Origin of the sequence: Shewanella frigidimarina NCIMB 400, from assembly GCF_000014705.1 — a bacterium.
GTDB classification, from domain to species: domain Bacteria; phylum Pseudomonadota; class Gammaproteobacteria; order Enterobacterales; family Shewanellaceae; genus Shewanella; species Shewanella frigidimarina.
Window position 1 is genome coordinate 864,783 of sequence record NC_008345.1, and the last position, 461,373, is coordinate 1,326,155.

At 41.5% G+C, this 461,373-nt stretch carries 384 protein-coding genes, 8 tRNA genes, 1 other RNA gene, 2 pseudogenes and 2 riboswitches (2 of these 397 running past the window's edge); of the genes and pseudogenes, 248 read left to right on the forward strand and 147 right to left on the reverse strand.

Translation table 11 applies throughout. From position 1 onward, the window contains the following. A protein-coding gene (locus SFRI_RS03835; protein WP_011636221.1) for an OsmC domain/YcaO domain-containing protein crosses the window boundary here: on the forward strand, positions 1 to 1,644 show its 3' portion. The gene continues 543 nt to the left of window position 1, outside the view; only the last 1,644 of its 2,187 coding nucleotides appear in the window; its start codon lies off the left edge, out of view; it ends in the stop codon at positions 1,642 to 1,644. An 87-nt stretch (positions 1,645 to 1,731) separates the two neighbouring features. Here the strand turns inward: SFRI_RS03835 and SFRI_RS03840 are convergent, their stop codons facing one another. Then, complete coding sequence (locus tag SFRI_RS03840) at positions 1,732 to 3,219, reverse strand: CotH kinase family protein (protein ID WP_011636222.1); 1,488 nt, start codon at positions 3,217 to 3,219, stop codon at positions 1,732 to 1,734. Between the two features lie 347 nt (positions 3,220 to 3,566). Between SFRI_RS03840 and SFRI_RS03845 the strand changes: the two genes are divergently transcribed. Together SFRI_RS03845 and SFRI_RS03850 are read left to right on the forward strand one after the other, a co-directional pair. Further along, a complete protein-coding gene (locus tag SFRI_RS03845) occupies positions 3,567 to 4,970 on the forward strand; it encodes a hypothetical protein (protein WP_011636223.1) in 1,404 nt (467 codons plus the stop codon). Positions 4,971 to 5,106: 136 nt separating this feature from the next. Further along, positions 5,107 to 5,355: a hypothetical protein gene (locus tag SFRI_RS03850; protein WP_011636224.1), complete on the forward strand. Its 249-nt coding sequence runs from the start codon at positions 5,107 to 5,109 to the stop codon at positions 5,353 to 5,355. A gap of 76 nt (positions 5,356 to 5,431) precedes the next feature. Here the strand turns inward: SFRI_RS03850 and SFRI_RS03855 are convergent, their stop codons facing one another. Next, entirely contained in the window at positions 5,432 to 6,634 is a 1,203-nt protein-coding gene (locus tag SFRI_RS03855) for an ammonium transporter (protein ID WP_011636225.1), read from the reverse strand. A 415-nt stretch (positions 6,635 to 7,049) separates the two neighbouring features. Between SFRI_RS03855 and SFRI_RS03860 the strand changes: the two genes are divergently transcribed. Then, positions 7,050 to 8,219 carry a lipid-transfer protein gene (locus SFRI_RS03860; RefSeq protein WP_011636226.1) on the forward strand — a complete coding sequence of 390 codons (1,170 nt, stop codon included), beginning with the start codon at positions 7,050 to 7,052 and terminating at the stop codon, positions 8,217 to 8,219. 78 nt (positions 8,220 to 8,297) lie between these two features. Here SFRI_RS03860 and SFRI_RS03865 read toward each other — a convergent pair whose 3' ends face one another. Together SFRI_RS03865 and SFRI_RS21620 are read right to left on the reverse strand one after the other, a co-directional pair. After that, a complete protein-coding gene (locus tag SFRI_RS03865; RefSeq protein ID WP_041412779.1) occupies positions 8,298 to 8,927 on the reverse strand; it encodes a PepSY-associated TM helix domain-containing protein in 630 nt (209 codons plus the stop codon). Next, positions 8,920 to 9,321: a hypothetical protein gene (locus tag SFRI_RS21620; protein ID WP_167526084.1), complete on the reverse strand. Its 402-nt coding sequence runs from the start codon at positions 9,319 to 9,321 to the stop codon at positions 8,920 to 8,922. Before SFRI_RS21620 ends, SFRI_RS03865 begins: the two co-directional genes overlap by 8 nt. A 592-nt stretch (positions 9,322 to 9,913) precedes the next feature. On the opposite strand from SFRI_RS21620, the gene SFRI_RS03875 reads away from it, so the two are divergent. Beyond that, on the forward strand, positions 9,914 to 10,456 hold the full coding sequence (locus SFRI_RS03875; protein ID WP_011636227.1) for a carboxymuconolactone decarboxylase family protein: 543 nt from the start codon (positions 9,914 to 9,916) through the stop codon (positions 10,454 to 10,456). 180 nt (positions 10,457 to 10,636) lie between these two features. Next, entirely contained in the window at positions 10,637 to 11,284 is a 648-nt protein-coding gene (locus SFRI_RS03880; protein ID WP_011636228.1) for a DsbA family oxidoreductase, read from the forward strand. A 49-nt stretch (positions 11,285 to 11,333) separates the two neighbouring features. Here SFRI_RS03880 and SFRI_RS03885 read toward each other — a convergent pair whose 3' ends face one another. Both SFRI_RS03885 and fdhD read right to left on the reverse strand, forming a co-directional pair. Beyond that, positions 11,334 to 13,679, reverse strand: a complete 2,346-nt coding sequence (locus tag SFRI_RS03885; protein ID WP_011636229.1) for an FdhF/YdeP family oxidoreductase — start codon at positions 13,677 to 13,679, stop codon at positions 11,334 to 11,336. After that, positions 13,672 to 14,487 carry a formate dehydrogenase accessory sulfurtransferase FdhD gene (gene fdhD / locus SFRI_RS03890; RefSeq protein ID WP_011636230.1) on the reverse strand — a complete coding sequence of 272 codons (816 nt, stop codon included), beginning with the start codon at positions 14,485 to 14,487 and terminating at the stop codon, positions 13,672 to 13,674. Before fdhD ends, SFRI_RS03885 begins: the two co-directional genes overlap by 8 nt. Before the next feature lie 134 nt (positions 14,488 to 14,621). Between fdhD and SFRI_RS03895 the strand changes: the two genes are divergently transcribed. From SFRI_RS03895 to SFRI_RS03935, 8 genes are all read left to right on the forward strand, one after another. Next, positions 14,622 to 15,521: a LysR family transcriptional regulator gene (locus SFRI_RS03895; RefSeq protein ID WP_011636231.1), complete on the forward strand. Its 900-nt coding sequence runs from the start codon at positions 14,622 to 14,624 to the stop codon at positions 15,519 to 15,521. Positions 15,522 to 15,861: 340 nt separating this feature from the next. Next, entirely contained in the window at positions 15,862 to 16,146 is a 285-nt protein-coding gene (gene atcJ, locus SFRI_RS03900) for a cold adaptation protein ActJcold adaptation protein ActJ (protein ID WP_011636232.1), read from the forward strand. Between the two features lie 7 nt (positions 16,147 to 16,153). Beyond that, complete coding sequence (gene atcA, locus SFRI_RS03905; protein ID WP_011636233.1) at positions 16,154 to 16,681, forward strand: cold adaptation protein AtcA; 528 nt, start codon at positions 16,154 to 16,156, stop codon at positions 16,679 to 16,681. Next, positions 16,678 to 17,433, forward strand: coding sequence for a cold adaptation protein AtcB (atcB, locus tag SFRI_RS03910; protein ID WP_011636234.1), 756 nt, complete (start codon positions 16,678 to 16,680; stop codon positions 17,431 to 17,433). Before atcA ends, atcB begins: the two co-directional genes overlap by 4 nt. An 11-nt stretch (positions 17,434 to 17,444) precedes the next feature. Further along, the gene (gene atcC / locus SFRI_RS03915) at positions 17,445 to 18,338 is read left to right on the forward strand and encodes a cold adaptation protein AtcC (RefSeq protein WP_011636235.1); all 894 of its coding nucleotides are present in this window, start codon (positions 17,445 to 17,447) and stop codon (positions 18,336 to 18,338) included. Positions 18,339 to 18,767: 429 nt separating this feature from the next. Then, a protein-coding gene (locus SFRI_RS03925) for an IS3-like element ISShfr6 family transposase (RefSeq protein WP_086019740.1) occupies positions 18,768 to 19,945 on the forward strand; the annotation gives its coding sequence in 2 pieces (ribosomal slippage) (positions 18,768 to 19,026 and positions 19,026 to 19,945; 1,179 coding nt in all). Positions 19,946 to 20,132: 187 nt separating this feature from the next. Then, the gene (locus SFRI_RS03930) at positions 20,133 to 20,525 is read left to right on the forward strand and encodes a VOC family protein (protein ID WP_011636236.1); all 393 of its coding nucleotides are present in this window, start codon (positions 20,133 to 20,135) and stop codon (positions 20,523 to 20,525) included. A 238-nt stretch (positions 20,526 to 20,763) separates the two neighbouring features. Continuing rightward, complete coding sequence (locus tag SFRI_RS03935) at positions 20,764 to 21,993, forward strand: dicarboxylate/amino acid:cation symporter (RefSeq protein ID WP_011636237.1); 1,230 nt, start codon at positions 20,764 to 20,766, stop codon at positions 21,991 to 21,993. Positions 21,994 to 22,026: 33 nt separating this feature from the next. On the opposite strand, the gene SFRI_RS03940 is transcribed toward SFRI_RS03935, so the two are convergent. Further along, positions 22,027 to 23,220, reverse strand: coding sequence for a GGDEF domain-containing protein (locus SFRI_RS03940; RefSeq protein ID WP_041412782.1), 1,194 nt, complete (start codon positions 23,218 to 23,220; stop codon positions 22,027 to 22,029). Positions 23,221 to 23,890: 670 nt separating this feature from the next. Between SFRI_RS03940 and SFRI_RS03945 the strand changes: the two genes are divergently transcribed. After that, entirely contained in the window at positions 23,891 to 24,424 is a 534-nt protein-coding gene (locus SFRI_RS03945) for an NUDIX hydrolase (RefSeq protein ID WP_041412783.1), read from the forward strand. Between the two features lie 101 nt (positions 24,425 to 24,525). Here SFRI_RS03945 and proC read toward each other — a convergent pair whose 3' ends face one another. The 4 genes from proC to putP are packed head-to-tail and all read right to left on the reverse strand — an operon-like array spanning position 24,526 to position 29,303. Further along, positions 24,526 to 25,404, reverse strand: coding sequence for a pyrroline-5-carboxylate reductase (gene proC / locus SFRI_RS03950; RefSeq protein WP_011636240.1), 879 nt, complete (start codon positions 25,402 to 25,404; stop codon positions 24,526 to 24,528). A 37-nt stretch (positions 25,405 to 25,441) separates the two neighbouring features. Continuing rightward, the gene (locus SFRI_RS03955; protein ID WP_011636241.1) at positions 25,442 to 26,689 is read right to left on the reverse strand and encodes a glutamate-5-semialdehyde dehydrogenase; all 1,248 of its coding nucleotides are present in this window, start codon (positions 26,687 to 26,689) and stop codon (positions 25,442 to 25,444) included. Continuing rightward, a complete protein-coding gene (proB, locus tag SFRI_RS03960) occupies positions 26,686 to 27,792 on the reverse strand; it encodes a glutamate 5-kinase (protein ID WP_011636242.1) in 1,107 nt (368 codons plus the stop codon). The genes SFRI_RS03955 and proB (SFRI_RS03960) overlap by 4 nt, the downstream gene beginning before the upstream one ends. Before the next feature lie 14 nt (positions 27,793 to 27,806). After that, complete coding sequence (gene putP / locus SFRI_RS03965) at positions 27,807 to 29,303, reverse strand: sodium/proline symporter PutP (protein WP_011636243.1); 1,497 nt, start codon at positions 29,301 to 29,303, stop codon at positions 27,807 to 27,809. Between the two features lie 1,048 nt (positions 29,304 to 30,351). Here putP and acuR point away from each other — a divergent pair. Together acuR and acuI are read left to right on the forward strand one after the other, a co-directional pair. Continuing rightward, positions 30,352 to 30,996: an acrylate utilization transcriptional regulator AcuR gene (gene acuR / locus SFRI_RS03970; RefSeq protein WP_041412785.1), complete on the forward strand. Its 645-nt coding sequence runs from the start codon at positions 30,352 to 30,354 to the stop codon at positions 30,994 to 30,996. 47 nt (positions 30,997 to 31,043) lie between these two features. After that, positions 31,044 to 32,027 carry an acrylyl-CoA reductase (NADPH) gene (gene acuI, locus SFRI_RS03975; protein WP_011636245.1) on the forward strand — a complete coding sequence of 328 codons (984 nt, stop codon included), beginning with the start codon at positions 31,044 to 31,046 and terminating at the stop codon, positions 32,025 to 32,027. A gap of 228 nt (positions 32,028 to 32,255) precedes the next feature. Here the strand turns inward: acuI and SFRI_RS03980 are convergent, their stop codons facing one another. From SFRI_RS03980 to SFRI_RS03990, 3 genes are read right to left on the reverse strand one after another with little or no spacing between them, the layout of a single operon-like run. Beyond that, entirely contained in the window at positions 32,256 to 34,301 is a 2,046-nt protein-coding gene (locus tag SFRI_RS03980; protein WP_011636246.1) for a putative bifunctional diguanylate cyclase/phosphodiesterase, read from the reverse strand. 4 nt (positions 34,302 to 34,305) lie between these two features. Next, positions 34,306 to 34,836 carry a YfiR family protein gene (locus tag SFRI_RS03985; protein WP_011636247.1) on the reverse strand — a complete coding sequence of 177 codons (531 nt, stop codon included), beginning with the start codon at positions 34,834 to 34,836 and terminating at the stop codon, positions 34,306 to 34,308. An 8-nt stretch (positions 34,837 to 34,844) separates the two neighbouring features. Then, positions 34,845 to 36,908, reverse strand: a complete 2,064-nt coding sequence (locus SFRI_RS03990; protein WP_011636248.1) for a TonB-dependent receptor plug domain-containing protein — start codon at positions 36,906 to 36,908, stop codon at positions 34,845 to 34,847. 321 nt (positions 36,909 to 37,229) lie between these two features. On the opposite strand from SFRI_RS03990, the gene SFRI_RS03995 reads away from it, so the two are divergent. The 3 genes from SFRI_RS03995 to SFRI_RS04005 all read left to right on the forward strand — a co-directional run bounded on the left by SFRI_RS03995 (position 37,230) and on the right by SFRI_RS04005 (position 42,723). Beyond that, positions 37,230 to 37,745, forward strand: coding sequence for a VF530 family protein (locus SFRI_RS03995; protein WP_011636249.1), 516 nt, complete (start codon positions 37,230 to 37,232; stop codon positions 37,743 to 37,745). A 364-nt stretch (positions 37,746 to 38,109) separates the two neighbouring features. Continuing rightward, entirely contained in the window at positions 38,110 to 40,692 is a 2,583-nt protein-coding gene (locus SFRI_RS04000) for an acylase (protein WP_011636250.1), read from the forward strand. A 561-nt stretch (positions 40,693 to 41,253) separates the two neighbouring features. Further along, on the forward strand, positions 41,254 to 42,723 hold the full coding sequence (locus SFRI_RS04005; protein WP_011636251.1) for a carbon starvation CstA family protein: 1,470 nt from the start codon (positions 41,254 to 41,256) through the stop codon (positions 42,721 to 42,723). 78 nt (positions 42,724 to 42,801) lie between these two features. On the opposite strand, the gene SFRI_RS04010 is transcribed toward SFRI_RS04005, so the two are convergent. After that, positions 42,802 to 44,016 carry a 4Fe-4S binding protein gene (locus tag SFRI_RS04010; protein ID WP_011636252.1) on the reverse strand — a complete coding sequence of 405 codons (1,215 nt, stop codon included), beginning with the start codon at positions 44,014 to 44,016 and terminating at the stop codon, positions 42,802 to 42,804. 243 nt (positions 44,017 to 44,259) lie between these two features. On the opposite strand from SFRI_RS04010, the gene SFRI_RS04015 reads away from it, so the two are divergent. Together SFRI_RS04015 and SFRI_RS04020 are read left to right on the forward strand one after the other, a co-directional pair. Continuing rightward, entirely contained in the window at positions 44,260 to 45,282 is a 1,023-nt protein-coding gene (locus SFRI_RS04015; RefSeq protein ID WP_011636253.1) for a DUF2817 domain-containing protein, read from the forward strand. A gap of 19 nt (positions 45,283 to 45,301) precedes the next feature. Beyond that, on the forward strand, positions 45,302 to 46,096 hold the full coding sequence (locus tag SFRI_RS04020; protein ID WP_011636254.1) for an alpha/beta fold hydrolase: 795 nt from the start codon (positions 45,302 to 45,304) through the stop codon (positions 46,094 to 46,096). A gap of 186 nt (positions 46,097 to 46,282) precedes the next feature. On the opposite strand, the gene SFRI_RS04025 is transcribed toward SFRI_RS04020, so the two are convergent. The 4 genes from SFRI_RS04025 to SFRI_RS04035 are packed head-to-tail and all read right to left on the reverse strand — an operon-like array spanning position 46,283 to position 50,453. After that, entirely contained in the window at positions 46,283 to 47,182 is a 900-nt protein-coding gene (locus tag SFRI_RS04025) for a LysR family transcriptional regulator (protein WP_011636255.1), read from the reverse strand. A 28-nt stretch (positions 47,183 to 47,210) separates the two neighbouring features. Beyond that, positions 47,211 to 48,797, reverse strand: a complete 1,587-nt coding sequence (locus SFRI_RS04030) for a cryptochrome/photolyase family protein (RefSeq protein ID WP_011636256.1) — start codon at positions 48,795 to 48,797, stop codon at positions 47,211 to 47,213. 11 nt (positions 48,798 to 48,808) lie between these two features. Beyond that, entirely contained in the window at positions 48,809 to 48,949 is a 141-nt protein-coding gene (locus SFRI_RS21185; RefSeq protein WP_011636257.1) for a DUF2256 domain-containing protein, read from the reverse strand. Further along, the gene (locus tag SFRI_RS04035; RefSeq protein WP_011636258.1) at positions 48,939 to 50,453 is read right to left on the reverse strand and encodes a cryptochrome/deoxyribodipyrimidine photo-lyase family protein; all 1,515 of its coding nucleotides are present in this window, start codon (positions 50,451 to 50,453) and stop codon (positions 48,939 to 48,941) included. The genes SFRI_RS21185 and SFRI_RS04035 overlap by 11 nt, the downstream gene beginning before the upstream one ends. A 204-nt stretch (positions 50,454 to 50,657) precedes the next feature. Here SFRI_RS04035 and SFRI_RS04040 point away from each other — a divergent pair, with 204 nt between their 5' ends. Then, positions 50,658 to 51,296 carry an NAD(P)-dependent oxidoreductase gene (locus SFRI_RS04040; protein ID WP_011636259.1) on the forward strand — a complete coding sequence of 213 codons (639 nt, stop codon included), beginning with the start codon at positions 50,658 to 50,660 and terminating at the stop codon, positions 51,294 to 51,296. Between the two features lie 849 nt (positions 51,297 to 52,145). Continuing rightward, complete coding sequence (locus tag SFRI_RS04045; protein ID WP_011636260.1) at positions 52,146 to 53,966, forward strand: P-loop NTPase fold protein; 1,821 nt, start codon at positions 52,146 to 52,148, stop codon at positions 53,964 to 53,966. Positions 53,967 to 54,567: 601 nt separating this feature from the next. On the opposite strand, the gene SFRI_RS04050 is transcribed toward SFRI_RS04045, so the two are convergent. Then, positions 54,568 to 55,470: a LysR substrate-binding domain-containing protein gene (locus SFRI_RS04050; protein ID WP_011636261.1), complete on the reverse strand. Its 903-nt coding sequence runs from the start codon at positions 55,468 to 55,470 to the stop codon at positions 54,568 to 54,570. A 199-nt stretch (positions 55,471 to 55,669) separates the two neighbouring features. Between SFRI_RS04050 and SFRI_RS04055 the strand changes: the two genes are divergently transcribed. Together SFRI_RS04055 and ybaK are read left to right on the forward strand one after the other, a co-directional pair. Continuing rightward, complete coding sequence (locus SFRI_RS04055; protein WP_011636262.1) at positions 55,670 to 56,638, forward strand: TDT family transporter; 969 nt, start codon at positions 55,670 to 55,672, stop codon at positions 56,636 to 56,638. A 14-nt stretch (positions 56,639 to 56,652) separates the two neighbouring features. Continuing rightward, positions 56,653 to 57,126, forward strand: a complete 474-nt coding sequence (gene ybaK, locus SFRI_RS04060; protein ID WP_011636263.1) for a Cys-tRNA(Pro) deacylase — start codon at positions 56,653 to 56,655, stop codon at positions 57,124 to 57,126. Between the two features lie 383 nt (positions 57,127 to 57,509). On the opposite strand, the gene SFRI_RS04065 is transcribed toward ybaK, so the two are convergent. Both SFRI_RS04065 and SFRI_RS04070 read right to left on the reverse strand, forming a co-directional pair. Next, positions 57,510 to 58,196: a DUF2057 domain-containing protein gene (locus SFRI_RS04065; RefSeq protein ID WP_041412788.1), complete on the reverse strand. Its 687-nt coding sequence runs from the start codon at positions 58,194 to 58,196 to the stop codon at positions 57,510 to 57,512. Between the two features lie 79 nt (positions 58,197 to 58,275). Further along, positions 58,276 to 59,121 (reverse strand): pseudouridine synthase family protein, encoded by an 846-nt coding sequence (locus SFRI_RS04070; protein WP_011636265.1) that lies wholly within the window; start codon positions 59,119 to 59,121, stop codon positions 58,276 to 58,278. Positions 59,122 to 59,302: 181 nt separating this feature from the next. On the opposite strand from SFRI_RS04070, the gene lgt reads away from it, so the two are divergent. Continuing rightward, complete coding sequence (lgt, locus tag SFRI_RS04075) at positions 59,303 to 60,079, forward strand: prolipoprotein diacylglyceryl transferase (protein WP_011636266.1); 777 nt, start codon at positions 59,303 to 59,305, stop codon at positions 60,077 to 60,079. Between the two features lie 109 nt (positions 60,080 to 60,188). Here lgt and SFRI_RS04080 read toward each other — a convergent pair whose 3' ends face one another. Further along, on the reverse strand, positions 60,189 to 61,031 hold the full coding sequence (locus SFRI_RS04080; RefSeq protein WP_011636267.1) for a sulfotransferase domain-containing protein: 843 nt from the start codon (positions 61,029 to 61,031) through the stop codon (positions 60,189 to 60,191). Between the two features lie 524 nt (positions 61,032 to 61,555). Here SFRI_RS04080 and SFRI_RS04085 point away from each other — a divergent pair. Further along, entirely contained in the window at positions 61,556 to 63,046 is a 1,491-nt protein-coding gene (locus tag SFRI_RS04085; RefSeq protein ID WP_011636268.1) for a SulP family inorganic anion transporter, read from the forward strand. 29 nt (positions 63,047 to 63,075) lie between these two features. Continuing rightward, positions 63,076 to 63,933, forward strand: a complete 858-nt coding sequence (locus tag SFRI_RS04090) for a universal stress protein (protein ID WP_011636269.1) — start codon at positions 63,076 to 63,078, stop codon at positions 63,931 to 63,933. 424 nt (positions 63,934 to 64,357) lie between these two features. Here SFRI_RS04090 and fdhF read toward each other — a convergent pair whose 3' ends face one another. The 3 genes from fdhF to SFRI_RS04105 all read right to left on the reverse strand — a co-directional run bounded on the left by fdhF (position 64,358) and on the right by SFRI_RS04105 (position 70,807). Next, on the reverse strand, positions 64,358 to 68,578 hold the full coding sequence (gene fdhF / locus SFRI_RS04095) for a formate dehydrogenase subunit alpha (protein ID WP_011636270.1): 4,221 nt from the start codon (positions 68,576 to 68,578) through the stop codon (positions 64,358 to 64,360). A 442-nt stretch (positions 68,579 to 69,020) separates the two neighbouring features. Continuing rightward, positions 69,021 to 69,737 carry an oxidative stress defense protein gene (locus tag SFRI_RS04100; RefSeq protein ID WP_011636271.1) on the reverse strand — a complete coding sequence of 239 codons (717 nt, stop codon included), beginning with the start codon at positions 69,735 to 69,737 and terminating at the stop codon, positions 69,021 to 69,023. A gap of 164 nt (positions 69,738 to 69,901) precedes the next feature. Next, complete coding sequence (locus tag SFRI_RS04105; protein ID WP_011636272.1) at positions 69,902 to 70,807, reverse strand: LysR family transcriptional regulator; 906 nt, start codon at positions 70,805 to 70,807, stop codon at positions 69,902 to 69,904. A 100-nt stretch (positions 70,808 to 70,907) separates the two neighbouring features. Here SFRI_RS04105 and SFRI_RS04110 point away from each other — a divergent pair, with 100 nt between their 5' ends. Further along, positions 70,908 to 71,714 carry a class II aldolase/adducin family protein gene (locus SFRI_RS04110; protein WP_081430151.1) on the forward strand — a complete coding sequence of 269 codons (807 nt, stop codon included), beginning with the start codon at positions 70,908 to 70,910 and terminating at the stop codon, positions 71,712 to 71,714. Between the two features lie 136 nt (positions 71,715 to 71,850). Further along, complete coding sequence (locus tag SFRI_RS04115) at positions 71,851 to 72,744, forward strand: bile acid:sodium symporter family protein (RefSeq protein ID WP_011636274.1); 894 nt, start codon at positions 71,851 to 71,853, stop codon at positions 72,742 to 72,744. 205 nt (positions 72,745 to 72,949) lie between these two features. On the opposite strand, the gene SFRI_RS04120 is transcribed toward SFRI_RS04115, so the two are convergent. The 4 genes from SFRI_RS04120 to SFRI_RS04135 form a co-directional block, all read right to left on the reverse strand. After that, the gene (locus SFRI_RS04120; protein WP_011636275.1) at positions 72,950 to 74,074 is read right to left on the reverse strand and encodes a sensor domain-containing diguanylate cyclase; all 1,125 of its coding nucleotides are present in this window, start codon (positions 74,072 to 74,074) and stop codon (positions 72,950 to 72,952) included. Between the two features lie 533 nt (positions 74,075 to 74,607). After that, positions 74,608 to 74,979: a DP-EP family protein gene (locus tag SFRI_RS04125; RefSeq protein WP_041412792.1), complete on the reverse strand. Its 372-nt coding sequence runs from the start codon at positions 74,977 to 74,979 to the stop codon at positions 74,608 to 74,610. 21 nt (positions 74,980 to 75,000) lie between these two features. Further along, a complete protein-coding gene (locus SFRI_RS04130; RefSeq protein ID WP_011636277.1) occupies positions 75,001 to 78,309 on the reverse strand; it encodes an nSTAND1 domain-containing NTPase in 3,309 nt (1,102 codons plus the stop codon). Between the two features lie 205 nt (positions 78,310 to 78,514). Beyond that, positions 78,515 to 79,480, reverse strand: a complete 966-nt coding sequence (locus SFRI_RS04135; protein WP_011636278.1) for a 2-dehydropantoate 2-reductase — start codon at positions 79,478 to 79,480, stop codon at positions 78,515 to 78,517. Positions 79,481 to 79,619: 139 nt separating this feature from the next. On the opposite strand from SFRI_RS04135, the gene SFRI_RS04140 reads away from it, so the two are divergent. Further along, complete coding sequence (locus SFRI_RS04140; protein WP_011636279.1) at positions 79,620 to 80,933, forward strand: metal-dependent hydrolase family protein; 1,314 nt, start codon at positions 79,620 to 79,622, stop codon at positions 80,931 to 80,933. Positions 80,934 to 81,308: 375 nt separating this feature from the next. Further along, on the forward strand, positions 81,309 to 82,274 hold the full coding sequence (locus tag SFRI_RS04145; RefSeq protein ID WP_011636280.1) for a sensor domain-containing diguanylate cyclase: 966 nt from the start codon (positions 81,309 to 81,311) through the stop codon (positions 82,272 to 82,274). A gap of 203 nt (positions 82,275 to 82,477) precedes the next feature. Here the strand turns inward: SFRI_RS04145 and SFRI_RS04150 are convergent, their stop codons facing one another. Continuing rightward, positions 82,478 to 82,924, reverse strand: coding sequence for a MarR family winged helix-turn-helix transcriptional regulator (locus SFRI_RS04150; RefSeq protein WP_011636281.1), 447 nt, complete (start codon positions 82,922 to 82,924; stop codon positions 82,478 to 82,480). 205 nt (positions 82,925 to 83,129) lie between these two features. Here SFRI_RS04150 and SFRI_RS04155 point away from each other — a divergent pair, with 205 nt between their 5' ends. The 4 genes from SFRI_RS04155 to SFRI_RS04170 all read left to right on the forward strand — a co-directional run bounded on the left by SFRI_RS04155 (position 83,130) and on the right by SFRI_RS04170 (position 86,455). Next, positions 83,130 to 84,158: an NADP-dependent oxidoreductase gene (locus SFRI_RS04155; RefSeq protein WP_011636282.1), complete on the forward strand. Its 1,029-nt coding sequence runs from the start codon at positions 83,130 to 83,132 to the stop codon at positions 84,156 to 84,158. Between the two features lie 43 nt (positions 84,159 to 84,201). Continuing rightward, entirely contained in the window at positions 84,202 to 84,879 is a 678-nt protein-coding gene (locus SFRI_RS04160; RefSeq protein WP_011636283.1) for a type 1 glutamine amidotransferase domain-containing protein, read from the forward strand. A gap of 132 nt (positions 84,880 to 85,011) precedes the next feature. Beyond that, entirely contained in the window at positions 85,012 to 85,632 is a 621-nt protein-coding gene (locus SFRI_RS04165) for a glutathione S-transferase family protein (RefSeq protein WP_011636284.1), read from the forward strand. Between the two features lie 223 nt (positions 85,633 to 85,855). After that, positions 85,856 to 86,455 (forward strand): hypothetical protein, encoded by a 600-nt coding sequence (locus SFRI_RS04170; RefSeq protein ID WP_011636285.1) that lies wholly within the window; start codon positions 85,856 to 85,858, stop codon positions 86,453 to 86,455. Here SFRI_RS04170 and SFRI_RS04175 read toward each other — a convergent pair. Further along, positions 86,445 to 87,278: a TIGR03899 family protein gene (locus SFRI_RS04175; RefSeq protein WP_011636286.1), complete on the reverse strand. Its 834-nt coding sequence runs from the start codon at positions 87,276 to 87,278 to the stop codon at positions 86,445 to 86,447. The genes SFRI_RS04170 and SFRI_RS04175 overlap by 11 nt on opposite strands. Before the next feature lie 65 nt (positions 87,279 to 87,343). Then, positions 87,344 to 88,483: an MFS transporter gene (locus SFRI_RS04180; RefSeq protein WP_425271581.1), complete on the reverse strand. Its 1,140-nt coding sequence runs from the start codon at positions 88,481 to 88,483 to the stop codon at positions 87,344 to 87,346. A gap of 280 nt (positions 88,484 to 88,763) precedes the next feature. Here SFRI_RS04180 and SFRI_RS04185 point away from each other — a divergent pair, with 280 nt between their 5' ends. From SFRI_RS04185 to SFRI_RS04205, 5 genes are all read left to right on the forward strand, one after another. Next, positions 88,764 to 90,167, forward strand: coding sequence for a porin family protein (locus tag SFRI_RS04185; protein ID WP_011636288.1), 1,404 nt, complete (start codon positions 88,764 to 88,766; stop codon positions 90,165 to 90,167). A gap of 43 nt (positions 90,168 to 90,210) precedes the next feature. Further along, a complete protein-coding gene (locus tag SFRI_RS04190; protein ID WP_011636289.1) occupies positions 90,211 to 91,374 on the forward strand; it encodes an imelysin family protein in 1,164 nt (387 codons plus the stop codon). Positions 91,375 to 91,516: 142 nt separating this feature from the next. Then, positions 91,517 to 93,145: a di-heme oxidoredictase family protein gene (locus SFRI_RS04195; protein ID WP_011636290.1), complete on the forward strand. Its 1,629-nt coding sequence runs from the start codon at positions 91,517 to 91,519 to the stop codon at positions 93,143 to 93,145. A gap of 192 nt (positions 93,146 to 93,337) precedes the next feature. Continuing rightward, positions 93,338 to 93,859, forward strand: coding sequence for a menaquinone-dependent protoporphyrinogen IX dehydrogenase (gene hemG, locus SFRI_RS04200; protein WP_011636291.1), 522 nt, complete (start codon positions 93,338 to 93,340; stop codon positions 93,857 to 93,859). 3 nt (positions 93,860 to 93,862) lie between these two features. Then, complete coding sequence (locus tag SFRI_RS04205) at positions 93,863 to 94,378, forward strand: cytochrome b/b6 domain-containing protein (RefSeq protein ID WP_011636292.1); 516 nt, start codon at positions 93,863 to 93,865, stop codon at positions 94,376 to 94,378. 70 nt (positions 94,379 to 94,448) lie between these two features. On the opposite strand, the gene SFRI_RS04210 is transcribed toward SFRI_RS04205, so the two are convergent. Continuing rightward, positions 94,449 to 95,336 carry a LysR family transcriptional regulator gene (locus SFRI_RS04210; protein ID WP_041412794.1) on the reverse strand — a complete coding sequence of 296 codons (888 nt, stop codon included), beginning with the start codon at positions 95,334 to 95,336 and terminating at the stop codon, positions 94,449 to 94,451. 144 nt (positions 95,337 to 95,480) lie between these two features. On the opposite strand from SFRI_RS04210, the gene SFRI_RS04215 reads away from it, so the two are divergent. Both SFRI_RS04215 and SFRI_RS04220 read left to right on the forward strand, forming a co-directional pair. Then, positions 95,481 to 96,452, forward strand: coding sequence for an aldo/keto reductase (locus tag SFRI_RS04215; protein ID WP_011636294.1), 972 nt, complete (start codon positions 95,481 to 95,483; stop codon positions 96,450 to 96,452). Positions 96,453 to 96,525: 73 nt separating this feature from the next. Continuing rightward, positions 96,526 to 98,325: an alpha-amylase family glycosyl hydrolase gene (locus tag SFRI_RS04220; protein WP_011636295.1), complete on the forward strand. Its 1,800-nt coding sequence runs from the start codon at positions 96,526 to 96,528 to the stop codon at positions 98,323 to 98,325. Between the two features lie 60 nt (positions 98,326 to 98,385). Here SFRI_RS04220 and SFRI_RS04225 read toward each other — a convergent pair whose 3' ends face one another. After that, a complete protein-coding gene (locus SFRI_RS04225) occupies positions 98,386 to 99,042 on the reverse strand; it encodes a thiol:disulfide interchange protein DsbA/DsbL (RefSeq protein WP_011636296.1) in 657 nt (218 codons plus the stop codon). Positions 99,043 to 99,501: 459 nt separating this feature from the next. Beyond that, positions 99,502 to 100,161: a DNA-J related domain-containing protein gene (locus SFRI_RS04230; RefSeq protein WP_011636297.1), complete on the reverse strand. Its 660-nt coding sequence runs from the start codon at positions 100,159 to 100,161 to the stop codon at positions 99,502 to 99,504. Between the two features lie 358 nt (positions 100,162 to 100,519). On the opposite strand from SFRI_RS04230, the gene SFRI_RS04235 reads away from it, so the two are divergent. The 6 genes from SFRI_RS04235 (at position 100,520) to SFRI_RS04260 (ending at position 107,968) form a co-directional block, all read left to right on the forward strand. Beyond that, positions 100,520 to 101,086 (forward strand): phosphoribosyltransferase, encoded by a 567-nt coding sequence (locus tag SFRI_RS04235; RefSeq protein WP_011636298.1) that lies wholly within the window; start codon positions 100,520 to 100,522, stop codon positions 101,084 to 101,086. A gap of 153 nt (positions 101,087 to 101,239) precedes the next feature. Then, positions 101,240 to 103,153, forward strand: a complete 1,914-nt coding sequence (locus SFRI_RS04240; protein ID WP_041413389.1) for a peptidase U32 family protein — start codon at positions 101,240 to 101,242, stop codon at positions 103,151 to 103,153. A 194-nt stretch (positions 103,154 to 103,347) separates the two neighbouring features. After that, entirely contained in the window at positions 103,348 to 103,671 is a 324-nt protein-coding gene (locus SFRI_RS04245; RefSeq protein ID WP_011636300.1) for a DUF3622 domain-containing protein, read from the forward strand. A gap of 125 nt (positions 103,672 to 103,796) precedes the next feature. Beyond that, positions 103,797 to 104,462, forward strand: a complete 666-nt coding sequence (locus SFRI_RS04250) for a hypothetical protein (protein WP_011636301.1) — start codon at positions 103,797 to 103,799, stop codon at positions 104,460 to 104,462. A gap of 311 nt (positions 104,463 to 104,773) precedes the next feature. Then, positions 104,774 to 104,987, forward strand: a riboswitch (cobalamin riboswitch). A 141-nt stretch (positions 104,988 to 105,128) separates the two neighbouring features. After that, the gene (locus SFRI_RS04255) at positions 105,129 to 107,108 is read left to right on the forward strand and encodes a TonB-dependent receptor (protein WP_011636302.1); all 1,980 of its coding nucleotides are present in this window, start codon (positions 105,129 to 105,131) and stop codon (positions 107,106 to 107,108) included. 119 nt (positions 107,109 to 107,227) lie between these two features. Next, positions 107,228 to 107,968 (forward strand): HDOD domain-containing protein, encoded by a 741-nt coding sequence (locus SFRI_RS04260; RefSeq protein WP_041413393.1) that lies wholly within the window; start codon positions 107,228 to 107,230, stop codon positions 107,966 to 107,968. Here SFRI_RS04260 and SFRI_RS04265 read toward each other — a convergent pair. Then, a complete protein-coding gene (locus SFRI_RS04265) occupies positions 107,951 to 108,853 on the reverse strand; it encodes a LysR family transcriptional regulator (RefSeq protein ID WP_011636304.1) in 903 nt (300 codons plus the stop codon). The genes SFRI_RS04260 and SFRI_RS04265 overlap by 18 nt on opposite strands. Before the next feature lie 152 nt (positions 108,854 to 109,005). Between SFRI_RS04265 and SFRI_RS21190 the strand changes: the two genes are divergently transcribed. From SFRI_RS21190 to SFRI_RS04270, 3 genes and pseudogenes are all read left to right on the forward strand, one after another. Then, the gene (locus SFRI_RS21190) at positions 109,006 to 109,128 is read left to right on the forward strand and encodes a hypothetical protein (RefSeq protein ID WP_081430120.1); all 123 of its coding nucleotides are present in this window, start codon (positions 109,006 to 109,008) and stop codon (positions 109,126 to 109,128) included. A gap of 95 nt (positions 109,129 to 109,223) precedes the next feature. Continuing rightward, positions 109,224 to 109,548: pseudogene (locus SFRI_RS21755) on the forward strand (5-methyltetrahydropteroyltriglutamate--homocysteine S-methyltransferase); the annotation flags it as partial. Between the two features lie 137 nt (positions 109,549 to 109,685). Next, on the forward strand, positions 109,686 to 109,898 hold the full coding sequence (locus tag SFRI_RS04270; RefSeq protein ID WP_041412796.1) for a dodecin: 213 nt from the start codon (positions 109,686 to 109,688) through the stop codon (positions 109,896 to 109,898). Between the two features lie 21 nt (positions 109,899 to 109,919). Here the strand turns inward: SFRI_RS04270 and queG are convergent, their stop codons facing one another. Together queG and SFRI_RS04280 are read right to left on the reverse strand one after the other, a co-directional pair. Further along, a complete protein-coding gene (gene queG / locus SFRI_RS04275) occupies positions 109,920 to 111,149 on the reverse strand; it encodes a tRNA epoxyqueuosine(34) reductase QueG (protein ID WP_081430121.1) in 1,230 nt (409 codons plus the stop codon). Positions 111,150 to 111,189: 40 nt separating this feature from the next. After that, positions 111,190 to 113,073: a GGDEF domain-containing protein gene (locus tag SFRI_RS04280; protein WP_011636307.1), complete on the reverse strand. Its 1,884-nt coding sequence runs from the start codon at positions 113,071 to 113,073 to the stop codon at positions 111,190 to 111,192. Between the two features lie 418 nt (positions 113,074 to 113,491). On the opposite strand from SFRI_RS04280, the gene SFRI_RS04285 reads away from it, so the two are divergent. Next, positions 113,492 to 113,926 (forward strand): DUF3069 domain-containing protein, encoded by a 435-nt coding sequence (locus tag SFRI_RS04285; protein ID WP_011636308.1) that lies wholly within the window; start codon positions 113,492 to 113,494, stop codon positions 113,924 to 113,926. Positions 113,927 to 114,082: 156 nt separating this feature from the next. Here the strand turns inward: SFRI_RS04285 and SFRI_RS04290 are convergent, their stop codons facing one another. The 4 genes from SFRI_RS04290 to SFRI_RS04305 all read right to left on the reverse strand — a co-directional run bounded on the left by SFRI_RS04290 (position 114,083) and on the right by SFRI_RS04305 (position 118,541). Next, positions 114,083 to 115,771 (reverse strand): NAD-dependent malic enzyme, encoded by a 1,689-nt coding sequence (locus tag SFRI_RS04290; protein WP_011636309.1) that lies wholly within the window; start codon positions 115,769 to 115,771, stop codon positions 114,083 to 114,085. A 286-nt stretch (positions 115,772 to 116,057) separates the two neighbouring features. Further along, entirely contained in the window at positions 116,058 to 116,522 is a 465-nt protein-coding gene (locus tag SFRI_RS04295; RefSeq protein WP_011636310.1) for a YehS family protein, read from the reverse strand. A 201-nt stretch (positions 116,523 to 116,723) separates the two neighbouring features. Next, a complete protein-coding gene (locus SFRI_RS04300; protein WP_011636311.1) occupies positions 116,724 to 117,989 on the reverse strand; it encodes an Nramp family divalent metal transporter in 1,266 nt (421 codons plus the stop codon). A 12-nt stretch (positions 117,990 to 118,001) separates the two neighbouring features. Further along, positions 118,002 to 118,541: a PH domain-containing protein gene (locus tag SFRI_RS04305; protein WP_011636312.1), complete on the reverse strand. Its 540-nt coding sequence runs from the start codon at positions 118,539 to 118,541 to the stop codon at positions 118,002 to 118,004. Between the two features lie 224 nt (positions 118,542 to 118,765). Here SFRI_RS04305 and SFRI_RS04310 point away from each other — a divergent pair, with 224 nt between their 5' ends. Further along, a complete protein-coding gene (locus tag SFRI_RS04310; RefSeq protein ID WP_011636313.1) occupies positions 118,766 to 121,333 on the forward strand; it encodes a TonB-dependent receptor in 2,568 nt (855 codons plus the stop codon). 98 nt (positions 121,334 to 121,431) lie between these two features. Then, complete coding sequence (locus SFRI_RS04315; RefSeq protein ID WP_041412798.1) at positions 121,432 to 122,064, forward strand: glutathione S-transferase family protein; 633 nt, start codon at positions 121,432 to 121,434, stop codon at positions 122,062 to 122,064. A 62-nt stretch (positions 122,065 to 122,126) separates the two neighbouring features. Here SFRI_RS04315 and SFRI_RS04320 read toward each other — a convergent pair whose 3' ends face one another. The 4 genes from SFRI_RS04320 to SFRI_RS04335 form a co-directional block, all read right to left on the reverse strand. Next, complete coding sequence (locus SFRI_RS04320; RefSeq protein WP_041412800.1) at positions 122,127 to 122,627, reverse strand: DUF4447 family protein; 501 nt, start codon at positions 122,625 to 122,627, stop codon at positions 122,127 to 122,129. Between the two features lie 91 nt (positions 122,628 to 122,718). After that, positions 122,719 to 123,120, reverse strand: a complete 402-nt coding sequence (locus tag SFRI_RS04325) for an SMI1/KNR4 family protein (RefSeq protein WP_011636316.1) — start codon at positions 123,118 to 123,120, stop codon at positions 122,719 to 122,721. Positions 123,121 to 123,235: 115 nt separating this feature from the next. Next, a complete protein-coding gene (locus tag SFRI_RS04330) occupies positions 123,236 to 124,015 on the reverse strand; it encodes a nucleotidyltransferase family protein (RefSeq protein WP_011636317.1) in 780 nt (259 codons plus the stop codon). A 215-nt stretch (positions 124,016 to 124,230) separates the two neighbouring features. After that, on the reverse strand, positions 124,231 to 126,318 hold the full coding sequence (locus tag SFRI_RS04335) for a M13 family metallopeptidase (RefSeq protein ID WP_011636318.1): 2,088 nt from the start codon (positions 126,316 to 126,318) through the stop codon (positions 124,231 to 124,233). 292 nt (positions 126,319 to 126,610) lie between these two features. Here SFRI_RS04335 and rsuA point away from each other — a divergent pair, with 292 nt between their 5' ends. Further along, positions 126,611 to 127,300, forward strand: coding sequence for a 16S rRNA pseudouridine(516) synthase RsuA (rsuA, locus tag SFRI_RS04340; protein ID WP_011636319.1), 690 nt, complete (start codon positions 126,611 to 126,613; stop codon positions 127,298 to 127,300). A 204-nt stretch (positions 127,301 to 127,504) separates the two neighbouring features. Here rsuA and SFRI_RS04345 read toward each other — a convergent pair whose 3' ends face one another. The 3 genes from SFRI_RS04345 to SFRI_RS04355 are packed head-to-tail and all read right to left on the reverse strand — an operon-like array spanning position 127,505 to position 129,542. Then, positions 127,505 to 128,443, reverse strand: a complete 939-nt coding sequence (locus tag SFRI_RS04345) for a DUF4097 family beta strand repeat-containing protein (RefSeq protein WP_011636320.1) — start codon at positions 128,441 to 128,443, stop codon at positions 127,505 to 127,507. After that, a complete protein-coding gene (locus tag SFRI_RS20960; protein ID WP_011636321.1) occupies positions 128,440 to 129,048 on the reverse strand; it encodes a hypothetical protein in 609 nt (202 codons plus the stop codon). Before SFRI_RS20960 ends, SFRI_RS04345 begins: the two co-directional genes overlap by 4 nt. Continuing rightward, complete coding sequence (locus SFRI_RS04355; RefSeq protein WP_011636322.1) at positions 129,045 to 129,542, reverse strand: RNA polymerase sigma factor; 498 nt, start codon at positions 129,540 to 129,542, stop codon at positions 129,045 to 129,047. Before SFRI_RS04355 ends, SFRI_RS20960 begins: the two co-directional genes overlap by 4 nt. 299 nt (positions 129,543 to 129,841) lie before the next feature. Between SFRI_RS04355 and SFRI_RS04360 the strand changes: the two genes are divergently transcribed. Then, positions 129,842 to 131,704: a methyl-accepting chemotaxis protein gene (locus tag SFRI_RS04360; protein WP_011636323.1), complete on the forward strand. Its 1,863-nt coding sequence runs from the start codon at positions 129,842 to 129,844 to the stop codon at positions 131,702 to 131,704. 152 nt (positions 131,705 to 131,856) lie between these two features. Here SFRI_RS04360 and rpiA read toward each other — a convergent pair whose 3' ends face one another. From rpiA to SFRI_RS04375, 3 genes are all read right to left on the reverse strand, one after another. Beyond that, positions 131,857 to 132,516: a ribose-5-phosphate isomerase RpiA gene (rpiA, locus tag SFRI_RS04365; protein WP_011636324.1), complete on the reverse strand. Its 660-nt coding sequence runs from the start codon at positions 132,514 to 132,516 to the stop codon at positions 131,857 to 131,859. A gap of 64 nt (positions 132,517 to 132,580) precedes the next feature. Continuing rightward, entirely contained in the window at positions 132,581 to 133,393 is an 813-nt protein-coding gene (locus SFRI_RS04370; protein ID WP_011636325.1) for a mechanosensitive ion channel family protein, read from the reverse strand. A gap of 11 nt (positions 133,394 to 133,404) precedes the next feature. Next, on the reverse strand, positions 133,405 to 134,757 hold the full coding sequence (locus SFRI_RS04375; RefSeq protein WP_011636326.1) for an ATP-binding protein: 1,353 nt from the start codon (positions 134,755 to 134,757) through the stop codon (positions 133,405 to 133,407). Positions 134,758 to 135,047: 290 nt separating this feature from the next. Here SFRI_RS04375 and pbpG point away from each other — a divergent pair, with 290 nt between their 5' ends. The 7 genes from pbpG (at position 135,048) to SFRI_RS04410 (ending at position 141,055) form a co-directional block, all read left to right on the forward strand. Then, the gene (gene pbpG / locus SFRI_RS04380; protein WP_011636327.1) at positions 135,048 to 135,956 is read left to right on the forward strand and encodes a D-alanyl-D-alanine endopeptidase; all 909 of its coding nucleotides are present in this window, start codon (positions 135,048 to 135,050) and stop codon (positions 135,954 to 135,956) included. A 171-nt stretch (positions 135,957 to 136,127) separates the two neighbouring features. Beyond that, positions 136,128 to 136,772, forward strand: a complete 645-nt coding sequence (locus tag SFRI_RS04385; protein ID WP_011636328.1) for a cupin domain-containing protein — start codon at positions 136,128 to 136,130, stop codon at positions 136,770 to 136,772. Between the two features lie 86 nt (positions 136,773 to 136,858). Next, complete coding sequence (locus SFRI_RS04390; RefSeq protein ID WP_011636329.1) at positions 136,859 to 137,476, forward strand: FMN-binding negative transcriptional regulator; 618 nt, start codon at positions 136,859 to 136,861, stop codon at positions 137,474 to 137,476. A gap of 99 nt (positions 137,477 to 137,575) precedes the next feature. Then, positions 137,576 to 138,874 (forward strand): MFS transporter, encoded by a 1,299-nt coding sequence (locus SFRI_RS04395; protein ID WP_011636330.1) that lies wholly within the window; start codon positions 137,576 to 137,578, stop codon positions 138,872 to 138,874. Positions 138,875 to 139,109: 235 nt separating this feature from the next. Further along, positions 139,110 to 139,460, forward strand: a complete 351-nt coding sequence (locus SFRI_RS04400; protein WP_011636331.1) for a HopJ type III effector protein — start codon at positions 139,110 to 139,112, stop codon at positions 139,458 to 139,460. Positions 139,461 to 139,635: 175 nt separating this feature from the next. Beyond that, positions 139,636 to 140,184, forward strand: a complete 549-nt coding sequence (locus tag SFRI_RS04405; RefSeq protein WP_011636332.1) for a type II secretion system protein — start codon at positions 139,636 to 139,638, stop codon at positions 140,182 to 140,184. Between the two features lie 382 nt (positions 140,185 to 140,566). Further along, positions 140,567 to 141,055 (forward strand): hypothetical protein, encoded by a 489-nt coding sequence (locus tag SFRI_RS04410; RefSeq protein ID WP_011636333.1) that lies wholly within the window; start codon positions 140,567 to 140,569, stop codon positions 141,053 to 141,055. 117 nt (positions 141,056 to 141,172) lie between these two features. Here the strand turns inward: SFRI_RS04410 and SFRI_RS04415 are convergent, their stop codons facing one another. Genes SFRI_RS04415 through SFRI_RS04425 form a run of 3 tightly spaced genes read right to left on the reverse strand, consistent with a single transcriptional unit; the run spans position 141,173 to position 145,865 of the window. Continuing rightward, positions 141,173 to 142,462, reverse strand: a complete 1,290-nt coding sequence (locus tag SFRI_RS04415; RefSeq protein WP_011636334.1) for a cytochrome c — start codon at positions 142,460 to 142,462, stop codon at positions 141,173 to 141,175. Next, positions 142,459 to 142,995, reverse strand: coding sequence for a (2Fe-2S)-binding protein (locus SFRI_RS04420; RefSeq protein WP_011636335.1), 537 nt, complete (start codon positions 142,993 to 142,995; stop codon positions 142,459 to 142,461). The genes SFRI_RS04415 and SFRI_RS04420 overlap by 4 nt, the downstream gene beginning before the upstream one ends. Next, positions 142,992 to 145,865, reverse strand: coding sequence for a xanthine dehydrogenase family protein molybdopterin-binding subunit (locus SFRI_RS04425; protein WP_011636336.1), 2,874 nt, complete (start codon positions 145,863 to 145,865; stop codon positions 142,992 to 142,994). Before SFRI_RS04425 ends, SFRI_RS04420 begins: the two co-directional genes overlap by 4 nt. Positions 145,866 to 146,775: 910 nt before the next feature. Between SFRI_RS04425 and SFRI_RS04430 the strand changes: the two genes are divergently transcribed. From SFRI_RS04430 to SFRI_RS04440, 3 genes are all read left to right on the forward strand, one after another. Continuing rightward, the gene (locus SFRI_RS04430) at positions 146,776 to 148,404 is read left to right on the forward strand and encodes a methyl-accepting chemotaxis protein (protein WP_011636337.1); all 1,629 of its coding nucleotides are present in this window, start codon (positions 146,776 to 146,778) and stop codon (positions 148,402 to 148,404) included. 336 nt (positions 148,405 to 148,740) lie between these two features. Beyond that, on the forward strand, positions 148,741 to 150,027 hold the full coding sequence (locus SFRI_RS04435) for an acetyl-CoA hydrolase/transferase family protein (RefSeq protein ID WP_011636338.1): 1,287 nt from the start codon (positions 148,741 to 148,743) through the stop codon (positions 150,025 to 150,027). Between the two features lie 779 nt (positions 150,028 to 150,806). Next, positions 150,807 to 151,532, forward strand: coding sequence for a hypothetical protein (locus SFRI_RS04440; RefSeq protein WP_011636339.1), 726 nt, complete (start codon positions 150,807 to 150,809; stop codon positions 151,530 to 151,532). 447 nt (positions 151,533 to 151,979) lie between these two features. Here SFRI_RS04440 and SFRI_RS04445 read toward each other — a convergent pair whose 3' ends face one another. Then, a complete protein-coding gene (locus SFRI_RS04445; protein ID WP_011636340.1) occupies positions 151,980 to 153,023 on the reverse strand; it encodes an IS110-like element ISShfr7 family transposase in 1,044 nt (347 codons plus the stop codon). Positions 153,024 to 153,410: 387 nt separating this feature from the next. On the opposite strand from SFRI_RS04445, the gene SFRI_RS04455 reads away from it, so the two are divergent. The 4 genes from SFRI_RS04455 (at position 153,411) to SFRI_RS20965 (ending at position 156,782) form a co-directional block, all read left to right on the forward strand. Beyond that, positions 153,411 to 154,588, forward strand: a protein-coding gene (locus SFRI_RS04455) for an IS3-like element ISShfr6 family transposase (RefSeq protein ID WP_086019740.1) whose coding sequence is annotated in 2 segments (ribosomal slippage) — positions 153,411 to 153,669 and positions 153,669 to 154,588 — 1,179 coding nt in all. Because the reading frame shifts where the segments join, the coding sequence is not laid out codon by codon here. Positions 154,589 to 155,022: 434 nt separating this feature from the next. Then, positions 155,023 to 155,445, forward strand: coding sequence for a thioredoxin TrxC (trxC, locus tag SFRI_RS04460; protein WP_011636341.1), 423 nt, complete (start codon positions 155,023 to 155,025; stop codon positions 155,443 to 155,445). A gap of 94 nt (positions 155,446 to 155,539) precedes the next feature. Continuing rightward, on the forward strand, positions 155,540 to 155,986 hold the full coding sequence (locus tag SFRI_RS04465; protein WP_011636342.1) for a DUF3465 domain-containing protein: 447 nt from the start codon (positions 155,540 to 155,542) through the stop codon (positions 155,984 to 155,986). Positions 155,987 to 156,302: 316 nt separating this feature from the next. Next, positions 156,303 to 156,782: a DUF6795 domain-containing protein gene (locus SFRI_RS20965; protein WP_011636343.1), complete on the forward strand. Its 480-nt coding sequence runs from the start codon at positions 156,303 to 156,305 to the stop codon at positions 156,780 to 156,782. Positions 156,783 to 157,219: 437 nt separating this feature from the next. On the opposite strand, the gene SFRI_RS04475 is transcribed toward SFRI_RS20965, so the two are convergent. The 3 genes from SFRI_RS04475 to metH form a co-directional block, all read right to left on the reverse strand. Beyond that, positions 157,220 to 158,374: a lipase family protein gene (locus tag SFRI_RS04475; RefSeq protein WP_011636344.1), complete on the reverse strand. Its 1,155-nt coding sequence runs from the start codon at positions 158,372 to 158,374 to the stop codon at positions 157,220 to 157,222. Positions 158,375 to 158,402: 28 nt separating this feature from the next. Continuing rightward, positions 158,403 to 158,888: a DUF4198 domain-containing protein gene (locus tag SFRI_RS04480; RefSeq protein WP_150099366.1), complete on the reverse strand. Its 486-nt coding sequence runs from the start codon at positions 158,886 to 158,888 to the stop codon at positions 158,403 to 158,405. 554 nt (positions 158,889 to 159,442) lie between these two features. Beyond that, complete coding sequence (gene metH, locus SFRI_RS04485; RefSeq protein WP_011636346.1) at positions 159,443 to 163,159, reverse strand: methionine synthase; 3,717 nt, start codon at positions 163,157 to 163,159, stop codon at positions 159,443 to 159,445. A gap of 270 nt (positions 163,160 to 163,429) precedes the next feature. On the opposite strand from metH, the gene SFRI_RS04490 reads away from it, so the two are divergent. The 8 genes from SFRI_RS04490 (at position 163,430) to cobO (ending at position 171,086) form a co-directional block, all read left to right on the forward strand. After that, positions 163,430 to 164,173 (forward strand): histidine phosphatase family protein, encoded by a 744-nt coding sequence (locus SFRI_RS04490; protein WP_011636347.1) that lies wholly within the window; start codon positions 163,430 to 163,432, stop codon positions 164,171 to 164,173. A gap of 97 nt (positions 164,174 to 164,270) precedes the next feature. Next, positions 164,271 to 164,391, forward strand: a riboswitch (cobalamin riboswitch). A gap of 79 nt (positions 164,392 to 164,470) precedes the next feature. Then, positions 164,471 to 165,280, forward strand: coding sequence for an ABC transporter ATP-binding protein (locus tag SFRI_RS04495; protein ID WP_011636348.1), 810 nt, complete (start codon positions 164,471 to 164,473; stop codon positions 165,278 to 165,280). After that, on the forward strand, positions 165,273 to 166,379 hold the full coding sequence (locus SFRI_RS04500; RefSeq protein WP_011636349.1) for a FecCD family ABC transporter permease: 1,107 nt from the start codon (positions 165,273 to 165,275) through the stop codon (positions 166,377 to 166,379). The genes SFRI_RS04495 and SFRI_RS04500 overlap by 8 nt, the downstream gene beginning before the upstream one ends. Before the next feature lie 129 nt (positions 166,380 to 166,508). Further along, a complete protein-coding gene (gene cobT, locus SFRI_RS04505) occupies positions 166,509 to 167,564 on the forward strand; it encodes a nicotinate-nucleotide--dimethylbenzimidazole phosphoribosyltransferase (RefSeq protein WP_011636350.1) in 1,056 nt (351 codons plus the stop codon). A 9-nt stretch (positions 167,565 to 167,573) separates the two neighbouring features. After that, positions 167,574 to 168,359, forward strand: a complete 786-nt coding sequence (locus SFRI_RS04510) for an adenosylcobinamide-GDP ribazoletransferase (protein ID WP_011636351.1) — start codon at positions 167,574 to 167,576, stop codon at positions 168,357 to 168,359. Next, the gene (gene cobU / locus SFRI_RS04515; protein ID WP_011636352.1) at positions 168,359 to 168,889 is read left to right on the forward strand and encodes a bifunctional adenosylcobinamide kinase/adenosylcobinamide-phosphate guanylyltransferase; all 531 of its coding nucleotides are present in this window, start codon (positions 168,359 to 168,361) and stop codon (positions 168,887 to 168,889) included. The genes SFRI_RS04510 and cobU overlap by 1 nt, the downstream gene beginning before the upstream one ends. Continuing rightward, entirely contained in the window at positions 168,889 to 170,460 is a 1,572-nt protein-coding gene (locus SFRI_RS04520) for a cobyric acid synthase (protein WP_011636353.1), read from the forward strand. The genes cobU and SFRI_RS04520 overlap by 1 nt, the downstream gene beginning before the upstream one ends. Further along, on the forward strand, positions 170,457 to 171,086 hold the full coding sequence (gene cobO / locus SFRI_RS04525; RefSeq protein ID WP_011636354.1) for a cob(I)yrinic acid a,c-diamide adenosyltransferase: 630 nt from the start codon (positions 170,457 to 170,459) through the stop codon (positions 171,084 to 171,086). Before SFRI_RS04520 ends, cobO begins: the two co-directional genes overlap by 4 nt. A gap of 76 nt (positions 171,087 to 171,162) precedes the next feature. Here the strand turns inward: cobO and SFRI_RS04530 are convergent, their stop codons facing one another. Together SFRI_RS04530 and SFRI_RS04535 are read right to left on the reverse strand one after the other, a co-directional pair. Continuing rightward, complete coding sequence (locus tag SFRI_RS04530) at positions 171,163 to 171,972, reverse strand: substrate-binding periplasmic protein (RefSeq protein ID WP_011636355.1); 810 nt, start codon at positions 171,970 to 171,972, stop codon at positions 171,163 to 171,165. A 149-nt stretch (positions 171,973 to 172,121) separates the two neighbouring features. Further along, positions 172,122 to 172,478: a winged helix-turn-helix transcriptional regulator gene (locus tag SFRI_RS04535; RefSeq protein WP_011636356.1), complete on the reverse strand. Its 357-nt coding sequence runs from the start codon at positions 172,476 to 172,478 to the stop codon at positions 172,122 to 172,124. Between the two features lie 121 nt (positions 172,479 to 172,599). On the opposite strand from SFRI_RS04535, the gene SFRI_RS04540 reads away from it, so the two are divergent. The 3 genes from SFRI_RS04540 to SFRI_RS04550 all read left to right on the forward strand — a co-directional run bounded on the left by SFRI_RS04540 (position 172,600) and on the right by SFRI_RS04550 (position 175,935). Further along, positions 172,600 to 173,961, forward strand: coding sequence for an aldehyde dehydrogenase family protein (locus tag SFRI_RS04540; protein ID WP_011636357.1), 1,362 nt, complete (start codon positions 172,600 to 172,602; stop codon positions 173,959 to 173,961). 10 nt (positions 173,962 to 173,971) lie between these two features. Next, positions 173,972 to 174,751 carry a 2OG-Fe(II) oxygenase family protein gene (locus SFRI_RS04545; protein ID WP_011636358.1) on the forward strand — a complete coding sequence of 260 codons (780 nt, stop codon included), beginning with the start codon at positions 173,972 to 173,974 and terminating at the stop codon, positions 174,749 to 174,751. Between the two features lie 599 nt (positions 174,752 to 175,350). Beyond that, the gene (locus SFRI_RS04550) at positions 175,351 to 175,935 is read left to right on the forward strand and encodes a hypothetical protein (RefSeq protein WP_011636359.1); all 585 of its coding nucleotides are present in this window, start codon (positions 175,351 to 175,353) and stop codon (positions 175,933 to 175,935) included. Positions 175,936 to 176,121: 186 nt separating this feature from the next. Here the strand turns inward: SFRI_RS04550 and SFRI_RS04555 are convergent, their stop codons facing one another. The 4 genes from SFRI_RS04555 to SFRI_RS04570 all read right to left on the reverse strand — a co-directional run bounded on the left by SFRI_RS04555 (position 176,122) and on the right by SFRI_RS04570 (position 180,854). Beyond that, complete coding sequence (locus SFRI_RS04555) at positions 176,122 to 177,846, reverse strand: RluA family pseudouridine synthase (RefSeq protein WP_041412802.1); 1,725 nt, start codon at positions 177,844 to 177,846, stop codon at positions 176,122 to 176,124. Positions 177,847 to 178,031: 185 nt separating this feature from the next. Then, complete coding sequence (bla, locus tag SFRI_RS04560) at positions 178,032 to 178,817, reverse strand: subclass B1 metallo-beta-lactamase (RefSeq protein WP_011636361.1); 786 nt, start codon at positions 178,815 to 178,817, stop codon at positions 178,032 to 178,034. A gap of 264 nt (positions 178,818 to 179,081) precedes the next feature. Then, complete coding sequence (locus SFRI_RS04565; RefSeq protein ID WP_011636362.1) at positions 179,082 to 179,465, reverse strand: VOC family protein; 384 nt, start codon at positions 179,463 to 179,465, stop codon at positions 179,082 to 179,084. A 66-nt stretch (positions 179,466 to 179,531) separates the two neighbouring features. Then, positions 179,532 to 180,854, reverse strand: a complete 1,323-nt coding sequence (locus tag SFRI_RS04570; RefSeq protein ID WP_011636363.1) for an ABC1 kinase family protein — start codon at positions 180,852 to 180,854, stop codon at positions 179,532 to 179,534. Positions 180,855 to 181,034: 180 nt separating this feature from the next. Between SFRI_RS04570 and SFRI_RS04575 the strand changes: the two genes are divergently transcribed. Continuing rightward, positions 181,035 to 182,609, forward strand: coding sequence for a tetratricopeptide repeat-containing sulfotransferase family protein (locus SFRI_RS04575; RefSeq protein WP_011636364.1), 1,575 nt, complete (start codon positions 181,035 to 181,037; stop codon positions 182,607 to 182,609). 127 nt (positions 182,610 to 182,736) lie between these two features. Here SFRI_RS04575 and SFRI_RS04580 read toward each other — a convergent pair whose 3' ends face one another. From SFRI_RS04580 to SFRI_RS04590, 3 genes are all read right to left on the reverse strand, one after another. Next, a complete protein-coding gene (locus SFRI_RS04580; protein ID WP_011636365.1) occupies positions 182,737 to 183,912 on the reverse strand; it encodes an aspartyl/asparaginyl beta-hydroxylase domain-containing protein in 1,176 nt (391 codons plus the stop codon). 99 nt (positions 183,913 to 184,011) lie between these two features. Further along, positions 184,012 to 185,040, reverse strand: a complete 1,029-nt coding sequence (locus SFRI_RS04585; protein WP_011636366.1) for a sulfotransferase family protein — start codon at positions 185,038 to 185,040, stop codon at positions 184,012 to 184,014. Between the two features lie 58 nt (positions 185,041 to 185,098). Next, on the reverse strand, positions 185,099 to 185,641 hold the full coding sequence (locus SFRI_RS04590; protein WP_011636367.1) for a hydrolase: 543 nt from the start codon (positions 185,639 to 185,641) through the stop codon (positions 185,099 to 185,101). A 131-nt stretch (positions 185,642 to 185,772) separates the two neighbouring features. Between SFRI_RS04590 and SFRI_RS04595 the strand changes: the two genes are divergently transcribed. From SFRI_RS04595 to SFRI_RS04640, 10 genes are all read left to right on the forward strand, one after another. Beyond that, positions 185,773 to 186,810 carry a DUF2235 domain-containing protein gene (locus tag SFRI_RS04595; RefSeq protein WP_011636368.1) on the forward strand — a complete coding sequence of 346 codons (1,038 nt, stop codon included), beginning with the start codon at positions 185,773 to 185,775 and terminating at the stop codon, positions 186,808 to 186,810. Between the two features lie 187 nt (positions 186,811 to 186,997). Further along, a complete protein-coding gene (locus SFRI_RS04600) occupies positions 186,998 to 187,816 on the forward strand; it encodes a cobalamin-binding protein (protein WP_049763570.1) in 819 nt (272 codons plus the stop codon). Positions 187,817 to 188,651: 835 nt separating this feature from the next. Further along, complete coding sequence (locus SFRI_RS04605; RefSeq protein ID WP_011636370.1) at positions 188,652 to 189,740, forward strand: hypothetical protein; 1,089 nt, start codon at positions 188,652 to 188,654, stop codon at positions 189,738 to 189,740. Positions 189,741 to 190,541: 801 nt separating this feature from the next. Further along, positions 190,542 to 191,801, forward strand: a complete 1,260-nt coding sequence (locus SFRI_RS04610; protein WP_011636371.1) for an efflux RND transporter periplasmic adaptor subunit — start codon at positions 190,542 to 190,544, stop codon at positions 191,799 to 191,801. 77 nt (positions 191,802 to 191,878) lie between these two features. Beyond that, positions 191,879 to 192,100: a hypothetical protein gene (locus tag SFRI_RS04615; RefSeq protein ID WP_041412804.1), complete on the forward strand. Its 222-nt coding sequence runs from the start codon at positions 191,879 to 191,881 to the stop codon at positions 192,098 to 192,100. A gap of 140 nt (positions 192,101 to 192,240) precedes the next feature. Next, positions 192,241 to 192,939 (forward strand): ABC transporter ATP-binding protein, encoded by a 699-nt coding sequence (locus SFRI_RS04620; protein ID WP_011636372.1) that lies wholly within the window; start codon positions 192,241 to 192,243, stop codon positions 192,937 to 192,939. 10 nt (positions 192,940 to 192,949) lie between these two features. Beyond that, positions 192,950 to 194,263, forward strand: coding sequence for an ABC transporter permease (locus SFRI_RS04625; RefSeq protein WP_011636373.1), 1,314 nt, complete (start codon positions 192,950 to 192,952; stop codon positions 194,261 to 194,263). A 30-nt stretch (positions 194,264 to 194,293) separates the two neighbouring features. Next, the gene (locus tag SFRI_RS04630) at positions 194,294 to 195,502 is read left to right on the forward strand and encodes an ABC transporter permease (protein ID WP_011636374.1); all 1,209 of its coding nucleotides are present in this window, start codon (positions 194,294 to 194,296) and stop codon (positions 195,500 to 195,502) included. Between the two features lie 164 nt (positions 195,503 to 195,666). After that, entirely contained in the window at positions 195,667 to 197,070 is a 1,404-nt protein-coding gene (locus SFRI_RS04635) for a sigma-54-dependent transcriptional regulator (RefSeq protein ID WP_041412805.1), read from the forward strand. Between the two features lie 2 nt (positions 197,071 to 197,072). Beyond that, positions 197,073 to 198,428, forward strand: a complete 1,356-nt coding sequence (locus SFRI_RS04640) for a sensor histidine kinase (protein WP_011636376.1) — start codon at positions 197,073 to 197,075, stop codon at positions 198,426 to 198,428. 250 nt (positions 198,429 to 198,678) lie between these two features. On the opposite strand, the gene SFRI_RS04645 is transcribed toward SFRI_RS04640, so the two are convergent. The 3 genes from SFRI_RS04645 to bufA2 form a co-directional block, all read right to left on the reverse strand. Next, positions 198,679 to 199,488, reverse strand: a complete 810-nt coding sequence (locus SFRI_RS04645; RefSeq protein ID WP_011636377.1) for an HvfC/BufC N-terminal domain-containing protein — start codon at positions 199,486 to 199,488, stop codon at positions 198,679 to 198,681. Positions 199,489 to 199,490: 2 nt separating this feature from the next. Beyond that, positions 199,491 to 200,429, reverse strand: a complete 939-nt coding sequence (gene bufB / locus SFRI_RS04650; protein WP_011636378.1) for an MNIO family bufferin maturase — start codon at positions 200,427 to 200,429, stop codon at positions 199,491 to 199,493. 124 nt (positions 200,430 to 200,553) lie between these two features. Next, positions 200,554 to 201,012 (reverse strand): BufA2 family periplasmic bufferin-type metallophore, encoded by a 459-nt coding sequence (bufA2, locus tag SFRI_RS04655; RefSeq protein ID WP_011636379.1) that lies wholly within the window; start codon positions 201,010 to 201,012, stop codon positions 200,554 to 200,556. 386 nt (positions 201,013 to 201,398) lie between these two features. On the opposite strand from bufA2, the gene SFRI_RS04660 reads away from it, so the two are divergent. Beyond that, positions 201,399 to 201,782 (forward strand): MAPEG family protein, encoded by a 384-nt coding sequence (locus SFRI_RS04660; protein WP_011636380.1) that lies wholly within the window; start codon positions 201,399 to 201,401, stop codon positions 201,780 to 201,782. A gap of 114 nt (positions 201,783 to 201,896) precedes the next feature. Here SFRI_RS04660 and SFRI_RS04665 read toward each other — a convergent pair whose 3' ends face one another. Beyond that, on the reverse strand, positions 201,897 to 202,142 hold the full coding sequence (locus tag SFRI_RS04665; RefSeq protein WP_011636381.1) for a hypothetical protein: 246 nt from the start codon (positions 202,140 to 202,142) through the stop codon (positions 201,897 to 201,899). 114 nt (positions 202,143 to 202,256) lie between these two features. On the opposite strand from SFRI_RS04665, the gene SFRI_RS04670 reads away from it, so the two are divergent. Continuing rightward, a complete protein-coding gene (locus tag SFRI_RS04670) occupies positions 202,257 to 202,850 on the forward strand; it encodes a uracil-DNA glycosylase family protein (RefSeq protein ID WP_167526085.1) in 594 nt (197 codons plus the stop codon). Positions 202,851 to 202,892: 42 nt separating this feature from the next. Here the strand turns inward: SFRI_RS04670 and SFRI_RS04675 are convergent, their stop codons facing one another. Together SFRI_RS04675 and glnD are read right to left on the reverse strand one after the other, a co-directional pair. Next, positions 202,893 to 203,393: a YcxB family protein gene (locus tag SFRI_RS04675; RefSeq protein ID WP_011636383.1), complete on the reverse strand. Its 501-nt coding sequence runs from the start codon at positions 203,391 to 203,393 to the stop codon at positions 202,893 to 202,895. 147 nt (positions 203,394 to 203,540) lie between these two features. Next, positions 203,541 to 206,189, reverse strand: coding sequence for a [protein-PII] uridylyltransferase (gene glnD / locus SFRI_RS04680; protein WP_011636384.1), 2,649 nt, complete (start codon positions 206,187 to 206,189; stop codon positions 203,541 to 203,543). Positions 206,190 to 206,270: 81 nt separating this feature from the next. Between glnD and SFRI_RS04685 the strand changes: the two genes are divergently transcribed. The 3 genes from SFRI_RS04685 (at position 206,271) to SFRI_RS04695 (ending at position 210,655) form a co-directional block, all read left to right on the forward strand. Then, a complete protein-coding gene (locus SFRI_RS04685; protein WP_011636385.1) occupies positions 206,271 to 206,984 on the forward strand; it encodes a 16S rRNA pseudouridine(516) synthase in 714 nt (237 codons plus the stop codon). Positions 206,985 to 207,048: 64 nt separating this feature from the next. After that, positions 207,049 to 208,005 carry a LysR family transcriptional regulator gene (locus SFRI_RS04690; RefSeq protein WP_011636386.1) on the forward strand — a complete coding sequence of 319 codons (957 nt, stop codon included), beginning with the start codon at positions 207,049 to 207,051 and terminating at the stop codon, positions 208,003 to 208,005. A gap of 337 nt (positions 208,006 to 208,342) precedes the next feature. Beyond that, a complete protein-coding gene (locus tag SFRI_RS04695; RefSeq protein WP_011636387.1) occupies positions 208,343 to 210,655 on the forward strand; it encodes an OmcA/MtrC family decaheme c-type cytochrome in 2,313 nt (770 codons plus the stop codon). A gap of 629 nt (positions 210,656 to 211,284) precedes the next feature. On the opposite strand, the gene SFRI_RS04700 is transcribed toward SFRI_RS04695, so the two are convergent. From SFRI_RS04700 to SFRI_RS04725, 5 genes are all read right to left on the reverse strand, one after another. Then, the gene (locus tag SFRI_RS04700; protein ID WP_011636388.1) at positions 211,285 to 212,820 is read right to left on the reverse strand and encodes an MFS transporter; all 1,536 of its coding nucleotides are present in this window, start codon (positions 212,818 to 212,820) and stop codon (positions 211,285 to 211,287) included. Between the two features lie 282 nt (positions 212,821 to 213,102). Continuing rightward, complete coding sequence (locus tag SFRI_RS04705) at positions 213,103 to 213,441, reverse strand: PBPRA1643 family SWIM/SEC-C metal-binding motif protein (protein WP_011636389.1); 339 nt, start codon at positions 213,439 to 213,441, stop codon at positions 213,103 to 213,105. A gap of 215 nt (positions 213,442 to 213,656) precedes the next feature. Further along, the gene (locus SFRI_RS04710; protein WP_011636390.1) at positions 213,657 to 216,563 is read right to left on the reverse strand and encodes a valine--tRNA ligase; all 2,907 of its coding nucleotides are present in this window, start codon (positions 216,561 to 216,563) and stop codon (positions 213,657 to 213,659) included. A 33-nt stretch (positions 216,564 to 216,596) separates the two neighbouring features. Continuing rightward, on the reverse strand, positions 216,597 to 217,046 hold the full coding sequence (locus SFRI_RS04715) for a DNA polymerase III subunit chi (protein WP_011636391.1): 450 nt from the start codon (positions 217,044 to 217,046) through the stop codon (positions 216,597 to 216,599). 469 nt (positions 217,047 to 217,515) lie between these two features. Continuing rightward, on the reverse strand, positions 217,516 to 218,439 hold the full coding sequence (locus tag SFRI_RS04725) for a LysR family transcriptional regulator (protein WP_011636393.1): 924 nt from the start codon (positions 218,437 to 218,439) through the stop codon (positions 217,516 to 217,518). Positions 218,440 to 218,555: 116 nt separating this feature from the next. Here SFRI_RS04725 and SFRI_RS04730 point away from each other — a divergent pair, with 116 nt between their 5' ends. Further along, entirely contained in the window at positions 218,556 to 219,311 is a 756-nt protein-coding gene (locus SFRI_RS04730) for an SDR family NAD(P)-dependent oxidoreductase (protein WP_011636394.1), read from the forward strand. Positions 219,312 to 219,347: 36 nt separating this feature from the next. Here the strand turns inward: SFRI_RS04730 and SFRI_RS04735 are convergent, their stop codons facing one another. Both SFRI_RS04735 and punC read right to left on the reverse strand, forming a co-directional pair. Further along, the gene (locus SFRI_RS04735; RefSeq protein ID WP_011636395.1) at positions 219,348 to 220,130 is read right to left on the reverse strand and encodes a substrate-binding periplasmic protein; all 783 of its coding nucleotides are present in this window, start codon (positions 220,128 to 220,130) and stop codon (positions 219,348 to 219,350) included. Positions 220,131 to 220,318: 188 nt separating this feature from the next. Next, a complete protein-coding gene (gene punC, locus SFRI_RS04740) occupies positions 220,319 to 221,602 on the reverse strand; it encodes a purine nucleoside transporter PunC (RefSeq protein ID WP_011636396.1) in 1,284 nt (427 codons plus the stop codon). 203 nt (positions 221,603 to 221,805) lie between these two features. Here punC and punR point away from each other — a divergent pair, with 203 nt between their 5' ends. Then, positions 221,806 to 222,708, forward strand: coding sequence for a DNA-binding transcriptional activator PunR (gene punR, locus SFRI_RS04745; RefSeq protein WP_011636397.1), 903 nt, complete (start codon positions 221,806 to 221,808; stop codon positions 222,706 to 222,708). 110 nt (positions 222,709 to 222,818) lie between these two features. Here the strand turns inward: punR and pepA are convergent, their stop codons facing one another. Continuing rightward, on the reverse strand, positions 222,819 to 224,327 hold the full coding sequence (pepA, locus tag SFRI_RS04750) for a leucyl aminopeptidase (protein ID WP_011636398.1): 1,509 nt from the start codon (positions 224,325 to 224,327) through the stop codon (positions 222,819 to 222,821). Positions 224,328 to 224,599: 272 nt separating this feature from the next. On the opposite strand from pepA, the gene lptF reads away from it, so the two are divergent. Both lptF and lptG read left to right on the forward strand, forming a co-directional pair. Further along, a complete protein-coding gene (lptF, locus tag SFRI_RS04760; RefSeq protein WP_011636399.1) occupies positions 224,600 to 225,712 on the forward strand; it encodes an LPS export ABC transporter permease LptF in 1,113 nt (370 codons plus the stop codon). After that, entirely contained in the window at positions 225,709 to 226,767 is a 1,059-nt protein-coding gene (lptG, locus tag SFRI_RS04765; protein ID WP_011636400.1) for an LPS export ABC transporter permease LptG, read from the forward strand. Before lptF ends, lptG begins: the two co-directional genes overlap by 4 nt. Before the next feature lie 127 nt (positions 226,768 to 226,894). Here the strand turns inward: lptG and SFRI_RS04770 are convergent, their stop codons facing one another. Genes SFRI_RS04770 through SFRI_RS04785 form a run of 4 tightly spaced genes read right to left on the reverse strand, consistent with a single transcriptional unit; the run spans position 226,895 to position 228,557 of the window. Next, the gene (locus SFRI_RS04770) at positions 226,895 to 227,404 is read right to left on the reverse strand and encodes an RDD family protein (protein WP_011636401.1); all 510 of its coding nucleotides are present in this window, start codon (positions 227,402 to 227,404) and stop codon (positions 226,895 to 226,897) included. A 27-nt stretch (positions 227,405 to 227,431) separates the two neighbouring features. Continuing rightward, the gene (locus tag SFRI_RS04775) at positions 227,432 to 227,686 is read right to left on the reverse strand and encodes a DUF2960 domain-containing protein (RefSeq protein WP_011636402.1); all 255 of its coding nucleotides are present in this window, start codon (positions 227,684 to 227,686) and stop codon (positions 227,432 to 227,434) included. Between the two features lie 15 nt (positions 227,687 to 227,701). Further along, positions 227,702 to 228,052, reverse strand: a complete 351-nt coding sequence (locus SFRI_RS04780) for a DMT family protein (RefSeq protein ID WP_011636403.1) — start codon at positions 228,050 to 228,052, stop codon at positions 227,702 to 227,704. 10 nt (positions 228,053 to 228,062) lie between these two features. Then, positions 228,063 to 228,557 carry a GNAT family N-acetyltransferase gene (locus tag SFRI_RS04785; RefSeq protein ID WP_011636404.1) on the reverse strand — a complete coding sequence of 165 codons (495 nt, stop codon included), beginning with the start codon at positions 228,555 to 228,557 and terminating at the stop codon, positions 228,063 to 228,065. 116 nt (positions 228,558 to 228,673) lie between these two features. On the opposite strand from SFRI_RS04785, the gene SFRI_RS04790 reads away from it, so the two are divergent. Then, complete coding sequence (locus SFRI_RS04790) at positions 228,674 to 229,261, forward strand: DsrE family protein (protein ID WP_011636405.1); 588 nt, start codon at positions 228,674 to 228,676, stop codon at positions 229,259 to 229,261. 18 nt (positions 229,262 to 229,279) lie between these two features. On the opposite strand, the gene SFRI_RS04795 is transcribed toward SFRI_RS04790, so the two are convergent. The 3 genes from SFRI_RS04795 to SFRI_RS04805 form a co-directional block, all read right to left on the reverse strand. Next, on the reverse strand, positions 229,280 to 230,023 hold the full coding sequence (locus tag SFRI_RS04795; RefSeq protein WP_011636406.1) for a substrate-binding periplasmic protein: 744 nt from the start codon (positions 230,021 to 230,023) through the stop codon (positions 229,280 to 229,282). A 51-nt stretch (positions 230,024 to 230,074) separates the two neighbouring features. Continuing rightward, positions 230,075 to 230,719: a DUF2913 family protein gene (locus tag SFRI_RS04800; protein ID WP_011636407.1), complete on the reverse strand. Its 645-nt coding sequence runs from the start codon at positions 230,717 to 230,719 to the stop codon at positions 230,075 to 230,077. A 156-nt stretch (positions 230,720 to 230,875) separates the two neighbouring features. Further along, positions 230,876 to 231,454 carry a DUF4136 domain-containing protein gene (locus SFRI_RS04805; RefSeq protein ID WP_011636408.1) on the reverse strand — a complete coding sequence of 193 codons (579 nt, stop codon included), beginning with the start codon at positions 231,452 to 231,454 and terminating at the stop codon, positions 230,876 to 230,878. A 193-nt stretch (positions 231,455 to 231,647) separates the two neighbouring features. On the opposite strand from SFRI_RS04805, the gene SFRI_RS04810 reads away from it, so the two are divergent. Beyond that, positions 231,648 to 231,959 carry a DUF1289 domain-containing protein gene (locus SFRI_RS04810; protein ID WP_041413424.1) on the forward strand — a complete coding sequence of 104 codons (312 nt, stop codon included), beginning with the start codon at positions 231,648 to 231,650 and terminating at the stop codon, positions 231,957 to 231,959. A 9-nt stretch (positions 231,960 to 231,968) separates the two neighbouring features. Here SFRI_RS04810 and SFRI_RS04815 read toward each other — a convergent pair whose 3' ends face one another. Together SFRI_RS04815 and SFRI_RS04820 are read right to left on the reverse strand one after the other, a co-directional pair. Next, positions 231,969 to 232,556, reverse strand: a complete 588-nt coding sequence (locus SFRI_RS04815; protein WP_041412809.1) for a TetR/AcrR family transcriptional regulator — start codon at positions 232,554 to 232,556, stop codon at positions 231,969 to 231,971. A gap of 162 nt (positions 232,557 to 232,718) precedes the next feature. Then, entirely contained in the window at positions 232,719 to 234,140 is a 1,422-nt protein-coding gene (locus SFRI_RS04820; RefSeq protein ID WP_011636411.1) for a coniferyl aldehyde dehydrogenase, read from the reverse strand. Positions 234,141 to 234,397: 257 nt separating this feature from the next. On the opposite strand from SFRI_RS04820, the gene SFRI_RS04825 reads away from it, so the two are divergent. Continuing rightward, on the forward strand, positions 234,398 to 234,829 hold the full coding sequence (locus tag SFRI_RS04825) for a universal stress protein (RefSeq protein ID WP_011636412.1): 432 nt from the start codon (positions 234,398 to 234,400) through the stop codon (positions 234,827 to 234,829). A 39-nt stretch (positions 234,830 to 234,868) separates the two neighbouring features. Here SFRI_RS04825 and SFRI_RS04830 read toward each other — a convergent pair whose 3' ends face one another. The 3 genes from SFRI_RS04830 to SFRI_RS21760 are packed head-to-tail and all read right to left on the reverse strand — an operon-like array spanning position 234,869 to position 237,834. Continuing rightward, positions 234,869 to 235,429, reverse strand: coding sequence for a DUF924 family protein (locus SFRI_RS04830; protein ID WP_011636413.1), 561 nt, complete (start codon positions 235,427 to 235,429; stop codon positions 234,869 to 234,871). A 4-nt stretch (positions 235,430 to 235,433) separates the two neighbouring features. Then, complete coding sequence (locus tag SFRI_RS04835) at positions 235,434 to 237,113, reverse strand: PH domain-containing protein (RefSeq protein WP_049763517.1); 1,680 nt, start codon at positions 237,111 to 237,113, stop codon at positions 235,434 to 235,436. Beyond that, a complete protein-coding gene (locus SFRI_RS21760) occupies positions 237,106 to 237,834 on the reverse strand; it encodes a PH domain-containing protein (protein WP_011636415.1) in 729 nt (242 codons plus the stop codon). The genes SFRI_RS04835 and SFRI_RS21760 overlap by 8 nt, the downstream gene beginning before the upstream one ends. A gap of 253 nt (positions 237,835 to 238,087) precedes the next feature. Between SFRI_RS21760 and SFRI_RS04845 the strand changes: the two genes are divergently transcribed. The 20 genes from SFRI_RS04845 (at position 238,088) to dinB (ending at position 256,384) form a co-directional block, all read left to right on the forward strand. Further along, the gene (locus SFRI_RS04845) at positions 238,088 to 238,414 is read left to right on the forward strand and encodes a winged helix-turn-helix domain-containing protein (RefSeq protein ID WP_011636416.1); all 327 of its coding nucleotides are present in this window, start codon (positions 238,088 to 238,090) and stop codon (positions 238,412 to 238,414) included. A gap of 41 nt (positions 238,415 to 238,455) precedes the next feature. Then, positions 238,456 to 239,424: a magnesium transporter CorA family protein gene (locus tag SFRI_RS04850; RefSeq protein WP_011636417.1), complete on the forward strand. Its 969-nt coding sequence runs from the start codon at positions 238,456 to 238,458 to the stop codon at positions 239,422 to 239,424. A gap of 30 nt (positions 239,425 to 239,454) precedes the next feature. Then, positions 239,455 to 240,114: an alpha-ketoglutarate-dependent dioxygenase AlkB family protein gene (locus SFRI_RS04855; protein WP_011636418.1), complete on the forward strand. Its 660-nt coding sequence runs from the start codon at positions 239,455 to 239,457 to the stop codon at positions 240,112 to 240,114. Positions 240,115 to 240,386: 272 nt separating this feature from the next. After that, positions 240,387 to 240,686 (forward strand): BolA family protein, encoded by a 300-nt coding sequence (locus SFRI_RS04860; RefSeq protein WP_011636419.1) that lies wholly within the window; start codon positions 240,387 to 240,389, stop codon positions 240,684 to 240,686. A gap of 164 nt (positions 240,687 to 240,850) precedes the next feature. After that, complete coding sequence (locus tag SFRI_RS04865) at positions 240,851 to 241,975, forward strand: TRAP transporter substrate-binding protein (protein WP_011636420.1); 1,125 nt, start codon at positions 240,851 to 240,853, stop codon at positions 241,973 to 241,975. 87 nt (positions 241,976 to 242,062) lie between these two features. Next, positions 242,063 to 242,572 (forward strand): S-ribosylhomocysteine lyase, encoded by a 510-nt coding sequence (gene luxS / locus SFRI_RS04870; RefSeq protein ID WP_011636421.1) that lies wholly within the window; start codon positions 242,063 to 242,065, stop codon positions 242,570 to 242,572. A gap of 202 nt (positions 242,573 to 242,774) precedes the next feature. Further along, positions 242,775 to 244,850, forward strand: coding sequence for a TonB-dependent receptor (locus SFRI_RS04875; RefSeq protein ID WP_011636422.1), 2,076 nt, complete (start codon positions 242,775 to 242,777; stop codon positions 244,848 to 244,850). Positions 244,851 to 245,307: 457 nt separating this feature from the next. Beyond that, on the forward strand, positions 245,308 to 246,642 hold the full coding sequence (locus tag SFRI_RS04880; RefSeq protein WP_011636423.1) for a Na(+)-translocating NADH-quinone reductase subunit A: 1,335 nt from the start codon (positions 245,308 to 245,310) through the stop codon (positions 246,640 to 246,642). Continuing rightward, positions 246,642 to 247,841, forward strand: coding sequence for an NADH:ubiquinone reductase (Na(+)-transporting) subunit B (locus tag SFRI_RS04885; RefSeq protein ID WP_011636424.1), 1,200 nt, complete (start codon positions 246,642 to 246,644; stop codon positions 247,839 to 247,841). Before SFRI_RS04880 ends, SFRI_RS04885 begins: the two co-directional genes overlap by 1 nt. Beyond that, positions 247,834 to 248,619, forward strand: a complete 786-nt coding sequence (locus tag SFRI_RS04890; protein WP_011636425.1) for a Na(+)-translocating NADH-quinone reductase subunit C — start codon at positions 247,834 to 247,836, stop codon at positions 248,617 to 248,619. Before SFRI_RS04885 ends, SFRI_RS04890 begins: the two co-directional genes overlap by 8 nt. Next, the gene (locus SFRI_RS04895) at positions 248,619 to 249,251 is read left to right on the forward strand and encodes an NADH:ubiquinone reductase (Na(+)-transporting) subunit D (protein ID WP_011636426.1); all 633 of its coding nucleotides are present in this window, start codon (positions 248,619 to 248,621) and stop codon (positions 249,249 to 249,251) included. The genes SFRI_RS04890 and SFRI_RS04895 overlap by 1 nt, the downstream gene beginning before the upstream one ends. A 5-nt stretch (positions 249,252 to 249,256) precedes the next feature. Then, positions 249,257 to 249,865 carry an NADH:ubiquinone reductase (Na(+)-transporting) subunit E gene (gene nqrE, locus SFRI_RS04900; RefSeq protein ID WP_011636427.1) on the forward strand — a complete coding sequence of 203 codons (609 nt, stop codon included), beginning with the start codon at positions 249,257 to 249,259 and terminating at the stop codon, positions 249,863 to 249,865. Between the two features lie 46 nt (positions 249,866 to 249,911). Further along, entirely contained in the window at positions 249,912 to 251,159 is a 1,248-nt protein-coding gene (gene nqrF, locus SFRI_RS04905; protein WP_011636428.1) for an NADH:ubiquinone reductase (Na(+)-transporting) subunit F, read from the forward strand. Between the two features lie 121 nt (positions 251,160 to 251,280). After that, positions 251,281 to 252,294: an FAD:protein FMN transferase gene (locus SFRI_RS04910; protein ID WP_011636429.1), complete on the forward strand. Its 1,014-nt coding sequence runs from the start codon at positions 251,281 to 251,283 to the stop codon at positions 252,292 to 252,294. Positions 252,295 to 252,379: 85 nt separating this feature from the next. Continuing rightward, positions 252,380 to 252,604, forward strand: a complete 225-nt coding sequence (gene nqrM, locus SFRI_RS04915) for a (Na+)-NQR maturation NqrM (protein WP_011636430.1) — start codon at positions 252,380 to 252,382, stop codon at positions 252,602 to 252,604. Positions 252,605 to 252,837: 233 nt separating this feature from the next. Next, entirely contained in the window at positions 252,838 to 253,308 is a 471-nt protein-coding gene (gene bfr / locus SFRI_RS04920; RefSeq protein WP_011636431.1) for a bacterioferritin, read from the forward strand. A 12-nt stretch (positions 253,309 to 253,320) separates the two neighbouring features. Further along, a complete protein-coding gene (gene bfr, locus SFRI_RS04925; RefSeq protein ID WP_011636432.1) occupies positions 253,321 to 253,788 on the forward strand; it encodes a bacterioferritin in 468 nt (155 codons plus the stop codon). A 324-nt stretch (positions 253,789 to 254,112) separates the two neighbouring features. Beyond that, entirely contained in the window at positions 254,113 to 254,586 is a 474-nt protein-coding gene (locus SFRI_RS04930) for a hypothetical protein (RefSeq protein ID WP_011636433.1), read from the forward strand. Position 254,587: 1 nt separating this feature from the next. Beyond that, entirely contained in the window at positions 254,588 to 255,106 is a 519-nt protein-coding gene (locus tag SFRI_RS04935; RefSeq protein WP_011636434.1) for an ankyrin repeat domain-containing protein, read from the forward strand. Between the two features lie 198 nt (positions 255,107 to 255,304). Next, positions 255,305 to 256,384: a DNA polymerase IV gene (gene dinB, locus SFRI_RS04940; protein ID WP_011636435.1), complete on the forward strand. Its 1,080-nt coding sequence runs from the start codon at positions 255,305 to 255,307 to the stop codon at positions 256,382 to 256,384. A 109-nt stretch (positions 256,385 to 256,493) separates the two neighbouring features. Here dinB and SFRI_RS04945 read toward each other — a convergent pair whose 3' ends face one another. After that, positions 256,494 to 257,957 (reverse strand): aminoacyl-histidine dipeptidase, encoded by a 1,464-nt coding sequence (locus SFRI_RS04945; protein WP_011636436.1) that lies wholly within the window; start codon positions 257,955 to 257,957, stop codon positions 256,494 to 256,496. A 182-nt stretch (positions 257,958 to 258,139) separates the two neighbouring features. Here SFRI_RS04945 and SFRI_RS04950 point away from each other — a divergent pair, with 182 nt between their 5' ends. From SFRI_RS04950 to SFRI_RS04970, 4 genes are all read left to right on the forward strand, one after another. Next, positions 258,140 to 259,678, forward strand: a complete 1,539-nt coding sequence (locus SFRI_RS04950) for a M17 family metallopeptidase (protein WP_011636437.1) — start codon at positions 258,140 to 258,142, stop codon at positions 259,676 to 259,678. An 885-nt stretch (positions 259,679 to 260,563) separates the two neighbouring features. After that, positions 260,564 to 261,853 carry an NCS2 family permease gene (locus tag SFRI_RS04960; protein ID WP_011636439.1) on the forward strand — a complete coding sequence of 430 codons (1,290 nt, stop codon included), beginning with the start codon at positions 260,564 to 260,566 and terminating at the stop codon, positions 261,851 to 261,853. Between the two features lie 283 nt (positions 261,854 to 262,136). Continuing rightward, positions 262,137 to 263,246: a glutamate 5-kinase gene (gene proB, locus SFRI_RS04965; protein WP_011636440.1), complete on the forward strand. Its 1,110-nt coding sequence runs from the start codon at positions 262,137 to 262,139 to the stop codon at positions 263,244 to 263,246. A gap of 10 nt (positions 263,247 to 263,256) precedes the next feature. Next, positions 263,257 to 264,531, forward strand: coding sequence for a glutamate-5-semialdehyde dehydrogenase (locus SFRI_RS04970; protein ID WP_011636441.1), 1,275 nt, complete (start codon positions 263,257 to 263,259; stop codon positions 264,529 to 264,531). Between the two features lie 82 nt (positions 264,532 to 264,613). Here the strand turns inward: SFRI_RS04970 and SFRI_RS04975 are convergent, their stop codons facing one another. Both SFRI_RS04975 and SFRI_RS21640 read right to left on the reverse strand, forming a co-directional pair. Then, positions 264,614 to 264,949, reverse strand: coding sequence for a hypothetical protein (locus tag SFRI_RS04975; protein ID WP_011636442.1), 336 nt, complete (start codon positions 264,947 to 264,949; stop codon positions 264,614 to 264,616). 131 nt (positions 264,950 to 265,080) lie between these two features. Further along, positions 265,081 to 265,275, reverse strand: a complete 195-nt coding sequence (locus SFRI_RS21640; protein ID WP_041412812.1) for a hypothetical protein — start codon at positions 265,273 to 265,275, stop codon at positions 265,081 to 265,083. Positions 265,276 to 265,728: 453 nt separating this feature from the next. Between SFRI_RS21640 and dnaK the strand changes: the two genes are divergently transcribed. The 12 genes from dnaK to secF all read left to right on the forward strand — a co-directional run bounded on the left by dnaK (position 265,729) and on the right by secF (position 281,986). Continuing rightward, complete coding sequence (gene dnaK / locus SFRI_RS04985) at positions 265,729 to 267,645, forward strand: molecular chaperone DnaK (protein WP_011636443.1); 1,917 nt, start codon at positions 265,729 to 265,731, stop codon at positions 267,643 to 267,645. A gap of 111 nt (positions 267,646 to 267,756) precedes the next feature. Beyond that, positions 267,757 to 268,887 carry a molecular chaperone DnaJ gene (gene dnaJ, locus SFRI_RS04990; protein WP_011636444.1) on the forward strand — a complete coding sequence of 377 codons (1,131 nt, stop codon included), beginning with the start codon at positions 267,757 to 267,759 and terminating at the stop codon, positions 268,885 to 268,887. A gap of 102 nt (positions 268,888 to 268,989) precedes the next feature. After that, entirely contained in the window at positions 268,990 to 270,222 is a 1,233-nt protein-coding gene (locus SFRI_RS04995) for a DEAD/DEAH box helicase (protein ID WP_011636445.1), read from the forward strand. A gap of 122 nt (positions 270,223 to 270,344) precedes the next feature. Continuing rightward, positions 270,345 to 271,151, forward strand: a complete 807-nt coding sequence (locus tag SFRI_RS05000) for a M48 family metallopeptidase (RefSeq protein WP_011636446.1) — start codon at positions 270,345 to 270,347, stop codon at positions 271,149 to 271,151. A gap of 79 nt (positions 271,152 to 271,230) precedes the next feature. Further along, a complete protein-coding gene (gene bamJ / locus SFRI_RS05005) occupies positions 271,231 to 271,848 on the forward strand; it encodes a BamJ family beta-barrel-assembly machinery protein (RefSeq protein ID WP_011636447.1) in 618 nt (205 codons plus the stop codon). 83 nt (positions 271,849 to 271,931) lie between these two features. Continuing rightward, entirely contained in the window at positions 271,932 to 272,744 is an 813-nt protein-coding gene (gene dapB, locus SFRI_RS05010; protein WP_011636448.1) for a 4-hydroxy-tetrahydrodipicolinate reductase, read from the forward strand. 174 nt (positions 272,745 to 272,918) lie between these two features. Further along, positions 272,919 to 274,076 (forward strand): glutamine-hydrolyzing carbamoyl-phosphate synthase small subunit, encoded by a 1,158-nt coding sequence (gene carA / locus SFRI_RS05015; RefSeq protein ID WP_086019742.1) that lies wholly within the window; start codon positions 272,919 to 272,921, stop codon positions 274,074 to 274,076. Between the two features lie 23 nt (positions 274,077 to 274,099). After that, complete coding sequence (carB, locus tag SFRI_RS05020) at positions 274,100 to 277,321, forward strand: carbamoyl-phosphate synthase large subunit (RefSeq protein WP_011636450.1); 3,222 nt, start codon at positions 274,100 to 274,102, stop codon at positions 277,319 to 277,321. Positions 277,322 to 277,551: 230 nt separating this feature from the next. Then, positions 277,552 to 278,028, forward strand: a complete 477-nt coding sequence (greA, locus tag SFRI_RS05025; RefSeq protein WP_011636451.1) for a transcription elongation factor GreA — start codon at positions 277,552 to 277,554, stop codon at positions 278,026 to 278,028. 446 nt (positions 278,029 to 278,474) lie between these two features. Further along, positions 278,475 to 279,110, forward strand: a complete 636-nt coding sequence (locus SFRI_RS20970) for a hypothetical protein (RefSeq protein ID WP_011636452.1) — start codon at positions 278,475 to 278,477, stop codon at positions 279,108 to 279,110. 136 nt (positions 279,111 to 279,246) lie between these two features. After that, positions 279,247 to 281,058 carry a protein translocase subunit SecD gene (gene secD, locus SFRI_RS05035; protein WP_011636453.1) on the forward strand — a complete coding sequence of 604 codons (1,812 nt, stop codon included), beginning with the start codon at positions 279,247 to 279,249 and terminating at the stop codon, positions 281,056 to 281,058. A gap of 4 nt (positions 281,059 to 281,062) precedes the next feature. Next, the gene (gene secF, locus SFRI_RS05040; RefSeq protein ID WP_011636454.1) at positions 281,063 to 281,986 is read left to right on the forward strand and encodes a protein translocase subunit SecF; all 924 of its coding nucleotides are present in this window, start codon (positions 281,063 to 281,065) and stop codon (positions 281,984 to 281,986) included. Between the two features lie 67 nt (positions 281,987 to 282,053). Here secF and yhbY read toward each other — a convergent pair whose 3' ends face one another. Then, entirely contained in the window at positions 282,054 to 282,353 is a 300-nt protein-coding gene (gene yhbY / locus SFRI_RS05045; RefSeq protein WP_011636455.1) for a ribosome assembly RNA-binding protein YhbY, read from the reverse strand. Positions 282,354 to 282,443: 90 nt separating this feature from the next. Between yhbY and rlmE the strand changes: the two genes are divergently transcribed. From rlmE to rpsO, 14 genes are all read left to right on the forward strand, one after another. Then, positions 282,444 to 283,073 carry a 23S rRNA (uridine(2552)-2'-O)-methyltransferase RlmE gene (gene rlmE, locus SFRI_RS05050; protein ID WP_011636456.1) on the forward strand — a complete coding sequence of 210 codons (630 nt, stop codon included), beginning with the start codon at positions 282,444 to 282,446 and terminating at the stop codon, positions 283,071 to 283,073. Between the two features lie 46 nt (positions 283,074 to 283,119). Then, complete coding sequence (gene ftsH, locus SFRI_RS05055; RefSeq protein WP_011636457.1) at positions 283,120 to 285,093, forward strand: ATP-dependent zinc metalloprotease FtsH; 1,974 nt, start codon at positions 283,120 to 283,122, stop codon at positions 285,091 to 285,093. Positions 285,094 to 285,216: 123 nt separating this feature from the next. Continuing rightward, positions 285,217 to 285,996, forward strand: coding sequence for a dihydropteroate synthase (gene folP, locus SFRI_RS05060; RefSeq protein WP_404948487.1), 780 nt, complete (start codon positions 285,217 to 285,219; stop codon positions 285,994 to 285,996). A gap of 54 nt (positions 285,997 to 286,050) precedes the next feature. Continuing rightward, the gene (gene glmM / locus SFRI_RS05065; protein WP_011636459.1) at positions 286,051 to 287,388 is read left to right on the forward strand and encodes a phosphoglucosamine mutase; all 1,338 of its coding nucleotides are present in this window, start codon (positions 286,051 to 286,053) and stop codon (positions 287,386 to 287,388) included. Between the two features lie 139 nt (positions 287,389 to 287,527). Continuing rightward, a complete protein-coding gene (gene tpiA / locus SFRI_RS05070; RefSeq protein ID WP_011636460.1) occupies positions 287,528 to 288,310 on the forward strand; it encodes a triose-phosphate isomerase in 783 nt (260 codons plus the stop codon). Positions 288,311 to 288,314: 4 nt separating this feature from the next. Continuing rightward, positions 288,315 to 288,650: a preprotein translocase subunit SecG gene (secG, locus tag SFRI_RS05075; RefSeq protein WP_011636461.1), complete on the forward strand. Its 336-nt coding sequence runs from the start codon at positions 288,315 to 288,317 to the stop codon at positions 288,648 to 288,650. A 13-nt stretch (positions 288,651 to 288,663) separates the two neighbouring features. Then, positions 288,664 to 288,750: transfer RNA gene (locus SFRI_RS05080), tRNA-Leu, on the forward strand. Between the two features lie 81 nt (positions 288,751 to 288,831). Then, positions 288,832 to 288,907: transfer RNA gene (locus tag SFRI_RS05085), tRNA-Met, on the forward strand. Positions 288,908 to 289,076: 169 nt separating this feature from the next. Beyond that, complete coding sequence (rimP, locus tag SFRI_RS05090) at positions 289,077 to 289,532, forward strand: ribosome maturation factor RimP (protein WP_041413431.1); 456 nt, start codon at positions 289,077 to 289,079, stop codon at positions 289,530 to 289,532. Between the two features lie 31 nt (positions 289,533 to 289,563). Beyond that, positions 289,564 to 291,063, forward strand: coding sequence for a transcription termination factor NusA (nusA, locus tag SFRI_RS05095; RefSeq protein WP_011636463.1), 1,500 nt, complete (start codon positions 289,564 to 289,566; stop codon positions 291,061 to 291,063). A gap of 25 nt (positions 291,064 to 291,088) precedes the next feature. Next, a complete protein-coding gene (gene infB, locus SFRI_RS05100; protein WP_011636464.1) occupies positions 291,089 to 293,734 on the forward strand; it encodes a translation initiation factor IF-2 in 2,646 nt (881 codons plus the stop codon). 66 nt (positions 293,735 to 293,800) lie between these two features. Then, positions 293,801 to 294,232 carry a 30S ribosome-binding factor RbfA gene (gene rbfA / locus SFRI_RS05105; protein WP_011636465.1) on the forward strand — a complete coding sequence of 144 codons (432 nt, stop codon included), beginning with the start codon at positions 293,801 to 293,803 and terminating at the stop codon, positions 294,230 to 294,232. Beyond that, a complete protein-coding gene (truB, locus tag SFRI_RS05110; protein ID WP_011636466.1) occupies positions 294,232 to 295,185 on the forward strand; it encodes a tRNA pseudouridine(55) synthase TruB in 954 nt (317 codons plus the stop codon). The genes rbfA and truB overlap by 1 nt, the downstream gene beginning before the upstream one ends. 141 nt (positions 295,186 to 295,326) lie before the next feature. Further along, positions 295,327 to 295,596 (forward strand): 30S ribosomal protein S15, encoded by a 270-nt coding sequence (rpsO, locus tag SFRI_RS05115; protein ID WP_011636467.1) that lies wholly within the window; start codon positions 295,327 to 295,329, stop codon positions 295,594 to 295,596. A gap of 1,130 nt (positions 295,597 to 296,726) precedes the next feature. On the opposite strand, the gene SFRI_RS05120 is transcribed toward rpsO, so the two are convergent. After that, the gene (locus tag SFRI_RS05120) at positions 296,727 to 298,763 is read right to left on the reverse strand and encodes a putative bifunctional diguanylate cyclase/phosphodiesterase (protein WP_011636468.1); all 2,037 of its coding nucleotides are present in this window, start codon (positions 298,761 to 298,763) and stop codon (positions 296,727 to 296,729) included. A gap of 396 nt (positions 298,764 to 299,159) precedes the next feature. Here SFRI_RS05120 and pnp point away from each other — a divergent pair, with 396 nt between their 5' ends. The 10 genes from pnp to deoD all read left to right on the forward strand — a co-directional run bounded on the left by pnp (position 299,160) and on the right by deoD (position 312,303). Next, positions 299,160 to 301,256, forward strand: a complete 2,097-nt coding sequence (gene pnp, locus SFRI_RS05125; RefSeq protein ID WP_011636469.1) for a polyribonucleotide nucleotidyltransferase — start codon at positions 299,160 to 299,162, stop codon at positions 301,254 to 301,256. A 146-nt stretch (positions 301,257 to 301,402) separates the two neighbouring features. Next, on the forward strand, positions 301,403 to 302,314 hold the full coding sequence (gene nlpI / locus SFRI_RS05130; RefSeq protein WP_011636470.1) for a lipoprotein NlpI: 912 nt from the start codon (positions 301,403 to 301,405) through the stop codon (positions 302,312 to 302,314). Positions 302,315 to 302,390: 76 nt separating this feature from the next. Then, positions 302,391 to 303,971, forward strand: a complete 1,581-nt coding sequence (prfC, locus tag SFRI_RS05135) for a peptide chain release factor 3 (protein WP_011636471.1) — start codon at positions 302,391 to 302,393, stop codon at positions 303,969 to 303,971. Between the two features lie 274 nt (positions 303,972 to 304,245). After that, positions 304,246 to 305,007 carry a TatD family hydrolase gene (locus SFRI_RS05145; RefSeq protein WP_011636473.1) on the forward strand — a complete coding sequence of 254 codons (762 nt, stop codon included), beginning with the start codon at positions 304,246 to 304,248 and terminating at the stop codon, positions 305,005 to 305,007. Positions 305,008 to 305,184: 177 nt separating this feature from the next. Continuing rightward, positions 305,185 to 306,447, forward strand: a complete 1,263-nt coding sequence (locus tag SFRI_RS05150) for a NupC/NupG family nucleoside CNT transporter (RefSeq protein ID WP_011636474.1) — start codon at positions 305,185 to 305,187, stop codon at positions 306,445 to 306,447. Between the two features lie 362 nt (positions 306,448 to 306,809). After that, positions 306,810 to 307,649, forward strand: coding sequence for a nucleoside-specific channel-forming Tsx family protein (locus tag SFRI_RS05155; RefSeq protein ID WP_011636475.1), 840 nt, complete (start codon positions 306,810 to 306,812; stop codon positions 307,647 to 307,649). Positions 307,650 to 308,028: 379 nt separating this feature from the next. Then, positions 308,029 to 308,802 (forward strand): deoxyribose-phosphate aldolase, encoded by a 774-nt coding sequence (deoC, locus tag SFRI_RS05160; protein WP_011636476.1) that lies wholly within the window; start codon positions 308,029 to 308,031, stop codon positions 308,800 to 308,802. A 127-nt stretch (positions 308,803 to 308,929) separates the two neighbouring features. Further along, the gene (gene deoA / locus SFRI_RS05165) at positions 308,930 to 310,261 is read left to right on the forward strand and encodes a thymidine phosphorylase (protein ID WP_011636477.1); all 1,332 of its coding nucleotides are present in this window, start codon (positions 308,930 to 308,932) and stop codon (positions 310,259 to 310,261) included. Between the two features lie 12 nt (positions 310,262 to 310,273). Beyond that, entirely contained in the window at positions 310,274 to 311,491 is a 1,218-nt protein-coding gene (locus SFRI_RS05170) for a phosphopentomutase (RefSeq protein WP_011636478.1), read from the forward strand. A gap of 101 nt (positions 311,492 to 311,592) precedes the next feature. After that, positions 311,593 to 312,303: a purine-nucleoside phosphorylase gene (gene deoD, locus SFRI_RS05175; RefSeq protein WP_011636479.1), complete on the forward strand. Its 711-nt coding sequence runs from the start codon at positions 311,593 to 311,595 to the stop codon at positions 312,301 to 312,303. 75 nt (positions 312,304 to 312,378) lie between these two features. On the opposite strand, the gene SFRI_RS05180 is transcribed toward deoD, so the two are convergent. Beyond that, positions 312,379 to 313,071, reverse strand: coding sequence for an AhpA/YtjB family protein (locus SFRI_RS05180; RefSeq protein WP_011636480.1), 693 nt, complete (start codon positions 313,069 to 313,071; stop codon positions 312,379 to 312,381). A 162-nt stretch (positions 313,072 to 313,233) separates the two neighbouring features. Here SFRI_RS05180 and serB point away from each other — a divergent pair, with 162 nt between their 5' ends. Together serB and SFRI_RS05190 are read left to right on the forward strand one after the other, a co-directional pair. Then, a complete protein-coding gene (gene serB / locus SFRI_RS05185) occupies positions 313,234 to 314,220 on the forward strand; it encodes a phosphoserine phosphatase SerB (RefSeq protein WP_011636481.1) in 987 nt (328 codons plus the stop codon). Between the two features lie 118 nt (positions 314,221 to 314,338). Continuing rightward, the gene (locus SFRI_RS05190; RefSeq protein ID WP_011636482.1) at positions 314,339 to 315,247 is read left to right on the forward strand and encodes an alpha/beta fold hydrolase; all 909 of its coding nucleotides are present in this window, start codon (positions 314,339 to 314,341) and stop codon (positions 315,245 to 315,247) included. 149 nt (positions 315,248 to 315,396) lie between these two features. On the opposite strand, the gene SFRI_RS05195 is transcribed toward SFRI_RS05190, so the two are convergent. Then, on the reverse strand, positions 315,397 to 317,781 hold the full coding sequence (locus tag SFRI_RS05195) for a PilZ domain-containing protein (protein ID WP_011636483.1): 2,385 nt from the start codon (positions 317,779 to 317,781) through the stop codon (positions 315,397 to 315,399). 431 nt (positions 317,782 to 318,212) lie between these two features. On the opposite strand from SFRI_RS05195, the gene radA reads away from it, so the two are divergent. Continuing rightward, positions 318,213 to 319,592, forward strand: a complete 1,380-nt coding sequence (radA, locus tag SFRI_RS05205) for a DNA repair protein RadA (RefSeq protein WP_011636484.1) — start codon at positions 318,213 to 318,215, stop codon at positions 319,590 to 319,592. An 89-nt stretch (positions 319,593 to 319,681) separates the two neighbouring features. Here radA and SFRI_RS05210 read toward each other — a convergent pair whose 3' ends face one another. The 4 genes from SFRI_RS05210 to ubiU form a co-directional block, all read right to left on the reverse strand. Then, positions 319,682 to 320,047 carry a PilZ domain-containing protein gene (locus SFRI_RS05210; protein ID WP_011636485.1) on the reverse strand — a complete coding sequence of 122 codons (366 nt, stop codon included), beginning with the start codon at positions 320,045 to 320,047 and terminating at the stop codon, positions 319,682 to 319,684. Between the two features lie 157 nt (positions 320,048 to 320,204). Further along, positions 320,205 to 321,482, reverse strand: a complete 1,278-nt coding sequence (locus SFRI_RS05215; RefSeq protein ID WP_425271582.1) for a YjiH family protein — start codon at positions 321,480 to 321,482, stop codon at positions 320,205 to 320,207. 443 nt (positions 321,483 to 321,925) lie between these two features. After that, entirely contained in the window at positions 321,926 to 322,867 is a 942-nt protein-coding gene (locus SFRI_RS05220) for a U32 family peptidase (RefSeq protein WP_011636487.1), read from the reverse strand. 9 nt (positions 322,868 to 322,876) lie between these two features. Beyond that, the gene (gene ubiU / locus SFRI_RS05225) at positions 322,877 to 323,878 is read right to left on the reverse strand and encodes a ubiquinone anaerobic biosynthesis protein UbiU (RefSeq protein WP_011636488.1); all 1,002 of its coding nucleotides are present in this window, start codon (positions 323,876 to 323,878) and stop codon (positions 322,877 to 322,879) included. 140 nt (positions 323,879 to 324,018) lie between these two features. Between ubiU and ubiT the strand changes: the two genes are divergently transcribed. After that, a complete protein-coding gene (gene ubiT / locus SFRI_RS05230) occupies positions 324,019 to 324,516 on the forward strand; it encodes a ubiquinone anaerobic biosynthesis accessory factor UbiT (RefSeq protein ID WP_011636489.1) in 498 nt (165 codons plus the stop codon). Positions 324,517 to 324,619: 103 nt separating this feature from the next. Here ubiT and SFRI_RS21205 read toward each other — a convergent pair. The 3 genes and pseudogenes from SFRI_RS21205 to SFRI_RS05240 all read right to left on the reverse strand — a co-directional run. After that, positions 324,620 to 324,784 (reverse strand): annotated as a pseudogene (locus tag SFRI_RS21205) (4Fe-4S dicluster domain-containing protein); the annotation flags it as partial. A gap of 166 nt (positions 324,785 to 324,950) precedes the next feature. Next, positions 324,951 to 326,411, reverse strand: coding sequence for an ice-binding family protein (locus tag SFRI_RS05235; protein WP_011636491.1), 1,461 nt, complete (start codon positions 326,409 to 326,411; stop codon positions 324,951 to 324,953). A 292-nt stretch (positions 326,412 to 326,703) separates the two neighbouring features. Further along, on the reverse strand, positions 326,704 to 329,382 hold the full coding sequence (locus SFRI_RS05240) for an Ig-like domain-containing protein (RefSeq protein WP_011636492.1): 2,679 nt from the start codon (positions 329,380 to 329,382) through the stop codon (positions 326,704 to 326,706). Between the two features lie 554 nt (positions 329,383 to 329,936). On the opposite strand from SFRI_RS05240, the gene SFRI_RS05245 reads away from it, so the two are divergent. Next, complete coding sequence (locus SFRI_RS05245) at positions 329,937 to 332,546, forward strand: PAS domain-containing hybrid sensor histidine kinase/response regulator (RefSeq protein ID WP_011636493.1); 2,610 nt, start codon at positions 329,937 to 329,939, stop codon at positions 332,544 to 332,546. Beyond that, positions 332,546 to 334,096, forward strand: a complete 1,551-nt coding sequence (locus tag SFRI_RS05250; protein WP_011636494.1) for a sigma-54-dependent transcriptional regulator — start codon at positions 332,546 to 332,548, stop codon at positions 334,094 to 334,096. Before SFRI_RS05245 ends, SFRI_RS05250 begins: the two co-directional genes overlap by 1 nt. 192 nt (positions 334,097 to 334,288) lie before the next feature. Here SFRI_RS05250 and SFRI_RS05255 read toward each other — a convergent pair whose 3' ends face one another. Together SFRI_RS05255 and trhP are read right to left on the reverse strand one after the other, a co-directional pair. Further along, positions 334,289 to 334,546 carry a YfhL family 4Fe-4S dicluster ferredoxin gene (locus SFRI_RS05255; RefSeq protein WP_011636495.1) on the reverse strand — a complete coding sequence of 86 codons (258 nt, stop codon included), beginning with the start codon at positions 334,544 to 334,546 and terminating at the stop codon, positions 334,289 to 334,291. Positions 334,547 to 334,558: 12 nt separating this feature from the next. Beyond that, positions 334,559 to 335,923, reverse strand: coding sequence for a prephenate-dependent tRNA uridine(34) hydroxylase TrhP (gene trhP / locus SFRI_RS05260; RefSeq protein ID WP_011636496.1), 1,365 nt, complete (start codon positions 335,921 to 335,923; stop codon positions 334,559 to 334,561). 247 nt (positions 335,924 to 336,170) lie between these two features. Here trhP and SFRI_RS05265 point away from each other — a divergent pair, with 247 nt between their 5' ends. Then, positions 336,171 to 337,013 carry an HDOD domain-containing protein gene (locus tag SFRI_RS05265; protein WP_011636497.1) on the forward strand — a complete coding sequence of 281 codons (843 nt, stop codon included), beginning with the start codon at positions 336,171 to 336,173 and terminating at the stop codon, positions 337,011 to 337,013. A gap of 124 nt (positions 337,014 to 337,137) precedes the next feature. Then, complete coding sequence (locus tag SFRI_RS05270; RefSeq protein WP_011636498.1) at positions 337,138 to 338,640, forward strand: putative bifunctional diguanylate cyclase/phosphodiesterase; 1,503 nt, start codon at positions 337,138 to 337,140, stop codon at positions 338,638 to 338,640. A 65-nt stretch (positions 338,641 to 338,705) separates the two neighbouring features. Here SFRI_RS05270 and SFRI_RS05275 read toward each other — a convergent pair whose 3' ends face one another. The 8 genes from SFRI_RS05275 to ettA all read right to left on the reverse strand — a co-directional run bounded on the left by SFRI_RS05275 (position 338,706) and on the right by ettA (position 352,828). Continuing rightward, positions 338,706 to 339,137: an acyl-CoA thioesterase gene (locus tag SFRI_RS05275; RefSeq protein ID WP_011636499.1), complete on the reverse strand. Its 432-nt coding sequence runs from the start codon at positions 339,135 to 339,137 to the stop codon at positions 338,706 to 338,708. 34 nt (positions 339,138 to 339,171) lie between these two features. Next, complete coding sequence (locus SFRI_RS05280; RefSeq protein WP_011636500.1) at positions 339,172 to 339,984, reverse strand: substrate-binding periplasmic protein; 813 nt, start codon at positions 339,982 to 339,984, stop codon at positions 339,172 to 339,174. A 342-nt stretch (positions 339,985 to 340,326) separates the two neighbouring features. Then, positions 340,327 to 344,157, reverse strand: a complete 3,831-nt coding sequence (locus tag SFRI_RS20975) for an EAL domain-containing protein (RefSeq protein ID WP_011636501.1) — start codon at positions 344,155 to 344,157, stop codon at positions 340,327 to 340,329. Between the two features lie 523 nt (positions 344,158 to 344,680). Continuing rightward, positions 344,681 to 345,154, reverse strand: coding sequence for a LabA-like NYN domain-containing protein (locus SFRI_RS05290; protein WP_011636502.1), 474 nt, complete (start codon positions 345,152 to 345,154; stop codon positions 344,681 to 344,683). A gap of 17 nt (positions 345,155 to 345,171) precedes the next feature. Continuing rightward, positions 345,172 to 348,276: a multidrug efflux RND transporter permease subunit gene (locus SFRI_RS05295; protein ID WP_011636503.1), complete on the reverse strand. Its 3,105-nt coding sequence runs from the start codon at positions 348,274 to 348,276 to the stop codon at positions 345,172 to 345,174. Continuing rightward, on the reverse strand, positions 348,276 to 349,316 hold the full coding sequence (locus SFRI_RS05300; RefSeq protein ID WP_425271583.1) for an efflux RND transporter periplasmic adaptor subunit: 1,041 nt from the start codon (positions 349,314 to 349,316) through the stop codon (positions 348,276 to 348,278). The genes SFRI_RS05295 and SFRI_RS05300 overlap by 1 nt, the downstream gene beginning before the upstream one ends. A 320-nt stretch (positions 349,317 to 349,636) precedes the next feature. Next, entirely contained in the window at positions 349,637 to 350,872 is a 1,236-nt protein-coding gene (locus tag SFRI_RS05305) for a hypothetical protein (protein ID WP_011636505.1), read from the reverse strand. A gap of 288 nt (positions 350,873 to 351,160) precedes the next feature. After that, the gene (gene ettA / locus SFRI_RS05310) at positions 351,161 to 352,828 is read right to left on the reverse strand and encodes an energy-dependent translational throttle protein EttA (protein ID WP_011636506.1); all 1,668 of its coding nucleotides are present in this window, start codon (positions 352,826 to 352,828) and stop codon (positions 351,161 to 351,163) included. A gap of 261 nt (positions 352,829 to 353,089) precedes the next feature. Between ettA and glyA the strand changes: the two genes are divergently transcribed. The 9 genes from glyA (at position 353,090) to SFRI_RS05355 (ending at position 360,633) form a co-directional block, all read left to right on the forward strand. After that, the gene (glyA, locus tag SFRI_RS05315; RefSeq protein ID WP_011636507.1) at positions 353,090 to 354,343 is read left to right on the forward strand and encodes a serine hydroxymethyltransferase; all 1,254 of its coding nucleotides are present in this window, start codon (positions 353,090 to 353,092) and stop codon (positions 354,341 to 354,343) included. Between the two features lie 114 nt (positions 354,344 to 354,457). Further along, entirely contained in the window at positions 354,458 to 354,907 is a 450-nt protein-coding gene (nrdR, locus tag SFRI_RS05320; protein ID WP_011636508.1) for a transcriptional regulator NrdR, read from the forward strand. Between the two features lie 64 nt (positions 354,908 to 354,971). Continuing rightward, the gene (gene ribD / locus SFRI_RS05325) at positions 354,972 to 356,117 is read left to right on the forward strand and encodes a bifunctional diaminohydroxyphosphoribosylaminopyrimidine deaminase/5-amino-6-(5-phosphoribosylamino)uracil reductase RibD (RefSeq protein ID WP_011636509.1); all 1,146 of its coding nucleotides are present in this window, start codon (positions 354,972 to 354,974) and stop codon (positions 356,115 to 356,117) included. Positions 356,118 to 356,181: 64 nt separating this feature from the next. Further along, positions 356,182 to 356,841: a riboflavin synthase gene (locus tag SFRI_RS05330; protein WP_011636510.1), complete on the forward strand. Its 660-nt coding sequence runs from the start codon at positions 356,182 to 356,184 to the stop codon at positions 356,839 to 356,841. Positions 356,842 to 356,965: 124 nt separating this feature from the next. Next, complete coding sequence (ribBA, locus tag SFRI_RS05335; RefSeq protein ID WP_011636511.1) at positions 356,966 to 358,069, forward strand: bifunctional 3,4-dihydroxy-2-butanone-4-phosphate synthase/GTP cyclohydrolase II; 1,104 nt, start codon at positions 356,966 to 356,968, stop codon at positions 358,067 to 358,069. 123 nt (positions 358,070 to 358,192) lie between these two features. Then, positions 358,193 to 358,669 (forward strand): 6,7-dimethyl-8-ribityllumazine synthase, encoded by a 477-nt coding sequence (ribH, locus tag SFRI_RS05340; protein WP_011636512.1) that lies wholly within the window; start codon positions 358,193 to 358,195, stop codon positions 358,667 to 358,669. A gap of 13 nt (positions 358,670 to 358,682) precedes the next feature. Next, positions 358,683 to 359,087, forward strand: coding sequence for a transcription antitermination factor NusB (gene nusB, locus SFRI_RS05345; protein ID WP_011636513.1), 405 nt, complete (start codon positions 358,683 to 358,685; stop codon positions 359,085 to 359,087). An 87-nt stretch (positions 359,088 to 359,174) separates the two neighbouring features. Beyond that, positions 359,175 to 360,131, forward strand: a complete 957-nt coding sequence (thiL, locus tag SFRI_RS05350; protein ID WP_011636514.1) for a thiamine-phosphate kinase — start codon at positions 359,175 to 359,177, stop codon at positions 360,129 to 360,131. 10 nt (positions 360,132 to 360,141) lie between these two features. Then, positions 360,142 to 360,633 carry a phosphatidylglycerophosphatase A family protein gene (locus SFRI_RS05355; RefSeq protein WP_011636515.1) on the forward strand — a complete coding sequence of 164 codons (492 nt, stop codon included), beginning with the start codon at positions 360,142 to 360,144 and terminating at the stop codon, positions 360,631 to 360,633. 131 nt (positions 360,634 to 360,764) lie between these two features. Here the strand turns inward: SFRI_RS05355 and SFRI_RS05360 are convergent, their stop codons facing one another. From SFRI_RS05360 to barA, 6 genes are all read right to left on the reverse strand, one after another. Beyond that, positions 360,765 to 361,829 (reverse strand): hypothetical protein, encoded by a 1,065-nt coding sequence (locus SFRI_RS05360; protein ID WP_123777142.1) that lies wholly within the window; start codon positions 361,827 to 361,829, stop codon positions 360,765 to 360,767. 149 nt (positions 361,830 to 361,978) lie between these two features. Next, on the reverse strand, positions 361,979 to 363,637 hold the full coding sequence (recN, locus tag SFRI_RS05365) for a DNA repair protein RecN (protein WP_011636517.1): 1,659 nt from the start codon (positions 363,635 to 363,637) through the stop codon (positions 361,979 to 361,981). 128 nt (positions 363,638 to 363,765) lie between these two features. Continuing rightward, positions 363,766 to 364,734: an AEC family transporter gene (locus SFRI_RS05370; protein WP_011636518.1), complete on the reverse strand. Its 969-nt coding sequence runs from the start codon at positions 364,732 to 364,734 to the stop codon at positions 363,766 to 363,768. Between the two features lie 88 nt (positions 364,735 to 364,822). Beyond that, entirely contained in the window at positions 364,823 to 365,023 is a 201-nt protein-coding gene (locus SFRI_RS05375; protein WP_011636519.1) for a DUF3319 domain-containing protein, read from the reverse strand. Between the two features lie 84 nt (positions 365,024 to 365,107). Next, positions 365,108 to 365,704, reverse strand: a complete 597-nt coding sequence (locus tag SFRI_RS05380) for a YjaG family protein (protein WP_041412822.1) — start codon at positions 365,702 to 365,704, stop codon at positions 365,108 to 365,110. After that, positions 365,694 to 368,552 (reverse strand): two-component sensor histidine kinase BarA, encoded by a 2,859-nt coding sequence (gene barA, locus SFRI_RS05385; RefSeq protein ID WP_011636521.1) that lies wholly within the window; start codon positions 368,550 to 368,552, stop codon positions 365,694 to 365,696. The genes SFRI_RS05380 and barA overlap by 11 nt, the downstream gene beginning before the upstream one ends. Before the next feature lie 102 nt (positions 368,553 to 368,654). On the opposite strand from barA, the gene rlmD reads away from it, so the two are divergent. From rlmD to rpoS, 13 genes are all read left to right on the forward strand, one after another. Continuing rightward, on the forward strand, positions 368,655 to 370,022 hold the full coding sequence (rlmD, locus tag SFRI_RS05390; RefSeq protein WP_011636522.1) for a 23S rRNA (uracil(1939)-C(5))-methyltransferase RlmD: 1,368 nt from the start codon (positions 368,655 to 368,657) through the stop codon (positions 370,020 to 370,022). A 184-nt stretch (positions 370,023 to 370,206) separates the two neighbouring features. Further along, a complete protein-coding gene (gene relA / locus SFRI_RS05395) occupies positions 370,207 to 372,414 on the forward strand; it encodes a GTP diphosphokinase (RefSeq protein WP_041412824.1) in 2,208 nt (735 codons plus the stop codon). A 61-nt stretch (positions 372,415 to 372,475) separates the two neighbouring features. Beyond that, positions 372,476 to 373,327 (forward strand): nucleoside triphosphate pyrophosphohydrolase, encoded by an 852-nt coding sequence (gene mazG, locus SFRI_RS05400; protein ID WP_049763520.1) that lies wholly within the window; start codon positions 372,476 to 372,478, stop codon positions 373,325 to 373,327. 114 nt (positions 373,328 to 373,441) lie between these two features. Continuing rightward, positions 373,442 to 375,079 carry a CTP synthase gene (locus tag SFRI_RS05405; RefSeq protein ID WP_011636525.1) on the forward strand — a complete coding sequence of 546 codons (1,638 nt, stop codon included), beginning with the start codon at positions 373,442 to 373,444 and terminating at the stop codon, positions 375,077 to 375,079. Positions 375,080 to 375,353: 274 nt separating this feature from the next. Then, positions 375,354 to 376,655 carry a phosphopyruvate hydratase gene (gene eno / locus SFRI_RS05410; protein ID WP_011636526.1) on the forward strand — a complete coding sequence of 434 codons (1,302 nt, stop codon included), beginning with the start codon at positions 375,354 to 375,356 and terminating at the stop codon, positions 376,653 to 376,655. Positions 376,656 to 376,755: 100 nt separating this feature from the next. Beyond that, a complete protein-coding gene (gene ftsB / locus SFRI_RS05415; RefSeq protein ID WP_011636527.1) occupies positions 376,756 to 377,058 on the forward strand; it encodes a cell division protein FtsB in 303 nt (100 codons plus the stop codon). Between the two features lie 62 nt (positions 377,059 to 377,120). Then, on the forward strand, positions 377,121 to 377,819 hold the full coding sequence (gene ispD / locus SFRI_RS05420; protein WP_011636528.1) for a 2-C-methyl-D-erythritol 4-phosphate cytidylyltransferase: 699 nt from the start codon (positions 377,121 to 377,123) through the stop codon (positions 377,817 to 377,819). A gap of 61 nt (positions 377,820 to 377,880) precedes the next feature. Then, positions 377,881 to 378,360, forward strand: coding sequence for a 2-C-methyl-D-erythritol 2,4-cyclodiphosphate synthase (gene ispF / locus SFRI_RS05425; RefSeq protein WP_011636529.1), 480 nt, complete (start codon positions 377,881 to 377,883; stop codon positions 378,358 to 378,360). Positions 378,361 to 378,387: 27 nt separating this feature from the next. Continuing rightward, positions 378,388 to 379,461: a tRNA pseudouridine(13) synthase TruD gene (truD, locus tag SFRI_RS05430; protein WP_011636530.1), complete on the forward strand. Its 1,074-nt coding sequence runs from the start codon at positions 378,388 to 378,390 to the stop codon at positions 379,459 to 379,461. 3 nt (positions 379,462 to 379,464) lie between these two features. After that, positions 379,465 to 380,214 carry a 5'/3'-nucleotidase SurE gene (gene surE / locus SFRI_RS05435; protein WP_011636531.1) on the forward strand — a complete coding sequence of 250 codons (750 nt, stop codon included), beginning with the start codon at positions 379,465 to 379,467 and terminating at the stop codon, positions 380,212 to 380,214. Beyond that, positions 380,211 to 380,846: a protein-L-isoaspartate(D-aspartate) O-methyltransferase gene (locus SFRI_RS05440; RefSeq protein WP_011636532.1), complete on the forward strand. Its 636-nt coding sequence runs from the start codon at positions 380,211 to 380,213 to the stop codon at positions 380,844 to 380,846. The genes surE and SFRI_RS05440 overlap by 4 nt, the downstream gene beginning before the upstream one ends. A gap of 100 nt (positions 380,847 to 380,946) precedes the next feature. Beyond that, positions 380,947 to 381,879, forward strand: a complete 933-nt coding sequence (locus SFRI_RS05445; protein ID WP_041412825.1) for a peptidoglycan DD-metalloendopeptidase family protein — start codon at positions 380,947 to 380,949, stop codon at positions 381,877 to 381,879. Positions 381,880 to 381,957: 78 nt separating this feature from the next. Then, the gene (gene rpoS, locus SFRI_RS05450; protein WP_011636534.1) at positions 381,958 to 382,929 is read left to right on the forward strand and encodes an RNA polymerase sigma factor RpoS; all 972 of its coding nucleotides are present in this window, start codon (positions 381,958 to 381,960) and stop codon (positions 382,927 to 382,929) included. Between the two features lie 384 nt (positions 382,930 to 383,313). Here rpoS and mutS read toward each other — a convergent pair whose 3' ends face one another. Then, a complete protein-coding gene (mutS, locus tag SFRI_RS05455) occupies positions 383,314 to 385,899 on the reverse strand; it encodes a DNA mismatch repair protein MutS (protein WP_011636535.1) in 2,586 nt (861 codons plus the stop codon). A gap of 285 nt (positions 385,900 to 386,184) precedes the next feature. Between mutS and recA the strand changes: the two genes are divergently transcribed. From recA to SFRI_RS05520, 13 genes are all read left to right on the forward strand, one after another. After that, a complete protein-coding gene (gene recA, locus SFRI_RS05460) occupies positions 386,185 to 387,249 on the forward strand; it encodes a recombinase RecA (protein WP_011636536.1) in 1,065 nt (354 codons plus the stop codon). Between the two features lie 799 nt (positions 387,250 to 388,048). Further along, entirely contained in the window at positions 388,049 to 390,673 is a 2,625-nt protein-coding gene (alaS, locus tag SFRI_RS05465) for an alanine--tRNA ligase (protein WP_011636537.1), read from the forward strand. A 457-nt stretch (positions 390,674 to 391,130) separates the two neighbouring features. Next, on the forward strand, positions 391,131 to 391,328 hold the full coding sequence (csrA, locus tag SFRI_RS05470; protein WP_011636538.1) for a carbon storage regulator CsrA: 198 nt from the start codon (positions 391,131 to 391,133) through the stop codon (positions 391,326 to 391,328). 1,021 nt (positions 391,329 to 392,349) lie between these two features. Further along, a tRNA-Ser gene (locus SFRI_RS05475) sits at positions 392,350 to 392,441 on the forward strand. A gap of 22 nt (positions 392,442 to 392,463) precedes the next feature. Further along, a tRNA-Arg gene (locus tag SFRI_RS05480) sits at positions 392,464 to 392,540 on the forward strand. Between the two features lie 27 nt (positions 392,541 to 392,567). Further along, positions 392,568 to 392,644 (forward strand) — tRNA-Arg (locus SFRI_RS05485). A 28-nt stretch (positions 392,645 to 392,672) separates the two neighbouring features. Beyond that, positions 392,673 to 392,749: transfer RNA gene (locus SFRI_RS05490), tRNA-Arg, on the forward strand. Positions 392,750 to 392,757: 8 nt separating this feature from the next. Then, a tRNA-Ser gene (locus SFRI_RS05495) sits at positions 392,758 to 392,849 on the forward strand. A 73-nt stretch (positions 392,850 to 392,922) separates the two neighbouring features. Then, positions 392,923 to 392,999, forward strand: a tRNA-Arg gene (locus SFRI_RS05500). 602 nt (positions 393,000 to 393,601) lie between these two features. Beyond that, a complete protein-coding gene (locus SFRI_RS05505) occupies positions 393,602 to 393,844 on the forward strand; it encodes an OadG family transporter subunit (RefSeq protein ID WP_011636539.1) in 243 nt (80 codons plus the stop codon). A gap of 13 nt (positions 393,845 to 393,857) precedes the next feature. Further along, positions 393,858 to 395,636: a sodium-extruding oxaloacetate decarboxylase subunit alpha gene (gene oadA, locus SFRI_RS05510; protein WP_011636540.1), complete on the forward strand. Its 1,779-nt coding sequence runs from the start codon at positions 393,858 to 393,860 to the stop codon at positions 395,634 to 395,636. A 9-nt stretch (positions 395,637 to 395,645) separates the two neighbouring features. Then, complete coding sequence (locus tag SFRI_RS05515; protein WP_011636541.1) at positions 395,646 to 396,776, forward strand: sodium ion-translocating decarboxylase subunit beta; 1,131 nt, start codon at positions 395,646 to 395,648, stop codon at positions 396,774 to 396,776. Between the two features lie 443 nt (positions 396,777 to 397,219). Then, entirely contained in the window at positions 397,220 to 398,383 is a 1,164-nt protein-coding gene (locus SFRI_RS05520; protein ID WP_049763571.1) for an alginate export family protein, read from the forward strand. Positions 398,384 to 398,464: 81 nt separating this feature from the next. Here SFRI_RS05520 and SFRI_RS05525 read toward each other — a convergent pair whose 3' ends face one another. Next, the gene (locus tag SFRI_RS05525; RefSeq protein WP_011636543.1) at positions 398,465 to 399,715 is read right to left on the reverse strand and encodes a dicarboxylate/amino acid:cation symporter; all 1,251 of its coding nucleotides are present in this window, start codon (positions 399,713 to 399,715) and stop codon (positions 398,465 to 398,467) included. A 568-nt stretch (positions 399,716 to 400,283) separates the two neighbouring features. On the opposite strand from SFRI_RS05525, the gene SFRI_RS05530 reads away from it, so the two are divergent. From SFRI_RS05530 to SFRI_RS05550, 5 genes are all read left to right on the forward strand, one after another. Next, entirely contained in the window at positions 400,284 to 400,712 is a 429-nt protein-coding gene (locus tag SFRI_RS05530; protein WP_011636544.1) for a YqaA family protein, read from the forward strand. Positions 400,713 to 400,778: 66 nt separating this feature from the next. Then, entirely contained in the window at positions 400,779 to 403,622 is a 2,844-nt protein-coding gene (locus tag SFRI_RS05535) for a M16 family metallopeptidase (protein WP_041413438.1), read from the forward strand. Positions 403,623 to 403,947: 325 nt separating this feature from the next. After that, complete coding sequence (gene gshA / locus SFRI_RS05540; RefSeq protein WP_049763521.1) at positions 403,948 to 405,585, forward strand: glutamate--cysteine ligase; 1,638 nt, start codon at positions 403,948 to 403,950, stop codon at positions 405,583 to 405,585. Positions 405,586 to 405,587: 2 nt separating this feature from the next. Beyond that, the gene (locus tag SFRI_RS05545; protein WP_011636547.1) at positions 405,588 to 406,022 is read left to right on the forward strand and encodes a hypothetical protein; all 435 of its coding nucleotides are present in this window, start codon (positions 405,588 to 405,590) and stop codon (positions 406,020 to 406,022) included. 187 nt (positions 406,023 to 406,209) lie between these two features. Beyond that, complete coding sequence (locus SFRI_RS05550) at positions 406,210 to 406,827, forward strand: transglycosylase SLT domain-containing protein (RefSeq protein ID WP_011636548.1); 618 nt, start codon at positions 406,210 to 406,212, stop codon at positions 406,825 to 406,827. 266 nt (positions 406,828 to 407,093) lie between these two features. On the opposite strand, the gene purK is transcribed toward SFRI_RS05550, so the two are convergent. Both purK and purE read right to left on the reverse strand, forming a co-directional pair. Then, positions 407,094 to 408,176 carry a 5-(carboxyamino)imidazole ribonucleotide synthase gene (purK, locus tag SFRI_RS05555; protein ID WP_011636549.1) on the reverse strand — a complete coding sequence of 361 codons (1,083 nt, stop codon included), beginning with the start codon at positions 408,174 to 408,176 and terminating at the stop codon, positions 407,094 to 407,096. Continuing rightward, positions 408,176 to 408,667, reverse strand: a complete 492-nt coding sequence (purE, locus tag SFRI_RS05560) for a 5-(carboxyamino)imidazole ribonucleotide mutase (protein ID WP_011636550.1) — start codon at positions 408,665 to 408,667, stop codon at positions 408,176 to 408,178. The genes purK and purE overlap by 1 nt, the downstream gene beginning before the upstream one ends. A 305-nt stretch (positions 408,668 to 408,972) precedes the next feature. Here purE and SFRI_RS05565 point away from each other — a divergent pair, with 305 nt between their 5' ends. The 4 genes from SFRI_RS05565 to SFRI_RS05580 all read left to right on the forward strand — a co-directional run bounded on the left by SFRI_RS05565 (position 408,973) and on the right by SFRI_RS05580 (position 415,782). After that, positions 408,973 to 410,811 (forward strand): vWA domain-containing protein, encoded by a 1,839-nt coding sequence (locus SFRI_RS05565; protein WP_011636551.1) that lies wholly within the window; start codon positions 408,973 to 408,975, stop codon positions 410,809 to 410,811. A gap of 21 nt (positions 410,812 to 410,832) precedes the next feature. Next, positions 410,833 to 411,450, forward strand: a complete 618-nt coding sequence (locus tag SFRI_RS05570) for a sigma-70 family RNA polymerase sigma factor (RefSeq protein WP_041412826.1) — start codon at positions 410,833 to 410,835, stop codon at positions 411,448 to 411,450. Then, on the forward strand, positions 411,447 to 412,295 hold the full coding sequence (locus SFRI_RS20980) for a hypothetical protein (RefSeq protein ID WP_011636553.1): 849 nt from the start codon (positions 411,447 to 411,449) through the stop codon (positions 412,293 to 412,295). Before SFRI_RS05570 ends, SFRI_RS20980 begins: the two co-directional genes overlap by 4 nt. Positions 412,296 to 412,497: 202 nt before the next feature. Then, positions 412,498 to 415,782, forward strand: a complete 3,285-nt coding sequence (locus tag SFRI_RS05580; RefSeq protein ID WP_011636554.1) for a S41 family peptidase — start codon at positions 412,498 to 412,500, stop codon at positions 415,780 to 415,782. A 116-nt stretch (positions 415,783 to 415,898) separates the two neighbouring features. Here SFRI_RS05580 and SFRI_RS05585 read toward each other — a convergent pair whose 3' ends face one another. Then, entirely contained in the window at positions 415,899 to 416,336 is a 438-nt protein-coding gene (locus SFRI_RS05585; RefSeq protein ID WP_011636555.1) for an OsmC family protein, read from the reverse strand. Positions 416,337 to 416,611: 275 nt separating this feature from the next. Between SFRI_RS05585 and SFRI_RS05590 the strand changes: the two genes are divergently transcribed. Continuing rightward, the gene (locus SFRI_RS05590) at positions 416,612 to 416,887 is read left to right on the forward strand and encodes an early set domain-containing protein (protein ID WP_011636556.1); all 276 of its coding nucleotides are present in this window, start codon (positions 416,612 to 416,614) and stop codon (positions 416,885 to 416,887) included. A gap of 103 nt (positions 416,888 to 416,990) precedes the next feature. On the opposite strand, the gene SFRI_RS05595 is transcribed toward SFRI_RS05590, so the two are convergent. Further along, entirely contained in the window at positions 416,991 to 417,641 is a 651-nt protein-coding gene (locus SFRI_RS05595; RefSeq protein ID WP_011636557.1) for a DsbA family oxidoreductase, read from the reverse strand. 424 nt (positions 417,642 to 418,065) lie between these two features. Here SFRI_RS05595 and hpf point away from each other — a divergent pair, with 424 nt between their 5' ends. Further along, positions 418,066 to 418,422, forward strand: coding sequence for a ribosome hibernation-promoting factor, HPF/YfiA family (gene hpf / locus SFRI_RS05600; RefSeq protein WP_011636558.1), 357 nt, complete (start codon positions 418,066 to 418,068; stop codon positions 418,420 to 418,422). Positions 418,423 to 418,734: 312 nt separating this feature from the next. Here hpf and SFRI_RS05605 read toward each other — a convergent pair whose 3' ends face one another. Next, positions 418,735 to 419,808, reverse strand: a complete 1,074-nt coding sequence (locus SFRI_RS05605) for a GGDEF domain-containing protein (protein ID WP_011636559.1) — start codon at positions 419,806 to 419,808, stop codon at positions 418,735 to 418,737. Positions 419,809 to 420,342: 534 nt separating this feature from the next. Further along, positions 420,343 to 421,068, reverse strand: a complete 726-nt coding sequence (locus tag SFRI_RS05610) for a YebC/PmpR family DNA-binding transcriptional regulator (protein WP_011636560.1) — start codon at positions 421,066 to 421,068, stop codon at positions 420,343 to 420,345. 608 nt (positions 421,069 to 421,676) lie between these two features. On the opposite strand from SFRI_RS05610, the gene SFRI_RS05615 reads away from it, so the two are divergent. Next, positions 421,677 to 421,934 (forward strand): TIGR02922 family protein, encoded by a 258-nt coding sequence (locus SFRI_RS05615; RefSeq protein ID WP_041412828.1) that lies wholly within the window; start codon positions 421,677 to 421,679, stop codon positions 421,932 to 421,934. 87 nt (positions 421,935 to 422,021) lie between these two features. Here SFRI_RS05615 and SFRI_RS05620 read toward each other — a convergent pair whose 3' ends face one another. After that, a complete protein-coding gene (locus tag SFRI_RS05620) occupies positions 422,022 to 422,618 on the reverse strand; it encodes a TetR/AcrR family transcriptional regulator (RefSeq protein ID WP_011636562.1) in 597 nt (198 codons plus the stop codon). A 145-nt stretch (positions 422,619 to 422,763) separates the two neighbouring features. Between SFRI_RS05620 and SFRI_RS05625 the strand changes: the two genes are divergently transcribed. The 5 genes from SFRI_RS05625 (at position 422,764) to SFRI_RS21520 (ending at position 426,690) form a co-directional block, all read left to right on the forward strand. After that, positions 422,764 to 423,807: an alkene reductase gene (locus SFRI_RS05625; RefSeq protein ID WP_011636563.1), complete on the forward strand. Its 1,044-nt coding sequence runs from the start codon at positions 422,764 to 422,766 to the stop codon at positions 423,805 to 423,807. Positions 423,808 to 424,048: 241 nt separating this feature from the next. Then, on the forward strand, positions 424,049 to 425,371 hold the full coding sequence (locus SFRI_RS05630) for a leucine-rich repeat-containing protein kinase family protein (protein ID WP_041412829.1): 1,323 nt from the start codon (positions 424,049 to 424,051) through the stop codon (positions 425,369 to 425,371). Between the two features lie 200 nt (positions 425,372 to 425,571). Next, positions 425,572 to 425,763, forward strand: a complete 192-nt coding sequence (locus tag SFRI_RS05635) for a ribbon-helix-helix domain-containing protein (RefSeq protein ID WP_011636565.1) — start codon at positions 425,572 to 425,574, stop codon at positions 425,761 to 425,763. A 250-nt stretch (positions 425,764 to 426,013) separates the two neighbouring features. Next, positions 426,014 to 426,358, forward strand: a complete 345-nt coding sequence (locus SFRI_RS05640) for a zinc ribbon domain-containing protein YjdM (protein WP_011636566.1) — start codon at positions 426,014 to 426,016, stop codon at positions 426,356 to 426,358. Positions 426,359 to 426,453: 95 nt separating this feature from the next. Beyond that, on the forward strand, positions 426,454 to 426,690 hold the full coding sequence (locus SFRI_RS21520; protein ID WP_150099371.1) for a hypothetical protein: 237 nt from the start codon (positions 426,454 to 426,456) through the stop codon (positions 426,688 to 426,690). A gap of 312 nt (positions 426,691 to 427,002) precedes the next feature. On the opposite strand, the gene SFRI_RS20985 is transcribed toward SFRI_RS21520, so the two are convergent. The 3 genes from SFRI_RS20985 to smpB all read right to left on the reverse strand — a co-directional run bounded on the left by SFRI_RS20985 (position 427,003) and on the right by smpB (position 429,210). Further along, positions 427,003 to 427,611: a tetratricopeptide repeat protein gene (locus SFRI_RS20985; RefSeq protein WP_011636567.1), complete on the reverse strand. Its 609-nt coding sequence runs from the start codon at positions 427,609 to 427,611 to the stop codon at positions 427,003 to 427,005. A 609-nt stretch (positions 427,612 to 428,220) separates the two neighbouring features. Continuing rightward, positions 428,221 to 428,576, reverse strand: a transfer-messenger RNA (tmRNA) gene (ssrA, locus tag SFRI_RS21210). 145 nt (positions 428,577 to 428,721) lie between these two features. Next, positions 428,722 to 429,210 carry an SsrA-binding protein SmpB gene (gene smpB / locus SFRI_RS05650; protein WP_011636568.1) on the reverse strand — a complete coding sequence of 163 codons (489 nt, stop codon included), beginning with the start codon at positions 429,208 to 429,210 and terminating at the stop codon, positions 428,722 to 428,724. A gap of 252 nt (positions 429,211 to 429,462) precedes the next feature. Here smpB and SFRI_RS05655 point away from each other — a divergent pair, with 252 nt between their 5' ends. Together SFRI_RS05655 and SFRI_RS05660 are read left to right on the forward strand one after the other, a co-directional pair. Then, complete coding sequence (locus SFRI_RS05655; RefSeq protein WP_011636569.1) at positions 429,463 to 429,897, forward strand: SRPBCC family protein; 435 nt, start codon at positions 429,463 to 429,465, stop codon at positions 429,895 to 429,897. Further along, positions 429,890 to 430,225 carry an RnfH family protein gene (locus SFRI_RS05660; RefSeq protein ID WP_011636570.1) on the forward strand — a complete coding sequence of 112 codons (336 nt, stop codon included), beginning with the start codon at positions 429,890 to 429,892 and terminating at the stop codon, positions 430,223 to 430,225. Before SFRI_RS05655 ends, SFRI_RS05660 begins: the two co-directional genes overlap by 8 nt. Positions 430,226 to 430,410: 185 nt before the next feature. Here SFRI_RS05660 and SFRI_RS05665 read toward each other — a convergent pair whose 3' ends face one another. After that, on the reverse strand, positions 430,411 to 430,914 hold the full coding sequence (locus SFRI_RS05665; protein WP_011636571.1) for an outer membrane protein assembly factor BamE: 504 nt from the start codon (positions 430,912 to 430,914) through the stop codon (positions 430,411 to 430,413). Positions 430,915 to 431,228: 314 nt separating this feature from the next. Here SFRI_RS05665 and SFRI_RS05670 point away from each other — a divergent pair, with 314 nt between their 5' ends. The 6 genes from SFRI_RS05670 to SFRI_RS05695 all read left to right on the forward strand — a co-directional run bounded on the left by SFRI_RS05670 (position 431,229) and on the right by SFRI_RS05695 (position 440,722). Further along, positions 431,229 to 432,068, forward strand: a complete 840-nt coding sequence (locus tag SFRI_RS05670; protein ID WP_011636572.1) for an SAM-dependent methyltransferase — start codon at positions 431,229 to 431,231, stop codon at positions 432,066 to 432,068. 314 nt (positions 432,069 to 432,382) lie between these two features. Then, a complete protein-coding gene (locus SFRI_RS05675) occupies positions 432,383 to 432,595 on the forward strand; it encodes a hypothetical protein (protein WP_011636573.1) in 213 nt (70 codons plus the stop codon). A 7-nt stretch (positions 432,596 to 432,602) separates the two neighbouring features. Further along, positions 432,603 to 434,348, forward strand: a complete 1,746-nt coding sequence (locus tag SFRI_RS05680; protein WP_150099372.1) for a GGDEF domain-containing protein — start codon at positions 432,603 to 432,605, stop codon at positions 434,346 to 434,348. A gap of 1,336 nt (positions 434,349 to 435,684) precedes the next feature. Beyond that, positions 435,685 to 437,337, forward strand: a complete 1,653-nt coding sequence (aceB, locus tag SFRI_RS05685; RefSeq protein WP_011636575.1) for a malate synthase A — start codon at positions 435,685 to 435,687, stop codon at positions 437,335 to 437,337. 90 nt (positions 437,338 to 437,427) lie between these two features. Beyond that, the gene (gene aceA, locus SFRI_RS05690) at positions 437,428 to 438,744 is read left to right on the forward strand and encodes an isocitrate lyase (protein ID WP_011636576.1); all 1,317 of its coding nucleotides are present in this window, start codon (positions 437,428 to 437,430) and stop codon (positions 438,742 to 438,744) included. Positions 438,745 to 439,267: 523 nt separating this feature from the next. Continuing rightward, positions 439,268 to 440,722 (forward strand): HDOD domain-containing protein, encoded by a 1,455-nt coding sequence (locus SFRI_RS05695; protein ID WP_011636577.1) that lies wholly within the window; start codon positions 439,268 to 439,270, stop codon positions 440,720 to 440,722. Between the two features lie 109 nt (positions 440,723 to 440,831). On the opposite strand, the gene SFRI_RS05700 is transcribed toward SFRI_RS05695, so the two are convergent. From SFRI_RS05700 to SFRI_RS05715, 4 genes are all read right to left on the reverse strand, one after another. Next, positions 440,832 to 441,437, reverse strand: a complete 606-nt coding sequence (locus tag SFRI_RS05700) for a nuclear transport factor 2 family protein (protein WP_011636578.1) — start codon at positions 441,435 to 441,437, stop codon at positions 440,832 to 440,834. Between the two features lie 49 nt (positions 441,438 to 441,486). Then, positions 441,487 to 442,311 (reverse strand): M90 family metallopeptidase, encoded by an 825-nt coding sequence (locus SFRI_RS05705; protein WP_011636579.1) that lies wholly within the window; start codon positions 442,309 to 442,311, stop codon positions 441,487 to 441,489. A 357-nt stretch (positions 442,312 to 442,668) separates the two neighbouring features. Next, positions 442,669 to 443,091 (reverse strand): hypothetical protein, encoded by a 423-nt coding sequence (locus SFRI_RS05710; RefSeq protein ID WP_011636580.1) that lies wholly within the window; start codon positions 443,089 to 443,091, stop codon positions 442,669 to 442,671. Continuing rightward, positions 443,051 to 443,797, reverse strand: a complete 747-nt coding sequence (locus SFRI_RS05715; RefSeq protein ID WP_011636581.1) for an AAA family ATPase — start codon at positions 443,795 to 443,797, stop codon at positions 443,051 to 443,053. The genes SFRI_RS05710 and SFRI_RS05715 overlap by 41 nt, the downstream gene beginning before the upstream one ends. Before the next feature lie 776 nt (positions 443,798 to 444,573). On the opposite strand from SFRI_RS05715, the gene SFRI_RS05720 reads away from it, so the two are divergent. Continuing rightward, entirely contained in the window at positions 444,574 to 444,786 is a 213-nt protein-coding gene (locus SFRI_RS05720) for a DUF3820 family protein (RefSeq protein ID WP_041413444.1), read from the forward strand. Between the two features lie 69 nt (positions 444,787 to 444,855). On the opposite strand, the gene SFRI_RS05725 is transcribed toward SFRI_RS05720, so the two are convergent. The 4 genes from SFRI_RS05725 to SFRI_RS05740 all read right to left on the reverse strand — a co-directional run bounded on the left by SFRI_RS05725 (position 444,856) and on the right by SFRI_RS05740 (position 448,919). Further along, positions 444,856 to 445,359 (reverse strand): GNAT family N-acetyltransferase, encoded by a 504-nt coding sequence (locus tag SFRI_RS05725; protein ID WP_041412831.1) that lies wholly within the window; start codon positions 445,357 to 445,359, stop codon positions 444,856 to 444,858. Between the two features lie 58 nt (positions 445,360 to 445,417). Next, on the reverse strand, positions 445,418 to 445,720 hold the full coding sequence (locus tag SFRI_RS05730; RefSeq protein WP_011636584.1) for a hypothetical protein: 303 nt from the start codon (positions 445,718 to 445,720) through the stop codon (positions 445,418 to 445,420). 190 nt (positions 445,721 to 445,910) lie between these two features. Beyond that, a complete protein-coding gene (locus SFRI_RS05735; RefSeq protein WP_011636585.1) occupies positions 445,911 to 447,647 on the reverse strand; it encodes a bifunctional metallophosphatase/5'-nucleotidase in 1,737 nt (578 codons plus the stop codon). 222 nt (positions 447,648 to 447,869) lie between these two features. Beyond that, positions 447,870 to 448,919: a CNNM domain-containing protein gene (locus SFRI_RS05740; RefSeq protein WP_041412833.1), complete on the reverse strand. Its 1,050-nt coding sequence runs from the start codon at positions 448,917 to 448,919 to the stop codon at positions 447,870 to 447,872. A gap of 147 nt (positions 448,920 to 449,066) precedes the next feature. Here SFRI_RS05740 and rlmN point away from each other — a divergent pair, with 147 nt between their 5' ends. From rlmN to SFRI_RS05785, 9 genes are all read left to right on the forward strand, one after another. Continuing rightward, on the forward strand, positions 449,067 to 450,188 hold the full coding sequence (rlmN, locus tag SFRI_RS05745) for a dual-specificity RNA methyltransferase RlmN (RefSeq protein ID WP_011636587.1): 1,122 nt from the start codon (positions 449,067 to 449,069) through the stop codon (positions 450,186 to 450,188). Between the two features lie 31 nt (positions 450,189 to 450,219). Further along, positions 450,220 to 451,005: a type IV pilus biogenesis/stability protein PilW gene (gene pilW, locus SFRI_RS05750; RefSeq protein WP_011636588.1), complete on the forward strand. Its 786-nt coding sequence runs from the start codon at positions 450,220 to 450,222 to the stop codon at positions 451,003 to 451,005. After that, entirely contained in the window at positions 451,005 to 451,982 is a 978-nt protein-coding gene (locus SFRI_RS05755; protein WP_011636589.1) for a RodZ domain-containing protein, read from the forward strand. The genes pilW and SFRI_RS05755 overlap by 1 nt, the downstream gene beginning before the upstream one ends. 31 nt (positions 451,983 to 452,013) lie before the next feature. Beyond that, positions 452,014 to 453,129 carry a flavodoxin-dependent (E)-4-hydroxy-3-methylbut-2-enyl-diphosphate synthase gene (ispG, locus tag SFRI_RS05760; RefSeq protein ID WP_011636590.1) on the forward strand — a complete coding sequence of 372 codons (1,116 nt, stop codon included), beginning with the start codon at positions 452,014 to 452,016 and terminating at the stop codon, positions 453,127 to 453,129. Positions 453,130 to 453,227: 98 nt separating this feature from the next. Beyond that, positions 453,228 to 454,502 (forward strand): histidine--tRNA ligase, encoded by a 1,275-nt coding sequence (gene hisS / locus SFRI_RS05765; protein WP_011636591.1) that lies wholly within the window; start codon positions 453,228 to 453,230, stop codon positions 454,500 to 454,502. Between the two features lie 26 nt (positions 454,503 to 454,528). Continuing rightward, positions 454,529 to 455,149: a tetratricopeptide repeat protein gene (locus SFRI_RS05770; RefSeq protein ID WP_011636592.1), complete on the forward strand. Its 621-nt coding sequence runs from the start codon at positions 454,529 to 454,531 to the stop codon at positions 455,147 to 455,149. A 12-nt stretch (positions 455,150 to 455,161) separates the two neighbouring features. Further along, the gene (gene bamB / locus SFRI_RS05775; RefSeq protein ID WP_011636593.1) at positions 455,162 to 456,397 is read left to right on the forward strand and encodes an outer membrane protein assembly factor BamB; all 1,236 of its coding nucleotides are present in this window, start codon (positions 455,162 to 455,164) and stop codon (positions 456,395 to 456,397) included. Between the two features lie 103 nt (positions 456,398 to 456,500). Beyond that, positions 456,501 to 457,967, forward strand: coding sequence for a ribosome biogenesis GTPase Der (gene der, locus SFRI_RS05780; protein WP_011636594.1), 1,467 nt, complete (start codon positions 456,501 to 456,503; stop codon positions 457,965 to 457,967). 199 nt (positions 457,968 to 458,166) lie between these two features. Further along, positions 458,167 to 458,376, forward strand: a complete 210-nt coding sequence (locus SFRI_RS05785) for a DUF3565 domain-containing protein (protein ID WP_011636595.1) — start codon at positions 458,167 to 458,169, stop codon at positions 458,374 to 458,376. A gap of 16 nt (positions 458,377 to 458,392) precedes the next feature. Here SFRI_RS05785 and SFRI_RS05790 read toward each other — a convergent pair whose 3' ends face one another. Beyond that, positions 458,393 to 458,794 (reverse strand): hypothetical protein, encoded by a 402-nt coding sequence (locus SFRI_RS05790; RefSeq protein ID WP_011636596.1) that lies wholly within the window; start codon positions 458,792 to 458,794, stop codon positions 458,393 to 458,395. Between the two features lie 137 nt (positions 458,795 to 458,931). Between SFRI_RS05790 and SFRI_RS05795 the strand changes: the two genes are divergently transcribed. The 4 genes from SFRI_RS05795 to SFRI_RS05810 form a co-directional block, all read left to right on the forward strand. Beyond that, positions 458,932 to 459,498, forward strand: a complete 567-nt coding sequence (locus SFRI_RS05795) for a cytochrome b/b6 domain-containing protein (protein ID WP_011636597.1) — start codon at positions 458,932 to 458,934, stop codon at positions 459,496 to 459,498. 152 nt (positions 459,499 to 459,650) lie between these two features. After that, entirely contained in the window at positions 459,651 to 460,127 is a 477-nt protein-coding gene (locus tag SFRI_RS05800; RefSeq protein WP_041413446.1) for a TlpA family protein disulfide reductase, read from the forward strand. A 4-nt stretch (positions 460,128 to 460,131) separates the two neighbouring features. Further along, positions 460,132 to 460,371, forward strand: a complete 240-nt coding sequence (locus SFRI_RS05805; protein WP_011636599.1) for a DUF4266 domain-containing protein — start codon at positions 460,132 to 460,134, stop codon at positions 460,369 to 460,371. Beyond that, on the forward strand, positions 460,362 to 461,373 hold the 5' portion of the coding sequence (locus SFRI_RS05810; RefSeq protein WP_011636600.1) for a DUF3570 domain-containing protein. 287 nt of this gene lie beyond the right edge of the window; 1,012 of the gene's 1,299 nt are visible here — the first part of the coding sequence; the start codon lies at positions 460,362 to 460,364; the stop codon falls past the right edge of the window. Before SFRI_RS05805 ends, SFRI_RS05810 begins: the two co-directional genes overlap by 10 nt.

Below are 461,373 nucleotides of genomic sequence, written 5' to 3' on the forward strand. Positions count from 1 at the left end.
TGGCGTAACATTGTGCCAAACGTGTGGTCTTTGCATATTCGTGATGCGGCTTCTCCGATGTGCTTTACTAACGGTAAAGGTGCTACTAAAGAGAGCGCGTTATGTTCTGCTTTAGGCGAGTTTATTGAGCGTCTTAATAATAACTTTTTTTATAACGATCAATTCTTTGGTACTGAAATCGCCAATAGCGAATTTGTGCATTACCCGAATGAGAAATGGTTCGCGCTAGAAGAAGATGATGCTCTGCCTACTGGCATTTTAGATGAGTACTGTTTAGACATTTATAACCCCGATGAAGAGTTATGTGGCTCACATTTAATTGATACTAACTCAGGCAATAAAGATCGTGGCATTTGTGCTATTCCATACACGCGTCAGTCCGATGGGGAAACGGTCTATTTCCCGTCTAACCTTATTGAAAACTTATTTTTAAGCAATGGCATGAGTGCAGGTAATAACTTGCAAGAAGCTCATGTACAGTGTTTATCTGAAATTTTTGAACGTGCAGTTAAACGTCAAATTATCGAACAAGAAATTGTACTACCCGATGTGCCAATGGCAGTACTAGAGAAATTCCCAAGTATTTTAGCGGGCATTAAAGGGCTTGAAGAGCAAGGCTTTCCTATTGTAGTGAAAGACGCTTCTTTAGGCGGTCAATTTCCTGTTATGTGCGTGACCTTAATGAACCCACGTACTGGTGGTGTTTTTGCCTCGTTTGGTGCACACCCTAGCTTTGAAGTGGCATTAGAGCGCAGCTTAACCGAGTTGTTACAAGGCCGCAGCTTTGAAGGCTTAAACGATGTGCCAAAGCCAACGTTTAACAGCATGGCAGTGACTGAACCAGAAAACTTTGTTGAACACTTTATTGATTCAACTGGGGTTATCTCTTGGCGCTTCTTTAGCAGTAAGTTTGATTATGAATTCTGTGAATGGGACTTTAGCGGTACCAGTGAAGAAGAAGCCAGCGGTTTATTTGGTATTTTAGAGGCCATGGGCAAAGAAGTGTACATTGCCGAATTTACTGATTTAGGTGCTTCTGCGTGTCGTATTTTAGTGCCTGAATATTCAGAAGTGTATCCTGTAGATGACTTGATTTGGGACAATACCAATAAGTCTTTAAACTACCGTGAAGATATCTTAAATCTGCATTCATTAAGCACTAAAGCGTTAGGTAAGTTAGTTAATCGCTTAGAAGAAAGTCAATTAGATAACCACACCGATATCCGTACGTTAATTGGCATTGTGTTTGATGAGAACACGGTTTGGGGCCAGTTAACCATTATCGAACTGAAGATTTTGATTTATCTTGCATTAGGCTCGCACGAAGACGCTATTGAATTGGTTGGTGAGTTCTTACAGTTTAACGACAATACCGTTCAACGAGGTCTGTTTTATCAAGCTGTGAATGCGGTATTGGAAGTGACTTTAGATGAAGACTTAGAGCTTGAACACTTTATTGGCAACTTTAACCGCATGTTCGGTAAAGAAGTTATGGACAATGTTGTCGGTTCGGTTAATGGCACAGTACGCTTTTATGGCCTGAGCAAAACCAGCATGAATCTCGAAGGTATTGAGCCACATTTACGTTTGATCGAAAGCTACAAAAAACTGCATCAAGCGCGTAAAGCAAACCTTAGTATCTAATTTATTGGTTCTGTTTTGCATAGTAAAAAGCCCGTCACTTATGTGGCGGGCTTTTTTGTCGCACTATATTATGAAGGAGTGACGTGCTTACTGTTTGTCTAAATAACTTTCTACAGCAGTGGCTCTATCTTCGGCATGCTCTATTAGCTCATCGATAGCACGATAAAAATCGCTACTGCTTTCTAAAAAGCTATACCCAGATACTTCAGTGGTCGCATAAGGAGCAATCAGTGCAGAGTAAGCATTGTAGCTTGCTTGCATTTTATGGGTTTCGAATGCATCGCTGATAACCTCAAGTAAAAACTGGTTGTAGCGGTCACGGTATACATCATCTGCGTGCAGTTTTGATATGAGTGGCCAGCTGTTTGAGTTGAGGTCAGAGAAGTCTAACGACAATGCGCCACCTTGTTTCCCGTCTTGCAATGCTTCGTTGTTGTCCCAAGGTATCCAGGTCAGTTTTGAATTGTCTGGATTGCTATATAAATAGTAGTTGTGTGGCATTAAGCCGTAAGTGTCCCAGTTTTGAATGATGCCATTAACGGCTAAGTATTTTAAAAATACATCAACATCAAATACCGTTTCTAAATTGGCTCGCCATGTTTCAGGGTCTGTGGTGCGAATGTCGTCGTGTAAGGCGGTAAATAGGGCTTGTATATCTGACCAATCTTCGTCGTCTTCGTTAGTTTTTTTCTCAAAATCTTCTTGATTAAATGACCCATCAACAAACATTGCGCCATTATCTTCGGGTTTGTACAAGTTACCTTTGTCGCTAGAAAATTGCGTGTCGATTACCGTGTCATCAATTTCTTCTACAAGAGTATATAAACCAAAATATTCAGGGCCGTCGCCATGGTCAACGTATAAGGTATAAAACCCAGTGTGAGATACCGCAAGCCCTGCATCTTTAAACACATCCGCAGCTACTTTTTCACGTAACATTGACTCGTCATCAAAGTTGTTTTTTAAACTAAACTTTTTAAAGCCATAAAAGCGTTGGTTTTTAATTTGCGGGTAATCGTCTTCATACTCGTCGAAATCAAGTTTAAGCGCCAGTTTCAGAATGCCTTGTTGCCAGCTAGTTTGCAGTGATGAATTACCTTTAAAGCGGATGCCGACGCGATACCATTGCGTGCCGTTATAAAATACTTCAGCTGGAACAAAAATAGGATCTTCATCGGTATCACTTAAGCTATTTGATGAGCTTCTACCAAATTCGCCATAGAGTGCTGTCATGTCATCTAACATGCTCTGCCAGCGATCTTCTGTTACAACGATATCGAGTCGTTTAACTTCGGTATCACTAAACACTTCATCAAAGTTAGGGTCGACATTTTTACTGTGAGTTTCATCAGTCCAATCGGTTGCTTCAAAATCAGCATCGGTGACTTCTGTTGTTGTACTCGTATCCGTGGTATCGGTACTTGTTGCTGTTTCTACTACATCTGTTGTGCTGTCGCTATCGCTTCCGCCACAAGCAGTCAGTAACAGTAAGCTACTGAGTGTGAGTGCAAATATGAACGTAATAGGCTGGTTAAACAGCCTATTGATTGGGTATAAATGATTACTGGTAACCATCAGATTCTCCTAACATTTGCTTATGCTGAGTTATACGATTAATTGACATAATATCGTTAACAGTATGTTAGAGAACAAAGGTGCAAAAATTGTGCAGATAGAGTGGATATCTACAGCAAGTCAATAAAAGTGAGGCGTAGGTCATTACTCATGTATCAGGTGCACTTGGTTAACCGGGTCAATGTTCATTTATTGCAATAGCGTGACCATGAGTGTCAATCGTTTACACTGTTTTAGAGCTTAGTAAGCAGTGGGTTTACAGTGATTGCATTTCAGATTAGGGTAGTGAACACGATTAAGTGTTAATACTATGTAAAAATACGATGTTATAGACTCAAGGACGATAAATGAAACCTTCACTTTTTTTGCTCAGCTGTGCAATGTTAAGCCCTGCTATAAACGCCAATGAATTACCGCCAATTTTAGATTTTTACCCACTTTGTAGTCCACACACTATCGATACAGCCAATGATAAAATCGTCTACGATATTGACCCAGACTTGCTGGAATCGTCTAGTGATGGCGTTTTGTCCCATCGTGATGCTTATATACAACAAGCCTTTGTGGAAATACAGCGAAAAGCTGCAGCAGCAGGAGCGGATGCGATTATTCTTGATAGATTAAGTGTTGGTGGAATTGAGCGAAGTATTGACTTGCAAGATGACAGTAGCCGAGTTAAATCGAACACCAAGCAAATCCATGTGATTACCACTGCGCAATACGTTACCTTTTGTGACGATACACAACTGAGCAAAGATCCAACACCTTATAACAGCGAAGGTAAATCGGTTTCGTATACCCAAACCACAGTTCAATTGACGATGCCAAACGAGGGGAATGTATTAAAGCAAGCGCAAAAACACCAAGCACCTGATGCGCTTATTACAACCGACAGCGCCTATGGCATACACATTGGTGACTCGGTTGATGTTTTACAACAAGCATTAGGTCCTCACAGTATTCAGTTGCAACTCGACAATGGTGCAACCGTTTATGGTTATGGGCGGAGTCTATGGTTTGTTGTTAAAGACAATCGTATCGAGATGATTACCCAGGATTTAGGATTGTTAAATGGCCATGGTCAAAACCAAATTGCCTTAAGTGAAAACTATGATGGCGATAATTGGGTGATTGCTAACCAAGTGCGTCAAGGTGATGGGCTTACTAGCGTGAAAGCGCATTTAGCGCTAAAAAAGCAAGGTGATGTTTACAGTGTGGCAGGTAAAAATAGCCGATTGATATTAACCTTTGAAGACTATAATGAAAGTCTAGATAACGCTGCTGTTTCTCGACTTAACAGCTTTGCCATTATGCCATTAACAGTCACTGATGAGCATCACGTTAAGTTCGGCAACTTTGATAATATCAACATCGCAACATTGTTGACATTAGCATTTAAGCAAGCTTATACCTTGCAACCACAACAGCTCATCAACCAAATCCAATTGACAGACAACGGTCCAAAAGTGCTGGTGAATAGCAATGTGTTATTGGGTTTTGATCGCCAAGGAGTCGTTAATTCAATTAAAATTACCGAGTCGATGCTTGGCACGCAAACGATGAGTGAATTTAATGCTGTGCTTGCTAGTTATCAGTTGCCTACTATCAAATCGCAATTGTTGGAGCGATACCCAAACGCAGAAGATAATTTTGATAACATTATGCTGACAAAAGGGAAGGTGATGTTGTCGATTAATTTTGATTCATACGATGACGATGCGCAGCTGATTGATTTTACGTTACGTTTTTGATCATCTTAGCGGCTAGACCTGAGTGAGTGGTACAGTAACCAGCGCTATAGGCACAGATGGCATACAATATACCTTATTGAGGTTCAATGGGTTAAAGTAGCACCCAAGTTTTGATCTAAAGTTGTTGGGAAGTTAAATGAATATTGAAAATGATGTGATTGATAATTTAGCCGAATTAGAACGCTTTTTACTGTCGGTGGAGAAGGGCGGTTTAGGTTTGGAAGGTGTTGCGGGTGTGGGTATGGCAACTAGTAATGCTGATGGTCGTCATTTTGTTGCGGTATTTGGTGATAACCACAAGCTATTACTTGGCCGCTGGATTACCGCTGAAATCTTCGAAAGCGGTCAAGAGATGGTTAAGAATGGGGTTAAATCGAAGCACTGATTGTAGACTCTGTTTCGTGTAAAAAGGGGCAGAAATTCATTTCCGCCCCTTTTTAACTATAAGTGACTTAGCATCATCACTTATCTGAATTGGTTGAGCCAATCTTATGTATCGCTAAATCCGCCCCAATAAATTCATCTTCTTGGCTTAAGCGTAAACTCGATACTTTATTAACCGCGCCATACACAATCATACCGCCAACAATTGCCACCACAACGCCAGCAATACTGCCAATGAGTTGCGACATAAAGCTGACCCCGCCAAGACCACCTAAAGCCTGCTGACCAAAAATACCCGCAGCAATACCGCCCCATACACCGCATAAACCGTGTAGTGGCCATACGCCTAGAACGTCATCGATTCTGTTGCTACGCTGTAATTTGGTGTACACCAGAACAAACAAACCTCCTGCTATACCGCCAACCACAAATGCGCCAACAGGATGCATTAAGTCAGAACCTGCACACACAGCAACTAAGCCTGCTAGTGGTCCGTTATGAATAAAGCCTGGGTCATTCTTACCCACCACAAGTGCCACAATCGTACCGCCAACCATAGCCATTAAACTGTTTACCGCCACTAAACCACTAATACCGTCGAGGGTTTGCGCTGACATAACGTTAAAGCCAAACCAACCGACAATTAACACCCAAGAGCCTAGCGCTAGAAAGGGAATATTTGATGGCGCAAATGCGATTCCCGGTTTACGACCACGGCGAGCTCCTAATAAGTAAATGGCGACTAAGGCTAACCAACCGCCCATTGCATGCACTACAACGGAACCGGCAAAGTCATGAAATTGGGCGCCGAATTGGCTTTCTAACCAAGCTTGAAATCCATAATTACCGTTCCACATAATCCCTTCAAATAGCGGATATACGAAGGCAACAATTAAAGCAGATGCCAATAAGAAAGGTCTGAAGCTGCCGCGTTCAGCAATACCGCCAGATACAATTGCTGGAATGGCTGCTGCAAATGTGAGTAAGAAGAAAAACTTAACCAGTTGGTAGCCATTATCAGTGGTTAAGCTTTCTGCGCTGACAAAAAAGTGATTGCCATAAGCTATTTGATAACCAATGACAAAGTAGGCGATAGCGGAAAAGGCAAAGTCAGTTAGAATTTTAACCAAGGCGTTAACTTGGTTTTTATGCCTCACGGTGCCCATTTCTAAAAATGCAAAGCCTGCGTGCATGGCTAACACCATAATTGCACCAAGTAAGATGAACAAGGTGTCTGCACTTTGTGCAATGACGCCAATAGCATCACTAATATTATTCATTTCAGTTCCCACAAAACGATTCTCTGTTGAAATTCATACTTTTATAAAGCAAAAGTCATTCCTAAACCGATACATGGCTGGCATTTTTCTGAACCTATACGGTGCAAATGTCTGAAAATGTTGCTGAAATGATCCATTAAATGTACTACTTCGGTGCATTTTGATGTTAACTCAGTACTCAATAGTGTCCGTAATGATTGATGCTTGGGCTCGGAATGTCCCATATTGGTGCGTTAATGCTTGTCTTTGGTGCGTTGCGCTGCAAGTAAATTAACTTTATGTTAACAGTCGTCATTAAGATAATATTGTCCAATAACAAGGATGAAAAATACACTAGGTGTAAAAATCCCGATTCCAGATTATTAATAACTGATCCCCAATAACATCTCACTAGAAACAGCATTACGGGAGCAATATGACAACAGTAAGAGTGGCAGGGGTTGGAATGATCCCTTTTTGCAAACCAGGTAAACATGAGCCCTACCGTGCGATGGCGGCTAAAGCGATTAAGTTAGCATTAACCGATGCTGGTCTTGACGCCAAGTCAATTGGCCAAGCATATGGAGCCTATATTTATGGCGACAGCACCTGCGCGCAGCATGCATTCTACGATGTAATCCAAAGCGGCATTCCAATTATCAATGTTAACAATAATTGTTCTAGTGGCTCGACAGCGTTATTTCTTGCGCGCCAAGCGGTGTTGTCTGGACAAGTGGATTGTGCGTTAGCGTTTGGATTTGAAGAAATGCAACCAGGTGCATTGGGATCGCATTGGACTGACAGAGAAAGCCCTTTTGAGCGGATTGAGCCAGTGTTAAAGCAGTTTAATGCCCCGCAAGGCCCAATTGCATTACGCGCTTTTGGTGCAGCTGGCCGACATTATATGGATAAGTATCATGTCGGTGCCGATATTTTTGCCAAGGTGGCCGAAAAGTCACGTCGTCATGCGTTACAAAATCCATACTCGATGTTTTCAACGCCATTAACGTATCAGCAAGTGCTTGATGATAAGTTAATTTACGATAACTACTTAACACGGCTTATGGCTTGTCCTCCCACCTGTGGTGCAGCTGCGACCATTGTTTGCAGTGAACAGTTTGCCCGTCAAAACGGCATAACATCCAAGGTGAAAATTATTGCGCAGGCAATGGCAACTGATACAGAGCAGTCGTGGCAAGACCCAATTTTTGCCGTCGGTAAGGGTATGAGCCAACAAGCGGCGCAGCGGGTTTATGATGATGCTGGTATCGACCCCAATGATATTGATGTGATAGAGCTACACGATTGCTTTACTCCAAATGAGGTGATCACTTACGAGGCATTAGGCTTATGTCCTGAAGGCGGCGCTGCTGAATTGATTGCTAATGGTGACAACACTTATGGCGGTAAATTTGTCATTGGGGCATCGGGTGGATTAATGTCGAAAGGGCACCCAATTGGTGCTACTGGGTTGGCACAATGTACAGAGCTGACATGGCACTTACGTGGTCAAGCTGGCAACCGACAAGTCGATAATGCCACATTAGCGCTGCAGCATAATGTAGGTTTAGGTGGCGCGGTGGTGGTAACGTTATATGGCGTTTAACTAACGGTTTGATTTCATGCTGCGCTACATTGCCGTTGATGTATGAAGGAAATGTAGCGCAACATGGTGGGCTGTTCGTTAACTGGCTTTTTTGCGACTAAAAGTACGTCGGTAAAAGGTCACCACACTGAATGATAAAATCAATGTGCCAATGAGTGACACCAAGGTAATCAACATTACATAGCTTGCTGGCATGTACAGTCCATCGTGTAGAGGACGAACAAAACTGGCAATTTTAGCTGATAAAGGTCGGTCACTGTGTTTGATTACTGACTCAATCGTTCCTTGTTGATAATTCATGCTGATGCGATCAGCTTCTCTTAACCACACGCCCTGATGTTCATCGAATTGAATACTGTACACAAGGTCTTGTGGTTTATCTGTTTCTGCTTGCTGGCCTTTATTGGGCTTAGAGCGTGGTTTACTCACTGATACAAGTTCTGCGTCTGGCCAAATTTGTTGTGCGTTGCTTAGCTGGCTTAACCAATGACTTGGTTGGCTGACAGAATAAGGTAGTGTCTGTTCGCTGGTGGCATCTTGCTTAAGAACACCTGTCCATAAGCTGTTGTAAGTGATTAAAAATCCGCTGATACACAATATAAACAATGGTACTGAAATAAATAATCCCAGTTGAATGTGGCTTTTAAGTAAACTGCTTGAGCGGGTATTTTTAGGAATACTTTGTTTTAATCTAAATCCATTACGCACTCGCCACCACAGGTAAATGCCAATTAAGGTTACGATGCCCCCCCGCAAGCGATGCCCATGCATTAATGTATTTACCACCATTGTCGATGAGAAAATTTCGATGCAACCAAAATACCGTGCTATATCCAGGTAAATCGAAAGAGGAGCTACTCGACAGTTCATTTAACTCTTTGTCCAATGCAATTGATTTACCACGAGTGCTAGCTTGAATATATGGCGTATGTTCTGTTGGAAAGCGAACAGTACTCATGTCGGGATAGCGCTCAAATACACTCGCAACAGTATCGGCTTTTTGTTCAAGTGTGATTGGAGAGTATGTTTGATCTTTACTGTCTAGGCGTTTGAGTAAATCAACGCTACCGAGATATACCCCAGTGGTAAGTACTATTAACATGGTGATGCTAATAAAAAAACCTACCCAGTTGTGAAACCATTTTAATGTCGAAACCATGTTCATTTTTGTTTGCTCAAATTATGCCATGCAGTATTGCAATAGAGTGTTAAACCTGCTGATTTTGTTATTTTTTATAAACGTTAATACAAATCCACAAACTTGCGGTAATGATAATTAATCTCAATTATTTGTTCAATTAAAGAAGTGTAAAGATGGGGGGGATAAACCCATTTTATCGTCTAAATATCGTTTTGGCGTAAGTGCTTTATTCTGGGATTGTTATTAATTAGATCGTACTTCACCCTATTAGAGCTGTCGCTACGCATTTCTAGATGCCTCAATAATTGATAATCTAAATGTTCAAGTGGCTAGTTGAATTAGCATTAACGGCTGAGTTTAGTGATTATTTTATATTTTTTAAAACTCATACTATTTTGATAATAAACAATATTCTCTAATGTATATTTGAATAACAACAATCAATTTGAACAATCATTCAAAATAAACTTGAGCGAGCGTTCAAATTGATTTATAGTGGTCTCAATTCGAAACGCAACACTCCTAAATTTATTTATCTAGAAGAGAGAATATTATGACTGCATTTACTATTCACACTGTAGACACAGCACCAGAAGACAGCAAAGCAATGTTAGAAGGCGCTAAAAAGCAAATGGGTATGGTACCTAATTTATTTGGTGTGTTGGCAGAATCTCCAAGCACGTTGCAAGCTTACCAACAGTTACATCAGGCTTTTTTAGACACATCATTTAACCCTGAAGAGCTAACGGTTGTATGGCAAACCATTAACGTTGAACACGAGTGTGGCTATTGTGTACCAGCACATACAGGTATTGCACATTCAATGAAAGTAGACCCAGCGTTAACTGAAGCATTACGTAATAAAGCGGCGATGCCAACTGCAAAATTACAAGCGTTACAAGATGCGACATTAAGTATCGTACGTAACCGCGGTAACATTTCTGAAGCAGAACTAGCAGCATTTTATGCCGCAGGTTATGGCCAACAGCAGGTGTTAGAAATCATTTTAGGCTTGTCACAAAAAGTGATCAGTAATTACACCAACCATGTAGCAAAAACACCGGTTGACGATGTATTCAAAAAGTTTGCTTGGTAATTCTTTACCAACATTGTTACCGACATTTTTATCGACATTTTTATTAAAGATTATCATCCACGATAAGTCGATGAATGTATGACTTCATAATACCAATGCCCGCGTTATCGCAAATGGCATTGGTATTTTTTTATCAGGTTTTAGTGAACAAAACGCACTTGAACAGATGAGGACCACCAAATGACAGCAAAGATTAAACTCGATATTATTTCAGATGTTGTGTGCCCTTGGTGCATCGTTGGTTATAAACACTTAGAAGCGGCGATAAATGAACTTGGGCTACAAGATCAAGTTGAGATTGAGTGGCAACCATTTGAACTTAACCCTAACATGCCTGCTGAAGGTGAAAACCTGCGTGAGCATTCAGCCAGAAAATACGGCACAACCCCAGAAGGTAGCGTTCGTGCACGGGCTAACATTGCCCAGCAGGGGGCTGAAAATGGCTTTATTTTTGACTATTTTGAACAGATGAAAATGGTTAACACTTTAGACGCTCATGTGCTGTTGGAATACGCTAAAGAAGTGGGTAAGCAAACTGAGCTTAAACTGCGTTTATTCAGTGCCTTTTTTACCGAACATAAAGATATTTCAAACCGTGAAGTGCTGAGCGCTGAACTCATTGCGGTGGGTATTAATGCCGCTGAAGCCATAAGTTTACTTGATAACGCAGCAGTGGCTGAACAGGTTCGCGCCAAAGAAGCCCATTGGCAGCAACTTGGTATTTCGGGTGTGCCCACGGTCATTTTTAACCAATCGAGTGCATTAACTGGCTCGCATCCAGTTGAAGCGTATAAACAAGTTTTGGCTGATTTAGTCGCCCAGCGCTAATGCGCTAGGGCAACATCGTTTGAGTATTGTTATTCCGAGTTTAGGTTACTTATACCTGAGCCACGCTAATCACCTGTTTGGTTGATGCAGTAATAACCACTGGGATTGATTTTGAGGTTGGGGTGTAAGAGCCAATTCCGACGCTGTTGATTGACACCAGTGGATTCGTCTCGGGGTAATATGCGGCAATGTTACCGCGTGGAATATCGTAATAAACCACGCTAAAGCCACAGACTTTGCGGACGATATTATCGTTGGCAATAGACTGTATATCAACAAGCTGGTCTTCAAGAAGATTAAGTTGAACAGCATCTTGTTGGTTCATAAACAATACATTCCGCTTGCCTTTAATACCGCGATACCGGTCGTCCATGCCATAAATAGTGGTGTTGTATTGGTCGTGAGATCGCAAACTTTGCAGTAAAAAAATAGCTTGTTGTTCGGCGGATGACGCAGTTGTTTGTGCGTTGCTTGAGCAATCTGCAATAACTGAATTTGGCAACTGACTAGGATTAAATTGAGCTAACTGGTTAGTGGTATTCCAAATAAGCTCAGCAGCACTATTCCCCAGATAAAACCCGGCAGGTTGCTCGATACGTTGATTAAAGTCATTAAAGCCGTCGATGGTATTTTCGATAAGCTGACGAATTAGTGCATAGTCATCACGTAATGCCAGCCAATCTAGTTTATTTGCGGCATGGTTTGTTGAGTTGAGCTGAGTCGAGCCGGAATGGTTAAATGTTGCATGAGCCATTTGAGCGACAATATCAATTTCAGATAAACATTGTTCTGAGGCGGGTTCGGTCATACCTGTTGAAGCATGAACCATGCTAAAGGTATCTTCAACGGTGATTTTTTGAATGCCGCTTTGCTGCTTGTCTAATTCGGTACGGCCTAAACAAGGTAAAATTAAGGCGTCGTGTGTTACTTGTAAGTGGCTGCGATTAAGCTTAGTGCTGATTTGAACATTCAGTTCAGCATTGCGCATCGCTTGGTATGTAAAATCAGTATCGGGCGCCGCAGCCGCAAGATTTCCACCTAAACAAATTAGCACCTTACTCTGTTTACTGTGTAGGGCTTTAAGGGCTTCGACCACATTGTGGCCCGCTTGCCGCGGTAAGCTGGTAGACAAATGCTGTTCTAAGCGGGTAATAAAAGCGGCAGACGGCTTTTCATTAATGCCCATAGTGCGGTTGCCTTGCACATTACTGTGGCCGCGAACAGGGCATAATCCGGCGCCTTTTTTGCCTATTTGACCACATAGCAGATGCAGGTTAACGACTTCACGAATAATGTCGACCGAATGCTTATGTTGAGTTAAGCCCATTGCCCAGCAACTGATCACGGTTTTACTGTCACTGAACACGGTCGCAGCTTGAATAATCTCTGCTTTTGTCAGTCCAGATTGTTGTTCTATTTTATCCCAGCTAGTGTGTGTAACACTGTGTTGATAATCTTCAAAAAATGCACTGTGCTGTTGTATAAACTCATGGTCTATTTTATCTGGACGTTGTTCAATAATAAATTTAGCCATGCCTCGCGCAGCGGCCATATCGCCGCCTAATTTAGGGGTTAAATACAAATGGCTGATGGTAGTGGCTGCTGGTGTGAGCAATTCTATAGGACTTTGTGGACTGGCGAACTTTTCTAAGGCAACTTCTTTAAGATTATTGAAAGTGACAATTTTACCCCCTTGTTTGGCGGCCTTGCGCAGAGTATTCATCATTCTTGGGTGGTTGGTGCCAGGGTTTTGGCCAAACACAAAAATGGCTTCGGCGGCATCAAAATCTTCTAATACTACCGTGCCTTTACCTATTCCAATGGCGCTAATTAATGCGACACCACTAGCTTCGTGGCACATGTTAGAGCAATCGGGAAAGTTATTGGTGCCATAAAGCCGGCCAAACAGTTGGTAGAGGTAGGATGCTTCGTTACTGGCGCGTCCAGAAGTGTAAAATTCAACTTGGTCAGGGCTACTTAAACTGTTGAGCTTGGTGGCGATAATCGAAAACGCCTCAGACCAGCTTACTGGTTCATAGTGATCTGTTATCGCATTAAAGCGCATTGGTTCGGTTAAACGCCCCTGATACTCTAACCAGTAGTCAGTCTGTTTTGTTAGTTGGCGTACCGAATGCTGAGCAAAAAAATCGCGACCAACGCCTTTGCCTGTTGATTCCCATGCCACGGCTTTAGCACCATTTTCGCAAAACTGAAATGCACCTTGTTTGTTATCGCCCCATGCACAACCCGGACAATCGAAGCCATCAGTTTGATTAACACGGAGTAAGTTTTTAAGGTTTTGCTTAGTGTGTTGGCTGCGAAGTACATGAGTAAATGTGGCTTGCAGTGAAGGGAATCCGCCGGCTTTGGTTGGTTTTTGGTGATGACTAGACATGAATTTCTCCGATAGGGCTCAGCGATAGACGATTAACATTGAAGTGAGAGTCGTAACTGGAATAATAAATAGGCGCTGAAAACTTGGGTATGTGAATAATGTTGAGGTTGTATTTTAGTGCCAGCTTGACCGCGAGTTGGCTTGGCGAAGCTAGACTAATAAGATTGTTAGCGCCAAACAGCACCGCTTTATGGATCAATTCACTGCTACAACGACTGGTGATTAATAAGGTATTACATGATGTTTCTTGAGCCGCGGTTGTTTGCCTTATTAACATGCCGATAAGTTTATCGAGTGCATTATGACGGCCAATGTCTTCACGACAGGCGATAATGTCGCCTTGGGCTGTTAACGCTAAAGCCGCATGTATCGCACCACTTTGTTGAGCTTTTATTTGGCTGTCGGCAATGCGTTGTTTTAAGGTTTCAAGGTTATTAATGTCAATGGGGCGAGTGACCGGAAGAATAGGTAATTGAGGCAGTGCATGCTCTATTGCTTCAACACCGCAGATGCCGCAACCTGTAGCACCCACGAGCCGACGTTTTTTACTGTTTAAGGCCGACAGACAACGATTGGCGATAGTCACTTCAACCATAAAGCCGCTATCTGATGGCGTTATTTGAATGTCATGTACGTCATGATCGTATTGGATAATGGCTTCGGAAAATAAAAAACCAATCGCAAAGTCTTCAATATCATCAGGAGTGACCATCATCACAGCATAGTTAATCCCGTTAATATTTATGGCGGCAGCTACTTCCTCTACCAGATGTTCAATGGGTGGCAACCATTTGTATGAAGCATTCATGTGTATAGACTCAAAACCTGACGTGGATCACAGTTTAGGGGGCGCTAATACACAAAGCCAATCAAACAAATTTATGCGGTGATAGTTTTTATCTATTAATATGATGGAATTGATAGGCAGACTTTGAAGGGCGTATGAACCTGAGGCAGTTACATTATTTTTATGAATTAGCGCAGTTTAAGCATTTTGCTAAAGCAGCCAAAGCTTGCCATATTACCCAGCCGACTTTGTCTGCCAGTATAACCGCGTTGGAAAAAAGTTTTGGTACCGAGCTAGTGGTGCGCGGCAGTCAGTTTGTTGCGTTAACCGATGCTGGACAGATTGTATTGCGCTATGCAGAAAAAATGCTGTTAGATCAAGCTGCGCTAAAACAAGAGTTGAGTGTGTTTAGTGGGCCATTAATCGGCTCTTTGAGGATTGGCATTGTGCCGCAGTCGAGTGTCGATATTATGCCGATAATTAAAGCATTCAATGAGCTGCACCCTAATATTGCCGTGACGCTTTTAGTGACCACCAATGAAAAGCTAATTGAGCAACTGACTTTGCATCAAATTGATATCGGTCTAGGGTTTGATGAAAACCTTACTGAGGCGAATCGTCGCACGTTTCATTTTTATCCGCAGATTGATAATGATATGGCGGTATTATCAACCCAAGCCCTCGTTAATCAACTCGATAGTACTACGCTAAGAGATAACCGATTAACCCTTAATAATTTGCAACGTTTACCATTGGTGTTGTTAAGCCAAAATATGCAGTTTAGGCAATACATTGATAATGCGATGGCAAAAACGGATTTGCACTTTAATGTGGTGTTAGAAACCGACTCGCTATTTCATCTAGTCAGCGCGGTAAAACACAATATTGGCTACGCGATTGTCAGCAGCGGTATTGCAAAATCGGCTCAGCAGTTATTCAATCTGCATTACCGACAATTGCAAAGTATTGAATCGGGTAATACCGTGTTTATTACCCGTAAATACAGTGTCTCACCAGCGATGCGCGAATTTGTGAGTCTGATTGAAATGGGGTAATTTTTGCAGGTGTTTTGCCGTTAAAGCATCATGCTAGCAAGTTCAGATAGGCGTGGATGTTGTTAATATCGCATCATTTAACTTGGCTGGTGGCATCTTAACGGCAGCAAAGATAACACCTGTTAATGACAACGCTGCTTTTTGGGTGTCATTGCTGTCCTAAAAATTGCTGTCCTAAAAATTGCTGTCCTAAAATTGATGTCTTAAATGATTGCAACTTAACTTGGGTTTATGTTTGCTGCAAGCCTGTGAATGTTGATATAATAGCGGGCTAAAAAATTTATCTATTTACAGACTTTTTTATCTCGCAATCACTGCCACATCGCCTGCAGGAATAACTATGATTAACCACTTTAGCGTACTGGGCGTCAGAGCCAATGCCAAAGAAGATGACATAAAAAAAGCCTATAAACGTTTATCGAACAAGTATCACCCTGACAAATTACTTGGGGCGTCTGACGATGAAAAACAACAAGCATCTGTTCAGCTCCAACGAGTCAAAAAAGCTTACGAAGTGTTGTCAGATAAAAAGCAGAGAAATGCTTTTATCAATGATTTTAACAACGTAATTGTTACCGATCCTACAGCCGCTATGCGCGGGTTGTGGGACGAATATTATTCCTGAGTATCCCATGGCTAAACATCTTAATATCTCACGCATTAATGAGCTAAAAAATAATGCCAATGACAATATAGAATCTTACAACGACCCTGATACGCCAAATGCACTGGCAAAGTTTACTAGCCAAATCAGAGAGATATTGTTGGCCGATCCTGGGATGCTAGATTCAGTCCCTGAATATTTACCTGTCGCGCTTTATGAAAGAGTTAAGTTCTCGCCTGAGTCAAAGCGCCAATGGGCGCATTGGATTAGCTTGAATATTCACCCAAGCTGGGATGAATTTAAAACGACGATTGCGTTTAACAATGCCGATCTTCCTCTGGCGCTTGCGGTACGTAAATATAACGAAGATTTGCTTATCGAAAGTTGTGCCGTGGTGTATTTATTAGAGACTCAGGGAGATACAGCGCCCAAGCCTGAGGAAGATGATTCTGATGGTCTTCATGAGCATGAACGTGATGAAAACGATGATGACGACACGGACTATGATAGCGATGAAGAAGGTTATTATGACCAATATGATGAGGATATCGAATGAACAGTCTCATTGAAATAACAGCCGCTGAAATACAAGAGCTGGCTAATGTTGAGCCTAAACAGGCCAGCAAGAGATTTGAATTGATTGCGACATCAATGTCAGATGATCAGTTGGTTGAAGTTATCGAGAAAATGGATATCGTCACGCTGACACAAATTAATAGTCAGCATGATATTTCGTGCCCATCTATTATGTCTGAGTTAATGACTCCAGAACAGATCCGCGACATTGTCTGCCAGCAGCCGCTTTATTGGGAAGAAAAAATCAAAAGTAATGCCGAAGAGTTAATGCAGCATACTTTTGATTTTATGACTTATCTTATTCGAATCCAAGACAGTGAAGAGAAACAAACCGCAATTTTAGAGTGTTTGGCTGAAGATCCTGCTGCGCTGTTTTATCTATCGATTCCGTTTATCGAGCTTATTTTAGGCGGTAGCAGCGGTGATGACGATGAGATAAACGACACTTTTGATGATGAAGCGGATGAAGAAACCGTGGGTTACTCAGATTGGCAAGCCGATGAAGAGGCTCACAGTCTTAGCATCGATGACCCTCGTAGTTTATTAGCATTGATCCGCGATCGAGCGCCTAATGTTGAAAAGGCGATTAAGAACATGCTGCGTAACACCGGCTCTGACTGGCAGTTAATTATCAGCCAGTTTGCCAGCGAGTTAGTGATACAGGCGAAAGAAAAGAACCAGGTCACCGACGAGTATGCTGAAGTTGATGATATGTTTAGCTTTCTTGATTAAGGGTTCTGCAAATGCAATTGGTATTACGTGACGAAAATCAGGGTCCCTATCTGAGTCGGGTGTTGGCTTATGGCCGAACCGAAGAATTGCTCAGTAATGAGCAATTGGGACAGATCAAAGCGAAAGCCATTTTGATGAGCCTTAAGTTCGCTGATAAGTTTTATAACAAGTATAAAATGCATTTGCTTGAAGAAGCCGCGCAAGATGTCATTGGCATTGTTAGCATCGGCTTAATGGCATTATCGGACCAAAGTCAGGCTAATGCTATACGGTTGCTGCTGACTGATGACGGCGTAGTTAAGTCGTTCCAGAAGGGCTGGGGGATGCTAACTAAAGTTAGTCAACACAGGCTTCATGGTAAATCTGTTTATGGCGACGTGGATAAAGTATTGCTTGATCAAGTCTCGAGTCCACCTGATTGTGACGAATGGCAAGGCTGGGCTTACTACCAAGAAGCATTAGCTGAGCATAATCGCCAGCAATCTATTAATGCCTTATTGGCACAGTTCTACATTGTCGGCACTTTTGATCCAATGGATTATATTAATCTAGAAAGTACTCTGGCAGAAGCCGTGTTATATCGGATATTTTTTGACGGTAAAAAAGTCCGTCAAGATCTTAAACGACGCATGGCTCGTATAGAACTTAAAGATGAATGGTTTAACCTCGAGTTTATCGAGCAACAAACTAAGGCTGCTTTAGCTGAATTACCTAATGAGCTTGCTGATGCAATTCGTTTAGATTTAGGTAAGCATTTTAATGCTGCATTGTTGCGGACGCTGCATTTCTCTCGTAGCTATCAAGAGTTGGCCATTCAAAATGCCTCTCCTGAACGATTGGAGCGTCTGGAATACAAAGAAGGCTTAATTGGTCTACTTGGTTGGCCAATTTATATCGACTTGTAGTTTAGCTTTAGGAAGCTTGCGAGTGAGCAAGCTTCCTACATTCACTGATTATGTCTGCCATTATTTACTTCCGGATTGCGCATCACTATAAAACCTCTTATCACCGTTATGTTGTACATCATTTATACTCAACATTGAATTGACAACGTTTTAATCTTATGAGTAAATTATTCTAAGCCACTGTTTTAAAAAGCTTACTTAGAGGTTTCTTGTTGCAACGCTTTTCTTTCAAATTACACTTGTTGCAAATACGGCTGCTTCCCTATTCAACACTGACTTAATGGTTAACTTATTCATATAGCACAATATATGTAGGTTGTATCTTCTACTATCCGAGCGATACAGAGGTGTGGATTGTAGTGGCATAGTTATTTTGGCCACCTAAATAGAGGTGATATTATTACCTCGTACATGACTTTAGGTGAACACATGAGATCGATAACCAGAAAAACATTTAGTGCTGAATTCAAACTTGAAGCAGCCCAATTAGTCCTCGATAAAAACCATAGCATCATCGAAGCAGCAAAGGCGATGAACGTGGGTAAATCAACCATGGATAAATGGGTGAGACAGTTAAAACTAGAACGCCAGGGTGGCACGCCAAAAGCCTCTCCCATTACCCCTGAACAAATTGAAATCCGTGAACTGAAGAAACAGGTAGCCCGTCTTGAGGAGCATAATCTTATTCTAAAAAAGGCTACCGCTCTCTTGATGTCAGACTCGATGAACAATTTACGCTGATCAGCGCACTCAAGCAGAGCCACTCTATTCTCACAATTTGTAATGCATTCAAAGTGCATCGAAGTAGCTATAAATATTGGCTAAAAAGAAAAGAACATATCGATGCTGACTTTACTATTTTATGCAGTGAAGTGAAGGCCGCGCATCGTATTAGTAATGGCTCTGCCGGTGCTAGAACGATAGCGCAATTAGTGACTAACAAAGGGATTAATCTCAGTCGTTATCGAGCCCGTAATCTAATGAGAAAGCTTGGATTATTAAGCTGTCAGCAGCCTAAGCATTCTTATAGGAAAGCTGCACAAGAGCATGTAGCGATCCCAAACACGCTTAATCGACAGTTTGCAGTAACTCAACCAGATCAAGTGTGGTGTGGCGATGTGACGTATGTTTGGGTCGGTAATCGTTGGGCATATTTAGCCGTTGTTTTAGACTTATTTTCCCGCAAACCTGTTGGGTGGGCTTTGTCATTATCGCCTGACAGCGAGCTGACCTCTAAAGCCTTGAAAATGGCATTTGAGTTAAGGGGGAAACCTGAGAATGTGATATATCACAGCGACCAAGGTTCACATTACACAAGCTTGAAATTCAGACAGTTATTATGGCGTCTTCAGATTGAGCAAAGCATGAGTCGTCGCGGGAATTGTTGGGATAACGCACCAATGGAGCGTTTCTTTAGAAGTTTGAAATCTGAATGGGTACCCGCAAGTGGCTATGGGAATTTTACAGAAGCAGACAAAGCGATCACAAATTACATCACTGGATATTACAGTGAAACTAGACCCCATCAATATAATGGTGGGTTAACTCCAAATGAGTCAGAACGTTTATATTGGAATGACTCTAAAACCGTGGCCAATATTACTTGACCACTACAGGATAGTGTGGTGTCAATGGTATTAATGTTCACTGAAGAATTGTCTCGCTAATTGATTATCAAATAATTTTTGATAATGTTTAGCTTTTGTGGTGGTTCATTGGCAGTCATAATCCCAGTAATATAAGGCTTTGCTGATAAAGATCGTTAAAGTCGGCTATATTCTAAAAGGGTGTTGTATGAATATTCGCTTTGATCACTTGTCATTAAGTGCTAGAAATCCGCAAAAAATGAGCGATTTTCTCGTGGCGTTATTAGATTTAACCGTTGGTACTCGACCTAATCTTGAGTTTTCTGGTTATTTTTTATTTGCCGGTGACAAAGATGTGATACATATTTTTGCTAATCAGCAGCCAGATGTGAGCAATCAACTGTCGCAAAATGAGCAGCCGCAAAATATTGTTCATCATGTGAGTTTTTTCAGTGATGACTATCAAGATGTAATGGCAAGAATTGCCAAACTGGGCCTGCGCTATTCTATTAATGAAGCGCCAGGATCATTGATTAAACAAATTTTTGTTCGCGGCCCTGAAGGCCTCATTATTGAGATCCAAGCGTTGCCGAATGACTAATATGGTTTGTAGTTGTGTATGGTATTGGTTTTGTGTCATATTTTACCATTAAGTTAAGTCGTTTTTACGTCGTTGAGAGAGTGATGGTCGACAGTAATTGTTGATAATGATATTGGCTAACTAATTGATGGAGTTTATTTTACATCTGCTTTTCTGTTAGTTGTTAACGCGCTAATCGTTCTTTGGGCCGAGTCTGCTGCCTATTCCACCTTTTGTTTAATTGCTCCTAGGATCCAATATGCTGAGTAGCTTACGTGCTTATCGTTCGTCCATTATTTTACTGAGTGCCTTACTGCTGGGCGGATTGTTTGGCGGGTTATTTCCTGAGTGGGCTATCAAGCTTAAACCTATTGGGCAAATTTTCCTCAATCTATTATTTATGATCATCGTGCCTTTGGTTGCTGTGAGTGTGATGTCATCTATCGCTCACATGACCGATTTAAAGAAATTAGGCGCGATACTTGTGTCTATTATGGCAGTGTCGATTGTCATGGCGATTATTCCGTCAGTGGGCGTGGTGTTGTTGGCGTTAGCATATGATCCCGCGCAAGGGGTGACATTAGACTTAGCCAATACCGTAGATGCAGCTTCTGGCAGCATGGACTTTGTCAGCTTACTCACAACTAACGATTTTGTCGGGCTACTCTCTAAATCAAACATATTAGCGTTGATTATTATGTCGGTGATCGGCGGTGTGGCCATTGGTCAATCTGGTGAAGATGGCCAGAGAGTGGGGCGCATGCTAGACAGTTTAAATACTGTGATCATGAAAGTGATTTCGATATTAATGTATGTGGCTCCAATTGGACTTGGTGCTTATTTTGCCGCGACTATGGCAAGTCAAGATACTGAATTAATGGGGACGTTTGCGCGAGCTGTAGGGCTGTTTTTTGTGGCGATGGCTATTTACCTAACGTTAGGTTCGACCTTATATGCGTGGATTGGCGGTGGTGCACAAGGTGTGAAACGTTTTTGGCAACATATGCTCGAACCAGCTGTGACGGCATTAGGCACTAGCTCGTCGTTAGCGACATTGCCTGTGACTATTCGTAGTGCTGCTAAAATGGGCCTAAATGAGCAAATTGCAGAGATTAGCTTGCCGTTGCTAGTCAATCTCAATAAAGGTGGTGCAGCCGCTATTACCGCGCTAAAAATCGTGTTTATTTATTCGTTATTAGGGCTAGATTTTACGACCGATGTATTTATGCTGACGATTTTGATTTCGGTATTATCTGCGTTTGTGATTGGCGGAGTACCGGGCGGAGCATTTTTAGGTGAAATCTTTATTGTGACTACATTGGGTTTACCGATGGAAGTGATCCCTATTTTAGTCGTCATTGGGGCCATTACAGATGCAGCTTCAACGGTGGTTAATGTGGTACATGATTTAACGGCAACGCAAATCATTGAACGCATTAATGGTAAAAATTATATTGTGGCTACGCCAACGAGCCGCTTACAAGAGTAAGCTTCAATATTCTGTTAATTAATGTTTATCCGATCAAGCTGCTGCTACACAGTTTCGCCCGCCAGACTTTGCCGAATATAAGGCTTTGTCTGCGCGGTCAAGTAAGCTGTGGGCTGAATCTTCTAGCCTGTACTGAGCTACACCTAAGCTGATTGTTAGCTCCATTCCTTTAATATTTTGCATGGCAATATATAGCCTTAACCTTTCGGTTAACTCAATCGCATCAGCTAATGTCGTGTTGGGTAACACCACCACAAATTCTTCGCCGCCCCAGCGTGCTAATAAGTCGTCGTTGCGCATTTGGTTTTGCAATAACTGCGCGAGTTGGCATAGCACTTTGTCTCCGATTAAATGGCCGTGATTATCATTAATTTGCTTAAAATGATCGATGTCGATAATCGCCACAGAAATAGGGTATTGAGTGACGGCTTGTTTACTGAGTAAATCTTGAGTGGTTTGATGGTTTGTCAGTGGATGGTCATCGGCATAAGGCTGGTAAATAATCGGTGCTTCGTCTGTTTGTTTTATCGCGTTAGTAGTCTCTGTTGTCATAGAGGTATTAGCTGCTGGTGTGGTCAGCAGTGTATCAAGCGCGAAATCGAGTTTTTCACGGTTATATAGTCCGGTGAGTTTATCGGTTTCAGCCATTTTTTGAATTTCTAAATTACGTAATGCCAGTTTTTTATAAGCGGAAAAGCGGGTTTTTTCGTAAAACCTAAACAGTAAAATTTGCGCAACACACACTTCAATAACGTTGAATAATGAACCTTTGCTAAACGTCACAGGTTGAGGATTCTGCGTTTGCAGGTAAACGAGAAAAGCACACACACTAAAGCAGATACATGAAATAAATGTGCCCCAGGTTCGTCCGATAAGAAAAAATGAAAAAGGCGGAATAAGAGTCGCCCAAAACAGTGAATGAGAATATCCCTTGGTCGATATCACAAATAACATAATCAAACTGGCTACCATGAGAGTAACAGCCCATGCGGTTATCTTTACATGTCCCGTACTGCGAAATCGATAGTAAATGCCCAATGAAATAACTAAGCCTGAACCGTCGAGTAAGGCATATTGATAACCTTCAAAATAGAACAAGTTGATCAGAGTCAGAATGATAAAGTAACTCGTGGTAATGAGTAACGAATGCTCGATTAAACGGATACGCCAATAATCAGGGTGATCAGGTGGATACTGAGAGAATTGTTTGTACCAATATTTAATCATAAGCAATTTCCGAAGTGACATTAAGTGAACGTTAATCTTTGTAACTTGATCACCGTATCATTCAATCCTTGAAAAGTGATACTTCAGCATAGGTAAAATATTAAAAAATAACCGTCTATTTAGACGGTTATTTTAAGGTATAGGTATGACAGGACGATTATAATTTATAGTTTTGTTTCAATTAGCTTAAGAATGTCAAAGCAGGCGCCCAAGGTATGATAATCAGTATTGCCGAATGGACTTTTTAGGTTATCTATCTTTTGGTTGTCTTGAGTTAGCATGCTAAACCCAGCACCGGATCTATGAGCGACCATGTGTTGCTACGTGCAATGCCAAATTTTGTCAAATGGGTATTTAACAGTGGCTTTTAAACTGTGGTTTTCAAACTTTGGTTATTTAACTGAAAGTACCTAGCAAAGAGTATTTGACTGGAAGCATTGAGCTAGCAGTATTGAATTAGACGTTTTGCGCTATAAGTATTGAGGTAAGAGTACCAAAGTCGCTTGTTGTGAATAATCAGCTTCATAATTGATTGTTATTATTTGGACTCAAGTTGCCATTACAAGCACTGATATGCCGCCCTACAAGTGATTTTAACTTATACGCCAAACTTGAAGCATATAGTTAGGCAACGTATCATGCGCTTTTTATTGCGATGAGCCCTTCTATAATGCGCCACTTAACCACTCGTTATCATTCCGACACCCCAGCAGATTTTGTTGCCGCGAATCACCAAACGATGCTAACGCGGCTTGCTGCTCGTGCCATTGTGATGCGTAATAATCAAATATTAATGCTTTACACCCAGCGTTATCATGACTATTCATTGCCTGGTGGTGGCGTTGATGTAGGTGAGGAGATAGAGCAAGGGCTGATCCGTGAGTTACAAGAAGAAACTGGCGCTCAACAAATTCGCAATATTAATCCATTCGGCTTATATGAAGAATATCGCCCTTGGCAACGAGATGGTTATACATCGGTTAATATGCTGTCTTATTGTTTCACTTGTGATATTGACAGCCAGCTGGGGGGAACCCAGTTTGAAGCTCACGAAATTAATAACGGCATGATACCAGTATGGATTGATATCGATGAGGCTATTGGGCATAACCTTGACACTATCGCCAACAGCAGCAAAAAAGGCTTATCGATTGAACGAGAAACCTTTCTGCTGAAATTGATTAAACAAGAGTTACTGAGCTAGCCTTAAGCCATTGTGGCTTAGCAAAGTAGCATATGGCTTATCACATAGCCAAGTGGATGGTATTAACATCAGCTAAGGTCTGCAGCCCCCTCACAGCTCCGTTAGCCTATAGACAATTCTTTGGCTCTTGTCGTTGCGCACGCCATTGCGCTGGCAACTAGATCATCAAGATCACCATCCTGAAATGCCAATATTGCCTGTTCCGTCGTGCCTTTAGGTGAGGTCACCTGGTGACGTAAACTTGCCAAATTATGCTGACTGTTCATCGCCATTGATATAGCTCCCATGGCACTCTGCAGCACAGCTTTAGCGGCTATTTCTGGCGGCAATCCTTGTTCAATTGCAGCTTTTTCCATGGCTTCTAAAAATAAGAATAAATACGCCGGTGAGCTACCCGCAGCCGCCACGATGGTCGACATTTGGCTTTCTTCTTTTAACCATACGGTTTCACCTACAGCGCGCATGAGTCTTTCTGCTAGCGCAATGTCATTAGCGTGAGTGTCTGGGCCTGCATATAAACCTGTTAATCCTTCACCAATGGCGGTCGGTAAGTTTGGCATGGCGCAAATGACTTTAGGCGAAAAATGCAGTTTTTGGCGGAGTGTTGCATGTTTGACACCCGCGGCAATCGAGATAACGAGTTTACGGTTATCGTACTGCATAACTTCACTCAACTGCTCACACACTACAGGTACTACAAAAGGCTTAACGGCAACAATGATGACATCAGCAAACGCAACGGCAGCGGTGTTGTCTTGATGTACTTTAACATTGAATTTATCGATCAAGTCGTGTCGGGTGGTTTGGCTGGGGGCGCACACTAGAATATTGGCACTGTTATGACCTTGTTTAAGTAGGCCGCTGATTATGGCTCTTGCCATGTTGCCACCACCGATAAAGGCGATACAGGTATTGGGATCTAATGATTCATGTTGAGAGATGACAACCTCCGAAAATGTCGCTAAAAAAGAAAAGGCCACGCTTTCGCTTGGCCTTTGAATTGTGGTACCTGTTTAATTATGCGCGAACTTGACCTACACCGCTGACTAAGTATTTCTCAGTGGTAAGTGACTCAAGGCCCATAGGTCCGTAGGCATGCAATTTGCTCGTGGCAATACCAATTTCAGCACCTAAACCGAGCTCGCTACCATCAGAAAAACGAGACGATGCATTAACCATTACTACCGAGGCATCCACGGTACGTTGAAAACGCGTAGCCGTTAATTCATTTTGGGTACAAATCACTTCAGTATGATGGCTACCAAAGCGGCGAATATGATTGATCGCATGGTCAAAATCAGTGACTTGGCGAATGGCTATTTCTAAATCCAAATATTCTTGGCCGAAATCATCATCGCTAATAACGTTAGCATGCTCAAAGTATTGCTGGGCATTTTTGCTGACATTAATACGCACTTTATGTGCAGCAAGTTGGGCTGCCACTTTAGGTAAAAATTCTGCTGCTACATCTTGATGTACCAGTAATCCCTCTAGAGCATTACATACTCCAGTGCGTTGGGTTTTACCATTGAGCAATAAAGACATCGCAATATCGAGATCGGCATCTTTATCAACATACAAATGACAAACACCTTTAAAGTGTTGAATAACAGGAATTTTACTATTATCCGTAACAAAATTGATTAAGCCTTCGCCACCACGTGGAATAATGACATCAATAAAGTCACGTTGCTGCATAAGCTCTAGTAGTAAGGCGCGATCTGGATCGGGTATCACGGTTATCAGTGCTGGTGGTAACTGATATGCTTGCAATACATTTTGTAAAATAGAAGCAATGATTTTACTTGAATGTAGTGCTTCTTTACCGCCACGCAATATCACTGCATTACCTGATTTAAAGCACAATGCACCCGCATCAGCGGTAACATTAGGGCGTGCTTCATAAATCATACAAACAACGCCTAAAGGTACGCGCATTTTTTGAATGTTTAGACCATTTGGTCGCTCACATATTTCACGTACCATGCCGACCGGATCGGGTAATGATGCAACGGTTTCGATACCCGCGGCCATTGATTCAATACGTTCAGGTGTCAGTGTTAGTCGGTCTATCATTGCCGCGCCTAAATCCGCTTTTTCGGCATGGTCAAGATCCAATAAATTCGCTTTAATAATATCGTCGCTGTGTGCTCTAAGTGCACGGGCCATATCAACTAAAATGGTATTTTTAACTTTTTCATCTAATAGGGCTAGAGTTTGTGCCGCTGTGGCTGCTGCTTGCGATAAATCTTTAATTAAACTCATAGTTGCTCCAAAATGGCGATGTTTTTGTCAGAGATCAGTGGGCCCGTTTTTTGCTGGGCATTGTTGGCAAATTCACGATCTTCCTGGTCTGCAATAAAATGTAATAAACAACTACTGTAGTTTGATTTGGCTTTAGCCAATTTAGTACCATCGCCTTTGCGCACTAAAACAGTATCACCGACGGAAAAGTTGCCTCTTACGGCCACTACATCGTCTGTGGTTAGTTGAGTATCATGTTCTTCAAGGTCAGCGCTAAAGTCATTTTCGACAATTAACTCACCTTGAATTTGTGAGGTATGCATCATCCAATGCAAGTGTTCTTGCATCGGTACATCATACGGGGTGAATAAAGTGCCTGGATTTTGGCCCTTTAAAAGTTGATTGAATGTGTCCGCGTCAAAACCATCCACAATCATGGTTTCAATTCCGTGTGAAATCGCTTTCTCAGCGGCTTCAATCTTGGTTAACATGCCACCAGTACCTACGCTGCTCGTAGCACCGCCAGCCATAGCATAAATCTCAGCATTGATTTCACTGACTTGCTTAATTAGCGTGGCATCTTCATGTAAATTAGGGTTTTTAGTATAAAGCCCTTTTACGTCAGAGCAGATAATTAACGCATCTGCATCCGCTGCTGCGGCGACCATAGCTGATAAATTGTCATTATCACCCACACGTAACTTGGCTGCGGTAACAGCATCGTTTTCGTTGATAATGGGAAGTAAGCCATTGTCTAACAGGGTAAAAATAGTATTTTTAATGCTGATATAACGGTCGCGATCGCGTAAATCACCATGGGTAAGTAATAACTGCGCCGAAGGGAAATCAAATAACTTATCCCAAGTGGCCATCATATCGGCCTGGCCTGCTGCTGCCATGGCTTTTTTAAGCGAAATGCTTGGTTCTGCCGTATCAGGGAATCGATGTCTACCAGCGGCAACTGAACCTGAAGATACCAATACAACTTGGCATCCTTGAGCGCGACAGGTAGCAATAAACTGTGCAATACCTAATAAATAATGGCTGCTACAACCTTGTTGATGGGGCGCAATTAATGCGCTTCCCACTTTAACGACAATCCGTTTCCAATGTGAAGTTGACATAGTATTGTTCTCCATTACTGTTGCTCGGTTAAAACACGATTCGCTTCATGGAAGGTATCAACTGTTTTATTACAAGGATCCGAGTCAAGAGCACTGGCAATCCAAATCACTACACTACTAACAATAAAGCCTGGGATCATTTCATAAACCACGCTGGTTAATGCTTTTCCGTCGGCAAGCACAGGAGCATATATCCAAAAGAGGACGGTAGCAGCACCTGAAACAATACCAGCTACAGCGGCTTTATGAGTGAGATTTTGTTTGTATAAACTAAACAATACCAGTGGACCAAAGGCCGCGCCAAATCCTGCCCAAGCATTACTCACTAACGATAAAATACTGTTAGAGCGATCCAGTGCTAGTAAACTTGCCACAATGGCAACTCCAGCAACACCATAACGGCCCATTTTAACCATTTCTTTATCCGTTGATTCTTTCTTTGAAATCACCCGATAGATATCTTCAGTTAGCGAGCTTGACGATACTAATAACTGTGAAGATATGGTGCTCATAATCGCGGCTAAAATAGCTGCAAGCAAGAAACCACTGATTAAAGGATTAAACAGTAATTCTGAAAATATAATAAAGATGGTTTCAGGATCACTGACTTTCATGTCAAATTTGTTGGCATAGGCAATACCGACTAGACCTGTAGCCAGCGCACCAACGATAGTGACTGTCATCCAGCTCATGCCAATTCTTCGTGCGGTTTTGATATCCGAGACTGAGCGGATAGCCATAAATCGTACAATAATATGTGGTTGGCCAAAATAACCTAATCCCCAAGAAAGACTGGAAATTAACCCGAGCATAGTGACATTTTGCATCGCATCAGAAAAATGCGGAATAGACTCATAAGCAAAGCCCATCATTTTGTCTGCGCTACTAAACTCTTGATACGCAACCACGGGTACTAAAACTAAGGCAATAAACATAATACAGCCTTGTACAAAGTCCGTCAGACTTACGGCTAAGAAGCCACCGAGTAGGGTATAAGACACTACTACAGCAAGGGTGACGATTAACCCTAGTTCATAACTTAAATCAAATGCTGATACAAATAACTTTCCACCAGCGACAAGCCCAGCTGATGTATATAAGGTAAAGAAGATAACGATGATAACTGCTGCGATAATACGCACATGACCGTTAGGTGCATGGAAGCGCTTAGCAAAAAACTCAGGAATGGTCAGGGAGTTATCTGCAACTTCGGTATAGACCCTTAATTTAGGTGCTACAACAAGGTAATTAACCAATGCACCAATTAATAGACCTAATGCAATGTAGATGGTTTCAAAGCCAACCAAGAACATAGCCCCAGGTAAGCCCATTAGCATCCAGCCACTCATATCGGAGGCACCTGCTGACAGCGCGGTAACTTGTGGGCTGACTTTACGGCCACCCAAAATGTAACCCGATACATCGCTTGTTGATTGTTTATACGCGAACAATCCAATGCCTAGCATTACCAGGAAATATATTGCTAATGAGACATAGGTTAAGTAATGCATGAATTATTTTCCTCCTAACGCTTTGTGATTTTGAATCCCGCTAGGTTTCAACATAACAAAGAGATAGGTGCTTAGAAGGGCACATAAACAAAATAATTGTGAAGCCTCTTTCAGCTTTAGTGTAGCGGTATTCAACATAGTGGTAATGAGATTTTCTTCGTTTGACGTGTCCGTTGACATAATGTCCTCCTGGGTGCGGGCTAATCGGCTTATTGTTAATTTATTTTTCATTCAACAATAAAAAACCACCAAACTAGTTAGTGGTCTAACTATATTAACATCATTTTAGGTAAAATTTCCAATCCAATCTCAGTTAAGTCAGTAATAAATGTTTTTTTAACAACTATTTAACGTCATATCGATATATAGCCAGCGACAATAATTATGTCGATACCACGCTGGCTACTTGGGTTGTGATAATAATTTCCTTATGTGTAGCTCATCTTTTAAATTTTTGATGGGGCTAAGTTAAGTTGCTGTATTAAATGTTTTATATATTGATTGTGTAGTGTGTGCTTCATAGGTTTAGCAGGATATTAGCTTGATATAGATGCTATAGAGTGCGTATTGTGCAGTGTAAACGTTACCAATATGGTGTTATTCGTAAGAGGACATGACACATTATTTTGCTATTAATAAGGTGTTTTTACGCAAGTGATTACAGTTCAAATGATTTGAATTCAAATGGTTTTAGCTCAAGTAACTATGCCGGAAATATTTGATCTTACCGGGTGACATGTGATGAATGACCGCTTCATTTTCAAACATTAGTAAGGCGACTGTTTCAAAATACTCATACTCATACTTCACGGCATGGATATGGTGGAATATCTATTGGCGACTTCAGTAGCAATAGTGGGTTAAGTTAGTGTGCTAGTTTAGTGATAACATTTCTGTGAGATTGGACCTTACTGGCTTATGTTAATGTTGTCCTCCCCCTGATATTAGTGGGAAACTGGGCTTCAAACCGCGATTTAATACAATGTTATTGCATTTAAATAGACGTTCGGTCTAATATTGGCCTATGAACAATTTAAGCTTAGATATAATGACGAGTCCACATACTAGTTCAAACCCTAAACCGCGCAGAGGTAGACCACCTAAAGTATCGCGAGATAATCCTGATACTCGGGCTGAGCTTATTCGTAGTGGTCTTGAACAATTGACAGAGCAAGGTTTTGCCTCATCGGGTATAGAACCTATTTTGAAAAAGGTTGGCGTACCGAAAGGCTCTTTTTATCATTATTTTGCGAGTAAAGAAGCCTTTGGCCAAGCGGTATTGCAGAACTATGCTGAATACTTTTTACATAAACTTGAGATCCATTTGCTCGATGAAGCTTATTTGCCGTTAACGCGAATTAGACATTTTGTTGAAGATGCTAAAGCAGGAATGATTCGATACCAATTTAAACGTGGTTGTTTAGTGGGTAATTTGGGGCAAGAAGTGGGCGTTTTACCAGAGAGCTTTAGGCCGCTTATTATCGAGATTTTTTTGAGTTGGCAAGCTTGTTTAGCTCGCTGCCTCAAGGCCGCACAATCACTTGGACAAATCGCTGAAACAACAGATTGTGATGCCCTAGCGGAAAGTTTTTGGGTTGGCTGGGAAGGGGCGGTAAGCCGCGCAAAGTTAGTTCAAGATGAACGACCGCTTGATAACTACTATGATCATTTTATGGCAGCGTTACCAAAGTAAAATTTTTTAATCATTAATAGACGATCAGTCTAAATTAGGAGTGCAGAATGTTTAATGGCATGTTGATCGAGAAAGATGACCAAGGTTACCGCACCACAGTGAAAAGCATTGATGAAAGCGTGCTACCTGAAGGTGATGTGACGGTAAATGTGCTTTATAGCACCCTCAATTATAAAGATGCGCTCGCGATTACCGGTAAAGCGCCGGTAGTGAGATCATTCCCTATTGTGCCAGGCATTGATCTAGTAGGCATTGTCGAACATAGCGATAGCGACAAATTCGTTACGGGTGATACGGTATTATTAAATGGTTTTGGGGTAGGCGAAACCCATTGTGGTGGCTTGGCCACTAAAGCCCGTTTAAAAAGTGAATGGCTTATTCCACTGCCAAAGGCATTTTCACCGCAACAAGCAATGGCGATAGGCACAGCAGGCTATACCGCAATGTTATGTGTGATAGCTCTTGAGAAAAATGGCGTAACGCCAGATAAAGGTGAGGTGCTTGTCACTGGTGCTAATGGCGGAGTAGGCAGTTTTGCTATCGCTATTTTAGCTAAGTTGGGCTATCACGTCGTCGCTTCGACTGGCCGAATGGATGAAAGTGACTACCTAAGAAAATTAGGTGCTAAAGACATTATCGATCGCACAACTTTGTCAGAAGCGGGTCGTCCATTAGCAAAAGAGCGTTGGGCTGGTGCTGTTGATTCTGTCGGCAGCCATACTTTAGCCAATGTGTGTGCCAGTACCAAGTATGGTGGAACGGTTGCCGCTTGTGGTTTGGCACAGGGAATGGATTTTCCTGCCAGCGTAGCGCCGTTTATTTTACGTTGTGTGACCCTAGCGGGTGTTGACAGTGTAATGCGACCTTTAGCTGACCGTATTGAGGCATGGCAACGTTTAGGTGAAATCCTGGATGTTGGTGTTTTCGATGACATTGTTCAGGAGATCAGCCTGACTGAAGCGATTGATGTGGCAAGTGATTTGTTAGCAGGTAAGGTTCGTGGCCGTGTGGTTGTTGATGTAAATCGTTAATCGAATGATTTTAATCGAAGGTATTTATCTAAATACTTTGTCGGTCTGTGCATAGCAGGCCGATTAATTTCTAGCACTATTGGCTGCACCATCTGGTACTTTATAACAGTCAGCCGTCTCGATAATCTTCTGCCACAGCCAGGTTTATGAATGCCTTTATTCGAAGATTTAATGCAGAAGTAAGATACTCAGAATACTATTTTTACATCACTATTTTCAGTTGTGTTATTACTCTGCGGCAAGTGTTGATGATCTGACATAACGGTCAATAAAATTTTGTGTCGGCATAGGTTTGGCAAATAAATAGCCTTGTAAGTAATCGCATGAAAGTTGTTGAAGTAACTGATGCTGCCCTATGGTTTCAACGCCCTCAGCGACCACTTTAACCTTTAAATGATGTGCCATGGTGATAATGGCTCGCACCAACGCAATACTATTTTCATTGCTTTCCATATGCTTAATAAATGAACGGTCAATTTTTAAAATATCAATATCGAGCCGCTGCAAATAGGCTAATGATGAATATCCGACCCCAAAATCATCAATGGCGATATCAATACCGTAATTGTTGAGTCGCAGCATTTGTTGTTGAATGGGTGAGTCTGGGTCCATCAAGGTATTTTCTGTCACTTCAATAATCATGGTATCGCGAGGTAAATTGAATTTATTGCACGCTAATATCCATTCATCGACCCACAAACCCTCATGATCAATTTGTAGCGGTGAGGTATTAACGCTCACTTGCATTTTGTTGCCCGACAACTGATAAAAATGAGCGGCATCTTCAATCGCTTGATTTCTTACCCAGTTACCAATTTCTTCTATTAAACCATTTTGTTCGGCCACTGGAATAAATTCATTGGGTCCAATAAGGCCGCGTTGTGGATGATCCCAACGGATGAGCGCTTCTGCCTTAGTAACTGTAACGCCGCATTGATCAAAAATAGGTTGATAAAACAACACAAATTGACCGAGTTTGAGTGCGATGCGGATTTCTTCGATAAGGCGACGTTTTTCAATGGCTTGTTCTTCAATAGCATGAGAGAAAAACTCATATCGATTGCGGCCTTTGCTTTTAGATAAGTACATGGCTTGGTCGGCATGTTTAACTAACGCTTCAACATTTTGGCCATCAGCAGGATAAAACGTGAGTCCGATGCTACCCGTCACATTAACTTGTACCTCTTCAATGCTAATGCATTGCATCAGGCTACTTTTCACTTTTTCAGCAATTGAGGCAGCGTGTTCTAAGTCACTCACATCTTCAATAATTAAAGTGAATTCGTCTCCGCCGAGTCGCGCAACCGTATCATGATCTCGAACGCACCCGCGTAAACGTTTAGCAACTTGATGCAGCAACCTATCCCCATATTCATGGCCTAAGGAATCGTTGATCTCTTTGAAACCATCAAGATCGATAAAAATTAACGCAAAAACCATGTGGTCAGTATCAATGAGCGATTGAAGTTTTTCATAGAAATAACGTCGATTAGGTAACAGAGTTAATCCATCTTGATAGGCATATTCGTGTAACTGGCTATTGGCATTTTCAAGTTCTCCAGTACGCAGTTTTACTTCAGTTTCAAGGGAACTCTCACGCTGTTCAATATTATCTAACATGCTATTAAAACATGTGGTTAATTGGCCAATTTCATCTTCAGACTGAATTTGAGCACGTAAACTGTAATCTTGTGATTCGGTTATTTTTTGCGAAATTTTAGCGAGGTATAACATCGGACTTAAAAATTTACGACGTAAAAATAATGATAGAAAAAAGCTGGCACAAAGGGATGATAAGAGTAATAGCACAATAAATTGGCCGTAAAACGAAATCCTATCAGTAATAATGCTGTCATCTACCGATATGTGTAAATCACCATAGTTTTGGTTGTCGAGTGTTAATGGTGTTATTACTTGGGTGATGTCATTGAGATCGTCATCAGTCAGAGTCATAGAAGGGCGCTTTGATAATGCTTGAGCTAAAACTGCGCCTTCAACATTAGTGACACTGACTGACAATACATCTGATCTTAACAAAATAGGATTAATCAGTTCTTGAATAGCATCTTGATCATCAAACAATAAGGCTGCGGTGATATTAGGTGACAGCATTTGCGATAAGCTGTGTAAACTTTCAACTTGTTCTCTTTTAGCGGAAGATAGCTCGAAGGCGCTAAATATTGATGTCACTGTCAGTGTAGAAATTAGGGCAACGCTCATTAAAATGAACTGCAATTTTTTACTGATAGTATTGAGTGCGAAAAATTGTTTCATAGCATTAATTGTTCACTACTCGACCTAGGCGCAATACTTTTGAACTCATCGTGATACCAGACAATTTTAACTTGTCGGGTGAGACTTCAAAACGAATTTTACCACCGGATAAAAAGAAACGAATATGGCCACCTTGCTCTATAAAGTTGTCAGTTTCACCGACGATCATGACATCTGCAAGATATTTATTATTCAATTGTTGCCAAGATTCAAGGGTGTCGGTTGTGATAAACAAGATATTGCACTGGGCTAAATTCGTTTCTGTGAGGCTCACTTCGACATTCTCTATCGGTAAATTATTGACTTTACGACCCTTGAGAATTGAGCGCGAGACACTGATAAAGCTATTATCAGGGCTGTACAGTGTAAAAGAACTGGCCGTATTAGCCTGATTATTCCATTCGCCGTAACGGGCAAAGTTAAATAAAAAACCAGCTTTTAGTGCATATTCTTTTTCAACAGCAATCGCGCCTTGGCTTATGGAAAGCAAAAGCGTTATTAATGATCCAAACAGAATACGTTTAATGGTTAACATCAAGTCAGTTAGAATTTCGCCGTAATTTTAAAAGTGACACTTTCATCTATAAAGGTTGATTGCGTGTACGTTTCACCATGATTGCCATACTCAAGATGCGTGCCTGCGAACAGGTTTTTGCCCATAATGGCGAAGGCCCAATTAGGCTGAAAAGCCCAATTCCAGGTTATATCGAGAGCGGTATAATTATCTGTTCGATAGGCATCACTATTTTCAACTCTGAGTGAAGCAAAAATATTATGTTGTTCAAAAAAATGTATATCAGCTTTAGTAAAGAGTTGGCGACTGGTTGAGTCATAGCCAATTGCGGGAAAAGTATTGTCCACTAAATCGTAATTAAAGGTGTTATAGCTATAACCTACTTCGGCAGTAAAGTTGTCTACCGGTTGCCATGATAAAACCACATCACCACCTTCAGTGGTAAGCCCGGCATTAGATACTAAGTTAAAGTTAATTGATGTTGTCGTTAATGCTTGTACTGCAGCATCAATTTGTCCAGCTTGTAACATTGTAAAAACGGGGATAAATTGATCGATATTAGGATCGATTTCGATCACGGCAACATTATCCGTGTCGGTATGATAAACTGATAAATCTAGCGCCCATGTAGTATCAGATAAACGATAGCCCATTTCATAAGATACCGACTTTTCTGACTTCACCTTGTTATTACCATTTAGATAAGTTCGGATGTAATAACGATCAATTTCGGGTATGCCTGTAGTGATAGGTGATACTTCTTCGACTCTTTGACCATCAATAATGTAGTTGTCGTTAAACATCAGTAACGACGGCACGAGAACACTTTTTGATACAGATAACCATACGACTTGGTTATTCTGTGGTTTCCATACTAACCTTGCTAACGGTTGGCTTTCCCAGCCAGTCAAATCGTTATGGTCAACTTTGACACCCACAATAAAGTCTAATTTATCTGCAATCACGTTATATTGAGCTTGTGCTAATGTTCCATACTGCTGAAGATTATCAAAACCACCGCCACTTTGTATAAAAGTACTTTGTGCAAATGAAATAGCGTTGTAACGATAATTTAGCCCCCAATCAAACTGCAAGTCTTGGTACAAAAAATTAATTTGGTAATCAAGATCAAATGATTCGAACTCTTCTTGAATATAAGTTTGCTCACCACTTTGCTTTAACCAAGATGTTTGTAGCATTTGGTTGGCGGAAGGTGAAATGCGATTTTCCAATCTTGCCATGATGCGAGCATCGGTACGATCTAAGCTACCGGTAAATGAGATATTGCGGTTACTGCTGTCAACGACACCATTAAAATTTTGGCCTAATGTTGACTGAGTGATATCACCTTGAATAAGACCAGACCATTGATCGTTAGGTGTGAAATCAAACCGTACTCCAGCTGATTGTTGCTCAGTAAAGTCAGCCGGCGCCATCTTAATGCCTTTGTCCGATGTCTGGCCATCTTTCACATGACCATAGACTCTAAAGCTGCCGTTATTACCGATATCGCCACCATAACGAAGGTTGGTATCAACATTAAGCTGGCTACCACTGCTGACATCAGCATATAGGCCCCGAGTATCAATGCTGTTTTTAGTAATGATATTAATAACGCCATTAGTGGCATTGCTGCCCCACAGTAACCCACCTTGGCCGCGGATAATTTCGATACGTTCAATATCGTATAACGGCACGTTCAGGGTTTCCCAATAAACGGCGGCAAACTCAGGTGTATATAAACTTTGACCGTCGATCATGACCAATAATTTGCTTGAAAATCGCGAAGCAACACCACGTGATGAAATCGCCCATTGATTATTATCAAGTTGCCTAACGGCTAATCCGGGGACCATTTTCAGCGCTTCTGGCACAGAAGTTACGCCTGAACGAGTAATTTGTTCTTTGGTTAATACGTATATAGATGAGGCGGTTTCAAAGGCTGATTGGGTTCTTTTCATCGCCGAAGTTACTTGTACATCCATCGCCATCAGTGAATCTAAATCCAAATCAAGGTCGCTAAGAGATTCTTCAGCTACAACCCAAGGCGAAATCAACATAAATAAGTACAATAATGCAGGTGATAACTTCAAGCCAATGTCCCCAAAAATCTTTGATAATGATGATATTTTTTATTTGTATTATTTTAACACACGCTGTTAACTAAATGTCAGTCTATCTCTTTCAATATACGGATTAATTTACCTTTTGTTAACGACTCAGTGGTTATTTTTAGGGCGATATCTGTGAGTATCATCAACAATTGATGAAAAAAACGATTGTGATCTGCTACTAAAGGTAATGAGTTTTAGTTAACTCGTTACCTTTAGTGTGAAAGATCAATAAAGACGATGGCGCATTTTAACGGTAAACTATACACATTATAGAGACAGCTTTTGAGGTCATGAGATAGCATGGTAGAACTGCAGCAAAATAATCCACTTCACGGTTTAAAATCAGAAACGATGATATCTGAGTTAGTGGCATTTTATGATTGGAAAATTCTATACGCAGCCTTGCGCCTAGAGTGCTTCAATACCAACCCTAATATGGACGCTTGTGTTAAGTTCCTAAAAAAGACGGAATGGGCGAGAGAGCGTGTTGAAAATTTTTATTTATATCGTTTCAAGCGTATGCCAAAAGGTAACTCAGCACAATTTGAATTAAAACCTCGTGAACGTGGTTTTGCTGACGGTATTTTACCGCGTAAGCCGCAGCCTTTAACGGTTGAGTTAGTTGCCGAAATGAAAGCCAAAGCAACGGCTGATTATGAACAAATGAAACATAATCAAAGTCGTTCATATGCTTCTTCGTCATCACCTTCATACTCCTCATCGAGTCGTTCAAATGACAGTGATGCAGCGACACAGCGTAGTAATCAAAATAAGCCGCAGCCTACATTTGATCCAAACAATCCGTGGAATAAATAACCACTAGACTGATCTCATGTCAACGTCGGCGCAACCCAACGATAATTGTATTATTGTTGGGTTGCGTTTTTTTATGGCTAAAAAAATTATAATTACTGTTTAGCTACATAGAGTTTATTGTTTAACTACATAGAGTTAATAGTGTACTCAAGTTTATTGAGGCTATTTCTATCAAGATGTAGACACACGAGAGAATGATTGCTTAAATAGCAATGCATGTCTTTGTTGTATTTAACAACAGCGCATTCGTTTCAAGGTGATTGGGATTACTTTGGCGGTGCTGTTAGCTTAAATTGAGGCATAAAGGATTAAGTACCTCATCCATTTTGCTGATTAGCATTGGGATACAACAAGGATAATAATAATGAAACTGAATAAAATTCTACTCGCTATCGGTATGGCTTCTAGCGTTGCGATAGTGGGTTGCGGTGATGACACTCAATACGGTAAAACCCCTCAACCAGATCCACAACCCGAAGTCGTTACTCCTCCTTTACAAGCTTTTGCTCCTAATGGCACCTTAAAAGTTCAAATTCGCCGAACTCAATATGGTGTACCACACATTACAGCCGACAATTTAGAGAGTCTTGGTTTCGGTAATGGTTATGCCCAAGCACAAGATAATTTATGTGTGATAGCGGATGGCTTTATTAAAGCCAATTCTGAACGGTCGATGTACTTTGGCCCCCATGCATCGATTGACTTTACAACCGGACTTCCAACCAGTGAAGATAACGGTAACTTAATTTCTGACTTTGCCTACAAAGCATTGAAAATCAGGCAGCTTGCAGAAAACCAATATCCACAGTTTAGTTATAATTCGCGTGCATTAATGGAAGGTTTTAGTGCGGGTTATAATCAGTATCTAGCTGATGTAGAAGCCGGCACTCAAACCGGTGAGCCATTTTGTGCTGGTCAACCGTGGGTTAAACCTATTAGCGGTGTCGATGTAGCAAGCTATCTATTTTCCATCGCGCTATTACCTGGGGCGGCAAACTTTTTAGATTTAATTTTTTACGCCAACCCTGGCGATGCTCAAGAGTATTTACCGCGTATTGTTGGACCAGCCCCGTCCACTGCGCAAACTGCGTTTGTGCAGGATATGAACAACAAATTAATCGCACGGTCTGCAACCATTACCACACCGGAAACTAATCCGCGAAATTTGGGCTCTAATGGTTGGGGTTTAGGAAAGGATAAAACCGAAAATGGTAAAGGCATGGTGTTGGGCAACCCGCATTTTCCGCATACCGGTAATTTACGTTTTTGGCAGTCGCATTTGACTATACCAGGGCAAATGGATGTGATGGGTGGCTCGTTAGCCGGTATGCCTGGATTGGTTAACATTGGTTTTAATAAAGATGTAGCCTGGACCCATACCTTTTCAACCGCAGAACATTTTGTAATGTATAACCTTGAGTTAGTTGCTGGTGATAGATTGCAATATATGTACGATAATTCGCCGATGCCAATCAACAAAGAAACGGTTTCGGTATTAGTTAATGCAGGCCCCGCTGGCATGTTGGTAGCACAGAAGGATATTTACACCACAGCCAAAGGTCCGATGGTTGAAGCACCACCAACATTAGCGCCATTTGGATGGGACGATGGCCAGGCTTTCTTTATTCAAGATGCCAACATGGCCAATAAAGATCCGCTCGATCATTGGTTAGCCATGAACCTTGCATCCAATAAAGATGAGTTTCAACAAGCGTTTAAAAATTATGATGGGGTGATTTTTAATAACACCATGTATGCAGATAAAGAAGGCAATGCGTTTTATATTGACGACTCAACCGTCCCGGGTTTTTCTGACATAGTGGTCGATATTATTAAGACGACTCCAGCGATACAAGCGGCGAGAGCCCAAGCAGGGTTTACTATTCTACCCGGTAATACCTCGGTATTTAGTTATGATTCGCCAATGCCATATGAACGTGCGCCTAAGCTTGAACGTACAGACTTTGTGCAAAACTCAAATAACTCCTTTTGGTCTACTAACTTAGCGGCACCGCTCGAAAACTACTCTCCTTTATACGGTCCAGAACGAGGTCAATTATCGTTACGTACTCGTATGGGCTTAACCTTAATGGAAGATGCCGCGGGTGATGACGGTAAATTTAATATTGAGGAATTAGAGGCGGCTTTATTATCCAATCGGGCTTATCTTGCTGAATTAGTGTTACCCGACTTAATTAGCCAGTGTGAGCAACAAGGGGCTACGCCGGTGATGGTTAGCGCAACATTGTCTAAAGATGTTTCGGCATCATGTGCCGCGCTAAAGGCGTGGAACGGTAAACAAGATAACGACAGCAAAGGCGGGGCGTTACTTCGAGAGTTTGCCCATCAGTTCAATCAAAACACCATGTTAACAGAAGCTTTTGATTATATGAGTGCGGCAACCACGCCCAATAAGCTCAACACAGATGGTAGTGCATTAGTGGCTTTAGCTCATGCAGCTTTGAATCTTGAAGCGGCAGGTTTTGCGGTTGATGTTGCGTTAGGGGATGTGCAATTTGTTGAAAAGTCACTTCCTGATGGTACTGCATCTGGGGTTAAGTTACCTTGGCCTGGTAGCCATAATGCGGAAGGTGGCTTTAACGTATTCTCGACCAGTTTATCGGGCGATGACACCTTAATTCCTCAGCATAAATATAGCCCTGTTATGGATGTTGTTTCTGGTAATGCTACAGCATCAGGATTAACGGCTGAAGGTTACCAAGTGCGTTATGGTTCAAGTTGGATGATGACAGTGAGCTTTACTGATGATGGTCCTAAGGCAAAGGGCATTTTGACCTATTCAGAGTCTAGCAATGTGTTGAGTCCAAGTTTTTCCGATCAAAGTGAGTTGTATTCTTCGACAAAACAATTACGTCCATTGCTATTTACTGAGGCAGAAATCCAAGCATCAGTTGAATCTAGCATCGAGCTAACCCTACAAAAATAGACTAACGGTTCATTCTGGTTGAGCTTACAAAACTAAAACCTCACTGATATTTGTCGGTGAGGTTTTATCATTTTAATAAGTGAATGAACAAATAACAGCTTCGGAATAGAATTGTCTAGATTGTTCGCATCAGAATGAGTAGGCATTGGGGATCACTTGATTTAGCAATAATGTAAGACGTATTACTTCGCTTGCCACCTATAAAGATGTCTTTTAGATAGTGCATTTACAACGACGTAATTATCTTGGGTGTTTAAATGGTTAGCTAGCCCTTACTTTTTTGTGGGAATACGAAGCACTACCTGAAGTCGCGATGTGAACAAGTGATTATGCTTGAATTTTTTTGATGAATGAATATGGCTAATAAAATGGCTAATTTTAAAGGAGTAAGGGTAAGCCATTAACAGGCTTATAGTTTATCGTAAAAGCGAGTATATATGCATGAAAAGTGATTGGTAGCAATCCCTACTTTGGTATAACACCCCGTTGCTTGACCTATAAAGCTAACTGAAACAAACTCGACATTGAATATATTCCTATAAATAATTGGATGATAATAATATGCTGATTTTCCTCATTTGTATCGGGCTGCTCGTGCTCGGATTCAAATTTTACAGTCCGTTCGTTGAGCGACAAGCTGGTATCGACCCTACTGCTAAAACCCCTCAAGAACGATTTACTGATGGCGTTGACTATGTTCCTGTTCATCCAGTTAAAGCTTTCTTAATTCAATTTCTTAATATCGCCGGTGTCGGACCGATATTCGGGCCAATTTTAGGTGCATTATATGGCCCTATTGCACTGGTTTGGATTGTGATTGGTAACGTACTTGGTGGCGCCGTTCACGATTACTTCTCTGGTGTGATGAGTATTAAAGAAGACGGTAAAAGTTTACCTGAAATTGCCGGCCATTATTTCAATGTGTACTTTAAAGGTGCCATGTTGATATTTACCGCGATGTTGCTCTTCTTCGTTGGTGTTGTATTTATCATGAGCCCAGCAGGGCTGCTAAGTAACTTAGATTATTTTAAAGACACCTTTTTGAGTAACAATACCTTTTGGGTATTACTTATTTTAGGTTACTACTTCCTCGCGACTTTGTTACCGATAGATAAAATTATTACAAAACTGTATCCATTATTTGGTTTACTAATGATTGTAATGACAACATCAATTGCTGTTGCATTGCTAATCCATGCGCCGCAACTACCTACTGTTGACGGTATCTTTGCTTATTTCGATCACAGTCACTACAACAATGATTTATTGGAGCCTAATCCTAGTGGTTTACCAGTATGGCCATTGTTGTTTGTCACTATTACCTGTGGCGCAATCAGCGGATTCCATTCAACTCAAGCACCGATTATGGCGCGTTGTTTAACTAACGAAAAATACGTTCGTCCTGTGTACTATGGTGCAATGGTTGCGGAAGGTGTTGTGGCATGTGTGTGGGCTACTGCAGGTATCGCAGCTTTCCCTGGTGGTTATATCGAACTTAAGAGTGTTCTCGATATTGGTGGCCCTGGTATGGTTGTTAACCAAGTGGCGACCACTTACTTAGGTGTCGCGGGTGGTATTATGGCAATTATCGCGGTTGCGGTTTTCCCAATTACCTCAGGTGACACTGCGTTTAGAGCATTGCGATTAACCATTATTGATGCGTTTAAAATTCCGCAAAGCGTCAGAAACCGTTTACTGGTTGCCATTCCTATTCTGATTATTGCTTATTTTATGACTAAGATTGATTTCACCCTAATCTGGCGTTATTTCGCATTCTCAAATATGTTGTTATCAACTAGCGTATTGTGGCTTGCGACTAAGTATCTGTTTGATCGCGGTACCTTCCATTGGATTGTCAGTATTCCAGCGATTATTGGTACTTGTGTGACAGTGTCGTACATCATGACCGCAGGTATAGGTTTTGGATTGCCGCAAGCGCTGAGCCAGCCCGTGGGTATTACTGTAGGTGTAATATGTCTTATTGCGCTGATTATCGCGCACAATAAACGTAAAGTGATTACTACTCAGTAAGTAATTATTGTGGTAATTGTTAATTAATTGAAGGGCTGCATTGTGCAGCCCTTTTTGTTGCCCATTTGAAAATGTAAATTAATGACCAATGCGGTCCAGTTTCTGAATCAGTTCCATTTTTATAGCGCTAGGTGTTTGACTGTGCCAGTAGCCACTCACGTAAGCAAACAGCGGTAACATAAACATAATAGTCAGTAACACAATCAGTAATCCTCTGGCCGAAAGCGGGATACCATTACGAGTACTAAATTGCAGCGCTTGTTTTTTAGGGCAAGCAGACACACAACGCATGCAAGCTTGGCATTCGTCTGAGCGGATATTTTTTTGAGTATGCACCGATATATTGGCAGGGCAGGCACGAGTGCACTTATCACAATTCATGCCTTTGGTTTCAATTAAACAATGTTGAGTATCACGACGAATTTTAAACGGGCTTAAAAAACTTACAATGCCCAACAACGCGCCATAAGGGCAAATGTAACGGCAAAAACCTTGGCGACGCCATGCGGCTAAGGCAAAGATCATTCCAAAACCGATTAAGGCCACCATTGATGGCATCATAAAAAACACTGCCATTTTTAAGTCAGCCACTTTGTGGTAATTACCCGCTAAGTAGTTTGGAATGCTTGCTGATGGCATCGAAATAACCAAATAAAGCAGTGCCGCTAATAATAAATATTTAACCATTCTGAGTGGCCAGTCTATCCACGCCGGCGGTAATAACTCTGCATGAATAACACGTTTTCTCAGTTTATAAAGGTACTCACCTGCTAATCCTAGTGGACAAGCCCAACCACAAAATGCTCGCTTACACACGACACCTGTGAGCAATACTACACACAGCATCACTACAGCAGCAGGATGGTTTTGATCCCAAAGTCCAAGGGTTAAAATAGCTTTGAGTTCTATGCCGCCCGCAATAGGTAAAAATGCATCACCGACATCAGGCCTCATTAACCAGGGTGTTTCTCCAGCATACAATAATCCAGCATTGATGGCATATTGCACTCCAACCAATAACATTGAAAGGGCAAAGAAATGTTGGCAAATCTCACGTACTGCATTGGGCCGGCCTTCTGCATTGGCAAACGCAGGTTGATATTGTCCTATTGCGGTAACAACTAATACCGCACCCAACAATATGAGTAAAAGCGGCCAGAAAAAGCTAGCAAGAGTCGCGCCGAGCAATAATGCCCCGCTGACCAATGCACCCCATTTTTTGCCACCCCAATACAGTAAGCTGGTGCTATATACTAAGGCTAGCATTAAGGTAATTGATTCGATTGTACTCATAGAGGGTGCCTATAGTGTTTTATTTTCTATTAATAATGATAAAAGTTCTGCTTAAGGGCTAATGTGAGAGGGGTCACCAAAGGCAATAATTGATTTCTAAATATATGATCTACATTGATTTGTTTACTTTATGTAAACATTGTTAAGCAATGTGTGAATTTGGTTTTTCACTCGATTGTCATTAACTTGTCTTAATGACTGGTTACCTTATTAAGATTATTTTGTGACAGTAAAAAGTGGCTAATGGCTAAGTTTTCATTTGAGCATTCGTTTGAGATCGACACATTAAAGCGCTTAATTGCACAACACCAGCACCAATTTAGGCATAAGTCGTTAGCGGATTTGTATTATCGAGGCGAAAAATTATCGGTAACTGCCATTGAACTTGGGCAGCAGCAACAACCTTGCCCTACGGTGTTATTTGTTGGTGGGGTGCATGGTGTTGAGCGTATTGGTGCACAAGTGGTGTTGGCTTTTTTAGACAGCTTACTCAACCGGTTACCTTGGGATACTCATTTACAGCAATTACTCAAACATGTACGTTTAGCCTTTGTACCTGTGGTCAACCCAGTGGGCTTTTTGCGTGGCAGCCGAGGTAATGGCAATAATGTTGATTTAATGCGTAATGCACCCATTGATTCAGATGAAGACGTGACCTTTCTTGTTGGCGGTCAGCGACTGTCACCGCGCTTGCCTTGGTATCGTGGTCAAAACGGCATGGAGCTAGAAACCCATGCATTAGTGAACTATGTGCAACAATTACAGCAACAAAGTAGCAGTGTCATTGCCTTAGACGCTCATTCTGGTTTTGGTTTGTTAGACCATGTGTGGTTTCCTCATGCGCATACTCGGCAACCTTTTGCAGGCATAGGTTATATTTATCATTTAATGCAGTTATTCGAAAAGGGTTACCCTCATCATGGTCATTATCGGTTAGCGCCACAAAGTCATTTTTATCGAACTCATGGTGATATTTGGGATTATTTAGTGGCAAATAATGCCAGCGAAAAACCGTTTATTCCATTAACGTTAGAAATGGGATCGTGGGCTTGGGTGCGTAAAAATCCGCGACAGCTATTTAATTTTTCCGGTTATTTCAATCCACAGAAAACACATCGACATCAACGTATTTTAAGGCGTCACGTGGTATTAATGCAGTTCATTATCGATGCGGCTTATGCGCAAATTATTGAACAAATAAAGCCTAAACAGCTGACACAATTGACTCAACAAGCGAATCGCTTTTGGTCTAAAAAAGCTAAATGAGGCTATGTGAGGATAAGCAATGACCACCTTAGTTTTGCTTAGAGGATTAATGCGTGACAGCCGCCATTGGTATGGTTTTGATCAGCGTTTAGCTCAACAAGCTGTGAATGTTATTAGCGTCGATTTACCGGGTAATGGCCTGTTAGTCAATCAGCCTAGCCCTGGTAAAATGCAAGACTATTGTGATGCGGTGTGGCAACAAATCGATGCCGCATTGCTAAAGCAGAGCATGCTACCAAGCCAAGTTAAGGTGGTATTGGTTGGGTTGTCTATGGGAGGTATGCTGGCGCTAACGATGGCGGCGCAGTGTCGCTCGCGAGTTAAGCATGTGGTGTTAATTAACAGCAGTGCGGCTAACTTGTCACCTTGGTATAAACGATTCCAATACTTAGGGTTAATGAGATCATTGGTGGCTGTGCTCGCGAGGGCTTTACGTGTCAGCTTGTCGAATCAAGTGGATAATGACAAAAGCCATTGGCTAGAGGCAACGGTATTAGATTTTACCAGCAGGCATTTGGGTCAAAGTATTGAAGTGATTAATGCTTGGAGCTTACTAAGGTTGCAATGCCATACATCATTTATTAATGGATTACGCCAATTGTACGCCTCGGCCCGTTTTCACAGTCCTATATTGAATGACATACCGGTTAGCGTGATTGTCGCCAATCAAGATAAGTTAGCTCATCCCAAATGTAGCGAACAGTTAGCGGTATTTTATCAAACACAATTACATAAAATAGATGATTGCGGCCATGATGCCAGCCTTGATCAACCACAACAATTACAACAACTATTGCTGGATATTATTCATTAGGGCTTATTCGTTAGGGCCTATTCATTAGGGCTTATTCATTAAGACGGTTCCATCAAGGCTCATAGAATATTGCTTCTTGAATAGAAAGTACTGAGTCGAGAGTACTAAATTGAGAGTGCTAAATTGAGTGTGCAAAATAGAAATTACTTAGTAGCGATTAGTCATTCAATCATTCATTCCGTCACTCTAGCTTGCTTGCCATTTTTTAATGTCTTGCTGCCAAGCATTAGCGGTAAAGTCGATAAAGGCTCTGACGACGGTTTGCTGATAACTACGCGACAAATAAACCGCCCACAACGTTTTACCCGGCGCAGTGATGTTGGGCAGCACTTCAAGCAATTCACCTTGTTCAAGATAGTGGTTAGCTAAATCAGTCGGCAAGCACACAATGCCGTTGCCACGAAGCGCCGCATTGATCAATACACCCATGTCATTGGCCTGTAAATTACCGCTCACATCAAGTAAACAGGTTCGAGACTCATCGATTATCTCCCAACGTGGTTGGCTCGAGTGGCATAAACAGTTGTGTTGTAATAAGTCGTTGGCTGACAATAGGGCTGAATGTTTGACGAGATAGTCAGGTGATGCGCAAATGACACTGTCGATATGCATTAAGCGTCTGGCGATTAAGCTTTCATCAGGCTGGTGGGTGTAACGCAGCGCAATATCGACTCTGTCATTCACCAGTTGCGAGACATTATCCGACAGTAACAGCTGAATATTAACTTGAGGATGTTGCTGGCAAAAAGCCTCAACTACGTCATACAGTTTGTGTTGCCCAAGGCCAATGGGTGAGGCGATCCGGATACTGCCAACCAGTTCATTATTATGGCTGTTGGCGCGACTTTCCATCGCCGTCACTTCACTTAAAATGCGTTGGCAATAATTAAGCGCTTCTTCGCCCTGTAGGGTGAGGCTAACTCGGCGCGTGGTGCGGTGTAATAATCGCAACGCTAACCATTGTTCAACTTCTTTGATATGGCGCGACACTTGTAAACGGCTTAAGCCAAGTTGCTCGGCCGCTTGGGTAAAGCTGCCACAACTGGCCACTTCAACAAAGCTGCGTATAGCAGATATTTTGTCCATAAAATCATCCTGTCGCGACAGCTAAAGGTTATAAGCTTTCTATATTTTCCAATAGGCTATCGGCTTTGTTAATAATGGCCTGTTGCGTGTGCACATCCATTTTTTGCCAGTTTTTATATACCATTGCCATTCGAGGGTTACGTTTAAATTGGTCTTGATGCCGCTGAATAAAATGCCAATATAAACTGTTGAATGGGCAAGCGTTATGTTCTGTCTTGAGTTTGACATTGTAATGGCAGCTTTTGCAATAGTCGCTCATTTTGTTCAAATAGTTACCGCTGGCGGCATAAGGTTTTGTGGCCACAATTCCGCCGTCAGCAAATTGAGTCATCCCGCGCGTATTGGGCATTTCGACCCATTCGATGGCATCAATGTAAATGCCTAAATACCAGTGGTCGACTTCATCTGGATTGATACCCGCGAGTAAACTAAAGCAGCCAGTCACCATCAATCTTTGAATATGGTGGGCATAAGCATAATCGAGTGACTGTTTTATGGCGTGGTGCATGCAATTCATCTTGGTGTTGGCGGTCCAAAAATACCCTGGCAGCGGCCGCAGTGCTTGTAAGGCATTTTTAGTGGCGTAGTTAGGCATATTGCACCAATAAATACCGCGAACATATTCACGCCAGCCAAGTATTTGCCTAACAAAACCTTCAACTTGAGCCAGTGAAATATCATGTTGATGCGCTTGCCAATGCGCGATGACTTTATTAATCACTTCACTGGGGGAAATAATTTTAGCGTTAAGCGCAAACGATAGCCTTGAATGATATAAGCTCCAATCCGCACGGCTATTTTCGGTCATCGCATCTTGGAAATGACCAAAGCGGATCAATAAATGCTGGCAAAAAAAGTCGAGTAACTCACGTGATTGGCGTCGATTCACTGGCCATAACAATTGGCTTTCTGCCTTGCCTATGGTGTTGATATTATGGCGCTTAAGGCGGGCTAAAATATCACTGACATCGTTAGCAAATACCAAGGGCGCAGGAACATCAGCAAGATCATTCTTTTTAAAGCTCGCACGGTTTTGCTGGTCAAAATTCCATTGGCCACCTAATGGTTCACCCTCTTGCATTAATACATTAAAGCGTTTGCGCATGCGTCGATAAAAAAACTCCATTTTCACATGTTTATTCGGTGTAAATTCGCGCTGAATATCGGCAAATGGCAGTAAGAAATGTTCTGTGTCGTAGCTGTTTTTACTCACCTTTGGCAGTGCGAGTTCACTCAATTGTTGCGCTAAGCGATATTCATCAGGCTGTTGATATTCAAATATCGTCAGTTGCTGGGTTGTGGTGATGTTTTCAAGTAATGCAGGGAGATCTGCATAGTGCTGGGTGTCATCTAATGTTAGGTACATCACTTGATGACCACTCTTGGATAAGGCCTGTGCAAATTGCGCCATAGAGGCAAAAAAGGCGCAGACCTTTTGCACATGATGAGTGACATAACTTGCTTCTTGTCCCAACTCGGCAATCAAATACACCACATTAGGATCGACTTGTTTAAACCAAGAGTGTGACGCATTGAGTTGATCGCCCAAGATGAGTCTCAATGTGCTGGTTTGCGGCAATAATGTTGGTGAAGCATTGGTGTAAAGCGTCGTCATGGTGATTACCTTTATTCAGATTTATGTCGGCGACAGCGTTCAGAACAATATTTAACGTTGTCCCAATCTTTGGCCCATTTTTTACGCCATGCAAAAGGGCGTTGGCATACCAAACAGATTTTATGGGCTAAATGTGGTTTTTTATGTGTCATGGCGAGCCTTCTTCTGTTTGGGCTTTGGGCGTACATGACGGGTTAATACCGCAACAATATGCTGTTTAACTTGAGGTTGTTCGCGATACGACCATAAACGATCGCGGGCAGTTTGTGATGCTTGAGTTAAATCAATCATTGGCTCTGGATAGTCACGACCTAAGATAATGTCGTTAAAAATCGCTTCCATAGGCGGTTGTTGCCAAGGTTGATGAATATACTCATTGGGTAAATTGGTGAGCTCTGGGCACCACAATCGAATAAACTCACCGCGTGGGTCTTGGTCTTGTGACTGCTTTACGGGGTTATATAACCTTATGGTGTTAATACCTGTGACCGAGGCTTGCATTTGCAGTTGCGGATAATGGATGCCGGGTTCGAAATCGAGAAAATAATTGGCTAGCGGTAAGCTGGCATGCTGCCAGGCTATATTGAGATGGTGAGTCACAAAGCTGACTAGCATGGCGCGCATTCTAAAGTTGATATAGCCGGTTTCTTTTAAACAACGCATACAGGCATCGATAATAGGGATCCCCGTTTGGCCGTCAGCCCAGCGTTGAATATCTTGCTGCACTTTGTCGTCGGTACGGTAGGGGTAATCAACATACCCAGGGTTAACCGGGGTAAATTCCATGCTGCATTGGCTTTCAAATTTTTGCATAAAATGGCAATGCCAATGTAAACGAGACATCATCGCCAATAACGGTTTTCTCCACGCTTTGTTGCTGGTTTGCACCTCGTTATAACGTGTTAATGTCGCTTGATATACTTGCTTTAGACTGATGTTTCCCCATGCTAAATAAGGCGATAAGCGTGAACAATGGGTCCGACTTAAGCTCGGGCTTGAAATACTGCGTTGATAGTCTTTACCCCGATGGGTTAAAAAACTGCTCAGTATTGTTCTGGCTGCTTTGGGGCCACCTATTTGAAACTGATCATTGTGTGCCATGATGGCATTATCAAGAGTCGGCTCTTGATAGTTATCGAGTTTTTGTAACTGACATTGTTGCCAGTTGGGGATGGCAATAGGGCTGTTCATTACTTGTTGCCAGTGTTGATCCCATGCCTGACGATTTTTTCGGCCACGAACTACAGCTCCAGTAGGCGACTGCTGCCAACTAACTGGCTGTTGATTACACCAGCGAGCAACCGTTTTATCGCGTTCAAAGCTGTTGTGTAAACCTATCTCTTGATGACTATAAATATTCTTAATTTCAAATGTTTGGGATATCTCATCCAGTAAGTCAATCATCGGCATACTGAACATATACACCTGTCCGTTAAATCGGAGCAGTTGTTGATTCATATCTTGCAGCGACTGCCACACAAAGCGCCAATGGCGTTCATTATAATGCGAGTCAGCCAGCATAAATGGCTCAAAGGTATAAATGAGCAAGCAGGGTAAATCGTGATTAAACGCATCGACGAGCGGCTGATGATCAGACAAGCGCAAGTCGCGTTTAAACCAGACAATATTAATAGCTTGTTTGATTGTGTCGGGCATGGCGCCAAAATCTCATGATGAATGAGCCATTAGATACGCACTAGCCTGCGGTTTAGATTGCTTTTAAGGACACTATTACGTAAAGATTTTTACACCTTGATTTGTATCTTTAAATGATACAATTAAGCGCAATAATCGATATTTATCTCTAAAAGATTACCCACTAAACTAGCTCCATTGATAATTAATAGAGCGAGACACAAAATGAAATTAGCAGTATTAGGCGCAACAGGTTGGATTGGTGGCACTATCATGCAACAAGCGATAAGCCGAGGCCATGAAGTGATTGCCGTAGTGCGCGACGCCAGCAAAGTCACTCAAGATGTGGCCGTACGTACGCTTGATTTAACCACGATGACAAGCGATGCCATCGCTAGCGCATTTGCCGATGTTGATGTTGTTATAGCGTCAATCGGTGGCCGTGCCGCACAAAACCATCAAGTAGTTTCTCAAACCGCTAAGCAATTATTGCAACACTTGCCTAAAGCTGGCACACCGCGTTTGTTATGGGTTGGCGGTGCAGGTAGTTTAGAAGTCGCACCAGGCGTGACGTTAGTATCAACACCAGAGTTTCCTGCAGATTATAAAGCCGAAGCCATCGCCCAAGGTGAGGCACTAGCTGTGTTCCGTGATACAGATTCTGCTATCGAGTGGACTTATGTTAGCCCCGCAGCGATTATTTTCCCTGGTGAGTCAGAAGGCCCATACCGTATAGGCGGCAACGAATTTTTTACCGATGCACTAGGCCAAAGCCGAGTATCAGTAGTGGATTATGCCAAAGCTATGCTCGATGAAGCCGAAAATGCTCAGCATATTAATCAACGTATTAGCGTTGCTTATTAAGTGATATTGGGTGGATGATTAATCGAAACAGGCCTAAACGGCCTGTTTTTTTTATGCTTTATCCGGCGCATAGGTGGTTATATCGATTAGGCAAACAATGGTTGAATTTGTATTAGGCCATAGCCGTTACTCGGTAAGGTTTGAGCGCATTTTACTCAAAAAATTATATTGGGTTATCAGTTACAGGTTATGTAATTTGAGTCTGTTTTAAAACGTTTTTGGATAAAAGTGTATTTAAGGTATGGCCTGCGGCCACTAACGTCGTGGCGCTTCGCCCACACCAGACCAAGAGGAAATCAACGGCTATTCCCTCTTGGATCACCCAGCCGCCCCGCAACATTTTCAAACAGCGAAAAGGTCGCCATGGGGTAAATCCAGCTTTTAACTTTATTTTTAGTCTGCCTCGGCCTTATTCGAAAATGCTAACGCTTCCGATGGTACATCCTGTACCGCGAAAACTAGCCTGACATCCATGTCAGGACTCACGCTATTTTCTTCAACGCCCTCAAGTTCAGAGTTGAATTTAGATATTTTTAAGTAGAGGCTAATTCGTTATTAGACAAAACCATTTTAGAAAATTTACCCAACTAAAAACATTTCGGATAACTTTTAGTATTAACGTATTAACGATAATGGTTCACTGCGGAAGCTTCGTAACTAGTTTTCGGGAAAGAGTTAGTGCTGTTTGATCAAGGTAACTCTCAAAAATGGTGTGTTACGGGAAGTCTTAGCATTTCATAGCGTTATATTGAATTACCTCGTGTCTTATAGATAATTCTTTACAGAATAGATGGAAATGATCTTTAAATACAGTAAGCTACTTATAATCACCATTAACCGACTCTCCTCATGACTAGCTTAGTTACTCTGCAAATAGTTGAACAATTAAAGGACAACAGCCACCCACCAATCATTTTGCTCAATGGTGTTTGGGGAGTGGGCAAAACTTACCTTATTGAGAATGAGCTAAAAGCTAAAATAGAAGAAGATAAAGAATACTTCGGTGACTATCACTACTTCTCAGCCTATGGAATGAGAAGTGTTACAGACTTTCAAGATCAAGTAGTGTCTTTGTTTTTATGCAATCAAAATGAAGGCTCTAGATATGTTAGCACTGGGTTGGCACAAGTTGGCAATATTGCTAGGATATTTGGTGCTGATAAGTCTGAAGCAGGCTTATTTCAAGGAGTTATGTCTGGATTAAGCGGTGCAGTAAGACAAAGCACACTCCAAAACTTATCTAACATGACTATAGTTCTTGATGATCTAGAGAGGCTAATCGATCCAAAAATAATTGCCGATATCTTAGGTACATGCCTGCGCTTTGCTGAGCACAATCAAGTCAAAATCATTGTCGTTGCTAATGAGGATGCTCTTTCTGACAAATCAAAAATTGAAAAGACATTTAGTGACATCATTACGCTATCACGTAGTTCTGACGAACTCATCAATATACTGTCGGACAAATACAAAAGCACTCTCGAATCTACCACTCAAATGTTAATTTTAAGGTATTTGAATAAATTCAAAGATTTAAGTTTAAATATTGATAATCTAAGGGTCATTCAAAGGGCGATAAATCGAATTATTAAACTCAAAAATAGAGTTGATTCTATCGAAGGGTTAGATTTACCTTTGACTCATGAAATCATCACCCAACAAATTTTAGGCGTTAGCTTTTTAGCTTATGCAAAATGTTACTCTGAAAAAGACTTCAAAGACTTTTTAAGTCTTGGCTTGACTTCGTATAGTACAAACTTTAAAACATTCAATTCTCAAAGAAATGGCGAAGATGTTGAAAAGGAATTATGTAAAGATGAACAAAAAATAGAAGAACAGAATAAAATCATACGCAGTATCTTTAGTTCTATAAGTTTAAATGAAGGAATAGTGCATTTTTGTTTTACTAATCTTATTCCTTTCTGTGATGATGCTGAACTGATTAATAAACTAGGCCTTCCAATAGCAGCGAGCCCACTAGACCAACTCATTAAAGGTTACTTTTTCAATCTATCTGAAAAGGAGTTCGACCAAGGATTGCTTGAATTAGAGGAACTTCTCTTCGGTGGAGCCAATAAAGATTATTATCAATGGGTAAAAGGCTGTGAAACGTATCTCTATCTAATAAATAAAAATTACCTAAATAAAGTTAAGACTGATGAATTAAATAGACTAAAAGACCTTCTAACTCAAGGTGAAATTATTGACTTTTCAACTATAGAGCATGGGCAATTTAACCGGTGGTTAAATGTGCCAGAAGAACTTGATACTCATGAATTTAAATCTCTGCTTGGGGCATTCATTACTAAGTCAGAGGAGCATAAAAATGCAGAGTTTGCTGAAAACTTTTATACCAATTGGCAGCAAGCCATTTTTACTGGACCAAAGGACTACGACCGCAATCCATTCTTACACTATCTAAATGTAAGTAATTTTTGTGGGCGCATAACTCAATGGAAAGGTGGTGATATCATGGCTTTTATAGGTTTTGTAAAAGAACGTTTTACTATATCGAATGCTAAAGATAGGTATGAGGTCGAGCTGCCCTTCATACAGCAATTGATTCCCAAACTAAAAATTAAACAAAGTGAAGTAAATGGAAAGCTCATGAATGGAATAATATCTGAGCTTGTCCAAGAGTTTGAGCTAGCTCTAGAGCAATTGACATAATTATGGTAATGGTTCCAGCACCTGTCGCAGTATCTCATTGATCGAGCCACAATGGTGTAATTAACAGCGAAGTCTTAAGTTTGCCCCATTGCTATACAGAAACCAAATCAACAAGTTATAAATAATTTTACCCTGACAAGCTTTGAGGGGAAATTGGGTTAGTTATCTTGACTCTGAAATGGTCAGCGTCAACTCTGAACTTGAGGTCGTTGAAGAAAATAGCGTGAGCCTGACAGGACGTCAGGCTAGCTTTCGCGGTACAGGATGTACCATCGGAAGCGTTAGCATTTTCGAATAAGACTGAAGACGGTTACAGATGAAGTTAAAAGCTGGATCAATCCCCATGGCGACTTTTCGCAGCTCTTGTTTTGTAAATAGCGAAAATGTTGCGGGGCGGCTGGGAGTTCCAAGAGGGAATAGCCGTTGATTTCCTCTTGGTCTGGTGTGGGTGAAGCGCCACGACGTTGGTGGCCGCAGGCCATAATGTATTAGCCCGTGTAGGGTGGAACCTTGCGATCTTAATTCAAACGAAGTTTAAAAATAGGTATGGTGAAGCGCCACGACGTTGGTGGCCGAAGGCCATATTCAACCAAGAATCGCTTTATGAATTATCCCATTGATGACAAAACTCAATAAAGCTTTTCAACAGCGGGCTGTGATATTTATCTTTGTGAACCACCAACCAAAACGGTCGCTGCATATTAATATGATTCCCCTTAATTGGGGAGTCGAGCTGAGTCACACGGCCATCGTTAATCGCATATTGTGCCCCCAAAGCAGATAAACATCCTAAGCCAAGTCCAGCGGCGACACTGTTAATTAATGCCTCAGTAGTGTTAAGTTCAAACACTTCATGCCACGATTCTATTTGCGGCGCGATAGTACGTAAAAAAAACTCTCTCGAGCCAGAACCTGCTTCACGTAATATCCATTCACTTTGTTCTAAATCGTTAAACGTCCATTGTGCCTGCAGACTTATGGGTAAATGAGGCGCAGCGATAATACACATTTCATCATGACTAAACTGAGTGGCGATAAGTTCTGGGTGATGACTTTTACCCTCAATCAAGCCAATGTCTAACTCGTAATCCAGCAGTTTTTGGCAGATTAAGCGTGAATTTGAAATCACCACGCTTTGTGAGAAATGTTGATGTTGCTGTCTAAATTGGCTCAATAACCCAGGTACAACATGATTACCTAAGGTGTCACTGGCACCTATTTTCAATTGACCCGTAAAAGCGTGGTCTGCATCAAACAATTGACTGATATTATTTGCTCTACTAAGCAGCTCATCGGCCAGTGGTAATAACTTGTGTCCTTCTTGATTAAGCACCAAGCGATTATTGACCCGATCAAATAGCGGGTGACCCAATTGTTTTTCGAGTTCTGCAAGTGCCATGCTCACCGCGGCTTTAGACAGATACAGTGCCTTGGCTGCAGCGGTTAAGGTTTTATGTTGGGTAACACAGGTAAACACGTTGAGCTGCTTTAATGAAATGTGCATAGCGCCGCTTAGTTTTATACAGAGTGAGTTTGATTGTTATAAAGTTAATGTGAACGGTTTCATTTTTTTTTCATCGTTATTGGTATGATCAATATTTTGTTCAATTTTTATGAACGTATGTCTCATATAATTGGATATATATAAACAAAGTGCAAGCGTAATATAAGCTTATTCTCTGATGGGTTGTTTTGAGGTTGTAATGATTCGAGCGGTAAAACAAACACTAACGGCAGTTCCAACCCCTATGGCTGGATTAGCGTTGGGAATTGCAAGTTTAGGTTGGAGTTGGGAAACCCTCGTTGATTTACATCATTATAGTCAGTGGGTTGGGGCTGCCATCGCAAGTGTATTATTACTGATTTTAAGTGCTAAATTTTTATTACATTCAGATTTATTACGCCAGGATCTTGCTCATCCAGTGGTCGGCAGCGTGGTACCTACTTTTGCAATGGCGTTAATGGTGGTGTCGAATTCGTTGAGTTATGCCTCTGCACTCGCAGGTGATTTATTATGGTCATTTGCAGTATTGCTGCACATCAGCTTTTTGGTCGGGTTTATTTATCATCGCAGTAAACAATTTTCACTGCATCATATGGTGCCTAGCTGGTTTATTCCGCCCATTGGTATTGTGGTGGCCGATGTGTCGTTTTCAGGCAATATTCATTTAGCGTGGGTTGCTCATGCTGCGCTAAACTTTGGCATGTTGAGTTATGCCATAATGTTACCGATGATGATTTATCGTCTTATATTTACAGAACAAATCCCAGATGCAGCCAAACCTACTTTAGCGATTTTAGCGGCGCCAGCAAGTTTATCTTTGGCGGGCTATTTAACGGTAATTGAACAACCATCGCCGGTTATTGTTGGGCTATTATTTGGTATTGGGGTGTTAATGACCTCGATTATCTATCTATGTTTTTTCAAACTGATGCGTTTACCCTTTAGCCCCGGCTATGCCGCGTTTACGTTTCCGATGGTGATAGGGGCAACGGCATTATTTAAAATGTCTGTTTGGATGGAAAGTGTTGGCATGGCAGCGGAATATGTACAGCAAATTAATGCATTAGCTGAATTTGAATTGCTTGTCGCTACCGTGGTTGTCAGTTATGTTTGTCTGCGATATCTGCATTTTTATCAGCCAAGCAAAGTATTGGCGGTGAATCCATAAATGAGCGCATTATCATGACCCCAGCAATTGAGATAGCCAAAAAGCATAAAATAGATTTTGAAGTACATGAATACCATCATGATACTAATAGTGAATCTTATGGTTTAGAAGCAGCGCAAAAATTGGGCGTGCCAACGGAACAAGTGTTTAAAACCTTGGTGGTGAGCTTAGATAACCAAGCGCTGGTGGTTGGGGTTGTACCAGTGTCGTCGATGTTGAGTATGAAGTTAATCGCGAAAGCCGCGGGCGCAAAAAAAGCCCACATGGCAGAGGCGTTAGTCGTTGAGCGTTCTAGCGGTTATGTACTGGGTGGTGTGAGCCCATTAGGGCAAAAAAAGCCTTTGCCGACAGTTATCGATATTTCTGCACAGCAGCATCAACGTATCTACATTAGCGCCGGCAAAAGAGGCGTAGATATCTCGCTAAGTCCTGCTGATTTACAATGGTTATTGAAAGCTACGTTTGCTGATATTTGTGCCCAACGTTAATATCCATTTGCCGCAAAATGGCCGATGAGATTGTTAGCTTAATGACCATTGGCAGCAAGCAATATGCAGCAAGCCATACGCAGCAAGCATTTCGCAGCCAACATTTCAAAATAAGCATTTCATAGCCAATAATTTTCTACAAAGAGTTTGCTATAAAAGGTTAGCTATAAAGAGATCGCCGTATACATTTTGCCGCAAACAATTCATCTCAAATAATTCATCTCAAAAATTTAACCGTAAAACATCTGCTCTGGAACGAGTTCGTCTCAAAAGAGTGAGCCTCAAAGTCATTCGTCTCAAAATCATTAATCTCAAAGAATGAGTGTCGAATTATTCAAGTTCAAACTCTAGGTTTTACCTTCGTTCAATAACACCCTTCATTATCAATTTATTTTGGCTTTAAACTCTGCTTGGGTATTAGGATTGGCTTTTTGATACCAATAATCGAGCATTCTACTGACTTCTGCTTGGGTGATATCTTCAGTTTTATTAACCTGAGTGTCGGCGGTATTGTTACTTGCTGTAACCTCAGTCGTTTTTGCGACTGGCACTAGTGCTACTGGTGCAGCAGTAGTTGTTTTTGAGGTGATACGTTTAGCTGATACAATTGCAGCTATGGCACCAGATTCATTATATAGCGCGATTTCTTGAGCAAAATTACGGCCAATTTGTAAGCCTGACTTCATCAGCTTATCTTGAGTAAATACAATGCTTTTACCCGTATTGTCGGTTAACGTTATAGTGGGTTGATCATTAAATTGATTGGCGCGTGAGGCAGAGTTAATGGTCGGCAAAGTGAGTTGATAGTTTTGCTCGCTGGCCTGAAAACGCAAAATAACAACATCAGAAACAAAATCATTTTGGCTGCCATTATCTCGGTAACGGGCTTGATAGCGAAAAGCGATTTGTTGCATGTTATCGGGCATGCTTAAGTCCAGTTTTACACTAGATTGCTGTTGTGAGGCTTTACCATTAACTAATACCGTTTCGGCTCTGTCTGGCAGTTGTAAACTGGCGGCGATGCCCATAGGGCTAAGAGTAAGACAAAGTAACGCGATGATATGACGCATAGTGTGTGGTTCCATTGATGTTGATGAACAATATTGTTTGTTATGTGTAAGCACAATAATTGCTTATTTACTTCATTGCTTAATGGGTAATAAATGCTGGTCGGTAATGCTCTGGCAGTTCAAAGGTTTTTAGCGTGTTGCTTAATGGGCAAACAAAACGGAAATAACACGATGTCAGTGCAAGGTCGGGCGAGTGCTCGTCGCCATTGCCATGCAAACGGTCGCCTACAACGGGGTGGCCTAAGCTTGCCATATGAATACGAATTTGATGCTTACGACCCGTGTCTATTTTTACCTGTACCTTGGATTGATTTAACTCTGAGTTGTAGGTCAGTAAGGTGGCGTGTGATAACGCCGGTTTATTATCGACTGGAGTATTAATGGTAACGGGATTGCTCGGAAACTCACCTTCAACAATCACTTGATAGTACTTTTCTAATTCGCGAGTTTCAAACAGCTTAGCAATAGCGGCAGTGGCTTTTTTACTGTGTCCCAATACTAATAATCCGGTGGCAGCACGGTCTAGGCGATGAATAATAAAGGCATTGCGCTGTGGCTGCATATTTAATTCAGCATAGCGATTAATAGTGGTGTGATCGCTCCACTTTGAGCCCTGGCAACGCATACCATAAGGCTTGTACCAAATGCTGTATTCAGCTTCATCAAACAATAACTCAGCGGGTGTGACTTGTTCATCTAGAATGTATTGATTGTAATAAAGATGCAGCTTGTCACCCGGTTGCAAAGGTTTTTTTGCACGGCGAATACGATTAGTTTGTTTACCATGGCTGTGCCAAATAGCGCCTTTTTGCATAGCATCTTTCAATACTTGCTTACTCAGGCTACTGACTTGCGCCAATAGCTCAATGGCGTCAGTACTGTGCTCGGTAATATCAATATGGTATTCGGTTTTATCGGCCATCATTTGGTTAACTCTAACAATGCAGTTTATCAGCAGTAAATAACGCTAAATGTTACCTTATTTAGCGCTTCAATGTTGATTAGTTAATGAAACTTTCTCTTCGCTTAAGTATCTATGTATCATCTGTCGTAAAGTTGTTTTAGCATAACGCGACAAAACACCATATCAATCTGGAGTAGGTAACTTGGAACACATCGTTTGGGATTTTGATCCTATATTAGTCTCGTTTATGGGATTAACCGTACATTGGTACGGCGCGCTTTTTGCGTTGGCTATAGCCACTGGTTTTCAGGTGATGAAGCACTTTTACAAAAAAGAAGGCTTAGATGTTGAGTCTCTTGATAATCTATTAGTGTATTGCGTTATTGGCATTATTGTTGGGGCACGTTTAGCTCATTGTATTTTTTATGACCCTGGATACTACTTTGCTCATCCGCTGAAGATATTTGCGATCTGGGAAGGTGGGCTTGCCAGCCATGGCGGCGGGTTAGGAGCGATATTAGGTCTGTATTTTTACCAACGAAAAGTGAAGTTACCGTTTTTATTTTTACTTGATCGTTTAGCTATCGCGACTGCTATATTTGGCTTTTTTGTGCGTATGGCGAACTTTGCTAATTCAGAAATTTTGGGCGAACCAACAACTGAGCCATGGGGCATTATCTTTAAGCGCATCGATATGTTGCCGCGCCATCCTGCGCAGTTGTATGAATCGTTTGCCTATTTATTAATATTTATCGGCCTATACGCCATTTATAAATACACCAATATGAAGCAAAAACACGGGGCTATATTTGGCCTGTTTTTGGTGCTGGTCTTCAGCGCGCGTATCGCGATTGAAAGTGTGAAAGTTAGTCAAGCTGCATATCATGAGTCAATGCTCAGTGCTGGCCAGTGGTTAAGTTTACCGTTTCTATTTACTGGCATTGTGTTGCTGGTTATGGCTTACCGTAAACGCACTTAGTATGCTGACAAACTGAAAGTGATATCCAATAAAAACGTCTTATTGCTACTGCAATAGGACGTTTTTTTATGAACAATCTAAGTCAGGCTTTAATGCTTTTTATTTGGCATTACATTCCAGCAGGTAAATACTTAAAGCGCTTCATTTGCTCGTAATGGGTAGCAACAATTTTTTGTACTTGCTCTGGTGTCAGTTTGGTTTTCCATTGATGCTTGCCACCATTCCTAAAGAAGGCATTAGCATTTTCATGTTTTTCAACAAAGCCGAGTTTAGTTTCTTGGGCTTTCAATTGAGCAAAAGAAGAGTGCTTAATGGCATTTTTCAGGCGGACAGGATCTTTTTTCAAACCTAAAAAGGATTCTACTTTACGGAAGACCTTTTTAGGATCATCTAGCATATCCTCATAGCGTAAAATCAGCTTTGATGCGTCATCGGCAGTCCAGCTAGACACATGCATAGACCAAGAGGTAATAATTTGCGGCACATGCGGTGCTTCATTTGGCGTGCCTGTCATTTCTTCAGCCATATAAGCTATGGCTTCATCGATGCTATAACCAAAGTAATTGGCCATTGAGATTGCCACATCTAATGGGTTACGAACCACATAAATTGCTCCTGATGTGACAGAGGAGTTATGCAGTGGATGACCGTTGTATTCGCCTAGGTAGTTGTGGGTTTTTACAAATGTGGTGCCATTAGCTTGATGCGCAATATCAGCCTGAACCTGTGGTCTTAGTACACTGACTTCTTCTAGAGTCAGTTCGGTGGTGGCCGTTTTGTCTTTTGGTAAATAATGCTGGTAACGATGCGCGGCCGACTCTGCTGTCGAAATGGTGTGCATGGTATTAATATCAATCGGTTGAGCTTGATTTTGAATATAGTTTTCTAAAAATGCGCGTACCCAAGTGTTACCCGATTTAGGGTAAGAGGCCACCCAAAGTATGTTTCCCATCCGTAATCCTTTGTTATTATTTTTACGTCTTTCAATACAGTAAAACTACCGATAATTGTGCAAAATGGCAAGTTTACTGGGGGGTTGTATAGGGATTAGACTGTGAGCATTAAAAGGTGATAGCTGAGTTTTATATCCACTTTAACTGCTCTGACAAGGCTCTAAACCAGCAAACGTGTACGCGGTGTTACTGTTTAAACGCTTTGATTTTACTTATGCAACCCTTTATACTTGCCGCTGCATTTTTATGCACTGCGCGTTTAATAAATTTTAAGCCTAATTTACACATATTGCCGAGGTCGTTTTTCCATAATGAATATTAAGCCGCATTAGTTTTCCCTCCCTATTTGGATCGTTAAGATCCGTCCGTAATTGCTGCCATGTTGGTAGTTTTTGTTGTATATCACTATCCAATATCATTTTGTCGCATTAATGAGTTAATTTCACCGCTGACGCACGCTGATATATCAGGCGTTAACATATGTTATTGGCATATTGGCTAACATTAAAACAGAGTAAAATACATGATACAAAACATGAAAAAAGAATGGTTTTCCAACATCCGTGGAGATCTGTTAGCAGGTATAGTCGTCGCGCTAGCGTTAATTCCTGAGGCGATTGCCTTTTCTATTATTGCTGGGGTTGATCCAAAAGTGGGTTTGTACGCTTCATTCTGTATCGCTGTGGTCATCGCGTTTACGGGTGGACGTCCTGGAATGATCTCTGCGGCCACTGGAGCTATGGCGCTATTGATGGTGACCTTAGTTAAAGAGCATGGTCTTGAGTATTTATTAGCAGCAACGTTATTGACCGGCATATTTCAAATTGCAGCAGGTTACTTAAAGCTTGGCAGTTTGATGCGTTTTGTCTCGCGTTCGGTGGTGACTGGCTTTGTGAACGCACTCGCCATTTTAATTTTTATGGCGCAGTTGCCAGAGCTTACTAATGTGACATGGCATGTATATGCCATGACCGCAGCAGGACTGGGTATTATTTACTTATTCCCATTAATCCCTGTTATTGGTAAATCGTTGCCGTCACCTTTAATTTGTATTGTCGGCTTAACCATTTTTGCGGTTTACATGGGATTAGACATCCGTACCGTAGGCGACATGGGACAACTTCCTGATACGTTACCAATCTTCCTTTGGCCAGAAGTGCCATTAACCCTTGAAACGTTAATGATCATCTTCCCTTATTCAGCTGGTCTTGCTGTTGTTGGTTTATTGGAATCAATGATGACAGCGACTATTGTTGATGATTTAACCGATACGCCAAGTGATAAAAACCGCGAATGTAAAGGCCAAGGTATTGCTAATATCGGTGCTGGTTTAATGGGCGGCATGGCAGGTTGTGCCATGATTGGTCAATCTATTATCAACGTTAAATCTGGCGGGCGTGGGCGTTTGTCGACCTTCTCTGCCGGTTTGTTTTTGCTTATTTTGATCGTGTTTTTAGGTGATTGGTTAAAAATGATCCCTATGGCTGCACTTGTTGCCGTGATGATCATGGTGTCTATTGGAACCTTCTCTTGGGATTCTATTCGTAATCTTAAACATCATCCTTTATCGACCAATCTTGTGATGGTCGCCACAGTTGTTGTGGTTGTCGCTACCCATAATTTAGCGATTGGGGTATTTGTAGGTGTGTTACTTGCCTCGTTATTCTTTGCTAATAAAGTGGGTCGTTTTATGGTGGTTAAGAGCACCGACACCACCGCAGAAGCTGGCCGTCATTATCAAATTGTTGGCCAAGTCTTTTTTGCCTCAGCAGATAAGTTCAGCAACTCATTTGATTTCAGAGAAGTGGTTGAAAAAGTCACTATTGATTTATCTTTGGCGCATTTTTGGGATATTACTGCGGTATCGGCGCTTGATAAAGTGGTGATTAAATTCCGCCGCGAGGGCACTGAAGTTGAGTTAATTGGTCTTAACGAAGCCAGCGCTACCATTGTGGATAAATTTGGTGTGCATGATAAACCCGAAGACGTTGAAAAAATGATGTCAGGTCACTAAGCCCATAGCAACACCATAAAAGGATAATAATGATGACAAATGTGATTGCCTGTATCGACGGTTCAAAAGCAACACGCGCGGTATCTGATGCTAGTGGGTGGGCGGCTATGCAGTTGAACGCCCCTGTGACGTTATTACATGTATTGGATAAGTCTGCCTATCCTACAGAGTTAAATCTGTCGGGAAATATTGGCCTTGGTAGCCGAGAGCATTTACTTGCTGAGATGGTTGAACTTGAAGGGCGCATGAGTAAACTCGCGCTCGAACAAGGTAAATATATGCTACAAGATGCTCAAACGAGCATTGTAGCGGCGCAACCTACTGTGACGGTGCAAACACTGCAGCGCCATGGGGATTTAGTGGAAACGCTGCTTGAGCAAGAAGCTGATGCCAGACTGGTGGTTATTGGTCGTCAAGGTGAGCAGCATCAAGATCAAGCGCAAGCGATTGGCAGTCATTTAGAAAGTGTTATTCGCACGCTTAAGCAGCCGATTTTAGTGGTGATGCCTGAGTTTGCAATGCCAAGCCGTTTTATGATCGCTTATGATGGCAGCGCCACCTCGAAAACAGTGCTTGAACGAGTGATTAGCAGCCCACTACTTAAAGGGCTCGGATGTCATTTAGTGATGGTGTCTGACAATCAGTCTCAAGCGCTAACCGAATTGACCTCGGTTGCAGACTCTCTTACTGAAGCTGGTTTTGAGGTAACAACTGCGGTTTGTCAGGGCGAAGTGCAAACTGCTCTTGAAGCTTACCAGCTAGCACACCAAATTGATTTAATGGTAATGGGTGCTTATGGTCATTCACGTATTCGTGAGTTTTTTGTTGGTAGTAACACGACACGGATGATCAGTAAAAGCCACATCCCATTGTTATTGTTACGCTAAACAAAAAGACTAGCGTCGCTTCGCTGCTAGGGTGGACTACGTCCTGCTAGGATCGCTTCGCTGCTAGGGTGGACTTACGTCCTGCTAGGGTCGCTTCGCTGCTAGGGCGGACTTACGTCCTGCTAGGATCGCTTCGCTGCTAGGGCGGACTTACGTCCTGCTAGGATCGCTTCGCTGCTAGGGCGGACTTACGTCCTGCTAGGATCGCTTCGCTGCTAGGGCGGACTTACGTCCTGCTAGGATCGCTTCGCTGCTAGGGCGGACTTACGTCCTGCTAGGATCGCTTCGCTGCTAGGGCGGACTTACGTCCTGCTAGGATCGCTTCGCTGCTAGGGCGGACTTACGTCCTGCTAGGGTCGCTTCGCAACTAGAGCGGACTTGCGTCTTAGATTCTTGATTTTATAGGATCTAGCCGCGCAGCGACCTAGCGACCTAGCAGCGTAGCGCCCCTTGGCTGCAGTGACTTTTCTGCTTTAACAGCACACACCTTATATTCTGGAATTTTTGCAATGGGATCCAATGCATTAATGGTCAGTTTATTGGCTGCGGCTTCGGCAAAGTGGAATGGTAAAAATAATACTCCTACCTGAGCCCGCTTAGTCACAAAGGCGGCTATATCTATTTCTCCGCGGCGAGTACTCAGTTTCAACATATCACCGTTATTGACTCCCAATTGTTCGGCATCAAAAACCGAAATCATTACTCTGGGCGAGCCTTTAATATCCAGTTCCGGGGTTTTGCGCGTCATAGTGCCAGTATGGAATTGTTCCAGTAAACGGCCTGTTGAAAGGGTTAATGGATATTCGCTATCGGGCATTTCGGCAGGTAGTCGATAACTCACTGGCATCATTCTGCCTTTACCGCGTAAAAATGTTTCGGTATGCAAAATCGGTGTGCCAGGATGGTTTTCATCAAAGCATGGCCACTGTATACCATCTACCTTGTGTTCAAGTCGTTGCCAGGTAAGGCCTTGATATTGCGGGGTGACGTGGTTAATTTCTTGCCAAATATCTTTGGTGCTGTGGTAATGCCAATTAGCATCAAGGCTGTTGGCAATCATTTGGATAATTTTCCAGTCTACAATCGCATCCCCCGGAGGGGTTAACGCGACACGTAATTGTTGTACCCGACGTTCTGTATTGGTGAAATGGCCATCTTTTTCGGCAAAGGCGGTTGCGGGTAATACCACATGAGCCATCTGCGCGGTTTCGGTTAAAAAGATATCTTGCACCAGCATAAATTTAATTTTGGATAGTGCAGCGATGACATGAGCTTGGTCCGGATCGCTTAGCACTGGGTTTTCTCCCAAAACATACAGAGCATCGAGTTTACCTTTCACAATCGCCTGCATGATTTCTGTTGCTGCTAATCCTATCTCTGAATTTAGCGATGTATTGCCCCAAGCTTTGGCAAATTTAACGTTATTGAGTGGGTTATCGACTTGCTGATAACCGGGATAATAATTGGGTAACGCGCCCATATCACAAGCACCTTGAACATTACTTTGGCCACGTAGTGGGTTTAGTCCGCCGCCCGTTACGCCAATATTGCCACACAACAATTGCAAGTTGGAGGTGGATACAACGTTGTCGTAACCTGAGGTATGTTGAGTAATTCCCATGGCATAATACAAGGCAGTTTTGTTTGCTGTGCCAATCATTTTAGCCATAGCGGCAATGTCTTCGGCATTTACACCAGTAATTAACGCTGCATTGACTAAGCTGTAATCAGGCTTCATCACTTCTTGCTTGAGCAATTCATAGTCTTCAATACGGCTATTGATGTAGTGCATGTCTTGCCAGTTATTGATGATAATTTGCTGCATGATGGCATTCAGTAGCATCACATCTGTGCCAGGTTTATGTGATACATATAAATGGGCACTGTCTGCAATAGCCGTTCTCTTTGGGTCCGCGACAATTAAGCGCGCGCCGTGTTGGCTAACGGCTCGTTTAATATGCGAGGCGATAATAGGGTGGGCGCTGGTGGTATCGGATCCTATAATTAAAATCACATCTGAGTCTTTAATGCTGGGAATATCATTGGTCATTGCGCCGCCGCCAATGGTATCGGATAGCCCTGCGACAGACGATGAATGACATAATCGTGCGCAGTGATCAATGTTGTTGGTGCCCATAATGCTACGGGTGAATTTTTGCATTAAATAGTTTTCTTCATTGGTGCATTTAGCTGAAGACAATGCAGCAAACTTGCTTGGCCCAGCGGCATCTTTAATCGGTTGCAGTTGCTGTGCTATATAACTAATGGCTTCAGACCAAGAGGCGGGTTGCAGCTGACCATTTTTGCGAATTAATGGCGTTGTAAGGCGTTTAGGACTGTTTAAAAAATCAAAACCAGAGCGCCCTTTAACACATAACATGCCTTCATTGACCACTGATTGAGTATCGCCAGATACTCGCATTACATGATTTTTGTCCTGATCGACATGCAGTTCAACCCGGCAACCAACGCCACAATATGTGCACACGGTTGAGGTTTTGGTTAACGCTCTGTCGCTACCTTGGGTTTTATCGCGGGCATCAACCAAAGCGCCAGTAGGGCAAACTTGAACACAGTTACCGCATTGCACACAATCGCTGTCATTCATCGACGCAGTAAAGCCAACACGAGGGGCGTTGCGGCTAATGCCTGTTGTTGCAGCATCGGGTAGTGCTTGATAACTATTGGCTTCAAAGCTGATAACGTTATGACCACTTTGTTGATGGCAAGCATCAATACAAGCGGCGCAACTGATACAGCGATTAGCATCGAAAGTAATAAAAGGCGCACTGTTATCGACTTTAAATTTACGCGCCTGAGTTTGATCCAGTGTTTTTCCGTCGACTTTATATTCGGTGGCATAATCGCGTAATTTACAATCGGTATTGGCTTGGCAAGCGCACTCCAAACAGCGCATCGCTTCTTTCATTGCCTCATCGGGAATGAATCCTAGTTCTACCTCGGCAAAGTTAAGCGCTCGATTGAGCTGGTTTAGCTCTGGCATTTTTAAGCGGCGACGCTTGGCTGTCTCTGGGTATATCTCAGCAGATAACGAGGCTGTTTTGTTGGCCTTTCGTGAGTTAAATAGTCCAGGTTCTAAATGACAAGTTAAGCCTTCAGTTAACAATCCTTCAATGGCTTCAGCGGCTTTTCGGCCATCTGCTACCGCACCAACAGCAGTACCAGGGCCAGTGCGGGAGTCACCGATAACAAATAGTTTTTCTACCCCTGCAGACATGGTTTGCTCGCAGCCAAGGAAGGTATGCCAGCGGGTGAGGGCAATATGACCAGTGTCTATTTGATTTTCTGGCTGGTCTAAAAAGGCTAAATCCACTTGTTGAGATACCGCAGGTATTACGGTGTCGAATGCTTCTTCAAAGGTTTCTCCAGTCGCTTTGGGAGAGCGGCGACCAGATTCATCGGGCTCGCCGAGCGCCATTTTAGCAAAGGTGACGGATTTAACCCGGCCTTGGTCATCGCTGTGGTTTTCCAGGGGATTAGTGAGAAAATGAAATTTAACCCCTTCCTCTTCTGCTTCATGTATTTCATAGGGCTCCGCTGGCATTTCATCACGGCTACGGCGATAGATTAAGGTCACATCTGCACCATCTCGCACAGCGGTTCGAGCGCAATCAATCGCAGTGTTACCGCCACCAATGACGGCCACTTTTTTGCCTGTAATGAATTTTTTGTCGGTGCAATAATCGCGTAAATAGTCCACACCTAAATAACAACCGATTAAATCACTGCCAGGGTAATTCATTGGCACGGCTTTTTGCGCACCAATCGCGAGGCAAACCGCATCATAATTGGCCACTAATTCGGTTAAATTGGTATCACGACCCAGTTCAACTCCCGTTTCAATTTTAAGTCCGTTGCGGGTGAGCAGTTCGATCTCTTTATCGAGTATATCTTTAGGTAAGCGGTACTCAGGAATACCGTAACGTAACCAGCCTCCAGCTTTAGGAGCCGACTCCATAATGGTCACATCGTGGCCATTATTAGACAAATAATAACCCGCGGTTAATCCTGCAGGGCCACTGCCGATAATGGCAATGCGCTTGTTTGTGGCTGGTGCTTTTGGAGGAACATAAGACTCTGCATCTTGTAAATCTAAGTCTGCTGCATGACGTTTTAATTGACGAATCGCCACAGGTTCATCTACCAGTCCGCGGCGACACTGGGCTTCACAAAAAGCGGGGCAAACACGGCCAATAGACAAGGGTAAAGGTAAGGTTTGCTTGATGACTTTGACGGCTTCTTTATGATCGCCTCTGCCGATATGATACAGATACGATTGCACGTCAACGCCGGCAGGACAGGCAGTTTGGCAAGGTGCTTCACAATCCGCAAAGTGATCACTCAGAATATCTTTGAGTGCTTGTTGACGAAGATGGCTTAAGTGGCTCGACTGAGTAATGACCTCTAAACCAGTTTCTAGCGGTGTTTCACAGGCGCGAACACATCGTAAACTACCATCATGGTTTTTGATTTGTACTTGGCACAAATTGCAGTGTTGTCTCTCTTGGCGATGAGAATAATCACATAAGCTAGGGATGTTAATACCGGCGTTTTTTGCTGCCTTTAATAAGCTGTCTGCTTTAGGAAGCGAAAGTGTTGTTCCGTCGATAGTGATATCAATCATTGCAAAGCCTTTTCAATTTTTTGAGTTACGGGCAAAGTCTAATGCCTTTGAGGATGGGACGAGTAGGGCGTCAATAGGGATAAACAACTAAACCTAAAATGGGGTTAATGTCAGCAATGGCAGATTAAGCTGATAACCTTGCTCTGGCATCCACAGTCTATGTATCAAGTTTAATTTGAGGAGTGATTTTCAGATGTGACTTAGATCATTTTTATTGCGATTAAATGTGTATTTTATATTAATGTTATAATAAACAATTAACTACTTGTGGTTTTATCTCGTAATTATTGCTAGGAGAGTGATGATTTGTTGTCATTGTTCACGATTGTGGACAGTTGGCTGTGATGAGAGGATTCATTACTGTTGCAACCATTGCTGTTAAAACCATTGCTGTTACAAAAAAGCAGGCTGAGTAAATGATATTCAACCCGCTTGTTTATTGTTACTTCAATCTAAAAACCACTTCCACTCTGTCGCTAATCGCGACTTGGCCTTGTTGATAGGTTTGCGCTACATCGGCATTCATTTTCATGCTGGCGCGGTACATTTCTGGCTGATTGGCTTGTTGCGGAAAGTATCTTACTTGCCATACCCCAGCAATTTGTTCACCAAAGCCTTTTGCTAAAGATTGAGCTTTTTGCTTGGCATCATCAATCGCGGCTTGGCGAGCTTGAGCAATGATTTTGGTTTCTTGGCTCGACTTTAGTTCGATATTATTAACGTTATTAATCCCTTCAACCAAAGCGCTGTCGAGTAATTCATTTAAGCTGTTAAGGTCAATTACGGTAATGGTCATTTGACGGCTAGCGTTATAACCCGTGAGTTTACGCGGTTCATTTTGCACATACATATATTGCGGATTAAGTTGTAAGTTAGCACTTTGAATGTGTTTTTTGTCGACTCCAGCCTTGAGTAATCGTTGCATAAATTGGCTGACGGCTTCGTCGGCTTTGTCTTTAGCGGCTTTAGCGCTATCGGCTTCTATAGATACTTGAACATTGATAATAGCCATGTCTGCTGCAGCTTCAATGGTGCTTGTTCCCACTGTTTCAATATGAGCAAAACTGAGCTCGGCCGCTTGCACTGTCGATAAACTGCTGGTGGCGGTTAAGGTAAATAATGAAGCAGAAATGATGCTTGTGAGTAATATTTTGTTCATTGATAACTCCGCTAATGGTTAGCTAAATACTGTTTTCACACAGGTAAAGTGGGTCTGTTATGAGTGTAAACGGTGCAAATATAAAAAAGGGTTTTTATTTTTGACTATTTTCTGCGATTTATTTCTTACGGTTTATTTATGACTTACTAACTACTTAACAGAAACTAAAACAACTGTGCTGAGATATTAAGCAGTTTGTTTCTGATCCATTGATTTACCGGATCGTCTTGGGCTTGTTGATGCCAATACATGTGTACCGCCAGTTCTGGCACTTCAAAGGGGAGTGGTGATACTACAATTGGCATGGTTTGTTGTAACAACATGGCGTAGGTGTTTGGCATGGTCATGATCAAATCTGATTGGCAGATGACGCTGATGGCGGCAAAGTAATGCTCGCAACGTAATGCAATATTGCGGCTAACGCCTTGATGGGCAAGCGCCATGTCGACGGTGTCGATGCTGAAGTCTTTTAAGCTCACTAATGCATGAGATGCGGCGGCATAATTAGCGAGGGTGAGCTGCTGTAAAATCGGATGGTTTTGGCGACACACTAATGAAAATCGTTCGCTGCATATTAGAGTGTTGCAAATATCTTTATGGGTTGGCATCAGTACATCGATAACGATATCTAAACTTTGCTGCGCCAGTGACGGCTCAAGTTCAGTGCGTTTAATTTGACGACTGTTTAAGGTGATGTTGGGGGTGTTATTGAGTAAATCGGGCATAAGAATAGGAAAGAACATTGACTCTAATATGTCTCTTAAGCCCAGTTTTATCTCGCGTTTGTGCTGTTGTATGTCAAATGTAGCGGGCTGGCTAACAGTATTATTGAGTAACAGCAGCGCTTGTTGCACGTCGGGAATCATTTTTTGGCATAAGGCGGTTGGCACCATTTTACGACCATGACGGACAAATAAAGGATCGTTAAATTTGTCGCGCAACCGAGCAATAGCGTGGCTCACAGCCGGTTGTGTTAAGTGTAGCTTACTGGCCGCAGCAGTAATACTGCCTTGCTGATATACCGTGCTCATAATGAGGAATAAGTTTAAATCAATCTTACTATGCAGCATATTAATAGTTATCTATGATTTAGTATCATTTGAATTTATTTTAGGCTTGGTTAAATTAAAGTCAAACTAAACCAATAAAAGCAGACTCAACATGACCGCTATAAATGACACTCAAGCACAGCAAATTCAAAAGATGACCATTGGCACAGATAAATATCCAATGCCGTTACCGCCAAAGTTTGATAATAAACAACAGCAACAACAATATGAAAAACAGCGTCTAGCGGCGGCATTTAGAGTATTTGCCCATTATCGATTCGACGAAGGATTAGCGGGGCATATCACCTTGCGTGATTGTATTGACCCTGAGTCATTTTGGGTTAATCCGTTAGCGGTGCATTTTTCTAAAATTAGGGCTTCTGATTTAGTGCGAGTTGATCATAAAGGCAATATTTTGGAGGGTAAGCATCCAATCAATAATGCCGCATTTGCGATTCATTCGCGTATTCACCATGCTCGCCCCGATGTCAACGCAGTGGCTCACGCCCATACTACTTATGGCCGTGCATTTTCATCACTAGGAGAGTTACTTAAACCTATTTCTCAAGACGCATGCATGTTTTATGAAAACCACAGTGTGTTTGACACTTTTACCGGCGTGGTCGCCGATTTATCTGAAGGCGATATGATTGCTGAGGCGCTACAAGGCCATGCTGCGGTTATCTTACAAAACCATGGCTTACTCACTGTCGGTAAGTCTGTTGATGCGGCAACGGCTAATTTTGTCATGTTAGACAGTTGCTGCCATAGCCAGTTATTGGCACAGGCGGCGGGTGAACTTAAATTGATTGGCCATGAAATTGCGACTAAAACTCGCCAAATTAATGGCTCAGATTTAGTGACATGGGGTAATTTTCAACCTTTGTATCAGGTCATGTTGGCGCAAGATAACAGCTTTTTAGATTAAGCCTGTTAACGATGCCAAAGGGCGGTTTGATTTTGATAAAACCGTATTCATGCAGCTATATTTCGCAAGAACGTATTCTGTACTGATGCTTATGATACTCGCTAAGTCTGCTTAGCGAGCAAGGATGCAACTCCCTATGACAGGTTCGATTATTACCGAAATACTGCTGCCATTGTCGCTCGCCTTCATTATGTTTGGCATGGGCTTAAGTTTAACTCAATTTGATTTTTTACGTTTATGGCAAACTCCAATGCCGATTATTGGCGGCTTTATTGGCCAAATTATCGTGTTGCCTTTGTTGGCTTTTACTCTTTGTTTGTTGATGGACTTATCGCCAGCGATGTCGATAGGGTTAATGATTTTGGCTGCCTGCCCCGGTGGCACAACCTCAAATGTTGTAAGTCATCTTGCTAAGGCTAATTTGGCATTGTCAGTGAGTTTGACTGCACTGAGTAGCATTGTGTGCGTATTCACCGCGCCGTTTATCATCCAATTTGCGGTTAGTTATTTTAGTGAAACCCATGATATTGAGGTGTCGTTAAGCTGCATTTCATTAGGGTTATTGGTGATTACCTTGCTACCGATTATGTTTGGCATGATTGTGCGGCGTTATTATCGCGATTGGGCTGTGAAGGTTGAGGTGTATTTTAGGCGCTTTGCATTAGTGTTTTTATTGTTGATGATTACTGGGGTGGTGATTCAAGAGCGTGACATTATCAGCGACGCTTTTAACGAGGTGTTTATTGCATGCATGTTGTTAAATTTGATTGCCATGATGGTGGGCGTAATTACTGCCAAGATATTCAAATTAAGCCATAAAGATAGCCTAACGTTGGCCATTGAAATAGGTTTGCAAAACTCCACTATGGCAATGCTTATTTGCATCAGTTTACTGCATATGCCCAGTTATGCTGTGGTAGCTGGAGTATACAGTTTAACCATGTATTTGGGCGCAGGGTTATTGGTTCTTTATGCCAGTTACAGCAATTCCAATCGTAATCCTGTCATTCAACCTACTGACTCACATTAGCCTCGTGCTAGTACTAACTTAACACTAACATCTACATTAACGATTATTGCTGCTGGTCTTCACTGCGGTGTTGGCCTTGCCAGTACCTAAATGCTCGGTGAACTTTAACACTGCAACCGAGTATCACTTTATTTAACTAACCAATCTAAACCGCGTTATAGCCACTCATTAAACCTGTTATTAAGCGGTTTTCTCACATTCGTTATTAGCTACTCATATTGATGCGGTTACGGCCAGTTGATTTTGCACGGTAAAGTGCTGTGTCTGCTGCGCAAACCAGTGCGGTTGGCGTGCGGTATTGGCCACTGCGTTCACAGGCAATGCCCTGGCTGACACTGATTTTGGTTTGTGCAGGTAACCCTATATCGGTAAAGCTTAACTGGTTAATACGACGTTGAATATTTTTGGCAATGTATTCTGCTGTTAACGGGTTGCTGTTGGGCAGAATGACCACAAACTCTTCACCACCATAACGGGCTGCCATCGCATTGTTAGACGGGAGCACCTCTGCCAGTACTTGAGCAATTTTTTGCAAACATTTATCACCGTTAACATGACCATACTGGTCATTAAACATTTTAAAATAATCGACATCGATAATGATTAAACACAGCGGTTGGTCGTGGTTAATACTGTCGTTCCAGTTGGTTTGCAGAGCATCATCAAAAGCGTGACGGTTGGAAAGGCCGGTTAATTTGTCTGTATGGGCTAAGTGGCGCAGTTTGTTGTACTCGGCTTTATGCGTAGTGAGATTATGCATGATGCCTATAAATAACGGCTCAGATCCTATCTGCATCGACGGTAAACATGACAATGATAAGTCTGCTTCGAGTAACGTGCTGTCGGCGCGGTTAATAATAATTTCTTTAGGACCATGATTAAACTGAGTCACTTTATTGGCTTCATCGCTGGCGCTATTCCACAAAGAAAATAAAGATTGATACTCATCTTTAAAAGGGCTTTGTAAATAATCGGTCCAGGTTTGACCGATTAACATTTCGGCTGGGGCACCGAATAATTTAGCGCCTAACGGATTGATCATCTCAATCACACCCGCAGAGTTAATCACAAAAATCGCTTCTGAAATAGCCGTGATCACATTGAGCAAGGTGCTAATTTGTAAGTTATCTGCTACTGCCATTTTGCCATTATGATGACTTGCTGAAGTGGCATCAAAAGCGACATCCGTAAATGATGAGTCGGATAGGATTTCATCATCAAGACGCAATGGTATTTTTATTGAACGGGGAAATTTAGCAAATGAGTCTGTTAATTTAGTCACACGAGAAATCGTGGCATTGAGTTCAGTTAATTTATCATTGGTAAACATGGTGCATTCCCTTAAGCGTTTGGTATTGGTAACCCCTTGTTGATGTCAAACACTCTATTAGGAATAAGGCTTATTTACCTTTCGGTAACCTTCTGCTTTTAAATTGTTGATTTTAAACTGTTTAAAGTTGCTATTTATTGTGTGAATTTGTTGTGATTGAGTTGACTCTATTGCATGTACCTTGGATACAAGCTGATTTTGTTGCTGGTTTTTAGGATTTGTCTCACTAAAATCGATAGTGTTCTTAGCTTAAATAGCTTGTTGTGCAGCTGTATTTGGTTGCATCGTTGACAGATGTTGAGCCGTTATTGGGAGGTAGCGAGACCGTTATTTTACAGGCGTTTGCTCATCGGTCTGTTGAGAAATGATTGGTTTTTGAGTTCGGTTAACGGGTAAAAGGTAAGTTCAACCTCGGGTTATGTTAATGGATAACACCAGCAGTTTTATCAAGGTTTAATTATTGGTTGTTTTAATTATGCTGAACAAGATAAAAGCTCAGGGCAAGTCTGAGCTTTTATCATTTTTCTACTTATTTAATTATGTTCGCGGTTGATCACTTCAGGGTCTGGGCTGAGTACCAATAAGGTATTGCTGGTGTTCGACAACACAAATTGAAATTGGGTGTTGCCCGATACTTCATCTAAGTCGGTTAAGTGTATTAAGCTGCCATCAGTACTGACTGCATCAATAATGCCGTCAAATGGGGTCATAAACGCCGCGCCGACAAATTTAAGGCCTTTGCCCGTTTGATCAATAAGTTGGTACGTGATAGTACAGTTTTTGGTAATGATAACATCACCGCTTTTAGGGGTGCCATCGTGATTGGTATAACTGAAAAACGGCTCGCCGTTTTCTAAGGTAACGGTGAGGTTAAAAAATGTTGTTGTGTTTTGGGTATTTGACATTATATTTTCCATTTTGTTGGGTTAGAGGTTAGGTTTTTTAGTTTTAGGATTAAACCTAAAATCGGTTATGGCTGAGCTTTCTAGCAGTTGAACTAAATTGGGGTGTTGTGTTAGCTCACCGAGGCAATCGAGGGCCTTAGCGAAGGGCACGGTAAATTTGGGCTCATTATTTTTGTCGGCAATCAGTGCCAATTGTTTTTTAGTTTGCAGACACAGAGAGTTGGCTTGTTGTGGCTGGCCTAATTGAGTCAGCAATGTTGCTGTTAACATATTGCTTTGGGCTAAACGAGCCAAGTAATAAGAATTTTGTTTAAACTCATTGATTAATTGATTAAAAGAGGTTGTTGCCTGTTGGGCATAGTTTAGGCTATCTGACAATAATCCTTGTGATGCTAAATAATTTGCTGTAGCCAGTTGATAGGTTGCCCACACATCCATTTTTTTAGCAGATGTTTTTAAGGTGATGTCTTCATCAAGCATGGTAGCTAATGAGTCAATACTGTGACCCATGGTGTGTTCAATGGGTTTAGTACTGAATGCCAGCATATTCAAGTAGGCGTAATATTGTTGGATCTTCCAAATATCATTATCAGGATCTTGTTTTAGGGCATCGGTAATTGCGACTAAACTAAGCTGTGCTTTTTCAAAAGCCTGTTGTTGGTGGCCTTGGTAATTTAATAAATTAGCCAGTATTTGATAGCTGCTCGATAACCTGTCAAGTAAATAAGGTTGTTTTTCTAATGCTTGATTGGACAGCTGCTGTTGAATTTGTTGGTGTATTTGTATCGCCGCGGTAATGTCGCCTTGGGCGGTGGCTGCACTGGCAATCCATGATTGTGCATTGGCCACATCAGCAATCATTTTGCTATTACTTGGGTCTTGAACTAGTGCTTTTTGTTTTAACTGTAATGATTGCTCAAATGCCTCTCGTGCAGCAGCAAAGTTTTGCTGCTTCATGTGTATCGAGCCAAGAGAGTTTTGTGCGTACGACAACTCCATTAACGCATCGTTATCGTCTGGCGCGTATTGATACATGGCTTGGCTGTATGTTAAATATTGTTCAAACCAAGGCTGCGTTGCTGCCCAATCACTTTTATCGTATTCAAGCCTGCCGAGCCAAAAAGCATTGGCGCCTAAGGTTTTAAGTAAGTTGAGGTTTTGGGGTTGTATTTCGAGTAACGGCAGCATGCGCTCACGGGCGGCGATTAAGGCGCTGTGGGCTTCGTCGGTATTGCCGCGAGAATAGGCCACTTCGCCCATGGCCTCTAAGGTTTGGCTGTGCTGAAACTGGGCTTCAAAGCTTAAATAGCTGGCATCGTCGGCGGAAACGTCACTGAAATATTCTAATGCTTTATTACTGATACCATCGAGCAAGTCCATGCGGCCAATACCGCGCATTTTGTCGGCGAATTCACCCACCATAAAACCGAGTAAGTTTTCTGCCGCCAGGCGTTTTTGTTGTGCCTGGGTTTCGGCCTCAATGCTGCGAACACTCATGGCGACAGAAATCAATGTCAGTGTAACAAGGGCTAGCATGACTGCACGGCGGCGCCAGCGCCCGATGTTGGCTTGTTTGCTAGAGGCTTGAATGAGGGCGAGTTCTTGAGGCTCTAGGTTAAACAATTGATTATTGAGCAATGTGCTTGCTTCTGCCAATGGTTTACCTTCTGCCAGTAAATAAGCACTACTTTTTGACTCCGCCAGCCAGCGGTTGGATTGATGCTGTAAACGGCTTTTAATCGCTAAACTGTCCTTGTGCTCGGTTATCCATTGGGTCGCGCGGGGCCAGCGCCTTAATAGCGCTTCGTGGGCAATACTAAAGCAGGCTTGATCTTGTTGCAGATGCGAAACAAACAAACGGTTATCAACCATAGCTTTGACAAGGTTTATTTCGGCATCACTACTGAGATCGCTCCAGCGGGCGGTGCTGCTAGTGATCGATTTTTCATCTTCGGTTAGGGTGACTAACATCGACAGTATTTTAGGCAGTGCGGCGCGTTCGCTGTTGTTTAATTGGTTGAGCACTTCTTCGGCATTTTTACCGATGGCGCCTTCAATCCCCCCAAGCGAATGGTATACCGACACCAATAATTGGTTGTTGTCATCTTTGTTTAAATACAGTGATTGCAAGGTGTATTGCAACATGGGCAGAGCATCGGGGTTTGAGGCGGCTTCACTGCAAAGTATTTCGTCCAACGGCATTGCCGTATCGGGATCGAGTGTCCATGTGAGGTTAGCTGCATTGGCCGGCAAGCGGATCATTTGCATCAGCTCTGCTCGGGTTGGGGCCGATAAATCGAAATGTGAGCCATTGGCTTTGCCTGCCATTAGGCTTGGGTGGCTAACGACCTGAGGGTAAAAGTCATTGCGGCAAGCACTAATCATTAATACTACCCCTGAAACCGCAAGCGTTTCGAGGATATCTAATACATTGTTACGTTCGGATTCGGTAAATAATGGCGACGCTAATAAGATTTCTAAACGGTCGATAAACAATGAAAAATGGGGCCGACTGTATTTGGGGGCATTGTCATCATTGATGGACGAGTATTTGGCTAAAGCTAGCTGACAATATTCAATAACGGCGTTGATGTCGTTTTGCAGTTTGTTTGCCAACATATCGGCACTGCAGTCGGTAAACACCGCTTGGTCATTGATTTCCCAGTCGAGCATCGCACTGGCGATATCGATAATTAACCTGCCTTTAGTGACATCGGCTAAATCTAGGTTGGCATTATCGATTACGCCAACCCCGTTAAAGCCATTTTTTGACATTAAATTCGGCATGATACCGGCATTAATTAACGATGATTTACCTGTACCGCTCGGGCCGAGGATTAAGCAGAAGGCTCGGCCAAATTCAACTTGTTTAGTAATGCGATTTAATAAGGTGTCAACTTGCTCACTTCGGCCAAAAAATACATTGGAGTCGTTGGTGTCAAATGCGCGTAACCCCGGGAACGGCGAGGCGCCTTGCCATTGTTGGGTAGTGACTTTGGTATGATGACCAATAGGGAATTCAACACTGGCGATGGTGCGATAACCGCGTTTGCGGATGGTTTCTATGTACTGCGGATTAGATGCTTGATCGCCTAATGCTTTACGCAGCTGGGTAATGACTTTATGCAGCGGATTATCACCAATGGCGATGCTGTTCCAGCAGTGGTTAATAATATCGTCTGCTGCTAGCACTTCCCCTTGGTGTTGGCACAGTAAACGCAACACATCCATGGCTTTGGGTTCAAGACTGCGAATAACATCGCCAGACTGAACGCTATTACTTTGTGGATTAATTTGCCAATCGCCAAAAAAGAAAGTGCTGTCATTCATCTGTAATTAATTTCCGATTGGTTAATCGCGTTAAGTTATAAGCAATAAAGATTACGTCACGATGACTTTTATTGAGAGCCACCTTTGGGCGCACTACTTCTGCTTGTTTTATTGTATCGTGCGATTACGTCAATTGTATTGTTGTTGTAAAATCTTACAATAAATTTACATTTTTCTCGACAACGATATCGCGTACGGCATTTGGTTAATGTCGTTGTTCTAGCTGTTTTATTTGTTCTACTATCGCCTGATTGACCGGCGTTTTTATACCGTATTTTTTGCCAATACTGACCACCGCGCCATTGATGTAATCAACTTCCGTTTTTCGTTTTGCTTGAATGTCTTCCCACATTGATGAGCGTGCTTTGGGATCGATGTCGAGCATCTGTTTAGCTAAAACAGTAAAGAGTACATTTGGCAACAATAAAATGGTGGGTAACCAGGAGGGTTTAACCTTGGTGTATTGATGTAATTGGATATCTGCCGCCTCGCACACCGCTAACCACTCTTTCATTGCTTTAGCCAATATTCGGCGATTTTTGTAATGACTTAATTGCTGTTTAATTGGCAAGTCGGTGACCGCATTTAACGCATTATTGAGATTTAACAGTAATTTTCCGTAAATCATCGGGGTAAAGTCTGCTTCAATGTCGCAACCAAATCCGTGGTTAACCAGTGCGGATTGAATTGCTATGGTATGAGGGTTTGCTTGCAAGGTAAACACACCCTCTGTGCCTTTGTGAAACACAGCATTGGGCAGTTGCAGCACATTAAATGGCGTGATCCCTTGGAGTAAGCTGTAATGATCGAGCGAGTCTTTAATGCTGTCAAAACTGCCTAAGCCATTTTGCATAAATATAATGCTGCTGTTGTCGTGAGTAATCGCCATTAATTGATTGGCAATACTGCTAACTTGATGACATTTTAAGGTGACGAATACTACATCAAATTTGCCATAGATTGACGATTCTTGGTTGATATCGGTGATCAACGCTTGCGGCATAATAGTTTGTTTAAAGCCGTTATAATCGGTCAAGGTAATGCCGTTATTGGCGATGATTTTTTGCTTAATTGCTGGGCGACAAATTAAGCTGACTTGTAACTCTGATATACATAACTGACCCGCTAAATAACAGCCTGTTGAACCCGCGCCAAAAATTGCAATATTCATTCTATATTCATTCACTGTTTGTTAATGACGAAACGATTTTTTAATCGTTATGTAACACGATATTTTACTCTCTTGTAACATAACAGCATTTTTGGCAGTGTAGAAAACTTAACCAATTAAAATTAAAAAAAGAGTTTCCATGAATAATAATACTATTACCACTATCGCCTTAGCGGTATTCGGATTAACGATGGCATCTACGGCGGTAGAGGCTGCCGATATTAACGTTATTTATGCTGGTACATTATTAACTACGCCAGGCGAGTCTCCTTTAACTCAGCAAACTGTAGTGATAAAAGATGGGGTTATCACTTCTATCACTTCAGGCTATCAGTCTGCACCGGTGGTGGACGAGCATGACAATATTGAGATTATTGATTTAAAAAACAGCTTTGTTATGCCAGGGTTGATGGATATGCATGTTCATTTGCAGGGTGAGTTAGGGCCAAATAATGATAGCGAGGTTTTGCGAATGTCGGATGCTGACGTGGCGATGCACAGTGCTTATTTTGCCAAGAAAACCTTGTTAGCAGGTTTCACAACGGTACGAGACTTAGGCGCGAAACCGGAACAGATTTATGCATTACGCGACGGCATTAATAAAGGCTGGGTTGATGGCCCGAGAATTATTGCATCTGGTGGCGTGTCGGTAACGGGAGGTCATGGTGATGTTGATGGCATGAGCCCTGATTTACTTGATAAATTTACCTCTAAGACTATTTGTGACGGACCTTATGATTGCCGCCGCGCGACTCGTCGGGCGATTAAGTTTGGCGCTGATGTGATTAAAATCACCTCTACCGGAGGAGTGTTATCTGACACCAATACTGGTACTGGTCAGCAAATGGACGATGACGAACTTAAGGAAGTTATTGATACTGCGCATGCTTTAGGCCGTAAAGTGGCCAGCCATGCCCATGCTGCCCAAGGCATTAATGCAGCGTTGCGCGCCGGCGTCGACAGTATTGAACATGGCAGTTACGCCGATAAAGAAAGTATTAAATTAATGAAGAAAAGTGGCGCATTTTTAGTGCCAACATTGTTGGCGGGCGACACGGTAGTGAAAATGGCTAATACCGCAGGGGCTGACTTTATGTCTCCAGCCATTAAAGCTAAAGCAATACGTGTTGGTGGTGACATGATGAACAACTTCAGTGCGGCTTATAAAGCTGGGGTTAACATTGCTTATGGCACCGACAGTGGAGTGTCACATCATGGTGACAATGCTAAAGAAGCAGTATTGATGAGCGAAGCCGGTATGAGCAATGAGGATATTTTAATCAGTGCAACGATTAATTCGGCAAAACTGATTGATATGACAGATAAGATTGGCACGCTGCAGGTTGGAAAATATGCCGACATTATTGCGATGCAGAAAAGTCCTCTTGAGCAAATTAAAGCGCTGTTAGATGTGTCATTTGTGATGAAGAACGGAGTTATTTATAAGCGTTAATGTTATTTATTACTTTAAGTCAGTGGTATCGACAATATCTAACCTTAACGCTTGTTTTGAGTTGAGGTTAGTTAGCAAAATGGATGGCCGTTTGATGGCTGTTTATTATCCGGAACTAAGGTTAAATGGACTTGAGCTCCTATATTGTCGATTTCAGCCCGATAATTAGAATCTATATTGTGATATTTCAATAATATACAGCGTACTTCAAAATTGAATCTTGCATTCATTATTTGATTGTCACAATAGATCTTTTTATACTTGCCCATATTTGCATACGGTATGGTTAACTGTATGTAATAAGAGTATATTGTTCGGTCGGCGTCATCAACATCAATGGCGTATATGGATATAGATGGTAGCTAAGGAATGCTCATGTCGCTTGAAATCGTTGGATTATTAATTTTCATTTTATTGTTAGCTATCGCTTTGTTGCTGTTTGTGAACTTAAACCGATACCGTCAGCAGCAAACTAAAAAGATGATGTTAGATACCTATGAGCTTATCCTTGATCAAGTTGATGCTTATATTTATTTAAAAGACACTCAATGCAAATATGTTTATGCGAATCAACTGACGCTAGATTACTTTGGCGTGACGCTTGAAAAGCTAAAGGGCACTTCCGATAGCGATTACTTTCCCGCGAATGTTGTAGATATATTGCACGTGAATGACACTAAAGTGCTTAATTCTCAAAGCAAACTATCTGACGATATTATTGTTGATACCCCAGCTTCGCTAATTGTATATCACGAAGTTAAACAACCCTTATATAACCACAAAGGCACATTAATTGGCCTTATTGGTATTTCTACCGATATTACTGCTGCTTATCATTTACGTTCAAAATTAGAGCGGCTTGCTAATACCGATCCGTTAACGGGTTTGTTTAATCGTCGTTCATTTACGTCTTTTTGCGAACATGAGTTTTTTCGTGCTACTCGCTATTTTCAACCATTCTCATTAATGATTATTGATATTGATTTATTCAAAAAAGTGAATGATACCTATGGCCATTTAGTGGGGGATGAGGTGATTAAGCGCGTTGCCAATATATGCAATGAACATGTTAGGGAGGCAGATGTATTGGCTCGAATTGGCGGTGAAGAGTTTGCTATTTTATTACCCGATACTGATATTGACTCTGCTTATGTCCTGGCTGAACGGTTAAGAGAGGCTCAGCAACAGTACGAAGAACAAAAAACTCCTTCGATAACCATTAGTATTGGCGTTGCAACCTTACGTTCTCAGGATAAAGCATTCTTAGAGATATTTAAGCGGGCAGATAAAGCGTTGTATTCATCAAAAAATGTCGGTCGCAATAGTGTCAATGTCGCGTAATGGCAAGTTCTTGATGACCATTTCAGTCAGCTGGCAAAGCGGGATTTAATAGCGTTTTATTTTTTTCAAACAATGCGGCGGCATCACGTAATCGGTTATTGACCTTAAAAATTGTTAATTTAAGTTGCGCACAATTAGTTATCGTGATTATCATGTGGTTAAGCAAAACAAATTGAATCTAAATTTTTGCAACATTTTGTGCGTTAGAACTCAATATGGTTAGGCAGTTTTCGCCTAAATTGATCCAGTTGTTGTTTTAGATCGTCGAGTTCAGACATTTCAATACCGCATTGTTCAAGAATACATAGATGGATTTTTTCTGCCTGGGGCTGAAGTTGATGACCTTTTTCGGTTAATTGCATGGACAAGGTCCGTTCATCTAAGGGCTCGCGAATGCGCTTTAGCAGGCCATCGGTTTCGAGCCGTTTTATGACCGGTGTTAATGCACCAGATTGCTGCCCAAGCTTGCTGGCTAAGGTTTTTAAACTTAACCCATCTTGCTCCCAGAGGACTAACATCACCAAATACTGGGTGTAAGTTAGCCCGATAGAGTCGAGTAATGGTTTGTACAGTTGGGTAATCGCCAATGACGTTGAATAAACAGCAAAACAGAACTGATTTTCGAGTAATAGATGTTTGTTTTTATTCATATCAGTCGCTTAGCTCGCAAAGTTGTTGATCATATTTGAATTGATCAACTTAAGTAAAAAGAACGTATTATTTGGCCTTGGTTGGTTATGGTAACAGTGTTTGGCTTATATCAGTATTACAGCTATCAATAGCTTTTAACAACCGAGGTCATATTGTCTTCTCCAGCACCATTGTATGGTGCCTATGTTATTTAAAGGACACAAGATGAACACTCAAAACCGTCGTATAGTACTCGCTAGCCGCCCTCAAGGTGAGCCAGTTGCTAATAATTTTCGCTTAGAAACCGTCAACAAACCTGTACCAGCTGAAGGTGAGGTGTTATTGCGCGCAGTGTATTTATCACTTGATCCTTACATGCGTGGCCGTATGAATGACGCTAAATCATATGCTGATCCCGTTGCTATTGATGATGTGATGGTGGGCGCATCGGTATCTCAAGTGGAAGTGTCTAATCATCCTGACTACAAAGTGGGTGAGTGGGTATTATCATTTGGTGGCTGGCAAGATTACGTAGTATCCAATGGTGAAGGGCTGATGAAATTGGGCGATAACCCAAGCCATCCTTCTTATGCGTTGGGTATTATGGGCATGCCAGGTTTTACTGCCTATATGGGATTATTAGATATTGGCGTGCCTAAAGCGGGCGAAACCATTGTGGTTGCCGCGGCTACTGGGCCTGTTGGCGCAACGGTTGGCCAAATTGCTAAGTTGAAAGGTTGTCGAGTTGTTGGTATTGCTGGTGGTGAAGAAAAATGTCGCTACGCAAAAGAAGTATTAGGCTTTGATGAATGTATTGACCATAAAGCGGCTGATTTTGCGCAGCAACTGACAGCCCATTGTGATAACGGCATTGATGTGTATTTTGAAAACGTTGGCGGCAAAGTGTTTGATGCGGTTTTACCGTTATTAAATACCGGTGCTCGAGTGCCAGTGTGTGGATTAATTTCACAGTATAACGCGACTTCGTTACCGGATGGTCCTGATCGTTTGTCATTACTGATGGGCACTTTGCTGGTTAAGCGCATTAAGATGCAAGGCTTTATTATTTTTGACGATTATGGTGACCGCTATCCAGAGTTTGCCAAAGATATGGGCCAATGGCTTGGTGAAGGTAAGATTCAATATCGTGAACAAATTGTCGATGGTCTTGAAAATATGGCCGCAGCCTTTATTGGGCTACTAAAGGGCGAAAACTTCGGCAAGGTTGTGATTAAAGTAAACAATCCTCTGTAATCTAATTGATTACAGTTAAACAAACAGTATTTAAGGAATCATCATGAAAGTATTAATGGTATTAACGTCACACGATAAATTAGGCGACACAGGCGAGAAAACCGGTTTTTGGTTGGAAGAATTAGCGGCGCCATACTACACATTTACTGATAAAGGTGTTGAGGTTGTTTTGGCTTCACCTAAAGGTGGTTTACCACCATTAGATCCGAAAAGTGATGAAGCTGATTTTCAAACTGACTCAACACGCCGTTTTGCCACCGATGCTACAGCGCAGGCGTTAATATCCAATACTCATACTTTGGCATCAGTTAATGTAGCAGATTATGATGCGGTATTTTATCCAGGCGGTCATGGTCCATTATGGGATTTAACTAATGATAAAGACTCTATTGCGTTAATTGAGCAGTGCTACAAAACAGATAAACTTTTAGGTTTAGTATGTCATGCACCAGCTGCACTTAAGTACCCTAAAAAGCCAGACGGAACCCCACTTGTTGCCGGTAAAAATGTCACTGGTTTTACTAATGGTGAAGAAGAAGCAGTACAGTTAACTAACGTTGTACCGTTTTTGGTTGAAGATATGCTACAGCAAAATGGTGCAACCTACTCTAAGGGTGACGACTGGCATCCGTATGCGGTAGTTGACGGTAAACTCGTTACCGGTCAAAACCCTGCATCGTCTGAGCTAGTGGCTGAGAAAATGTTAGCTTTATTAAGCTAATAAGCTGCTTGGTTAAGTGGTTGCACTTAACGTTAACTCGAAATAACAGAATAAGTTGATTGATAAAAGCAAACCCAGTGAGTTGTTGATTGGGTTTGCTTTTTTACTCACTAACAGTACCAGGATGGCTTAATGATTAAACTACATCATTTAAATAAATCACGTTCAAAACGCATAATTTGGTTATTAGAAGAATTGGGAGTGGACTATGAGCTGGTTGCGTATCAGCGTGATGCAACCACATTTTTAGCGCCAGAATCGTTAAAAGCGGTTCATCCATTAGGTAAATCACCAGTATTAGAAGCGAGCGGTTATACCATTGCTGAGTCGGGCGCGATTACCGAGTATTTAATTCAAACCTATGGCGCTGATAAACTGATGCCAGCAATAGGCACAGCAGATTATATCGATTACTTACAATGGATGCATTTTGCTGAAAGCTCGGCTGCTTTGCCATTATTACTGAAAATCTTTGTTAAAATGGATGGTGCAGAAACTCGCTTTATCGGTGGATATGCCGATGCAGAAACGGCAAAAGTCATCAGCTATGTTAATGACCGTTTAGACGGTAAGTCATATTTAGTCGGTAACCGTCTTAGCGGTGCAGATATTATGATGTCGTTTATTGCAGAGCTTGTTGGCCAAAATGGTGAGTTTGACAAGTATCCTAATATTGCGAAGTACTATCAACAGCTAATGAGCCATGCATCATTTAAAAAAGCCATGCAGATAGAAGCTGAACACGATCGATAATGATTAGATTGTATTAGCCTTAAAAAGACGAACTGAGTTCGTCTTTTTTCATTTAGGTGTGAGTATAGATAATCATCTCGAGCCTATTCTTTGTGATGTATTTTTTGTTAATTAATAAGGCTTTTATATCATAATGAATGGCTGTATTTGGTTAAAGTTTGTTCGCCATCATACTAAGGTGTTAGTATGGAGATCGTGTTAGTGTGTAAAAAAAGGCTAGATTATGTCTACTTTATCTGATGAAGAGCTCGCTTATTTTAGCGGTGTATTCTCGCCGGAAGATGACAGTACCGATAATACTTTATCGAGACATTCATTAAGTGTTGCGACCGAAATACCCCAAGTGCTTGCTCATATTTTGGGGAATGCCAAATTAACCCTATTAGCTGAAATTAGTTATTACCGTTTATGGTTTCCATTAACCTTAAAGCAAGATGAGCTTGGGCAATTTTTGCCAGAGTTGGGCATTCCTGAAGTCATTGATATGCGCGGCGGTGAACGTAGCTGGCGGCTCAATAATGTCAAAAATATAAAAGTCATTGATAACGATACGGCTAAATTTGTTGAGGTACTCTCTTTATCGAGTTCAGGCATGACTATTAAAGTACCGCAAGAACTTAACGCCAAAGTGCCACGCTTAACACAACTTATTTTACCTAATGGTGTGCATCTCGATATGGTGTTTGAACCGGTACGAACTGAAAACGGGGTCATGGCAGCAAAAATTAGTGCAGAAGGTGAGTCTCGTGAAATATTGCGCCAATTTTTGTTTAGCGAACACAAAGCAAAGTATGCACACCTTTACAAAAAAATTAACTGTTAACCATAAAGTCTTTGGCCAACATGGTTTTAACGGCATTGATAAATTCATCATCACTTTTTGCCTGTATTAGTTGGCACAACTCATCGCCTACAGTGGTAAATCGATAATAAGTAAATAATAAGTGCTGATGTTTAGGTTTTAGCGACAAAGTTGCATTACACATGGTTAACTGAATATGTTCATTACTGTTTAAGAGTCCGGTTTCAAACTCGCTTTTATGTAAAATCCCCGCATCAACTAAGGTTAAAATGCTCGAATAAGGTAAGCCGAATTGAGACAGGCCGAAGTTTGTTTGAGTATGCTTACGAAAATATTGTTTCATCCCACCGTTAATACGATAACTACTGAGTAATTTAAATCTGGGCTCGGTATTGATTTTAACCGACATACCTAAGGCTTTTTCAAATATCAGTGCTTCTCGAAACGTCAGTTGCAGTAATACCGCTAAAGTCCGCAGGCTAAAATTACCTGGATTGACAATTTCACTGGCTAAAATTCTGGCCCACAAATCTTGCATCTTACGGTTATGAATTTGTTCAGCCATTTGAAAAAATTGGTAACGCCAATCAGGATCTAATTCGACACCTGTTACATCAGATGGCGTGTAATTAATAGCTAATGCAAAAATGCTTTCAAGGTTGGTCTGATACTGGCTGAGTTGCTTGCGTTGACGGTATTCTGCACGCTCTGCAACGGATGCTGTTGAAGGACGATAATCCTCTTCGCTGGCTAAACCGATAATGCGCCCAAGTAATAAGGTTTTTTTGCGCGCGGACACTTGAGTATTGTCATCTTGCGTTGTCGTCACATCAATATCAGTCATCAGTAACCCCCTTTTGCATTACACTTGCACCATGTTTGTATGGTATGACATCTGTGCTAAATCGTTTAGCGTTTTGTCATTAACGGTGACCATAGAGCTTCTTTACCTGGCTCTGGATGACGCGGCACATTGAATGCTAGTGCGAGTGAACATATCGCAAATCCAGTGCCAATGAAGAATACTGCTTTAGGCGAACTGAGCCATAAAATGCCTAGCAAAACAGGGATAATTACCGCAGCAATATGGTTAATGGTAAAGCTGACCGACATGGTTGATGCAATATCTTGTTTATCAGCAATTTTTTGAAAATAGGTTTTCATCGCAATCGCCATAGCAAAAAGCAGGTGATCAATCACATACAGTCCAGCCGCAATATTGGCGTCGCTGACATAAGCGTAGCTACTAAAAATAATCACTAAGCCAACGTATTCGATAATTAATGCGTTACGTTCACCCATTTTTCCAATAAAGCGACCAATGGTAGGGGCAAAGAGTAAGTTAACGACATAGTTAATTAAGAATAAAGCGGTGATTTCAGACACCGAATAGCCAAATTTTTCAACCATCATGAAGCCAGCAAACACCATAAAAATTTGCCTGCGCGCTCCAGAGAAAAAGGTTAGCAAGTAATAAAGCCAGTAGCGTTTTCTCAGTATTAAGTGTTTGTGCTGAATGGAGCCTATGGCAAAACGAGGAAAATACACTGCCATAATGAACACCATGACTAATCCACATCCGCCAATAATGCTATACATCCAGATGTAGTCCAGGCTCAACCAACTCATTATTAACCAAATTGAACCATAGCCAACAAGTGCTGCAGCGGAGCGCCACGCTAACGCTTTGCCCATAAAGCCAGGTGCATCGGCTTTATCTACCCACTGTAACGTAAGCGATTGATTTATTGTTTCAAAATAATGAAACCCAATAGACATGAGTATCGTTGTTAAATACAACCCGATGACATCAGGAAACCAGCCGGTAATCCCCACTCCAATACACAATAGTGCCAAGGATGTTAAGGCAAAGGTTTGCTCTTTGACCAGCAGCAATACAAACACAGCGGTAAAAGCTAAAAATCCAGGTACCTCTCTTAAACTCTGCAGTAATCCAATTTCAGCGCCCGTGAATGCGGCGCGTTCAATAACAAAGTTATTTAACAAAGCCTGCCAAACTGCAAACACCATGGACATTACAAAAGTCATCCATAGCAGCAGATGTTGTGGGTTAGTGCGTTCAATAAAGGCGGATTTACCACTGAATAAGGCCGTATCACTGCTGTTTGGCATTGAAAATACTCGGTTTATAGGAAGTTTTTAGATTGTTGTTTTCCATAGTGACATAAAACGGTTTGTTAAGTGAAATGTAATTTAGTGTAAATTAAATTGCTAATCTTAATGTAAATTATAATGCGAATCGTTATCAATTATTATATGGTTGTTGCGTTTTTAGAGGGAGCATTAACGTGACGTGTCGGAGAAACAGATGAATAGAAAGTTAACCTTGTTGGCAGTATCTGTGGCAAGTGTATTGGGTTTGAGCGTAATACCTAATGCTCAAGCTGCAACGAATACTGAAACATTAGCCAAAGCCATTGCCAAGCAAGAAGCTGAAATTACGATATTAAAACAGCAGCTTGCCACATTGGCCGCCGAGCAAAAACAACAACAGCAGCAAAACAAACAAGTGACGACTCAAGTTGACACTGTGGTGCAACAAACCACTAAAGCGCAAGACCGTTTAAGCCGTTTTAGCTTTAACTCATATGGCAGCGCTGTTTACACCAGTGATGAATATTTCGATAACGTACAAGATACATCCGCAGAGCGACGTAGTCGTACTGATTTAGAGCGGATTGTGACCGAGTTTGGTTATCAGTTCACTGATGATTGGAGTATGGAAGTTGAAATTGAGTATGAGCACGGTGGCACTGGCACCTCACTAGAATATGACGGCTTTGATGAATTTGGTGAGTTTGAATCCGAAGTTGAAGCGGGTGGCGAAGTGGTGGTTGAAAAAGCGGAAATTCGTTACCGTCCATCAAAAGCCTTTGGGGTGAAATTCGGTAATATTCACTTGCCTATTGGCTTGTCGAGCATGTTACACAAACCTAATCAATATCTAACAGTGCAACGTCACAAGAGTGAAGCTGCGATGATGCCGACCGTTTGGAACGAAAACGGTATTGGTGTTTACGGAGAGATTGCCGATTTTCATTATCAGGCACAAGTTGTTAGTGGGTTAAACTCTGAGTATTTCCGCACTTATGATTGGGTGGCATCAGGCCATCAAAAACGCTTTGAAGAAGTGAATGCTGACGACCTAGCATTTGCTGGTCGTATTGATTATGGCAATTTCAAAACCGGCAGTGCAGTCGGCGTGGCTTATTACTACGGTAATACCAGTGGTAATCGCCATAAGAGTAACAAACTCGATGTTGATGGTGCTCTTAGCATTGTGTCTGTTGCCGGAGCCTTTGTTGAAGGTCCATGGATCCTCCGCGGTCAATATTTATATGGCTCGTTAGACAATGCTGACGCTATTACCCAGGCTAACAAAACCACCCCAGGTTTACGTCCAGGTAATTTTGCCCAACTGGGTTCAGAGTCGCAGTCGTTCTTTGTCGAGGCGGGCGTCAAACTTGATGAATGGTTTGATATTCCGATGACCGTGTTTGCCAATATCGATTATTCCAATCCACTTATGTCCGTTGAAACGGGCACTGCAACCAAGCGTTATGAAAATACTTGGAGCAGTGTAGGTATTAACTATTTCCCGATCCCTGAGATTGTGATTAAAGCCGAAGGTGGTCTTCATCAAGTGGCTGTTGCCAGTATTCCTGACACCAATTTCTTTGCTTTAGGTGTGGGATATCAGTTCTCGCTATAAGCGAATTTAATTTTTTGACTTATTTTTTACATGGAGTTTTATTATGCGTTTTAACTACACTGCAATCTCACTAGCACTAGTGGCAACATTATCCGCGTGTGGCGGTTCAGGCTCGGATGACACTAGCACCCCGACAACCCCAACTACACCTACAACCGGTTTTAGTTTTGTCGCGACAGAAATGATCACTAACTTAACCGATGATGTGATTGTGGCTGGTTATGCTGATTTAGCGGCAAAAGGTGATGCCTTATTATTGGCAACCCAAACCTTACTTACTTCAACGGTACAAGCCGATTTAGTGGCGGCACAAAATGCGTGGAAGTCGGCTCGTCAACCTTGGGAACAAGGGGAGTCGCATATCTTTGGCCCAGTAGACTCATTGAGTATCGACCCGCATTTAGACAGCTGGCCGTTAAACACCACTGACTTACAAACCCAGTTAGCCAACAGTAATGGTTTTGATGCCGACACCATTAAAGGTTGGAATGATGACGTTCAAGGTTTTCATACAATGGAATATCTGTTGTTTGGCGATGGTGTTAACAGCAACACAAAGTTGATTGCAGATCTTAGCACCAAAGAACGTGAGTATTTAATCGCCTTAGCGGAAGTGTTCCGCGATTACACCACTCAATTAGACGATGCTTGGCAAGTGAGCCATAACCCACAAGATGCTAACGCCAAACCTTATGCCGAGTTGCTTAAAACTCCTGGCGATGCAACTAACACTATTTACTCTTCTCAGTTGGCGGTTATTGAAGAATTGATCAACGGCATGATTGGTATTGTCGATGAAGTGGGTAACGGTAAAATTGCCGATCCATTCGGAGAGTCATTAACTACGGCAGACACCTCTAAGGTGGAGTCGCAGTATTCGTGGAACTCACTAACCGACTTTTCAAATAACATCATAGGTGTGCGTAACGTTTATCAAGGTGAGTTTACTGGTGGCGCTGATAAGCAAGGCTTAATTGATTTTGTGACAGCAGCTGATGCGACTTTAGCGACGCGTGTTGCCAGCGAAATTGATGATGCCATTTTAAAAATCCAAGCCATTTCGGGTAGTACTAGCATGCCGTTCCGCCAAGCGATTCTCGATGCTGATGGCCGTGCTAGAACCCAAGTCGCCGTGGATGCATTAACAAAGTTACAAACGACGCTGCAGTCAGATGTGCTGCCTTTATTATCTGATTGGAACTCATAATTTAGCTGTTACCGTCTCAATAAGGCCATGGAACGACCTTATTGAGAGGGTAAGTGTGACCAAAAAAATAGAGACTCAACTCATAACAAGGTCGCATTACTGCTACATAAACTCAATTTCAGTGTGAATGTGTGAGACAAAGATGAACAAATTATTACGACAACCATATTGGTTTGTAGCATTACTGGGGCTTAGCCTTAGTGCTTGTGGTGGCAGCGGCGATGATGAAACCTCGCCAGCACCCATTGATCCGGTAGTGACTTATCCTAGCTATACCTCAATTGTTGCTTTAGGTGGTGACACCACGACATTCGATGCCAGTAACTCTGGCCATGGCTTTTCAACGCCATCGTTAAATTTAACGGCAGATGAACTCGCGTTACATTTACGAGGTGATACCAACTTTGAAGTCTCGTTTACTACAGCGCCGAATGATCAACACCCTGAGCTTGATGGTTTAGGCCCAGTATTTAATAACGCTGACTGTAATTCTTGCCATCAACGCGATGGCCGAAATTCCACTCCCTTTTTGGCCGCAGATGAAACTCGGGTAAAACTGGGGTCGGCAGCGGGTATTTTCTTACGTATCAGCAAAGCTCCTGCTGAACCTTGTACTGTAGGAACTGCAGATAATAATTACTGTGCGCCGATTAAAGTGCCAGATTTTGGTGACCAGCTATTTCATCGCGGAGTGTTAAAAGCGCGCCCTGATTGGCAAGACAATGCATTTGTTGGTCAAGCAGATGTGTATTTGTCTTATGAGCGACATGATGAAGTGTATGCCGATGGACGCACCATTAGTTTGAAGAAGCCTATTTTCGCGGTCGAAAATCCATATGATGCACCAGGCGAAACCCTGCAAAGTGCCAATGTAACTTCAAATCTATTACAAGATGATGTGTTAATGGGTTGGCGTAACGGCATGCCTGTGTTTGGTTTAGGGTTGCTAGAAGCAATACCTGAGGCAAGCATTCTCGCCAATGTTGATGCTGATGACAGTAACAAAGATGATATTTCTGGACGGGCTAATTGGGTATTTGATGCCATAAAAGCACAAAATGGTGACAGTACACCCGTGTCTTTAGGTCGCTTTGGTTGGAAAGCGAATACTCCAAGTGTGCGAGTACAATCATTAGGTGCATTACGTGGCGACATTGGTATTACTAACCCGTTATTTCCTGATGAAAGTATTGTTGGCACCAGCTTACATGATTCATATTTAACACGAACTGGGTTTGTTGATACTGGTGAAGATGTTAATGGTGCGCCTGAGGCCAGTGCAGAGTTCAGTGACTCAGTGGTATTTTATGCCGAAACATTAGCGGTGCCAGCCAGACGTAATGTTGATAAAACTGCAGTGCGTGAAGGCGCTCGGTTATTTGAGCAACTTAATTGCAGCAGTTGTCATACGCCGTCGTTTGTGACCAAAACCTCAGGTGATATTGGCGGATTACCGATGAGCGAAAGCTTAAAAGGCCAAACTATTTATCCATTTAGTGACATGTTGTTGCACGATATGGGTGAAGGACTGGCAGATGGTCGTCCAGACTTTTTAGCCGACGGTAACGAATGGCGTACTCGGCCATTGTGGGGCATAGGCTTAACCCAAACGGTTAATCCCCAAGCCGGATTTTTACATGACGGCCGCGCAGCAACCTTGGAAGAAGCCATTTTGTGGCATGACGGAGAATCTAAAACGTCTAAGCAAGACTTTATGGCCTTAACGCAAGCAGAGCGTGATCAGGTAATCGCCTTTTTACAGTCGTTGTAAATTGCTGTAAAGCTCAATAGACCCTAGCCATTTATGGCTAGGGTATTTTTTTGCGCGGCAGTTCACATTGCATTACGGTAGTTCATATTGCGGTAATTATGGATGATGATGACGTGATCTGTTTCATGTAAATTTTCGCGCCAGTGGTCTAAGATACTGTATTACTTTTAAATGATTTCATTCGAGGTCAGCATGAGCCAAATTTTACTGATCCATTCAAGTGTCCATGGTTACACTCAAAAAATATGTGAATATTTACAGCGTCAACTGATTGAGCAAGATCAACTGGTCACGGTAGCATCCTTAGCGGAAGCTCCCGATTTAGCCCTATTTGATAAAGTGTACATTGGCGCCAGCATTCGTCATGGCAAACATCGCCCAGCCCTGTATCAATTTATTGAAGATCATCGTGCGGAATTGGACAATAAACCCAGTGGTTTTTTCTCGGTGAGTTTAGTGGCGCGCAAACCCAATAAGAATACGCCGCAAACTAACAGCTATATGCAACAGTTTTTAAGTCAAAGCCCTTGGCAGCCCAAGTTATTACAGGTGTTTGGCGGTAATTTAGATTACCAAGGTTATGGTGCCATGGACCGGAATATTATTCGGTTTATTATGTGGCTAACCAAAGGACCGACAGACCCTAATACCAAAGTAGAGTTTACCGATTGGCAGAAAGTTGATGAGTTTGCTCAGCAAATAATAGAGGCTTAATTAATGGCATTAAAGCTGTTATGGCAGCGTATTGAGGCAGTATTGCATCCATTGATGATATTGATGTCGTTGTTATTAATTTGCACCAGCCCATGGATATTCATTGGACGTCAATTAAGTCTTCGCGCCAGTGTTTGGGATGTATTTCATGTTTATGGTGGCTTGTTTACTGCACTGTTAGCATTGATGTTTGCTTATAAAGTGTGTGCGGCCGGGCAGTGGCGTCAGTTTTTTCCTTGGCTTACCTTTGAATTAACGCCATTGCTTGCAGATGTGCGAGGGTTAGTGCACGGTCAATTGCCACACTCTGGGGGTAAAGGCTTAATCAGTGTCATTGAAGGCGTTGGGGTTATTTTGTTGCTGCTAGTAGTGGTTAGCGGAGCTGGTTGGTACATAGCAGACCCTAGTAATGCTTTAGCATGGCGCAGTTATCATATTGTGTTTGCTCAGGGGTTTATTGGCTTTATTGTGGTTCATTGTTTATTGGCTCTTTTACATCTTCGGGATTTTTTTAATTAACTATAACCTTAACGGTTTACTCGCAAATCGGCATTGTCATCAGTAGAGTGGCTTAGTTCAAATCGACTCGTTATTGGGCATTCAATTGCTGAAACCAATTTAACGTAAACTGAATAAAACTGCTTAGCCTTGCTGATTGCTGTACCAACTGTGGGTGAATTAAATAGGCGGTCGATGCGTTCATGGTTTCTGTGGTTAAGATGGCTTGTAATGTGCCTGCTTGTATTTCTTTATCGACTAAATACTCTGGCCCGACAATAATCCCTCGACCCAATAATGCCAACTGTTTAAGCATATGATTATCGTTAACACTCAAGCAGCTATTGATTAATATCGGCTGAGCATTGAAGGTCCAGTGTGTTTGTTCTGTAGCGGTTAAGCATTGGTGATGGTGCAAATCCTCAATCGAATCAGGTGTGCCGTGTTGTTGAAGATAAGCTGGGGCCGCACAACAGATTTGCTGATAATCAAATAGCTTTTTAGCGACCATGTTTTGCGGTGGTGTTGCGGTAGCCCTAAATGCGAGATCAAAATCGTTACGGGTTAAGTCGTGCAGGGTATAGCTGCAATCAATACTAAAATGTACCTGAGGATGTAATTGAGTAAACTCATGGCAAATATTAAGCAAATGTCGTTGCGTTAGTTGGCTAGGCGCTGTAATGCTTATCCGCCCTGAGATATCGTCGTTGTCGTGACGAATTCTTTTGTCTAGCATGAGTAAGTCGGCTTTTACTTGTCCCATGCTCGATAAAATCATCTCACCTTGTGGCGTTAACCTTACACTGCGTGTTGTGCGTATGAGTAATGGCCGGCCTACTTCTTTTTCGAGTTGTCTAATCTGCTCAGATAAATATCCTCTCGATATCCCTAACGAGGCAGCCGCTTCGGTAAAGCTAAGTTGTTTGGCGACTTCGCTGAATAAGAATAATCGCTCAAATTTTTTGTGTTCACGGCTCATCATTATAACCATCAATAATATTTTATAGAGAACTGTAATCTGTTATTGGTAGATATACCAAATAATGATTTTGGTTTTTACGGTTCATTTTTATGCAGGATCCAATACACTCATATTCATTACCATTATAAAAAGAGCATCAATATGACGGGTTTACCCTTAACAGAATTTTTACCCAACGTTAGCCCTATCGTTTATGGCTGTATGGGGCTGGGTGGCGGTTGGAATAACAATGCCATTATTAAAGCGGATATTCAGCAAGCCCATGAGGTCATTGATACTGCGCTGGATAACCAAATAAACTATTTTGATCACGCAGATATTTATACTTTTGGTAAAGCTGAATCAGTTTTTGGCAAAGTATTGGCTCAGCGCCCTGAGTTGCGTGAAAAAATGTACCTGCAAACCAAGTGCGGTATTCGATTTGAAGACAGCAAGGGCCCTAAGCGTTACGACTTATCAGCAGAGTGGATTAAGTATTCTGTTGATAACAGCCTTAAGCAACTCAATGCCGAATACCTTGATGTATTAGTGCTTCATCGCCCCGATCCGTTAATGCAGCCAGCAGAAATTGCCGAAACATTTCAACAGCTAAAAGCTGCTGGTAAGGTGCGTTTTCTGGGTGTTTCGAATATGCAGCAACATCAAATTAGCGCGCTGCAGCGTATGCTTGGAGAGCCATTAGTGGTAAACCAAATTGAAATGAGTCTGCAAAAACACGCATGGGTAGACGAAACCGTTTATGCGGGTAATCAAGACGGTAAAGACATTAACTTTACCCCTGGTACGCTCGAGTACTGCAATCAACATAATATACAAATTCAGGCGTGGGGCAGCTTATGCCAAGGGATTTACAGTGGCATCGCAACAACGGAACAGTCTACAGCCGTGCAGCAAACCAGCCAGCTTGTTGCTACGTTAGCCGCTGAATATCACACTAGCCCAGAAGCCGTGTTATTAAGTTGGTTAATGCAGCATCCTAGCCAAATTCAACCTGTTATTGGCACTACCAACCTAGAGCGTATTAAGGCTTGTGCAAAAGCCACTAACGTCTCGTTAAGCCGTGAGCACTGGTATGCATTGTATGTCAGCGCTAAAGGACATGAGTTACCTTAAACATTACGACAACATGTTTGATCAATACCCGAGCATTTATCGATGCCATTCAATTAAAGGATTCTAAGACAATATGAACAAGACAACATGGGCACTATTGAGTGCAGCATTGGTGTTAAGTGGATGTCAGCAGGCAGAAACAGAAGTGGTAGCGTCGGCCGTTCAGCCTTTGCCACAACCAAGCGTACAAGCTGATATATACCAAGATTACTTACATCGTGATGTTCGGGACGATATTTTCTATTTTGTATTGCCAGACCGTTTTTATAACGGCGATAGCAGTAATGACAACGGCTCAACCTCTAAACCAATTTCAGCTGGTGGTTTTGATACTAACAGCAGTCGCGGTTTTCATGGCGGTGATATATTAGGTATTGAACAAAAGTTAGATTATCTACAAAACCTTGGTATTACCGCGATTTGGATGACGCCATTATTGCGAAATAAAGCCATTCAATCAGATGGCATTGCGCATCATGGTTATTGGATTGTCGACTTTACCGAAATAGACCCGCATTTTGGCTCTAACGCAGACTTAAAGCAGCTTATAGACTCTGCACATCAACGCGGTATAAAAGTCTTTTTTGATATTATTACTAACCACACTGCCGATGTCATCAAGTATCAAGAGTGTCATCAAGCGTCGGGTGAGTTTATTGCGCCGCAAACCCATTGCGAATACAAGTCGTTAGCTCAAGTGGAAAAGGGCGACAGTTACACGCCGTTTGTGCCTCAAGATCAAGCGAGTGTAAAAGTGCCTGATTGGTTAAATGACCCACGTTTTTATCACAATCAAGGTGATAGCACATTTAAAGGTGAAAGCTCGTTAAATGGCGACTTTAGTGGCTTAGATGATCTTAATACTGCAGATCCTGAAGTGGTATCTGGCATGGTTGATATTTACCAAAATCTGATTAAAGAATTTAAGCCAGATGGATTTAGGATCGACACAGTTAAACATGTGGACTTGTCATTTTGGCAAACGTTTAGCCCTGAAATCGTTAACTTTGCCAAGGCGCAAGGCATTCCTCAGTTTCATGTGTTTGGTGAAGTGTACGATACCAACCCTAACAACCTCAGTGTTTTTACCACCCAAGGCAAGTTACCTTCGGTATTGGACTTTGCGTTTCAACAAACTGCGGCAGATATTTTTTATCGCGGCAAGAGTCCTGTATTAGCCCAGCAATTATTTGCCCAAGATTCGTTATATCAAGATGACGACAGCCAGGCTGATTTATTGATGACTTTTTTAGGTAATCATGACATGGGACGCACTGGTTATTTTATCAATCAAGCCTATCCTGATGTGAGCTCAGCCGATAAATTGCAACGCAGTATTTTGTCTCATGCGTTTATGTTTTTATCTCGTGGTATTCCTGTGATTTATTATGGTGATGAGCAAGGGTTTACGGGTGATGGTAATGACATTGACGCACGAGAGGATATGTTTGTATCTCACGTTGCTAGCTACAATGACAACATTTTACTGGGCACAAAAGCGACGACCGCAGATGATAATTTTGACCCTAAGCACCCTTTGTATCAAGCAATAGCGCAACTGAGTGAACTGCGTAAGCAATATCCTATTTTGCGTCGTGGTCAATATCAAGACCGCTTTTACCAAGCAGACAAAGACATGTTTGCATTCGCTCGGGTAGACCCTGAAACAGGGGCAGAATTTTTGATGGTGTTTAATAGCGGTGAGCAAGCGCAGACGATTAATGTCACTCAAGAGGGTAAGCGTTATCGCTTAATGACCACATGGCCAGATGTTGTCGTGCCATCAATTGAAGATGCCGCACAGGCCGCATCAGCAGAGTTAACGGTGACCTTACCGCGATTAAGTTATGCAATTTATACCACTGCAAGTTAAGCAATAGAGATAAAAAAATGGCTATCCAGTGGATAGCCATTTTTGTATCGGTTAGCAACACTACTGTTTTAATGCTAAGTAGTTAATGACCCCAATGATATCGTCCAAACTGCGCATTTCATTTAAATTGATGGCGTATTTATCGTTAACAATAAATGCCGGTACACTTTGCACTGCATACGTCACTTGCTGTTGACGCCACATGGTTAACTTTTTATTGGTGTCTGCACTGTCTGCTACCGTGTCATATTGCTTTGCATCAACACCAAACTGAGCAAAAACATTTTTAATATCATCACGGTTATTAATTTGTGATTTGTGTTCATGTCCTGCGGCAGCGTGGTCGTGCCCGCCAGTATTATCTTTGCCCTGGATTGCGCCAAACATGGCTATTTTTAGCGCTTCTTTATTATCTAATTCATGAATAACCGCTAATGCGCGCATGACTTCTGTACCTAAGTCGCTATTCATAAAGTCGACATGTTTACTGTCGAAGGTGATTTTTTTGTCTAAACCCGCCTTGATTTCAGGTAAGTACTGGCTTTCCATATTGAAACAGTTATGGCAATAGAACGAGAAAAATTCAGTGACTTTAGGTTCACTTGGAACCATGTTGTTAGATATTTGGGTGTAATGTTTGCCTGCAACAAATGGCGTAGCAAATGTGCTAAACGAGGCCGTGATGAGCGTCAGTACAATGGCGAAATATTTAATCATGTAAACCTCAAATCTATGTTAATAGCAAATCACTGTTAGTAGTAAATCAGTGTTAATAACGAATTAATGGTAGTAGTAAATCAATATTAGTAGTAAATAGTCACTAGGATTCGATTAATCTACTTTAGCTAAATAGGGTAAGTTTGTTAGCTGAATTATGGCTTAAATCATCAATCAAAAAGACGCTAATTTCGTGATCGGTGCGTGTTTTATGAAGATAATCCTTTAATAAAGTTCAGATATTGATGTGAGGGCAACGATTTCTGCCAATGTCACCATTAAGTGCTCATGGGTTGTTCATTATTGATGGGTTATGTGGAAAGGCCAATATGGCATGGTGAATAAGCAGGGCAAATATTAAAGTATTAATGTAGAGCAGTCATCTTAATCATCTTCATGCTGACTACGATCACGGCTGTAGATAAAGAGTGTTCAACCACGGTAGTTTACCGACCAACGCTAATCTCTGAGTGTCTGCCATGCTTCGCACACTTCTCGAAAGCGTTCAGCATTACCTTGTTCACGATCGGGATGCCATTTTAGCGCTAACTTACGCCACTGTTTACGAATGTCTCTATCGGTTGCAGTTTCATCAAGTTCAAACACTTTTAACGCATGACCTTTGTGCATCAACTGTGTGTTAACACCAATATACTCTTGAAAGCTAGACCAAAATGACTCAAGCATTTCCCGTACAACGTTAACGCTGGAGTCATAATTGTTCCAATCGAGATAATAGTCACGTAATGCACCATCGCGAATATGTTGTATATCAGCACTGGCTGGAATGATCCGAAATATTTGGATTTCCATCGCCTTCACTTGCAACCACTGTTTAGGCATGAGTATGTCTTGTAATTCATACAAGGCGTTCATTAGTAGAAAGTTGCGTTTGAATAGGTCTTTTTCGGGTAATGGGTCAAGGTTATGCATTAAACCTTTAGTTTGTAATTCACTGGCTAAATGATGCACTTTCCAACTTTGATTTGACGATTGTAATAAACTCAGCACAGGCCATATGAGCGGGTTGTCACCTTTGGGCACATTGAGTTCGTTGCTGTCAGTGGTGTTTGCCAGTCCAGTACCGTAATTATTGTGTAAGGTTTTATTGAGCAGCATAGTGGCTATTCATCCTGAATTGGCGATTAATCTACTTGTCATTAAACCCACTATGCCATAGTCGTTTTTAATGACAAGTAGATTTATCTCCATTGATAAGCTCGCTCGGTCACTTGACTCGTGCAGTGAACTAGAGATTTGTTGATAGGACTTCTATTGATGCTGAAGTGATTTAACGTACGCAAATGCTTGATGTGAACATGCATCAAATAAGTAGGAATCAATATTGAGTCATATATTATTTGACCAACATGTCTTATTTTTTATGGGTATTGATCAATTAATTCCTATTCTTACAGGCAAGAAAGCTTTATTTGGTATAAAATTCTCCGCAATAAAATAATCGGGGGCTTAACCAATGACAGATAAACATTATATTAGTGCGCAACAACTGCTGGAAGATTCATTTAGACTCGCTGCGCAAGTATATGACAGTGGCTTTCGACCACAGTTTATCGTGGGTATTTGGCGCGGTGGTGCTCCAATCGGTATTGCAGTCCAAGAGTATTTTGATTTTAAAAAAGTTGAAACCGATCATATAGCCGTTAGAACGTCTTCTTATTATGGTATCGGCACTGACAAACAAGATAAAAATATCAAAGTACACGGTTTGCATTACATTATTGAAAACGCCAATGCTAGCGATGGTTTGTTGATTGTTGATGACGTTTTTGACTCTGGCCGCAGTATTGATGCGCTGATTGGAAAATTAAGAAAGTTCATGCGTTTAAACATGCCTACAGATATCCGGATCGCATGTCCTTATTACAAGCCAAAAAACACTAAAGTAGAGCTAAAACCAGATTATTTTATTCATTCATCTGAAGATTGGTTAGTGTTTCCCCATGAAGTGTCTGGGCTTAATCCGCAAGAAATTGCTGAAGGCAAAGCTGACTTTAAAAACATCCAAGAATTATTTTTATAAGCTCTATTCGACCGTTTTTTAGGCGGTCATTAGCAACGAATTTACTTAGAACTTTGTTCAAAGTTTGCTAAAGTATGCAGCTATGCGAGTGCGTCAACATACTAATGTTGGCGCACTTTTTTATCCGAATTAATGCGAAATTTAGTTAACATTATGGTTTCTGTAGAATTGTTCACCCCTGAGGCGCCTGTAAAGCGCCAACTTGAACTGTTAGCACCGGCTAAAAATGCTGATTATGGCATTGAGGCTATTCGTCATGGCGCTGATGCCGTTTATATTGGTGGTCCAGCATTTGGCGCGCGTCATAATGCTGGCAACAGCGTTGAAGACATCGCTCGCTTAGCTGAATTTGCTCATCGTTATCATGCCCAAGTGTTTGTGGCGCTTAATACCATTTTAATGGATGACGAGATTGATAAAGCGCAAAAGCTTATTTGGCAACTTTATGAAGCCGGTGTCGATGCCTTGATTGTTCAAGACATGGGGGTTTTACAATTAGATCTTCCACCTATCGCGTTACATGCGAGTACTCAAACTGATAACCGCAGCCCAGAAAAAACAGTCTTTTTCGAACAAGTCGGTTTTTCACAAGTCGTGTTAGCTCGTGAGTTGAATATTCCACAAATTCGCGACATTGCTGCTAGCACAAAGATGAAGTTAGAGTTCTTTATTCATGGTGCGTTATGTGTCAGTTATAGCGGTTTATGTAATTTAAGCCATGCGTATTCTAATCGCAGTGCTAATCGCGGTGAATGTTCACAGATGTGTCGATTGCCGTGTAATTTAACTACGCGTGAAGGTGAAGTATTAGCTGAAAACAAGCATTTATTATCACTAAAAGACAATAACCAAACAGATAATTTAGAAGCCTTGATTGATGCGGGTATTAGCTCATTTAAAATTGAAGGTCGCTTAAAAGACATTACTTACCTTAAGAATGTTACCGCACATTACCGCCAACAACTGGATGCCATTATTGCTAAACGCAATGATTTGGAATCTATTTCTCATGGTCGTTGCGAGTTTAATTTTACGCCCGATCCTGATAAAAGTTTTAACCGCGGTAAAACAGATTATTTTGTCAATGAACGTACTGAGGCCATTGAGCATTTTAGTTCGCCTAAGTTTATTGGTGAGAAAGTTGGCCGTATCACCCAAGTAGGTAAAGACTTTATTAAAATCGATACCAGTGAAAGTGGCAAAGACATTCATTTTAACAATGGTGATGGCTTATGTTTTTTTGTTGAACATTATGAAACCCAGCGGTTGTCTGACGATAAGCTCTCCGGCGTGCGCATTAACCGCGCCGACGGTAATACCTTGTATTTAACTGAGGTACCTAAAGATCTTAAAATTGGCGTGATGATGTTCCGTAACTTTGATCATAAGTTTGAAGCTATCCTGAATAAAGATTCTGCCACCCGTAAAATTGCTGTTGATATGCAATTTTTTGATAGCGATGACGGCGTTGGATTAACCATTACAGATATACACGGTATAAGTGCAACCGTTACCTTAGCTTGCGATAAAGCTCCTGCAAATGATCAAGCTAAAACGGCAGAAAACCTCAAAAAGCAACTCAGCAAACTTGGCAGTAGTGATTTTGTATTGAACAAGATTAATTTACTGACTGAGCAAATGTGGTTTTTACCTGCATCGGTGGTTAACGAGCTGCGCCGCGATGCGGTTAGTGCATTAATGGCCACAAGGGTGACGAGTTACCAACGACCAGAGCGTTGGGTACATGATAAAACTGCGCGTTTCCCACAAAAAGCATTGAGCTTTTTATCTAACGTGGCGAACGAAAAAGCGAAATCGTTTTATCATCAGCATGGGGTGATTCAAATTGAAGATACCTATGAGAAAAATAACGTGTTGCATGATGCACCGTTAATGGTGACCAAACATTGTTTACGTTACAGCTTTAACTTATGCCCGAAAGAAGTTGAAGGGATTAAAGCCGACCCAATGTTTTTAGATGTTGGTAAAGATAAATTGAAGTTGGTGTTTGACTGCCATAAATGTGAAATGATGATTGTTGGTTCTAACCAATTAGTGAAACAATAACCTCAGCGCAGCGAGATTTTATTCATCATATTTTTCTCAGTGGCAGCATTACGCTTGCCACTGAGTTAGTTTTTCAAATAAGCTGCAAAAATAACCATTAAATAGCTGCCCAAACTCGTGCGTTTCGAGTACACTGCGCGGCTGAAATTTCATGGGTTTTAGCCTGTGATACCTTAAGTAGGAAAGAATAGATTATGAGCGATAGCAAAAAATATGCTTTACGTGTTATTCAAATCGAAAACACTTGGAAAACCGAAATCACTCGTCGTATGACAGCGACAAAAACCATAGTATCAAAAAGCCAAGATGGTTTTGCTTCAGAAGCAGAAGCAACAGCATGGGGCGAACAAGCTCTACAAGGTTTTTTATCTAAGCAAGCTGATCGTAACAAGCGTAAAACTGAAAAGCATCTTAAGGCTAAAAGCTTAGCTGCCGCTATTGCTGCAGAATCTGCCGTTGATGAAGAAGAGTTATTCGACGCAGAAGATGAAGACGAAGACGACGAAGAACTAAACTAACATTTACCGACAATGTAAATGTTATCGATAAGTGTCAATTGTTGTATGTTCAGGATAGGATATACATAATTAGAATGATTTTTAGTCAACTTATCTCTTTCTTGACCAAATAAGGATTCATTTGGATGAACAAGATTGCTGCCATTATCGGCTGCTCGGGCTGTCTGGGGATTATGTTCCTGTTCCCGAGCGGTGCATCGGCTATACCTCCTGCACTGATGACATTTGACGACGTTGATAACTCATCAGGTGCTATGGTGATGTCTGAGGATGTCCAAAAGCTCACGGCCTTATCTGCAAAATTTGGTTTTTTACCGCCATTAGATTGGAAGCTTGCATTCAGCGATAAACGTGGCGATATGACAATGGCTGAGTTTATTCCATCCAATGAATCATTAAATGATTGGTCTCGTTTAGTCTGCATGCAGGGGTTTAAAGGCTTAGCAAATGATGTTGAACCGGACCAGTTTTTAGATTCGATGGCAGCGACATATCAAGAAAATTGTGAAGGCAAAATTGTTTATCAACAGCTGGGCAGCTCTAAAGTAGACGGGCTCGAGGCTGTACATGGTTTATTAGGCTGCACCAGTATGCCTAATATTCATCATTCTTCCGCAGTGGTTGAAGCGTCTTATATCTCTCGTCCACAAGGTGAGATGGGCTATTTTACGGTGATAAGTGATGACGAGAATGTCTACCTAATCCATAAATCTATTCGTACAGCTATTTTTACCACCGAGACCGTTCCAATCACAATCGATAATTATCGTGCCTTCATGAGCCAACCCTAACGTCGACATTTATCGCTAACATTGACGACATGTTCATATATTAGCGCCGTGTTAATATAATTAGTGCCGTGTTGATAGCGTTGTTGGCCATTTCTAGTGTCACTTCCCAACATGTTGAATGCCAGACAAGTTGAATAATCTGTGAGTTAAGCTTTTGTTAGTATCAAGTTTACCTTTGAATCCGTTATAATCGCCGCGTGAATATTTTATGATGCCACTCATTCGTCAGACAGTACCAAGGTACTCAATGCTAATGCCGGCATAACAACACATATTTTTCAATCATGAGCTGAATATCAACTCATGATAATTTAATAGTCAATCTTTACGGTGCTTGCTTTGGATCGATAGACCAAAGCAGGATAATCGGGAAACCAGTGTAAATCTGGTACTGCCCCCGCAACGGTGATTGGTGAGAGTCAGGTGCGCAACAGTGTTGCGTTAATCATCTCGGCTCGCGTGCGTTTACCTTTAGTGTAACGCCAAAACCTCAGTCCGGAGACCGGCCTTAAAGGTGATTTCGATGATTTCGGTGGGCAGATCTCGAAATGTAATGTGATACCGCTAGTGACTTATTTTATAGAACTTTTCTGTACAATAGGACGAAAGTGGTGCTCTATATTGCGGCGCTACTGCCCCATTTTTCCTTTCAGGAGTTAAAGGTAAATGGGTACTAAACCAACAAAAATCGCACTGTTATTAAGTGCTGTCTTCAGTGTCGCAAGTGTTAATGCTGTTGCGATTGAATCAGTTGTTACATCCCCCTCGTCTTCGGCTATCAGCATGGATGAAACCATTGTGGTTATTGGCCGTAATGCTGCCAAGCCATTAAATATTGCAGCCAATGTTAATGTCATTGATGCTGCTGATATTCAAATGAGCGGCGCCACCAATTTAACCGATTTATTACGTGGACAATCTGGTATTCAGGTGTCGGATAATAACTCGGGCACTGTATTTTCTATGCGTGGTTTTTCTGCATCACAAGCCGCTAATAACACCTTAATTTTGGTCGATGGACGCAGACTGAATAATATCGATATTTCAGCGCCGAGTATTGAATCGATCCCGATTAACTTAGTTGAGCGTATTGAGATTTTATCGGGTAGCGCAGGGGTTTTATATGGTGACCAAGCCGTTGGCGGCGTTATCAATATCATTACCAAAGCACCAACAGAAACTGGTGGTGGCTTACAGGTTAGTGGTGGCAGTTTTGATACCTATGAAGCTAAAGGTGATATTTCAGGGGCTATCAACGATGCATGGCGTTACTTTTTAGCGGCGAGCTATAACGAAAGCGATAATTACCGCGATAATAATGACAATGAAACCAGCTCTATTCTAGGTCGCTTGCAATATCAAACAGATATCGAAGACTTCTTTGTTGAAGTGAATCATTTTGATAACGATCGCCAAGCACCGGGTGCGCTAACGCTGGCGCAATATGAAGCCGATCCTCGCCAAGTAGCATCATTTTCTGAAGGTGAGTTCTCTCATGAAATAACCACAGCATTGCGCAGTGGTTATCAATATCAGCTGAATAAAATCTGGGCCTTAGGTGCTGATTTAACCTACTCAGATACATCAACCTCGAGCTTGTTATTTGGTGGCGCAGGGCGTATTGAGCGCGATCTATTGAGTTTCTCGCCTAAAGCTACTGCTAACTATCATTTAGAACATGGCGATTTAAATTTTGTTGCCGGTATTGATGTGAGTAAAGGTGAAGCAGATTTCGATACGCTCTATACGCAACGAAATAATGAACAGACACAAAAGAGCGCCTATGTGCAAGCATCGGTACCGATCACGCCGACTTTATCTTATGTCGTCGGTGGTCGTTATTCTGAAGTGACAGACGATTTATATGACCAATTACTTTATCCGAATCGTATTGAAATCGATAATGACGCCCATGCGTTGGAGTTGGGGTTAAATTATCGCCCAAGCAGTGAAAATCGTTTTTATATCCGTGCAAATGATAACTTCCGTTTTGCTAAAGTCGATGAGCAAGCTTACACCCCGCTTGATGTACAAGGTTTGAATCCACAAACAGGTCGTTCTTACGAAGCGGGCTGGGACTTTACCACTACGACTCAGACATTAAAAATCAATGCTTATCAACTTGAGTTAGAAGATGAGATTGTTTACGAAGGCGGTCGTACTGATGGGCCTTATGGTGGTGGTGCTAACGTAAACGCCGATGAATCTCGCCGTTTTGGTGTAAGCACTGCTTATGATGTACAGTTATCTAATGACTGGCTGCTAGGAGCTTCGTACGACTATATTGATGCTGAGTTCACTCAAGGTGAAAATGACGGTAAAGCGTTATCATGGGTAGCAAAACATTCAGGTAAAGCCTTCGTAAGCTATGATTTTGCTGATAATTGGCAAGCTTTTGTTGAAGGTGTTTACACTGGTGAGCGTTACATGGAAGGCGACAACAGCAATACCGGTGATAAGTTAGACAGTTACGTGCTAACAAACCTTGCGCTTAACTATACCTATTCAGGTTGGAATGGTAGCTTACGTGTAGATAACTTGCTTGATGAAGATTATGTTGGCACCGGTTATTACTCGGCTTATGGCAGTGGTTATTATTCTGGTACTGGTCGCTCAATTAGACTTACCGCGGGTTATCGTTTCTAGATTATCTTTTTTAGCGAATAACCTTTCGAAAGCCAGTAAACTATTACTGGCTTTCGTTTTAATATATCGTTAAATTAATGAATAAAGTGATTTATTCTAAGAAAAGGTAATTGATGAATATGACTAATCTTGAGCAACAAGTCCTTACTCAAGTTCAAGCTATTATTGGCAATGAAGAGCAAGTCATTGGTCGTCGTGGCATATTAATTCCATTAAAAAAATCTCTGATTAACGAAGCTGATATTCGAGTCGTTATCGATATCATTTCAGCGGATCCTGCTTTGGCAGCCCATTTATTGTTACGCAGTAATACCGCGCAAACAGCAGGTGTCATATCAACAAAAAGCCGTAGTGTAAAAGATGCCTTAATCCGATTGGGCCAAGTGAACATTTATCGCTACGCGTTTTCGTTTTACCTTAAAGAAAGACTTGATGAACTTTCAGAACCTTACAAAAAACTCGTTCAAGGTTATTGGGCATTAAATGAAATCATCGCGATGGATTGCATAGAACTGTTGCGCGAAGATAATGACATTGGTGTTGGTACTAAAATCGATGCGGATGAAATGCAAACGTTAGCGTTGTTTAGTGTGTTTGGGCAGGTGATTGCGTTAACGGCTTTTGCTTATTTAAATGCAGAGTTATCTCGGCCAGTATCGTTAAAAGTATTGAAGTCACTTATTGATAAACAACAGCAGCAGTTATCGCTTGAAGCATTTGCGTCACTAGGACTAGATGAAGATTTACGCGAAGAATTTTTGATTGCACATAATTTACGTCAAACACAAAACCCTGATTCTCCAGGACTTGTGCTTCGACGCGTGCTATCTAAACGAGGTTTATTAATCAACCCGTTGTAGATTTATGCCTTCACTCGCTACCAGTTCGAGCCACTTTTGGATTAAATTTGCATTAGTGGCGTCGCGACGATAAGCCCCAAATAATGGACGTTTCAGGCCTTCCGATCCTAATTTAACCGCAGTAAGGCTTAGCCCCTGACTCTCTCGGATAGACCAAGTTGGTAGGGTTGCTACGCCGTCATTACAGGCAACTCGTTGCAATAACATTGAGGTTAAATCACACTGTTTTTGCTCGCCAGGTTCAATACCAGCAGGCTCTAAAAAGTGTTTGTATATGTCTAAACGCGCTAAAGGCACGGGGTAACTAATTAATGTTTGCTTTGCCAATTGCGCTGGCGTGACAAACGCTTGTGCCGCTAATTCGTTATCACTGGCAACAATTAATTTTACTTCAAAATCAAATAAATGCTGATAAGCGACGCTATGTCCTGGCACAGGGTCTGATGTTAGCACTATGTCTAAACTGCCTGTTTCCAATGCATTGAGTGAATCAAATAAATGACGACTCGAAATGTCAATTTGAGCTGCTGGTGCATGTTGTTTAAATTGCTCAATAACAGGCATTAACCAACGAAAACAACTGTGGCATTCAATGCCAAGCTTAAGTTGTTGGCTTTCACTCTCTAAACCGCGTTTAAGATCCGACTCGGTTGCAATCACTTTCGGTAAGATTTCTTCCGCTAAATTCAGCAGACGTGAACCTTCGTGAGTAAACGTCAATGGTTTGCTCTTACGCACAAAAATAGTTGAGTTTATCCGTGTTTCTAACTCTTTTATTTGATGAGAAAGCGCCGACTGGGTTACAAACCTTTTTTTAGCTGCACCCGCTAAACTGCCACTTTCCTTTAACGCCATCAAGGTGCGAAGGTGTCTAAGCTCTATCATTTTCTCTCCACATGAATCTTGCTCAACTAGCTGATGAAATCAATTCGATTGCTTGACAGCAGAGTAACACAATAAACTTCTAGACGTCCAGACGCCTATGCGGTTTTTCTGCATAAATAGCCATATTTTTTGCTCAACGAAAAGTAAGTAGTATGAAAATTTCAAGTTTAGGGTTTCCCCGTATAGGACGTCTGCGTGAATTGAAGTTTATTTTAGAGCGTTATTGGCGCGGTGAAGCAACATTAACGGATTTGAAAAACGTGCCAGTGAATTAAAACCACTCATTGGCTGGCAAGAGATGCAGGTGTTGAACTACTGTCATGCGGGCGTTACGCAGTCGCTAGCGAAAGATGAATCAATGCCGTGATTACAGCTTGAGCAAGTCACTCAAGACACTATTTCATGTCAGCTTAAATTGGGTATCGACATGCTAGTTCACGGCGAAGCTGAGCGAAATGACATGGTGGAGTATTTTTGTGAATAATTAGAGGGCGTTAGGTTTACTCAATTTGGTTGGGTGAACGTTATGGTTCTCGCTGCATTAAGCCTCCGTTGACTTATGGCGATGTTTCTCGTCCAAAATCTATGGCGGTCGACTGGGCTAACGATGCGCAAAGCTTAACCAACTTACGTTAGCAGTACGTGACGAAGTGATCAATTTAGAAAAAGCAGCTATTGGCATTATTCAAATTGATTAACTTGCAGAAATCAACTGAGTTAGATTGGTTCTGCTACTCCATTTTACTGGTTATTACGCAGTGATTTTGCGGTGAACTGTACTATTGTTTACTACACTAAAACTAAAGATGTGCAGTTAACAATAGGAGCTATTATGAGTCACACTTATAAAGTCATTGAACTTGTTGGTTCATCACCAATCAGTTCAGATGAGGCTGTTAAAAATGCGATTGCAGAAGCCAATAAAAGTTTACTACATTTGCGCTGGTTTCAAGTTATCGAAACTCGTGGCCACTTAGAAGAAGGTCTTATTGCCCACTGGCAAGTAACTATTAAAGTGGGTTTTACCTTAGACTCTAATGCTTAGGACCTAGTTGTCGCTTTTCGTTTATGCGTCTCTTGGTAAACCCTTTTGTATTGATCTAATCACTCGTTGAGTTTTCCGTGAAAGCGCCGACTGTGGCGCTTTTTGTATTTGTTGCACTAATGCCCATTCAATATGTTCAAGTACCATATCATCCACTTCTTCACTGTGTTTACGTTGCTCCAATGCCTCAATAATGGCCGGATTAGCGGGAGCATTACCTAATGCAATCGCGATATTACGTAACCAACGTTTGTGACCAATTCGACGAATCGCACTACCTTCTGTTTGGTTGAGAAAATAAGTTTCAGACCAAGCAAATAAAGTCAGTAAATCGGGTTGAATAAGCGTAGTGCGAGTATGGAAATCAGTCTCTTTAGTCAGTGGTGCTTTAGCGTTTACCGGACACACTAGCTGACAGTCATCACAACCATAAATACGATTTTCTATAAGCGGGCGAAACTCTTCTGGAATAGCACCCTGTAATTCAATGGTCAAGTAAGAAATACAACGTCTGGCATCGACAACATAGGGTTCGACAATCGCATCAGTTGGGCATGATTTTATGCAGGCTACGCAAGTGTTGCAGCCTTCTTCAATCGGGATATCTAACGGCAATGGTAAGTTAATGAGTAACTCGCCGAGGAAAAACCAACTGCCTGCATCAGGGTGTAAAATTAACGAGTGTTTGCCAGTCCAGCCTAGTCCGGCTTTGTCGGCTAATGGACGTTCCAAAATAGGTGCAGAATCCACAAATGGTCTAAAATCAGTCGCATCAAAGTCTAGTTGTTGGCAATACTGGTTGATTTTATCGCCGAGCTTTTTAAGCCGTTGTCGGATGAGTTTATGATAGTCACGTCCACCCGCATAACGAGAGATATAACCAAGATTTGGGTCAGTTAAATTACTGGCAAAGCCGGCGTCAGGTGGTAAATAGTCCATCCGAGCACAAATCACTCTAATGGCTCCTGGATGTAACTCTGCAGGTCTAGCGCGCATCATTCCGTGATTAGCCATATAACCCATCTCACCGTGATACCCCTTATCTAACCAATCTTGTAATGCTGCTTCATGTTGGCTTAAGTCGACATCAGCAACACCAATATGAGCAAAGCCAAGTTCTTTACCCCAAAGCTTGATTTGTCTATTGAGCACATCAAGTTGAGCCGCGGTCAATGGACAGGGCTCAGTTGTTAGATCGGTTCCTAGATCTGGAATAGGATTTGGAGTTAATGCTGCGGTCGTTGTTGTCATAACACTATCATTGAGTAAACACGCTAAAATTATACGCGTTTTACTCAGCTTTGACACAATTTCGACCTGCAGCTTTGGCAGAATAGAGCGCTTTGTCGGCTTTTAGTAACAATGGTGACAAGTCTTCTTCATTACTATAGCTGGCAACCCCGGCACTGACGGTTTGATGTAAGTTCGGCGCAATCTGAGTCCAATCGTAATCAGCAATGGTTTCAATTAAACGATTAGCGATTTCAATGGCTTTAGTTTTGTCGATATTAGGCAGTAAAATCAAAAATTCTTCACCGCCAACACGTCCAACAACATCGGTATCGCGCATCATGCTTGCGCTAATTGACGCTAGCTTTACTAGCACTTTATCGCCCATATCATGGCCTAATGTATCGTTGACCATTTTAAAATGATCAGCATCAAAAGAGATAATGGAAAACGGCTTACCTGATAGTTTGGATGATTTTAAGAAGTAATGCCCCTGAGAATAGGTATCACGTCTATTGGCCAATTTAGTCAGCTCATCGGTTAGGGCTAAACGCCTAAAGAGTTGTTTTCGTATAACTTGCTTGTAAGCAAACATTGATACGATAATTAAAATAATCGCAACTAAGATAATAATGATAATTTGCATGCTTTCGTTACGCTGTAAAATCTGTAACTGCTGCTCTTTATCTTTGTCGCGTTGTATTAACCATTCGTTTTCGGTTTGAATTTTGTTGGTATTAAAGCGCGCTTGCATTTCTGAGTTGCGATCAGACATATTTTGCTTATCAAGTGCCATGTGCATTTTAATAAATTTTTGTAATGTTTTTAATGCATTTTCAATATCACCTTTAGCTTGGTAGATATCGCTTTTGAGATAGATGTTTTCATTTTCACCGCGTTGATTGCCACCACGGTTAAAATCAATTGATGCAAGCTGACTGTATTCAAGGGCTTTATCTAATTCATTTTTAGCTAAATATACTTGTGCTAGGTATAACATTAATGAACTATGCGGCCCATCATTACTGACTGGGATTTCTTTTTCTGCTTCCTTTAACAGCACTAGTGCTTCATCTATTTTATCTAGTTTAATCAGGTTTCCTGCAATATTGGTTTTGGCATCTGCAATAGCAATGTTATCTTTTTGGGTTTTCCAGAAGGTAAGCGACTGTTTAAATCGTGCAGTAGACTCGTCAATACGCCCAAGCTCTAGAAGTGAAAACGCGATCTGATTATTGATATTATCAGCTTCTATTTGTTGATTGGCCTTAAGGTAAGCTTGTTCAAGTTTTATTTGGTATTTCAGAGCGGTTTCAGCATCACCAAAACGCCGATAACTTGCAGCAAGTTCACTTAAGTTATCATTTGCCCAATAAGTTAAATTAAGATTTTCATACAATTGTTGCGATGTAATTAAATCTTCTAATGCAGATGAATAGTTGCCTTGATATGACAGCATTGCCCCTCGAATGCTTCGGCCGTCAGCGATAAGTCGAGGATCTTCAAGTTCGTATGCGTTATTTATTGCATTAGAAAGATCGTCAAGAGCTTCGTCTAATTGACCTGAAAACTGTTTGTAATAACCTAAACATAATAATAAATCAGTATGAATTGCTGATGGATAGGGTACTGAATATATCAGCAGTTGTTGCTCTGCATACTTAATGGCGCTGGCAAGTTCACTATCTGTAGTAGAAGGCTGGTTCCAGCAGTATAAACGGACATAGAGTTTTTGACGGATCTCATCGTCAGAGGCAATGAGCCGCTTATATTCGTTGAGTAACTCTTCACCTGAAACCTGATCAACATAATCAGCTAAATCTATTTTTTTATAGATCGCATCAGCTTTGACGTTGTCGTAATAAGCGGCAAAGGCTGATGTAGGTAAAAAAAATATTGCTATAAAAATGGCAATAAAAAAGTGAATCTGAAGTGATGTTTTCAAGTTAATAAGCTGCTTATTTATAGTTTTTTTGTTGGCAACAATAATTATTGTGTGAGCGTTGTTGTAATACTTTTGTATGTATCTTTACTATCGATGAGCAATTATTGTGCACAACAGGCCTTTTATCAAGGATAAATTGATGTGACCTGCAGATTAAAGTCCAATTTTAAAGGAGTATCTGCCCATCAGGTTGATATATCGGCGGAGTATTACTTTAAGAACTGATAATACAAACAGTAAAAAATCATGTCATAATTGAACCAGCTTGTTTTAATTTACATGAGAAAAAGACATATCACTGCATTGATATGACATAAGAATGCGTTTGATCTGACCTAATTTCACTAAATAGTTTGATTATTGGCCATCAAACATTCTGATGCGGATCTATGTGGAGAATTTTAATTGAGAGATAACCATGACAAAAGTTGACCCGCAGTATCAAGAAGTAGCAAAACAAATTTCGTATAACGTAGCAAACAAAGTGCTGCCGATGGATAAGTTACCTGAAACATTACTTGAGGCCTATGAAGGCTTGTTTACCGAACTTATTGAAGATAAAGCCAATACGTTTACTCATGCTTGGGATGCATTGCCAGCGAGTGCGCAAAAGTTAATGACTAAAGCAGAGTTTCATGGCTTTTATATTGCCAATGCGTGGATGCAGTTAAGCCGTGTTGCGCAAGAAATTGCTGACAGTGCGGACTCTGAAGAAGAGATGAATAATAACGAATATGATGGTGTATTCGGTCGCTTAGCGGAGCAGTCGTTGAAAGAGTGTTTACGTAAGCTTAAAAAAGCGCGCACCGACCGTCCATTGTTAAATAGTTTTAAGCTAGTGATGTCGGCATAAATTTACTGTTATAGCGGATACAAAAAATCCCAACTTAGGTTGGGATTTTTTTATGGTTAAAAAGCGCATAACCGTTTCAATTAATGAGTTTTGCTATCACAGTAATGATGATCAGCGCTTTATCATTCTAAAGCGCTGAGTCGTACTTAATCATTGTTAGAATGAGGTACGTTTGTAACGACGATATTCAGGTTCCCAGAAGTTAGCCTCAATAGATTGTTGCAGTAACTCATCGGTACAAGGTAATGCTAAACCTTGATCAATAGCTGCTTTAGCAACAGCAAAAGCAATATATTTACTAACAGTTTGAATATCTTCAAGGCGAGGTAATAGCGAGCCAACACCGTCTTTACCTAATGGTGAACATTCCGCTAAAGCACGACTTGAAGCCATTAACATTTCATCAGATACACGTCTTGCACCACAAGATAATACACCTAAGCCAATACCTGGGAAGATAAAGCTATTATTACACTGCGCTATCTCAAAAGTTTCGCCATTGACTATTACTGGTTCAAATGGGCTGCCCGTTGCCACGAGTGCTTGGCCCGATGTCCAATTAAGGATGTCCTTAGGAGTCGCTTCTACACGGCTTGTCGGATTCGATAATGGGAATACTATCGGACGTTTACAATGGCTGTGCATTGCCTTAATGATTTCTTCAGTAAATAACCCTGGAGAGCCTGATACTCCGATAAGTACCGTTGGTTTAGCATTGTTAACTACATCAAGTAACGAGATATTGTCACTGTAATTGTCCCATGCTTCTATCGTGGCACAAGGTTGAGCTAGCTTCTGTTGGAAAGGGAGTAGGTTAGGCATATTATCGAGTAATAAGCCCCAACGATCGACCATAAATACTTGTGAGCGAGCTTGTTGATCGCTAATGCCCTCAGACACCATTGTCGCCACAATCGCTTCGGCAATACCGCAACCTGCGCTACCCGCACCTAAGAAGGTGATGCGTTGCTCGCTGAGTTTACTGTTAGCGGCTTTACAAGCAGCCAATAGTGAGCCAACCGTAACGGCTGCCGTGCCCTGGATATCATCATTGAAACTGCAATATTGATCTTTATAACGCTCAAGTAATGGCATGGCATTTTTTTGTGCAAAATCTTCGAACTGAATTAATGCATCAGGCCAGCGACGGCTGACTGCTTGCATAAATTCTTCAACAAATTCAGCATATTCATCGCCGCCAATACGTTGATGACGCCAGCCCATATACATAGGGTCTTCAAGAAGTTGTGGGTTATCAGTACCAACATCTAACGTCACAGCAAGACAATACGCCGGGCTTATGCCACCACAACTAGTGTATAGCGATAATTTACCAATTGGGATCCCCATACCGCCTATGCCTTGGTCGCCTAAACCGAGAATACGTTCTCCGTCTGTCACCACGATGACTTTGACTTTATGGCGAGTCGAGTTATTTAAAATATCATCAATGCGATCTTTGTTAGGATACGAAATGAATAAGCCACGATTACGACGGTAATTTTTAGAGAAGCGTTCACAGGCTAAGCCGACTGTAGGCGTGTAGATAATCGGCATCATTTCACTGATGTTATTACGCACTAAACGATAAAATAAGGTTTCGTTAGTATCCTGAATATTGCGCAAATAAATGTGCTTATCGAGATCATTGGTGAAGTTTTTAAATTGTGCGTAAGCGCGAGCGGCTTGCTCATCAATGGTTTCAATTACCCAAGGAATGAGGCCTTCGAGGTTGAAATAAATTCGTTCTTCTTCACTAAATGCACTGCCTTTATTAAGCAGAGGTGATTCAAGAATCGCTGGGCCGGCAAAAGGAAGATAGAGGGGGCGTTTGTTATCGTCCATGGGGAACCTTAATGTGTTAGATCCAGTTAGATCGTTATTAGAATAGGGCTGGTTTTTTTTATGATTGTAGATTATCACGTCTGATCTTTTTTGTGGTCTGTTAAGTGAGTAAAATCACATTATTGTTGGGTACTTCTACTCATCATTTACTATTGTGTCATTACTATGTGAACAATCGCATGGTGTAAATGCAAAATTATTATTGTTTAAATGTAAACGCCACAAACAAAAATGCGCAGCCTAAGCTACGCATTAATAAAGTATTATCTCAACATCCTAACGAATATTACTTACCGCGATGTTTGATTGATAAACCTTTAACGAAGTTTCTTAACACCTGGTCGCCACAAGGTTTATAGTTTTTATGGTCAGGGTTACGGAATAGCGCACCTAGTTCAGATTTAGTCATTGAAAAATCTGCTAAAGCTAATGCGGCAATAATATCTTCTTCACGCATTTCTAGCGCTACGCGTAATTTTTTGAATATAAGATTATTAGTCAGTTGCTTTAAAGGCACTGGTACTTCAGCTCCAGGCTTTAAACCACGATTTTGAATGATCAAACCATCTAAGAATTGGCACATTAATGTGTCATTACACGCTTGATAACCTTCTTCTTCCTCTTTTTTCAACAGCGCAATAATTTGCTCTGAAGACATGTCTACTTTGGCTTGGCTGAAAATGTTAATCATTTTGGCATTTGAATAGTCAAACACAAAGCGAATACGGCGAAGAATATCATTGTTAATCATAAGGTTCTCTGGCGCGGCTGCGCATAAATGGTTTAGGTCAGTTGACGAAACACTATTATAGCGGGTAATCACTGATTAGTCAGATTAATCCTGCTTGAGCTGCAATCGATTTCTAACGCAGCTAGTGTCGCTTCGCTGTTAGGCTGTTGATTTTATAGGATCTAGCCGCGTAGCGTCCTAGCCTCTAGGCTTTTAGTGAGATTATTTTGTGAAATACCAATAAATAAACAAGATAGCGAAGCTAACTAAATACAATAAACCAATCCAAGACAACCCAACCATCACACGGCCATAACGATGTTTTTTAGCCAAGGTGTTACTTGTCATTAAACGGAAGTTAAGCCATGCAAAAATAACGGTAGTCATAAAGGCAAGGATCATCACAAATTCAAGCAGCGGTAATAAGGCGCCTTTAAAGAATAAAATGAGTAATAAACCAAGCGCGCTGATCCCGAGCATCACCTGGGTTAAATAACTGCGTGGTGACGTGTTGTGAGACAGTAATCGCCAGCCCATATCAAGTGTGCGACTGTAGCCATCTATCACGGTAACCGTGGTACTAAATATACATAAAAATGCAACAATCCCAATTAGATAGCGGCTTTCATTGCCCATGACTTGGCTATAAAGGGTGATCAATTGTGAGGCAAATACCGCACCTGAGTCTGAAAAACGCTCGCCACTGCCGTGCATCACTAATGCGCCTAACGCTAAAAATACAATCGCCAGTAATGCCGTGGTGACATAGCCTAGATTAAAATCAAAAATAGCCTGCTTGGCAGTTACCGTTTGGGTTTTACGTTTTTCTATTAACCATAACGAGTTCCAAGTACTTACCTCTATCGGAGCTGGCATCCAACCCATCATCGCTACTAAAAAACCGACGTATGCCCATTGCCAAGGAGATTCACTGACCACTGGAGTGCCGAATCCGCTATAACGATTAAAGGCTAATGCCACGGCTACCAGGGTGGTTAGCGTAAGAGCCAACATGATAATTTTAGTCATTTTATCAAGCAGTTTGTAGTGGCCGAAAATTAATAATGCTAATGAGCTGGCCAATACAATCAGCGCTAATACGTCAATTGATAGCGGAATAAACTGGGTTAACATTGCCGCCGTTAACATACATACCCCAGCCGTACTGGCAATGGCGGCAATAACATTAAGCCCAGTAAACAGCATCAAATACCCGCGCCCTTGCTTTTGATAACCGTGCAATAAACTCTCATCAGTTGCTGCGGTGTAGCGAGCGCCAGCCGCGAAGAAAGGATACTTAACGATATTGACTAATAAAATGAGCCACGCCAGTTGCCAACCAAATTCGGCACCTGCTCGAGTTGAGGCCACTAGGTGAGAAGCGCCAATCGCGGCGGCGGCCATTAAGATTCCTGGTCCTGTGGCTTTAAACAGTGTGCTAACACGAGAGACCCACGGTAAGGCTGATGCAGTTTGTTGATTAAGCATGTTAAAAAAGACCTAGTTTGATTGTTTAGCGGTTAATGATTGTTCTATTCGCAATAATGTGGCGTTCATTTGTTGTAGATTGTCTAGGATTAATACATCGGTATTTGGACGAGCTGATGCGCTGTTTTGCCGTTCACTGAGTTGTGTTTTTTGTGCCAGTACTTGTGCTCTAAAATCGACTACATTTATGACGCCAATTAAGCTAATTAACGCCCCTGCGCCAGATTGCCCGGCGGTTTCTACGGTAAGTTTATGAATGCCAAACATGCGCATAATGGGACCTTGGATAAGTGCCATATCGGTGATTTTATCCAATGGAACGGTATTTTCTGTTCGAGTAAACAACCCTTTGCGGACGATGAGTTTTTGCTCGGTTAATTCAGCACTCATGTTATTGATGTAACGCTTTGTCGCCAGTAACCCTAGGGGAAACCATAATAATAACAATGGAATACCAACGACACTTAGGAAAAGAAATACGCTGCCAGACAATAACCAGTACAGACCTAGGTTTGCATGAAAGTGGGCACTAACTAGGGTTTTGTCACTCATTTGATCTCCATATCAAAAGCTTTTAAATTCACTTTTTTTAAGTATTTATTCTTGTGTAAGTAACTAGTTACATTTACATTACTGGCTTGTGTTGACTTTGTTAAGAAATAACTTAACTTGGTTACGTAAAAATAAATCCGTACGAGTTGCACGTCGTTATAGTTTTAAACGGCAGTGTGCAGCAGTCAAGGATGTAAAACAATAAATTAACGTTAAGGATGATCATGAAAAAAACTAACCTATTGCGTAGTGCTTGCGCCATCGCCGTTTCACTGTCCCTTGCCCCTATCGCATTCGTTTCTCAAGCTGCCGAAGCCGGTGCACAATCAAAAGTTGAACGAATTGAAGTGACCGGTTCTCGTATCAAACGGACTGATATTGAAGGACCATCGCCAGTTCAATCGTTGAATAAAGACGATATTGCCAACATGGGTTTTGATAACCTACAACAATTGCTTGAACGTATGCCTGCAAACGGTTCTGGCGCATTTTCTACTCGTGGTAACAGCCAAGATTCTACCGCTAACGGTGGCGCATCAATCAGTTTACGTGGCTTAGGGCCAGATGCCACTTTGGTACTTATCAATGGTCGTCGAGTGGGATCGAGTGCCTTTGCTGAAGGGATTTCGAATTCATTTGTTGATATCAACAACATCCCTGTATCAGCAATTGAGCGCATTGATATTCTTAAAGACGGTGCTTCAGCTATTTATGGTTCTGATGCTATCGCTGGTGTGGTTAACATCATATTAAGAAAAGACATCGAAGGGCTTGAAATTAACCTAGGTTATGGCGACGACAGCGGTACGGGTTATGACGAAACTACAGCCAGCTTGGTGTGGGGCGTAAAAGCCGACAAAGGCAGTGCGTCAGTTATTCTTGATTACTTTACTAATGGTACTTTGTCAGCAAGCGATATGGGCCGTTTTGGCACTGCTAACCAATCACCTTATGGCGGTGAAGATTACCGTTCATCGCGAGGCTTTCCAGGGTATTTTTATGTTAATGGTGTGAAAACCATCGATCCTGATTGCCCCGCTGAGAATGCCACAGCAAGTGGCAGTTGTTTGTTTGATTACGGTCCATACAATTTAACCATTCCAACGTCTGAGCGTGTTGGTGCTATTGGCCAATTTGATTACATGCTCGGTGAAGATTTAACTGCATTTTTAGAGTTATCTGTACAACATAACACCTCTGAAGCGGGTGGTGCACCAACGCCATTAGATGAAGATGCTGGTTTAACCGTGCCTGGTTCTCATCCTAACAATCCATTTGGACAAGACATTGATATCGGTCGTTACCGTACAGTTGATGCTGGCGCACGTCGTTGGGATATCGAATCAGATACCATGCGTATTGTTGCCGGTCTTCGTGGCGTTATCAATGATTGGGACTGGGAAGTATCAGCGCAACGTGGCCGCAGTGAATCTACTCAAACCGGTGACCGCTCACAAGGTTGGGTAAGAACCGATTACTTACAAGCCGAAATTGATGCCGGTAACTACAACCCGTTTGGCGGCACTATGAACTCGCAAGATGTGATTGATCGCATCACCACAAGTCTAGTAAGACAAGGTAAGTCAAGCATCACAGCTTATGATGCGAGTATTTCGGGCCATGCATTTACCATCGCAGATCGCGATATCATGATGGCTGCAGGTGCAGAATACCGCGAAGAAAGCGTTAGTGACATTCCAGATGAGCAGTTCCAACGCGGTCTTATTTTTGGTACTGAAGCGGTGTCTGCATTTGGTTCGCGTGATCAACATGCTGCCTATGTAGAATTATCAATTCCTATTGCAGATAACTTTGAATTACAACTTGCCGGTCGTTATGACAGCTACAGTGACTTTGGTTCAACCACTAACCCTAAAATTGCTTTCCAGTGGGGTATTAGTGACGAGATAACTGCACGTGGTTCTTGGTCCACAGGTTTCCGTGCACCATCATTAGCACAAATTGGTTTAGGCCCTTCTGAAAAAAGTGACTTTTTAACCGATAGCTATCGTTGTGCCGCAGATAACGTCGACTGTGAATTGCTTGACTACAACTTTATATTTGCTGGCAACCCGAATCTTAAAGCGGAAGAGTCTGAGACTTGGAACGTCGGTATGATTTGGGCACCAAGTCAGCAGTTTGATATTGGTTTTGATTTATACAATATTCTCCAAGATCACAAAATTGACTCATTGCAAAACCAAGATCTTTACGACGAAAACTGTAATGATCAAAACAGCACTATTTGTTTACGTAATGCACCGCAAGCGGGCGAAACATTTGGCTCAATTGACGTAATCAAGTCAGCATTTGTCAATATTGGCTCACAAGAAGTACAAGGTATCGATTTATCTAGCCATTACGGTCTTGAGTTAAACAGCTATGGTGATATTAAGTTTGGTCTAGAGTACAGCTACTTAATCAGCTTTGAAAAAGAAGTTGATGGAACAACGATTGACTACACCGGTGAGTACGAGTATCCACAACACCGTTGGTTGGCAACAACCAACTGGAACATGGACGACTTTACGGCTAACGTTAACTTAAGCTATATAGGTGAGTTTGAAGACTACAACAAAACTCGTACTGTTGATGCACAGTTGTTAGTTGATATGTCTGGTTCATATCGTTTCAACGATACTGTTAAGTTATCTGTAGGTGTAAATAACGTGTTTGATGAAGAGCCATCATTTGCGATTGGTGATGGCGATGCTGACCTTTATGGTTACGCAATGGGCGTACATAACCCACTAGGCCGTTATATTTATACTAAAGTCACAATGAAGTTCTAATGGCAACGTCATAAGATATCGATAGCCACATTCACTTAAGGTGCAATGTGGCTTTTTTTATTGTACGAATTGATTGGATTACCCCAAAAGGATTCAACATGATTACGTTATATGGAACTCAAAAAAGTCGAGCACTCCGAGTATCTTGGCTTTTAGAAGAATTAGGCGTTGAATGGCAATTTCATTTTATTGATTTTGCCAAAGGTGAAAATAAACGTGACGCATTTTTAGCCCTCAACCCTAGTGGCAAAATGCCAGTACTCACCGATGGTGACTTTGTGTTAACTGAATCCGCGGCCATTATGCGTTATTTAGCTGAAAAGTACGGCCAAGGTAAATGGTTACCAAAACCAGGTACTCAAGCGTCGGGTATTCATGAGCGCTGGATGAGCTTTGTGATTAGCGAACTTGAACAACCATTGTGGAGCATGGGTAAACATCGTTTTGCGTTGCCAAAAGAATTGCGCGTAGACGCCATGTTTGCTGTGGCTAAATGGGAGTTTGATCAAGCAGCTGCTATTGCAGAAACTTGGATACCAGAGTCTGGGTTTGTATGTGGTAGCTCGCCTATGGTTGCCGATATTTTACTCGCACAAACCTTAGGTTGGGCTTTGGGATTCGAGCAACATCTGCCGCCTAAGTTGTCCGCTTATCGCGATCGATTAAAGCAACGTCCTGCTTTGGCCGCAGCACTCGCCAAAACAGCACCACTTGTTAATGCAACGAAATAACAGGCATTAAAAAGGAAGCACAAGGCTTCCTTTTGATTATTTACTGGCAATATGCAGACTTTTTATAATTGAGTAGCAGCCCATTTCGCACGGCTTTCACGGCTTTCGCTCATGCCGTTATCAGCGCGATAAGCTTTGTATGCTTCAGCATCTAGTGCCACCAAACTCACATCCACTTCAAGTACAAGTTTGCATTCTTTTTTAATACGCCAAGCTGCGGCATTGTATAATTCAGTTAATGGCAAAGTGCTTAAAAATTCTGGATTGTATTGGGTATATAGCGCTTGAGTCGGATACACCACAAACGCTAACCGACGCTTAGGCTCTTTTTTAAAAAGCTCTTCAATACCGTCAGAGGTGTTGAGCACTTGCATTTCGATAATATCATCGATTTCTAGTAACTTTTTTTGAGCCGGAATAGGCGCTTCTTGCTCGCCAGATTCCCATGCCATCACGTCTTCATTACTGGCTTTAGTGATGCTAGCAACCTGTTCAGTTGTTAGGCCTAAAGACTGACGTAAACATTGAATTTCAATTGCATTTAAACCGGTATTTTTCGACATGATCGTTCTCATTGTTAGTGATAATTTGTTTAATAAGCGCTTATTATCTCGCGTTGGGTTAGTTAACTCCAACCTAGGCTAGTAGATAGGATTATCGATTAAGCCACACGTCTTCGGCCCAATGCCAAAATGATTCCCATACTTTGTCGCTAAATCGACCTTTTTTCCAAAACAACACTTGGCTTTCTTCATCAATACAATAAAAGCTATCACCGATTTGGCAAATGGCAATTTGTTCGCGAGGTAATCCAATAGACCAAGCATAACAAGCTACTTCAGGTAAGTAGGTATGTGAAGATGGATCGGCAGCGGTAACAGGTTCAAGCGTGCCATAAATAACATCGCTGCCATACAGTAAGAATTCTTTTAAATCATTGGGTAAACCAATTAAGATCTGTTCTTCAACTTCTACAAGTTGCTCAAAAGTTGGCAATTCTAACGGCACCGGTACGGTTTCGCTTAATTCTTGTAGTTGTTCAATAATGTCATTCATCGCATTGTCCAGCAGATCGTTTCGTAATGGGCGCGAGTATAGCAGATGTGATTGTTGCGGATCTTGTTTGGCAAAAAAAAAGCGCTCATATGAGCGCTAAAGGGTGGTGTGGATACTATGCAACTTGGCGTTGTGAACTGTATAAACTTTGACGTTTGTAGCTTAACCACGCTTTGTGATACTGCTTGTGAGAGTCTTGACGCAGTTTAGCGATAGTGGCTTGCTCTATGTCATTTAAGCGTCTTGATGTGGCTTTAGCCTGAGACTCAATCTGCTGGATTTGCTCATAAACATGATGTTCAGGGCCACTTTTAATGTCGGCAATATCATTTAAATGAAATTGTACTTCAACCACCATTTGGCTTACGGGTAATTTCACTAATACATTTAAATCACGATAACCTGATACTTTAGGGTGAGCAAAACGATTTTTCAATTGCACAATTTCGGTGTATTGGCTCAACTGTTGGTAACTTGATAGCAAGCTTTTTACGTCATAGGCCACCACACTTGCCCGTGCTATATCGGTTAGTTGGCTGGCATCTCCATTAAATTTAGTTTGCACTTTTTGAGCCGCACGCTGATAACTTTTGGTAGCAGGAAGAATGGTTTTGGTATTACTTGATTGGTCAATGAAGTGAAGTAGGTCAATCAGTTCTTGCTGCGCCGCCGGTGCCCGTGACATCAGAGCATGCAAGTTATCACTATCTTGTGTCACCAAGTCGGTGTTGTGATCATAAAGCGCCATTAGCTGCTCAATATCATTAGATGATTTTTGGCTGAAGTCAGATGGCTGAGCTAGCTTGGTGTATTTAAGCTCGTTAGGCTGGGCAATAGCACCACGTGTAGACAGTAAAATTAAGAATATAAAGAAGGTACGAAACAACTTATTCATTGAATAGCTCCAGCATAATGTCTGTTAATCCAATGTACCGCTTTTTGGCTGAATAGGGGCTGAATGAACAAGGTTTAATGATATATATTAACTTGGCTATGTGTTGTATTCGTTTTTATTATCAAGTGGTTAGTTTTTTTATAATAAAAAAGGGCATCTTTCGATGCCCTTTTTTTTGTGTAAATGTGACCTAAGTCAGTCATTCGCCTTGGTGATTACCAAATTTTTACGCGACTAGCTGGCTCAATGTACATCTTGTCGCCTTCTTTCACGTCATAAGTGCTGTAGAACTCAGGCATGTTAGATAACGCACCTAATGCACGGAAATGACCTGGTGAATGCGGATCAGTTGCTACGCGGTTACGCATTGCTTCTTCTTTCATCTTCACACGCCAAATTTGAGTGAAGCCCATGAAGAAACGTTGATCGCCTGTTAAGCCATCAATAACCGGTGCTTCTTTACCATCAAGTGACATTTTGTAAGCTTTATAGGCGATAGTCACACCTGATAAGTCACCAATGTTCTCACCTAATGTTAGGCTGCCGTTCACGTGTAGGTCGTCAAATACTTGATAACCATTGTACTGAGCGATTAATGCATTGCCTTTTGACTCGAATGCTTTTAAGTCAGCTTCGGTCCACCAGTCACGCATGTTACCTTCGCCATCAAATTTAGCACCTTGGTCATCAAAGCCATGGCCCATTTCGTGGCCAATAACTGCACCAATACCACCATAGTTAACCGCATCATCAGCTTCTAAGTTGAAGAATGGTGGTTGTAAAATCGCAGCAGGGAACACGATTTCGTTCATGGTTGGGTTGTAGTAAGCGTTAACTGTTTGTGGCGTCATGTGCCACTCGTCTTTATCGATAGGTTGGCCTAACTTAGCTAAGCCTTTGTTATGCTCAACAATGGCCGCACGTTTAGCGTTACCCACTAAGTCATCTGCTTTAATGGTCAGTTTGCTGTAGTCATCCCACTTGTTCGGGTAACCAATTTTAGGATTAAATTTAGCCAGTTTGTCTTTTGCAGCAACTTTAGTATCAGCACTCATCCAATCTAGTGAGTCAATGCTTGAACTATAAGCGCCACGTAAGTTTTCAACTAACTGTTCCATACGGGTTTTAGCTTCTGGTGCAAAGTGACGTTTCACATACACTTTACCCACAACTTCGCCTAGCGTGTCACTTACCGTGCTCACGCCACGCTTCCAGCGAGTTTCTTGCTCTTCTTGACCATTAAGTGTCTTAGAGAAAAACTCAAAGTTTTCATTATCTAATGCTTCAGATAAATTGCTGGCATTATGTGTCAATGCCATCCAAGTCATGTAGTTTTTCCAAGTATCAAGGTCGTTATTTTTAAGCACCTCGTTTAAACCTTGGATATAACTTGGTTGGTTGATAATAATATCAGTTTGCTTGTCGCCGCCAAGCGCTGCTAAATAACCATCCCAGTTAATTTCTGATGCCAATTCTGGCAAATTCTTAACTTGGTATAGGTTGTATGTTTTAGTACTGTCGCGCGTTTCAACAACGTCCCAATGCTTTTCTGCAATTTGTGTTTCAAGTGCAAGAATGGCTTCAGCATTTGCTTTTGCATTAGGTAAGCCAGCAAGATTGTACATTTTTTCAATGTGTTCAACGTAGGCTTTACGGATGTTGACGAAGCGTTCTTCTTGATTAAAGTAGTAATCTTTTTCTGGCAGGCTTAAACCATATTGCCAAATGTGTGTGGCATAACGGCTTGAATCTTTAGCATCAATTTCAACATAGAATGCTAAAGGTGTACCACCACCGTTTGCTTGGTTTTCACCAAAAAACGCGGTTAATTCTTTTTTATCTTTTAGTGCGGCAATTTTATCTAAATCAGCTTGAATTGGCGCAATACCTAATTTATTTAGCGTTTCAACGTCCATAAATGAACGATATAAATCAGCTACTTTCTGTTCATCAGTGCCATCGGCTAGGTTTGGCGTCGCGCTTAAGTCTTCAATGATGGCTTTAACGTCATCACGTGCATTTTCACGTAGGTCGTAAAATGCACCAATGTTGGTACGGTCGCCAGGGATTTCTGCATTTTTCATCCATGCGCCGTTAACATACATGTAAAAATCGTCTTGTGGGCGCACTGACTTGTCGATGTTGTCAAACGTGATGCCAGATGTAAGTGCTTTTTCTACTGCAGCAGCAGTAGCTGTTTTTGCGACATCTGCAGCAGGCGTAACGACTGCCTTGTCATCACTACAAGCACTCAAGCCTGCAATTAATGAGGCGCATAGACCGCCAATAACCAATTTTCTCATGTTGTTTCCTTTGCTTGATGTAAAGAGCCCTTCAATGGGGCATTGCGATCAGTGTCGCTTAATTCAGTAATAACCCCTTTATCCAAAGGGAAAAGCTATTACTTTTATTGTGAATTGTATGTTAAAGCCTTATCCGTCTATAAAACAAGCCGCAAAGGGGCATTTTTAGCGTGTTTTTTGTGAGGATGTGTAACCAAAAATTACCTTAGCAGTGAAAAATGTTGGTGATTGATTTCTATTTGAGCGTGTAAGCAGCATAATAGCGCCAATATTTTTAGATTGAGTAATCATTGTGCGTTTAGACAAATTTATCTGTGAAAGTACCGAACTAACTCGGTCATTGGCCAAGAGAGCCTTGCACCGTGGTGATGTTACCTGTGATGGTGTTGTGGTAAAAAATTCAGGTTTTAAAGTACTACCACAAATGGCAGTGCATTTAGACGGTACGTTAATTAGCGTGATTGGCGAACGTTACATCATGTTAAATAAACCGGTAGACACCATCTGTTCAACCATTGATGAAGAATACCCATCAGTATTGAGTTTGATTGATATTGAGAAAATGGATACTTTGCACATTGCTGGCCGATTAGATGTCGACACCACAGGCTTAGTGTTAATTACTAGTGATGGTCAGTGGTCGCATAAAATCACTTCGCCAAAGAAAGATTGTGGCAAACGCTATTGGGTGGAATTAGCCGAACCTATTGATGACAGTTTAATCCAGGTATTTGCCGATGGCGTTGAGCTGCGCAATGAAGATGGACTGACTAAGCCTGCTTTGCTGGATATTATTGACTCAACTCATGTACGATTGACGATTAGTGAAGGTAAGTACCATCAAGTTAAGCGTATGTTTGCCGCGGTGGGTAATAGAGTGGTTAATTTACATCGTGAAGCGGTTGGTGCTATCGAGTTAAATGCTGACTTAGCCGCAGGTGAATGGCGCTTTTTAACCGATGCTGAAGTCAAGTCTGTGTAGTTATCATTTGAATATATAAAAATACCCGGTTGTCACCATATAATGATTACCGGGCCTTTTTTTATCTGCTCATTGCAAATCACTTTCTACTCAATACAAAATCACTTTCTACTCAATACAAAATCACTTTCTGAATACAAAATCAATTGCGAGGACATTGCTCTTTTATAAGCATCGCTTACCTCGAGCTAATGTTATTTACACTTATTGAGTTAGGCTAATTTTGCCACTAATGGTATTGATGTTGACTTGACCTGTGCCAGCTTGAGTTTTGAACTGCAACGTTTTGGCTGGTGAGTATTTTTGTTTTAGCGGTTTATCATCGGTTAATTGATTGTCAATTTTTCCACCAGGGCCGCCATCAATCATAAAACTGATGTTAGGCATAGCCGTAAACGTTAGCGCCATATCTCCACTTATGGTTTCGAGTTGAGCTTTGTTTAAATCGGCCCCTAAGGTTATTTGTGCATCACCACTGATGGTAACAATGTTTAACTCAGTGACTTGGCTAACTGTTGCGGTGATATCACCAGACACTTGGTCGACAGACAATTGCGTAAAGGCACTTTGACTTTTCAGTTCGCCACTCACTAAGCGCAGCTCAGCTTCGCCGTGGCTATTGTTGTCAGTGATATCGCCCGATACCGTTTCTAGGTTAATTTTTCCCGTTAACTCAGAGGTATTAATATTGCCTGACACCGTGGTGAGTTTAGTATTGCCACTAAGTTGTTGGGCGTTAATGTTGCCGCTGACTAACGCTAACGATATTTGGCCATTTAGCTGTGATAATTGATAACTGGCTGATACTCCCTCGGCATCTAAAGCAAGTTTTTTAGGCAGGTAAATGGTCAGTTGTGATCCTTGTTTATTACTGCCTTGATAACTGCGTGGTAATTTATCTTCTACAATAACGCTATTGCCTTTAACTTCAAATGTTAAGCCTTGGCTTAACTCATCAAGTTCACCTTTTACTTGAATGCTATTTTTATCCCAACTGACTAGCTCAACATTACCGCGTTGTATTTTCATGCTGACAGAAGGGTTATCAGAAACACTTAATTGTTGGTCAACGGCTTCTTTGGCCATTGAGATAAAACTGATACCGATTAACGGCACGATTAACACGTATTTAAGAATGCTCATATTGTATTTCCTTGTGATGTCCGTTTAGACGTAAATGGGAGCTTTTGGCCTTGCTGTAATAGGGTTATTTGACGTTGCATGATCCAACGCCATAATTGCCACATTTGTTGATTAGTCGGTTGTTGCTTCAATGCTGCTTGTACTTGTTTTGAGGCGGTATCCAGCTCGGCTAGTGCTTGGCTAATATCGCTCTGTATCTGTTGTGGAGCATCAGTTGATGATAATTGCCAACTCACGGTGTATTGATTTTGATTAAAAACATCCAGTTGAGTCTGATGAGTCAAAGCGATTTGATCGACCAACTCGACTAACGTTGACTCAGCTAATGTTGCCTCTGTATTCAATGTGGCCCCTGGGACTGTTGTCGTTATTGTGGCTGTTTGCGGCAGTAATGAATTACCATCAGGGCGTTGCCAAAGCAGCATCGCTAGCAAAGACAAAACCGCAACGCTAGCGGCAATAAGCCAAGGTCGAGTCAGATGTGTTTTTTGCTGAGATTGAGGCGACAACTGAGCTGTAATCTCTGGCCACAAATCGGTTGTCGGTTGCATCTCTAGCGGCAATGACTTGATTAGACTATCGAGGTCTTGCGGTGACTGGTTCATGCAAGCATCTCCTGCAAAAATTGTTTAGCATTATGGTACTGCGCTTTACTGGTGCCCTCGGCAATGTTGAGTAGGGCGGCAATTTCTTTATGTTGATAACCTTCAATCGCACACAGTACAAATACGATACGAGTCCGTTGAGGTAACTTTGCAATACATTTATCCAATTGGTGATACTCATCAAAGGCAACCGTGGGTATGTCCTGCGGCTCAAGTTGCTCTGTCGGTATAAAACGTCGCCACCACGATTGCTGTACCTTTAGCTCGTTAATCGCTTGACGGACGCACAACCGATGCAGCCAAGTGGTAAATTGGCTGTCGCCTCTGAATTGGTCCAATTTATGCCATAAGCGTATAAAACAGACTTGAGTCATATCGTCAGCAAGATGAGCTTGGCCACTCAATCTAAAGCAAATGGCGTAAACCCGCTTATGATGGCGGCTATAGAGTTGCTGGAATGCCTGCTTGCATCCAGTAACCGCTATTGCGACCAACTGATTATCGTCAAGTGCCGCTAAGTGGCTTAATTGCTCGTTTGTTGACTGATTAATAGCGGCATCCTTAATGTCACAACATGTCCAATATGATGGTGTAGTTATTTGACAGCCTCAAGTCGGCAAAAGGTTTATATGAGTGGTTATAAATAATCACTTTTCTGTAATATGTTTAAGATTTTTTTATATTAGCCGATAACTAGTTGCTATACTTATGTTGCTAGATTGATCTAAAAATCATTATCAGATCATACAATAATAACAGTAACGTTAAATCTTACTTTTAGGTGGTAGAAAATATGCTTATTCGATCGAAACTTATTTTAAGTTCGCTCATTTCAATCTCCTCAGTACTCGCGATGTTCGGGTTACAAAATTATTCTGAATCAGTCCTGTTGGAATTATCAACAGCATCAAACAGTATTGTTGAAATTGAAAAGAAAGTGCTTGAGTTACGTACTGAAGAAAAGGATTTTCTCCATCGTGCAGACACTGTTTATATTGAAAAATTTAAACATAGCATGGATGATATTGTGGTTTATATGGCCGAAGTGCGTGTCGCGCTAGAGCATCAAGGCATGAATGTCGATGCTTTAGATCATTTTAAAAAGAACCTCAACGATTATAAAACGATATTCAACGAGATTATTGCCTTAAAAGTAGAGATAGGGCTAACTCCAGAGTCAGGTTTATATGGTGATTTACGTTCAGCGGTTAAAAAAGTCGAAATTGTGCTGAGTGATAATGCAGAGGATGCTTTGCTGGTGGCGATGCTACAGCTACGTCGAAGTGAGAAAGACTTTATGCTCCGCCGTGACCCTAAATATATACAAGCTTTTGATGACGGAATCGCCCGTTTTTTAACTCAAATACAACAGTCTAATATAATGTTTTCTCAAAAAGAGCTATTGACTGCAGATGTTAAAGATTACCAAGTTAACTTTAAAAAATTAGTTGATAAAGAAGTGCTATTTGGTTTAACGGACGAAGACGGTAAAATGGCCGAGTTACGTGAGAAAATCCATCAAACAGATAATGATACCGTTACCCTACGTGAGGAAACGTTAGCCGAAATAGAGCATGGTAAAAAGCAGGCTTTTATTATTGGTTTAAGTATATTTTTGTTAATCGCTGCAGTGCTGTGTATTTTCACCTATTTAATTATTCGTAGCATTATTAAACCGGTACAAGATATAACCGATGTAATTTCGTCAATTGAAAAAAGTAAGGACTTATCAATGCGTTGCGATGAGTCAGGTAATGATGAATTATCGAAAATCGCCTATCATTTCAACCAAATGGTAATAACGTTCCAAGAATTGATCCAGCAAGTGGACGAGTCGGTTACAGCAATGAATGAGTCGTGCCAAGAGCTGTCTCGAAATGCAATGACAGCTTCGGAAGGTGTGTTACGTCAGCTTAATGAAACCGACATGGTGGCCACAGCCGTTACCGAAATGGGGGCTACCATTGACGAAATTGCCAAAAATACAGAACTGGCGGCCGGTAAAGCCAGTCAAACTCATGAGAACGCTCAATCTGGTCAACAGGGTGTAGAACTTACCGTTCAAAAAATCACCCTGCTAGCTAAGCAATTAGCCGATTCAGCCTCAGTGGTTACCGAACTTGAGCGAGACAGTGTCACGATTGGTAGCGTGCTTGATGTGATTAGGGGCATTGCAGATCAAACAAACTTATTAGCATTAAACGCGGCGATTGAAGCAGCAAGAGCGGGGGAGCAAGGTCGTGGTTTTGCGGTTGTTGCCGATGAGGTTCGTACGCTAGCCTTAAGAACACAAACGTCGACTCAAGAAATTTCCAGCATCATTTCAACCTTACAATCCCGAACTCATTCTATTGTTGAGCTTATGCAAGAAAGTCAGCAACAAGGGCGAGAAAGTGCTGAACAAGCTGCCATCGCGGGTGAAGTATTACGCACAATTACCAATGACGTGACCAATATTATGGACATGAGTACTCAAATTGCTGCGGCAATTGAAGAGCAAAGTATGGTAGCTGCAGAGGTGGGTAAAAACGTGGTAGTTATCCGTGATATTGCCGATGAATCATCACAAGCGGCTGAAGAAAATGCCGCGGCTTCTGAAGATGTAAGAATACGAGCCAAAGCACTGCATGAAGCGGTTAGCCAGTTTAGAGTGTAAGGTTTTGTCACAGTGACAAAACAGATAATAAAATGGCCTAGCATTGCTGCTAGGCCATTTTTTTTAGCTAATTAAGCTAACTCTGTATGTTAACTTTTTACGCTAAATGTGTTTGCTCAACAATAAGATAAACTAAGCGAATATTTTAGCTTTTAGAGTGTGATGGTGTTAACGCCATCAGGGGTGCCTACGAGTAGTACATCGGCACCGCGGTTCGCAAATAAACCATTTGTCACAACACCGACGATGGCGTTGATTTTAGTTTCCATCACTTTAGGGTCTAGAATTTTCATATTGTAGACATCTAAAATAACGTTGCCGTTATCGGTTATTACGCCTTGACGGTAAACTGGATCTCCACCTAATTTTACCAACTCACGTGCCACATAAGATCGTGCCATCGGGATGACTTCAACAGGCAATGGAAACTCACCTAAAATTGGCACTTGTTTGGTATTATCTACAATACAAATAAACCGTTTTGCTACCGCCGCGACAATTTTTTCGCGAGTTAATGCAGCTCCGCCGCCTTTAATCATGTCCATGCGGTCGTTAATCTCGTCCGCGCCATCAACATAGACATCTATCAAATCAACACTGTTTAAATCAAATACTTCAATGCCAAGTTCAATGAGTTTTTTAGTTGATGCTTCAGAGCTTGATACCGCACCTTCAATATCATCTTTCATGGTGGCAAGTGCATCAATAAAGTGATTAACTGTAGAGCCTGTACCTACACCGACGATGGTGTCTTTTTTGACATACTGCAGTGCTGCCCAACCTGCTGCTTTTTTCATTTCATCTTGTGTCATAATAGTGTTCCCAATGCTAAAAAATCTGTTATTTCTTCTCTAATTGGCTCGATTATAGCGCAAATTAGTGTGTCGGCGTTTGCTGTCCATCATAAAAACGTGCTTTTTTAAACGCACTCAATACTCTGATATTAATGTCGCTCATGAACTTTTTCTCTAGACGTACATCCATTACGTAGGCCTTAACGGTAATGGTTTGTAAAAACTCGCCTAAGTCATATTCGTTACCTAAATTGACAATAATGGGCTTATTTAGAAAAGTATAAGGTGAGCACTGTGTGGCTTCGCGGGCAAGGGCAATGGCTTTTTTGTGGTCAACAAGCATAGGCAAAGTAAATTTTACCACAACCATTTCATCTAAAGCGCCACTGTTGGCATTAGACACTGCCGTTTTTAAGGCTTCAGCATTGGGGATCATGACAGTATTGTCATCAAAAGTACGCAACCAGGTAACGCTCCATTCTAGCTTAATGACTTCGCCGTAATGGCCTGACAATGTGACCATGTCGCCAACGCGATATGGCGGGTTAATCATGATAATAAACCCTGCAATCATATTTTTAGCCGGTTCCTGTGTCGCTAACCCCACCACAATACTGATAGACCCGACCACGGCTAGAATGAGATTTTCATGCGGGTCGATAATGCCAACGATCGAATAAACAATCACACTAAGCCATACAAATAAACGCACAAAAGGGTATGACCGATTCCAAATTAAGCGGTATTTAGGCAACGCTTTATTCAGTTGATTTAAGCAAAATTGGATCAATACCAATAACAGCCACGCCATTAGACACAGCAGTAAAATACTGATTATTCGATCAAACGAAATAATATCTAAAAATGCTTGTAATGCTTTACGTGAATCTTCCATAGTCGCCTCGTTTAATTAAACAACTTATTGTTATTCACCAAATGGTTGGCGATAATTTTGCTTAATGTTGGAGTAATAAAGTAGAAATGCTCGGCAAAATCTTGTTGCGAATATTGTGCAATAATAAGTCCTTGGCGAGCTAAATATTCTAACTGCAAGCTGCTTTGTTCAATCGTAATGGCAAAAATATGCGCATGCTGACTCACACGTAAGCCACCATGAACATAAATTTCAGCGACTGAAAATAGGTCATTGTCTTGGCATTGTTGCAATACAGATGAGTTAATGCGGCAAATATCAATGCCATTATTTGAACGACTATTTGAACTATTATCCGAACCGATATCGACTTGGTGCGCGAGAGAATACTGTAGCAACAATGATGCTAATTTGGGGTGCCCTTGGCTGATAGTGTACAGCTGTTTTAGTTGGTCTTTATAAGGATTTACAATATCCACTTGCTCAATGTTTGCTTGCTCTGTTTGCTCTTTAGTACTTTTATTGGTGTTGTTAGGGGGGGTGGTAGTCGTTTCTTTGGCCATCACGTCGTTGCTGATTAACCCTAAATCAAGCAGATGTTTTGTTTGTATGGTGGCTAATTCGGTTTCACTAAAATAATCGAGCTGAAAAACATGCTTAATAAAGTGATGAATTTGATACTGTGCGCTTAATCGTTGCCATGCAAATATTTCACAGCCCATGATCCAACAATGATGTTTACGCGTTTCCATCACGATAGTCGCAAAGGTCACCAAGGCTTGATTATTCCCCATCATTCTCAACATTAGCTTGTGCATATCATCTATCATAATTAGCTGTGGTGGTTGTTGGTTAATGGCGGCAATTGTCTCTGTGATGGTGTTTGGTGGCGTAATGCCAAAACAATAACAAACATGGGCTATGGCGCCATTTGCGCCTAATGGCGCTTGGTAAAAGCTCATCAGAAGCCACTTGGACGGCAGCGGTTTTACGTCAGGCATCGGTGCTTTTTTAGCGTCATCGGCAATAATGGTTTGCAGTAAAGGTGGCAGTTGGCCTAAAAAAGATGATCCTCCAGATCCCGCTGGCGAGACAATTGCACTGATTTCTCCATGATGATTACGCCATTGGTTTATAACATCGGTAATTTGGTTGAGTTGTTTTTCTCGGCCAACAAAATCATCACTCGCATAAAGTGACTGGTATAGCATCACCTGAGTAATTGGTCCACGACGGGCTTGAAGCGGATATTGGTTGGCTATGGTCTTGAGCGACATCTGCCCTTGTTGTGCTTCATCTATCTCTGTTTTTAGGGTAGCTTTAGAGGTAAATAAGCTATTGAGCCATGGATTTAATCGACTAAAAAAACGCAAGTTAATGTCCATCTATACTCTCTTTTTAAACGATTTATTTAATCTTAACATGAAGTAAACAAAAAGCGGTATTGGTGCCAGACGCATACATTAACGAATACGATGGATAATGATAGATTCAATGCAAGGTGATGACAGTGGTAATCAAAACGAGTAAATATTAGTCATAACTAATGTTTTTGGTTTGATCTATGATAAAAAGTTACTAAAAACTTACTAATTATGACTATTTATCTATTGTCGCTCTAATCCTTTATCGTATACTCAGTGAATTATCCGGTCTATCTTTTCAAGTGAGAGTGATGAAATTTCGTTTCTTGTTTGCCTGTGCCTTATTATGTTCAACTTCGTTGAGCAGCCCAATGTCTTTTGCAGCACAAGCCGTGCAAAACAAACCTCAGCAAGAGTTAGCCTCCGCTAGTGCTATGTTGGTCGACTTAACCACCAATGAAGTTTTATATTCAAGTAATCCAAATCAACCAGTGCCTATAGCGTCAGTGACCAAGTTAATGGCTGCCATGGTGACATTGGATGCCAAGCTTGCATTAGATGAAAAAATCTCAGTAAAAATTACTGACTCACCTGTGATGCGCAATATTTATTCACGTGTGCGTTTAGGCAGCGTGGTGACCCGTGAAACCATGTTGTTATTAACATTAATGTCGTCAGAAAATCGTGCAGCAACCTCACTTGCACATAATTATCCAGGTGGATTTAAGGCTTTTGTGCGAGCAATGAACGACAAAGCGACCGCACTGGGCATGAGCCAAACACGTTATGTTGAACCAACAGGCTTGTCACCTGACAATGTATCTAGCGCTAACGATCTCATATTATTGCTTAAAGCCAGCCAAACATATCCGTTATTAGGCAAGCTGAGCTCGACCACTAAAAAGCACGTTAACTTTGAATCACCACGTTATGCCTTAGATTTTCAAAACACTAATAAACTAGTATTTAAAAACAATTGGAATATTGCATTAACCAAAACAGGCTTTACCAATAAAGCGGGCCATTGTTTAGTGATGTTAACTGAAATGAACAAGCGTAAAGTGGCATTTGTGGTACTGGACTCATTTGGTAAATACACCCACATGGCTGATGCCAACCGATTAAAGAACTGGCTAGAGACTGGGCGTACAACACCAATCCCTGCATCGGCTAAAGCCTATAAAAAACAACGTCAAGCGATTCTGAATAACAGTATTTAATCGCTGAATGACCACAATTAACGCCCATTCACTTTTATTGAATGGGCTTTTTTTATCAATATACTTTTGATGTTGGCTTATTCACATCCATAGGTACCATAAAGTACCTGCTGTTTTATCGATTGTTAAAGCCTTACAATAGTGGCAATTAAACGGTTGTAAGGTAGCAATATGTTAAACATGGATCTTAGCCAACGAGTGGTGATAAACACAGCCGATCTTGAATGGCAAAATAGCCCCGCTGCGGGCGTATTACGTAAACGCTTAGCGCGTGAAGAAGCCGAGCGAGGCCATGCGACCAGCATTGTTAAATACCAAGCCGGTGCTAAATTTAACTCACACCCTCATCCATTAGGCGAAGAGATTTTAGTGCTCGACGGGGTGTTTTCTGATGAAACCGGTGACTATCCCGCTGGCACGTATTTACGAAATCCTGAAGGTTTTGTCCATGCGCCATTTAGTGTGCAAGGTTGTACGTTATTGGTTAAGTTGCATCAGTTCCAAACCACAGACTCACAACAAGTGGCCATTAATACCAATGAAACACAATGGTTGCCGGGTCATGGTCAGTTGCAGGTTATGCCGCTTCATCAACATGGTACCGAATCGACCGCATTAGTTAAGTGGCCCGCGGGGACACACTTTCAACCGCACCGTCATTTTGGCGGCGAAGAAATCTATGTCATTAGCGGGGTGTTTATCGATGAGCTTGGCCGTTATCCTGCAGGTACGTGGATCCGCAGTCCGCATTTAAGTCAGCATAATCCGTATGTGGAGCAAGACACGGTTATTTTAGTCAAAGTAGGCCATTTATAACAATCGATAGAAACCCATAAAACGATGGCATTTAGTCATCACATTCATTATAAGAGGTTATTGATTATTTTAGTGAAGAGTGAATTATGCATGTACCTGATAAGTGGGATATGGGGTCTAGGGAGTTAATCCATCAGTTTATCAACCAATATGGTTTTGCGACTGTTGTGTCTAACGATTTAGAGGGCTCGCACTTACCTTTATTACTCATTGCCTCAGAGGGCGAAAATGGTACCTTGTATGGCCATTTTGCTCGTAGTAATCCGCATTGGAAACACATAGAAAACACAAAAGTGCTGTGTATTTTCAATGGCCCACATTCTTATATCTCACCCACCTGGTATGACTCCCATCCAGCTGTTCCGACTTGGAATTACAGCGTAGTACATGCAAAAGGCATTATTGAATTAATTGATGATGCGACCACCGCCCAAGTACTTGAATCTACCATTCAACAATACGAACCTTCATTGCTAGAAGGTAATGGCTTTATTCCCGATGGTTATCAACAAAAATTAGCCAAGGGTATTGTTGGCTTTAAGATTGTCATTGATGAATTACAAGGAAAGCAAAAGTTAGGGCAGCACCGTAACCAAAGTGATCAACAAGGTGTGGCGCAAGGATTATCACTGTCAAATAGGGTTGATGAAAAACAGCTATTAGCTTATATGATGAAGAATAACATAGGATTAGGTAATAAATAGTAGTTCAATTGTGCAAATCCAGTTAGGATTAGCCCTCTAAAAAGTCCATCAATTTAGTCTGTCATAATTCATTTCAGCATCACTCTTTAAGGATAAAAAGTGCATAGCGATATTTCTGTAGCGCGGTTTAAGCAATTTCCACGATTAATGTGGATATTGCTATTTGGCTCGTTTATTACCCGCGGTAGTTATTACATGGTATGGCCATTTTTGGCTGTTATCTTGTATGAAAAATTTGCCTTAAGCGCGACCGAAGTTGGTTTAGTGCTGTCGAGTGCGGCGATTATATCGGTTTTTACCAGTTTTATTGGTAGTGCACTGTCCGACCGAATCGGCCGCCACAAGTTAATGTACTTTACTGATGTGCTGTATATCATCTCGTTTTCATTGTTGGCACAAGTCGATTCAGTCAAAGGCTATGTGGTCGTCATGACTCTGTGTTCTATTGCTACAGCTATATGGCGACCGCTAACGTCTGCCACCATTGGCGACATTATTGACGATCCCAAAACCCGTGAACTGGCGATGCAATCTCTGTATTTTATCGTTAACGTAGGTTGCGCTGTCGGGCCAATGTTAGGTGTATGGTTAGGCTTAACCGGAAAACAGTCGAGTTTTTATATTACTGCGGCGGCTTTTGCTGCCTTGTTGGGGTTATTATTTTGGGGTTTTAGGCATCAAGCTCGCCAGACTCATTCATCGGCTCCAGAGCTGGTTGCAGATGGACTCATTCCTGTTATGGGTGATGCAACAGCTGCTGTTAAGCGTAAACCTGCCGCAATGAATCGGCGGCAAATAATGTCGATTTTATGGCAAGATAAATTACTGCAAGGTCTTATTTTTGCAAATATTTTGTGTATGTTTATTTATGCGCAAATGGACAGTTCGTTGATCCAATATCTTACTCGTTCAAATGCCCCCGATTTATTGACACTGATTTCGGCAATGATTTTTACCAATGCCTTAGTCATTATCTCTACCCAATTTTTATTATTAAGATTAATGGCTGGTTACAGTTTGGTACACCGAATTCAGTTTGGATTGATGCTGCTGGTTTGTTCGCAAGTTTGGCTAGCGTATAACCCCATTGATTTATTTTGGGGCTGGATTGGCGCCGTTGTTGTAATGAGCCTAGCTGAAACCATTTTATTCCCAACGATGAACGTGCACATTGACAGGCTAGCTCCTAAGCATTTACGTGGCGCGTACTTTGGCGCAGCTTCATTTTATGATTTGGGGTTTGCATTTGCACCACTGGGCGGCGGGATCATACTGGATCATCTTGGTGGGTATTGGTTGTTTATCATCGGCGCATTATTGTCGTTAGTGGTGATTTATTTATACAGTATGTTGGAAAAGCTACCACGGCCAGATTTTGCTGCACTAAAGTTGGATTAATTGTCGATGGTTTATGCTTGTAAACGCTATTTAATTTAACATTGTAGTAGGCAGTTACAGAGGGTCTGGGCCTCGTTTTGCTTTCGAGTTTTTAATCGTTCGCTTGAGTCTTTTTCACTATAGTAAATGTGATCATTTTGATAAGGTTTTGATCTACAGTCATCGTGATTTGTAGTGTTTATTTTCTTTTAATTCGATTTTTATTTTAACTTTAAATTAGGGCAGGGCATAACTTATGGCATCAACGGATATTAACCCGTTTATTTCATCGCTAACATCACAAGCAGATACCATTCGTTTTGAAGATACTATGGCTGTTATTGATGGTCATTATGACTTCACCTCAAGTGCATTTAAAAATGGTGATCAGCTTAATGAAGCAGGGCAAAATTCAGGTTCTTGTAAGGTGTTTGCGTTTGGGCAAACTCATCAGTTAACGGTGCAACAAACCTTGGCTATGTTTGGCCAACATTACCGAGATGTAGTGGCAACGCCTCAAGGGACGGATCATCAAAATATTCGTCAGTTTATGCAACATGGCTGGGATGGTATTTTGTTTTCGCAACAGGCATTAAAGGCTAAATAACCTAGGTGCTCAACAAGGCTCAATACAACAAGGCTCAATACAATACGCAAAACTATGATGAAAGCCTCTATAACTTAAGCTCGTGTTTAGGTTAAAATAATGTCTCATGTAATTGTTTTAAGTAAACTCTTTCTAGCTGAACAGTTTGTTTACTGTATCGGGAGGCATTCATCATATGATCAAACTTAACCGCGGTATAGTTTCCTCTCGTCAATCCGGTTTCACCCTTATAGAGCTTGTCGTTGTCATTATTATTCTTGGCGTATTGGCTGTTGTCGCAGCGCCTAAGTTTATTGATTTAAAAACAGATGCACATATTGCAGCAATCAAAGGTGCCGCTGGCTCAATTAAAACAGCAGTGATGTTATTTAAAACAAAAACATTAGCCTCGGGCAATGCGCTTACAGATACGGTTGAATTCTCGGGCGTTAAAGGCAGTAATTACCAACCTTGGGCCGCAGCGGCCAATACTAGTGGTAGCGGTTTTAATGCGGGTTATACAACGTCGTCAGAAATCTTTAAAGCGGCTAGGTTAGAAATGAATGATTGGTCATATCGCATTTTTACGTCTAATAGCAGCTATGCTGTTGTTGCAGCCCCAAAAAGTGCACTTGCCCTTGCAGAGCCGACTGCAGCCGAAGTTATTGCAACCAGTTGTTATTTTCAGTATCACTGGCAGAGTACTGGAGAGCCTGTCATCACAACGGTAATCGTTGGGTGTTAACGGTATTATTAAAACCTAAAGGGGCAAACGCACTCTTGTTTATCAATTTTTTGTATATTCTCTGCTTTTCTGTGTCCCTTTATCAACGATAAAAAAGTCTTAACGAGTAACGTCATAAGGATTAAAACATCAAATATTTCTGGGTTTATGCGGAACGAATAAGGTGTTGTTCTCACAAATGGCATTGAAACAAAAGTAACGATTATACGCGAACATTAATTAACAATAATCTAGATTAGTGTCGACAATAGTGTGCAATACGACTACCTTTACACCCATATCAACCGTATCATTAATAGTATTTGGTTTTTTTTAACGGTCAGGCATATCGCTGGTTAACTATTATGACAAGCGCCTATTTAATCGCAAAGGAATCCATTTTATGAATCGTCACATCATCCCATTGATCATTATCAGTACCTTAATGATGTGTTCATCAGGTTACAGCTTCGCTAAAGACAACGACTCGCATGGTAATAGCGGAAAGCATAAATCTGACAAACATCAAAAAAAGCATGATAAGAAGCATGATCACGAACATGAAGAAACTTATCAGACCTATTTTAGTAACGATCGCCAAGTCATCGTTAATAATTACTATTATACCAACCGTGATGCTAAGCATTGTCCACCTGGGTTAGCCAAAAAACACAATCGTTGCCAACCTCCGGGTAGTGCTAAGCAATGGCGCAAAGGTTACTCACTGCCAGCTGATGTTGTTTACTACGATGTACCATCTGCGCTTACTGTTCAACTAGGTCGTACGCCAGAAGGACAAAAAATTGTCCGTGTTGGTACTGATTTGCTATTGATTAGCATTGGTACGGGTATGGTGATTGATGCAATACAAGACCTTAACGATGTGTTGTAACCTCGTTGGGTAAACCTTGTTATGGCGTTAGTTTTGCCATTAATCGTTAGTGAAACGAAAAAGCCGACCAAGGGTCGGCTTTTGCTTAAACGGATATTCTACAACTGATTAAAATGGTTAATCGTGTTCGAATATCACTTCTTTTAAATCATGAATTGTATCCACACCTACATCGCCTGGCTGATTACTCCATGTGACGCGCAGATAATTGCTTAAGTCTTTAAGCTGTTCATCACTTAACTGATCGGCATAACCAGGCATGGCATAAAAGCTGGTGGTGGTATTGTAATGTTGGCTCTTTATACCTTTAAGCATTACCGCGACAACATTATGTGGGCTAGCTTTATCTAATGTGGCGTTACCGGCCATTGCCGGAGCAACATTAGGTCGACCTTCACCATTTTGACCATGACATCCAGCGCAATATCCCATGTATAGGTTATATCCTGGTAATTCACGCTGGTGGCCATTAAAGGTCAGCGCTTTAGCTGCAACGGTTTCGTCAGTATCAAGCAGATAACTGCTTACGGCATGCATGTCGGCATCAGTTAAGTGGCTAAAACTGTGGTAAACCACAGGATACATGCCACCAAATACCGTACCTTTGCGAGAATAACCTTCAGTAAACAAAGACTTTAAATCATCATGAGTCCAGTTTTGTCGGTTAAGTTCAGCAGGAGTAATATCTGATGCCTCTAAACCTTCGATAACAGCGCCTTGAAAATGCTTATCTTGCTCCATGGCAAATAAGCTGTCTCGAGGAGTATGGCATTCACCGCAATGACCTAGCGCATTGACTAAGTAATTACCTCGGTTCCAAGGCTCACTTTTGTCTTTTTTCGGTGCAAACTTTTCAGCATCATGGGCGATTAAGTTCCACGCCTTCAGGCCAAATCGAACGTTAAAAGGAAAAGAGACATCATTGTCGAGATTAGCTTGCTTGATGGGTTTAGTGCTCATCAAATAAGCATATATCGCTTTGGTATCTTCATCCGTTAACAGGCTGTAAGAGGTGTAAGGCATGGCTGGATACAAATTACCGTTAACGCCGACGCCATGATGCATAGCATCAAAAAAATCGTCATAACTGTATTTGCCAATTCCGGTATCTTTATCTGAGGTGATATTGGTTGAATATACCGCCCCAAACGGGGTTTCAAATGGCAGTCCACCGGTTAACTCTCGTCCGCCTACCGCTGTATGGCAGGCCACACAGTCGCCAATCTTCATCAGATAAGCACCGCGTTCGATGTCGCTACTGTTGCTACCAGCCTCATCAGCCGCGTTGCTGGAACAGGCGAATAAACCCAAGCCTAAACTTAAGCCCAAAGTCAGTAATAGATTTTGGCTGAGCTTTATTCGCGCCTTTACTAAACGGCTTAAGTGATATTGATATAATGGCTTCATGACAGGGTTAACCCCTCTGTCTTGAGGATTAAATCTTTCATCGCCGCATAGTATTTTACATAACCAGTACAACGGCAGACATGTTCGCCTAAGGCATCTTCGATAACTTGCTCAACGTTATCTTTGGCAATTGGTTTTCGCTCTAGTCGCTCAATTAACGCGGTAGATTCATTGACAAAACCTGAGGTGCACCAACCACATTGAAACGAAAAATGTTCTAAAAATGTTTGTTGTACAGGACTCAGAGCAGTGATTTCACCTTGAGCATTTTGCTTAGCATGGCCTTCAACCGTGCGAATACGTTTACCGTTGAAACGCTCGACGCCATTGATGCAAGTGCGGACGACTTCGCTCATACCTTGCTCGTCATCGACGATTACCGTACAGGCATGGCATACGCCTGCACCGCAACCAAACTTAGTACCAGTGAGGTTTAAATACTCATGTAAGAATTCAATCATCATGATGCCATCGCCGACGTCAATCGGGCCAACAGCTTGGTTGTTAATGGTTAACTTAATTGACTGGCTCATGCCATGGCCTCCTTGATTTTTTTCGCTGTCATTGGTAATTCGTAAAAACGTACTGCGGTAGCTTGATAAACGGCTTCAACCAGCGCAGAAACAACAGGTATCATGACCACTTCGGCGATGCCTCGGCTCGGATCGGTTTCGGACAACTGCGGTAAAATAGTATGTTGCTGGCTCCAAACGCCAACATGTCGTGCTAGCGGCACCTTATAGCGGTTGATATTCCAGGTGCCATTACCAGCACCGGCTTCAAATGGGGGTAATTCTTCATGCAGAGCATGACCAATTCCCATCGCGAGACCGCCTTGTATTTGGCCTTCAACTAACTCATTCACAATCACTTTACCGGCCTCTAACCAAGTGTGAGAGCTCAATAAACTAACTTCGCCATTACCTTCATTAACTGCGACTTCAACTAAGGTTGCGCACGGAGCATAGTAAGTCACCATGGCATTGTTTAGCTCGGCTTTAGGGTAGCTCATGGATTGACGATCGATTAAGTGATAGCCGTTTGAGCTCATGCGGGCTTTACGAGCAGCGCTACCATGATACTTATCACCTTCGCCGTATTGCAGCGCCAACGCATCTAGTGCTATGCGCTCTTTGGTTCCGAAAATCTCAAAATCCGCTTCAGCCCAAGCCCAACGGTTAAAAGCATGACCCATTACGCCAACCACTAAACCTAAATCGTGGGCACGTTTGGCGAGAATGTCGATTGAAAGCGGCGGAAAGCCCATGGCAGTTAGCTTGCCATCAGTCCAGCGGCCGTCGCGAGAGTGATTGAGATTAGTTTTACCCATTGGGGTGTTGAAATACAACTCGTTCCAAATAGACACCGCAGCAGGCCAGAGTCCGTGACGATAAATAATATCGGCGGCAATACGAGTGACGTGACTTTGATAATACGCCGACATAGATGCCGACGATGCCATCGCTTTAACCGGTGTCCAACGTGGATTTGCCGTCATTTCATCTTGGCGCTGCTGCGAAATAATGTATGGATTGTCGGTTTGCACTAATTGCATTGCATCCCAAATATCTATCTCAGCAAGTTTCACTTCATGCGCAAAACTACCTAATGACTCACTAACAACCACGGCTTGAGCCGTTTGAGTACCAGTACCCATTTCGATAAAGCCAATTTCTAAGGTTATTTTACCGTCTTTGGCTAATCTAATTGCTGCACTTGGTGCAGCAGCACCAGTACCATAATCTTTCGTTGCAATACCAAAACCAACGCCGTAACGCATGCCAGGATTTTTAGCTTCATAGCGCGCTTTATTATCTGCACGGTTTTGCCATACGGGAGCTTGTTCGGCCATGTCGAGCATTTCGCGATATCTCAGCGTGCCATTAGGGATAGCACCTTGAGTATTACGCTGTCCTGACTCCATCACGTTAGCCGCGCGTAACTTAAAAGGATCAACATTTAACTCAGCGGCCATCTCGTGGATCATGCCTTCCATTGCTGTCATCGATTGCAATGTACCGTAACCGCGCATCGAGCCTGCATCAGGGTTACGTGACGCATAAGATGTGGCGATAATATCGTTACGTGGGGTGTAATAAATGCTTTGCATTGCCGTCGCCCCAACAGAGGTGACCGACGGGCTGAAATTAACTCGACCGCCACCATCAACTGTCATCTGTGAGGTTAACGCTTGAATTTTCAAGGTTGCTTTATCAACGGCCAAACGACTTTTCATGATGAAAGGATGACGCTTAAGACCTGATTGAAATTGCTCAAAGCGGTCGTTAGCTAGCCGAACAGGACCGTTGGCGTAAATGGTTGCCAACACGCCATAATACGGAAATATCGAGTGGTCTTTAGCGCCAAAACCGCCACCAATATAAGGAGAATGCACCACTAGATTTTTGACTTTGTCAGCTAATGGCCCAGATGACAACATGTGTACGGCCATCTCTTGAAAGTCTTGCGGCGACTGAGAGGTAATAACGGTATGAAAGGTTTGGCTGCTGGCATCAAACCAGCCATTAAAGGCCTCAGGCTCCATCATCATAGGATCGATAATTTGAGTGCGATATTCGCGCTCTAATACTTGCCACTGTTGATCTGCTTTGGCACTCGCAATCTGTTTTTCTATCTCGCCAGCATAATACAGCCCGCGCTCAGAAACCGAGCCTTGAGCATTAGCATCACCTGACCATACCGGTTTGTGGTGCTTAACGCTGGGGAAAAACAGTCCATCGTGTAGTGGGCTATAAGTATCTTCACGGGCACCATTTTCGCCTTCAACCCGAATAAGACGCCAGCTGGCATAAGGGTCTTTAGTGTCTGAAACAAAGGCCGTTTTCTCACCAAATCGCAATAAAGTATTGTCGAACTGCAACAAAGATTTAGCCTGTTTAAAGGCTGGGAAACTGTCAAATAATAAAATGGCCACCGCATGACCAAGGTAATCTGCTGTTTGTCCCTCGGGCAATAACATATTGTCACCGTAAAACTCAGGTAACTTAACCTTGTCGCGTGCTAGATCTGCCGCAGTAATGACTTTATATGGCTTAGCTGAAGCTGGGAGGTGGTCGAGGGAGAAACCTTGATAAACATGAGATGCATCGGCGGCGCGCAAGATAAACGCGTAGCCTTGTTGTTTTGGCCAGCCAGCCATGTCCATTGCACGGTAGTCACGACCATATACTTTTTGTCCCGTGACTTTAGCGATACCGTCGTTGCGAAATTTGGGTTTAGATTGGCCGCTAACCTGAGTTTGCCACTGTGCAGCAAGTTCAGGCGAAATGATGGACGCATTGGCCCGACTCATTTCCCACAGTAAAGGCGCGGAATATACCGCGACCCCGCCAATAACACATTGTTTTATAAAGGTCCGTCTCGACGCGTTAGATACATCCATATCTCACCTCAGTTATTCTTAAGGGAAAAATCAGACGGCCTATTCATTGTCGTCCGATTAAGACTTATTTGCTTGATTGTCGTAGCATAATATTTTAATTGCGCTGAATCTAAATTAGCACTCTGTACGGTAACATATTGATATAAGGATGCATATTCAAGATTGTTATAGCGTTTCTTGAGTGGCTATCGTGGAGGTTTAATAATTCAGCATTTTGATGATTTAATCTGCGAATAAAGCTATTTAGTGTTCGATAGTCTAATCAAAACCGTTTCGTTTATGCTTTGATTATTAAAAAGTCATCATGCTTAATGGTTGAGATATTAATCTTGAGTGTGTTTTTTTACTATTTAATCAATTATATAGAAATACTTTCTTAACCTCGTAAACTGTACGTCATGGACCAGTTAGCGAAATTGGTTTATTAATATGACTCAGTTGAAGGGAATTATTTAGAACAATAATTATATTTTTGTTTATTATTGATTAATCTATTGAATTGTAAGTAAAAAGTTATATTGTTGTTTTGCTTTTGTCGTTGTCTTGGTTTTTTTAGTTACCCTTTACGTAAACTTCTTGTTGTTGATTTTAGCTACTCATAACTGCGAAATCTATTTTTTATAATATCGACATTCTAAGTTATCCAGATTTTTTCTTCGTTTCGAATCATTTTTCCTTATTTAAAATAATTTAATTTATTGATTTTTATAACGTTGAAAATATTATGCTTATATATGAGTCTATTTATAAATATGTGACTCATATATTTGATTGGCGTTATATTTTATATTACATTATTATCTTGATAACAATTTTGTAACACTTGCATTGGTTATTGTATTTCGTCGTAAAGTTCCTCCAAGGATTGTTCGGGCTTTTATCGTTAATTTATTTTTACTTGGTGGTCTATATGCTGAATTTTAAAATTAAACAAAAAATGCTCATTAGCTCGTTAATTCCATTAGCTATTCTCATCATAATTTGTGGCATTGCGGTGAATATGATGGGGAAAATCGAAGATGGAGTGATGAGGATCTATTCTGATCGCGTTGTACCGTTAGAAGATTTAAAAATCATTGGTGATGACTATGCTGTCTTAGTCATTGATGCAATAAACAAAGCCAATGCTGGTGGCTCAACCGCTCAAGATGCTGCTGAGACATTAATGAGTGCAAAAAGTAATATTGATACACTGTGGAAAAAATATTTAGCCACTAAGTTAACCCCAAAAGAAAGCCAACTTAGTATTGAAGCCAATGATATGTTTGGCCCCGCAGATGAGCAAATTGATTTTCTTATCAGTAAACTGCAAAACATGTCTGGAAAAATCCCAGGTCAATTGACCGATGACATTATGCCTTTATACGGGGTAATCGATCCTATTAGCGGTAAAATTGCCGAATTAGTGTCATTGCAAATAAAAGTAGCAGGCGATGAATGGCGATTAACTCAAGAGATATATCAATCATCAGTTCAGTTATTTATTTTCTTTACGTTTTGTGCTGTGGTTATCAGTGTAGTGTTAACCATTTGGGTACTGCGTAGTGTGATGAGGCCAGTGACAGATATTTTGATGAAACTAAAGCTCATTAAGCAAAACTCAGATTTAACCCAAGTGTTTACTCCTTATAATGATGATGAATTAGGCATGATTTCAACGAGCCTTACAGGCGTTATAACTCATCTAAGAGGCATTATTGAATCAATTTCAGATGCCGCAAATACTATCAATATTTCATCAGAAGAGTTGCAGCGTTTCACTGAAGAAACCAACCATAGAATGATACAGCAGCAAGATGAGTCAGAACAAACCGCAACGGCTATGAATGAAATGACAGCGACAGTGGCAGAGGTTGTTCAAAGTACCAACTTTGCCGCTGAACAGGCGAAACAAGCTAATAATCATGCTGAAAATGGTAATGTTATTGTTCAAAATTCAATAGACAGTATGTCGCAATTATCTAACCAAATTGGCACCACGGCGGAGGTGATATCTCATCTTGCTAAAGAGAGCCAAAACATTGGCCAAGTGTTAAGTGTCATTAAAGGCGTTGCCGAGCAGACTAACCTTTTAGCCTTGAACGCCGCCATTGAAGCCGCAAGAGCGGGTGAACAGGGGCGAGGATTTGCTGTTGTTGCAGACGAAGTACGTACTTTAGCTAAACGTACTCAAGACTCAACACTGCAGATTGAAACCATGATTGACGGATTACAAAAAAGTGTCGTACTTGCGGTTTCTTCAATGGATGAAGGCTTAGCCTTAGTGCATAGTGCCAATGATAAAACCAACAGTGCTGGCACCGTTCTCAATGAAATTGTCACTTCGGTCGACAGTATCAATGAACTTAACACTCAAATAGCTACAGCAGCAGAAGAGCAATCCTATGTAGCTGAGAGTATCAATAAAAGTATCATCACCATAAATGATATTACTCAAGCCTCATCCGCAGCGACCGAAAAACTCACCCATTCTGTTAACGATTTACAATCACTGGCTAGCTCAATGCAACTTCAAGTGGCGACATTTAAAATAGCCTAACATTTTCATTGATGAGGGCTGAAAAACTTCAGCCCTCCCTCGCAATCTCTCAGTTAACTTATCCGCATAACCCTGCATGGCTTAAAAGCTTGAGAGGTTTATGTTGGATTTTTATCATTTTCAACATAACCGAAACGATATTGTGATTGGCGTTAAAAAGTCAGTTTGATTAACTGAAGCAGATACCAATTAAGCATCATTTATTACCCATTAACGTACTGCATGTCTCAATTACTCAACTATTTTGTGCTAGCTCAACGTTACCACTACCAACACTATTAAAGGGTGAATTAACCGCTTACACTACAAATAGCTTAATTACCTTGAGTAATATTAATGAAACCAATTATTTGTAGCAGTGCATTAGAGGCCGTGTCCTTAATTGAAAATGGTGAAACCTTGTGGACTCATTCCATGGGGGCTACGCCCAAATTACTGCTCGATGCGTTAGCCCAACATGCGTTAACTAAGCATGGTTTAACACTATTGCAGTTGCATACCGAGGGTGCAGAGTCGTTAAGTGATCCCCGTTTAAAGGATCATCTACGCCATCGTTGTTTCTTTGCTGGCACACCCACGCGCTCGCTGTTGCAACAAGGTGATGCCGATTATGTGCCAATTTTCCTCTCTGAGGTGCCCAAGTTGTTTCGTTCCGGCGAACAGCATATCGACACTGCTATCGTTCAAGTTTCCCCACCAGATAAACATGGTATCTGTTCGTTAGGTATATCGGTTGAGGCAACGTTAGCGGCCTGCCAAATGGCGGGTAAAATTATTGCTCATATTAATCCTATGATGCCTCGCACCCATGGTGACGGTTTTATTCATTACAATAAGTTCGCTGCCGTGTATGAGCAGAGCATGCCTTTACCACAACATCTATTCGCCCCAAGCGATGCGATAAGCTTGGCTATCGGCCAGAATGTGGCCAAATTAGTACTTGATGGCGCTTGCTTACAAATGGGCATTGGCGCCATTCCAGATGCTGTATTGGCGTGCTTAACCGAACATAAAGATTTGGGCGTTCATACTGAGCTATTTTCTGATGGTGTGCTTAATTTGGTCGAGCTTGGTGTGATCAATAATAGTCGTAAGAAAGTCCATCCCGGCAAGACGGTGACAGGCTTTGCATTGGGTAGCCAACGACTTTATGACTTTGTTGATGACAATCCTTCGGTGATATTCATGGATATTGAGCAGGTTAATGACACGGCTATTATCCGCAAAAATCCGAATGTAATGTCAATAAACTCCGCGTTACAGGTCGATATTTCAGGGCAGGTGTGTGCTGATTCACTGGGCACTCAAATATACTCAGGTGTAGGTGGTCAGATGGACTTTATACGCGGCGCAGGCCTTTCTGAAGGCGGCCGTTCTGTCATCGCATTGCCCAGTACTGCGGCTAATGGCATAGTGTCACGGATTGCCACAGTATTATCCCCTGGCGCTGGCGTGGTAACCACCCGTGCGCATGTACACTATATCGTCACAGAGTATGGAACCGCTTATCTACGCGGTAAGTCGTTACGAGAACGAGCCCGTGCGCTTATCGATATTGCCCACCCCAAATTTAGAGAGCAGCTTTGCCAAGAAGCTTTTGAGATGTGGCGACTTAAGGTTTAAATACTGTTGTTGAACAGTTTGAGTCAATTTTTTCTTATTATGGCCTGCGGCCACTAACGTCGTGGCGCTTCGCCCACACCAGAGCAAAGGGGTAAAGCGCTTGTACCCCTTTGCAAACCCTCAGCGTTCCGGCAACATTTTCTGAACAGCGAAAAGGTCGCGACGGAAATTAATCTCGCTTTTGGCCTCGTTTGAATCCTTCTTCGGTCTTATTCGAAAATGCTAACGCTTCCGATGGTACATCCTGTACCGCGAAAGCTAAGCTCACATCCATGTGAGCTTCACGCTATTTTCTTCAACGTCCTCAAGTCCAGAGTTGAATCACACCATTTCCAAGTCAAGAAAACTAACTCGTTTTTGCCCCATTATGTGTTCAACTTACACCAGCATCTTTTACGTGTTTCGGTTTTTCTCAATGTTGAATGAATAGAGAGTATTTATCAGGATTCTCGCTAATACGCTGTTGAACTAAGCCGCTGCGCGGAGCCAAATCAAGCTTCAATTGACTGTATTACTCGTATTGAATCAGCTAGACTTAAAAAAGATGTGATGGAACACCACAATGACAAGGGAATTTCAATGAAACACGTACAAAACAAGCCACATAATCAGTTCAAAACTGCTCTACAGCCCAGAGCCAGCATCAAAAAAAGCAAATTCCTGTAGCATAAAGCGTACCAATTAACCTGGACTCGGCATCGGCCAAGCCCAACAAGCGATTTATGCCATGCAAACAGCGCAACGCATAAATACTAAAACGTTAGCTTCACAAGGAAAGCATGAAGAACCTAAGATTTAACCGAATCGAGAAGAAAGGTCGAAGTAAATATATTGATGACTTCGGCGGCATTAGGAAATTCGAAGAGTTTGAACATTATGGGTACATCAAATGTAAGCTCGTACATAATAATGATTACTCTGTTGTATGTCCTGATCAAATCTATTTTGAAGCTGGCGGCTCATGGTATTGGATACAACCACTATATTTTTCGGGTAATCAGATAGCTCAGTTCGAAGAATTCGGCCTATGTGATTTGGGTGTAGACATCTCTCATGGTGCATGTCTAAGAATACGCTTCAAAAACGATGATGCTATATCGTGGCTAGAGGATGGAAGTATTCTTTATAAGTGCTCTATAAAAGGCCCTAAATACCTGTACCAATATCGTACAGGAGACGCAAAAATTGATGATAATATTCCTTATATAAAGCTGTATCATCATACTAGTCGAGAGGCGAAAGATGCCATAAAGCAAGGAGGCGAATATTGGTCTTCAAGGTGGAATATTCAGGGAACAAAGAAGTCCACAAATATAAGCTATTTGTATCTCACATCTCTTCCTAAAATATCAAATATTGATGATTTGACACAAATTGCAATGTCCTCACAGGGTAAACTAGCTTTCAGAGTCGATAGTAATTTCACCAATGTCCCAGACCTAGTGCTCGATGTATACCGTGAATCGACACATATGAGCCTTCCACCAGTCAATAGGCGAGCCTAACTTATTTGACTGCTTTTGCAGTCAAATTAAAATCAATCAACAAATTCATCTACTTCGTCTGTCATTTAGCTGTCAAATCATCGTTTACAGCAAACACATATAGAGGCTCTCTTAGTGCGATCTTATCGCTGCCTGACTCTTTTCAATCCGTTGAAATATCAGGGGCACTAGACATTTATCGGTTAACCCTAAGATGGCACTATTCAAGTCAGAGGTGCTTTTTGCACAGTTAGTTTCAGGCTCATTTAGGGTGTAAACGACTTTGTTGATTGTATTTATCAATGCGCGCCAATAAGGTGTCTAATCAAGGCAATGTAGCTTAAATAGCATTTGGCATAGTGATGATGGTGAGAAGTCATTGCTTCATTAGCCACATCATTCACGGTCATGCTCGCTTCTCTTTTTAAGAGTATCTAGTTAGACGTTCAGCTCACCTTATTGCGCGACTTATCCTTTTAAGAATCGTTGTTCATCAAACACCGTTTTGTTCTTCAGCATGAAATAGACGCAGCGACCAAGCTTATGTGCCAGTGCAGACAACGCCTTTGCTTTACTCATTCGTTTTTGTAATCGATTAAGGTAGTTACGTGCTTTGTCATTGCCTCGCAGGTACAGCACCGCTGCTTCTGAGAATGCCCATTTCAAATGAGCATTACCGATTTTATTGCCATTGGTACCATAGGTTTTACCCGCTGATTCTGCTTTGCATTTGACCAATCGAGAGTATGAAGCAAACTTTTGTACTGACTCAAATCGACTGATATCACCGATTTCATAGAGGATTGTCAGTGACAAAATCTTGCCAATACCTGGTACTGTTTTCAGTAATTCTAAATAGACGGGATTATGATTTTTGGCCTGTTTTTCAATGAACCATTCAACCTGTGCGAGTTCCTTTGCATAACAATCAAGTAGTGCCATGTCTAAATCAATGTTGCGTTGTACGATAGGATCTTGATATTGCTCGCGAAGTTTTTTTCTTGCAGAGATGTTTTTAAGGTTAAGTTCAGTGGCAGGTAAATTGTATTGGCTGTTGGTGTTAACCACATGACCTTTGAGCATGGCCCCGTGACGGACAATCTTCATTCTTCGGCGCAGTAGATCACGAGCTGCGCGCATTTCACTTGGATAATCATAAGCTATTGGAAAGTTACCACCACGCAGTAGTGTGGAAATTTTAAAGGAATCGACTTTATCATTTTTGGTTTTACCACCGTGAATCGCCTTCATATAAAGCGCATGACCTAAGATAAAATCAATCCCAAGTTCAGCACACCAGTCTGACACCCAATACCAGCAATGCATGCACTCAACCCCGACAATTACATTGCCGATATAAGGTTCTAGAATGAGTAATAAGTCATCTTTACTGGCACCTATCTTTTTATGAGCTACAACTTCCCCTTTAGAATCAATGATACAGACATAAAGTAAACGCGCATGTAAATCGATACCACAGTAGTATGGATGTGAGTTATTATAAAATCTCATTGAGCTTTCTCCTGTTGGTTTAGTCACCTTAAGCATACCGCTGATGCGGCTTGCTAGGGAGGGGGCTCAATGAGTATCAAGGCGCTGCTGTTGGACAAATTTTCCGATACGCTCCAAATTTGCCGCAGAGCGCGGCGTTAACGACTCTCATAGTCATAATTTTCCTAATGGCAGTAGGCTAAAACTCTAAAACGTTTCTGTCCACAAACGAGTTAGTAACGCTTGCAAAAGCCTAAATTCAACTCTGAACTTGAGGCCGTTGAAGAAAATAGCGTGAGCTGGCCATGGCCTTTCCCGCACATCCATGTGCCTCTGTAGTGGCATAGTTATTTTGGCCACCTAAATAGAGGTGATATTATTACCTCGTACATGACTTTAGGTGAACACATGAGATCGATAACCAGAAAAACATTTAGTGCTGAATTCAAACTTGAAGCAGCCCAATTAGTCCTCGATAAAAACCATAGCATCATCGAAGCAGCAAAGGCGATGAACGTGGGTAAATCAACCATGGATAAATGGGTGAGACAGTTAAAACTAGAACGCCAGGGTGGCACGCCAAAAGCCTCTCCCATTACCCCTGAACAAATTGAAATCCGTGAACTGAAGAAACAGGTAGCCCGTCTTGAGGAGCATAATCTTATTCTAAAAAAGGCTACCGCTCTCTTGATGTCAGACTCGATGAACAATTTACGCTGATCAGCGCACTCAAGCAGAGCCACTCTATTCTCACAATTTGTAATGCATTCAAAGTGCATCGAAGTAGCTATAAATATTGGCTAAAAAGAAAAGAACATATCGATGCTGACTTTACTATTTTATGCAGTGAAGTGAAGGCCGCGCATCGTATTAGTAATGGCTCTGCCGGTGCTAGAACGATAGCGCAATTAGTGACTAACAAAGGGATTAATCTCAGTCGTTATCGAGCCCGTAATCTAATGAGAAAGCTTGGATTATTAAGCTGTCAGCAGCCTAAGCATTCTTATAGGAAAGCTGCACAAGAGCATGTAGCGATCCCAAACACGCTTAATCGACAGTTTGCAGTAACTCAACCAGATCAAGTGTGGTGTGGCGATGTGACGTATGTTTGGGTCGGTAATCGTTGGGCATATTTAGCCGTTGTTTTAGACTTATTTTCCCGCAAACCTGTTGGGTGGGCTTTGTCATTATCGCCTGACAGCGAGCTGACCTCTAAAGCCTTGAAAATGGCATTTGAGTTAAGGGGGAAACCTGAGAATGTGATATATCACAGCGACCAAGGTTCACATTACACAAGCTTGAAATTCAGACAGTTATTATGGCGTCTTCAGATTGAGCAAAGCATGAGTCGTCGCGGGAATTGTTGGGATAACGCACCAATGGAGCGTTTCTTTAGAAGTTTGAAATCTGAATGGGTACCCGCAAGTGGCTATGGGAATTTTACAGAAGCAGACAAAGCGATCACAAATTACATCACTGGATATTACAGTGAAACTAGACCCCATCAATATAATGGTGGGTTAACTCCAAATGAGTCAGAACGTTTATATTGGAATGACTCTAAAACCGTGGCCAATATTACTTGACCACTACACTCAAGGCATTCCGACATCCTGTCAATCAGATGCCTGCTAGCTTTCGCGGTACAGGATGTACCATCGAAAGCGTTAGGATTTTCGAGTAAGGCCGAAGACGTTATAAACGAAGTCCAAAGCTGGATTAATTTCCGTCGCAATTTTTCGCTGCTATTGTTTGGTTAAAAAGCGTAAAAGTTGCCGGAAGGCTGAGGGTTTGCAAAGGGGTACAAGCGTTTTACCCCTTTGCTCTGGTGTGGGTGAAGCGCCACGACGTTGGTGGGCGCAGGCCATAAAGCGAATTAATCCGGCAGGGTGGAACCTTGCGATGTTAAGCGTTGATGGCAGCAGGCCATAATATAATAAATTAAAACGATTATTCGTTTAACACACCAACAAGGTTTATGATTGAAGAGTCTCGATAATGAAGTTGATGAGGTCTAATCATGATAATAGCTTGCCCCCATTGCGATACCTTAAATCGCGTACCGGAAGAACGTCTTGAGCAACAACCAACCTGTGGGAAGTGTAAACAAAGCCTATTCGTTGGTGAACCGATAGAGCTTACTGCTGCCAATTTTAGCCACCATGCTAATAAATCAGAGTTACCACTGGTGGTCGACTTTTGGGCCAGCTGGTGCGGTCCGTGTAAAAACTTTGCGCCGGTATTTACTCAAGCAGCCAAGAAATGGGAACCTAAGTTTCGTTTTGGTAAACTTAATACTGAAGAACAGCAAACCTTAGCTGGGCAATTCAATATTCGCTCGATCCCAACCCTGATGGTATTTAAACAAGGCAAAGTGCTTGCACAACAATCCGGTGCTATGCCTGCATCATCATTTAACCAATGGCTAGAGTCGATTAAATAGATTTTGGACGTTAGATTACTCATTAAAAACGCGATAAACTATCGCGTTTTTGTTTAGCTTTATTTTGATTGTTGTTTAAAAGGAATTGATAAACATGAAAAAAATCTTAGTTATCTGTTTACTTGGTCTCGCGATATTTGGCTTTTTGGATCAAAAGGGTCAAACAACTCAAATTGTACAAAACGTTTACGCTGGCTATACCGCTGGCAGTGATAGTGCGTTACAAAATGCCATTGATAATAAGCAGAGTAACCTTCAAATCGGTGGTTCAGGGGATGTGGTAAAAATACTTTCAGATGATCTTAAAGGCAGCCGCCACCAACGATTTATTCTAAAAATAGCCAGCGGCAACACGCTATTAGTTGCCCATAATATTGATTTAGCCCCACGGATAGAAAACTTAAATGTCGGTGATACCGTCGAATTTTACGGTGTTTATGAATTTAATAACAAAGGTGGCGTCATCCATTGGACTCACCACGACCCACGCGGCCAACACCCTGGCGGCTGGCTAAAACACAATGGCAGCACTTATCAATAAACCGCAGCTTTAATAGTATCCAAACAAAGCAAAGTCCTCGGGCAACAATCTGGTGCATGCCAATATCATCAGTTTACCAATTGCTAGAGTCGATTCAGTCAATTTTTATTAACGCATGGATTCTATATTGTTAATTTATATACAAGAATGGAATTACTAATTTAATGTTTATAGTGTATTTGTTACATCCAATAGGACTATAGATTACAAAAGATTTTTTGGCTAAAATTAGGTTCTCAATAAGTAGTAAAGACTAGTTTTATCTCTATTTTACTAACGGATATGTATTTGTATCGCTGAGCAAGAGGTTGGGAGGATGTTAAAAAATATTATTGATAAATATCGTTATTTTTTATTATTTACGGTTTCGTTATGTTTATCTGTAATCGTTTTTTTTTCATATGCTTATCCTGAAGGAGATGAAACTGTGTTCGGATTTTTGAAACGATATGACGTTGAGTTATCGGCTCCTGTGAAAGGGCGTATTACCCATAATGGCATTGCAGTTTCGGGTATGGAGGTTGTTAGAGAGCTCTCCTATGGTGGATATGATAAAGGCGAACCGATTATTGACTATGCACTAACCGATACAAATGGTGAGTTTTCATTTAACGAGGTTAAAGTTAAGTCAAATGCCCCAGGTAATATTTTTGGACAAGATGCTCGTCTTAGGCAAGAAATTTACATTAAGAAAGATCTTGACGAGATTAAAGATGGGGAAGATAAGTATTACTGGCTTTGGTTTATAAGTAAAAATTGGACTTCAGTACCTTATTTAAATCAGTATTTAATGTAATTAAATGCAGACTTACAAAACAAAGAATTACAATATGAAGTCGATTTAACTCAGTTTGGTTTGAGGTCAAGCCAACCAATAGCCTCTATTTGTTATTGGGAAGGTGAATTGTTTTCTGTTTATTATGGTGAAGATTTAGAAGAGATTACGAGTTTTGATAATTTAAAAGAGTAAATTGATTTATTTTCTCTACTTACTTTAAGGGGAGTGTAAACTTTATTTGAACATCATACATTTCTTAATCCAGTCAGTAAAGATTATCAATATGAAGTAAAGTGTAATGTTTGGTTAATAGCGTTTATGAGTCTATTACCTATAAATCATGGTTCTGTTGATGGGATAAGAGATTACTCAGGTATTAGATATATAAATAAAAGATCCCGGTCACTGATTATATATTGCAGCGACAAGGACCTTAATAATGTCATTATTGTTTATTACTTGTGTACAGATTTAATCGCTTCTTTGACACTACTATATAAGCGTGCAAGCATTTTATTGAAAATGGCTCGAATAGTGGCATAAGTTAAGTCAACTACGGTAGTCACTACTGCCCCTGCAAAAGCTAACATATGACCGAGTAGTCCTCTGACATCGTCGGCAAAAGAACTTGCTGCAGCAGCAATTTTTTCAAGGGTTTTGGCGACGAGATCGTAGAATGTCAAACCGTAAGATGCCGTCGCTTGCGCTACAATTGCGCCATAATATCCAGCTTCTTTTAAGACCGTAATTAATGCTGCGCTGAGTTTGTCGCTCCACTGGTCTGAATAGCTTGCTTGATTACGGTTTTCATAACGTAATTTAACCGGTTGTAAATATTCGCTAGCTTTAACATGTAAATGGCCCCAATGCTCAGTGTTTGCAGAGACTAAATAACCTGGTTCAGCCCCAGCTTTAGGATCCATACCATGAGCACTAATCCTCAAACCTTGACTGTTGTCTAGGCGATATTCAACACCTTGATAAGGCGCATGAATAAAAGGCCATAAAGGCACTTTAGGGACTACATCAGCGCCGTGTGTGCAACGAAAAATTTGATTTAATCTATGGGTGTTAGCCGAGGCAAAACCTTGTTGTCCAACTCTTGGGGAGCCAAAAGTGTATAAATTAATATTTGAAGCGTAATTATTAACAGATGCCCAGTCTGCAGCTAGTGAAGCTAGTGCGCCACCTAAGCTATGACCGACAAAATGTATCGCTTTACCAGGATTTGAGATACGCCACTTATCCAAAAAAGTCGCAATTTGTTGTCTTAGTGAAACAAAAGCATTATTAAATCCAGCGTGCACTATTTGGTTACCATCACCGACGCTTAAACCAAGTTGCGCATTGGTTCCCCAATCTGCAATAAGCTGAGTACCACGAATAGCGATGATTGCATCTCCTAGGTATTGTCCTTTACCTAATCCCATCACGGCAAAACCCGACTGGCGATTAAAAATAAATCCGCCTGTTTTTCCTATACCTTTGCTATTAATGGCAAAGTATTTTTCTATGTAGGTATTTCCAAATATGTCAGCATCCTCTGCATCAATTAAACTATAAACATTTGCTGCTAGTTCTGACGCTAACTTAGGCGATAATTGATTCATAAACTGTCCTTGTCATTTAATGGCTTTATTAATCGTATTTTTCTCTTTTCTGTACTTCCAATCGTTCTAATTCTGGCCAGCGACAAATACTCAATACCTGATAGCGCACAACACCACTAGGGAACGCTTCATCAATGATTTCATTTTTAACTTCTTCATTTGATACGTCGCAGTTTAATTGCGTCAACCTTTCAGCTAAATATGAAATATGTTTTTCGCCTGTAGATACCGATAGCCAAAGTCTTAGATCTGAATGACTTCCTTCAGCGATTTTAATCGTTTGAGATACACGTGTTTCTGCAAAAGGCTTATTTGGATGTGCTGTGCTGTAAATGATTTCAGGAAAGCTAAATTTTCCATCAGCGTCTGTAGTGGTGTAGTCCCATTCTTTTTCTTCCATGACACCAGAGTATTGATAACCTCTTTTTAGCTTAATACCGGCTAGAGGTTTTCCCTCATGGGTTAAGCTACCTATCACTTCAGGAAACACTTCGACATCGACTTTTTTAAACATGCTAAACATTGACTCCTCCGAGTAGCAACTAACGGCGACGATGAGAGTCAGGAATGCAAAAATCCCAATATATGCTCTATAGACCATAGATGAAGCAACTCCCTGCTTTTTAATTCATATGATTATTTTTTAAACGAAGTTATTGTAGAGTGATTCTTTAAGGGTATCTATTATTATAAATGACTATTTTTTATAGTGTAATGATGGAAAGGGTATGTCCGGTTGAGATCTTTTTACTTTATCCAGCAGTAAATTAAATTGAGAAGATCAAAGACGTTTTAAGTTATTTATTGTAAAAACGACGAAGCTGGATCCCGGCTAAAATGCATTGCCGGAATAACGCTTGATTTGACCCGTGCTGTATGGAGCCTTTTGACCAAAATCCAAACCAAGTTTGGACATAAAAAAGAGTAACCGTGATGACTCAAGGTTACTCTTTATTTTTAATTACTCTCTAATTGCGAGTACTTTTTATTCAGAAGCACTATCTACTCTGGGTCTCTCTCTATTCAGGATCTCTTTCTACTCTTGATCTCATTCTATTCGAAATAAATCTATTCGGGATCATAGTCCAATATCGGTGACAACCATTTCTCTGCTTCTGCCAACGTCATGCCTTTGCGCTGGGCATAATCTTCAACCTGATCTTTACCAATATTAGTCACGCCAAAATAGCGTGATTTCGGATGGGCAAAGTACCAGCCAGATACCGCTGCCGTTGGGTACATGGCAAAGCTCTCGGTGATGTTCAAATCGATAGTTTCATCGGGTTTGAGTAAATCCCATAACAAGCCTTTTTCAGTGTGGTCGGGGCATGCTGGGTAACCTGGTGCTGGGCGAATGCCTTTATAACGTTCGCGAATTAACGCTTCATTGTCGAGTACTTCATCCGCAGCATAACCCCAAAACTCTTTACGAACACGTTCGTGCATGCGCTCGGCAAAAGCTTCGGCTAAACGGTCTGCTAAGCATTTGAGCATAATCGCGTTGTAGTCATCGTGATTGGCTTCAAAGCGGGCAACATGTTCATCAATACCGTGCCCCGTCGTTACCGCAAAACCGCCCATGTAATCAGCAACGCCTGAATCTTTTGGGGCAACAAAGTCTGATAAACAGAAGTTGTCGTTACCCACGCGTTCAAGCTGCATACGTAGATGATGAGTGGTCATTTCCAATGTGGTGCGGCTTTCATCGGTATACAGTTCAATGTCGTCATGGTTGACGGTATTGGCTGGGAATAAACCGATTACTGCTTTGGCGGTAAGCCATTTTTCAGCAATAATTTGCTTCAGCATGGCTTGGCCATCAGCAAACAATTTAACCGCTTCTTCGCCGACGACTTTGTCTTTTAAAATTTCTGGGTAATGGCCGTGCAACTCCCAGCTTCTAAAGAACGGTGTCCAATCGATACGTTCAACTAAGTCTTCTAGTGGGTAGTCTTCAAACACTTGGCGGCCTAATACATTAGGCGTGAATGGGGTGTAGCTGTCCCAGTCGTGTTTGCAACGGTTTTCGCGCGCCGCTTCAATCGACACGATGGTTTTACGCTTGGTTTGCGACAAACGTTTCTCACGCATCATGTTGTATTCTGCGTAGGCTTCGTCGATGGTGGCTTGACGAGTGGCGTTATTAATCAGTTTCGACACCATAGGCACGGCGCGAGATGCATCGGCAATGTAAATGGCACCGTGTGGATAATGCGGGGCTATTTTTACTGCAGTATGAATTTTAGAGCAGGTTGCACCACCAATAATTGCAGGGATGGTTAAGCCTTCACGATGGAAGGTTTTCACGTTGTGAACCATTTCATCCAAACTTGGGGTGATTAAACCTGACATGCCGATGATGTCGATATTATGCTCTTTTACTGCATCGAGAATTTTATCGACCGATACCATCACTCCAAGGTCGACCACTTCGTAGCCGTTACAGGCCAGTACCACACCGACGATATTTTTACCGATGTCATGCACATCACCTTTTACGGTGACCATTAAAATTCGCCCGTTTGACTGGCCTGCCACTTTTTCGAGTTCGATATAAGGATTAAGGTAAGCGACGGCTTTTTTCATTACCCGAGCCGATTTAACCACTTGCGGTAAAAACATTTTGCCCGCGCCAAATAAGTCGCCGACCACGTTCATGCCGTCCATTAACGAGCCTTCGATAACATCGAGCGGGCGCACGGCTTCTAGGCGAGCGGCTTCGGTGTCTTCATCAATAAATTCGGTAATGCCTTTAACCAATGCGTGCGACAAACGTTTGGATACCGGCCAACTACGCCAAGCTAAATCTTCTTTTTTGGCCACTTGTGAGCCGTCGCCTCTAAAGCTTTCAGCGATGTCGAGTAGTTGTTCGGTGTTACTTGAGTCGGCAACCGGGCAAGGTAAGTTTTGGACTACGTTTTCAACCCGTTTTTTCAGCTCTGGGTCAATATCATCGTATATGGCTAACTGACCTGCGTTAACAATACCCATGTCCATGCCTGCTTGAATGGCATGGTATAAAAATACCGCGTGAATGGCTTCGCGTACTGGGTTGTTACCACGGAACGAGAATGACACGTTAGACACGCCACCGGAGATCATCGCGTGTGGCAAGGTGGCTTTGATGTCTTTTATCGATTCGATAAAGTCGACGGCATAGTTGTCGTGTTCATCGATACCGGTGGCAATGGCGAAGATATTGGGATCAAAAATAATGTCTTCTGGTGGAAAGCCAACCACATCGACCAAAATGCGATAAGCACGGGTACAAATTTGGGTTTTACGCTCACGAGTATCGGCTTGGCCGTCTTCGTCAAAGGCCATGACAATGGCGGCAGCGCCATAGCGCTTCACTAAGGTAGCTTGCTCAATAAACTTGGCTTCGCCTTCTTTCATCGAAATAGAGTTAACAATCGACTTGCCTTGAACACATTTAAGGCCCGCTTCTATCACTTCCCATTTTGATGAGTCAATCATGATTGGCACACGCGAGATGTCGGGCTCAGAGGCGATTAAGTTTAAAAACTTCGCCATAGACGCTACGCCATCGAGCATACCTTCGTCCATGTTGACGTCGATAATTTGCGCGCCATTTTCAACTTGCTCGCGCACGACATCTAACGCTTCTTCGAACTTTTCTTCTTTAATTAAGCGTAAAAATTTAGCCGAACCGGTCACGTTAGCGCGCTCGCCGACGTTCACAAATAACGAGTTTTTATCGATGGTAAGTGGTTCTAGGCCAGATAAACGACACGCGACTGGAAGATCTGGGATCTGTCTTGGTTCATGTCTGAGTACTGCTTCACGAATGGCATTAATGTGAGCCGGTGTGCTGCCACAACAACCACCGACAATATTGAGCATGCCTTCTTGCGCCCATTGATTAATGACTTCGGCCATTTCTTCTGGGGTTTCATCATAGCCGCCAAATTCGTTGGGTAAGCCAGCATTTGGGTGGGCGGAAACATAACATTCGGCAATACGTGACAATTCTTCAACGTACGGGCGTAACTCTTTAGGCCCAAGGGCGCAGTTAAGGCCAATCGATAACGGCTTGATGTGGCGTAAAGAGTTATAAAAGGCTTCGGTTGTTTGGCCGGTTAGTGTGCGGCCTGAGGCGTCGGTAATAGTGCCCGAGATCATAACGGGTAAGCGATCGCCAAGCTGATCGAATACTTTTTCAATCGCGAACAGGGCGGCTTTGGCGTTTAAGGTATCAAAAATGGTTTCAACCATAATGATATCGGCGCCGCCTTCAATTAAGGCGCTGGTTGATTCGACATAAGCTTCGACTAATTGGTCGAAACTGACATTACGAAACCCAGGGTCGTTAACGTCTGGGCTGATAGAACAGGTACGGTTGGTTGGACCTAATACACCGGCAACATAACGTGGTGAACCGGTTTGTGCTGCTACTTCATCTGCTGCTTGGCGGGCGACTCGGGCGCCAGCAAGGTTAATTTCAGCGGCCAGTGACTGCATATCGTAGTCGGCCATGGCAATGGTGGTGGCATTAAAGGTGTTGGTTTCAATAATGTCGGCACCGTTTAACAGGTACTGAGTATGAATATCTTTAATGATTTGCGGTTGGCTGAGTACTAATAAGTCATTGTTGCCTTTAACATCGCAATGCCAATCTTTAAAACGCTCACCACGATAATCTTCTTCTTCCAACTTATAGTCTTGGATCATGGTGCCCATGGCGCCATCTAGAATCACAATACGCTGCGCTAACAATGCATTAAGTTGTTTAAGTGTTTGACTGTAAGAAGTCGATTTCGCCATAACAGTTACCTTTTTATCACTATGTTGCTTGATACCTTGATTGAGATAAGCATACCCTTATTTTTACAATAGTAGGGCGATAACATCATTGTTGTGTTCAACGGTCATTTGCAATGGTTGCGTTAACCGTTGCAGACAACTGCCGTGGACAATTGTTGTGTACAATGATTATCTTCTAAATGATTACCTGTTAAGATAGTATTTTAGACATATAAACGTATAGACGTCCATAGTACGCGAATTTTTACTGCCAGAGCAAGGCTGAATTAAATGAAACAAGCCAAGATAATTTTAATGCGCCATGGAGAATGCGAAGGTGGGTCTATATTTCGCGGCCAAACCGATGTAAAACTTACCGACACAGGGATGGCCCAAATGCAGCAAGCATTTGCAGAGCTGCAATTCCCCATTAGCCATGTGTTTAGTTCACCATTGCAACGGTGCCAGCAATTCAGCCAGCCTTTAACGCAGCGATTAACATTACCGTTAATGACGATACCAGCACTGCAAGAAATTGATTTTGGTGTGTGGGATGGGCAATCGTTTGATGCAATTTACCAGCAAAACCCCGCTAAATTTGATGCCTATTGGGATAACCCATGGTCGGCTGAAAGCACGCCAGATAAAGCCGAGTCGGTGATTGATTTTGCTGCGCGAGTGGAGACCGGGCTTATGAGCGTGGTCGATGAACTGTGGCGCTCATGTCAACAGCAGCACTCTTGTTTACTGTCAATCGACGAACAACAAGGGCAAAACGTGCCGCAAACCGCTCAAGCTGTCGATTGCCCCCATGCGTTAGTGATTACTCACGGCGGCGTTATGCGCTGCTTAATGGGCTATGTGCTTAAGGTTGGCCAATCTAGCGGATTATTCGCTAACCTAGCGATCCCCTATGCTGCTATTATGGTGCTCGATGTATATTGGCCTGATGATGTTGATAAGGTTGACGCTTTTCAAGTGACTGCAATGAATAACAATACCGCTAAAGTGAGCTTTACATTACATTGGCCGTAACATTTCATGAGCTTAACGTTACAACCCTAGTGTCACCATTTTTCGCTATAATTTGCATAATAGCGTGCGTCATAATTGTCGTAATAATCTGCGTCGTAACCATAGTGCCTTTCAAGGTATTGGGAATTGGGATAAGCCCAAACTGTACCCGCAACTGTAGATGTACCCATCGAGTATGGGGACATAAGTCAGATACCAGCTTTGAATAGCCTCAATATCCATGCCTAAGCGGGTGACTTAGGGGAGTTATTAAATAAATGTTTGTGTTAAATAATTGGACATGGCGGGCTAACTTTCATGTCTGAATCTGTATTAGATGTAAATCATCTTTTTTGGCAAGTCGATAATAAAACGATTCTGGCGGACATTCATTTCAGTTTGCCTAAAGGTCAAATGCTAGGGTTAATAGGCCCAAATGGTGCAGGAAAGTCGAGCCTGTTGCGCTGCTTGTATCGTTATATTGTGCCAACCAGTGGCGATATTGAGATATTTTCTAAACCCATCAGTGAGTATTCCTCTAAGTTGTTAGCGCAGAATATTGCTGTGGTGCAACAAGATACCCCGCACTATTTTGACATGACTACCGAGCAGTTAGTGGCGATGGGGCTTACTCCGCATAAAGGCTTATTTGACTCAAACACTGCCCAAGACCGTGAACGTGTGGTGAGTGCCTTAACCAAAGTTGGATTGCAGCAAAAAGCCCAACAACAGTATGAACTGTTATCTGGTGGTGAAAAACAACGCGCCCTTATTGCCCGCGCCATTGTGCAACAGCCGCATATTCTAATTTTAGATGAACCGACTAACCACTTAGATATTCGTTATCAAATTCAAATCCTTGAACTGGTTAAATCATTAGGCATTAGTGTTATTGCTTCTATACACGATCTGAATTTAGCCAGTGCAATGTGCGATAAATTACTGCTACTCGACCAAGGGCGATTAATTGCTAAAGGTACTCCAACAGAAGTGCTAACCGAACGGCAAATTAGTGAGGTGTTTGGTGTGTGCTGCGACATTAATCTTCACCCACAACACGGTAAGCCGCTGATTAGTTATTTTTATGGTTACCAACCGAGCCCGAAAGGATGCCCCGATCATGATTGATGCATCGCAACGTCGCTACTATGTTTGTTTCAGTCTGTTGGTATTGGCTACGCTGCTTACCCCGATATTTGCCGCCAGTTTTGGGGCGGCCAACATTCATCTTAATGACGTATTAATGATATTTAATACCTTATTAGGCGGCGACATGCCGAGTGCGATTGATGGCAGTGAACATGCGGTTACGATAACCCAACGTATTGTGCTTGAATTACGCTTACCGCGAATTTTGTTGGCCTTTGTGGCTGGCGCAGGGTTATCTATAGCCGGCAGTGTTTTACAAACAGTGACCCGCAATCCGTTAGCCGACCCGTATTTATTTGGCATTAGCTCCGGGGCGTCATTTGGTGCGGTGTTAGTGGTGTCGTTATTCAGCCAAACCGGTTTATTTGCCGAGATGTTTTCTGGAGTATTGACCATAGCACCAAGCTTTACCGCACAACCTTGGTGGTCTTGGTCGACATTAAGTATACCGATAGGAGCATTCATCGGCGCCAGTTTATCAGTGCTGGTAGTGTTTATGTTATCGGGACCTGGTCGAAGTAGCCAGGTTGAACGTATGTTGCTGTCTGGTGTGGCAACGTCGTTTCTATTTGGCGCATTGACCAGCTTGCTGTTGTATTTTTCGACTCCACAGGCTGCGGCGTCAGTACTGTTTTGGAGCTTAGGCAGTTTTGCTAAAGCCAGTTGGTCTAATTTACTCTTACCCAGTGTGACGGTAGGGGTTAGTTTATTGGTTATGTTGGCGTTCAGGCGGCAAATTATGGCGCTGCAAGCGGGTGATGAAACGGCTCATACATTAGGAATAAATGTCGCTAAATTGCGCTTAAGTATGCTGTTACTGTGTTCGCTTATTACGGCAATGTTGGTGGCAACTTGTGGTGGCATTGGTTTTGTTGGTTTGATGATCCCGCATACGGTTAGGCTATTATTTTCCGGACGTCAGCCGATGATCTTAACCGCGATGTTGGGTGGCTTATTTATGGTGTGGATTGACGTGATAGCACGATGCATTTTATTTAACCAAGAATTGCCTGTCGGCATTATTACTGCTGCATTGGGCAGCGTATTTTTCTTGTTTATTTTGCGTCAACGCCGTTAAACGCTAAGCCTTTTGATAAGTACTTCTCTAATCACTTTAATAAGCGTTTAGAGAGGTACTTTTATAAGAATTGGATGAGTGCTGCAATACATCATATTGAATTTATCTGCCCAAATTGCTGGAGTTTTCATGTTTGTCATAGAAGCTGTTAAGTCAGATGTTGATGCCAATATTCAACATAAGATTAATCAAAAAACCAAACCATTAGGGGCGTTAGGGCAACTAGAATCTTTGGCATTACAAATTGCTCGGGTGCAGTACCGCGGCGATAAACAGTCGTTAAGCACACCGCTGCAAATCACTAAGCCAACGATGTTAGTGTTTGCTGCTGACCATGGTATTGCCGCTTACGGCGTGTCGATTGCGCCAAGCGAAGTGACCACTCAAATGGTGCATAATTTTGTCCAAGGCGGCGCGGCAATTAATGTGTTTTGTCGCCAAGTTGGGTTTGAGCTTGAAATTATCGATTGCGGAATATTACAACCGCTTACAGGCCAAGCAAATGTTATCGACCAACGCTTAGGCGCAGGGACTAAAGCAATGCATTTAGCGGCGGCTATGCCACTTGAAAAAGTCGCCCAAGGTTTTGAATTTGCTCGACAGTTGGTTGCTCGCCATATTGATGTTGGGTGCAATTTAATTGCTTTAGGTGAAATGGGTATCGGCAATACTTCTGCTGCGACTGCGGTAATGTCAGCTATGCTCAATATTGATGTTGAGCAATGTGTCGGTCGAGGCACGGGAATAGATGATGCAACTTTGGTGATCAAAACAAAACTCATTAACCAAGCACTTGATTTACATCAACATGAGTTAGTTTCTCCTGAAGCAATTTTGGCTCACGTTGGCGGTTTTGAAATAGTGCAAATGACCGGGGCGATACTGGCGGCTGCGGAACAAAAAATATTAGTGGTGATTGATGGTTTTATCGCTACTGCTGCAGCATTAGTTGCGGTAAAATTATCTCCACAATCAAGAGACTATTTAGTTTTTGCTCATGAGTCGCAAGAGCAAGGACATAAGCTTCTGTTACAACAGCTACAAGCAACACCATTGTTGTCGCTGGGATTAAGACTTGGAGAAGGCACTGGCGCTGCGTTGGCGTTACCGTTAATTCAAGCTGCGGTGAATTTTTACAATCAAATGGCCAGTTTCGATGATGCTGGCGTTAATAATGTGGTTTAAGGGAACAACATGTCTGGCGAGATAAAATGGTTGCGGCAGTTAAATTTATTTTTTGTGGCGATGAGTTTTTTTACTCGGATCCCCGTTCCATCGTGGGTGGTGATTGATAGCGATAAGCTCAACAAAGCTAGCCGTTATTTTGGTTTAGTGGGTTTACTCATTGGCTTAATTTGTGCGTTGGTATTTTGGCTCGCACAGCTGATTTTACCAGCAAGCATTGCCATTTTATTAGCCATGGTGGCGGGTGTATTAGTGACCGGCGCCTTCCATGAAGACGGCTTAGCCGATACCGCAGATGGTTTTGGTGGTGGTTGGACGGTAGAAGACAAGCTGCGCATCATGAAAGATTCGCGTTTGGGCAGTTATGGTGCCTTGTCGCTGGGATTAGTGTTATTGCTAAAATGGCAATTGCTAGTCGAACTGGCTTTATATAGCCCCATGGCGGCGGTAAGTGCGCTTGTAGCAGGCCATACACTTAGCCGTGTTGTGGCATCAAGCTTGATTTTTAGTGAGCAATACGTCCGTGATGACGACACCAGCAAGTCAAAGCCGATTGCCCAAGATCAGCAATTAAATGATTTATTTATTTTAATCGCCAGCGGTATTTTTGTGTTGTTATGGCTTAATGGTGTCGCGGCATTTGTGCTGTTTATTACCTTGTGGCTAGTTCGCATTTTGTTAGGCGGCTTTTTCCGTAAACAAATTGGTGGCTACACCGGTGACACACTAGGGGCTGCGCAGCAAATCAGCGAAGTGTGTTGTTACTTAGTTATTTTAGCGGTTGGATTAAGCTAATGATTCATTTGGTGTTGGGCGGTGCTCGTAGTGGTAAAAGTCGATATGCAGAGCAATGTGTAGCGGAATACGCTGCTATTGGTTATTCCTGTGTTTACTTAGCCACAGCAACAGCATTAGACCATGAAATGTCTGCGCGCATTAATCAACACCAACAAGACCGTATGTCCAGCGCCCATAGCTGGACATTGCACGAGCAAGCTTATGACGTTGGCCAAACATTGTTGGCGATAGATAAACCACAACAAGTCATATTGCTCGACTGCCTGACGTTATTATTAACCAATCATTTATTGTTAAATGACGGCGCCTCGTGGGCCACGCAAAAGTCATTACTCATCGATAGTTTGTCTGCTTTGCAAAGCGATGTGGTGTTAGTCAGTAATGAAGTGGGCTCGGGCATAGTTCCCATGGGTGAGTTAAATCGTCGTTTTGTTGATGAAGCGGGCTGGCTCAACCAAGAAATAGCCGCAATTTCTGACCAAGTCACTCTAGTGGTTGCAGGCCTGCCGTTGGCTTTAAAAGCATAATGTCATTGGTTGACGATCAATCTCCAAAAGCCCCAACATTTCGTGGCGCATTAATGGTGCAAGGCACCACCTCTGATGCAGGTAAAAGCACGCTTGTAGCAGGTTTATGTCGTTTATTTTCCCGTCAAAACATTAATGTCGCGCCTTTTAAACCACAAAATATGGCGCTAAACAGTGCTGTAACTGTCGATGATGGTGAAATTGGCCGAGCCCAAGCATTGCAAGCTATTGCTTGTGGTTTAGCGCCCCATACAGATTTTAATCCGGTGTTGTTAAAGCCAAGTTCTGATACCGGTGCCCAGGTGATTATTCACGGTAAGGCGCTGACAACATTAGAAGCCAAGGCCTTTTTCGGACCCGAGAGTCATGGTTATAAAACCTTAGCGTTAGCGGCAGTGATGCAATCTTACAGGCGTTTACAGCAACAATATTCGTTAGTGGTGATTGAAGGGGCGGGTAGTCCGGCAGAAATCAATTTACGTGAAGGCGATATTGCCAATATGGGCTTTGCCGAAGTGGCCGATTGCCCGGTGATCATTATTGCCGATATTGATAAAGGCGGCGTGTTTGCCCATTTAGTTGGTACGTTGGCGTTATTAAGCCCGTCTGAGCAAGCGCGAGTAAGAGGCTTTGTGATAAATCGTTTTCGCGGCGACATCAGCTTGTTGCAGCCAGGTATTGATTGGCTTGAAGCCTATACCAATAAACCCGTATTAGGCGTATTACCTTATTTGCACGACCTACATCTAGACGCGGAAGATGCGTTAATTGATACCCCTAAAAACTCATTATCAACAGCATTATCTGCCAGCCAGCGTTTGTCTGTATTGGTGTTAGTGTACCCAAGGATCAGTAATCATACCGACTTTGACCCACTGCGTTTACACCCGCATATTGATTTTCATTATGTGAGTATGCAGACCATGGCTCAATCATCCCATTGGCCCGCAGCAGATTTAGTCATATTGCCTGGCAGTAAAAATGTCCGTGCAGATTTAGCTTTTGTGCGCGAGCAAGGTTGGGATATTGCCTTAAAAAAACATTTACGTTATGGCGGCAAAGTCGTCGGCATTTGCGGCGGTTACCAAATGCTCGGTGAATTAATTGATGATCCTTTAGGCATTGAAGACAGTGCCGGTTGCAGTGACGGATTGGGCTTATTACCGATTACGACCGTATTAACTGCCAGCAAAACCTTAACTCAAGTAAGGGGTCACTTACGCTTACAAGACCAGCAGGCAGAGTTTAGTGGTTACGAGATCCATTGTGGTGAGTCTTCACTCACTCAAAGCGACGTTATCCAGCCGCTGTCGATTGAACACTATGCCCAGCAGCCAATGGCTATCACCAAGCTTGATGGCATGGTGAGTAATGACCAACAAATTTTAGCGACCTATGTGCATGGATTATTTGATCATCCCGCTGCATGCCAACTTATTTTGCAATGGGCTGGCTTAGACAGTCGCCATGCTATCGATATTAACCAAATCCGCGAGCAGCAACTAAATCGTCTTGCAGACGTATTAGAAGCGCATTTGGACATGAATACATTGAAAGGAATAATCTCATGACAACTGATAACCAACAAACTAGTGCTATTGATGCAAGCAAAGCTGAACGTCATAAAGCTCGTCAGCAGAAAGTCAAAGTGGGCGTAGATGCTAAAATTGCCGCCGCTCAAGATGAAAAAGGTATTTTGTTAGTATTAACTGGTAACGGTAAAGGCAAATCTACTTCAGGTTTTGGTTCAATTACCCGCGCTGTAGGCCATGGCCATAAAGCGGCAGTGGTGCAATTTATTAAAGGCACTTGGGCTTGTGGTGAGCGTAATTTACTCGAAGGTGCTGGAGTGCCGTTTCATGTAATGGGCACCGGCTTTACCTGGGAAACTCAAGATAAAGAAAAAGATACCCAAGCCGCAATGGAAGCCTGGCTTGAAGCAGAAAAGTTGCTTAAAGACGAATCGATTAATATGGTGCTGCTTGATGAGCTGACTTACATGGTCAGTTACCACTATATCGAACTTGAGCGAGTATTAACGGCATTAAGAAATCGCCCACCAATGCAACACGTAATTATTACAGGCCGTGCTTGTCATCGTGACATCATTGAATTAGCCGATACGGTCAGCGAAGTACAACCGATTAAACATGCGTTTAACGAAGGTATTAAAGCGCAGTTAGGGTTTGATTATTAACAATTGATGTTGCTGAAACCATACATTGGTTTCAGCAACAAGAGCCAGTTAAATAGACAGTGGTTCCATCGTGGTTTTACGATGATTTATCAGGCTTAGTTGTTATTGGGCTCACTTCCTGAGTTGCTGTTTGTTGCGATACGGGCTCAGGAAACCATTTTTTTACCAGAAGCTCGAACTGACCATTTTGTTTAATTGTATCAAATGCATGTTGCATCATTTCCAGTAACTCAATCCGAGTCTCTTTATGGGTTGCTAGACCTAGTTCGACATTATTATAAACATACGCCACTGTGAAATCAGACTGTTTAAGCCCAAGTGCTTTTACCGAACCGGATAGACCGATATTATTATTATTAATTAAATCCACGCGTTCAAAATAAAGCATTTTCAGTGCTTTTGTTTGATTTGAAACTAAATATACATTTGGGTGTTTATGTTGAATATTTAGGCTGTCGAGTGAAATGTCACCTCTAGGCAATGCTAGCGTGTAACGATTAATATCTTCTTTGCTATCAATATTGATGTCAGATCGAGAAGCTTTTTTGTAAATAGCATTTTGCACCGTATAAAAATCGATTACCCACTTAAACTGCTGTAAACGTTTTTCGGATTTACCGATTGAAAAAATAAAGGTATCAGGATTTTTTGCTGCATTTTTATATGCCCGATTCCAAGGCATGATTTGAATATTGATATCAAAATCGAGGTATTGCTGGGTAGCATGTAACACATCAATCGAAAATCCAACCAACTCTCCTTGGGGATTTAGCGACTGAAATGGAGGATAGCTTTCAGTGTAAAAAGTGACGGCGGGTCTAGCATTTGAAACCGGCGAACTGAAAAATGTAATGACCAAAATCACCACAGATAAGTAACGCAACATAAATAACAACACCTTAAATTAAGGCTTCCATGCATTTCATATCCGTAATTGGGGCAAGTTTAACATATTGTAATAATATTGTGATCATTAAGCTTTTTATTGTCAGATAATTAATTTTTGTGGTGAACTACAGGCCATAGTTGTTTTTACTAAACAATGTATTCATCAGCCCAGTCTTTTAAGCGTTCTAAAATATCCAATGCAGTGCGACCAAGTTCGGTAATGCTATAAGACACAGCAATAGGTCGATCACTAATCACATGGCGAGTCACGAGTCCTTGAGATTCTAATTCTTTAAGGCGTTGGTCGACCATTTTTTTACTTGCCCCGCCTAGCATGCGCGATAAATCATTAAATCGAACTGGACCATCTTGCAGGTGCCATAAAATGGATGCTTTCCATTTACCGCCTAATACACGCATACCGCGCTCGACCGAGCAGGGTTCAGCACAAGCGTTGATAACTTTTTTTTGACCATTAGTCATTGTTTCAATTTTAGTTTTCATAAATTTAACTTAAATTATTCTAGGTTACTAAAAGTATACTGGTTGCTTTTGTATTCCATTGTATCAAAATAGGCAGTAATTAGACTAGCGTCACTTTAGTACCATTAAGGAATGTTTCTCCATGGCAGTATTAACCTCTTACGATCCCGCGAGCTATCACTATGTTGGTGAACACATTGAAGCCACTGCGGTCGGTAGTGTCGAAACAACCGCTATTGAGCAATTACCTACCGTAATAAACAATGCGAAGGTTGCTCAAAAGGCATGGGCAAGCTTGCCTTTAATAGAGCGTCAGCAGTATGTGGTAAAAGCGTATCAACAATTGCACGCAGTGCAAGATGAGCTGGCGACACTTATTGGCCAAGAAATGGGTAAAGATTATCGTCGGGCCACTTATGAAGTCGGCGGTACATTACAAAATGCAGGCTATTTTGCCAGTGAAATCGGTGATGCATTAGCCACCGAAGATGTGGGGAATCGCACTGAATTACAATATCGTCCTTTGGGTGTGGTAGCCGTGATTTCGCCATGGAATTATCCACTTGCGATGGCCAATAACTTATTAATGCCTGCGTTAATTGCAGGTAATAGTGTGGTGTTAAAGCCGTCTGAAGAAACCCCGCTGGTAGCTGAGTTATTTATTAATACACTTAACCAGGTGTTACCACAACACGTGCTGCAGGTGGTTCAAGGTGGCAAAGCCCTTGGTCAAGCATTAGTGGCGGCAGACATTAACATGGTGGCGTTTACTGGGTCTATGGCCGCAGGTAAACACATTATGGCCAATGCGGCGTCTGGCTTAAAACGCCTAGTGATGGAGCTTGGCGGCAACGATCCTATGATTGTGATGGCGGGTGCCAATATGGATGCCGCGGTGCGCTTTGCTGTAGCCAGTTCGTTTGAAAATGCAGGGCAAATGTGTACCTCAACTGAACGTGTTTATGTGGATGAGCGTATTGCCGATGAGTTTGAGCAAAAAGTGGTAGCGCTTGCCAGTCGGTATCGTGTTGGTGCATGGGATGGTGCAAATGTGAATATTGGTCCAATAGTCAATCCAATCCAACATCAAAAAGTGCTTGAGCAGTTAAAAGATGCCAAAGCCAAAGGAGCGAGCTTTTTATTGGGCAGCGATGATTATGCATTACCGTTTATTCAACCCACGGTAGTCAGTAACATCACCCCACAGATGCAACTCGAAACAGAAGAAACCTTCGGGCCTGTTGTCGCCATTAGTCGCTTTGGTGACATTGATGAAGCCATTAGCCGTGCCAATAACAGTCATTATGGTTTAGGTGCAGTGGTATTTGGTGGCCCTAGTGCGAATGCCGTTGCCGATCAGCTTGACGCTGGCATGGTAGGGGTTAACCAAGGAGTGGGCGGCGGAAATGCCCCTTGGGTTGGTGCAAAGCAAAGTGGTTTTGGTTTTCATGGCACGGCTGCTGGGCATAGACAATTTGCTCAAGTACGTGTGATCAGTCGTTAAGGTGAATGTAATGAATAATACAACAGAAAATGGCCAATACTTTGTCGCAGCTTTTGAGCCAGGAGCAGAGCATCCAGCGTTACCAACATGGGCAAGCTGTAACGACAATGGTGCAGAGCTAGCCTTATCCGCTCCTAGTACCGTGAGTAAAAAGCCGTTAACGGATGTACCTGGGGCATTTCAATTATTAAATGTACTGAGCGCTGATGAATGTCAGCGACTCATTTCTGTCAGCGAAACTATGGGGTTTTTACCTGACGCTGCGGTGTCTTTACCGCGCAATGTGCGTCATAACGACAGCTTAACCTGGGTAGTCGATAACACCACCGAACGGCTTATTTGGGATCGTATTGCAGGGGTAATGACCGACGATTTAGGCATTTTTGAAGGTAAAGCCGCGCTGGGATTAAATAATCGTTTCCGTTTTTATCGCTATAACGAAGGTGATTATTTTAAGCCGCATTCAGATGGTTCGTGGCCGGGCAGCCAAGTTATTGATGGCGAGCTTGTGCGTGATGCTTTTGGCGATCGATACAGCCAACTCACATTTTTGATATTACTGACCGAAGACTTTGAAGGCGGTGCGACACGCTTTTTAGTCAATGCCGACAAGCCAAATTTACCAGCAAAACACGGCGATAATATGCGCCAAGTTGATGTGCGAACACCTGCGGGAAGCGTGTTGTGTTTTCCTCATGGCATGCACCCGCTGCACTGTATACACAGCTCTGAGCCGATTTTCTCTGGGGTTAAATACATTATCCGCACCGATGTGTTGTTTGAGTTATAGCACTGGCAATCTTTTAACCTTTATTTTCACAACAGGTTGGCTTGACGACAAGCCAGCCCGTTTGTGAGTTGTTCTACTTTTAGTGGGGTAAAGCACAAGGTTCGCTCAGTTTGAGCCGTTGTTGTATTTTTTCTCCTTGCTTAATCCTCGCTGAATTAAGCAGATGATTCGCAATCAGCCATGTTTTTTCTGCTCAATATAAACACGCTTTTATCAAACTTACTCGCATATCATTTTCAGCAATGAACTTATATAAAGCTGATCAAATAAGCTTACTCTTCGAGAGGGCTATTGTAATGGCGAATACTCGTCAAATAAAATTATCAGCGTCAATCGCATATGGCATGGCTAGGATTATCATTCAGTAGCAGTGACTAAAGCATATTGATTGTTAGTGGTGAAGCGGTGTAACAAATCGATCAATAAAACAGATAAAAAGTCGGTTAATTTTTTATTATTGAGTTTATCAATCGGCGCTTTACCCCCCTGAGAACACTGGAATTCATTAACGCGATTTAATGTGCCGCAGTACTTGCTATTTGACTGACTAAACTATCTAATTGCGCCGCTTTCCCAACCACATATATAGAGATGTTTACATGAGATCAGTACTGTGTAGTTTGTTTGTTGTCAGTGTTATTAGCTTATCAGGATGCGCTGCACCGCAGAATAATTTTGCGTCAAAAGTGAAAGCGGAAGGTGAGCAACACTTAGACTTATCTCAGCAGTGGGAACAAGGACAAAAAGACCTCAAGAAAGGTAACAGTTTATTAATCGATGGGCGTGAGTTAATCGGAAAAGGTAAAAACCAAATCCGTGAAGGTGAAGCGTTAATAGCACAAGCCAAACAAGCCGCGCAGCAACAACGTCAACTATTTCAATCGATGGCTAACACGTTAAACAGCGCTCAAAATGGTGCCCGTGCAGTAGTGTTAGTTGATAGATTGGATGATGTAGCCGATCTCTGGGAAGATGCCGATGATAAGTATGCTGATGGTAAAGAACTTATTGAAGACGGTAATACCAACCTTGCTAAAGGTGAAAGTTCAATTGAACAAGGCCAAAACATGGTGACTAGCGGCCGTAGTAGAATGCAACAAGCGGAATCTACCTACCAACAACGTACTGGTAAAGGTTTAGTTGAGCAAATGCATTTAGAAGAACAAGCTAGTGAATTTAATTAGTCCGAGCTAATCTAGCTTGAGTTCATCTAATTTGGGCTATTTTAGTTAAGTTACGAAACCAAAACTAAAACCAAACCAAACCCAAACCGATATTGCTAATTCAATATCGGTTTTATAGTTTCTAGGGTTCAGTTTTAACTAAATTATTAGGTACTTACACAGAATCTGTTACAGAGTCCTAATGCTCTATTCAAAATCCGCTTTGATTTCAAATACCATTTCTTTTCCGCTTACCGGATGATTTAAGCTTAAATACTGCGCGTGTAAATGCAATCTGTTGGTCGCGACACCGTATAAATCATCACCGACAATTGGCATATGCAGGCCATCGTGATGGGCGCAATGCATCCGTAATTGATGGGTTCGCCCCGTTTTAGGGTACAAATATACTAAAGTACGTTGCCCTTGACGTTGATACACTTGCCAATGCGTTTCGGCATGCTTGCCATGTTCATAACACACTAGCTGCTTAGGGCGGTCGTCCAAATCTACCCGTAATGGCAAACTAATGTCGCCCTCATCTTGGCTCGGCACACCTTCAATTAACGCGATATAACGTTTAGTGACGCTACGCTGAATAAACTGTTGTTGTAGGGCTTTGTTGGCTTCTTTGGTGAGTGCTATCACCATTAACCCTGATGTGGACATGTCTAGGCGATGAACAATCAGCGGCCCCGTTGCATTGGGGAATTGTTGCTGCATACGGCTAAACACCGAGTCGGTGATATTTTTTCCTGGTACCGATAATAACTCCGCCGGTTTATTAATAATCACCATCGCATCATCTTGATAAATAATATCAATATGCTGATCTTTACCCGGATTAATCAATAGTGGATCGTCATCAACCAGCATGCCTTTTAGCATGTGGGTTAAAATAGGTCGGCATTTTCCGTGACAAGCGGGATAGAAATTTTTGTGCTGTTTTATTTCAGATTTAGGTGATGATCCCCACCAAAACTCTGCCATGGCAATTGGAGTAAATTGATGAGTAAATGCGTACTGTAATAACTTAGGTGCAGCACATTCACCTGCACCAGCAGGCGGTAAATGATTCGGTGCATCATTAAAAATATCGTTTAAATCACGCGCTTCACCCAAGGTATTTAAAAACTGATATTGGGCGAAGAGCTTTTTTTGTAATCCATTTGAAAGTTGTTTACGTTGTTGTTTTAACTTTTTAATTTGTTGCGCAAGTGCATCTAAGGCCACTTTAGTGACTTCAATTTGAGTCTGCCACTGTTGTTTTAACGCGTTTAGCTGATGTTTTTGCTGCACACTTTGACGGCTTAACTCGATAGACAGTGTTTTATGGCTATCGTCGTTAATGCTTGCTTGTGCTAATGCATCATCTGCTTGCTCACGTTGCAGCTTACGCTGTTTGCGGCCTTCAACTATTGCGTTACGTTGCTGCTCAAGCTCATTTTCTGCCTGGTGCTGTTGCGCAGCTAAAGTCGCGGTTAATGTTGCTAATAACGGATTCGCTTCATGCTGGCTTATCGACAGATTAATTTGGTTAATCTGTTTATTTTCATGACTAAAAAAACTGTCATGGGTCAGCATGTCAAACACTGGTGGCACAAACGGTGGCAAGATATTTTGGTCGGCTAACTTACCTGAAAATGCGGCTAAAAAGCCAAGTTGCCCGAGCGTGTCTGTAACCACCAACACACCAAACATCTTGCCAATCACCATGCCACGATCACGTTCGCTGTCTAAGCCAAAATTATGTTCCCAAGGATTAGCCTCAAGTAACACCTGCTGTAACTGCTGTGCTGCCAGTATGGTTAATGGATGAGGTTGATAATAAAACGGAAAGGTAAAAGATTCAGGCAACCCTTGTTCGGCAAGCGTGTTATTGAAAGCCATCGCATCACTAAAAGGAATAAAACACGGGTCGTTAACAGACATCAAAAACACACTCATTACACCAAAGGACAGCTATTTTACCCTTTCAAACTAGCAGATGCATTATTTATTGAGCTCGGATTTTTTAGGATGTTAATCCAAACAACGTTGCAGAAACGATAGGGATAATCCAAGAGGGGATTGCTGTAGATCCCCTTTTAGCCTGTTCAGGGTGGAAACGTGCAATGTTAATCCAATTGATGTTTGGAAAGATAAATGTTAACTAACTCTTGTGTATGGTTAAGAAGCCCCGCATTGCCAATGGCTCCATGCCCTGGCACAACAACCTCAGCATCAACAAATGTCGCTTTAACCTTGCTAATCGTTACTGGCCAATCGGTTAACGATGCCTCAGCAATATAGCCCATACTCTTACTATGAGCACTTTTTACCAAACAGCCGCCAAAGAGTAATTGTGCTTTAGGGAGCCACACCACAATGTTATCAATTGTATGGCCAGCGCCTAAATAGCGAGCCTCGAGTAAACCATTAGCTAGGGTAAACGAGTCACCATCAAACGGCTGACTTGCGAGTGCTTTATGTTGTGTGGTCAATATTTTTTGAGTCATTGCAGATACGTGAGTGCTAACACCAATACTGTTTAGGTAACTTATTCCAGCCGTGCGGTCGGCATGTGAATGGGTTGAAATACTGGCTTTGAGTATAAAATTTTGCTGCTTTATCCACTCGACTAACGCAATAGTGTCTTTCTCGCTCCATGGGGTATCGATTAAATACGCATCTTTACCTTCAACAACCACTAGGCCATTAGCATCGACCAAACCAAAATCGTCAGTTTTGAAATATGACTGATATTCAAATAGTTGGATTTGTGTCGCTTGAGCTTGATTCGCCTTAACCAAAGCATTGCTACTGAGCGGTGTGATAGTCAGTTGGCCTGATGACTCAGCGCTTATCGCAAGTGGCATACAGCAAATAAAACCAATTAGTAATATCAATATTCGTGAAAACATAATGGTACTCAATTAACGTTCAGTCAAAGTTCAGTCGAACAGAATAAGCGTTAAAGTGTATCACTGAATTTGTGGATAATGGATAACATAGGCAAAGTCATGCCCGATGACATTGGTTGGGTTAAGCGGATAGTATTGAACGAATCGATGGGCAGTAGTCTTCAGCTATTAATTATTAAGCTATCAATATAGATGAAACCGTACAGGTCTCATCTATATTTGGACATCATTATTGATGACAGAAGATATTATCAATAACGACGATTATGCCTTTGGTCTGTGTAATACGCAGACTTTGTTACCAGAAGGGTCGCGTAAATAAGCTAGATATAATGGACCATTTGGGCTGTCGCGAACACCAGGAGCATCTTCGCAAGCTTCGCCACCACTCGCTACACCAGCAGCATGCCAAGCGTTAGCCTGTTCTGCATTATCAGCATGAAAACCTATGGTGCTGCCATTACCGTTGCAAGCTGGTTCACCGTTTAATGGTTTTGATAACGCAAAAATACCAGTACTAGTCATATAAAAACAACGACCTTTAGGATCAATTACCCCTGGTTTAATGCCGAGTTCGCCTAGTGTTGCGTCGTAAAAGGCTTTTGATTTTTCGATATCATTGGCACCAAGCATGATGTGGCTGAACATTGTGACTCTCCTTGTGGGGGGTGAATAAATACCAATTTTATTTATCTATTTTACTTATTTGTTAACTTATTCGTTTTTACTATTAACTACCTGATTAAACAGGGCGTGTACATTAATATTGGCGTTAAGTTTAGCGGCTAATAAATACATGCCTGCTAACTTGCGATGTATGAAAATAGCATCGGTTGGTGGTGTGTGCCATTCATTTTGTTGAGTGCTCATGGCTTTACCTGCCTGAGTGATCCTTTTAGCCAAATTACTTGCGCCAAAATCATACGTTCCTTGAGTACGTAATGGCTCACAAGCTTGGTAAAAAATATCAATAATCAGTTGTTTTTGTTGTGGGTCGATGGCGTCTTGAAAAAAGCCGATTTGTTGTGCCGCTTGTATCATTTGTTGTTTATCATCGGCAATCGCACCTTGCATCAATTGCATATAACCTTGCGATAATGTGTCGCTAATGGTGCGAGTGGCGCCAAAGTCGAGTAACACTATTTTCTGGCTGTCTGCTTGATACTGAAAGTTGGCAAAATTAGGATCGCTTTGCACCAGTTGAAAACAAAATAGCTCTTTAAAACACAGTTCCATCAAGGCACTTGCAACCTTGTCACGCACATCTTGTGGGGAGTGTTCGACGGATTCAATCGCGACGCCTTCCACAAATTGCATGCATAAAATACTGTTATTGCTCAATTTCGGATACACCTTAGGCACAATGAAGTGAGGACTGTCGCCTAACTGTTGCTGATAAAGTGCGATTTGCTGTGCTTCAAAGTGATAGTCTGCTTCGTTATGCAACTGCGCTTTAGCTTCGGCCAATAAGGTATCGAGTTTTACGTTAGCGGGGATTAACCGCGAGACTTTTAATAGGCTGGCAACGTTATCTATGTCGCTGTCGATGCTGTCGCGGATCCCTGGATATTGAATTTTTATCGCCAGCTTTTCGCCAGTATCCAAATAGGCTAAATGTACTTGGCCGATAGATGCTGCGGCAAAAGGGCGCAGTTCAAATTGGGCAAAAGGGGCTAGCCAGTCATGGCCCCAGTGCTGAACTAATAATTGAGTTAATTGTTTGTGCGGCATGGCTTTAGCGTCAGAACGCAGCTTCGCCAATATTTCAGCCAATTCAGGAGGCACTAAGTCACCGGCATCCATTGACAACATTTGGCCCACTTTCATCGCCGCGCCGCGCAGTTGCGACAGTTTATCTGCAACATGACCAATATTTTTAGGAGTCATCATCAGTTGTTGCATTGATGGCGATTTACCTTGGCTAAGCTGTTTTGCCCCTTCTAGTAGCACGTTACCCGCTAGGCGAGAAGCGAGTCCGCCCATTTTTGATAATCGGGACAATCGACTGGTTGGCACTTTAGTTTCATTATTTTTCATCAGATCTCACTTGTGTCGCATGAACTCATAGCGAATATAAATAATTGTACGCTGAAGTTGATTATTTCGTTCAATATGAGCGAATCGCGTGGTCAAAATTTACTATTTTCTATGTTACTCTGATTTTAGAGGCATTTAAGCCATTCTTTGGGTGAGCAAAACAATAATAAGGACCCTAGTTTGAGTATTATTGAACAATATTTAAGTCAAGCTGAAGCGTTGTTTCAGTCTAAAAACTATTCATCGGCCAGAATGTACGCACGTAAAGTGATTAAGCGTGATGATAAACACCTTGGGGCATTGAGCTTATTAGGTCAGATTCATTTACAGCAACAACAATATAATGAGGCCGAAAACTATTTTGCTACAGCCGCTGCCGTAGACCCTAATGCAATGCCTGTATTGACCGGTTTATTGGCTATTGCTGAAGTAAAACAAGACTTTTTTTTGGCGAAAACGTATTTATTACAATTAATTAATACCCAAGGTAACGTCGAAACATATCAATACAAACTTGGATTAGTCGCCACTAAAGTTGGTGATATGGCTTTGGCTGAACAATGTTTTGAATGGTGTGTGGCAAATGATTTTTCTGAGCCAGCAGTGCAGCTTAATTTGGGTCATATCTATAAGGCCAAAGGCGACACAGAAAAAGCGGCAAATTTTTATCATCAATATAATCAATTAAGCCCAAAGCAAGTGGGTGTAGGCTATTGGAGTTTGGCAGATTTAAAGCAGTACCGATTCAGCACTGATGATTTAACCTTATTGCAAGTTTTTGCAACTGATGAGTCGTTAAGCAAACAAAATCAGGCACTGGTGTATTTTGCTTTATGTAAAGCTTACGAGCAAACACAGCAAATTGATAAAGCGTCTGAGTCGATGTTATTAGCCAATAAAATAATGACGCTTCACAGGCCGTTTAAACAAGCCCAGTTTGCCAATATTGTGTTGTCACTGCTTGGGCATACGCCATCGCCACATATTGATAGCTTGCCGACTGCGAGCCAAACACCTATTTTTATTGTCGGGATGCCTCGTTCTGGTACTACATTGGTGGAGCAAATTTTGGCGTGCCACACAGATGTTGGGGCGACCGATGAATTACCGTTTATGGAACGTTTTGCGCTGCAAATGGACATGTCGGGTGGTTATAATGCAAGACTAAGTCAGCTTTCTGCCAGTCATATCGATCAGTTTCGTCAACGGTATTTAGCCGAGGTGAATCATTACTTTAGCGATGCGCCAACGTATGTAATCGATAAAAATCCAAATAACTTTTTGCACATTGGCTTAATTAAAACCTTATTCCCTCAAGCAAAAATCATTAATGTGGTACGTAATACCGTCGACAATGGCTTGAGTGTATTTAAGCAGTTTTTCAGTTTTGGCCATGACTATTCGTATTCGTTTGCGGGTATTTCAAGTTATTGGCAACACTATTTAGACATCATGCAACATTGGGATAGGTTGTACCCTAATGAGATTTTACATGTCTGTTTTGAACAATTAGTGCGTGAACCAGAGTCACAAATTCAACGCATATTAGATTACTGTGAGTTAACGACTCAAGCGCAATGTTTTACCTTTTATGAGTCTGAACGAGCCGTATTAACGCCTAGCGCTAGCCAAGTTAGGCAGCCTATGAACCTTAAGGCAATTGGTCAGGCAGACAAGTATCAAGCTTTTATACCTGAGCAAATAGCCGAGTTGGATGCCATAGCGAAAAAAGCAGCACTGCAATTCTTTGGTTAAGCAGAACTTGGAATAAGAATTTATTATAAGCCAAAACAACCTAGTTTGGCTGACTTTATAGAAATGGCGCCTAATGGCGCCATTTTTGTATATATTCTCAGATAAACCTATGCAGGTATTCTTCTCACTAATTCACTTTACCGTGACATGTTTTATAGCGCTCGCCACTACCGCAAGGGCAAGGACTATTGCGAGATGGCGGTGCAGCAATAGTGCGAGCGTTATTTTCAGCTGCTGTTTTTGGTATTATTGATGTTGCTGATGCAGATTTTACGGATGCTAAATTTGCACTTTTTGGTGAGCTTTTTGGTAAAGTCATAGCCTGTTTGCGTGTTGCCAATTGCTCACTAAGTTCAACATTCATACACGCCACGATAACCAATTGTTCGAACGCTTTTACCGCCGAACCAGAATGGGTCAATTGCAGTGATTTAGCGCACTGTAGTGCTTTTATCATGGTTTGTTCACGTAGCGAATGATAATGCGGCCAACCTACTTTAGTGCACTCATATTGCAGCCATAACATCCGCCAATCGGCCACAAACTCTGCTATTAATAACGAAAATGCATTCACATCTGCAACTAGATTTTCGAGGTTGTGTTTGACCTCTGCTAACAGCTCATTGGTTAAGTATTCAACCTCAGCGACAGGCATGATCACCGGGGCATTAAATTGCTCTGTGATTAATGTTGCCGGTGAGTCTGGGTTAAAACCGACGAATTGACTGTTTAATGTTGTTGATTGATCATCTGCGATTGAACGTGAGTGTTGAAATACCGTTCGCCAAAATTGACTAGAACCGGCTAAATCAACGACTAAATGAACACGGTATTGGTCGCTGTTGTTTTCCACTTTGTGAAGCTTCCACGAGTCGAAAATCCAACATTCTCCTGCGCCCATATGCACTTGTTTGTCATGACAAAAAAACTGCACTTGCTCAGTGGTGGTAATGGGAATATGCACTCGAACACGTTTATACCAATGGTAATTAATGTCTGAATGCAGTGGCACTTGTGCACCTGGCGCTAAGCGCATTAATCTTGATCGGCTGAGTACCTCACCAAATGAGGCGAGTATTTGCTTGATGTAAGGGCTTTTTGCTAACGCCGCAGTGGGCAACATTGGCCCTTTAAAGTCATTATTAAACTCGCCATTGACCGAGATTAACGGAATAGCCGAATTACCCTGAAAACCTTCATGATGAGTCACCCAATCTGATTCGGTAAATTGCTCGATCTCTTTGGCTAATTGACCAACATCAAAGCGAAAAGGTAACTGATAAAACTCATGGGGTAACTTCATAATTGGGCTCTCTGTAATACGGCGCTTAACGTTATGATTTTCTTTACAAGGTATTTTTACCCGTTCTGCTGACTATTTACAAATGACTAACTCAAACGGTTAACGTAACTGGCCATGGCATTGTTTAAATCGCTTGCCTGATCCACAAGGGCAGGGACTGTTACGAGATACATTTTGCTCGCTTGGTGTAGCCAGTTTTTCAGTTGGTTCGGGTGTTAGTGCTATAGGCTCAGCAATGTCGTGTTGCTGCCATTGAGTGTCATAGATTGGATGACCGCGTTCGCCTAAAAGATGATTGATTTTGTTCAGTGTTGAAGAGGCACTCGGCCAAATTTTTGCGATGTCATGGTAATTTTCGAGCCACTTATTGGGTTTGGGTGTCGAGATGGTGTAGCGAGAATGCGCTAATGGCTTACTGCATAATTGCGCTAAAGCAGGGTCAAAATCCGTATCAGTAAATTGGCATAGTTGCTTAACGGTTTTCGCAGGATCTGCAATTAATTGATCATAAGACACCATGCACCAGCGATTACTGTCAATCTTTTGCAATGAATCCATAATCGCTTCATTAGCGGCTTGCCATTGAAATGCAGCAATAGACTGTAACGGCTGGCGATTAAGTTGTTGCCATTTTTCTGGTAGCAGTAGCGACCAATTACGTTTATCCCATCCCGGTAGATTTGGGTAAGTGACAAACTTATTCGACCGCCACGCTTGCATAATACTGCTGATGTTTTCTTTAGGCTCCCTCACTAAATAGATAAATAAAGCGTCGGGAAACAGTGCATTAAAAAAGTCGACCCGCAAACTGTTTTTTGGGGTTTTTTCTAAAAAGCGGATATTAGTCGTATCAGTACTATCGGGTTTATTACCATGATTATCTTGTAGCGCATCGCTAAAACGTAGCAGCAATTGCTGGCGTAGCTCGTCATCAATATCTTGTTCCGTTAACGCATTAGAACTAAATTGACGATAGGCGATATTCAGCTTGGGTATGGTTTCAATGAGCGCATGACTTTCGCCGCCAATGGTCCATATGGACTGGCTTTTTGATAGAACTTCGAACAACAAAGTGCTGCCTGAACGAGGCGCGGATAAAATAATAATGGGCCGATCAAATTGATGCATAGCGGTATGATGTTTTTGTTATATTTTTTAACATCATACCCACACCGTTATCATATGGCTACTTTATCAATTTCAGTAGAGCCTTAAAGCGATCACCTTGGGCAACATGTTGTAGCTCAAACAGTAGTGATTCAACATTGGTGAGATTGGCACCATCATTAAGCATCATTTGCACCCCAAGTACTTTATTGTCTGTACCTCGTGATGCAACGGCATCGGCAACAAGATGTACTTGATAGTCGTTGGCCAGTAAATCTTTGCACGTTTGGTAAACGCAAACATGGGTTTCGATACCCGCAAGAATGATATTATTACGGTTTAATGCTTTAAGTTGTTGTTTTGCTTCTTCACAATGCCAGCCACTAAAGTGCTCTTTAGCGATGGGTTTGGATGTTTGCGATAAGAGTTGTGCGAGTTCGTCGCTGGTATGGCCTAATTTGTTGGGTAATTGTTCTAACCAAATAATCGGAATATCAAATAGTTGTGCACCTTGAATTAATACTGCAAGCTTTTGGTGTAGTTGAGCTGATTGCTGCATAACTTGGGCTAGCTTGCCTTGCACGTCGACAATCATTAATACACTTTGTTCTGCTGTTATCATGGTCCGTTACTCGAATGATTAAGTGAGCTTTCGAGTATTGGTTATTTTTACCGTGGTGCAAATAAGCATTTAGTCTATTATGGCTATGATAATTGTTATGAATGTTCACTCAGAGAATGTCAGGGATTGATATGAATAAACGTATTGTCATTTGTGCCGACGGAACCTGGAATCGGCCAGAAAAAGATCTTGAAAAAGATCACGCCACTAATGTACTTAAACTCGCCAGAGCCATCAAACCCATTGCTGATGATGGTGTACCGCAACAGGTGTTTTACGATTGGGGAATTGGTTCGTACTATGACTCCATGATTGGTGGGGCAACTGGGCGAGGCTTACATAAAAACATTATGGATGCTTACCGCTACATAGTGCAAAACTACTCTCCTGGCGACGAGATATACCTGTTTGGTTTTAGCCGTGGTGCATACACAGTGCGCTGTTTATGTGGCCTTATTAATAATTGCGGCATTGTCACTCGACCAGATGCAAAGCTTATTCAGCAAGCGTTTGACCACTATAAAATGAAAACTAAACCTTTTGCACCAGATGGTGAACGCTCGGTGGCATTTCGTCAGCAACATTCGCATCCTTCACGTGAAGTGGCCTTTGTTGGTGTGTGGGACACCGTTGGGGCAATGGGGATCCCACTGTCTTTTTTAGGCATGTTTGAAGATAAAGATGAGTTTTATGACGCCAAGTTAGGCCGAAATGTCAAAGTGGCTCGCCATGCACTCGCGTTAGATGAGCATCGCAGCGATTTTGAACCAACCATTTGGGCACCTCGTACCAGCATAGACATACAGCAGGTTTGGTTTATTGGCGCCCACAGTAATATTGGTGGTAGCGTTGCCCCCAATGATGACGGTAGCACCTTGTCTGATATAGCGTTGCAGTGGATGATAAGCCAAGCGCGAGCAGTTAACTTAACGGTCGAGTTACATTTAGCCGATGCTTTATTGCCTAATCCTATGGCGGATATTCAAGATTCATATCGCAGCTTTTATCGGGTTAAAAAACGTTTTATGCGCAAGCTAGATCCAGAGCAAGCACCGATATTATTACATCAGTCGGTTAAAACGCGCTGGCTGAATGACAGTAATTATCGACCGAAAAACTTAGTAAATTACATTGATAACCATGGTTGGCCCGATAAACTGGTGCAATAATCTGTGTTAACACCATCATTAAATAACGAGTGTTAGCAATCACTAATAGCAACCACCATTAGTCACCACTAATAGTCACCACTAATAGTCACCACTATTACTAACCATTATTAAAAACATTTCGATTAAGGACAGTATTTTGCTACGTGTATTTTTAACGCTCATCACAGTGATATGGCTCTCGTCTATATCACTTTTTTTACCCGCGGCTGAACCGACGGCTTCTGATGATTTACAAGATAAGCCGCCAGCAAAACGGATTATTGCTCTATCGCCTCATGGAGTTGAAATGCTGTTTGCTATTGGTGCTGGCGACTCAATTGTAGCCACCACCGATTATGCCGATTTCCCTGCAGCAGCTAAGAATATTCCGAGTATTGGTGGTTATTACGGTATTCAAATCGAGCGAGTGATTGAACTGAATCCCGATTTGGTGCTGGTGTGGCAAAGCGGTAATAAAATGGAAGACATTAATCAGTTACGTGATTTAGGTTTTACCGTTGTGAATAGTGATCCTAAAAGCTTAGCTGATGTTGCCACGGATATTGAACTGCTGGGTAAACTCACCGGACATTCGGTTAAAGCCAAGCAAGTGGCTGATGACTATCGTCAGCAGTTGGCTGATATTACGTTGCAAAACCAGACGAAACCTGCGGTAAAAGTGTTCTATCAATTATGGTCAACACCACTGATGACAGTGGCTAAGGGCAGTTGGATACAAAACCTTATTGAAGTGTGTCATGGTGAAAATGTGTTTTATGATGCAGCAAGTGAGTACCCACAAATTAGCATCGAAAATGTGTTACTAACCGGCGCTGAAGTGATTTTACAAAGCCAAGATGAAGGCAATATTTTAGGTATTAATTGGTCTGACTGGCCTGAGCTACCCGCGGTAAAAAACCAGCATATATATCAGTTTGATGCCGATTTACTGCATCGGGCAACCCCAAGGGCAATTCAAGGCGTTAATGCGGTTTGCGGAGCGTTGGATAAAGTAAGAAAGTAAGACTTTATTCCGTCGCGGCGGCATATTCGATTTCTTATTTCGTCGTGGCGGTATATTCGATTTCTTATTCCGTCATCCCGGTAATGATTGTGAGCCGGAATCCAGCTTTTTTGTTCAAACTTCGTTTGAATTAACATCGCAAGGTTCCACCCTGCACGAGCTAAATACTTTGTCATTCCGGCAATGTTTTTGAGCCGGAATCCAGCTCTGCTCTTTGGTTTTTTGGTTTTTTGGTTTTTTGGTTTTTTGGTTTTTTGGTTTTTTGGCTATGGCCTGTGGCCACTAACGTCGTGGCGCTTCACCCACACCAGACCAAGAGGAAACCAACGGCTGTTCCCTCTTGGAACTCCCAGCCGCCCCGCAACATTTTCAAACAGCGAAAAGTCGCCATGGGGATTGATCCAGCTTTTGACTTCGTTTGAAATCTTCTTCGGCCTTATTCGAAAATGCTAACGCTTCCGATGGTACATCCTGTACCGCGAAAGCTAAGCTCACATCCATGTGAGCATCACGCAATTTTCTTCAACGTCCTCAATGTATTGAATACTGGAAGTTTAAGTATGCTTACGCATTCTTTTTATAAAGAGTCTTCAACGCTCACAAGTTCAGAGTTGAATCTGTCCCTTTTAAAGTCAGTATATCTGACACGTTTATGCCCCTTTCTGTGTTTCAGCCTCTTTGTAAAAGATTCCAAAGCGCATTTTCTATTAAATTAGATAAACAGTCGTATTATTATCCCATTAATTTTGCTTCGTAATTATTTTCAGAGTTCTAGACTAATGCTAAATTGATGGTATTTTAATACTTATTAGTCAGTTATTAGGTTAGTTAACGAATGATAAACGTGGTTAGTGACGATAAGATCACAGAATTTAGAGATTTAGTAAATTCTAATTCAAGCTTTGTCTATCAGACTTATAAAGATAAAAATGGAAAAAATCTCTTCAACTTAGTCTGTTCTTGTATGGACTGGATCACAGTATCAATTCGACACTTAGAGAATGTGCCTGATTTTGACAAAAATATTGATACAAGAGTTATGCAAATGTTTACCCTTATCTCTTCAATTGACCTTATTTCAGAGTCAATCACTCAATTGCACCGTGTATTTATCAACCCCCAAACGATCCCCTTTACAGGTGAGAAGAAATGCTTTGCTAATCGACTATTCGCTGATGAAGATGATAATAGCTACTTTAAAACGGTAAGAGCTTGCTTTGGTGCTCACCCTGTTAATCTTAATCAGTCTAATACTAAGCGTTTCGCTAGTTGGCCGTTCGATAGTCATTCCAACACTGCCGAACTTACTGTTCATTTATATAGTTCAAATATAAATGATGAAGATTTACCACTTCATCTAAACAGAAATGAATTATTGGAATTTCTAACGACTCGATATGACTATCTTGATGTAATTGCAGACAAGATAGAAAGTTTGTTCATCGAGTATCAGAAAAATTTATCAAAGCAGCTAATTGAGAGTAAGTTCGATCCCCTAGAACAGCTCTATGTTCTTAAAGCAGAGTCTGTGAAGAGGTTAGACAACGATTATTATAACGGTGAGATTGATGATCTGATTATGATTTTCGAAGCAGAAGTAACGGATCCTGACCTTATGCCAATTGCTGATAGCTACAAAGATTCTCTCATACCCCTAATTGATGAAATTAAGACTAATCTTCAATCTATGAATATCGTTGATTTGGAAAATGACTGTGAGCTAAGAATTAGGTCAGATCTTAGCAGAGAGTTGAGTTATGAACTTGGGAAATTTTATAGTTGGATACACGGTGATAGATACGATCCATTGTTACACTACTACTTAGAACGGTTCAACGCTTTAACTGGCGGAAAGTTTAACTTCACTAATACTGATGAAATTAACCTGACTTTTCTTAAAGCGAAGCTAATGTTAGCTGAGTAATTACCTGGACAATTGAATAAAACTGCACCGCATAATTGAAGATTAATTTTATCTGATTTATTCGCATTAACATGAAAAGTCTAACAAGTTTCTGTCCAAAAATCAGTTAGCCTTGCTTAGAAATTTATAAATTCAACTCTGGACTTGAGGCCGTTGAAGAAAATGACGTGAGCTGGCCATGGACGGCCAGCTAGCTTTCGAGGGGAAGGGACGCCCCATCGGAAGCGTTAGCATTTTCACTCTTTATTGCAAAATGGGCCGAGGCCGGCTACAAATACGGTTTAAAGCTGGCTCAATTTCCGTCGCAATTTTTTCGCTGCTGTTGTTTGGTTAAATAGCGAAAATGTTGCCGGAACGGCAGGGGTGATCCAAGAGGGGATTGCTGTTGATCCCCTTTTGGCCAGTGCAGGGTGGAACCTTGCGATCTTAAGCGTTAGTGGCCGCAGGCCATAAAGTACAAAAGCACAAAAGTGCAAAGCAAAAATAACACCTGGATTCCGGCTCAAAAACATTGCCGGAATGACGCGGTATTTGGCCTGTGTAGGGCAATCTGACTATCTTATTCATTCGTGGCCGTAGGCCATAAGTACAAAGCAAACCATAAGTGTCCGCTCGGACACTTTCCTAATTACCGGACAGTTTTTACACCTGTCCGCGGACACTTTTAGGGTGTTCGGTTATCTTTTTTAATTTATATCACCATGAAAATAAACAATAAATAACTATTGGCATGGCTTGTGCTTTATCTTGGCATAAATGTGAAGAGGTGGGTGCGGTCAGCGCGTTACCTAAGGACCTGAGATGATTAAAGACACAAGTAGCCAAGATACTGTTATTGCGCCTAAGTTAGGCCGTAAATTGCGCTTACCCTTGATGATAGGTTGCGGTGCAATTTTGATGAGCGCGTTGGTGTGGGCGAGTTTAAGTCGTGACAGTAATCAACGTTCGGTTGATGGTGCAGATTTACGTTTGGCAACCTTAACCCGTGGCACGTTGGTGCGTGATATTGCCACTACCGGTAAAATTGTGGCGGCCAATGCGCCCATTTTATATAGCACGGAAGAAGGTGTGGTGACGCTATTAAGTCAACCTGGTGATGAAGTTGAGCTGGGGCAAGTGGTGGCCAAGATTGAAAGCCCGCGTTTACAAAGTGAATTGCAACAACAGCAGTCGATGCTTGAAGGGATGCAAGGTAGTTTAGAGCGCGCCAAGTTAGATGCACGCCGTGAGCAATTGCGCGTTAGCCAGATTTTAGACATGGCGAAAGTCGATTTAGAAGCCGCAGATCGTGAAAGCCGTCGTGGTGATCAATTGATTGAGTCGAGTTTGATCAGCAAAATCGATTTTGAAAAAAGCAAAGATGATTTACATAAAGCCAAATTATTGCATAAGCATGCCCAGCAAGAAGTGGAGCTTATGCGCGATACCCTCAGTTTTGAAATTAAAAACCGTACCCTTGAAGTACAACGCCAGGCTCTAGTGGTGAGAGAGTTAACTCGTCAAGCCAATGCCTTGAGTATTATCGCGCCAGTTAGCGGCATTATTGGTAACTGGTTGGTGGAGCAAAAAGCCCGTATTGCCGCCAGCCAACCAATATTAACTGTGGTCGATTTATCTGCTTTTGAAGCTGAGTTAGCTGTGCCAGAGTCTTATGCTGATGAGTTAGGTTTAGGGATGGATGTTGAGTTGAGTTTTGGCAACGTTAATGTGGTTGGCCAATTGTCGTCAATTTCACCCGAAGTACGTAATCGTGAAGTGACCGCCCGGGTGCGTTTTGCTGACAGTAACACTTTATCGTTACGTCAAAATCAGCGTTTGTCTGCCCGAGTATTACTGGAAAACAGACCCAACGTGTTGATAGTGAAACGCGGTGATTTTCTCAATATGGGCGGCGAAGTGGCGTATCAAGTGAGTGACGCTGTTGCTCATAAGAAAGTCGTTAAATTGGGCGCACGCAGTATGAGCCAAGTTGAAGTGCTTGAAGGCGGTGAAGCCGGTGACGTATGGGTGATATCTGGTACCGAAACCTTTAAAAATGATCCAACAATTCAAATCCGATAGCTAAGTTGATAATTAAGTCGATAGCTAAATCAATAACGAAGCAAATAACCAAACACTCAACTGAGTAAGGACATTCTATGATTTTTATTCAACGTAGACAGCTTATCGCGCTACTGGCGTTATTTATTCTCGCAATAGCGGTGAGTTATCGCATTGATAATCATACAGATTGGTTATCGGTTAGTTTGCAGTTAATTGACATGAGTAGCCAAGTTTCGAATCGATTAAGAGATATTAGTCCTACCGTTAGTTTGCATATTGATATTAGCGACATGGTCAAGATTAAGCTGCTGTTTTAGCCATGACTAATACTAACGGCGCTGACGCCAATAGCATTAAAAACAAAAGTATTTAACAAAGCCGTATTCAGATTTGCAAGATTGACATTATCAGCCCTAAGCGCTGGGATGCGACAACCGAATAAACCAAGGAAGCCATTATGTTATCCATGAAAAATATCAGTAAAGTATTCAAAACTGACTTAGTTGAAACCCATGCACTGCGTGACTTTAACCTTGAAGTGAATGAAGGCGAGTTTGTCGCGGTTACAGGGCCGTCTGGTTCAGGTAAAACCACCTTTTTGAATATTGCGGGGTTGCTCGAAGGCTTTACCTCTGGCGAGTTCAGCCTTGATGGCGTCAATGTGTCGAATTTAAGTGACAACAAAAGCGCTAAAGTTCGAAATGAAAAAATTGGCTTTATCTTTCAGGGATTCAACCTTATTCCAGACCTTAATTTAGCCGAAAATGTTGAAGTGCCGCTGCGTTATCGCGGTATGAATGCCAGCGAGCGTAAGCGCCGAGTAGAATCCGCATTAGAACAAGTCGGCTTAGGTGCGCGGATGAAACACTTACCGACACAATTGTCTGGCGGACAACAACAACGTGTCGCTATTGCGCGTGCATTAGCAGGCGAACCACGGTTTTTATTAGCCGATGAACCAACCGGTAATTTAGACAGCTTAATGGCGCGCCAGGTGATGGAATTACTTGAAAATATCAATCAACAAGGCACCACTATTATTATGGTGACCCATGACTCAGAGCTTGCGCGTCGGGCCCAGCGCAATATTCAAATTGTTGATGGCCAGGTGTGTGATTTTTCGATGTACCAACCAGCTGCTACCGGCACTCGCTAAGGGGAACACTATGTTTTTTTACTATTGTGATTTAGCGTGGCGAAGTATCCGTAAAACACCGATGTTATCGATGTTGATGGTATTAGCGATTTCGATTGGTATCGGCATTACTATCACTACGCTCAATGTCTATAAAACTATGTCTTATAATCCGGCGGGCGATCGCAGTGAGGTGATTAATTCAGTGCAGTTGTGGAGCCAAGGCTTGGATACCTGGGATGAGTTTATTCCAAGCATCACCTATATGGATGCGATGAACTTACGCAATAACAAAGAATTAAGTCTCAAAGCAGCGACTTATCGAACTGGCTTAGCATTGCAATCTGACAATCCTAAAATTGAACCCGTGTTGAACAGCGTTCGGTTAACCGACAGAGACTTTTTTAGGATTTTTTCGGTACCCTTTATTTATGGCAGTTACTGGGATGCCAGTGTTGATTTACGCCCAGCTTACCAAGTGGTGATTAGTCAAAAATTAAATTTACGCTTTTTTGAAGGTAAAAATAGCGTAGGCAAAACACTCTTTTTAGACCGTAAACCTTATCAAATTGTTGGGGTGATTGATGACTGGAATCCGCAACCTAAATACTACGATCCACTTAATGGTGCCTTTAATGATGCTGAAGAGATATTCATTCCGTTCTCGTTAACAGGCCAAGAAGAATTTGATGTATGGGGTAACACCAGCGGTTGGAAGTTCGAACCCATGATCACATACAGCGACCGCTTAGCGTCAGAAAAAGTATGGATTCAATTTTGGACTGAACTGAACACCGATGAGCAGAAACAAAGCTTTTTAGGCTGGTTAACGCGTTATGTTGAGCAGCAAAGAGCGCTCGGCCGCTTTACTGATACCGCTAAAATCCCTAGCGAGTCAGTGCAAATTAGCGACATCGCGAAATGGCTTGAAGATAACGATGTGGTGCCCAAAGATAACAAAATACTAGTCGGTTTAAGCTTGCTGTTTTTAAGCGTGTGCTTGGTGAATATTCTCGGGCTGTTGCTAACCAAGTTTTTAAAGCGTGCGCCAGAGGTGGGTGTTCGTCGTGCTATTGGTGCCAGTCGTGGACAGATTTTTAGTCAGTATATGGTCGAAGTGGGTATGATTGGTTTTATCGGTGGCGTAGTGGGTTTGTTATGGGCTTGGGGGTCGTTAACGGCGCTGCATAGCTATTTTTCAATGGACCAAAGTGTTACTGGGCTTGATGCCAGTATGTGGATTATCACGCCATTAATTGCTATCTCTACCGCGGTATTGGCTGGGGTTTACCCTGCTTGGGTGGTGTGCCGCACTAAACCCAGTGTGTATTTAAAAGCCCAATAACTCCAGTTAAGCTTAAGAAAGGACATCACCATGTTACATATCAAACCGATTTTATCCAGTTTAATGCGCAGTAAAAGTGCGCCGGTTTTATTGCTATTGCAGATTATTTTGTCAGTTGCGATAGTCGCCAATGCGAGCTTTATTATTAACGAACGTTTGTCGCTAATGCAGCGAGAATCTGGCTATGCCGAAGATCAGATCCTGACCTTTAACCTGTATAATTTCGATCCTGCTATCGACAACATGAAACAAAACCAAGTTGACCAACAAATTTTGCGTTCGCTGCCCAATGTAATTGATGCCAGTTACAGCAATATGTTGCCGTTAAGCGGCAGCGGATGGATGGATCGCTATGTTGACGGCCCAGATGCCGATACCGCTAAAAGCACCCCTGGGTTTGCCTTTTATTTGGGTAATGAGCACTTACTCAATGTGATGGGAGCGAAGTTAATTGCCGGGCGAAATTTTACCGCCGATGAAATTAATACCAGCTTAGATGACAGCGGCATGATGGCGTTAGTGTCGCAACCGTTAGCCAAAGCCTTTTGGGGCGATGAGTCACCTTTAGGTAAAACCATGTATCAAGGTGAGCAAGCCGTGACCATTATAGGCGTAGTGGATAAGCTGCAAGGTGCTTGGGTTGACCACGAAAACTTTGAATACAGCGTGATCCAGAATATCGATTTTGGTGGCAGTAGTAGTAATAAATCATACATGGTGCGGGCATTACCTGAACATATTCCAGCGTTAGAAGAAGCCATTAGTAAAGCCTTGTATGCAGAAAACCCAAACCGTGTAGTGGAGAACTTCCAAACACTCACCACGATTAAAAATTTAACTTACAGTAACCACCGTTTAATGGCGACAGTGTTAAGTATTATGGTGGTGTTATTGTTATTAATTACAGCGTTGGGATTAACCGGTATGGTGATGTTTAATATTCAACGCCGCACCAAACAAATAGGCACTCGCCGCGCGCTGGGTGCACGTAAGCGTGACATTATTGAATACTTTATGGTGGAAAATTACCTAATTTGTATTGTCGGTGGGGTCATCGGTGGCATGCTATCGTTAGTACTTGGGCAGCAATTAATGTCACTGTATAGCTTGCCTATGGTGCCAGTGATTTATCCGATTGTATCTGTTATTGGTTTGCTGGTAGTGACAACGCTAGCGGTAATAGTGCCGGCCGCTAAAGCCGCGAATATTTCACCCGCCATGGCAACGCGCAGTGTGTAATTTGTTAAACTGCGGCGCTTGCGCTTAACAATAATGTGACAGTGAGGTCTTCTGTCATGTTATTGTTTATTTACGTTTGTGAGTAAATGTTTATTGTATAAACATGCAGTTGCATAAACATGTTTTTGTATAACAGCAACCTAATTGGACTCAAACATATTCTAATGGATAATATTTTAATTGTTGATGACAATCACGCCATTTGCCAAGCGCTTGCGTTAATGATTGAACTGCATGGCTATCAGGCAATTTTTTGTCATTCACCAGAAGCTGCAGTTGAGATTGTCACCAACAAAGAAATCAGCTTGGTGATCCAAGACATGAACTTTAGCCGTGACACCACCTCGGGTGAAGAGGGTAAGCAACTGTTTTACGCATTGCGTCAGTTACAGCCTAATTTACCGATTATTTTAATGACCGCGTGGACCCAATTAGAAACCGCTGTCGAGTTGGTTAAAGCGGGAGCGGCCGATTACATGGGTAAACCGTGGGATGACGCAAAGCTGCTCAATAGTATTAGTAACCTATTATCAATTTATCGACTGTCTCAGCAAAATAGCCAATTAACCCGGATAGACAGTGAACGTATGTCGGCTATTAATGGCGCCGATTTATGTGGCTTAATTTTTGGTAGTGGTGCCATGCAGCGCTGTGTTGATTTGGCATTGCAAGTTGCGCGATCCGATGTGTCGGTGATGATCACTGGCCCAAATGGTGCGGGTAAAGACAAAATAGCCGATATTTTACAGGCCAATTCGCCACTAAAAGATAAACCTTTTATTAAGGTCAACATTGGCGCTTTACCAATGGATTTATTAGAGGCCGAATTGTTTGGCGCAGAAGCAGGTGCCTTTACGGGCGCTAATAAAACCCGTATGGGCCGATTTGAAGCTGCCGATGGTGGCACTTTATTTTTAGATGAAATTGGTAATTTGCCTTTATCTGGCCAAGTAAAGTTATTACGGGTATTACAAACCGGTGAGTTTGAACGTTTAGGCAGTCATCAAACCCGCAAAGTGAATGTGCGGGTGATTAGTGCTACCAACGCGGATTTAGCCGACGACATTGCTCATGGGCGTTTTCGAGAAGACTTATTTTATCGCTTAAATGTCATTGAGCTAGCCATATCACCATTGAATCAACGCCAGGACGATATTTTACCGTTAGTGAAACACTTTATTGGTGCCAATTTTAGCCTTGATAAGTCGACCCAGCAGGCGTTAATTAATCATAGTTGGTCGGGTAATGTGCGTGAATTAGAAAATGCCTGCAAAAGGGCGGCGCTGTTAGCTAAGTCACCACTATTAACGATTGATGACTTTGGCTTGATGGCGATTGCTAATGGCGGCGCAGCTACCCAGCATGCGCTTGTTGTTGAACATCAACTTGGTCAACAAGAACAGGGCATTGATGATACTCAGTCGATTTGCGAACCTGATAAGCAACAGCTAGAAGACGCCTTAGTGCAATACAATGGCGTCATTGCCAGAGTAGCAAAATCCTTTGGCTTAAGCCGACAAGCCCTTTATCGCCGTATGGAGAAATACGGCCTTAGGGTGACTAAATAATGATGTTATCACTGCGCACTAAATTGCTGCTCAGTAACATGTTGAGCTGCCTTTTGGGGACGATGTCAGGCGCTTTAGTGTGGCTTACATTGGGTGATGACACCTTATGGTTAGCTATTATTGTGATGCTGGCGGTGTGTTATTTTTGCAGTATGTGGCTAACAAGGCGATTAAGTGAAAGTCTGCAAGCACTGGAAATCGGTCTACTTAACTTTAAAGATAATGATTTTAGTGTGTCGCTGCATCCCTACGGCGAACCACAATTAGATGCGCTAGTGAGCTTATATAACCAAGCATCGGCAAAATTGCGTAGTGAGCGACAGTTTATTTATCAGCGCGAGTTAATGCTCGATAAAGTGATTCAGAACTCACCTAATGTCATGCTATTAATTGATGATTCCCAGCGAGTCATTTACGCCAATGGCGCTGCAAGGCATTTGTTTAATCAGGGCGTCAAAGTAGAAGGCATGTTGTTACCTGATCTTGTGGTGATGTTACCCGACACGCTTAAAGCGGCGTTAAGCAGTGAGCAAGAAGGTCTGTTTTCGATGGGCGGTAGCGGGGCAGATGGTGTTGATAGTCATTCTAATACTGATGCTGATAGTAGCGACGTTGAAACCTGGCATATCTCTCGTGGCCGCTTTACTCAAAACAATCAGCAGCACCATTTAATTTTGCTTAAACAACTCACCAAAGAACTTAACCGCCAAGAGGTGGCAGTGTGGAAAAAGGTGATACGCATTATCAGCCACGAGCTTAATAACTCGGTCGCGCCCATAGCGTCTATGGTTAACTCAGGTAAGTTTTTAACCCAGCACTTAGACAACAGTAAGCTGCAATTGATTTTTGATACCATCGAAAATCGCACCACACACCTGAGCCAATTTATCTCTCATTATGCTCAGTTTGCTAAATTGCCGCTGCCACAAAAAGCTTTGATTGATTGGACTAAGATGACCCAGCAATTAGCGCAGCAATACCCATTTAATCTGTTATCACCTTTACCGGTTAAGCCGATAAAACTCGATGCAGTGCAATTAGAACAAGTCTTTATTAATCTGCTTAAAAACGCTCACGAGTCTGGCGCGGAGACAGACACTGTGTCGATAACGTTTGAGGAAGTGACTCATCCAATTAACGGGTTATTAGTTAAAGTAGAAGATCAGGGGAGTGGGATGTCTAGCGAGGTGTTGTCGCAAGCATTGTTACCGTTTTACTCAACTAAACAATCTGGTACTGGGATAGGTTTGCCATTATGCCGTGAAATTATTGAAGCGCATGGTGGCAGAATTAGTATGCAAAACCGCCCAGAAGGCGGTTTAAGCGTTAAAGTATGGTTGCCTGTACAGCAGGGCTAACACTTACTAATTTTTAATCAAGTTTGATTGTTTTGAGTTATATTTTTCAAAAGAGAGTTGAAGCCGTAAAACTTTTTGCCCCAAAGTTGGTTAGGCTATGGCCGCAGACCATAAGTAAATAAGTAAATAAGTACAAAAGTACAAAAGTACAAAAGTACAAAAGTACAAACACCTGGATCCCGGCTCAAAAGCACTGCCGGGATGACGGGAAGGTAGTTATCAAGCACGTCCAGAAATGAGTTAACGTAAATTAGCTACTTACTACCGCTCGAATTAAGCCGCGTTGAAACCAGGTTTGCATGGTTTGCAGTACCATCATTGGTGCTGATTGCTCGTCGTGCCATTGCAACATTTGTTCGCACTGGTCGGCAAAGTTGTTGCCCTGAATAAACCCAAGTAACAACGCATGTTGCTCTGTCGTTAATGATACAAATTCTGTTAACCGCGACTCTCCCCGCCATAATAACCATGCTCTAGGTGACTGATAGTCAGGTTCTGGCGGCGCGGTATCCACTTTTAACGCTTGCCAAGCTTCGACGGCATTACTGTTACAAGTGAATATTTGTACGCTGGGATGAAAACGTAAACAGCAATTGGGCCATAATTCTGGTGAAATGGCCTGTAAGTCACTAAAGCTTGCACGGGTACAGTCTGCTGCATCAAAAGCATTGAGTAATCGGCGCTCGAATCGCGCTAAATCGGCAATAATGGGATGCTGTTTAAAAAACGCGTCTTGTTGTAAAAATTCCGGTAAACCATCACAAAACTGGCGCAGTGATTTATTACTTGATGGATATTGACGAGTATAGTCGGCTGCCATTTTATCGAATAAATCGTCACCCAAATACACCCCAAGTAGCTGGTGGTCGGTTTCAATGGTTTCTTTTAATCTGATCCGATAAGCGTTGGCATAAATTTGTAGGCGATCATTGGCGCTGATCCCTGCTTGTTCAGACACATTCGCTTTCATCACTGACTGAATTTGTCCGTGCTGTGTATCCGCACCATCAGACAGTAAATACTGCATAAATTGCTGTTGAATTTCAGCTAAACGACTCATTTTTATGCCCTGACTTTTTGCGATGAAGCATTATTAGTATTTATGAACTTGCTTAAGTCATCAAGTGAACGAGAGCCAAATTGTGAGCGTGCTAGGGCAGGGTCATCAGGCAAGGTTAACTGAGCAATATGTTTAGCTTCAAGTAATTCATTATATAATGCGGGGAACTCAGGAATATTCGCGTCACGTTCAATCATGGTGCTAACAGCGCCAAAGCGTTCTAGTGCCGCTTGGTAAAGTGTCCATACGGACGGCGGTACATCATGGTCGTGGGTATCAATGACATAATCCCCAAAGTCGCTATGGCCGGCTAAATGAAACTGTTGTACCCGGCGTGGGTCTATTTTCTTAAGGTAATCGAGCGGATTAAAATGATGATTACGGGCGCTGACATAAATATTATTGATGTCGAGTAACACTAGGCAATCTGCCGCTTCTGCCACCTGGCTTAAAAAATCCCATTCATCCATGGTCGAGTCTTGGTATGACAAATAACTTGATACGTTTTCCAGTAATATTCGACGACCGAGTACGTCTTGCACTTGTCTAACTCGCTGCGCCACATGATTAACGGTTTCTTCGGTATAAGGCAGTGGCAGTAGGTCATGGCTATTAACGCCGTGAATTGAGGTCCAGCAAATATGATCAGATATCCATTTCGGTTGAATGTCGTTACTGAGTTTTTTAAGGGCTTTTAAGTAATCCATATCTAAAGGATCGCTACTGCCTATCGACATCGATACTCCGTGCATCACAACGGGATATTGTTCGGCGATGGCTTCTAAATAATATCGGGGTTTACCGCCAGCAACTAAGTAGTTTTCAGATAGCACTTCAAACCAGTCAATGTCTGGCTGGTGTTGCAAAATGTATTCGAAATGGTCGGTTCGTAAGCCCAAGCCAAATCCGAGAAAGTCTTCTGTAATGCGCGTATCAGGCATGGTGAATCCTACTTTAATGCAAATGTTCTAGCTTGAGTTAGGCAAAACTTGCGTTAATAATTGAGATAGTAAGCTGATGACGCTGTCACAATAGTAAGCGACAGAGTCATCAAACGAAGCTTAATTAGCTTGTTTTACCGCCAATATCACCACAAGATTTTGCTGTGGTGTTAACAAAACCAGTACCTTTACAGCTTGCCATACCGCCACAAGCGTTATCGGCACCTTTACAGTCATTATGGCCTTTACAGACGTTAACACCGTAACAATGTACTAAATCGGCTTTAGTGACTTTACCAACCCAATCATCTTTTTGCGTGCCGCCGACATCAGCACAAGCTTTTGAAGGCATGCCAACAAAACCAGTGCCTTTACAGCTTGCTTGACCGTTACAAGCATTGTCAGCTGTTTTGCAGTCATTGTGACCTTTACAAACGTTTACGTCGTAACAATGGACTAAATCTGTTTCGCCAGCAGCTAAAGGTGCTGTGCTTGTTTCAGCGGCCATAGCCTGACCTGATAAGCTTGCCATTGCGAGTGCTAATGCTGCGCCGGTTAAGCTAGTTTGTGCTTTGGTATTCATGATGTATTCCTTACAATGTTGATTATTATTTTTACTGCTTATTCTTGTTACTCGTCACAAGATTGATTTGCTGCAGCTATCACACTTGTTAGGAGTTATTAGTATTGACCGTGAAGTGACTCAATATCTTTCAAGTTAACATGTAGACTAGTCACTAAAATGTTGTTGATGTGTTAACTTGTGATTGATTTATATGGTGAAACAATAAATTATAATTTTTCAGATGAGTGCTTAAGCATTATATGAATTAGGTTGTTATTAAAGTCTGTTGATTATGTTATTTTGTTCTCATTACACTAATGGTTAACACAACTGGTTCAATCGCGACTAATACAACTAATGCACAGCTAACACATAATAAGAATATTAATAACTAAGGATAGATTATGCAGACGATACTGATATGTTTATTGATTGCCATGCTGTTGCCGTATGCGGCAAAAGTTCCATTAGCGATGGCAATGGCTAAATTGGGCCGATATGACAATGACCATCCAAGAGCGCAGCAAGCTCAATTAACCGGTTTTGGCGCGCGGGCATTAGCAGGACATCAAAATGCATTTGAATCGCTAATCGTATTTGGGATTGCAGTATTAACCGCATTGATCACCAATAATGTTACCGATGTCGTTGCGCTTTTAGCCATAGTACATGTGGTCGCACGGCTGGTTTACCATGCGCTGTATTTATTGAATTTTGGAACATTACGTTCATTATCTTGGTTTGTGGCCATAGGTGCATCGATAGGGATATTTTGCCAAGCGTTTTAAGCTTATTTTACTCAAACAACATTTTCTCCTATAAAAAAACGCCTTAATGGCGTTTTTTTATAGGGAGTCAGTTGATACTAGTCATTATGAAGATAGTCTAGGCTTGGTACTGGCTTAATCTAGGCTAGCAACACGTTCGTAGCCCATTTCGGTTAATTGGTCGTTAACGCAATCAAGCAAAAATGCGTCGACTTCACTTTCTGGCAGTTGGTCTTCAAGTGCAATTTGTTGGCAGGCTTCTTTTAATGAAACCACATCGTTAACGGGTGCTTGGGGAAGTGCTGCAGCGCTAAAACTTATCGCTGTACCGCTAATTAACATAGCAGCTAAAGTTGTACGGGCTAAACGTGAATGTTGCATGGTTGTTCCTTCTTGGGAGAACTTTGTTATTTTGACAAATACTACTGCAGCTTAGTTCCGTTGGATATAGTGATTTACACGCTTTTTATGATTTTATATACAAAAAGTAAGGCATTGGATATGGTTTCGTTACTCACTCAAGTAAAAAATTGTCAGCTTTGTGCATCATGTCTAGTTGATGGTGTACGCCCAGTAGTACAAATTGATCCGCAAGCAAAAGTGTTGATCATCGGTCAGGCCCCTGGACGTAAAGTACATTTGTCGGGTATTCCATTCGATGACGCCAGTGGCGACCGATTGCGGTTGTGGCTAGGGGTAACTAAAGACGTTTTTTACGATGCTAAACAGATTGCTATTATGCCGATGGGTTTTTGTTATCCGGGTAGTTATGCCGCTTCTGGTAAAGGAAAGTCTGGCGACTTACCTCCGCGGCCTGAATGTGCGCCTAAATGGCATGATTTATTGCTGCAGCAGTTAGTTAACGTCAAGTTGATATTATTGGTAGGGCAATATGCACAACAGTATTATTTAGCCGATAAGCCGAAAACATTAACCGAAACTGTGCAGCAATGGCGCAGGTTTGGGCCACGTTATATTCCTCTGCCGCATCCCAGTCCGCGTAATAATATTTGGCTTAGTCGTAACCCATGGTTTGAAGATGAGTTACTTAGCGACATTAGTCTTCGTGTTGCGAATGCATTAGCCTAGGCGTTATTGTTTGTGAGCTATTAGGTTAAGTTATATTTCAAGCTATTGTTTCTGATTAATAAAGTCGATAGCGCTTTTATCTAAGCAGCGTTTAGACAAATAAGTCGTGGTTTTTTGCAGTTTAATTAACAAGCCTGCATCGGTTTCAGTAATTCGATAAATATCAGTCCACAAAATCTGTTGATTAACATGGAGTGACTGACTATTGATACCATTATCATCTATTGTGAGATTGACATGCTCACCAGCCGCTTTACTCATCATTTGACGCCATAACCACCAGGTTTTATTAAAACGAATACTCAAAAACTCTACCACGGCCAAACCAATAAAAAAGTAGCCTAAATAGTAGGTTTCTTTAGTACTCATCGATGTTGGGCTTACTGTGTCGAGCATTAGAATAGCCAAACCTACAAGCGCAAAGATTGTGGTTTTAATGAAACGTTTTGGTGAGGTGTTGGGGTTAATTGATTGCTGATAACATTCTTCAAAGTACGATTTGTCTAGTACATATTCAGCAGTATAACTAAAGGCTTGTGACATGATGACCTAATTAACGGCAGTTGATGGGGGTGATTATCGCATAGTCATCAGTTTGCTCAAAGTCTGCTTAGTGGTGAAATAAAAGCGCCACGGTGATTAATTCACACATGGCCCATTTATATCAATAACACTGACTGATTAAGGTTGTTATTCGTCGGTGGTAATGGCTTGCATTAGTGTTGCTGACAATTGCTGCTGTTGTTCTGGGGTTAATTGTTGATCGTCTTTATTGGATAATAAAAACACATTGTCTGCGCGTTCGCCGACTGTACTGATGGTGGCAGAATGAATATTCAAATCCAATTCTCTAAATGCACTGGCAATTTGTTCCATAAATTCACTGGTGTCTAATGCTGAAACATTGACTAAGCTACGGGTCGATTTTCGTGAATGTAGAAATTCGATATTGGGCTGATTATCGAAACTCTGATGCCGTCTAGACTGGCGTTTTTTCGGTAAATTAACGCCTTTATCTAACACTTGATGTAATTTGTCGATGACCTGTTCACGGCGCTGAGCGCTGGTAATGGGCTTTTCATCAAAATCGAGTACTTTAAATGACTCAACCACATAACCATCTTTAGTTCGGGCTATTTGTGCTTGTTTTACCGAAATACGTAATGTCGCTAACGTATTGAATAATTTAACAAACAATCCGTGTCTGTCTTTGGTGTAAACAAACACGTCACTGCAACCTTTCACCACTACATCGTCGAGTAAAATCAAGGTGTTGTATTGATTTTCGGCTACTGGTGTAAGATCGTGGTTAATCATTGCTTGGGTATATCTGGCGATATCATCCGCTTCGGCGTTACTGAAAAAGGCGATAGGTAAGCGACGCCATAATTTTTTGATCTCGTCACTGCTATCGTCATCGGCGGCTAATAAATTCAGCGCTTCTTGTTTGTGTTCCCGCACCAAAGTACGCAGTTGCAAAATATTTTCAAAGCCATTGCGCAGTGCTTTACGAGTAACAAAATACAAATCTTTTAATAATGATGCTTTCCAGTCATTCCACAGATCATCATTGGTTGCCTGAATATCGGCAATGGTCAGGCAGTACAGGGCGTCTAAACGGGTTAAGGTGCCTACTTTTTTGGCAAAAGCATTCACGACTTCAGGATCGTAAATATCCATGCGTTGTGAGGTAATAGACATCAACAAATGATTTTCTACTAACCAGCAAATCAGTTTTTCTTGTGAGACTTTTAAGCCATGAAACTTAGCAAATAAATTGGCATCAACAGCACCAAGTTTACTATGGTCACCACCACGGCCTTTAGCTAAGTCATGGAACAATGCTGCAAATAACAGTGTCGATTTGTTAGACATTTTTTGATAAATATCAGCGGCTAATGCCAGATCTTTATCCAACGTTTTGATGTCGTTTCCGTAGATGTATATATTTTTAAGCACCTTGTGGGTGTGCTCATCGACCGTATAGGCATGGAATAAATCAAACTGCATCTGACCAACAACTTCACGCCATTGTGGTAAATAAGACGCTAAAATACCGTGTTGATGCATCAAGGTAATGGCAAGTCCCATGCCTTGAGGATGAACAAATATCGCTTTAAATTGCTCTCTACAACGCTGAAAATCTTGTAAGTCACCCATTAAACGACGTCTTACTTGGCGCAAAGAACGTAAGGTTTCTGCAGTAATACCAATTATTTTGTCGTGATGAATCGCGATAAACTCAAATAACGCCATAATTTGAGTGCGATCGATAAATACGGTTTCGTCTCGAACGTGAATGTACTTATCAACAATTTCAAAGTTATCGTTAATCGCGATTATTTGCGGATTAAGCTCTGGAATAATTTCTCGTTGAAAATACGCCATTAAGATTTTGTTTAATTCGCCTATGCGCTTCATTGCTCGAAATAATTGGCGCATCATTTTTTCAATGGCAATATTGCCGCTTTCGCCGATGGCCATACCATCACCAAAACCCATTAATTTAGCTACTTCAGCTTGGTATTGTAGTAATAAACGATTTTCAGAACGTTGGGCTGCTTGATGCAACGCAAAGCGCACTCTAAATAAAAAGTGTTGGCACTCCATTAACTCAGCGTATTCGTCGTTGGTTAAAAAACCAAAGCTCCGAAGTGATTGCATATTGGCAACGCTGAAATGTTTGCGAGCAACCCAGGTAAGGGTTTGAATATCGCGCATTCCACCAGGGCTAGTTTTAAGATTGGGTTCAATACTGTATGAGGTGCCTTGTGCTTTGGCGTGACGCTCTTGCTGTTCGCTGAGTTTGGCATTAAAAAATGCTTGGCTTTGCCATAAATCTTGGCCGTACAGTGCATTCAACACTTGCTGTTGATGCTGACTATTACCGAATAAATGACGGATCTCCAGTAAGCTGGTTGCAATGGTTACATCATCCTTACAAGCTTGGAATGTGTCAGTTAAACTGCGTACAGCGTGGCCTAAATCGAGATTAAGATCCCAAAGTTGAGTCAGAAATTGGCTTACAGAAGCAGCTTCCGTAGGGGTTAATGGACCATCGTGAATAACGCAGATGTCGATATCAGAGAAAGGATGTAAAGTTTGCCGGCCGTAACCCCCAACTGCATTGAGCGATATACGTGCGGGATCTAATTCGAAGGGTTGCCAAAGTTGGCATAATAGCGCATCGAAAAAATGTGATCGCTTATTCAAGGTGTCATTAATTGCACTTTGAAAAATGTTATCTTGTAAATATTGATCCAGTGACTTAATCGCCTGTTTTAATTCAGCGCTGGTCATATCTGGGCGCAAATCTGTACTAGCAGGTTGCGAAAGCATGTTACTCCTTAATGTTTTTGCCTTTTAACAGAATAAGGTATTCTTAAACAAATTGGTATCATTCTATATTGGTGAAGTTTTATGGTGTCTAAACGAGGTCGACTTGACCAATTTATTGCAGGTACGTTACAGATCCCGAAAAAAGCGGTTCGATTATTGTTAGTTACCAATAAAGTGCTTGTCGATGGCCAGTTTGCTAAGTCACCAGATTTACAGGTTGATGAATTTACTCATATTGAATGTAATGGTGTGGTGCTGCGTCAATACCAAAAACAGTACTATATGCTCAATAAACCTGATGGGGTGGTGAGTGCGACCATTGATGATAAACACGCTACGGCATTAGGATTAATAACTGGCGTCAACACTGATATGTTACATATTGCCGGTCGGTTAGATTTACATTCTACCGGATTATTATTGCTAACCAACGACGCTAAGTGGTCCGAAGCGTTAATGGATCCGCAGCATAAAGTCGACAAACAGTATCTGGTAACGTTAGCTAATCCACTAGAGCAAGAGTATGTAGAGGCATTCTCCAAAGGGATGTATTTTGGATTTGAGGATATCACCACGTTACCGGCACAACTTACGTTATTATCGAGCCATCGAGCTCGGGTTGTGTTGCGTGAGGGCAAGTATCATCAAATTAAACGGATGTTTGGTCGTTTTAGAAATCCGGTAGTAGCGTTACATCGTGAATCTATTGGTAAAATAGTGCTTGATAAGCAATTAGAATTGGGTGAATTTCGTTCATTAACAAAAGCTGAAGTTGATAGCATTTTTCAGCACTAGATCAATTTTTTTTATTTGAATACATGTTAATTTAATCGCCTCATTACAGCAGATTAGGTGATATGTGGATATTCAAGCATTGAAAAAAGTCAGCGAATTAGATGTATTTAGTTTGTTGGTGTTTAAGCTCATATACGAGACCGGTTTTGCTAATTTTGCAGCCAAAGAGCTTGCTGTATCCGCGCCTAAAATTAGTCGATGTTTAACATCATTAAGGGCTATTTTTAACGATGAGTTGTTTTTCCGTCGCCAACAAGGGCTAAAACCAACTCCATTAGCTGAACGTTTGTATCAGCCTGTTTGCCAGTTATGTGACATGGTGAGCCAAATTGAACGAGTGGCAGATGATCGTTTAAATCATCATCAAACACCTATTTTACATATTGCGGTATCGCCAAGCATTATTACCAGTGTGGCCATTGCGTTAAGTAAGCTTCCGCGTGATGTTATCGGTAAAGTTAAACTTCACAGTTGGCAAGCCGACACTGAAGAGCTGATTTATAATGGCGAGCTCGATTTTGGCATTGGTTTTGAAACTCAGGACACTCATGGTCTAGAGGCTTATCCTATTGCTAATGTGACATCATTATGTGTGGTGGGTAATACCAATCATCTATTTTGGGCCGGTGCCGAACAGATAAAGTTAGAAGATATTATTCAACACCCTATCGTGTATTTACGCTGTAAAGGCTTTAACAATCGTATTGATCCATTAGAGTTATATTGTCAAACTCACGGTTTACTACTAGAAGATATTGAATGTGCAAGAAAGCTCGAAGATTGGTATTGGCACATACTGACCATGGACAGTTTAGCCATTACTATTTGTAATGAAGGTTCGTTCGCACAACAAATTCCGCAATTAAGAGTAGAACGACTTCCACAGAGTGAATTTACTAAGCTTAATAGCGTCATGGCGATGCCAAGTTATTGTTTAATTGAGCGAGCAGAACACTACCGCCGTTATTCGCTAAATGTGAAGGAAATGATAATCGATATCATTAAATCATTGCTGGTGTGAAAATTATTAACATTCTTATATGAGGTTCAACTCGCTTAATTTTGTGGGTTGAATCTTTTTTATAGCCATTGATTTTGTATTGTACTGATTTTTATGCATTTTTATTTATCACTCTCTATAGTTTTACATAATTACAACTCATCAAATACCTCTTTAGGGTTACCTTATTTGAAACTGACGGTTTCATTTTTGCGTATACCTAAAACTAAAATCATCAATTCCTGTTAACGAATTTGTAACCAAACTTCACAGGTTTATCACTGCAAGCGGGTGTTTTGTCCTATTTCCTTATATTTTAGATGCGTAAAACCTACAAATCTAAATCGGGGGATTTAAGATGAAAAATTATAATAGAACATTACTTGCTGCAGCGTTTATTGCAGCGTTGGGTGTAACAGGTTGTGGCTCTGACGGCAGTGATGGTGCCGCAGGAGAACCGGGTACTCCGGGCACACCTGGAACGCCTGGTACACCTGGTACTCCAGCTGGTTCGGTCGTTACAACAGTTGACAATGCCTATGACTTTAACTTAACACTGGCTCCTACAGATATTGTTGTAGTAGGTGCAGATCCATTTAGCCTTAAATTTACCGTAACAGGTAAAGGTACTGGTGGAGTGGACGTTCCATACTCGGGACTTGATAAAGTCGCGTTATATGTAATGAGTCAATCAGCTAATGCAACTGACACTGGCGCGCCAATGTTATGGACAAACCATGCACTTGCCAATGATTTTGGTAGCAGCATGTATTGTACTTTAACGGGTACAGCCGCTGCTCGAGGAGGCGCTGTAGTCGATGCTTGTACATTAGTTGAAGATGAAGCTAATCCTGGTACTTATACTGGTACTTGGGCACACGACGGTAACGCGCCTGTAGTATTGGCTAGTGGTGATGCAAACGATTTAGCTCGTGTGTTTATTCGTGCTTATGACGTTGTGATGGCTGATGGCACTTCAGTGAGCGATAAGATTTTATCAACTCCGGTTGATTTTATTCCTGCTACTGGCGAGCTTGCTGTTTCTGCAAAAGACTCAGTGTCTAATGCTGCATGTATTAAATGTCATAGCCCAATGGAAGGTTACGCTGATACTGATATGCGTATTGCCAATATTGGTGCTCATCATAATTACCAAAAAGTTGAAAATTGCGTAGCTTGTCATAATCCAGCTTATGCCGGTGGACAGGACGATCCTGAAAAAGGCTTCAATGCAAACTTCAATGCCATGATCCACACTATCCACGCGGGTCATCATATTGCTGACTCTCTAACTGGTGAAGCCAAAGAGATGTTTGGTGAAATTGGTTTCCCATCTGAGCTAAATGAATGTACCGCTTGTCATGATAATGGCCAGCAGTGGAATGAAAACATTTATGCTGAAGCGTGTGTGTCTTGTCACGTTGATGTTGATTTAGCAACTGGTGTAAACCATAGAGGTATTGTGCCTGCTAGTGACGCTGTATGTTCTGGTTGTCACGGTTCAGGTAGCTTAAGCCCAAGTGAAGCACATAATGTTGGCGTGCGTGCAATGGCGACTGACTCTATTGTGTTTGCAGTTAGCAATGTCACTTATGCAGAAGATGCTGTAGATGTCAGCGGTGTTATGCAAGATCAAATGAGCATTACTTTTGATGTAAGCATTGATGGTCAACCTATTGCTGATGGCTTCGATTTTGGTCCTTATGCTAATTATGACGAAATCAAAACTGGTACTGTTGATGCAGATGGCACTTACTTTGTGGGTACATCTTTAAATCTAACAGGTGTTGTTTCTGCTGGTGGTAAGCTTGTTGTTACTAAAGTAGCTAACTTTAACGTCGTTGGTCAGAGTATTGCCATTACTCCTCGCTTCTCAGTTTGTGCTGATGAGAAAGCGAAGTTAATTAAATGTGTTAATACAGTTGGCGAAGATCAATACGCGGTTGAGTATATTGCAGTAACTATGGACACTGCATATTGGAACCTAGTTAATGCAGACGGTTCAGGTGCCAATATTGCTCGTCAAAGCGTACCATCTATGGTTAGCGCAGACGAAGCAAAATGTAGTACTTGTCATACATCGTTAGGTATTGCAAAGCACTACGGTAACGAGCGTTTTGACCAATGTATGGGTTGTCACAACAATACATGGGGTGGTTCATACCATGGCACTGTTGAGTACAAAACTGATGCAGTTGATGCTGATGGCGTACCAGTCTTTGCTATTGTTGAAGGTCTAACTTACAGCAACCGTGACTTAATGACTGTTTCACATCGCTTCCACAGCGGCTTATGGGATGACAACCGTGGTTTCCCTGCAATTCATTTGAATTCAGATATGGAAACTGAAGGTTACCCTGCAGTTGCAACTCAATGTTCAGCATGTCACAAAGAAGATGTCGGTATCTTTGCTGCTGATGGTGGTTTAACGTCAGGTAAACGTTCAATTGCAGTGGATGCAGCAGGAACTAAATTTGTGTCTCCAGTTGCTGAGTCTTGCCGCTCTTGTCATACAAAAGCTTCTGCTCTGACTCACTTTGAGAACAATGGTGCTTATGTCGAAGGTAGTCCAGCATCAATTGCTAATCTACCTGTTGAATCATGTGCAACATGTCACGCTGAAGGTAAAGCTTACGGTGTTGATAAAGTTCACTCTGGTGCAGCGCACTAATATCCAAATAACTTCTTAATCATCACTTAAGAAAGTAAGTAAGAGGGAGGCAGCAATGCCTCCCTTTTTTTTATTCATTTTATCCATCAATGTATAAACACTTAATGGTCATCTGTTATAAGTATTGGCCCTCGAAAATGATAACGTTCAGCATCATTAACATCTCAATCTAATCCGATTTAAACCAACCCAACCTAATCAAATCTGCTCAATACAGCCAATGCCAGTTACTTGAGTTATCGCTATTTAATTGACGACTGAATTGAGGTTAATAACATCTCAACGTCAACTGAATCATCTAATGTGGTGGCATTTTATCTACAACAGACGATGGCTTAATGAGTCCGACACATCGACGTGTAAATTGTTGATGCTGAGGCACTCTCGGCTGTAGTTTGGCGCGTGCGATTTGAGGAATATGATCTATCAATCGATAATGAACCTGGTAAGTAATAAACAGGGTAGGTGAGGAGTACTGAGTTAATGAACAAGAAGTGAATGATGGGTAATCTTATTGTGGCTTCATTAAAATCTATCGATCTATTTTTGGGGACAAACAAAAAGGAAGCATTGCTGCTTCCCTTTTATCAAATCGGTACTTTATGGTAAGTACTCTACAGTCCGTTCAACTACGCCACTTGTTGGCGCTGCATCCTTAATAGCCATTTCCCATAGATGAATATACCTACCGCTGAAATAATCCCAATAGCGGCGATAATATACCAAGCCATGCCGATATTGTTGGCTTGATATAAAGCTTGGGTTAATGCCTGTGGGTCTTGACCTGTTACGCTGACTAAGCGACTAAATGCTTCACCTTGAGGGATGTTAGCAATATCGGTTAAGTTCATACCATGTTCAGACAGAGCTTCACGGGCGATGCGTTCTTTTGAAGCGTACATGTCATACAGTTTAGGGCCGAAATAACCTTCCAACGTCCAGCCTATGCCTTGAGGAAGCATGACAAAGCCTAAATACATGGCTTTTTTACCTTCAGGTGCGATGTTCCCCATAAATTCGTTTTTCTTGGGGCTGATCATCATTTCGCCGACAGAGAACATGGCAATAGCCAGTACAATCATCCAAGCCGCATTAAATGCACCGACCAAGGCAATGGCTAAAATACTCAATAAACAGCCAACAAACATGGCTGTGGTAATACGATATTTAGCCGTAAGCGCTGCAACAATGAAGCAAGTGGTCATGATCATCCCTGCATTGAGGTTGAGCATACCCTCTGGCATCACTTTGGTGCCGTCATTATTCAAGCCTAACCAGAACTGCAATATGCCGCTGCTGGTGCCTTCTGGGCCAAATAAAGAGGTGACAATGACGCTGGTATCAACCCATTCCGCAATGTGAATAGGCAATACATCAAATAATGAGTTATATAAAAACCAAAAACCAGCAAACACCAGCATGTAGTAAATCACCACAGGCTTTTTTAGTTCTCCTAAGGCATCCTTCCACAATGCTTGTTGTGTTATCTCTCCTGTTTTTACTTGGCGTGCGCGCTCTAAGCGCTCAGCTTTGCCAGGCTCTTTATAAGCTAATAAGAATAAAAAGTTAAACGAGATAATCGCTGCGCAGGCGTAAAATACATTATCCCAAGATAATTGACGCATGTGTACCGCAACCAATGGACCTAAAAATCCACCGATGTTAACCACTTGGTAAAAAATGCCCCAAGCCATTGAAGTATTATTTCGGTTAGTTGACAGTACTAAGGTGCCTTGAATACCTGGTTTGAATACCCCTGTACCCATGGCTAACAACATGGCACCGGCAAGAAAGCCCCAGAAACTGGGAAAGAATGCCATGGTTAAATAACCACATATTTTGATGATGGTAGAAACGAAAATGGTTTCTTTGTAACCGACACGGTCAGAAATTCCGCCAGTTAACACAGGTACAAAGGTTTGTAGTAGCGCCCACACGGATATAATAATACCGTAATCACTTAAATTAATACCCAGTCCGCCTTCTGAAACAGGCGCTTTAGCGTACAAGCCGGCACTGGCTTTTACACCATAATAGGCAATACGTTCTATTAGCTCCATGCCACCGACAAGCCAAAATATATAGCCTAAACTGCTGATAGCGGCCCACATGCCTAACTGTTTTACTTCACTCAAGTCATTGCCTGAGTGTGAATTAGTGCTCATAAGTCACCCTTTTATTTTATGGTCTGTTTCATTTTTATAACAAAGGCTGACACTTTACCTAAGTTCGTGATTAATACCAAACTCTATCCATAAGTGATCCGCCCAGAGTGGCGCTCATTTGTGAATTTGTGATGTGGTTACATAGGCAAGCCTCGACTGTTAAGTGTATACAACGTTAACGTTAACAATCTAAAGGCAATAAAAAAGCGGATCGTAAGATCCGCTTCAATATTTAATCATTGGCCCGTTAGTTCTCAACGGGCCTAACGTTGGTGTTACGGTTTAAGCACCGCAACACTTTTTGTACTTTTTACCACTTCCACAAGGGCAAGCATCATTGCGGTTAGGCTTAGCTTCAGAAGTAACCGCTTTAGGTTTATTCAATAAACCGGTTAAATCAACAATGTTTTCAGGCTTATCTGCATCAATAGTGATATTAGCAAAGAGTTGCTGTTCAGCGACCATTGCAGCCACTTCATGTTGGCGAGCTTCGGTTTGAACTGACAATATTAACGGTAAAGCTTCCGTGCCCAGTTTGGCTGCACGTTTGGTGTTATAACCACTTTCACCATAAGCTGGCTTAGGGGTTCTACGACCTTTAAAAAAGTATTTATCAGACATGGTTTTGACCCATTAGATAGAATGATGATATTGGCCGAAGCTTATACACCAAAAATGTAAGTTGAGATATCAAAGTTTCAATTTTGAACCAAATAAACCTAATATTATCGCCATGGGTCACATCAACAAAGATAAAAAACCAGCGAGTTATTCGCTGGTTTTTTTTATAGTGCTTTGTTAAACAAAGTAAACCTTAAGACAACAACTTAGTGCAGTTAAATCTTAGCTAATTCGACTTTTTGTTCGTTTAATTTTTCAATGTCACGAGTTAAATCGGTCATCTTAGCGCGTTCTTTATCAATTACCGCAGCAGGGGCTTTAGCCACAAAACCTTGATTAGATAATTTACCTTCAATACGGGCAATCTCTTGAGCAAGCTTTTCTAACTGTTTATCGATACGGGCCACTTCTGCGCCTACATCAATCAAACCTGCCATTGGGATTAATAGCTCCATATTGCCGACTAACTGAGTGCTCGACATTGGCGCTGTTTCACCCTCTGCTAAAATGGTCATCGTTTCGAGTTTAGCCAAACTTGCAAAGAATGTTTGGTTTGCTTCCAGACGAATACGATCTTCGTAGCTCACACCACGCAGTAACGCATTAAGCGGCTTTGATGGGGCAATGTTAAGCTCTGCACGAATATTACGTACTGCTACAATCACTTGCTTAACCCATTCAAGATCGGCCATCGCGGTCGCATCAACTTGATCTGCTTGATAAGTTGGGAACGATGCTAGCATGATAGTATCGCCAGTTACGCCCGCTAACGGTTTGACGCGTTGCCAAATCGTTTCGGTAATGTATGGCATAAATGGATGCATTAGACGTTGCATTTTTTCAAGCACATTGACCAAAGTGTGGCGAGTGCCGCGCATTTGCGCTTCAGTGCCATTTTGCATAACAGGCTTGGTTAATTCCAAATACCAGTCACAGAATTGATTCCAAGTGAACTCGTATAAAGTGTTAGCGGCTAAGTCGAAACGGAAAGCGGCCATGTGATCTTCAACGGTTTTCACGGTTTGGTTAAACAAACCAATGATCCAACGATCGGCTAACGACAATTCCATCGCACCCGGTTTGCCATCAACTAGCAATTGACCGCAATCTAAAGGTTCGCCAGCTTCATCGCTATCAGGATCCGTCTGCACTTCAGTGTTCATTAACACGTAACGTGACGCATTCCATAACTTGTTACAAAAACTGCGGTAACCATCAAGACGTTTCATGTCCCAGTTGATGTCGCGACCGGTTGAAGCCATTGCTGCTAAGGTAAAGCGCAGTGCATCAGTACCATGAGCTTCAATGCCATCGGCAAATTCTTTACGGGTACTTTTCTCAATTTTTGCAGCCAGTTGTGGCTGCATCATGTTGCCAGTACGCTTTTCAACTAAGGTTTCAAGCTCGATACCGTCAATCATGTCTAATGGATCAAGTACGTTACCTTTAGACTTTGACATTTTATTGCCGACTTCGTCACGGATAAGACCAGTAACGTAAACGGTTTTAAAAGGCACTTGTGGCTTGCCATCTTCATCTTTAATAAAGTGCATGGTCATCATGATCATGCGGGCAACCCAGAAGAAGATGATGTCAAAACCGGTAACCAACACGTCGGTTGGGTGGAAGGTTTTTAAATCTTCTAAATTGTCTGGCCAACCTAAGGTTGAGAATGTCCATAATGCTGAGCTGAACCAGGTGTCTAATACGTCGTCGTCTTGACGTAATACCACAGAGTCAGCAAATTTATGTTTAGCGCGGACTTCTGCTTCGTTACGACCAACGTAGACTTTGCCGTTTTCGTCGTACCAAGCTGGAATACGGTGTCCCCACCATAACTGGCGTGAAATACACCAGTCTTTAATATCGCGCATCCATGAGAAGTACATGTTTTCGTATTGCTGCGGTACAAACTTAATTTCACCGGTTTCTACCGCTTCAATGGCTGTTTTAGCCATTGACTGAACAGCCACATACCACTGGTCGGTTAGTAATGGTTCAATCACCACACCAGAGCGATCGCCATAAGGTACTTTTAAGCCGTGCGGAGCGACTTTTTCAAGTAGACCTAAGCTGTCAAATTCAGCCACGATAGCATCACGGGCTTTAAAGCGATCTAGGCCAACATAACGCTCTGGCAAGGCAATCTCGACACCTTTGTTTGGGGTGCCATCAGTGTTAATCACTTCAACAAAACTACGTACGGCGGCATCTAAGGTGAAGATGTTGTACATAGGCAGTTGATGACGTTTACCGACTTCATAGTCGTTAAAGTCATGGGCTGGAGTGATTTTTACACAACCGGTACCAAATTCCATGTCGACATAATCGTCGGCAACAATCGGTACTAAACGGTTAACGATAGGCAATAGAATGAATTTGCCAATTAATGACTGGTAACGTTCATCATCTGGATGTACGGCTACTGCGCTGTCACCTAACATGGTTTCTGGGCGCGTAGTGGCCACTTCTAGATAGTCTTTACCGTCGGCTGTTAATGCGCCTTGGGCCAACGGATAGCGGAAGTGCCACATGTGGCCTTGCTTCTCTTTGTTTTCAACTTCTAAATCTGAAATGGCGGTGTGCAGCTTTGGATCCCAGTTAACTAGGCGCTTACCACGATAAATAAGTTCATCATCGTATAGACGAACAAACACTTCTTGAACCGCTTTTGATAAGCCTTCATCCATAGTGAAACGTTCGCGATCCCAATCAACCGATGCGCCCATACGGCGAAGCTGTTTGGTAATCGTGCCACCAGACTGTTCTTTCCAGTCCCACACTTTATCAATAAAGGCGTCACGGCCTAAATCATGGCGAGTTTTACCTTCTTCGGCTTCAAGCTTACGCTCAACCAACATTTGAGTCGCAATACCCGCGTGGTCGGTGCCGACTTGCCATAAGGTATTTTTACCTTTCATGCGCTCAAAGCGGGTAAGGGTATCCATGATGGTGTCTTGGAAGGCATGACCCATGTGCAAGCTACCGGTTACATTCGGTGGCGGGATCATGATGCAGTAATTGCCTTTTGATTCATCACCATGCGGCTTGAAGTAACCTTGCTCTTCCCAGTTTTGGTAAAGGGCTTGTTCGATAGACTTTGGGTTGTATGTTTTTTCCATAGGAGCGTTATGTTCTCTATCTAAATTAAGTGTTTATTCAGCTAATGCTTGAGTGCTGGGCGTAATGCCTACATTCTGATATTGACGGTAGCGATTGCGAGCAATGCGCTTGAGTTCGTCATCATTAGCGACAAAATCGATAATATGGGGCAAGTTTACCGCAAAACTGGGCATTTGGTCTGCAAGATTAATCAGAACTTGACGACTTTTATTTGGTCCTAAAGTATCAAAACCAATTTCGACCGGTGCACCTGTCACTGGGCCTTCACCTTTTAAATTGTGTGGAACAAAGGCGTTGGGCTCAAATTGCCACAGTAATTCGTCAATTGCATAAGCTTGCTGTTTGTCTTTGCAGTGAATGTAGACGGTTTTTTGTTGGCGATATTGTTGTTCAGCTAACCTGCAAGCAGCTAAATAGAGCGCATCTAATGCACTCATTTGATTATGATTATCAGGCATAAGGTAAAACAAGGCTTGAGTCATGTGGTGATGCTTTTAACAGGTTAATAAGTTGGGCTCGAGTTTACACTAAAATCGTCTGCGGGTTAATGACCTCGTGATGCGATATTCATATGACGCTGGAATAGCTCAAAATCCCTAAGGTCAGTTTAATAGCGCTTATTAATCCGGCATATATCGCTATCATAATGGATTTTCTACGCCGCTGCGGTAATAGCTCTGTAATGGATAGACGTTGAGGCGATGGTTGAGCTGGCGTTAAGCTTGAACGCCATAGTACAAACCACCTAATGGTTAAATTGTAGGGGATGTTATTAATTATTATGTCCTGTTTGCGCCATGGGCTTAACAATAGTAGTTGACTATAAACCCGTTGCTCATTTACAGCTAAGCTAAAACGGGTGGTGAAACTGTCGTAATAGACATCTATTTTTTGATTATCAATTAAATGTGCTTTGTGTTGCTGACGAGTCATGGCCATTAATTTGCCCGTTTATTGATTCATTACTGCGGTTTTAACAATACTGTCGAGCCAATCCATAAACAAACTTAGGCGCTTAGGTAGTTGGCTACGTGAAGGGTACAAGATACTCACTGGCATAGGAGCTGCTTCATATTGATGCAAAATCCGGATTAAACGACCAGTATTTAAGTAGTCTGTTACCCCCATCTGTGGAATTTGAGCAATACCCAGCCCAGCTAAACATGCCGAGGTATAAGCGTCGGAATTAGTCACCGATATCACACTTGGAACCGTGTGCTGGCAATTCTGCCCTTGTTCTACATAGTCAAACTCGGCCGAATTATAATCAATGGAGGCACTATGATTCACTGTCGGGACGTAACCGATCATTCGGTGGTGTTGTAAGTCTGCTAAGGTGCTTGGCGTACCATAGCGTTGGATATAGGTTGGGCTAATGCAGTTGATAATACGATATTGAGTTAAGGGTCTGGCAATTAGTAAGCTGTTACCTTGATTGCCCACTCTGATCAGGCAATCAACCCCAGACTTTATTGGATCGATATGATAATCCGTACTGCTGATGACAACATTGACGTGGGGATAACGCTCACACCATTCGCTTAGTCGAGGCAGTACGGTTTTATTGGCAAAACGACTCGGCATATCGACTTTTATGACGCCTCTAACGCTGTCATTTTCATGCTGAAACTGGCTTTCTAAAGCATCTATATCGTGCAATATTTGTCGACATTGAGCCAAATAGATAGCCCCGTCATGGGTTAGCGTCACCCGCCGGGTACTGCGCTGAAAAAGCCGAGTGCCTAATAGTTGCTCTAATGACTCGACGGCAGTTGAAATACTCGATTTAGGTAAGTGCAATGCCGCTGCAGCCTGAGTAAAGCTACCGGTTTGCGCGACATGAACAAACCGTCTCATGGCTTCAAATTTATTCATTATTACCTTATTATTGTTCGTGTAAAACAAACGATAATGTCACTTTTATGCTGTTTATCATAGTAGGTGAGTGTTTTATTATCATTGCACTTCTGTGAAATGAATAAGAGGCATATATGAATAAATTGGTGTTAGTTACTGGCGGTAGTCGTGGTTTAGGCAAGAATGCCGCATTAATGTTGGCGGCTAAAGGCATGGATGTGGTGATTACATATTTACATAACAAGGAGGCTGCAGATGAGGTTGTCGCCAGCATACGTTGGTTAGGGCAAAAAGCCGCAGCATTACCGCTGAATGTTGGCGATGTTTCCATGTTTGGGTCATTTACAGATGAGCTCTCTGAGTTACTAAGCCAATATTTTGAACGCGAGAATATTGATGCATTGATTAACAACGCGGGAATGGGTGAGTTCGCTGCATTTGCAGACACAACTGAAGCTCAGTTTGATGGGTTAATGAATGTGCATTTAAAGGGAGCTTTTTTTCTAACTCAATCGTTACTTCCTTTGGTCAATAATGGTGGAAAAGTGATTAATGTGAGTTCTGGGTTAACACGTTTTAGTGAAACGGGGTTCTGTGCTTATGCCATGATGAAAGCGGGTGTTGAAGTGATGACCCGCTATTTAGCTTTAGAGCTTGGGCCTCGTCAGATAAGCGTCAATACCTTAGCTCCAGGGGCAATAGAAACCGATTTTGGTGGTGGCGTTGTGCGTGATAATACTGCCCTAAATGAGTCTATCGCATCAAAAACGGCACTTGGGCGTGTTGGTTTGCCGGATGATATTGGTAAGGCGATGTTGATGTTATTAAGCGACGAAGCGCAGTGGTTAAATGGTCAGAGAATTGAAGTGTCTGGAGGAATTCATTTGTAATTGATGGCGAAGTGATGATAATCAGCAGTAAGCCCATTATCGCTTGGCAATATTGGTATCAGTTGGAAAATAATCTTGATAAATGGTCTGGTACATCCCTGATGATTTTAACTCATCAAATGCTTGTTGCCATAGTGCAACCGCCTCATCAGTGGTGTCGTTTGAAAACGCAATATATAAGGTAGAGTCGTACAACTTAATAGGAGTACGTTCTATTGAGTTGATATCGATATCGGCTGCTTTTGCCAAAAAAGGCATTACTAGCTCGCTCATCGGCGCAACATCAACTCTGCCGTAACTGAGCATTTTGAGCGATTGTAATTGGGATTTGTCAGTACTGAGGTTAGTGAATCCTTGGGAGTCCAAATAGGTATGGTCAGCATTACCAAGCACTACGCCGACATTTCGGACTCGTTTTAAGTCTTCTAAATCTGCTAGTGATAGTCCGGAATTACGCTTTTGGTAAAAATACACTCCGCTACTAATAATGGGGCCTACCCATTTCATGTTTACTTCTCTTTCCGGCCTTTTAGCAATGACAAATAACGCAGTATTGGGTTGCGACTTTAATAACTGAAAAGCTCTATTAAAGGGGTACATTTCAATGTTGGCTGTTTGCTGGGTATGTAGCATCATCGCTTGAACAATATCGATAGAAAAACCGCTTAAAAGATCATTATCAATGTAACTAAATGGGGGTAATGGATGGGTGATAAATCGAACTTGCGATTGGTCTTTTGCAAATAGATCGCCCGTTGGCGTGAGTGCAAAGCAAATGCTGAGGAAGATGATATAAAGCGTTAAAGGCAAGCGTTTCATTTATGGGTGTGCCACTGCTAATGACATTATCAAGCGGTTGTGTTGCGTCATTCAATCAATTCCTTGTGATTGTTAATTTGAATGTGAGAGTTAACGTTAAGCTGTTCAATAAATAACCTAGCATATGATGAAGTTATAGACAAATTATAACTCCATCATATGATGATTATTTTATCGCCACATCACCATTATTGATCATGTTTAGTGAAGGCTTTAGATAACCTTGCTGGATCAGGAAAAGTAAAATACTGATTTATTTGTGCCCAAGAATCATGACTTTTTATCACGTGGCCAACGGCAACCAATACTGAACAGGCCAGTATTCCCCAACCAATGGCGTTATCACCCGCACTTGCCCAAATGGCCACCAGACTTGATGCCCCAAAAGAGATAGTAATCTGCAAAAAATTTTGTAGTCCTGCAGCTTTGGCCGCGTTATTGCTGAACTCTTGCAGAGCATTATTGACCACAATAGGATAAATCGCGCCATTGCTTCCTGCTAGCAAAGAGAATGCAATGAGCAGTGGCAATATTGTTTCAGTATTGAGGATCACACTGGAGGTAAAAATGGCAGCAACACATAAACCAAACAATATCAGTAAACAGTTTAGGCTGATTTTGGTGCCAAATTTGCGGATCAGTAATTTACTTGAGTAGCCACCAACAATAAACATGATGGTTTGGGGAATAAAACTTAAGCCAATTTCTGTCGCGGCGTAACCATACTGTTCCATGACAGCAGGCCACAACGTTAAGTAAGCAAAAAAAGCGCCTGAACACGCACCAAAAATAACCACATTGCCTAAATATCGCGTATTGGAAAGCAGTTGTTTATAGCGGATATGAGTTTTGCTTTTGTGAACGCTCACTTGTTCTTTAGGCACAAAAAAATACGTCATGGCAATGAGTAATACTGCAATGATACATAAGCTAATAAACACCGCGCGCCAGCCAAAACTATTCAGTATCATTGCGCCAGCAATGGGCGCTAATGCCGGAGACAATGCCACTAAAGGCATAATATTAGAGAAAATATTTTGAGCTTTATCGGCTGGGTATTGCTCAATCACAATCGCTTGCCAAATAACGGCTGCACTGCAAGCACCAATCGCTTGGAAGAAACGAGCAATATTCATCATCAGAATACTGTCACTGTTCGCAATCAATGCACTTGCCAGCATAAACAGGCTTAAACCAACAAACAGTGAGTTTCGCTTACCTATTTTATGTACTAATGGCCCATACAATAACTGTCCGATAGCGAGGCCAGCTAAAAAGCTGGTTAACGATATGGCCACTTCTGAAGTGTTTGCATTAAAAGTCCCTTCAATAGATTTGAATGATGGCAGGTACATGTCGGTAGCTACAAAACCTAACATACTCAGTAAGGCTAAATAAAACAGAAACAAATAGAATGTTATATTTGTTTGTTTTTTGTTGATTAATATATTGTTATTGTTCAAATTAGGCATATCTATTTTCGTCAGTTCAATAAAGGCCACTAGCTTAATGGTTTGCTAAATTAGCTGGAAACGTTTATTTTTGACGGCTGCTATCAAAAATATTGATACCATGATGTAATTACAGGCATGGAAGGTTTCAGTTCAATATCAAACCTTGGATGTGTTATTCATCTTGTGCTGTTAATGTACATTTTCTAGCGAGTTAAATTGATATGCTTTCACAGCAAATTTTTGAGCTAATAGACGTTGTCGCCCAAACAGGTAGCTTTACTGCAGCCGCGAAAAAATTGCATAAAGTACCGTCTGCTATAAGTTATTCAGTCAAACAAATTGAAACTGAACTGGGAGTCGAGTTATTTATTCGCCATCATCGCAGTGTCAGCCTAACCCCAGCAGGAAAGCATTTCGCCGTAAAAGCGCGCCAGTTTCTTAACGATATGGAGTTAATGAAACGCGACACTCAACGAGTGGCCAATGGTTGGAAGCCTATCCTCTCTATTGCATTGGATAATATTTCGAGAACGGATAGCGTTCATGCGTTGATTGCTGATTTTTATCGACAGTTTCAAGATGTTGAGCTAATTATCAGGATTGAAGTGTTTAATGGTGTATGGGAAGCGCTTGCTACCGGAAGAAGTGATATTGCCATTGGTGCGACAACCGCAAATCCAGTCGGTGGGGCATTTAAATTCACTAATATGGGCAATATTGATTGGCTGTTTGTGGTCAGCTCTGATCATCCATTGGCAAATATTATGCGTCCACTGAGCGATGATGAGTTACGTGTTTTTCCGTCTATTTGTCTTGAAGATACCTCTCGTGATATTCCAAAGCGGATTACGTGGATGCTAAACAGTCAACGACGATTAGTTGTGCCCGATTGGCACAGTGCTATTAACTGTTTTGTCGAAGGCTTGGGGGTTGGCTATATGCCTGAACATCTGGCTCGACCGTTGATTGAATCTGGAAAGTTAGTCTGTAAAACGCTCCACAGAGTGAAACAACCTAGCCCATGTTGTTTGGCGTGGAATGATGATCAAATGTCACCCGCATTGGCTTGGGTATTGGACTATTTAGGTGATGAAGAGCAATTACATCGTCAATGGTTAGCCTAGTTCTGATGGTTTTGAGAGGGTACTTTACAGGCTAACGTATTGACGTCTTCGACGATAAAAAAAGGGTAAAGCCTTAAGCTTTACCCTTTAATATGCGTCAAAGTTAATACTTATTCGCTGATTTCAACACCAGCACGATTAATTAAGAACTGGCTTAAAATCGGTACCGGACGACCGGTAGAACCTTTGTTTGCACCACTGTTCCAAGCCGTACCTGCGACATCTAAATGTGCCCAGTTATACTTCTTAGTAAAACGAGACAAGAAACACGCTGCAGTAATCGAACCAGCCGGACGACCACCTAAGTTAGTCATGTCGGCAAATGGGCTGTCTAGCATGTCTTGGTATTCATCCCATAACGGCATGCGCCATGCGCGGTCACCACTTTGCTCACCAGCATTTAGCATTTCGTGTGCAAGCGGGTTATGCGAACTGAATAAACCAGAAGCATGCTTACCTAATGCAATAACACAAGCACCAGTTAAGGTAGCGGTATCAATCACTAATTCAGGGTCAAAGCGTTCAACGTAGGTTAATACATCACATAACACTAAACGACCTTCGGCATCGGTATTTAGCACTTCAACCGTTTGGCCTGACATGGTAGTTAAAATGTCGCCTGGACGATATGCGTTACCAGCAGGCATGTTTTCACAGCCAGCTAATATACCAATAACGTTGATAGGTAATTTCATTTCACACAATGCTTTCATGGTACCAATAACACCAGCAGCGCCACCCATGTCATATTTCATTTCATCCATGGCTTCGCCAGGTTTTAATGAAATCCCGCCAGAGTCAAAGGTTAACCCTTTACCGACAAGGACAATTGGCTTTTCAGTACTGTCAACGGCGCCCTGATATTCCATCACAGTCATGATAGATTCATTGGCACTAGCACGACCTACAGCAAGATAAGAGTTCATGCCCAATTTGGCCATTTGCTCTTCGCCAATAGTTGTAACGTTAAGGTTTTCGTACACTTCAGCCATTTGACGCGCTTGAGATGCCAAATACGCAGGGTTACAAATGTTAGGCGGCATGTTGGCCACGTCACGACATAAATGCATACCTGCAGATACGGCTGTTCCGTGTTCAATGGCACGTTCACCAATGGTGAGTTCACGGCGCGTAGGCACGTTGAATACCATTTTACGTAATGGACGACGAGTTTCGCCTTTACGGGTTTTTAATGCATCAAATGAATACAGGCTATTTTGAGTGCTCTCAATGGCTTGGCGAACTTTCCAATAGGTGTCGCGGCCTTTGACATGCAGTTCAGTTAAGAAGCACACTGCTTCCATTGAACCGGTTTCATTTAGGGTACTGATGGTTTTTGTGATAATTTGTTTGTATTGGCGCTCGTCTAACTCACGCTCTTTGCCACAACCAACCAGTAAAACACGTTCGCTTAGTACGTTTGGTACATGATGCAATAGCAACATTTGTCCTGGTTTACCTTCTAGGTCACCACGACGAAGTAGGTTACTAATGTAACCTTCACTGATTTTATCCAATTGCTCTGCGATACCAGACAGACGGCGAGGTTCGTACACGCCGACAACGATACAGGCTGAACGTTGCTTTTCGGGGCTGCCGCTCTTTACGCTAAACTCCATGAGCACTCCTAGATTCTTAAAGACAAATTTTTATATTTATTAGATAATGTTTGCATTAGGCCATCTGGCATATAATCAACGAAAAGGTGATAACTGTTTGGGATTATTAACGAAAAGAGGCGTAAATTGACAGCCAAAATAGATGTTAACCATGACCCCAAAGCACCTTCCGCGCTGGTCAGAAAACTAGCAAAACTGCTGAAAGTAGACAGTTTACATGAAAGTTGCTCTGATACCAGTAAAAAGATAAGTTTAGCCACCGGATCCTACTTGTGATTGTATTTAGATATCTTATTAGTGAAGTTTTAAAAGCACAATTTGCGGTACTTTTGGTGCTGCTAACTATTTTTATTAGTCAACAATTCGTGCGCGTGTTAGCCGATGCATCTGATGGCGAATTCCCCGCTTCTTTAGTGATGACATTATTAGGGTTAAACCTGCCTCAATTGACGGTATTAGTGTTACCGCTGAGTTTCTTTTTAGCAATATTGTTGGCTCATGGGCGAATGTATGCTGAAAATGAAATGGTGGTATTGCATGGCGTCGGTGTGAGTGAATGGTATGTCACTCGCGTAACGTTATTGCTTGCTTTTGCCAATTTATTATTCACGGCTTATTTGTCGGTTTATGTCGGACCGTGGGCAGAAGAACGTCAGAATCAGGTATTAGAGAAAGCGCAATCCGAAGCTGGATTAGCAGCCTTAACGCAAGGTCGTTTTCAAGCTAGCCCAAATGGTCGAGCCGTTTTGTTTGTTGAGAAAATAAATAAAGACAATACCTTAGATAAAGTCTTTGTAGCGCAACTCCCTGATCCGGAAGACGAAAATGGCCTGACAAATATTGTAGTTGCCAATAAAGGTCGTGTGATTGAAGATAATATTGGCAGTCAGCAGTTACAACTTGAAAAAGGCTTCCGTTATCAGGGCAGTCCTAAATCACTCGAACTGCAAGTGATTGAGTTTGGTGGTTATAAAATGGAGATTAAAGAACAGGAAGTTGATGAGAGGCGACGTAAATTATCTGCAATGCCAATAGACGAATTGTTAGATACTCCAGGACCAGAAGCTGCAGCTGAATTTCAATGGCGACTAGCTATCCCTATCGCGATCCCATTGTTGACCTTAATTGCCGTGCCGTTAGCGCGGGTTAATGTGCGCCAGGGTAAGTTTGCTAAAATGGGTCCCGCTATTTTGCTTTATTTAGGTTACTTTGGATTAATGATTGCAGGCCGAAAAGCCCTGCAAGATGAGGTGGTGCCGCAGTATTTAGGCATGTGGTGGATCCATGGCTTTGCGTTGTTATTAGGGTTGTTGTTACTCATTAAAGAGCGCCCTACAGGGATGAAGTTCTTAGGCTTATTTAAACGTAAGCAGGTGATGGCATGAGAATATTAGACCTTTATATTGCTCGTATGATCGTCAGTACATCAAGCTTGTGTTTACTTATTTTGACTGGGTTATCAGGCATCATTAAGTGGGTTGATCAATTACGTTTGGTCGGGCGTGGTGCTTATACCATGCTGGACGCCGGCATTTACGTGCTATTTTTAGTACCACGTGATATTGAAATGTTTTTCCCAATGGCAGTACTGCTAGGTGCGTTAATTGGGATGGGCATGCTGGCATCAAACTCTGAATTAGTTGTGATGCAAGTTTCTGGTATGTCGCGTTTACAAATCACTCAATCTGCGATGAAAACGGCTATTCCGTTAATGATTATGGTTATGGCGCTGGGAGAGTGGGGCGCACCCATTGCGGAGAAAAGTGCAAAAGAGCTCCAAGCGACTAAAATATCGGGTGGCAGTTTGATTAAGTCTCATCGTGGTATTTGGGCAAAAGATGGTGACTTATTCGTTAATATTGGTGAGGTTCAAGACGTTAATACGCTCAGTAATATCAGTTTATATGAGTTTAACGATCAACAAGAATTAACCCGAGTGACACATGCGAATACCGCGGTATTTGTTGATGATGTTTGGCAGTTATCTGTGGTTGAGAATACCACGGTTAAAGATGACCGCGTTATTCGTGATCACCTTGATACTGATGTGTGGCAATCTTCGTTAACACCAGATAAGTTGAGTGTGGTATCGGTTAAGCCAGAGGCATTATCCATTAGTGGCTTAATTGACTATCTAGATTACTTAAAGGTTAACCAACAAGATCCTAGTCGTTATGAACTGGCTTTATGGCGCAAGGTTATGCAGCCAGTAACGGTAGCTGTGATGATGCTAGTGGCATTATCATTTGTATTTGGACCGTTACGTACTGTGACCATGGGAGCTCGCGTTCTGCTTGGCGTAGTGGCAGGATTTAGCTTTTATATCAGTAATGAGATATTTGGCCCAATGAGCATTGTATATGAATTGCCAGCGGTGGTGGGGGCAATTGCTCCCAGCATGTTATTTACTGGCTTAGCTTTGTATTACATTCGGAAATAACCAATTGTTTGTTTAGTCGATATTGAAAGTGTATATAAAAATGGCAACCCAAGGGTTGCCATTTTTATTACTTATTTGATGCTTTTTTATTCGTTTTGCAGGCAAGTTAGTTTGGTATCTAGATTCGTTATGCACCATGCCAGTTACGCATTTGATTAGCTTCTACTGACAATACGACAACCTCTGAACGAGTCATCATGTCTTGTAATGCTAACTTGTCGGCATTGATGATAATCCACAGGTTACCAATACCCAGTAAAGACCAAATGACTCGAGCGCAGGCAGTAATAAAACTTAAATTTTGACCATTAGGGTGTTGAACCTTAAGTCGCCAAGCTCGCATACCTAAAGTTTGTCCACCTCTGCTCCAAAAAATGGCGTAAAAGCCACCAACACAAATGGCTATCCAGAATTGATACAAACCATGATAAAGCGGAGTGTTATTGAGTAAGTCTGACACATGCTCGTACTCACCCATCGCGATAAGCCCGGTGCTCTGCAGACCAAAGAAAAAACCAAAACCTAGTGCACCAGCAAACATATAAACGGCAATAGCAAGCATTGAGTCATACGCCATTGCACCTAAACGTCGAACAAAACTCGCTCGTGGGAAATTAGCATGATCTGAATTCAACATAGAGAGCCCTTACGTAAAACTAAATGATTAAATCTCATCATCTTCACGAACAAATTTGATGCTCGTAAAACCAAAACGTGCAAACTCGGTTTTACGAAATTCTTTCTCTGCTTTAGCGCCTTTTTTGGACGTTAACGCAATTTGTTTTTCTAAGATTAGAAACTTTTTCAAATCAATCCCTTCAGCTTCAGCAGCTGCTTCATAAAGATCATGATGTACGTCATAGCTAAAGGCGATAGTTTTGGTTTGGCCTTTAAAGGTATAAATCACTTGGCGTGCCATGGAGAACTCCTGAAATTAATGTAATTCACTTTTAAAAATAAAGAAAACGGCACCTAAAAGGCATAAGCCTGCCCACAAATAATCAAGTTTTAAGGGCTCTTTGAGATACCAAACGGCAAAAGGGACAAATACACATAAGGTGATGACCTCTTGCAGAATCTTTAATTGTCCCACGTTCATCACGGTATAACCAAGACGATTCGCAGGAACTTGCAATAAATATTCGAATAAGGCGATCCCCCAGCTCACTAAAGCCGCGATAATCCAGGGTTTGCTATTTAAGGTTTTTAAATGACCATACCAAGCAAAAGTCATGAAGATATTACTAAGACACAATAAACCGATGGTGATGACTGATGGGTGCATGATGAAGACCTTATGATAAGGATAAATACAGGTAACATGCACCAGCAGGATAACTGTCTAGTGACTTTGTTAGTTTTGCTGAGGTGGTGTTTGGCTTGAAGCCTTGTTGCAGCCAGTAAGTATGCGCACCTTGCACTGCCACCAGCCCAATGCCATTAATCGCCAAATTTTTTGCCTGATTGACGATATGATTAAACAACTTTTTACCAATGCCCATACCTTGAGCACTGGGTGAGATGGCCATGTCATGTAAATACCAGCTATCGGCATTAATCTGGCCACTTATCTCAGTATCCAGTGACGGAGCATCGCCTTGCAACCAAGGATGAACAAGCGCGTAGGCCAACACATTATCTTGTTGTTCAAACACCACACAGCTAGTCGGTGATGCTTGCCATTTACTTTGCATGACACCTAGTGATTCAGGCGTGAGTTCGACATAGCATTGCGCTTGTATTGCCATAATAGCGGGCCAGTCTGTAGTGGTAATTGGGCGGATTGACATATCATTTAGTCTTCATACTTATCGAAGTCATAATTATACTCAGAAACAGCCTAAAACCTAAGCGTTTATCTGTGCTAGAGTAAGCTTAAAAAATAGATATAAGGAATATCAATTTAATGAAAGTCAGTTTACATTCAATGAGTAAAGGCGTTGTTACATCAACATTGGTTACATCGACAGTGGTGATGTTAATTGCGGGCTCATCATTTGCTGCAATGGCTGGTGTTGAAGCATTTAAACCCGGCCCTGTGATTAAAGGTTATGGCAAAATCGCTGAAGTAAATAGCAGCTTAGTGATACCCGCGGATATGAAGTTTAAAGTCGCTTTTGATTTGGGGAACGCATCTAAACCTGGAGAATTAAACCGTAGTATCGATACCTTGGCGCGCTTTATTAATATGCACGTTGCAGCAGGCGTTAAGCTTGAAGACATTTCTGTTGCGATGGTTGTGCACGGTAAAGCCGCGAATGATATGACTAAGGATCGTTTCTATAAGCAGCTCAATGCAGGACAAAAGAATGTTAACAAAGACTTAATTGCACAGCTGATTAATCATCGAGTTAGGTTTTATGTGTGTGGTCAAACAGCCGCATATTATGGCATCAATCCGCAAGACTTATTACCAGGCGTAACCATGGCGTTATCGGCGTTAACTGCACATGCAGTATTAGCGCATGAAGGCTACAGCGTAAACCCGTTTTAACGTAATCGTCCTGATGAATTATCGATTAAATATATCTTGCATGGTGTATTTGTCGATAATGCTTTGAGTTGTACCATTTAGTTCAAGTTCTGCTATAGCGGCATTAATGCGTGGCAGCAAAGCTACATGCTCTTTACGAAGACGCATAACTAAGTGGCCCTTTGAATGGATAGCAGCAAAGGCAATTGGGGTGTTAAGTTTTTTGGCCCAATACAACGCCGGTAAATCACCAGAGATAGCGGCATCAACGCGATTTTTATAAAGTGCTCTTATTAAGTCGCGTTCGGAAGTAAAGTCGATTCGAATAAAATCAGCGTCATCATGGTACAAATAACCACGTACTGTGCCTATTTCTTTACCTTTAATGTTATCAATATTTTGCCAATCGTTGGCTTTTTTTTCTAAGGTAATAATGTTTTCTTGGATAGCGATAATTGGGTTTGATTGGACAAAAAGTGTGCCTAATTCTTCATTAGGAAACCAACTAGGGCTTACAAAGTCAAAGTCTAATAAGCCATTATCGAGTGCATAGTTTGTTCTTTTCGGCGGGAAGTTATGCTTTTCAATTTCAATATCAGCTTTGGCAAGCAGCAACGGAACCAACTCTCCTAATATTCCAGGCTCTTTTGGAGATTCTGTAATGTAATAGGGTACCCAACTGCTTGAAGCGTTGACGTTGTACTTGAGTACGGTATTAGCCTGAACGGTAGGACCACAAAAAAACATCGCAAAGCAGGTAATTGCAATAAAGCATTTGTTCATGGTATTTGCCTATTCTTACTATTGTTTCAATACTACATCAACCTTTAAGACTTAATATTGATCAAGGCACAGTAAGCATAAACTCTGGTGTAAATTGCTTGGCATTAATACGTAAGTTTTATGATGTTTGATCAATGAGGTTTTTTTATTGCCTGGACTGAGTAATATTCCTTGTTCTAGCGCTAAACGAGCCACCAGCTTTTCATCACCACGAATATACATTGAGATGGGTTTTACAATTTTCTCATCAACGATGTGTTGATTAAAATCTTTTGCTGAAATAATTAAACTGGATTTACCATCACTGTCGAGTTTTAGTTTTGCATCAATATCGGTATCGGTGATCACTACCCATTCTTGTGCTGTGAGCCCTGCCAACATGTTCTTCAGCCCTGTACCTGTGGCTATTTCACTGTTGTTAGCTTGTTGGTATTGATCGGCAATACAGATTAATAGTCGTTTTAGTTGAGCCCCAGCTCCTTGACTACGCGCTTGACGGATCCAAGCCGTTAAGTCGTCGGCCATTAGTTTTGAAAAACGTTTTGTTTTTAATGACTCAACCATCCAGTTACATAAAAAATGGCTTTCTTGTGCTGGCGTTCTTACCGCTTTGTGTTGTGAAGCCGAGGTGTTTATGGCTTCTATTCCAGCTAGCGCAAGTGTTAATAAAGCTTGGTTATATGTTTCTGTCGTCATGTCAACTGGGTCAATAAAGTAGTGTGATGGCTAGTTTACCGTGTAGTAGCAAATTGCTAAATAGATATTTGTGTTTAGTCGCTTAACGGAGCTGTAGTCTCTATTTGAATAAGCCGCAATTCACTTAACAGTAAGCTGCGGCTAAACGATGGTCGATTATTTTTTAGGTGGAAATTGCGCCAAAATTGCTACAACTGTTTGATTAATACCTTTGGCTTTATCTTCACCACCTTGATCAAAGTGGTATTGACCATTGCCACGCCAAATGAGGCGTTTATCTGTGGGATCGATAATATCAATTTGAATGGTTTGAGTTTTTGCCGTGTCACTGCCTAGCGGAATACCAATACTGGTGCCAAGACTAATACCGCCACCAGACCCCCATGTACCCGAGCCTAAACCAATAGAAAGCCCAGAATCTTTTTCTTTGTTTTCAGTCACAAAAGCATAGTTCACTACAAAGTCGGCATTATCGGCTTTAAATACATAACCTTGGTTAAGTAACGTTTGTTTAATATCATTATTAATGCGATCTGCCGTTAACGGATCATCCGTTTGCTTTACAGTGAGTTGGTTGAATGTTTTGAGTTCTGAAAAATCATAATTAACATCATAATCTTGCTTTGGTTTTGTTGCACAAGATGCAAGTAGTACTAAGCCACTCAGCAATAAAATAGGCGTGGTCCACACTGATTTACGTGTTGAATCTTGGCCTGAACGTCTTAAATTTATCATGAGACCCTCCTTATTAACTTGCAATAATGTACAAAATTAGCTCAATTAGTATAACCTTAATATAACAATGTTTAATGCTGGCTTTGGTTGATATGGCAAGCGATGGCTTTCAATCTCAGCTACAAGTGACTATATCGTATATTTAGATGTTAAGTACCAAATTCAATATTAGCTGAGGTTAAGCATTCTAATGATGGAACAGTTAAGTTTTTTTGCGGTGCCCAGCCCATGTATCGGCGTTTGTCAGTCTGACCGTCGTGGATATTGTATGGGCTGCCTTCGAAGCCGTGATGAACGTTTTAACTGGATGAGTTACAGCGAATTGCAAAAACAAGATGTAATCCGTTTGTGCACACAGCGCAAACGTCGCCGTCAATATGCTTTACATAAAGCTAAGCAGCTGGAGTTGCAAACCCAGCAAACGTCACACACGCCTCAATTAGATTTTGATAGTGCGTCAACGCCTGCTGATGATGTTGATTTAACCGACTTTAGTTTAGATTAATACTTTTTATTACGCTTTCATTGCCTGCCAAAATAGTCTGAAACTGGCTTTTCTGTGTATCTCGTCATCACCTAAATGCGGGTTGTCGGTAAAAAAACGAATCGCAGCTAAATACTGACCATGGCAATTTTCGAGCAATAAGGCATTGGGGATATCAGCGATAATTTGTTGCTGTTTACCTTGAGTAATCAATTCGACAACAAATCCAAGAATGCTATTCATTGCTTGCTTCCTGACGTCAGCATCAATGTCTGCTGACATAGAGTATTGTAGAAAAAAAAGTTGCTTTAAGGGTTGTGCAATGGCCCAGTCGATGGCTTTTTGCCATAACGTATTGGCATCTCGTTCGATATCGCCACTAAAATCTGTGCTGCTCACCATGTTGGTAGCAAACTCTTGTTTAATGGATAAAAAAAGCTGATTCATGATGTCTTTTTTTGTCGGGAAATGATGAAACAACGTGCCCGTTGCCACACCAGCCGCTTTGGCTATCGATGCAGTCGATGTCGCATTGAAGCCTTTGTTAACAAACAACTGTAAAGCCGAATGTAAAATGGCTTGTTTTTTATCGGTGGTCACAATCGATTTACTGCTCATTGAGTCAACATGCCTTTTTAATCTATGGTCCATTAATCTTTGGTATTTTTAGCTATGCATCCATCTAGCTATGGATCATTTCTCTTGTCTTTTTTATGACAAACTTTGCTAAGCAAGTATCGCTAATAACAGCAATACTTGCAGTCGCGATGATGAGGAGAGTTAACGTAAGAAAAACTTAATCAATAATTTTTGGATCACCCCGCCATAAGGAGGATGAACAAAAATGCCTGTATTAATTTTGCCACTGTTTAATATGGTTTTAGCGTGACTAAAGGTTAAGAAGCCTTCCTTGCCATGATAGTGCCCCATACCAGACGGACCAATACCGCCAAAGGGCGCATCATCGGCGGCCACATGGAATACAGTGTCATTAATGCAAACGCCACCAGAATGGGTTTGCTGCAATACTTGTTGCTGCGTTTGTTGCTCAAAACTCATGAGATACAAGGCTAATGGTCGGTCATTTCGGTTGATATAACCTATTGCTTCATCCACCGACTGATAGCTAATAATGGGCAATATTGGCCCAAATATTTCATCCTGCATGATGAGCATGTCGTCTGTAGTATGTGTGACTAGCTGGGTGGCTATTTTTCGCTGAGTTATTGATATTGGACCATCAATTGCTGAGGTGATTGTTGCACCTTTAGCCTTGGCATCTTCTAGCACCGCCAGCAAACGCTGGTATTGACGGTCATTAATGATATTGCCGTAATCTTGGTTTGTGTCGAAATTAGGGTACATTTTATTAAAGCGACGTTGATAAGCAGCAATAAAGGCGTCAACTTTTTCCGCAGGGCACAATACATAGTCAGGTGCGACACAAATTTGGCCTGCATTTAAACATTTGCCAAAAATAAGTCTTTCTACAGCGGTGTCGATTGGCATGTCTGGAGCGATGATGGCTGGAGATTTACCGCCTAATTCTAATGTTACGGGGGTCAGGTTATCAGCTGCTGCACGCATAACGTGGCGGCCAACAACGGTTGAGCCGGTAAACAGAATATGATCAAATGGTAATGCTGAGAATGCTGCGGCTACATCAGCTTCACCTTCCACTAACTCGACTTCATTTGAGTCAAAAATTGTTGCTAGCATCTTGCGCAATACCGCATTAGTTGCCGGAGTGAATTCCGACATTTTCAGCATTGCTCCATTACCAGCAGCAATGGCGGTGGTCAGCGGACCCATAGATAACATTACCGGGAAGTTCCACGGCACAATAATACCGATTACGCCTAAGGGCTGATATTGCACTGACACTTTAGAAGGGGACAGTAATAAACCAGCATGACGGCGACTGGGTTTCATCCATGACTTAAGATGCTTGATAGTGTAATTGATGTTATTCACACAAGGCATAATATCCGAAATGATGGTGTCGTTTGGCGAGCGGTGACCGTAATCATTAATTAATGCATCGATGATAGGCTGTTGGTAATCAAGTAAAGCTTGCTTTAGCTGGGTTAATTTATCTACCCGAGATTGGTAACTAGGTGCTGGATTGGACTGAAAACGTGCTCGTTGATCAGTAAGTAACTGTCGTAATTGAGTTTGATTATTATCAACGGCCATATTCATTTTCGATCTCCTGCAAAAATAACGATATTGATTTTATAAGCCCGACATTACTCGAGCTAATAAACCGACTGATTAGTCGGTCTGATGTTATGCCTGTTTATGATCTAAAGCAAGTTTTCGCCTTTGATTTGATTTTGATCACTAAGTAAGCTTTTAATACTGACTATACTTAATTTATTAGGATGGAGCCGAGTGTGTTCTCATGAGGCTTGTAATGTCATTGCAAAAGCACACTTTGCATTGTGGAGGAGAATAATATGCGAACACGTAATATTTTATGGCCTACCGATTTTTCTGATACCGCGTCACATGCTTTACGCTATGCCATTGAAATGGCAAATTTATATCAAGTGGGCATTCGTATTCTACACGTTGTAGATCAACCTTTTGGTGATGAGAATTACATGGTTCTTGCGATAACGCCCGAAGAGTTGGCTAAAAGTATGGAAGATGCAGCGGCGAGCAAAATGCATGAGTTATTAGGTCAGTTGAATACTAAATTAAAGATTGAAACGGTTATTCGACGTGGTGATGCCATTGATGAAATTTTGGCCGAAGCTAACAGTGGTGATATTGGTATGGTGGTTATTGCCAGTCATGGTAGAACTGGCCTGTCTCATTTTTTACATGATAACGTGGCTGAAGCGATTGCCAATAAAGCTGAGTGTCCGGTGTTAGTGGTCAAATAAAATCGACGCTATCGTTTACTTATGGTGATTTTCACTAGGTTAAAAGCGAGAACCCGGTTGTGTTAAAAATGCGAGTTCGGCAGCCGTAGATTCACGACCTAAAATGGCATTACGATGTGGATAGCGATTAAATTGCGCAATAATCGCTTGATGCTGATGCTGGCTTGGTAAATTGTTGGGTGCATATTGTTCAAACAATGGCAAAGCTTGCTGGTGGATCTCCATCGATTCGCTATGCATGTATGGCATGATTAAAAATGCAGCCTGGTGCACGGGTAACTCTGCTAAACAACCGAGTGTAACAGCCTGTTGTGCAAGCTCCAACGCGATATTGTCAGCGGAAAATGCGGCTGGAGTATCGCGATAAATGTTTCGCGAAAATTGATCTAATACGATTATTTCGGCCAATCGACCTTGGGCATCTTTACGCCAATGTTGTAATTCACCCTTGATAGCCGCCTGTAATGTGGCGCCATATGTTTTTTTTATCTGCAAATCTAACTCGGTATTTTTTACCCACCATTGTTTTGAGGATATTTGAACAAACCAAAAATCGATAATATCGTCTACGCTGACATTTGTTGTTTGTATTTCATTCATTATATTAAATCCAATTTTGGTTATTATTGACTGTGGCATTGAGCGACTGAGCCACAATCTGTTGTGCAACCGATGTGGGAATATACGGAAATACCACGTTGCCACTGGCCAAACCGATTTCAACATAGGCTAGCTGAGCATGCTTTTGGCTTTTAGTTTGGGTAATTTTAACGTGTTGAACTTTTTCAAATGCGACCCGTTTCCATTGTTGACCGAAAAAGCCGCTATGCTGCCAAATAACCTTATCTGCCACTACATATCCCCATTGTTTATAACGAATGTAAATCGCTAACATGATCATGGTTGCAGCAAACCAAGTGAACTCAAAAAACTCAAGGCTATGATGACCATAGTAACCCACAATAGTGAGTACGATAGCTGGAAACAGCGGTAAAACGATTCGCTTTGTCAGCCAATTTATATGGATAGGCTTATAACTATTGGGTAATGCACTTGCGCCGCCACTGAGTTGGGGAATACTAGCTAGGAGTGATTCAATTTCAGTGGACTTTACACTAGGAACGAGCATGTGCTGTTTGGTTTTTTGTTCAACCTCATGGCCTTTGACTTGTTTAAAATATAAGGTCCAGCGGTTAAATAAACGTGCAATAGCGGGTTGTTGAACCTGGACTAATTGAATTCGTTTTATGGCCAGTGCATCTTGTTGATGTGAAATGACACCGCCACTTCGCTGTATGGTGTCATCATGTTTGTCGAGCTGATATGGATGATATTTTAAAATGGCCGCCACAATTGAAATTAACGAAAACAAACTGTAAATCGCAAACAAGGCCACGATTAGCATAATAGTTTGCAAACCAATGTTTTGATGGGTTTGCTGCTGGACCCACAGCCAAAACTGTTGCGCAAGCGGTGAGTCGAATATTTTATCCCAATCTATTTGGCCTGCTATGGGGCCTGCGATAACAGCAAACCAAATAAAATTGTTTTGATAAAAACCAAATAAGACTAAATCAGCTAAACTTTTACGCACAATAGGTTGGGTGTTATCGATGTTTTGTTGACTGTTTGCCTGCTGAAGTTCATCTGTCGAGGTTACTTTTGTATGGCTTAAATTTAACAGTAAACGTTTTAACGTTTGCGCCTGTAATGTATCTAATGCGGCTAAATGAGCTTCATCTTTTTTAGAACCAGCGGTTTCAATCACCAAAGTGCCGAGAGACAACGGCTTAAAGTAAAACGGCTGTTCATAACGAATATTTTGTATTCGGCTTAGCGGTATTTCATCCTTTTTGGTAAATATTAAACCGCGTCTGACTTCAAGTTGATGGTTATGAAGACGAAAACGAAATTTACGCCATTCTATTATCGCAAAAATTGTCACCAGTATTAATAAAACACTCGAGGCCAATATGCCCCACTGCATATCAAAACCTTGTTGCCACCCTGTATACACGATTGGCACGATAGCGAAACCGTTACTGAGGATATTTTTCAACGTACTGAAAATATTACTGACAATTGACCAAGCTGACAATGCTTGCCATTGTTGAAAATCATTTGTCGGATTGTCGTTGAGCTTTGCATCAACGCTATTGTTTTCTGTCTCCCCATCAACAGTTTTGACCGCGTCGGCAACATTTACGGCGAATGACCGATTAGTTTCCATTTCATCAGTATCAATAGGCTGGACATCATCTGATGATGTTGATGACTTATCCATTGTGATTACCCTGTTGAGGAGGTTGAATGGATAACGGATCCGTTTCAGCGTTAGATGACGTTGGATCAACAATTTCAGCTTCGGTGATGAGTAATTGATGGCTTGCAGCGGCTTGACTCAATAAATGTTGGCGTAAATGTTCAGCTAAATCGGCATTTAGACCTGGCAGGTCAATTTCAGCCAAACCGCTACCAGCACTGAAACATTTTAAGGTGACTAAATTGTATTTTCGCTCGAGCGGCCCTTGAGACAAATTAACATGTTGCAGCCGAGTATAAGGTAGTGCCGTTGTTGATACCCAAAATAAACCTTCACGAAACACCATTTCATGTTTAAACAATCCGTAAGTAATTTTGTGTGCTTTAAGGTGGATAAGCTTTATCACCACAACGGCCAATATCATGGCTGAAACCAATCCTACTGAGGCGATTATCAATGGCAGTGGTTTAGTTATTAATAGAAATGCGCTTAAAACCGTTATGATTATCACCGCCACGACACTGCTAATGATCAATAATAGTTTAGGGTAATTAGGATCAATATTACTCAGTGGCAACTCGGTAAGTTGAATGTACTCATCTTGGGATAAAAGCGGGCCGTGGTCATAATCGTGCGCTATTGCGCTTCCTGCAGAGGACGTTGCTGAAGTATCACTTACCGCTGACAGATCATTAAATGGCGGTTGTGCTATTGGACTCTTTGGCTGCGGCGGTGTATCCATGTCGATTGATTTTCCATATTTGATTGCTAGCTATTGTTAAAAACTATAACCAGATTGTCTCTACATAGGTAGCGTTAATCATAGTGGGTTATTGATAAATCAATCAATTATCCTTATATCCATGATTAATTCAGTCACAATGCCGCGATTAATTCAGCCGCATTGGGCTGGCTCTGGCAATAGTGCTTGCGTGATTGACTACAGATGCAGTAATTTCTACTGAGTGATGTAGAGGTAATAGGGTGTGTGAAGGATGTTTTCGAATAATTACGTGATCAATAAATCGCAAAAAGCATTTCTACGAAAATTGTATTTAGCGCACCTGCTGGATGAAGAGCAACACAACTTACTAAGCTTACATAAATTGACTCTTATGCCAAGAAGGACATTGCAAGATGCGATAGCGGCATTTGCTGATATTGGTATTGAAGTGGATTTTGTGCAACAAGGCCAGCGACATAATGAAGGTTATTATCGCATTTCAACTTGGGGCCCAATCAGTAGCGCCTGGGTGAATAGTCATTTTGAGCAGATTAAACAACACATTGAAACGGCTGGCGAGTCAGAAATGATCCTTTAGGTCGTCTATATTGTAATAATGGGTTGCTGAAAGGGTTATTCATGACGATACAAATACTATTATTTAATGCGCAAGGTCAGCTGTTATCACAAGGTGATGAGACTCTCATGAGCCAGTATGATCCAAAACTGCAGCTAATATGGGTCGATATTTCAGGCCAGCATAGCCAAGCGTTTTTCAAGCAATACCCTTTGTTTGGCATTGATCATCTCGATTTTGAAGAAGCACAGCGAGAACGTCACCCACCCCAGTTTGAAGAATATGATTCACATTCATATTTGTTAACCCACGAGCTTATGGCTAGAGATGAGTATCTTCTGCTCGAACGCAGCCAGTTATTGCTGCATGTCAATGACCGCTTCTTGGTTACCCAACACCTGAAACCTTCTATCAGTGTTAACAAAGTGATCCAACGAATTAGTGCACAAGGTTGCCTCGAAAGTACAGAAATGAGCCGAGTCAGTTTTGAATTGATGCGCCAAATTGTGATTGATTATCTGGCGGTGATGTTGGCATTAGAAGAGCGTTTAGGGGAAATAGAAGATGAAATTTTTGATGTGTCTACTGATGATTTATTAGCAGAGCTAATCGCTTATAGCAGTAAGTTACAAAAAGCCAAACGTTCGTTTAGTTACCACGAAGAAATCTTGCAACAATTACTTGGCGATGACACCCATCTGCATATTAAGATGGACTATGAACAATTGAGCTATTTATATAATCAGTTTGAACGCCTATCCAGTCGTGCCAGTCTTTATCAAGGTTTAGTGGACAGTTTAATCAATGGTTATATTTCGGTGAGTGCCCATAAAACTAACCGGGTGATGATGACGTTAACAATGGTCACTGCGATTTTTTTACCGTTAACATTAGTCGCCGGCATTTACGGAATGAACTTTGACAATATGCCTGAATTAAAATGGCATTTTGGTTATTTTTCGGTATTAATCCTAATGGCAGTCATTGTGGTTTCAGGTTTATGGATTGCGAGAATCAAGCGTTGGTATTAATTAAGGCAAGCGAGATAAGAGGGTGATTGAGTGGCAGGATTTCAACATGGATTAGATTTTGGTGAGCTACAAAATGGCTTAACTCAAGATACCGTCGTTGTGCCAACGGCGACTAACCAAATCAGTCCGCCGGTTACTTGGATTAAAGGTTTTTTGTCACCCAAGCAGCAACAGTTGTTAATGATGGAAGTAGAGCAATACCCATTAGATCGCGTGGAGATTGAAGTCTATGGCAAGCAGCATTTTATTCCTCGCACCCAAGCTTGGTTTGGCGACCAGGGTTGTGATTATCACTATTCAAAATTACACATCACCGCGCTGGCTTGGCCAAAAGTGTTAAGCCGATTACGGGCAAAACTGCTTAGTGAGCATCAAATAGACAGTAACTCAGTGTTAGTTAATCGCTATGCCGATGGCCGTGACTGTATGGGCTGGCACAGTGATGATGAACCTGAAATTATCACCGGTTCGGCAATTGCTTCTGTCACGTTAGGCGCCTGTAGAGATTTTGTTGTGCGCCATAAACCGACGCAAACCAAAGTTACTTTCCCTTTGGCATCAGGCGACTTACTCATTATGCATCCTGGTATGCAGCAACACTGGCAACATGCTTTACCTAAGCGCCTTAAAGTGACTGAACCGCGTATTAACTTCACTTTTCGGCACATTATTGCTAATTACTACCGTTAATTAATGGTGAACTTTTATTGTACAAAATATTCAGGCTTAACAGCAACAAACTGACGAACACATAGGCTGATTATTCGAGTGTGGCCAGCACGTGAGGAGCGACAACATCTGGACCTAGGGGGATCTTAAATAGGTCAATGATGTTAATATGCTTAGATATCAACTTGAGAAAATGTGTGCACAAACTTTAAGTTTTAGCCCGCTTGTTTGACCTTTATTGGGCAAACCAGTACCCTTTGATTTCATCGATATGGATTAATAAGAGTATCACTATGTCTGTCGAACAAATCATTACCGATAAATTGAATCACGCCTTTGCGCCTTTGCATCTTGAAGTGATTAATGAGAGTAATCGTCATCATGTGCCGCCTAACTCAGAAACCCATTTTAAAGTGGTTGTAGTTAGTGATCAATTTAGCGAGCAGCGCTTACTTGCCCGTCACCGTTTGGTAAACCAAGCACTAGCAGATGAATTAGCCAATGGTGTACATGCGCTATCCATAAATGCTTATAGCCAACCAGAATGGCAAGCTTTGGATGAAGTACCTCGGACCCCTAATTGTAAGGGGTAATGGTAATCGTTAATTGTTATTAACGTGCTGACTGAATTATACAAAAAGCCTCGCAGAACATGCGAGGCTTTTTATTTTGTATTCGTAGTGAGGTGATGTTTGTCACTAGTTATGATTATGTTACAGTTATGAAAAGAAGCGTGCGATTGACATAGGATATTTACATGAGCAAGGTGATACAAACCTGCTGGATACTAGGCTTAACGTTATTGTTAGGCTGTCAACAAGAAACGCCTTCAAAGCTAAGTTCTGTTCCGCAAAAAGATTTTATTTCTCACCAAGTTATTGAATGGCGTTTAGCCACGTCATGGCCAAAAAACTTGCCCGGTTTGGGTATGGCTCCGGAACGATTTGCCCAATTAGTCGAGCAAATGTCTAACGGTCGTTTAGTGATTACTGTTTATGGCGCTGGCGAATTAATGCCTGCATTGTCGGTGTTTGACGGCGTAAGTAATGGCACGATAGAAATGGCCCATAGCGCATCATATTATTGGAAAGGTAAAGCGCCTGCCGCCCAGTTTTTCTCATCAATACCATTTGGTTTAAATGCACAACAGATGAATGCATGGCTTCACTACGGCGGTGGCATGGAATTATGGGAGGAAGTTTATCAACCTTTTGGTGTATTACCGCTTGCAGGGGGAAATACCGGCATGCAAATGGGTGGCTGGTTTAATAAAATCATAGCATCCCCAGAAGACTTTAAAGGGCTCAAAATGCGCTTGCCGGGCTTAGGCGGTGAGGTGCTCAAGAAGCTCGGTGGCGTTCCCGTTGATGCACTTGCTGGCAGAGAATTATACGGCGCACTGCAAACTGGCGCAATTGACGCTGCTGAATGGGTTGGGCCTTATAATGATTTATCGCTAGGGCTGCATCAGGTGGCTAAATACTACTATTATCCTGGCTGGCATGAACCGGGTTCAACGATGGAGTTTTTGATTAACCAACAGGCCTTTTCGACTCTTCCCAATGATTTGAAAATGATTGTTAAAGTCGCTGCAAGAGCCATCAATCAGGATATGTTAGATGATTATACTCAAGGTCATATTGCCGCGATGGATGTATTGCTTAACGAGCATAATGTGCAAGTTAAACTTTTTCCCAACACAGTGATCCGCGCATTAAAATATGCAAGAGATGATGTGCTTAACAGCGAAGCGGCTAAAGACCCGTTATTCAATAAAGTACTTGAGTCTTACATGGCTAACGAGAAGTCTGTAAAGCGCTATTTTAGTTACACAGAAGATGCCTTGAGTCGCTTTGAGTTAGACGACAAAAATCAACCGTAAACTCTCACTGTGACCATGCTTAAATAGTGATATTATCGTGTTATTAGGCTTTATATTGTCAAATTATTATTTACTTTGGAGAAAGCAATGCCTTTATTAGACAGTTTTACCGTAGATCATACACGTATGAATGCTCCAGCGGTTCGCGTTGCCAAGCACATGAGCACACCTAGTGGCGATGCCATTACTGTATTCGATTTACGTTTTTGTGCACCCAATAAAGATATCCTCAGCGAACGTGGCATCCATACACTTGAACATTTGTTTGCAGGTTTTATGCGTGAACATTTAAACGGTGATGGTATAGAGATTATTGATATTTCGCCGATGGGATGCCGAACCGGTTTTTACATGAGTTTGATTGGTCAACCGACAGAAAGTAAAGTTGCAGATTCATGGTTAGCGGCAATGGTTGACGTAACCAATGTAATTGATCAAAAAGATATTCCTGAGTTAAATGAATATCAATGTGGTACTTATGAAATGCATTCATTAGAACAAGCGCAAGATATTGCTCGGATGATCATTGCTGCAGGCGTGAGCGTCAACCAAAATGATGACTTGAAACTGAGTGACGAAATTTTAGGTAACCTTTAATCGAATCGATTAATTGATATCTCAATGAAAAAGCGGCTTTAGCCGCTTTTTTTTGCGAAGCAAATATTAATATGTCGAGTAAACGTTAACGGTACGCTATTTTTATGTAACTGAAACCGTTATTGTAATGGACGAATTTTACTAACTGATTCGTCATTTTAAGCGATTTTTTGCGTGAACAGACACATATACGGAGATTAATATGTCTAACCACCCATTTAGCCTGTCAGTGATAGCAGCCGCAGTGCTTTATGTTTGCCATTCTACCAATGCCGTTGCAGAAACGGTGACCGAGTCTATTGATAACCTTAATAATCAACTCGATTTGCAACAGTCATCGATAAGCCAATTTCATTATCGCCAAAGTGATATAGCATTAGGATTGACCGGCGCGACAGTGTTACCTACCGGACCAAATCAAGATATTACTATCACACATGCTGGCGCCACTGACGGTGTAGCCATTTTACAGGATGGTATTTTCTTTTCTCCTGCGCCTTATTCTGGACAACATTTAGTGTTGCAACCCAATTTAATGCACCAGCAAAAAGTGTCTTTTTCGAGCATGACCAGTGTGACTGAAAGTTCACAAGCGGCTTTTGGTAAGCTTGACTATCAGTCGGTACAAATTAGTCCGCAAAAATATGCAACCGATGTCAATGTTGAAGGCAGTGACAATAATGCCATCAATGGTGGGGCTGTGCTGAGTGGTACTTCGAAGCAAAATGGCATGTTACTGGCAGTAGATTATCAATCTGCATCTGACGATGTGGGTTATCGCGTCGCCCGAGATGCAGATAGTACACAGAAAGATATTTTGTTCAAAATTGCTGCCGATAGTTTACCCGGAGCACGTAACCAACAAACGACAGAATTTAGTTATCAGTACTCATCACAAGAAGCTGATCGCGGAGCGTTGGGGTTAACCAGTGTTGATTTTTCAGTAAATCCGACTCAATTATATTCAGCAGCTAGCACCGACAATACTGAAGGCGAACGTCAACGTTACGTGTTAGCACATCAGCTAATCATGTCATCTACTTCAACGATGGCTACCGACTTTTATTATCAAACCTATTCACAACAATCTCAAGAGATGCAGTTTGTTGATGGTGAGCAAGTTAATAATGCGTTGCTGTCTCGTATTGCTATGTTTGAAACAACACCCACCACCGATGGGATGAACTTAGGAGCGTTAACACAAAATAACGATTTCTCTGGGTTTGGTATGCAAACAAAAGGTGTCAGCATGTATGGTCAGCATCAGGTGACTTATAGTGCGCGCTACCATACAGATAAAGCTGAAATGCGTTTAGGTCAACGTGAGTGGTCGTGGAACAATGATTTATCATTGACGCCGACAACTGATGATGAATATGCACTGACGTATACTGACGATGCCTCGGCATTTTCATCAGCGGTAGATACTAAATTAAATTATGGTCAGTGGTCTATCAACCTCGGTTTAGGTTATGAGCATGTCAGTGTTTCTCGTGAGCTTGGTGATGTAAATACGAGCCTTAATGCTGCAGACTTTTCTGATGATGGCTGGTCGCCTTCTATTGAAGTGGCTTACCAGAGTGGGCCGTGGTTAGCCGCGTTACAAGCTAAACAAGCTTGGACAGCCGCTTCAGCCGGTAATATTGAACAAACAGCGCAAGAAGCGTTGCAATATCAATTAGCATTAAGCTACCAACAAGATGCTTTATCGATTGCCATGACGGCTTATATGCATGATTACGATAGCCAACATGTGAGCTGTATGCAGGGCATGATATGTGATTATGAACAAATATCATTACAAGAGAATATTAAGGATGTTTCTGTTGTCGGCGCAGATTTGAGCATAGCGTATGGACTAACATTTGATCACTTTTCAATTCCCTTCAAAGCCAAATACCAATATACCCAAGCTGAAACAGACAATGCTAATTGCAATGAATTGATGGCATGTTTTGCCGCTGATAGCCAATTACCTTGGGTACCAGAACAACAATTGACGTTAAGTTCTGGGGTTGTTTACGGCAATATGTCCATTATGGCGCAAGTTTTGTATCAATCGGAGTTAGGTTATCAAGGTGGGTTTACCAATGAGCGCGCTATCGATAGTCAATGGAAGGTTGATATCGCCGCTACTTACCGTTTGACCGAGCAGCACGAGTTGTATGTTCGTGTTGAGAATTTGTTAGACGAAGAGTTAGTGGCAAATCGCACTGCAATGGGATTCCAAGGACAGTCTGAAATGACCACATACTTTGGTTATCAAGGCCATTTCTAGGTGGTCTTTTCTAGGCATAAGCAATGTTGAATAATATTTAAACGCTGCTTGCTGTGCCTTTTATTTCCAAATACCAATACTGCTCAAGTGATGACTCACTTGGGCAGTGTTATTTGAGGCGTAACTGTTCTTATAAACAAACAACTAAAATTATTTCTTTAAAAATTAATGCTATAGTTTTTTAAATCAGAATGGAGTAGATAACATTCACTCTTAGGTTCTAATTTAATTAGTCTGATCTAAAGGCCACCGATTGTGTTAGGTATTGGTTTGAAAACACCTATAATTTTCGTGGCGATAGTCTCATATTTGCGGTAAAATGCGCGCGACCAGCGTGATTATGATCGCATTTTCGAGTTAAATCTGCGCTAGCTCAAATGGCAAGTGTTTGTTAACACTTTGTTTTTGTAGCGGAACGTGGCGCATTGTCTTTCCTTCAAACGTAGTGCTTGTGGATATGATTACAATTAAGAAAGGATTGGAACTGCCTATAGCAGGCGGACCAGAGCAAGTTATCCATAATGGCCCAGCCATTAGACACGTAGCGACTTTGGGTGAAGAGTATATTGGCTTACGTCCAACGATGAAAATCAAAGTGGGCGACAAAGTACAAAAAGGCCAAGTTCTTTTTGAAGATAAAAAGAATTTAGGCGTTAAATATACGGCTTTAGCCAGTGGTACTATTTTAGAAATCAACCGAGGTGCAAGACGTGTACTTCAGTCAGTTGTTATTGCTGTGGAAGGTGACGATAGCGTTGCTTTTGCTCAATACGATGCTGATAAGTTAGACACGTTAGACGCACAAGTTGTTCGTGATAATCTGATTGATTCAGGTTTGTGGACTGCTTTGCGTACACGCCCATTCAGTAAAGTGCCAGCTGTAGATGCTACTGCTGCGGGTATTTTCGTTACTGCAATTGATACTCAACCTCTTGCTGCCGATCCTGTGGTAGTCATCGCTCAACATAAAGAAGATTTTGCTAATGGCCTTAAAGTCCTAGCACGATTGACTGAAGGTAAAGTTTACCTATGTAAAGCTCAAGGTGCTGATATCCCTGCAGCTAATGCCCAAGTTCAAGAGTTTGCGGGTAAACACCCAGCAGGTCTTGCGGGTACGCATATTCATCACGTTCTTCCAGCTTCGGCAACACGTACTGTTTGGCATATTGGCTATCAGGATGTGATTGCTTTTGGTCAACTGTTCACCCAAGGTGTATTAAACACTGAGCGTGTGGTTGCGATTGGCGGTCCTAAAGCGAAAAAACCTCGCCTTGTTCGTACCGTTTTAGGTGCTAGCATGGCTGAACTGACTGCTGATGAAACGGTCGGTGATGGTGTTCGTGTGATCTCAGGTTCAGTGTTAAGCGGCCGTACTGCGGTAGGCCCTCAAGCTTATTTGGGGCGTTATCATCAGCAGGTGAGTGTACTAGAAGAAGGTGACGAGAAAGAATTGTTTGGTTGGGCTATGCCTGGCGTAGATAAGTTCTCTATCACTCGTTCGTTCTTAGGTCACTTAAGCCCGTCACGCTTATTTAATATGACCACTAGCACCGGCGGTTCCGACCGTGCAATGGTACCTATTGGTAACTATGAACGCGTGATGCCTTTAGACATTCTACCTACTATGCTACTTCGTGATTTACTCTCTGGCGACTTTGATGGCGCAGTTCGTTTAGGCGCACTAGAGTTAGATGAAGAAGATTTGGCATTGTGTACGTTCGTATGTCCAGGTAAGTATGACTACGGTTCATATTTGCGTGACTGTTTAGATACGATCGAGAGGGAAGGCTAATGAGCTTGAAAGATTTTATCGAACGTATTGAGCCGCAATTTGAAAAAGGCGGTAAGTACGAAAAGTGGTATGCCCTTTACGAAGCGGCTGCGACAGTATTTTACACTCCAGGTAAAGTGAACAAAGGGGCAACCCACGTTCGCGATAACCTTGACCTAAAACGTATGATGATTACGGTTTGGGCATGTACATTTCCGGCAATGTTTGTCGGGATGTACAACGTAGGTTTACAAGCTCAAATAGCGATGGTGGCCGGCTTCGGTACACCTGATATTTGGCAAGTAGGCTTATTTGAATTATTTGGCGCTCAACTCACCGCAGACTCTGGCATTACGTCCTTGATGTTCTATGGTGCGTGCTTCTTCCTACCTATCTATGCAGTGACATTCATTGTCGGTGGTTTTTGGGAAGTGCTCTTTGCGTCAGTGCGTGGCCATGAAATTAACGAAGGTTTCTTCGTTACTTCAGTGCTATTTGCATTAACTCTACCGCCAACAATTCCTTTATGGATGGTCGCTTTAGGTATTACCTTTGGTGTGGTTGTAGCAAAAGAAATCTTCGGTGGCACAGGGCGTAACTTCTTAAACCCTGCATTAGCTGGCCGTGCTTTCTTGTTCTTTGCTTACCCATTAAGCATGTCTGGTGATACCTCATGGGTTGTTGCGGACGGCTTCTCTGGTGCAACAGCATTGAGTCAAGCTGCGCAAGGTACTTTTGATTACACTTCAAACGCTAACTGGATTGATGCTTTCATGGGCTTTATTCCGGGTTCTGTTGGTGAAGTATCGACCTTTGCTATTTTGCTCGGTGGTTTAGTCATTATCTACACCCGTATTGCCTCGTGGCGTATTGTGGGTGGTGTAATGTTAGGTATGGTGGCAATTTCTACTCTACTTAATCTTATTGGTAGCGACAGCAACCCGATGTTTGCAATGCCGTGGCATTGGCACTTAGTGTTAGGTGGTTTTGCATTTGGTATGATGTTTATGGCGACAGATCCTGTTTCTGCGTCGTTCACAAATAGTGCTAAATGGGCATACGGTTTCCTCATTGGTGCAATGGTGGTGTTTATCCGTGTGGTTAACCCTGCATTCCCAGAAGGTATGATGTTAGCTATCTTGTTTGCTAACTTATTTGCTCCATTATTTGACCACTTTGTAGTACAGGCAAATATTAAGCGGAGGATTGCTCGTGGCTAGTAATAAAGATTCGTTCGGTAGAACGCTATTTGTTGTTGTCGGCTTATGTCTTATTTGCTCCGTGCTTGTTTCAACCGCTGCCGTGGTGTTAAAACCTATTCAGCAAGAAAATAAGTTGTTGGATAAGCAAAAGTATATTCTTGAAGCAGCGAGCCTTATCAACCCTAAAGAAGGCAAAATCACCAAGAAAGATATTCTAAGCAAGTATGAGCAATATGTAGACGCTCGCTTAGTTGACCTTAAAACCGGTGAATTTGTTGAGGGTGATGCTAACCTTTATGATCAACGTAAAGCATCTCGTGATACAGAAACGTCATCTATCCCTGAAAATGATGTTGCCTCAATTAAACGTGTTGCAGATAAAGCCGTTGTCTACCTTGTTCGTAATGACGAAGGTAAACTGACTAGCGTGATTTTGCCTGTTCACGGTTATGGTTTGTGGTCAACGATGTACGCATTTTTGGCTCTAGAAGCTGATCTAAACACTGTGCAAGGACTTGTTTACTACGACCAAGGTGAAACTCCTGGTTTAGGTGGCGAAGTTGAAAATCCAAAATGGAAAGCATTGTGGAAAGGTAAGCAGTTATTTGATGCACAAGGCGACTTGGCTATTAGTGTAACTAAAAACCCTACAGTGGCTAGCTCTGTTCATGGTGTTGATGCACTTTCAGGTGCAACATTGACCAGTAACGGTGTACAACACTCATTGGAGTTTTGGTTAGGTAAAGAAGGCTTTGCAAGCTTTATCGCTAAAGCACGCAACGGAGGGTTAAGCTAATGGCTGACGCTAAAGAACTTAAACAGGTTCTGACCGGACCGATTATCAATAACAACCCAATTGCATTGCAAATTTTGGGTGTGTGTAGTGCACTTGCTGTTACCAGTAAATTAGAAACAGCATTAGTAATGACGATTGCATTAACAGCGGTAACAGCGTTTTCTAACCTGTTTATCTCTCTTATTCGTAATCACATTCCAAGCAGTGTGCGTATTATTGTACAGATGACCATTATTGCGTCTTTAGTAATTGTGGTTGACCAAGTATTACAAGCTTATGCCTATGCCATTTCTAAGCAGTTATCGGTATTCGTAGGTTTGATTATTACTAACTGTATTGTAATGGGTCGTGCTGAAGCTTACGCAATGAAAACCCCTCCAATGATGAGCTTTATGGACGGTATCGGTAACGGTTTAGGTTACGGTGCTATTCTATTGTCTGTTGGCGTGGTGCGTGAACTATTTGGTAATGGTTCATTATTCGGCGTAGAAATCCTCAGCAAAATCTCTGACGGTGGTTGGTATCAGCCTAACGGTTTATTACTACTGCCACCGAGTGCATTCTTCTTGATCGGTGGTTTGATCTGGTTGATCCGTACTTACAAGCCAGAGCAAGTTGAAGCAAAAGGGTAGACGCAATGGAACATTATATTAGTTTATTAATTCGTTCAGTTTTCATTGAAAACATGGCACTCGCGTTCTTCTTAGGTATGTGTACTTTCTTAGCGGTTTCGAAGAAAGTCACTACTGCGATGGGCCTTGGTGTTGCAGTTATCGTGGTACTGGCTATTTCGGTTCCTGCTAACCAAATTATTTATCAAGGTTTATTGGCTCCAGGCGCATTAGCTTGGGCTGGTTTCCCTGATGCTGATTTGAGCTTCTTGAAGTTCATCACCTTTATCGGTGTGATTGCAGCACTTGTACAAATTTTGGAAATGGCTTTAGACAAGTATTTTCCGCCTTTGTACAACGCGTTAGGTATTTTCTTACCTTTGATTACCGTGAACTGTGCAATTTTCGGTGCAGTATCTTTCATGGTTGAGCGTGATTACAACTTAGGCGAGAGCGTAGTATTTGGTATTGGCTCTGGCATTGGTTGGGCGTTAGCAATTGTATTGCTAGCCGGTATCCGCGAAAAGATGAAATATTCTGACGTGCCAAATGGCTTACGTGGCTTAGGTATTACCTTCGTTTCAGCAGGTCTTATGGCTCTAGGTTTCATGTCATTCTCAGGTGTTTCTCTTTAAGAGACATTGAGAAGACGCATTAATTTGAACCTTTAAGGATAAGTGAATGGGTATTCTTGAATCTACTCCGATAGATGTCTATCTAGGTGTGAGTATGTTTACTGTGATTGTCTTGGTTTTGGTATTAGTGATTTTATTCGCTAAATCAAAATTGGTGGCAAGCGGTGATATCATTATTGGTATTAACGGCGACGCAGATAAAGCAATTAAAACAGGTGCTGGCGGCAAGTTACTTGGCGTTTTAGCAGACAACGGCATCTTCGTATCAAGTGCGTGTGGTGGCGGTGGCTCATGTGGTCAGTGTCGTGTACAGATTAAGTCTGGTGGTGGTGATATTCTACCTACTGAACTTGACCACATTAGCAAAGGTGAAGCACGTCAGGGGTGTCGTTTATCTTGTCAGGTAAATGTGAAAACTGACATGGAAATCGAACTTGATGAAGAGATTTTCGGCATCAAGAAATGGGAATGTGAAGTTATCTCTAACGATAACAAAGCGACGTTCATTAAAGAACTTAAGCTACAAATTCCTGATGGCGAATCTGTGCCTTTCCGTGCCGGTGGTTATATTCAGATTGAAGCTCCTGCTCATCATGTTAAATATGCTGAGTTTGAAGTGCCTGATAAATACCGTGGCGACTGGGAACACTTCGGCTTCTTCAAGTTAGAGTCAAAAGTAGACGAAGAAACCATTCGTGCCTACTCAATGGCTAACTACCCAGAAGAGTTCGGGATTATTATGTTGAACGTGCGTATTGCTACGCCACCGCCACGTAATTTAACCCTACCTTGCGGTAAAATGTCTTCGTACATTTGGAGCTTAAAAGCCGGTGATAAAGTGACTATTTCTGGTCCATTTGGTGAGTTTTTTGCTAAAGACACCGATGCAGAAATGGTATTCATTGGTGGTGGTGCTGGTATGGCCCCAATGCGCTCACACATTTTTGACCAATTAAAGCGTCTTAAATCTAAGCGTAAGATGAGCTTCTGGTACGGTGCGCGTTCACAACGTGAAATGTTCTATGTTGAAGATTTTGACGGCTTAGCGGCTGAAAATGAAAACTTCAAATGGCATGTCGCGTTATCGGACCCACAAGCTGAAGATAACTGGACTGGTTATACTGGTTTCATTCATAACGTATTGTATGAAAATTACTTACGTGACCATGATGCGCCAGAAGATTGTGAGTTCTACATGTGTGGACCTCCAATGATGAACGCCGCCGTTATTGGTATGCTAAAAGATTTAGGTGTTGAAGACGAAAATATCTTATTAGATGATTTCGGTGGTTAATGAGTTAACTCATCACATTGACATGTAAGTCATGAAATTGCAGCAGTGCAGACAGGGTGGTTAAACACTAGTCTTGCACGCTGCAATTTTTTTGTTTATTTAATACAAGTGTAAATTTGACATGACTGTAAATTCAATCAAGTTATTGCTATTGCCAGCGTTGTTGTTATTGGTGAGCGCCTGCAGTTCACCAGAGCCTATTATTTCATTATCTGGTAGTACCATGGGTACCACTTATCATATTAAAGTGGTCAACAGTGACCGCTTACCTGAAGCGCAGCTACTACAAGCTGAAATTGACATGGCATTAGAAGTCGTAAACGATCAAATGTCGACTTACCGTTCAGACTCGGAACTGTCTAAGTTCAATCAATTACAAGTTCAACAAAGCGTTAAAGTATCCGCTGATACCATTAAGGTTATCGAAGAAGGTATGCGTCTTTATCAGGAGACTGATGGGGCATTAGATATCACATTAGGACCAGTGGTTAATTTGTGGGGCTTTGGTCCCGATAAACGACCGACAACCATCCCGACTCAAGCTCAAATCGATAACGCTAAAGCTAAGATGGGCATCAAAGAATTGTCGATAAAAGGCTTAACATTAACTAAGCATAATGCAGACCTGTATGTTGACTTATCTTCTATAGCAAAAGGTTTTGGCGTTGATAAGATTGCCGCGATATTAGACAAATATCATGTATCTGGATACTTAGTTGAAATAGGTGGTGAGCTTAATGTTAAAGGTACTAAGGATGACAATACCCCATGGCGAGTGGCTGTAGAGCAACCTACTACAGAAGGCCAAGCCGTTCAGCAAGTGATTGAGCCTGGGACAATGTCATTAGCAACATCAGGTGATTACCGTAACTTTTATCAAGAGAATGGCGAACGTTTTTCACATTTAATTGATCCTCGTAACGGTTATCCTATTAAGCATCAACTTGCCTCTGCAACCGTGTTACACTCTAGTTGTATGACCGCAGATGGATATGCCACCGCGATGATGGTGTTAGGAACTGAGGCTTCATTGGCACTTGCTAAAGAGAAAAATTTAGCAATAATGTTAATTGAGAAGCAAGAACAGGGTTATCAGGTCTATTACAGCGATGCGTTTAAATCGTATGTTAAGTAGCTTCTTTATTTTTTAACTAGTTGATGAAACGACTGATTAATTCAACTAGTCGTACCCTAATCTGAATGAGTAATTGGAGTTTGTAATGAGCACATTTATAGCAGCGTTTGTAGTGTTATTATTGTTCTTTTTGTTAATGTCTATCGGCTATATAGTAAAAAAGAAAGCGGTAGAAGGCAGTTGTGGTGGTTTAGGTGTTTTAGGTATTGAGAAAGCATGTGACTGTGACGATCCATGTGATAAACGCAAACGCCGTATGGAAAAAGAGCAAGCTCGCAATGAGTTGCTCAATCAAAATCGAATTATTTAGCATCGTTAATTGCCTAAAGCGAAGGTTAATAGACCAATGCTTTGTAAAGAGCCTTCATTTAGAAGGCTTTTTTTATGTTCGTGTATTGCTAACGAGTTACAAAGCTTAGTTATAATGATAATAGTTATCAATTGTAAGTGTGTGAAAATAAAGGAAAATTTGCTTTTTCTCCTATAGTGTTTTATCCTATTTGTAATTGATCGAGATCACATTATTTATCGAGGGACATTACTATGAAAGGTCATCCTAAAGTCATCAGCCAACTCAATCGAGTACTCACCTGTGAGCTGACCGCCATTAACCAATATTTTTTACATGCTCGCATGTTTAAGCATTGGGGATTGGAAAAGCTTAATGAGAAAGAGTATAAAAAATCGATTGAAGACATGAAGCATGCTGACAAGCTGATTGAACGTGTATTGTTTCTTGAAGGTTTACCTAACCTACAACAGTTAGATAAATTGCGCATTGGTGAGCATGCTGAAGAAATGCTTAGCTGTGATCTAGCTGCGATTACTGAACAAATTGCCATTTTGCGTGAAGCCATTAAGGTATGTGAAACTCAGCAAGATTATGTTAGCCGCGATTTATTTGAAGATTTACTCGAAGACGAAGAAGAGCATCTAGATTGGATTGAGTCGCAGCAAGAGCTTATCAATCAAACGGGTATTCAAAATTATCTTCAATCACAAATTAACGACTAATAGGAAATTATCATGAAAGGCCATCCAGAAGTCATCGACGCTTTAAATAGTTTATTAACTGGCGAATTGTCAGCCATGGATCAATATTTTGTCCATGCTCATATGTATGAAGATTGGGGATTCAATGAACTGTATACCCGTATTCTGCATGAGTCAGACGACGAGAAGTTGCATGCCGCTAAACTAGTTCAACGCATTTTGTTTTTAGAAGGCACTCCAGATGTTGGCAGCCGTGAAGCGTTGAATATTGGTAAAGATGTGCAAGAAATGCTGAGAAATGACCTTGCATACGAATATCATGTAGCAGATCATTTGCGTAAAGTTATCGCGCTATGTGAAGAAAAAGCGGATTACCAAAGCCGTGAAATTTTAGAAGTATTATTAGATGACACTGAATCTGACCACATGTACTGGTTAGAAAAACAATTAGGTCTTATTGAGCGTGTAGGTTTACAAAACTATTTACAGACCAAAATGTAATGTCTTAATTGATACGTTACATGTTAATAAAGCCCAACTGCGTTTGGGCTTTTTTGTGTCATTTCAACACTCATGTGGAGGCTCTGGAAGACAGGTTAACCGCATTAGTGCTTGCTTTTTGAACTATTCGTTTAACCTGCAAACAAAAAATAGTCCAAGCCATGAAGATTTTATGGGCTATAACAACTCATTAAGTAAACTATTTTTGTGTAAAAAACGTTCGGTGACTTCCCCCTACTCTGGAAGATATACATTAAAAGTGATAATGGTTTTTTCTAATTAAATTGATATATTTAGTTTTTAATAGGACGTATTTTAAACTATATGGAAATGAATAGAGATGTACACCTTAAAAACTTCAAAAGTAGTGAACTCATATTTGATAATGATGAAACTATAATTATTTTAAAATTCATATTTTCGAGTCAACATTCGATTATTGATGAGTTAGATATTACTGATGAAGTTCGTGAGTTTGCTCAAGGCTTGTTAGTTGAGGTTGTCGATGCATCTTATGCGATGGGATTTATCGACTCTTTATTTCGATCAACAATGAATCTTCAAGATGGTGCTAAAAAAGTCATAATAAAATTTGGGCGCAGCGCTGCAAAACATTGGTTTAGTCATGCAACAGCTAAAGACTTAATGCAAATAAAAATCTATGACAGAGTGAGAGAACAACTATCATACAGCTTCGTTCGTGTTTTAGTGTTGTATTTAAATGGAATAGCAAAAACAAACAGTCGACATTTTAGTGTTTTAGCTTTTAACCTAAATAACAAAGTTATATGGAGTTAAAATGAAACTTAAGTTACTAATTGGATGCGCTTTTACTATTATTATTATGTATTCATTAGGTGCTATTTATTCTCTTGAAAATAGCCGTGTTGAAGATGTTGTATTATGCAGTGTCGAAGATAATACGCATTACATACCAAATTCGTTCTGTGAATTTTATTTGTTTAATTTTAGATTAACGAAACAAGACTTAGATGATCTTCAGTCTGTAGGTGGCATAGCATTTTTATTTGGCATTTCTAATCAGAAAAAAAGATATGTTTATTTAGATAAATTTATCGACAATGGTGCCTCCGTTAATACTAAAAGTAAGATTGATGGACTACCGCCTCTTCATGCCGCAATCTTACTCAATGATAAAAAATTAGTTGAATACTTACTGAGCAAAGGCAGTGCCCCTCAACTGCTAGATAGTCAATTACGGTTAAATGCTTATGATTTTGTACTGTTTTTGAAAAGAAAGAATGACTCAATAAATCGAATTGAAGTCATAAGAATGTTGTCTACAATCAATTTATAAATTGAATAATTTGCTAGATGATTTAGCTTTTTTCAGAATAATATTTTATTGCGTTTTAGGATGGCTTGAAGCTAGCTTTTGACATTTAAAAATATCTTGAGTCACATTTATTCATTATATTAATAATAAGCAATGATTGAATACTGTTTTTATATACAGTATCATTGTTTCAATTAAGATAATGATGATGGTTATAGAATGCGTAAAATCATTCACATCGATATGGATTGTTATTTTGCCGCGGTAGAAATGCGCGATTTTCCTGAGTTGAGAGGAAAACCCATTGCTGTTGGCGGCAGAAGTGACCGCCGAGGTGTGATAAGTACCTGCAGCTATGAGGCCCGCAAATTTGGGGTGCGTAGCGCTATGTCCAGTTATCATGCGTTGCAGTTGTGTCCGCAATTGATTTTAGTACCAGGGCGGATGGAAGTGTATAAATCGGTGTCACTGCAAATACGTGAGATTTTTCATCGATACACTGATCTTGTTGAGCCTTTGTCTTTGGACGAAGCGTATCTTGATGTGACTGATTGCGATGCTCACCAAGGCAGTGCGACATTAATTGCCAAGACGATACGAGATGAGATTTTTGAGGTTACCGGATTAACTGCTTCAGCTGGTATAGCACCCATTAAGTTTTTAGCCAAAATTGCATCCGATTTAAATAAGCCGAATGGACAATATGTTATCACTCCAAATCAAATTGCTGATTTTGTAAAAGACCTACCGCTGAGTAAAATTCCTGGAGTTGGTAAAGTCACTTCAAAAAAGTTAGCCGATATTGGCTTAACCACTTGTTATGATGTGCAGCAATACCCTAAAGTGCAATTAATTGAGGCCTTTGGTAAGTTTGGCCATGTGTTGGCTGAGCGTGCTCAAGGGATCGATTCAAGACAAATTAGCCCGCATCGAGTGCGTAAGTCTGTCGGGGTTGAAACGACATTAGCCAAAGACATTTTTACGTTAGAGCAATGTCATCAGGTATTACCGCAACTGATTCAAGAGCTGAGTACTCGGGTTCGTCGCAGTGCAAAAGACCGACAGATCCATAAGCAGGTTGTGAAACTGAAATTTAATGATTTTAAGCAGACCACCATCGAGCATCGCAGTGATGAGATTTCGATTAACCTGTTTCATGAGTTATTGCTGCAAGCATTACAACGAAGCCAAGGGCGAGGGATTCGATTAGTCGGTGTGAGCGTTGGCCTAGCGGATGTGACGTTGGCTTCTTCCGAGAGTAGTGTCGATCAAATTACTCAACTCGATTTACAATTTTAGGCGCCCATTTTATAACGGAAACCATAGAGAGAAAAAAGGCGACATTGCTGTCGCCTTTCTTATATGGCTTATCAGCCAATTATAACCATAGCCACAATCACTTGACTGATTACGCCTCTTTAGCTGGGATACGCTCTAATACAGCAAGCAGTAATTCCCAATATTGACCAACCGTGGTGATGTTGACCATTTCATCTGGGCTGTGCGGATAACGAATCGTCGGACCAATCGATACCATATCCATGTGCGGATAAGGTTCTTTAAATAAACCACATTCAAGACCTGCATGAATAACCATCACGGTAGGATCTTTTTTATAAATATCGTTATAGGTGTCACGCACAATTTCCATAACAGGTGAGCTAGTGTCTGGTTTCCAACCTGGATAAGCACCGCTTAAATCAATGCTACCACCCGATAGATTTGATAGTGCGGTTAGCATACCAGTGACTTCTTCACGTCCCGAATCGATTAATGAACGAATAAGGCATAATATTTCTACGCTTTCATCTTCAGTGCTGATCACGCCGATATTTAATGATGTTTCAGTGACGCCTTCTACTTCATCGCTCATGCGGATAACACCGTTAGGGCTAGCATGTAATAAGTCGATTAAGGTATTTTGCGCTTCTTCGTCCATCACTTTTGTTGGTGCATCAATTGCGGCTAACGTGAGTAACATGGCAGGATCAGCTACGGCTAACTCTTCACGCACTAACGCTTGAAATGACTCAATAGCTTGTTTTAATGCTTCAACATTTTCAGCTGGCAACATCAATTGAACGTTAGCTTCACGCGGAATCGCATTACGCAGCGAACCACCACTAAAGCTGACTAGCTCTAAGGCTAATTCGTCACTGTATTTAAATAAAAATCGCGCTAATAACTTGTTAGCGTTACCACGACCAAGATGAATATTGACACCAGAATGGCCGCCTTTTAAACCCGACATAGTCAGTGAAAAGCTGGCGTTGCTTTGTTCTGGTGCTTGCCAAGACATTGGTACACTTATTTGTGCATCAACACCGCCGGCGCAACCCATGTAGATTTCACCTTCTTGCTCTGAATCAGTATTAATTAAAATTTCAGCATCAAGGTAACCGGCTTCTAAACCAAAAGCGCCAGTCATGCCGGCTTCTTCATCAATGGTGAGCAGTACTTCGAGTGGCCCGTGCTTAATGTCTTTACTGCCTAAAATGGCCAACGCCGAAGACATACCAATACCGTTATCAGAACCTAAGGTTGTTCCTCTAGCTTTAACCCAATCACCGTCAACATAGGCTTCAATCGGATCGGTTTCAAAATTATGTACTTTGTCGGCATTTTTTTGCGGCACCATATCAATGTGCGCTTGTAACACCACTATTTTGCAGTTTTCCATTCCTGCAGTAGCAGGCTTACGGATGATTAAATTACCCACTTTGTCTTCAACAACCGCAAGGCCTTGAGCTTTTGCCCATTGTTGAATATGTTGTGATAACGCATGTTCATGCTTTGATGGATGTGGAATAGCGCAAATTTGTTCAAACCATTGCCATAGAGGCTGAGGATATAATTGAGTTAATGCAGTCACGAAACGCCCTCTAAGATGAAATCAAGTCGATATACGACACAAAATATAACTGCGACTATTTTAACATATTCTGCGCAGTTACTTGATATTGCGATACCGATTTGCCAAGGTTTAGTCCACAAATCTGTAAATAATTATGAACCCACTAATTTATCTATATCCCTAAAGAGTAAGGATCTTATATGACCCAAGTGAATAAAGCGCTTACTGCGTTCCAAGTGCCAATTATTGATGTCACAACTGATGAGGCTATTTTTGAAGGCGAAGGTTGGGACGCTGTTGTCGTGATAGCGACGAGTTTAGCTGAGATCAAACAAGATGAAGTGAGTTTGCTTGCTGCACACGCTAGTCAAATAGATTTCCGTGTCGGTAAAAGTGCCACGTTGCTTTTTGCGCCAGGGTTAGCCGGTGGTCGTTTGATTATCTCCCCAGTGACAGATAGCGACAATGAGTATAGCGATGTCAGGATTTTTGCCAAAGCCGCTCGAGAAGGTATTGCCATTGCTAAAGCCGCAGGTGCCACTAAACCTTTACTCGTTGTTCCAAGTGTAACTGACAATCGCTTTGCTAATGCAGAACAAGTTGCCGCACTGGCGTGTGGACAAGAGCTTTGGCAACCGTTAGAGGCGCGAGAATCAAAGTCTTTACAACCGAGTTTAACCGCGATTGGATTATTGAATACTGCCACCCATAGTTTATTACTTAATGCGGCAGAATCTGGACGAGTATTGGCGCGCGATCTTTGTGGTACAGAACCTGAGCGTATGTCCGCTATTGGTTTTGCACAATATTGTGTTGATGCTTTTGCTGATAGCGGTTTGGCTGTATCTGTGGTTGATCAAGTCGAGCAGTTAAAAGCGCAATACCCATTACTCAGCGCAGTGGGTAGAAGCTCTTTTGATGTTGCACGTCATCATCCACGAGTGGTAAAGCTTGAATATGTTGGTGAAGGCCCTATTACAAAAACCTTATTCTTTGCTGGCAAAGGTGTGGTTTACGACACAGGTGGCGCTGATATTAAAGTTGCAGGATCTATGGCTGGAATGAGCCGTGATAAAGGTGGCGCGGCAGCAGTTGCCGGTCTAATGAAAGCACTATCAATACTGAAACCTAAAGGTATTAAAGTCATTGCTGAACTCGGATTAGTAAGAAACAGTATTGGCAGTGATGCATTTGTCACCGATGAAATCATTACTAGCCACGCAGGTGTGCGAGTTCGCATTGGTAATACTGATGCAGAAGGTCGCTTAGTGTTGGCTGACTTATTATCACATTTGCGTTTACAGGCTCAAACAGCGGTGAATCCACAATTATTTTCGGTGGCGACGTTAACCGGCCATGTTGTACGAGCCTATGGTGGTTATCCTGCATTAGTTGAGAATAGCGCTGCTAAAAAGCAAGGGGTTGCAGCAACACTTGCTGAAGTGGGTCAGTTATGGGGGGAGCCATTCGAGGTTTCACGATTACGTCCGGAAGACTTTGATAAAATTGCCGATAAAAACGGCGCTGCAGATGTGGTGTCATCGAATAATGGTCCGTCTTCCATTACGGCTCGTGGGCATCAATATCCTGCCGCTTTCTTGATAAAAGCCTCTGGATTAACAGAAACAGAACTGGCATTTACTCATATCGATATTGCAGGCAGTGCTGTTGAGGGCGATCCTCTGTATGGAAAGCCAACCGCAAGCCCTTTGGTTGCTTTATTACAGTTTTCAAATTAGAGGTTTTTTCGTTGTTAAGTGGTTGTTTTTGCAGGGCTTGATTTTTAGGTTACATGTTGATAACAATAGTTATACATAGTTTTAATACGAAAACGTTGTAATTAAATCACTTTTAATGAAGTTTTTGTGAATTAAAGCAAATAATACTTGTAATTAAATTACAGTTTTGTATAATTCATTTCGTCGGCAAGCAATGTGTTTGTCGACTCTAGTTAATCCAGGATGGATATAACCTCCAAGGATCTGAGTGACAAGTTGTCTCAATGGATTTGAGAAATGTACGTTCCAGGGAACCGAGCCAAGCTTTACTAGGTTTATACAACTTTACTTTAATCAGGAGCACGACTATGTCTTATACAGGTAACAGCAAATTTTATTGGCAGAACACTTGGTTTGCCGACGTAACAGTTTTACGTGGCGGTATATTCGCCATGAAACGTTAAGAATTGACCCTCTTTACGTAGTTTTATTATCCATCAACCTTTTGTTCGTCTCGTTTGACGGTTTTAGACAAGGTGGTAAATTAATTAATTTATCGCCACATCACGTTAAGTGATGCTAGCTTTCCTTTCCCCATATGGGATGCTTGTAACATGTCTGCCTACTCTATTGAGTAGGCTTTTTTTTGTCTTGAATTTAGCTCGCTTTAGTTAGACTCAAGCTAATTGGTTAGTGCGCTATATAAAAAACTGAAATCTTTCAACAAAAAGGCTATTGATAGCTATCAAGGTCGTAAGTATTTATAATTCCCCGCAATTAAAGTAAGCCCTCTGTAAAGATGTCGACTCTGTGAGTATGGTCAATAGCACAAGGCTTACCGTATCCTCATTTGTCGTAATTTGACTATTAATCCAACGTTAACCTTTGCCCAAGGAACCCCGTTCCATGTTAGAAAAACTATTTAAACTTAAACAGAACAACACGAGTCTTAAGCAAGAGGCTATGGCCGGTCTGACTACTTTTTTAACGATGGCTTACATCATTTTTGTTAACCCTATGATGCTTGCTGATGCTGGGATGGATCATGGTGCGGTATTTGTTGCCACATGTTTAGCGGCTGCCATAGGTTGTTTAGTTATGGGATTATTAGCTAATTACCCGATAGCATTGGCTCCGGGTATGGGGCTGAATGCCTTTTTTACTTACACCGTAGTTGGCGAAATGGGGTATAGCTGGGAAACGGCACTTGGCGCGGTCTTTATGTCAGGTGTGTGCTTCTTAATTTTATCCTTAGTCAAAATACGTGAGTGGATAGTTAATAGTATTCCAATGTCGTTACGTTTTGGTATTGCTGCTGGTATTGGATTATTTTTAGCCTTAATAGGCTTAAAAAATGCCGGTATTGTAGTGGCAAGCCCTGCTACATTGGTGACTATGGGCGATATCACCTCATTTCCAGCCTTGATGGCCGCATTAGGTTTTTTCTTAATTATTGCCATGGTTCATCGTGGTCTAAAGGCTGCCGTTATTTTTAGCATTCTAATAGTGACAGTTTTAGGAATGATTTTTGGTGATGTGCAATACCAAGGTTTAATTTCTATGCCGCCGTCTATCGCGCCGACATTTATGAAGATGGACTTGTCTAGTGTATTAGAGGTGAGCATGTTATCGGTGGTTTTTGCTTTCTTATTTGTCGATTTATTTGACACATCAGGTACCTTAGTTGCTGTTGCTCAACGTGGCGGACTGCTTGATGAAAAAGGCCGTTTACCTCGAGTAAAACGTGCCTTAACCGCAGACAGTGTCGCCACTATTACTGGTGCTGCATTAGGTACATCAACTACCACGAGCTATATTGAAAGTATCGCAGGGGTGAGTGCAGGTGGTCGCACAGGTTTAACTGCCGTTGTAGTTGGATTACTGTTTTTAGCGGCGTTATTTGTGTCGCCATTAGCCGGTATGGTGCCAGCATATGCCACAACAGGTACCTTGTTTTATGTCGCAATCCTAATGATGTCTGGTCTAGTCAATGTTGATTGGGAAGATATTACTGAAGCAGCTCCCGTTGTTGTGACGTGTTTATTAATGCCGTTAACCTTCTCTATAGCCAATGCAATTGGTCTTGGGTTTATTTCTTATGCTGCGATCAAATTGATGACAGGACGTTTTAAAGATTTAAACCCAGGTATTTTAGTGGTGGCGGCATTGTTTATTGCCAAGTTTATTTACGGTTAATTAGCTGTCCATGCGTACAGTGAATTAATAAATTGGCTAAGGCCAATACAAAAAAGGGCTATTAGCCCTTTTTTTGTTTTTCTAAATAAGGCGCCAATAGCCAAGCTATTTCAGCTTAATGAAACTGAGTTAGCAGGATTAGAGACTGTTTGATAACCATTTATTAACCTGAAAATAGTTAATCTAGACAAATATTCCAGTATTAGCGGCTTTCACTATGAATTATCGAGTGAATTGGGTATAAAAATGAACTGAATATTTTTTTGTAAGCTGAGTAAGACAAATGGGTTATCGCCGCGTAGTAGTTAAGTTAGGCACCAGCGTGCTGACATCGGGCAGTAAAAAGCTTGATAAAGCACATATGGTTGAATTAGCCAGGCAAATGGCCTCGCTTATGCGTTCTGGTGTAGAAGTTGTGTTGTGTACATCAGGTGCGATAGCTGCTGGGCGGGAGCATTTACATTATCCGGTGTTGCCCGACACTATGGCGAATAAACAGTTACTTGCAGCGGTAGGCCAAAGTCAGTTAATTTTGGCATGGTCACAATTGTTCAGTATTTACGGATTACATGTTGGCCAGTTATTGTTAACTCGTGCTGATTTACAAGATCGTGAACGTTATCTTAATGCGCGCGACACCTTAAATGCATTATTAGCTCACAATATTATCCCTATCATTAACGAAAATGATGCAGTGGCAACCAATGAAATTAAAGTGGGAGATAATGATAATTTATCTGCCCGCGCAGCCTTACTTTGCGATGCTGATTTACTTATCTTACTGACCGACCAAAAAGGCTTATTTGATGCCGATCCACGTACCCATCCCGACGCACAGTTGATTAAACAAGTTGTCAATATTGACGACAGTTTGCGTTTATTGGCCGGCGGTTCAGTGTCTGGACTTGGAACGGGCGGAATGGCCACCAAACTCGAAGCCGCGGATGTGGCTAGACGTGCGGGCATAGAAGTTGTTATTGCTTCCGGTCATCACCCCGATGTTATTGCCAAAGTGGCGGCGAGGGAGTCTGTCGGTACTCATTTTAGCGCAATCGAAAATCCATTAGAAAGTCGCAAGCAGTGGATCCTTGCGGGTCCAGCTACACAAGGTAAATTAGTTGTAGATGCTGGAGCATCTGTTGCCGTTGTTGCTAATGGTCGTAGCCTATTATCTAAAGGCATTGTCGATGTTGAAGGCAATTTTGAACGCGGTGCGACCTTACTAATTGTGAATCAAACGGGTAAGATTTTGGCTAAAGGCATTAGCCGATATTGCGCCAATGATTTAACCAAAATTAGCGGTAAACATTCTGATGATATAGAAAGTCTACTGGGCTATAATTACGGCGATGCCGTGGTTCATCGCAATGATATGGTCGTACTTGATAATTAAGGATAAGCATATGTCAGCCACAGAAACAGAATATTTAACTCAATTAGGGCAACGTGCTAAGGCTGCAAGTTTTATTTTAGCGAGTTTAACTGCGAAACAAAAAAACGTGTTGTTAGCTACGATTGCCGATCACTTAGCGCAGCGGAAAAATGATATTTTACAAGCGAATGCACAAGATATCATTGCAGCGAAGCAAAGCGGTTTAACCGAAGCCATGATAGATAGGTTGATGCTGGACGAAGGGCGGCTAGGCGGGATTATAGCTGACATTGATAATGTCATCGCACTAGCAGACCCTGTCGGCAAGGAAGCTGATAGTCGAGTATTAGATAACGGCTTACGCTTAACTCGTCGCAGTGTCCCATTAGGTGTGGTGGGGGTTATTTATGAAGCTCGGCCAAATGTCACTGTTGATATTGCCGTGTTAGCGTTAAAGACCGGTAATGCAGTGATTTTGCGTGGCGGTAAAGAAACCCTAACCTCCAATAAAATGCTAAGCGACATTATCCGTGATGCACTGGTGAGTCTAGATTTACCTAAAGATGCCGTGCAGCTCATTGATTCACCAGAGCGTAGCCTTGTCAGCGGTTTACTAAGACTCGACAAATATGTCGATATGATTATTCCTCGTGGTGGACAAAACCTACAGCGATTGTGTGCTGAGCAATCAAGCATTCCTGTCATTTTAGGCGGTATTGGCATCTGTCATTTATTTGTCGATAAACAAGCTGATTTAGTGCGGGCAATTGAAGTCATTGCTAACGCTAAAGTTCAACGTCCGACTGTGTGTAATGCTTTAGATACCTTATTAATACATCAACAGGTAGCCGCTGAGTTTATTCCCAAAATAGCATCACATTTACACTCGCTTGGGGTTCGTTTCCATGCTTGTGCAACCACTTTGCCTTATCTTGATGGTTTAGGTTTTGATGTAACAGCGGCACATGATGAATCGTTTTCAACAGAGTGGTTATCGCTCACGTTAGGGATCAAAGTGGTTAACGATATTGACGAAGCCGTGGAACATATCCGTCATTATTCTACAGGGCATTCTGAAGCCATTTTAACGGATAACATTCACACCGCGAGTGACTTTATGAATCAAGTTGATTCCGCTGCAGTGTATGTGAATGCCAGTACTCGTTTTACTGATGGTTCGCAGTTTGGTCTTGGCGCGGAAGTGGCGGTGAGTACTCAGAAATTGCATGCTCGTGGTCCAATGGCGTTAGATGCCCTGACCACTTACAAGTGGTTAGCTTGGGGTGATTACACCTGCAGACAATAATGCATTTTGTTCTATTTATGACAAGAAGGGCGCACATTAGCGCCCTTTGCTTTTTGTATGGCGGCTCGGTAATAACAGAGCGTTATAAATTATAAATAAGGTGACTTGGCGTTACTGGCTCAGTAAAACGCTCAAAGGTGGTTAATAACCAAATCGCAAAAAAGGCACAGGTCATTAATATCGCTACAATTCTAAATACTTGCGCGTATTCCATTACATAAGTGAAATATCGACGTTGTACGGCATTGGTCATAAAAGTAGCGATAAGTGAAAATACGCACAAATACATTGCTGGATATTGTGTGGTGCTTACGCCATAAAGCTTTTCATAAACTAGAATCACCATAACAATCGTTAAGGTAACAATGCGTATCTTACGTTCGGTGTTATCACTGAAATTCCATCTTGGCAGTCCCATTGCCTTGGTTCCTCCACAATCATTTGAATTTTTAGTACTTTTTTGAATATCCTTTGTACTTTTATAGCTCTAGTTCTATTTTTTATCAAATGATTAGCGTTATTTAATACTTTTCTGTTGCAGTGTTACATTCAAAACTCGAGCAATACTGCTGAAATGCCAAGTTGGTTAGTGTGGCTCACAAACCAATGTCGATTTAAATTGTGATGATTTAATCCACTCCCCAAATGATAATGCCAAGCGCAAAACTCAGCGGCAATCAATAGTGCAAATTCAATCGATAGTACCGTTGCTAAATTGCCATAATGGCTGCTGATGTAGTTCACTATCTAATAGCCGAAACTCACACAATAATGAACAATACGCTGAATACTGGTATTAGCGACGATTATACTGCGCTAATACCATCTAATTCATCGGCAATATGGGTGCCATTTAGTAAAAAAACACAGGTCTATGCCTTGTTGCTGCGTGACTCCGGCTGGTTTTACTGTAATGACTCCCATCATTACGCTTACTTAAGCCATCGCTGTTATGTGTAGCTGAAGCTCCTTAGCTTACTAATATGCCTCGTATAAAAAATCCATAAAACATGATAAATATTTACTTATACCCTTGTAATTCACTTTGTTGTCCCAATATAGGTATCAAGGCTGATATGAGTGGTCAATTTTGAATCTCAAGTTAAGCAATAAAATGCTTGAAATACTTGTTGTTCATCCCCATATCAACATCAAATAACATATTTGTGACGACTAACGTCAATTTCGGAGGACCCCATGGGCAAAATTATTGGTATCGATTTAGGCACAACAAACTCGTGTGTAGCAGTCCTTGATGGCGGCAAAGCACGCGTAATTGAAAACGCAGAGGGTGATCGTACAACCCCATCAATTATCGCTTATACCGATGATGAAATTATTGTAGGCCAACCAGCAAAGCGTCAAGCTGTAACTAACCCAACAAACACATTCTTTGCCATTAAGCGTTTAATCGGCCGTCGTTTTAAAGATGACGAAGTACAACGTGACGTGAACATCATGCCATTCAAAATTATCGGAGCTGATAATGGTGATGCATGGGTTGAATCTCGTGGTAATAAAATGGCACCACCACAAGTTTCAGCTGAAATCTTGAAAAAGATGAAAAAGACTGCTGAAGACTTTTTAGGTGAAGAAGTGACTGAAGCGGTTATTACCGTTCCTGCTTACTTTAACGATTCACAACGTCAAGCAACGAAAGATGCTGGTCGTATCGCAGGTCTTGATGTTAAGCGTATTATCAACGAACCTACTGCTGCTGCACTTGCATACGGTATCGATAAGAAGCAAGGCGACAATATTGTTGCAGTATACGATTTAGGTGGTGGTACATTCGATATCTCTATCATCGAAATCGACAGTAACGATGGCGACCAAACATTTGAAGTACTAGCAACCAATGGTGATACTCACTTAGGTGGTGAAGACTTTGATAACCGTATGATTAACTATTTAGCTGATGAATTCAAAAAAGACCAGGGCTTAGATCTTCGTAGAGATCCTTTAGCAATGCAACGTTTGAAAGAAGCGGCTGAAAAAGCAAAAATCGAGCTTTCAAGCACTAACCACACTGAAGTTAACTTGCCTTACATCACTGCTGATGCATCAGGTCCTAAGCATTTAGTGGTTAAAATTACTCGTGCTAAGTTAGAGTCATTAGTTGAAGATTTAATTCAACGTACTTTAGAGCCGCTTAAAGTTGCACTAGCTGATGCTGATTTATCAATATCTGATATCAATGAAGTGATTCTTGTTGGTGGCCAGACTCGTATGCCTAAAGTACAAGAAGCAGTAACTAACTTCTTCGGCAAAGAGCCTCGTAAAGATGTTAACCCTGATGAAGCGGTTGCAGTTGGCGCGGCGATTCAGGCTGGCGTACTTTCTGGCGAAGTGAAAGACGTACTTCTACTTGACGTTACACCACTATCTCTTGGTATTGAAACCATGGGCAGTGTGATGACCAAGCTTATCGAGAAGAACACCACTATCCCGACTAAAGCTCAGCAAGTATTCTCAACAGCTGACGACAACCAAAGTGCAGTGACAATTCACGTACTTCAAGGTGAGCGTAAGCAAGCTAGTGCCAACAAGTCATTAGGTCAATTTAACCTAGAAGGTATTGAGCCAGCACCACGTGGCCAACCACAGGTTGAAGTGATGTTCGACATTGATGCTGATGGTATCTTACATGTGTCTGCAACAGACAAGAAAACAGGTAAGAAACAAAATATTACTATCAAAGCTTCTTCAGGTTTGTCTGATGAAGAAGTTGAACAAATGGTACGTGATGCAGAAGCTCATGCTGATGAAGATGCGAAATTTGAAGAGTTAGTTCAAGCGCGTAATCAAGCAGATGGTTTAGCTCATTCAACTAAAAAACAAGTTGAAGAAGCTGGCGATGCACTAGCTAGCGACGAAAAAGAAAAGATTGAAGCGGCAATTGCAACTTTAGAAACTGCCATAAAAGGCAAAGATAAAGAAGCTATTGATACAGCTACTCAAGCGTTAATCGAAGCGTCTGCTAAGTTAATGGAAATTGCTCAAGCTAAAGCTCAAGGTGAAGCAGAAGGTCAAGCACACGATGCTGGCCAAGAAAAGCCTGCTGATGATGTTGTTGATGCTGAGTTCGAAGAAGTTAAAGACGACAAAAAGTAATTAGTAATTTCAGCTAGTTACCGTTAAAGCGGGCGTTGGGGTTATCCTCAAACGCCCGTTTGTATAATTTAAGTTTAACAATTTACTCACACCTTCGAGAAACAGAACACTATGTCAAAGCGTGATTATTACGAAGTTCTCGGTGTTGGACGTGACACCAGTGAACGCGAAATTAAAAAAGCGTACAAACGCTTAGCGATGAAGTTTCACCCAGACCGTAATCCGGGTGACAAAGCCGCAGAAGCTAGCTTTAAAGAAATTAAAGAAGCGTACGAAATTTTAACCGACAGCGACAAAAAAGCGGCTTATGATCAATTTGGTCATGCTGGCGTTGACCCTAATCGTGGTGGACACGGTGGTGGCCAAGGTGATTTTGGCGATATCTTTGGTGATGTATTCGGTGATATTTTTGGTGGTGGTCGCCGTGGTGGTGGTCAACGCCAAGCTGCGCGCGGTAGTGATTTACGATACAACCTTGAATTGTCTTTAGAAGAAGCCGTACGCGGGTTAACCAAAGAACTGCGAATTCCTACTTTAGCAGCGTGTGATTTGTGTGACGGTAGCGGCGCTAAAAAAGGCACATCTGCAACCACATGTGGTACGTGTCATGGCCAAGGCCAAGTGCAAATGCGTCAAGGTTTCTTTGCTGTTCAGCAAGCGTGTCCTACTTGTCATGGTCGCGGTAAAATCATTAAAGATCCTTGCGGCAAGTGTCATGGCGAAGGTCGGGTTGAGAAAAGCAAAACCTTATCAGTTAAAATTCCTGCTGGTGTAGATACAGGCGATCGTATCCGTCTTACTGGCGAAGGTGAAGCGGGCGAGTTTGGTGCTCCACCAGGTGATTTATACGTTCAAGTTAGTGTGCGTGAACACGCTATCTTTACTCGTGATGCCAATAACCTTTACTGTGAAGTACCTATTTCATTCAGTAAAGCAGCATTAGGCGGCGAGATTGAAGTACCGACATTAGACGGTAAAGTTAGCCTTAAAATCCCAACAGAAACCCAAACTGGGCGCATGTTCCGCCTACGAGGCAAAGGGGTTAAGTCGGTCCGTAGCCATGCAGTAGGTGACTTACTGTGTAAAGTGGTGATGGAAACACCGGTTAACTTGAATGAAAAACAAAAAGAGTTATTGCGTGAGTTTGAAGCAACATTAACTGGCGAATCAAAAAAACACAGCCCTAAAGCTGAAGGTTTCTTTGATGGCGTTAAAAAGTTCTTTCAGGATTTAAACAGTTAATCGCGATGATCTAGCGACCTCGTTAAAGGCTGTTTACTTTGGTAAGCAGCCTTTTTTATTGGCGAATATCGTCAATTTATCCTATTAACATTAGGCGTTAACATGTCATTTTCAGCGTTATCACTCAATTCAAGTTTATTAGCCGCATTGCCACCGACAGTGAATAAGCCGAGTCGTATCCAACAACTGGCTATTCCTACTATATTGCTGGGGCAAGATGTATTGGCATTAGCTCAAACCGGCAGCGGTAAAACCTATGCTTACGGTTTGCCTGTATTGCAACGCATTAGTCAGCTCTCAACGTCTCATTTGTCTGCCGTGATCATCGTGCCGACCAGAGAGTTAGCATCACAAGTATCGCAAAACTTAGCGCCGCTAGCACGATCGCTTAATTTACGCGTAGAGGTACTTTGTGGCGGTGAAGCAATAGAGCTTCAAATTGAGCGCTTAGCTCAACCGGTTAATATTGTCGTTGCTACACCGGGCCGCTTACTCGCATTAGCTCAACAAGGTGTTATTCAGTTTGAACACCTGCAGAGTTTGGTTCTTGATGAAGCAGACCGATTACTGGACATGGGATTTATCGCCGATATTAATGCGCTGATAGCATTAATGCCAAGTGGCCAGCGGTTATTATTTTCGGCGACGTTACCCGAATCTTTGGTCGCATTAGCTCAAAAAGTACAGTCTGCATCTTGCGTGCGAATTGAAGCGCATGCTTTGAATAGTACCGTGGCTGATATTGACCAAACTATTTATCACGTCAATAAAGGCAGCAAGGCCAAAGCGCTGACTCATTTAATTGCTTTACATCAATGGTCGCAAGTATTGGTGTTTGTGAATGCTAAAGACGATGCTGATGCATTATGTAAAAAGTTAATTAAGGCGGGTATTAACGCTGCGGCGCTTCATGGCGATAAAGAACAAGCACTGCGAAGTAAGACCTTAGAGCAATTCAAAATGGCACAACTGACCGTATTAGTCGCAACCGATGTACTTGCGCGCGGTATTCATGTTGACGCATTGCCTGTGGTTATCAATGTTGATTTGCCAGCCCAAGCAGCTGTATATGTTCATCGTATTGGGCGTACTGCACGCGCGGGGTTAAGCGGTGTGGCATTATCATTAGTCGGTCACTCTGAATTACTCAGTTTAGAAGCTATTCGAGAGTTAACCGGACAGGCATTACCATTAGTTGAATTAGCCGGTTTTGTGGTAACGGATAAACCCACTAGCGAAAACAGTAAGCGAGCGCCGCGTGATAAACAAGCCAATCGTCGAACCGCCAATAAACGCAGTATTAGTGATTTCGCTAAACGTAAATCAACACGTTAATAAACACATGAATGCTGACTGATGTTTAACATCGTAAGTGATGCATTGGTCCAGTTGATTGGTATAGAATAAATCAATGATGGATTAGCTTTTTGGCTAAATGAATTTTAAGGGATGACAACATGAAACCTCTCGCGCTAACCCTACTTGTTTCCGCTTTATTAGTTGGTTGTGTTAATAGTCAATCGCCAACGGGTCGAGGGCAAACCCTGTTGTTTTCTGATACGCAGATGCAGCAAATGGGATCTCAGTCGTTTGAGACCATGAAGCAAAGTGAAAAAATAAGTCAAAACCAAGCGCAAACTCAATATGTGAACTGTGTTGCCAAACGTATCACTGCGGTGTTGCCCGACCAATCACAGCAATGGGATGTCGTATTGTTTGAGTCAGATCAAGTCAATGCGTTTGCGCTACCCGGTGGCCATATTGGTGTTTATACCGGTTTGTTAAAAGTCGCAGTCAATCAAGATCAACTTGCTACGGTAATGGGGCATGAAGTGGCGCACGTATTAGCCCAGCATGGTAACGAGCAAGTCTCTCGAGCTCAGTTAACGGGGCTTGGCATGCAAGCTGCGGATGCCGCATTAGGAGCATCGGGTATTGCCAATAAAGATTTGTACATGGCTGGGTTGGGGCTAGGGGCTAAAGTGGGTATTATTTTACCTTTTGGACGCAGCCAGGAGTCTGAAGCTGATATTGTTGGTCTTGAGCTAATGGCCAAAGCAGGTTTTAATCCGGCTCAAAGTGTTAATTTGTGGCAAAACATGGCTAAAGCGGGCGGCTCCCAAGGCCCTGAACTGTTATCGACTCACCCGTCACACAGTCACCGAATTGAAGACTTACAAGCGGCACAGAATCAAGTGATGCCGCTTTATACACAGGCAAGAAAACAGTCTTTGACTGAGTGTAAAATTGCTCAAGTTAAATAGCGTTTTTTGCCAACATTTACGGGGTTTATTGTGATAAACTCTCGTGCGAATTTTTTATGTTTATTGAGAGAAAATTATTATGTCAGATTTGTTCAGCACTATGGAACAGCATGCTAGCTACGGTGTAGGTCGTCAAATGGGCGAGCAACTAGCATCAAACTCTTTTGAAGGTATTGATATCCCTGCTGTTCAAGCTGGTCTTGCTGATGCATTTGCCGGTAAAGAAAGCGCAGTATCAATGGAAGAGCTTCAAGTTGCATTTACTGAAATTAGTCGTCGTTTACAAGAAGCACAAGAAGCTGCTGCAGAAGCTGCTGCCGCTGAAGGTGATACATTCCTAGCTGAAAACGCTAAGCGTGACGGTATTACGATCACAGAGTCTGGTCTTCAATACGAAGTACTTGTTCAAGGCGACGGTGAAACACCAACGTATGATTCAACTGTACGTACTCATTACCATGGTACTTTCATCAGTGGTGATGTGTTCGATAGCTCTGTTGCTCGTGGCCAGCCTGCTGAGTTCCCAGTATCTGGCGTTATCGCCGGTTGGACTGAAGCATTACAGTTAATGCCAGTTGGCACTAAGCTTAAATTATATGTCCCACATCACTTGGCTTACGGTGAGCGTGGCGCGGGTGCTTCAATCCCGCCTTATTCGGCTTTGGTCTTCGAAGTTGAATTGTTAGAAATTATCTAGTTGTTAAAAACGCCTAAGTTAACTTAGGCGTTTTTGTATATGCTGTTTGTGTGTTTACCTTTAGTTAACACTGGGAGAATGAAATGACTGCAAAAGTGAGAATTGCTGTAGTTGGTGCCAGTGGCCGTATGGGCCGTACACTGATTGAATCTGCTAAACAGCAACAAGTCATAATACTTGGCGCAGCTATTGAACGTACAGGTTCAAGTCTAATCGGTATTGATGCTGGTGTGCTCGCAGGTGTTGGCGCGATGAATGTTGCCATTACCGACTCACTGGATAAAGTGGTTAATGACTTTGACGTATTAATTGATTTTACGTCACCTGAGTCTTCCATTATTCATCTCGATTGGTGCGCAAAAAATCATAAAGCCATCGTCATCGGTACCACAGGTTTTAACCATGCTCAAAAAGAGCAGATTAATGCCTATTCAGAACAAGTACCAGTGGTGTTAGCCCCGAATATGTCTGTTGGCGTGAATGTGATGTGGAAGTTGCTCGCACTGGCTACAGAAGTGATGGGTGATTATACCGATATCGAAATAATCGAAGCACATCATCGTCATAAAAAAGATGCTCCTTCAGGTACCGCGCTTAAAATGGGTGAGATTATAGCCCAAACATTAGGTCGGGATTTAGAGCAATGTGCGGTCTTTGGGCGTGAAGGTATTACCGGTGAACGTGATCCTAATACCATAGGTTTTGCAACGGTTCGTGCCGGTGACATTGTCGGTGAACACACCGCTATGTTCGCTGACATAGGCGAACGCTTGGAAATAACCCATAAAGCATCGAGTAGAATGACCTTTGCTAATGGGGCGATGAGGGCGGCTTTTTGGCTCTCAGATCAAAATGCTGGTCTGTATGATATGCAGCAAGTATTAGGATTGAACTAGATAATAAAAACACCATTCATTGGTGTTTTTTTTTGAAAACAATCCTACAAAATATAGACGTAAAAACGAATTTCTTATACAATCGCTAGAATTTGTCAAAATTTCGTAATTTATCGAAAATTGGTATTTTAGTGCAAAATAAAAACACATAATTTTAAGTGGCTTGGCTCTTTTCTGGAGGTCGCGTTGACACAGTCTGCCTTACTCGTACTCGAAGATGGATCAGTATTCTCTGGCACCGCAATTGGTGCTGCCGGTATCTCTGTTGGTGAAGTGGTATTTAATACTTCAATGACAGGTTATCAAGAGATCCTTACAGATCCTTCATATTCACGCCAAATAGTAACATTAACCTATCCTCACATCGGTAACACAGGTACTAATGATGAAGACACAGAATCGGATTCGGTTCATGCATGTGGCTTAATTATTCGTGACTTACCGCTTATGGCGAGTAATTTCCGCAACCAACAATCATTAAGCGCTTATTTAAAAGCGAATAATGTGGTTGGCATTGCTGATATTGATACCCGCAAACTAACTCGAATTTTGCGTGAAAAAGGCGCCCAAGCCGGTTGTATTATGGTTGGTGACCTAGATGAAGCGAAGGCTCTGGCAGCGGCGAAAGCGTTTCCAGGTCTAAAAGGCATGGATTTAGCCAAAGAAGTGACCACCGATAAAGCTTATACATGGCGTAACGGTAGCTGGAAATTAGTCGGTGGTTTACCGTCTGAAACACCAGCAGCGGAACTTAAATATAAAGTTGTCGCGTACGATTACGGTGTAAAACGTAATATTTTACGTATGTTGGTTGACCGTGGTTGTGATGTGACGGTAGTACCAGCACAAACATCTGCAGCAGACGTACTTGCCATGAAGCCTGATGGGGTCTTCCTGTCAAATGGTCCTGGCGACCCTGAACCATGTGATTATGCTATTACTGCAATCCAACAAATATTAAAGACTGATATTCCAGTATTTGGTATCTGTTTAGGTCACCAGTTACTTGCATTAGCCTCTGGTGCGAAAACCTTAAAAATGAAGTTTGGTCATCATGGTGCAAACCATCCAGTGAGCAATATTGAAAAAGGCAACGTGATGATCACCAGTCAAAACCACGGTTTTGCTGCAGATGAAACCACATTGCCAGCTAATATTAAGGTCACGCATAAGTCGTTATTTGATGGTTCATTACAAGGTATTCACCTAACTGATAAGCCAGCATTTAGCTTCCAAGGTCACCCTGAAGCGAGCCCTGGGCCAACCGATGCCGCACCGCTGTTCGATCATTTCATCGAGCTAATTGAACAATACCGTCAGCACGCCAAGTAGTTATCTGGGAGAAGACAGAAGCAATGCCAAAACGTACAGATATAAAAAGTATTCTTATCCTAGGTGCCGGTCCAATTGTTATTGGTCAGGCGTGTGAGTTTGATTATTCAGGTGCGCAAGCTTGTAAAGCACTTCGTGAAGAAGGCTATCGCGTTATTCTGGTTAACTCTAATCCAGCAACAATTATGACCGACCCTGAAATGGCCGATGCAACTTATATCGAGCCTATTCATTGGGAAGTGGTACGCAACATCATTGCCAAAGAGCGTCCAGATGCAATTCTACCGACGATGGGTGGGCAAACTGCACTGAACTGCGCGCTTCAGCTTGAAGCACAAGGCGTACTAAAAGAGTTTAATGTTGAAATGATTGGTGCGACAGCGGATGCGATTGATAAAGCTGAAGACCGTAGTCGTTTCGACAAAGCGATGAAATCCATTGGTTTAGACTGCCCGCGTGCGGGTATTGCTCATAACATGGATGAAGCTTATGGCGTATTAGATATGGTGGGCTTCCCCTGTATCATTCGTCCGTCTTTCACTATGGGTGGCAGCGGCGGTGGTATTGCCTACAACAAAGAAGAGTTTGAAGAGATTTGTTCTCAAGGCTTAGACTTGTCGCCAACTAACGAATTATTGATTGATGAATCATTAATTGGTTGGAAAGAATATGAAATGGAAGTGGTTCGTGACCGCAACGATAACTGTATTATCGTATGTGCTATCGAAAACTTTGACCCAATGGGTGTTCACACCGGTGACTCAATTACCGTTGCGCCAGCGCAAACGCTAACTGACAAAGAATACCAATTAATGCGTAACGCTTCTTTAGCTGTATTACGTGAAATAGGTGTTGAAACAGGTGGTTCAAACGTACAGTTTGGTATTTGTCCTGATACTGGCCGTATGGTTATTATTGAGATGAATCCACGAGTATCGCGTTCATCTGCTTTAGCGTCTAAAGCGACCGGTTTCCCGATTGCTAAAATTGCGGCTAAATTGGCTGTAGGTTATACCTTAGATGAGCTAAGTAACGACATTACTGGCGGTAAAACACCAGCATCGTTCGAGCCTGCAATCGATTACGTTGTGACTAAAATCCCACGTTTTAACTTTGAAAAGTTTGCTGGTGCAAATGACCGCCTAACGACTCAAATGAAGTCTGTCGGTGAAGTTATGGCCATTGGGCGTACTTTCCAAGAGTCATTGCAAAAAGCGTTACGCGGCCTTGAAGTGGGACGTAACGGTTTTGACTCAGTTGTCGATTTACAATCTCCTGAAGCCATTCAACGTATTCGCCATGAACTAAAAGAGCCTGGTTGTGACCGTATTTGGTACATTGCAGATGCATTCCGCGCTGGTTTAAGCCGTGATGATATCTTCACATTAACCAATATTGACCATTGGTTCTTGGTTCAAATCGAAGATTTGATTACACAAGAAGCAAAAGTTGCTGAACTTGGTATGTCAGGCCTAGAGAAAAACTACTTACGCCAATTAAAGCGTAAAGGTTTCTCTGATGCACGTTTAGCTGATGTGTTAGGGGTTAATGAAAGCGAAATACGTAAATTACGTCAACGCCATGAAATTCACCCGGTTTATAAGCGTGTCGATACTTGTGCTGCTGAATTCTCAACTGATACAGCTTACATGTACTCAACGTATGAAGAAGAGTGTGAAGCTAACCCATCGAACCGTGACAAAATCATGATTCTGGGTGGAGGCCCTAACCGCATTGGTCAAGGTATTGAGTTCGATTATTGCTGTGTTCATGCTGCATTAGCATTACGTGAAGACGGTTATGAAACCATCATGGTTAACTGTAACCCTGAAACGGTATCAACCGACTACGATACATCTGACCGCTTATACTTCGAACCTGTGACGCTAGAAGACGTACTCGAAATCGTGCGTATCGAAAAACCAAAAGGCGTAATCGTTCAATACGGTGGTCAAACTCCGCTTAAACTCGCGCGAGAATTAGAAGCCGCAGGCGTACCGATTATTGGTACCAGCCCGGATGCGATTGACCGTGCAGAAGACCGCGAACGTTTCCAGCAAGCGATTCAACGTTTGAACATGAAGCAGCCAGAAAATGCGACAGTGACAACTGTTGAAAGTGCTGTGATTGAAGCTGAAAAAATAGGTTATCCGTTGGTTGTACGCCCATCTTATGTATTAGGCGGTCGTGCGATGGAAATCGTATACGACAAACAAGATTTACTACGCTACTTCAATGAAGCGGTTAAAGTCTCTAATGCTTCACCAGTATTACTTGATCACTTCTTAGATGATGCGATTGAAGTGGATATCGATGCTGTGTGTGACGGTGAAACTGTGGTGGTTGGCGCCATTATGGAACACATCGAACAAGCAGGTGTTCACTCTGGTGACTCAGGCTGTTCATTGCCACCTTACACCTTGAGTGCTGATATTCAGGCTAGAATGCGTGACCAAGTGTCTAAACTGGCTTTTGAATTAGGCGTAATTGGCTTAATGAACGTGCAGTTTGCGGTAAAAGATAACGAAATCTATATGATTGAAGTTAACCCGCGTGCCGCACGTACAGTACCATTTGTGTCTAAAGCGACTGGCGTTCCGCTAGCTAAAATTGCAGCACGAGTGATGGCTGGCCAAAGCTTAATTTCGCAAAACTTTACTAAAGAAGTGATTCCACCTTATTTTTCAGTAAAAGAAGTAGTCTTACCGTTTAATAAGTTCCCAGGTGTTGACCCGTTATTAGGCCCAGAAATGCGCTCAACCGGTGAAGTCATGGGCGTGGGTGATACTTTTGCTGAAGCTTATGCAAAAGCACAGCTTGGTGCAACATCTGAAGTGCCTAAGTCGGGTCGTGCGTTATTATCTGTACGTAACAGTGATAAAAAACGCGTTGCTGATTTAGCCTCTAAGCTGATTGAGCTAGGTTATGAAATTGATGCCACTCATGGTACCGCGATTATTTTAGGTGAAGCAGGGATTAACCCTCGCTTAGTTAACAAAGTGCATGAAGGTCGTCCACACATTCTTGATCGTATTAAAAATGGTGAATATACCTACATTGTTAACACAACTGAAGGTCGTCAAGCAATTGAAGACTCACGTCAGATCCGTCGTGGAGCTTTGCGATATAAAGTGAATTACACTACGACATTAAATGCTGCTTTTGCGACGTGTTTAGCGCATTCTGCAGATGATCGTATTAAGGTGACGTCTTTACAAGAGTTACACAAACGCATCAAAAGCTAATTTTTTGGTGCATTAATGATTAAGGTCGCCTTTTGGCGACCTTTTTTATGACATTTTGATGATGGATGACTAGCAAGTCTGTAAAAGCTTAGGTAAGCTGTCTGCCATCATCGAAAAGATGCATCCTAGATACGCACGCTAAGTCGATTGCGTACTTCCAACTGAATTTTTACTGTGTTGACTTATCGTCAGCACGGGATGCTTTTGTTTTTAAAGGAGACAAAGACATTATGAGTAAGGTCCCAATGACTGTAGTTGGCGCTGATCAATTACGTAAAGAACTTGAATTGTTAAAGTTCGATCGTCGTCCAAAAATTACTGAAGCAATTGCTTCAGCACGCGAATTAGGCGATCTAAAAGAAAATGCTGAATATCATGCAGCCCGTGAAGATCAAGGTATTTGTGAAGCGCGTATTCGTGACATCGAAGGCAAGTTGTCTAACGCTCAAATTATTGACGTTACAAAGTTAGAAAATACTGGCCGAGTCATTTTCGGCACAACAGTGACTATTTTGAACATAGATACTGATGCTGAAGTGACGTATCGCATAGTCGGTGATGACGAAGCTGACATTAAGCAAAATTTAATTTCTGTTAATTCACCGATTGCACGTGGATTAATTGGCAAAAGTGAAGGCGATGAAGTATCGATCACCACTCCTGGTGGATTGACTGATTATGAAATCGTAAAAGTCCAATACCTTTAGGTTTGTTTAGAAAGAAGTGTGATAATTTTTTAACAGTCTGTTTTAGTTATTATATTAAACTAACTGCTTAGGCATTAATCATACTTTTATGCTCACCAAAAACCGATATAAATGCTCACTAGCCTGACATAGCACTAAATAGAATACTGTTTAGTGCTTTTTTATATCCATTACAGACCTAGTTCATGTGCTATCTATGATAAAAGATGTAAAAAAATTCATTTGCAGATTAAAGGTGCAATAGATACTATCGACGTAGTTTACATTGTTGTTACATTTTACCGTATGAGTAACAATATTATTTAATGCATCCGTTAAGAAATCGCTTTAAAACTAGTTTGTTAGATGACTATTATTAGATAGTATTTTGATTATTTTAGTAGGCTATTTTTTGACATGTTAAGTTGAATTTTAAACATTGTGTTGCTTGATTAATTAAGGTCATTATGACGTTTCCATGGGCTCGTATACTACTAATGCTGGTAATTGTGGGGTTGTGTTCAATCTTCCTCCTCAATAGCCGTATGTTAGTTTTAGCATCGATGCCTTTTGCTACGTCTACTTCTTGTTCATATAATGTGGATCTGCTGACAGATGATCGGATTTGTGAACAACCAATAAGTTCAGCCCCTCTTGATATCACCTTGGCGTCAGTAAAATCAGTAGACAGCTCAATAGACACACTAGTTAACAGTCGAGTAGATTCAAATCAACTAACTGCGTTAACCGATACGCTTATTGATGTTAATAGCACATTGTTGGGCTACGTTGGCGAACCTTCATCAACAAACCCTGTCTCCCAACGTTCTGTTTCTGAACACTCTAGTTCAAACGATATCCATTTTGTTCCTACTTATTCAGCGCGTTACCTCAGTATTGTTCAATATCAATCAGATGAATTAAAACCTAATTATTTGTTAGCTTATGAATTTGTTTCTCCGCCAGTACCGAGTTTAACCATAGGTTATCAAATTAACTTTAGTCCGCAATTGGACTGGGTATTATCAACAGCTTCAGCCCCTTCAAGACTTTCCGCTTGGAAAGAGTCTAATTTACTTTTCGTTCACGCTCACACCTGTTAACTACATTATATTGATTAAAAATGTCATTAGCCTTGCTAATGAGTTTTGCTGTGGGTAGATGAATTGGGTCAATACCTATCATCACTCACATACATTTTTATCGAGGTTTTACCCCGATGTAGTGAGATCAAGTGTTATGAAATCAAAATCGAATACCAAACCGTTAAATCAATATGCTCAGTGGAAATACTGGCTATTAATTTGCACACTAATCATCTTATTTATGAGTGCATTGCCATCTTGGTATGGTGAAGATCCTGCCGTACAACTTGCCGTTAAACCGACCCAATCATTAACAGTGGAACAAATCCACCATGTGTTACAACAAGCGGGCATAAACAGTAAGCGTATCGAGCAGCAACAAGATAATTTACTTGTGGTGTTAGATGATCCCGATATGCAAACCCAAGCTAAAAAGACCTTAGCACAACAGTTTGAACATCAGGCTCAAGTGACCTTAGCGTTAGCTCCAGCGGCCCCAGATTGGTTATTAAATTTAGGCGTTAAACCGATTAAACTTGGTTTAGATTTACGCGGTGGAGTGCAGTTTCTACTGGATGTGGATCTTGATTTAGTGTTTCAAAACCAAGCCGTATTAGTGAGTGATGCTGTTAAGCAATTTGTCAGAGAGCAGCATATCAGCGGTGTAATGGTGCGTTTTGGCACTGGAGCGGAACTGACGGTTAACAGCGCCAGTGATGATGCTCGTGGTCAAATAAGACAATTTATTGGTCAGCAGTACCCTCAATGGCAAGTCACAGGCCATCAACAAACATTGAGTATCAATCTTTCCCAAAGTGAACAGCTCAAATTAACCAACTTAACTGTACAGCAAAACTTGCAAATTATGCGCAGCCGTATTGAAGAACTTGGTATTACCGAAGCGCTAGTTCAGCGTCAAGGAGAGAACCGGATTAGGATTGAGTTACCAGGAGTGCAAGATCCTGCCACCGCTAAAAATGTTATCGGTGCAACCGCTAGTTTGGCATTTTATCCAGTGGTGCAAGCTGACTCTCTTTATGCTGTTGTGATGAATGATGAGCAGAATAAGCCTGTTTATGTGTCAAAAAAACCAGTACTTGGTGGCGATCACATTATTGATGCTCGAGCCACTACTGGCGATTTTGGTATGGCGAAAGTCAATATCAGTCTTGATGCGGCAGGTGGCAAGTTAATGTCAGATTTTTCACGCGATAATATCGGTAAACCTATGGCGACTGCTTATAGCGAATACAGCAGAGATCAGCAAGGTAAAGCCAAGCAAACCACTAAAATTATTAGCGTTGCAACCATTCAGAGTCAACTCGGTAACCGCTTTGAAATCACTGGAGCTGGCAGCCATCAAGAAGCGCAGCAATTAGCTTTGTTATTAAGAGCTGGCTCTATGACTGCACCAGTGACTATTGTTGAAGAACGCACTATTGGACCTAGTTTAGGGGCCGAGAATATTGTTAATGGTTTTGCTGCGCTCGCTTTAGGTTTGTCGGCAACATTACTGTTTATGGCTTGTTGGTATCGCCGTTTAGGCTGGGTCGCTAATGTGGCATTAATCGCCAACTTGGTCATGTTATTTGGATTGTTAGCACTCATTCCTGGTGCTGTATTGACCTTGCCTGGTATTGCGGGGTTAGTGCTTACTGTCGGTATGGCAGTCGATACTAACGTACTTATATTTGAACGGATAAAAGAAAAGCTTGCAGAAGGTCGTAGCTTTGCCAGTGCGATTGATGTGGGATTTGATAGTGCATTTTCAACTATTTTTGATGCTAACTTCACCACTATGATTACTGCCGTGGTGTTATTTTCAATTGGTAATGGTCCTATTCAAGGCTTCGCGTTGACCTTAGGTTTAGGATTATTAACCAGTATGTTTACTGGTATTTTTGCTTCGCGTGCATTAATCAACTTAGTTTATGGCCGTGACACTCGTCGCGCCATTAAGGTGTAACTCTATGAACTCAACTCAAACAAATTATTCAACAGACAAGCTGCAATACTTAACTAAGTGGCGTTACGCATCGAGTCTAATCTCGATTGTATTAATGCTGTTATCATTAACCGTTATAGGAGTAAAAGGGTTTAATTGGGGCTTAGATTTTACAGGCGGTGTGGTTACTGAAATTCAAGTGGACCATCGCATCACTGCCAGTGAGATACAGCCATTGATGACCGCCGCTTACAAACAAGATGTTAGTGTTATTTCAGCCAGTGAACCAGGCCGTTGGGTATTACGATATGCCAATATACCAGATGAGAATCAACGCCCAGAACTGGCTGAAGTATTAGCGCCATTAAATACGGATATCAACGTGTTAAACAGCAGTATCGTTGGGCCACAAGTGGGGCAAGAGTTGGTTGAGCAAGGTGGTTTAGCCTTACTCGTCGCTATGCTATGCATTATGGGGTATCTAAGCTTTCGCTTTGAATGGCGTTTAGCTTCAGGCGCTCTGTTTGCTTTGGTACATGATGTAGTGTTTGTGTTAGCTTTTTTCGCGTTAAGCCAAATGGAATTTAATTTAACTGTATTAGCCGCGATAATGGCAATTTTAGGGTATTCGCTCAATGACTCAATTATTATTGCTGACAGGATCCGGGAGCAGTTAGTGGCTAAACCACAGTGGAATATAACTGATATTAACAACTTAGCGATTAAATCAACCTTTTCCAGAACCATGGTCACATCAGGCACTACGTTAATAACAGTTGTGGCTTTATGGATTTTGGGTGGGGCACCGCTTGAAGGTTTTTCTATTGCGATGTTTATTGGTATTTTAACCGGTACTTGGTCATCGGTTTCAATTGGAGCTACCTTGCCAGAGTTTCTAGGCTTAAAGGCTGAGCATTATCAAGTTATCCCAATACCTGATTATCCCTGATTAACAATAATTCATCTCTAATAAAAAAGCCGCTGAAATCAGCGGCTTTTTATAAAAGGGTGCGAAATTATTTGGCTTTAGGCAAAGCAATTTTCATTTCAGCCGAATGACGGAAAATAACTAACACATGACCGATAAGTTGCACTTTCGTAGACTGGGTTTCACGTACAATGGCGTCAACGATGGCATTTTTTAGCTCTCTGTCTGCAGAGGCTACTTTCACTTTAATCAATTCATGATGTGTAAGAGCGCTATCAATTTCAGCCAGAACACCTTCAGTTAGTCCATTGCCACCAAGCAGCACCACTGGTTTTAGACTGTGCGCCAGTCCTTTTAAATGCTGTTTTTGTTTGGTTGTTAAGTTCATTTGTACCAACTTTTGCTGAGTTACTGTTGAAAAACGGGTATTCTACCCTTATATAGAGCTTATGTAACTCTGAATCGTTGCGGAATTTAAATGACAACAAAAAAACGTACGGCGAGCTCAACTCGCTGGATGCAAGAACACTTTGATGATCACTATGTGAAATTAGCCCAGAAACGTGGCTTACGTTCACGAGCAGCATTCAAGTTAGAAGAGATCCAAGAAAAAGATCACTTAATAAAACAGGGGATGACAGTAGTTGACTTGGGGGCAGCTCCGGGTGGTTGGTCACAAGTGGCTGCTAAACTTACTGGCGACAAAGGTAAAGTGATTGCTTGTGACATTTTACCGATGGATCCAATTGTTGGCGTTGATTTTCTTCAAGGTGATTTTAGAGAGGATAAAGTGCTGCAGGCATTGCTTGAGCGAGTAGGTCAAGATAAAGTGGATGTGGTACTATCAGATATGGCTCCGAACATGAGTGGTTCGGGTGCTGTTGATCAGCCAAGGGCTATGTATTTAGTTGAATTAGCGCTAGATATGTGTCACCAAGTGTTGACGCCTAACGGCTGTTTTGCTGTTAAAGTCTTTCAGGGGGAGGGCTTTGACGACTACATAAAAACAGTCAAACAGGCATTCAAAGTAGTAAAAACCCGTAAACCAGACTCCTCTAGAGCGCGCTCTCGAGAAGTCTATCTAGTGGCGACTGGTTACAAGTTGTAGTAGTCTAAAGTTAATAATCGCAGGACTGTTTAAGAGGTCGAGTAATTTGAGTGACATGGCTAAAAATTTAATACTCTGGGTTGTCATCGCTGTTGTGCTGATGTCAGTGTTCCAGGGTTATTCCCCCTCTTCTTCGAATTCGCAGAAGATGGATTATTCCGCCTTTTTGGACAATGTTCGAAATGGTCAAGTTAACAAGGTCGAAATAAAAAGCGACCAACGAACTATTGAAGGAACTAAACGTACCGGCGAGAAGTTCACCACCATCATGCCTATGTATGATCAAGACTTAATCAATGATCTTCAAACTAAAGGTATTGACTATAAAGGCCAAGAAGCTGAAGAATCTGGTTTCTTAACTCAAATCTTTATTTCATGGTTCCCAATGTTACTGCTGATTGGAGTATGGATATTCTTCATGCGTCAAATGCAAGGTGGTGGCGGTAAGGGCGCAATGTCATTTGGTAAGAGTAAAGCCAAATTGATGAGCGAAGATCAAATTAAGACCACTTTTGCAGATGTCGCTGGTTGTGATGAAGCAAAAGAAGAAGTAAAAGAACTGGTTGATTATTTGCGTGACCCTACTAAATTCCAAAAATTAGGCGGCCGTATTCCTACTGGCGTATTAATGGTTGGACAGCCAGGTACAGGTAAAACCTTACTAGCGAAGGCTATTGCTGGTGAATCTAAGGTGCCATTCTTTACCATTTCAGGTTCTGATTTTGTGGAAATGTTTGTCGGTGTTGGTGCATCTCGTGTGCGTGACATGTTTGAACAAGCTAAAAAATCTTCACCTTGTATCATCTTTATCGATGAAATTGATGCTGTAGGTCGCCAACGTGGCGCAGGTGTCGGTGGTGGTCACGATGAACGTGAGCAAACATTAAACCAGTTATTGGTTGAGATGGATGGTTTCGAAGGTAATGAAGGCGTTATTGTCATTGCGGCAACTAACCGTCCAGACGTACTCGATTCTGCACTACTTCGCCCAGGTCGATTTGACCGCCAAGTCGTTGTCGGTTTACCAGATGTGCGTGGTCGTGAACAAATCCTTAAAGTACACATGCGTAAAGTGCCTTTATCAGACGATGTTAAAGCAAGTGTTATTGCTCGTGGTACCCCAGGATTTTCTGGTGCAGACTTAGCAAACCTTGTTAACGAAGCAGCGTTGTTTGCTGCTCGTGGTAATCGTCGTGTAGTCGGTATGGAAGAGTTTGAACGTGCTAAAGACAAAATCATGATGGGTGCTGAGCGCCGTTCTATGGTGATGTCTGAAGAAGACAAAGAGATGACGGCTTATCATGAAGCCGGACATGCTATTGTTGGTTGCTTAGTGCCAGAGCATGACCCTGTACATAAAGTGACAATTATTCCGCGCGGTCGTGCTTTAGGTGTGACGTTCTTCTTACCAGAAGCTGATGCCGTGAGTCAAAGCCGTCGCAAATTGGAATCACAGATTTCAGTTGCTTACGGTGGACGTTTAGCCGAAGAGCTTATTTACGGAAGTGAACGAGTCTCTACAGGGGCTTCACAAGACATTAAATACGCGACATCGATTGCACGTAACATGGTTACGCAATGGGGCTTCTCTGACAAATTGGGTCCTTTACTCTATGCCGAAGAAGAAAACGAAGTTTTCTTAGGTCGCAGTATGGGTAAATCAAAGGCTATGTCAGGTGATACTGCGTCATTAATTGATTCAGAAATCAAAATGTTTATCGATAAAAACTATCAACGTGCACAAAACATGCTGACAGAAAATATGGATATTTTACATGCGATGAAAGACGCACTGATGAAGTATGAAACGATTGATTCGTTACAAATTGATGATTTAATGCACCGCCGTGAAGTGCGTATGCCTGCTGAATGGCAAAAAGATGAATCATCTGACGATAAAGATAATGGCAATAGCACGCCTAAATCTGAAGTTGAAACGCCAGTAGATGAAGCTAAAACCGACACTAAAGTCGATAATAAAGCCGATACTAATGATGCGGATGAATCACCAGCTAAATAAATAATTTAGTGAATAAAGAAGACCCCGAAAGGGGTTTTCTTGTTTTTAATCTACTGTAGGAAAATACCATTGTTTCAATTAACTCATGCCAATAAAACGCTCGACTTATCAGCCCCTGTTGTGATGGGAATTGTAAACGTGACACCTGATTCTTTTTCTGATGGTGGCGAATACATCGATTTCGAACAAGCTTGCCGACATGTTGATTATATGGTCGAACAAGGTGCATTAATTATTGATGTCGGTGGTGAGTCAACTCGCCCAGGGGCTGCAGAGGTCTCTGTTGAGCAGGAGCTTGCTCGGGTTATTCCTATTATCGAATATACCGCTAAAACACACGACGTATGGATTTCAATCGATACCAGCAAACCTGAAGTGATGGAACAAGCTGTCAATGCTGGAGCTAATTTGATTAATGATGTGCGTGCCTTACAAATGCCAGGAGCCTTAGCGATGGCTGCGACGTTAGATGTGCCGATTTGCTTGATGCACATGCAAGGCGAGCCCAAAACTATGCAAGATGAACCTGAGTATCAAGATGTGATTGATGAGGTGGCTGCTTTCTTTGAATTGCGTATTGCATACTGCGAAGCCGCCGGAATTGAGCGCGAACGCTTAATTCTTGATCCAGGTTTTGGCTTTGGCAAAACTTTAGCGCATAATTACCGCCTATTAGCGGCGTTACCCAAATTACATGAATTTCACTTACCTTTATTGGTCGGTTTATCACGTAAAAGCATGATTGGTGACCTGTTAGCACGCGAAACAGATCAGCGTCTTGCGGGTAGTCTCGCTGGGGCATTGATTGCTGCTCAGCAAGGTGCACATATTATTCGAGTCCATGATGTACCCGAAACTGTCGATGTACTCAAAGTGATGTCAGAAACAATGGCCTACTTGTAGTGACAGCGGCACCATAACGTTATAAGTACAGTGAAATCACTTAAGAAGGGACCTGTGAAACAAAGAAAATTTTTTGGAACCGATGGTATTCGCGGCAGAGTAGGGGCGGGTAAAATGACCCCTGAACTAGCATTGAAGCTCGGTTGGGCGGCAGGACGAGTATTGTCTCGAAATGGCACTCAAAAAGTGATTATTGGTAAGGATACCCGTATTTCAGGTTACCTATTTGAATCGGCATTAGAAGCGGGATTATCAGCTGCTGGATTAAACGTTTTATTACTTGGCCCAATGCCGACCCCTGCTGTTGCTTATTTAACTCGTACATTTCGTGCAGAAGCTGGTGTCGTAATTAGTGCTTCGCATAATCCTTACTATGACAACGGTATCAAATTCTTCTCTACCGATGGCAGTAAGCTTGATGATGCTATTGAATTAGAAATTGAGGCTGAACTTGAAAAGCCGTTAGTGTGTGTTGAGTCGCACTTATTAGGCAAGGCTCGTCGAATTGAAGATGCTGCAGGACGTTACATCGAATATTGCAAAGGGAATTTTCCTGCCGACCAAACTCTCGAAGGTTTAAAAATTGTTGTCGATTGTGCTCATGGCGCAACTTATCATATAGCTCCTAATGTGTTCCGTGAATTGGGTGCTGACGTGATTGCGATTGGAGATAAACCCGATGGACTCAATATCAATGATAAAGTCGGCGCAACATCAATGGCTAAGATTTGTGAGACTGTATTGGCTGAAAAAGCTGATTTAGGGATTGCACTCGATGGTGACGGCGATCGTATTATGATGGTTAATCGCCATGGTGAAGTAGTCGATGGTGATCAAATCCTGTATATTTTAGCGGTAGATGCTCAAAAGCGTGGTATTTTAAAAGGCGGAGTAGTCGGCACGTTAATGTCTAATTTAGGCTTAGACTTAGCGCTGCAAGCACTTGATATTCCTTTTGTTCGCTCTAAAGTTGGTGACAGGTATGTCATGGAGATGCTGAGGGAGAATGAATGGCGTATAGGTGGTGAAAACTCTGGTCATATTCTCAACCTAGATCATGGTACTACCGGTGATGGTATTGTTGCAGGTATTTTAGTGTTAGCTGCGATGCGTCGTCAAAATGCATCTCTTGAACAATTAACCGAGCCGATGAAGATGTTGCCTCAAGTATTGGTTAATGTCCGCTTTGAAGGGGACTCTAATCCGTTAGATACCGATGCGGTGAAATCTGCGCAAGCTGATGTTGAGTTGCAATTAGGTGCTCGCGGACGCGTTTTATTAAGAAAATCGGGTACCGAACCGTTAATCAGAGTGATGGTTGAAGGTGATGATCATCCGCAAGTGCTTGCACATGCAAATCGTATTGCTGACGCGGTAAAGGCAGCATGTTAATCATTTGAATATTCAGATATGTTGTTGCTCGCTTAAAAAGTAGACGCTTCGACACTTTATGTGAAATATTCCCCTTTTAGCTCTTGTAACTTGATAAGTGGTTCGCTATTATTCACGCCGCTTTCAGAGGAGACAGTGAATGGCACTCAGACGTCCTATGGTCGCTGGCAACTGGAAAATGAATGGTAATTCAGCACTAGCAGAAGAATTATTTAAGAAGTTTGCTACAAAGCTCCAAAATGATTCCGCTGAAGTGGTTTTATGCCCGCCTTCAATTTATCTTGAAAGTGTTAGGCAGCTGCTTGAAGCCAATAAGCAAACCTTAGACGGTGCGCTTGTTAGAATGGGTGCTCAAAATCTTAGTCAACATGATTTTGGTGCATATACCGGCGAAATATCCGGGCAGATGCTAAAAGATTCTGGATGTCGATATGTTATTATCGGCCATTCCGAACGTCGCCGTATGTACGGAGAGACGAGTAATATCGTGGCAGAGAAGTTTGCCGCAGCACAAAAATATGGTCTGACACCGATTTTATGCGTAGGTGAATCAGGACCAGCTCGTGAAGCAAGACGTACCTTTGAGGTGATTGCGGAAGAGCTTGATATAGTAATTGAAAAAAACGGTACCATGGCTTTTGATAACGCAATTATCGCCTACGAACCTTTATGGGCTGTAGGGACAGGTAAAAGCGCAACACCAGAGCAGGCACAAGAAGTACATGCGTTTATTCGCAGTCGCCTCTCTGAAGTGTCTCCCTTTATTGGTGAGAATATCAGAATTCTATACGGTGGTAGCGTCACCCCAAGCAATGCGGCAGATATCTTTGCCCAGCCTGATGTTGATGGTGGTCTGATTGGCGGTGCAAGTTTGAACTCAAGTGAGTTTTTAAGTTTATGTACCATAGCAATGAGCGCGTAATTATATGTACGAAGTTCTGATAGTTGTATACTTGGTGGTAGCTTTAGGCCTTATAGGCTTAATTTTAATTCAACAAGGAAAGGGTGCCGATATGGGCGCATCTTTCGGAGCCGGTGCCTCAGGCACTCTATTTGGCTCAAGTGGTTCAGGTAACTTCCTGACCCGCAGTACTGCAGTATTAGCCATTGGCTTTTTTGCATTAAGTTTAGTGATTGGTAATTTAAGCGCTAATCACACTGAGCAAAATGAACAGTGGAAAGATTTAGGTCCAGCAGCAGAGCAAATCATTGATGATGCGCCTGTTCAGACCGAACAGTCAGAAACGAAAATTCCTGACTAGTATACCAGGTGTCGCCGAGGTGGTGGAATTGGTAGACGCGCAGCCTTGAGGTGGCTGTGTCTTAACGGACGTGCGGGTTCAAGTCCCGCTCTCGGCACCAGATTTAAACTAACAAATCATGGATTGAGTTTGATTAGTTATTGCAAGATATAGTGTAAATCAATATACTTGCATCAGTTGACGCGGGGTGGAGCAGTTGGTAGCTCGTCGGGCTCATAACCCGAAGGTCGTCGGTTCAAATCCGGCCCCCGCAACCAGCTCCTTGTGATTTAGTTTCGTAAGAAAATAAATCACAATTTACAGGTTTTATAATAAAATAACCTCGTGATTACGGGGTTTTTTGTTATATGAACTTTTAAATATCCGTGTTAGATGCGGGTTGCAATGGGGCTATTAGCCCTTTTTTTGTTTTTTTGGGGGTCATTTTTGGCAACAATAGAATCCAAGCTAGTTGAAATGTTAACAGTACCTGTTGAAGCTCTAGGCTTTAAACTATGGGGCATTGAGTATATTCAAGCTGGTCGTCACTCAATTCTTCGTGTGTTTATTGATCACGAGAATGGCATCAATATTGAAGATTGTGCAGAAGCCAGTCGTCAAGTTAGCGCAGTTATGGATGTTGAAGACCCTATTTCTACAGAATACACATTAGAAGTATCTTCACCTGGCGTAGATAGACCGTTATTTACTGCCGAGCAATATAGAGCTTATATAGGTGAAGAAACAAAAGTACAATTGACTATGCCTGTTGCCGGTAGTCGTAATTTAAAAGGCGTCATTAGTAGTGTTGATGGGCAAATGCTCACTATCACCGTTGATGGTAAAGACTTGATTGTTGCTTTGGATAATATCCGTAAAGGCAACGTTATAGCTAAGTTTTGATAGTTTCAGGTGAAGAACGAGGCAAGACCAAATGAATAAAGAGATCCTGCTAGTCGCAGAAGCGGTTTCCAATGAGAAAGGCCTTCCGCGCGAGAAAATTTTCGAAGCGCTAGAAATTGCACTGGCTACCGCAACAAAGAAAAAATATGAAGGCGATATTGAAGTTCGCGTAGCTATTGATCGTAAAACAGGCCATTACGACACTTTCCGTCGTTGGATGGTGGTTGACGATCAAGGTGAAGCTCTGGAAAACCCATACAGCGAAATTACGTTTGAAGCCGCTCGTTATGAAGAACCAGAGATTCAAGTGGGTGAGTTTATTGAAGATCAAATCGACTCAGTTGCATTTGACCGTATCACCACGCAAACCGCTAAACAAGTTATCGTACAGAAAGTACGTGAAGCTGAACGTGCACAAATTGTTGAACAATTTATTGAACGTGAAGGTGAGATTGTTACTGGTGTTGTTAAGAAAAGCACCCGTGAAAGCGTAGTTGTTGATTTAGGTAACAATGCTGATGGCGTGTTATTTAAAGAAGACTTAATCAGCCGTGAATCTTTCCGTCCTGGTGACCGTGTGCGTGCATTATTGTACTCAGTACGTCCAGAGGCGCGTGGCGCTCAGTTATTTTTAACGCGCAGTAAAGCTGAAATGTTGATTGAACTGTTTCGGGTTGAAGTGCCAGAAATTTACGACGAATTGATTGAAGTAATGGGTGCCGCTCGTGATCCAGGTGCTCGCGCTAAAATTGCCGTGAAATCAAATGATCGTCGCATTGACCCTATTGGTGCATGTGTTGGTATGCGTGGCGCACGTGTACAAGCCGTATCAAACGAATTAGGTGGCGAGCGCGTAGATATCGTGTTGTGGGATGATAATCCTGCACAATATGTGATCAATGCCATGGCGCCAGCTGATGTTGCATCTATCATTGTGGATGAAGACAACCACTCGATGGATATTGCTGTAGAAGCTGACAGTTTGGCACAGGCTATTGGTCGTAATGGCCAAAACGTACGTTTAGCGACTCAACTCACTGGTTGGGAACTAAACGTAATGACAGTTGAAGACATGAACAAAAAACACCAAGCTGAAAGTGCAAAAGTGATTGATTTGTTTGTGGCTTATCTAGATGTAGATAAAGATTTTGCAGCCGTATTGGCTGATGAGGGATTCACTTCGCTAGAAGAGATTGCTTATGTCCCAGAATCTGAACTATTAGCAGTAGAAGGTTTCGACGAAGGAATCGTTGAAGCATTACGTGAACGTGCAAAGGCGGCAATCTCTACAAGAGCATTAGCGTCGGAAGAAGCGTTAGATGGTGCAGAGCCAAGTGATGATTTACTAGCATTGGAAGGATTAGAAAGACATTTAGCTTATGTTCTTGCGAGCAAAGGCGTAGTGACTTTAGAAGACTTGGCCGAGCAAGGTATTGACGATTTAATTGATATTGAAGAATTAACAGAAGAAAAAGCAGGCGAGCTCATCATGGCTGCCCGCAATATCTGTTGGTTTGGCGAAGAAGCATAAGTCGATCAACAGGGGGATCTAATTGATGGCAGATACAAGCGTAGAAAAATTAGCAGCGGAAGTGGGGAAATCGGTTGATCGATTAATCGAGCAATTCTCACAAGCTGGTATGAACAAAAAACAACTCGATACTGTTTCAGAAAAAGAGAAGCAACAGCTTCTTGATTATCTAAAAAAACAGCATGGTGCAGATTCAGTTCCGACTAAAATGACATTGCAGCGTAAAACGGTGTCTACGTTAAGTGTTGCAAGCACTGGCGGTCAGTCGAAAGACGTGAAGGTAGAAGTTCGTAAAAAACGTACTTTTGTTAAGCGCGATGATGCAGAATTAGCAAAACAAGCTGAATTAGAAACTCAAGCTAAAGCCAAAGCAGAAGCTGAAGCCCAAGCAAAAGTGGAAGCTGAAGCAAAAGCAGCTGCAGAAGCGAAAGCTACTGCAGATGCGAAGAAAAAAGCGGAAGCAGAAGCCAAATTGAAATCAGAAAAAGTAAAGTCTGAACCTAAAGTAACTAAAGTTGCTGACCCAGAAACTGCAGCAGCAAAAGTTGAAGCAGATCGTTTAAAAGCGACTCAAGAAGCCGTGCTTACTCAAAAGCAAAAAGATGAAGCTGCTAAAGCCGCAGAAACTGCGCGTCAACTTGCAGAAGTAAACTCAAAGCGTTGGGCTGAAGAAGAGCGCCAACGTTTAGATGCTGAAAAGAATGGCGATCACCACATCACAACGTCTAAAGTTGCTCGTGCAGCAGAAGACAGTTCAGATGCTGATGATGAAAAACGTGGCCGTCGTGCGCGCAACAAAAACGCTAACAAAAAACGTGGCGGAAAAGATGCTCGTGACGGTCGTGAAAAACACATGCGTAACCGCAGTACAGCACCTGAATCTATGGCGCACGGTTTTAATAAACCTGCTGCAGCTGTTAGTCGTGATGTGCGTATCGGTGAAACTGTAACCGTATCTGAACTAGCGCATTTAATGGCAATCAAAGCCACTGTTATCATCAAGCAAATGATGAAAATGGGCACCATGGTAACGATTAACCAAGTACTTGACCAAGAAACAGCCCAAATGGTTGCTGAAGAATTAGGTCATAAAGTTGTACTTATTCGTGAAAACGAACTTGAGCATCAAGTACTAAAAGATCGTGATGATAATATCCAACTAGAGTCTCGTGCTCCGGTTGTGACTATCATGGGTCACGTTGACCATGGTAAGACGTCATTACTTGATTATATCCGTCGTGCGAAAGTTGCTGCTGGCGAAGCCGGTGGTATCACTCAGCATATTGGTGCATATCACGTTGAAACTGAAAACGGCATGATCACCTTCCTTGATACTCCTGGTCACGCGGCGTTTACGTCAATGCGTGCTCGTGGTGCTAAGGCGACTGATATTGTTATTTTGGTTGTTGCTGCCGATGATGGTGTAATGCCACAAACGATTGAAGCGATTCAACATGCTAAAGCGGGTAACGTACCGTTAATCGTAGCTGTTAACAAAATGGATAAGCCAGATGCTGATCCAGAGCGTGTTAAGAGCGAACTGTCTCAACATGGCATCATGTCAGATGATTGGGGCGGAGATAACATGTTCGTTCACGTATCAGCCAAAACTGGTATGGGCGTTGACGAATTGTTAGAAGGTATCTTGCTTCAATCTGAAGTGTTAGAACTTAAAGCAGTACGTGATGGTATGGCTGCTGGTGTTGTTATCGAATCGCAACTTGATAAAGGTCGTGGCCCTGTGGCGACTATCCTGGTTCAAGAAGGTACGTTACGCCAAGGTGATATCGTTTTATGTGGTCTTGAGTACGGTAAGATTCGTGCGATGAAAGACGAAAACGGTCATGCTATTACTGAAGCGGGTCCATCTATTCCAGTAGAGATTTTAGGTCTTTCTGGTGTGCCGTCTGCAGGTGATGAAGCGACAGTGGTACGTGATGAGCGTAAAGCTCGTGAAGTTGCATTGTATCGTCAAGGCAAGTTCCGTGATGTTAAGTTAGCGCGTCAGCAGAAGTCTAAGCTAGAAAACATGTTTGCGAACATGGAAGAAGGCGAAGTACAAGAGTTGAACATCGTACTTAAAGCAGATGTTCAAGGTTCTCTTGAAGCGATTTGTGAATCTTTAGCTAAACTGTCTACAGATGAAGTTAAAGTGAATATTATTGCTCGCGGTGTAGGTGCATTAACCGAAACCGACGCAACATTAGCCGCTGCTTCAAATGCGATTCTTGTTGGTTTCAACGTCCGTGCTGATGCACAGGCTCGTAAGACCATTGATTCAGAAAGTGTTGATTTACGTTATTACAGCATCATCTACAACTTAATTGATGAAGTTCGTGCCGCAATGACAGGTATGCTAGCGCCTGAATTTAGACAAGAAATTATCGGTCTTGCAGAAGTTCGTGACGTATTTAAGTCTCCTAAAATTGGCGCTATCGCTGGTTGTATGGTTACCGAAGGTATCGTTAAACGTAGCGCACCAATTCGTGTTCTACGTGATAACGTGGTTATCTTCGAAGGTGAACTTGAATCATTACGCCGCTTTAAAGACGATGCACCAGAAGTCCGTAATGGGATGGAATGTGGTATCGGTGTGAAGAACTATAATGACGTTCGTGTAGGAGACCAAATTGAGGTCTTCGAAACAGTCGAAATAGCTCGCACCTTATAAGTACCAATGGAAGGGCGGCTTTAGCCGCCCTTTTTGATTGTAGACCTAACGATATGGCATATCATCATGGCAAAAGAATTTAGTCGTACACGCCGTATTGCACAACAACTCCAGCAAGAACTTGCAATGGTGTTGCAACGCGATATGAAAGATCCTCGCATTGGTTTTGTCACAGTAAATGACGTCGACGTCTCTCGTGATTTAAGTTATGCAAAAGTTTATGTGACCTTTTTTGAAGAAGATACTGAACTTGTTCAACAAAAAATTGATGCGCTTACTGTAGCTGCGCCTTATGTCCGTACTTTAGTCGCTGGCCGCATGAAATTACGCGTCATGCCTGAATTACGTTTTATTTATGATAGTTCGCTAGTAGAAGGCATGCGTATGTCTAACCTAGTGACACAAGTCATTAATAAAGATAAAGCCAAACAGCAGCAATTTACGCCTGACACACCTGATAACAGCGAGTCTGTTGACGGTGAAAAGGAGCAAGATTAATGGCTCGTCGCCCTAAAGGTCGCTTCATCGACGGAATCGTATTACTCGATAAAGATACTGGCATGAGCTCTAATTTTGCCCTGCAAAGAGTAAAGCGTTTTTTTAATGCCAATAAAGCTGGCCATACAGGTGCTTTAGACCCGTTAGCAACAGGTATGTTGCCTATTTGCCTGGGAGAAGCGACTAAGTTCTCTCAGCATTTATTAGATTCGGATAAGCGCTACCTGGTGACAGCTAAATTGGGTCAACGTACTGACACAAGTGATTCAGATGGGGAAGTCGTGCAAACGCGCCCTGTTAACGTTACTCAAGCATTACTTGATGAAAAGCTCGCATTTTTTCGAGGAACCACTCAGCAAATACCGTCAATGTATTCGGCATTAAAATACCAAGGTCAGCCTTTGTATAAATATGCTCGTGAGGGGATTGAAGTTCCACGTGAGTCGCGACCTATTACCGTGTTTGAGCTAAATTTTATTAAGCTTGAAGGTGATGAATTAACCTTAGACATTCATTGTTCTAAAGGGACTTACATTCGCACCATTATTGATGATTTAGGTGAAATGCTTGGTTGTGGAGCACATGTGGTTATGTTGCGTCGTACTCAAGTCGCCGAATATCCTTATGAAAAAATGGTAACGCTTGCCCAATTAGAAGCGCTACTTGAACAAGCTCATAGACAAGATGTTGCTCCTCAGACCCTAATGGATCCGTTATTGTTACCAATGGATACTGCAGTGGCTAAATTTGCTGAAATTAACTTGCCTGAGGCGATGCTATATTACGTCATGCAAGGGCAAGCAATTCAAGCAGCGGGACTTAAGCCTGATGAATTAGTGCGGATCACTATTGGCGATGAACGCCGATTTGTTGGTATGGGTATCATGAATGATGATGGTTTATTAGCACCCAAACGTTTAATTGTGATCCACGATAATGATGCCGCTGAGTAGTCTGTTTACTTAGTCATTCACTTTTTCAGATAAATAATCGAATTTTATTGCGGTTAGCCAGCAATCTGGTTAGAATATCGCGCTCACTCTGGCTGAGTTAGTGATCGGCTTGAGATACATTTACTTTTTTTGGAGATACACATGTCACTAAGTGCTGAAACAAAAGCAAAAATTTTGGCTGATTTTGGTCGCTGCGAAAACGATACAGGTTCAACTGAAGTTCAAGTAGCTTTGTTAACTGCTCAAATCAACCACCTTCAAGGTCACTTTAAAGAGCACATCCATGATCACCACTCTCGTCGTGGTTTATTACGTATGGTTAGTGCACGCCGTAAGCTTTCTGCTTACTTAAAGCGTACAGACGTAGCTCGTTATACTGCTATGATCCAGAAGTTAGGTTTACGTCGTTAATTCGACATTCTGCTTACTTTTGTAAGTAGTTTAACCGTAAAGAGGGAGGCCATAAGCCTCCTTTTTTTATTGCCTAAATTAATCAAATCGCCTCAGAATTGTGCCAAACAAGTACCCACTAGTTGTCTTGGCGTTATCTACCCAATCTACAGCAATAGCATCTTGGTATTATATCTACGGGCTATTTTAATGGTCAAATATTCTATGTAAGTTGTTTTAGAATCGTCTTCTGGACGAAAATCGCTGTTTTCCCTTGCATTGCCGACACTCGCTAAAAACTTTTTCTGCTAGTTAATTCCATCGATATTAACCTTTTAATTGGTTATGGCTAATTTTTAGATCGTTCTTTCATCGTCATCAACGTTACGCTAAGTTTTATTTCATTATTTTGGAAGATATTGATCAGAAACTATATGGTCATTTCAATAAAAATATAACCTATTTATTTGTCTAAGCATTTACGTTTCGGCGTAATCTTCAGGTTATTTTTCATCTGCAATATCTTTTAACATCATAGCCAACACAGTAAATTGAATACTTAAGTCGCATTGAATTGATACGTGTAATTGCAGGATTAAAGGCGCTAGGGAACACAGGAGCAGTTACCGACTGCAATTACGCTAACTGTTACGCATTTCCTTAGAAAATGTTTAACTCTTGCTGAGAGACCTAATGGGCAATGAATTTGATATGGTAGTATTTGGTATTTCTATGCCTAACCAGTACTTCCTTGTAGCTATAGATGGGCGGTGACAACTTAATATCCTGCCATCACTAACTTCTAGTTAGTGAGTGAATAAAATAACAATTTGAACCTTACATTTGCCTTAAACAATTACGGCTGAAACATTAATTTTGATGACCATATTGCAAAAGAGTTCTGCTAGGATTTTTTAGAGAATAGAGAATAGAGAATAGAGAATAGAGAATAAGGGGCAGCTTACCATTTTTCCAAATGAATTAAGCCCTTTAGATGAGGTAATATGTTACCTGCGGAAGGTTAATACGGCCACTGCCACCTCAAAATAATGTCGTTTTATATTGATGAACCACTGACTAACTCTTACGTTCAAGCCGGTCGCTAATGAATGTGTTTCGGCATCTGATACCAGACATTGAGCTTGTAGTGGTTAAACGTGCATTATTTTCGCAGTATTACAGGCAATATATTTCTCTTCAAACTCTTCTATTGGTAATGGCTGGCTGAAGTAAAAACCTTGGCCGATTTCACATTGATTTTCTTTGAGCCATTCCTGCTGTTGAATATTTTCAATACCTTCAGCAACAATGGTCAAATCAAGCTGGCGTCCGAGCATTAAAATAGTTGACGCAATTGCGCTATCTTCTGGAAGATCGCTAACAAATGCACGATCAATTTTCATCGTGGTAATCGGCAAGTGTCGTAAATATGATAATGAAGAATACCCAGTACCAAAGTCATCGACCGCAATACCAAAACCAGCTGACTTGAGTTGTTCCAATTTGGTAATTGCTTGTTCAACATCATTCATCAGTGACGTTTCTGTTATTTCTATTTCAAGCAATTCTGGACGTATTTGATAACGAATTGCCAGTTGCTTTATATCAGGTACTAAACTGGCATCGGCAAATTGTTGCGAGGCCACATTAACAGCAATAGGAATCGCATAATTGTATTTTCGTTGCCATTCCCTAATGACTTTACAGCTTTGTTCGATAACCCAACGTCCGATAGGAATGATAATACCTGTTTCTTCAGCAACAGGGATAAATGACATTGGGCTGATTAATCGACCGTCTTTTTGCCAGCGAATAAGTGCTTCACATCCGACGACTTGATTGGTGTTTAAATCAAACTTAGGTTGGAAATATAATAAAAATTCGTTGTTTTTCAACGCATCGTGTAACGAGGCTTCTGTACGTAATCTCACAGCTGCACGTTCTGTCATTTGTTGTTTAAAGAACGACCATTGATTAGAACCAGCGGCTTTAGCGCTGTACATAGCAATATCTGCATGACGAATTAAATCCTCTGCGGTGTTACCATCTTCTGGATATATTGATATCCCGATAGAAGCCGCTGGATGGATAGCATGCTCATTTAGTTGAATCGGAGTATTTAATTGGATCAGTAACTTATCTACAAAATCAGCTGCTTGTGCCGGGGTTTGTATTTCATCGGCTAAAATCACGAATTCATCGCCACCTAAACGCACCACGCTGCCTCGATCACCGACCACTCTTTCTAAAATACGTGCGATTCGTGCGAGGAATTGATCCCCTAATGCATGGCCTAAAGAGTCATTGACGTTTTTAAACCGATCTAAATCGATAAAGAGTAGAGCAAAATTTCGTTTATGAACTCGTGATCGTTGAATCGTCACATTGAGTGTTTCTAATAATAAGGTTCGGTTTGGTAAACCAGTTAATGGGTCTCGCGTCGCCATCTTGCGCAGTTTATTTTGAGTCTGACTAAATTGTAATAAAATTTGATTAAATTTACTGGTAACGAGCCCTAATTCATCATCTTTATGGGCTTGAGACATAGGCAACAAGTTTTCATCTGGATAATCTGGGTCAATTTTATCGATAGCTTCACTAATACGTGCGATAGGTTGTGTTAGAAAACGATGAAACACCACTGTTAGTACAAGTGTTAGTAATAATGCACGAGCTAATGTTGCTATTAGCCCAAGTTGTAGTTGGCTAAAAAGTTTTGTGGTGAGTTTTTGAGTGTCGTAAAAAATGGTTAGTGTGCCAATGAGTTGCTGTTGTTTATTGCCTTCAAAATAGAACGGACGATACAGCGAACGGGAAATTTCTTTTCTTTCACCAAAAAGGCGATTACTTAAGGATATGTAATTATTAGAGAATTCATCTGATTCATTGGCCTCAGACACAAATAATGAACCATCATCAAGCTCAATGACCGCTGAACCGACATTATCGACTTTGATAATACCTTCGAGTGTTTGACTAGCAAGTTTGTCATCTAACGACCATACTGCATTGGTGGTGGTTTGTTCTACGGAATTTAGCAGTTCTTGCTGTGCTGCAGTGAGCTGTTGATTAGTCGTAATGACCATAAACGCAATTTCTACTATAAAGATGGCAATTGCAAAAAACAAAGCAGTAAATACCACTAAGTTTGTTTGTTTCCATGTAAGAGACTTAAAACGGGCAGTCATGTATTATTCCATGTCATATAAGTGACTAATTTTACGTTAACTTTCGCAATTTGATTGCTAAAATTACTCATGATTTATAGGCGATATAAAATCAATCTTAACGTGGTTAGGTAATTAGTTAACCCTACAAAAATTGACACTATTAGCTACAACTTTAGTCAAATTCATCTGTCTTGTCATCAATAATCAAATCAAATAGTAAACCTCAGGTCACTTAATCGAAAAAATTTATGTTCAAAAACGTCTAAATCATTTGTTAATACGATGATCTCACGTAGGAAAATGATTATTTTAAAGATTTTCACATTCTGTAACTCGCGTCTATTTAACTATTCAGCTGAATTGAAGTATACTTGTGCGCGTAATTAAAGGTCATTAAATTAAGGAATGGGTCACGTGAATCCAATTGTAAAGAGTTTTGAGTATGGTCAACATACAGTCACCTTAGAAACAGGTGTTATTGCACGTCAAGCTGATGCTGCAGTTTTAGCAAGCATGGGCGATACCACAGTATTAGTTACTGTAGTTGGTAAAAAAGTAGCGGATTTAAGCCGTGACTTCTTCCCGCTAACTGTTAACTATCAAGAAAAAACCTATGCTGCAGGTAAAATACCTGGTGGTTTCTTCAAGCGTGAAGGTCGTCCATCAGAAGATGAAACTCTGATTGCGCGTCTTATTGACCGTCCTATTCGTCCTTTATTCCCTAACGGTTTTAAAAACGAAGTTCAAGTTATCATCACTGTGGTTTCTGTTGATCCACAAATCGAGCCAGATATTGTTTCGATGATTGGTACCTCAGCAGCGTTAGCTATTTCTGGTATTCCTTTCAGTGGCCCACTAGGTGCGGCGCGTGTTGGTTATATCAACGATGAATATGTACTTAACCCAACGGTTGATCAGCTTGCAACAAGTTCACTAAACTTAGTTGTTGCTGGTACTAAGGCTGCTGTACTTATGGTTGAATCTGAAGCTAAAGCGCTTGCAGAAGAAATCATGTTAGGTGCTGTAACTTACGGCCATGATCAACAACAAGTTGTTGTTGATGCTATTGCTGAGTTCAAAGCAGAAGCTGGCAAACCAACATGGGATTGGACTGCACCAGTTCAAGATCAGGCATTAGTAGCTAAAATCAAAGAGCTTGCAGAAGCTGGCATGACAGAAGCTTACCAAATTGAAGTTAAGCAAGACCGTTATGTACAAGTCGGTATTGTTAAAGCTGCCGCGAAAGCTGCATTAGTTGCAGAGAATCCAGATGTTGATACTCGTGAAGTAGACAACTTACTTGGTAGTTTAGAGAAAAGCGTTGTACGTGGCCGTATTATCAGTGGTAAGCCACGTATCGATGGTCGTGAACCAGATATGATCCGCGCGTTAAGTGTTTTAGCGGGTGTACTTCCACGTACTCACGGTAGTTCATTATTTACTCGAGGTGAAACTCAAGCATTAGTTACCTGTACATTAGGTACTGAACGTGATGCTCAGAAAATTGATAGCATCATGGGCGAACGTACTAATCGCTTTATGCTTCATTATAACTTCCCTCCGTATTCTGTTGGTGAAACAGGTATGGTTGGTTCACCTAAGCGTCGTGAAATTGGTCATGGTAAGTTAGCATGGCGCGGTATGAATGCCGTTATGCCTTCTGCTGAAGAATTCCCATACAGCATTCGTGTTGTATCTGAGATTACTGAATCTAACGGTTCAAGCTCTATGGCTTCAGTATGTGGTACTTCATTAGCATTAATGGATGCCGGTGTACCGATTAAAACTTCAGTTGCTGGTATTGCAATGGGTCTAGTTAAAGAAGGCGACGATTTCGTTGTACTTTCTGACATCTTAGGTGATGAAGATCACTTAGGCGATATGGACTTTAAAGTAGCTGGTACTCGTGATGGTATTACTGCTCTGCAGATGGATATCAAGATTGAAGGTATCACTAAAGAGATCATGGATATTGCACTGCAACAGGCTTATGGTGCACGTGTTCATATCCTAAACGTGATGGACCAAGCTATTGGCACACATCGTGGCGATATCTCTGCTCATGCTCCACGTATCACTACCATCAAGATTAACCCTGAGAAGATCCGTGATGTTATTGGTAAAGGCGGTGCGGTAATTCGTGCGCTAACCGAAGAAACGGGTACTACGATTGAGCTTGATGACAATGGTACTGTGAAGATTGCCTCTTCAAACGGTGAAGCAACTAAAGAAGCTATCCGTCGTATTGAAGAAATTACTGCTGAAGTTGAAGTGGGTCGTATCTACAACGGTAAGGTTATTCGTATCGTTGATTTCGGCGCATTCGTTAACATTCTTCCTGGTAAAGACGGTTTAGTACACATTTCACAAATCAGTGATGAACGTGTTGCTAACGTGTCAGATCATTTAGAAATGAACCAAGAAGTAGCTGTTAAAGTTATGGAAGTGGATCGTCAAGGTCGTGTAAGACTATCAATTAAAGAAGCTCAAGCGAAAGAAACTGCTGAGTAATGTAATTTAAAGGCTTAACGACAAAAAAGGAGATCATTTGATCTCCTTTTTTTTATCTACAAAAAATAATCTGTAATGTGCATGGCTCTTAGATTGCCAGATTGCTATGATATTGAATATTAATAGAACCTGATAAGGTAAAGCGGATGGAATGTAAACTACGCACCACAATCGTTGCCGTTGTTGTCGGTGCAAGTATGTTGTTGTCAGGGTGTGCTGCAACGTTGGGTTCAAAGGATAATATTGCAGGGCAGATGATTGTCGCGCCTGTCATGCCTGATTATAAATTGGAAGTGACACTCGCAAAGCTAAATGAAATTTTGGCTACTATGGAGTTAACTGACGAACAACGTGCACGTTTTCATTACGATCGTGGGGTCATTTATGACAGTGTCGGATTGCGTTTACTTGGCCGAATCGATTTTCATCAAGCATTAAAATTACAACCCGATCTAGCCGATGCGTATAACTTTCTTGGTATTTATTACACTCAAGAAGGTGAGTTCGACAGTGCTTATGAAGCATTTGATGGTGTCCTTGAATTGTCACCAAACTATGACTATGCCTTTTTAAATCGTGGTATTGCATTATATTATGGCGAACGTTACGAATTAGCCGTTAATGATATGAAAGCTTTCTATGATCGTGATCCTAGTGACGGTTATCGAGCTTTGTGGCTGTATTTGATGTCTTCATCTATTGATAGCAAGCTGGCCTTGGCTGATCTTGGGATACAGCGTCAGCAGTTAAAGGATCAAGATTGGGCCAGTGTGTTAGTCGATTTTTATTTAGGTAAGATCAATCAAGAACAAGTATTTGCAGCTGCGAAAGAAGGTTTATCTCAGCCCAAAGAATATGCAGAACGTTTATGTGAAGCGTATTTTTACTTAGCGAAACATTCTGCTGAAAATGGTCAATATCAGCAAGCCGCTAATTTTTATCGTTTAACATTAGCCACCAATATCTATGATTTTGTTGAGCATCGTTATGCGAGAATTGAATTGGCTAGAATGAAAAATATGATTCAACAGTCTAGCGAATTGTCATCGAAGAGCTAAAAAACACTTTGCCTAGCCAATTCTATCGATAGGCGCTATAATTTGCGCCTTTTTTAGCGGCTAGTGCAAGGTTAACATGTCAGGCAATAAAGTTGAGGTCGACAAGCGTCGTACCTTCGCCATCATTTCGCACCCCGATGCGGGTAAAACCACCATCACCGAAAAAGTACTTTTATTCGGAAACGCCTTACAAAAGGCTGGCACGGTAAAAGGCAAAAAGTCTGGTCAACATGCTAAATCTGATTGGATGGAAATGGAAAAAGATCGTGGTATTTCGATTACCACTTCTGTGATGCAATTTCCTTACGGTGGCGCGCTCATCAATTTACTTGATACGCCTGGTCACGAAGACTTTTCAGAAGACACTTACCGTACACTAACCGCAGTAGATTCTTGTTTAATGGTTATTGACTCCGCGAAAGGTGTTGAAGATCGTACCATTAAGCTTATGGAAGTGACGCGTTTACGTGACACACCTATTGTGACATTCATGAACAAATGTGATCGTGATATTCGCGACCCCATTGAATTGATGGATGAAGTAGAAGACATCTTAAAAATAGCTTGTGCACCTATAACTTGGCCAATAGGTTCGGGTAAGGAATTCAAAGGTGTGTATCACATCTTGCGTGATGAAATCATTTTATACCAGAGCGGTATGGGCCATACCATCCAAGAAGAACGCATTATTAAAGGATTACATAATCCTGAATTAGATAAAGTGCTTGGATCGTACGCCAATGAAATACGCGATGAAATGGAACTTGTTGCCGGCGCTTCAAATGAATTCAATCAAGAAGCTTTTCTAAAAGGCGAGCTTACGCCAGTATATTTTGGTACAGCCTTGGGTAACTTCGGTGTGGATCATATTTTGGATGGCATCGTTGAGTGGGCTCCAAAGCCGCTTCCTCGTGAAAGTGATGTCCGAAATGTCACGCCGGATGAAGAAAAGTTCTCTGGCTTTATTTTTAAAATTCAAGCCAATATGGATCCAAAACATCGAGACCGTGTTGCCTTTATGCGTGTTTGCTCAGGTCGATATGAGCAAGGTATGAAAATGCACCATGTGCGTATCGGTAAAGATGTTAATGTCAGCGATGCTTTGACCTTTATGGCTGGAGATCGAAGCCGTGCTGAAGCGGCCTATCCAGGCGATATCATTGGATTACATAATCATGGCACCATGCGAATTGGTGATACATTTACTCAAGGCGAAAAACTACGCTTTACTGGGGTGCCAAACTTTGCACCTGAAATGTTCCGTCGTATTCGTTTAAAAGATCCACTAAAACAAAAGCAGTTACTTAAAGGCTTAGTACAATTATCTGAAGAGGGAGCTGTACAGGTCTTCAGACCAATTGATTCTAACGATTTAATCGTAGGTGCGGTTGGTGTGCTACAGTTTGAAGTGGTTGTTGGACGATTAAAAAGTGAATATAACGTAGAAGCTATTTACGAAGGTATCAGTGTGAGTACCGCACGTTGGGTGTATTGCAAAGATGAGCGTAAATTAGAAGAGTTTCGTCGTAAATGTAGTCAAAATTTAGCCCTCGATGGCGGAAATAACTTGACCTATATTGCTCCAACAATGGTTAATCTAAATTTATCTATGGAACGCTACCCAGATGTTGAGTTTGCCAAAACACGCGAACATTAAATGTTAAGAAGTGTTTTACAGATATGTTAAAAAAGGTGGCTTTGCCGCCTTTTTTATTATTATTTTTAAGAGGGAATTAAGATGATTAAGGCTATTTTTAGACTATTTATTGTGAAACCCTGGCAAAGGTACATTTTATGGTGCGATGAGATGGGATTAACCCTAGAAAATAAACGTAGCTGTGTACCACGATTGAGTGAACCTACAAATGAAGCATCGATATCTGAGCCCGTCATAAAACAGAATGTTATTGGTAATAAAAAAGAGCGACATTATGATTGATACTCATGCCCATCTCGACATGTCAGAGTTCGATAATGATAGAGCACAATTATTCGATGCCATGCATCACCATGGTATTAGCTCTGCTATTTTACCAGGAGTGTCAGTCGATCAATGGCAAAAGCAAATCCTAATAGCGCAGCAGTTTAATTGTTATTTCTCACTCGGTATTCATCCTTGGTATGTGCCGGATGATATTGATGCGGCTATTATTACACTTGAAGCAACGATACAACAATATAGCAAGAATAGGCGTTTGGTTGCTGTTGGGGAGTGTGGGCTGGATAAATTACATCATTGGTCAGATAAACAATTGTTGTTACTTGAGAAACAGTTATCACTTGCTCAAATTTATCAATTGCCCGTCATTTTACATGCCGTTAAAGCTCATCAAGAATTATTGTTATTGTTGGATCGTATTAAGCTATCTAAAGGCGGTGTTGTACATGGATTTTATGGCAACAGTGATATTGCGAAACGTTATATTTCGCTGGGTTTTAAATTAGGCATTGGTGCTTTAATACTCAATCCAAGTGCAAAAAAGCTTCGAGAAACAGTGGTTAATTTACCTTTAGAGCACTTTTTATTGGAAACGGACTCGCCAAGCATGCCACCTTTTGACCATCCTAAATCACGAAACACTCCTCTTATTCTTCCTCGAATTGTGTCCGAAATCGCATTTTTGAAGAAAAAGCCTACTGTTTGTATATTAGAACAGTTGAATAAAAATGCGTTGCAACTGTTTGAGCTTTAATTGTTTTTTAATGAACATAGAGACTTAAATTGTTTTTAATGTCGTAAGGGTTTGAAATTAAACTTTAAAAACTTGATCAAAACGACGCTTTTCGTTTCACGCTCAGTTATAATCATCAACGGAAATTAGGTGAGTTAACAACATTCAAAAAAACTGTTAACAAAAGGGTGATGATTAATGGATATAGTAATGAGTTTAGTAGGGGTGGTCACCTTACTATTGATAGGTTTTGCACTATCAAACAATAGAAAAGCAATTAACGTACGTACTGTCGGTGGTGCTTTATTAATTCAAGCATTCTTCGCTGGTTTTGTTTTATATGTTCCAGTCGGTAAAGATATACTGAAAGGTGTTTCTGATGCGGTATCAAGTGTTATTAGTTATGCACAAGCAGGTACCAGCTTCTTATTTGGTGATTTAGCTAACTTTAAAGTTGGTTTTATTTTTGCCATTAACGTATTACCTGTCATTATTTTCTTCTCTTCTCTAATTGCAGTGCTTTACTATTTAGGCATTATGCAGTGGATCATCCGTATTATCGGTGGTGGACTACAAAAAGCATTAGGCACTAGTCGTACAGAATCTATGTCAGCTACAGCGAATATTTTCGTTGGACAAACAGAAGCACCATTAGTTGTGCGTCCGTTTATTGCGACAATGACTCAGTCTGAGTTATTCGCAATCATGGTTGGTGGCTTAGCATCAATCGCTGGTTCTGTATTAGCTGGTTACGCTCAAATGGGTGTTCCAATTCAATACTTAGTAGCAGCGTCATTCATGGCAGCACCAGGTGGTCTATTAATGGCTAAACTGATGCACCCTGAAACAGAAGCTTCTATCAACGAAATGGAAGATTTACCAGATGACCCAGATAAGCCAGCAAACGTGTTAGATGCTGCTGCTTCAGGTGCTGCATCAGGTATGCATCTTGCATTGAACGTTGGTGCTATGTTGATCGCATTCGTTGGTTTAATTGCAATGATCAACGGTATCATCGGTGGCGTAACAGGTTGGTTTGGTTTAGAAGGTATTACTCTAGAACTTATCCTTGGTTATATCTTTATGCCTCTTGCTTTCTTAATCGGTGTACCTTGGAACGAAGCACTTGTTGCTGGTTCTTTCATCGGTCAAAAGATTGTTGTTAACGAATTTGTTGCTTACTTAAACTTCGCTCCGTATCTACTTGATGCATCTGCTGAAGGCTTCAAAGTAGTAGCTGAAACAGGCGCAATGATGTCTGACCGTACTAAAGCAATTATCTCTTTTGCTTTGTGTGGATTCGCTAACTTATCTTCTATTGCAATCTTACTTGGTGGTTTAGGTGCTATGGCTCCTGCACGTCGCCATGACCTTGCAAAATTAGGTATCCGTGCTGTTATCGCTGGTTCATTAGCTAACTTAATGAGCGCGACATTAGCCGGTTTATTCTTAGCTATCTAAGTTAAGAGTAACTCCAGGGGGAATACCTCCTACAGCTGGGTCTTTACGTTAATAATAATTAGAGACCCAGTTTTGTAATAAAGTTGTTATTGATTTTTGTGTTAATCCACCGTTTCCCAATACGAAGTTATGCTGTTTTATTGATTGCAAAAGAGGATGCATTAAATTCTCTAGTCAAGATTGAAATGTCAAATTGTTAATGATGTGTGGACAAAAAGTCGCGACATTGTTCACAAAAAAGAATTTTGTATTCGTTTTTTATCGATTAAATATTGAGATTTATATCAGTAACGGTAAAATACGAATGATTAAAAAGAAGTGCTATCCAAGAAGATAGTTAAATAATATACATGGGGTTGATGATGAAAAATGTAAAAATGTTAGCTTTAGCGGGTGCAACAGTCGCTGCTATTTCTGGTAATGCTTTCGCTGCAGATCGTACCGATCTTCACGCTACTGATTACAAATGGTTGCAGTTTAATGCTATGTACTCTATTGGCGAAAAGCCAGATAACCCAGCTTCTGGTGATCAACATAACTACTTAGAAATGGAGTTTGGTGGTCGTTCTGGTGTTGTTGATCTTTATGGTTATGTTGATGTGTTCAACTTAGCAAATGAATCTACTGACAATGGTGACAAAAATCCTGGTTCAGGCACTAGTAAATTGTTCATGAAATTTGCTCCACGTTTCTCTATCGATGCGATTACTGGTAAAGATTTATCTTTTGGTCCAATCCAAGAAGTATATTTCTCAACCTTGTTCAACTGGGATGGTCTTAACGGCGAAGGCGTTAACTCTACATTCTGGGGTGTTGGTGCTGATGTAAACGTACCTTGGTTAGGCAAAACTGGTATGAACCTTTATGGTTACTACGACATGAACGCTAAAGAGTGGAACGGATATCAGTTCTCAGCTAACTGGTTCAAGCCTTTCTACTTCTTCGACAACAAGAGCTTCTTATCATTCCAAGGTTATATCGATTACCAATTTGGTGCTGATGAAGACGACAACATGTTCGTTCCTAAGACTTCAAGCGGTGGTAACATCTTCTTTGGTCTATACTGGCACTCAGATCGTTACGCGCTTGGTTATGGCTTAAAAGGCTTCAAAGACGTATACCTACTTGAAGATGAAGGCGGTTTGGTTGGCCTAGAATCTACTGGTTGGTCACATTACCTATCTGCAACTTACAAGTTCTAAGATTGGTATAGTGAATCTGTTGGAGCCGCATTTGCGGCTCCATATTTTATAATAAAAGTAATATCGAACTTTCATTTAAAATCATTGTCTAACAAGAGTGTTTTTATATAAAAGTTTGTACTCTACAAAGTTTTATTTTTACGCGCTAAAAAGGATTTTTCGCGGAACAGTTGAAACAAATATCTTTGTTTTATCTTTTCCGGTCTTCAAGGATTCAAGTCGTGGTACTCGTTATCAGATTGAATACTTAGGTTAGTAAATAGCAGCAAGATTTACTGGCAATACTGAAGGCCCGGCCATAATTATAATCATATGCCAGCTACATAGTGTTGCCTGAAAAAAATTTATCAACTTTGATTTATCGTTTCGGAGAGCAATTATGACTGATTTAAAAAAAGCGGCACAACGTGGTATTGAGTTAATGGATTTAACCACTTTAAATGATGATGATACTGATCAAAAGGTCATCGATTTGTGCCATAAAGCCAAGTCTCCAGCAGGTAATACTGCCGCAATTTGTATTTACCCTCGTTTTATTCCTATTGCACGTAAAACATTAAATGAACTTGATTGTGAAGACATTAAAATTGCAACAGTGACGAATTTTCCACACGGTAATGATGATATTGCCATCGCAGTATTAGAAACTCGTGCAGCAGTTGCTTATGGTGCAGATGAAGTCGATGTTGTGTTTCCATACCGTGCATTAATGGATGGTAACGAAACTGTCGGTTTTGAAATGGTTAAAGCGTGTAAGGAAGAGTGCGGCGATGATGCGATTTTAAAAGTTATCATCGAATCTGGTGTGCTAAAGGATCCTGCTTTGATCCGCAAAGCATCAGAGTTAGCTATTGATGCAGGTGCTGATTTTATTAAAACATCAACGGGTAAAGTACCGGTAAACGCTACGCTTGAAGCGGCTGAAATTATGTTAACTGTCATCAGCGAGAAAAATCGCAATGTAGGCTTTAAGCCTGCCGGCGGTGTTCGTGATGCCGCTCAAACAGCTGAATTTTTAGACTTGGCTGCGCGCATTTTAGGTGATGATTGGGTTACCCCACAAACTTTCCGTTTTGGTGCTTCTAGCTTGTTAAACAGCTTGTTGCATACATTAGAATTAGTAGATGCTCCTAAGCCTACTTCAGGTTACTAATCGCATAGATAGTCCAAAATCTCAGTATGGCCTTGGTTCATTGTCGTACTGAGGCGCTATCACTTGATAGCATCCTATTATTAAAGGCGACCCTAAAGGTGATGGGTTGCCTAAAGGGAGACGTAACATGTTTTTAGCTCAAGAAATTATTCGTAAAAAACGTAATGGCGATGTATTAAGCACTGCAGAAATTCAATTCTTTGTTGATGGCATTACTCATAACACGGTTTCAGAAGGCCAAATTGCTGCGTTCGGCATGGCAGTGTATTTCAAAGATATGAATATGGATGAACGGATTGCATTAACGATTGCGATGCGTGATTCCGGAACCGTATTAAATTGGGATTCTCTGGGCCTCAATGGCCCGATTATCGATAAGCATAGCACTGGTGGTGTTGGCGATGTAATCAGCCTAATGCTTGGCCCTATGGCTGCAGCTTGTGGCGGTTATGTGCCAATGATTTCAGGTCGTGGCTTAGGTCACACCGGTGGTACGTTAGATAAATTTGATGCCATTCCTGGTTATCAAACTGAGCCTTCAAGTGAATTATTCCGCAAAGTGGTTAAAGACGCTGGTGTTGCCATTATTGGTCAAACCGGTGACTTAGTCCCTGCTGATAAGCGTTTCTATTCGATTCGTGATAATACCGCCACCGTTGAATCTATTTCGTTAATCACCGCATCTATTTTATCTAAAAAGTTAGCCGCGGGGCTTGATGCTCTAGCAATGGATGTCAAAGTCGGCAGCGGTGCATTTATGCCAACTTATGAAGCATCTGAAGAATTAGCTCGCAGTATTACTGCTGTTGCTAATGGCGCAGGAACTAAAACAACGGCATTGTTAACTGACATGAACCAAGTATTGGCTTCGTGTGCAGGTAATGCGGTTGAGGTTCGTGAGGCGATAAACTTTTTGACTGGTCAATATCGTAATCCACGTTTATATGCTGTCACCATGGGATTATGTGCAGAAATGCTAATTTTGGGTGGTATTGCACAGAATGAAGCTGAAGCTCGTCATAAACTAAATACTGTATTAGATAATGGTAAAGCAGCAGAGGCTTTTGCTAAAATGGTATCTGGCTTAGGTGGCCCAACAGACTTTGTTGAGGCATATGATAAGTATTTACCTCATGCGAAAATTGTACGACCTGTATATGCCAACACATCTGGCTTTGCTTACAAAATGGATACACGAGAACTTGGTTTAGCCGTAGTGACCTTAGGTGGTGGACGTCGCAAACCAGGTGATGCACTGGATTACAGTGTTGGATTAACTCAAGTATGCGCATTGGGTCAGGAAGTTAACAAAGACGTTCCGTTAGCGATGATCCATGCTCAATCTGAAGATGCTTTCGCCGAAGCTGCCGCTGCTATTCAGCAAGCCATTATTATTGGTGATAGCGCGCCTGAGAAAACGCCTGAAATATATCGTTATATTCGCGCTTCAGATTTATAAAGGAAACAAATAATGAAACGTACTTTTATCTTAATGCTCGACTCTTTTGGTGTTGGTGCTGCTACCGACGCCGATAAGTTTGGTGACGTTGGCTCAGATACTTTTGGTCACATCGCGCAAGCCTGTGCTGACGGCAAAGCGGATATCGGCCGTCAAGGTCCATTGAAATTACCTAATCTTGCTCGCTTTGGTTTAGGCCATGCTGGTTTTGAAAGTACGGGTAAATTTGCTGCTGGATTTGCAGATAATGTCGAAGTCATCGGTGCTTATGGTCATGCTGACGAATTAAGCTCAGGCAAAGACACTCCTAGTGGTCACTGGGAAATGGCGGGTGTTCCTGTCCTTTATGAGTGGGGTTATTTTAGTGACTTAACCAATTCATTTCCTAAAGAACTCACAGATAAAATCCTTGAACGCGCTGGTTTAGATGGGTTTTTAGGTAACTGCCATGCTTCAGGTACTCAAATTCTTGAAGAGTTAGGCGAAGAGCACATGAAAACAGGCAAGCCTATTTTCTATACCTCTGCTGACTCTGTATTCCAAATAGCATGTCATGAAGAAAGTTTTGGTGTAGAAAATTTATATAACTTGTGCAAAATTGCGCGTGAAGAGTTAGAGCCTTATAACATTGGTCGTGTAATTGCTCGACCATTTGTTGGTACTGGCCCTGCTGATTTCGCTCGTACTGGTAATCGTCATGACTATGCGGTATTACCACCAGCACCTACAGTATTAGATAAGCTTAAAGATGCTGGCGGTGAAGTGGTTAGTATCGGTAAAATTTCTGATATATATGCTCACAGTGGTATTACTCAACAATTTAAAGCGACAGGTCTCGAAGAGTTATTTGACGAAACCTTAGCGCAAATTAAACGTGCTGGTGATAACACGATTGTGTTTACTAATTTCGTTGATTTTGACTCTCATTATGGACATCGTCGTGACACCGCCGGCTATGCTAAAGCACTTGAGTACTTTGATTCTCGTTTACCGGAATTATTAGCGATTTTACAACCTGAAGATTTAGTCATTTTCACTGCTGATCATGGTTGTGATCCTACTTGGGTTGGCACTGAACATACTCGTGAACGTGTGCCGGTACTCGCCTATGGTGCAGGTTTATCTGCAGGCTCACTAGGCCGTCGTAAGTCTTTTGCTGATATTGGTCAGTCTATTGCGAGTTATTTTAAGTTAGAACCGATGAATTATGGTGAATCTTTTATTAATTAGTCACATTTTCAAACGACGGTTCTATATAAAGTTTAATGGCTTTGCTAAACTGTAAACATGACTAAGCAATACAAATAAAATAGAAACATAGGGGTTATAACATGGCTACACCACATATTAATGCAGTTGAAGGTGCTTTTGCTGAAACGGTACTTTTCCCAGGCGATCCATTACGTGCAAAATACATTGCTGAGACATTTTTAGAAAATGTTGAGCAAGTGACTGATGTACGTAACATGCTAGGTTTTACCGGTACATATAAAGGTAAGCGTATTTCTGTTATGGGTTCAGGTATGGGTATCCCATCTTGTTCAATCTATGCACACGAACTTATCAAAGACTACGGTGTTAAGAATTTAATCCGTGTTGGTACTTGTGGCGCAATCAGCACTGACGTAAAAGTACGTGATGTGATTATCGGTATGGGTGCATGTACTGACTCTAGAGTTAACCGTTTACGTTTTAAAGATAACGATTTTGCTGCAATCGCAGACTACAGCTTACTAAGTGCTGTTGTTGATTCGGCTAAAGCACACGGCACTAAAATCCGTGTTGGTAACGTTTTCTCTGCCGACTTATTTTATACTCCAGATCCTCAAATGTTTGATGTTATGGAAAAAATGGGTATTTTAGGCGTCGAGATGGAAGCTGCTGGTTTATACGGTGTAGCACATGAATTAGGCGCTAAAGCGTTATGTGTTGTAACTGTATCAGACCACATTCGTACCGGTGAGAAGACTACCTCTGATGAGCGTCAAACAACATTCAGCGACATGATTATCATGACTTTAGATGCAGCGTTAACACTGTAATTTAAACGTTAGTCATAAAATGGGCACTCATTGAGTGCCCATTTTTTATGTTTGTGATTTATGTCAGCAATCTGTCTAGGCTGGAGGGTCTTGTTGTATCTCTTCTGACTCGTCTGCTTGCGTTTCGTTTGAAGCGAGCAAGGCCGATTTTTTAGGTTTTTTACGTAATTTAGCTTGGGCTTTTCGGCGGTCAAAATCTGCACGTTTAAATGAAAGTGCCCGTGATAATAGTAAACCAATAAAGCCAGCTACAATTAACATCATCTGCTGTAATTGCATGTTCTGTTCGTGCAAGATTTTTATTTCATCGAAAAAAATATCAAGATTTAAACGTACTTCAACGTAACCTAAATTATTGTCGTCTTGAATAACATTTTCAATCAAAGGTGGATACGGTTTTAATAAACCTTTTAATATTTCAGAGTCAGCTTCTAAGTTTTCATAAGAAACACTTTGAGCAAATGCTAACCTTACACCCTGCGAATTATAGATATTCACCGACATCACTTTAGGATCCGCAGCAAGTGCTGATGCTAACCATTGCAGTTGCTCATCATTTTGTAAAAACATTGCCGGAGCTGCACCATTAGCGGCTTGTTGTGCTAATAGTCTTGCCATCACTTTTGTTTGTGAATTTAGTAATTTTTGACCATTACGTAAACTTGATTGCCACAAGTACATTAGACCGATGATCAGGGTTATTGCGACAATGATTTGCACAATCCGGCTGATTTTTTGCCTTTTCTTAAGACCTTTAACAAAAATCACTTTAATCCTCAGTGTTTTTTCTATTTAATTGGAAGCTGTTTTGGGGAGTTCTTTTATCGAGCAACCATTCTGTGCTAACCCAATTACAGAGAATTATCAAAAAGCTATACTAATCGAAAAATTTGTCAGTAGATAGTCGTAACATACTAAGAGGCCGTATTGATGCTTGAACAACGTGATAATGTTTTACTAAATTTTTTATTTTCAGATACTTGTGAGACATATCAACATTTAGGCTGTGTGTTATATCGTTATCAAGAGTCAGATTACTTACTTAACTTACAATCTCATCTACCGTATCGTTGTCGAGTTATTTTTAGTGCGCAATGCTCTGCAGAGATAGAAGCCTGGTTATCTTCCATATCTATCGATACTCATATCGCAAAGCTTGACAGGCAAAACGATTTATTAGGTTTTGAACTGTCGGCTCAAACCGCTAATGATGTATTAATGGCGTCATTCCCAACAAATATAGCTGCTGAAATAGTGCTTATTCAACAACCATTAGCTCGCCTCAATCAACCGGGGTTATTGGTGATGGATATGGATTCTACTGCTATTCAAATTGAATGTATTGACGAACTCGCTGCTATGGCTGGTGTGGGTGAGGAAGTTGCCGCAGTTACGGCAAGTGCTATGCGTGGCGAATTAGATTTTGAACAGTCTTTAAGACAACGAGTTAGTAAGCTTACCGGTGCTGATGCCGCTATTATTCAGCAGTTGTGCGACAACTTGCCGTTAATGTCTGGTCTTGAAGTAATGTTAGCCGAGTTAAAAACACATCAATGGAAACTGGTTGTCGCTTCTGGTGGGTTTACGCCATTTGTCGGTCATTTAAAAACATTGCTTAATCTTGATGCGGCATTTGCCAATGAGTTAGTTATTGTTGATGGCAAGCTGAGTGGTGAAGTAACAGGTGAAGTGGTCGATGCTCAATATAAGGCTAACGTGATTAGTCTGTGTGCGGAACAGTGGGCTATTCCATCTGGTCAGCGAGTTGCCATTGGTGACGGCGCCAATGATATTCCGATGATCCAAGCCGCCGATTTAGGATTAGCATTTCATGCTAAGCCTAAATTAGTTGCTGCTGCAGATGCATCAATCCAAAATGTTGATTTACGTGCATTAGTCTTTTGTCTACAACTGTAATTAGTTAGTGTTTACATTTATGAACAAGACTAAATATAGAATTATTACTCTATTCTAGTTGTATTTCACGGTAGTAATGTTAGTTTTATATTTATAATCACTAACATAACTGCCTATTTTGACTATAGATATCCTCCAAAACTCACTGTTTATACCATACAGAGATGGCCAATTGCATCTGCGGCATATTCGCCCTACGTCGCCTATAGCACTCGGTATTCCTATTTTGATGTTGCATGGTGCTATGTCCAATGGAAGAGTGTTTTATAGCAGCTCTGGTCGTGGTTTAGGCTGTTTTTTAGCTAACGCTGGTTTTGATGTTTATGTGATGGATACTGCAGGACGAGGCTTAAGTGAGCCTAAAATACATCGTGACTTCACTTTGGGCCAAGGAGAAGTCATTCGTGAGCAATTGCCATTAGTGCAGCAGTTTATTCTACAGCGTCATCCATTGGTTAATAAAGTACATTGGTGTGCCCATTCATGGGGCGGGGTGTTAATGGCCAGCAGTTTGGCTCGTTATAGCCATCTACAGTCTAGTGTGGCATCGTTATTAACCTTTGGTTCCAAACGTACTATCAAAGTGAAGTCATTTAAAAAATGGCTTATGGTCGATTTTTTCTGGAATCGTTTTGCGCCTTTTTATATTGGCAGACAAGGCTACTTTGATGCCAGTCGACTGCGCGTTGGTATGGATAATGAAAGCAGTGCATCATTATTACAAACGATTGATTGGGTGCGAGGTGATTGGGTAGATCATGATGATAATTTTCATTATGCAGAAGCCGCAACCAAAGCGGTATGGCCACCAGCATGGTTTATCGCAGGTAAAAATGATCATGTATTAGGCAATCCGTCAGATGTACGCGATATGATTGATGAATGTGGTTTTAGCCAAGTTAAGTATACTTTGCTCGCCAAAGAAAAGGGCAATTTATTGGATTACAATCATGCCGGTATGTTGACAGCTCGACAAGCCGAGCAAGATCACTTTGTACAAATTAAACAATGGTATTTATCAATGTGAGCCAAGTTAGCTGTAGAGAAATAGTACGTGGTTATTAACCTATTCTTTGGCTAGTCAATCTTTGGTTAGTAAAAATGCAGTTTTGAAATAAATTCAGATCATCGATTTATGCTATTTTTAATTATGATTAGCGGTTACTGAAAGATTACTTAGGCTAGTGTCATTAAGCTTGGAAAACGGATTTCAACTTCAGTAGTAATATCTAATAGCTCACCTGAACCGATAACTCTCCACAATTGCTCTTCTAATTGCTTTGCACGGTGATTAGCATGTATGTGGATATATTCTAGCTCGCGTCGAATATAGCTCATATCGGGCTTGTCAGTTGCTCCTATATACACCCTTAACGCCATGAAGCGACCCACTTTTTTACTTTGAGTAATAAATTGAATTTGTTGTTCTCTATTACCCAGTTCAGATTTAAGTTTACATTGGATCTGTACTGCACCTCTAGGGTGACGGGTGAGTTGCATAAACACTTCAAAAAAGGCCATACCATGAGTCGGTTTCATTAACTTGATAGGATCTATGATGTGTTGTTTTAATACATTGTTGTCCAATAGTGGTTTTAAATTGTATTGCAGTACTTTATCGCTGTCTTGAGCAAATAAATGGCTTATTTCATCTGTGGTTGTGCCAATACCTATGTAAGCCATTTGAGCCGCTTTTACTGTTTTTTCAATAAAATATGGCACTCCTGGTAATTGGCGCATTACAAGGTTTTTCATGCCATCAGCCAGTTCTTTTTTCTGGCCTTCATTATCTGATAACTGCTCGAGTTTTTGTTTATTGTGAGCAATCAATTTACTTAAAAACTCTACACCTTCATGCGGGGAGTGACCTATGATGGCGCTCAAATGTAAAGTCACACCATTCATCCTGCTGCGAATTAACTGATAAGGTAAATTTGATAAATTAGTTTTACCCGCAGCGGCTTGCAGGCGTGGAAATGATAATGTGACTGCTCCAGGTTCGTTGAAGTTAGCCGATTTCTCTAACGTCAGTTGTAAACCTCGACTCGAAATATCATGGGTAATACCAGTGGCCTGTTTGTCACCTTGTTGAATTGTGATTAAGGTTTTAAAAATGAATCGAGCCTCATGGCGCCGCTCACTAAATGGCATTGATACTTTTTTGATGCTGTGTTGTTTTATTTTTGCTTGGGAGAATATCTTTAAGCCATTCACATCAGATTGATCAAACCAGCATTGATAGTCTTTACGAGCTTCCTCGTTGGTTAAATCAATAAGTTGTAAAGTATGACTAAATTGAGCTAATTGTTGCTCAGTGAGGGCAGCATAACGTGCATCATCCCCCGGTAAAGTGGACGTTTTGTAGTTTTTGCTATGATCAATAGGTTGCATTACAATTTTAAATACGCGCCAACTTGTTTTGGTAGACGCAAAACCCAAAAAAAGATGAATATTTTTGGTCGCTTTTAGCTCCGCTAAAGTTGCAGAATAAAAATGTAATTTACCGTTAGAGTTATGAATAAAACTGAATAAATAACAATGCTCACTATTATCAATGTTTTTGAGCATTTGGGTTAAACGTCTGGTATTAATAAAACTCGGTAACTGACTAATTTCATTTTCATCTTGAAAATAATGTTGGATTGGTTTGTTACCTCTACCCAATAATTCGTAGTTTATGAGTGGTTTACCTTCAATGATGGAAACGAACAGAGGTAAATGTGTTAACAGAGGTAAGTAATGTCGCTCATAACCTAACCCGGTAGCGGTAACAATGACGTCGTTGACATCTACTTTATAACGAAACTTATAGCCGCGGATAAGCTGTGATAACAAGCTGTCTAATGCTTCTCCGCCACCCAGTCTTTTCAATCTAAAAACAGCACTATCATCTTTGTTTTGAATATCCACTATTTGATATTCAACACCATGTTTTAGATCATCGAGATAAAATTCATCACTGAGTTCGAGTAGTTTTACCAGTAAAGGTTTGTCTTGGTCTAAATGATGCTTTAACGGCAGCTTAATGCGAGCTCCGCCGACAGATAAATCTAGCGTTGCACCACTGACTTCGGTTATTCCTTGCTGAGAAACCATAATTCGAATGCTATAATTCATTCGTTCTTCACAGCGATTAAAATAACTGCCAAGCACAACACCAGGCACCAAAAAGGGATTTTCTTCGTCAATGACCTCAACTGAAACATTCTCTCTGAGTTTAAGACGTCGAAGTTTATGCGCTTTTATAACGTGCTCGTACACACCTAAGGTATATTTGTTACGGTATAATGGTAGCGCTTGTAGCAAGGCTTCTTTAGCGGGCTCGTCTAGGAAATATCTTTGATTGGCGACGACAACTTCTTCACATGGCAGTTCTGTTTTATCTCGTAAATCGATAATTCGCGTGCACAAAGATGAGATGCGATTTAGCTCCATTTTCAATAGAAAACGGGTTGAATTCGATTCATCAACTGTTAACTGTTCAAATACGTCCTGAAAATCAGGTTCCATGATCAACGGTTTCAGTTGTTCTATTAATGCCCTGTGGTTATCTAAACTCATTATTTTATCGTTTTAAATGCTTATTGTGAGTCTGGCTGATAATTTTATCGGCAAGAAAGCGCTGATCTTTATAGTAATATACATTTCAATGTTGTTCGATAGGAATGCACAAATGATATCGTTGTTAATACCCTCGAAACGAAGATTAACATAGCGTATTAATAGCAATACTGTATTGATGTAACGTTTGCTTATTACTTTTTTACAGTTTGTTTACATGAGTGTGGACAATATTTTAATCGTTGGCAAGACTCTGACTAAAGATCGTTGTTATTATTATACTTATGAGTTGCCTAAATCGTCATTTTTGATTCGACCGATGTTAGGTTTAGGTGATAAAGAAAATGTGTTAACAATGATGGTTTATTGATCCTTAAGCCGAATAACATCAAGCATTAAAGTACTAATTGATTTACAACATAGGAACTAACATGGCAAAAGCTCCAAAAATGGCATTTGTTTGTGACGATTGTGGCCTTGATTATCCGCGTTGGCAGGGACAGTGTCGTTGTGGTGCGTGGAATTCTTTGGTAGAAATGAAATTGTCAGCCTCAAAGAGTTCAACTTCACGATCATCTGTATTGGGATACGCTGGTGCAGTGGGTGGTGGCTCTAAAAAACTCAGTGAAGTTGAGTCAGAAGATGCCGAGAAAAGGCTCACTGAAATTGGTGAGTTAGATAGGGTACTAAGTGGCGGTTTGACGACAGGATCGGTGAATATTATTTCTGGCGACCCAGGTGCTGGTAAAACAACATTACTATCCGATTTGGTCGCTCGGATGTCACAATCTATGGCTTCACTGTACTGTACTGCCGAAGAGTCATTATCTCAGTTCAAAAACCGTGTTAATCGTTTAAAGCTTAATTACAACGAAGATAACTTATTTTTGCTGTCTGAAACCAGTGTAGAAGCCATTATTGAAGAATTAGAAGCCAAGCAAATCAAGTTTGCTGTCATCGACTCTATTCAAGCGGTTGTCACCGATGCAGCCAATGGCAGTCCGGGGTCGCCTTCACAAGTTAAAACAGCGGCTCAAGCGTTTACTCAATATTGTAAGAAAAATAATGTCACCATGTTCATTATTGCTCATGTGAATAAAAACAATGAAATAGCAGGCCCGCAAACCTTGGTTCATATCGTAGATTCATTGCTGCATATCGACACCAACGATGGACAGATTCGTACCTTACGCGCTAATAAAAACCGTTTTGGTGATGTTGATACCGTGGGGATATTCCGCATGAGTGAACGCGGTATGATCAGTGTTGATAACCCTAGTGAAATATTTTTGTCGGGCTCAACCACTGAATCGCCAGGCTCAACCATCACTTGTATTCGTAAAGGTAACCGTAATTTACTGTTGGAAATACAATGTTTAACCACCGAGACTGAATCTGAGTTTCCACAACGTGTGTGTGTGGGATTAAACATGAATCGGATTAAAATGCTAACCGGTATTTTACGTAAACATACTAAAACCAAAATTTTTCATGATACGTTTTTTAATATAGTGGGTGGTTTAAAAATTGATGAGTCGGAAACCTGCATCGATCTAGCGCTAGTTACGGCATTACTGAGCAGTTTAAATGACTTTGTCGTGCCTAGAACCACTTGTATTATGGGGGAGTTGAGTTTGAATGGCGATGTGCGCCCAATTGATAGTGGTGTGCCGAGAGTCAAAGAAGCTGCGCAGCATGGTTTTACAGAGATTTTTATCCCATTCCGTAATTATCACAAAACCATGGAAGGGCTAGGGGCAAAAATTATCCCAGTGAAAACTATCCATGAGCTGCTTGAACTAATTAATTAAACCTCGGGTGATAAAAAGCAAAATTTGAACATAAAAAAGGTAAGTCATTGACTTACCTTTTTTGCATCTTAACTTGTTAGGTCGGCTGTTTAAGGCGCTGAAGTGATTAAAGAGGTCAACTCACGATTTAATAGCTCTGGATCACCCATATTCAATTCAATAATTCGGCGAAGATGGGTAATGCTGTCAACATCAATGTGAGTACACTTTAAGCCAAGGTGTTCTGGGGTTTTATGGACAATTGCCGCTTCCATTTTCAGCTCAACGTCAGAGTCGGGTAACACAAACTCTAAGGTTAAAATGCTATTGAGCTGACCTGTATACCCAGATGGCAATTCTACTAGTGCACCATTAAGACTTAAATCTAAAATTTTAGTGCGCCAAGTTTGTTCTGTTTGCGCAAGATGAGCACTGGCTGCAAAAAAAATACGAGAAAACTTACGTCTGTCATCCATGGTTTGCCCTTAGTAATCAATATCGCAATGACACAAAGTCAGTGTTTATTGTTTAAGCATACTCGATTTATCTCGATTACGCTGAGAATATTTAGTCTAAAAAAAGGAGCGCATTGCGCTCCTTAGTGATATTGAGTTGTTTATCTTCTGACTTCAACTAAATGAGTAAATGACCCATTAATGCAATTATAGGCAGTGTCACTAAGGTTCGTAGAATGAAGATAACGAATAGCTCAAAAAAGTTAACCGGGATTTTACTACCAATTAAAAGAGCACCTACTTCACTCATATAAATAAGCTGAGTAACTGATAATGCCGCAATAACAAAGCGGGTCAAATCAGATTCTATAGAGCTGGCCAAAATCGATGGAATAAACATATCGGCAAATCCCACCACAATCGTTTTCGAGGCTTCGGTAGCTTCTGGAATATGCAGCAGTTCTAATAGCGGAATAAATGGCATACCTAAGTAATTAAAAATAGGCGTATGTTCAGCCAACACTAATGCGACGGTACCAATAGCCATAACAACAGGGATCACCCCGAATATCATATCGACAACGTTTTTAATTCCTTCAGTTAGCACATGCTTAATGCCACCAGCAGAAGATGCCCGTTGCATTGCTTGTTCAAATCCCCACGAAAATACGCCATGACTGGCTGGGATTGTTTCGTCATCTTCATGGCGAGGAGTATCATCGATATACAGATCTTTCTTCCATGATAATGGCGGTAGTTTAGGTACTATGATTGCGGCAATAAACCCTGCTAAACACACAGTCAGATAAAATGGCACAAATAAGTGCTCAAGTTTGACTTGTGATATCACCACTAAGCTAAAGGTTATTGACACGGCAGAAAAGGTTGTGCCAATAACAGCAGCTTCACGTGCAGTATAGAAACGAGTTTCGTATTGTTTGGTGGTCATTAAAATGCCCACACTACCATCACCTAACCAAGATGCCATACAGTCAATAGCACTGCGACCAGGTAAATTGAATATTGGACGCATAACTTTGGTTAATAACGTGCCAAAAAATTCTAATAAACCAAAATTGAGCAATAACGGTAATAACATGCCAGCAAAAATAAATACTGAAAATAGTACTGGTACTAAATCATTCAGAACCAAGCCACCGGTTGCAGATGAAATAATCGCTTCGGGTCCCACTTGCCAATAAACCATGACGATAAAGATTGCGCCTAGAATTCGCACCGCTAACCAAAATAAATTTACTTTCAGCAGTGTGCGTAAAAAAATACTTTTACGAACGAATTTAGGATTAATGAGTTGAGTGAGTAATGAGGCCAATGCCATTAGTACCACTATGCAGGTCATAATAAGCTGAATCGAACTGCCCATTTGGCTTTGCAATGCTTTTGAGATGATTGCAATCGGAATGGTAATCGAACCTTCGACATTGATAGGCGTCATAAACAGTAGCAAGCCAATCAGTGACGGAATAATAAAGGTGAGAATTGTTTTAATGCTATGTTTTTTATGTGTCACGTTAAATACACCTTACTTATGTGTTCTAAGTTGGCCAGCTGTGCTACCCAACTGTTTATTATGGACCGAAATTGAATGTCCATTCAGTTGTTATTTTTGGGTAGGCAAGGTTACCCCCTTATTTGCAGTATGTAAAATGATAACTTAACCGAATAGATATTAGTTAAATGTGAGTAGATATTTACTTTAAGAAAGTGTCGGAGTATATCGTTAAAATCTAATTTAATCAGTTGGTTAATATTTTGTTGCGGAAGTGTGCTCTCTTTGGCTTTGGCACTTTTTTATGGTTTGTATGCCATTAATAAACATGGATATGATTACGGTTCATGACCAATTTTATTAATGGCTATCAAATAGCGTTTGTAACGTTATCCCGCTGGAGTATTTGGCTCAAGGGAATAGTCCATGCCCGGTAACCCTAACCAATAGCCATTGCAATGATGATTGATAATCGATGCCTGTTTATTGTCGTTAAACTGTTTTGTGATTAGCGCCTTACTATTAAATGGATCCTCTGTTATTTGCGCTAATACATGAGCAAGTTCTGAACCCATGGCTACATCGGTTAATTTATTGGGTGATATACGCCAATAATCAATTCCCATGTCTATCATTTGTGGAATTTGGTTAATCAGGTTTACCTGCGCCGCAGATTGAGTTTGAATGCCATTTAAGCGGAGTAAGGGTTGTGACTCTTGAGTTTGAGCCAGTAAGCCTTTGCTATGGCGTTGGCAAATAGTTTGACACTTATCTTTTGGCAATTGGTAATGTTTTGCGGTAAAACAGCGTGCAGAATGTGCTAAAGGCAAATAGCCGTGACCGAGCACCTCTATTTCAAAAGCGGGTTTATCACCCTGGTTGATGACGGTGTTTAACCACTGCTGTGATAATTCACAAGGCATGACAAAACGATACATCCCTTTTTGGTGCAATAAATTAAGGCTGGTCCGATTATAATTATTGATTGTTGGCCCACACACAAAGGGGACTTTCGCTTGGTGCGCATAATGTACCGCAGCCATGTCATTAGCTTCAATACTGAAATCACCATTATCAATAGCTCGTTTCAGTTCATTAAGTTCAGATTGCGCCTCTATCAAAGCCATGGTTGATAACACCACGTGTTTGCCATGAGACTTAAGCATATTGGCGAGATCTAGATAGTTGTTAAACTTCAGTTCGCGGCGGCGGCTGCATACGGTTTCACCTAAATAAACGGTATCGATGTTACTCAATGCTACTTGCTGATAAAAGTGTTCAACGTCAGATTTTGACCAGCAGTAACTAATTGGAGCGAGAGATATTTTCATTGTAAAACCTTATTGCCATTGACGCTCATAAGCGCCCAATGTAGTTATTTGTCCTTCGGATACTTTTGCTAACGCTTGCGACCATTGCGGTTGCTCGCAAAAAGACTCGGGGCTGGCTAAATAAGTGTCGATAGCGCTACGCCAAACGTGGGTGACTTGGCTGACGTAAGCAGGGCTTCGCTGACGTCCTTCTATTTTAAGTGATTTAATTCCCGCTTGGGCGAGCTCGGGTAACAAGCTTAAGGTGTTTAAACTGGTAGGTGACTCCAATAAATACTTTGCATCATGATCGTATTCGGCAACATAACGGCCTTTACAGACCACCGGATAACCCAGTTGTTGGTTAGCTTCAGCTTTATCAATTAATACATTATTGAGTCGGGTCAATTTATCGCTGCCAGAATCTTGCCAACGCACATGGTTAGCCGGTGAGCACGAACCGCCTGTATTAGGGGATTGTCCTGTTACATATGATGATAAATGGCAACGTCCTTCAGCCATGATACATAAACTACCAAAAGCAAATACTTCAAGCTCAACAGGGCTCACTTTAGCTAAGTCTCGAACCTGTTTAATGGACAATACTCGTGGCAATACTGCTCGTTCGATATTAAAAGCTTGTTGATAAAATGATAGAGCCCCTAAGTTTGTGGCGCTGGCTTGTACTGATAAATGCAACGGAAGGTGCGGATAATGCTGGTGGGCATAATCGAGTAATGATAAATCAGCTACGATGAGGGCATCCATTTCTAATTGTGCGGCTAAATCAACGGCCTGATACCAGCGGTGTTCTTCACCGGGTTTGGGAAAAGTGTTTAAGGTTAAAAATACCTTTCGCCCTTGGCTTTGGGCCAGTTTTGTCGCTTGTGCTAGTTGTACTGCAGAAAAGTTTAGTCCTGCAAACGAGCGCGCATTAGTGTCATCTTTTAGTCCGAGGTAAACCGCATCAGCGCCAGCGTTAAGAGCGGCTTTGAGTGACGCTAAGTTACCTGCAGGGCATAAGAGTTCCATGTTGGTGTTCTCATTTTTTTCAAAGAACAGGAGTGTAAATGTGATTGAGTTAACATGATTTGATTTAAAACAGGTTTCGTTAGATAAATTGCCAGTAAACTCACTTGATTATTGGTTCTATTTGCAAGTAGGTACTCTCGATGGCACAAGCATTTACACAACAATTATCGGCGCACTTGTTACATTTTGCGCCTCAAGTAAGCCGTCGCTCGCTAAACTTGATGCCGGAAGCGTTAAAAATAATCGTCATCAATAAACTGCTTAATTTAGTGTTAGCGGAACAATTGAAGGCAGATGAACTCCATTTTCTCAAACAAAAGTGGGTAGGCATTTGTGTTGATGATATTGGTTTGCGTTTTGAGGTGGGTGTCGAACAACAACTACGAGTGCGTGCTTTTACTCAGCCTGATGTGACATTAAGTGCCAATGTGCCTGAGCTAATTTTGGTTGCAGCAGGTAAAGAAGATCCCGACACGCTGTTTTTTCAGCGTAAATTACGTATAGAAGGGGATACAGAGTTGGGGTTAGAGGTTAAAAATTTATTGTTGTCTATAGAGTTAGATAGCTTACCCAAACCCGCTCGGATCGGCATTGAGCAACTGGCAAAAGTATTACAAACATTAACAGCCAGTGAATAATTATGGTGTTATTTGACTCTAAAAATCGGCGCATTAAGCGCCGTTTTTGCAGATGCTAGATGTTAGGTACTAAATATAAGCTCTTAGTTGCTCAATCCTGAGGTTACACATTGCCAGTGAGTGCAGAGTATTTTAGTAATAGCGCATCATGTGACTCGACATGTTTAGGGTCGGGGTCGATACAATCGATAGGGCAAACAGACGCGCAAGTCGGCTTGTCGTAATGACCAACACATTCGGTGCACAATGCAGGCTCGACTTTATATACCACTTAATCCATGGCGTTAGGGTTGAAAATATCACAATCAATTGCGATATAGCTAATGATCCATGACATAAAAACATCCGCCAAACAGGGTTTAGTGGATGTTGATTTTCTGATGAGTAGCATCAAGGATTGCGAGCATTAGACGATTGCTAATGCTCGGCTATTATCAGAACTGCTCTGTAGGCTGAGTTACTATATTGTGATCTAATGTGACAGCGGTTTGTGACATTAATCTGCCGTTAACCGTCGCATCTGTGTTTATGCTTATGCCTTTTTCAGCTAAGATCACACCTTCAAAATGCGCTGTGGTATCAAGTGCTACTCCCGCACTTCCGCCAACCTGCCAGAAGATATTTTTTGCCTGAGCGCCGCTTTGTAAATTAATACGACTGGCAGCTGCTTGAGTAAGGTCACCGGCTATCTGGAAAATCCACACGTCGTTGGCACTGCCTGAAAGAGTTACGTCAGTAGAGATCAACACACCTGAGCTCCACTTATATAAACCTGGCTCCAGTGTCATGCCACTGATATCACCAGCGCCTAGCTCGGTATAGTCAGGTAAGGTTCTGCCTGCTGCATCGTTATAGGCAGTGCCCATATCAAGTACCGCGTTGGCGACGAGGGTGTTATCTTCTGCGGCGCCTGCAAAACAAGTAATCGCACCGCTGCCTGTATAAGCCGCATCAGCACCATAAATAGTTCCGCTGATTTCATTACAAAACACGTTATCCATCGCTGCGGCCGTAATAGGACTTGAACCTATATTACCTGTTATAGCAGAAGCAGGGATATTGGTAATACCGGTCTTAGTTAAAATAGCAAAATCACCCGAAGTTCTTAACTTCACAGGTTCAGGTCCAATAGCGGCAACATCACTGGTGGTAAAACTCCAGCTGAAACTCGCTGCTAATAGATTCGCTGGGATCGCTAAATCGCTGATAGCAGTTGTCAAGGTTGCGGTATAAAGCGTATTGGCTGCTAAATTATCGTCTGGATTAAAAGTTGCAACTGTTCCTTGAACACTAACCACACCAGTGACAAGATTTGTTCCATCACTTAGCGTAAAGCTAGAGCCGTTTACCGTATTAGGAGAAAGTGCTTCACTAAACTCAGCAGTCATATTTCTATTTAAGGCAAAATCCTGTGCGAGGTCTACGGGGTAATTTGATACTACCTGTGGGGCAATAACATCTGGTAATGCTGAGGTAGTAAATGACCAACTAAAACCACTAGCAAGCGCTATGCCTGCAGTATTCGTTACTTCAGTGGTGATTGATGCCTGGTATAGGGTGTTATGAGTAAAATCACTGCTTGGAGCAAATACGGCGGTATGACTTGTTTCATCATAAGAAACGGTGCCTAACACGGCTGTTTGGCTCGGAGCCGTTAAGGTAAAGCTGGCATCGTTAATCGTTTGCTCATTCATCGCGTCACTGAAGGTTGCAGTGATTTGTTGGTTTATCGCTACATCAATAGCAAGATTAATAGGGTTACTGGCGTTAATGACTGGCACAGTTGCCGCGTTATCGTTATCGTTATCGTCATTGTTACAACCTGAGATTAAGCTCGCCATCAATATCGAGCTAGCCAATATAGTTTGGTTATAATATTTATTTGTTGTGTGCATTATTTTTATCCTTTAAAAAATTAACATCGCAATTCAAAGAATGCTCACGCCCCCCATCAGAAATTAACCGATGAATAGATGTTTCTTTGCACTGTGGATAGTTTTTGATAGCTGAAGTCACGTATATAGACAAATGTTAGATTGATAACCTTGACCATAAACAGAACGGTTACTGCTTATATCAGCACCTAAATGGGCCTCATTGCACAGTAGTGGTTAATGAGGAGACAGACTATCTGTTCCCTCATTCTTTCTATCTATTTTTGTCAACTTGGGTAAGCCGAGCTTAAAACTAGTTAGCTTTGGTTACTGCGTTAGCATCCAGAGTGACCTGATCGGTAACGGCAAATAATCGGCCTGTGACGTTAGCACCAGTCCGCACATTCACTTCTGACCAAGCAAAAACATTGCCTGAGAAGTTTGTGTTCGTTCCGATAACTGTTTTTCCGGCTGTTCTCCAATAGATATTCTTTGCTTGTGCGCCATTAATGAGCACAATGTCGCCACCTGGAGCACCAGATGTCAGGTTTCCGCCTATGGTGAAAATAAACACCGAATCAGGATCTCCTTCGCCATCAAGGGTGAGAGTGCCTGTTTGGAGGGTCACATCAGCTGCAGTTTTATAGACACCACGAGTCAGAGTCAGATTCCCCAATTCAATAGGACAAACCTGAGTCGCTGCGTTTGGGTTAGGATCTGCAGCTAGGAAGTTATATGCAATACCAAGATCCGTTCTGGACTGGTTAATAAATGCGACCATAGATGCATAAGGCACAGGAACAACATAGGGGGGAGTACTATCGTCGCCAGCATAAGACAAACCATTGGTTAATTCGTCAAATTCGCCAGCATTAACGCCAGGAGTAAATCCTGCGTAATAAGAACGTGCCTGGTCAAGAATACCTAAATCACCATCAACAATGGCAGAACCACTCGTGGTAGTAATGGCTTGTGAGGCAAGCATGGCAAAACGCGCCACTTCACCCAATTCTGGTGCTAGTGGGTTGTTTGGTAGGGCAGCAGTAACATTAAGTGTTGTATCCGCAAATACTCCACTTAGTGATGCTTGAATCACCGATGAGCCTACTTCAATAGCTGTGGCACGCCCGCTATTTAGCTGTTCATTGGGATTCAATGTAGCAACTAGTGTATCAGCTGAAGACCACATCACTGTCGAGGTAATATTTGTTGTACTACCGTCTGAATAATGCCCAGTAGCCACAAAGTTTTGGCTTGAGTTTTTAATAATGCTTGGATTAATTGGTGTTACATCAATCGAATTCAAGGTGGCATCGGTAACGGTTAAGTTAGTACTGTTTGATTGTGCACCTGAAGTTGCGGTAATAAGTGATGAGCCAGCCGCCTTGCCATTCGCAAGACCATTGACATCAATTGTAGCAACCAAGGTATCAGCAGATGACCAGGTAACCGAGGTCGAAATATCTGCTACAGATCCATCAGAATAAGTAGCGGTTGCAGCAAACTGCTTGTTCATACCTTTAACAAGGCTTAAATTGGTTGGCGATACCACAATTGAGTTCAAAGCTGCGCCGGTAATTGTTAAATTGGTACTACCGGATAAAGCACCTGAGCTTGCACTAATTAGCGATGAGCCAGTTTCGATACCACTAGCTAGTCCAGAATTATTTACTGTGGCAACTAAGGTATCTGCTGATGACCAAGTTACAGAGGCAGTAATATTAGCTAGCGAACCATCTGAATAAGTTCCTGTAGCGGTTAACTGTTTATTCGAACCTTTAACTATGGTTTGATTTCCTGGTGTTACCGCAATTGAAGTCAACGTTGTATCAGTAACTGTTACAGTAGTTGTGGCCGACAGCGCAGCTGATGTTGCGGTAATAATAGCTGAACCTGAAGTAATACCACTGACTACACCATCGGCATTTACTGTCGCAATAAGGGTATCAGCTGATGACCAGATTGCAGAGCTAGTTATGTCAACAGAGATCCCATCCGAGTAAATACCAGTAGCAGTCAACTGAAGGGTATTACCTTTAGGAATATGTGGGTTGGCAGGTGTTAACATGATTGACGTTAAGCTGGCATCAGTCACTGTCAGCAATGAAGTTGCTGATTGAGCTTGAAAATCCGCCGTAATAATAGATGAACCTATGCTAACTCCTTTAGCTGCCCCACTGGTATTCATTGTGGCAACCAGTGTATCCGCAGATGACCAGTTTGACGAAGCGGTAATATCAACAGAGATACCATCGGAATAAGTACCGATAGCAGTAAACTGCTGGGTTATGCCTTTGGCAATGCTTGGTTCAACCGGCGTTAACGCTATTGAACTCAAAATAGCATCTGTGATATTGAGTTCAGTCGTTGTTTCATCAGAACCTAACGATGCGGTAATAATCGAAGATCCAATGGCAACTCCACTAGCAAGACCACTTGCATTCACTGTGGCAACTAGCGTATTAGCCGATGACCACGTTACTGAAGTGGTAACATCTGGGGAAGTGCCATCCGAATAAGTGCCTGTGGCCATAAATTGTTTGGTCAGACCCTTAGCTAGGCTAGGGTTGACTGGTGTGATAGCCAAAGCCGTTAAGGTCGCATCAGTGATAGTTAGCGTGGTCGTTGCGGATTGCTCGTTTGATGATGAGTCTATAAGGGATGCTGTGATAGCAACTGAACCAGGGATAACTCCCATGGCTAGACCGCTGCCATTGATAGTGGCAACTGTAGAGTCATCAGATGACCAAGTTGCTGAGTTGGTGATATCAGATGATGTGCCATCCGAATAGGTGCCCATAGCTGTGAACTGTTGCTTTAAGCCTAGTGGCATACTAGGGGTGGCAGGAGTAACCGCAATTGATGTGAGTAGCACACCGTTATTGTCGTTATTACTATTGTCGTTATTATTGTCTCCATTACACCCAGCTAAAAGGATAAACCCTAATAGCATAGTGAATACGAGATAAGTCTTTTTTATGGAATGATTCATTCTATTCTTCCTCATAACTCTGTGAAATTACATTTATTTCTCTTTCCTACTCCTGTACAAACGGCTCATGTTTTATAGCGATGAGTGTTGATAATTCTGTTCGATTTTTTTGTTGTGTTGCATCCACATTTTGAAAAAAATCAGAGTACAGTTCTGGATAAGATGTCGAGAAAGCTAACTTGATTAAAGCAATTATTGTACCAATATATATATTTTGATTGGTTGTATTATTTAACCATTTAGTAACAATGGTTTATTGTTTTTTGTTGTTTTAATTGTTTATGTTTTTGTTTTTATGATGCGTCGATATATGAAAGATCTGTTATATATTGAGGGTTGAATTATCATAAGCAGTGTTATGTTGTGGTTTTCAAGAGGATATACTTAGTGGTTTTCAGCCAAGCAATGTTATATTGGCTAACTGAAAAATAACAAAATTCACGTCGAAATTGCCATCTTTATCGTCAGATAAATACACCGATATGGCAGGTTTTTTCTCTGGGTCGCCATTTCGGTTCCAGTCAAAAACCAACGTATGGTCATAGAGGTTAATCATGAAAGGTGAGAACAAAAGAAGTCCATCAAGTTTAGTCAAGTCTGATGTCATTGAAACTTTGCTTGGCCTCAACAGTGAGGATGATGTCGATCTGTTCGAAGCAGCAATCGAAGAAGTCACTGAACGCAGACATGCAGAAGAGGCATTGTTAAATGCAGGTGCGTTGCAGCGAGCAATTTTTAATAGCGCTAACTTCTCTTGTATTGCCACTGATGCTAAAGGGGTCATCCAAATTTTTAACGTTGGTGCCGAGCGGATGCTAGGTTATTCGGCCATCGAAGTGGTGGACAACATCACCCCTGCAGAGATATCAGACCCTCAGGAGATCATCGCCCGTGCCGAGGCGCTTTCTGTAGAACTCAGTACGCCAATAGAACCTGGTTTCGACGCGCTGGTGTTTAAAGCCACACGCGGTATTGAAGACATTTATGAATTAACTTATATCCGTAAAGACGGTAGTCGCTTTCCTGCTGTTGTGTCGGTTACCGCACTACGCGACGATCAAGGTATTATCATAGGTTATCTTTTGATCGGCACAGATAACAGTGTTGGCAAGCAGGCGGAAGAAGCTTTGCTCAAAGCAGGTGCACTGCAGAAAGCCATTTTCAACAGTGCTAACTTTTCCAGTATTGCTACCGACGCTCATGGCGTTATCCAGATATTTAATGTGGGTGCCGAGCGAATGCTGGGTTATACAGCTGACGAGGTGATGAACAAGATCACACCCGCAGATATCTCCGACCCCAAAGAAGTCATCGAGCGAGCTAAAGAGCTCAGTATTGAACTGGATACTGCAATCACACCTGGTTTTGATGCGTTAGTATTTAAGGCCCGGCGCGGCATTGAGGATATCTACGAGCTAACTTACATACGCAAAGATGGCAGCCGCTTCCCGGCAGTAGTGTCAGTCACTGCTTTGCGTGATGAGCACAAGGCTATCATTGGTTATTTGTTAATCGGTACCGATAACACCGCGCGTAAACGTATCGAGGAGGAGCAAAAAGAACTCGGTCGACGTTTGCAAGATCAACATTTCTATACCCGTAATCTGATTGAATCCAACATTGATGCTCTGACGACCACAGATCCTTCCGGTATCATTACCGATGTGAATAAACAAATGGAAGAACTTACAGGTAACAACCGTGACTCCCTTATAGGCACTCCATTCAAAGACTACTTCACCGATCCTGAGTTTGCTGCGGCTGGCATAAAAAGGGTGTTAAGTGAGAAGATAATCTCTGATTATGAATTGACCGCCCGCACCAAGAACGGTAAAGAAACCGTGGTTTCCATTAATGCGACCACCTTTTATCACCGAGACAATAAACTGCAAGGTATTTTTTATGGCGCTCGCGATGTAACTGAACGTAATCGCCTAAATCAAAAACTGCTGGAAAAGAACATCGAACTGGAAAATGCTAAAGCGGTGGCTGAGAAAGCCAATCTCGCCAAATCGGATTTTCTTTCCAGTATGAGCCATGAGCTACGCACACCACTGGGTGCGATTCTAGGTTTTGCACAGCTCATGGAATCGAGTACACCTGCGCCGCCTCCTGCTCAAAAACGCAGCATTGCTCAGATCCTCAAAGCAGGATGGTACTTGTTGGAGCTTATCAATGAAATACTTGACCTAGCACTAATCGAATCCGGCAAGCTACCCATGTCACTGGAAGCTGTTTCGCTGTCCGAAGTCATGCAAGAATGTGTGTTGATGAGTGAGCCGCAAGCTCAACTCCATGACATCAAAGTCGTCTTTACCCGATCTACGACTAAAGATTTTCTTAATGTCGATAGAACCCGACTAAAACAGGTAATTATTAATCTGCTTTCCAATGCAATTAAATATAACCGGAAGGGCGGAAGCGTGATACTGGAACACAGCCAAAGCAGTGACGATATGATGCGGTTCAGTGTTCGAGATACAGGTGAAGGATTATCAGCTGAGCAACTTGGGCAACTTTTCCAGCCCTTTAATCGCCTCGGTCAAGAAGCCAATAATCAAGAAGGTACAGGAATCGGTCTAGTGGTTAGTAAGCGTTTGGTTGAATCTATGGGGGGAGTCATTGGCGTGCAAAGTACCGTTGGCGTGGGTAGTGTCTTCTGGTTTGAACTAAAGCGAACTGACGAACCCGTATCTAACCTTGCTGACAGCGCAATAATGGTCACGGAAACGCTACAATATGAAGATTCTGAGCGTTTGCAAACCTTACTATATGTCGAAGATAATCCGGCTAATTTGATGCTTGTTGAGAATATTATTTCTCGTCGGCCTAATTTGCGTTTTCTCAGTGCTGCGGATGCTATTCAAGGTATTGAAATGGCACATACGCATCAGCCGGATGTTATTTTGATGGACATTAATCTACCGGGAATTAGCGGCTTGATCGCATTGAAAATTCTCAGGGAAAGTCCGATAACAGCATCGATACCTGTGGTAGCTCTCAGTGCAAATGCCATTCCCCGGGACATTGAAAAAGGTTTGGATGCTGGCTTCTTTCATTATCTTACTAAACCACTGCGGATCAATGAGTTTCTGAAGACTCTGGATATAGCGCTTGAGTATGCCAATAAGTCTGCTGTAATCGCTGATGATGAGGAAAAATAATGGAAATCACTGCAAACGATATTCTTAACGCTAAGATTTTGATTGTCGATGATCAAGAGCCTAATGTGCTTCTGTTGGAGCAATTGCTACTTGAAAGCGGTTATACCATGGTAACTACAACCATGGATCCCCAGGTTGTTTGCGACCTGAACCGAATCAATAACTATGATCTGATCTTGCTTGATCTACAGATGCCAAAAATGGATGGATTTGAAGTCATGGCTGCGCTTAAGGCCGACCATAGCATGGACTATTTACCAGTGCTGGTGCTCACAGCCCAACCCAATCATAAACTGCAGGCATTACAAGCGGGCGCCAAGGATTTTATTAGTAAACCCTTTGACTTGGTCGAAGTTAAAACGCGTATTCATAATATGTTGGAAGTGCGTTTGTTATATAAAAAATTGGAAAAAAATAACATCACTCTAGAAGACATTGTGCAAAAGCGTACGGTAGAGTTGACTAAAACTAACCTGCAACTTGGATTGGAAATTGAGGAACGTAAAAAGGCTGAAGCGTCACTGAGAGATACTTATACACAAATAAAGCAATTAAAGGACAAGCTTCAGGCCGAAAACACTTATCTTCAAAAGGAAGTTGCACGGCAGTTTAATTTCGACGAAATCATCGGCAGTAGTAAGCTGTTGTCGCAGGTTTTTCAAAAAGTTGAGCAAGTTGCACCAATGCATGCAACCGTGTTACTGCTTGGTGAAACAGGCACCGGTAAAGGTGTTGTGGCCCGCGCCATCCACAGCCGGAGTTCACGAAAAAAACGCCCCTTAATTACGGTGGATTGCACCACCTTGCCAGTGGCGTTGATAGAAAGCGAATTGTTTGGCCGAGAGCGTGGCGCTTTCACTGGTTCTGATAGCAAACAAATCGGTCGTTTTGAGCTTGCTGATGGCGGCACCTTATTCCTAGATGAAATTGGTGAGATGCCGCTAGAAATGCAAGCTAAACTGCTGAGGGTTATTCAAGATGGTGAATTTGAACGTCTAGGAAGTCCCCGCACTATAAAGGTCGATGTGAGAATTATTGCTGCGACTAACCGTAACCTGATAGAAGAAGTGCGTAATGGTAAGTTCCGCGAAGATCTTTATTACCGACTAAACGTATTCCCGATCACTTTGCCTCCTTTAAGGCAACGTAAGGAAGATATTTCATTATTGGTTAACCATTTTTTGATTAAATTCAACAAAAAAATAGGTAAGCAGATTGACATAATCACTCAGGATGCTCTGAATACATTGCAGCAACATCAATGGCCTGGCAATGTGCGAGAGCTGGAGAGTGCCATTGAACGAGCCGTCATCCTCAGTGAAGGGAAATCACTGCAAATACTCGATCGATTCGAAAGCTTTGATAAACTCGCTACTATCGAGGAACCTTCGATGAAAGCTCTGGTTGAGTTAGAATATGAGCATATTGTCAAAGTCTTGCAGCAGACTGGTTGGCGGATAGAAGGTAATAAAGGCGCTGCACTTATCCTCGGTCTCAATCCCAGTACTTTACGAGCGAGAATGCGCAAACAGGGTATCACTCGGCAGTAGTTCAAGGCTAAGTGGTAATACAATGAATTGTGATTCCGTCCTGTATAGGGTTATTCACAAAAACTCTTTGTGTCGTCGAGGATTTTGCATATCAGCCAGCCTCGGCTCAGTCTATGACATTTAAGGCTAGACTAAACAGAGCCTGGTGTTGAGCGTTTTTTGTATGGTATTAATAGTTGTTTATCTGTTTAACTAGCCCACAAACTTGCCCGTGAGCTGAGCGTATTTGACGAGGAGATCGTCCTGAGATTCCTTATGTGCTGGGTCTATGGCAATACAATCGATAGGACAAACTGAAATACAGGTTGGCTTGTCATAATGGCCAACACATTCGGTGCACAACGAAGGATCGATTTCATACACCTCTTCACCCATAGTAATGGCTTCGTTAGGACATTCGGGTTCGCACATATCACAATTGATACAGCTATCGTCAATGATTAGTGCCATAAAAACCTTAATTTAAGCTGGTTGATGAGGGTTTCGTGTATCCATTCCCTCAGGTAAATTACGCATTAACATGGCTTTGTCGATATTAATATCTGCCGGAAGCGCTAGAAACACAAAATGGCCTGAGCCTAAAGCTGAGTCAATCGATTCGCCTTTGCGATTAATTAACGATTCAATAGTGATAACAAAATTACCTTCAGTTGTCATTATTTCAACACTGTCGCCAACTGAAAATTTATTTTTAACATCAATTTCAGCCAAACCCTCAGTATTGCGTTTACCGGTAAACTCACCAACAAATTGCTGGCTATCACTTACCGAGTGGCCATATTGATAGTTTTGATATTCGTCATGCACGTGACGACGCAAAAATCCTTCGGTATAACCGCGATGCGCAAGCCCTTGAAGATTACTCATCAATGTGCGATCAAAGTCTTTGCCAGCAGCGGCATCTTCAATGGCTTGGCGATATAATTGTGCCGTGCGCGCGACATAGTAAAAAGACTTGGTGCGACCTTCAATTTTTAATGAATCAACGCCCATTTGGGTCAAGCGATCCACATGTTGAATAGCGCGCAAATCTTTTGAATTCATAATATAAGTGCCATGTTCGTCTTCAAAAGCAGGCATGTATTCGCCAGGGCGACCAGCTTCTTGCAGTAGCACTATGTCGCTACTGGGTTGGCCAGAACCCAGTGTTGGGTTTTCAAATTGAACGGTTGGGGCTACAGGGATGATATCGCCTGTATCGGTTTGCTCTGCTTGATGTACGTCGTATTTCCACCGACATGCATTGGTACAAGTCCCTTGGTTGGGATCACGTTTATTCATGTAACCAGAGAGTAAACAACGGCCAGAATAAGCCATGCAAAGTGCGCCATGAACAAACACTTCTAATTCAATATCGGGGCAACGTTGGCGAATTTCTTCAATTTCATCCAATGATAATTCACGGGATAAAATGACTCGCTTGATGCCTTGTTGTTGCCAGAATTTAACCGATGCCCAGTTAATCGCATTCGCTTGAACCGATAAGTGAACGACTTGATCTGGAAATGTTTCGCGTACCATCATAATAAGCCCAGGATCTGACATGATCACCGCATCGGGTTTCATCGCAATCACCGGTTCCATGTCTTTAATATAGGTTTTTAGCTTGGCATTATGTGGGGCAATATTACTGACAACATACAATTTCTTACCTAGGGCGTGAGCCTCTTCAATACCGCTGGCAAGAGTCTCCATTTTGAAATCATTATTTCTAACTCGTAAGCTATAACGAGGTTGGCCTGCGTAAACGGCATCAGCACCATAAGCAAAGGCGTAACGCATATTTTTAAGCGTACCAGCGGGAGATAATAATTCAGGTTTAAACATGTTTTTCGACCTAATAGAACATTGTGTGATGAAAGGGCCGAAGCTTACTTAAGGATATTAGCGAGGACAAATATAGCCTTGGTATTTGTGAGGTTGGTTGTATTTTTATTACATCAAAGGGATTTATGACTGATAAATCAGAACAGGAAGATATAAATAATTGAGTTGTCGTCAGTTGAGTAATCGCAAACGTTATCGGTTTGGGTATATAATCCAGCATTAGAGACTATTTATTTATGGAGAACCCATGTCTACGGAACATCAACTCTTGGTTGGACTATTAAAAAAGCTCAAAGATGATGCTTTAGTTTTACCAACATTACCTGAAGTGGCCATGCGTGTTCAAGAAGTGGTGTCTCGTCAAGATTCAAGCCTTAAACAAGTAGCCGACATCATTGGGCAAGATGCCGCTATTTCAGCCCGTATTATTAAAGTCGCTAACAGTGCTTTGTATTCTCGCGGCAATAAAGCAGAAAGCATTAATGCCGCGGTGAGTCGCATTGGTTTAGTGCAAATCAAATCTATTACCACGTCAGTTGCGATGGAGCAGCTCTTTATCTCAACCAACGAAATGGTGTGGGAAGTGATGGATGAGGTATGGAAAACCTCCATTGAAGTGACGGCTTCATCTTGTGCAATGCTTGAAATGTATAACAAACGTCATCCTACTAAAAAATTAGATCGTGATACGCTTACTCTTGCTGGCTTGGTGCACAATATTGGTGCTTTACCAGTATTAACCGAGGCAGAAGTTCACCCAGAGTTGTTTGGCCGAATTGATGACCTACGCAGTTTAGTCCGTAAAATGCAGGGGCCGATTGGCCGTGCGGTATTAAAAACGTGGGACTTTGCCCCAGAGGTGATGGAAGTGGTTGAGCGTTGGGCTGATCTTCATTATTTACCTGAAAAAGTGACTTATCTCGACTTTATCCGTTCTGCGGCATTTTATACTGGCGAACTTAGAGCTGGTGAAGAGTTAGAAGAAAGGTTAGGTGTCTTCGCTCAACGTGGCTTGCCTGTTACACCAGAAGATCTAGCTAGTGATGAGTTTATTAATATGTACCATTCAATTATGCAAAGTTACGAGTAATGCTACTTTGAGTGCGTCTCACGGATATTAGTCAATGAGTTAACATTAAATGATTAATATCTAAGTGAGATGTTTTTGACGTTTAAACAACCGATGATTAAAATTGTAACATGATGAATACTTAATGAATTATTTACTAATAACAGTGTTGTTTATGATTGTGATCATGCTGTGTACCATTGCATGTCTCCATTGGCGTCAGCATCGTTTTATTAAACAATTAACTCACTCGTTAGAATTACAATTACTCAATCAAGATTCATTTAACATAGATTCCCCTTCAAAATCCTTAAAACCGCTCATTAATGTCCTTCATCATTTGCATCAATCAAGCCTATTTAGCACCGAACGAGATAAGCTAACTGGTTTAGCTAACCGTGTCGGCTTTAAACGAAAAATGTTGTCAAAAATGCCTATTTCAGAAGGTATGTTAGTGCTGGTGGATATTCGTCAATTTCGTTTTGTGAATGATTTATTTGGTTTTTTATTTGGTGACAAACTGCTGAAAGCTTTTGCCAAGCGGATAGATAACCTGAACTGTAAAGCACAGTTCATCTCACGTATGAACGGTAATGAGTTCTTGTTGTTTTTCCAGCAACCGTTGACTATCGAGCAATTGCAAACAATCAAAAATGACTTACAAAGCCCATTTGAAATTGAACAACAACCAATCAGTATCAAAATGCAGCTCGGAGTGTTGTCGTTAAATGAGCATCATGCTGATGTCAGTTTGATGTTGCGCCGTTTAGATTTAGCACTGAAGAAAGCCAAAGCATTAAAACAGCCGATTGCTTTTTACGACCAAGATGATGATAAAGCACAATACCGAGAATTGTTGATTATTAATGGCTTACCTAAAGGGTTAAAGCAAGGTCAATTATTTATGGTATTTCAACCAAAACTAGATATAAAAAGCGGCCGATGTAAGCAGGTCGAAGCGTTAATTCGTTGGCAACATGAAGGCTTAGGATTAATTTCTCCAAATGAATTTATTCCATTAGCGGAACAGACCGGAATGATCGATATTCTGAGTAGTTGGGTGTTAGATAACGTATTAGCTCAACAAGCCAAATGGCGAAATATGGGTGTTTACGTTAATGTAGCCATTAATTTGTCATCTACTGACTTAGACAATCCAAACCTTGCAGCCGATGTCGCCACCAAGCTATCCCAGTATCTGGTTCCTGCCGAAACCATTACCATTGAAATCACTGAAAGTGTGTTGATGAAATCGCTCGAGCAAACGATTGTTACCTTAAATCAATTACGTGATATTGGGGTAAAACTTGCCATTGATGATTTTGGCACTGGCCATTCTTCTTTAGCTTATTTGCGTCATTTACCTGTTGATGAAGTGAAAATTGATAAAGCCTTTTTAGATGAGTTTGAAACCTCTCACGCGGCGAAACAAATTGTGAAGACGAGTATCGAACTGGCTAAAAATTTAGGTTTTGAAGTGACGGTTGAAGGCGTTGAATCTAAGTCGGTATTAGATGCATTACATCTTTTTGGAGTCGATACCATTCAAGGTGATTACTTTGCTAAACCATCTACTGCCAGTGAGTTTGAACATCTTTATCCGCAACTTAATTATCAGCAACATAATCATCTGCAGCATAATCATTGATAATGCTAGCGTTCCAAAAATTAACTCTTCGCAAGGTAAGTTTCGTGACATTTCGTGATAAAGCGCTAAGATCCTGCGGATAAATGGGCGATTAACTCTACAGGCATAGGTGCAAGTTGACGCTTCTGGTTCATGCAGACCATTTCAATTGTAGCTGTTACTGCAGGTTTTTTAGCATTCGGACGCCATATTTGTTGTTTCCATACGGTACGATATTTACTTTCAAAATAAAATTGAGTACGTACATCAATAATATCTGCAAACTCAACCCCATCGTGACATAACATATCGCTGCGATAAACGGCAAAACCCAATTGTTGTTGCTGCCAAAGTTGGCTGAGTACACCTGCGCCGATGACATGTTCACGCGCACGTTCGAAATACTTTAAGAAATTAGGATGATATACCACACCAGAAAAGTCAGTGTCTTCATAATAAATTTGCACTGAAAAAGAGTGAACTGGGCTGTATTGGTGCTCCACAGAGGTGTGACTCATTACACTATGACCTTATGTTTTCATTGTATTGTGGTTAATCATTTGAGGGCAGAAGCAGTTGCTGGTACTTACCTTGTTTTTGTAACGTTAGCAGCCCTTTGTCGAGTAATTGGCTAATGTGCTCAGCTTGAGGGTTAAGTTTAGAAAATGCGACAAAAATTTTACTGGTATGATTATTAAACTTAGCTTTTATGTCATGGCTAACACCCATTTGTTTGATATAAACATCAGCAACAAGATCATACATAATGGCGGTATCAATTCTGCCGACCAATAACAAATTGATTAGTTGGCGCTGGTTATTCACCGTGATGACTTGCAGTTGTTGTTGTTCAATAAGCGTCGTAAATTCGTCGCCGTACTCATAACCATTCACAATACCAATAGTACTTTTTGTTGGGATCTGCCATTTATTATCCGCAATGGTAGGGTGCTCTTTAGCAAAGAAAAAAGAAGCGGTTACCGTAAACAAAGGTTCATTACCGAATATAAATCGATCAATAGTGCTTTGTTCTTTTGTCACATTAAAAACGCCATCAACTGAACCTCGCTCGGTCATAATCAAACCTCGAGCATAGGGTACAACAATAGTAGAAACGTCAACATCAACTTGTTTAAAAGCCTGTTTGATAAGGTTATGAGAAATGCCATTGCCCACTTCATCAGCAAAAGGAGGCCAACTGTCTTCTGCAGCTAAAGTGATTTTTAATGGTTCTGCCACTGTGATGGTCGAGTTAAATGTGTATATAACGCTCACTGATATGAATAGCAAGTAGATAAATAAACGAACTCGTTTGGGCATAAAAGTGTAATCAAAAGTTGTTTTTTTGTAACGTATTAACGACATATAATCCTTTATAGAAGTGTCCTGCTACGGCCCAGCAAGAATAACACTTTTGCAAATAAAGTGATATTCCCAATCATGTGAGCCCTCTCATTATTGATTTAAATAATAACAATGTAATGCGATATGAATAAGCATTTCACAGGCAATTATCTGCCTTGAAATGAATGTGTCTTTCGCATCAATAACGAGAGTTTAAGGCACCTTATTAGGGTTAGTTTAGAATACAGATTGATAGGTAACAGCATCGTTAGTGAAGGTTATGTGTGTTTGCAGACGTCGCAGTAAGCCGTTAACAGTTTGGGTGGTGCTTATGCGTGTATCGCTAATAAGTTGCCGTTCTCATTATTCGTTTTCCACTTCAACATATTCACATAAGGTTAACTGGTTATGTAGAAGGCATATTTCTAATTGAGTGACATCAAGAGCATGACTGAATAAAAAACCCTGAACTATTTTACAATTATACTGTTTCAATTTTAGCAGCTGAGCATGAGTTTCGACGCCTTCTGCAATGACATCTAATTTCAGCTCATTACCTAAGGTAATGATGTTTCGTAATACTATATTGCTGGTTTCTTCAGGCAAGATACTGCTTAAAAATCCCTTATCAATTTTTAAAGTATCAATAGGGAACTGAGTCAAATAGTTTAATGACGAATAACCTTTGCCAAAATCATCTAGAGCAATACGTACGCGTAATTGTTTGAGTGCTAACAGAACGTCTTGTGCGGTTTTTAAATCTTTAATGAGTAACGACTCGGTAATTTCAAGTTCAAGATGATGAGCAGGAAAGGCGGTTCGTTCTAAAATGGCTGCGATGTCATCGACAATGGTCGGTTGCGATAACTGTACCGGTGAAATGTTGACCGATATATTGCCTCTCAGTATCCCTTGTTGATGCCAATGATATCCTTGCTGACAGGCTTGTTCAAGTACCCATAATCCGATATCGATAATTAAGCCGCTGTCTTCAGCTTGATCAATAAAGCGGCTAGGGGAAATCATGCCGTGTTGGGGATGATTCCAACGAAGTAACGCCTCTAAACCGACAATTTCATGAGTATCAACACAACATTTTGGTTGGTAATGTACTTCGAGTTGCGCATCTGACATGGCATTATTAAGTTGGTCTTTAATTAATAATCTTTCTAATAATGCCGTGGATAAGGTTTCGTTAAAAAAGTAACTTCCGTTACGACCATTCTGTTTAGCGGCGTACATGGCTGTATCAGCGTGTTTTAATAATGTTTTGGCATCTTTACCATCGTCAGGGAAACATGCCACACCAATACTGGCAGAACTGTTTAGCCAATATTGATTGATTTGATAGCCTTTATTGAGCGTTTGACGAACTCGTTCAATGATATTGACTAAATCTCGGTTCACGTCAGCCGCAACTTGCTCGTATGGAATGATTAAGGCAAATTCATCTCCGCCTAGTCGAGCTAATACATCTTGTTGGCTTAAACAATGCTGAAGCCGCTTACCAACTTGGATAATGAGCTCATCGCCTACATCATGGCCCATAGAATCGTTAACTTCTTTAAAGTGATCTAAATCGATAAACACGACCGCAGCGGTGTTATATGGATTAGACATAAGTAATGACAGCTGTTGATTAAAATGAAAGCGGTTTGCCAATCCAGTTAAGCTGTCAAAATTAGCTCGGCGACTGAGCTCTTTCATTTGTTTAATTCGAGATAACCCAAATAAAATCATGATCAGTATAATAATGGTGCCCGAAGCTATTAATGCGTAATACCACCAGGCTTTTTTAATGTTAAAAGCAAATTCTGCCTGTTGGTTGCTCCACACTCCGTCGCTATTGGTGCTTTGCACTTTAAACACATAATCACCCGCCGCTAGATTAGTGTACATTGCCCGAGGTAGCACTGTCGTCAGCCAATCTTGGTCGAACCCCGCTAACATATATCGATATCGATTTCGTTTAGGGGCGGTATAGTCTAACGACGCAAATGAAAACTGGATCATGTTGTTGTCGTAATCAAGTATGGGCTTCGGTGGAGGGTTATGGCTGTTAATATTAATATACGATTTATTGGCTATTTTTGCCGAAGTGATATGCACAGGAGGCGCAAAATCATTTTGGCTAATAGTGTCGATATCTATCTGTATCACACCCTTATTAGTGCCTAATAGTAACTGGTGTTGATAAATGGCAATCGCTGCTTCATTAAAAGTTAAGTTGTCGGTGTTTATCACGCTAGGGTAAACACTTATTTGACCGGTTTTTAGGTTATATTTAGTTAAGGTGTGCTGGCTCGTTAGCCATAAATTACCCTGGTTATCACCGATGACGGCTTTTAAACGGTTATCTGGTAAGCCTTGTTTGCGGGTAATGTATTCAATGACAAACCCCTGAGGGGCATCTGGCGTTGGAATTATTTTTGCTAACCCGAGCCCTTGGGTTGCCGCCCACATAATGCCTTGTTCGTCTTGGTAAATACCGCCTATCCGGATGTTCTCTCTTTCATTACCTAAACTTAAATGTGATGTGATATCTGTTTTAGGATCAATAATAAAAATACCGTTAGTGGTGGCTAACCATAACTCACCCTGGGTAGCGATTAAACTGTCGAAGGTGAAATTTCCACCCGAAGTATAGAGATTATCCGCATCGTTAAAATAATGTTTTATTAAGCCTTTTTGTGGGTTAAATAGCATTACGCCAGCGTCTAAATAGCCTGTGATCCACACATTGCCTTCTTGGTCGGGGTCAACAGTATAGAAATCAGTATTAGGAAACCCATAGGGATTATTCACTTTATTACTAAAGCGTTGCACAGTGCCAGAACGTTGATCGTAAAAACTCAGGCCTTCTGCGTCAGAAAACCACAGATTATTGTCTTTGTCTGTTTTTACGTTCCAAATATTGTTTATTAATGATGGAATGGTTTTATCTTTTAAAGGACCTAATTGAACGGTTTTGTTATCGATGTTTATCTTATCAATACCCTTATTTGTTGCTACCCAGGCATCACCAGATTGTGTTAACGCTATTGCGTAAACATTGCCTCCAGATAGCTCTGATTGGCTGGCAAGGGGTTTATACAGTCGACTTGATTTTTTCAATGGCGTGTAATAAGCCGCTCCTTGATTAGTCGCAAACCAAACGACTCCTGAATGGTCGATAAATACATCATCAACATTATTGGTAGGTAATGATTGTTGATTAAACGTCTGCGAGGTTAGCCAGTCAAAATGTTCGGATGCTACAGTTAAATTTGCCGCGCCTTTGTCGGTACCGATCCAGATATGTTGCTCGTCTTCAATAGCGATGCTAGTGATGTAGTTACTGGGGATTTGACCTGGTTTTGCTTGTGTTGTGCTAAAAAAATGCTGGAAGGTGTTGTCGTTGGGCATAAATTTAATTAAGCCAAAATGTTGGCTACCAAACCAAAGTTGACCGTGATGGTCTATTTGACTCGTCAGAATGTAATCACTAAATAAATCTGCCGTAGCCACGGACGAGTCTGCTGTGGATATTGCTTGTGCTTTATCTGATTGATATAGCCGCATTGTTATACTGTTGGGTTCTAATAATGCGAGACCATGATCTGTTCCTACCCAAAGACGGTGCTGAGTGTCTTCTACTATGCTGTAAATCGATGTTTCTACGGGAGTATCTTGCTGATTTAAATATAATGGAACCGAGATGAAATTAGACTCATTTTCAGGTTTATATTGTAATCCACTGCCTGTACCTATCCATAACTGCTGTTTTGAATCCAAGTATAAGCGCATTATCCAATTGGTATTTTGAGCAAAAGGCTGTTGCGAGGTGGGGTAGATGTTAAGTTCATCATCGACGGTGAGTTGATTGAGACCATCTTCAGTGGCAAACCAAATATTGCCTAAGGTGTCTTCGATAATATCCGTAACAAAGTTATTCGATATATGCCTGTTAGATCCTGGTGAAAACTGAAAATGGATAAACTCTTGGCCATCATAACGGCTCACCCCAGCATCGGTGGCAAACCATAAGAAACCATTTTTTTGCTGATAGATAGAGGTGACCATAGTTGACGGCAAGCCGTCTGCGATATTGAGTCTATCTATCTGAAACTGTTTCGCACTTGTGGCTGAAGTGAAGGCAACGGAGAGAAGTAAGCATAACAGTGAGCATAACCATCTTTGGAAAAAGAACACCATTAGATACCTTATTATTATTATGATTATTTTATTGGAAGCTGATTTTGGCACCTATAATAACAGGATGGTATATTGTAAATACAGTCGCTATTTTACACAACAAAATAATAACATTGTTTATGAGTTTGGGCTCTACCCATACTTTCTCTCATCCAATTTACACAATATTGATAAGAGTACATCCTTAGTATTTAATGCCGAATAGAGGTGGAATAAATGAAACTTTTTTATTGTCGGTTTCATTGTTAGCGATGTTTTGTCGCAAGTGCAGTTTTGTTGTATGCGCTAATAGGTGGGTCGATACTCTAAGTGTTTACATACAACCTGATATCGCTATAAGTAATTGAAATTTAAATGTAAACCCCATGCTCATTAATCACTATTAAGTTTGTTGTTTTTTTGCTAACAAAGCGAATAGACGCGTCAATAGCTGACCTATTACAAGTCTTCTCGTGTAAAAAATAACGCCGTTAGCAAGGCAAAGGGCTATTTGAGGGGCGTTTGTTATGCCGAGTTTAGGTTATTAAATAAGAAGCGAGGCGTCGATTGCGGTGAAGTGCTGCGCTTGATCGGTTAATGATTTTGCGGTGAGTCGCTCAACACTTAATACATGGGTGTAGCATGTGGTCGTTTGATTGATTTTTTTGAGTAATAAATCGAAATCACCATCACCAGACAGTAAAATAACCTCATCCACCGTGGGGGCTATCTCAAGCATGTCGATGGTAATCCCAACATCCCAATCTCCCTTGGCAGAACCATCACTACGCTGGATATAAGGTTTGGTTTTAACCGTAAAGCCAATATGTTTCAGTGCATCTTGAAACTTAACCTGACCGTCATCTGCCGGGGCTATAGCGTAAGCGATAGCGTGGCTAATACAGCCCTGTGCCGACAAATGCTTGTACAAGGCTCGGTAATTGAATGAACGCCCAAAACCTTGCTTACAGGTGTAATAAATATTTTGCACATCTACAAATACGGCAAGCGTTGTCATTATTACACCTGTGAAGATTAAGGCTGTTGCGCTTTTTGAGCAGCAATGGCGTCATTAAGTTGTGCTTCAACAAACCCTGGAGAGTGGGTTGACGAAGAAATAAGTCGGTACATTGCGGGGATAACCAATAGGGTGACAACCGTCGCAAATGCCATGCCGAAGAATATCACAGTTCCAACTGCAATGCGGCTTTCACTCCCCGCGCCGGTAGATACTATTAATGGTATTGCACCAATAAGCGTGGTAAAGGCTGTCATTAAAATGGGTCTTAAGCGACGAGCTGATGCGTCAATAATAGCGTTGTCGAGCGATAAGCCTCGGTCACGTAGTTGGTTCGCAAACTCAACGATTAAAATACCATTTTTAGTTACCATACCAATTAACATGATCATGCCAATTTGGCTATAGATATTCATCCCTTGATGCATTAGAACTAAACCAATAAAACCACCAAAAATACCCATTGGAACAGTAAACATCACCACTGCAGGATTGATAAAACTTTCAAATTGAGCCGCTAATACCAGATAAGCAATCAGCAGTGCTAAAGCAAATACAATGAGCACTCCCGCTTGGTTTTCTTTAAAGTCTTTTGACTCACCCGTGTAGGCAATTGAAATATCGTTTGGCAGTAAAGTTATTGCGCGTTGTTCTAAAAAGTCGAGGGCTTCGCCTAGGGTATAACCTTCGCCTAAATTTGCTTTGATGGTGATCGATTTCTGCTTGTTGGTATGGCTTAATCGCTGTGGTGAAGCGACTTCTTCAACTTTGGTGACAGTATCAAGGGTGATAAGCTCGCCTTTGCTGCTTCTAAAGTAAATCTTACTGAGGTCTGTGACGCTGTTAAAGCTGTTTTCATCACCGCGAAGGTATACATCATATTCTTCGCCACGCTCAACAAAGGTTGTTTCACTGCGGCCGCCCAACATGATTTCTAAGGTTGTCGCTATTTCTGAAACGCTAATCCCTAACTCTGCAGCTCGTTGCTTGTCTACCGTAACAACAAGTTCTGGTGTGGTCTCTGCGTAATCTAAATCAGCCCCGTCCAGCATAGGGCTTGCATCGGCTTCTTGTTGCAGTACTTGGGCCCATTTAAATAACTCAGCATAGTCAGAGCCGCCAAGTACAAATTGAACCGGTTCACTTGATTGGCCTCTAAATCCTGGCAACATTGGCCGTACCATGACATCGGGAATGTCTTTTAACGTTTGGCTGATTAACGCCAACGCTTGTTTAATATCGGTATCACGATCTTGCCAGTCTTCTAACTGGATAATCGCAAACCCGGTTTGATCTCCCGCTCTCCCGCCAAATGCTGGTGCTTCAATACTAAATGATTTCACTACTCCTTGACCCAATAGTGGCATTAATCGGTTTTCAACGATGTCCATATTGGCAATCATGCGATTATAACTGGTGCCTTCGGCGCCTTTAATAAACGCAAATAATACTCCGCGATCTTCTTGTGGTGAGAGTTGTGAGGGAACTTGTTGCATGAGTAAGTAGCTACCACCGATGCAGGCAATAATTATGAATGGTGCTGCTATGCGCCAGTGCAATGCCCATTTGACCATACTACGATAACGTTGCTCTAAACGATTAAAGCCATTATCGATAGCGATATTAAAACGATTTTTCTTCACATTGGCCTTTAATAGTTTACTGCTCATCACTGGGGTAAGTGTAAGGGCGATAAGGGATGAAAACAGCACCGACATTGCCAACATCACGGAGAACTCTGTAAACAATAACCCGACCATGCCATCCATAAATGAAATAGGTAAAAATACCATTACCAGTACTAAGGTTGTTGAGATCACAGCAAAACCCACTTCGCGGGTCCCTTTATACGCAGCAAGTATCGGTTGTTCACCTTGTTCAATATGGTGGAAGATATTCTCAACCACAACGATGGCGTCATCAACCACTAGGCCAATGGCTAAAATAAGCGCCATTAAGGTTAATAAGTTAATGGAGTAACCTAAGCTATATGCCGCCATGAATGCGGCAATTAACGATACTGGTACTGTTACTGCTGGAATAAGGGTTGCCCGTACTTGACCGATAAAAATGTACAGCACAAGAATAACCAGTACCCCAGTAATAAATAGGGTGTTGTAAACCTCATTAATCGAGCGCGCAATAAACACATTGGCATCATAATCGACAACCAGCTGCGTTCCTTTTGGCAGAAAACTCTGCACCTTATCGACTTCTTGTTGTACTTGCAGTGATATGTCTAATGGATTGGCATCAGATTGCGGCACTATACCTAAGCTTAAGTTAACGATGCCGTTGCTTTTAAAGGTCGAGTTTTCGTTTTCTGCACCGATGAATACGCTAGCGACATCTTTAAGATATATAGGCGTACCATCGTCAGCGGTGTGGACAACTAAATAGTTGAAGTCTTCTGGGCTGTAATATAGACGTTTTGTTCTAACAGACATGACGGTGGTGTCGTTACGGACTTCGCCACCGGGTGTTTCAAGATTTTCGGTATTTAAGGCACTAATAATGTCGTTGGTAGTTACATTTCTACCGGCCATTAATTGCGGTTTTAGTTGTACATACATGACTTTGTACAAGCCACCAGAAATATTAACTGAGCTCACACCAGTAATTAAGCTAAATCTGTCTTCCAATACCCGCTGGGCGTAATCAGTGAGTTGAGTACGGTCCATATTTTCAGAGCTCAAGTTGACGTAAATCGACGGTTCACCAGTGCCATTATCTTTAGATACAATTGGATCGTCAGCTTCATCAGGCAAGCGACGTTGTGCTTTGGCAACTGCATCTCGTACATCACTCACGCCTTCGGTTAAATCCCATCCTAGTTCAAACTCGATGGAAATACGTGACATGCCATTTCGAGTGGTTGAGGTGATTTCATCAATACCGCTGATGCCAGTTAATTCATCTTCAAGGCTCTTAGTGATTTTACTTTCCATAATAGTGGCTGATGCACCGCTATAAGTGGTCATTACTGTCACGACTGGGTTTTGTACATCGGGCATTTCTCTAACTGACAATTTAGAAAACGATACCAAGCCAAAAACACACAGTAATAAACTCAAGACAATCGCAACTACAGGGCGCTTTACCGCCGTATCACTTAGCCACATTATTGTTGCTCCTGTTTAACAGGGCTTGTTTTATTTTGCTTAGCTACGTCTTTTACTTTGACACCGTCACGCATATTTACCAGCCCCTGGACGACGATGTGGTCGCCGATGTTAATGCCAGATTCGAGTAACACTTGATCGTCAATTCTGGCCCCTAACATCACTTCGGTGCGTGTGGCGATGTTGTCCTGGTTGATTACGTAGACATAACGTTTGGTACCAGAATATTCAAGTGCTTGTACCGGAACAATAGGAGAAGACACGCTGGGAAATACCAGTGTTGCTGACATCATCATACCGGGCTTTAATTGACCCTTTTGATTATCAAACTGACTGCGAATATTGAGGTTAAGTGTTTGTGAATTGACGCGTGGATCAATAGCGATAATCTTGCCAGTGAAAATGGTTTTATTCCATGCTCTGCTGGAAGCGTTTACCGACATCCCTGTACTTAACAAAGAGAGATAATGTTCTGGAACTTGTAAATCGAGCTGTAACACCGATAAATCATCAAGTGTTAATAGTGACTCATTGATACTGACCATCTTGCCTCGGCTGAAGTTAACCAAACCAGTATTTCCGGAAAATGGCGCGGCTAGAGTATGGTAATCAAGGTCTGTTTTGGCTGATTCAAGTCGAGCGAAAGCGATATCAACACTGGACTTTTGAGCTTCTATTTCTGTTTGAGTGATGGCGTTAACGTGAATCAACTTGTTAAACTCATTAAGCTTACGCACTTCATCTTGATAATAAGCTTGAGCTTCGGTCACGCTGGCTTTAGCTTTGCGGTTATCAAGCGTCAGCAGAGCCTGGCCTTTATTGACATATTGGTTGGATGTGACCGCTATGCTATCTATTTTGCCTGCGACTTGTGGCGCTATCATTACCGAGTGAGTAGCAGCCAGTTTTCCGATTAAGGTAATTGATTGCGAAAGTTCATGCTGTTCAACGGTGGCGGTGATGACCGGAACCACTTTTTCTGCGCGGGGAGGTGTGGGCGTGGCAATACCATTGGGAATAAACCCAATATATCCCATCATCAATACGGTAGTTGAAAAAAGACATTGGCCAAGTTTGTTGATCATGTAAATACACATCTCTATAAGCAATAATTGATGGTGTCGTTGCACAACGACATAGGCTAACGACTAGCCGGTGATTGATGCCAGCTTATTGTAATTATATTTGCTTAATTCAGCGTAAAGTAATGTAAATCTTTTAATTTTCTTTGTAACAAGGCGCATATCGATAGTCGTTTTAATGATGTTATAGCAACAAAAAAAGCCATATCCGAAGATATGGCTTTGATTTATGTCAGCCAAGCTGAATAAACAGTTATGTTAAAACGCTGGTTAGAACATTACTTCTCGATAGGCTCGTTAGTAAATTCAATGTTTTGCTTTTTATTGACAGGTGTAACACCCATAAAATATTCATAACCTTTATCTGATGATTTCTTTTTGGCATCATCATCACTCAACTTAATACTGGTTTGGTCAGAAAACAAGGTGTATTTAGCTTTCGCTTTTTGGGCGATAGGTTGTGGTTGTTTAACTGTTGGCTTAAGAATGCCTTTAGGGACTTCTGCTGCCACCACTTTAGCTTGGTTGCTGGCTTTGTTAGACGAAGTAACATTGGCAAATTTATAATTAAATACGCCATTACCTTCAACATTTTCAACGCTAGATTTATCTTGATTTTGGTAAGACGCTAAAATGCCGTGTTTACCTAAAGGGATCTCGTGAAAAAGTTTTTTGCCCGTGCCCACTTTGGTGCCATTGATATACCAATCTGCGGGTACGTTACTGATTAACGTCACCATCGCAGACTTAAGGCCTAATTCTTCATTTAACATTGAGTCGATTTTATCGTTATAAGAAGGCTTAAAATTCATCGCCACTTTATAATGTAAATCGCCTCTCATATTCATGTTGGCGTCGATAACTTCATATGACAATAAAACACTTTTGTCATTTAAAAACGGCGATTCATTACGGGTATTGGATAAAATGCTGCTTTTAGATTCTTTCAAACAATCTGCGATAGTTTGATATTTTGAACACTCAGTCGAACCATTAATATTTACTGGCAGTGTGCTGCTTGATTTAGATAAATCTGCAATTAAACGATTAGTAATATCAGTTTTGAGTTTAAAAAGTTGCTGACTTTTAGCGGCACGTTTTTTATTTATCGCCTCATATTCAGTTAATATTTCAACTTTTTCAGTTTCAAGACGTTTGCTGTCTTCTTCTGCTTTTAGGGTTAATTCATCGACTAAATTGACGGATTCTTCAATTTGTTTATAGGTTTCAGGAAGCCCCGTTTTAGCACGAATAACCTTAGGTAATTCTGTAATTAGCTCATCATAACGTTGTTGTTCTGAAACGATTGTTTTTTTCAGTCCTTCAACGTCATAGGCTTTTTTATTAAGCTGTGAGAATTTGTCGTTAACAGTGATTAGCAGGGTATCGATATCATATTGATTTTCAATTTTATTGAGAGTCTGCTTTTCTGACGTGGTAATGACTTCGAGTGCCGCAAATGAGTTGCTTGCGTATAAGCACAATAAAGCAAGGCTAATTGAACCGTATCTCACTGATATCTCCATTAAATTTCTCTACAAGCTGGAACCATCGACACTCTGTATTGCGCTGAGTGTAATCAGCAAAGAGTAAAATAATCCATTAATAATTTATAATACTGAAGTTATTTTGGCTTTACAAACAGATTGTGGTGCATTGCTCACAATAAATTGACAAAATTTTGACACTTGTCGGCATCTCGATTGTTCAATATAGACAATAATCTTTCAAATAGTGGCTAATATAATAAAGCAGAGCGCTAAGGCTCTGCTTTATTATTCAACACTTTTACTACAGACAGGTTACTTATTTAAGCGCTTGTATTTTAATCGATGCGGTTCCACTACATCGGTGCCTAAGGTGGCCTTTAACCAAGTTGAATACTCAGTGTAGTTACCTTCATAGAAACTCACTTTACCTTCATCACGGTAATCCAATATATGGGTCGCAATACGGTCAAGGAACCAACGGTCATGGGAAATAACCATTGCACAACCAGGGAACTCTAATAACGCTTCTTCTAGTGCTCGTAATGTTTCAACATCCAAGTCGTTGGTGGGTTCGTCGAGTAACAATACGTTGCCACCAGCTTGTAATAGCTTAGCTAAGTGAACTCGGTTGCGCTCACCACCCGATAATGAACCAATTATTTTCTGCTGATCGCCACCACGGAAGTTAAAGCGGCCTACGTAAGCACGGCTAGAAATTTCAGTGTTGTTGATGCGCATAATATCTTGGCCGCCAGAAATCTCTTGCCACACGGTATTTTTGTCATTCATCGAATCACGGAACTGATCAACCGAGGCAATTTGAACCGAATCACCGACAGAAATAGAGCCACTGTCTGGTTGTTCTTCGCCTGAGATCATTTTGAATAAGGTTGATTTACCCGCACCGTTAGCACCAATAATACCGACGATAGCGCCCTTAGGAACCGTGAATGTCAAATCATCAATCAGTACGCGGTCACCATATGACTTGGTTAAATTAGTTACTTCAATGACTTTGTCGCCTAAGCGAGGTCCTGGTGGGATAAACAGTTCATTGGTCTCGTTACGCTTTTGGTAATCGTTGGTGTTCAATTCTTCAAAGCGAGCCATACGGGCTTTACCTTTTGATTGACGACCTTTAGCACCTTGGCGTACCCACTCTAATTCTTTAGCAATGGTTTTCTGGCGTGCGCTTTCTGTGGACGATTCTTGGGACAAACGCGCATCTTTTTGTTCAAGCCAAGATGAGTAGTTACCTTCCCACGGAATACCTTCGCCGCGGTCGAGTTCTAAAATCCAACCTGCTGCATTATCTAAGAAATAACGGTCGTGGGTAATAGCGACCACAGTGCCGTTATATTCTTGTAAAAAGTGCTCTAACCATGCCACTGACTCGGCATCCAAATGGTTGGTTGGTTCGTCGAGTAATAGCATTTCTGGTTTTTCAAGCAATAAACGACAAATGGCCACTCGGCGACGTTCACCACCAGAGAGTACGGCAATTTTCTCATCCCAATCGGGGAGACGTAATGCGTTAGCAGCACGTTCAAGAATATGATCAAGATTATGTGCATCTTGAGATTGGATGATGGCTTCTAATTCGCCTTGCTCTTTTGCAAGTGCGTCGAAGTCTGCATCGGGCTCAGCATAAGCAGAATAGACCTCGTCTAAGCGTATTAGTGCATTTTTAGCTTCGCTTAGGGCTTCTTCAACGGCTTCGCGCACAGTTTGTTGTTCGTTTAAGCGCGGTTCCTGCGGTAGGTAGCCAATTTTTAACCCAGGCATTGGGCGTGCTTCACCTTCAATTTCGGTATCTATTCCCGCCATGATGCGCAGCAATGTTGATTTACCTGAACCGTTTAACCCGAGTACACCAATTTTGGCGCCAGGAAAGAAGCTTAATGAAATGTCTTTTAATATTTGCTTTTTAGGTGGGACAATTTTACCCACACGAAGCATGCTGTATACAAATTGAGCCATAATTATATTGTCTAATTGTCAACAAAGATGGTGATAATTCTACTGTATTATGTGCTGAACTCAACAGGCAATTGTGTGATTTTATCTAGCGTGCTTATTAGACTCAATTCGCTAAAGAATCTGCTAGCTTAGCGTTATTAACATGAATCGTTTTGTATTCAGAACACAGTGAATTTCATGTTGTTTGTACTGTAAATCATTATCGTTGCAGAGTAGAATACCGCGCAACCCTACTATTTATATAATGATGTTGGAGCTACCATGTTGAAGAAAGCGATGAATATTGCGGATTATGATCCAGAATTATTTAAAGCCATTGAAGATGAAACTTGTCGTCAAGAAGAACACATTGAATTGATTGCGTCTGAAAACTATACCAGTCCACGTGTGATGGAAGCGCAAGGTTCACAGTTAACTAACAAGTATGCTGAAGGTTATCCAGGCAAGCGTTATTATGGTGGGTGCGAATACGTTGATGTTGTTGAAACATTGGCTATTGAACGCGCAAAAGAATTATTTGGTGCAACTTATGCCAACGTACAGCCTCACTCAGGCTCGCAAGCAAACAGCGCAGTATTTATGGCGTTGTTACAACCGGGTGATACCGTTTTAGGGATGAACCTTGCTCATGGTGGTCATTTGACCCATGGTTCACCAGTGAATTTTTCTGGCAAGCTTTACAACATCATTCCTTACGGTATCGATGAAGCTGGCAAAATTGATTATGACGAAATGGAACGCTTAGCCATTGAGCATAAGCCTAAAATGATTATCGGCGGATTCTCTGCATTCTCAGGTATTGTTGATTGGGCAAGAATGCGCGAAATTGCAGACAAAATTGGTGCATACTTATTTGTTGATATGGCACACGTAGCAGGCTTAATTGCTGCTGGTGTTTATCCAACGCCAGTTCCTCATGCACACGTGGTTACGTCTACAACTCATAAAACATTAGCGGGTCCTCGTGGCGGGATTATTATTTCTGCAGCCGATGATGAAGTGTTGTATAAGAAGTTGAACTCAGCGGTATTCCCGGGTGGCCAAGGTGGTCCTTTAATGCATGTTATCGCGGGTAAAGCGGTTGCATTTAAAGAAGCATTAGAGCCAGAATTCAAAGTATACCAGCAGCAAGTGGTTAAAAACGCGAAAGCCATGGTTGAAGTGTTTTTAGCTCGCGGTTATAAAATCGTTTCTGGCGGTACTGAAAACCATCTAATGTTGGTTGACTTAATTGGTCGTGATTTAACCGGTAAAGAAGCTGATGCCGCATTAGGCAGCGCAAACATTACTGTTAATAAAAACTCTGTGCCTAACGATCCTCGTTCACCGTTTGTTACCTCTGGTATCCGTATTGGTTCGCCAGCAATCACTCGTCGTGGCTTTAAAGAAGCAGAAGCGAAAGAATTGACCGGTTGGATTTGTGACATTCTTGATGATGCAACTAATACTGTTGTAACCGACCGCGTCAAAGGCCAAGTTTTAGCCTTATGTGCTCGATTCCCTGTATACGGTTAATCGTATTGGATGTTTGTTGATACAGGTTTAGGTTAACCTTGTTCAACAAATAGGATAAACTTTAATGGCCGCTAATTGTTAGCGGCCATTTTGTTTTTTTCTGCAGGAGGTTCAATGCATTGCCCTTTTTGTAGCGCGACCGATACCAAAGTTATAGATTCTCGATTAGTGGCTGATGGTCACCAAGTACGTCGCCGCCGGGAATGTACTGAATGCCATGAACGTTTCACCACGTTTGAAGGCGCAGAATTAGTCATGCCTCGCGTCATCAAACGCGACGGCACTCGACAACCATTCGATGAAGAAAAATTGCGTGGAGGCATGCTACGTGCGGTCGAAAAACGTCCAGTCTCAATTGATGAAATTGAGCAAGCATTAACTAAAATCAAATCAACGCTGCGCGCGACAGGTGAGCGTGAAGTGAATTCTGAAATGATTGGTAATCTGATGATGGAACAGTTGATGAGCCTTGATAAGGTGGCATATATCCGCTTTGCATCGGTTTATCGCGCATTTGAAGATGTATCCCAATTTGGTGAAGCCATTGCTAAATTGCAAAAGTAATGTCGCGTAATAATATCTGTTTTAATGGTTTTAATGGCATTTAAGCAATAAGAGATTATCTCCCATGTCTAACTGGTCCACCTTTGACACCCAAATGATGAGTCGTGCCATCGCCCTTGCCGAGAAAGGCCGTTATACAACACGGCCAAATCCTTGTGTCGGTTGTGTCATTGTTTATCAGAATAAGATTATTGGTGAAGGTTATCATCAACGTGCGGGCCAAGGGCATGCCGAAGTTAATGCGCTGAAAATGGTGCATGATAATGGCTTGTCTGCTGAAGGTGCCACCGCGTATGTCACTCTTGAACCTTGTAGCCATTATGGTCGCACACCACCTTGTGCTTTAGGCTTAATTAACGCCAAAGTTGCCAGAGTTGTGGTCGCAGTGACCGATGCAAATCCTGAAGTGTCTGGCCGCGGGATTACCCTATTACGTGAGGCTGGTGTTGAGGTTGATGTTGGATTGCTCTGCGAACAGGCCTATGACCTTAACCTAGGTTTTATGAAACGGATGAAAACAGGGCTTCCTTGGATAACCGTCAAAATAGCCGCCAGCTTAGACGGTAAAACGGCCTTGTCTAATGGAGTGTCAAAGTGGATTACCGGCAGTGCAGCAAGAGCTGATGTGCAAAAATACCGTGCTAGCCACTGTGCATTAATCACTGGTGTTGAAACCATTCTTGTCGATGATCCTAGCCTTAATGTGCGCTATGAGACGCTAGGTGAGTTAACCACTCGTCATACAAAAGATGAATTCTTTCAACCCTTAAGGGTTGTGCTAGACAGTCGCGCAAGATTAACCGCAACACAGCAATTATTTTCAATTCAAAGTCCTATTTTACTGGTTTCTGGTTGCCATTATCCCGAAAGCGTCAAGGCAGAATTTCCAGAACATGTATCTTTTCTTCAGTTAACGTGTGACTCATCGGGCAGAATTCCATTGTTAGCCTTGCTAACGTATTTAGGTCAGCATGCTAATTCTGTTTTAATTGAAGCGGGGGCCACTTTAGCGGGGGCATTTGTCGCCCAAGGGCTCGTTGACGAGGTAGTGCTTTATCAAGCGCCTAAAATCCTCGGTAGCCATGGACGTAATATGTTGCAGTTACCTGATTACAGTACAATGGAACAAACGCCTGCACTGCAACTAATTGATGAACGTAACGTAGGACAAGATAAGCGTTATATCCTCAGATATAATCAACCCTATTAATGTGCGAGTTGCTATGGCTAAAACCTGAGCAACAGCAAAGTTTAACAGCAAAAAGTGAGTCATTATGTTTACTGGAATAATCGAAGCCCTTGGCACATTACGTAAAATTGATCGTAAAGGTAACGATATCCGCTTAACGGTTGCCAGTGGTAAGTTGGATTTAACCGACGTAAAGCTAGGTGATAGTATTGCAACCAATGGCGTGTGTTTGACCGTTGTTGAGCGTTTAGGTGATGGTTACGTTGCTGATATATCGGCAGAAACCGTTGACTTAACGGGCTTTAGTCATTATCAAGTAGGCCAAAAGGTTAATCTAGAGAAAGCGGTGACGGCAACCACTCGATTGGGTGGACACATGGTGAGTGGACACGTTGATGGCATTGCCAAAGTTGAACAATGCGCTTACAGAGGCAAGGCACTCGAGTTTTGGTTATCGGTACCAGCTCAATTAAGTCGCTATATTGCTCACAAAGGCTCGATCACTATCGATGGCGTTAGTCTGACCGTGAATGAAGTTGATGGTGCTCGTTTTAGATTAACGATTGTGCCTCACACTGCTGGTGAAACCACGCTGGTGGATTTAAAAGTAGGTGATAGTGTCAATATCGAAGTCGATTTAATCGCGCGCTATTTAGAGCGTTTAATGCAACCGGAGGCTAACCATGTGCAGCCTTCATCGGGCGTGACCATGGAGTTACTCGCTAAATCAGGTTTTTTACGTTAAACGCGACAATTTTTACGTTAATTGCGACAGTAAAACAGCATTTGTACTCTATAGATAATTCGCAATACCAGTAGATTTAATACCTAAATTTTAAATCAAACACTTACTAAATAAAGGTCTGACAATGGCGCTACATAGCATAGAAGAAATCATTGAAGATATTCGTCAAGGTAAGATGGTTATCTTGATGGATGATGAAGACAGAGAGAATGAAGGTGATTTGATCATGGCCGCTGATAAAGTGACGCCAGCAGCAATCAACTTCATGGCAACCTATGGCCGTGGATTAATTTGCCAAACAATGACCAAAGAGCGTTGTCAGCAGCTTAATTTGCCTTTAATGGTTACCAATAACAATGCCCAGTTCTCGACGAATTTTACCGTGTCAATTGAAGCGGCTACTGGAGTCACAACAGGTATTTCTGCTCATGACCGTGCAGTGACTGTACAAGCTGCTGTTGCCAAAGACGCCAAAGCCTCTGATTTAGTGCAACCTGGGCATATTTTTCCGTTGATGGCACAAGAGGGCGGAGTATTAATACGCGCTGGTCACACTGAAGCCGGTTGTGATTTAGCACGCTTAGCTGGCTGTGAGCCTTCTGGTGTGATTGTTGAAATTTTAAACGAAGATGGCACCATGGCGCGCCGGCCCGATTTAGAAATATTCAGTGAAAAGCATGGGATTAAAATCGGTACTATTGCCGACTTAATTGAATACCGTAATACGAATGAAACCACGGTTGTACGCGAAGCTCAGTGTAAATTACCGACTCGTTTTGGTGAGTTTACTATGGTGACCTTCAGAGACACTATCGATAATCAACTACACTACGCCTTGATTAAAGATGACGTAAAACCGAATTGCTTAGTACGAGTGCATTTACAAAATACCTTCAATGATTTACTGCATTCGGAACGTGATCAAAAGCGCAGTTGGCCATTAGAAAAAGCCATGGAGCGGATAGCTTCAGAAGGTGGTGTTTTAGTGTTATTGGGTAATGATGAACATACGAGTAATTTATTGGCCAAAGTAAAAGCGTTTGAAGCTGAAGACAATGGTCAATCTCCAGCGCCAGCTATGTGGCAAGGAACATCTCGTCGTGTTGGCGTAGGCTCGCAAATTCTGTCGAGTTTAGGTGTCAGCACTATGCGTTTACTCAGTTCGCCAAAACGTTATCATTCACTGTCTGGTTTCGGTTTAGAAGTGACTGATTATATAGCTGAATAATTTTGGCTGATGGTAAATTTAACAAATTCATTAATTGCATAGCGCTCAGGGCTTTTGGCTGTGATATCATAACGCCTCTTTTTGCCCCGAGCCGGGTGCTTTAGCTAATTTAGGTAAGATAGAATGAACGTAGTTCAAGGTAATATCGAAGCGAAAAATGCCAAAGTGGCGATCGTAATATCGCGATTCAATAGCTTTTTAGTTGAAAGTCTGCTTGATGGTGCAATAGACACATTAAAGCGTTTCGGCCAGGTCAGTGACGACAACATTACTGTTGTTCGCGTACCTGGTGCAGTTGAATTACCACTTGCTGCAAAACGTGTGGCTGCAAGTGGAAAGTTTGACGGTATCATTGCATTAGGTGCTGTCATTCGTGGCGGTACACCTCATTTTGAATTTGTTGCTGGTGAATGTAACAAAGGTCTTGCACAAGTTGCATTAGAGTATGATCTTCCTGTTTCATTCGGTGTATTAACTACAGATACCATTGAACAAGCTATTGAGCGTTCAGGTACTAAAGCAGGTAATAAAGGTGGCGAAGCAGCCCTTAGTTTGCTTGAAATGGTTAATGTACTGCAACAACTAGAACAACAGCTGTAATAGTAGGAAAAGTATGAAACCTTCAGAGCGCCGTAAGGCCCGCCGTTTAGCCGTTCAAGCCATTTATTCATGGCAGTTAAGTCAAAACAAAGTTGCTGACGTAGAACATGAGTTTTTAACTGAACAGAACACTGACGGTGTTGATGTCGCTTATTTTCGTGAGTTGTTAACTGGTGTAGCATCAAAAACATCGCAAATTGATGAGCTGTTAAAGCCGCATCTTGATCGTAAGTTTGAAGAAGTATCACCAGTAGAAAAAGCCATTGTGCGTCTGGCAACTTATGAGTTGACCTTCCGTAAAGATGTGCCGTTTAAAGTGGCGATTAACGAAGGTATCGAGTTAGCGAAAGCGTTTGGTGCTGAAGATAGTCACAAATTTGTCAACGGCTTGCTTGATAAGTTAGTGAAGCATAAGTAACACCAGAACGGTATCTTCGGATACCGTTTTCATTTGTTATCAATTGTTTCAAAATTAAGGTGGACGGTTTACCGTACCAGACTGAATGTGAAAGAATTCCAACTCATCGAACATTACTTCCGCAATAAAGGCCTAAAAAGGCGCGATGTTGAGTTAAGCATCGGCGATGACTGTGCGTTAGTGAATCCTGCAGACAATAAATCGTTAGCGATTTCTTGTGATACCCTTGTTGAAAACGTCCACTTTTTAGCAGACATTCCTGCTCATGCTTTAGGTTATAAATCGTTAGCGGTTAACCTTTCTGACCTCGCCGCAATGGGAGCTGAACCTGCCTGGTTTACCTTAGCGTTGACCTTGCCTGATGTTGACCAGCCTTGGTTAGCACATTTCAGTGAAGGTCTGTTCGAGATTGCAGAATATTATGGTATTGCCTTAATTGGTGGTGATACTACCCGTGGACCTCGCAGCATCAGTATTACGATTAATGGCCAAGTTCCTAAAGGTACTGCATTAACCCGTGATGGTGCAAAAATAGGTGATTGGGTTTATGTGACAGGCACATTAGGTGACTCAGCTTTAGGTCTTGATATCCTCAGAGGAGTCAAAACAGTTAACACTGAAGATAAAGAATATCTAATTAATCGTCATTATTACCCAACGCCTCGTGTTTTAGCAGGCCAAGCGCTTCGTACACTCGCCACCAGTGCTATCGATTTATCAGATGGCTTAATGTCTGACATTGGGCATATATTAACGGCATCAAAAGTGGGCGCCGTCATCGATGTGAATCAAATTCCGTTATCAAACTCAATTAAAGCCAATCTCAGCCATGAAGATGCATTAAGTTATGCACTTACTGGTGGTGAAGACTACGAGTTATTGTTTACGGTTCCTGAGTCTCAACGTGGCGCAATTGATACAGCGTTAATTCATGCTGGTGTAAAATTTGTTAAAATTGGCCAAATCAGTGCAGGTGATAAATTAAAACTAGTAGAAAATGGGCTAGAATTTAACCCAATTTCACGTGGCTTTGTGCATTTTTAATTGAAGTACTATGAGACTATTAACCCAAGATAAATTCGTAAAAAAACTGTCTTTAGCCAATCCAATTCACTTTTTGGCATTAGGCTTTGGCAGCGGTAAAGCGGCAAAAGCACCAGGTACTTTTGGTACTTTAGCCGCTGTTCCCATCGTGCTACTCATGCAACAGTTAAGCTTAACTAATTACCTTATCATTACCTGTATTAGCATGCTCGCTGGATTCTATATTTGTGGCAAAGCAGCTAAAGATATGGGCGTACATGACCATGGTGCAATTGTATGGGACGAAGTAGTTGGCTTGATGATCACCATGATTGCAGCGCCTTTAGGTTTTATGTGGTTAGCACTTGGTTTTGTACTATTTCGCTTTTTTGATATCGTAAAACCATGGCCTATTCGCTGGCTCGATGCCAAAGTGCATGGCGGTTTTGGGATAATGATTGATGATGTATTGGCGGGAATATTTTCGTTAATCGGTGTACAACTAGCGGTCTATTATCTATAAATATTTTATCAATACCAGATTATAAGTAGCTGATTATAACAATGATTATAAACGCATCTAATACATAAAAAGAGCATATTTGTGCTCTTTTTTGTCGATAATACTCATACTAAATCAGTTGCAGCTACTTACTAGGATGATTTTGCGGTAAGTAGATTCGTCCGCAATTGCTCTAACTCTGTATTCATATTAGTTAAACGTTGTTTGTAATCTGTTCCATAAACAGTGCAGTTAAATAGTTTACCAATCGGATTGTAGCGTAACATCCATAATTGCTGAAAATAATTGTCGTTAGAACAATAATTTGGTTCTTTGAGTGTGTGCATCGAGGTCGTTGAAACCGGTTCCTTTACTAGGCTGACAATATACTCGGCCATGAGATTGTCACTGTCTGTTGGCTTAAGCAACGCATATGCTAACCATTTCTCATAAAAAGCCACACTATCAGACTGCACTTCAATTAACATTTGTTCTGTAACGTTATGGGCAAAAAGCCATTCTCCAGAAAATATCCGTTCAAAATCACTATCAGTTAACTCGAATGATGTTTGCCAAGCTGTGACTTTGGTTACAACAGCTGCATCTGTGGTCTTAGCTAAAGTGCTAGCTAAATTAAGCTGATATTTTATCATGTTAACGGCAATCATATGATTGAGTGTTGAGCGAGATGAGTGATAAACCATATTCCAAAAATGTGCATCTTTGTTTAAAAATGCTACCGCAGCTTGTTGGTCAAGTTTGTTGTCAGATGTATCTACACTTATTATCGCAGCAAGCTGACGAACATCTCTTAACTTAAAAAGCAGACCCCAGTGAGCTTGATTATTTGGGGTTAAAGACTGTGGTTCTTCTTGCCAATAAGGCATATCTAATAATGTATTATATTGTTGTATATTGGCTTTATGAGCGCCAATGACATTTCTAATACTATCGCTATTATCGCTAATAAATTCACTGCATATTATCAAATCCGTTTGATAACAAGCGGTTTTAAAATTGTCAGTTAACTCAACTTCTTGCTCGCTGAAGCTGATTAATGGTTTTTTATCATTTGTTTTATCATCTCCTATTGTGCCTACGATAGTAATTGCATACTCATAGCCATTTTCGCTAGGGTCGATAGGTTGCTGTTTTAGCCAGTTTTCAACTAAAAGAGTGTTAGGTGACTTTGTTCTGTCTGTTGCATTAATGGCCACTAAACAGACAACGGTAAATACCAGTAAGCTACATATTAGCCCGACAAAAATACCCAAGCCCTTTATTACTTTCATCATTATGATTTATCCGTAAATCTATTTTAACTTTACGTTAACATATTGATTTGCTTTTTATAAGTGCATAACGATTATTGCAACAGCTCACGGGCATTAGCCAAGGTATTTTCTGTAATGACATCACCACCTAATAAGCGTGCAAGTTCATTCACCCGTTGATCTTTATCTAAGGTCTGCATGGTCGTTTCGGTGTTGCCACCTTTATTAAATTTATTCACAAACATATGTTGATGGCCATTACCTGCAACTTGCGGCAAATGGGTGACACATAACACTTGAGTCGACTCACCAAGGCTACGTAACATACGACCGACGACAGATGCTGTTGGTCCAGAAATACCCACATCAACTTCATCGAATATGAGTGTTGGAGTGGCGACTTTTTTAGCTGTGATCACTTGAATACCTAATCCAATACGCGATAACTCACCGCCAGAGGCTACTTTAGAAATCGGTTGTAATGGTTGCCCAGGGTTCGTGGTAACCATAAATTCAATGCTATCGCAGCCATTAACTGAAATGTTGTCCGGATTATGATTAATCTGAATGGTAAATTTACCCTTAGGCATATTGAGCTCATGGATAGACTGAGTGACTAGCTTGTCTAATTCTTTGGCATAACGACTACGACTTTGACTCAGTTTTTGTGCATTGGTTAAATAGGCATTTCTGGTGGCTTCAAGTTGTTGTCTTATACCATCTAATTTAGTTTCATCGTCAGCAAGTTCGGTTAATTCATTCATCAATGCTTGATGATGTAGCGCCAACTTATCTGCACTCACATGATGCTTACGCGCCAATTGCATTGCCGTTGAAAGGCGTTTATCTAAATAGGCAAAATGTTCTGGGTCAAGTTCTAAACTGCTTAAATAACTTTCAATTTCGCTAGCGCTTTCTTGTACTTGAATTAACGCATCGCTAATCATAGTACCAATAGGTGCAAGGGATTCATCATAACCTTGAAGCGTATCAGCAATGCTGGCTACTTTATTAAGCAGAGATTCTATATTGCCTTCATCACTTTCGGTCAATAAGTGTAACCCTGCTTGGCAACGTTCAATTAAATCTGTGCCATTGGCTAAGCGTTTGTGTTCTTGTTCTATTTCATCAAATTCTTCCAAGCCTAAGTTAAACTCATTAAGCTCTTCTACTTGATATTGCAGTAGCTGTTGACGCGAAATGCGTTCGTGCTGAGCTTGCTCAAGATGCTTTAGCTCGTTTTCCACTTGTTTGCAGCGTTGATAGCTAGCGCTAACGCTATCAAGCAGTATTTTGTGGTTAGCATAGTGGTCGAGTAGGTTTAATTGATGCTCGCTTTTAAGCATTGCGTGATGTGCATGTTGGCCGTGAACACCAATCAATAGTTGTCCGATGGCTTTTAATTGCGTCACAGGCACAGGATTACCATTTATGTAGGCTCTTGAGCGGCCATCACTGTTAATGGTTCGACGCAATATACACTCATCTTCAGCATCAAGATCGCTATCTTCAAGCCAGCGTTTGGCTAAAGGAACATCATGAAGGGTAAATCGTGCACTTACTTCAGTTTTGGTGGCTCCAGGCCTGACAGTGTTGGCATCACTTCGATTACCAAGACATAATCCAAGCGCATCGATAGCAATCGATTTACCTGCACCTGTTTCGCCGGTGATGCTTGTCATACCGGCTTTAAAGTCGAGTTCTAAAAAGCGTACTATAGCAAAGTTGTTGATGCTGAGTTGGCAAAGCATAATGAATTCCTGTCAATGAAACTACCAAACCACTGTATTGATAAACAGTATATACTGATTTTATATACAGTAAAGTGGTTGGACAATAATTATCGTTGACTATTTTATCATCTAGGTTTGATTGATCATTAAGCAATGGATTTTAAAAGTGTTTCTATTATTGGCAAACTGATAAAAGTGATTAATGTACCATATAAAATGCCTTGGGCGCTGACGTTGGCGTTTATTTGGTAGCGGTCGGCCAAAAGATACACACTTGCTGCCGTTGGTAACGCTGCTAAAATAACTCCCATGGTCAGTAATTCCTTTTCTACGCCGAACAGTTTGAGTAATCCAAAGGCGATTAATGGTTGAATAATTAACTTGAGTAAATTGATTAAATTCAGTTCCGCAATCAAACCAATACTGAACATCTTTGTGTCAGATTGATGTCGTAAGGCTTTGGCAAGTACCATTCCTATGGCAAACAGTGCACATGGGCTAGAGGTATTTCCCACCTGGTGTAACATTAACCCCAGACTATCCGGTAAGGTAATATGCAGTGCTGATAAACCAATGCCAATAACACTACCAACCACGATTGGGTTTTTATACAGGGCATTAGCCATGATGACGATGGCATGGTCGGTTGATTGTTTATCACGACTGGCTAGCTCAATTGATACTAAAGCAAAAGCAAACATGATCACTGACAACAAGCTGGCAATCGCTGCAGCGACTAATGCCATTTTATGACCTGGGAATAATAAACTCAGCAATGGAATACCAATAAATGCGGTATTACCAAAGGTAGCGTTTAATGCGCGCATTGCCGCAACGGCTTGCTTCTTAGGTGTGCTAAGTAGTGATACAACAATCACTAAGGCGTAAGTAATGACCATCGCTAGGCTAAACCCACCGATAAAGCCCCATTGAATAATGTCTTCAATGCGCGTTTCAGCTAGCACAATCAATAATATTGCGGGGAAAGCAATGTAATAGACAAACTGATTGAGGATCAAATCGGTGTCTGCTGGCAACAGTCGCATTTTTTGAACAATACTGCCGAGCAGCATAATAATAAATACAGCGATTAGCGGGGTAAGAATACTGGACATCCCTCGCAATTCCTTAGCAAAATGATAATAAGATCACTTTACTGCTTTTCGATAGGCAGATGCAATTAGGCTAAAGTTAAACGAGTGATTATTTGTCAGATTTTAAGGCTAAATTCGCCTTTGATATTTTCGGAGGGGGTAATATTCCCAGTTCAGAAAAAAAATGCACTTGCCTTCTTAATTCAAATAACGAACCTACTCGTACCTGATTACCAATTACTAGTGTCCAGTCATCAGTTTTACCATTGGCGTTACTGAAAGTGAAACCTTGATAAAAAATTCTTCTCATTGCACGAGACTCAATAAAAAGCCTGAATAATTTCAGGCTAAATGATGTTGATTGACATTAATCTATTTGTTCTACAAGTTCGTACTACAGGCTAATACCAATATTAGACACACCAGCTTCGATAATATCTTTACGCAAACCTTTAACCAGTTCGCTGGTTATGTCTGGATTGGCTTCGATAATGTCGAGTAACATGCCTTGTAATTCTTTTTCTTGTTCCATTACTGGATGCGAAAAAACAAACTCATCGAGTTCTTCATCCATTAATGATTCATCACTAATAGCTTCAATATAATTGGCGACGGTGCTTGATGATAACTTACTGATGTTAGTAATATCTTCTTCAATTTTTCCATCTATCGCACCCATTAAGGTGACGATGGCAACAGCCGCATCCATGGCGGGATAAGCACCATAGGCTTCAAAGTCGCTAGGATCAGGGGTGTTTTCATCGAGGCGCTGTAAATGCACATCAATATTGAACTTAAGCTTTTTGTCATATTGGCTTTGCCATAATAACTCTAGTGCAGTACCTAATACCTGCGGTTGACCAAATTCACATACTTCAGAAAATAATTGATAATTTGGGAGCATTCTTTGACACAGTGCGAGTGCAAAAAGCTGCTTCTGAGGTAACGACAATGCCTTTAGGCGTTTAAAAAAACCGGTTTTACTGGTCATGGGGAACATCCACTGATAGCTGGTTTATCACTTGATTTGCAGCTGATTCTACCTTAGTTAACTCATCAAGTAACTCTAGTATTTCAGGTTCTAGGTCATCGATGTCAATTTTATGCTTTAGTGCTGACTCAATATCCCGACAGAGCTTTTGTGTGGTCGGTACGCCGCAATAACATGTTGCGCCATGCAGTTTATGCACTGCCTGCAATAGTGTCTGTGCATCTCTGGCTATTAATGCCTCATCAATAGTAGCGGTTGTTTCAGGTAATGAATTAACCAACATCTTTAACATGTCTAAGGCTAAATCGGTTTTCTGGTTTGCTTGGGTTAAGCATAAATCCCAATTGAGAACATGAGTATCAAAATGGGTAAATTGGGGTTTAATTATCCAGCGGCTGATGACGCTTTTTAGTGATAATTCATCAATCGGTTTAGGCGAGAAACCATCCATACCGCTAGCCAAAATATTCTCACGCTCTTCGGCTATAGCATGTGCCGTTACTGCAATAATCGGCGTATTACGGTTTAGTGATTCTGAACGTATTTGCTGGGTTGCGGTTATGCCGTCGGTTCCTGGCATTTGAATATCCATGAAGATTAAATCAAATGGTTGTTTTTTAGCTTGTTGAATCGCATCCGCGCCATTGTTAACGGTCACCACATTGTCGACTAATTCTTTGAGCAAAGTATCAATTAACTTTAGATTGGCCATGTTGTCGTCAACGGCCAATACTGATGCATTGAGGCGTTGGGTTACATCGAGATTTATCTGCTCAGGTAAACTCACAAAAGTAGAAGGTACTGGCGGATATATTAAATGATGCGCTAGGGTAAAATCGCTCACCGGGGTGCTGAGCAACACATCTGCGTTGACTTTTAGCACATTGATTATCATGTCTTGGTCTAGACAGTCATGCAACAAAATCAGGCAGTCGGTATGTTGTTTGGCTTGTTGTAATAAATGGATAAAAGACGCATTGTCGGCAAAACCATGGCAGCTCATGATGATGTAATCAAATTTGCTGTTTTTAGTTTGTAACACTGAGGTGAGATTTTCTGGATTAGCAACATTAGTGATAATTAATTGCCATGACACCAAGCGGCGATTTAATGTATCGCGGGTTAATTCCCGTGGTTCATACAATAAGACTGATTTGTGCTGCAACGCATCAACCGGCAACACTTCGCCAATTTCAAATTGACTGATCCCAAGCGGCAGAATAAACCAGAAATTTGAGCCTTTATTAGGGGCAGAGGTGAAGCCTATCTGGCCACCCATTTGGTTGATTAAGCGTTTAGTAATCACTAAGCCCAATCCTGTGCCACCAAAACGGCGTGAAATGGATGAGTCGGCTTGACCAAATGCTTGGAATAAATATTCTTGCTGACTCTCATCAATACCAATACCGGTGTCAATAACTTCGCAGCGCAGGGTAATGTTATCTTCGTCCTGACCCACTAAGTGTATTTTGAGTATGACACTGCCTTTGTCGGTAAATTTGATAGCGTTACCGACTAAGTTAGTAATAATCTGGCTGACTCTCATCGCGTCGCCACTGACACTTTCTGGCACATTAGCATCAATGTCGATAACCAGTTCTAGTCCTTTCTCTTGTGCACTACCGGCAATTATAGTCAGGGTTTCAGTTAGCGTTTCTCGCAGTGCAAAAGGCATTTTTTCTAATATCATTTTACCGGCTTCCAGTTTAGAGAAGTCGAGAATATCGTTAATAATACCCAGTAGGTTACTGGCACTGCGTTCAATGGTTTTTATGTAGTCGAGCTGGCTAGTATGCAGTGGTGTTTTTAATAACTGTCGTGCAAATCCGATGACACCATTGAGTGGCGTTCGTAACTCGTGCGACATGTTGGCTAAGAACTCTGATTTAATCCGACTCGCTTCAAGCGCGCGTTTTTTGGCAATATCGAGCTCAACGTTTTGAATTTCAATCTGCTCGAGGGTTTCACGTAAATCCGAGGTCGCTTGATCAATATTTTGCTGCATTTCATCGTGGTATTCAGACAATGAGCCAGCCATTGCGTTGATCCCTCGTTTAAGCAGATCCAGTTCACCAATCAAGTTGCCTTCTAGGCGAGTATCGAGTTTACCTTCACGAATTTTGGCTACCACTCGCACCATTTCAGTAATGGGGTAGTTCACGTGCTTGACTAAGCGGAAGGTAAAAAACAGGTTAAATTGCACCCCGATTAATACGATAATAAACGCCGCTATAGCCGCTCGATGCTGTTCGAGTAGGGCGTTCTCTTTATTTAGTAATACTGATATATAGCCTAAAATTCGCTCTTGTTGATTATTGTAAATAGGCGTAACGACGCCATTGACAGAAGTATTATTATTGATATCACCGTTACTTTGGCGATTTATACTGGCAACATGTTTTGGTTCTAACCCTGTATGGGATATTATTGGCACACGAATGACCAAAGTATCGCCAATTGTTTCATGTTCTGTGCCGATTAAGTTTGCCAACGTTTGTTTGTAACGCATAGTTTCAAAATCTTTGTGGTAGTGCGAAGTGACAAAGAGTTGGTTTTCGGCATCAAAAACAGCAATAGATAGGATCAGGGATGCATTGTTTATTTGCGAGGCGGCGAGTAAAAGTTTAGTTGATTCACGATCTTGAGTGATTATGCCAAATTCGCTGGCAATGGCTAATGGCTCAACAATGTTGCTGCCTTTTTCAATTAAGGTTTGTTCCAATTCATAAAAGCGGTTTATCGTGAAATAACTTCCAAGTAGAATACCCACTACAATCGTGGGCGCTAACGCAAGTACCAGAACCCAAGAGCGTAGGCTGTATTTGGTCATATTGTTGGCACTTTTCATGGCTGTTAGGTATATCCCTGTTACTAAATCGCTGTTATTCCGTCTAGACTGCCAGATATGGCGCACTCTTGACTAGTTTTTTATTCAATACCTGAGGCCGAAATGGCACAATTTTTCCAAGCAAAACCGAACAAATCTAAGCAATTATCAGCAAAGTTAAGCCTCAGTGTCACTCAACTTGACCATTTAGGTGCAGGCATAGCGCAACATCAAGGCAAAATAGTGTTTATTCCGGGAGTGTTACCGGGAGAGACTGCTACGGTGCAATTTGTCGAACAAAAGAAAAGCTACGCTAAAGCCAAGCTCATCTCTATTGAGTCTGCATCGGTTAATCGAATCAAACCTCATTGTCCACATTATCAACAATGTGGCGGTTGTGATTTGCAGCACATGGACACTAATGCGCAACGCGAGCATAAACAAACGGCTCTAGTCGATCTCATCAGCAAGCTGTCGAGTGCTAAAGCTATTGATGCTGATATTGTCGCTGACCCTATAGTGGGTGAGGCGTGGCATTATAGACGACGCGCAAGATTGGCCACATTATTTGATAAAAATACTCAACGGTTACAACTTGGGTTTCGCGCAGGAAATAGCAATAAAATTGTTTCTATTCAACAGTGCCCTGTGTTATCTGAGTCATTGTCCGCTTTAATTACCCCATTAGCGGCTAATTTAAATCAACTTAAAGCTAAGGCCAGTTTAGGGCATGTTGAACTCACCCAAGCTGATAACGGTAATTTTGCGGTATTAAGAGTGACTAAAGTGTTGCCAGCATCTGATATTCGTTGGTTAACGGGGTTTGCCGAAAAGCACCAACTTAACTTGTTATTGCAAGATGATGCTGGTCAATTAACCCAATTGTTTCCCTTGCTGCCAGCTGGTGATGAAGCTATCGCGTTACCTTATTATCATCTTGCACAGGAGGCTGTTCGTTGTTCATTCACTCCTGGTAATTTTGTCCAAGTTAACGGTGCTATTAATCAGGCCATGGTCGATCAAGCCATCGAATGGTTAGACCCTCAATCTGGTGAGCGTATTTTAGATCTATTCTGTGGTGTGGGTAATTTCAGTTTACCGTTGGCATTAAAGGCTGCAGAAGTCATTGGTGTTGAAGGTGTGCCTGAAATGGTGCAACAAGCCAAGCAAAACGCTATCGACAACCAATTGGATAATGTGACTTTCTATCATGCGGATTTAAGTGCTGATCTTTCGACGCAAACATGGTTAGGCAAAATTGATAAACTGTTGCTGGACCCTGCTCGAGCCGGTGCTTTTGAAAGTTTACAATGGTTACAGAAAATGCAACCTAAAAAAGTGGTGTATGTTTCATGTAATCCGGCAAGTTTAGCGCGTGACAGTAGTGTATTATTAGCCAGTGGATATCGAATTGCCCAAGTGGGATTAGTCGATATGTTTCCACAGACACATCATATTGAAGCCATGGTGTTATTTGAATTAAATATTTAAACAACGATTTTTTAGCCGCTTACGATAGATATGCTAAAAAATTGGCCAACTGAACGCTATTGAATTGACAAAAGAATATAGCGCTTCAAGATAGGTTGTTCAGTTGGTGTTAACACCATTTATGCACACTATGCCATGTGCATATGGTTGGATGTCAGTCGGTCATGCGGCTAAGGAAGGGTTCATGGTATCTGTTCGCGAAGCACATTTTAATACGCAAGCATTCCAATTAGATGAGTGGGTCGCTCGTTATCTCGACGACAAAGATGATGCTCAGAAGTTATTGGTATTGATCCAGCAAGTTGAGGCCCTACCGGTTAAAAACAAACTGGCTCATACTGAACTGCTTGCGCGCGCTCGCGAAATGATCGAAATCTTAGCGCCGCTGAATATGGACATCGAAACGCTACAAGCCGCAGTATTATTTTTGCTATTCGATGCGGGTGTTCTCAACGAAGAGCAAATTCTAGAGCAATACGGTGAAAACCTTGCAAGGTTAGTTGCCAGCGTTGTGACCATGAATGCCATTGGCGCATTAAAAGTCAGTCAAAATTCGCGCGATGCCGAACCTCAAATAGATAACATCCGAAAAATGTTATTGGCCATGGTTGAAGATGTTCGTGCCGTAGTGATCAAATTAGCCGAACGTGTATGCTTACTGCGTGCGGTAAAAAACGCCGATGAAGAAACTCGGGTATTATTAGCACGAGAAATTGCTGATATTTATGCGCCATTAGCAAATCGCTTAGGCATTGGTCAATTAAAGTGGGAGCTTGAAGATATTTCTTTTCGCTATTTGCATCCAACCGTTTATAAAGACATTGCTAAACAGCTTGATGGTAAGCGTGTCGACCGAGAAGTGTTTATCGACAAGTTTGTCACCCAGTTACAGCAACGTTTAGATAGCGATGATATTCGCGCCAAAGTGTACGGTCGCCCAAAACACATTTACAGTATTTGGCGAAAAATGAAGGGCAAAGATCTCAAGTTTGATGAGCTTTTTGACGTTCGTGCAGTGCGTATTGTCACCGAAAGATTACAAGATTGCTATGGCGCGTTAGGGGTTGTACATGACCTTTGGCACCATATTCCGCGTGAGTTTGACGATTACGTAGCAAATCCAAAACCGAACGGCTATCAATCTATTCATACAGTAGTCGTAGGTCCTGAAGGCAAAACAGTAGAAATTCAAATTCGTACTGAGGCGATGCATCAAGATTCTGAGCTTGGCGTTGCCGCGCACTGGAAATACAAAGAAGGTGCCAGTAATACCAAACAAACGGGTTACGAAGAAAAAATTAACTGGTTGCGTAAAATTTTACAGTGGCAAGAAGATGTCGCTGAAAGTGGTAATTTGGTTGACGAAGTCCGTAGCCAAGTATTTGAAGACCGAGTCTATGTATTTACCCCAAGTGGTGAAGTTGTTGACTTACCTTTAGGCTCAACTGTACTCGACTTTGCTTATTATATTCACTCTCAAGTGGGTCATAAATGTATTGGTGCAAAAGTCGACGGCCGCATTGTGCCATTCACGTACCAAGTTGAAACGGGTGAGCGCATTGAGATTATCACTTCAAAAACGCCTAACCCAAAACGTGACTGGCTCAATCTTAATTTAGGCTATATCAAGTCGTCTCGTTCGCGTTCAAAAATTCAACACTGGTTTAAGCAACAAGACCGCGATAAAAATATTGCCGCGGGTAAAGAGATGCTTGAGTCTGAATTAGCCCGAGTAGGTCTTAAAATTAAAGATGCAGCAGTGGCGGTAGAGCGCTTTAATTTAAACACTATGGATGACATGCTAGCAGCCATCGGTGGGGGTGATTTACGCTTAAATCAAGTGGTTAACTTTACCGATACCAAAATTCGCAAAGTAGAAGACACTGACGAAAACTTACTTGAAGATATTATAAAGAAAGCGTCGCATAAGCCTAAAAAGTCGAGTAAAGGCCAAGTCGAAGTTAATGGTGTGGGTAATTTAATGAGCCACATTGCGCGTTGTTGCCAACCCGTTCCCGGCGATGAAATATTTGGTTATATTACTATGGGGCGGGGGATTTCTGTGCACCGTAGTGATTGCGAACAAGTGAAAGAATTAATGCGTGCTCACCCAGAACGCAGTGTCGATGTGATTTGGGGTGAGAACTATTCTGGTGGTTATCGTATTCGCGTTAGAGTACTTGCCCATGATCGCAGTGGTTTATTACGAGATTTAACCACAGTGCTAGCGGCGGAGAAATCCAATGTGATGGCGATGAGTTCATCTTCTGATGTTAAGAGCCAAACCGCCACCGTAGAGCTTGAACTTGAATTGTATAATTTAGATGGTTTATCACGGATTCTCGGTAAACTGTCGCTCGTTGATGGTGTGATTGAGTCGCGTCGATTATAACGTAATTAACATCATGGACTTACCTTGAAGGCATCTACTTGTTAGGTGCCTTTTTCATTAGATTTTATCTTTACAAGAGAGGACCGTTTCTGTGGCAGATATTCAATCGTTACTGACCATCATGCAGCAATTGCGCAACCCCGAGTCTGGTTGTCCTTGGGATCAAGCGCAAGATTTTGCCAGTATTGTGCCCTTTACCTTAGAAGAAGCTTATGAGGTTGTTGATACTATTGAGCGACAAGCATGGGAAGAGTTACCTGATGAACTGGGCGACTTATTGTTTCAGATAGTGTTTTATTGCCAATTAGGGCAAGAGCAAGGTAAGTTCGATTTTTCTACGGTAGTAGCGCGAATTAGCGATAAGCTTATTCGCCGTCATCCGCATGTATTTGCTCAGTCAGAAAACAACGTTGTTGGTGCCATTACCAATACTCACGATTTAAGCCAAGCGTGGGATTCGTTAAAAGCCAATGAACGTCAGCAAAAACAACTGCACTCAGCGTTAGATGATATCCCTCATGCATTACCCGCGTTATCTAGAGCACGAAAAATTCAACATCGAGTGGCTAAAGTTGGCTTTGACTGGGCCGAGCTTGAGCCTGTTGTTGCCAAAATACATGAAGAAATCGATGAAGTATTGGTAGAAGTTAATCTACGACATAAAGACCCTGATTTTTATCAGCCGAGAATTGTTGATGAAATGGGCGATTTATTGTTTGCTGTAGTGAACCTTGCCCGTCATTTAAACGTTGATCCTGAACAAGCACTGCGTCAAGCCAATCATAAATTTGAACGTAGATTTAGAGGGGTTGAGCAATGTGTAGACAATAGTGGAAAACCGATACAACAGCATAGCCTGGAAGAATTAGACCACTACTGGAATGTAGTAAAACAACACGAAAACATAAATTAAGCTAAAATTAGCGCGTTTAAGTTTGTCGAAACGAGGTGGCTTTGCTATAATATCGCCCCGTCCTAGTGCTTTCTTACAAGCACGTTTTTTCCAACACATTTTCTCAGGTTCAGCATGACTACAAGGTATATCTTCGTTACTGGTGGCGTTGTTTCATCACTAGGTAAAGGCATTGCAGCAGCTTCGCTCGCGGCAATTTTAGAGGCGCGTGGCCTCAATGTAACCATTATGAAACTTGACCCCTATATTAACGTCGATCCGGGTACCATGAGCCCAACTCAGCACGGTGAAGTTTTCGTGACTGAAGATGGTGCAGAAACCGATCTCGATTTAGGTCATTACGAACGTTTCATTCGTACCAAAATGAATCGTCGCAATAACTTTACTACTGGCCGTATTTACGAAGAAGTCATTAGTAAAGAACGTCGTGGTGATTATTTAGGCGCAACCATTCAGGTTATTCCACACATTACTAACGCGATTAAAGAAAAAGTGTTAGCTGGTGGTGAAGGCCATGATGTGGCGATTGTCGAAATCGGTGGCACGGTAGGTGATATTGAATCATTGCCGTTTCTTGAATCTATTCGTCAATTAGGTTCTGAGCTAGGACGCGAACGTACACTATTTATGCATTTAACCTTAGTGCCATTCTTAGGCGCTGCTGGTGAAATTAAAACCAAACCGACTCAACACTCTGTTAAAGAGCTGCGTTCAATTGGTATTGCGCCGGATGTATTGGTTTGTCGTGGCGACCGTGCAATTCCTGCCAATGAAAAAGCTAAAATTTCGCTATTCTGTAACGTAGAAGAACGTGCGGTTATTTCCTTAAAAGACGTTGATAGCATTTACAAAATCCCTGCGTTATTACGCTCACAAGGATTAGATGATTTAGTCATTAAACGTTTTAATTTAACGTGTAACGAAGCTGATTTGTCTGAGTGGGAAAACGTTATTTACCAAGAAGCCAATCCAAATGGTGAAGTCACTATTGGTATGGTAGGTAAGTACATTGAACTTCCTGATGCATACAAGTCGGTGAATGAAGCATTAAAGCATGCAGGCTTAAAAAACCGTGTGACAGTGAACATTAAGTACATTGATTCACAAACAGTTGAAGCTAAAGGCGAAGAAGTGTTGCAAGGTCTAGATGGTATTTTAGTACCTGGTGGCTTTGGCGAACGTGGCGTAGAAGGTAAGATTTTTGCTGCTAAATTTGCTCGTGAAAACAATCTTCCGTACTTTGGTATCTGTTTAGGTATGCAGGTAGCATTAATTGAATTCGCTCGTCATGTAGCAGGTTTAGAAGGTGCGCATTCAACTGAGTTTAATCCACAGACACCTTATCCAGTAGTGGGTTTAATTACTGAGTGGATTAATGAAGAAGGGGATGTTGAGACGCGTCATGAGTCTTCAGATTTAGGTGGCACTATGCGTTTAGGCGCTCAGCTATGTCATTTAAAAGAAGGCACAAAAGCGGCAGTAGCCTATGATTCTGCTACTTGTGTTGAACGTCATCGTCACCGTTACGAAGTGAATAACAACTACATTGATCGCCTAGAAAAGGCCGGCTTAGTGTTTAGTGGTTTGTCATCTGATCGTAAACTGATCGAGATGATTGAATTACCAAATCACCCATGGTTTGTTGCGAGTCAATTCCACCCGGAATTCACCTCAACCCCACGCGACGGTCATGCATTGTTTGAAGGGTTTATAGCCGCTTCTTATGCGTATCAAAAACGCGATATCGATTAATGAATCAGCCGCTAATGTATCCATTAGCGGCTTTTTTATTCAAGATACTTGCGTTAGATCATATAATCGCACTGATGACGTGTAACAGCAGTGAAAACTAAGTTGATGCAAAGTCTAATTCGATTTATCCTAAGCACTAATCGATTTAAAATTACTAAACTGAAAGTTATATACCAATAAATCTGCTTTTTTAAGTCTGTTATGTATTTTTATTGGTATTAACTTTTTATTTCTTTTAATTTTTTAATTTACTTACACAAAGTACGAGGGAATTATGGCTAACATCATTAAAGTGATTGGTCGCGAGATTATGGATTCGCGCGGTAACCCAACAGTAGAAGCTGAAGTGCATTTAGAAGGCGGTTTTATTGGTATGGCTGCGGCACCATCTGGCGCATCAACCGGTAGTCGCGAAGCATTAGAGCTGCGTGATGGCGACAAAGCACGTTACTTAGGTAAAGGTGTTCTTAAAGCGGTTGCTGCTGTTAATGGCCCAATTGCTGAAGCACTTAAAGGCAAAGATGCATTGGCTCAAGCTGAACTTGACCAAATCATGATTGACTTAGACGGTACCGAAAACAAAGCAAAGTTTGGCGCTAACGCCATTCTTGCTGTTTCTCTAGCTGTTGCAAAAGCTGCCGCTGATGCTAAACACGTCCCTTTATATGCTCACATTGCTGATCTAAACGGTACACCAGGTGTTTACTCTATGCCTCTTCCAATGATGAATATCATCAATGGTGGCGAGCACGCCGATAACAGCGTTGATATTCAAGAGTTTATGATCCAACCTGTTGGCGCTAAAACTTTCCGTGAAGGCCTACGTATGGGCGCGGAAGTATTCCACAGCCTTGCTAAAGTACTTAAAGCTGACGGTCACTCAACTGCGGTTGGTGATGAAGGTGGTTTTGCTCCAAACCTAGCATCTAACGAAGCTGCACTTGCAGCAATCAAAGTTGCTGTTGCCAACGCAGGTTACGAGCTAGGTAAAGATATCACGTTAGCGATGGATTGTGCTGCTTCTGAATTTTACGACAAAGAAGCCAACATCTACGATCTTAAAGGTGAAGGCAAGAAGTTTACTTCTGAAGAATTTAACTTCTTCTTACAAGGTCTTACTGAACGCTACCCAATCGTTTCTATCGAAGATGGTCTGGACGAGTCTGACTGGGATGGTTTTGCTCACCAAACTAAACTAATGGGCGATAAAATCCAATTAGTGGGTGACGATCTATTCGTAACAAATACTAAAATTCTTAAGCGTGGTATCGACAACGGCATCGCTAACTCTATTTTGATTAAATTCAACCAAATCGGTACCTTAACCGAAACTTTGGCTGCAATTAAAATGGCCAAAGATGCAGGTTTTACTGTTGTTATTTCTCACCGTAGTGGCGAGACAGAAGATTCAACGATTGCTGATTTAGCTGTTGGTACAGCGGCAGGTCAAATCAAAACCGGTTCACTAAGCCGTAGTGACCGTGTTGCTAAGTACAACCAATTGCTACGTATAGAAGAAGCTCTAGGTTCAAAAGCACCATATAACGGTCTTAAAGAAGTTAAAGGCCAAGGATAATATTTTTGCTTTAGCTTAAAAAGGCCACCACTCGGTGGCCTTTTTTGTTGTACTATAACGGACATATTTTCTAAGGATTACTTCGACATAAGTTAATATTATGAAGCAACTAATATTTTTACTGATTTGTTTATTGTCACTTTTACAGTACCGGCTTTGGTTGGGCGATAACAATTTGTCAGAATATGTCTTATTGCAAACCCAAATAGCAGGCCAAGAACAAAGTAACGGCAAGCTTGTCGCTCGAAATCAAATTCTTAAAGAAGAGATTATCGATTTAAAACGTGGCACAGAAGCCATTGAAGAGCGTGCCCGTAACGAGTTAGGTATGGTTAAAGAAGGTGAAACTTTTTATCGGGTCGTTGGCAGTGAACTACGTGAACGGAACCCATTTAATCGTTAACATTGAGTTGCACAGCAGGTTTAACCCTTAATCATATTACTTTAAATATTGGTGCTGCATATATGTCAAACAATCCTCGCTCCATTATTGCAATTGTGCCTGCTGCAGGCATTGGCAGCCGCATGGGAGCAGATAAACCTAAGCAATATTTAATGCTTGGCCAACAAAGCATTCTTGGCCATACATTAGATACGTTATTAGCTCATCCTGATATAGAACAGGTCATTGTTGCATTGCATCCACAAGACAACTATTTCAACCAGTTACCACAATCTCAACATCCTAAATTAACCCAAGTTGTTGGTGGTGGAGAGCGTGCTGATTCTGTTTTAGCAGCATTAGATTATGCGCACAACTATAATCCAGGGGCGTGGGCTCTCGTTCATGATGCCGCAAGACCTTGTGTAACTCACCAAGATATCACCCAATTGATTAAGTCTGTCGCCATTCATCCACAAGGTGCCATTCTTGCTGCGCCCGTTTGTGACACCATGAAACGCAGTGACGCCAGTGGGCTTATTGTTCATACCGTTGACCGCTCGTTGCTATGGCATGCATTAACGCCGCAATTTTTCCCAGTCTCGATTTTACGTACTCATTTATCGGCTGCATTAGCAGCGCAGGTACCTATTACCGATGAAGCCAGTGCCATGGAATGGGCTGGGGTTATGCCGGGGTTGGTTAATGGCCGAATGGATAATATCAAAGTGACTCATCCAGATGATTTACAATTGGCTGCTCTGTTTATGTCACAACAATAGTTAACTGAAATAGCCGCACTCATTAATATCAGCTCTAAGCAAGTTAAGATAAGGTTTTTAAATGAATATTCGTATCGGTCATGGTTTTGATGTACATAAATTTGGCGGTGATAGCCCACTGGTTTTAGGTGGTGTTACTGTTCCTTATGACAGTGGACTGATTGCCCATTCTGACGGCGATGTGGTACTGCATGCCATTAGTGATGCGATATTAGGAGCGATGGCGTTAGGTGATATAGGTAAACACTTTCCTGATACTGATGCTAATTTTGCCGGTGCCGATAGTCGAGTGCTATTAAAACACTGTTATCAACTTGCACTGCAAAAGCAGTTTGTTTTAGGCAATCTTGATGTCACTATTATTGCTCAAGCACCTAAGATGGCGCCACACATTGAAGCAATACGTCAGTGCTTAAGTGCTGACTTACAAACAGATATCGATAATATTAATGTTAAAGCGACAACAACCGAAAATCTCGGTTTTACTGGACGTAAAGAAGGCATTGCTGTTGAAGCTGTTGTGTTGATGAAGAGCCAATAACCTACAAAATAAAGAGAGTTCTGTCACATGAAAGAATTACATTACCTATTTGGTAAACCAATAAGCCAAGCTGATTTACGTACCTATAACAGCGACTTTATAGTTAAAGAAATTTTGCCTTTTACTCCAACAGGGGAAGGCGAGCATCATATGCTTCATGTACGTAAAAATGGCATGAATACCGTTTATGTTGCCGAGATATTAGCTAAATTTGCGAAAGTGCATCCAAAAGAAGTGACTTTTGCAGGTCAGAAAGACAAAAATGCCATCACTGAACAATGGTTCGGGATACGCATTCCTGGTAAAGAAACGCCAGAGTGGACGCAGCTGAATGATGATAAATTAACCATTCTGTCGAGCAGTCGTCACAGTAAAAAATTGCGTATTGGCGCCTTGCTAGGAAATCGATTTGTTCTGACATTACGCAATATCAATGATACGGCCGATGTCGAGTCTCGTTTACAGCAGATAGCAAAACTCGGAGTCCCTAATTACTTTGGTGAGCAGCGCTTTGGCCACGATGGTAAAAACCTGATCTTAGGCAGACAAATGCTGAGTGGTGGTCGTAACATAAAAGATCGCCATAAACGCAGCATGTATTTATCAGCTGTGCGTTCTAATGTGTTCAATCAGGTGGTGTCATTTCGATTAGCTAATCATCAGGCAGATACCGTCGCGGGTGATTGCGTGATGTTAGCTGGTAGTAAAAGCTATTTTACCGCCGAAGTATGGGATGAGGTACTTAACAACCGCTTAGCTGAAAAAGATATCCAACTTTCCGCTCCACTTTGGGGAAGGGGAACGCCATTAGCACAAGGTGAGGCATTAGCTTTAGAATTAACGCCATTAGCTGAATTATCGGCTGATTTACAGGGACTCGAAGAAGCAGGTTTATCACAAGAGAGACGGCCATTATTACTTGAACCTCAAGGAATGAAATGGCAGTTTGATGCTGATACGCTCACTGTTGAATTTGTATTACCTGCAGGGAGTTATGCCACCTCGGTGTTACGCGAACTTGCTGATTATCAAGATGTCCAAGAGTCACAACGAAAAGTCATGGTTGCCGAGCAACAAGCACAAAAAAATGAAGAGTGTTAATTAATGATTAATATTTTAGTCAGTAATGATGATGGCGTGAGAGCCCCCGGTATTATTGCATTAACCCACGCATTGAGTGAGTTTGCGCAAGTATTAACCGTCGCACCGGATCGTAATTGCTCTGGTGCGAGCAATTCATTAACCTTGACTAATCCATTAAGAATTAATAACTTAGAAAATGGTTATATTTCTGTTAACGGTACTCCGACAGATTGTGTCCATCTCGCTATTAGGCAATTGTGTCAAACCGAACCCGATATCGTTGTTTCTGGTATCAATGCTGGGGCGAATATGGGGGATGACACCTTATATTCAGGCACTGTTGCAGCGGCAATGGAAGGACGATTTTTAGGTTTACCTGCCATAGCAGTGTCACTGGTTGGAAAATCATTAATTCATTACGATACAGCAGCCATCTTTGCTGCCAAAATTGTAAAAGGGTTGCTGGAACATCCCATTAGCCGTGACCAAATTTTGAATGTTAATGTTCCTGATTTACCTTTAGCACAAATTAAAGGGATTAAAGTCACCCGTTTAGGTGCCCGACATAAAGCTGAAGGTATGATAAAAACCCAAGATCCAGCGGGTAAAGATATATACTGGCTTGGTCCTGTTGGCAGTGAGCAAGATGCCGGAGAAGGGACTGACTTTGGTGCGGTGGCCGCGGGATATGTATCCATAACGCCACTCACTGTAGACTTAACGGCATACAATCAACTTGATGGATTAGCCGATTGGATAATAAAAATATGACACGCGTAGCTTCTACATCAGCAATGAATTTAGCCAAAAAATTGGCCGAAGCAGGGATCCGACATCCTGCGGTATTGCATGCTGTAGCAACAACACCACGTGAATTGTTCCTTGATGGTGCATTAGCTCATAAAGCGTATGAGAATACTGCATTACCTATCGGACAGGGACAGACAATTTCGCAGCCTTATATTGTGGCTCGAATGACTGAACTGCTGCTGCAGCACAATCCTCAAAAAGTGTTAGAGATTGGCACTGGCTCAGGTTACCAAGCAGCTGTTTTAGCATCGCTAATTCCTGAGCTTTTCACAATTGAGCGTATAAAAGCATTACAAATACAAGCTCGTCAAAGATTAAAACGTCTAGATTTACACAATGTCGCATTCAAATATGGTGATGGTTGGCAAGGGTGGTCAAACCGTGGACCATTTGATGGAATAATGGTGACAGCTGCAGCTGCAACAGTACCTCAAGCATTGCTTGAACAATTGTCCGAGCATGGCGTATTGATTATTCCGGTAGGAGAAGACACCCAGCAATTACTCAAAATTACCCGTATCGGACAGACATTCCAATCTGAGATTATAGAGGCTGTTAAATTTGTACCTCTTATTAATGGAGATTTGGCTTAGTTAACACGATAGAAATGAATTTTATCAATTATTGATGTTTTCGTTTGGAGTAAGCTTCTTTAGCTTAACAATCACGTATTTTCCCCGTTAAGGATTTTGTTTGATGAATACCGGTTGGCCAAACTTTGTGGTCTTAGCAATCATGCTCACTGGATGCAGCTTTCAAGCTGATCGTCCCGCACCGGTAGATAGCTTATCGTCAAAAAATCATGGTCCTCGATATCATAAAGGCTCGTTAAAAAACGATAAATATAAAGTAAAGAAAGGCGATACACTTTATTCAATAGCTTGGGGAGCTGGGCGTAATTTTGTCGAAGTTGCTCGTTTGAATCGTTTATCGGCTCCTTATACTATTTATCCTGGGCAAACGCTTAATTTAGCGGCTACAAATAATAGTCAATCGGCACCAGCTCGAACATCCCAACCTTATGTTAATTCAGTGCAAACCCAAGCCGTCACTAAGCCCTATATATCGAGCTCAGATAGTTCTAAATTAAAAACAATCAAACCAGCAGCCACACCAAACCCAAGCCCAGTAGTCGTTTCGGCCAGAACGAAAAAAGATCTTGATCACAAAGTGAAGCCTGCGTATTCTGTAACAACTACCCAACAAACAATTAACCAAAGTGCGAGTAGTTCTGTTGTTAATTTGCCACAGCAAGTTCAGCAATGGCTCTGGCCAGTTAGAGGTCGAATAGTTGGATATTTTTCGGCATCAGAACAAGGCAATCAAGGTATAAAGATTGCTGGTAATCGCGGCGATATTATTAAAGCCGCAGCAGATGGGAGAGTCGTGTATGCCGGCAATGCACTGCGCGGGTACGGCAACTTAGTTATTATCAAGCACAATGATGATTTTTTAAGTGCTTATGCGCATGCCGACACGATATTGGTTAAAGAAAAGCAATATGTGAGTGCAGGACAAACAGTTGCAAAAATGGGCAGTACCGGGACACACCAAGTTATGCTTCACTTTGAAGTACGATTTCATGGTAAGTCTGTCAACCCATTACGATATCTACCTAAACAGTAATTGTTTAGCAACATAATTAACGGAGGATAAGCAAGTGAAGTAGATTAAATACCACAAATTAGGTTTGGGAGAGCAATTATGAGCCGCAAAAATAATACTGCTTCAGCAGAATGTCTTGTCGATCTAGCTAAACAACCACCAGAAGTTGCAACCGATAAACGCGATTTGGTGCAACAACTTGATATTGAAGAAAAAGTCCAAGATGACTTACAGAAAAATTTAGACGCTACTCAATTATATTTAGGTGAAATAGGTTTTTCTCCGCTACTGACAGCAGAGGAAGAAGTGTTTTTTTCACGTAAATCCCTCAAAGGATGCGAAAAGTCTCGCAACCGCATGATAGAAAGCAATCTCCGTCTTGTTGTTAAAATTTCCAGAAGATATAACAATCGTGGCTTAGCGCTGCTCGATCTTATCGAAGAAGGCAATTTAGGCTTGATTCGAGCGGTTGAAAAGTTTGATCCTGAGCGTGGTTTCCGTTTTTCCACTTATGCGACTTGGTGGATTAGACAAACCATTGAACGGGCAATAATGAACCAGACTCGTACTATTCGTTTACCGATTCATATTGTAAAAGAATTAAATGTGTACTTGCGGACAGCAAGACAGCTTGCCCAAAAGCTTGATCACGAACCTACAGCAGAAGAGATTGCCGAAAAATTAGATGTGTCTACCGGTGATGTCAGTCGTATGTTGAAGTTAAATGAAAGAATCACTTCGGTAGACTCGCCTCTCAGCGGCGATAATGAGAAGGCATTATTAGATGTTATTGCTGATGATGATTCCGTTGGCCCTGATTATCGGGTACAAAATGAAGATTTATCTAATTCGATAGTAGGCTGGTTAAATGAATTGAATACCAAACAGCGTGAAGTATTAGCGCGGCGTTTTGGTTTGCTCGGATATGAGCCTTCAACATTAGAAAATGTCGGTGCCGAAATTGGTCTAACACGTGAGCGTGTTCGTCAAATTCAAGTCGAAGCACTTAAACGTTTAAAAGACTTACTAGGGTCGCAAGGACTGTCAGTTGAAGCATTATTCAGAGACTAATGGATAGTGGAAGTATATTGTGAATATTAAGCGGTAGACTATCATCAACACACAAATGATATGTCATCGTTAATGTCTCAATAAGGTCAATTAAGGTGTTGCGATGTTCGGGTTAAAACCTATATGAGTATTTGTATTTTGACTCATGTGATTAGGTTTATCCCACTAATCGCCAACTTAATTTAAGCGTTGTGTAGTTGCAATTTGACGATATAACCTAGCTATTATTGATGGTGTTTTAATGCTATTAGTTCATTTCAACGTATTTTTAAAGTTGTTACTGAGACTGTTACTTGTTCGATGTAACACCTGATATGTCATTGAAATGGAAGCCTTTGCAGGCTTCCACAGTTCAAAAAAACACTTAAGCAGTTATTTTCGGCGCTAGGTGTTCGTGTGACTTAATCGCTTCAATTCATACAAATAATCTAAAGCCTGCTTCGGCGTCAACTCGTCTGGATTAATTTGGGCTAACTTTTCCAGTGCTAGTGATGGCTCTGGAATTGGAGGTAATAAGTTCATACTCACTTGAGTTGGATTCTGTTGAGATAATGTCATATCTCGGTTTTCCAGTTGATGAAGCTTATGTTTTGCCGCTTTAATGACGGAGGCCGGAACACCCGCTAGGGCTGCAACTTGTAGACCATAACTTTTACTTGCAGCACCTTCTTGTACCGAATGCATAAAGGCAATTGTGTCGTCGTGTTCTATTGCATCTAAATGCACATTAATTACTGACGGTAACAGCTCGGGCAATTGGGTTAACTCAAAATAATGAGTAGCAAATAATGTCAGGGCACTGACGTTTTTCGCAAGATATTCAGCAGCAGACCAAGCGAGTGCCAAACCATCATAGGTTGAGGTGCCGCGACCGATTTCGTCCATTAACACTAAACTGTTCGCAGTCGCATTATGTAAAATATTAGCTGTTTCGGTCATTTCAACCATGAAAGTTGACCGGCCTGATGCCAAATCATCTGATGCACCAATACGGGTAAAAATCCGGTCGATTTCACCAATTTGAGCATGGTCTGCTGGAACGAAACAGCCGATATGTGCCATTAATGTAATCAATGCTACTTGGCGCATATAGGTTGATTTACCGCCCATATTTGGGCCTGTAACAATAAGCATTTGGCGCTGTGGTGTTAATGCAACTGGGTTAGCAATAAACGCTGCTTGGCTAACTCGCTCAACGACAGGATGGCGGCCCGCTTCAATATTAATGCCAATGTCGTGGCTCATTTGTGGGCATTGATAATTAAATAACTCTGCTCGTTCGGCAAAGTTACTTAATATATCTAACTCGGCAGCAGCCGTTGCAAACTGCTGTAATTCTTGTAGTTTAGGTAACAACAAGTCAAACAGTTGTTCCCACAGTTGTTTTTCAAGCGCGAGTGCTTTGCCCTGGCTAGACAGTACTTTCTCTTCGTATTCTTTCAATTCTGGGGTGATATAACGTTCGGTGCCTTTGAGTGTTTGGCGGCGCTGATAGCTCAGTGGCACTCTATCTGACTGTAAACGGCTCACTTCAATATAGTAACCATGAACTCGGTTATAGCCGACTTTTAAGGTATTAATCCCTGTTTGTTGTTTCTCACGAGCTTCAAGTTCGACTAAATAATCACTGGCGCCTTCACTCAACTTGCGCCATTCATCTAACTCATTATTATAGCCAGTACGGATAACGCCACCATCACGAATTAACATGGGAGGGTTGTCTACAATAGCGCGTTCTAATAAATCGTGTTGTTCAGGAAATTCACCCAGTAATTGTACTAACGTGTTTAATCGAGGTTGTTGGCATATTGCTAATGTTTGCTGGATTTCAGGCAGAAGCGTTAGTGCTTGCTTTAAGCGTGAAAAATCACGTGGTCTGGCACTACGTAGTGCTAAACGAGCCATAATACGTTCGATATCACCTAAGCTTTTTAGTTGCTCATGTAACGTTTGATACAAATCTTGTTCAATCAGTTCACTGACCGCACTATGTCGATATTGAATTGTTTGACGATTGCGTAATGGCTCATGGATCCAACGTTGTAACATACGGCTACCCATAGGGGTGGCAGTATTATCCAATACCCATGCGAGAGTATTCTCCCGCCCACCAGATAAATTTTGAGTTAACTCTAAATTACGTCTGGTTGCGGCATCTAAAATAATTGATTCTGATTGATTAAAGCGCACAATCGAGTTGATATGTGGCAACGCCATCTTTTGGGTATCTTTGACATACTGCATTAAACAACCTGCAGCTTGTAACGCTAATCGTGCATCAGTAATTCCAAAACCGTGTAAATCTTTGGTGCCAAATTGATTGAGCAGTAAATTAATACAGGTGTCGTAGTCAAACTCCCACTCAGGGCGACGACGGATGCCTTTCATATTATTGATCAATAACATGTCAGTAAAATCTTCACTGTACAGTAGCTCAGCTGGATTAGTGCGTTGTAATTCGGCTTCTAAAGCTTCACGAGTGGGTAATTCAGCAACCACAAAACGACCTGATGAAATATCCAACGTCGCGTAACCAAAACCCGTTTTACCCTGATACAGTGCCGCCAGTAAATTGTCTTGTTTTTCTTGCAGTAAAGCTTCGTCGGTTAAGGTGCCAGGGGTCACAATACGCACCACTTGGCGTTCAACGGGCCCTTTCGATGTCGCTGGATCACCAATTTGCTCACAAATAGCCACAGACTGACCAATGTTAACTAATTTTGCTAAATAGCCTTCGACGGCGTGATATGGAATGCCTGCCATGGGAATCGGGTCTCCGCCGCTTTTTCCACGAGCCGTCAGTGAAATACCTAGCATTTCAGAAGCGCGTTTAGCGTCATCGTAAAACAGCTCATAAAAATCACCCATTCGATAAAACAATAACATATCAGGATGGGCCGCTTTTAAGCCCAAATACTGGCGCATCATCGGGGTGTGTTTTTCTAAATCGCTGGTATCAATCACTGTCATTATGAACACTTCACTATTAATCAATCGTAGGACGTAAATCTTATGGGGCTAATCTTAACAATATTTGTCCCCAGCGTATAAATAGATTCAAACAAAAAATTTTATGGGGATAAAATATTGATGTAAATAGGCAATTCTCAAAGGTTAAAAAAAAAATCAGCTCAGCACTTGATACTGTATGACTATACAGTATACTGATGAACATATTGAAATGATTCACATCACTTCACCTAAGTCGAAATAGCATTTTACTAAACGTATTGAATGCCTTAAGAGGGTTTTATAATGAAGGTTGATCCAAATAAAGAGAAAGCACTAGCCGCCGTTTTAAGCCAAATTGAAAAGCAATTTGGTAAAGGCTCAATTATGAAGTTGGGCGAAGATCGCACAATGGATGTTGAAACTATCTCTACCGGTTCGCTTTCATTGGATATCGCACTCGGTGCGGGCGGTTTGCCAATGGGACGTATCGTTGAAATTTACGGTCCAGAATCATCAGGTAAAACGACGTTAACTCTTGAAGTGATCGCCGCAGCGCAACGCGAAGGTAAAACCTGTGCGTTTATTGATGCAGAGCATGCTCTGGACCCTATTTATGCCAAAAAGCTAGGCGTAGATATTGATAACCTACTTTGTTCACAACCAGACACTGGTGAGCAAGCATTAGAAATTTGTGATGCGTTAACTCGTTCTGGTGCTGTAGACGTTATTGTGGTCGATTCTGTTGCGGCATTAACGCCAAAAGCTGAAATTGAAGGTGAAATTGGTGATTCACATATGGGCCTCGCCGCTCGTATGATGAGCCAAGCTATGCGTAAGCTGGCTGGTAATCTTAAGCAATCAAATACTTTGCTTATTTTTATTAACCAAATTCGCATGAAAATTGGTGTGATGTTTGGTAGTCCAGAAACTACCACCGGTGGTAATGCACTAAAGTTCTACGCTTCAGTACGTTTAGATATTCGTCGTACCGGTGCCATTAAAGACGGTGACGAAGTTGTCGGTAATGAAACTCGCGTCAAAGTGGTTAAAAACAAAATTGCGGCTCCGTTTAAGCAAGCGGAATTCCAAATCCTTTATGGACAAGGTATTAACCGTACCGGTGAGTTAGTCGATTTAGGCGTTGCTCATAAATTAGTTGATAAAGCGGGCGCTTGGTATAGCTACAAAGGCGAAAAAATTGGTCAAGGCCGTGCTAACGCAGGTAAGTTCTTGACTGAGAATCCAGTCATTGCTAGCGAAATTAATACCACTTTACGTGCTATGTTATTGAATGGTGGTGCTAATTCATCAGATTCAAAAACAGAAAGTGATGAGAATATTGACCTTGAAACTGGCGAAGTGTTTTAAACTAGCCAGTCAGTTACCTCTATCGCGGTAGCGCATGTTGCGCGCCGCGAATATTCCCCTAAAATCTTCAGACATTTATACCGCGAATAACTTCACAGCTAAAAACTACACCGCTTAATCATTGATATACTCAAAAATTCATGTACTCGTTATTGTGAGTTTCAGCCGTTGTTATGACATCGTTGTTACTCTACATTACTTTTAGTAAGCTTAAGCTACCTTAATGTAAAACGTATTAACTTGTTTATATTCAATATCTAAGCGCTTGGTATTTAGTATTTAGCGTGTGAAATCAAATCCTGCAATAAACTACCTGCTAGATCTGCTGTTATCTCATATATTTTTAAAGCTAGTTTATTCCTATCCAAGACTGTTGTTTTATCGTAATAGTTAATAGCGGCTAATTATTCGAATCAATTAAACTGAATTTAGATCATTTTATATTTGAAGAGTAATCCGGCACTCGATAAAAACCATTATTGCTAACCAGCCTGTCCACCTCAATATTTGTTTTGCTAAATTAAGCAAATTGACAGGCAATAAATAGCCTATTGTCAGTTAACCCAATGCGGTTAGTAGGGCAGGAGGTTGTTTGAGAAGCGTTTATTACCCAGACTTATGCTACTTAAGCTTAGTCAATGAGACAGCTTATTAATAACTATTATTATCGGTTTCTGCGAAGAGGATAATCGAGTCACTCATCTCGCACATTGACGTAAATTCAGTATATAATGCTTACATTTACAGGCTTGCATGCCAAGCTCGTTACTTTCGTATTTTCTATATTCAGGGCCATTTCATGTTTCAGACTACAGCAGAGTTAAGAAGCGCTTTTTTAAAGTACTTTGAAGATAACGGACATCAGGTTGTTGATAGCAGCTCGCTTGTTCCCACAAATGACCCAACACTGTTATTCACCAATGCGGGTATGAACCAGTTTAAAGATGTGTTCCTCGGCATGGATAAACGCAATTACACTCGAGCGACAACATCTCAACGTTGTGTGCGCGCGGGTGGCAAACATAACGATTTAGATAACGTGGGTTATACCGCTCGTCACCATACTTTCTTTGAAATGTTAGGTAACTTTAGTTTCGGTGATTATTTCAAAGAAGATGCAATTCGTTTTGCATGGACCTTTTTAACTGAAACGCTCAAGCTGCCAAAAGAACGCCTCTGCGTGACTATTTATGAAACCGATGATGAAGCATATGATCTTTGGACTCAAAAAATAGGTGTGCCAGCAGAAAACATGATCCGCATTGGTGATAATAAAGGCGGAGCTTTTGCGTCAGATAACTTCTGGCAGATGGGTGATACCGGTCCTTGTGGTCCTTGTAGTGAGATTTTCTACGACCATGGCGATCATATATGGGGTGGCCGCCCAGGTACGCCTGAAGAAGACGGTGATCGCTTTATTGAAATTTGGAACATTGTCTTTATGCAGTACAACCGTCAAGCCGACGGTGAAATGTTGCCATTGCCAAAACCTTCTGTTGATACAGGTATGGGTATTGAGCGAATTGCTGCGATTATGCAAGGCGTGCATTCAAACTACGAAATCGATATTTTTAAACAACTTATTGCCAAAACTGCTGAAATTATCGGTGTAACTGATTTAGAAAATAAATCTCTGCGTGTTATTGCTGACCACATTCGTTCATGTGCATTTTTAATTGCTGATGGTGTAATGCCATCAAATGAAGGTCGTGGTTATGTGTTGCGTCGTATTATTCGTCGCGCAGTTCGCCATGGTAACAAGCTTGGCGCTAATGACGCATTTTTCTACAAACTTGTGCCAACACTTATTAGCGTAATGGGCGATGCCGCCATTGGCTTAAAACAAACTCAAGCTATTGTTGAAAAAGCCTTAAAAGCGGAAGAGGAGCAGTTTGCTCGCACTCTTGAGCGCGGTTTAGTTATTTTAGATGGCGCATTGAATAGCTTGCAAGGTGATACTTTAGACGGCGACACCTTATTTAAACTTTATGACACCTATGGCTTCCCTGTTGATTTAACTGCAGATGTTTGTCGTGAACGTGATATTAACGTTGATGAAGCTGGCTTTGAGTCTGCAATGGCTGAACAAAGAAGCCGTGCACAAGCTGCAGGTAACTTTGGTGCTGATTATAATAGCCAATTAATTATCGACGCAGAAACCGCATTCAGTGGTTATACAGAGTTAACTGGTCAGCCTAATGTGATTGCTTTATATGTTGACGGTAAAGCGGTTGATACCGTGAAAGCGGGTCAGGATGCCGTAGTAGTATTAGACAATACTCCATTTTATGCAGAATCTGGTGGGCAGGTTGGTGATAAAGGCCTGCTGACAGCAGATGGTGTAGTATTTACCGTTGCAGACACTCAAAAATTTGGTCCAGCTACAGGTCACCAAGGTCAACTAGCTCAAGGTCAGTTAGTGATCGGGCAACAGTTAACCGCGCAGGTGGATAAAAAGTTACGCCATCGTACGCAATTGAATCATTCTGTTACTCACTTATTGCATGCTGCATTACGTCAAGTGTTAGGCTCACATGTGTCTCAAAAGGGTTCACTTGTTAATCCTGAACGCTTACGCTTTGACTTTGCTCATTTTGAAGCGGTTAAGCCATCAGAATTGAAAGCTGTTGAAGACTTGGTTAACACCCAAATTCGTCGCAACCATGAACTTTGTACCGCCGAAATGGCCATTGATGAAGCCAAAGAAAAAGGTGCAATGGCATTATTTGGTGAGAAATACGATGACCAAGTACGTGTTGTCACTATGGGGGATTTCTCTATCGAACTGTGTGGTGGTACTCACGTTGGCCGCACTGGTGATATTGGTTTATTTAAAATTACTTCTGAGAATGGCATTGCCGCAGGAGTACGTCGTATTGAAGCTGTTACGGGGATTGCTGCAATGGCTTATATTGCCGAGCAGCAAGCCATGTTAGATGAAGCTGCACAACTACTGAAGTCCGATAGTGCTTCAGTTGTGGTCAAGTTAAAAGCTCAGCTAGATAAAGTGAAGCAATTAGAAAAAGATTTATCCCAATTAAAAGATAAGTTAGCTGCTGCGGCCAGTGCCGATATGGCAGGTGATGCGGTAGAAATTAATGGTGTTAAACTTTTAGTTAAACAGCTTGATGGTATTGATCCTGGTTCACTTCGTGGATTACAAGATGAGCTGAAGCAAAAGTTAAAATCTGCGATTATTGTGCTAGGTACTGCTAAAGACGGTAAAGTTAATTTAATTGCTGGTGTCAGCAACGATTTAACCAAAAAGGTCAAAGCGGGTGAGTTAGTTGCAATGGTTGCACAACATGTTGGCGGTAAGGGCGGTGGACGTCCTGATATGGCACAAGCTGGTGGAACTCAGCCTGAGAATTTAGCCGCAGCATTAGCCCTTGTAGAGCCCTGGGTAAACGAACGTTTAAGTTAATGAAATCTGTAGATTAGCGTTTTTTTTGGCAATTGAGTCATAAAGTCTAAGATATGCGACTTTATGACTTGAGTGCTATGAGTAGATTTGGCATAGTGAACTAACTTGCTAACAGTAAAAGCGTTTAAAGGGTTGCAAGCGTTGGGCAATGCTTACTATTGTACTTGTGTAGTACTTTAATATTGTATTGGTTTTCAATTCCTGTCGTTTTTGTTATTGGTTTGCCGTATTGGATTGTTTAGCTACTGAATCTTATATCGTGAATGTGATTAATTTACGGTTATTCTCGTTTTAAAAGACGACTAATCGTCAAGTTTTATGATTTCCTAAGAGAATTTGCTTTATAAACTGATGTATTCAGAAATTGATACTATGATTTTATGTAAAGCAGACCTTATAATGAGCGCATATTACGGATAAAGCGTGTTATGCAGATTGAACTTAAAGGAGCAATCGAATGCTAATTTTGACTCGTCGAGTAGGCGAAACATTAATGATCGGTGATGAAGTCACCGTTACTGTGCTAGGTGTTAAAGGTAATCAGGTACGTATTGGTGTAAATGCACCTAAAGAAGTATCTGTTCACCGTGAAGAGATCTACCAACGTATTCAATCTGAGAAGTCAGGAACCCCTTCTGAAGGTGGTAATTACTAATTTCGGCAGATTATGTCGATATCATTAAGCCAGCATTTGCTGGCTTTTTTGTTTTTTACATTACGGTATATTACCGTAATGCTTAATCAGTCCTTATTCGTTAAATTCTATTCGGCATTTTTACTGTCATCAAAAAGCTATTTGTGCGGTGAATTCAATCGAAAGACCAGCTAGTTAAGTGTGATTTCACGGGGTAGCCTCAAATTTAGACCCAAATTCAAATAATAACGGGTCAATTTGAATATGAGTGACCCGTTATTATTCTAACGTTTATCGCTTGACCCATCTGTTATTCTGCGTTGAGGTTACATTAGTTGTAGCTTAGAGCACCTCACCGCTTCAATTTAAGCTTGTTAGAGTAAGTAGGACTATTTCCCTTTAAGTTGATGCAAGGTTGAAGTGAAATGAATGAGGCTCTCACAAGACGATTTCAGCACACTTATTAAGTTTGTTGAATGCATCTATAAGGGATTTGTCATTATATTTGTTATCCGTCTGATGCATTTAGTTAAGTTAGTGTTGAATGATCACAGGATGCTATTTGTAGTTAACAATCAGTACTAAGCCATTTTCTTTAAACGTATATTCATTTAAGTTTGGATCATTCAGTCTGATTCTAGCGTTGTAATTGTTGAACACTACAAATTCATCGTAAGCTCATGCAAGTCAAAGCAGATAAACATCTTCAAAATGGCTTTATGTTGCCATTTTCTATTACTTAATATGATGTGGAATTGTCATTGGGAGTATAAATTGTCCAATTGAGGAGGTTAAGTTGTTTAAATCAACGATGCCTTTAAAGATCTCTTTGGAGAAAAACCTTAAAACGCTTGTCGGATGAACCGAGGTTTAATGAGATTATGTCTGTAAATTAAAAAGAATATTCATCAAAAAACGACTGTTTTCATCAAGATTTGAGTCTATTATCTCCAATGTGCTTAAAAACACTCCAAATGAAGTTAGGTTTCCTAAAAAGGGTTTGACTTATTTTCATCAAACAGTAATATGTGCGCCAAGAAACGGAGAGGTGGCCGAGTGGCCGAAGGCGCTCCCCTGCTAAGGGAGTATGGGCTTTAAATCCCATCGAGGGTTCGAATCCCTCCTTCTCCGCCATTTCTTACAATAGATATACGATGCGGATGTAGCTCAGCTGGATAGAGTACCTGGCTACGAACCAGGCGGTCGGAGGTTCGACTCCTCCCATCCGCACCATTATCTATTAAAGTGTTAAACATGAATGCGCGTGTAGCTCAGCTGGATAGAGTACCTGGCTACGAACCAGGCGGTCGGAGGTTCGACTCCTCCCACGCGCACCATTTCATGTTTCACTAAAACCCAATTTATGCGCGTGTAGCTCAGCTGGATAGAGTACCTGGCTACGAACCAGGCGGTCGGAGGTTCGACTCCTCCCACGCGCACCATATATTGCGGAGAGGTGGCCGAGTGGCCGAAGGCGCTCCCCTGCTAAGGGAGTATGGGCTTTAAATCCCATCGAGGGTTCGAATCCCTCCTTCTCCGCCATTCATTAAGTAACGTCGCGCACTTAACATGCAGACGATAGCAATATTTATGAATGGCTTGTTTTACCGATTTTGCGCGTGTAGCTCAGCTGGATAGAGTACCTGGCTACGAACCAGGCGGTCGGAGGTTCGACTCCTCCCACGCGCACCATAATACAAAAGCCCTGCATCAATGCAGGGCTTTTTTTTTGCTTAATTTTCATTGTCTTTCTCATCTTACTGCAACCGCTTTATCTCATAAAAGTTGATTTTCACATCTTTATTCACTTATTACTCATGTCATGTTTAATCATCTATTTCATCAATTTGTTAAACTAATAGAGTGTGAGTAATTTTTATCATTGAATTATTAATTTGTTATTTTAAAAGTGAATATAGTGATTTTATTGATGATTCATCAGATTATTGCCATTTTTTTTGTGTTTTATTGATTTTTCATAATTAGATTTCTTTATTTTGGTAAGACCAATTTACAAAAAGATAGCATTGTTGTTGTAAATTGTTTATATTTTGTGACAGGATTTTAGGTTTACAGCCTCTTTTTGTTGTTTTTACAATGAAATAAAACTTCGTTGAATAATCGTTGAGTTTGAATATTTATGCTTTTTGAATAGCTCGAATTATTTATGTGGTCGTTAACAATATTGTTATCTTGGTGCACGTTATGTGACATCGCACCATGATCGCACATTGAGAGACGGTACATAATAGTCAACGCATTGGTTTGATGTTTAACAGATAAAGTGAGGACACATGACATCGATATCTGAGCAGTTATCCGATGCGCTAGGCATCATGGTAATGGGCATGGGCTTAGTATTTATTTTTTTGAGTATCTTAATCATCGGCATTGGCATTGTTGCCAAGCTTTTTCCGCCCCCTGTAGAGGTTCCTACGCTAGCGACAGTAAGTTCTAATGCAACTGAACCTACTGTTTTAGACCCTAAGTTGGTTGCCGCTATTACCTCTGCGATACATCAATACCGCGCGAAATAAATTTGGAGTCATTATGAGCAAGCCGTTAGCATTAACCGATGTCGTCCTGCGTGACGCACACCAATCATTATTGGCAACACGTTTACGTATTGACGATATGTTACCCATCGCACCGTTATTAGACAAAGTCGGATTCTGGTCACTCGAGTCTTGGGGGGGCGCTACTTTTGATTCATGCATTCGATATTTAGGCGAAGATCCATGGGATCGTATTCGCGAATTGAAAAAAGCCATGCCTAATACTCCGCAACAAATGTTGCTTCGAGGTCAGAATTTATTGGGTTATAGACATTATGCCGATGATGTCGTTACGCGTTTTGTTGAACGAGCTCATACCAATGGCGTTGATGTATTTCGTATCTTCGATGCAATGAACGATGTACGTAACCTTGAAACAGCGGTTAAAGCGGTTAAAAACGTGGGCGGCCACGCCCAAGGTACCATTTCATTTACCACTAGCCCTGTTCACAACGTTGATACTTGGGTTGATATGGCTAAACGCCTAGAAGACATGGGCGCAGACTCTTTATGTATTAAAGATATGGCGGGTTTACTTAAGCCAATGCAAGCTTACGACCTTATTAGTCGATTAAAATCACAAACGGATTTAATGGTGTCAATGCATTGTCATGCCACAACGGGCCTAAGCAACGCTACATATCAAAAAGCGATTGAAGCGGGTGTTGATGTGCTTGATACCGCAATATCCTCAATGAGCCAAACCTACGGCCACAGCGCTACCGAAACGTTAGTCGCAATGGTTGAAGATACCGACAGAGCAACAGGTTACGATATGGTGTTGCTAGAAGAAATAGCAGCCTATTTTCGTGAAGTACGTAAAAAATACGTCCGTTTTGAAGGTGCATTGAAGGGCATTGATTCACGTATTTTACGTGCTCAAGTACCTGGTGGCATGCTAACCAATATGGAAAATCAATTAAAAGAGCAGGGCGCAGCAGACAAAATGGATGCCGTGCTTGAAGAGATCCCACGGGTACGCGCAGATCTTGGCTTCTTACCTTTAGTTACGCCTACCTCGCAAATTGTAGGTTCACAGTCAGTGATCAACGTGCTGATGGGTGAGCGTTACAAGTCGATGACCAAAGAGACCGAAGGCGTACTAAAAGGCGAATATGGTGCGACGCCAGCACCTGTTAATGCCGAACTACAAGCCCGAGTGTTAAAAGGCGAGCAGCCTATTACGTGTCGTCCAGCCGATTTAATTGCACCAGAACTTGATAAATTACGTGTAGAGCTTGCAGAAGCAGCCAAAGAGCAGGGCTTTAGCTTAGCTGCAGAACAAGATGACGATGTAATGACTTACGCGTTATTCAATCAAATTGGTCTTAAGTTTCTTAAAAATCGCGGTAATCCGGATGCGTTTGAACCTGTCCCAAGTGCAGATGATTTACAAGTGAAAGTCGATAAAGGCCCACAAACCTATACCGTCGATGTCGATGGTCAACATTTTGTGGTCGAAGTGAGTGAAGGTGGTGAGATCGGCCATATCGCGCCAGCATCAGCAGCACCTATTGTGGCAGCGTCTGCAACGGTCGCCTCAGCGCCAACGGGTGAGATTAAATGCACCATGGCCGCGCCGTTATCGGGCAATATTTTCAAAGTATTAGTCAATAATGGTCAAGCGGTTAAAACAGGTGAAGTGATCATCATCCTCGAAGCCATGAAAATGGAAACCGAAATTCGTGCTCAACAAGATGGTGTTGTAACTCAGTTAGCGGTTAAGCAGGGTGACAGTGTAACTGTAGGTTCAACATTGTTATCACTAGCATAAGAGGTCGAAATGGAAGGATTATTGGCTTTTTGGGCTGAAACGGGTGTCGCTAACTTTACTGGTGGCCAACTGTTAATGATGGCTGTGGGTTGTTTATTGTTATTTCTAGCGATAATTAAAGGATTTGAGCCGTTATTGTTATTACCTATTGGATTTGGTGCCATATTAGCCAACATTCCTAATGCAGGTTTTACCGACGAAGGTGGCTTACTGTATTACGCTTATCATGTCGGGATTGAGACTGGGGTGTTCCCATTGCTTATCTTCATGGGTGTTGGTGCATTAACTGATTTTGGGGCACTCATTGCTAATCCTAAAACATTATTGTTAGGCGCAGCGGCACAATTTGGGATTTTCTCAACCTTAATTGGTGCTATTGCCTTAAATTGGGTGCCTGGGTTTGAGTTTAGTATGCAAGATGCTGCGGCTATTGCCATTATTGGTGGCGCAGATGGTCCGACGGCGATTTTCTTAGCCTCTAAACTGGCGCCTGAATTGTTAGGGGCGATTGCCGTTGCTGCATATTCATACATGGCGTTAGTGCCATTAATTCAGCCGCCGATCATGAAACTGCTCACTACCAAAGCAGAACGTGAAATTAAAATGGAACAATTGCGTGAAGTCAGTAAGAAAGAGAAAATTATCTTTCCACTGATGGTATTAGGGTTAACCATTTTATTTTTACCCGCAGCAACCCCATTAATTGGTATGTTCTGTTTGGGCAATTTAATGCGCGAATCGGGTGTGGTGGATCGTTTATCGAAAACGGCACAAAATGAATTAATCAACATAGTGACGATCTTTTTAGGTCTTGCTGTTGGGTCTAAGCTCTCAGCAGATCAATTTTTGCGTATCGAAACGCTAGGTATTTTAATCCTTGGCGCGGTTGCGTTTAGTATTGGTACTGCTTCAGGGGTATTGATGGCTAAATTAATGAGTAAGCTCTCTGGCGGAAAAATTAACCCGCTTATTGGCGCCGCTGGCGTTTCTGCTGTACCAATGGCTGCACGTGTGGTTAATAAGGTTGGTTTAGAGGCTAACAACCAAAACTTCTTACTCATGCATGCCATGGGGCCTAACGTTGCAGGTGTGCTAGGTAGTGCCGTTGCTGCTGGTGTCTTGTTGGCAGTATTAGGCTAGGGTTTTATTGGATTACTTTAAAAGCCAATGCATCCGCATTGGCTTTTTTGTTTTTGCTGTTGACTCAAACCGTCTATGCAATTGAATCACTGGGCATAATAATGATCATTTTTACTATTAAGTCAAAATAGAGATCACATTCTAATCGTTATGCTAAGTCTCGAATCTATGATTATGTGAACTCGATTATCTATTATAAATAACAAGCATCTAAAATGCAGGATAAGTCACAGCAACACATATATTAAGTCGTTAAAGTTATTAACATCAGTTTGCTCGTCGCACTTTCCCGCTCACTGAGCATGTAGATAACTTAAATAATAATAGGATTTATGATGAATAAAAAACTGCTTGCGAGTCAAGTTGCAGATAAGTTTTGCCCAAATTTTGTATCGAGCAAAAAATGTGCATTATCAATATTAACCTGTTCGCTATTACTGGCTATGGGCAGTACCTATGCTGCAGACAGTCAAGTTAACTCAATTGCCGATGCCATAACTCAAGGTTCAGCAAACGTAGATTTAAATTTACGTTATGAATCAGTCGATCAAGACAACGCACTAAAAGATGCTGATGCGCTAACATTGCGTACTCGTTTAACGTTTGCTACAGCAGAATATTATGGATTAACAGCATTGGTTGAGTTTGAAGACTCGCGTAATTTGGCTGGTGTAAATGATTATAACGACGCGATTGGTAATAATGGCGCGTACTCAGTTATTGCAGATCCTGAAACAACTGAATTAGACCAAGCTTTCCTACAATATAAGCGTGATGCTTTTACAGCTAAAGTTGGTCGTCAAGTGATCGCACTTGATAACATGCGTTTTTTAGGGCACGTAGGTTGGCGTCAAGATCGTCAAACATTCGATGCTGTCACTATGCAATATGCGATGAATGACTTTAGCGTTGATTATGGTTACATCTACAAGCGCAACCGTATTTTTGCTGAAGTAAAAGACATTGATTCAAAAGATCACATTATCAATGCGTCTTATAACTTAGGTTTTGGTAAGTTAAGTGCTTACGGCTATTTACTCGAAGAAGATACCAATCTTGATAACGGTATCGACACTTATGGCTTACGTTTTGCTGGCGCCAAAGATTTAGACAAAATCAAATTACTTTATACGTTAGAATACGCCACACAAGATGCAGATACTGCAACAACCTCTTATTCAGCTGACTACTTGTTAGGTGAAGTGGGTGTTGGGTTTAGCGGATTAACGTTCAAGCTAGGTTACGAGCAGCTGGGGTCTGACAATGGCGAATATGGTTTTGCTACACCGCTTGCCACGTTACACGCGTTCAATGGCTGGTCTGATCAATTCTTAGGAACACCTGCACAAGGTCTTGTTGATACTTATATTTCTGTAGGCGGCAGCGTTGTCGGCGGTAATTGGGCATTGGCTTATCATGATTTTGAAGCTGACGAATCAAGCGCAACAGTTAATGATTTAGGCGACGAAATTGACGCAGTATTCAGTTTGCCTATTAATAACAACTACACTGTAGGAGTTAAATATGCTGCTTACTCAGCGGGCGATGCGAGTGCTGGTAAAGTTGATACTGACAAAGTATGGCTTTGGGCAAACGCTAAATTTTAATGTTGCCTAATAATAAAAAAGCGAGTATCAAATGATACTCGCTTTTTTATTTCATTTTTGCACTTTATGGTTCAGTCATCGTTATGACGCGACTTGCTCAACTGGTTTTTCATCTGAATAAAACTGCTCTACGTCCAATTGGCCTTCCGATTTACCAATCACAACCGCAGTCATCATATCGCCAGTCACGTTAGTTGCCGTGCGGATCATATCAATAATACGGTCTATGGCAGCGATGAAGGCAATACCTTCTAGAGGTAAGCCTATCACGCCCAAAGTGACAGTTAACATCACCATCGCACTACCAGGAACTCCTGCTGTGCCGACAGACGCTACCGTTGCCGTTACCGCAATCAACATGTAGTCCGTCATATCAAGCGGAATACCGTAAATTTGCGCAATAAAAATGGCCGCAATAGCAGGATAAATACCGCCACAACCGTCCATGTTCATAGTTGCGCCGAGTGGCAGTACAAAAGCACTGTAACGTTTCGATACGCCCATTGCTTCAGTACTACGTGTGCTGGCAGGTAAAGTACCAAAGCTTGATGCGGTACTAAAGGCCACAATTTGAGCCGGCATGGCTTTACGGAAAAATTGCAGTGGACTTAAACCCGCAGCAAATTTAACTAAACCGCCATACACAAAGATAATATGAATTAACGCGGCAATATAAATCGCAATAATAAACTTACCCAATGGTAATAATGTACTTAAGCCATACTCGCCCACAACCCAAGCCATTAAACCAAATACACCAATAGGTGTCAGTTTTAATACCATACGCGTTAGTTGAAACATCACTTCAGCGCCAGCTTCAATCACGTTTTTAAGCGGTGCTGCTTTCTCGCCCACAGCATTAATGGCAATGCCAATTAACGCGGCAAAGACAATAATTTGAAGCACATTGCCGTCGGCTAATGAGGCAAACGGATTCACCGGGATCATATTGAGTAATACCTGAGCAAAGCCTGGAATATCACGTTCGCGAACTTCTGATGTGGCTAAGGCTAGGTTACCGCCCATGTCGATAAGGCTGCCGACAGTTAAACCAATAAATGAAGCAATGGTGCCGGTAAACATAAACATGGCTAAAGTTTTAAAACTTAAGCGCTTTAAATTACCTTGTGAGCCCAGCGAGGTAATGCTCACCACAATGGCACAAAATACCAAAGGGGCAACCAGCATTTTAATGGCACTGATAAACAGATCGCCAAGAGGCTTTAACATCACGGCTGACTCGCCTAATCCGACGCCGGTGAGCGTTCCTAAAACAAAACCTGCAATGACTTTCTGCCAAAAAGGGATGCGTTTGAGCGTTTGCAATATCATGAAAGTTCCAAATTATGTCATTGTGACGTCGCTAAATCTGATTAGGCAACATCGTTGTACGTAACTCATTATGTTCATTAATGAGTGATTAATTACTTAAAAGCTAAACCCTACAATGGCGATGTGTTGCGGTATTTCGGTTTAGTTTCTTATGGCTATGCGTGGTATTTACGCTAAATAATGCCTTAATAAACCCGCTGAGGTTAATAAATATTAATCGCATTGTATGAAGTGAGCGAATGACAAACAACGTTATTTTATTATAACTTATATGAATAACTGAGTTTGTTATTATAACTTTAAATTTTTTTACTATTTATTAACGAATTCGCGCTGTTGTTGCTCAATTTTTGTATATTGAGTTGGGGTAACCTTGCATATTTACGTAACAATGAACTGTATCGACATTATGTCTAAGTTGCGATTGAGATAATCGTGAGTGGTCTTTAGGGGTTACCGCGTTCAATATCTTCATATTGTGCTGTGCAGATATTCATTGTGAAGGTACGATAAAAATAAAATGAATAGTCATTGGAATGAATATGCTAGTGCACATTAAGATCTATCGATGACGAGTTTATGGTTAATGTTCAGCGGCGCCTTTTTGGCTGCAACACTGTTGCCTGGCGGCTCAGAAGTGTTACTGGTGGCATTACTTAATCAAACGCCATCTTTATGGTTCGAATTATTGATACTGGCCACTATTGGTAATACGCTTGGTGCGATAACCAGTTATGGTCTTGGTCGAGCAGGGCGGTTAGCCAAAAATCCACAAGATATTCAACGTCGACAATACCGCTATGCACTCGCATGGATAGAAAAATATGGTATGTGGGCCCTATTATTATCTTGGTTACCGATAATCGGTGATTTGCTATGTTTACTGGCGGGATGGTTAAAAATACCTATCTTACCAGCCTCATTATTTATGTTTATGGGTAAATTATTACGTTATAGCGTCATTGTATTGCTGATGACGTATACGTTTGAGTATTGATACCGCGTTACTTTTGCAACGATGGTTATTTTTGTTTTAAGGAAGGAGTCGATTTTGAAACTAAATTTGAATAAATGGATGTTAGCAGCGGCCATCAGTGCTGTATTAAGTGGTTGCGCATATGACGCATATCAGTCGTCGAGTTTGCCCCAAGGTGTTACCTTAATTGAAACCGCGGCCCCGACAGCAAATCAAGTTAGCATTCCTTATAAAAAATATCAGTTAGCCAACGGCTTAACCGTGATTTTGCATCAAGATAAGTCAGATCCATTAGCTCATGTCGATGTGACCTATCATGTCGGTTCAGCCCGTGAATTAGCCGGTCGCAGTGGCTTTGCACATTTATTTGAACATATGATGTTCCAAGGCTCACAACACGTTGGTGATGAACAGCATTTTAAAGTGGTTACTGAAGCGGGCGGAACATTAAACGGCACCACCAATACCGACAGAACCAATTATTTTGAAACTGTGCCAAGTAATCAACTAGAGAAAATGCTGTGGTTAGAGTCTGACCGTATGGGCTTTTTACTGCCCGCCCTCACGAGTGAAAAATTCGAAGTACAACGTGAAACCGTTAAAAATGAACGTGCACAACGGATTGATAACCGTCCTTATGGCCGTTTAAATGAACGTTTTAACCAAGCGTTTTATCCAGCGGGTCACCCGTATTCTTGGCCTGTTATTGGCTGGCCAGATGATTTAGATCGCGCCACAGTTGCTGATGTGAAACATTTTTTTCAACGTTGGTATGGGCCTAATAATGCGACCTTAACCATTGGTGGCGACTTTGATGAGATCCAAACGTTAGCATGGGTAAATAAATACTTTGGTGAAATTCCAGCAGGGCCTACGGTTAAGCCTGAAGCTAAAACCATGGTGACATTGGATAAAACCCGTTATATATCGATGGAAGACAAAGTACATTTGCCATTAATATACATGGGATTCCCCACTGTTTACGCGCAACACAAAGACGAAGCCGCACTCGATCTACTCGCTAATATTCTCGGTGGCGGTAAAACATCACTTATCTATAAAAATTTGGTCAAAGATGGTTATGCAGTCCAAGCTGCAGTCAGCCATCCATGCCAAGAGCTTACTTGTCAGTTATCACTTTACGCTGTCGCTAACCCGAGTAAAGGCGGCAGTCTTGCTGATCTTGAAAGCAAAATTAATGAAACTATCAGTGAGTTTGAACAACGTGGCGTAACCGACGATGACTTGCAAAAAGTCAAAGTGCAGTTCGAAGCCAGCACTATTTTTGGTATGCAAAGTGTCGCTGGAAAAGTCTCGACACTTGCCGCTAACCAAACCTTTTTTGGTAAACCTGACATGGTGGCTGCTGATTTAGCTCGTTATGCTAACGTCACCAAAGCCGATGTAATGCGGGTATTTAATACCTACATTAAAAATAAGCCAATGGTGGTAATGAGTATTGTGCCAGAAGGGCAAACACAATTAATCGCCCACGCGGATAATTTTGAACCGACTACTTTGCCTATTGCGCAAGAAGCGGTAACGGGATTAACCGATATCACTTTCGCCAAATCTTCATTTGATCGCAATAAAACCCCAGCATCAGCCGCGGCGCCGATACTAACAGTGCCGCAATTATGGGACAGTAAGCTGGCAAATGGCATTAAAGTGATGGGCACTGAAAGTGACGAAACGCCAACTGTCGAACTGCTTATTTATTTGGATGGCGGCCATCGTTTAACCCCAATTAACAAGGCGGGTCTTGCTGAGTTAACTGCATCAATGCTTAATGAGTCGAGCGAGCAACGCAGCAGCGAGGATTTGGCTGGGGCGCTTGATATGTTAGGTTCATCGATTAGTTTTGGCGCCAGCGATTCACAAAGTTACCTTAAAGTGTCGAGTTTAACGGCAAACCTAGATGCCACGCTTGCCATCGTTAAAGAGCGTTTGTTTAGTCCCGGTTTTGTTGCTGCAGATTTTGAACGAGTTAAACAACAGCAGTTGCAAGGTTTGCAACATCAAATGTCCGATGCTAATTATCTAGCCCGAAGTGGTTTTTCTGCCTTGTTATATGGCAACAATAGCCCATTAGGGATCAGCAGTGATGGTACGATTAAATCAATATCAGCATTAACGCTAGATGACGTGAAGCAATTTTACCAACAGCAATACCGTGCAGGTAATGCTCAGATGGTCGTGGTGTCTGACTTAAATCAACAACAAATAATGCCTAAGTTGTCGATGTTTAATGAATGGCAAGGTGAGGCGACTCAGGTTGCAGCGCTGCCTGCATTACCAACACACCTTAAAAACACCATTTATTTGATTGATAAACCCGGTGCAGCACAGTCGGTGATTAATATCGGCCAAGTGTCGTTACCCTATGATGCAACAGGTGATTATTTTAAAGCTTATCTGATGAACTACCCATTAGGGGATGCGTTTAATAGTCGTATTAATCTTAATCTACGTGAAGATAAAGGTTACACCTATGGTGCGCGCACTCAGTTTGGTGGCGCTGAAGATACCGGTCAGTTTATGGCGTATGCTAGCGTAAGAAGCGATGTAACAGGGTTAGCAGTAGCTGAGTTTGTTAACGAAATTAACGCTTACCAAGCATCTGGTATGACTGACGAAGAAAGTGCCTTTATGCGCAGTTCCATTGCGCAGAGCCAAGCATTAGAATACGAAACCCCGTATCAAAAAGCCGGTTTTTTAAGAATGATCCAACGTTATCAGCTCGATAAAAGTTTTACGGCTAAACAAGACAAAATTGTGAAAAATATTTCAACCGAAGAGTTAAACAAACTTGCCAGTAAATTATTAAATATCAATGATATGGTGATGCTGGTGGTGGGTGATAAAACCACAGTTGTACCGCAGTTAACAGCGCTGGGGTATCAGATTGAAATGATGACACTTGCCGACTAGTTGAACACTTGCTACTACTAGGGTTAACACTAGCCTTGAAATAAGCTAATGTTAGCCTCATATACATGAGATATGTCCTTAGCTCAATCTGTTGTAAATATAGATTGAGCTAAATTATGTGCTTTAATCGTAATATCATACGATGTCGGTTTTTTGGCAAATAAAAGATAATGTTTGATGCTCAATCAACGGTGACGACTTATGTTGCCGTTTTTAATTTAACACCCATAAACACGCTAATTATACTGAGTTACATTTTTTTTCGCGTTTTCAGTAATAATCTCGTTTATTATCAGGTCTAGCTGTTTACTCGCAATGCGAATCCATAAAAGAGAGTAGTAAATTGAAGTCTTTCAATGAAAAAGTCGAACACTTAAGCGACACTCAAGGCCGTGAGGCTTTATTGGGCATGTTACGTGGTATTGAACGTGAAGCATTGCGTATTGATGAAAACGGCCATTTAGCACAAGACGGACACCCAGAAGCGCTCGGTTCTGCTCTGACCCATTCGCGCATTACCACTGATTACAGCGAAGCCTTATTAGAATTTATTACGCCAGTGAGTCATAGTATTGATGATTTGCTCGAAGGGTTAACGCAAACCCACGCTTACAGTGTGCGTAACCTTAATGGTCAAAAATTGTGGCCTGTCAGCATGCCATGTTACGTAGGTGAAGTCAGTGATATCCCTGTAGCACGATATGGCAGCTCCAATAACGGTAAAATGAAAACCTTATATCGTAAAGGGTTAACCCATCGTTATGGTGCATTAATGCAGATCATTTCTGGGGTTCATTTTAACTTTTCGGTGTCGCAAGATTTATGGCAACGTTTGTATGATGACAAGATGACCAATGGTGCCGCTTGTTGCAGTAAAAATATTAGCTTTGAAGACTTTATCTCAGAATCTTATTTTGGATTGATCCGTAACTACCGTCGTTTAGTGTGGGTGTTACCGTATTTGTTTGGGTCAACGCCGGCATTATGTAGTTCATTTATAAAAGATCAAGACGTCGATTTCGAATTTAAAAAAACCGGTAAAGGGACCTTATACCTTCCTTATGCAACTTCATTGCGCATGAGTGATTTAGGCTATACCAACAAAGAACAAGACACGCTTAATATTAGCTACAACTCATTGCCTGACTACCTTGAAGGCGTCGGCGCAGCAATTAAAATGCCATCGAAAAAGTTTGAAAAGATTGGTATTAATGTCGACGGTGAATTCCGCCAACTCAATAGTAATATTTTGCAGATTGAAAATGAATTTTATGCACCAATCCGTGCAAAACGTGTCACCCAAAAGGGCGAGAAACCTTCACAAGCGTTAGCACGTGCAGGCGTTGAGTACATTGAAGTACGTGCCTTAGACGTTAATCCATTTAGCCCAGTAGGGATAGATGCAACTCAAGTGCGTTTTCTTGATCTATTTTTATTGTACTGCTTATTGTCGCCATCTGAGGATACTGATGCCGTCGGCGACGCAGAGATTGCCGCTAACTTGAAAGCCGTAGTATTAGAAGGTCGTAAACCTGGACTTGAATTACAACGCAACGGTAAGACCATTAGCCTAACGCAATGGATGCACGAGTTATTTGGGCAATTAAACACAATCGCGAAGCTACTCGATGGTGATGATAGCCATGCTTACCAAACAGCCTTAAGCACGTGGTCTGAAGCTATCGATGATCCAGATAAAACGTTATCGGGCCGGGTGATAAACGAAGTTGTGGTTAAAGGTACCGACCATAGCGTGTGGGTTAAACAACTGGCAAATGATTATCATGAATTTTTAAGCCATTACCCATTAAGCGATGAAGTCGAACAAGGCTATGAAAACGAAGCTAAAAAGTCTTTGCTTGAGCAGCACAGTTTAGAAGCTCAACCACAAGATAATTTTGCGACGTTCCTCGCTCATTATTTTAGTGATCTTGTTCCAGCAGGCACTTTCGAGGCGAAGTAATCATGCAAGTTTATTCATCTTGGCGAGCACTGCTTGTTGCGGTTGTAGCATTAGCTTTACATGGCTGTGCTTCATCGCCAGATGAAATGGTAGAGTGCGGTACTGTATCGAGTTATTTAGCGCCCGATAACAGTGCCAACTTATACCGTGTCGTGGTCACTCACTTGGATGGCGTTGCCGTTATTTCAAGGCCCAATTACCTATTATCGCCAGGCGAGCATGCATTTACAGTGGCAGAGCTGATTAACTCACCAGAATTAAAAGTGTCATTATCAGCCCGTAAAGTGAAAGTGTTTACTGTCAATGTTGAGCTCGATCAGCGCTATCATATTGCAGCTCAATTCAATACCGATAAAATCTATATTGGCCAAAATCAGGGCTACTGGCAGCCAATTATTTGGCAAACAGAATCTCATCAATGTGAAATGAAACGTTAATACCCACTCTATCAATTATGTGCCCAATCAGGGTCACTCAGTCTTTTCAGTTTGAGGTGCATTGTTGAAAGAATGCCTGTTCCTTTATAAAACAATGCAACAAAAAAATGTAAGGATAATTGCATTGATTTTTAATTGATGTAAAACTGAGTCCAGAATCAATATCTTAGGTACTGGTAGAGGTGTTATGAAGTTTTTTTTAGGTGTTGTTAGCGCAATTGCATTACTGTCATTAGCGGGTTGTGCCACCTCGCCTCCGAAAGAGCCTGATAATCTGTGTTCGATTTTTAAAGAACACCGTTCTTGGTATGAAGCCGCAGTAGACACCCGTGAAAAATGGGGCGTACCAGTACATGTTCCTTTAGCGATGATGTATCAAGAAAGTTCCTTCAAACACAATGCCGCACCACCTATGGAATACTTTTTAGGTTTTATCCCCACTGGACGAGCCAGCGATGCCTATGGCTACGCACAAGCTAAAACCATGACGTGGGACGACTACGTTCGCGAAACTGGTAATAGTTGGTCTAGCCGCAGTGATTTTGATGATGCGATGGACTTTATGGGCTGGTTTATTTACAAAACCCATAAAATTAATGGTGTATCAAAGTGGGATGCTAAAAACCAATACTTAAATTATCACGAAGGTTGGGGCGGCTATAAGCGTGGTAGCTATAAAGCCAAAAGATGGTTAACGCCTGTAGCCAATAAAGTCGACAAACGTTCAAAACGCTACGCTGCGCAGTATCATCAATGCAAAGAAGATTTAGATTCGTCGTGGTTATGGCGAGTATTTTTTGATTAAGTCTGAGTGACTTTGTGTAGCGGCTTACTGATGACGGTGAACAATGATTAGCGTTTTAAGTGAAATTCCTAGCTATTCAATCACAAGAAAGAATTCAATCACAAGAAAGAATTCAATCACCAAATTTAATCACCAAAAATCAATAACAAAAAAGGAGCCTAGGCTCCTTTTTTCGTGTGTCTTTAGGTAAAGCCCTAAGAAACAGATTTGATGACTTGTTTAATTGATTTTACAAACTAATTAAACCCGCTTGTTTAACCAAGCTATTAAGCAAACTCTGCCAAAATCCAATCTAATGGTGCTTGATATTGTTGTGGCATCCACACTTTTAAGTGGCTAATGCTGTCATCTAACATCGCTTTATTATGCACAGACAGGTTCAAGTGACCGACTTTACGACCAACACGAACGTCTTTATTGTACCAAAACAGTTCGGCATTTGGCAGGCTTAACCAGCGGTCGTCTTTATCGACACCAATTAGGTTAACCATCACACATTGGAAATTAACCTGTGGTTGATGCAAAGGTAAATTACACAATGCACGCAAGTGCAATTCAAACTGGTTAATGTGGCAGCCCGCTTGAGTCCAGTGGCCAGAATTATGTACCCGCGGCGCTAACTCATTGACCATTAAGTGTTCGCCAACACGGAAACATTCCATTGCCATCACACCCACGTATTCAAGGCCATGCATCACCTTGCTCAACATGTCTTCTGCTTCAGCTTGCAAAGGCGCTAAACGGCTTAATGGCGCGATAGATGCCATTAAAATACCGTCTTGATGCAGGTTAAGTGTCAGTGGATAAAATAAACAGCGGCCATCCTGGGTGCGCACGCCGACTAGTGACACTTCTTCATCAAAGTTAATCGCTTGTTCTGCAATGGCTTCATTACGCCAATCGGCAGGGATGGTTGTTGCTTCTGCATGCTTAAGCCAATGTTGGCCTTTACCGTCATAACCACCAGTGCGACGTTTTAATAATACCCGTTCACCATAAGCCTGATGTAGCACCTCTGTGTTGGTATTATCATCAACTAATTGCCATGGCGATGTGGCGACGGCTAATTCATCGAGCAGACTTTTTTGGCTAAAACGATCCGCTAAACGACCAAATACAGGGCCATTGATAAAATGCGGATGTTGGCTGAGTTGTAAACTTAACTGCGACTCAGGCCATTGCTCGCGTTCAGCGGTAATGATGTCGTCAGCTTCTAGCGGTAATTGTGCATCTGATGGCGTCATAATATCGACTGGGCGCACATTAATGCCTAACGGTTGGCCAGCATGACTGAGCATGGCGCCTAATTGACCGTCACCCAATACCCATAGATTTTTTGGCAACGTCATTAGTCTTCTCTCGGATCGGGATTATCAAGGATCGAGCGAGTCTGCTCATCACGAAATGCTTCTAAACGCTCAGCTAAAGCGGCATCGGTAATCGCCAAAATTTGGCTAGCAAGTAAACCTGCGTTAAACGCACCAGCCGTACCGATAGCCAAGGTGCCAACGGCAATCCCTTTAGGCATTTGTACAATAGACAATAGACTGTCCATGCCAGATAGCGCCTTGCTTTGTACTGGGACTCCCAATACTGGCAAACGCGTTTTAGAGGCGATCATGCCTGGTAAATGGGCTGCTCCGCCTGCGCCACCAATAATGACTTTATAGCCTTTATCTGCAGCAGAACTTGCAAATTCCATTAGCTTGTCTGGTGTTCTGTGAGCTGAAACAACTTCAACATGATAAGGCACTTGTAACTTATCCATAATCTCAGCGGCGGCTTCCATTGTCGGCCAATCACTTTTCGAACCCATTACAACAGCAACTAGGGCTTGCATGTTAACTCCTTAACGTACTTATTCTATTAGTATATTTAGTTAACTCGCTCAGTAGGGTACAGCGGCGGTTAACGTCAATATTAAGGCGATAAAAAAGGTGCTAGATAATAGCATAAGCCGTGCTCTGTTGGCTGCATTTCAGTGTTTCTTGAGGCTAACACTCAGTTTCTAAATACGAAAACTACTTAAACACATTGTATATAAATAACCCTTTTACTTATCGCGCTCGTTATTAGCTGTATGCAAGGTCACTTTGTTGATGCGGCCAATATGAATAAATCAGTCGATAGATTAGAGGAATAACCATGAACAATACCCATAAACAACTTACTAGCAGCGCCTTAGCCATCGTGATTAGTGCTATTATTATCAGTGGTTGTGCGCAAGAATCCAAAGACAGTGCGAAACAAAGTCAGCCCCAATCTACTTCTAAAATTCAATCCGCGAGTAAAACGGATTCCTCTGCACAAGCGCGTCCCGAGTTATCTGAGGTAGCAGGCTTAGTGATGGCGTCTGAGCCACAGGCTGATTTATACCAAGGCTCAAAGGAGCTACATCGCAGTGCTAAAGTCATGACATCGTCAATGGCGCAGCGTATTGTGAGTTCTCAGCATGTTAGCGTAAGTGATCGCAATTTCTCTTTGGCACCAACGACTAATGATAAGTTTGAGTCGGTAGTGCAAAACGGCAATATGGTTGCTGGCGAAACACCGGTATCGACATTTTCAATTGATGTTGATACTGGCAGTTACAGCACTACGCGCAGATTAATCAATCAAGGCCAACTGCCGACTAAGAATACCGTTAGGGTAGAAGAGTTAGTCAATTACTTCAGCTATGACTACCCAGTACCGACAAACTCTGAGCAGCCATTTAGTGTCAATACTGAATTAGCACCATCACCTTACAATGCAGATACCCAGTTATTACGTATTGGCCTTAAAGGGTTTGATGTTGCGCCTGATAAGCTTAGCGCAAGTAATTTGGTGTTATTGCTTGATGTGTCAGGCTCTATGTCGTCTGCTGATAAATTGCCATTATTGAAACAAGCCATGCTAATGCTGAGTCAGCAACTATCGGCGCAAGATAAAGTATCGATTGTGGTGTACGCCGGTGCCAGTGGTGTAGTCCTTGATGGTGTCGCAGGTAATGACTTTACCGCCATTAAAACAGCCCTAAGTCAGTTAAATGCGCAAGGTGGCACTAACGGTAGCCAAGGTATTCAGTTGGCGTATCAATTAGCGCAAAAGCACTTTATCGAAAACGGCAGTAACCGAGTCATATTAGCCACCGACGGTGACTTTAACTTGGGGATGACAGATCATCAGCAATTGGTCGATTTCGTTGCCAGTCGAAGCAAAAAGGGGATTGGCTTATCAACACTTGGTTTTGGACTAGGTTCAGGTTCTGCCAGTTACAACGACCATTTGTTGGAGCAATTATCCAATAAAGCTAACGGACAATATGCCTTTATCGACACCTTAAATGAAGCACGGAAAGTGCTGGTTGATCAACTTAGTGCCACACTGTTAACCATTGCTCACGATGTTAAAGTGCAAATTGAGTTTAACCCTGCGGTGGTGTCTGAGTATCGACTGATTGGTTACGAAAACCGCTTGTTAAATCGTAGTGACTTTAATAACGATGCCGTTGATGCGGGCGAAATTGGTGCGGGTCATACTGTTACTGCATTATATGAAATTCGTTATAACGACAGCCATAATCGCCTAGTTGATCCGCTGCGTTATACCGCCACAGAATCGACGCAAATAGATGATGCTAAAGTTCATCCACATACCGCAAATGAAGTGGCTTATTTAAAGCTGCGTTATAAAGCGATTGGCGAACAAGACAGTCAATTAATCACTTACCCCATTAACCGTGAGCAGCAGTTAACGCATTTACACCAAGCCAGTGACGATTTTAGATTTGCTGCGGCAGTTGCAGGTTTTGGTCAGCTGCTTAACCAGAATAATTATGTCCACGATACTGATTATGCTAAGTTAATTACACTTGCTGAGTCTGCAATGGGCCAAGACCGTTTTGGCTATCGCCATGAGTTTGTGCAAATGTTAAAAACTGCAAGTGTACTCGATAAGCAGGTTTTGATGACTGAACCTGAAACTCGTTGGGTTAGCCAATAAATGCGTCACAAAAAGGATAAAATGGTGCCAACATCAATACACCCTAAGGATGAGTCGTTAATTCCTCAAGTGGGAAGTGACGAGCAACTGATGCTCGACTACCAAGCCGGTGACGTACGCGCGTTCGAAGCCTTATACCTTAAACACAAAGGCCCTTTGTACCGATATTTTGTGCGTCAATTACATGACCAGCAGCTAGCCGAAGATTTGTATCAAGATACCTGGGGTAAGGTGATTAATGCGGCGAAGCAATATCAAGTCACGGCTAAATTCACCACTTGGTTATATAAAATTGCCCATAATTTATTGATTGACCACGTGCGAGCCGTTAAGCCTCTCGATAAGGTTACCCCGCTTGGTGAAGATGAAACCATGGACAGCTTACAAGCCGACGATCAAGCTTCGCCCGAGCCACAAATTGAGCAGCAGCAACAAGCCGATATGATGAAGGGTTGCATTGCTAAGTTACCCGCAGTGCAAAAAGAGGCTTTTTTACTCAACATTGAAATGGGCATGACCGCCGCCATGATAAGCGACATTGCTAATGTGACTTTAGAAGCAACTAAAAGTCGTATTCGTTATGCTTATCAGAGTATTAAGCAATGTATTGCTAATCAAAGGCAGGAGACAACATTATGAGTCAGCAACAAGATCATGATGCAGAGTTCACTGCATTACAAACTGAAATCAAAGATGCTTATCATCAACAACCATTAGAGCAACCCTCTGCAGAACTTGATGAAGCCATATTAGCCAAGGCGCGTTCGGGGGCTAACGTCACTAAAGTGAGTTCAACTAAAAAATCAATCTGGCAACGCAATGCTTGGGTGTACTCAAGTGCTGCCTCAGTGTTGCTGGTGGCGGGATTATTTATATTAAATCCAAGTTTGCAAAAACACCTTGGCACAGACTCGGAGCAAAGCGTACCTGCTCAGCAGTCATCATTTAAGCAGGTCAAATCGACATCGGATGTACCTAAAGTAACAGAATCACCAGTTGAAGATGCCACAGCCGCAGAATCGATTGCCGTACAGGGATTGTCGATGAGTTCAGCGCCAATGAATAGTGAACGTGTTAATCGTGATGTAGTCAGTGAAGCATCTGATAACAATCGGTCTGATAGCAACGGAACCATTGAATCTCAAATGGCAGATAAATCGTCCGCGGTAATGAGTGCCGCGCCAGCACCTGCCAAAGTAAATGCAGAAGTACAAAAGAAAGTATTAGAGCTGCAATCACGTAGCCATGACAAGGAGGTGCAACAAGTGAAACAGTCATTTAATGGTTCGTTAAAAGGTGACATTGAGTTAGATACTGCTGATGTTGCTTTGGCTCGTTTAAAAGTATTAATGGCCGACAATAAACTGATTCAGGCTGAGCGTTATATGATCACCATCGATCAACGCTTCCCTGAGTTATCAGATCCGTCGCATCCACTTTATGAGCAATACCATAAAATTGTACTGCAACTGACTTCGCAGTAAGCAAAATACCAGAACACTAAGACGGTAAAATACCAACGGCTAAGCAATTATTGCTTAGCCGTTTTTGTTTCCTGTAGAGCTTAGTTACATTTTTGTACTGCAACAATTGGCATAACTCTGATAACGTGAATCAATCAATAAAAATAGCCTACTCGATAACGCGTTATCTCTAATTATCGACTTTATAAGGAAGCTCCTCACCATGAAACTTCGTCGCTCCGTTGCGCATTGTATGTTGGCACTAGGCACTTTAGCGTGTTCATCAATGATATTCGCCAACGCCTCAAATCAAGGTTATTACCGTGCTCCAGCCTTAAACGATCAAACCTTAGTGTTTACTGCCGAAGGCGATCTTTGGACTAAGCAACTCAATCAAACCAAAGCCAGCCGCTTAACCAGTTTGGCCGCAGAAGAGTTAGACGCAACTATTTCTAAAGACGGTAAATGGGTGGCATATACTGCCAATTATGAAGGCGCAACCGAAGTGTATGTGATGCCAATTGCAGGCGGCGTAGCTAAACGTGTGAGCTTTGAAAACAGCCGAGTACGTCTGCAAGGCTGGACAGCGTCTGGCGAAGTATTGTATTCAACCGACAACGCCTTTGGCCCGGCTAACTTCTGGGTGCTTAAAACCGTTGACCCACAATCCTTAACCATTACCGATTTACCGTTAGCTGACGCAGTCGAAGGCACCATTGATGATAAAGGTGAATATGTTTATTTTACCCAATTTGGTCTGCAAGTTAGCGGCGACAATGTCAAAGTGTATCGCGGCGGCGCCAAAGGCGAAATTTGGCGTTATAAGTTAGGCAGTAAACAAGAAGCGCAGCAGTTAACCAGCGCCCATGAAGGCTCGGTTAAACAGCCAATGCTATGGAACCAGCGTGTTTACTTTGTCAGTGACCAATCAGGCAATGACAACATCTGGTCAATGACACTAGATGGCAAAGACATTAAACAACTTACTCAATACAGCGACTGGCAAGTGCGTGACGCCCAGCTTAATAATGGCCGTATTATATTTCAGCAGGGCGCCGACATTAAGTTGCTTAACTTAGCCGATCTTGCAGAATCTACAGTAGCCATCGAGCTTACCAGCGACTTTACTCATCGCCGTGAGCAGTGGGTTAACGACCCAATGGATTACGCCACCTCGACAGTATTTTCTCATCAAGGCGATAACGTAGTAATAACGGCCCGTAGCCATGTAGCTATTGCCAGCAACGATGGTCGTCGTTTAGTGCAAATAGATTCACCCGCCGATAGTCGTGTACGCGATGCGTTGTTAAGTGATGACGGCAAATGGGTTTATGGCATTAGCGATGCGTCTGGCGAACAAGAAATTTGGCAATATCCTGCCGACGGTTCTGCTGGTGCTAAGCAGCTCACTAAAGATGGCAGCACCTTACGCACCAGCTTGTCGTTATCTCCCAATGGCCGTTATTTAGTGCATGACGATTACATGGGCAATGTATGGTTACTTGATTTAAGCCGCTACAATAACCAAAAAATCATACAAAATGGTGAGGGTTTAGGCCCTTACCAAGACATAAAATGGTCTGGCGACAGTCAATTTATTGCGCTAACCAAGGCTGAAATTGGCAAACAACGTCCGCAAATTGTGTTGTATTCCATTAACGAATCAAAATCACAAACCTTGACCACAGACAAATATGAGTCGTTTTCTCCTAGCTTTAGTCACGATGGTAAATGGTTGTATTTCTTGTCTAACCGCGAATTTAAAGCTAATCCTGGCTCGCCTTGGGGCGACCGTAACATGGGACCGATTTTTGACAAGCGCACTCAAGTGTTTGCCTTAGCGTTAGACGCTAAAGCGTCGTTTCCGTTTGCCAAACCAACCGAGCTTACCGTTAACAAAGACGCTAAAAAAGCTGACAGTAAAGACCAAGACATCCCAGCAAAAGTCAAAGTAGAGTGGGACGGATTAAACCAACGCTTATGGCAAGTGCCAGTTGATGCAGGTAACTACAATAGCTTAACCGCAGCTAAAGATAAGCTGTATTTATTGGATGGTAGCCAAGACAAAAGCGAGCTAAAACTGATTAAGTTTGACCCGCTCAATATTAAAGTCGACGCCTTTAGCGAAGATGTCGGCCAATATTCGCTATCAAAAGATGGCAGTAAAATCATGCTGCGCAAACAATCTGATCCTAAAAGCCTCATGATTGTCGATGCCGGCGACAAACTTCCCAGCGATGTATCGCGCGCCAAAGTCAGCACCGACCAATGGCAATTAAGTATTTCGCCGCAGCAAGAATGGCAACAAATTTTTGAAGACGCGTGGTTAATGCATCGCGACTCGTTTTTTGATCCAAAAATGCGCGGCGTAGATTGGCAAGCAGCTAAAGCTAAATATCAACCTTTGGTCGACAGACTGACCGATCGTAATGAGCTGAATGACATTTTTACCCAAATGATGGGTGAACTGAACTCGTTACATTCACAAGTGCGTGGTGGAGATATTGCCCAAGATGCCGATGCAGCCAAAGCCGCTGCATTAGGGGCTAGGCTGACACAAACCGATAGAGGTGTGGTAATAAGCCATATTTATCAAACCGATCCTGAGTTACCGTTGTCGGCATCCCCATTGGCACGCATTGAGGTTGATGCGAAAGAAGGCGATGTGATTGCGAGCATCAATGGCAAGAAAATCACTAACATTGCCGATGTAACTCAACTGCTGCGAAATCAAGGCAACAAGCAAGTGTTGCTCGGTTTAGTCCGTGGTAAAACAGCCATCAATACCATAGTGACTCCCCATGATATTGGTACCGATGCCAAGCTGCGTTACCTTGATTGGGTTGAGCATAACGGCGACAAAGTGGCCAAAGCCTCTAAAGGGAATATTGGTTATTTACACTTATATGCCATGGGCAGCGGTGATGTCGAAAGCTTTGCTCGCGAGTTTTATACTAATTACGACAAAGAAGGTTTAATCATCGATGTTCGCCGCAATCGTGGTGGCAATATCGACAGCTGGATTATCGAAAAACTGTTACGCCGTGCGTGGGCATTTTGGCAGCCAACTCATGGCAGCACAAACGCAAACATGCAACAAACCTTCAGAGGCCATTTAGTTGTGTTGGCTGATCAAATGACCTACTCAGATGGTGAGACTTTTTCTGCTGGCATTAGAGCGCTGAATATTGCGCCTATAATCGGTAAGCAAACCGCGGGCGCTGGTGTGTGGTTGTCGGGTCGAAATTCAGTGACCGACAAAGGCATGGCACGAGTGGCAGAATACCCACAATATGCCATTGATGGCCGTTGGGTTGTTGAAGGTCACGGGGTTGAGCCAGACATTGAAGTTGATAACTTACCTTATGCCACTTTTAGCGGTAAAGATGCACAGCTTGATGCTGCTATCAGTTATTTGAAAGATGAACTAGTACAACAACCTATTGCTCCATTACAAGGCTTGCCAATGCCTGACATTGGCCCTGCAGCCGACATAAAAGCGAAGTAACCTCATATTGAGTTAAGTAAACCAATAAAAAATAACCCTCTTAGCGTCATGTTGAGAGGGTTATTATTAAAAATGTAAAAATGTAAAAATGTAAAACTGTAAAACTGTAAAAAATCTTACTGCTTTATTTCAACTTCACATGCTAATGAGTTAGCAATAAAGCAATTTGCATGGGCTTTTTCATGTATCTTCGCTAACGTTTCTTCGTCAACTTCAATCCCTTCTGCAAACGTGACATTAGGTGCTAATGTCATCTTAACCACAGCGACTTTACCCGCCTCATTTTTACCTAAATCAGCAGTGGCATTATCAACATAACTGGCAACAGGTAGCCGCTTTAAATGGGCAATCGCTAAAAAGGTCAGCATGTGGCATGAGGATAGAGCCGCAAGTAAGCTTTCTTCTGGATTCACTTTATCAGCATTACCTTTGTATTCAGGCGCAGATGACGCTTGAATCGTTTGCCCAGTGCCAAATTTAACCTCATGATCGCGATTAAATTCACCTTCCTCACTTGGTGAAGACTGCCAATTTACCGTTAATTTAAAGCCCATTTTGTACTCCCCAAACCACATAGACGTGGTGTTTATAACAACTTAATTTAGCGTGAATCACTCTGAAAATCGGTCACTCACCAAACGGTAACACATCTCTATTGATTCAACACCAAGCGTACCCTAATGTCCATTAATTTGACCCAAATAGTCAAACTGAAACGACCACTAAATGTGGCGAAATCGATACAAACAATGTTGATAAAGCCTTATCCATTAATCCGATTTAAATATCTTTTGAATCATGCTTTTATATATTTTTTCGTTATTTATCTATGAGTTTTCAAACAACGGAATACTATCTATTTGTAATCAATGCGTATGTGCTGTGCTATGTCATTTACCACGTCGATATTACGTTAGCTGTTGGTGATAATGAATTTAAAATCGCGACAACAGATTGGTCGACAATTGACTTCGGCGCAATAGCCGGTGATGATGCAGTGACTGAAGGGCTGTTGAAAACCTTAGTGAAAAAAGGTGCCAACATGCATTTTAATGTCACAATCGCCAGTACCTATCGCTTTACGGTGACAGGCCCAAGTACTTAGACGCCAACCTTATTAGTTACCAAGTTGAACTAGGTTTAAGTGGTTGTCTCGTAAAAAACAAAACCCAGCTTAGGCTGGGTTTTGTGTGTTTCTTCAAAGCGGCTTATGCTGCTTCAGCGAGCAGTTTGGTAATCAATTCTGCAATAGTGTCGGGGTCTTGTGCGCCAGAGACTAAATATTGTTGATTAAACACAATGGCAGGCACGGCTTGAATTCCGCGGCTGATCCACAATTGCTCTTCTTCTTTTACTGCAGTTTCAAAGCGTTTGTCGCTGAGCACTGCACGTGCCTCAGCAGCATCTAAGCCAACCTTTGTAGCTGCTTCAATGAGTACTTCAATGTCATCTGGGTTTTTCTGCTCAGTAAAATAACTGCTAAACAGCGCCAATTTCAAGTCAGTTTGCTTACCCGTCTCTGCAGCCCAATACAGTAGCTGGTGGGCCAGTAGCGTGTTGTAAATACGTGATGAGTCGGAAAAGTTAAATTCAAAACCTAAATCGGCCCCCATTTGGGTTAATCGCTGACGGTTTTGTGCGCTTTGCTCTGGTGTTGAACCGTATTTTTCTGCAATGTGTTCCCCTAAATGCTGACCCTCTGATCCCATTGCTGGATTTAGCTCAAACGGATGCCACTGCAATTTAACCTCTAAATCGTCAAATTTGCTCAATGCTTGTTCAAGTCGGCGATAACCGACAATGCACCATGGGCACATTACGTCTGAAATAATGTCAATTTGGATCTGATTAGTAGCCATGAATGTTCCTGTTAATGATTAATTCGACTTAATTTAGTTAAGTCTACAAAAATAAAATGGGTATAGTTGCTTATAAATTAACTGCTTTTAGCGGTTAATTGATTGGTTTACCATCACTTGTGTAAACAACACAAAAGTTGCAACCTTTGGGACTAAATTGTGTCTATACTTAACCAGTAATCTGATGTTTAATCAATGTAAGGGGTAGGTCAATTAGATATACCCCATGCACGTTTATTAATGGTATTGCTGGTAAAGTATACAAACAGATATAAAACACATTATAGGTTTGAGTACTTGTGATACAAAGCACATGCCGATGTCTAAATATGTCAGCCTGCATTTGTACAACAACACTATTTATGTCAGCATGCAGTTGTAATACGCAATAAATTTGGCAAGTAAATTCTTTTAAGGACAATCTATGAAAATAAATCTTTCTGGTCACCATGTTGATGTTACTGATACTGTCAAACAACACGTAGATGAAAAATTCGCTAAAATAGCTAGCCATTTCCCGACGCTTATCTCGCTAGATATCATCATTGCTAAAGAGCATGGTGAATATGATGTTGAAATTAGAACTAACTATGAAGGAACTCGCATTGCTGCTAAAGGTACTGACTTAGTCATGTATCCCGCTATCACGAGCGCCGCTAAAAAATTAGATGCGGCACTAAAGCATCGTAAAGGTCAATTAAAAGCAGACTTACATGAAAAACCAGATGTAACTGCACCTGAAATCGCTTACGAAAAAGTGCAAGAAATGGACTTACGTTAAGCATCGTCGTTTATATAACGATACCCAAAAACGCAGCCTAGGCTGCGTTTTTTTGTTCAGCGTCATAATAACTAACCTTGTCCAGTCATAATAACCTAGCAACTCAAGCTAGCTTCGACTTGCTAGAGCGTTGCATTGCTAAAAAGCTAAGCGCAGTAAAGCATCAATACGTTCGCTGCAGCTTGTTAAGTTTGTAAAGCCTCTGCGTTATCTTTGTATAGAGTCTAGCCGCGAAGCGTTCTAGCATTTAGCTGTTATTTTGGGATATAAAACAGCAATAACATTTATGTGATGGACAATACTCCAGTCGGCTCAAAGGTCGATAGATGTTGTTTGCTGTGGATACACTTGGTTTCTGCCATTCTTTTTCGCTTGATACAAATTTCTGTCGGCATTGTTGATAAGTTCATCAATATTTTGATCATCGGTTAATTGTGAAATGCCAATACTGATGGTTAGGCTAATCTCGTGTTTAAGAAAATGCACCTTATGATGGTGTACGTTAGTACGAATTTTTTCTGCAATGACAGAAGCTTGCTCAGCCGAGGTTTGCGGCAGAATAAACAGAAACTCTTCGCCTCCCCAGCGTGCGACACAATCTTGCTGCCTCACACTCTGTTTAAACACCTGCGATAACTCAGTAAGCACCATATCGCCGCAATTGTGGCCGTATTTATCATTGACCATTTTAAAATGATCAAGATCGCAGAGCAAAACAGATAATGGTTCGTTGTTTCGTGAAATTCTTGATTTTTCCTGCTGTAAAATGGTTAACGCATTACGTCGGTTAGCCAGTGTCGTTAATGGATCAGATAATGCGAGTTGTTGATATTTTTTACCGAGCTTCAGCGCACTATTGTAGGATAACATTCTTGAATATTCATATAACGCGGAGAGGAAGGTAGTGGTTAAAAATGACAATATTAACCGGACTTTAAACTCAGTTGAGTAAGTTGCATATTGAGGCATCTCTATCGGTGAAAACATAATAATAGCGATAATACTCAAGAAAAATAGCAGGTTAACCAGACCATAACTTAATCCCAGTACATAAACGGAAACTGGCGCCACAATAAATATCCACAATGGACCTGTTTGTTCCACCCCGCCAGTAAAGACTAAGTAGAACATCAGTATATATAACGAGTAAATGATAATAAAAGAGCTCAGGTTAAGCTTGTTGTATTTTTTGAGTACAATGTAAGCCAAACAGTAAATGATGCTGGAGACAAATAGAGTGATGGTTAATACATTATTACTGTTAAATAAGCTTATTACGCCCATCACAAAAGTCACCGACATTCCGACTAATGAAAACAGAGATATAACGCGAGCCTGCTGAAGTTCTCCGTTACTTTTACTTTCATTTTTAATGAATGTTAGCAATGGGCCATCCTTTAAATGCTTCGTGCCGATATGTCGTTAGAATTGATTTGAGTGATGTTTGATATTCAAAAAGAACTTGTATAAAGAATATTATTTAGAGTGACATGAATTAAGCTTTTATCCAATGATCTTTTTAACATGCCCAATTTAACATGCTTAAAGTAATCAAAGCGGTAACATCGGTAAGGGTGATAACCTCGAATGCATTGCTGACAAAGTGTTCGGCGGATTGTTAGGGCGATAACAATGATGAAAAGCGTATGCTTCGCTTACATAGATCACTAAAAATCTATAGCAAAATAAAGCTATAGCAAAATAAAGCGGGAAGGGGGATTCGATTCGACTGTTGAACTTTTAATCTTTCAGATTCATCGCTTTTATAGAATCTATCCGCGAAGCGTCCTAGTGTTTAGCTTGTGAATGTTTAGGTTGTGGATATTGAGAGTGACAAAATGACGTGACGGCTTTGATAGAAACAAGCTGCAAAGCGTTCTAGCACTTAGGCTTAGAACGCTTTAACAGCCTTAGTTTGAGTTATTCTTCGTCGTTAATGTCTGCATTGTGGTAAACGTTCTGAACGTCATCACAATCATCAAGAGCCGCTAAGAACTTTTCAAAACTTTCAATATCTTCACCAGTAAGTTCAGTCATTGTTTGTGGCACAAATGCTAAATTCTCTACCTTAAAGTCTATCTCTGGAAAGGCTTCAGTTAACACAGTGCGCGCATTGTTAAACTCAGATACGGGTGCAAATACGCTAATGATGCCATCTTCTAGCTCTACATCGGCAACGTCGACGTCGGCCATCATAAGCAATTCAAGAATGGCTTCATCGTCTTCACCTTCAAACACAAAAACTGCTTGATGTTCGAACATATGGCCAACAGTACCAGGGCTACCTAACTTGGCATCATTTTTAACAAATGCTTGGCGAACCTGAGTAAATGTGCGATTACCGTTGTCTGTTAAGCAGTCAACAATCACCATACAGCCGCCAGGACCAAAACCTTCATAGCGGGCGGTATCATAATCTTCACCACCACCACCACGAGCTTTTTCAATGGCACGTTCAATTACGTGTGCTGGAACTTGATCTTTCTTCGCGCGGGCAATCAAGCTACGTAGTGCTAGGTTGCCATCTGGGTCGACGCCACCTTTAGCGCAAATATAAATCTCTTTACCGTAACGTGAGTAAATTCGTGTCTTTTGGCCAGCGGTTTTCGCCATGGACTCTTTTTTATTTTGATATGCTCTGCCCATCTTAATCTCGTTTTATTAAATGTTTAAAGGCTAAAAATTGTCACCGATTCTAGCAGGAATAAGTTGTGCTGTTTAGGTGCTGGTTCTAAATTTTGCATAAATAACCTTGTAGCAAAATAATAAAAGGTTATCAAACAGTCCTTTGCCCTAGTCACTAGGTTGCATTCACTTACAATAGACCTGCAATTGCCAAGTAAATTGGTGTTGTTTATAAGGCAACAAAAACGTTTGCGATGACCCTCGTGAAATCGTCTGACTTTTTGCGTTGGCCTATTTCTCATCCCGAGATGAGGTTTAATAAGCTTGTTTACAGTGTAAATACTGCATAATAAAGCGCTAGCACCTCGCACTTACAGGACATAAGTATTCATATTTACACATCAGTTGTGTTAAGTTTATGTGCTAAGAGCCTTAAATCGATAATACAATTTAACAGTGTATTATCGTATAAAGCCGAAATATAAAAATAAGAGAAACGACTTCTCTATTGGGTTAACTCAATATTGAAAGTCCATTGTTTCATCCTTTTACCCTGAGATGTATTGATGAGTTAGATGATCAATATCATTTCTAAACTTAATCAGTATGTTAGAAATGAGAGTCCGAATATGAAATCTGAATCTGCTGAAGGTCAAACGTCAAATGCGACGGTGACTATTTTGTATTACGAAGCCCCTGTTGGTTTAGAAATGCATAATGCTGTGATGACCGATCTGCAAATCAGCCAAACTGGGCGTGTAATGATCCCTGAATCATTTCGTCGAGGTAAATCTATTATTGCGGTATTAGAAGGCGAGTGCAAAATACTTAACTCACTGGGTGAACGTGTTTACTCACAACGAGTTATGAGCAAATTAGAAAATTAAATGAAGCTCAAGTAAAAAAAGACACGTGAAGTGTCTTTTTTTTTGTAATTTTTAACATGTGGGCATTTATCACGCGAGTTAGCTGTACTATTTTACCGGCTCACAGCGTAGTAAATCAGCTAACAGTTTATCTGCTAAAGGCTGTAATACTTGCTCATTAGGCTGAGTGTGAGCCACTGTTCGTAAACCGTATATTCCCATCACTAAATACTGCGCTAAAAATTGACTGTCGCTGTCCTGTGCTATCAGCTTCTGCGCTTTTGCTGTATCGAACACCATTGCAAGTGACTGGTGCCATAGCTGTAAAAACTGGCAAGTCATTTGTTTTATTTGTTCATCTTGCTCGCCCATTTCACTGAGTGACTTGGTCAGTAAACACGCCTGGGTAGCATCACAGCTTAAACATTCTTGTACGATTAGCGCTAAATAAGCACCTAAGTTGTCGACTGCTGATCGGTCATTGGCAAACAATTGCTGAAACTGTTCATTACGATCTTGTTGGTATTGCTCAATAGCAGCAATAAATAAGCCTTTTTTATTATCAAAGGCACAGTAAATTGACCCCGGATGTAGCCCCGTTGCTTTAGTGAGATCTTGCATGCTGGTTTTAGCGTATCCATTCACTAAAAAGGTGCTCATTGCAGCACGTAAAACCGTTTCTCTATCAAATTCAGCGTGTCTCATATCTGGTCACTTCTGGTCAACAACAAAGCGTGATAACTCATAACGCTCGAGTCTAACTACATTTGATCGATTATTCAAAAAATACTTGAATGTGCATTCAATTAAGATTAATCTTGAATGCATATTCAAGAAAGGAGATCGTCCCATGACGGCAAGTTTATTTACACCATACAAACTCAATGACACCCTAACATTATCAAACAAGATTTTAATGGCACCATTAACGCGTTGTATGGCGGATGATGATCTTGTTCCTACTCAAGCTATTGCAGACTATTATGCTCGCCGTGCTGAAGCGGGTTTGATTATCAGTGAAGCGACAATTATCCGTCCAGATGCACAAGGTTACCCAAATACCCCTGGTTTATTTACTCCAGCTCAAATTGACGGCTGGCGCGTAGTGACCGATGCGGTGCACAAAAATGACGGCAAAATTTTTGCTCAGCTTTGGCACACTGGCCGTGTAGCACATCCACACTTTTTTGATGGTGGCGACGTATTATCTGCTTCTGCACAAGCTGTTGAAGGTACTGTGCCTAGAATGCGCGAATTAGTTTACCAAACGCCAAAGGCTGCCACGTTAGATGATATTAAGCAGTTAGTTGTTGATTATGCTCAAGCAGCTGCAAATGCGATTGATGCTGGTTTTGATGGTGTCGAGATTCATGGTGCTAATGGTTATTTAATTGATCAATTCTTACATCATGACAGTAACCGTCGTGAGGACGAATACGGCCAAACCCCTGAAAACATGTCACGTTTTGCTTTAGAAGTGGTTGACGCCATTGTTGCCAGAATTGGCGCAGATCGCACCGCTATTCGCGTTTCTCCAGGAGCCTATTTCAATATGGCTACCGATCCACGCGACCGTGACGTGTTTGACTACTTGTTACCTGAGTTAGCTAAACGCAATTTAGCATTTTTACATGGCGGTATTTTTGACGATTCAATGCAGTTTGATTACTTAGGTGGCAGCATATCGACCTACCTACGCAGTGTTTACACTGGCACCTTAGTGGGTGTAGGTAGCTACACCGCCGAAACGGGTAGTGCAGCCATTACCGACAACAAGTTTGATTTGTTGGCTATTGGCCGTCCATTTATTGCTAATCCAGATTATGTGGCAAAAGTACGTGATGGCGGCGAATTAGTGGCATACGCCGATACCATGTTAACGGAATTGATTTAACCTAGTTTGTTGTTTTACGTTACTGATTTCAGCAGAGGTTAGTAAAACGTAGTTTGTAGGAATCCATTTCTAAGCAGTATTTTCTATGTTAGAAATGGCGCTAAAGTCATCAACCCCAATTTTTGTTTTTTAGCATCCGTCTTGACCACAGCTTTTGCTGTGGTCTTTTTTTTTGGCAGAAATTTGTCTCAGTGGGTGCACTCTATTACTATGTCGACAATTTTCGGCAAAGAGAAACATGATGCAAACACTGCAACAATTAAATGATGGTTTGTTACTGGGTTATCAACGAGTCAATATCGCAGAACAACTGACGGAGTTTCCTGTAAAACTGTTTGAGTTAGCCGATACTCTAGAAGTACTCGATCTTAGCAATAACCAATTATCGTCATTGCCCGATAACTTTGCTGACTTGCATCAACTCAAAATCTTGTTTGTGTCGAATAACCTATTTGAACATCTACCAGCCGTATTAGGCCAGTGTCCAAAGCTCGAAATGATAGGTTTTAAAGCCAATCAAATTCGCACCGTACCCGAAACATCCATTCCAAAGCAAACTCGTTGGTTAATATTAACCGATAACCACATTGAGCAGTTGCCAGACAGTTTAGGTCAGTGTCATCGTCTGGAAAAACTCGCGTTAGCGGGTAACCGATTAACCGCACTGCCTAATAGTATGGCTAATTGTCATCAATTGGCTCTTATCCGTTTATCGGCTAACCAGCTTACCGCCTTACCATATTGGTTATTTGAGCTACCTAACTTAGCCTGGTTGGCTTTTGCAGGTAACGCGTTTAGTCATGTAGAACATTGCGATAATACTCGCGTACCTATAGTGCCATTAACCCAGTTTACGTTAGGTCAGTTACTCGGGCAGGGCGCATCTGGATTAATTTATCAAGCAACTCACCATACAGAAAGCTCAGTTGACACAAGCTTTAGCAGCGACGCTGATGTCGCAATTAAATTGTTTAAGGGCATGGTAACCAGTGATGGTTATCCAGCAGATGAGCTTGATTGTTGCTTAACCGCTGGCGAGCACCCTAATTTGATTAATGTGGTGGCACAAATTAATCAACCAGAACAACTGGGTTTAGTGATGCAACTTATTCCACCAAGCTACGGTAATTTAGGTTTACCGCCGTCGTTGCAAACCTGTAGCCGTGACACTTTTGAAGCGCAAACGGTATTTACCTGGGCGCGCATTACTCATATTGCCAGCCAAATGGCTGATATTTTGGCTCATTTACACCAAAATGGTATAAGCCATGGTGATATTTATGCCCACAACATCATGATAAATACCCACGATAACGTGCTGTTTGGTGATTTTGGCGCCGCCTCAAATTTAAAGCAGTTCACCCCACAGCATTTGCAATTAATGCAAGCTATTGAGATTAGGGCGTTTGGTTATTTGGTCGATGACATGCTAAACCTCATCGATAACCCAGACACACCACAAGCGGCAATGTTGCGCCAGTTAGTGCAAGATTGCTTGCAGCACAGTTCATCAACCAGACCGACTTTTAAAGCGCTGTTACCACGTTTAGCGAGCATTGCTTAACAGCTAAACACACTCGGGCTAGGGCATCATTAGGTTTAACCAGCCTAGTTGTTTCTTAGCTCGAGTAAATGGTTTTAGTTAATAGCTCTAATGAACAGCTCAAGTGAATCGTTCTGCGAATAAAAAATACTGAATATGGTCTTTAGCCACACACTACATTATAATCAAATTATCATGTCGTAATGAAAGGCTAGCCCACTGTGGAAAATAAAACTGCACGTTTTACTGTATTAATGGACCCGCTAAAAAAGCAGGCATTTGAACAACTGTGTGCTGCGCAAGATCTCACCCCATCACAAGTCACCCGTCAGCTTATTCGCGAATACCTCGAAAAGCATGATGTGAGCTTTGGTGACAATCAAAGTCGCCCTAATCCACAAGTAAAAAGCTAAGCTTCAATTCGCCTATTGTTAGGCTATTGGTGACACTAGTGGTAATTCCAATAGTCACGTTAGCAGGCTAGTGGATCAGCTGGTTTATCACCCTAGGGTAGTCAATTTGTGATAATGGCATTATAATGTTATTACAATATTCGGCAGGGTAGATGTTTTTCTATCTCACGCCAATCGATAAAGCCTGTCGAACTGCGTATTAGCGCTATTAACTTATTCGACAACTGCCAAGAACACAGAGAGTAAAGATATGAGTGATGTAATCCCGCCATGCCCAAAATGTGAGTCTCCGTACGCTTATTCAGACGGCACATTGTTAATTTGCCCAGAATGCGCCAATGAATGGAACCCAAATGAAGAAGTGGTTGATCCAGACGCCATCATTTTAAAAGATGCCAACGGCAATTTATTAGCAGAAGGCGACAAAGTCACCTTAATCAAAGACCTTAAAGTAAAAGGTTCATCACTCGTGCTTAAAGTCGGCACTAAAGCAGTGATCAACCACTTTGTCGACGGCGACCACGACATTGACTGTAAAGTCGATGGCAACGGCCAAATGATGCTGAAATCGAAGTTTGTTAAAAAACAAAGCTAATAACGATTGAACTAGTCGTTATAAGTGACCATTAATCAGCTTTAGGCTGATTAACAAAAAATCCCCGCAGGCAGCAATGCCAGCAGGGATTTTTTATGGACGCGGGTTCAAGTCCCGCCGCCACATCTGAACTGGTTCTTGTTGTTCCAAACGTTATATTGTTTAGAAATGCCCGAGTGCATGCTTACCCAGTTGTGCTCCCCAATGCAATCACTTCGGTGACACGCTGTAAACCCATCCATGGGCGCTCTGCGAAAACATCCATGTTGTCGATGGTCACAGCCGCGATTGCACCCGTGTCTCTACTATCTTCGATTCAACCTTGTTTGTAACTAAGCGCTCTAACTCATTTTTGGACAAAACCTTGTTAGAACGATTAATCAATTTATATTTTTTCAGATAAGGTTTTGTACTGAAAACTTCTGAGTAAGTGGTAAAATTCACAGCTCCACTTCACAATTGCACAGGCTACTGTTCACAACTAATACCTTCTACTGGTGAGCACGGCAGACTCTGCTGGTTAAATTGCCTTCTTCAGCGCAAAAAAAAGCCCCAATGATTGGGCTTAATTTAGGAGTGAATAAGTTAACAACATTAAACGCGACCTAAATTCGATTGGTCATACCTGTCCTGATAAGTTTTCTCTATTGGTTTTTTACACATTCACTAACAATAACTCCATAATTAGATATGTCTTTTCGCACCCTTAAGAAAATATTCCAAGTCCCCTTTATTACTTTTGCTATTCCTTTTACAACCTCACCACAAGAAATATCCAACCCACCACTCTCCTTTAGGGCTACATAGCTTCCAAGCCTAATTGATTTCTGATAGAGCTCTTTTGCTTTAGTTAAATTAGGTTGAACACCATGCCCGTAACGATAAATACGAGCTAACATCAATGTGGCTACTAGTCCGTCCATATTCGCAGCTTTCAAATACAACTGTTTTGATTTTATGTAGTCTTGATCCACACCTACCCCGAAAAAGTAAAGCCTTCCAAGAGCTGTATAAGCATACATGTCATCACTTAAATCAATCGCTTTTTTATAAAATGTAGCCGCTTTTGAAAAGTCTTGTTCAATAGTCGCTGTTGATGGCATTTCATACAGCCGCCCTATTTCAACCAACGCCTCATCAATTCCATTTTTAGCCATATTTTTATATAGATAAATAGCTTGGTCGTATTTATTTTCACTCACCAGACGTATTGCATCATCCCATAAAGACAGTTCATCATACTCTGGATGCATTATAGAGCCCTCTTCAGTTTATTCTTCCCCCAACACCAGATATTGAAACACATTAATGATATGGGGAAAAGTAAGCCAAATGAAGTTCTACTGAACTGAGTGGGTAATCGGCCCTAACATTGAAAGGGGCAAAAACGAGTTAGTTTTCTTGACTTGGAAATGGTGTGATTCAACTCTGAACTTGAGGACGTTGAAGAAAATAGCGTGAAGCTCACATGGATGTGAGCTTAGCTTTCGCGGTACAGGATGTACCATCGGAAGCGTTAGTATTTTCGAATAAGGCCGAAGCAGTCTGCAAATGCAGGTCAAAGTTAAATTTAACCCCATGGCGACCTTTTCGCTTTTCAGAAAATGTTGCGGGGCGGCTGGGTGATCCAAGAGGGAACAGCCGTTGGTTTCCTTTTGGTCTGGTGTGGGCGAAGCGCCACGACGTTAGTGGCCGCAGGCCATAACCTAAACAAGCTTTGGGGCATTTATGTGTTAGCTGATATGGACATTGCTATAAATGTTGATTAATCATGAGTTGAATATTTTATTGGCTGTCGCAACTTTGTCGCCATTAGACAAAGAAAAAAGGGCTTAGCATTGCTGCTAAGCCCTTTCGGTAATTGGTGGAGGCGGCGGGACTTGAACCCGCGTCCAGAAAGCCTACATCCTCGGCACTACATGTTTAGTCTCTCTTTTATTTAACCAAGCAGTCTCCGAAAGACAGGATGCTACTTGGTGAGTCCGGTACTGTTTCGCGGTTCACCCCCGGACGGAGTTCCCTCGCTAGCACACTGTAATATGACCATCAGAATCCACTGTCCACGTGCGAAACGTGTGGTTGATGGCTAGCTAGCCTAAGCTGCTAGAGAGTAGTTAGAGTCGTTTGCAACTATAACGGTGCGGCTTTTTACGAGGCCAACCGCCCCTCGACATGCTCCTTGGGTTTCGTGAATCCTGTCGAATCCAGAATCGCCCCCAATTGAGTTAACTATAACGCTTTGTTAGATGAATACCTAGTGTCCATTAACAAAATATAATCGTTTGTTCACTATCTGTTCGTTATAGGCCTGTGTTCAATAACAACTTATCAATTTTAATTGTTTCAGTGGCCTATCAACGAGATTAAGCGTTTTCTTTGTCTTTTTTCATTACACGAGCTTTTTCAATTTTCCACTCGCGTTCTTTGGTGTCTTCACGTTTGTCGTGATCTTTTTTACCTTTACCTAAGCCAATTTCAACTTTTACCCAAGCGCCTTTGCGCCAGTACATTGATAGTGGCACCAAGGTGTAGCCTTGACGCTCAATTAGGCCGGCAAGTTTGTCAATTTCACTGCGCTTTAATAGCAGTTTTTTGGTTCTGATTGGATCACATATTACATGGGTTGAAGCTGTATTAAGTGGTTGAATAGTACAACCATGCATAAAGGCTTCACCCTCTTTAATATAGACATAACAATCAGATAAATTTACTTTACCCATGCGAATGGACTTAACTTCCCAGCCCATAAGTTGTAATCCCGCTTCGATTTTGTCTTCTATGCGGTATTCAAAGGTCGCGCGTTTATTGCGTGCGATGCTCGCTGAGGCGTTTGCTGATTTCTTTTTTACCATTATTATTACCGTTCTGATTGCCGTTATTGACCTGAAGGATGGTGCTGGACAACCCGCAGTGAGCCCATTTGATAAACTCTATTATGCTAATACTATTAACTAATAGATATGGGGGAGATTTTTGATATTTCAACGATTATACCCAGTTTCTTGGTGATTGTGTTATTTCCAACGTGATTTAACGCTCTCGGAGATGCCTTTTTTATTTAACGTGATAAAATCGCACTATTGTATTAACGATAGTGATGTCAGATGCCCAAGATTTCCAAAAGTATGCTGGTTAGATTTAGTGCCTTACAGATGTATGATTTAGTCAATGATGTTGAATCGTATCATGCTTTTCTACCGGGCTGTGTCGGTGGTAAGGTGCTTGAGTTTGATGGTCAAACCATGGTGGCATCGGTTGATGTCAGTAAGGCGGGGATCAGTAAAACATTTACCACCCGCAACCAAGTGATCCAAGCTAAATCGATTTCACTTGAATTGGAAAATGGCCCGTTTAAGCACATGCATGGCTTGTGGAAATTTACTGAGCTGACTGAAGATGCCTGTAAAGTTGAATTTGATTTGGACTTTGAATTTTCAAACATGCTGGTTGATATGGCGTTTGGTAAAGTGTTTAAGGATTTGATGTCGTCGATGGTAATGGCATTTACCGATAGGGCAAAGGTGATTTATCGTGATTAATGAAACAGAAAAGTTCTCGGTAGATGTTATTTATGCATTGCCAAAACAGCAGAAAATTATTTCGGTGATGGTGTCGCCAGGTACCACATTCATTGAAGCGGTTAAGCAAAGTGATATTATTAAATTTTTTCCGGATATTAACCTTGAAGAGGTTAAGCTTGGGGTGTTTAGTCGTCAGGCCAAACATGATGAAGTACTCGTACCTGGGCAGCGTGTTGAAATTTATCGCCCATTAATTGCAGACCCTAAAGATGTTCGTCGTAAGCGCGCTGAAAAAGCTAAAGATGAAGGTCGTATTAATAAAATTACTGGTGCTAAAGTTAGCTAATATATTAATCTTAAATTTTTTGCTAAGCCTACCATGTTGAATTTAGATTGATTTTATTCCATCAGTTAATTTGAGCAGAGTTAACTAGATTGATCAAATTATAATATTAGAGAAATGTCGTAAAAAAGCAGGACTCTCGTGAGAGGTCCTGCTTTTTATTGGCATAAATCACATGTTATCGTGGTTTATGTTGGTGCATTATCATTTTCAGCTTGGTTTTTTAACGCAGGACGCTGCTCTTCAACCAAAGGTTTCGCATCTGGGCGAACTTCTGGTAATAAAGGCTTAAGATCTGGTTCGTTAACCGACGGCAATGAGCTTTGATCAAGCGGGGTATTAAATTCAGCACTTAAGTCATAATCACCAGCAACACTGGAGATCTTGTCGCCATTAAAATGAATGATTAATTCTTTATGGGTAATGCTGGCATCTCGACCACTTTTAAAATGATACACATAATACCAAGTGTCATCGGAGAAGCTGTCGCGCAATACTGGACGACCTAAAATATATTCTGCTTGCTCTTTAGTCATGTCGACACGAAGTTTTTCGACTTGCTGTGTTTCCATGTAGTTGCCTTGTGGCACGTCTGGCTTATAAATCAACCAATCAAACACACTGCATCCGCTAAGAGATAATGAAAGCGCTACTGCGCTTACAAGGGTAAGACTTTGTTTTTTGTTTATCATTGTCTGCGCTACTTCCTAAATTCTGTCGGTCATCATACCCAAGCAGTCCCTATGCTGACAAGGGTCTATTAGAAGATGTTGTGGTTTTGAGTCAATTTAGCGGTTGAAGTTCCATTTTCTTCGATAAATAAATTTAGAGTAAATTTTCATTTTTATTTAACGCTGTACAAAAAATGTTGGTAGGATGTTGCTCAATTTATGATTTAGATACCTTAGTTAACGTTTAATAATGTCAATCGCTATTAATACATAAGTCACTGATAATTTTTTTTAAGCTTTTATTTTGCATTGTAATTATTTCAAAATAAGAAACCATGATGACGAGACAACAATCACCAATAGCAACATTAACCAGAGCGCAAAAAGGCAACCTTGTTTGTGTTGGAACGGGATTACAACTAGCAGGGCAAATAGGCGCCTTAAGTTTGAGTTATATAGAGCATGCTGATGTGGTCTTTTCGTTAGTGCCCGATGGATTTTCAGAACGTTGGTTAATGTCGCTTAATTGTGATGTTCGCTCACTTCAACCTTATTATGCTCAACACGATGAGGTAAAAAATCGTCGTGATACTTATGCTGAAATGGTTGATGCTATCTTAGACGAAGTTCGCCTAGGCAAATTAGTTGTATGTGCCTTATATGGTCATCCTGGGGTATTTGCCTGCGTGGCGCATTGGTCCATTAAACAAGCCCGCAGTGAAGGTTTTGACGCTAGCATGTTGCCGGGTATTTCAGCTGAAGCTTGTTTGTGGGCTGATTTAGGCATTGACCCTGGTAATAGTGGCCACCAAAGTTTTGAAGCAACGCAGTTCATGCTTTATCACCATATTCCGGATCCTACAACGCATCTGTTACTTTGGCAGATTGCTCTTGCTGGTGAACATACCTTAACTCAATTTAGTAGCACTAAAGATAAATTGCAGATTTTGGTTGAACACTTAAATCAGTGGTATCCGCTGACTCATGCAGTAATTATATATGAAGCAGCAAATTTGCCATTTCAATCACCTGTTATAGAGCGCATACCGTTATCTTTATTGCCAGAGGCTACGCTAACGACGATTAGCACGTTGTTAATTCCTCCAGCGCGTCCGATGACACTTAACCATGAAATGTTAGCCAAATTAGGCATAGTGGAATCAGATATTGGCTAAGTATTTTGAATGGTTGCTGACAAATGAGTTAATTAGGAAATAGTATGTTTAAAACGACTATAATTTTATCAATAAGTTACGGGTGGGTGCTATAGAGGATAATTGATTCAATACTTATCGAAAGTGATGCAGTTTTTATTGATAAAAGATTTTAGTAAGCAATTTATTGTAGAGATTTGTCATAAAACAATTGGTTATGACGTTTTTTGTCGACGGGCAGACCCAGTAAAGTTAAAGTTGTTACAAATGATAATCACACAGATGTAAATTTAAGTCGTTAATTACAAATATAATCTAGAATATAAGGTTACGATATGTCTAACATGAATACATTTTTTACTAAGCTTGGAACTGACGCCGCTTTATTGGAAGCATATAAGCTTGATCCTCGTGGTGTAATGAAATCAAATGGATTAACACAAGAAGAGATTGATGCTGTGATGTCAGGAGATAAAGCACGTGTTAGCCAGTTGTCTGGTGATAAAGAAATGGCCATGTATATGATTATAAGTAATCCGACAGAGTAATTATTTTTTGCCTCAAATATTGATGTATTTTTTTATTATCATCGTGTTGCTTTTTAGCCGCGCGGCGATAGCTGGCAACGTCGATTATGATAAAGAACTCGACACTATAGAACAATCTTTGAAGACTGACATTGGTTATGCCATTGAAAAGATTGATATCGCGTTATCCTCTGAATCATTACTTACCTCACCACAGCATAGTCGTCTGTATATGTTGCTAGGTACAAAAAATCTTTATTTAGGTCATTTTCTCGAAGCAGATAAAGCTTTAGATAAAGCACTGACTTACGATCCACTCGGTGAAGAACTCACAAATATTTATTTATTGAAAACCACTGCAAATATAGGATTGAGTAACTATAAAAAAGCTTTTGCTCTTTTAGAGGACAACCTTTCTCGTATCGACAGTTATCAAGATCAAAGTATAAAAATAATGTCTTATATTCGTCTGATGAATGTGTATTTACAGCTTGATGCTTATGAGGAAATGCTACGTATAGCGCAATTAGCACTAAGTCTAAATCAAGGTAAAGACCCAAAAAGCGAATGTTTTTCGATGCTATATCACTCAGTGGCTCATTTGAAATTAACCCACTTTGACCAGGCAGAGGCATTATTTACAGACACCCAACTTTATTGCAAAAACCATGGTTTTACATTGATAGAGATTATGTCTATCAAGGGTAAAGCTAATGTGTTGTTTGATAAGGGGTTGTATGCTGAAGCAGAACCTTTTTACCTTGAGGCTTTAGAGCGTTATCAGAAGTTTCAATTTCAAATTGAAATTAACGAAATACAGTCTTATTTGAGCTCGATATATTTTCATCTGGGTGATTATCAACAAGCTGATATGTTTGCGCAGTTAGTTAATGCTTTACCTAATAAGCCTAGCAACATGCAGGTAAAAAAACGAGTTAGTGAAATATTGTCTTTAATTGCGGGTAAACGTGGTCAGTTTGATAAAGCATATCAGTATCAAGTTGTGGCATCTGCCCTTGGTCAGCAATTAATTGATGAACAGAAAATAAAAGAAAATGCCTATCAAATGGCTCGCTTTGATAGTGTGGAAAAAAATCGTGAGAATACTAGCTTGATCCAAGACCATGAATTACTGATGAAACAAAAAGATTTATTCATGAAAGAGAAAAGCTCATCAATTATGTTTTCAACATTATTAGTAGGGCTTTCTGTAGGTTTATTGTTGTTATTAATCTCTGCTTGGATGCAACGTAATCAATTTATGAAGCAAGCGCAGCGAGATGGATTGACAGGTATCTTTAATCGCCGCACCGGGCAAGAAATGGCAGAAAATGAATTTATTCAAGCTCAAATGCTTGGTGAGTCATTCTCTGTGTTGTTGATGGATTTAGATTTATTTAAAAATATTAATGATCAATATGGCCATGCTACGGGTGATTGGGTGTTAAAAAAGGTCACACATGTGATTGGTGATATGTTGAAGCCGACTCATATATTTACCCGAATGGGCGGTGAAGAGTTTGCTATCTTTATGCCAAAGCAAACTGAAGATATCGCGGTTGAATTTGCCGAGCAGATCCGCAATGCAATAGCCAATATTAACACTCGTTTCTCAGGACACGATTTTACTGTCACGGTGAGTTGTGGTGTGAGTAGTGTCGATAAGGATGACCTAAGCCTCGACCCGTTAATTCGCCGTGCGGATTTAGCGCTGTATAAGGCCAAGCATAATGGTCGAAATTGTGTCATCTGTTATAACGACACCATCAAATAACGATAGTTATCTAGCTTTATATCTCTCCCTGAAGTGTCTATCTTGAGTAAATCAACATATGCTAAACCAGCTTGTCACTTGTGATAGCGTCTAAACGTTGGCACTACACTCGTTGTTTAATGTTATTGTGCTCTGGTTTATGAATGTTAATCAAACCACTTATTTACCGTAATCTTTAGTGTATTGATTAGTCATAGGCTCGGTATAAGTGTGCCTTGTAAGTCGAACAGCGGGTAAATTGAATCGTGCAGGTTTGAAATTAATCTCGTTTTATCGTGTGATGTCATTTTTAATCGTCTGAGCTAAGGTTATGCATTTACAGTGTCTGCACCAAATTGCTTCAAGGAAAATCCTCCGTCACAAATGCTAACGGCATTTCCATTTATTCATCAGTTGCAACATTAGTTATTCAATTCATTACGTAGCGTTTGCGATACTTTGTTGCCACTCTATCTGAGCTAGAGCTGAATCATTAGCGATTTATCGACAGATGCCAATTAACATACAGTGAACTAAGCCTCGTTATTACCGACATATTCCGCCAGATCTGAGCACTGTTTATTACTCTTCGCTGCACCATTGTGGTTCTTAATTGCCCCATTTATGAAGTTTTTTCAATTATTTTTAAAAAAAATGCATTTTATTTAAAACAAACCAATCTGCTTGAGCTTGTTGATCGGGTGACGTAACTCACATTTCAAGCTATTAAAATGGCTTTTTTTGTTACGTTTACGTAAAGGTAAGTTTAAAACAGTTGTTTAAATTTGACGTGTAATTGGCTTTGGGTAAGCCTTTGTTTTTAATTAGTAAAATGTTGTTACGTATAGGTAAGCTAGAAACGTTGCAAAATTGTTTAATTCAATAGCATAGACTAAAGTTTGGTAAAGAAATATTTACAGTTGGTTTTTATATTACAACCTTTTTTACCATTATCATTTGCTGGTCAATTGGTAAGATGAATTTTACATGGCTACTTTAAAGTATAAGCTCTATTATATAAATATAATAGGTAACAGCGGCTTGTGGTTGTTAACTTGTGTTGGTAAGACCATTTTATGTGATCGGATGCACTGCTTTTTGAGTCGTTTTGGTAAAGAGCAGACTGTTGCAATTACAAACGTTTTTGGTTAGTTTTTAGTACGAAACAGACATTTGAAAGTTTTTGGTAAACAGTCAGCTTCAGTTAAATGTTATTAGAAATGGTTTACTTGAACGCTAATAAGTACAGCGATGATTTGGTACAGACAGGCGGGATAAATAGACAGTAGATAACATCACTACACAGTGAAGCATGACAATCAATATCAAAACAGACAGCATTTAGGGAGCCATTATTATGACGGCAGAACAATTAGTAGCTCAATACAGTAAGTCCACAGCAAGTCGTGATGATTCGGTTAAAACTGATCTCACGTTTATTGGGCCTACTGTTAATGGCCAAGAAGAAGTTTTTAACTCTGGTGCCGTGGCTTTCCTTGATTCGTTATGTGCAAAATTTGTTGATGAAGTACCCGAGCTATTAGCTAAGCGTAAGCAAAAACAAGCCCGTATTGATAATGGTGAGTTACCTGATTTTTTACCTGAAACTCGTGCAATTCGTGATGGTAATTGGACTATCCGTGGAATGCCTGAAGATCTCACTGATAGACGTGTTGAAATTACCGGCCCTGTTGATCGTAAGATGATCATCAATGCTTTAAACGCTAATGTAAAAGTGTTTATGGCCGACTTTGAGGATTCATTAGCACCGAGTTGGCAAAAAATTGTCGAAGGACAAATTAACCTTCGTGATGCCGTGCGCGGTGATATTGAACTAACTGTCCCTGAAACAGGTAAGCATTATTCGTTAAATCCGGATCCTGCAGTGTTAATTGCTCGTGTACGTGGTTTGCATCTTATTGAAAAGCACATTGAATACAAAGGCAAACCCATTCCTGGCGGCTTAGTCGATTTTGCTATGTACTTTTACCATAATTATCGTCAACTTTTAGCTAAAAAATCTGGACCTTACTTTTATATTCCTAAGTTAGAAAGCCATATAGAAGCGCGTTGGTGGGCGAAAATGTTTGCCTTTGTAGAAGAACGTTTTTGCTTACAGCCTGGCACCATTAAATGTACTTGTTTAATTGAAACATTACCTGCGGTATTTGAAATGGAGGAGATTCTTTATGAACTTCGTTCAAACATTGTCGCGCTGAATTGTGGCCGTTGGGATTATATCTTCAGCTACATCAAAACCTTAAAGAACTATCCTGATCGTGTGCTACCCGACCGTCAAGCGGTAACTATGGATACTAAATTTTTAAGTGCCTATTCACGCTTATTGATTAAAACTTGCCATAAACGTGGCGCATTAGCCATGGGCGGAATGGCAGCATTTATTCCTGCCAAAGATGAAGCAACTAACGAACTGGTATTACAAAAAGTACGTGGCGATAAGGAGTTAGAAGCTCGCAATGGTCATGATGGTACTTGGGTTGCTCATCCGGGTTTAGCCGACACAGCGATGAAAATTTTCAATGATTACATCGGTGGCGATAGAACCAATCAATTACACATTACTCGTGATGTCGATGCACCCATTTTAGCCAGCGAATTACTCGAGCCTTGTCAAGGCGAGCGAACTGAAGCGGGTATGCGGTTGAACATTCGTATTGCGTTGCAGTACATCGAAGCGTGGATCCAGGGCAATGGTTGCGTACCGATTTACGGTTTGATGGAAGATGCTGCCACAGCAGAAATATCGCGTACTTCTATTTGGCAATGGATCCAGCATGGTAAAAGTTTATCCAATGGCAAACTGGTCACTAAAGCATTGTTTAAAGACATGTTGAAAGAGGAAACGGCCAACGTGAAAAAGGAACTTGGCGCGGAGCGTTTTAATGCAGGTGAGTTCGCCAAAGCGGCAGAATTATTTGAACAAATTACTACCTCTGATGAGCTAGTCGATTTCTTAACATTACCAGGATATGAACTGTTAACGGCGTAATGTCGGATAACGATATTAATTACAACACTACTGAATTAGGCAAAGTTGAATGATTCACTTTGCCACCCTCATACAGGAAGGGGCGACACTATGACTACACAACTAACTCGTCAGCAACAGGTTGATGCAATTAAGAAAGATTGGGCTGAAAATCCACGTTGGAAATCGGTTAAGCGTCCTTTTACTGCTGAAGAAGTTGTCGCATTACGTGGCTCTGTTGTGCCAGAAAATACCATTGCTAAAATGGGTGCTGCAAAATTGTGGGAACTGGTTAACGGCGGCGCTAAAAAAGGCTACGTAAACTCACTGGGCGCACTTACTGGTGGTCAAGCTGTACAGCAAGCAAAAGCGGGAATAGAAGCGATTTACTTATCAGGCTGGCAGGTAGCTGCTGACGCTAACTTAGCGGGCACAATGTATCCAGACCAATCACTTTACCCAGCAAACTCAGTACCTGCAGTTGTGAGCCGTATTAATAACTCATTTCGCCGTGCTGACCAGATTCAATGGGGCAAAGAAGTAAATCCTGGTGATGACAATTACACTGACTATTTCCTACCTATCGTTGCTGATGCAGAAGCCGGTTTTGGTGGTGTATTGAATGCATTTGAACTAATGAAGTCGATGATTGATGCTGGTGCTGCAGGTGTTCACTTTGAAGACCAATTAGCGTCTGTTAAGAAGTGTGGTCACATGGGCGGTAAAGTCCTCGTACCAACTCAAGAAGCGGTACAAAAGTTAGTTGCTGCACGTTTAGCGGCAGATGTCAGTGGTGTTGATACCTTGGTTATTGCACGTACAGATGCTAATGCTGCTGATTTGATGACTTCAGATTGTGATGAATATGACCGTGAGTTTGTTACTGGTGAACGTACTAACGAAGGTTTCTACCGCGTTAGAGCTGGTTTAGACCAAGCTATTTCACGTGGTCTTGCTTATGCTCCTTATGCTGATTTAATTTGGTGTGAAACAGCTAAACCTTGTCTTGAAGAAGCGAAGAAATTTGCTGATGCCATTCATGCACAGTATCCAGATCAACTACTTGCTTATAACTGTTCACCTTCGTTCAACTGGAAGAAGAACTTGGATGACGTTACGATTGCTAAGTTCCAGCAAGAGTTGTCTAACATGGGCTACAAGTACCAGTTCATCACGTTAGCGGGCATTCATAACATGTGGTACAACATGTTCGATTTAGCCTATGACTACGCACGTGGTGAAGGCATGAAGCATTATGTTGAAAAAGTACAAGAGCTTGAATTTGCTGCTGCTAAGAAAGGTTATACCTTCGTATCGCACCAGCAAGAAGTGGGCACAGGTTACTTTGACCAAGTGACTACGTGTATTCAAGGCGGTAAATCGTCAGTAACAGCGCTAACGGGCTCTACTGAAGAAGAACAGTTTTAATCGTTAGTCCCAACCGTTTTACAAGTTTGGTCACTTTGTGACTGTTGTAACCCCGTGCGGCTCACCTACAGGTCGTACGGGATTTTTATCCAAATATAATGGTTTATAAGTCAATGCTTAGTTGTTGAACCTGATTGTTTGGATACTTCCTACCCGTAAGTTTTTTCCAACCACATTATTGTGATTGCGGCTCTTGTGAGCCGTTTTTTTTTGCCCAATATTTATCATTTATGTAGATGTCACTTTTGCACCCAAATGAACCCCGCTTATCTCGAACGACACTAGCTCAAAAATTGCAATTCCTGAATAAAGTGATGTAATAGCGATATAACATGTCATTTATTCGTTGTGCTAGCATCAGTGTGATTAATTCACTAATCAGTGGGCGCAGGGATATGAGTATTATTGTTTTACTTTGATACGTGAGCTAGCTTAAGCGAATAGCAATATCTACAAGACACCGTGATGAAATTGAGTATACTAAAAACAATGTTTGTTATATTTAGGTTAATTTTTGAAGGCGATGACTCAACAAAAAGGGGCTGATTACTGGACCAAGCGGATTAGTGATCAAGAAATGCCTGCATTATGTTCAACAGTGCGTGATTTAGAAAAGTTGGCAAAAGACGATGTGTCTTCGTTATCTTTGTTAGGTCGAAGTGTCATGCACGACAATGCACTCACCTCGCGTATTTTGCGAGTGGCAAACAGCGCCACTTACAATAAAGGTATTAATCCAGTTTCGACCGTAAGCCGTGCAGCGGTTGTATTAGGTTTTGATACAATTCGCAACATATGTATTACCGCAAAACTACTCACCAGTTTACTTGAAAATAAGCACCTGAGCGAAAGTGTCTATCAACGTTTATTAAAACTGATGGCGCAATCTTTTCAGGCGGCGATGCTCGCTAGAATGATGATGAGCGACCGTGGAGAATCGCTACGTGAAGAGGTATTTATTGCCTCGTTATTGTATCGGATAGGTGAAAGTGCTTTTTGGAGCATGGGCGGTGAATTAACCGAACAGCTTGATAAAAAGTTGTTAGCGACTGACGATAAAATTGAACAAAGCTCATTAATTCGAACTGAACTAGGTACCTCTTTTACCCAGCTGACCCAAAGCATTGCCAGAAGCTGGGGCTTAGGTGAAGTACTGATTAAGTCTTTAGCACAGCCAGACGAGCGCATGCCTGAGATCCGTTGTATTTTTTTAGCCGATAAGTTATCAGAAATCGTGTCACAGCCTAAAGTTAACGCTGAAGAGCTGCACAAACGCCTATCTCAAGCCGCAGAAATGTTAGACATCAGTGTGGATGAATTTACTGAAAAGTTTATCGATTGCAGCGAAATAACCCATAAATTAGCCATTGAATATGGTGCCAAAGCCATAGTGTCTTACTTACCTAATACCGCAGACGTATTAGAGCATGTCGACGCTCCTATTGAGCTCACTGAGATAAGGCAAACCAATCAAGGTTATCAGTTAAGTAAATTGAGACAATTAACCCATTATGCCGTGGTTAAAACTGATTTTAATCAAATAATGCACACCACATTGGAAGGAATGTTAACCGGCGTTGGTTTAGATAGGTGTGGTGTATTGTTACTCTCTCCAAGTCGTAAATTATTACAACCAAGGGTGATGATGGGTGATGGCGCTGAATTATTAAAACAAGCCTTTGTGATAGAACTAGACGACCCACGATCCGTTTTTACTCAATGTATTGGGCAAAAAAAGAGTGTGTGGGTAAATTCACCCACCAGTAAAGAATGCAAAGTTCAAATTGATGATGTACTCGTTGAACGCTTTTCTCAAAATGGCTTTTTATTAGCGCCGCTCTTTGTTGGACAGAAAGTGTTGGGATTATTTTATGCCGATAGGCAGGGTACTGGACGTCGTTTTGAGCAAGAGGATTTCGACAGTTTCACTCACTTTAGTGAGCTCGCTAATGTGTGTTTTGGAGTGTCGATGACATAGGATGGGTATTGAATATTTCCCATTCAATACAATCGGTCTAGAGAATAGCTAACTATTCACTATTATGGTGGTCATCATACTCGACGATGGCCACCATATTGTTTAACTGCTATTGCATGATCAAGCTGGTAATTCGTTTGGCTTTATCGTTTGGAATTGGAAAACTCAAATGGTATTGCGCTATTTTCCATCCTTCAGAGGTTTGTACCAACGCACCTGTACCCCGGCTTACGCCATATGCTGGGCTATAGAGCTGCTCGTCAAATACAATCGTATCGTCAATTTGTAATAAGTGACGCGACTTTAAATCGTAACGCCAGCCTTTAGTGGGTTTGGCATAATGTTCAAACTCAACCATATTCCAACGCTCTGAATCATCGGTACCAATAAACACCGCTTGTGGATGATAAAGGCTAAAATAAGTGGTCCAGTCAGCAGCAGCTGCACTTTCATGTAATAGATTTAACAAAGCGCTGACTTCTTGGCTGTCTTTTTCTGATAAGCCTTGGCTATCAATTAACTCATTTTTTTGGCTAATGTCTTTTATAATCGCTTCGCTTTCGGAGCTCACTTGCTGACTAATTTGTTTGTTTTTTTGCTCAGTTTGGCTCTGTTCAAGTGTTGATTCTTCGGCTTCAGTTGCATGTAAATCGAAGGCAGCCACTGTCGTCATTAACACGGCGATAAAACCGAGTCGGTGAATGATTGATTGCATAGTATTCCTGTTTATTTAGTAAATTATTATTATGCGTTTTAATACTTTTCTAATGCCAATTTATTGGGTCTAGCTGATAAAACTGGCTTAATTCTTTATACAATTGTTGATGCTGTTGGTAAAACTCCACGGGTCGTTCAAAAAACGTTTCACTTATCACAGCAAAAAACTCCGCCGGATTGGTCGCGCCGTAATAGTTAAATAATGACGGGATATGTTGTTGAGCGCAATACTGAAGTTGCTTAAATTCTTGCCCCAATGTGCTAGACCATGAGCGATATGAAGTAATATCGCGCAGTGGTGGTGCACCATTAGCCGTTCCATCTTCTTGATCAAGCTGGTGAGCGAATTCGTGTATCACAACATTGCTACCATCAAACGGATCGGCTGCGCCTTCTATAGTGCTGTTCCATGACAATACGACTTTACCATATTCCCAAGATTCTCCCAGCAACACATTACGTTGGCTTGATTGTACTCCCGCGAGATCCGTGCGGTTTTTCTCAACGATAAACGCGCTTGGATAGACTAAAATTTGTTTCAGTTTTGGGTAATAGTTAGTTTTACGATTGAGTAATAACAAACAAGCTTGGGCTGCAATTGTGACTTTTACTTCGTCGTTGATTTCGAACCCGTCACAACCGACAAATTGTTTCTCATTAATGAATATCTGAATATGCTTTTTGAGTTGAAGTTGCAAATCCGTCGGCATGGCTTTGAAATAAGGAAAACGCTTTTTTAATATATGACGCCATTGAGTGGGGAATGGTTTGCTGGTGATAATGTTACGTTGACGGTTGAGACGCCATTGGCTACTGACAATCCATGCCACAGCTGTTATTGATATAACGAGCAATATTACAATCGCGATCATAGAAGTGTCCTGGTAGTCGAAGAGGGCGTCAAGATTGATATTTTAAGCTTATGTATTATCTGAGCTTGCAATGTTTAATATGACTTGTTTATTTCATTCGCTGGCTGTTTCATTCCATGAGTATTTAATGGGGCAGTTTGTGAGTAAATTCAAGCTTTAGGAAAAACTAAATAGCAATGAGATTGATAAGTGAACACGTAGTTTGCCTAGCGTGTAGGTTGGCGTTTTGGATAAATAAAAGCACTGGCTAGCAAATATTAGTCTTATATTTACTGCCAGTGAAAGGGCGGGGATAAAGTGGTTGTCGTTGTGTTTGGTAAAAATTATGTTCAATTCACTATCTGTCTGCAAAGTTAACTATTGGTCTGTAAAGCTAACATCTAACCGTTTTTGTTGTTGTGGAGATAGACTAAAATATTGTGAAATCAACTGCCTGATCAGTTTTGATTTTGCTATTCCTCCCTGCTGACTTAATAATGTAAGCTGGCTTATTGCCGTTTCACTTAAGGTATAGGTACAACGTCTATAAGGTTGCTGTTTACTTTTATTGACCGATTTTATTGGCTCTACATGCTGTGGATATTTACGCTGTAAAAAATCGATTATATTGTTTTGCTTATCTGCATCGCTTGTCATTAGCGTTTGCTTTTCCTCATGTTGAGGACGGTTTTGACCAGCAGCATATAAATCGGCTGCAACAATAAAGTCATCAATTGATACTGCAATGTTATTGGTGCTTTTACATAACGAAGCGTTTTTCTTGAGATCGGCTAGTCCCATAATTTCCTCTCATCGGGGTCACGTTCGATGCAGTATTGCGCTGTTCAATGAGTTGCTTTGCATCAGTAATATCGAGTAATTCACAGGCAATACTGCGCATTTCATCAGCAGCTTTACCTTGGGGTTCTAACTCAAATACAGATAAGCCTGATTCTTCGCTGTCGTCGTAAATATTACGACAGTAGTTAACGGCATCTAATACATTAATGTCATAAGTACGACAGACATCTTTTGCTTCAGTAATTCTGCTTGCCTGGTTAGGTAAACTTGGGCATTGAGTGATCACAAATGATGCTTTCATTTTCGGGTTTATCATTAAACAAGTGGAAACGATATCGTCCATATGGCTGACGGTTTTTAAATCTCTGCGTTTTGGGCGCAATGGCATTAACACATAGGATGCCACTGACATGGTTGCTCTAAGCGCTAGATTATCTTGGCCACCACAATCGACAACAACATAATCATAATGCTGCTCTAAGCTGAGCAAGTCATTACGGATTTTTCCATACAGCTGCACGCAGTTTATGGCTGGTAATTTGGGGTTGTTGTTCCGAGCTTGGATCCAGTCTGACGTGGTTCTTTGCGGATCGCAGTCGACCATAATCACGCTCGCTTGAACTTCATTGGTCAGGAAGACTGCAATATTTTGCGCAAGGCAGCTTTTACCACTACCCCCTTTTTCACCACCAACTAATATGATCATGGACGTTACCCTCTCAATATAACTATCTTACACCGTTGAATGTAATTGATATCACACTGTAATAATGGATATAGATTTAGTCAATTAGCTGATTTTTGACAGTTTTTTATTAATGTCTTCGAGGCGGTTATTTGACTGTTTTGAACATTAAGGCAGAAAATTGACAACAGAAGTTAGCATCCGTCAATGTTAGTGAAAGGTTACATTTAATAATGACTTGCAGCTGTTATGTGCAAAGAACATTGTTGTTTTAGGGATTGTTTTCAATAGAGATAAAACTGAATACATGTTTTATATGCATTAAATGGCTATAAGCCCACTTCTATATAGCTAATTGGTATAGTTAAAGGATGCCGCAAAATGAGTTGTTTTAAGCTTAAATCTGATTCAATCGGTTATTTTACGCAAACCAGTGGTCTGATTATTGTCCTAAATAGTCAGTTGCAATCGCGTTCGAACTGGGTATTTTGTGGATTTAAAAATAAACAGTAATTAATTCAGCCTGAGTTACTCTGAATGGGTTGATTAATCAGTAGTTAACCTCTGATTAGTTAACCTCTGATTAATTAAATTCGCATCAATTAACGCAGTACCAACTCATTATGCATTCCACTTAGCTGTACTTTTTGACGCCCTGTTATGTCAAACGTGCGTATTATCAGTTCATTTTTCGAATCCTAAAGCGGTTTTGAAAAAGGCTTTGAACTGATAAAATAGCTAATCAAATTGGTATTACATTAACCTAATAAAGATACAAAGGCGTGGAGCCATAAATGATGAATGAGCAGCAATTGTTAGAAGCGATTAATCAAACCATGCCATTTGGTAAATATGCTGGTCGTAAATTACTGCAGTTACCTGAACCTTATTTAGTTTGGTTTCACTCTAAAGGTTTTCCTGAAGGCAAACTTGGTGAGCAATTAGCATTAATGTATGAAGTGAAGCTCAATGGATTGGAAGAAATGCTACAACCCCTGTTAAAGCGGTGAAGCTTGGTAGTAAGCGATGAAGCTGGTAACAAGCGGTAACAAGCGATAACGAACGTAACAGCCTAGTATCTAGTCTATTATCCGTTTTTTCATGTAAAAGCCGGTAAACGTTTGGCCACATTTTTGTTGGTAGCTTGTCTGTTGCAAAACAAATCCCATTGCTTCAAACAACGGTTTAGATAAGTATGACGCATCAACATTGAGGTAAGGATATTGTTGCTGAAGAGCCCAATGTTGTAAGTGTTTATAGAGTGCGCTGGCGATGCCTTGCTGCTGATAGTCGGGGTGAACGTATAAGCAGTCAATATAACCTTGGTGCTTAAAATGAGTTTCTAGACTAATGAAGCCGATGACCTGTTGGTTATCAAGTGCTAACCAGGCTTTATTTCGTTTGTATCGTAGTTGCCAAAATTTAGTAGAGCGCGGTGCTGATGACCATGCGTTGAGTTTTATGCTTGGGTATCTTGGATGAATAATACCTTGTACCGCAGTATGGTATAACTCACTTATTTGAGTTGCATATGATGCAGAAAAATCAACGATTTGATGAGGTTGATTTATTGAGTTTTTCATAAAAAAAGACCAATCGATAAGATTGGTCAATTATGTAAGCTTTTTACGATAAAACGTACTATTTTTTATTAATATTGCCTACAAACATGATTTTATCAAATGTTCTGTTTAGGCTTGAGCTTTTAAAGTCGCTCATCCACATTTGTTCAGACACTTCTACTTTATCGCCTTTAGTCACTTCAGTTTGCGGACCCGCAGCCCAATACGTTTTATCAGCTTCTTTAAGTTGAACATAGGTATAACCGCCGCCATTCATGGTGTCGAGTACTTCACCTTGATGCAAAGCACCTTGCGCCCATACAGAAGAAACACCCATAGCCAAAGTGGCAGCGGCAGCAAATGCAATTAATTTAGCTTTCATGTATGTATTCCTATTTTGCCTAAAAAATGATAGTTAATGAGGATATTAATTCAACGTTTGTACCATTTAACCATTTCTACTCATTCTGGTCTGTGATCTACCGCGAATTATTGTCTTCTATCAGCTGTTAGGTATTTTCTGTTAGGTATGCTCTGTTGGGTATTGTCATCTAGATACATGAAGCCATCGTTTAGTCGCGGTGGCTAATATAATGTACATTTGCAAACAGTTGTCCCGTAATGAGATGTCCATGCTGGCTAACAAAATCGATAAAAGCTTCAGGGAGTGTTTGATTGCTCATCGGTTGCTGCCAGTGAGCATGCAATAGTGCATCATATCCTTCCTTACCCGCAGCGGTATAAGCACTTGATACACCAATATACAGTTTATTGGATTCAAGAGTTTGCCATTGATCCTGCTTGTAGATATCAATCTGGGTGATCCGCTGGCCTTTAATTCGCTTACCATCATAGAAGTAGCGCAATCCATAAGGATAGGGGAAACTGCCCGCTCCGGTACCAACAATGCCATTATTGGTCGCGCTATTGATGGACGATTCTAATGCTTCAATAATGTGTTTACCCATAATTTGATACAGCGTTAGGGGTAATTCGAATGGCAGAATGCGGCCAACAACATCAGCAAGTGATAACTGACCTTTATTGAGCGATTGCCTCACCCCCCCAGCATTATGCAGTGCAAAATCGATATTTGGCTCAATGTATTTAGCCGCTTTATACATGCTACGACTCACCCAAGGGGCTATTTCACTGCCATGAGGGAGCTGTTTGCTGGGTAACCTAGTGTGAACAAAATTTCGAGGTATATGAGCCAGTATTTGGTTTTCTAGCGCATCTAATGATGGGCGGTATTGGCTATGAATGACCTGATGAATAGCATCATCATGCTGAGCGCCTTTAATACTGGGATGGGTGAACAACTGCTCGATTAAATCAGCAGCAATAGCGCTATCGGCAGGCTGTCCGTCTTTGGTGCTGACTTGAATATTGTCATCAAGCATAAAATAATTATTACCGATAAGCTCGGTTACTTTGCCATTTGAATCAAAATTGATTTGGGCAAGACCCAGTGTTTCTGCATATTTTCCGGCATGCAAAATAGGCGTTGAGTTTATCGTTTCGGCGTAAGGAATATCGCTTAAGCCAATGTTACTCATACTACCTTGAAGTGTATGAGAATGTCCGCCGACAATTAGGCTTATGCCGTCGACACTGGCAGCAAGTTCTTGGTCTTGGTCTAAACCTAGGTGGCTTAGTACAATAATATGGTTAATACCTTGTTGTTTCAGTTTTTGAACTGTTTTACGGGTGGTGTCGATAGCATTAACAAAATGAGTATCGGGGTCCGGCCTAGCGATTAAATGCATTTGGTCTAAGGTAATACCAATAATAGCCATCTGGGTATCGTGAAATGGCTTTATCAGTACTTTTGCTGTTCTGGTGCTGTCATCAAAGTCGTACAACATTGGGTGGCCGTATAATCGACCTGTTTTATGTCTATCTTCTGCGCTTAAATCCATATTGCCGGCTAATACCGGAAAATCGATACGGTTCAAAAAGGCTTGTACAGGGCTGTTACCTGCATCGATTTCGTGATTACCCAATACCATAGCATCAGGTTTGAGTAAGTTAAGGAGGTGTGCATTAGCCGCACCTTGAAACTCCCTGAAATATAAAGTGCCCTGAAAGCTATCGCCGCCATGTAAAAATAGAAATGGAGTTAGTTCGGCTGCGGCTTGCTGCCTTGCCTGTTCTATTTGGTAACCTAAACGCGCATAGCCACCTGAATGGCCTTCAAGTGTATAAGTGTGTTGCTGGGCTGTCAGGCTAAATTGGACTGGACTAGGTTCGAAGTTAGAATGAGTGTCATTAATATGAGCTATAGATAAACGATAAATATGTGACATTTTTTCCCTCAATTTAATGTCGCTATCTTATACTAATTTAGGTAAACATGTTATCGCTGCGCGTTTTTGTGATCTTTATATTGCAGCTCAAATTACGAAAACGATGGTACAAATTAGCTGAATATAGCCAATACAGTTTGTATTAAAAAATGCGATAAAAAGAGTGTTAACAATTGATTTTTTTAATTATGTATTCGTATACAAGTGGCTTAATTAACCAAGTTAATTATCATCGTATATAACCAAACCTTTATTCTTGATACGTCGTTGCCACAGCTTACGTGCCAGAGCTTGCATGTTGGGAGCTAAATCCTTTGAATCAACGATTTCTAAACCAATTAAGGTTTCGATGATGTCTTCAATTGTCACTATCCCTTCACTTGAGCCATATTCATCAACCACTAATGCCATTTTAGCATTACGTTTTATCATTAATTGAAACAGTGGCAATACTCTTACTGAAGAGGGGACAGCAAGTAGCGTTTTTAAATGAGTACCAATTTCGGTATCTGGTATTTGGCGAGACTGAAGAATAATGTCATTACGATTAACATAACCAATCACATTGTCTCGGTCACCTTGGTAAATCGGAAAACGAGTAAACGGACTCGACAAATATTGGTCGGTAAATTGCGCATGAGTGATGTGAGTCGATAATTTAAATATCACAGTGCGGGGGGTCATTATGTCGCTGACGTGCATGTCTTTCATCGATAACATTTGGGTTAAAATTTGTGATTCTTGCTCACTTAGCTCACCACTGTCTTTACCCATTTTACTCATTGCGCTGAGTTCTTGACGAATGTATTGACCGTTATTACCTTTGCCTAAGAGATTGGTAACCTTTTGAGACATCCAAATTAAAGGCATAGTTATTTTTTCCATCCAGAATAAGCAAACCGATACCGATGGCGCCAATTTACGCCAATGATTAGCCCCTAATGTTTTAGGAATGATTTCTGAGAGGAACAAAATTAAAAAAGTCAGAACCGCAGAGAATACTCCGAGCATATGACTACCAAACACAATAGCCGCCTGTGCGCCTGCAACAGAAGCACCCATGGTATGTGAGATGGTATTTAGCGTTAGGATAGACACTAAAGGAGAGTCAATATTTTGCTTTTGCTTATCGAGTTGCGCAGCAATAAAGGGGTTAGTTTCTTTCAGGGTTGCGATATAACTTGGAGTAACAGATAAGAGAACGGCTTCAAAAATACTACACAAAAAGGAAATCAAAATAGCAAAAGAAACAATCAATAAAAGGGTTAACATAGTGTGGGTAAAAACTTCCTCGTAGAAGGCCATATAGCCTGCAGTAATACTAACATATCACTAGATGCAGATATACTGGCTAAAACGTGATGCTAACTGTATAATTCGCCGCCCTGTTACAGGTTTTGGTGTTTTGAGGTTAGGCGAATGAGTGTAAAGAAAATCAATTTATTAGATCTTGATCGTAAAGGACTACGGGCGTTGTTCAGTGAAATGGGCGAAAAACCGTTTCGTGCCGATCAGTTAATGAAGTGGGTTTATCACTTTGGTGTTACTGACTTTGAAGAAATGAACAACATAAACAAAGTGTTGCGTACCAAGCTTGCAGCAAAGTGTGAAATAGTTGCGCCTGAAATTGCGAGTTTTCAAAAGTCGAATGATGGCACTATTAAATTTGCTATCAATGTTGGCCAAGGCCAAGAAGTTGAAACCGTATACATTCCTGAAGAAGACCGTGCGACCTTGTGTGTATCATCACAAGTCGGCTGTGCTTTAGAATGTACTTTCTGCTCAACGGGCCAACAAGGTTTTAATCGTAACTTAACGGTATCTGAAATTATTGGCCAAGTTTGGCGTGTATCGCAATTTTTAGGTTTCCACAAAGATACTGGCGATCGACCAATTTCTAACGTAGTGATGATGGGTATGGGTGAGCCTTTGCTTAACCTTGCTAACGTGATCCCTGCGATGGATATTATGCTAGATGATTTTGGTTTTAGTTTATCTAAACGTCGAGTGACGTTATCAACTTCTGGTGTAGTACCTGCACTTGATAAATTAGGTGACGCCATTGACGTCGCACTAGCGGTAAGTATTCATGCACCTAATGATGAACTGCGCGATGTGTTGGTTCCAGTTAATAAAAAATATCCATTACAAGAATTTTTAGCGGGCATTCGTCGCTATTTAGAAAAGTCTAATGCAAATCGCGGCCGCGTGACGGTTGAATATGTCATGCTTGATCATATTAATGACAGCACAGACCAAGCGCATGAACTCGCGATACTAATGAAAGATACTCCATGTAAGATTAACTTAATCCCGTTTAACCCGTATCCTGGTTCTCCTTACGGTCGTTCATCTAACTCACGCATAGATCGTTTTTCTAAAGTGTTGATGGAACATGGCCTAACAGTGATTGTTCGTAAAACCCGTGGTGATGATATTGATGCTGCTTGTGGCCAATTAGCCGGTGATATTCGTGATAGAACAAAGCGTTTAGCAAAAAAACAAATGCAACAGAATCAGATTTCAGTCACAATGGAATAACTCGTTGTTTGCATAGATAATAGGCTTATAAATGAAGCACGGAATGCAAAAGGTTGGTCTGATTACATTAGTGGCTTTATCTGTCACTGCTTGTGTGACTGAGCGCACTTACAGCGGTACTGATACCCCTGTAGCAGAGCGTCGGTTTGATAAGCAGGGAGCCGCTAGAGAACGAATGCAACTTGGGTTAACTTATCTAAATCGTGGTAATAGCGAACAAGCCAAGTATAATTTAAATAAAGCTGTTGAATATGCGCCGAATATCAGTGAAGTTCATATGGCAATGGCTTATTATTATCAAACTGTTGGTGATATAGAGCGAACAGAAGAGTCATATAAAAAAGCCATTAGCTTGAGTGATGTTACTGGTGATGCACGGAATAATTTTGGGGTGTTTTTGTGTCAGCAAAATAATTTTGCTGAGTCTGAGAAAATGTTTCTTGCGGCGATTGAAACACCTAAATATACCCGTACCGCATCGAGTTATGAAAACTTAGGCGTATGCAGCCGTAAAGCCGGTGATAAAGAAAAAGCGCGACAGTATTTTAATATGGCGTTAAAGTATGATCAAAGACGTAAAGTAACGTTATTAGAGTTAACCGAGTTAGCCATGGAAGATGCTGACTACGGCAATGCGCGCGAACAACTCGCAAGATACCATCGAGTTGCTAGCGAATCAGCAGAAAGTTTAGCCTTAGGGATTAAGATTGAGCGGGCGGCAAATGATATAGAGGCCGTAAAACGATTTGGCATTTTACTCATTGCGAAGTTTCCTGCATCTCCACAAGCCAAAAATTATAGAGCTAACTTGAATTAATGACTAAAGAATTCGAAGTAGAACAAGACGCAGAAAAAGCGCCATTGTTAAAGGATGTTGTTACTGCTGGCGCCATTTTAAAAGCGGCTCGCGAAGCAAAGGGACTCTCACTTGAGACCGTAGCAACCCAATTGCATTTACGTCCCAAGATTATCAATGATCTTGAAAACGACATATTTGTTAATATTGCCTCTACCACATACGTTAGAGGTTATATTAAAAATTATGCCCGTGTTGTGAATGCCGATATTAACCAAATTCAACAATGTTTAAGCCATCAGTTGCCTGAAATTGTTGCGCCTGCAATGCAAAGTTTTTCACGTAAGACGACTCATCAAGCTCGTAATAGTCGTCTTAATTTAGTGACCTACCTTATTGTTGCTGTATTGATTGCCATGTTAGTGCTGTGGTGGGTACAAAAATCATCGTTACTAACCAATATTGATTTATCACAGCCTACTGTTGAAGAAATTGCAGCTGAAAGCAATATGCCTGAACCGCAACAGATCATTAGAAGTGGCTCTGTACAATCCAGTGGTAATGGTTTAGATAACGAAGGCAATGTTAGTGCAACAGATGTGGCTAATCAGGCAGCAATAGAAGCCGAGGACAAACTGATTCAAACGGCCCAAGATGCAGCGACTGCTTCACAGTCATTACCCGCTAGCAGTGTTGTTGAAAGTACTAATATTGTATCTTCATCAACAGCAGATACTAGTTTAGCAGGTGCCGAGAGCGTGTTAACCATTGAGCTCACCGGTGACTGCTGGGTTAACGTAACCGATGCTAATGGCAAAGTGATGGTTGATGGCGTGAAAAATGCGGCACAACGAATTGAAGTTCGTGGAATAAAACCTTTTAAAGTGATTTTGGGTGCGCCTCAAGTAGCCAGCATCAGCCTCGATGGCAATAACGTCAGTTTAGCTGAGTTTGCCAACGGTCGAGTTGCAAGATTAACCCTGCCTAAAGCGTCATAATGCTTTAGCAACAGCAGTAGAGCATATTTGCATGTATAACGAATCCCCAATTATTCGCAGACCATCTACCCGAATTTATGTAGGCAATGTGCCTATTGGTGATGGTGCGCCGATTGCCGTCCAATCGATGACGAATACTAAAACTACCGATGTTGCCGCCACCGTAGCTCAAATTCGAGCATTAGAAAAAGTCGGCGCTGATATTGTACGTGTTTCAGTGCCGACTATGGATGATGCTGAAGCGTTTAAAATTATCAAACAGTCTGTCAATGTGCCATTAGTGGCCGATATTCATTTCGATTATCGTATCGCGCTTAAAGTCGCTGAATACGGTGCAGATTGCCTGCGTATTAACCCAGGTAATATTGGTAATGAAGAACGCATTCGTAGTGTGGTTGAGTGCGCGCGCGATAAAAACATTCCCATCCGTATCGGAGTGAATGGTGGCTCGCTTGAAAAAGACTTAATGGACAAATATCGTGAACCAACGCCTGAAGCATTATTTGAATCAGCGATGCGTCATGTGGATATTTTGGACCGTTTGAACTTTGATCAATTTAAAGTCAGCGTTAAAGCGTCAGATGTTTTCCTTGCTGTCGCATCATACCGTCTGCTGGCTAAACAAATTCGTCAACCGTTACATCTTGGTATTACCGAAGCCGGCGGCATGCGTGCAGGTTCAGTTAAATCAGCTGTCGGTTTAGGCATGTTATTAGCTGAAGGCATTGGTGATACTTTACGTATTTCGTTAGCGGCCGATCCGGTTGAAGAAATTAAAGTTGGTTTTGATATTTTAAAGTCGCTACGTATTCGTAGCCGTGGCATTAACTTTATTGCTTGTCCTTCTTGTTCGCGCCAAGAGTTTGATGTGATTAGTACCGTCAATGAACTTGAACGTCGTCTTGAAGACATTACCACTGCAATGGATGTGTCAATTATTGGTTGCGTAGTCAATGGTCCAGGCGAAGCGTTAGTGTCTGATATCGGCTTAACTGGCGGCCATGCTAAGAGCGGTTATTATGATGACGGAGTACGTCAAAAAGAGCGCTTTGATAACAATAAAATCATCGATGGTTTAGAAGCCAAGATCCGTGCTAAAGCGAGCATGATGGCCAACCGCATCGCTATAACCGACAAAACTGAATAATCATTAATCCTGTGCATGGCAATCTAAGTGTTGTCGATGTTGAGGGTATATTTACATTTTATTAGCGCAAGCTAATTCAAGAATTGGACACGTTAACAGTGGCAAAGCAAATCCAAGCAATTCGCGGAATGAACGATATTCTGCCTACGCAAAGTCCTTTATGGCAAAAAGTCGAAGCAGTATTGCGTTCATCAGTTAGTGCATTTGGTTATAGCGAAATTCGCACTCCCATCGTTGAAAGTACAGATCTTTTCAAGCGCTCTATTGGTGAAGTGACCGATATTGTTGAAAAGGAAATGTACACTTTTGAAGACCGTAACAGTGACAGTTTAACCTTACGCCCAGAAGGTACGGCTTCAACCGTTCGTGCTGGTAATGAACATGGTCTGCTGTATAACCAAGAACAACGTTTATGGTATATGGGTCCCATGTTTCGTCATGAGCGTCCGCAAAAAGGTCGTTACCGTCAATTCCACCAGTTTGGTGTTGAAGTGTATGGTATTGGTAGCGCCGACATTGATGCTGAAGTATTAATGTTATCTGCCCGTTTATGGGATTTACTCGGCATTAAAGAACACGTTGCACTAGAGCTTAATACGCTAGGCGACCCCGCTGAGCGCGCCGCTTACCGTGATGCTTTAATCGCATTTCTAGAGCAGCACAAAGATAAGTTGGATGAAGATAGTCAACGTCGCATGTATTCAAATCCATTGCGAGTGTTAGACAGTAAAGATCCGCAAGTGCAAGCCATTTTAGGCGATGCACCAGCATTGATGGATTACCTTGGTGAAGACTCTAAGACACATTTTTCAACTTTGTGTGAACTCTTAGACGCTGTTGGCATCCAATACACCATCAATCCGCGTTTAGTCCGTGGTTTAGATTATTATAACCGCACTGTATTTGAATGGGTTACCACTAGTTTGGGCTCTCAAGGTACAGTATTAGCAGGTGGACGCTACGATGGTTTAGTCGGCCAACTTGGTGGTAAAGACACACCTGCGGTTGGCTTTGCTATGGGACTTGAGCGTATTGTGCTTTTGCTTGAAACGCTTGAGTTAACCAGTGATATTGCCCCTGAAGTGGACGTTTATGTCACTGCAATGGGTGAAAATTGTGTCGTTGAAGCCATTAAAGTGGCTCAAGAGTTGCGTCAACAGTTGCCAACGCTTAAAGTCATGAGCCATTGCGGTGGTGGTAACTTTAAAAAGCAAATGAAACGCGCTGATAAAAGCGGTGCCCAATTTGCGTTGATTATTGGTGAAAACGAAATAGCCAACAATCAAGTTGCCATTAAGCCGTTAAGAACAAACAATGAACAACAATTGGTTACGCGTAGTGAACTCGTAGCTAAAATTGCAGAACTGATTTAAGAACAGATTTTAAAGGGGAAGTGCAAGTGGAAATTTATAGCACAGAAGAACAACAAGTAGATGCTATCAAGCAGTTCTGGAAAGATTATGGTACCTCGATTGTCGTTGGTGCCGTAGTAGGCCTTGGTGGTCTATATGGTTGGAATACTTATTCTGACATGAAAGTGACTGCGGCTGAAGAAGCTTCAGAGTCATTCCAGTCCATCGTGACACAGTCGGCTAATCCTGCTGCGTTATTGGTTCAGGCTGAAAACTTTACATCAGAACATGATCAGCAAGGTTATCAAGCGCTACTAGAATTAATGGTTGCAAAATCAGCTGTTGAAGCGGGTGATTTAGCCAAAGCAGAAGCATCATTTACTAAAGTGATTGCTGCGCAACCTGGTTCTGGTTTAGGCATGGTAGCGATGATCCGTTTAGCGCGTATCCAAGCTGAGCAAAACAATTTAGGGATGGCGTTAGCGACGTTAGAACAAGTGACTGATAAAGCATTTGCTTCACAACGTGAAGAATTAAAAGGCGACTTTTTAGTGCGTCAAGGTGATTTGGATAAAGCCAAATCAGCTTATCAAGCAGCAGTGGATAATGGTGGTGCGTTAGCCAGTCCAGCGTTGACCATGAAATTAGACAATCTAAACAAGGCATAAGGAATTTAGCCGATGAAGTCGTGGTGTAAAAATCTACTTGCCGTTGGGTTAAGTGTTGCTCTTATGTCTGCTTGTTCTTCAAGTGATGTTGAAGAAGAGCCTGTGAGTGAATTAGTTGATATACAAGCAACCGTTTTTCCTGAGGTCACTTGGGATACCAGTGTCGGCGATGGTGTAGGCGATTATTACTCGCAACTTCGTCCTACCGTTCGTTACGGCAAGGTGTTTGTCGCCGATCGCAGCGGTATTGTGGTTGCTTTTGATGAAACAACCGGTGATGAGCTTTGGAAGCAAGACTTCAATGACGTCTTTGAAGAGAAGCTTGAAACTAAAACCAAGGGGCTTCGTTTAGCAGCAGGTGTTACAGCTGCACGTAATAAAGTCTTTGTTGGTGGCGAAACGGGTTTATTGGTTGCGCTTGACGAAGCAACCGGTGACGTTGTGTGGTCTGCGCAAGCAAATGGCGAGTTATTATCGGCGCCGACAGTGGCAGAAGATGTTGTTGCGGTAAATACCAGTAAAGGCGCATTTGAAGCATTTAATATCGATAACGGTAAAAAGTTATGGACCTATGAAATGCAACTGCCAAACCTGACTTTACGTGGTACTGGTTCTGCAGCATATGAAGCGGGCGGTTTCTTTTTAGGTACAGCAGACGGTAAGGTGGCTGTTGTCGTTAAAAGTAATGGTCAGGCTGCTTGGGAACAACCCGTCTTTAGTCCAACCGGCGCAAATGAGTTCACCCGGATGGCTGATATTGATATGACGCCATTAGTACTGGGCGAAAATCTGTATGTTGCTAGTTACAATGGTAACTTAGTGTCTATGGAACTTCGTAGTGGTCGTGTTGTTTGGTCGCGTAAATATTCAAGCTTTAATGATTTAGCTGCTGCAGGTATTAGTCTGTATTTGGTCGATGATCATAGCCGAATTTACTCAGTCGATCGCCGTAATGGTTTAGAATTATGGAGCACTTCAGTCCTTAAAAACCGTGAGTTAACAGCACCAGCAGTAATTGATAACTATATTGTTGTCGGCGACTTTGAAGGTTACTTACATTTTATTGACCGTAATAGCGGCGATATAGTTGGCCGAGTTCAAGTTGATAGTAATGGATTATATGCCCAACCTTTAGTTGTGGGTGACAAAATCTATGTTCAAGGTCGTAGTGGCAAAATCGCTATTGTTATGTTGAACAAAGAAGAACAAATGAATGTAGAGGAAGATACTGAAACTAATGCGGAATAAGTCATAGCACTATTTTTGCGTTAATTAAGGTATAATGTCCTTACTAGAGCCCCTGGAAGCGTTCCGGGGGCTTTTTATTGAAAAGTTTTTTAGAGGCAAAATCATGATCCCTGTTGTGGCCCTTGTAGGGCGACCGAATGTCGGCAAATCGACATTATTTAACCGTCTTACTCGTACTCGTGATGCGTTAGTCGCTGATTTCCCAGGTTTAACACGTGACCGTAAATACGGCCGTGCTTTTTTAGCTGGCTACGAGTTTATCGTTGTTGATACTGGCGGTATTGATGGCAGCGAAGAAGGGATCGAAACCAAAATGGCTGAACAGTCATTGGCCGCGATTGAAGAAGCTGATGTCGTATTATTTATGACCGATGCTCGTGCTGGTATGACGGCTGCCGATTTAGCGATTGCTCAGCATTTACGTAGCCGCGATAAAGTCACTTTTGTGGTTGCCAACAAAGTTGACGGTATTGATGCCGATTCTGCTTGTGGTGAATTTTGGTCTCTAGGTTTAGGTGAAGTCTATCAAATGGCTGCCGCGCAAGGCCGTGGTGTGACCAACATGATTGACTACGCACTAACGCCTTATGCCGAAGCTATGGGTATTGTTCGCGAACTCGACGAAGAAGGCGAGCAAGTTGAACGTGAATACACTGAAGAAGAAGCTGAAGCCGAACAAGAACGCCTGCAAAACTTACCGATTAAGCTCGCTATTATTGGTAAGCCTAACGTGGGTAAATCAACACTGATTAACCGTATCCTCGGCGAAGAACGTGTTGTTGTTTATGACGAGCCAGGCACCACTCGTGACAGTATTTACATTCCAATGTCACGCGAAGGTAGAGAGTACGTATTAATTGATACTGCTGGTGTTCGTCGTCGCAGTAAAGTAAATGAAGTTATTGAGAAATTCTCGGTAATTAAAACCTTGAAAGCAGTTGAAGATGCTAACGTAGTATTGTTAGTTATCGATGCGCGCGAAGGGATTGCAGAACAAGATCTTGGTTTATTAGGTTTTACCTTAAACGCAGGTCGTGCATTAGTTATTGCGATAAATAAGTGGGACGGTATTGATCAAAAAGTCAAAGACCGTGTTAAAAGCGAACTTGATCGCCGTTTAGGCTTTATCGATTTCGCCCGTATTCACTTTATTTCGGCATTACATGGCACTGGTGTTGGTCATTTATATGAGTCAATTGAAGAAGCCTACGACAGTGCTACACGTCGTGTAAGCACATCAATGCTTACTCGTGTTATGCAAATGTCGCAAGATGATCATCAACCACCATTGGTGAATGGTCGTCGTGTAAAGCTTAAATATGCTCACGCTGGCGGTTATAACCCACCAATCGTAGTTATTCATGGTAACCAAGTTAAGAAGCTACCTGATTCGTACAAGCGCTACATGATGAACTACTTCCGTCGTTCATTAAAAGTAGTTGGTACGCCAATTCAGTTACGTTTCCATGAAGGTGCTAACCCGTTTGAAGGTAGAACCGAGAAATTGACCGTAGGTCAAGAGCGTCGTCGTAAGCGTGCAATGAGCCACATTCGCGATCGTACTAAGTAATATAGTATTGGAATAACTTAGTATTGGAATAACTTAGTATTGAACTACGTTATTTATCGCTCAAAAAGCCTGACTTGTTCAGGCTTTTTTGTAGGTGTAAACCGTGCTCGTGTTATTTGAATTGCTATTGGTATTATTGTTTCAGCAGAAAATTTTCATTCTATGGTGATCTAAGACATTGAAGATTGGGTGAACTAGGATGCAGCAAAAAATTATCGGTTATCATTTGGATGAAGAACAGCATTGGGTGGCAGAATTAGGCTGTGGTCACTTTCAGCATGTACGCCATAATCCGCCTTGGACTGTTCGCCTTTGGGTGACGACAATCGAAGGTCGGCAACAACAATTAGGAATGATCCTTAATTGTAAAAAATGCGATGTTGCGGCACCGCCAGATAGTGTCGACTAAATTGAGTTTACCTATCTTAAGACGTTAAATCACCAGTGGCTCGACACCACCATAAATACGCGGCAATGTAAGTACATATCATGCTGTCCATTACCATTGATAACCAAAACCCATCGACAAAAGCTTGATTGGCATGACTCAATACCAAGCTAACAAAAAACAGCTTTTCAATGAGCGCAATGCAAAATAGCGGCTTTATCCAAGTTGAACGCACCATCGCAATAAAAAAACTGCATCCAACCATTAATACCATAAATCCCCAATGCTGAATAAATATCGTGTCACTGGGCTGATAGGTTAGTTGGTTAAGATTTTCGACAGCCCATTGTGGGAATAAGGTATAAAGCCCGCCTAATGACGTGCCTATACCTGCAAGGAATAATGCTGTTTGTCGAGTTTTGTGCAGAAAATGAGTCATGTGTGAGTCCGTTCAAAGTTATTTTATCGCCATAGTGTCATGTTTTAGATTATTTTCCGATTTTTGTTATCCATAAGTGATTGTTAAGATTCCGGCGTGATAATGGCCCCCATCATCGCAATCCTACCGAGGTTTTTATGCAAACACAGACTACTTATCCACGACTCCATCGTCTTATTCATTGGGGATTGGCATTGACTATGATGGTGATGTTATTAACTGTATTACTAAGGCTTGGGTGGATGGAGAAAAACCATATGGCCGCCATAATTCATCAAGGCTTAGCGAAAATAGATGTCATTATTACCGATAAACAAGCGGTGAGCATTGCCAAAGGTATTCGTGGCGTTATGTTCCAGTGGCATATTTATTTTGGCTATGCGGTTGGGGTATTTGTATTCGCTCGGTTTGTTTATATGGCTAAATTTGGTCTGCATTATCCGTCACCTTTTTCACGCCAAGCTACCACAAAGCAAAAGTTTCAGGCATGGGTGTATTGGGTCTTTTATGCCGGCGTAGCGTTATCGGTAATAACAGGTTTGTTACTCAAGTTTGGTCCTGAAGCAATAGAACAGCAGGCTGAAACGATTCATAAGTTGGCATTGTGGTATTTCATCCCTTTTATTAGTTTACATTTAGCAGGGATTTTAGTGGCGGAGTCAGGCAACGATAAAGGCATCGTGTCGAAAATGATTGGCGGCTAATGTTAGTTTCATTTTTTTGAATGGCATAAATGGTCTTTACGATATCTTTACAATGCTTAAGTAAATCTTAAGATTGGTGGCCTATGTTGTTTGCTATCGGTTCATTAGGTGAAAATATGATGTCAATTGGGTTATTTTGTCATTTTCGTAACATTAAGTTTATCGCGTTGAGTTTGGCTATTGGGTTAGGTGTTAATGCCCAAGCTCAAGCCGCTCCCTCATTAGAACATGATGTGTTAGATCAACAAGGCGCAAGTGTCAGTCTGCAACAGTTTGCTGGCAAAGTGGTTTATGTTGATTTTTGGGCATCTTGGTGTGCTCCGTGCCGTAAATCATTTCCGTGGATGAATGCAATTCAGGCTAAATATCAACAGCAAGGTTTAGAGGTTGTAGCGATTAATCTTGATGTTGATACCGCCTTAGCCCATGAGTTTTTGAGCAAGCTGCCAGCAACATTTAATCTTCGTTTTGATCCTGAAGGTGATATTGCTCAAGCCTTTGACTTACAGGGTATGCCAAGTAGCTTTTTGTTCAATCGTAAAGGTGAATTAGTGCAAACTCACATGGGTTTTTTTACTGAAAACATTCCCGCCTACGAGCAAGAAATCCAAATGTTGTTACAGGAGTAAATTGATGACAAAAGCATTTTATCAACCATTTGCCAAAGCTGCCGTGGCATTAGCCATTGTCAGTAGTTTGGTTGGCTGTTCGAGCTTAGGTGTGCAACCTTGGGAAAAAGATCAATTAGCCCGTGCTGATATGGCTTTGAACAGTGAAAAACTCGATCTCGCGTTAGATGATCATATTTACTTTAGCAAAGAAGGCACCAGTGGTGGTCGCTCATTAGCGGGCGGAGGTTGTGGATGCAACTAACATCTAAGCAAAGTATTGCCAGTGCGTTGGCATTGGCAAGCTGTAGTTTGTTGAGCCAACAGGCCAGTGCTGCAGAACCTATTCCTGCCACTGATGATTGGAAGGTCGATGCTGCCATTATGTATTATGGTGAGCAAGACCGTGTTCAAGCCGCAGAAGCGATTGGTAATGTACAAAAAGCCTTTGGTGATAGTTCGTTATTGGACCTTAAAATTGTGGTCGACAGTTTAACTGGTGCATCAGCTTCTGGTGCAGTGGCCCAAAGTGACAGTCAGACTTTCACGCGTCCATCGGGTGATGGCCAATACACTGTTGCTGCTGGTGATACCCCGCTGGACGATACCTTTCATGATACTCGTGTTCAGCTAAGCGCTAATTGGCAAGAAGTGCTTAATCAAGATTGGACTGGTAATATTGGCGTGTATGGTTCGAAAGAGTTTGATTATCTTTCAATGGGTATTAATGGTGGTCTTGAGCGTAGTTTTAATAAAAATAACACAACGTTGTCATTGTCGGGTGCTTTTACCAATGATGTAGTAGATCCTGTTGGCGGCCGCCCAGTGGCAATGTCAGAAATGGTATTTCGTGGTAATTATGCCAACGATGCCGATTATCAAGCAGCCTTCGATCAAACTCGTTTAGCGGACGATGATACTAAACAAACAAGCGATATTATGTTTGGCGTGACTCAGATTATTAATCGTAATTGGTTGATGCAAGCTAACTATGGTTTATCAAGTGTGTCAGGCTACATGACTGACCCGTACAAGATCCTTAGTGAGGTCGATGTTAACGGTCAAACACAAGCTTACCGTTACGAAAATCGTCCAGATTCACGCCTTAAGCACAGTGTGTTTTTACTTACTAAAGGCGCGCTGGATTCAGGTGTAGTTGATTTTTCATATCGTTACAGCACTGATGATTGGGAAATTCAATCGCATACTTTAGAGACCCATTATCGCTACTATTTTAGCCCAAGTATGTACGGACAATTACACTTGC

What these genes read in the sequence shown, in the direction of transcription:
- SFRI_RS05580 (WP_011636554.1), top strand. Translation starts at nt 412,498, where the DNA reads ATGAAACTTCGTCGCTCCGTTGCGCATTGTATGTTGGCACTAGGCACT.
- SFRI_RS05290 (WP_011636502.1), bottom strand. Translation starts at nt 345,154, where the DNA reads ATGACAACGCTTGCCGTATTTGTAGATGTGCAAAATATTTATTACACC.
- SFRI_RS04545 (WP_011636358.1), top strand. Translation starts at nt 173,972, where the DNA reads ATGAATAATACAACAGAAAATGGCCAATACTTTGTCGCAGCTTTTGAG.
- SFRI_RS05625 (WP_011636563.1), top strand. Translation starts at nt 422,764, where the DNA reads ATGACGGCAAGTTTATTTACACCATACAAACTCAATGACACCCTAACA.
- SFRI_RS05515 (WP_011636541.1), top strand. Translation starts at nt 395,646, where the DNA reads ATGGAAGGATTATTGGCTTTTTGGGCTGAAACGGGTGTCGCTAACTTT.
- SFRI_RS04435 (WP_011636338.1), top strand. Translation starts at nt 148,741, where the DNA reads ATGAAACCAATTATTTGTAGCAGTGCATTAGAGGCCGTGTCCTTAATT.
- SFRI_RS04020 (WP_011636254.1), top strand. Translation starts at nt 45,302, where the DNA reads ATGACCACCTTAGTTTTGCTTAGAGGATTAATGCGTGACAGCCGCCAT.
- SFRI_RS04070 (WP_011636265.1), bottom strand. Translation starts at nt 59,121, where the DNA reads ATGATGGCCGATAAAACCGAATACCATATTGATATTACCGAGCACAGT.
- SFRI_RS03985 (WP_011636247.1), bottom strand. Translation starts at nt 34,836, where the DNA reads ATGTTAACCATTAAACGTATTCTGTTTGGATCATTAATAACGCTTTTG.
- luxS (WP_011636421.1), top strand. Translation starts at nt 242,063, where the DNA reads ATGCCTTTATTAGACAGTTTTACCGTAGATCATACACGTATGAATGCT.
- SFRI_RS04390 (WP_011636329.1), top strand. Translation starts at nt 136,859, where the DNA reads ATGCATGTACCTGATAAGTGGGATATGGGGTCTAGGGAGTTAATCCAT.
- relA (WP_041412824.1), top strand. Translation starts at nt 370,207, where the DNA reads ATGGTATCTGTTCGCGAAGCACATTTTAATACGCAAGCATTCCAATTA.
- SFRI_RS04660 (WP_011636380.1), top strand. Translation starts at nt 201,399, where the DNA reads ATGCAGACGATACTGATATGTTTATTGATTGCCATGCTGTTGCCGTAT.
- SFRI_RS04005 (WP_011636251.1), top strand. Translation starts at nt 41,254, where the DNA reads ATGCTGATTTTCCTCATTTGTATCGGGCTGCTCGTGCTCGGATTCAAA.
- SFRI_RS04810 (WP_041413424.1), top strand. Translation starts at nt 231,648, where the DNA reads ATGGAACAGTTAAGTTTTTTTGCGGTGCCCAGCCCATGTATCGGCGTT.
- bamB (WP_011636593.1), top strand. Translation starts at nt 455,162, where the DNA reads ATGAAGTCGTGGTGTAAAAATCTACTTGCCGTTGGGTTAAGTGTTGCT.
- SFRI_RS04270 (WP_041412796.1), top strand. Translation starts at nt 109,686, where the DNA reads ATGAGTCACACTTATAAAGTCATTGAACTTGTTGGTTCATCACCAATC.
- SFRI_RS04695 (WP_011636387.1), top strand. Translation starts at nt 208,343, where the DNA reads ATGAAAAATTATAATAGAACATTACTTGCTGCAGCGTTTATTGCAGCG.
- SFRI_RS21520 (WP_150099371.1), top strand. Translation starts at nt 426,454, where the DNA reads ATGGACGCGGGTTCAAGTCCCGCCGCCACATCTGAACTGGTTCTTGTT.
- SFRI_RS04475 (WP_011636344.1), bottom strand. Translation starts at nt 158,374, where the DNA reads ATGAATCAATTATCGCCTAAGTTAGCGTCAGAACTAGCAGCAAATGTT.
- SFRI_RS05755 (WP_011636589.1), top strand. Translation starts at nt 451,005, where the DNA reads ATGACTAAAGAATTCGAAGTAGAACAAGACGCAGAAAAAGCGCCATTG.
- SFRI_RS04970 (WP_011636441.1), top strand. Translation starts at nt 263,257, where the DNA reads ATGTCAGCCACAGAAACAGAATATTTAACTCAATTAGGGCAACGTGCT.
- SFRI_RS05715 (WP_011636581.1), bottom strand. Translation starts at nt 443,797, where the DNA reads ATGATCATATTAGTTGGTGGTGAAAAAGGGGGTAGTGGTAAAAGCTGC.
- SFRI_RS04490 (WP_011636347.1), top strand. Translation starts at nt 163,430, where the DNA reads ATGAAACAAGCCAAGATAATTTTAATGCGCCATGGAGAATGCGAAGGT.
- SFRI_RS04775 (WP_011636402.1), bottom strand. Translation starts at nt 227,686, where the DNA reads ATGGCACGCCAAGTGATTTATACCTTTAAAGGCCAAACCAAAACTATC.
- rpsO (WP_011636467.1), top strand. Translation starts at nt 295,327, where the DNA reads ATGTCACTAAGTGCTGAAACAAAAGCAAAAATTTTGGCTGATTTTGGT.
- SFRI_RS05370 (WP_011636518.1), bottom strand. Translation starts at nt 364,734, where the DNA reads ATGTCCAGTATTCTTACCCCGCTAATCGCTGTATTTATTATTATGCTG.
- nqrE (WP_011636427.1), top strand. Translation starts at nt 249,257, where the DNA reads ATGGAACATTATATTAGTTTATTAATTCGTTCAGTTTTCATTGAAAAC.
- SFRI_RS04880 (WP_011636423.1), top strand. Translation starts at nt 245,308, where the DNA reads ATGATTACAATTAAGAAAGGATTGGAACTGCCTATAGCAGGCGGACCA.
- SFRI_RS04145 (WP_011636280.1), top strand. Translation starts at nt 81,309, where the DNA reads ATGTCGCTTGAAATCGTTGGATTATTAATTTTCATTTTATTGTTAGCT.
- SFRI_RS05705 (WP_011636579.1), bottom strand. Translation starts at nt 442,311, where the DNA reads ATGATCGCGATTGTAATATTGCTCGTTATATCAATAACAGCTGTGGCA.
- csrA (WP_011636538.1), top strand. Translation starts at nt 391,131, where the DNA reads ATGCTAATTTTGACTCGTCGAGTAGGCGAAACATTAATGATCGGTGAT.
- SFRI_RS04645 (WP_011636377.1), bottom strand. Translation starts at nt 199,488, where the DNA reads ATGAGTCGTTTAGCTGAAATTCAACAGCAATTTATGCAGTATTTACTG.
- SFRI_RS04530 (WP_011636355.1), bottom strand. Translation starts at nt 171,972, where the DNA reads ATGTTGCGTTACTTATCTGTGGTGATTTTGGTCATTACATTTTTCAGT.
- trhP (WP_011636496.1), bottom strand. Translation starts at nt 335,923, where the DNA reads ATGTTTAAACCTGAATTATTATCTCCCGCTGGTACGCTTAAAAATATG.
- dinB (WP_011636435.1), top strand. Translation starts at nt 255,305, where the DNA reads ATGCGTAAAATCATTCACATCGATATGGATTGTTATTTTGCCGCGGTA.
- SFRI_RS03855 (WP_011636225.1), bottom strand. Translation starts at nt 6,634, where the DNA reads ATGAATAATATTAGTGATGCTATTGGCGTCATTGCACAAAGTGCAGAC.
- purK (WP_011636549.1), bottom strand. Translation starts at nt 408,176, where the DNA reads ATGACGTTGCCAAAAAATCTATGGGTATTGGGTGACGGTCAATTAGGC.
- secD (WP_011636453.1), top strand. Translation starts at nt 279,247, where the DNA reads ATGAAATCAAAATCGAATACCAAACCGTTAAATCAATATGCTCAGTGG.
- SFRI_RS05655 (WP_011636569.1), top strand. Translation starts at nt 429,463, where the DNA reads ATGCCCAAGATTTCCAAAAGTATGCTGGTTAGATTTAGTGCCTTACAG.
- SFRI_RS04850 (WP_011636417.1), top strand. Translation starts at nt 238,456, where the DNA reads ATGACGATACAAATACTATTATTTAATGCGCAAGGTCAGCTGTTATCA.
- atcC (WP_011636235.1), top strand. Translation starts at nt 17,445, where the DNA reads ATGCAATTGGTATTACGTGACGAAAATCAGGGTCCCTATCTGAGTCGG.
- purE (WP_011636550.1), bottom strand. Translation starts at nt 408,667, where the DNA reads ATGCAAGCCCTAGTTGCTGTTGTAATGGGTTCGAAAAGTGATTGGCCG.
- SFRI_RS03880 (WP_011636228.1), top strand. Translation starts at nt 10,637, where the DNA reads ATGACAGCAAAGATTAAACTCGATATTATTTCAGATGTTGTGTGCCCT.
- SFRI_RS03860 (WP_011636226.1), top strand. Translation starts at nt 7,050, where the DNA reads ATGACAACAGTAAGAGTGGCAGGGGTTGGAATGATCCCTTTTTGCAAA.
- SFRI_RS05195 (WP_011636483.1), bottom strand. Translation starts at nt 317,781, where the DNA reads ATGAGTTTAGATAACCACAGGGCATTAATAGAACAACTGAAACCGTTG.
- SFRI_RS04325 (WP_011636316.1), bottom strand. Translation starts at nt 123,120, where the DNA reads ATGAATGACATTATTGAACAACTACAAGAATTAAGCGAAACCGTACCG.
- proB (WP_011636242.1), bottom strand. Translation starts at nt 27,792, where the DNA reads ATGTCAACTTCACATTGGAAACGGATTGTCGTTAAAGTGGGAAGCGCA.
- bfr (WP_011636432.1), top strand. Translation starts at nt 253,321, where the DNA reads ATGAAAGGCCATCCAGAAGTCATCGACGCTTTAAATAGTTTATTAACT.
- rlmD (WP_011636522.1), top strand. Translation starts at nt 368,655, where the DNA reads ATGGCACAATTTTTCCAAGCAAAACCGAACAAATCTAAGCAATTATCA.
- SFRI_RS05250 (WP_011636494.1), top strand. Translation starts at nt 332,546, where the DNA reads ATGGAAATCACTGCAAACGATATTCTTAACGCTAAGATTTTGATTGTC.
- SFRI_RS04715 (WP_011636391.1), bottom strand. Translation starts at nt 217,046, where the DNA reads ATGACTCAAGCCTTGTTTTACCTTATGCCTGATAATCATAATCAAATG.
- SFRI_RS05735 (WP_011636585.1), bottom strand. Translation starts at nt 447,647, where the DNA reads ATGTCACATATTTATCGTTTATCTATAGCTCATATTAATGACACTCAT.
- SFRI_RS05530 (WP_011636544.1), top strand. Translation starts at nt 400,284, where the DNA reads ATGACGAGTTTATGGTTAATGTTCAGCGGCGCCTTTTTGGCTGCAACA.
- SFRI_RS04665 (WP_011636381.1), bottom strand. Translation starts at nt 202,142, where the DNA reads ATGCAACATTCACGTTTAGCCCGTACAACTTTAGCTGCTATGTTAATT.
- SFRI_RS04440 (WP_011636339.1), top strand. Translation starts at nt 150,807, where the DNA reads ATGAAGAACCTAAGATTTAACCGAATCGAGAAGAAAGGTCGAAGTAAA.
- SFRI_RS04550 (WP_011636359.1), top strand. Translation starts at nt 175,351, where the DNA reads ATGAGATCAGTACTGTGTAGTTTGTTTGTTGTCAGTGTTATTAGCTTA.
- atcJ (WP_011636232.1), top strand. Translation starts at nt 15,862, where the DNA reads ATGATTAACCACTTTAGCGTACTGGGCGTCAGAGCCAATGCCAAAGAA.
- glnD (WP_011636384.1), bottom strand. Translation starts at nt 206,189, where the DNA reads ATGCTTTCGCAACCTGCTAGTACAGATTTGCGCCCAGATATGACCAGC.
- SFRI_RS04730 (WP_011636394.1), top strand. Translation starts at nt 218,556, where the DNA reads ATGAATAAATTGGTGTTAGTTACTGGCGGTAGTCGTGGTTTAGGCAAG.
- SFRI_RS04785 (WP_011636404.1), bottom strand. Translation starts at nt 228,557, where the DNA reads ATGTCAATCCGCCCAATTACCACTACAGACTGGCCCGCTATTATGGCA.
- deoC (WP_011636476.1), top strand. Translation starts at nt 308,029, where the DNA reads ATGACTGATTTAAAAAAAGCGGCACAACGTGGTATTGAGTTAATGGAT.
- SFRI_RS04465 (WP_011636342.1), top strand. Translation starts at nt 155,540, where the DNA reads ATGAAAAAAATCTTAGTTATCTGTTTACTTGGTCTCGCGATATTTGGC.
- SFRI_RS04825 (WP_011636412.1), top strand. Translation starts at nt 234,398, where the DNA reads ATGCGAACACGTAATATTTTATGGCCTACCGATTTTTCTGATACCGCG.
- SFRI_RS04240 (WP_041413389.1), top strand. Translation starts at nt 101,240, where the DNA reads ATGGTTTCTGTAGAATTGTTCACCCCTGAGGCGCCTGTAAAGCGCCAA.
- SFRI_RS04320 (WP_041412800.1), bottom strand. Translation starts at nt 122,627, where the DNA reads ATGTCGAAAAATACCGGTTTAAATGCAATTGAAATTCAATGTTTACGT.
- putP (WP_011636243.1), bottom strand. Translation starts at nt 29,303, where the DNA reads ATGCATTACTTAACCTATGTCTCATTAGCAATATATTTCCTGGTAATG.
- ribD (WP_011636509.1), top strand. Translation starts at nt 354,972, where the DNA reads ATGTCTAACTGGTCCACCTTTGACACCCAAATGATGAGTCGTGCCATC.
- cobO (WP_011636354.1), top strand. Translation starts at nt 170,457, where the DNA reads ATGACAACTGATAACCAACAAACTAGTGCTATTGATGCAAGCAAAGCT.
- SFRI_RS05640 (WP_011636566.1), top strand. Translation starts at nt 426,014, where the DNA reads ATGAGTGATGTAATCCCGCCATGCCCAAAATGTGAGTCTCCGTACGCT.
- SFRI_RS03955 (WP_011636241.1), bottom strand. Translation starts at nt 26,689, where the DNA reads ATGAGTTTAATTAAAGATTTATCGCAAGCAGCAGCCACAGCGGCACAA.
- SFRI_RS04330 (WP_011636317.1), bottom strand. Translation starts at nt 124,015, where the DNA reads ATGAATAAGTTGTTTCGTACCTTCTTTATATTCTTAATTTTACTGTCT.
- SFRI_RS03845 (WP_011636223.1), top strand. Translation starts at nt 3,567, where the DNA reads ATGAAACCTTCACTTTTTTTGCTCAGCTGTGCAATGTTAAGCCCTGCT.
- atcB (WP_011636234.1), top strand. Translation starts at nt 16,678, where the DNA reads ATGAACAGTCTCATTGAAATAACAGCCGCTGAAATACAAGAGCTGGCT.
- nlpI (WP_011636470.1), top strand. Translation starts at nt 301,403, where the DNA reads ATGGAATGTAAACTACGCACCACAATCGTTGCCGTTGTTGTCGGTGCA.
- SFRI_RS04305 (WP_011636312.1), bottom strand. Translation starts at nt 118,541, where the DNA reads ATGAGTGACAAAACCCTAGTTAGTGCCCACTTTCATGCAAACCTAGGT.
- truB (WP_011636466.1), top strand. Translation starts at nt 294,232, where the DNA reads ATGGCTCGTCGCCCTAAAGGTCGCTTCATCGACGGAATCGTATTACTC.
- SFRI_RS05725 (WP_041412831.1), bottom strand. Translation starts at nt 445,359, where the DNA reads ATGAAAAACTCAATAAATCAACCTCATCAAATCGTTGATTTTTCTGCA.
- ybaK (WP_011636263.1), top strand. Translation starts at nt 56,653, where the DNA reads ATGACCCCAGCAATTGAGATAGCCAAAAAGCATAAAATAGATTTTGAA.
- SFRI_RS04835 (WP_049763517.1), bottom strand. Translation starts at nt 237,113, where the DNA reads ATGGATAAGTCATCAACATCATCAGATGATGTCCAGCCTATTGATACT.
- SFRI_RS21190 (WP_081430120.1), top strand. Translation starts at nt 109,006, where the DNA reads ATGAAAATTTCAAGTTTAGGGTTTCCCCGTATAGGACGTCTGCGTGAA.
- SFRI_RS04510 (WP_011636351.1), top strand. Translation starts at nt 167,574, where the DNA reads ATGTCTGGCGAGATAAAATGGTTGCGGCAGTTAAATTTATTTTTTGTG.
- truD (WP_011636530.1), top strand. Translation starts at nt 378,388, where the DNA reads ATGAAAGAATTACATTACCTATTTGGTAAACCAATAAGCCAAGCTGAT.
- greA (WP_011636451.1), top strand. Translation starts at nt 277,552, where the DNA reads ATGAGTAAGGTCCCAATGACTGTAGTTGGCGCTGATCAATTACGTAAA.
- SFRI_RS05405 (WP_011636525.1), top strand. Translation starts at nt 373,442, where the DNA reads ATGACTACAAGGTATATCTTCGTTACTGGTGGCGTTGTTTCATCACTA.
- SFRI_RS04805 (WP_011636408.1), bottom strand. Translation starts at nt 231,454, where the DNA reads ATGATAAATTTAAGACGTTCAGGCCAAGATTCAACACGTAAATCAGTG.
- SFRI_RS04170 (WP_011636285.1), top strand. Translation starts at nt 85,856, where the DNA reads ATGTCTACTTTATCTGATGAAGAGCTCGCTTATTTTAGCGGTGTATTC.
- SFRI_RS04235 (WP_011636298.1), top strand. Translation starts at nt 100,520, where the DNA reads ATGACAGATAAACATTATATTAGTGCGCAACAACTGCTGGAAGATTCA.
- SFRI_RS04415 (WP_011636334.1), bottom strand. Translation starts at nt 142,462, where the DNA reads ATGAAGCCATTATATCAATATCACTTAAGCCGTTTAGTAAAGGCGCGA.
- dnaJ (WP_011636444.1), top strand. Translation starts at nt 267,757, where the DNA reads ATGTCAAAGCGTGATTATTACGAAGTTCTCGGTGTTGGACGTGACACC.
- alaS (WP_011636537.1), top strand. Translation starts at nt 388,049, where the DNA reads ATGTTTCAGACTACAGCAGAGTTAAGAAGCGCTTTTTTAAAGTACTTT.
- SFRI_RS05330 (WP_011636510.1), top strand. Translation starts at nt 356,182, where the DNA reads ATGTTTACTGGAATAATCGAAGCCCTTGGCACATTACGTAAAATTGAT.
- SFRI_RS05280 (WP_011636500.1), bottom strand. Translation starts at nt 339,984, where the DNA reads ATGTCGTTAATACGTTACAAAAAAACAACTTTTGATTACACTTTTATG.
- rlmE (WP_011636456.1), top strand. Translation starts at nt 282,444, where the DNA reads ATGACAACAAAAAAACGTACGGCGAGCTCAACTCGCTGGATGCAAGAA.
- SFRI_RS05720 (WP_041413444.1), top strand. Translation starts at nt 444,574, where the DNA reads ATGAATGAGCAGCAATTGTTAGAAGCGATTAATCAAACCATGCCATTT.
- SFRI_RS04815 (WP_041412809.1), bottom strand. Translation starts at nt 232,556, where the DNA reads ATGAGCAGTAAATCGATTGTGACCACCGATAAAAAACAAGCCATTTTA.
- SFRI_RS04255 (WP_011636302.1), top strand. Translation starts at nt 105,129, where the DNA reads ATGGGTACTAAACCAACAAAAATCGCACTGTTATTAAGTGCTGTCTTC.
- nqrF (WP_011636428.1), top strand. Translation starts at nt 249,912, where the DNA reads ATGGGTATTCTTGAATCTACTCCGATAGATGTCTATCTAGGTGTGAGT.
- SFRI_RS04615 (WP_041412804.1), top strand. Translation starts at nt 191,879, where the DNA reads ATGATTTTTATTCAACGTAGACAGCTTATCGCGCTACTGGCGTTATTT.
- SFRI_RS04175 (WP_011636286.1), bottom strand. Translation starts at nt 87,278, where the DNA reads ATGACTGATATTGATGTGACGACAACGCAAGATGACAATACTCAAGTG.
- SFRI_RS05215 (WP_425271582.1), bottom strand. Translation starts at nt 321,482, where the DNA reads ATGACGCCTATCAATGTCGAAGGTTCGATTACCATTCCGATTGCAATC.
- SFRI_RS04770 (WP_011636401.1), bottom strand. Translation starts at nt 227,404, where the DNA reads ATGTTGAATTCAGATCATGCTAATTTCCCACGAGCGAGTTTTGTTCGA.
- carB (WP_011636450.1), top strand. Translation starts at nt 274,100, where the DNA reads ATGCCAAAACGTACAGATATAAAAAGTATTCTTATCCTAGGTGCCGGT.
- SFRI_RS04160 (WP_011636283.1), top strand. Translation starts at nt 84,202, where the DNA reads ATGAAAGTATTAATGGTATTAACGTCACACGATAAATTAGGCGACACA.
- ispF (WP_011636529.1), top strand. Translation starts at nt 377,881, where the DNA reads ATGAATATTCGTATCGGTCATGGTTTTGATGTACATAAATTTGGCGGT.
- mutS (WP_011636535.1), bottom strand. Translation starts at nt 385,899, where the DNA reads ATGACAGTGATTGATACCAGCGATTTAGAAAAACACACCCCGATGATG.
- SFRI_RS05550 (WP_011636548.1), top strand. Translation starts at nt 406,210, where the DNA reads ATGAAGTTTTTTTTAGGTGTTGTTAGCGCAATTGCATTACTGTCATTA.
- SFRI_RS05520 (WP_049763571.1), top strand. Translation starts at nt 397,220, where the DNA reads ATGGGCAGTACCTATGCTGCAGACAGTCAAGTTAACTCAATTGCCGAT.
- SFRI_RS05665 (WP_011636571.1), bottom strand. Translation starts at nt 430,914, where the DNA reads ATGATAAACAAAAAACAAAGTCTTACCCTTGTAAGCGCAGTAGCGCTT.
- rpiA (WP_011636324.1), bottom strand. Translation starts at nt 132,516, where the DNA reads ATGACACAAGATGAAATGAAAAAAGCAGCAGGTTGGGCAGCACTGCAG.
- secG (WP_011636461.1), top strand. Translation starts at nt 288,315, where the DNA reads ATGTACGAAGTTCTGATAGTTGTATACTTGGTGGTAGCTTTAGGCCTT.
- SFRI_RS03840 (WP_011636222.1), bottom strand. Translation starts at nt 3,219, where the DNA reads ATGGTTACCAGTAATCATTTATACCCAATCAATAGGCTGTTTAACCAG.
- SFRI_RS04085 (WP_011636268.1), top strand. Translation starts at nt 61,556, where the DNA reads ATGATACAAAACATGAAAAAAGAATGGTTTTCCAACATCCGTGGAGAT.
- SFRI_RS03895 (WP_011636231.1), top strand. Translation starts at nt 14,622, where the DNA reads ATGAACCTGAGGCAGTTACATTATTTTTATGAATTAGCGCAGTTTAAG.
- SFRI_RS04225 (WP_011636296.1), bottom strand. Translation starts at nt 99,042, where the DNA reads ATGATTAAATATTTCGCCATTGTACTGACGCTCATCACGGCCTCGTTT.
- SFRI_RS04385 (WP_011636328.1), top strand. Translation starts at nt 136,128, where the DNA reads ATGTTAAACATGGATCTTAGCCAACGAGTGGTGATAAACACAGCCGAT.
- SFRI_RS04590 (WP_011636367.1), bottom strand. Translation starts at nt 185,641, where the DNA reads ATGATAACAGCAGAACAAAGTGTATTAATGATTGTCGACGTGCAAGGC.
- SFRI_RS05595 (WP_011636557.1), bottom strand. Translation starts at nt 417,641, where the DNA reads ATGGCTACTAATCAGATCCAAATTGACATTATTTCAGACGTAATGTGC.
- ribBA (WP_011636511.1), top strand. Translation starts at nt 356,966, where the DNA reads ATGGCGCTACATAGCATAGAAGAAATCATTGAAGATATTCGTCAAGGT.
- SFRI_RS05675 (WP_011636573.1), top strand. Translation starts at nt 432,383, where the DNA reads ATGTCTAACATGAATACATTTTTTACTAAGCTTGGAACTGACGCCGCT.
- infB (WP_011636464.1), top strand. Translation starts at nt 291,089, where the DNA reads ATGGCAGATACAAGCGTAGAAAAATTAGCAGCGGAAGTGGGGAAATCG.
- serB (WP_011636481.1), top strand. Translation starts at nt 313,234, where the DNA reads ATGCTTGAACAACGTGATAATGTTTTACTAAATTTTTTATTTTCAGAT.
- SFRI_RS05585 (WP_011636555.1), bottom strand. Translation starts at nt 416,336, where the DNA reads ATGGGCTTTAAATTAACGGTAAATTGGCAGTCTTCACCAAGTGAGGAA.
- SFRI_RS03995 (WP_011636249.1), top strand. Translation starts at nt 37,230, where the DNA reads ATGGTAGAACTGCAGCAAAATAATCCACTTCACGGTTTAAAATCAGAA.
- eno (WP_011636526.1), top strand. Translation starts at nt 375,354, where the DNA reads ATGGCTAACATCATTAAAGTGATTGGTCGCGAGATTATGGATTCGCGC.
- SFRI_RS05610 (WP_011636560.1), bottom strand. Translation starts at nt 421,068, where the DNA reads ATGGGCAGAGCATATCAAAATAAAAAAGAGTCCATGGCGAAAACCGCT.
- SFRI_RS04295 (WP_011636310.1), bottom strand. Translation starts at nt 116,522, where the DNA reads ATGATTAACAATGATATTCTTCGCCGTATTCGCTTTGTGTTTGACTAT.
- bla (WP_011636361.1), bottom strand. Translation starts at nt 178,817, where the DNA reads ATGTTTTCACGAATATTGATATTACTAATTGGTTTTATTTGCTGTATG.
- SFRI_RS04700 (WP_011636388.1), bottom strand. Translation starts at nt 212,820, where the DNA reads ATGAGCACTAATTCACACTCAGGCAATGACTTGAGTGAAGTAAAACAG.
- SFRI_RS04310 (WP_011636313.1), top strand. Translation starts at nt 118,766, where the DNA reads ATGAAAAAAACTAACCTATTGCGTAGTGCTTGCGCCATCGCCGTTTCA.
- SFRI_RS05240 (WP_011636492.1), bottom strand. Translation starts at nt 329,382, where the DNA reads ATGAATCATTCCATAAAAAAGACTTATCTCGTATTCACTATGCTATTA.
- SFRI_RS04865 (WP_011636420.1), top strand. Translation starts at nt 240,851, where the DNA reads ATGAGCAAGGTGATACAAACCTGCTGGATACTAGGCTTAACGTTATTG.
- ribH (WP_011636512.1), top strand. Translation starts at nt 358,193, where the DNA reads ATGAACGTAGTTCAAGGTAATATCGAAGCGAAAAATGCCAAAGTGGCG.
- SFRI_RS04995 (WP_011636445.1), top strand. Translation starts at nt 268,990, where the DNA reads ATGTCATTTTCAGCGTTATCACTCAATTCAAGTTTATTAGCCGCATTG.
- SFRI_RS04105 (WP_011636272.1), bottom strand. Translation starts at nt 70,807, where the DNA reads ATGCTGCATAGTAAGATTGATTTAAACTTATTCCTCATTATGAGCACG.
- SFRI_RS04150 (WP_011636281.1), bottom strand. Translation starts at nt 82,924, where the DNA reads ATGAATAAAAACAAACATCTATTACTCGAAAATCAGTTCTGTTTTGCT.
- SFRI_RS03850 (WP_011636224.1), top strand. Translation starts at nt 5,107, where the DNA reads ATGAATATTGAAAATGATGTGATTGATAATTTAGCCGAATTAGAACGC.
- SFRI_RS04055 (WP_011636262.1), top strand. Translation starts at nt 55,670, where the DNA reads ATGATTCGAGCGGTAAAACAAACACTAACGGCAGTTCCAACCCCTATG.
- SFRI_RS05805 (WP_011636599.1), top strand. Translation starts at nt 460,132, where the DNA reads ATGACAAAAGCATTTTATCAACCATTTGCCAAAGCTGCCGTGGCATTA.
- SFRI_RS04580 (WP_011636365.1), bottom strand. Translation starts at nt 183,912, where the DNA reads ATGAAGTTACCCCATGAGTTTTATCAGTTACCTTTTCGCTTTGATGTT.
- bfr (WP_011636431.1), top strand. Translation starts at nt 252,838, where the DNA reads ATGAAAGGTCATCCTAAAGTCATCAGCCAACTCAATCGAGTACTCACC.
- SFRI_RS05220 (WP_011636487.1), bottom strand. Translation starts at nt 322,867, where the DNA reads ATGAAAATATCTCTCGCTCCAATTAGTTACTGCTGGTCAAAATCTGAC.
- recA (WP_011636536.1), top strand. Translation starts at nt 386,185, where the DNA reads ATGAAGGTTGATCCAAATAAAGAGAAAGCACTAGCCGCCGTTTTAAGC.
- acuR (WP_041412785.1), top strand. Translation starts at nt 30,352, where the DNA reads ATGACGAGTCCACATACTAGTTCAAACCCTAAACCGCGCAGAGGTAGA.
- SFRI_RS04625 (WP_011636373.1), top strand. Translation starts at nt 192,950, where the DNA reads ATGTTTTTTTACTATTGTGATTTAGCGTGGCGAAGTATCCGTAAAACA.
- SFRI_RS05695 (WP_011636577.1), top strand. Translation starts at nt 439,268, where the DNA reads ATGACTCAACAAAAAGGGGCTGATTACTGGACCAAGCGGATTAGTGAT.
- SFRI_RS05265 (WP_011636497.1), top strand. Translation starts at nt 336,171, where the DNA reads ATGTCTACGGAACATCAACTCTTGGTTGGACTATTAAAAAAGCTCAAA.
- SFRI_RS05615 (WP_041412828.1), top strand. Translation starts at nt 421,677, where the DNA reads ATGAAATCTGAATCTGCTGAAGGTCAAACGTCAAATGCGACGGTGACT.
- SFRI_RS04375 (WP_011636326.1), bottom strand. Translation starts at nt 134,757, where the DNA reads ATGGACATTAACTTGCGTTTTTTTAGTCGATTAAATCCATGGCTCAAT.
- SFRI_RS05120 (WP_011636468.1), bottom strand. Translation starts at nt 298,763, where the DNA reads ATGACTGCCCGTTTTAAGTCTCTTACATGGAAACAAACAAACTTAGTG.
- SFRI_RS05255 (WP_011636495.1), bottom strand. Translation starts at nt 334,546, where the DNA reads ATGGCACTAATCATTGACGATAGCTGTATCAATTGTGATATGTGCGAA.
- SFRI_RS05670 (WP_011636572.1), top strand. Translation starts at nt 431,229, where the DNA reads ATGATGACGAGACAACAATCACCAATAGCAACATTAACCAGAGCGCAA.
- SFRI_RS04265 (WP_011636304.1), bottom strand. Translation starts at nt 108,853, where the DNA reads ATGATAGAGCTTAGACACCTTCGCACCTTGATGGCGTTAAAGGAAAGT.
- rpoS (WP_011636534.1), top strand. Translation starts at nt 381,958, where the DNA reads ATGAGCCGCAAAAATAATACTGCTTCAGCAGAATGTCTTGTCGATCTA.
- SFRI_RS05380 (WP_041412822.1), bottom strand. Translation starts at nt 365,704, where the DNA reads ATGACCAGTAAAACCGGTTTTTTTAAACGCCTAAAGGCATTGTCGTTA.
- SFRI_RS04165 (WP_011636284.1), top strand. Translation starts at nt 85,012, where the DNA reads ATGATTAAACTACATCATTTAAATAAATCACGTTCAAAACGCATAATT.
- folP (WP_404948487.1), top strand. Translation starts at nt 285,217, where the DNA reads ATGGGAATTGTAAACGTGACACCTGATTCTTTTTCTGATGGTGGCGAA.
- SFRI_RS04315 (WP_041412798.1), top strand. Translation starts at nt 121,432, where the DNA reads ATGATTACGTTATATGGAACTCAAAAAAGTCGAGCACTCCGAGTATCT.
- nusA (WP_011636463.1), top strand. Translation starts at nt 289,564, where the DNA reads ATGAATAAAGAGATCCTGCTAGTCGCAGAAGCGGTTTCCAATGAGAAA.
- bamJ (WP_011636447.1), top strand. Translation starts at nt 271,231, where the DNA reads ATGTCAGATTTGTTCAGCACTATGGAACAGCATGCTAGCTACGGTGTA.
- SFRI_RS04420 (WP_011636335.1), bottom strand. Translation starts at nt 142,995, where the DNA reads ATGAGCCAGTCAATTAAGTTAACCATTAACAACCAAGCTGTTGGCCCG.
- bufA2 (WP_011636379.1), bottom strand. Translation starts at nt 201,012, where the DNA reads ATGAATACCAAAGCACAAACTAGCTTAACCGGCGCAGCATTAGCACTC.
- SFRI_RS04090 (WP_011636269.1), top strand. Translation starts at nt 63,076, where the DNA reads ATGATGACAAATGTGATTGCCTGTATCGACGGTTCAAAAGCAACACGC.
- tpiA (WP_011636460.1), top strand. Translation starts at nt 287,528, where the DNA reads ATGGCACTCAGACGTCCTATGGTCGCTGGCAACTGGAAAATGAATGGT.
- SFRI_RS04790 (WP_011636405.1), top strand. Translation starts at nt 228,674, where the DNA reads ATGAAAGTCAGTTTACATTCAATGAGTAAAGGCGTTGTTACATCAACA.
- SFRI_RS04015 (WP_011636253.1), top strand. Translation starts at nt 44,260, where the DNA reads ATGGCTAAGTTTTCATTTGAGCATTCGTTTGAGATCGACACATTAAAG.
- SFRI_RS04795 (WP_011636406.1), bottom strand. Translation starts at nt 230,023, where the DNA reads ATGAACAAATGCTTTATTGCAATTACCTGCTTTGCGATGTTTTTTTGT.
- hemG (WP_011636291.1), top strand. Translation starts at nt 93,338, where the DNA reads ATGAGCCAAATTTTACTGATCCATTCAAGTGTCCATGGTTACACTCAA.
- SFRI_RS04190 (WP_011636289.1), top strand. Translation starts at nt 90,211, where the DNA reads ATGCGTTTTAACTACACTGCAATCTCACTAGCACTAGTGGCAACATTA.
- SFRI_RS04620 (WP_011636372.1), top strand. Translation starts at nt 192,241, where the DNA reads ATGTTATCCATGAAAAATATCAGTAAAGTATTCAAAACTGACTTAGTT.
- SFRI_RS04705 (WP_011636389.1), bottom strand. Translation starts at nt 213,441, where the DNA reads ATGTCTGATAAATACTTTTTTAAAGGTCGTAGAACCCCTAAGCCAGCT.
- deoD (WP_011636479.1), top strand. Translation starts at nt 311,593, where the DNA reads ATGGCTACACCACATATTAATGCAGTTGAAGGTGCTTTTGCTGAAACG.
- punR (WP_011636397.1), top strand. Translation starts at nt 221,806, where the DNA reads ATGCTTTCACAGCAAATTTTTGAGCTAATAGACGTTGTCGCCCAAACA.
- SFRI_RS04220 (WP_011636295.1), top strand. Translation starts at nt 96,526, where the DNA reads ATGAACAAGACAACATGGGCACTATTGAGTGCAGCATTGGTGTTAAGT.
- SFRI_RS04185 (WP_011636288.1), top strand. Translation starts at nt 88,764, where the DNA reads ATGAATAGAAAGTTAACCTTGTTGGCAGTATCTGTGGCAAGTGTATTG.
- secF (WP_011636454.1), top strand. Translation starts at nt 281,063, where the DNA reads ATGAACTCAACTCAAACAAATTATTCAACAGACAAGCTGCAATACTTA.
- SFRI_RS04500 (WP_011636349.1), top strand. Translation starts at nt 165,273, where the DNA reads ATGATTGATGCATCGCAACGTCGCTACTATGTTTGTTTCAGTCTGTTG.
- SFRI_RS04135 (WP_011636278.1), bottom strand. Translation starts at nt 79,480, where the DNA reads ATGAATATTGCAATTTTTGGCGCGGGTTCAACAGGCTGTTATTTAGCG.
- ettA (WP_011636506.1), bottom strand. Translation starts at nt 352,828, where the DNA reads ATGGCTCAATTTGTATACAGCATGCTTCGTGTGGGTAAAATTGTCCCA.
- SFRI_RS20985 (WP_011636567.1), bottom strand. Translation starts at nt 427,611, where the DNA reads ATGCATCCAGAGTATGATGAACTGTCTTTATGGGATGATGCAATACGT.
- radA (WP_011636484.1), top strand. Translation starts at nt 318,213, where the DNA reads ATGGCAAAAGCTCCAAAAATGGCATTTGTTTGTGACGATTGTGGCCTT.
- SFRI_RS04230 (WP_011636297.1), bottom strand. Translation starts at nt 100,161, where the DNA reads ATGCTGCTCAATAAAACCTTACACAATAATTACGGTACTGGACTGGCA.
- SFRI_RS04195 (WP_011636290.1), top strand. Translation starts at nt 91,517, where the DNA reads ATGAACAAATTATTACGACAACCATATTGGTTTGTAGCATTACTGGGG.
- SFRI_RS04215 (WP_011636294.1), top strand. Translation starts at nt 95,481, where the DNA reads ATGACGGGTTTACCCTTAACAGAATTTTTACCCAACGTTAGCCCTATC.
- SFRI_RS04245 (WP_011636300.1), top strand. Translation starts at nt 103,348, where the DNA reads ATGAGCGATAGCAAAAAATATGCTTTACGTGTTATTCAAATCGAAAAC.
- glyA (WP_011636507.1), top strand. Translation starts at nt 353,090, where the DNA reads ATGTTGAAGAAAGCGATGAATATTGCGGATTATGATCCAGAATTATTT.
- SFRI_RS04610 (WP_011636371.1), top strand. Translation starts at nt 190,542, where the DNA reads ATGATTAAAGACACAAGTAGCCAAGATACTGTTATTGCGCCTAAGTTA.
- deoA (WP_011636477.1), top strand. Translation starts at nt 308,930, where the DNA reads ATGTTTTTAGCTCAAGAAATTATTCGTAAAAAACGTAATGGCGATGTA.
- prfC (WP_011636471.1), top strand. Translation starts at nt 302,391, where the DNA reads ATGTCAGGCAATAAAGTTGAGGTCGACAAGCGTCGTACCTTCGCCATC.
- SFRI_RS04335 (WP_011636318.1), bottom strand. Translation starts at nt 126,318, where the DNA reads ATGAGAAAATTGGTTATTGGCGGTCTATGCGCCTCATTAATTGCAGGC.
- SFRI_RS03935 (WP_011636237.1), top strand. Translation starts at nt 20,764, where the DNA reads ATGCTGAGTAGCTTACGTGCTTATCGTTCGTCCATTATTTTACTGAGT.
- SFRI_RS04140 (WP_011636279.1), top strand. Translation starts at nt 79,620, where the DNA reads ATGAATAATAATACTATTACCACTATCGCCTTAGCGGTATTCGGATTA.
- pilW (WP_011636588.1), top strand. Translation starts at nt 450,220, where the DNA reads ATGAAGCACGGAATGCAAAAGGTTGGTCTGATTACATTAGTGGCTTTA.
- smpB (WP_011636568.1), bottom strand. Translation starts at nt 429,210, where the DNA reads ATGGTAAAAAAGAAATCAGCAAACGCCTCAGCGAGCATCGCACGCAAT.
- SFRI_RS04675 (WP_011636383.1), bottom strand. Translation starts at nt 203,393, where the DNA reads ATGTCACAAGCCTTTAGTTATACTGCTGAATATGTACTAGACAAATCG.
- SFRI_RS04430 (WP_011636337.1), top strand. Translation starts at nt 146,776, where the DNA reads ATGCTGAATTTTAAAATTAAACAAAAAATGCTCATTAGCTCGTTAATT.
- SFRI_RS04520 (WP_011636353.1), top strand. Translation starts at nt 168,889, where the DNA reads ATGTCATTGGTTGACGATCAATCTCCAAAAGCCCCAACATTTCGTGGC.
- SFRI_RS05545 (WP_011636547.1), top strand. Translation starts at nt 405,588, where the DNA reads ATGCAAGTTTATTCATCTTGGCGAGCACTGCTTGTTGCGGTTGTAGCA.
- SFRI_RS04885 (WP_011636424.1), top strand. Translation starts at nt 246,642, where the DNA reads ATGAGCTTGAAAGATTTTATCGAACGTATTGAGCCGCAATTTGAAAAA.
- ispD (WP_011636528.1), top strand. Translation starts at nt 377,121, where the DNA reads ATGTCAAACAATCCTCGCTCCATTATTGCAATTGTGCCTGCTGCAGGC.
- bufB (WP_011636378.1), bottom strand. Translation starts at nt 200,429, where the DNA reads ATGCCTGATACGCGCATTACAGAAGACTTTCTCGGATTTGGCTTGGGC.
- proB (WP_011636440.1), top strand. Translation starts at nt 262,137, where the DNA reads ATGGGTTATCGCCGCGTAGTAGTTAAGTTAGGCACCAGCGTGCTGACA.
- fdhD (WP_011636230.1), bottom strand. Translation starts at nt 14,487, where the DNA reads ATGAATGCTTCATACAAATGGTTGCCACCCATTGAACATCTGGTAGAG.
- SFRI_RS04640 (WP_011636376.1), top strand. Translation starts at nt 197,073, where the DNA reads ATGTTATCACTGCGCACTAAATTGCTGCTCAGTAACATGTTGAGCTGC.
- SFRI_RS05270 (WP_011636498.1), top strand. Translation starts at nt 337,138, where the DNA reads ATGAATTATTTACTAATAACAGTGTTGTTTATGATTGTGATCATGCTG.
- SFRI_RS04050 (WP_011636261.1), bottom strand. Translation starts at nt 55,470, where the DNA reads ATGCACATTTCATTAAAGCAGCTCAACGTGTTTACCTGTGTTACCCAA.
- SFRI_RS05570 (WP_041412826.1), top strand. Translation starts at nt 410,833, where the DNA reads ATGGTGCCAACATCAATACACCCTAAGGATGAGTCGTTAATTCCTCAA.
- queG (WP_081430121.1), bottom strand. Translation starts at nt 111,149, where the DNA reads ATGACAACAACGACCGCAGCATTAACTCCAAATCCTATTCCAGATCTA.
- SFRI_RS03940 (WP_041412782.1), bottom strand. Translation starts at nt 23,220, where the DNA reads ATGATTAAATATTGGTACAAACAATTCTCTCAGTATCCACCTGATCAC.
- SFRI_RS05245 (WP_011636493.1), top strand. Translation starts at nt 329,937, where the DNA reads ATGAAAGGTGAGAACAAAAGAAGTCCATCAAGTTTAGTCAAGTCTGAT.
- SFRI_RS04445 (WP_011636340.1), bottom strand. Translation starts at nt 153,023, where the DNA reads ATGAGATTTTATAATAACTCACATCCATACTACTGTGGTATCGATTTA.
- SFRI_RS04635 (WP_041412805.1), top strand. Translation starts at nt 195,667, where the DNA reads ATGGATAATATTTTAATTGTTGATGACAATCACGCCATTTGCCAAGCG.
- SFRI_RS04065 (WP_041412788.1), bottom strand. Translation starts at nt 58,196, where the DNA reads ATGCGTCATATCATCGCGTTACTTTGTCTTACTCTTAGCCCTATGGGC.
- SFRI_RS05795 (WP_011636597.1), top strand. Translation starts at nt 458,932, where the DNA reads ATGCAAACACAGACTACTTATCCACGACTCCATCGTCTTATTCATTGG.
- SFRI_RS04605 (WP_011636370.1), top strand. Translation starts at nt 188,652, where the DNA reads ATGATAAACGTGGTTAGTGACGATAAGATCACAGAATTTAGAGATTTA.
- barA (WP_011636521.1), bottom strand. Translation starts at nt 368,552, where the DNA reads ATGAAAAGTGCCAACAATATGACCAAATACAGCCTACGCTCTTGGGTT.
- SFRI_RS04400 (WP_011636331.1), top strand. Translation starts at nt 139,110, where the DNA reads ATGGCATCAACGGATATTAACCCGTTTATTTCATCGCTAACATCACAA.
- ubiT (WP_011636489.1), top strand. Translation starts at nt 324,019, where the DNA reads ATGGCACAAGCATTTACACAACAATTATCGGCGCACTTGTTACATTTT.
- SFRI_RS04115 (WP_011636274.1), top strand. Translation starts at nt 71,851, where the DNA reads ATGACAGGTTCGATTATTACCGAAATACTGCTGCCATTGTCGCTCGCC.
- SFRI_RS04830 (WP_011636413.1), bottom strand. Translation starts at nt 235,429, where the DNA reads ATGAATGAAATACAAACAACAAATGTCAGCGTAGACGATATTATCGAT.
- SFRI_RS04875 (WP_011636422.1), top strand. Translation starts at nt 242,775, where the DNA reads ATGTCTAACCACCCATTTAGCCTGTCAGTGATAGCAGCCGCAGTGCTT.
- SFRI_RS05375 (WP_011636519.1), bottom strand. Translation starts at nt 365,023, where the DNA reads ATGAGAAGAATTTTTTATCAAGGTTTCACTTTCAGTAACGCCAATGGT.
- SFRI_RS05235 (WP_011636491.1), bottom strand. Translation starts at nt 326,411, where the DNA reads ATGCACACAACAAATAAATATTATAACCAAACTATATTGGCTAGCTCG.
- SFRI_RS04100 (WP_011636271.1), bottom strand. Translation starts at nt 69,737, where the DNA reads ATGAACAAAATATTACTCACAAGCATCATTTCTGCTTCATTATTTACC.
- cobU (WP_011636352.1), top strand. Translation starts at nt 168,359, where the DNA reads ATGATTCATTTGGTGTTGGGCGGTGCTCGTAGTGGTAAAAGTCGATAT.
- SFRI_RS04045 (WP_011636260.1), top strand. Translation starts at nt 52,146, where the DNA reads ATGACTAGCTTAGTTACTCTGCAAATAGTTGAACAATTAAAGGACAAC.
- SFRI_RS04895 (WP_011636426.1), top strand. Translation starts at nt 248,619, where the DNA reads ATGGCTGACGCTAAAGAACTTAAACAGGTTCTGACCGGACCGATTATC.
- SFRI_RS05700 (WP_011636578.1), bottom strand. Translation starts at nt 441,437, where the DNA reads ATGCAATCAATCATTCACCGACTCGGTTTTATCGCCGTGTTAATGACG.
- SFRI_RS04030 (WP_011636256.1), bottom strand. Translation starts at nt 48,797, where the DNA reads ATGACGACGCTTTACACCAATGCTTCACCAACATTATTGCCGCAAACC.
- SFRI_RS04345 (WP_011636320.1), bottom strand. Translation starts at nt 128,443, where the DNA reads ATGAGCATTCTTAAATACGTGTTAATCGTGCCGTTAATCGGTATCAGT.
- SFRI_RS05170 (WP_011636478.1), top strand. Translation starts at nt 310,274, where the DNA reads ATGAAACGTACTTTTATCTTAATGCTCGACTCTTTTGGTGTTGGTGCT.
- SFRI_RS04910 (WP_011636429.1), top strand. Translation starts at nt 251,281, where the DNA reads ATGACTGTAAATTCAATCAAGTTATTGCTATTGCCAGCGTTGTTGTTA.
- SFRI_RS05565 (WP_011636551.1), top strand. Translation starts at nt 408,973, where the DNA reads ATGAACAATACCCATAAACAACTTACTAGCAGCGCCTTAGCCATCGTG.
- metH (WP_011636346.1), bottom strand. Translation starts at nt 163,159, where the DNA reads ATGGCGAAATCGACTTCTTACAGTCAAACACTTAAACAACTTAATGCA.
- SFRI_RS05155 (WP_011636475.1), top strand. Translation starts at nt 306,810, where the DNA reads ATGAAAAATGTAAAAATGTTAGCTTTAGCGGGTGCAACAGTCGCTGCT.
- SFRI_RS04035 (WP_011636258.1), bottom strand. Translation starts at nt 50,453, where the DNA reads ATGCCCGACACAATCAAACAAGCTATTAATATTGTCTGGTTTAAACGC.
- SFRI_RS20960 (WP_011636321.1), bottom strand. Translation starts at nt 129,048, where the DNA reads ATGAACCAGTCACCGCAAGACCTCGATAGTCTAATCAAGTCATTGCCG.
- nrdR (WP_011636508.1), top strand. Translation starts at nt 354,458, where the DNA reads ATGCATTGCCCTTTTTGTAGCGCGACCGATACCAAAGTTATAGATTCT.
- fdhF (WP_011636270.1), bottom strand. Translation starts at nt 68,578, where the DNA reads ATGATTGATATCACTATCGACGGAACAACACTTTCGCTTCCTAAAGCA.
- SFRI_RS05000 (WP_011636446.1), top strand. Translation starts at nt 270,345, where the DNA reads ATGAAACCTCTCGCGCTAACCCTACTTGTTTCCGCTTTATTAGTTGGT.
- SFRI_RS05355 (WP_011636515.1), top strand. Translation starts at nt 360,142, where the DNA reads ATGAGACTATTAACCCAAGATAAATTCGTAAAAAAACTGTCTTTAGCC.
- SFRI_RS04555 (WP_041412802.1), bottom strand. Translation starts at nt 177,846, where the DNA reads ATGTCTGTTAACGACCCGTGTTTTATTCCTTTTAGTGATGCGATGGCT.
- pepA (WP_011636398.1), bottom strand. Translation starts at nt 224,327, where the DNA reads ATGGAGTTTAGCGTAAAGAGCGGCAGCCCCGAAAAGCAACGTTCAGCC.
- SFRI_RS04565 (WP_011636362.1), bottom strand. Translation starts at nt 179,465, where the DNA reads ATGTTCAGCCACATCATGCTTGGTGCCAATGATATCGAAAAATCAAAA.
- aceB (WP_011636575.1), top strand. Translation starts at nt 435,685, where the DNA reads ATGACGGCAGAACAATTAGTAGCTCAATACAGTAAGTCCACAGCAAGT.
- SFRI_RS03875 (WP_011636227.1), top strand. Translation starts at nt 9,914, where the DNA reads ATGACTGCATTTACTATTCACACTGTAGACACAGCACCAGAAGACAGC.
- SFRI_RS04495 (WP_011636348.1), top strand. Translation starts at nt 164,471, where the DNA reads ATGTCTGAATCTGTATTAGATGTAAATCATCTTTTTTGGCAAGTCGAT.
- rbfA (WP_011636465.1), top strand. Translation starts at nt 293,801, where the DNA reads ATGGCAAAAGAATTTAGTCGTACACGCCGTATTGCACAACAACTCCAG.
- SFRI_RS03945 (WP_041412783.1), top strand. Translation starts at nt 23,891, where the DNA reads ATGCGCCACTTAACCACTCGTTATCATTCCGACACCCCAGCAGATTTT.
- yhbY (WP_011636455.1), bottom strand. Translation starts at nt 282,353, where the DNA reads ATGAACTTAACAACCAAACAAAAACAGCATTTAAAAGGACTGGCGCAC.
- SFRI_RS04780 (WP_011636403.1), bottom strand. Translation starts at nt 228,052, where the DNA reads ATGCACCCATCAGTCATCACCATCGGTTTATTGTGTCTTAGTAATATC.
- SFRI_RS04800 (WP_011636407.1), bottom strand. Translation starts at nt 230,719, where the DNA reads ATGACGACAGAAACATATAACCAAGCTTTATTAACACTTGCGCTAGCT.
- SFRI_RS04735 (WP_011636395.1), bottom strand. Translation starts at nt 220,130, where the DNA reads ATGAAACGCTTGCCTTTAACGCTTTATATCATCTTCCTCAGCATTTGC.
- SFRI_RS04820 (WP_011636411.1), bottom strand. Translation starts at nt 234,140, where the DNA reads ATGAATATGGCCGTTGATAATAATCAAACTCAATTACGACAGTTACTT.
- der (WP_011636594.1), top strand. Translation starts at nt 456,501, where the DNA reads ATGATCCCTGTTGTGGCCCTTGTAGGGCGACCGAATGTCGGCAAATCG.
- punC (WP_011636396.1), bottom strand. Translation starts at nt 221,602, where the DNA reads ATGCCTAATTTGAACAATAACAATATATTAATCAACAAAAAACAAACA.
- SFRI_RS04260 (WP_041413393.1), top strand. Translation starts at nt 107,228, where the DNA reads ATGACTAATCTTGAGCAACAAGTCCTTACTCAAGTTCAAGCTATTATT.
- acuI (WP_011636245.1), top strand. Translation starts at nt 31,044, where the DNA reads ATGTTTAATGGCATGTTGATCGAGAAAGATGACCAAGGTTACCGCACC.
- SFRI_RS04000 (WP_011636250.1), top strand. Translation starts at nt 38,110, where the DNA reads ATGAAACTGAATAAAATTCTACTCGCTATCGGTATGGCTTCTAGCGTT.
- SFRI_RS04130 (WP_011636277.1), bottom strand. Translation starts at nt 78,309, where the DNA reads ATGAATGACAGCACTTTCTTTTTTGGCGATTGGCAAATTAATCCACAA.
- SFRI_RS21760 (WP_011636415.1), bottom strand. Translation starts at nt 237,834, where the DNA reads ATGGATACACCGCCGCAGCCAAAGAGTCCAATAGCACAACCGCCATTT.
- surE (WP_011636531.1), top strand. Translation starts at nt 379,465, where the DNA reads ATGATTAATATTTTAGTCAGTAATGATGATGGCGTGAGAGCCCCCGGT.
- SFRI_RS04040 (WP_011636259.1), top strand. Translation starts at nt 50,658, where the DNA reads ATGAAATTAGCAGTATTAGGCGCAACAGGTTGGATTGGTGGCACTATC.
- nqrM (WP_011636430.1), top strand. Translation starts at nt 252,380, where the DNA reads ATGAGCACATTTATAGCAGCGTTTGTAGTGTTATTATTGTTCTTTTTG.
- pbpG (WP_011636327.1), top strand. Translation starts at nt 135,048, where the DNA reads ATGAAATTTCGTTTCTTGTTTGCCTGTGCCTTATTATGTTCAACTTCG.
- SFRI_RS20975 (WP_011636501.1), bottom strand. Translation starts at nt 344,157, where the DNA reads ATGGTGTTCTTTTTCCAAAGATGGTTATGCTCACTGTTATGCTTACTT.
- SFRI_RS05620 (WP_011636562.1), bottom strand. Translation starts at nt 422,618, where the DNA reads ATGAGACACGCTGAATTTGATAGAGAAACGGTTTTACGTGCTGCAATG.
- SFRI_RS04025 (WP_011636255.1), bottom strand. Translation starts at nt 47,182, where the DNA reads ATGGACAAAATATCTGCTATACGCAGCTTTGTTGAAGTGGCCAGTTGT.
- SFRI_RS04860 (WP_011636419.1), top strand. Translation starts at nt 240,387, where the DNA reads ATGTCTGTCGAACAAATCATTACCGATAAATTGAATCACGCCTTTGCG.
- SFRI_RS04845 (WP_011636416.1), top strand. Translation starts at nt 238,088, where the DNA reads ATGTTTTCGAATAATTACGTGATCAATAAATCGCAAAAAGCATTTCTA.
- SFRI_RS04725 (WP_011636393.1), bottom strand. Translation starts at nt 218,439, where the DNA reads ATGAATAAATTTGAAGCCATGAGACGGTTTGTTCATGTCGCGCAAACC.
- SFRI_RS04205 (WP_011636292.1), top strand. Translation starts at nt 93,863, where the DNA reads ATGGCATTAAAGCTGTTATGGCAGCGTATTGAGGCAGTATTGCATCCA.
- aceA (WP_011636576.1), top strand. Translation starts at nt 437,428, where the DNA reads ATGACTACACAACTAACTCGTCAGCAACAGGTTGATGCAATTAAGAAA.
- SFRI_RS04540 (WP_011636357.1), top strand. Translation starts at nt 172,600, where the DNA reads ATGGCAGTATTAACCTCTTACGATCCCGCGAGCTATCACTATGTTGGT.
- SFRI_RS05710 (WP_011636580.1), bottom strand. Translation starts at nt 443,091, where the DNA reads ATGGGACTAGCCGATCTCAAGAAAAACGCTTCGTTATGTAAAAGCACC.
- dapB (WP_011636448.1), top strand. Translation starts at nt 271,932, where the DNA reads ATGACTGCAAAAGTGAGAATTGCTGTAGTTGGTGCCAGTGGCCGTATG.
- SFRI_RS04585 (WP_011636366.1), bottom strand. Translation starts at nt 185,040, where the DNA reads ATGCATCAATTTGATCGGCCCATTATTATTTTATCCGCGCCTCGTTCA.
- SFRI_RS04535 (WP_011636356.1), bottom strand. Translation starts at nt 172,478, where the DNA reads ATGAAAACTAAAATTGAAACAATGACTAATGGTCAAAAAAAAGTTATC.
- SFRI_RS04155 (WP_011636282.1), top strand. Translation starts at nt 83,130, where the DNA reads ATGAACACTCAAAACCGTCGTATAGTACTCGCTAGCCGCCCTCAAGGT.
- trxC (WP_011636341.1), top strand. Translation starts at nt 155,023, where the DNA reads ATGATAATAGCTTGCCCCCATTGCGATACCTTAAATCGCGTACCGGAA.
- cobT (WP_011636350.1), top strand. Translation starts at nt 166,509, where the DNA reads ATGTTTGTCATAGAAGCTGTTAAGTCAGATGTTGATGCCAATATTCAA.
- SFRI_RS20965 (WP_011636343.1), top strand. Translation starts at nt 156,303, where the DNA reads ATGTTAAAAAATATTATTGATAAATATCGTTATTTTTTATTATTTACG.
- SFRI_RS04180 (WP_425271581.1), bottom strand. Translation starts at nt 88,483, where the DNA reads ATGACTTTTGTAATGTCCATGGTGTTTGCAGTTTGGCAGGCTTTGTTA.
- SFRI_RS05440 (WP_011636532.1), top strand. Translation starts at nt 380,211, where the DNA reads ATGACACGCGTAGCTTCTACATCAGCAATGAATTTAGCCAAAAAATTG.
- SFRI_RS04570 (WP_011636363.1), bottom strand. Translation starts at nt 180,854, where the DNA reads ATGAAAAATAATGAAACTAAAGTGCCAACCAGTCGATTGTCCCGATTA.
- SFRI_RS20970 (WP_011636452.1), top strand. Translation starts at nt 278,475, where the DNA reads ATGACGTTTCCATGGGCTCGTATACTACTAATGCTGGTAATTGTGGGG.
- SFRI_RS04370 (WP_011636325.1), bottom strand. Translation starts at nt 133,393, where the DNA reads ATGGAAGATTCACGTAAAGCATTACAAGCATTTTTAGATATTATTTCG.
- SFRI_RS05630 (WP_041412829.1), top strand. Translation starts at nt 424,049, where the DNA reads ATGCAAACACTGCAACAATTAAATGATGGTTTGTTACTGGGTTATCAA.
- SFRI_RS04950 (WP_011636437.1), top strand. Translation starts at nt 258,140, where the DNA reads ATGACCCAAGTGAATAAAGCGCTTACTGCGTTCCAAGTGCCAATTATT.
- SFRI_RS05145 (WP_011636473.1), top strand. Translation starts at nt 304,246, where the DNA reads ATGATTGATACTCATGCCCATCTCGACATGTCAGAGTTCGATAATGAT.
- ispG (WP_011636590.1), top strand. Translation starts at nt 452,014, where the DNA reads ATGTATAACGAATCCCCAATTATTCGCAGACCATCTACCCGAATTTAT.
- SFRI_RS21185 (WP_011636257.1), bottom strand. Translation starts at nt 48,949, where the DNA reads ATGACACATAAAAAACCACATTTAGCCCATAAAATCTGTTTGGTATGC.
- nusB (WP_011636513.1), top strand. Translation starts at nt 358,683, where the DNA reads ATGAAACCTTCAGAGCGCCGTAAGGCCCGCCGTTTAGCCGTTCAAGCC.
- SFRI_RS04630 (WP_011636374.1), top strand. Translation starts at nt 194,294, where the DNA reads ATGTTACATATCAAACCGATTTTATCCAGTTTAATGCGCAGTAAAAGT.
- SFRI_RS04210 (WP_041412794.1), bottom strand. Translation starts at nt 95,336, where the DNA reads ATGAGCCGTGAACACAAAAAATTTGAGCGATTATTCTTATTCAGCGAA.
- SFRI_RS05150 (WP_011636474.1), top strand. Translation starts at nt 305,185, where the DNA reads ATGGATATAGTAATGAGTTTAGTAGGGGTGGTCACCTTACTATTGATA.
- SFRI_RS04425 (WP_011636336.1), bottom strand. Translation starts at nt 145,865, where the DNA reads ATGGATGTATCTAACGCGTCGAGACGGACCTTTATAAAACAATGTGTT.
- rlmN (WP_011636587.1), top strand. Translation starts at nt 449,067, where the DNA reads ATGAGTGTAAAGAAAATCAATTTATTAGATCTTGATCGTAAAGGACTA.
- SFRI_RS05505 (WP_011636539.1), top strand. Translation starts at nt 393,602, where the DNA reads ATGACATCGATATCTGAGCAGTTATCCGATGCGCTAGGCATCATGGTA.
- SFRI_RS03885 (WP_011636229.1), bottom strand. Translation starts at nt 13,679, where the DNA reads ATGTCTAGTCATCACCAAAAACCAACCAAAGCCGGCGGATTCCCTTCA.
- SFRI_RS03930 (WP_011636236.1), top strand. Translation starts at nt 20,133, where the DNA reads ATGAATATTCGCTTTGATCACTTGTCATTAAGTGCTAGAAATCCGCAA.
- SFRI_RS05730 (WP_011636584.1), bottom strand. Translation starts at nt 445,720, where the DNA reads ATGAAAGCTAAATTAATTGCATTTGCTGCCGCTGCCACTTTGGCTATG.
- SFRI_RS04405 (WP_011636332.1), top strand. Translation starts at nt 139,636, where the DNA reads ATGATCAAACTTAACCGCGGTATAGTTTCCTCTCGTCAATCCGGTTTC.
- SFRI_RS05790 (WP_011636596.1), bottom strand. Translation starts at nt 458,794, where the DNA reads ATGACTCATTTTCTGCACAAAACTCGACAAACAGCATTATTCCTTGCA.
- SFRI_RS04480 (WP_150099366.1), bottom strand. Translation starts at nt 158,888, where the DNA reads ATGTTTAAAAAAGTCGATGTCGAAGTGTTTCCTGAAGTGATAGGTAGC.
- dnaK (WP_011636443.1), top strand. Translation starts at nt 265,729, where the DNA reads ATGGGCAAAATTATTGGTATCGATTTAGGCACAACAAACTCGTGTGTA.
- hpf (WP_011636558.1), top strand. Translation starts at nt 418,066, where the DNA reads ATGAAAATAAATCTTTCTGGTCACCATGTTGATGTTACTGATACTGTC.
- SFRI_RS04290 (WP_011636309.1), bottom strand. Translation starts at nt 115,771, where the DNA reads ATGGACGATAACAAACGCCCCCTCTATCTTCCTTTTGCCGGCCCAGCG.
- SFRI_RS04250 (WP_011636301.1), top strand. Translation starts at nt 103,797, where the DNA reads ATGAACAAGATTGCTGCCATTATCGGCTGCTCGGGCTGTCTGGGGATT.
- SFRI_RS20980 (WP_011636553.1), top strand. Translation starts at nt 411,447, where the DNA reads ATGAGTCAGCAACAAGATCATGATGCAGAGTTCACTGCATTACAAACT.
- SFRI_RS04285 (WP_011636308.1), top strand. Translation starts at nt 113,492, where the DNA reads ATGACAAAAGTTGACCCGCAGTATCAAGAAGTAGCAAAACAAATTTCG.
- SFRI_RS04595 (WP_011636368.1), top strand. Translation starts at nt 185,773, where the DNA reads ATGAATAAACGTATTGTCATTTGTGCCGACGGAACCTGGAATCGGCCA.
- SFRI_RS04710 (WP_011636390.1), bottom strand. Translation starts at nt 216,563, where the DNA reads ATGGAAAAAACATACAACCCAAAGTCTATCGAACAAGCCCTTTACCAA.
- SFRI_RS05740 (WP_041412833.1), bottom strand. Translation starts at nt 448,919, where the DNA reads ATGTTAACCCTTTTATTGATTGTTTCTTTTGCTATTTTGATTTCCTTT.
- ftsB (WP_011636527.1), top strand. Translation starts at nt 376,756, where the DNA reads ATGAAGCAACTAATATTTTTACTGATTTGTTTATTGTCACTTTTACAG.
- SFRI_RS04080 (WP_011636267.1), bottom strand. Translation starts at nt 61,031, where the DNA reads ATGGGAAACATACTTTGGGTGGCCTCTTACCCTAAATCGGGTAACACT.
- atcA (WP_011636233.1), top strand. Translation starts at nt 16,154, where the DNA reads ATGGCTAAACATCTTAATATCTCACGCATTAATGAGCTAAAAAATAAT.
- recN (WP_011636517.1), bottom strand. Translation starts at nt 363,637, where the DNA reads ATGCTTTGCCAACTCAGCATCAACAACTTTGCTATAGTACGCTTTTTA.
- SFRI_RS04010 (WP_011636252.1), bottom strand. Translation starts at nt 44,016, where the DNA reads ATGAGTACAATCGAATCAATTACCTTAATGCTAGCCTTAGTATATAGC.
- SFRI_RS05300 (WP_425271583.1), bottom strand. Translation starts at nt 349,316, where the DNA reads ATGATGGGATATATTGGGTTTATTCCCAATGGTATTGCCACGCCCACA.
- SFRI_RS04935 (WP_011636434.1), top strand. Translation starts at nt 254,588, where the DNA reads ATGAAACTTAAGTTACTAATTGGATGCGCTTTTACTATTATTATTATG.
- SFRI_RS05210 (WP_011636485.1), bottom strand. Translation starts at nt 320,047, where the DNA reads ATGGATGACAGACGTAAGTTTTCTCGTATTTTTTTTGCAGCCAGTGCT.
- oadA (WP_011636540.1), top strand. Translation starts at nt 393,858, where the DNA reads ATGAGCAAGCCGTTAGCATTAACCGATGTCGTCCTGCGTGACGCACAC.
- SFRI_RS05590 (WP_011636556.1), top strand. Translation starts at nt 416,612, where the DNA reads ATGAGTTTTCAAACAACGGAATACTATCTATTTGTAATCAATGCGTAT.
- SFRI_RS05785 (WP_011636595.1), top strand. Translation starts at nt 458,167, where the DNA reads ATGCAGCAAAAAATTATCGGTTATCATTTGGATGAAGAACAGCATTGG.
- SFRI_RS05295 (WP_011636503.1), bottom strand. Translation starts at nt 348,276, where the DNA reads ATGTGGCTAAGTGATACGGCGGTAAAGCGCCCTGTAGTTGCGATTGTC.
- ubiU (WP_011636488.1), bottom strand. Translation starts at nt 323,878, where the DNA reads ATGGAACTCTTATGCCCTGCAGGTAACTTAGCGTCACTCAAAGCCGCT.
- SFRI_RS04685 (WP_011636385.1), top strand. Translation starts at nt 206,271, where the DNA reads ATGGTGTCTAAACGAGGTCGACTTGACCAATTTATTGCAGGTACGTTA.
- SFRI_RS04120 (WP_011636275.1), bottom strand. Translation starts at nt 74,074, where the DNA reads ATGTTTACCAATGATAAATTAACTGAACTCAATGCCACGATTTCTCGT.
- SFRI_RS04960 (WP_011636439.1), top strand. Translation starts at nt 260,564, where the DNA reads ATGTTAGAAAAACTATTTAAACTTAAACAGAACAACACGAGTCTTAAG.
- lptG (WP_011636400.1), top strand. Translation starts at nt 225,709, where the DNA reads ATGAGAATATTAGACCTTTATATTGCTCGTATGATCGTCAGTACATCA.
- SFRI_RS04410 (WP_011636333.1), top strand. Translation starts at nt 140,567, where the DNA reads ATGAATCGTCACATCATCCCATTGATCATTATCAGTACCTTAATGATG.
- SFRI_RS04300 (WP_011636311.1), bottom strand. Translation starts at nt 117,989, where the DNA reads ATGCTTAATCAACAAACTGCATCAGCCTTACCGTGGGTCTCTCGTGTT.
- SFRI_RS04930 (WP_011636433.1), top strand. Translation starts at nt 254,113, where the DNA reads ATGGAAATGAATAGAGATGTACACCTTAAAAACTTCAAAAGTAGTGAA.
- SFRI_RS05525 (WP_011636543.1), bottom strand. Translation starts at nt 399,715, where the DNA reads ATGATATTGCAAACGCTCAAACGCATCCCTTTTTGGCAGAAAGTCATT.
- SFRI_RS05275 (WP_011636499.1), bottom strand. Translation starts at nt 339,137, where the DNA reads ATGAGTCACACCTCTGTGGAGCACCAATACAGCCCAGTTCACTCTTTT.
- SFRI_RS04125 (WP_041412792.1), bottom strand. Translation starts at nt 74,979, where the DNA reads ATGTCAAATACCCAAAACACAACAACATTTTTTAACCTCACCGTTACC.
- SFRI_RS04360 (WP_011636323.1), top strand. Translation starts at nt 129,842, where the DNA reads ATGCTTATTCGATCGAAACTTATTTTAAGTTCGCTCATTTCAATCTCC.
- SFRI_RS04975 (WP_011636442.1), bottom strand. Translation starts at nt 264,949, where the DNA reads ATGGGACTGCCAAGATGGAATTTCAGTGATAACACCGAACGTAAGATA.
- SFRI_RS21620 (WP_167526084.1), bottom strand. Translation starts at nt 9,321, where the DNA reads ATGTTAATAGTACTTACCACTGGGGTATATCTCGGTAGCGTTGATTTA.
- SFRI_RS03980 (WP_011636246.1), bottom strand. Translation starts at nt 34,301, where the DNA reads ATGAAACAATTTTTCGCACTCAATACTATCAGTAAAAAATTGCAGTTC.